The organism is Taklimakanibacter albus, assembly GCF_016595235.1.
GTDB lineage: Bacteria > Pseudomonadota > Alphaproteobacteria > Rhizobiales > Aestuariivirgaceae > Taklimakanibacter > Taklimakanibacter albus.
Genome location: NZ_JAENHL010000007.1, coordinates 227606 through 600780, shown reverse-complemented (window position 1 = coordinate 600780; position 373175 = coordinate 227606). Strand labels below are relative to the sequence as shown.

370 protein-coding genes, 1 tRNA gene and 2 pseudogenes (1 of these 373 cut by a window edge) are annotated in these 373175 nt (G+C 62.9%); 226 read left to right on the top strand and 147 right to left on the bottom strand.

Translation table 11 applies throughout. From position 1 onward, the window contains the following. Nucleotides 1-98: 98 nt before the first annotated feature. Nucleotides 99-908, bottom strand: a complete 810-nt coding sequence (locus JHL16_RS14435; protein WP_200185537.1) for an aspartyl/asparaginyl beta-hydroxylase domain-containing protein — start codon at nt 906-908, stop codon at nt 99-101. Nucleotides 909-1154: 246 nt separating this feature from the next. Between JHL16_RS14435 and JHL16_RS14430 the strand changes: the two genes are divergently transcribed. From JHL16_RS14430 to JHL16_RS14420, 3 genes are all read left to right on the top strand, one after another. Beyond that, nucleotides 1155-2273, top strand: coding sequence for a DegT/DnrJ/EryC1/StrS family aminotransferase (locus tag JHL16_RS14430; RefSeq protein ID WP_200185536.1), 1119 nt, complete (start codon nt 1155-1157; stop codon nt 2271-2273). Nucleotides 2274-2435: 162 nt separating this feature from the next. Then, on the top strand, nt 2436-3746 hold the full coding sequence (locus tag JHL16_RS14425) for a class-III pyridoxal-phosphate-dependent aminotransferase (RefSeq protein WP_200185535.1): 1311 nt from the start codon (nt 2436-2438) through the stop codon (nt 3744-3746). A gap of 3 nt (nt 3747-3749) precedes the next feature. Then, entirely contained in the window at nt 3750-4748 is a 999-nt protein-coding gene (locus JHL16_RS14420) for a phosphotransferase enzyme family protein (protein WP_200185534.1), read from the top strand. Here the strand turns inward: JHL16_RS14420 and qhpR are convergent. Further along, the gene (gene qhpR / locus JHL16_RS14415) at nt 4745-5776 is read right to left on the bottom strand and encodes an AraC-like transcriptional regulator QhpR (RefSeq protein ID WP_200185533.1); all 1032 of its coding nucleotides are present in this window, start codon (nt 5774-5776) and stop codon (nt 4745-4747) included. The two genes, JHL16_RS14420 and qhpR, sit on opposite strands and share 4 nt — an antisense overlap. A 218-nt stretch (nt 5777-5994) precedes the next feature. Between qhpR and JHL16_RS14410 the strand changes: the two genes are divergently transcribed. From JHL16_RS14410 to JHL16_RS14380, 7 genes are all read left to right on the top strand, one after another. After that, nucleotides 5995-7569 carry an aldehyde dehydrogenase family protein gene (locus JHL16_RS14410; RefSeq protein WP_200185532.1) on the top strand — a complete coding sequence of 525 codons (1575 nt, stop codon included), beginning with the start codon at nt 5995-5997 and terminating at the stop codon, nt 7567-7569. Next, nucleotides 7569-8180 (top strand): BMC domain-containing protein, encoded by a 612-nt coding sequence (locus tag JHL16_RS14405; RefSeq protein WP_200185531.1) that lies wholly within the window; start codon nt 7569-7571, stop codon nt 8178-8180. Before JHL16_RS14410 ends, JHL16_RS14405 begins: the two co-directional genes overlap by 1 nt. Then, nucleotides 8177-8650, top strand: coding sequence for a hypothetical protein (locus JHL16_RS14400; RefSeq protein WP_200185530.1), 474 nt, complete (start codon nt 8177-8179; stop codon nt 8648-8650). The genes JHL16_RS14405 and JHL16_RS14400 overlap by 4 nt, the downstream gene beginning before the upstream one ends. Further along, complete coding sequence (locus JHL16_RS14395) at nt 8647-8928, top strand: EutN/CcmL family microcompartment protein (protein WP_200185529.1); 282 nt, start codon at nt 8647-8649, stop codon at nt 8926-8928. The genes JHL16_RS14400 and JHL16_RS14395 overlap by 4 nt, the downstream gene beginning before the upstream one ends. A gap of 33 nt (nt 8929-8961) precedes the next feature. Next, on the top strand, nt 8962-9237 hold the full coding sequence (locus JHL16_RS14390) for a BMC domain-containing protein (RefSeq protein ID WP_137857231.1): 276 nt from the start codon (nt 8962-8964) through the stop codon (nt 9235-9237). 9 nt (nt 9238-9246) lie between these two features. After that, nucleotides 9247-9876 (top strand): hypothetical protein, encoded by a 630-nt coding sequence (locus JHL16_RS14385; protein ID WP_200185528.1) that lies wholly within the window; start codon nt 9247-9249, stop codon nt 9874-9876. 105 nt (nt 9877-9981) lie between these two features. Next, entirely contained in the window at nt 9982-10995 is a 1014-nt protein-coding gene (locus tag JHL16_RS14380) for a ribonuclease T2 family protein (RefSeq protein ID WP_200185527.1), read from the top strand. Between the two features lie 58 nt (nt 10996-11053). Here the strand turns inward: JHL16_RS14380 and fabG are convergent, their stop codons facing one another. The 6 genes from fabG to JHL16_RS14350 form a co-directional block, all read right to left on the bottom strand. Beyond that, nucleotides 11054-11833 (bottom strand): 3-oxoacyl-ACP reductase FabG, encoded by a 780-nt coding sequence (fabG, locus tag JHL16_RS14375; RefSeq protein WP_200185526.1) that lies wholly within the window; start codon nt 11831-11833, stop codon nt 11054-11056. A 25-nt stretch (nt 11834-11858) separates the two neighbouring features. Beyond that, the gene (locus JHL16_RS14370; RefSeq protein WP_200185525.1) at nt 11859-12650 is read right to left on the bottom strand and encodes an ABC transporter permease; all 792 of its coding nucleotides are present in this window, start codon (nt 12648-12650) and stop codon (nt 11859-11861) included. A 3-nt stretch (nt 12651-12653) separates the two neighbouring features. Beyond that, on the bottom strand, nt 12654-13520 hold the full coding sequence (locus tag JHL16_RS14365; protein ID WP_200185524.1) for an ABC transporter permease: 867 nt from the start codon (nt 13518-13520) through the stop codon (nt 12654-12656). Continuing rightward, nucleotides 13520-14587, bottom strand: coding sequence for an ABC transporter ATP-binding protein (locus JHL16_RS14360; protein ID WP_246770940.1), 1068 nt, complete (start codon nt 14585-14587; stop codon nt 13520-13522). The genes JHL16_RS14365 and JHL16_RS14360 overlap by 1 nt, the downstream gene beginning before the upstream one ends. Nucleotides 14588-14667: 80 nt before the next feature. After that, nucleotides 14668-15831, bottom strand: a complete 1164-nt coding sequence (locus JHL16_RS14355) for an ABC transporter substrate-binding protein (protein WP_200185522.1) — start codon at nt 15829-15831, stop codon at nt 14668-14670. 137 nt (nt 15832-15968) lie between these two features. Further along, nucleotides 15969-16661: a cysteine hydrolase family protein gene (locus JHL16_RS14350; RefSeq protein ID WP_200185521.1), complete on the bottom strand. Its 693-nt coding sequence runs from the start codon at nt 16659-16661 to the stop codon at nt 15969-15971. A gap of 83 nt (nt 16662-16744) precedes the next feature. On the opposite strand from JHL16_RS14350, the gene JHL16_RS14345 reads away from it, so the two are divergent. From JHL16_RS14345 to JHL16_RS14315, 7 genes are all read left to right on the top strand, one after another. After that, nucleotides 16745-17419 (top strand): beta/alpha barrel domain-containing protein, encoded by a 675-nt coding sequence (locus JHL16_RS14345; protein ID WP_200185520.1) that lies wholly within the window; start codon nt 16745-16747, stop codon nt 17417-17419. Nucleotide 17420: 1 nt separating this feature from the next. Further along, the gene (locus JHL16_RS14340; RefSeq protein ID WP_210346022.1) at nt 17421-18719 is read left to right on the top strand and encodes an iron-containing alcohol dehydrogenase; all 1299 of its coding nucleotides are present in this window, start codon (nt 17421-17423) and stop codon (nt 18717-18719) included. Continuing rightward, a complete protein-coding gene (locus tag JHL16_RS14335) occupies nt 18716-19525 on the top strand; it encodes an HAD-IIB family hydrolase (RefSeq protein ID WP_420884539.1) in 810 nt (269 codons plus the stop codon). The genes JHL16_RS14340 and JHL16_RS14335 overlap by 4 nt, the downstream gene beginning before the upstream one ends. Then, entirely contained in the window at nt 19518-20312 is a 795-nt protein-coding gene (locus JHL16_RS14330; RefSeq protein WP_200185518.1) for a DeoR/GlpR family DNA-binding transcription regulator, read from the top strand. The genes JHL16_RS14335 and JHL16_RS14330 overlap by 8 nt, the downstream gene beginning before the upstream one ends. Then, nucleotides 20309-21751: a xylulokinase gene (locus JHL16_RS14325; protein ID WP_200185517.1), complete on the top strand. Its 1443-nt coding sequence runs from the start codon at nt 20309-20311 to the stop codon at nt 21749-21751. Before JHL16_RS14330 ends, JHL16_RS14325 begins: the two co-directional genes overlap by 4 nt. Continuing rightward, entirely contained in the window at nt 21733-22785 is a 1053-nt protein-coding gene (locus tag JHL16_RS14320; protein WP_348647259.1) for an AbrB family transcriptional regulator, read from the top strand. Before JHL16_RS14325 ends, JHL16_RS14320 begins: the two co-directional genes overlap by 19 nt. Nucleotides 22786-22875: 90 nt before the next feature. Then, nucleotides 22876-23589 (top strand): hypothetical protein, encoded by a 714-nt coding sequence (locus tag JHL16_RS14315; protein ID WP_200185515.1) that lies wholly within the window; start codon nt 22876-22878, stop codon nt 23587-23589. On the opposite strand, the gene JHL16_RS14310 is transcribed toward JHL16_RS14315, so the two are convergent. Next, nucleotides 23583-24071 (bottom strand): YbaK/EbsC family protein, encoded by a 489-nt coding sequence (locus tag JHL16_RS14310; protein WP_200185514.1) that lies wholly within the window; start codon nt 24069-24071, stop codon nt 23583-23585. The genes JHL16_RS14315 and JHL16_RS14310 overlap by 7 nt on opposite strands. Before the next feature lie 102 nt (nt 24072-24173). Between JHL16_RS14310 and JHL16_RS14305 the strand changes: the two genes are divergently transcribed. The 5 genes from JHL16_RS14305 to spt all read left to right on the top strand — a co-directional run bounded on the left by JHL16_RS14305 (nt 24174) and on the right by spt (nt 29144). Then, on the top strand, nt 24174-24728 hold the full coding sequence (locus JHL16_RS14305) for a hypothetical protein (RefSeq protein ID WP_200185513.1): 555 nt from the start codon (nt 24174-24176) through the stop codon (nt 24726-24728). 189 nt (nt 24729-24917) lie between these two features. After that, nucleotides 24918-26702: a fatty acyl-AMP ligase gene (locus tag JHL16_RS14300; RefSeq protein ID WP_200185512.1), complete on the top strand. Its 1785-nt coding sequence runs from the start codon at nt 24918-24920 to the stop codon at nt 26700-26702. A gap of 21 nt (nt 26703-26723) precedes the next feature. Beyond that, the gene (locus JHL16_RS14295; protein WP_200185511.1) at nt 26724-27698 is read left to right on the top strand and encodes an NAD-dependent epimerase/dehydratase family protein; all 975 of its coding nucleotides are present in this window, start codon (nt 26724-26726) and stop codon (nt 27696-27698) included. Continuing rightward, nucleotides 27695-27937: an acyl carrier protein gene (locus JHL16_RS14290; protein ID WP_200185510.1), complete on the top strand. Its 243-nt coding sequence runs from the start codon at nt 27695-27697 to the stop codon at nt 27935-27937. Before JHL16_RS14295 ends, JHL16_RS14290 begins: the two co-directional genes overlap by 4 nt. Nucleotides 27938-27941: 4 nt before the next feature. Then, entirely contained in the window at nt 27942-29144 is a 1203-nt protein-coding gene (spt, locus tag JHL16_RS14285; protein ID WP_200185509.1) for a serine palmitoyltransferase, read from the top strand. Here the strand turns inward: spt and JHL16_RS14280 are convergent. The 8 genes from JHL16_RS14280 to JHL16_RS14245 all read right to left on the bottom strand — a co-directional run bounded on the left by JHL16_RS14280 (nt 29137) and on the right by JHL16_RS14245 (nt 37977). Next, nucleotides 29137-31116: a putative bifunctional diguanylate cyclase/phosphodiesterase gene (locus JHL16_RS14280; protein WP_200185508.1), complete on the bottom strand. Its 1980-nt coding sequence runs from the start codon at nt 31114-31116 to the stop codon at nt 29137-29139. The two genes, spt and JHL16_RS14280, sit on opposite strands and share 8 nt — an antisense overlap. A 133-nt stretch (nt 31117-31249) precedes the next feature. Continuing rightward, complete coding sequence (locus tag JHL16_RS14275) at nt 31250-32131, bottom strand: hypothetical protein (RefSeq protein ID WP_200185507.1); 882 nt, start codon at nt 32129-32131, stop codon at nt 31250-31252. Beyond that, the gene (locus JHL16_RS14270; RefSeq protein WP_200185506.1) at nt 32128-33081 is read right to left on the bottom strand and encodes a diacylglycerol kinase family protein; all 954 of its coding nucleotides are present in this window, start codon (nt 33079-33081) and stop codon (nt 32128-32130) included. The genes JHL16_RS14275 and JHL16_RS14270 overlap by 4 nt, the downstream gene beginning before the upstream one ends. Then, nucleotides 33081-34259, bottom strand: coding sequence for a CDP-alcohol phosphatidyltransferase family protein (locus tag JHL16_RS14265; RefSeq protein WP_200185505.1), 1179 nt, complete (start codon nt 34257-34259; stop codon nt 33081-33083). The genes JHL16_RS14270 and JHL16_RS14265 overlap by 1 nt, the downstream gene beginning before the upstream one ends. A gap of 17 nt (nt 34260-34276) precedes the next feature. Further along, on the bottom strand, nt 34277-35353 hold the full coding sequence (locus JHL16_RS14260; protein WP_200185504.1) for an LptF/LptG family permease: 1077 nt from the start codon (nt 35351-35353) through the stop codon (nt 34277-34279). Next, nucleotides 35350-36570 (bottom strand): LptF/LptG family permease, encoded by a 1221-nt coding sequence (locus tag JHL16_RS14255; protein ID WP_200185503.1) that lies wholly within the window; start codon nt 36568-36570, stop codon nt 35350-35352. The genes JHL16_RS14260 and JHL16_RS14255 overlap by 4 nt, the downstream gene beginning before the upstream one ends. Before the next feature lie 6 nt (nt 36571-36576). Then, nucleotides 36577-37014, bottom strand: coding sequence for an HIT family protein (locus JHL16_RS14250; protein WP_200185502.1), 438 nt, complete (start codon nt 37012-37014; stop codon nt 36577-36579). A gap of 48 nt (nt 37015-37062) precedes the next feature. Further along, the gene (locus JHL16_RS14245; RefSeq protein WP_200185501.1) at nt 37063-37977 is read right to left on the bottom strand and encodes a metallophosphoesterase family protein; all 915 of its coding nucleotides are present in this window, start codon (nt 37975-37977) and stop codon (nt 37063-37065) included. 154 nt (nt 37978-38131) lie between these two features. On the opposite strand from JHL16_RS14245, the gene JHL16_RS14240 reads away from it, so the two are divergent. Then, nucleotides 38132-38860: a sugar phosphate nucleotidyltransferase gene (locus JHL16_RS14240; protein ID WP_200185500.1), complete on the top strand. Its 729-nt coding sequence runs from the start codon at nt 38132-38134 to the stop codon at nt 38858-38860. Here JHL16_RS14240 and JHL16_RS14235 read toward each other — a convergent pair. The 3 genes from JHL16_RS14235 to JHL16_RS14225 are packed head-to-tail and all read right to left on the bottom strand — an operon-like array spanning nt 38849 to nt 42494. Continuing rightward, a complete protein-coding gene (locus tag JHL16_RS14235; protein ID WP_200185499.1) occupies nt 38849-39640 on the bottom strand; it encodes an NTP transferase domain-containing protein in 792 nt (263 codons plus the stop codon). The genes JHL16_RS14240 and JHL16_RS14235 overlap by 12 nt on opposite strands. Next, entirely contained in the window at nt 39637-40773 is a 1137-nt protein-coding gene (locus JHL16_RS14230; protein ID WP_200185498.1) for a dATP pyrophosphohydrolase, read from the bottom strand. The genes JHL16_RS14235 and JHL16_RS14230 overlap by 4 nt, the downstream gene beginning before the upstream one ends. Continuing rightward, on the bottom strand, nt 40770-42494 hold the full coding sequence (locus tag JHL16_RS14225) for an ABC transporter ATP-binding protein (protein ID WP_200185497.1): 1725 nt from the start codon (nt 42492-42494) through the stop codon (nt 40770-40772). Before JHL16_RS14225 ends, JHL16_RS14230 begins: the two co-directional genes overlap by 4 nt. 48 nt (nt 42495-42542) lie before the next feature. Between JHL16_RS14225 and JHL16_RS14220 the strand changes: the two genes are divergently transcribed. Both JHL16_RS14220 and JHL16_RS14215 read left to right on the top strand, forming a co-directional pair. Further along, nucleotides 42543-42998, top strand: a complete 456-nt coding sequence (locus JHL16_RS14220) for an NUDIX domain-containing protein (protein ID WP_200185496.1) — start codon at nt 42543-42545, stop codon at nt 42996-42998. Between the two features lie 192 nt (nt 42999-43190). Next, a complete protein-coding gene (locus JHL16_RS14215) occupies nt 43191-43775 on the top strand; it encodes a GNAT family N-acetyltransferase (RefSeq protein WP_200185495.1) in 585 nt (194 codons plus the stop codon). Here JHL16_RS14215 and JHL16_RS14210 read toward each other — a convergent pair. Genes JHL16_RS14210 through JHL16_RS14195 form a run of 4 tightly spaced genes read right to left on the bottom strand, consistent with a single transcriptional unit; the run spans nt 43707 to nt 50484 of the window. Beyond that, nucleotides 43707-45770 (bottom strand): hypothetical protein, encoded by a 2064-nt coding sequence (locus JHL16_RS14210; protein WP_200185494.1) that lies wholly within the window; start codon nt 45768-45770, stop codon nt 43707-43709. The two genes, JHL16_RS14215 and JHL16_RS14210, sit on opposite strands and share 69 nt — an antisense overlap. 1 nt (nt 45771) lies before the next feature. After that, nucleotides 45772-48576, bottom strand: a complete 2805-nt coding sequence (locus tag JHL16_RS14205; RefSeq protein ID WP_200185493.1) for a DUF4159 domain-containing protein — start codon at nt 48574-48576, stop codon at nt 45772-45774. Then, on the bottom strand, nt 48576-49478 hold the full coding sequence (locus JHL16_RS14200) for a DUF58 domain-containing protein (RefSeq protein WP_200185492.1): 903 nt from the start codon (nt 49476-49478) through the stop codon (nt 48576-48578). Before JHL16_RS14200 ends, JHL16_RS14205 begins: the two co-directional genes overlap by 1 nt. Nucleotides 49479-49485: 7 nt before the next feature. Continuing rightward, nucleotides 49486-50484 (bottom strand): AAA family ATPase, encoded by a 999-nt coding sequence (locus JHL16_RS14195; protein WP_200185491.1) that lies wholly within the window; start codon nt 50482-50484, stop codon nt 49486-49488. A gap of 102 nt (nt 50485-50586) precedes the next feature. Here JHL16_RS14195 and JHL16_RS14190 point away from each other — a divergent pair, with 102 nt between their 5' ends. The 10 genes from JHL16_RS14190 (at nt 50587) to JHL16_RS14145 (ending at nt 60029) form a co-directional block, all read left to right on the top strand. Further along, a complete protein-coding gene (locus JHL16_RS14190) occupies nt 50587-51177 on the top strand; it encodes a DUF1285 domain-containing protein (protein ID WP_200185490.1) in 591 nt (196 codons plus the stop codon). Beyond that, entirely contained in the window at nt 51177-51809 is a 633-nt protein-coding gene (locus JHL16_RS14185) for a CoA pyrophosphatase (RefSeq protein WP_200185489.1), read from the top strand. Before JHL16_RS14190 ends, JHL16_RS14185 begins: the two co-directional genes overlap by 1 nt. Beyond that, nucleotides 51806-53026, top strand: a complete 1221-nt coding sequence (locus tag JHL16_RS14180) for a CCA tRNA nucleotidyltransferase (RefSeq protein ID WP_200185488.1) — start codon at nt 51806-51808, stop codon at nt 53024-53026. The genes JHL16_RS14185 and JHL16_RS14180 overlap by 4 nt, the downstream gene beginning before the upstream one ends. A 48-nt stretch (nt 53027-53074) precedes the next feature. Then, a complete protein-coding gene (locus tag JHL16_RS14175) occupies nt 53075-53437 on the top strand; it encodes a cupin domain-containing protein (RefSeq protein ID WP_200185487.1) in 363 nt (120 codons plus the stop codon). Nucleotides 53438-53594: 157 nt separating this feature from the next. Beyond that, a complete protein-coding gene (locus tag JHL16_RS14170) occupies nt 53595-55277 on the top strand; it encodes a hypothetical protein (protein WP_200185486.1) in 1683 nt (560 codons plus the stop codon). Between the two features lie 25 nt (nt 55278-55302). After that, on the top strand, nt 55303-57453 hold the full coding sequence (locus JHL16_RS14165; RefSeq protein ID WP_200185485.1) for an AAA family ATPase: 2151 nt from the start codon (nt 55303-55305) through the stop codon (nt 57451-57453). Continuing rightward, the gene (locus JHL16_RS14160) at nt 57450-58181 is read left to right on the top strand and encodes a hypothetical protein (protein WP_200185484.1); all 732 of its coding nucleotides are present in this window, start codon (nt 57450-57452) and stop codon (nt 58179-58181) included. The genes JHL16_RS14165 and JHL16_RS14160 overlap by 4 nt, the downstream gene beginning before the upstream one ends. 16 nt (nt 58182-58197) lie before the next feature. Further along, on the top strand, nt 58198-58968 hold the full coding sequence (locus JHL16_RS14155; protein WP_200185483.1) for an SDR family oxidoreductase: 771 nt from the start codon (nt 58198-58200) through the stop codon (nt 58966-58968). A gap of 3 nt (nt 58969-58971) precedes the next feature. Then, entirely contained in the window at nt 58972-59376 is a 405-nt protein-coding gene (gene folB / locus JHL16_RS14150) for a dihydroneopterin aldolase (RefSeq protein WP_137857276.1), read from the top strand. Nucleotides 59377-59387: 11 nt separating this feature from the next. Further along, the gene (locus JHL16_RS14145; RefSeq protein WP_200185482.1) at nt 59388-60029 is read left to right on the top strand and encodes a glutathione S-transferase family protein; all 642 of its coding nucleotides are present in this window, start codon (nt 59388-59390) and stop codon (nt 60027-60029) included. Here JHL16_RS14145 and JHL16_RS14140 read toward each other — a convergent pair whose 3' ends face one another. Both JHL16_RS14140 and JHL16_RS14135 read right to left on the bottom strand, forming a co-directional pair. After that, on the bottom strand, nt 60030-60770 hold the full coding sequence (locus tag JHL16_RS14140) for a sugar isomerase domain-containing protein (protein ID WP_200185481.1): 741 nt from the start codon (nt 60768-60770) through the stop codon (nt 60030-60032). A 4-nt stretch (nt 60771-60774) separates the two neighbouring features. Beyond that, a complete protein-coding gene (locus JHL16_RS14135) occupies nt 60775-61479 on the bottom strand; it encodes a GntR family transcriptional regulator (protein ID WP_200185480.1) in 705 nt (234 codons plus the stop codon). Between the two features lie 292 nt (nt 61480-61771). Here JHL16_RS14135 and JHL16_RS14130 point away from each other — a divergent pair, with 292 nt between their 5' ends. The 6 genes from JHL16_RS14130 (at nt 61772) to JHL16_RS14105 (ending at nt 67859) form a co-directional block, all read left to right on the top strand. Beyond that, nucleotides 61772-63067, top strand: coding sequence for an ABC transporter substrate-binding protein (locus JHL16_RS14130; protein WP_200185479.1), 1296 nt, complete (start codon nt 61772-61774; stop codon nt 63065-63067). Between the two features lie 74 nt (nt 63068-63141). Beyond that, on the top strand, nt 63142-63993 hold the full coding sequence (locus JHL16_RS14125; protein WP_200185478.1) for a carbohydrate ABC transporter permease: 852 nt from the start codon (nt 63142-63144) through the stop codon (nt 63991-63993). Next, complete coding sequence (locus tag JHL16_RS14120; RefSeq protein ID WP_200185477.1) at nt 63977-64819, top strand: carbohydrate ABC transporter permease; 843 nt, start codon at nt 63977-63979, stop codon at nt 64817-64819. The genes JHL16_RS14125 and JHL16_RS14120 overlap by 17 nt, the downstream gene beginning before the upstream one ends. Before the next feature lie 11 nt (nt 64820-64830). Further along, nucleotides 64831-66174, top strand: a complete 1344-nt coding sequence (locus JHL16_RS14115; protein ID WP_200185476.1) for a beta-N-acetylglucosaminidase domain-containing protein — start codon at nt 64831-64833, stop codon at nt 66172-66174. Further along, on the top strand, nt 66164-66808 hold the full coding sequence (locus tag JHL16_RS14110) for a GNAT family N-acetyltransferase (protein ID WP_200185475.1): 645 nt from the start codon (nt 66164-66166) through the stop codon (nt 66806-66808). The genes JHL16_RS14115 and JHL16_RS14110 overlap by 11 nt, the downstream gene beginning before the upstream one ends. Further along, a complete protein-coding gene (locus JHL16_RS14105) occupies nt 66795-67859 on the top strand; it encodes an ABC transporter ATP-binding protein (RefSeq protein ID WP_200185474.1) in 1065 nt (354 codons plus the stop codon). The genes JHL16_RS14110 and JHL16_RS14105 overlap by 14 nt, the downstream gene beginning before the upstream one ends. Before the next feature lie 48 nt (nt 67860-67907). Here JHL16_RS14105 and JHL16_RS14100 read toward each other — a convergent pair whose 3' ends face one another. Further along, nucleotides 67908-68375 carry a DUF2214 domain-containing protein gene (locus JHL16_RS14100; RefSeq protein WP_200185473.1) on the bottom strand — a complete coding sequence of 156 codons (468 nt, stop codon included), beginning with the start codon at nt 68373-68375 and terminating at the stop codon, nt 67908-67910. A 6-nt stretch (nt 68376-68381) separates the two neighbouring features. Then, complete coding sequence (locus JHL16_RS14095; protein ID WP_200185472.1) at nt 68382-68732, bottom strand: DUF6152 family protein; 351 nt, start codon at nt 68730-68732, stop codon at nt 68382-68384. A gap of 126 nt (nt 68733-68858) precedes the next feature. On the opposite strand from JHL16_RS14095, the gene JHL16_RS14090 reads away from it, so the two are divergent. The 6 genes from JHL16_RS14090 to moaD all read left to right on the top strand — a co-directional run bounded on the left by JHL16_RS14090 (nt 68859) and on the right by moaD (nt 73052). After that, complete coding sequence (locus tag JHL16_RS14090) at nt 68859-69173, top strand: ArsR/SmtB family transcription factor (RefSeq protein WP_200185471.1); 315 nt, start codon at nt 68859-68861, stop codon at nt 69171-69173. Then, the gene (locus JHL16_RS14085; protein WP_200185470.1) at nt 69170-69529 is read left to right on the top strand and encodes an SRPBCC family protein; all 360 of its coding nucleotides are present in this window, start codon (nt 69170-69172) and stop codon (nt 69527-69529) included. Before JHL16_RS14090 ends, JHL16_RS14085 begins: the two co-directional genes overlap by 4 nt. Continuing rightward, entirely contained in the window at nt 69526-70128 is a 603-nt protein-coding gene (locus tag JHL16_RS14080; RefSeq protein ID WP_200185469.1) for an ATP-dependent Clp protease proteolytic subunit, read from the top strand. The genes JHL16_RS14085 and JHL16_RS14080 overlap by 4 nt, the downstream gene beginning before the upstream one ends. A gap of 142 nt (nt 70129-70270) precedes the next feature. After that, nucleotides 70271-72196 (top strand): excinuclease ABC subunit UvrC, encoded by a 1926-nt coding sequence (uvrC, locus tag JHL16_RS14075; protein ID WP_200185468.1) that lies wholly within the window; start codon nt 70271-70273, stop codon nt 72194-72196. Continuing rightward, the gene (pgsA, locus tag JHL16_RS14070; protein WP_200185467.1) at nt 72193-72801 is read left to right on the top strand and encodes a CDP-diacylglycerol--glycerol-3-phosphate 3-phosphatidyltransferase; all 609 of its coding nucleotides are present in this window, start codon (nt 72193-72195) and stop codon (nt 72799-72801) included. The genes uvrC and pgsA overlap by 4 nt, the downstream gene beginning before the upstream one ends. Next, entirely contained in the window at nt 72798-73052 is a 255-nt protein-coding gene (gene moaD / locus JHL16_RS14065; protein WP_200185466.1) for a molybdopterin converting factor subunit 1, read from the top strand. Before pgsA ends, moaD begins: the two co-directional genes overlap by 4 nt. 118 nt (nt 73053-73170) lie before the next feature. Here moaD and JHL16_RS14060 read toward each other — a convergent pair whose 3' ends face one another. Further along, nucleotides 73171-74058: a branched-chain amino acid aminotransferase gene (locus tag JHL16_RS14060; protein WP_200185465.1), complete on the bottom strand. Its 888-nt coding sequence runs from the start codon at nt 74056-74058 to the stop codon at nt 73171-73173. Nucleotides 74059-74216: 158 nt separating this feature from the next. On the opposite strand from JHL16_RS14060, the gene JHL16_RS14055 reads away from it, so the two are divergent. Genes JHL16_RS14055 through JHL16_RS14045 form a run of 3 tightly spaced genes read left to right on the top strand, consistent with a single transcriptional unit; the run spans nt 74217 to nt 76792 of the window. Continuing rightward, the gene (locus tag JHL16_RS14055; RefSeq protein WP_200185464.1) at nt 74217-74723 is read left to right on the top strand and encodes a MarR family winged helix-turn-helix transcriptional regulator; all 507 of its coding nucleotides are present in this window, start codon (nt 74217-74219) and stop codon (nt 74721-74723) included. After that, a complete protein-coding gene (locus JHL16_RS14050) occupies nt 74720-75403 on the top strand; it encodes a response regulator (RefSeq protein WP_246770939.1) in 684 nt (227 codons plus the stop codon). The genes JHL16_RS14055 and JHL16_RS14050 overlap by 4 nt, the downstream gene beginning before the upstream one ends. Nucleotides 75404-75415: 12 nt before the next feature. Then, the gene (locus JHL16_RS14045) at nt 75416-76792 is read left to right on the top strand and encodes an ATP-binding protein (protein ID WP_200185462.1); all 1377 of its coding nucleotides are present in this window, start codon (nt 75416-75418) and stop codon (nt 76790-76792) included. A 55-nt stretch (nt 76793-76847) separates the two neighbouring features. Here JHL16_RS14045 and JHL16_RS14040 read toward each other — a convergent pair whose 3' ends face one another. The 12 genes from JHL16_RS14040 to lgt all read right to left on the bottom strand — a co-directional run bounded on the left by JHL16_RS14040 (nt 76848) and on the right by lgt (nt 87458). Next, nucleotides 76848-77339: a MaoC family dehydratase gene (locus JHL16_RS14040; protein ID WP_200185461.1), complete on the bottom strand. Its 492-nt coding sequence runs from the start codon at nt 77337-77339 to the stop codon at nt 76848-76850. After that, complete coding sequence (locus tag JHL16_RS14035) at nt 77336-77788, bottom strand: MaoC family dehydratase (RefSeq protein ID WP_137857300.1); 453 nt, start codon at nt 77786-77788, stop codon at nt 77336-77338. The genes JHL16_RS14040 and JHL16_RS14035 overlap by 4 nt, the downstream gene beginning before the upstream one ends. A gap of 10 nt (nt 77789-77798) precedes the next feature. Continuing rightward, complete coding sequence (ychF, locus tag JHL16_RS14030; RefSeq protein WP_200185460.1) at nt 77799-78896, bottom strand: redox-regulated ATPase YchF; 1098 nt, start codon at nt 78894-78896, stop codon at nt 77799-77801. Continuing rightward, complete coding sequence (pth, locus tag JHL16_RS14025) at nt 78896-79504, bottom strand: aminoacyl-tRNA hydrolase (RefSeq protein WP_200185459.1); 609 nt, start codon at nt 79502-79504, stop codon at nt 78896-78898. The genes ychF and pth overlap by 1 nt, the downstream gene beginning before the upstream one ends. Nucleotides 79505-79552: 48 nt before the next feature. Continuing rightward, a complete protein-coding gene (locus JHL16_RS14020) occupies nt 79553-80308 on the bottom strand; it encodes a 50S ribosomal protein L25/general stress protein Ctc (protein ID WP_200185458.1) in 756 nt (251 codons plus the stop codon). A 125-nt stretch (nt 80309-80433) separates the two neighbouring features. Continuing rightward, nucleotides 80434-81411, bottom strand: coding sequence for a threonine ammonia-lyase (locus tag JHL16_RS14015; RefSeq protein WP_200185457.1), 978 nt, complete (start codon nt 81409-81411; stop codon nt 80434-80436). 5 nt (nt 81412-81416) lie between these two features. Further along, a complete protein-coding gene (locus JHL16_RS14010; RefSeq protein ID WP_200185456.1) occupies nt 81417-82349 on the bottom strand; it encodes a ribose-phosphate pyrophosphokinase in 933 nt (310 codons plus the stop codon). A gap of 144 nt (nt 82350-82493) precedes the next feature. Further along, on the bottom strand, nt 82494-83663 hold the full coding sequence (locus JHL16_RS14005) for a hypothetical protein (RefSeq protein ID WP_200185455.1): 1170 nt from the start codon (nt 83661-83663) through the stop codon (nt 82494-82496). 4 nt (nt 83664-83667) lie between these two features. Continuing rightward, nucleotides 83668-84819 carry a M24 family metallopeptidase gene (locus JHL16_RS14000; protein ID WP_200185454.1) on the bottom strand — a complete coding sequence of 384 codons (1152 nt, stop codon included), beginning with the start codon at nt 84817-84819 and terminating at the stop codon, nt 83668-83670. A 4-nt stretch (nt 84820-84823) separates the two neighbouring features. Further along, the gene (gene pgeF / locus JHL16_RS13995; RefSeq protein WP_200185453.1) at nt 84824-85594 is read right to left on the bottom strand and encodes a peptidoglycan editing factor PgeF; all 771 of its coding nucleotides are present in this window, start codon (nt 85592-85594) and stop codon (nt 84824-84826) included. Continuing rightward, on the bottom strand, nt 85591-86658 hold the full coding sequence (locus JHL16_RS13990; protein ID WP_246770938.1) for a class I SAM-dependent methyltransferase: 1068 nt from the start codon (nt 86656-86658) through the stop codon (nt 85591-85593). Before JHL16_RS13990 ends, pgeF begins: the two co-directional genes overlap by 4 nt. Beyond that, a complete protein-coding gene (lgt, locus tag JHL16_RS13985) occupies nt 86655-87458 on the bottom strand; it encodes a prolipoprotein diacylglyceryl transferase (protein ID WP_200185452.1) in 804 nt (267 codons plus the stop codon). Before lgt ends, JHL16_RS13990 begins: the two co-directional genes overlap by 4 nt. Nucleotides 87459-87554: 96 nt before the next feature. Between lgt and JHL16_RS13980 the strand changes: the two genes are divergently transcribed. From JHL16_RS13980 to JHL16_RS13960, 5 genes are all read left to right on the top strand, one after another. After that, nucleotides 87555-87863 carry an accessory factor UbiK family protein gene (locus JHL16_RS13980; RefSeq protein ID WP_200185451.1) on the top strand — a complete coding sequence of 103 codons (309 nt, stop codon included), beginning with the start codon at nt 87555-87557 and terminating at the stop codon, nt 87861-87863. Between the two features lie 131 nt (nt 87864-87994). Continuing rightward, nucleotides 87995-88495 (top strand): type III secretion system chaperone family protein, encoded by a 501-nt coding sequence (locus JHL16_RS13975; protein ID WP_137738641.1) that lies wholly within the window; start codon nt 87995-87997, stop codon nt 88493-88495. Continuing rightward, nucleotides 88492-89313, top strand: a complete 822-nt coding sequence (gene proC, locus JHL16_RS13970) for a pyrroline-5-carboxylate reductase (protein ID WP_200185450.1) — start codon at nt 88492-88494, stop codon at nt 89311-89313. Before JHL16_RS13975 ends, proC begins: the two co-directional genes overlap by 4 nt. Further along, a complete protein-coding gene (locus JHL16_RS13965; protein WP_200185449.1) occupies nt 89276-90001 on the top strand; it encodes a TetR/AcrR family transcriptional regulator in 726 nt (241 codons plus the stop codon). Before proC ends, JHL16_RS13965 begins: the two co-directional genes overlap by 38 nt. After that, the gene (locus tag JHL16_RS13960; protein ID WP_200185448.1) at nt 89985-90344 is read left to right on the top strand and encodes a tRNA-binding protein; all 360 of its coding nucleotides are present in this window, start codon (nt 89985-89987) and stop codon (nt 90342-90344) included. The genes JHL16_RS13965 and JHL16_RS13960 overlap by 17 nt, the downstream gene beginning before the upstream one ends. Nucleotides 90345-90466: 122 nt before the next feature. On the opposite strand, the gene JHL16_RS13955 is transcribed toward JHL16_RS13960, so the two are convergent. Continuing rightward, nucleotides 90467-91462 (bottom strand): aldo/keto reductase, encoded by a 996-nt coding sequence (locus JHL16_RS13955; protein ID WP_200185447.1) that lies wholly within the window; start codon nt 91460-91462, stop codon nt 90467-90469. Nucleotides 91463-91471: 9 nt separating this feature from the next. After that, the gene (locus tag JHL16_RS13950; protein WP_200185446.1) at nt 91472-92179 is read right to left on the bottom strand and encodes a DUF1194 domain-containing protein; all 708 of its coding nucleotides are present in this window, start codon (nt 92177-92179) and stop codon (nt 91472-91474) included. A 132-nt stretch (nt 92180-92311) separates the two neighbouring features. On the opposite strand from JHL16_RS13950, the gene JHL16_RS13945 reads away from it, so the two are divergent. Next, on the top strand, nt 92312-94741 hold the full coding sequence (locus JHL16_RS13945; RefSeq protein WP_200185445.1) for a GcvT family protein: 2430 nt from the start codon (nt 92312-92314) through the stop codon (nt 94739-94741). 2 nt (nt 94742-94743) lie between these two features. Here the strand turns inward: JHL16_RS13945 and JHL16_RS13940 are convergent, their stop codons facing one another. From JHL16_RS13940 to JHL16_RS13930, 3 genes are all read right to left on the bottom strand, one after another. Continuing rightward, nucleotides 94744-95952, bottom strand: a complete 1209-nt coding sequence (locus JHL16_RS13940; RefSeq protein WP_200185444.1) for a multidrug effflux MFS transporter — start codon at nt 95950-95952, stop codon at nt 94744-94746. Nucleotides 95953-95960: 8 nt separating this feature from the next. Further along, complete coding sequence (locus tag JHL16_RS13935) at nt 95961-97181, bottom strand: multidrug effflux MFS transporter (protein WP_200185443.1); 1221 nt, start codon at nt 97179-97181, stop codon at nt 95961-95963. Nucleotides 97182-97262: 81 nt separating this feature from the next. Continuing rightward, on the bottom strand, nt 97263-98060 hold the full coding sequence (locus JHL16_RS13930) for a M55 family metallopeptidase (RefSeq protein WP_200185442.1): 798 nt from the start codon (nt 98058-98060) through the stop codon (nt 97263-97265). A gap of 31 nt (nt 98061-98091) precedes the next feature. Here JHL16_RS13930 and JHL16_RS13925 point away from each other — a divergent pair, with 31 nt between their 5' ends. Together JHL16_RS13925 and JHL16_RS13920 are read left to right on the top strand one after the other, a co-directional pair. Next, nucleotides 98092-99309, top strand: coding sequence for a cytochrome P450 (locus tag JHL16_RS13925; RefSeq protein WP_200185441.1), 1218 nt, complete (start codon nt 98092-98094; stop codon nt 99307-99309). Between the two features lie 114 nt (nt 99310-99423). Further along, nucleotides 99424-100980, top strand: coding sequence for a trimethylamine methyltransferase family protein (locus tag JHL16_RS13920; protein ID WP_200185440.1), 1557 nt, complete (start codon nt 99424-99426; stop codon nt 100978-100980). A 15-nt stretch (nt 100981-100995) separates the two neighbouring features. On the opposite strand, the gene JHL16_RS13915 is transcribed toward JHL16_RS13920, so the two are convergent. The 5 genes from JHL16_RS13915 to JHL16_RS13895 form a co-directional block, all read right to left on the bottom strand. Continuing rightward, the gene (locus JHL16_RS13915) at nt 100996-102966 is read right to left on the bottom strand and encodes a hypothetical protein (RefSeq protein WP_200185439.1); all 1971 of its coding nucleotides are present in this window, start codon (nt 102964-102966) and stop codon (nt 100996-100998) included. An 87-nt stretch (nt 102967-103053) separates the two neighbouring features. Further along, nucleotides 103054-104022 carry a DMT family transporter gene (locus tag JHL16_RS13910; RefSeq protein WP_200185438.1) on the bottom strand — a complete coding sequence of 323 codons (969 nt, stop codon included), beginning with the start codon at nt 104020-104022 and terminating at the stop codon, nt 103054-103056. A 218-nt stretch (nt 104023-104240) separates the two neighbouring features. Continuing rightward, nucleotides 104241-104786: an adenine phosphoribosyltransferase gene (locus tag JHL16_RS13905; protein WP_200185437.1), complete on the bottom strand. Its 546-nt coding sequence runs from the start codon at nt 104784-104786 to the stop codon at nt 104241-104243. 33 nt (nt 104787-104819) lie between these two features. Further along, nucleotides 104820-105692 carry an oxygen-dependent coproporphyrinogen oxidase gene (gene hemF / locus JHL16_RS13900; protein WP_200185436.1) on the bottom strand — a complete coding sequence of 291 codons (873 nt, stop codon included), beginning with the start codon at nt 105690-105692 and terminating at the stop codon, nt 104820-104822. A 69-nt stretch (nt 105693-105761) separates the two neighbouring features. Next, nucleotides 105762-106214 carry a tRNA (cytidine(34)-2'-O)-methyltransferase gene (locus JHL16_RS13895; protein WP_200185435.1) on the bottom strand — a complete coding sequence of 151 codons (453 nt, stop codon included), beginning with the start codon at nt 106212-106214 and terminating at the stop codon, nt 105762-105764. 164 nt (nt 106215-106378) lie between these two features. On the opposite strand from JHL16_RS13895, the gene petA reads away from it, so the two are divergent. The 8 genes from petA to JHL16_RS13855 all read left to right on the top strand — a co-directional run bounded on the left by petA (nt 106379) and on the right by JHL16_RS13855 (nt 115634). Beyond that, nucleotides 106379-106939 carry a ubiquinol-cytochrome c reductase iron-sulfur subunit gene (gene petA / locus JHL16_RS13890; protein ID WP_200185434.1) on the top strand — a complete coding sequence of 187 codons (561 nt, stop codon included), beginning with the start codon at nt 106379-106381 and terminating at the stop codon, nt 106937-106939. A 13-nt stretch (nt 106940-106952) separates the two neighbouring features. Continuing rightward, nucleotides 106953-108215: a cytochrome b gene (locus tag JHL16_RS13885; protein WP_200185433.1), complete on the top strand. Its 1263-nt coding sequence runs from the start codon at nt 106953-106955 to the stop codon at nt 108213-108215. Between the two features lie 14 nt (nt 108216-108229). Continuing rightward, nucleotides 108230-109048: a cytochrome c1 gene (locus tag JHL16_RS13880; protein ID WP_200185432.1), complete on the top strand. Its 819-nt coding sequence runs from the start codon at nt 108230-108232 to the stop codon at nt 109046-109048. Between the two features lie 141 nt (nt 109049-109189). Continuing rightward, complete coding sequence (locus JHL16_RS13875) at nt 109190-109654, top strand: MarR family winged helix-turn-helix transcriptional regulator (RefSeq protein WP_200185431.1); 465 nt, start codon at nt 109190-109192, stop codon at nt 109652-109654. 4 nt (nt 109655-109658) lie between these two features. Next, nucleotides 109659-110810, top strand: coding sequence for an efflux RND transporter periplasmic adaptor subunit (locus JHL16_RS13870; protein WP_200185430.1), 1152 nt, complete (start codon nt 109659-109661; stop codon nt 110808-110810). A gap of 2 nt (nt 110811-110812) precedes the next feature. After that, nucleotides 110813-113911 (top strand): efflux RND transporter permease subunit, encoded by a 3099-nt coding sequence (locus tag JHL16_RS13865; protein ID WP_200185429.1) that lies wholly within the window; start codon nt 110813-110815, stop codon nt 113909-113911. 66 nt (nt 113912-113977) lie between these two features. Then, on the top strand, nt 113978-114856 hold the full coding sequence (locus JHL16_RS13860; RefSeq protein ID WP_200185428.1) for an S-methyl-5'-thioadenosine phosphorylase: 879 nt from the start codon (nt 113978-113980) through the stop codon (nt 114854-114856). Nucleotides 114857-114959: 103 nt separating this feature from the next. After that, the gene (locus tag JHL16_RS13855) at nt 114960-115634 is read left to right on the top strand and encodes a L,D-transpeptidase (RefSeq protein WP_246770937.1); all 675 of its coding nucleotides are present in this window, start codon (nt 114960-114962) and stop codon (nt 115632-115634) included. A gap of 58 nt (nt 115635-115692) precedes the next feature. On the opposite strand, the gene JHL16_RS13850 is transcribed toward JHL16_RS13855, so the two are convergent. Then, nucleotides 115693-116352 (bottom strand): DUF922 domain-containing protein, encoded by a 660-nt coding sequence (locus JHL16_RS13850; RefSeq protein WP_200185427.1) that lies wholly within the window; start codon nt 116350-116352, stop codon nt 115693-115695. A 314-nt stretch (nt 116353-116666) separates the two neighbouring features. On the opposite strand from JHL16_RS13850, the gene JHL16_RS13845 reads away from it, so the two are divergent. The 6 genes from JHL16_RS13845 (at nt 116667) to JHL16_RS13820 (ending at nt 121085) form a co-directional block, all read left to right on the top strand. After that, entirely contained in the window at nt 116667-116879 is a 213-nt protein-coding gene (locus JHL16_RS13845) for a cold-shock protein (RefSeq protein ID WP_200185426.1), read from the top strand. 269 nt (nt 116880-117148) lie between these two features. Then, nucleotides 117149-117892, top strand: coding sequence for a ribonuclease T2 family protein (locus JHL16_RS13840; RefSeq protein ID WP_200185425.1), 744 nt, complete (start codon nt 117149-117151; stop codon nt 117890-117892). Next, nucleotides 117889-118614: a type 1 glutamine amidotransferase gene (locus JHL16_RS13835; RefSeq protein ID WP_200185424.1), complete on the top strand. Its 726-nt coding sequence runs from the start codon at nt 117889-117891 to the stop codon at nt 118612-118614. Before JHL16_RS13840 ends, JHL16_RS13835 begins: the two co-directional genes overlap by 4 nt. Before the next feature lie 213 nt (nt 118615-118827). Then, nucleotides 118828-119718 carry a beta-keto acid cleavage family enzyme gene (locus JHL16_RS13830; RefSeq protein WP_200185423.1) on the top strand — a complete coding sequence of 297 codons (891 nt, stop codon included), beginning with the start codon at nt 118828-118830 and terminating at the stop codon, nt 119716-119718. Between the two features lie 2 nt (nt 119719-119720). Then, nucleotides 119721-120311 carry a gamma carbonic anhydrase family protein gene (locus tag JHL16_RS13825; protein ID WP_200185422.1) on the top strand — a complete coding sequence of 197 codons (591 nt, stop codon included), beginning with the start codon at nt 119721-119723 and terminating at the stop codon, nt 120309-120311. Between the two features lie 3 nt (nt 120312-120314). Then, entirely contained in the window at nt 120315-121085 is a 771-nt protein-coding gene (locus tag JHL16_RS13820) for an SDR family oxidoreductase (RefSeq protein WP_200185421.1), read from the top strand. A 9-nt stretch (nt 121086-121094) separates the two neighbouring features. Here the strand turns inward: JHL16_RS13820 and JHL16_RS13815 are convergent, their stop codons facing one another. Continuing rightward, nucleotides 121095-121835 carry an FCD domain-containing protein gene (locus JHL16_RS13815; protein ID WP_200185420.1) on the bottom strand — a complete coding sequence of 247 codons (741 nt, stop codon included), beginning with the start codon at nt 121833-121835 and terminating at the stop codon, nt 121095-121097. Between the two features lie 186 nt (nt 121836-122021). Between JHL16_RS13815 and JHL16_RS13810 the strand changes: the two genes are divergently transcribed. The 7 genes from JHL16_RS13810 to JHL16_RS13780 are packed head-to-tail and all read left to right on the top strand — an operon-like array spanning nt 122022 to nt 130449. Next, entirely contained in the window at nt 122022-124097 is a 2076-nt protein-coding gene (locus JHL16_RS13810; RefSeq protein ID WP_200185419.1) for a hydantoinase/oxoprolinase family protein, read from the top strand. Further along, nucleotides 124094-125869 (top strand): hydantoinase B/oxoprolinase family protein, encoded by a 1776-nt coding sequence (locus tag JHL16_RS13805; protein WP_348647211.1) that lies wholly within the window; start codon nt 124094-124096, stop codon nt 125867-125869. Before JHL16_RS13810 ends, JHL16_RS13805 begins: the two co-directional genes overlap by 4 nt. A 38-nt stretch (nt 125870-125907) precedes the next feature. Continuing rightward, on the top strand, nt 125908-127089 hold the full coding sequence (locus tag JHL16_RS13800) for an ABC transporter substrate-binding protein (protein WP_200185418.1): 1182 nt from the start codon (nt 125908-125910) through the stop codon (nt 127087-127089). An 18-nt stretch (nt 127090-127107) separates the two neighbouring features. Next, the gene (locus JHL16_RS13795; protein ID WP_200185417.1) at nt 127108-127839 is read left to right on the top strand and encodes an ABC transporter ATP-binding protein; all 732 of its coding nucleotides are present in this window, start codon (nt 127108-127110) and stop codon (nt 127837-127839) included. Further along, nucleotides 127836-128567: an ATP-binding cassette domain-containing protein gene (locus tag JHL16_RS13790; RefSeq protein WP_200185416.1), complete on the top strand. Its 732-nt coding sequence runs from the start codon at nt 127836-127838 to the stop codon at nt 128565-128567. The genes JHL16_RS13795 and JHL16_RS13790 overlap by 4 nt, the downstream gene beginning before the upstream one ends. Continuing rightward, nucleotides 128564-129448 carry a branched-chain amino acid ABC transporter permease gene (locus tag JHL16_RS13785; RefSeq protein ID WP_200185415.1) on the top strand — a complete coding sequence of 295 codons (885 nt, stop codon included), beginning with the start codon at nt 128564-128566 and terminating at the stop codon, nt 129446-129448. The genes JHL16_RS13790 and JHL16_RS13785 overlap by 4 nt, the downstream gene beginning before the upstream one ends. Further along, a complete protein-coding gene (locus JHL16_RS13780; protein ID WP_200185414.1) occupies nt 129445-130449 on the top strand; it encodes a branched-chain amino acid ABC transporter permease in 1005 nt (334 codons plus the stop codon). Before JHL16_RS13785 ends, JHL16_RS13780 begins: the two co-directional genes overlap by 4 nt. On the opposite strand, the gene JHL16_RS13775 is transcribed toward JHL16_RS13780, so the two are convergent. Then, complete coding sequence (locus JHL16_RS13775; protein WP_200185413.1) at nt 130446-131606, bottom strand: MFS transporter; 1161 nt, start codon at nt 131604-131606, stop codon at nt 130446-130448. The genes JHL16_RS13780 and JHL16_RS13775 overlap by 4 nt on opposite strands. Further along, a complete protein-coding gene (locus JHL16_RS13770; protein ID WP_200185412.1) occupies nt 131599-132768 on the bottom strand; it encodes an MFS transporter in 1170 nt (389 codons plus the stop codon). Before JHL16_RS13770 ends, JHL16_RS13775 begins: the two co-directional genes overlap by 8 nt. 117 nt (nt 132769-132885) lie before the next feature. Between JHL16_RS13770 and JHL16_RS13765 the strand changes: the two genes are divergently transcribed. Further along, complete coding sequence (locus tag JHL16_RS13765; protein WP_200185411.1) at nt 132886-133530, top strand: MBL fold metallo-hydrolase; 645 nt, start codon at nt 132886-132888, stop codon at nt 133528-133530. 13 nt (nt 133531-133543) lie between these two features. On the opposite strand, the gene JHL16_RS13760 is transcribed toward JHL16_RS13765, so the two are convergent. The 3 genes from JHL16_RS13760 to JHL16_RS13750 all read right to left on the bottom strand — a co-directional run bounded on the left by JHL16_RS13760 (nt 133544) and on the right by JHL16_RS13750 (nt 135551). Further along, nucleotides 133544-134185, bottom strand: coding sequence for a L,D-transpeptidase (locus tag JHL16_RS13760; RefSeq protein WP_200185410.1), 642 nt, complete (start codon nt 134183-134185; stop codon nt 133544-133546). 124 nt (nt 134186-134309) lie between these two features. Beyond that, nucleotides 134310-134726: a DUF995 domain-containing protein gene (locus JHL16_RS13755; RefSeq protein WP_200185409.1), complete on the bottom strand. Its 417-nt coding sequence runs from the start codon at nt 134724-134726 to the stop codon at nt 134310-134312. A gap of 114 nt (nt 134727-134840) precedes the next feature. Beyond that, nucleotides 134841-135551: an HAD family hydrolase gene (locus JHL16_RS13750; RefSeq protein ID WP_200185408.1), complete on the bottom strand. Its 711-nt coding sequence runs from the start codon at nt 135549-135551 to the stop codon at nt 134841-134843. A 130-nt stretch (nt 135552-135681) separates the two neighbouring features. On the opposite strand from JHL16_RS13750, the gene JHL16_RS13745 reads away from it, so the two are divergent. Genes JHL16_RS13745 through JHL16_RS13730 form a run of 4 tightly spaced genes read left to right on the top strand, consistent with a single transcriptional unit; the run spans nt 135682 to nt 137871 of the window. After that, nucleotides 135682-136161: a hypothetical protein gene (locus JHL16_RS13745; RefSeq protein WP_200185407.1), complete on the top strand. Its 480-nt coding sequence runs from the start codon at nt 135682-135684 to the stop codon at nt 136159-136161. A gap of 17 nt (nt 136162-136178) precedes the next feature. Then, nucleotides 136179-136667, top strand: a complete 489-nt coding sequence (locus tag JHL16_RS13740; protein WP_200185406.1) for a hypothetical protein — start codon at nt 136179-136181, stop codon at nt 136665-136667. Between the two features lie 8 nt (nt 136668-136675). Then, nucleotides 136676-137152, top strand: coding sequence for a hypothetical protein (locus JHL16_RS13735; RefSeq protein ID WP_200185405.1), 477 nt, complete (start codon nt 136676-136678; stop codon nt 137150-137152). Between the two features lie 50 nt (nt 137153-137202). Further along, nucleotides 137203-137871: a hypothetical protein gene (locus tag JHL16_RS13730; RefSeq protein ID WP_200185404.1), complete on the top strand. Its 669-nt coding sequence runs from the start codon at nt 137203-137205 to the stop codon at nt 137869-137871. A 7-nt stretch (nt 137872-137878) separates the two neighbouring features. Here JHL16_RS13730 and uvrB read toward each other — a convergent pair whose 3' ends face one another. Further along, nucleotides 137879-140248, bottom strand: a complete 2370-nt coding sequence (gene uvrB / locus JHL16_RS13725) for an excinuclease ABC subunit UvrB (RefSeq protein WP_281436014.1) — start codon at nt 140246-140248, stop codon at nt 137879-137881. A 149-nt stretch (nt 140249-140397) separates the two neighbouring features. On the opposite strand from uvrB, the gene JHL16_RS13720 reads away from it, so the two are divergent. The 4 genes from JHL16_RS13720 to JHL16_RS13705 are packed head-to-tail and all read left to right on the top strand — an operon-like array spanning nt 140398 to nt 142662. Continuing rightward, complete coding sequence (locus tag JHL16_RS13720) at nt 140398-140814, top strand: hypothetical protein (protein ID WP_137857358.1); 417 nt, start codon at nt 140398-140400, stop codon at nt 140812-140814. Continuing rightward, nucleotides 140798-141910, top strand: a complete 1113-nt coding sequence (locus JHL16_RS13715) for a hypothetical protein (protein ID WP_200185403.1) — start codon at nt 140798-140800, stop codon at nt 141908-141910. The genes JHL16_RS13720 and JHL16_RS13715 overlap by 17 nt, the downstream gene beginning before the upstream one ends. Beyond that, a complete protein-coding gene (locus tag JHL16_RS13710) occupies nt 141894-142205 on the top strand; it encodes a hypothetical protein (protein ID WP_200185402.1) in 312 nt (103 codons plus the stop codon). Before JHL16_RS13715 ends, JHL16_RS13710 begins: the two co-directional genes overlap by 17 nt. A gap of 37 nt (nt 142206-142242) precedes the next feature. Next, nucleotides 142243-142662, top strand: coding sequence for a hypothetical protein (locus JHL16_RS13705; protein WP_200185401.1), 420 nt, complete (start codon nt 142243-142245; stop codon nt 142660-142662). Here the strand turns inward: JHL16_RS13705 and JHL16_RS13700 are convergent. Next, a complete protein-coding gene (locus tag JHL16_RS13700) occupies nt 142656-144233 on the bottom strand; it encodes an FAD-binding oxidoreductase (protein ID WP_200185400.1) in 1578 nt (525 codons plus the stop codon). The genes JHL16_RS13705 and JHL16_RS13700 overlap by 7 nt on opposite strands. A gap of 67 nt (nt 144234-144300) precedes the next feature. Here JHL16_RS13700 and JHL16_RS13695 point away from each other — a divergent pair, with 67 nt between their 5' ends. Further along, on the top strand, nt 144301-145170 hold the full coding sequence (locus JHL16_RS13695; RefSeq protein ID WP_200185399.1) for a 23S rRNA (adenine(2030)-N(6))-methyltransferase RlmJ: 870 nt from the start codon (nt 144301-144303) through the stop codon (nt 145168-145170). A 3-nt stretch (nt 145171-145173) separates the two neighbouring features. On the opposite strand, the gene JHL16_RS13690 is transcribed toward JHL16_RS13695, so the two are convergent. Then, nucleotides 145174-145536, bottom strand: a complete 363-nt coding sequence (locus JHL16_RS13690; RefSeq protein ID WP_200185398.1) for a hypothetical protein — start codon at nt 145534-145536, stop codon at nt 145174-145176. A gap of 35 nt (nt 145537-145571) precedes the next feature. Continuing rightward, nucleotides 145572-146768 carry a multidrug effflux MFS transporter gene (locus tag JHL16_RS13685; RefSeq protein ID WP_200185397.1) on the bottom strand — a complete coding sequence of 399 codons (1197 nt, stop codon included), beginning with the start codon at nt 146766-146768 and terminating at the stop codon, nt 145572-145574. Nucleotides 146769-146915: 147 nt separating this feature from the next. Between JHL16_RS13685 and JHL16_RS13680 the strand changes: the two genes are divergently transcribed. Continuing rightward, on the top strand, nt 146916-147908 hold the full coding sequence (locus JHL16_RS13680; RefSeq protein WP_200185396.1) for a hypothetical protein: 993 nt from the start codon (nt 146916-146918) through the stop codon (nt 147906-147908). On the opposite strand, the gene choX is transcribed toward JHL16_RS13680, so the two are convergent. Beyond that, entirely contained in the window at nt 147909-148847 is a 939-nt protein-coding gene (choX, locus tag JHL16_RS13675; RefSeq protein WP_200185395.1) for a choline ABC transporter substrate-binding protein, read from the bottom strand. Between the two features lie 110 nt (nt 148848-148957). Here choX and betI point away from each other — a divergent pair, with 110 nt between their 5' ends. Next, nucleotides 148958-149602 (top strand): transcriptional regulator BetI, encoded by a 645-nt coding sequence (betI, locus tag JHL16_RS13670; protein ID WP_200185394.1) that lies wholly within the window; start codon nt 148958-148960, stop codon nt 149600-149602. Nucleotides 149603-149614: 12 nt separating this feature from the next. On the opposite strand, the gene JHL16_RS13665 is transcribed toward betI, so the two are convergent. Together JHL16_RS13665 and JHL16_RS13660 are read right to left on the bottom strand one after the other, a co-directional pair. After that, nucleotides 149615-149821 (bottom strand): hypothetical protein, encoded by a 207-nt coding sequence (locus JHL16_RS13665; protein ID WP_200185393.1) that lies wholly within the window; start codon nt 149819-149821, stop codon nt 149615-149617. 393 nt (nt 149822-150214) lie between these two features. Beyond that, entirely contained in the window at nt 150215-150742 is a 528-nt protein-coding gene (locus JHL16_RS13660; RefSeq protein WP_200185392.1) for a tetratricopeptide repeat protein, read from the bottom strand. A gap of 180 nt (nt 150743-150922) precedes the next feature. Here JHL16_RS13660 and JHL16_RS13655 point away from each other — a divergent pair, with 180 nt between their 5' ends. Beyond that, entirely contained in the window at nt 150923-151324 is a 402-nt protein-coding gene (locus JHL16_RS13655) for a hypothetical protein (protein WP_200185391.1), read from the top strand. Between the two features lie 53 nt (nt 151325-151377). On the opposite strand, the gene JHL16_RS13650 is transcribed toward JHL16_RS13655, so the two are convergent. Both JHL16_RS13650 and JHL16_RS13645 read right to left on the bottom strand, forming a co-directional pair. Further along, the gene (locus JHL16_RS13650; RefSeq protein WP_200185390.1) at nt 151378-151653 is read right to left on the bottom strand and encodes a hypothetical protein; all 276 of its coding nucleotides are present in this window, start codon (nt 151651-151653) and stop codon (nt 151378-151380) included. Nucleotides 151654-151760: 107 nt separating this feature from the next. Continuing rightward, entirely contained in the window at nt 151761-152936 is a 1176-nt protein-coding gene (locus JHL16_RS13645; RefSeq protein ID WP_200185389.1) for an FAD-dependent monooxygenase, read from the bottom strand. Nucleotides 152937-153021: 85 nt separating this feature from the next. Between JHL16_RS13645 and JHL16_RS13640 the strand changes: the two genes are divergently transcribed. From JHL16_RS13640 to JHL16_RS13630, 3 genes are all read left to right on the top strand, one after another. Next, nucleotides 153022-153528 carry an OsmC family protein gene (locus tag JHL16_RS13640; protein WP_200185388.1) on the top strand — a complete coding sequence of 169 codons (507 nt, stop codon included), beginning with the start codon at nt 153022-153024 and terminating at the stop codon, nt 153526-153528. Nucleotides 153529-153732: 204 nt separating this feature from the next. After that, on the top strand, nt 153733-154935 hold the full coding sequence (locus JHL16_RS13635; RefSeq protein ID WP_200185387.1) for a pyridoxal phosphate-dependent aminotransferase: 1203 nt from the start codon (nt 153733-153735) through the stop codon (nt 154933-154935). 5 nt (nt 154936-154940) lie between these two features. Then, a complete protein-coding gene (locus JHL16_RS13630; RefSeq protein WP_210346020.1) occupies nt 154941-155438 on the top strand; it encodes a DUF1993 domain-containing protein in 498 nt (165 codons plus the stop codon). Nucleotides 155439-155454: 16 nt separating this feature from the next. On the opposite strand, the gene JHL16_RS13625 is transcribed toward JHL16_RS13630, so the two are convergent. Next, entirely contained in the window at nt 155455-156336 is an 882-nt protein-coding gene (locus tag JHL16_RS13625; protein ID WP_348647210.1) for a helix-turn-helix transcriptional regulator, read from the bottom strand. Between the two features lie 115 nt (nt 156337-156451). Between JHL16_RS13625 and JHL16_RS13620 the strand changes: the two genes are divergently transcribed. Genes JHL16_RS13620 through JHL16_RS13610 form a run of 3 tightly spaced genes read left to right on the top strand, consistent with a single transcriptional unit; the run spans nt 156452 to nt 157828 of the window. Beyond that, on the top strand, nt 156452-156835 hold the full coding sequence (locus tag JHL16_RS13620; RefSeq protein WP_200185385.1) for a VOC family protein: 384 nt from the start codon (nt 156452-156454) through the stop codon (nt 156833-156835). A 4-nt stretch (nt 156836-156839) separates the two neighbouring features. Beyond that, complete coding sequence (locus tag JHL16_RS13615) at nt 156840-157313, top strand: nuclear transport factor 2 family protein (protein ID WP_200185384.1); 474 nt, start codon at nt 156840-156842, stop codon at nt 157311-157313. Between the two features lie 11 nt (nt 157314-157324). Further along, nucleotides 157325-157828: a GNAT family N-acetyltransferase gene (locus JHL16_RS13610; protein ID WP_200185383.1), complete on the top strand. Its 504-nt coding sequence runs from the start codon at nt 157325-157327 to the stop codon at nt 157826-157828. Here JHL16_RS13610 and JHL16_RS13605 read toward each other — a convergent pair. From JHL16_RS13605 to JHL16_RS13595, 3 genes are read right to left on the bottom strand one after another with little or no spacing between them, the layout of a single operon-like run. Continuing rightward, the gene (locus tag JHL16_RS13605) at nt 157804-159312 is read right to left on the bottom strand and encodes a tripartite tricarboxylate transporter permease (protein WP_200185382.1); all 1509 of its coding nucleotides are present in this window, start codon (nt 159310-159312) and stop codon (nt 157804-157806) included. The genes JHL16_RS13610 and JHL16_RS13605 overlap by 25 nt on opposite strands. A gap of 2 nt (nt 159313-159314) precedes the next feature. Beyond that, on the bottom strand, nt 159315-159797 hold the full coding sequence (locus JHL16_RS13600) for a tripartite tricarboxylate transporter TctB family protein (RefSeq protein ID WP_200185381.1): 483 nt from the start codon (nt 159795-159797) through the stop codon (nt 159315-159317). An 8-nt stretch (nt 159798-159805) separates the two neighbouring features. Continuing rightward, on the bottom strand, nt 159806-160783 hold the full coding sequence (locus JHL16_RS13595; RefSeq protein WP_200185380.1) for a tripartite tricarboxylate transporter substrate binding protein: 978 nt from the start codon (nt 160781-160783) through the stop codon (nt 159806-159808). A 292-nt stretch (nt 160784-161075) separates the two neighbouring features. On the opposite strand from JHL16_RS13595, the gene JHL16_RS13590 reads away from it, so the two are divergent. From JHL16_RS13590 to JHL16_RS13570, 5 genes are all read left to right on the top strand, one after another. Further along, entirely contained in the window at nt 161076-161753 is a 678-nt protein-coding gene (locus tag JHL16_RS13590; protein WP_200185379.1) for a response regulator transcription factor, read from the top strand. Continuing rightward, a complete protein-coding gene (locus JHL16_RS13585) occupies nt 161740-163113 on the top strand; it encodes a sensor histidine kinase (protein ID WP_200185378.1) in 1374 nt (457 codons plus the stop codon). The genes JHL16_RS13590 and JHL16_RS13585 overlap by 14 nt, the downstream gene beginning before the upstream one ends. Continuing rightward, nucleotides 163110-164186, top strand: coding sequence for an ABC transporter substrate-binding protein (locus JHL16_RS13580; RefSeq protein ID WP_200185377.1), 1077 nt, complete (start codon nt 163110-163112; stop codon nt 164184-164186). The genes JHL16_RS13585 and JHL16_RS13580 overlap by 4 nt, the downstream gene beginning before the upstream one ends. A 105-nt stretch (nt 164187-164291) precedes the next feature. Next, a complete protein-coding gene (locus JHL16_RS13575) occupies nt 164292-165683 on the top strand; it encodes an NfeD family protein (protein ID WP_200185376.1) in 1392 nt (463 codons plus the stop codon). Next, nucleotides 165680-166444 (top strand): slipin family protein, encoded by a 765-nt coding sequence (locus JHL16_RS13570; protein WP_200185375.1) that lies wholly within the window; start codon nt 165680-165682, stop codon nt 166442-166444. The genes JHL16_RS13575 and JHL16_RS13570 overlap by 4 nt, the downstream gene beginning before the upstream one ends. 7 nt (nt 166445-166451) lie before the next feature. On the opposite strand, the gene JHL16_RS13565 is transcribed toward JHL16_RS13570, so the two are convergent. Next, nucleotides 166452-167135: a TerC family protein gene (locus JHL16_RS13565; RefSeq protein WP_200185374.1), complete on the bottom strand. Its 684-nt coding sequence runs from the start codon at nt 167133-167135 to the stop codon at nt 166452-166454. A gap of 39 nt (nt 167136-167174) precedes the next feature. Beyond that, the gene (locus tag JHL16_RS13560) at nt 167175-168779 is read right to left on the bottom strand and encodes a phytoene desaturase family protein (protein ID WP_200185373.1); all 1605 of its coding nucleotides are present in this window, start codon (nt 168777-168779) and stop codon (nt 167175-167177) included. A 122-nt stretch (nt 168780-168901) separates the two neighbouring features. Between JHL16_RS13560 and JHL16_RS13555 the strand changes: the two genes are divergently transcribed. The 5 genes from JHL16_RS13555 to JHL16_RS13535 all read left to right on the top strand — a co-directional run bounded on the left by JHL16_RS13555 (nt 168902) and on the right by JHL16_RS13535 (nt 174886). Next, entirely contained in the window at nt 168902-169378 is a 477-nt protein-coding gene (locus JHL16_RS13555) for a DUF992 domain-containing protein (RefSeq protein ID WP_137857388.1), read from the top strand. A 206-nt stretch (nt 169379-169584) separates the two neighbouring features. Continuing rightward, entirely contained in the window at nt 169585-170412 is an 828-nt protein-coding gene (locus JHL16_RS13550; RefSeq protein ID WP_200185372.1) for a hypothetical protein, read from the top strand. Between the two features lie 168 nt (nt 170413-170580). Beyond that, on the top strand, nt 170581-171384 hold the full coding sequence (locus tag JHL16_RS13545; protein ID WP_200185371.1) for a hypothetical protein: 804 nt from the start codon (nt 170581-170583) through the stop codon (nt 171382-171384). A gap of 107 nt (nt 171385-171491) precedes the next feature. Beyond that, a complete protein-coding gene (locus tag JHL16_RS13540) occupies nt 171492-172682 on the top strand; it encodes a glycosyltransferase (protein ID WP_200185370.1) in 1191 nt (396 codons plus the stop codon). 137 nt (nt 172683-172819) lie between these two features. Next, nucleotides 172820-174886 carry an elongation factor G gene (locus tag JHL16_RS13535; protein WP_200185369.1) on the top strand — a complete coding sequence of 689 codons (2067 nt, stop codon included), beginning with the start codon at nt 172820-172822 and terminating at the stop codon, nt 174884-174886. 61 nt (nt 174887-174947) lie between these two features. Here the strand turns inward: JHL16_RS13535 and JHL16_RS13530 are convergent, their stop codons facing one another. Beyond that, entirely contained in the window at nt 174948-175922 is a 975-nt protein-coding gene (locus JHL16_RS13530; protein WP_200185368.1) for a magnesium transporter, read from the bottom strand. Between the two features lie 387 nt (nt 175923-176309). Here JHL16_RS13530 and JHL16_RS13525 point away from each other — a divergent pair, with 387 nt between their 5' ends. Beyond that, nucleotides 176310-177083: a FecR family protein gene (locus JHL16_RS13525; protein ID WP_200185367.1), complete on the top strand. Its 774-nt coding sequence runs from the start codon at nt 176310-176312 to the stop codon at nt 177081-177083. A 79-nt stretch (nt 177084-177162) separates the two neighbouring features. Beyond that, on the top strand, nt 177163-179346 hold the full coding sequence (locus JHL16_RS13520) for a CHASE2 domain-containing protein (RefSeq protein ID WP_200185366.1): 2184 nt from the start codon (nt 177163-177165) through the stop codon (nt 179344-179346). 120 nt (nt 179347-179466) lie between these two features. On the opposite strand, the gene JHL16_RS13515 is transcribed toward JHL16_RS13520, so the two are convergent. Further along, the gene (locus JHL16_RS13515; protein ID WP_200185365.1) at nt 179467-179727 is read right to left on the bottom strand and encodes a hypothetical protein; all 261 of its coding nucleotides are present in this window, start codon (nt 179725-179727) and stop codon (nt 179467-179469) included. A 312-nt stretch (nt 179728-180039) separates the two neighbouring features. Here JHL16_RS13515 and msrP point away from each other — a divergent pair, with 312 nt between their 5' ends. The 4 genes from msrP to JHL16_RS13495 all read left to right on the top strand — a co-directional run bounded on the left by msrP (nt 180040) and on the right by JHL16_RS13495 (nt 183380). Further along, on the top strand, nt 180040-181002 hold the full coding sequence (gene msrP / locus JHL16_RS13510; RefSeq protein ID WP_200185364.1) for a protein-methionine-sulfoxide reductase catalytic subunit MsrP: 963 nt from the start codon (nt 180040-180042) through the stop codon (nt 181000-181002). Nucleotides 181003-181457: 455 nt separating this feature from the next. Beyond that, nucleotides 181458-182057 carry a LysE family translocator gene (locus tag JHL16_RS13505; protein ID WP_200185363.1) on the top strand — a complete coding sequence of 200 codons (600 nt, stop codon included), beginning with the start codon at nt 181458-181460 and terminating at the stop codon, nt 182055-182057. Then, entirely contained in the window at nt 182054-183046 is a 993-nt protein-coding gene (locus tag JHL16_RS13500; protein ID WP_200185362.1) for a barstar family protein, read from the top strand. The genes JHL16_RS13505 and JHL16_RS13500 overlap by 4 nt, the downstream gene beginning before the upstream one ends. A 1-nt stretch (nt 183047) precedes the next feature. Then, nucleotides 183048-183380, top strand: coding sequence for a hypothetical protein (locus JHL16_RS13495; RefSeq protein WP_200185361.1), 333 nt, complete (start codon nt 183048-183050; stop codon nt 183378-183380). Between the two features lie 48 nt (nt 183381-183428). Here the strand turns inward: JHL16_RS13495 and JHL16_RS13490 are convergent, their stop codons facing one another. The 4 genes from JHL16_RS13490 to trxB are packed head-to-tail and all read right to left on the bottom strand — an operon-like array spanning nt 183429 to nt 186919. Beyond that, complete coding sequence (locus JHL16_RS13490; RefSeq protein WP_200185360.1) at nt 183429-184001, bottom strand: hypothetical protein; 573 nt, start codon at nt 183999-184001, stop codon at nt 183429-183431. A gap of 37 nt (nt 184002-184038) precedes the next feature. Then, on the bottom strand, nt 184039-185001 hold the full coding sequence (locus JHL16_RS13485) for a small ribosomal subunit Rsm22 family protein (RefSeq protein ID WP_200185359.1): 963 nt from the start codon (nt 184999-185001) through the stop codon (nt 184039-184041). 7 nt (nt 185002-185008) lie between these two features. Beyond that, on the bottom strand, nt 185009-185896 hold the full coding sequence (locus JHL16_RS13480; protein ID WP_246770936.1) for a LysR family transcriptional regulator: 888 nt from the start codon (nt 185894-185896) through the stop codon (nt 185009-185011). 60 nt (nt 185897-185956) lie between these two features. Further along, nucleotides 185957-186919 carry a thioredoxin-disulfide reductase gene (gene trxB / locus JHL16_RS13475; RefSeq protein ID WP_200185357.1) on the bottom strand — a complete coding sequence of 321 codons (963 nt, stop codon included), beginning with the start codon at nt 186917-186919 and terminating at the stop codon, nt 185957-185959. Nucleotides 186920-187220: 301 nt separating this feature from the next. On the opposite strand from trxB, the gene JHL16_RS13470 reads away from it, so the two are divergent. Genes JHL16_RS13470 through JHL16_RS13460 form a run of 3 tightly spaced genes read left to right on the top strand, consistent with a single transcriptional unit; the run spans nt 187221 to nt 189371 of the window. Then, nucleotides 187221-187694, top strand: coding sequence for an Lrp/AsnC family transcriptional regulator (locus JHL16_RS13470; RefSeq protein ID WP_200185356.1), 474 nt, complete (start codon nt 187221-187223; stop codon nt 187692-187694). After that, nucleotides 187691-188899 carry a benzoate/H(+) symporter BenE family transporter gene (locus JHL16_RS13465; protein ID WP_200185355.1) on the top strand — a complete coding sequence of 403 codons (1209 nt, stop codon included), beginning with the start codon at nt 187691-187693 and terminating at the stop codon, nt 188897-188899. The genes JHL16_RS13470 and JHL16_RS13465 overlap by 4 nt, the downstream gene beginning before the upstream one ends. Beyond that, nucleotides 188892-189371, top strand: a complete 480-nt coding sequence (locus JHL16_RS13460) for a glutathione peroxidase (RefSeq protein WP_200185354.1) — start codon at nt 188892-188894, stop codon at nt 189369-189371. Before JHL16_RS13465 ends, JHL16_RS13460 begins: the two co-directional genes overlap by 8 nt. Nucleotides 189372-189762: 391 nt before the next feature. Here the strand turns inward: JHL16_RS13460 and JHL16_RS13455 are convergent. Continuing rightward, nucleotides 189763-190689, bottom strand: a pseudogene (locus tag JHL16_RS13455) (acyl-CoA desaturase); the annotation flags it as partial. A gap of 90 nt (nt 190690-190779) precedes the next feature. Between JHL16_RS13455 and JHL16_RS13450 the strand changes: the two are divergent. The 3 genes from JHL16_RS13450 to JHL16_RS13440 all read left to right on the top strand — a co-directional run bounded on the left by JHL16_RS13450 (nt 190780) and on the right by JHL16_RS13440 (nt 193335). After that, a complete protein-coding gene (locus JHL16_RS13450; RefSeq protein ID WP_200185353.1) occupies nt 190780-191136 on the top strand; it encodes a metalloregulator ArsR/SmtB family transcription factor in 357 nt (118 codons plus the stop codon). Between the two features lie 51 nt (nt 191137-191187). Next, nucleotides 191188-191970, top strand: a complete 783-nt coding sequence (locus JHL16_RS13445) for a class I SAM-dependent methyltransferase (protein WP_200185352.1) — start codon at nt 191188-191190, stop codon at nt 191968-191970. A 213-nt stretch (nt 191971-192183) separates the two neighbouring features. Beyond that, nucleotides 192184-193335 carry a phenylacetate--CoA ligase family protein gene (locus JHL16_RS13440; protein ID WP_200185351.1) on the top strand — a complete coding sequence of 384 codons (1152 nt, stop codon included), beginning with the start codon at nt 192184-192186 and terminating at the stop codon, nt 193333-193335. A 3-nt stretch (nt 193336-193338) separates the two neighbouring features. Here the strand turns inward: JHL16_RS13440 and JHL16_RS13435 are convergent, their stop codons facing one another. The 4 genes from JHL16_RS13435 to greA all read right to left on the bottom strand — a co-directional run bounded on the left by JHL16_RS13435 (nt 193339) and on the right by greA (nt 196180). Next, nucleotides 193339-194034: a Crp/Fnr family transcriptional regulator gene (locus tag JHL16_RS13435; protein WP_200185350.1), complete on the bottom strand. Its 696-nt coding sequence runs from the start codon at nt 194032-194034 to the stop codon at nt 193339-193341. Between the two features lie 256 nt (nt 194035-194290). Continuing rightward, nucleotides 194291-194617, bottom strand: coding sequence for a DOPA 4,5-dioxygenase family protein (locus JHL16_RS13430; protein ID WP_200185349.1), 327 nt, complete (start codon nt 194615-194617; stop codon nt 194291-194293). An 8-nt stretch (nt 194618-194625) separates the two neighbouring features. After that, entirely contained in the window at nt 194626-195453 is an 828-nt protein-coding gene (locus tag JHL16_RS13425) for a HEAT repeat domain-containing protein (protein ID WP_200185348.1), read from the bottom strand. Nucleotides 195454-195703: 250 nt separating this feature from the next. After that, nucleotides 195704-196180 carry a transcription elongation factor GreA gene (gene greA, locus JHL16_RS13420; protein WP_137857415.1) on the bottom strand — a complete coding sequence of 159 codons (477 nt, stop codon included), beginning with the start codon at nt 196178-196180 and terminating at the stop codon, nt 195704-195706. Nucleotides 196181-196626: 446 nt separating this feature from the next. Here greA and olsE point away from each other — a divergent pair, with 446 nt between their 5' ends. Next, the gene (olsE, locus tag JHL16_RS13415) at nt 196627-197562 is read left to right on the top strand and encodes an ornithine lipid hydroxylase OlsE (RefSeq protein ID WP_200187131.1); all 936 of its coding nucleotides are present in this window, start codon (nt 196627-196629) and stop codon (nt 197560-197562) included. Nucleotides 197563-197604: 42 nt separating this feature from the next. On the opposite strand, the gene carB is transcribed toward olsE, so the two are convergent. The 3 genes from carB to JHL16_RS13400 all read right to left on the bottom strand — a co-directional run bounded on the left by carB (nt 197605) and on the right by JHL16_RS13400 (nt 202045). Then, on the bottom strand, nt 197605-200988 hold the full coding sequence (gene carB / locus JHL16_RS13410) for a carbamoyl-phosphate synthase large subunit (RefSeq protein WP_200185347.1): 3384 nt from the start codon (nt 200986-200988) through the stop codon (nt 197605-197607). An 84-nt stretch (nt 200989-201072) separates the two neighbouring features. Continuing rightward, nucleotides 201073-201666: a hypothetical protein gene (locus JHL16_RS13405; protein WP_200185346.1), complete on the bottom strand. Its 594-nt coding sequence runs from the start codon at nt 201664-201666 to the stop codon at nt 201073-201075. 52 nt (nt 201667-201718) lie between these two features. Then, nucleotides 201719-202045 (bottom strand): hypothetical protein, encoded by a 327-nt coding sequence (locus JHL16_RS13400; protein ID WP_200185345.1) that lies wholly within the window; start codon nt 202043-202045, stop codon nt 201719-201721. A 114-nt stretch (nt 202046-202159) separates the two neighbouring features. Between JHL16_RS13400 and JHL16_RS13395 the strand changes: the two genes are divergently transcribed. Further along, nucleotides 202160-202783 carry a L,D-transpeptidase gene (locus JHL16_RS13395; RefSeq protein WP_420884538.1) on the top strand — a complete coding sequence of 208 codons (624 nt, stop codon included), beginning with the start codon at nt 202160-202162 and terminating at the stop codon, nt 202781-202783. A 3-nt stretch (nt 202784-202786) separates the two neighbouring features. Here the strand turns inward: JHL16_RS13395 and JHL16_RS13390 are convergent, their stop codons facing one another. Next, nucleotides 202787-204232: an aminotransferase-like domain-containing protein gene (locus JHL16_RS13390; protein ID WP_200185343.1), complete on the bottom strand. Its 1446-nt coding sequence runs from the start codon at nt 204230-204232 to the stop codon at nt 202787-202789. Nucleotides 204233-204320: 88 nt separating this feature from the next. On the opposite strand from JHL16_RS13390, the gene JHL16_RS13385 reads away from it, so the two are divergent. After that, nucleotides 204321-205181: a DMT family transporter gene (locus tag JHL16_RS13385; protein ID WP_200185342.1), complete on the top strand. Its 861-nt coding sequence runs from the start codon at nt 204321-204323 to the stop codon at nt 205179-205181. A gap of 131 nt (nt 205182-205312) precedes the next feature. Here the strand turns inward: JHL16_RS13385 and JHL16_RS13380 are convergent, their stop codons facing one another. Both JHL16_RS13380 and JHL16_RS13375 read right to left on the bottom strand, forming a co-directional pair. Continuing rightward, nucleotides 205313-205510: a hypothetical protein gene (locus JHL16_RS13380; protein WP_200185341.1), complete on the bottom strand. Its 198-nt coding sequence runs from the start codon at nt 205508-205510 to the stop codon at nt 205313-205315. Between the two features lie 118 nt (nt 205511-205628). Further along, nucleotides 205629-207167, bottom strand: a complete 1539-nt coding sequence (locus tag JHL16_RS13375) for an FAD-binding oxidoreductase (protein ID WP_200185340.1) — start codon at nt 207165-207167, stop codon at nt 205629-205631. A gap of 128 nt (nt 207168-207295) precedes the next feature. Between JHL16_RS13375 and JHL16_RS13370 the strand changes: the two genes are divergently transcribed. The 12 genes from JHL16_RS13370 to JHL16_RS13315 all read left to right on the top strand — a co-directional run bounded on the left by JHL16_RS13370 (nt 207296) and on the right by JHL16_RS13315 (nt 218369). Then, nucleotides 207296-208237: a helix-turn-helix domain-containing protein gene (locus JHL16_RS13370; protein ID WP_200185339.1), complete on the top strand. Its 942-nt coding sequence runs from the start codon at nt 207296-207298 to the stop codon at nt 208235-208237. 118 nt (nt 208238-208355) lie between these two features. After that, nucleotides 208356-209555 (top strand): LLM class flavin-dependent oxidoreductase, encoded by a 1200-nt coding sequence (locus JHL16_RS13365; protein ID WP_200185338.1) that lies wholly within the window; start codon nt 208356-208358, stop codon nt 209553-209555. Between the two features lie 8 nt (nt 209556-209563). Continuing rightward, nucleotides 209564-210310, top strand: a complete 747-nt coding sequence (locus JHL16_RS13360; protein WP_200185337.1) for an IclR family transcriptional regulator — start codon at nt 209564-209566, stop codon at nt 210308-210310. An 88-nt stretch (nt 210311-210398) separates the two neighbouring features. Beyond that, a complete protein-coding gene (locus JHL16_RS13355) occupies nt 210399-210899 on the top strand; it encodes a flavin reductase family protein (protein ID WP_200185336.1) in 501 nt (166 codons plus the stop codon). A gap of 71 nt (nt 210900-210970) precedes the next feature. Then, on the top strand, nt 210971-212296 hold the full coding sequence (gene glcF, locus JHL16_RS13350) for a glycolate oxidase subunit GlcF (RefSeq protein WP_200185335.1): 1326 nt from the start codon (nt 210971-210973) through the stop codon (nt 212294-212296). A gap of 373 nt (nt 212297-212669) precedes the next feature. Next, the gene (locus JHL16_RS13345; protein ID WP_200185334.1) at nt 212670-213260 is read left to right on the top strand and encodes a sigma-70 family RNA polymerase sigma factor; all 591 of its coding nucleotides are present in this window, start codon (nt 212670-212672) and stop codon (nt 213258-213260) included. Further along, nucleotides 213247-213951, top strand: coding sequence for an anti-sigma factor (locus JHL16_RS13340; RefSeq protein ID WP_200185333.1), 705 nt, complete (start codon nt 213247-213249; stop codon nt 213949-213951). The genes JHL16_RS13345 and JHL16_RS13340 overlap by 14 nt, the downstream gene beginning before the upstream one ends. A gap of 69 nt (nt 213952-214020) precedes the next feature. Then, the gene (locus JHL16_RS13335; RefSeq protein ID WP_200185332.1) at nt 214021-215427 is read left to right on the top strand and encodes an amidase; all 1407 of its coding nucleotides are present in this window, start codon (nt 214021-214023) and stop codon (nt 215425-215427) included. A gap of 2 nt (nt 215428-215429) precedes the next feature. After that, nucleotides 215430-215831 carry a hypothetical protein gene (locus tag JHL16_RS13330; RefSeq protein ID WP_200185331.1) on the top strand — a complete coding sequence of 134 codons (402 nt, stop codon included), beginning with the start codon at nt 215430-215432 and terminating at the stop codon, nt 215829-215831. Between the two features lie 82 nt (nt 215832-215913). Continuing rightward, nucleotides 215914-217278 (top strand): PepSY-associated TM helix domain-containing protein, encoded by a 1365-nt coding sequence (locus JHL16_RS13325; protein WP_200185330.1) that lies wholly within the window; start codon nt 215914-215916, stop codon nt 217276-217278. Between the two features lie 12 nt (nt 217279-217290). Then, complete coding sequence (locus JHL16_RS13320; protein WP_200185329.1) at nt 217291-217773, top strand: copper chaperone PCu(A)C; 483 nt, start codon at nt 217291-217293, stop codon at nt 217771-217773. Nucleotides 217774-217775: 2 nt separating this feature from the next. Further along, nucleotides 217776-218369 carry an SCO family protein gene (locus JHL16_RS13315; protein ID WP_200185328.1) on the top strand — a complete coding sequence of 198 codons (594 nt, stop codon included), beginning with the start codon at nt 217776-217778 and terminating at the stop codon, nt 218367-218369. Here JHL16_RS13315 and JHL16_RS13310 read toward each other — a convergent pair whose 3' ends face one another. Further along, entirely contained in the window at nt 218370-219365 is a 996-nt protein-coding gene (locus JHL16_RS13310) for a CorA family divalent cation transporter (RefSeq protein WP_200185327.1), read from the bottom strand. A 308-nt stretch (nt 219366-219673) separates the two neighbouring features. On the opposite strand from JHL16_RS13310, the gene JHL16_RS13305 reads away from it, so the two are divergent. Together JHL16_RS13305 and JHL16_RS13300 are read left to right on the top strand one after the other, a co-directional pair. Continuing rightward, the gene (locus JHL16_RS13305) at nt 219674-220060 is read left to right on the top strand and encodes a cupin domain-containing protein (protein ID WP_200185326.1); all 387 of its coding nucleotides are present in this window, start codon (nt 219674-219676) and stop codon (nt 220058-220060) included. Nucleotides 220061-220122: 62 nt separating this feature from the next. Next, complete coding sequence (locus JHL16_RS13300; protein WP_200185325.1) at nt 220123-220701, top strand: TetR/AcrR family transcriptional regulator; 579 nt, start codon at nt 220123-220125, stop codon at nt 220699-220701. A gap of 3 nt (nt 220702-220704) precedes the next feature. On the opposite strand, the gene JHL16_RS13295 is transcribed toward JHL16_RS13300, so the two are convergent. Together JHL16_RS13295 and carA are read right to left on the bottom strand one after the other, a co-directional pair. Beyond that, on the bottom strand, nt 220705-221511 hold the full coding sequence (locus tag JHL16_RS13295) for a ribonuclease E inhibitor RraB (RefSeq protein ID WP_200185324.1): 807 nt from the start codon (nt 221509-221511) through the stop codon (nt 220705-220707). A 1-nt stretch (nt 221512) separates the two neighbouring features. Further along, a complete protein-coding gene (carA, locus tag JHL16_RS13290) occupies nt 221513-222748 on the bottom strand; it encodes a glutamine-hydrolyzing carbamoyl-phosphate synthase small subunit (RefSeq protein WP_200185323.1) in 1236 nt (411 codons plus the stop codon). A gap of 113 nt (nt 222749-222861) precedes the next feature. Between carA and JHL16_RS13285 the strand changes: the two genes are divergently transcribed. Continuing rightward, nucleotides 222862-223323: a GatB/YqeY domain-containing protein gene (locus JHL16_RS13285; RefSeq protein ID WP_200185322.1), complete on the top strand. Its 462-nt coding sequence runs from the start codon at nt 222862-222864 to the stop codon at nt 223321-223323. Between the two features lie 202 nt (nt 223324-223525). Beyond that, a complete protein-coding gene (locus JHL16_RS13280) occupies nt 223526-224362 on the top strand; it encodes a prephenate dehydrogenase/arogenate dehydrogenase family protein (RefSeq protein ID WP_200185321.1) in 837 nt (278 codons plus the stop codon). Here JHL16_RS13280 and JHL16_RS13275 read toward each other — a convergent pair. The 8 genes from JHL16_RS13275 to JHL16_RS13240 form a co-directional block, all read right to left on the bottom strand. After that, complete coding sequence (locus tag JHL16_RS13275) at nt 224308-225222, bottom strand: PfkB family carbohydrate kinase (protein ID WP_200185320.1); 915 nt, start codon at nt 225220-225222, stop codon at nt 224308-224310. The genes JHL16_RS13280 and JHL16_RS13275 overlap by 55 nt on opposite strands. A gap of 189 nt (nt 225223-225411) precedes the next feature. Beyond that, a complete protein-coding gene (locus tag JHL16_RS13270; RefSeq protein WP_200185319.1) occupies nt 225412-225918 on the bottom strand; it encodes an SIS domain-containing protein in 507 nt (168 codons plus the stop codon). Then, entirely contained in the window at nt 225903-226562 is a 660-nt protein-coding gene (locus JHL16_RS13265) for an orotidine 5'-phosphate decarboxylase / HUMPS family protein (RefSeq protein ID WP_137857446.1), read from the bottom strand. The genes JHL16_RS13270 and JHL16_RS13265 overlap by 16 nt, the downstream gene beginning before the upstream one ends. Before the next feature lie 121 nt (nt 226563-226683). Next, the gene (locus JHL16_RS13260; protein WP_200185318.1) at nt 226684-227922 is read right to left on the bottom strand and encodes an RNA polymerase sigma factor; all 1239 of its coding nucleotides are present in this window, start codon (nt 227920-227922) and stop codon (nt 226684-226686) included. Then, the gene (locus tag JHL16_RS13255) at nt 227919-228266 is read right to left on the bottom strand and encodes a YciI family protein (protein ID WP_200185317.1); all 348 of its coding nucleotides are present in this window, start codon (nt 228264-228266) and stop codon (nt 227919-227921) included. The genes JHL16_RS13260 and JHL16_RS13255 overlap by 4 nt, the downstream gene beginning before the upstream one ends. A 123-nt stretch (nt 228267-228389) precedes the next feature. Continuing rightward, on the bottom strand, nt 228390-228809 hold the full coding sequence (locus JHL16_RS13250; RefSeq protein WP_200185316.1) for an organic hydroperoxide resistance protein: 420 nt from the start codon (nt 228807-228809) through the stop codon (nt 228390-228392). Between the two features lie 34 nt (nt 228810-228843). Beyond that, the gene (locus JHL16_RS13245) at nt 228844-229740 is read right to left on the bottom strand and encodes a DMT family transporter (protein ID WP_200185315.1); all 897 of its coding nucleotides are present in this window, start codon (nt 229738-229740) and stop codon (nt 228844-228846) included. Beyond that, complete coding sequence (locus JHL16_RS13240; RefSeq protein WP_200185314.1) at nt 229737-230429, bottom strand: class I SAM-dependent methyltransferase; 693 nt, start codon at nt 230427-230429, stop codon at nt 229737-229739. Before JHL16_RS13240 ends, JHL16_RS13245 begins: the two co-directional genes overlap by 4 nt. 357 nt (nt 230430-230786) lie before the next feature. Between JHL16_RS13240 and JHL16_RS13235 the strand changes: the two genes are divergently transcribed. The 5 genes from JHL16_RS13235 to JHL16_RS13215 all read left to right on the top strand — a co-directional run bounded on the left by JHL16_RS13235 (nt 230787) and on the right by JHL16_RS13215 (nt 236672). Then, on the top strand, nt 230787-231380 hold the full coding sequence (locus JHL16_RS13235) for a DUF4126 domain-containing protein (protein WP_200185313.1): 594 nt from the start codon (nt 230787-230789) through the stop codon (nt 231378-231380). 103 nt (nt 231381-231483) lie between these two features. Then, entirely contained in the window at nt 231484-233448 is a 1965-nt protein-coding gene (gene dnaG / locus JHL16_RS13230; RefSeq protein ID WP_200185312.1) for a DNA primase, read from the top strand. A gap of 164 nt (nt 233449-233612) precedes the next feature. Then, nucleotides 233613-235667 carry an RNA polymerase sigma factor RpoD gene (gene rpoD, locus JHL16_RS13225; protein ID WP_200187130.1) on the top strand — a complete coding sequence of 685 codons (2055 nt, stop codon included), beginning with the start codon at nt 233613-233615 and terminating at the stop codon, nt 235665-235667. Between the two features lie 124 nt (nt 235668-235791). After that, on the top strand, nt 235792-236250 hold the full coding sequence (locus tag JHL16_RS13220; protein WP_200185311.1) for a hypothetical protein: 459 nt from the start codon (nt 235792-235794) through the stop codon (nt 236248-236250). A gap of 152 nt (nt 236251-236402) precedes the next feature. Then, on the top strand, nt 236403-236672 hold the full coding sequence (locus tag JHL16_RS13215; RefSeq protein WP_200185310.1) for an MbtH family protein: 270 nt from the start codon (nt 236403-236405) through the stop codon (nt 236670-236672). 26 nt (nt 236673-236698) lie between these two features. Here the strand turns inward: JHL16_RS13215 and JHL16_RS13210 are convergent, their stop codons facing one another. Further along, nucleotides 236699-236953: a hypothetical protein gene (locus JHL16_RS13210; protein WP_200185309.1), complete on the bottom strand. Its 255-nt coding sequence runs from the start codon at nt 236951-236953 to the stop codon at nt 236699-236701. A 1043-nt stretch (nt 236954-237996) separates the two neighbouring features. Here JHL16_RS13210 and JHL16_RS13205 point away from each other — a divergent pair. The 4 genes from JHL16_RS13205 to JHL16_RS13190 all read left to right on the top strand — a co-directional run bounded on the left by JHL16_RS13205 (nt 237997) and on the right by JHL16_RS13190 (nt 240266). Then, nucleotides 237997-238392 (top strand): hypothetical protein, encoded by a 396-nt coding sequence (locus JHL16_RS13205; RefSeq protein ID WP_200185308.1) that lies wholly within the window; start codon nt 237997-237999, stop codon nt 238390-238392. A gap of 35 nt (nt 238393-238427) precedes the next feature. Then, nucleotides 238428-238985: a hypothetical protein gene (locus tag JHL16_RS13200; RefSeq protein WP_200185307.1), complete on the top strand. Its 558-nt coding sequence runs from the start codon at nt 238428-238430 to the stop codon at nt 238983-238985. A gap of 83 nt (nt 238986-239068) precedes the next feature. Continuing rightward, on the top strand, nt 239069-239551 hold the full coding sequence (locus JHL16_RS13195) for a hypothetical protein (RefSeq protein ID WP_200185306.1): 483 nt from the start codon (nt 239069-239071) through the stop codon (nt 239549-239551). Next, nucleotides 239541-240266: a hypothetical protein gene (locus JHL16_RS13190; protein ID WP_200185305.1), complete on the top strand. Its 726-nt coding sequence runs from the start codon at nt 239541-239543 to the stop codon at nt 240264-240266. The genes JHL16_RS13195 and JHL16_RS13190 overlap by 11 nt, the downstream gene beginning before the upstream one ends. Before the next feature lie 23 nt (nt 240267-240289). Here the strand turns inward: JHL16_RS13190 and JHL16_RS13185 are convergent, their stop codons facing one another. Beyond that, nucleotides 240290-241123 carry a hypothetical protein gene (locus tag JHL16_RS13185; RefSeq protein WP_200185304.1) on the bottom strand — a complete coding sequence of 278 codons (834 nt, stop codon included), beginning with the start codon at nt 241121-241123 and terminating at the stop codon, nt 240290-240292. 138 nt (nt 241124-241261) lie between these two features. Between JHL16_RS13185 and JHL16_RS13180 the strand changes: the two genes are divergently transcribed. Beyond that, entirely contained in the window at nt 241262-241555 is a 294-nt protein-coding gene (locus JHL16_RS13180) for an HlyU family transcriptional regulator (RefSeq protein WP_200185303.1), read from the top strand. Between the two features lie 51 nt (nt 241556-241606). Continuing rightward, nucleotides 241607-241795 (top strand): hypothetical protein, encoded by a 189-nt coding sequence (locus JHL16_RS13175; RefSeq protein WP_200185302.1) that lies wholly within the window; start codon nt 241607-241609, stop codon nt 241793-241795. Between the two features lie 83 nt (nt 241796-241878). Here the strand turns inward: JHL16_RS13175 and JHL16_RS13170 are convergent, their stop codons facing one another. Continuing rightward, nucleotides 241879-242340: a baeRF12 domain-containing protein gene (locus tag JHL16_RS13170; protein ID WP_200185301.1), complete on the bottom strand. Its 462-nt coding sequence runs from the start codon at nt 242338-242340 to the stop codon at nt 241879-241881. Between the two features lie 61 nt (nt 242341-242401). Between JHL16_RS13170 and JHL16_RS13165 the strand changes: the two genes are divergently transcribed. Beyond that, on the top strand, nt 242402-242821 hold the full coding sequence (locus JHL16_RS13165; RefSeq protein WP_200185300.1) for a secondary thiamine-phosphate synthase enzyme YjbQ: 420 nt from the start codon (nt 242402-242404) through the stop codon (nt 242819-242821). A 54-nt stretch (nt 242822-242875) separates the two neighbouring features. Here JHL16_RS13165 and JHL16_RS13160 read toward each other — a convergent pair whose 3' ends face one another. Then, the gene (locus tag JHL16_RS13160; RefSeq protein ID WP_200185299.1) at nt 242876-243523 is read right to left on the bottom strand and encodes an FMN-dependent NADH-azoreductase; all 648 of its coding nucleotides are present in this window, start codon (nt 243521-243523) and stop codon (nt 242876-242878) included. A 111-nt stretch (nt 243524-243634) separates the two neighbouring features. Between JHL16_RS13160 and JHL16_RS13155 the strand changes: the two genes are divergently transcribed. Genes JHL16_RS13155 through JHL16_RS13130 form a run of 6 tightly spaced genes read left to right on the top strand, consistent with a single transcriptional unit; the run spans nt 243635 to nt 248446 of the window. Continuing rightward, on the top strand, nt 243635-244588 hold the full coding sequence (locus JHL16_RS13155; protein ID WP_200185298.1) for a LysR family transcriptional regulator: 954 nt from the start codon (nt 243635-243637) through the stop codon (nt 244586-244588). Nucleotides 244589-244617: 29 nt separating this feature from the next. After that, nucleotides 244618-244971 (top strand): GFA family protein, encoded by a 354-nt coding sequence (locus JHL16_RS13150; RefSeq protein ID WP_200185297.1) that lies wholly within the window; start codon nt 244618-244620, stop codon nt 244969-244971. A gap of 8 nt (nt 244972-244979) precedes the next feature. Beyond that, nucleotides 244980-245495, top strand: a complete 516-nt coding sequence (locus tag JHL16_RS13145) for a GNAT family N-acetyltransferase (protein ID WP_200185296.1) — start codon at nt 244980-244982, stop codon at nt 245493-245495. Between the two features lie 53 nt (nt 245496-245548). After that, a complete protein-coding gene (locus JHL16_RS13140; RefSeq protein WP_200185295.1) occupies nt 245549-247495 on the top strand; it encodes an oxidoreductase in 1947 nt (648 codons plus the stop codon). Then, the gene (locus JHL16_RS13135) at nt 247492-247869 is read left to right on the top strand and encodes a VOC family protein (RefSeq protein ID WP_200185294.1); all 378 of its coding nucleotides are present in this window, start codon (nt 247492-247494) and stop codon (nt 247867-247869) included. Before JHL16_RS13140 ends, JHL16_RS13135 begins: the two co-directional genes overlap by 4 nt. A 1-nt stretch (nt 247870) precedes the next feature. Beyond that, nucleotides 247871-248446: a histidine phosphatase family protein gene (locus JHL16_RS13130; protein ID WP_200185293.1), complete on the top strand. Its 576-nt coding sequence runs from the start codon at nt 247871-247873 to the stop codon at nt 248444-248446. Here the strand turns inward: JHL16_RS13130 and JHL16_RS13125 are convergent. From JHL16_RS13125 to JHL16_RS13070, 12 genes are all read right to left on the bottom strand, one after another. Beyond that, nucleotides 248443-248871: a VOC family protein gene (locus tag JHL16_RS13125; protein ID WP_348647207.1), complete on the bottom strand. Its 429-nt coding sequence runs from the start codon at nt 248869-248871 to the stop codon at nt 248443-248445. The two genes, JHL16_RS13130 and JHL16_RS13125, sit on opposite strands and share 4 nt — an antisense overlap. Nucleotides 248872-248898: 27 nt before the next feature. Continuing rightward, complete coding sequence (locus tag JHL16_RS13120; RefSeq protein ID WP_200185292.1) at nt 248899-249954, bottom strand: LacI family DNA-binding transcriptional regulator; 1056 nt, start codon at nt 249952-249954, stop codon at nt 248899-248901. A gap of 16 nt (nt 249955-249970) precedes the next feature. Continuing rightward, a complete protein-coding gene (locus tag JHL16_RS13115) occupies nt 249971-251044 on the bottom strand; it encodes a C45 family autoproteolytic acyltransferase/hydrolase (protein WP_200185291.1) in 1074 nt (357 codons plus the stop codon). Further along, nucleotides 251041-252096 (bottom strand): P1 family peptidase, encoded by a 1056-nt coding sequence (locus tag JHL16_RS13110; RefSeq protein ID WP_200185290.1) that lies wholly within the window; start codon nt 252094-252096, stop codon nt 251041-251043. Before JHL16_RS13110 ends, JHL16_RS13115 begins: the two co-directional genes overlap by 4 nt. Beyond that, entirely contained in the window at nt 252093-253115 is a 1023-nt protein-coding gene (locus JHL16_RS13105; protein WP_200185289.1) for a P1 family peptidase, read from the bottom strand. Before JHL16_RS13105 ends, JHL16_RS13110 begins: the two co-directional genes overlap by 4 nt. Beyond that, nucleotides 253112-253867: an ABC transporter ATP-binding protein gene (locus JHL16_RS13100; RefSeq protein ID WP_200185288.1), complete on the bottom strand. Its 756-nt coding sequence runs from the start codon at nt 253865-253867 to the stop codon at nt 253112-253114. The genes JHL16_RS13105 and JHL16_RS13100 overlap by 4 nt, the downstream gene beginning before the upstream one ends. Further along, nucleotides 253864-254730 (bottom strand): ABC transporter ATP-binding protein, encoded by an 867-nt coding sequence (locus JHL16_RS13095; RefSeq protein ID WP_200185287.1) that lies wholly within the window; start codon nt 254728-254730, stop codon nt 253864-253866. The genes JHL16_RS13100 and JHL16_RS13095 overlap by 4 nt, the downstream gene beginning before the upstream one ends. Next, complete coding sequence (locus JHL16_RS13090; protein WP_200185286.1) at nt 254727-255608, bottom strand: ABC transporter permease; 882 nt, start codon at nt 255606-255608, stop codon at nt 254727-254729. Before JHL16_RS13090 ends, JHL16_RS13095 begins: the two co-directional genes overlap by 4 nt. Beyond that, the gene (locus tag JHL16_RS13085) at nt 255605-256576 is read right to left on the bottom strand and encodes an ABC transporter permease (RefSeq protein WP_200185285.1); all 972 of its coding nucleotides are present in this window, start codon (nt 256574-256576) and stop codon (nt 255605-255607) included. Before JHL16_RS13085 ends, JHL16_RS13090 begins: the two co-directional genes overlap by 4 nt. A gap of 2 nt (nt 256577-256578) precedes the next feature. Continuing rightward, nucleotides 256579-258072 (bottom strand): ABC transporter substrate-binding protein, encoded by a 1494-nt coding sequence (locus JHL16_RS13080; protein ID WP_246771024.1) that lies wholly within the window; start codon nt 258070-258072, stop codon nt 256579-256581. 305 nt (nt 258073-258377) lie between these two features. Next, nucleotides 258378-259925: an ABC transporter substrate-binding protein gene (locus tag JHL16_RS13075; RefSeq protein WP_200185283.1), complete on the bottom strand. Its 1548-nt coding sequence runs from the start codon at nt 259923-259925 to the stop codon at nt 258378-258380. Between the two features lie 35 nt (nt 259926-259960). After that, nucleotides 259961-260854: a dimethylarginine dimethylaminohydrolase family protein gene (locus JHL16_RS13070; protein WP_200185282.1), complete on the bottom strand. Its 894-nt coding sequence runs from the start codon at nt 260852-260854 to the stop codon at nt 259961-259963. A 116-nt stretch (nt 260855-260970) separates the two neighbouring features. On the opposite strand from JHL16_RS13070, the gene JHL16_RS13065 reads away from it, so the two are divergent. Beyond that, nucleotides 260971-261924, top strand: coding sequence for a LysR substrate-binding domain-containing protein (locus JHL16_RS13065; RefSeq protein ID WP_200185281.1), 954 nt, complete (start codon nt 260971-260973; stop codon nt 261922-261924). Here the strand turns inward: JHL16_RS13065 and murA are convergent. Next, nucleotides 261864-263147 (bottom strand): UDP-N-acetylglucosamine 1-carboxyvinyltransferase, encoded by a 1284-nt coding sequence (murA, locus tag JHL16_RS13060; RefSeq protein ID WP_200185280.1) that lies wholly within the window; start codon nt 263145-263147, stop codon nt 261864-261866. The genes JHL16_RS13065 and murA overlap by 61 nt on opposite strands. Nucleotides 263148-263219: 72 nt before the next feature. After that, a complete protein-coding gene (locus tag JHL16_RS13055) occupies nt 263220-264095 on the bottom strand; it encodes a helix-turn-helix domain-containing protein (RefSeq protein ID WP_200185279.1) in 876 nt (291 codons plus the stop codon). 60 nt (nt 264096-264155) lie between these two features. On the opposite strand from JHL16_RS13055, the gene JHL16_RS13050 reads away from it, so the two are divergent. Beyond that, nucleotides 264156-264572 (top strand): hypothetical protein, encoded by a 417-nt coding sequence (locus tag JHL16_RS13050; protein ID WP_200185278.1) that lies wholly within the window; start codon nt 264156-264158, stop codon nt 264570-264572. On the opposite strand, the gene JHL16_RS13045 is transcribed toward JHL16_RS13050, so the two are convergent. Continuing rightward, nucleotides 264562-265473, bottom strand: coding sequence for a DMT family transporter (locus JHL16_RS13045; protein ID WP_420884537.1), 912 nt, complete (start codon nt 265471-265473; stop codon nt 264562-264564). The genes JHL16_RS13050 and JHL16_RS13045 overlap by 11 nt on opposite strands. A 134-nt stretch (nt 265474-265607) precedes the next feature. Here JHL16_RS13045 and JHL16_RS13040 point away from each other — a divergent pair, with 134 nt between their 5' ends. After that, on the top strand, nt 265608-266303 hold the full coding sequence (locus tag JHL16_RS13040; RefSeq protein WP_200185276.1) for an ArsR/SmtB family transcription factor: 696 nt from the start codon (nt 265608-265610) through the stop codon (nt 266301-266303). Nucleotides 266304-266307: 4 nt separating this feature from the next. Here JHL16_RS13040 and JHL16_RS13035 read toward each other — a convergent pair whose 3' ends face one another. Continuing rightward, a complete protein-coding gene (locus tag JHL16_RS13035) occupies nt 266308-266502 on the bottom strand; it encodes a YjiS-like domain-containing protein (RefSeq protein WP_200185275.1) in 195 nt (64 codons plus the stop codon). A gap of 170 nt (nt 266503-266672) precedes the next feature. Between JHL16_RS13035 and JHL16_RS13030 the strand changes: the two genes are divergently transcribed. The 7 genes from JHL16_RS13030 to JHL16_RS13000 all read left to right on the top strand — a co-directional run bounded on the left by JHL16_RS13030 (nt 266673) and on the right by JHL16_RS13000 (nt 273736). Beyond that, a complete protein-coding gene (locus JHL16_RS13030) occupies nt 266673-268310 on the top strand; it encodes a tetratricopeptide repeat protein (protein WP_200185274.1) in 1638 nt (545 codons plus the stop codon). Nucleotides 268311-268374: 64 nt separating this feature from the next. Next, the gene (locus JHL16_RS13025) at nt 268375-268788 is read left to right on the top strand and encodes a ketosteroid isomerase-related protein (RefSeq protein ID WP_200185273.1); all 414 of its coding nucleotides are present in this window, start codon (nt 268375-268377) and stop codon (nt 268786-268788) included. 225 nt (nt 268789-269013) lie between these two features. Further along, nucleotides 269014-270954 carry a PhoX family protein gene (locus JHL16_RS13020; RefSeq protein ID WP_200185272.1) on the top strand — a complete coding sequence of 647 codons (1941 nt, stop codon included), beginning with the start codon at nt 269014-269016 and terminating at the stop codon, nt 270952-270954. Between the two features lie 301 nt (nt 270955-271255). After that, nucleotides 271256-271822 carry a GNAT family N-acetyltransferase gene (locus JHL16_RS13015; RefSeq protein WP_246770933.1) on the top strand — a complete coding sequence of 189 codons (567 nt, stop codon included), beginning with the start codon at nt 271256-271258 and terminating at the stop codon, nt 271820-271822. Continuing rightward, the gene (locus JHL16_RS13010) at nt 271819-272745 is read left to right on the top strand and encodes a carbon-nitrogen hydrolase family protein (protein WP_200185270.1); all 927 of its coding nucleotides are present in this window, start codon (nt 271819-271821) and stop codon (nt 272743-272745) included. Before JHL16_RS13015 ends, JHL16_RS13010 begins: the two co-directional genes overlap by 4 nt. Beyond that, a complete protein-coding gene (locus tag JHL16_RS13005; RefSeq protein ID WP_200185269.1) occupies nt 272742-273374 on the top strand; it encodes a carbonic anhydrase in 633 nt (210 codons plus the stop codon). Before JHL16_RS13010 ends, JHL16_RS13005 begins: the two co-directional genes overlap by 4 nt. Before the next feature lie 8 nt (nt 273375-273382). Continuing rightward, entirely contained in the window at nt 273383-273736 is a 354-nt protein-coding gene (locus JHL16_RS13000) for an antibiotic biosynthesis monooxygenase family protein (protein ID WP_200185268.1), read from the top strand. A gap of 68 nt (nt 273737-273804) precedes the next feature. On the opposite strand, the gene JHL16_RS12995 is transcribed toward JHL16_RS13000, so the two are convergent. The 5 genes from JHL16_RS12995 to JHL16_RS12975 all read right to left on the bottom strand — a co-directional run bounded on the left by JHL16_RS12995 (nt 273805) and on the right by JHL16_RS12975 (nt 280443). Next, the gene (locus JHL16_RS12995; RefSeq protein WP_200185267.1) at nt 273805-275118 is read right to left on the bottom strand and encodes an HlyD family type I secretion periplasmic adaptor subunit; all 1314 of its coding nucleotides are present in this window, start codon (nt 275116-275118) and stop codon (nt 273805-273807) included. Continuing rightward, a complete protein-coding gene (locus JHL16_RS12990; RefSeq protein ID WP_200185266.1) occupies nt 275115-276836 on the bottom strand; it encodes a type I secretion system permease/ATPase in 1722 nt (573 codons plus the stop codon). Before JHL16_RS12990 ends, JHL16_RS12995 begins: the two co-directional genes overlap by 4 nt. 131 nt (nt 276837-276967) lie before the next feature. Continuing rightward, nucleotides 276968-277189 (bottom strand): hypothetical protein, encoded by a 222-nt coding sequence (locus tag JHL16_RS12985; protein ID WP_200185265.1) that lies wholly within the window; start codon nt 277187-277189, stop codon nt 276968-276970. Between the two features lie 21 nt (nt 277190-277210). Beyond that, nucleotides 277211-279301 (bottom strand): M10 family metallopeptidase, encoded by a 2091-nt coding sequence (locus tag JHL16_RS35235; protein WP_200185264.1) that lies wholly within the window; start codon nt 279299-279301, stop codon nt 277211-277213. Nucleotides 279302-279477: 176 nt separating this feature from the next. Continuing rightward, the gene (locus JHL16_RS12975) at nt 279478-280443 is read right to left on the bottom strand and encodes a hypothetical protein (RefSeq protein ID WP_200185263.1); all 966 of its coding nucleotides are present in this window, start codon (nt 280441-280443) and stop codon (nt 279478-279480) included. Nucleotides 280444-280785: 342 nt separating this feature from the next. On the opposite strand from JHL16_RS12975, the gene JHL16_RS12970 reads away from it, so the two are divergent. After that, nucleotides 280786-282108 (top strand): purine-cytosine permease family protein, encoded by a 1323-nt coding sequence (locus JHL16_RS12970; protein ID WP_200185262.1) that lies wholly within the window; start codon nt 280786-280788, stop codon nt 282106-282108. 75 nt (nt 282109-282183) lie between these two features. Continuing rightward, entirely contained in the window at nt 282184-283209 is a 1026-nt protein-coding gene (locus JHL16_RS12965) for an alpha/beta fold hydrolase (RefSeq protein WP_200185261.1), read from the top strand. Nucleotides 283210-283227: 18 nt separating this feature from the next. Here JHL16_RS12965 and JHL16_RS12960 read toward each other — a convergent pair whose 3' ends face one another. The 6 genes from JHL16_RS12960 to JHL16_RS12940 form a co-directional block, all read right to left on the bottom strand. Further along, the gene (locus tag JHL16_RS12960) at nt 283228-283521 is read right to left on the bottom strand and encodes a hypothetical protein (protein ID WP_200185260.1); all 294 of its coding nucleotides are present in this window, start codon (nt 283519-283521) and stop codon (nt 283228-283230) included. Between the two features lie 79 nt (nt 283522-283600). Then, a complete protein-coding gene (locus JHL16_RS12955; protein WP_200185259.1) occupies nt 283601-284323 on the bottom strand; it encodes an SIMPL domain-containing protein in 723 nt (240 codons plus the stop codon). A 77-nt stretch (nt 284324-284400) separates the two neighbouring features. Continuing rightward, a complete protein-coding gene (ligD, locus tag JHL16_RS34965) occupies nt 284401-285306 on the bottom strand; it encodes a non-homologous end-joining DNA ligase (protein WP_246770932.1) in 906 nt (301 codons plus the stop codon). Further along, complete coding sequence (ligD, locus tag JHL16_RS34960) at nt 285303-286862, bottom strand: non-homologous end-joining DNA ligase (protein ID WP_246770931.1); 1560 nt, start codon at nt 286860-286862, stop codon at nt 285303-285305. The genes ligD (JHL16_RS34965) and ligD (JHL16_RS34960) overlap by 4 nt, the downstream gene beginning before the upstream one ends. 2 nt (nt 286863-286864) lie before the next feature. Beyond that, on the bottom strand, nt 286865-287701 hold the full coding sequence (gene ku, locus JHL16_RS12945) for a non-homologous end joining protein Ku (RefSeq protein ID WP_200185258.1): 837 nt from the start codon (nt 287699-287701) through the stop codon (nt 286865-286867). Nucleotides 287702-287739: 38 nt separating this feature from the next. Then, nucleotides 287740-289218, bottom strand: a complete 1479-nt coding sequence (locus JHL16_RS12940; RefSeq protein WP_200185257.1) for an AMP nucleosidase — start codon at nt 289216-289218, stop codon at nt 287740-287742. Between the two features lie 636 nt (nt 289219-289854). On the opposite strand from JHL16_RS12940, the gene JHL16_RS12935 reads away from it, so the two are divergent. The 22 genes from JHL16_RS12935 to JHL16_RS12830 all read left to right on the top strand — a co-directional run bounded on the left by JHL16_RS12935 (nt 289855) and on the right by JHL16_RS12830 (nt 319576). After that, a complete protein-coding gene (locus JHL16_RS12935; protein ID WP_200185256.1) occupies nt 289855-292164 on the top strand; it encodes an Orn/Lys/Arg family decarboxylase in 2310 nt (769 codons plus the stop codon). Nucleotides 292165-292511: 347 nt separating this feature from the next. Continuing rightward, nucleotides 292512-293822, top strand: coding sequence for a M20 family metallopeptidase (locus JHL16_RS12930; RefSeq protein WP_200185255.1), 1311 nt, complete (start codon nt 292512-292514; stop codon nt 293820-293822). Nucleotides 293823-293851: 29 nt separating this feature from the next. Further along, nucleotides 293852-295084 (top strand): ABC transporter substrate-binding protein, encoded by a 1233-nt coding sequence (locus JHL16_RS12925; protein WP_200185254.1) that lies wholly within the window; start codon nt 293852-293854, stop codon nt 295082-295084. A gap of 4 nt (nt 295085-295088) precedes the next feature. Further along, nucleotides 295089-295823, top strand: coding sequence for an ATP-binding cassette domain-containing protein (locus JHL16_RS12920; protein WP_200185253.1), 735 nt, complete (start codon nt 295089-295091; stop codon nt 295821-295823). After that, a complete protein-coding gene (locus JHL16_RS12915; protein WP_200185252.1) occupies nt 295820-296545 on the top strand; it encodes an ABC transporter ATP-binding protein in 726 nt (241 codons plus the stop codon). The genes JHL16_RS12920 and JHL16_RS12915 overlap by 4 nt, the downstream gene beginning before the upstream one ends. After that, on the top strand, nt 296542-297405 hold the full coding sequence (locus JHL16_RS12910; RefSeq protein WP_200185251.1) for a branched-chain amino acid ABC transporter permease: 864 nt from the start codon (nt 296542-296544) through the stop codon (nt 297403-297405). Before JHL16_RS12915 ends, JHL16_RS12910 begins: the two co-directional genes overlap by 4 nt. After that, nucleotides 297405-298364, top strand: coding sequence for a branched-chain amino acid ABC transporter permease (locus JHL16_RS12905; RefSeq protein WP_200185250.1), 960 nt, complete (start codon nt 297405-297407; stop codon nt 298362-298364). The genes JHL16_RS12910 and JHL16_RS12905 overlap by 1 nt, the downstream gene beginning before the upstream one ends. A 171-nt stretch (nt 298365-298535) precedes the next feature. Further along, the gene (locus JHL16_RS12900) at nt 298536-299630 is read left to right on the top strand and encodes a helix-turn-helix transcriptional regulator (RefSeq protein ID WP_200185249.1); all 1095 of its coding nucleotides are present in this window, start codon (nt 298536-298538) and stop codon (nt 299628-299630) included. 77 nt (nt 299631-299707) lie between these two features. Next, entirely contained in the window at nt 299708-300523 is an 816-nt protein-coding gene (locus JHL16_RS12895; RefSeq protein WP_200185248.1) for an IclR family transcriptional regulator, read from the top strand. Nucleotides 300524-300920: 397 nt separating this feature from the next. Further along, on the top strand, nt 300921-302693 hold the full coding sequence (locus JHL16_RS12890; protein WP_246770929.1) for a thiamine pyrophosphate-binding protein: 1773 nt from the start codon (nt 300921-300923) through the stop codon (nt 302691-302693). A 15-nt stretch (nt 302694-302708) separates the two neighbouring features. Next, nucleotides 302709-304139, top strand: coding sequence for an aldehyde dehydrogenase family protein (locus JHL16_RS12885; RefSeq protein ID WP_200185246.1), 1431 nt, complete (start codon nt 302709-302711; stop codon nt 304137-304139). A 38-nt stretch (nt 304140-304177) separates the two neighbouring features. Beyond that, on the top strand, nt 304178-305356 hold the full coding sequence (locus tag JHL16_RS12880; protein ID WP_200185245.1) for a M24 family metallopeptidase: 1179 nt from the start codon (nt 304178-304180) through the stop codon (nt 305354-305356). A gap of 25 nt (nt 305357-305381) precedes the next feature. After that, nucleotides 305382-306314 carry an aminotransferase class IV gene (locus tag JHL16_RS12875; RefSeq protein ID WP_200185244.1) on the top strand — a complete coding sequence of 311 codons (933 nt, stop codon included), beginning with the start codon at nt 305382-305384 and terminating at the stop codon, nt 306312-306314. A gap of 38 nt (nt 306315-306352) precedes the next feature. Beyond that, complete coding sequence (locus JHL16_RS12870) at nt 306353-307174, top strand: sugar phosphate isomerase/epimerase family protein (protein ID WP_200185243.1); 822 nt, start codon at nt 306353-306355, stop codon at nt 307172-307174. Between the two features lie 3 nt (nt 307175-307177). Then, nucleotides 307178-308119: an ABC transporter permease gene (locus JHL16_RS12865; RefSeq protein ID WP_200185242.1), complete on the top strand. Its 942-nt coding sequence runs from the start codon at nt 307178-307180 to the stop codon at nt 308117-308119. After that, nucleotides 308116-308910, top strand: coding sequence for an ABC transporter permease (locus tag JHL16_RS12860; RefSeq protein WP_200185241.1), 795 nt, complete (start codon nt 308116-308118; stop codon nt 308908-308910). The genes JHL16_RS12865 and JHL16_RS12860 overlap by 4 nt, the downstream gene beginning before the upstream one ends. A 10-nt stretch (nt 308911-308920) precedes the next feature. Next, nucleotides 308921-310024: an ABC transporter ATP-binding protein gene (locus JHL16_RS12855; protein WP_200185240.1), complete on the top strand. Its 1104-nt coding sequence runs from the start codon at nt 308921-308923 to the stop codon at nt 310022-310024. 80 nt (nt 310025-310104) lie between these two features. Further along, a complete protein-coding gene (locus JHL16_RS12850) occupies nt 310105-311232 on the top strand; it encodes an ABC transporter substrate-binding protein (protein WP_200185239.1) in 1128 nt (375 codons plus the stop codon). 58 nt (nt 311233-311290) lie between these two features. Beyond that, complete coding sequence (locus JHL16_RS12845) at nt 311291-312979, top strand: choline dehydrogenase (RefSeq protein ID WP_200185238.1); 1689 nt, start codon at nt 311291-311293, stop codon at nt 312977-312979. 64 nt (nt 312980-313043) lie between these two features. Beyond that, nucleotides 313044-318500 carry a putative Ig domain-containing protein gene (locus JHL16_RS12840; RefSeq protein ID WP_200185237.1) on the top strand — a complete coding sequence of 1819 codons (5457 nt, stop codon included), beginning with the start codon at nt 313044-313046 and terminating at the stop codon, nt 318498-318500. Nucleotides 318501-318550: 50 nt separating this feature from the next. Beyond that, a tRNA-Ile gene (locus JHL16_RS12835) sits at nt 318551-318626 on the top strand. Nucleotides 318627-318664: 38 nt separating this feature from the next. After that, nucleotides 318665-319576: an acetamidase/formamidase family protein gene (locus tag JHL16_RS12830; protein WP_200185236.1), complete on the top strand. Its 912-nt coding sequence runs from the start codon at nt 318665-318667 to the stop codon at nt 319574-319576. Between the two features lie 13 nt (nt 319577-319589). Here JHL16_RS12830 and JHL16_RS12825 read toward each other — a convergent pair whose 3' ends face one another. Next, entirely contained in the window at nt 319590-320108 is a 519-nt protein-coding gene (locus tag JHL16_RS12825; protein WP_200185235.1) for a tetratricopeptide repeat protein, read from the bottom strand. Nucleotides 320109-320310: 202 nt separating this feature from the next. After that, nucleotides 320311-320781, bottom strand: coding sequence for a MarR family winged helix-turn-helix transcriptional regulator (locus JHL16_RS12820; RefSeq protein WP_200185234.1), 471 nt, complete (start codon nt 320779-320781; stop codon nt 320311-320313). Between the two features lie 96 nt (nt 320782-320877). Here JHL16_RS12820 and JHL16_RS12815 point away from each other — a divergent pair, with 96 nt between their 5' ends. Then, nucleotides 320878-321246: an antibiotic biosynthesis monooxygenase family protein gene (locus JHL16_RS12815; RefSeq protein ID WP_200185233.1), complete on the top strand. Its 369-nt coding sequence runs from the start codon at nt 320878-320880 to the stop codon at nt 321244-321246. Nucleotides 321247-321375: 129 nt separating this feature from the next. Next, nucleotides 321376-321696, top strand: coding sequence for a hypothetical protein (locus JHL16_RS12810; protein ID WP_200185232.1), 321 nt, complete (start codon nt 321376-321378; stop codon nt 321694-321696). A 126-nt stretch (nt 321697-321822) separates the two neighbouring features. On the opposite strand, the gene JHL16_RS12805 is transcribed toward JHL16_RS12810, so the two are convergent. After that, nucleotides 321823-321972: a hypothetical protein gene (locus JHL16_RS12805; protein WP_200185231.1), complete on the bottom strand. Its 150-nt coding sequence runs from the start codon at nt 321970-321972 to the stop codon at nt 321823-321825. A 247-nt stretch (nt 321973-322219) separates the two neighbouring features. Here JHL16_RS12805 and JHL16_RS12800 point away from each other — a divergent pair, with 247 nt between their 5' ends. Then, a complete protein-coding gene (locus JHL16_RS12800) occupies nt 322220-322678 on the top strand; it encodes a CBS domain-containing protein (protein WP_200185230.1) in 459 nt (152 codons plus the stop codon). 132 nt (nt 322679-322810) lie between these two features. Here JHL16_RS12800 and JHL16_RS12795 read toward each other — a convergent pair whose 3' ends face one another. Further along, nucleotides 322811-323194 carry a VOC family protein gene (locus JHL16_RS12795; RefSeq protein WP_210346018.1) on the bottom strand — a complete coding sequence of 128 codons (384 nt, stop codon included), beginning with the start codon at nt 323192-323194 and terminating at the stop codon, nt 322811-322813. 139 nt (nt 323195-323333) lie between these two features. Here JHL16_RS12795 and JHL16_RS12790 point away from each other — a divergent pair, with 139 nt between their 5' ends. The 10 genes from JHL16_RS12790 to ggt all read left to right on the top strand — a co-directional run bounded on the left by JHL16_RS12790 (nt 323334) and on the right by ggt (nt 335874). Beyond that, nucleotides 323334-324632, top strand: a complete 1299-nt coding sequence (locus JHL16_RS12790; RefSeq protein ID WP_200185229.1) for an adenylate/guanylate cyclase domain-containing protein — start codon at nt 323334-323336, stop codon at nt 324630-324632. A gap of 128 nt (nt 324633-324760) precedes the next feature. Beyond that, nucleotides 324761-325933, top strand: a complete 1173-nt coding sequence (gene dgoD / locus JHL16_RS12785; protein ID WP_200185228.1) for a galactonate dehydratase — start codon at nt 324761-324763, stop codon at nt 325931-325933. A gap of 2 nt (nt 325934-325935) precedes the next feature. Next, on the top strand, nt 325936-326724 hold the full coding sequence (locus JHL16_RS12780) for a FadR/GntR family transcriptional regulator (protein WP_200185227.1): 789 nt from the start codon (nt 325936-325938) through the stop codon (nt 326722-326724). Between the two features lie 3 nt (nt 326725-326727). Then, nucleotides 326728-327669: an ABC transporter permease gene (locus JHL16_RS12775; RefSeq protein ID WP_200185226.1), complete on the top strand. Its 942-nt coding sequence runs from the start codon at nt 326728-326730 to the stop codon at nt 327667-327669. 41 nt (nt 327670-327710) lie between these two features. Next, nucleotides 327711-328790: an ABC transporter substrate-binding protein gene (locus JHL16_RS12770; protein ID WP_200185225.1), complete on the top strand. Its 1080-nt coding sequence runs from the start codon at nt 327711-327713 to the stop codon at nt 328788-328790. Nucleotides 328791-328866: 76 nt separating this feature from the next. Next, nucleotides 328867-331359 carry an ATP-binding cassette domain-containing protein gene (locus tag JHL16_RS12765; protein WP_200185224.1) on the top strand — a complete coding sequence of 831 codons (2493 nt, stop codon included), beginning with the start codon at nt 328867-328869 and terminating at the stop codon, nt 331357-331359. An 18-nt stretch (nt 331360-331377) separates the two neighbouring features. Then, nucleotides 331378-332247: an SMP-30/gluconolactonase/LRE family protein gene (locus JHL16_RS12760; RefSeq protein ID WP_200185223.1), complete on the top strand. Its 870-nt coding sequence runs from the start codon at nt 331378-331380 to the stop codon at nt 332245-332247. A 44-nt stretch (nt 332248-332291) separates the two neighbouring features. Then, entirely contained in the window at nt 332292-333314 is a 1023-nt protein-coding gene (locus JHL16_RS12755; protein ID WP_200185222.1) for an NAD(P)-dependent oxidoreductase, read from the top strand. A gap of 11 nt (nt 333315-333325) precedes the next feature. Beyond that, nucleotides 333326-334078, top strand: coding sequence for an HpcH/HpaI aldolase family protein (locus JHL16_RS12750; protein WP_200185221.1), 753 nt, complete (start codon nt 333326-333328; stop codon nt 334076-334078). Between the two features lie 62 nt (nt 334079-334140). Further along, a complete protein-coding gene (gene ggt, locus JHL16_RS12745) occupies nt 334141-335874 on the top strand; it encodes a gamma-glutamyltransferase (RefSeq protein ID WP_200185220.1) in 1734 nt (577 codons plus the stop codon). Here the strand turns inward: ggt and JHL16_RS12740 are convergent. Beyond that, entirely contained in the window at nt 335871-336839 is a 969-nt protein-coding gene (locus JHL16_RS12740) for a M28 family peptidase (protein ID WP_200185219.1), read from the bottom strand. The two genes, ggt and JHL16_RS12740, sit on opposite strands and share 4 nt — an antisense overlap. A 214-nt stretch (nt 336840-337053) precedes the next feature. Between JHL16_RS12740 and JHL16_RS12735 the strand changes: the two genes are divergently transcribed. After that, nucleotides 337054-338316 (top strand): ankyrin repeat domain-containing protein, encoded by a 1263-nt coding sequence (locus JHL16_RS12735; protein ID WP_200185218.1) that lies wholly within the window; start codon nt 337054-337056, stop codon nt 338314-338316. Here the strand turns inward: JHL16_RS12735 and JHL16_RS12730 are convergent. Then, complete coding sequence (locus tag JHL16_RS12730; RefSeq protein WP_200185217.1) at nt 338313-338972, bottom strand: GntR family transcriptional regulator; 660 nt, start codon at nt 338970-338972, stop codon at nt 338313-338315. The genes JHL16_RS12735 and JHL16_RS12730 overlap by 4 nt on opposite strands. A gap of 76 nt (nt 338973-339048) precedes the next feature. Here JHL16_RS12730 and JHL16_RS12725 point away from each other — a divergent pair, with 76 nt between their 5' ends. From JHL16_RS12725 to JHL16_RS12680, 10 genes are read left to right on the top strand one after another with little or no spacing between them, the layout of a single operon-like run. Then, nucleotides 339049-339828, top strand: coding sequence for an SDR family NAD(P)-dependent oxidoreductase (locus tag JHL16_RS12725; protein WP_200185216.1), 780 nt, complete (start codon nt 339049-339051; stop codon nt 339826-339828). Between the two features lie 10 nt (nt 339829-339838). Continuing rightward, entirely contained in the window at nt 339839-340966 is a 1128-nt protein-coding gene (locus JHL16_RS12720; RefSeq protein ID WP_200185215.1) for a zinc-binding dehydrogenase, read from the top strand. 25 nt (nt 340967-340991) lie between these two features. After that, the gene (locus JHL16_RS12715; protein ID WP_200185214.1) at nt 340992-342035 is read left to right on the top strand and encodes an ABC transporter substrate-binding protein; all 1044 of its coding nucleotides are present in this window, start codon (nt 340992-340994) and stop codon (nt 342033-342035) included. Between the two features lie 37 nt (nt 342036-342072). Further along, entirely contained in the window at nt 342073-343293 is a 1221-nt protein-coding gene (locus tag JHL16_RS12710) for a mandelate racemase/muconate lactonizing enzyme family protein (protein WP_200185213.1), read from the top strand. 11 nt (nt 343294-343304) lie between these two features. Continuing rightward, on the top strand, nt 343305-344354 hold the full coding sequence (locus JHL16_RS12705; protein ID WP_200185212.1) for an ABC transporter ATP-binding protein: 1050 nt from the start codon (nt 343305-343307) through the stop codon (nt 344352-344354). Between the two features lie 8 nt (nt 344355-344362). Further along, nucleotides 344363-345196: an ABC transporter permease gene (locus tag JHL16_RS12700; RefSeq protein ID WP_200185211.1), complete on the top strand. Its 834-nt coding sequence runs from the start codon at nt 344363-344365 to the stop codon at nt 345194-345196. 5 nt (nt 345197-345201) lie between these two features. Continuing rightward, nucleotides 345202-346005, top strand: a complete 804-nt coding sequence (locus tag JHL16_RS12695) for an ABC transporter permease (protein ID WP_200185210.1) — start codon at nt 345202-345204, stop codon at nt 346003-346005. A 3-nt stretch (nt 346006-346008) separates the two neighbouring features. Beyond that, the gene (locus JHL16_RS12690; protein ID WP_200185209.1) at nt 346009-346797 is read left to right on the top strand and encodes an SDR family NAD(P)-dependent oxidoreductase; all 789 of its coding nucleotides are present in this window, start codon (nt 346009-346011) and stop codon (nt 346795-346797) included. A gap of 20 nt (nt 346798-346817) precedes the next feature. Next, nucleotides 346818-347597, top strand: coding sequence for an SDR family oxidoreductase (locus tag JHL16_RS12685; RefSeq protein WP_200185208.1), 780 nt, complete (start codon nt 346818-346820; stop codon nt 347595-347597). Between the two features lie 10 nt (nt 347598-347607). Beyond that, on the top strand, nt 347608-348441 hold the full coding sequence (locus JHL16_RS12680; RefSeq protein WP_200185207.1) for an SDR family NAD(P)-dependent oxidoreductase: 834 nt from the start codon (nt 347608-347610) through the stop codon (nt 348439-348441). A 176-nt stretch (nt 348442-348617) separates the two neighbouring features. On the opposite strand, the gene JHL16_RS12675 is transcribed toward JHL16_RS12680, so the two are convergent. The 4 genes from JHL16_RS12675 to JHL16_RS12660 are packed head-to-tail and all read right to left on the bottom strand — an operon-like array spanning nt 348618 to nt 352572. Continuing rightward, nucleotides 348618-349709, bottom strand: coding sequence for an ABC transporter ATP-binding protein (locus JHL16_RS12675; protein ID WP_200185206.1), 1092 nt, complete (start codon nt 349707-349709; stop codon nt 348618-348620). Then, complete coding sequence (locus JHL16_RS12670; RefSeq protein WP_200185205.1) at nt 349709-350512, bottom strand: ABC transporter permease; 804 nt, start codon at nt 350510-350512, stop codon at nt 349709-349711. The genes JHL16_RS12675 and JHL16_RS12670 overlap by 1 nt, the downstream gene beginning before the upstream one ends. Nucleotides 350513-350516: 4 nt before the next feature. Continuing rightward, nucleotides 350517-351434, bottom strand: a complete 918-nt coding sequence (locus JHL16_RS12665; RefSeq protein WP_200185204.1) for an ABC transporter permease — start codon at nt 351432-351434, stop codon at nt 350517-350519. Nucleotides 351435-351450: 16 nt separating this feature from the next. Further along, entirely contained in the window at nt 351451-352572 is a 1122-nt protein-coding gene (locus JHL16_RS12660) for an ABC transporter substrate-binding protein (RefSeq protein ID WP_200185203.1), read from the bottom strand. A gap of 209 nt (nt 352573-352781) precedes the next feature. Between JHL16_RS12660 and JHL16_RS12655 the strand changes: the two are divergent. Next, a pseudogene (locus JHL16_RS12655) lies at nt 352782-353378 on the top strand (dimethylsulfonioproprionate lyase family protein); the annotation flags it as partial. A gap of 253 nt (nt 353379-353631) precedes the next feature. Here the strand turns inward: JHL16_RS12655 and JHL16_RS12650 are convergent. Continuing rightward, nucleotides 353632-353925, bottom strand: a complete 294-nt coding sequence (locus tag JHL16_RS12650; protein WP_200185201.1) for a hypothetical protein — start codon at nt 353923-353925, stop codon at nt 353632-353634. A gap of 197 nt (nt 353926-354122) precedes the next feature. Between JHL16_RS12650 and JHL16_RS12645 the strand changes: the two genes are divergently transcribed. From JHL16_RS12645 to JHL16_RS12620, 6 genes are all read left to right on the top strand, one after another. Further along, the gene (locus JHL16_RS12645) at nt 354123-354884 is read left to right on the top strand and encodes an SDR family NAD(P)-dependent oxidoreductase (protein ID WP_200185200.1); all 762 of its coding nucleotides are present in this window, start codon (nt 354123-354125) and stop codon (nt 354882-354884) included. A gap of 290 nt (nt 354885-355174) precedes the next feature. Next, on the top strand, nt 355175-355297 hold the full coding sequence (gene kdpF, locus JHL16_RS12640; RefSeq protein WP_200185199.1) for a K(+)-transporting ATPase subunit F: 123 nt from the start codon (nt 355175-355177) through the stop codon (nt 355295-355297). A 20-nt stretch (nt 355298-355317) separates the two neighbouring features. Further along, entirely contained in the window at nt 355318-357006 is a 1689-nt protein-coding gene (gene kdpA / locus JHL16_RS12635) for a potassium-transporting ATPase subunit KdpA (RefSeq protein WP_200185198.1), read from the top strand. Between the two features lie 15 nt (nt 357007-357021). Beyond that, a complete protein-coding gene (gene kdpB / locus JHL16_RS12630; RefSeq protein WP_200185197.1) occupies nt 357022-359076 on the top strand; it encodes a potassium-transporting ATPase subunit KdpB in 2055 nt (684 codons plus the stop codon). 10 nt (nt 359077-359086) lie between these two features. Then, nucleotides 359087-359656, top strand: a complete 570-nt coding sequence (gene kdpC, locus JHL16_RS12625; RefSeq protein WP_200185196.1) for a potassium-transporting ATPase subunit KdpC — start codon at nt 359087-359089, stop codon at nt 359654-359656. A gap of 15 nt (nt 359657-359671) precedes the next feature. Further along, nucleotides 359672-362335: a sensor histidine kinase gene (locus tag JHL16_RS12620; protein WP_200185195.1), complete on the top strand. Its 2664-nt coding sequence runs from the start codon at nt 359672-359674 to the stop codon at nt 362333-362335. A 3-nt stretch (nt 362336-362338) separates the two neighbouring features. Here the strand turns inward: JHL16_RS12620 and JHL16_RS12615 are convergent, their stop codons facing one another. The 4 genes from JHL16_RS12615 to JHL16_RS12600 all read right to left on the bottom strand — a co-directional run bounded on the left by JHL16_RS12615 (nt 362339) and on the right by JHL16_RS12600 (nt 367633). Continuing rightward, nucleotides 362339-364882, bottom strand: coding sequence for a TonB-dependent receptor (locus tag JHL16_RS12615; RefSeq protein WP_200185194.1), 2544 nt, complete (start codon nt 364880-364882; stop codon nt 362339-362341). A 122-nt stretch (nt 364883-365004) separates the two neighbouring features. Continuing rightward, nucleotides 365005-365937 (bottom strand): FecR family protein, encoded by a 933-nt coding sequence (locus tag JHL16_RS12610; RefSeq protein WP_200185193.1) that lies wholly within the window; start codon nt 365935-365937, stop codon nt 365005-365007. Nucleotides 365938-366039: 102 nt separating this feature from the next. Continuing rightward, a complete protein-coding gene (locus JHL16_RS12605) occupies nt 366040-366603 on the bottom strand; it encodes an RNA polymerase sigma factor (protein ID WP_246770928.1) in 564 nt (187 codons plus the stop codon). 130 nt (nt 366604-366733) lie between these two features. Next, on the bottom strand, nt 366734-367633 hold the full coding sequence (locus JHL16_RS12600) for a LysR family transcriptional regulator (RefSeq protein WP_200185192.1): 900 nt from the start codon (nt 367631-367633) through the stop codon (nt 366734-366736). A gap of 113 nt (nt 367634-367746) precedes the next feature. On the opposite strand from JHL16_RS12600, the gene JHL16_RS12595 reads away from it, so the two are divergent. From JHL16_RS12595 to JHL16_RS12580, 4 genes are all read left to right on the top strand, one after another. After that, entirely contained in the window at nt 367747-368520 is a 774-nt protein-coding gene (locus JHL16_RS12595; protein WP_200185191.1) for an SDR family oxidoreductase, read from the top strand. A 63-nt stretch (nt 368521-368583) separates the two neighbouring features. Further along, nucleotides 368584-370842: a mechanosensitive ion channel family protein gene (locus tag JHL16_RS12590; protein ID WP_200185190.1), complete on the top strand. Its 2259-nt coding sequence runs from the start codon at nt 368584-368586 to the stop codon at nt 370840-370842. A 128-nt stretch (nt 370843-370970) separates the two neighbouring features. Beyond that, nucleotides 370971-372011, top strand: coding sequence for an amino acid ABC transporter substrate-binding protein (locus JHL16_RS12585; RefSeq protein ID WP_200185189.1), 1041 nt, complete (start codon nt 370971-370973; stop codon nt 372009-372011). Nucleotides 372012-372026: 15 nt separating this feature from the next. Continuing rightward, nucleotides 372027-373175, top strand: the 5' portion of a protein-coding gene (locus tag JHL16_RS12580) for an amino acid ABC transporter permease (protein ID WP_200185188.1). 30 nt of this gene lie beyond the right edge of the window; the window shows 1149 of its 1179 coding nt (coding positions 1-1149); the start codon lies at nt 372027-372029; its stop codon lies off the right edge, out of view.

Genomic DNA, 373175 nt, shown 5'->3' with positions numbered 1-373175 from the left:
CCGGCGAAAGCCGGGATCCACTGAATAAACAAAACGCGGGCATTACTGCCCGCGCTTCAAGAATTTAGTGGGCCCCGGCTTTCGCCGGGATGACGTCTTTAGTCGTGATCCGACATCTTCTCCAGATTCTGGTCGGCGCGGCGGGTGGCGGCCTCGAAACGCTCTTCCATCGTCTGCATGTTCTTCTTCGGCTCCTGATAATAGGCCGTGAGCTTGAGCAGTTTGACGAAGGTCTTGTTGAGGGTGCGGCCCCAGAATTTCATCGGGCGGTCGAAGTCGAACAGCAGGATGACGCGTTCATCTTCCGTGTCGTTCCACACTTCATGCTCATAGGTGTCGTCGAACACGAAGATCTCACCCGGGCGCCAGACCTGGATCTTCTCACCGACCCGGATGCGGCACTTCTCGGCATCCTTCGGAATGATGAGGCCCAGATGCGAGCGCAGGATGCCTTTGGTGACGCCGCGATGCGCCGGGATGTGATAGCCCGGCCCCAGGATCGAGAACCAGGCGGTCTGCAGATTGGGAATGCTCTCCAGCGTCTTCGTGGTGAGCGGCGCCTGCTTGCAGTTCTTCTCGAGCTTGTCGCCGAATCCAAAGAGAATGAAGGTGCGCCAGTTGTTGCCTTTGGCGATGCGCATCTGGTCGGGCGACACGTCCTGGAACAGCGGCACCGCCTCGCGGTGCTTGAGGATCTCGACGACCTCGGCGCGAATGCCTTCCCAATTGTCCACGAAGGGCTTGAGGAAGGGGAAGTCCTTGTTGTCATGAATGGGCATGTCGCCCACCAGGGACTGGCGCCCGAGGAAGTCGGCAAGGCTGCGGATCAGGTTTTTGCCGAACCGCTTGACCCTCTTGCGGCGTCCCTTCTTGAGCTTATCGCCGAGCGACATCTCGGTATTGGCCATCACAATCCTCTTAAACCAATGGAGGTAACCTTACGGATACCCTCCCTATAACATTCCACCCGGATTTTCACCTTATCTTGTGTAACGGATGTTGGCTCGGGCTGGCTTCGTGCTGGCTCTGGCGCTATGGGATGTCCGTTGACGAAGGTATTTAGGCAAATGTGGGTCAGAACGCAACTCAAGATCGGATGGCTGGATCTCTTCGCTGGAGCTTGGAATTGTTTTAAATCCAATGATCGCGAGGCCTTGCGGCGATCGGTCGAGAGCTTCTTCTCCGATACGGACGATACGATCGCCACCTATTCGGTGCGCTCCGGTTTCGACCTCCTGATCCAGGCGCTCGACCTCAAGCCTGGCGATGAAGTCATCTTCTCGGCCCTCAATGTCCGCGGCATGGTGAGGGTGGTGCGTGATGCCGGCCTGGTGCCGGTTCCCGTTGATCTCGACATGGGGTCGATGGGCCCCAATCTTGAACGGCTCGAAAAGGTCATCACGCCGCGCTCGCGGGTTTTCGTTGCGGCACATCTCTTCGGCGCGCGACTCGATCTCGACCCGCTGTTCGACCTCGTCCGTTCCAAGGGCATCGTCGCGGTCGAGGATTGCGCCCAGGCCTTTAATGGCAGGGCGTATCCCGGAAGCTCCAAGGCCGATCTGAGTCTCTTCTCCTTCGGCCCGATCAAGACCTCGACGGCGTTGGGTGGCGCGCTCATCCGGGTGCGCGACGACAAGCTGCGCGGCCGCATGCGGGCCATTCAGGCCAATTATCCGGTGCAGCCCGACAAGAAGCATCTGAAGCGCATCTTCCAGTTCATGGGACTTAAGCTGGTCACCTCCCGGCCGGTGCTGGGCGCCATCTACAAATATTACCATTCGCGTGGCCAGGACTATGAGGACTCGCTCGCCGACAAGGTGCGCGACGTGGCGCCGCTCAAGACCGCCAAGAATCTCCGCTTCCAGCCGTCGACCGCCATGCTGGCGCTGCTCAGCCGGAGGCTCGATGAGTTCGATATCCAGGACATCCGTGTGCGGACCACCAAGGGCGAGAAGCTGCGCGACCTGATCGGCGGCTCGGTCGCCATGCCGGCGCAGGCCAACGCCCATCATGATTACTGGGTGTTTCCGCTGCTCGTGGACGAGCCGCGCAAATTCATCGACGGGCTCCGCGCCGAGGGCTTCGATGCCGCCGATCTGCCGCGCTCTCAGCATATCGCGGCACCCAAGGACCGGCCCGAGCTCGAGCCCCAGACGGCGGCGACCGTGATGCGCGATCTGGTGGTCATTCCCTGCTACGACACCATGCCGGACGCGGAACTCGTGCGCCAGGCCGAGGTCATCAAGCGGCTGGCGGCAAAGCCGGCGGCCTGAGAACAGGCTGAATCAAATCAATAATTTAGTGGGATTTGCGTAGATTTCGCATCAACTTTGCGATCGCTGGAGCCTGTCAAATCCCGGGCGTCTTCTGTCAAGCCGCTTCCCGCGCCTGGGCCTAAGGTCGGATCAGTCAGAATCCCTTTGGAGCCCCGCTCGATGAGCAAGGAAAAAGACGACTTCATCGCCCGGTCGAAGCAGTTCTGGAATCCGGGCAAGACCTCGGATTGGCAGCGCATGGGTGTCGATCTCGTCATCGACCGGCGCGAGGCCTATTACCTCTGGGATGTCGACGGGCGCCGGCTGATCGACGTCCATCTCAATGGCGGCACCTATTCGCTCGGCCACCGCAACCCCGAAGTGGTCGAGGCGGTGCGCGAGGGCATGGCCTATTTCGACATCGGCAATCACCATTTCCCCTCGATCATGCGTACCCATGTGGCCGAGATGCTGGAGCGGCTGACGCCTCCGGGTCTCAAGCGCACCATCTTTGCTTCAGGCGGCGCCGAGGCGATCGACATCGCGCTCAAGAGTGCGCGCAACGCCACCAAACGCCGCAAGATCATCTGCATCGAGCGCTGCTATCACGGCCATACCGGCCTCGCAGTGCAGGTCGGCGACGACCGCTTCTCCAAGCTCTTCCTGTCCGAGGCGTCGAACGAGAATGTGGTCAAGGTACCGTTCAACGATCTCGAGCGCATGCTGGAAGCCATCGCGGTCGGCGATGCGGCCTGCGTGATCATGGAGACGATTCCGGCGACTTATGGCTTCCCGATGCCGAAGCCCGGCTATCTCAAGGCCATCAAAGCGGCCTGCGAGAAGGTCGGCACGCTTTATATCGCGGATGAAGTGCAGACCGGCCTGATGCGCACCGGCGAGATGTGGGGCATCGAAACCTACGGGGTCAATCCGGACATCCTGGTCACCGGCAAGGGATTGTCGGGCGGCATATATCCGATCGCCGCGGTGGTGGTGAGCGAGAAGGCCGGCCAGTGGCTGAGCGAGGACGGCTTCGGCCATATGTCGAGCTTCGGCGGCGCCGAGCTCGGCTGTCTCGCCGCGGCGAAAGTCCTGGAGATCTGCTCGCGCCCCGAGACGCGCTCGCAGGTCCATTACATCTCGGCCTATCTCGCCAACGGCCTGCGTCAGGTGCAGGCGAACTATCCCGATTTCTTCACCGGCATCCGCCAGCGCGGCGTCGTCATGGGGCTCGAATTCAACCATGACCAGGGTGCCGTCTATGTGATGAAGCATCTCTACCAGAACGGAGTCTGGGCGATCTTCTCGACCCTCGACAAACGCGTGCTGCAGTTCAAGCCGGGCCTGCTGATCGACCGCGAAATGTGCGACGAGATCCTGACCCGCCTCGACACGTCGGTGGCCCTGGCGCAGGCCGAGCTTTTCGGCGGGCGGGCCCGCAGCTATATGACGAGCTCCAAGCCCTCTTATTCGCGGCAGTCGGCGGCTTAGTTCATGTCAGCATCGGATACGCTTACCCATCAGCAGAAGCTCGACCAGCTGCAGCGTGTCGCCGATGCGGCGCTCAAGACCTATGACCTGCCGGCGGGCGCCAAAGCGACGATGATCAACCTGTCGGAGAACGCGACCTATCGCGTCGATGGCGGGGGCGGGAAATGGGCGCTGCGCGTCCATCGCGAAGGCTATCATTCGAAGACCGCCATCGGCTCCGAACTTGCCTGGCTGCAGGCGCTGCGCCATGACGGCGCCGTCACCACGCCGGTGCCGGTCAAGGGCAAGAACGGCGAGATCATTCAGACCCTCTCGCTGCCGGGGCTGGCCCAACGCCACGCGGTGCTGTTCGACTGGGAGGCGGGGGCCGAGCCCTCGGAAGCCGAGCTGCTTGGTCCCTTCGAGGTACTGGGCGCGGCGACGGCGCGTATGCACCAGCATGCCCGGCAATGGCGCCGGCCGCAGAATTTCGAACGCATGACCTGGGATTTCGACGGCGCCTTCGGGAAGGTGCAGCATTGGGGCTCCTGGCGCGACGGCATGGGGCTAGATGCGGAAAAGACGAAGCTCTTCCAGCGCACGGTCGATCTCATGGAAAAACGGCTCGCGGCTTTCGGCAAGGGCCCGGAGCGTTACGGCCTCATCCATTGCGACATGCGGCTCGCCAATCTGCTGATCGATGGCGAGGAGACGAAAGTCATCGATTTCGACGATTGCGGCTTCAGCTGGTATCTCTATGACGGCGCCACCGCGCTGTCCTTCATCGAGCATCGGCCCGACGTGCCGGAGCTTATCGCGGCCTGGGTCAAAGGCTATCGCAGCGTGCTGCCGCTGTCGGCCGAGGACGAGCAGGAGATCCCGACCTTCGTGATGTATCGCAGGCTCTTGCTCGTCGCCTGGATTGGCTCGCATGCCGAGACCGACCTCGCAAAATCGATGGGCGTTCCCTATACGCGGGATACGGTCGCGCTCTGCGAGGATTATCTGCGGCGATACAGCTAGGCGGTCTGCTGCGCCCGGTAGGATCTGGGCGAGGCGCCGGTCCAGCGATGGAAGGCGCGCGAAAAGGCCGACAATTCCGAATAGCCGAGCAGGAAAGCGATCTCCGAGAAGGGGAGCTCGCGCTGGCGCACATAAACGAGCGCCAGATCGCGGCGGGTTTCCTCGACCAGGTCCTTGTAATTGAGATTGTCGCGGGCGAGCTCGCGCTGGATGGCGGCGGGTGAGGCCTTGATCGCCTCCGCCACGCTTTCGAGCGCCGGATAACCTTCGGCAAGGCGGGCGCGCACGGCCGAGCGGATCTGGTCCTTCAAGGTCTGGCGCGGCACCGGCTTGGTGCCGACGCTCATCAGGCACATGCGGGTGATCGACAGCAGCTTCAGATCGGGCGCCGGCATGGGGCGCTGGAACAGCTCGCGCCGGAAGACGAGGGCATTGGTCGATTGCGAGAAATACACGGGCGCGTTGAAGGCGCTTTCATGCTCGCGCCAGGCTTCTGGCTTGGGATGCTCGAAATGGACTTCTTCCGGAGCCCAACTCGCGCCCAGACATTCGCGGATGATGTTGAGGAACATGCCGAGGGAGAGCTCGGCGTCCTGGCGGCGCGCCAGAATGTCGGGCATGCGAATCTGATATTCGAGGCGGGCGAGGCCGTTGCCGGCATCGGCGATCGCCATATGTGTCGATTGCTGGTGCAGCCCGAACAGGCCGACGAAATTCTCGAGGGCGGCGCCGAGGGTGGGCGAGGAGACGGCGGTATAACCGATGAGGCCGAGGTCGCGCGGCTTGAAGCCGTTGCCGAACCACAGGCCGAAATTGGGATTGCCGGTATTGCGGGCGGCTTCCTCGAAGAGCGAGCAGAAAGCCGACAGCTCGAGGCTCAAAGTGGGCTGGCCGACACAGGCGGGGTCGATGCCGGCCTCACCGCAGACCCGGTCGATATCACCGCCCCAGCGGGCGACATGGTCGGCGATGCCGGTGGCGGCGGAGGCGAGGATTCCCGGATTGGCGCTGTCTTCCCTTGGTGGCATGACGAGCCCCTTGTTTTCTTGGGCGGCAGCGTGGCACGGAAAGGCTGCCGAAGCAACTTCACAGGCACTCGACTCTTAAAAATAGGGACATGATAAAGTGGATAACAGGGATTTTCGGCTGCATTCATCTTGTCCCTGAATTTAATGACGACAACTGATGTCAAGCTCGCCTTGTTTGGTGTCAAGCCGGGTTCGCGGCGATGCCCTAATTTGGCGTCATGGCCATTCATCCCCTTCTCGAAGATAGAGGCTTCACCAGCTTTCACGCCAAGCAGATGGTCGAGAAAGCCCGCTGGGCGGCGGAAGCCTTCTCGGGCCTCGACCGGACCGAAGTGCTGCGGATCGCCAAGGCGGTCGCCGAGGCGGGTTATGCCCAGGCCCAGCGCTATGCCCAATGGGCGGTGGAAGAGACGGGCTTCGGTGTCGTCGAGCACAAGCTGATCAAGAACCAGGCCTGCTCGCGCGGCCTCTATGAGCTCTACAAGGACCAGGACTTCACCGGCATCAAGCTCGATGGCGAGCGCAAGATCCTGGAGATCCCCCGGCCGGCGGGCGTTGTTTTTGCGCTCACCCCTTCGACCAATCCGGTCGCCACCGTCTTCTACAAGATCATGCTGTGTCTCCTGACACGCAACGCCATCATCATCTCGCCGCATCCGATGGCCAAGGCCTGCTGCGCCGATGCCGCGAAGCTTCTCGCCAAGGCAGCGGAAGATGCGGGCGCCCCTGACGGCGTCATCCAGGTCATCGAGGAGCCGTCGCTGCCGATCGTCGAGACGGTGATGAAGTCGGACCGTATCGATGTGATTCTCGCCACCGGCGGCTCGCCGGTGGTGCGCGCCGCTTACAGCTCGGGCAATCCGGCGATCGGGGTGGGGCCCGGCAACGTGCCGTCATATGTCGATGAGACGGCCGACGTGCCGGCGGCCGCGAAGGCGATCGCCGACTCGAAGTCCTTCGACAATGGCATTCTCTGCACAAACGAAAGCGCCATCATCGCGCATGGCGCCATCATCGATACGCTCGCGCAGGAGCTCAAGCGCAATGGCTGCCATATCTGCAGCGAGGAAGAACGTGACCGGCTCGAGCAGACCTTGTTCCCGAATGGCAAATTCGACATCTCGCTGATCGGCAAGGCGGCCGAGCTCATCGCGCAGAAGGCCGGCTTCCGGGTGCCGCCGCGCACCAAGGTGCTGGTGGCGCCGCTCGCCCGTATCGGCGACGACTATCCGCTGTCACGCGAGAAGCTCTGTCCGGTGATCGGCCTCTATGTGGCGGCGACGCGTGATGCGGCGATGATCGCCTGCCGCGCCATGACGCGGCGCTCGGGCGGCGGCCATTCCGCCTCCATCCATGCGCGCGATCCGCAGATCATCCTGCGTTACGGCGAAGTGATGAATGTGCTGCGCATCAGCGTGAATGTCGGCAACAGCCTCGGCGCCTCGGGCTTCGAGACGCATCTGGCGCCGACCATGACCATCGGCACCGGCTATTTCGGCAGGAGCTCGGTGGGCGAAAATGTCGAGCCCCGGCACCTGGTGCAGTGGGTGAAGATGGCCTGGAACAAGGATGACCGTATTCAGATGCCGTCCTTCTCCACCGCGGACCGGGTCGAGAAGCCCAAGATCGGCGCGCCGCCACGCGGTGAGATCGACTACGATTTCGGTAATCATCCGGACGGCACGGTGAGCGCACCGGCACCCGCAGGGCAGACGACGACCCAGGATGCCGATATCAGGGCGGAGATCCGCCGCATCATCCTCGAGGAATTGAAGGAGCTGACGGCGCGCTGATGGCCAAGCTTCGTTCCTATATCTTCATCGATCAGCTGCAGCCCGGCACCATGTGCTATCTCGGTACTTTCTGCCGGGGCTTCCTGCCACGCGCCAATATGGCGGCGATCGTCATCGAAGTGGCGCCCGGCCTCGATATCGAGCCATTGACCGACATCGCGGTGAAGACCGTCGACGTGAAGCCCGGCATATTGGTGGTCGAGCGGCAGTTCGGCTATCTCGAATTCCATTCGCATTCGACGGCCGCGGTGCGCGCGGCGGGCGACGCCATCCTGGCCGAGCTCGGCGCGAGCGAGAAGGATGCTCTCAAGCCCGAGATCCTCGCCTCCAAGATCGTCAAACGCGTCGACAATTATCACGCGCTGCTGATCAACCGTAACAAGTCGGGCTCGATGATCCTGCCGAGCGAATCGCTGTTCGTGCTCGAAATGCAGCCGGCCGCCTACGCCATCCTCGCCGCCAATGAGGCGGAGAAGGCGGCCAATGTCAAAGTGGTCGACTATCGGATGATGGGCGCCACGGGCCGCGTCTATCTCTCGGGCGAAGAAAGCAACATCCGGGCCGCCGCCCACGCGGCCGAGCAGGCCCTCGAAATGAGGAAGGCGGCATGAGCGGCATTTCCTCGAACGAGATCCGGCAATTGGTACGCGATGCCTTGCGCGAATTGCTGCCGGCCGTCAAAACGAAGCCTGCGACCGGGAGCACCCTTCTCAGCCGTCTGCGTGCCGCCCTCGGTGAGCCCAAGCCCGCGCCAGTCGATGTCAGGATCGACGGCGCTGGCGACCTCAACGCCTTCGCGCGCGATCTCCTGCAGGCGCAAGAGGACGTCAAGGTCGGCATACTTTCAGGAAAGATTCAGTTCAGTCTGGCGGCGCGCAATGGTGTCACAGCCAGCGCCGCGGCCCCGGCCGCGACGCGCAGCCCGCATCAGATTTCCAAGGGCGTGGTGACCGAGGTCATGGTCACCGAGATCGGCAAATCACATGACCGTCTTATTGTCGGCAAAGGCGTCGTGGTGACGCCGCTGGCGCGCGATCGTGCGCGCGAGGTCAAGCTTGAAATCGTGAGGGAACGCTCATGAAGACAGGGATAGTCGTCGGAAAAGTTTGGGCCACCAAGCGGCTCGATCAATTACCGGGTGGCGCGTTGCTCGAGATCGCCATCGAAGAGGAAGACGAAATGGATGAGCGCATGGTGGCGTTCGATCCGTTGGGCGCCGGCATCGGCGAAAGGGTGCTGATCACTCAAGGGTCGGTCGCCAAGGCGTGGTTCAAGGACGGCAACAATGTCGTCGATGCGCTGGTGATCGGCATTCTCGACGAGCAGGCGGCGCCGGCCAAGTCCGGCAAGAAGAGTTGATTGGATTAGTCAGGTTGCGAAAAGGAGGACATCATGTCTAACGCAATTGGTTTTGTCGAAACGCGCGGCTTCGTGGCGGCTTTCGCCGCGGGCGACGCGATGGTGAAGGCGGCGAATGTGACGATCATCGGCCGTGAGCAGGTCGGCGCCGGTTTGGTGTCGGTCGTGGTGCAGGGGGATGTCGGCGCCGTCAAGGCGGCGACGGAAGCCGGCGCCGAGGCCGCGCGCAATGTCGGCGAAGTGGTGTCGGTGCATGTCATTCCGCGTCCGCATCCGGATGTGCTCAAGCATTTCGGCACCGCGAAGTAACGGCCTGCCGTGGCCGAACTCCGCGTCTATCTGAAGCTCGAATCCTTGAGGCGGCAGTTCGCCGCCTATATGGGCTCGCCGACCCGCGCGCGGGGCTATGTGCCGCTGGAAGGCATGCATTCGCTGATCATCGAGATCGCACCGGCGCTCGCCATCCATCATGTGAGCGATATCGCGCTGAAAACCGTGCCCGAGGTCGAGCCCGGCATTCTCTATACCGAGCGGCAGTTCGGCATTCTCGAGCTGCATTCCTTTGATATGGAGCATGTCGACCGGGCGGGGGCGGCGGTGCTGAAAGCGATTGGCCAGAAGGCTGAAGACCAGCTCAAGCCGCAGCTTCTCTTCGCCGAGATCGTGCCTGAGGTGACGGATAGCCATGCCGTCATCCTCAACCGCAACCGCGAAGCGTCGATGATCCTGCCGGGCGAATCACTCCTTCTCGTCGAGATGATGCCGGCGCTGTTCGCGGCTTACGCGGCGAACGAGGCGGAGAGGATCGCGCCCGGCGCCACGCTGGTCGACTGCCAGATGATCGGCGCCTCGGGGCGTCTGTTCATGTCGGGTGACAAGCTTGAGCTCGAAAAAGCGCGGGATCACATCGTCAAGATGCTGAAGGGCATGAGCGGGCGGAAGTCTTGACGCCGCCTGCCCGGGTTGACGCCTTGTAATCCGCCGACCATAGGAAGCGGCCGCCGAATTGTGCTATCAAGCTCCCGTCTTCATTCGCGAGGAGTTTGTTGGCAGATGCGGCTGGTTTCCTTCTCTAAAATTTTCGGTGTTCTCGCTGTGGCGCTAGGGCTCGCGGCGCCCTTTGCGGCTGCGGAAGTGCCGCTCGACGGCTCGTTCGTCGCCGGGCAGAATTGCAGCGCTTTCCAGTCGATCAAGAAGCAGTCCAATCCGGTGCCGCTCAACGCCGGGACGTCCTATCAGATCGTCGCGGGCAACAAGGAGCCGGCCAGTCATTTCCTGATCCTGGTGCCGGGCGCTTCGCCGGAACGGCGCTGGGCGCCGGTCGATTGCGGCACCCGCAGCGGCGGCGCGCCGATGGGCGAAGGGAACACTTCCGCGCAGAAGCCCGGCAAACAGGCGCCATCCGGCGGGCAGCCGACGCAGAATGTTCTGGCGGTCAGCTGGCAGCCCGCCTTCTGCGAGACGAAGCCCGACAAAGTCGAATGCCGGACGCAAACGGTGGACCGGTTCGATGCCAGCAATTTCACGCTGCACGGCCTGTGGCCGCAGCCGCGGCGGATGGCCTATTGCAATGTCGGCAAGAGCGATATCGGCAATGACAAGGATGGCCGCTGGGATCAACTGCCGGAAATCTCGCTCGAGCCGCCGACGCGTGCCGAGCTCGACAAGGTGATGCCGGGTACGCAGTCGCAGCTCGAACGGCATGAATGGACCAAACACGGCACCTGCTATTCACAGACGCCGGAAGAGTACTTCGGCGAGGCGCTCGCTTTGATGCGGGCGCTCAACGGGTCCGCCGTGCGCGAGCTGTTCGCCAGCCGCGTCGGCCAGCAATTGACCTTCGATGAGATCCGCAAGGCCTTCGACCAGAGTTTTGGTGAGGGCGCGGGCCTCAGGGTGCGCATGCAATGCGCGCGCAACAACGGCAAGCTGATCATCTCCGAGCTCACCATCGGCCTCAGCGGTGACATCACACCCGAAACGTCGCTCGCAAATCTCATGGCCGCCGCGACACCGACCAAGACCGAATGTCCGGGCGGCCTCGTCGATGCGGTGGGGCAGCAATAGCTCAACAAAAATGGCCGCCTCGCAGGAGGCGGCCATGGTGGGGTGAGTATTCTGTCCGTCAGGCCTGGTTGATGGCCTCGATCGATTCGGGGATGATCTGGCCGCCATCGACGATGATCGTCTGGCCGGTCACATAGGCCGCTTCCTTGGTGGCGAAATAAAGCGCCGCATAGCCGATATCCTCGACCCGGCCGAGCCGCTTCAGCGGGATCGAGGCGGCCATGGTATTTTCGTAATCGGGGCCGAGATCGGCGAGGCCTTCAGTGGCGATATTACCCGGCAGCACGGCATTCACGGTGATGCCGAATTTGGCGAGCTCCATGCAGGCGGTGCGCATGAAGCCGAGCTGGCCGGCTTTGGTGGCGCCGTAATGCGTCCAGCCGGGAAAGCCGGTCACCGGACCGGTGATGGAAGAGGTGATGATGATGCGGCCCTGGCCGCTCTTCTTGAGCGCCGGCAGGCAGGCTTTCACCGACAGGAATGTGCCTTTCAGATTGGTGTCGACGGTGATGTCCCAGGTCTCGTCCGTCATCTCCTCGATCTTCACTTGCGGGAAGATGCCGGCATTGGCGCAGAGAATGTCGAGACCGCCATGCGTCTTGACCGCGAAGTCGGCGGCCGCCTGCATGCTCTTGTAATCGGTGACATCGGCGGCGAAGGCGGCAACGGTGCCGCCTGCCTTGCTGAGCTCCGCGGCGGCTTCCTTGGCCACGTTCTCATGGCGGGCGGTGATCAGCACCTTGCAGCCGGCCTCGGCGAAGACGCGTGCAATGCCCTTGCCGATGCCCTTGCTGCCGCCGGTGACCAGGACGGATTTGTTTTTCAGCGATGAAAACATGGAAACATTCCCTCTCTCGTTATTTTCATGATTGCGCGCGCCGGCGCAGCGTGACGAGCCAGTAGCCGCCGAGCAGCAGCAAGGCCGCGCCGAAGGTCGAGACCGTGCCGAGCACCGGCACGCCCGGCGTGTAGCCCGCCACCATTTTGGCATAGAGATATTTGGGGATGGTCGCGTCGGCGCCGGTGGTGAACAGCGACAGAGGGAAATTGCCCCAGGACAGAAGGAAGGCGAAGAAGGCCCCCGACACGATACCCGGCAAGAGGACGGGCAGGGTCACTTCGCGGAAGACCTGCCAGCGCGAGGCGCCGAGATCGAAGGCCGCCTCTTCGAGCGCAGGATCGAAACTATAGACCTGGATGGAGATGACGAGCGTCACCACCGGGATGATCCAGACGAGATGGGCGAAGATGGCGGTCATCCACGAGGTCTGAATACCGATGGCGTTGAACCACAGGAGGAGCGCCAGACCCAGCACCGATTGTGGGAAGAAGATCGGCAGCAGCACGATCTTCTGGAAGACGGTGCGGCCCTTCCAATTGTAGCGGGCGAAAGCGAGCGCGCCGAAGAACGCGATGACGACGGCGACGACCATGACGCAGAAGGCGATGGTGATCGAATTGGCGAAAAGCTGGCGGATCTCGAGCGACTCGAAAGTCTTGCGCCACCAGTCGAGACCCCATTTCTGAATGGGGAACAGGAAGTAGCGGCTCGCCGTCAGGGAGGCGAGAAGGATGCACAGAGCCGGCAGATAGAGGAAGACGAGGACGGCGAGCGTCCAGGCCCAGATCAGCGCGCGGCGGCCACGATCAGTCATGGCTCACCTCTTTCCCAAGATGGCGTCGAGATCGAAGCGTTTGAGCACCAGCATCACCAGCGTGCCGACGACGATCATCAGGAGCACGGCGAGCGCGGCGCCCAAGGGCCAGTTCTGTGCATAGGTGAAGGCGATCTCGATGTCGTGGGTAATCGGGATGATGGTCTGGCCGCCCAATACCTTCGCCTCGGCAATGGCGCCGACGGCGAGCACGAAAGTCAGGAGCAGGCCGATCATGATGCCGGGCATGGAGAGCGGCAGCTCGACCTCGCGGAAGACCTGCCAGCGCGAAGCGCCGAGATCGCGTGCGGCTTCGCGCGTTTCGTTCGGCACCATGGAGACGCCGAGCGTCATCGGGAACAGCATGAAGGGCAGATAGACATAAACCATGCCGAGCAGCACCACGCCGGGCGTAAACAGAATGCTCTCCGGCTCGATGCCGAACCAGGATTTGAGCGTGCCGAGCAGCACACCATTCTTGATGAGGAACAGGATCCAGCCATAGAGGCGGACATTCTCAGAGACGAAAAGCGGAATGGTGAAGAGCAGCGTCAGGATCGGCGACCAGCGGCCAAAGAGCCGCGCCATGCCATAGGCGATCGGATAGCAGATGAGCGCCAGCAGGGCGACAGTCAGGGCGGCGAACAGCATCGACCAGCCGAAGGAGATGTAGCTGTTGCTGGCGAATATATCGGCATAGTTGTCGAGCGTCGGCGCGCGGGTGAGGCCGAAGGAGCGCGGCGGCATGAAGCTGTAGGCGATCACCGTGAGGAGGGGGGCGGCAAAGCCGATGATCATGAAAAGCATCAGCGGCAAGGCGTTGCGGGCCCCCTGCGACAGCCCTTTGCCGGTTTCGTGAGGCGCCGCCATCAGCCGGTCACCAGAATGGAATCTTTCGCATCCCAGCCGATGAGGACCGTCTGGTCACGGCGGAGCGTAGAGGAATGCTGGCGCAGTTTCTCGACGATGAAGACATTCTCGCCGACGCGCACCTGATACTGGATGCGCGAGCCCAGCGCATATTCATTGTAGAGCTTGCCCTCGAGAACGTTCTCGGCCTCTTTCGCCTCGGTGACGAAGCGGACGAATTCCGGCCGGATGACGAGGTGGCCTTTGCTGAAGGCTTGCGGAATCGTGGCAACGGTGAAGGTCTTGTCGAACGTGTCGGCGGTGATGGTCCGGCTGCCATTCATGCTGACCGGAATGACATTCACATCCCCCATGAATTCCGAGACGAACTTGTCCTTGGGCGACGAATAGATTTCATTCGGCGTGCCGACCTGGACCAGGTTGCCGGCGCGCATGACGCCGATACGGTCCGACATCACCATCGCCTCCTCGAGCGAATGGGTGATGTAGACGAAGGTCTTGCCGGTCTCGCGGTGGATGTCCTTGAGTTCTTTTTCCAGCGTCTTGCGCAATTTGTAGTCGATAGCCGAGAGCGGTTCGTCGAAGAACAGGATCTTGGGGTCGAAGGCGAGGGCGCGGGCCAAGGCCACGCGCTGGCGCTCGCCGCCCGAGCAGCGCAGCACCGACTTGCCGTAATAATTCGGCGGCAGGCGCAACTGATCGAGCAGGGCCAAGGCGCGGACTTTACGCTGGGCCGGGTCAATGCCTTTGATCTTGAGTGGAAACTCGATGTTCTCGCCGACAGTGCGGTGAGGGAAGAGAGCGAGCGACTGGAACACCATGCAGGTCGGCCGCTTATTGGCCGGCAGGTCATTGATACGCGTGCCGCTCAGGATGATGTCGCCGCTCGAAGCCTGCTCCATGCCGGCAAGCATGCGGATGAGGGTCGTCTTGCCCGAGCCCGACGGGCCAACAATGGTGAAGAATTCGCCCTCGGCAATGTCGAGATCAATGCCGTCCACGGCGTTGAACGTGCCGAAGGACTTGGTGAGGGACTTGAGCTGCAGAATGGGCGGGCGCTTTGACATGCAATCCTTGGGAACTTTAAGCAGATTTGGCCCCTCCGGCATTGAGCGGGAGGGGCCTTATTGGTGCGTGACGGCCCGGATTACCCGGCCGACGCTTCCTTCTTCGCTGCCGTCATGATGTCGAGCAGCTTGTCATAGTCGGGAACAATGTCGTACTCGACCGAGCGCGCCACTTCCTCTTCGAGCGAATCCCACTGGATGGCGTCGAGCTCTTCCTTGGTGAAGAGATCGAAACATTCCTTGTTGCCCATCTGGGCGACGGGATTGAAGGTGCCTTCGGCGAAAGCAACGGTGTGAGCGACCTTCGGGTCCTGCACATATTTCAGGAACTCGGTGGCGAGCGGCGACAATTCCGGATTGTTCACCGGCGAGGTGATTTCGATCCAGACGATGCCGCCCTTGCCGCCTTCCATCGGGCCCGAATTGGGCGTGATGCCGCGGATATTGGCGGCGCCGTCGGCGCGCGCCGGCGAGGCTGAATAGGTGCCGCCGGTCAGATGGAAGTCGATCTCGCCCGACACCAGCGACTGGTTCATCGTGGCGATGTCGCCGACCACCTTGGCGCCCTTGAAAACGCGCTTCGCCGTCTCGGTGAATTTGGCGACCTCGTCGTCATTATGCACCTTGAAGGGATCGAAGCCGGCGATGCAGCAGATGTTGAAGACGTTCCAGTCGTCCGATTCGAGGACGCCATACTTTTTGTCATTGGCCGGGTCGTTCCACAGATTCCAGCCTTGATCCTCGGCGGTCTTGCGGCTGACCTTGTCGGTGTTGACGACGAAGCAATAGGGTCCGAAGCGCTGCGCCATGCCGATGAGCTGCTCGCCCTTCTCGTCCATCGCCCATTTATAGGGGGCCTTGAAGGCCGGCATCATCTTGTCGAAATAGGGTTCGAAGGTGGCGCGATCGAGCGGCTTGATCAGGCCCTCGGGCGCCATGATCTTGCGGGCCCAGGGATTGTTGACGTTGATGAGGTCCCAGATCTTCGTTTCACCGGCGCGCAGCCGGTTGACCATGGTCGGATCGTTGGTGAGAGACTCCGCCTTGACGGTGGCGCCCTTATCCTGGCGGAAAGGGTCGAGCACCTGGGCCGAGTTGTAACCTTCCCAGCACAGGATGTTCAGCTCTTTCTCGCGGGCGGCATGTGCCGGGGTGGTGGTGAATTTTGCGCCGGCTGCCACGGCCGCCGCAAAAGCGGTCGAGCGTTGCATGAAATTCCGGCGAGACAGGGGTGTTTTCAGCATGCGACTTCCTCCATTGTTCTGTTACCCATCACTTGGCGTGGGCTTGGTTCTGGCGTTTCCCATCTGACAGCCTAGGGCAGGTCCCTGGCAATCGCTTGACTTTCGAGCGTCCCGATTTGACACCCTCCTTTCTGGTTTCAGAGCCGCATCATCGCAATGAGCTCCGCGCTCGACATGACGTGACAGTAGATCATGTTGATGATCTCGAGCTCCTTGCGGTGGAGCTCGTCCGAACCGGCCGCGCAGCAATCCTCCACGACCACCACATTGTAGCTTTCATCGGCCAGGCTGCGCACCGTCGAAGACACGCATTGGTCGGTAAAAATTCCGGCACAGACGACGTTCTTGATCCCCAGATTATGGAGGATCAGCCGGAGATTGGTGCCGGTCAGCGCGGAGTCGGTCGTCTTGGTGACGACGATCTCGTCACCCGCTGGTGCCAATTCAGGGACAAGTTGGGAGGGGGCTTCGTCCTTCGGCAAGAGCAGGTTGTTCCAGCCCGGCATCTTCTGGCTGAGCGAGCGGTCGCGGCCATCCTTGGTGTGGCAGGCGATGCGGGCGAAGAGGCACTCTATGCCATGCCGGCGGAAGCGCGCCAGGAGGTCGGCGGTGCGCGGAATGACCGTGTCCCGCATCCGGCTGTGGAAAGGCGTCCAGGCGTCGTAGCGGCGCTGCTCGTCGGGCGTCAGCGTGGCGCGGTCAGGACGCGCCAGATACGTATTCTGAACGTCGATGACGAGGAGGGCGGTCTCCTTCCAACCGAGATCGAGGTCCGCCGGTTCGGGCGCACCTTCGTAATAGATCGATCGGAAGGAATTTTTCCAACTCATCGCCATCTCGTTTGGAAATAGCTTGCGCCATCCATGTCAGCTATGCAACATAATTGTTGTGGGTACAACATAAGAGTGGCGACATGGACTTCATTTTCATGCTGACGCATCACGACAAGACGGTCCAGAACTGTCTTGACGTTTACGACTCTCTCTCCGGCATCGGCCTGAAACATGTGGGCTTCAAGGATGTCGGCGTCGACAAGGCCACTCTCAAGGAGCTGACACGACGCATCAAGGCAGATGGCTGCATCGCCTATGTCGAGGTCGTCAGCCAGACGCCGGAGACTATCCGCCAGTCGATCACCGCTTCCGCCGAACTCGGTGTCGATCGCGTGCTCGGCGGTCAGGACATCAAGCTCGCCATGGATACCTTCAAAGGCGGCGGGCCTTCCTATTATCCGTTCCCCGGCAAACCGATCGGCCATCCGACCAAGCTCGGCGGCACGGCGGTGGATGTCGAAGCGGATTGCCGCAGAGCCGTCACCTCGGGCTGCCCGGGCGTCGACCTCCTGGCCTATCGCGCCACCGAGGCCGATCCGCTCGATCTCATCCGCGCGGCGCGGCGTGGTGTCGGCGACAATGGCTATCTGATCGTCGCCGGCAGCATCGACTCGCCGGCGCGCATCAAAGCGGTTGCGTCGGCGGGTGCCGATGCCTTCACCATCGGCTCGGCGGTTTTCGAAGAGGCCTTCGCGCAAGGCGTCAAGGGTGTGCGTGATCAATGCAAGGCGGTATTGCGCGCGACCGGTACATGACATGGAAACCTTGAGACAGCTGCTGACGGGCACTTATCGAGATCCCGATACAGGCGAGCTCCTCCATGTGCCGATGAAGGCGCTGGTGATCGAGCCGACGCTCGCCGGGCGCGAGGCGGAACTCGTCAAGGCGCTCGATCTGCCGAAGCCTTTCGCGATCCTTTCCGATGACGATACACATGCCGCGTTGGCGCATCGGGTCGAGCCGGCGCTCGCCTCGCTGGGTGAGATCATACCGATCAGGCTCGGCAAGCGGCCGCATCCCGATGACGAGACGGCCGCGCGCGTGATGCGTGCCGGCGAGCGGGCCGGATCCTATATCGCCGTCGGTTCGGGCAGCATCTGCGATCTGGCCAAATATTCAGCCGCCAAGCAAGGCAAACGCTGCGCCGTCTTCGGCACCGCGCCCTCGATGAACGGCTATACGTCCGTCAATGCCGCCATCACCGTGCATGGGCACAAGAAGTCCCTGGCGGCGATCTCGCCCGACGGCGTCTTCATCGATCTCGACGTGCTGGCCAAGGCGCCGAAACGCCTGATCCAGGCGGGTTTCGGCGATGCGATCTGCCGGTCGACGGCGCAGGTCGACTGGCTCCTGTCGAGCCGTCTCTTCGGCCAGACCTATCGCAAAGCCCCGTTCGCGTTCATCGCTGATCTCGAAAACCAGCTCGTCGCCGATCCGGGTGCTCTGCTGAGGGGCGATCGTGCGGCTCTGAGCTGCCTGATCCGGATCCTGCTGCTCTCGGGCTTCGGCATGACGATCTGCGGCGGTTCTTATCCGGCGAGCCAGGGCGAGCATCTGATCAGCCATCATGTCGAGATGATGCCGCCTGAAGGCTGGGAGCCGGCGCTGCATGGCGAGCAGATCGCTGTCACGACGGTGGTGATGGCCAAGCTGCAGGACCAGCTTCTGGCGCGCGATACACCACCGCTTCTCGAACCCAGCAAGCTCAGCATCGGCGCGCTCAAATCGCATTTCGGCGATGAGGTGGGCGCCGCCTGCTGGCAGGACATCCAGCCCAAGCTCACCGACGCACCGAGGGCGGCGCGGCTCAATGAAAGACTGCAGGCGATCTGGCCAGTCCTCAAATCAGAGATCGAGCTGGTGCGCCGGTCCTCCGGCGCCATCGACAAGGCGCTGGCGCAGGTCGAGGCACCGCGGCGTTATCCGGCAATCGGTCTGTCGCGGTCGTTCTTCAAGAATGCGATCCTGCATGCGCGGGAAATCCGGAATCGCTATACCTTCCTCGACCTCGCGGCCGATTCAGGCCTCCTGGAACCGGAAAGGCTGATCGATTGACGACCTTGCTACCACTCGCTTCCTGTCCGCCGAGCGAGCTTCGGGCGGTGAAGGCGATCCTCACCGATATCGACGATACGCTGACGCTCCATGGCCGCCTGCCGGCGATCGCCTATCGGGCACTCGAGGACCTGCGCCGCACAGGGCTGGTTGTGATTCCGATCACCGGCCGGCCGGCGGGATGGTGCGATCACATTGCGCGCATGTGGCCGGTCGACGGCATCGTCGGCGAGAACGGCGCCTTCTACTTCCGGTATGATGACAAGTCCCGCAAGATGCAGCGTGTCTATGGCCAGCCGGCCGAAGAGCGGCTTGCGAACAGCGCCAGGCTCGAAAAGCTCGGCGCGCGCATCCTCACCGAATTCCCGGGTACCGCCATCGCCTCCGATCAGGCCTATCGCGAGATCGATATCGCCATCGACTTCTGTGAGGATGTGCCGGCGCTGCCGTTGGCAACGGCCGAGCGCATCAGGCAGGCCTTCGAGGCCGAGGGTGCCGTGGCCAAGGTGAGCTCCATCCATGTCAATGCCTGGTTCGGCCATCACGACAAGCTGACCATGACCCGGCGCATGCTCAAGGAGTGTTTCGGGATCGATACAGAGCGCGAGAAGCAGCATATTGTCTATGCCGGCGACTCCCCCAATGATGCGCCGATGTTCGCCTTCTTTCCGAACTCGGTCGGCGTCGCCAATGTGATGCCTTACAAGGAGATCATGGCGCATCTGCCGCGTTATGTGACCAAGGCCGAAGGTGGGGAGGGGTTCGCCGAACTCGCCAGGGCTCTGTTGGAGGCCCGCCATGGATAAATTGTCCAAGCGCGAGAGACAGGATCGCATCGTCACCCGTCTCAACACCACGGTGGCGGTGCGCATTTCCGATCTCGCCGAGGAATTCGACGTCACCACCGAGACGATCCGGCGCGATCTCGACGCGCTCGCCGAGCGCGGCCTGCTGGCGCGCACCTATGGCGGTGCGGCGATGCGAGCGCTCTCCGACGAGCCCGGAATCGCGGCACGCGCCCAGACCTATGTCGCCGAGCGCGAGCGCATCGCCCAGACCGCGGCGCGGCTGGTGAAATCCGGCGATGTTCTCATCATCGATGCCGGCTCGACGACGTCGCATCTGGCCAAGGTGCTGGCGCAGCTTCCGATCGAGTTCCGCGCGATCACCAATTCGATCGGCGTGGCGCGGCTCCTGGGCCAATCAGACACGGCTTCCGTGCTGCTCTGCCCCGGGGATCTGCGCCTCACGGAAGAAGGGGTGTTCGGTCCCGAGACGCTCGATTTCCTCGACCGCTATCATGCCAATCTCGCTTTCATCGGCGCCGGCGGCTTCACGGTGAACGAGATCAGCGACGCCGATGCGGCGGGTGCGGCGGTCAAGCGCAAGATCATCGCGCGTTCGGAACGCGTCTATCTGCTCGCCGACCAGACCAAGGCCGGCATCACTCAATTCGCGACGATCTGCGCCTTGGGCGCCATAGACGGGCTCATCACCGATGCGAGGCCCGACGAGGCTATGGTCCGGGCGCTCGGCGAGGCACAGGTCGAGCTCAGTGTCGCAGAGCAAGGGAAGACCGGCATCGCCGCATGATCGTCGGCATCGACATCGGCACCCAAAGTCTCAAGGCGGTGATCCTCGCCCCCGAGATGAAGATCATCGGCGAACACGCCATTCCTTACAGCCCGAATTTCCCGCACCCCGGATGGGCAGAGCAGGATCCATCTCTGTGGGAAGCGGCATTGGGGCAGGCCATTCAGGGCGCCCTCGCCAAGGCCGGGCGCAAATCGGATGAGGTTAAAGCGCTGGGTTTCGGCGGCCAACTTGATGGCTGCGTCGCCGTCGATCGAGGCGGAAAGCCGCTGCATCCCTGTCTGATCTGGATGGACCGGCGTGCCGAGATCGACGGCGTCGATGCCGATACGGTTCACGCACGCTGCGGCGTGGTGCTCGACGCGACCCATCTCGCTGCCAAGATCAGATGGCTCAAGCGGCATGTGCCGGCTGTGTCCGCGGCGGTGAAGTTCCATGTGCCGGTGTCCTATCTGGTGTCGCGGGTGACCGGCGCCCATGCGATCGATCACGCCACCGCCTCGACCAGCATGGTCTATGGGCTCGAGGCGCGTGCCTATGACGAGACGTTGCTCGCGGCTTTCGGAATCGGTGCTGAAGAGCTGCCGGAGGTCATGGATATGGCCGACAAGGCCGGGGAACTGTCGGCGGAAGGCGCCCGGCTGACCGGTCTGCCGACCGGCATTCCAGTCGCGGTCGGTACCGGCGACGATTTCTCCTCATCTCTGGGGGCGGGACTCACCGTCCCCGGGCGTTTCATCAATGTGCTCGGAACCGCCGAGGTGACGGGTGCGCTGCACGGGGCGCCGGTCGTCGATCCGGGCCGGCTCGTCGAGACGCATGCTTTTCATGGCGGGCACTATTTCATCGAGAATCCGGGCTGGCTGTCGGGCGGCGCGCTCGTCTGGTTCCGCGACACGTTCCGGCTCGCGAGTTTCGACGAGCTGACCGGGCTCGCCGGACAGGTCGAGCCGGGGGCCGAAGGGGTGACCTTCATCCCGGCTCTGTCCGGCGCCATGGCGCCCGAATGGATCGCCTCGGCGCGCGGCGCCTTTTATGGCCTGACGCCCGCGCATGGAGCGCCACATCTGGCGCGCGCCCTGCTCGAAGGGCTCGCTTTCGCCATGCGGGACGTGTTCGAGCGCACACAGAAGCTGGGCCTTGCGGCCGATGCCTTGCGGATCGTCGGCGGGGGAGCGCGCAGCGCCTTGTGGAAGCAGATCCGCGCCGATCTCATCGGCCTGCCGGCCGAAACGCCGCTCCATACCGATACGTCAGCTATCGGCGCCGCCGTTCTCGCCGGCAAGGCGGCCGGCCTCATTGCGGATATCGGCGGGACGATTGCCGAGCTCAATCCCGTCGCGGATGTGACTTTGCCGCTTGTTCGGCACAAGCAAGCCTATGACAATGCGTATCGGCGCTATCGCCAGCTCTTTGAGTCATTGAGGCCTTTGTTCTGATCCGCATTCTTTTCACGCTTGCTTTGGGTGCTCTCGGCGGCGCCATCTTCGCCTATCTGCATCTGCCGGCGCCTTGGCTCGCCGGCAGCATGATCGTGGCGATCATCGCCGTATTGTCCGGGATAAAGCTCTCGGTGCCGCCCTATCTGCGCATTCTCGCCTTCATCATTCTGGGCGTACAGATCGGCAGCAGCGTCACGCCGGAGACGCTCGCAACGGCGGGCCGCTGGCCGCTGAGCCTGGCGATATTGCTGCTGACGGTCTTCGTGGTGACGGCCGCCTGCTATTGGTTCTACCGGCGGGTGCGCGGCTGGCCGATGGCCGATGCGCTGTTTTCGAGCCTGCCCGGCGCGCTCGCCATGGTCGTCGCCATGGCGGACGAGGCGAAAGCCGATATGCGGCGGGTGATCATCGCCCAGAGCATCCGACTGTTCTTCCTCGTCGCGGCCCTGCCGATCGTCATCACCAATCTGTCGCACGCGGCGGTGCCCCCGACGGCAGTGGTGCCGACAGTGTGGTGGGAGATCGTGCTGGTCTTCCTGGCGAGCGCCGCGGCAGCGCTGCTCCTCAACCATCTGAAGGTTCCGGCCGGGCTGTTCATCGGCGCGATCGTCGTCAGCGCCGGATTCTTCCTGGGCGGTATCGCCCATGGTGCCCTGCCGGCGCCGGCACTGATCCTCGCCAATGTGACGCTCGGTACTCTGCTCGCCAGCCGGTTCCAGGATTTCAGCCCCGGAGAATTGCTCTATGGCCTGGCGGATGGAATGGCGGGCTTCGCCATTGCGCTGGCGATCTCGATCCTGGGCGCCATCCTGGCGAGTCTCGTCGCGCATCAGCCCGTCGCCTTGACGCTGCTCGCCTTCTCGCCGGGCGGGCTCGATGCGATGACCGTCATCGCGCTCGCGCTCAATCTCGATCCGGCCTATGTCGGTGCCCATCAATTGGCGCGCTATTTCGCCATGAGCCTCACCGTTCCGACGCTCGCCGCCTATCTGTTGCGCCGCCGGCTGCCACCGCCATCCTCCGACGAATAGGAATTCCGGCGAATCGGCCGGCACGCTAAAAGGCCACCGTTCCGCCGCATTGGAATGGTGCAAGGCGGCGCATATTGTTGGAGTTGAAGGATGTCGATGCGGCCGATGCGCGAAATTATGGTCCAGCTCCTGGCGACCGTCATGATCCCGCTCACCGTGGCGGGAACCGGCCTCTATTACACGCGCTGGCAGCAGAATCTGAGCGATCTCAAGACCATGATCGATCTGGTCAGCGACGAGAACTCCGAGAAGCGCAAGTTCGGCATCGCCATGCTCGAATATCTCCTGAAGAACGACAAGGTGCCGGTGGAGTTCGTGGCGGCGCAGCTCGATTACGCCAACTCATCGTCCGACAAGCAGATGCTTCCTCTGATGGAGGCGGCGCTGATGAAGGCGTCGGACGAAAATGCCGCCGTCGCCGAGACCTTCCGCAAGGCGCTCGAACGCCTGCCGAGCCGGCTCTTCGTCCACGCCATGACCGATCAGCAGCGCGCCTGCATCGCCACGATGCTCCTGTCGCTGAAGGATGCCGACCGTACGCAGATCTCCGTGCCGCTGATCGCGCAAGTCAATTGGGACGGCAAGCAGCATGAATTGCGGGTGCTGAAGGACAGCGACATGGAGCGCGGCCAGGCCATCGCCAACATGTTCGGCGCGCTCGGCCTCGAGCTCAAGGTGATCAATCTCACCACCATCTGGGAAGGCGCCAAGAAGGTCCGGCCCAATACCTTCGAATTGTGGTTCGGCGATGCGCCGCTACCCACTGTCTGCGGCGGCTCGGCGCAGCCGGTCAAGTCTCAGTAGACCACCAGGGACGCGGCGCCCGTCTTGGCCTGCAGGTCGTGCGGGGAGAGCCGCATGACGCAATGTGGGGTGCCGGCGGCGGCCCACACGCTGTCATAGGCCAGGAGATCGGCATCCATGAAGGTCTTGAGCGGGGTGTCGTGGCCGAAAGGCGGGATGCCGCCAATGGCGTAGCCGGTGGTGCCACGGACATAGCTGGCGTCCGGGCGTGCCAGGCTTTCGCCGATCACATTTGCCGCCTTCTTCTCGTTAACCCGATTCTTGCCAGAAACCAGCAGCAGATAGGGCGTGCCCGACTGGGCGCCTCGGAAAACGAGCGACTTGACGATCTGGGCAACCTCGCAGCCGCAGGCGGCAGCGGCTTCCTCGGCGGTTCGGGTGCTGTCCGCCATGGTGACGATGTGAGGGGATAGGCCAAGGCGCTTCGCCGCATCGGCGACGCGCTGGGCGCTGGAAGGCAGTGGATTGTCCATTTCGGTCATGGCTTTGCTGGTGCGGGAGTTGCAAGATATGGAAATAGCTGAAGAAACGAGTCTTTTGCGACCTATTTTGGCACAGACGGTTCATAATTCGGGAGCATTCTAGTGGTTTCCCCTCTGTCGACAAGATTACCGGGAGATCAGAGCCTGGGCGGCGCGCTGCGCCAGGCCCGCCTGGCGGAGGCTGCCCATTTCGATGCGGTGCTGGACATCAGAGACGCCCAGACGCTGCGCCTGCAAGTCCTGAAAGACGATCTGGCCCCGGTCGTGGCCAGCAATAGCGCGGCCACATCCTTCATCGACCTGGCGCTCGTGCCGGGTGACCCGCCGCGCCTGTGGGTCGATCTCATCACGTCCGTGGTCATGGCGCCCGATCCGCGCAGCTACCGGCTCGTCCAGGACAGTCCGGCCGGGCGCCAGACGCTGCTCGAGACGACTAACCGCGATGAGATGATCGAGCGCATCACCCAGCATATCGCCCACCGCCTGATCGCGCGGGAGCGTGAGATCACGGCTGTCTCTGCCCCTTCGGCAGGTCTTAAGCCGGCGATCATCGGGCATTCGACCACCGCCTTGATCCTGGCCTGGCTGTCCGGTTTTTCCATCGGGGCCCTGGCGCTTTTCATTGCCGGAATATTAATTTCCCGGCTCACCGGATAGCGTCGTTAATAATCTGAAATACCTTTTGATTTTAAGCTTTCCCGTCCCGCTGTTAGCTAAGAGCAGGGGATTTCAGCGAGTCCTGTCGGTTTCAGGACGCTGTCGGGAAATAGGTAGTAAGGTCAAGAGGTTAAGTTGCACGGCACGGCTATCAAAGCGGGATTGAGGCAGAGCGCGAGCGAGTTCGCGTTGAGCCCCACGTCCCATCATAACCCGGTGCTGGCGAAAGTGCTTGGTGGTTTTGCCACGCTGACCGCGGGTCTCGACTATGCCGCGCGCGGTGTGACGGGCTTCAATTTCTACTCGTCGCGCGGCCAGCTCGAGCATGTGCTGCCCTATCGCGAATTGCGGCTGAAGGCGCTGGCCACGGCGCGCAAGCTTCTCTCGACCGGTCTCAAGCGCGGCGAACGTGTCGCCGTCGTCGCCGAGACGAGCCCCGATTTCATGGCAGTGTTCTTCGGCTGCCAATATGCCGGCCTGGTGCCGTGCCCGATGCCTTATTCGATGTATATCGGCGGCAAGAACGCCTATGTCTCGCGCATCGCCGGCATGCTGAAGACAGCGCGCGCCAGCGCGGTCATCCTGCCGAACGATCTCATCTCCCATATCACCGAAGCAGCGCGGCTCGCCGACACGGCGATCGTCAAGACCTTCGAAGAACTGGCGGCGATGCCGGAGAGCATCGAGAAGCTGAAGCCCTTCGACGTCGACGATGTCGCCTATATCCAATATTCCTCGGGCTCGACCTCGAGCCCCAAGGGCGTGCTCATCACCCAGAAGGCGATCGTCGCCAACACGCGCGGCATCCTGCGCGACGGCCTCAAGATCACCAATGAGGATCGCGCCTTCTCCTGGCTGCCGCTCTATCACGACATGGGCCTCGTCGGCTTCTGCCTGTCGCCGATGATGGGGCAGGTGACTGTCGACTATCTCTCGACGACGTCCTTCGCCCGCCGTCCGGCCCTGTGGCTCAAGCTGATGTCGGAGAACCGCAGCACCATCGCCTATTCGCCGTCCTTCGGCTTCGACCTCGCGGCGCGCCGGATCAATGGCGAAGCGGTGACACTGGATCTGACGTCCTGGCGCGTCGCCGGCATCGGCGGTGACATGGTGCGCGCCGACATCCTGAATGATTTCGCCGAGAAACTCTCGGTCGCGGGCTTCGACGCCAAGGCCTTCACGCCGAGCTACGGCATGGCCGAGTCGACACTCGCCATCACCTTTGCCGATCTCAGCAAGCCGGTGAAGATCGATACCGTCGATCGCCTTCATTACAAGCTGGCGCAACGTGCGGTTCCGGCGAGCGAGCAGCTCAAGCAGAGCCCCGAGCGGGTGCGCAGCTTCGTCGTGTGCGGCAAGCCGATCACCGGCCATGAAGTCATCATCCGTGACGATAGAGGGGCGGATCTCGGCGAGCGTGAAATCGGCCGTATCCTGTTCAAGGGCCCGAGCCTGATGGACGGCTATTTCGAGAATGCCGAAGCCACCCAGGCGATCATGACCGCCGATGGCTATATGGATACCGGCGACATGGGCTACTGGCTCGACGGCGAGATCGTCATCACCGGCCGCGCCAAGGACCTGATCCTTCATAACGGCCGCAATATCTGGCCGCAGGACATCGAATGGGCGGCCGAGCAGATCGAGCCGCTGCGCAATGGCGATGCCGCGGCCTTCGCGGTCGAAGGCGAGGATGGCGAGGACGATGTCGTCGTGCTCGTGCATTGCCGTATCGCCGATGCGGCGGAGATGGAAAATTTGCGCCGCAAGGTCGCCGCCGTCGTCCATCAGACCGCCGGCGTCGAATGCGCCGTGATCCTCGTCGCGCCGAAGAGCCTGCCCTTCACCTCTTCGGGCAAGCTTTCCCGCGCCGGCGCCAAGGATGGGTATCTCACCGGCGACATCGCCGAGATTTCGCCGTTGGCGCGCCTGCCGCGTTCCCTGGATGAAACGCGGCTCGCGGCCGCGCAATAAACCACGATTGGCTTAGGGCCGATGCAAGGGCCGATAGCACTCACCGGAAGCACCGGTTTCGTCGGTCGTCATCTCGTCAAGATGCTGGAGGACGCCGGATATTCTCTGCGGCTCCTCGTGCGCAAGGGCCCGCGCGACTGCGGGTTCGGCACGGCTGAAACGATCATCGGCGGGCTCGATGACGAAGCTGCGCTCCGGCGCCTGGTCGCCGGCGCCCAGGCCGTCATCCATCTGGCTGGGGCGATCGCCGCGCCCGACCGCGCCACCTTCTTTGCCGTCAATGCACAAGGCACGGAGCGGCTGGCGCAGGCGGCGCTCGCTGCGGGCGTCGAACGCTTCATCCATGTATCGAGCCTCGCCGCGCGCGAGCCGCAGCTCTCCGACTATGCGGCGAGCAAACGCCAGGCCGAGGATACGCTGCTGGCGCTTCCGCCGCAGGGCCTGCTCATCGTCAGGCCGCCGGTCGTCTATGGTCCGGGGGATCGCGCTACCTTGCCCTTGCTCGGACAGCTCACCCGGCGTTTCGCGGTCATACCGGCCGCGGCACAGGCGCGCTTCTCGCTTCTCTATGCCGAAGATCTGGCGAAATTCCTGATGGCGCGGCTCGACGACCGGACGACGGGTCTGCGCGAGATCGACGACGGGAAGGCCAATGGTTACGGCTGGTCCGATCTGACGAAGAGCGCGGCCGAAGCGGAAGGACGGGAGCCACGCCTGGTCTTCCTGCCGCGGTGGCTGCTCCAGGGCCTGTCCTGGCCAGTGTCGCTGCTGGGCGCCGGATTGAAATTGCGCGTGCCGCTGACGCCCGGGAAGGTGCGCGAGCTCTATCATCGCGACTGGGTCGCCCATGGCGATGCGGGTCTCGCCGGGGCCGTGTCGTTTGACGAGGGCTTCCGCCTTACGATCGCCTGGTATCGCGAACAAGGGTGGTTGCCGGTCAAGACCGGGGCCGATAGAAGGCGGGCGCCGAAGTCTTATGGAGAGAGCATGAAATGAACCAGGACATATTCGCGACCCTGTGTCAGCTGCTTGAACCGTTCAATACGGCCAAGATCGCCCTTAAGCCCGAAACAGATATCTCTGCCGATCTCAATATCGATTCCGTGTCGGTGATGGACTTCGTCATGGAAGTAGAAGACCATTTCGACATCGAAATCCCGCTCAATGTCCTCTCCGAAACCCGCTCGCTCGCCGATCTCGTGAAGGTCGTCGAAGGCCGTCTGGCAAAGGTGTGATCCCATGACTGATCTCTTCGACAAGCACCGCGGCATAGCCGAGCGTCATGAGCGCATGATGTCGCTCGGCGTCAATGCGGTCAGCCTCACCAATGACCGGATCCTGTCGCCGACCCGCGCCATCATCAACGGCCGCGAGACCGTGCTGGCCGGCACCAACAATTATATGGGCATCACCTTCGAGCCCGACTGCATCGCTGCCGGACAGGAGGCGCTCGGCCTCTACGGCACCGGCACGACGGGCTCGCGCATCGCCAACGGCTCCTATGCCCTGCATCGCGATCTCGAGAAGGAACTGGCGGGCTTTCTCAACCGCACGCACTGCATCATGTTCACCACCGGCTACCAGGCCAATCTCGGCATGCTGGCGGGGCTCGCGGGGCCTAAGGACACGATCTATCTCGACGCCGACTCGCATTCCTCGATCTATGACGGCTGCACCTTGTCGGGCGCCAAGCTGGTGCGCTTCCGCCACAATGACGCGAGCGACCTCGACAAGCGCCTGGCGCGCTCGGAAGACGGGGGCGGCCGGCTGGTGGTCCTCGAAGGCATCTATTCGATGCTGGGCGACCGTGCTCCGCTCGCCGATTTCGTCGAGGTCAAGAAGAAACACGGCTTCCAGCTGCTCGTCGACGAAGCGCATTCCTTCGGCGTGCTGGGTCCGAACGGCCGGGGCCTCGCCGACGAGGCGGGCCTCGAGGACGATGTCGATTTCGTCGTCGGCACCTTCTCGAAGAGCATCGGCGCGATCGGCGGCTTCGGCGCCGGTAACCATCCGCTGTTCAACATGCTGCGCTATACCTCGCGCCCCTATATGTTCACCGCCTCACCGTCACCCGCGACGGTGGCGACGTCGCTGGCGGCGATCCGCAAGCTCAAGGCAGAGCCCGAGCGGCGCGAACGCCTGGCGGTCAATTCGGCCCGCCTGTTCAACGGCTTCAAGGCGCTGGGCCTGGCGCTCGGCTGCGACAGCGTGAGCCCCATCGTGGCGGTGAACTGCCCCGACGAGGTTTCGACCATCGCCATGTGGAATGCGCTTCTCAATGCCGGCGTCTATGTGAACATCGCCCTGCCGCCCGGCACGCCCGGCAAGCAATGCCTGCTGCGCTGCTCGGTGTCGGCGGCGCATACATTCGAGGACATCGACCGGATCATCGCGTTGTTCGGCGAGGTCGTCGCGCAGGGCCACTACAAAAAGGCTAGCTGACCTCGCGCATGCGCGGCGAGGGGCGGGCGGCGGCAGCGTCCCATTTCTCGATCAGCGTCAGGCAGGCGAGCTGGTTTACCGGCCGGCTGTAGAGAAAGCCCTGGCCGTAGATGCAGCCGAGTTGCTGCAGCTCGATCGCCTGCGCCTTGAGCTCGATGCCTTCCGCCGTCGTCGCGACACCAAGGCTCCGGGCGAGGCTGAGCATGGAGCGCACGATCTTGGCGTTCTGCTGGGGATCGGCCGAAGGGCGAATGAAGGATTTGTCGATCTTGATCTTGTTGATCAGGAGCTCGGAGAGATGCTGCAGGCTCGAATAGCCGGTGCCGAAATCATCGAGCGCGATGGAGATGCCGAGCAGTTTGAGATCGACCAGCGGCTGGCGCACCGACTCGAAGTTGGCGGCGAGGGCGCTTTCGGTAATCTCGATCTCCAATCTTTGCGGCGTGATGCCGGCATCCTTGACGATGTCGCGGATGCGCACCGAAATATTCGGGTTGACGAGCTGCATGGGAGAAAGATTGACCGACACCGAAAGCTGCGGGGGCCACAGGCGCGCACTGGCGCAGGCCTGCCGCAGGATGGAGATAAACAGGTCGTCGATGAGACCCGCCTCCTCGGCGACCGAGATGAAGGAGTCGGGACTGATCAGCCCGTCATCGGGATGCTCCCAGCGGGCGAGAGCCTCGAAGCCGACGAGACGTCCGGTGGCGAGCTCCACGACCGGCTGGAAATACGGCACGATGAGGCCGCGCTCGATCGCCGCCGGCAGTTCGGTTTCGATGCGGGCGCGCAGCCTGATGCGATCGTCCATCGAGGCATTGTAGTAGACGGTGGCCTCGGATTGCTCGCCGCGCGCATGCTGAAGTGCGATGTCGGCCTTGCGATAGAGCGATTGCGGATCGGTCGCGTCCTGGGGCGCCTTGGCGACACCAAGGCGGGCATTGAGGGATATGGTGCCGGACGCCGCAGCAATCGGCTTTTTCAGCAGCTTGATCAGCCGGTCGCATTGCGCCTCGAGATCCTGCTCGTCGGCGAATTCGGTGAGGATCACGAACTCGTCGCCGCCGACGCGGAAAGTGTTGGTCAAATCGCTCTGATTGGACTGGAGGCGCTTGGCCAAGGCGACGAGGATCGTATCGCCGGCGACGTGGCCATAGAGACTGTTGACCTTCTTGAAGCCGACCATGTCCAGCGAGATCAACGCAAGCTTCTTGCCCCCGGTGGAAACGGTATGGAGCTTCTCGCCGAGAACGCCGCTCAGCGCGCGCCGGTTGGCGAGACCGGTCAGTTCGTCATGCATGGCGAGGAAGCGGATATTGTCCTCAGCTTCGGCGAAGACGTCCTCCGAGCGGCGGAGATTGCGGTAGAGAGCCCACCACAGGATTCCCAAGCCGATCAGCACGAGGCAGAATTTCGACAGCTGCGAGAATTTTGAGACCGACGCGAAATCAGTGCGCAGCTGCTGACGGGTGGCCTCGACGAGGCGGCCGGTTTCGCTGGTCAGCCGCGCCTTCTCCATCGCATAAGTGCGCGAATCGAGGATCGCCTCGGCCTCGGCCTTCTGCCCTTTCTGGACAAGGCTCAGTGCCTGGCGCTCCATATTGGTGGTCGCTTCGTTGGAAATCTTGCCATAGGTGGTGAAACGCTTCGCGGCCTCGGCGGGGGCCATCGCGATCCCATCGGCAATCGAGCGATCGAGCAGCGGGACGGCATTTTCGTAGCGGATGATCCACCGCCAATCGCCGCTGGATACGGCCATATGGGCGAACATGGAGAGGCGCTCGTCGAACAGCGCGATCTGATTGGCAACGAGACTCGCCCGTTGCAGCCGGGCGTCGATCTGGCGCGCCCAGTTTTCGAATATCGAGCGCTCGATCATTCCAGCGACAGCCAGCAGGAACGCGCCGAACAGCGCGATCATGACACTGCGATGTGCGACCGAGATCGCCCGCTTGACGATCGAGTGTTTCATCTTCCGCCGGACTGTGAATCCCGAGGATTTACTTAGACCGAAACGCCGTAAGGAGAGACTAACACAGTTTATCTGATATTTGTTTGGTAAATATGGTGTTAATCGAGCGGCTCTACTGCAATGCGATATGGTTTCACTTGACGGCGCCGCGCCATAAAAGCCTGGGCAGCAGCATGAAGCCGGCAAGCACTGGATGCCGGCGCTGCCAGGGTGAAAGCTCGATCTTGTTGCCGCTGTGCCGCTCGATTTTCCAGGCCGCATAGGAAGCGCCGCCTTCAAAGGTGAAGGCCGCCTTCACAAGTCTCGCGACCGACAGGGCCTTGCCCTGCCAGCGCCGCAGCCGCCAGGACACAGGCGGCACCGAAGGCTCTCCGATCAGCATGGCCGCCTTTTCGTAGAAGGCGGCATTCGCGGCAACGAGCTCGCCGGCGCGGCTGCCAGATTCGGGGCGCAGCTCGGTCCGATAGGTTTCCTCGAAACCGCGGCGCCAGGTATCGGCCGCGGCGCTCCCTTGTGGTGCAGAGGCGAGCGCGGCGCGATACATGGTGATGACGGCCTGGCTCACCGCCGCGACGACACGTGCGCGACTTTCGTCGTTCGACACATAGGCGAGGGCGGCGGGCTGCGCGAAACGCGCCCAGAAATAAGGGTTCTTCGTGTCAGTGCGCATGTGCCGGGCAAACAGCGGCAAGGTCGTGGCGGCGTATTTGCACCTCAAGGTGCGGCCATCATGAACCGTCTCGGCATAATAGACATTGGGCGGCACCAGACGAGCGCCGATGCGGCTCACCGGATTGGCGCTCACATCCGCATCGCTTGCGAAGAGAACATAGAGATCGATCAGCGATTCATCGGTGCCGACGCCGCGCAGGCAGGATCCATAAGCGAGAATGGCGGCGGCTGTCTTATGCCGGCTCAACACATGATCGGCCATCGCCCGGACATCGGCGGAGAGCGGACGATCGAGTGTCGTGGCGACCAGGGCTGCGAGTTCTGCGGGCGGCCTGTCCATCATCCGCAAATATACGCGAATTCGGGACCGGTTTCGACCCGCAGCGGTCCGTCGGCCGGCGTTTCGAAGAACTCGCCGTCGATGACGAAAGGCGTGCTGGTCGCGATCTCGAAGACGCGGCCGGAGACGCTGCGCGCCCCTTGCGGTACGCGGCGGCCCTCGCCGCCATACATCAAGGGCAGCAGCCAGCGTGTGATGCTGGGGACCGGATAGGGAAATGTCGAAACGCGGATCGGGCCGTTCTTGCCGCCCCAGAAGGGTTTGGTGCCGAGAATGAGCTTGTCGAGCGTGGTGGCGAGAAGCATCAGATGCTCACCGTCGACGACCGCCGCGCGATCCTGCATGAGCTTGATCGGATAGGGGCGGTCGATCCTCTGCGTATCGTGAGGATTGGCGCGGGTGAACAGCGCCTTGGCGACGGCGCTGGCAAGCGTCGCGAAAGTGGCGAATTCGCCCTTCAAGCCGGTGCCGTGGACGACGTCCTGACAGAAGACAGTTGCCTGCCAGACGGCGCCGGTGCCGAGAAACATGCCGTGACGGACGCGGCCGTCACGGGGATTGGCGACACGCAGGGTCGGACGCGTGACCATCACCCGCGGCTGCCGGTTGGCGATGAAATCAGCCTGAACCTTCACGTCGCGGTTGCGGAAACCGAGATCGGCGGCGGTCATGTTCGTCGTGCCGTGCGGCAGAAGCGAAAGACGCGGAAGGAATTTCGGCGCATAACGCTCGGCGATCTCGGTCTGGATCGCCTGGACAGTGCCGTCGCCCGAGCTGATGAACAGATCGGTCACGCCGGCCTCGGCCATTTCCGCGATGAACGGGTTGAGCTGGGAAAAATTCGCCAGCACCCGGACGATGATCTGGGGATGCTCCTTGAGGAGGGCGGCCAGTTCGAGGCCTTTGCCGCTCGCCTTGCCGGATAGCGGATTGACGATGAGACCGCGCGTCATCAGCCCTTCGCCATCCAGGATTCAAGGGGGCCGGCGCGTTTCGCGGCGAGGCCCTGGGCGAGTTGCAGGCCGTGCAACACGAGACAGATGACCGTCCACCAGGCCACCGCGATGAGGCCCCAGTCGGGCCGGCCCATCAAGGTGAAGGCCGTCAGGATCACGAGATTCGGGTTGCGGCGTGCGGTGATCTGGCGAAACACCGTGTCGATCTTGCGCCAGATGTGGATTTCGAGGCCCAGCCACTTGATGGAGATACCCTCCATGATCCGTTGCAGCACATAACCGCCGAGGATCGCCGCGATGACGGTCCAGAAGGTCGTGTCATCGAGTGGATGGCCGGCATAAGCGAGACCCATGCCCCAGGCGACATACCAGAAGGGTGGATGGATGAGGTCGAGACCATGGTCGAACACGTCGCCCCATTTGCTGGAGGTCAGCGTGGTGCGCGCGAGCTTGCCGTCGACGGTATCGAGGAATGTCATGAGCCAGGCCGCTGCAAGGCCCATGCCATACTGGCCCTGCATGAACAGCCAGAAGGCGAGGAAGACCATGACCGCGCCGACGCAAGTAACCATGTTCGGCGTGACGCCGCGCGGCGCCAGCCAACGGGTCACCGCGAAAGCGGGGCGCGGCCAAAGATGCTTGGTCACCAGGTCGGTGGCACCCTTGTACGTGCCCATGAACATCCGCCACTCGACATCCGGGCGGTTGTCGGCGGTCACGCGGAAAGCATAAGGCGTCTCGCGCTTGCGCAACGCCTTCCAGAACTTGGCATCGAGCTGGTCGGGGGTACGCGACAGGAGCCCGAGATCGGACGAAGGCTCGATGCCCTCGAGCAATATCTCGGCAATGGCGCCGGCATGCTGGCCCGGCGCTTGTACGGCGAGCGGCGCGCTGCCACGACCGGTGGTGCCGATGATCAGCACATTGGACCGGGTGGCCAGGATGGGAATCAAGGGCTGATCGAGGACCGCGTCGGCCGTCACGAAGATCACCGGCCCATTGTACCGGGAGGCCTGCTCGAAGGAGACCTCCGTCGTCACGCCCTCGCGGGCGAACTGGCGGCGCAGGCGCTCCACCGGCGTCAGCGACCACAAGTGGATATCGCTCGAGCCGACGAAGCAAAACGCCGGCTTCGACGTCGATTGCGTTCCCTGCCCGGCCGGAGCGGCGTTCATTGTCGCGTTTTCCAGGCTCATAGGCGTTCGGTGCGGAAGGTGATGAAACCGGCGATCGCGGCGAGGCCCAGGACCGGAGCCCAGGCGGCGAACCATGGCGTCACGAAGCCAAGCTCGCCCATGGTGAGCGCGATGCCGTCGGCGATGAAGAACACGAAGCCGAGACCGATCCCGACCGCGAACATGATGCCGATGCCGCCGCCGCGGCGGAAACGCGCCGCCAGCGGAATACACAGCGCCACCATGGCGAAAGCGGTGACGAAGATCGCCAGTCTTTTGTGCCACCAGGTCTGATAGACCCAGGTCGGCCGGATGCCGAAGCCCGAATTTTCGACGAAATAGCTCAGATCGCTCATGCTCATCTCTTCGGGGTCGCCCGAGCGTGCGCCGGCAGCGGCGGGCCGGAAGGATCCCGAATAAATCATCTGATCGAGCCGATTGGGCGGGAGGTTCTCGCGATAGTAAACGAGCACGTTGGAGAGGTGCCAGCGATCCTGACTGAGCACCGCGCTTTTCGCCATGATCTGCTCACGCAACAGACCGGCTTCGTCGCGCCGGAAGATGATGACGTCCTCGAGTTCCGTCGCCTGGGCATTGGCGCTGCCGGCCCGCAGGATGTCGCGTCCGGCCCGCATCCAGATCGGGTCCTTCTCGCCGCCGACCTTCAGCTTCTTCTCGTCGTAGTCGCCGATGCCCCATTCGCGCAGCGTGGGCGCTGTGCGCGGCACGGCCTGATCATTGAGGAGAAAATGCAGCCCGCCGGCCAGAATGGCGAAAGGCATGAGCATCATCATGACACGGAAGGGCGATACGCCGGACGACCAGATCGCCGGCAGCTCGTTGCGGTAGCTCAGTTCGATCAGGACGAGCAGCAGGGCAATCAGCACGCTGATCGGCAGGAAGGTCGAGAGCGTGCCGGGAGCCCGCATCATCACATAGGTGAAGACGGCGTCGAGACCGCCATCGCCGATCGCCAATATCTCCTTGGAATAGGCAACGATGTCGAGCGTGATGACGAAGATCGAAATGCCGAGGAGAATGAAGATGAAGCGTATGAGGACCATACGCGTGAGCATCCAGCCGATGATCTTCATGCCGCTTCTCCGCGCCGGAAGCGAGCCGTTATTCTGCTGAAGAACCGTCTCATCGCGGTCGCGAAGCGATCGATGACGCGGTCGAGGTGGTCCGGCTGCAAGGTGAAACTCGCAGACCAGAAGCGCCAGGCGGCAAAGGCGGTGACCGACAGGAATGGCAGCCACATGGTGAGCCAGGGCGAGGTGCCGTTCGAGCGTGTTGCGATGGCGCCTTGCTCGATGACCTCGTGGAGGGCCACCAGAAGGATGAGCGCCACGCCGAACCGGTAGGTCCGCTGGTTGCGGCGCCGGCTCAAAGCGAATGGCACGGCGAGGAATGGCAGCATCGGCATGGTGAGCATCGCGATGATGCGCTTGTGCAGCTCGGCGCGCATCTGATCAGGCTTGGCTCCCGCCGGCGGATTGTCCTGCAGCGTGATGAGCTCGGGAAGCGTGAGTTCGCGTTCGTCATTGCCGCGCGGCCTGAAGGTCTTGTCGGCCACCTGGCCGAGCGGCGTGTCGGCTTCCTCGAAATTGCTGACCGTCGAACTGGGTGGCGTCTGGTCCGGCGCGAGGCTCGGCATGCGGTCGATCTGCAGGCGATGGCCGTTCTGCAGGCGCAACACCGGCAGGCGCGTATCGGTGTTTTCGATGAGGCGTCCGTTCGAGGCGGTCACCGTCTCGATGCCGCCATTGCCGCGATTGTCGAAGAGAAAGATGCGCTCGAATGAGCCGGCGGAGCGATTGAGCTTATCGAGGATGAAGGTGCGGGTGCCCGCCTGCATGAAGATGCCTTCCTCGGCGAGATAGAAGACGTCGACATTCTTCACGTCGAAAACGACGGCGCGATAGGCGTAACGGGTATGCGGCTGGAGCCAGCCGACGATCAATACGGAAAGGGCGGCCAGGATGAGCGACAGGATGGCCACCGGCTGGGCGATGCGGTGAAGCCCGATGCCGGAAGCGAGGAAGGCGTCGATCTCGCTGTCGCGCGACATCTTGTTGAAACTGAAGAGAAGACCGAGGAACAAGGCGGCCGGCAAGGCCACGCCGAGATAATGCGGCACCAGATAGGCCAGCATCTCGAACACGACGCCGATCGAATTCTTCTTGCCGAGCGTGGTGTCGAGAAGGCGTACCATGCGTTCGGCCAAGAGCACGAGCAGGCCGATGACCACCGAGGTGATCAGCGGCTTGGCGAGCTGGCGCAGGACATAGCGGTCTACGATACGGAACACGGCGGGTCAGTCTTTCGGCCAGTCTCGGCGAATGGTGTCGCGCAGGCGAGCATGCGTCTCGGCCGGCAAGGTAAGGGCGCCCGCCAGATTGGGCTGGCCGGGCCAGCCGGTATCGGGAAACTCCACATCCTCGAAGCGCTGCGCCGCGGCGTAGCGGGGGATGACGTGGAAATGCACGTGCGGGTCGACCATCATGAGCATCAGGTAGTTGATCTTATCATAGGCACGGAAGTTCCTGAGGCCGGTTTCGAGACAATGGGTTACGTGAGCCAATTCCGCAAAAGCCTGGGGCGGAATTTGGGAGAAGGCGGACCACTCTCCCTTGGCTCCCAGGATCAGCGATCCCAGGGTCACCTGCGCCGGTCGCAGCAGAACAGTCCAGTGCTTGTAGTCCGCGATCAGGGTGGCGGGAAGGCCAAATTTGACGAGCGTCGCATTCGACATAACTTGTAACATGCCCTAACGTAAGAGTATGAGAGAATTCTTACCCTTTTACAGGGTAAAACTGCTGTGGGCTACAAAGGCGCCGGTCTGACCGTCCCACCCGCGGATGGTGACACTGGCCGACCAGGCCCCGTCCACGCGGCGGATCTTATAGAGATACCAGGCGGCCGCGTCATAGGTGCCGTGGCCCGGCGAGGTGGCCGACGGTGCTCCCATGATATGGGCGGCGCCGAAGCGGGTTGGGAGCACGGTCCGGCCATGGCGATGGTTATGGCCGTAAAGGACCAGATCGGCCCCCTGTTCCTCGAGGATCTGCTTCAGCTGCTGATCGTCGTCGAGCGCCCGGCGCCTCGGCGTGAGGCCCGGGAGGGGCGGATGATGGATCAGGACCACCCGGTAGAAACCGCGCTGGCGCAGGTCCTGGAGGATAGGGCCGAGCTGCTTGAGCTGGTCGGCTCCCAGGCGTCCGCCGGCCCGAAACAGCGATTGCGGGACGGCGCTGGACAGGCCGATCAAGGCGATGTTCCGGCGTTGCCGGACAAAGGGAAAAACCTCTTCCGCCCCGGGGGCGGCGCGCGGGCCGGGCAGCTTGATGTCGCCCGTCATATAAGCGCCCCAGAGGCCGGCACCTTCCGTCCAGGGGAAGGGGCGATAGGCATCGTGATTGCCGGGCACCAGGGTGATCCAGTCGGGCGCCCCGAAGCTCTTCAACCACTGGGCGGCGGCCACGAATTCCTGCTTGAGCGCGATGTTGATCAGATCGCCCGTCAAGGCGACATGATCGGGCGCATGCGCCTTGATATCGGCGATCATGGCGCTGGCGATGGCCGGATCATGCAGGAAACGGCGCCGGCGGTGCCAACTGATCTTGCCCAAGGTCCGCTTGCCGATGTAGTCGCGCCAGGATTCCGCCTTGGGGAGCGGCCCGATATGGACGTCAGACAAATGGGCAAGCGTAAACATGGAGGCTGGACAGTTTCGTTGACTTCCGTCGAATCGGGTGCGATTGAGGTTCGCCGTTCATAGAGCCTTTCCGGTTCCGGTCGAATCATTTTGCTTTGAACCGGGCCCGAAAACGGGAGTCTCTAAGCGGGAGTGAGCAGCGAGTTCAAGCATCGTGAAAGTCATCATTCTTGGCGCCGGGCAGGGCAAGCGTCTCCTGCCGCTGACCGCCGAAGTCCCTAAGGCACTTCTGGATATCGGCGGGCGCTCGCTCATCGGTCGGCAGATCGATGCCTTCGCCGCCTGCGGGGTCACCGAATTCGCCGTGGTCACCGGCTATGCCGCGTCGCGCATGGAAGAAGCGCTGGCCCGTATCGCGCATGAGAAACGGATCAAGATCAAGACCATCTTCAATCCGTTCTTCAGCGTCGCCGACAATCTGGCGAGCTGCTGGATGGCGCGCCATGAGATGAAAGGCGAGTTCATCCAGGTCAATGGCGACAATCTGTTCAAGACGGATCTGGTCAAGGTTCTCCTGGCGGCGCCGGAAGCGCCGGTGACGGTCGCGATCAACCATAAGCCGGCCTATGACGCCGACGACATGAAGGTCATGATGGACGGAGAAAGACTGACCGAGATCGGTAAAACCTTGCCGGCCGAGACGGTCAATGCCGAAGCCATCGGCTTTTACTTGTTCCGCGGCGACGGCGGTAAAGCCTATGTCGAGACGCTCGACCGCGCCATGCGTGACCCGTCCGGCCTCAAGCAGTGGTTCCCGGCGGCGGTCGGCATGCTGGCCAAGCGTATTCCGGTCAAGACCGTGGCGCTCGACGGCGTGCAATGGTGCGAAGTGGATTTCCCGGTCGATCTGCAGCAGGCGCGCCAGCTCGTCTCAAGCTGGTAGTCGCTGTCTTTCCGCAAGAATTTTTTCGGCGAGTTCCTTGTCTGCCGGCTTGTCGACATCGACGGCGGCCTCGGCGAAAGGCATCAGCACCGGTCTTGCAACAAGACCCAGGCGCCGCGACGCCACGGCGAAAGCGCTGTCGAGGGTCAGCATGCCCGTCGCGAAACGCAGAAGCGCCACCGGTCCGAAGGCGCCGACCAGACGCCAGGGCTTCTTCCGGATCTTTTCGAGATCGTGCCAGAAGGCGAGAGCCGCGAAAGCGCGCTCGGAGGTGAGGGCGAAGAGATTGCATCCGGAAACGCGGTCGCGGCCGAATTTGAGAAAGGTCCGTTTCGCTTCCGGAAAACGCGCGAGGATCGTCTCGGCGCTGGCGAGCCCGGCCGAGAGATCGGCATCGTAACCCGCCGCTTCGGTGAAGAAGTAGTCGAGCATCTGGGCGGTCAGAAGCGGATGGTCGCCCGTGGTGATGAGCCAGGGAAATTGCGGATTGCCGCGGACCGCCGCAAGCGCCGAGTGCGCCGCGCTCTCCTGCGGCGGCAGGAAATTCACCTGGTCGGCCAGCGGGCCCAGCGCCTGCTCGAGCAATTGCCGCGTTTCGATGACGACATGAATGGTTCCGACCATCGGATGCGCCTGGAGCGTGCGCACCACGCGGGACAGCATGTTCTCGCCGCCGACCTCGACAAGGCATTTATGCGTGACCCGATAGGCTTTGGCCATCGGATCATCGGGGCCACGGCCCGCGGCAAGCACGAGGACATTCCAGGCCGTGCCCGTCACGTCAGGCTCTTCTCATAAATGCGGTAGGTCTTGTAGGGCGTGCCGCCGAGCGCCTCGATGATGCGGCGCATCGGCCTGTTGTCCTCCAAAATCCAGGAGAGCTCACCGCGCTTCGTGCCACGACCGGTATGATAAGTCCTGATGGTGTCGATGACCGCGCCGGCCAGCGCCGAGCCGATCATCGTGTTGTGGTACCGGCGGCGCACGCCCATCAGCGGCATGCGTACGGAACGGGGTGGTTTCATCAGGAGCCGCCAGACGAGCTTGGCCCAGCCGAGCGGCAGCAGTTTGCCGTCCAGATCTCTGATCCAATCGTTCAGATTGGGAAGCGTGATGGCCATCGCGGCCGGCGTGCCCTTGTAGCTCGCGATCGAGATGTAGTTCTCACCGACCAGCATCTTCAAATTCTTGCCAAGTGCGGTGATCTCCTCATGGGTCATCGGCACGAAGCCCCAATTTTCCGACCAGGCGTCGTTGAAAATGTCGATGATGATGGCGAGATCGCGATCCAGATGCTTTTTGCTGAGTGGCCTTATCGTGAGATCACCCGATGCCTTGACCTTGTCCACCATGGCCTGCATGGCGCGGGGCAGGGGTATCAATCCTTCATAATCGTAAGCGAGAACATCCTTGATCTTGGCGTAGCCATTCGCCTCCAGGTGACGCGCATAATAGGGCAAAGCGTGCCCCATCATCATGTTGGGGGGCGTATCGAAGCCCGAGATCAGGAGGCCCATTTCGTCGTTGATGGAGAAGTTGAAGGGGCCGTGCGTCGCCTGCAAGCCGCGCTTGCGGAGCCAGTCTTCGGCGGCGCCCAAAAGCGCTGTGAAGACGCGAGCATCGTCGAACGCGTCGATAAAGCCGAATTGGCCACGACCGTCGTGATGGTGCTCGAGGCGCAGGCGGTCATGCTGGGCGGAGATCCGGCCGACCGGCCGGTCGCCATCATAAGCGACGAAAAGCTGGACGTCGGCATGCTGGAAATAGGGATTCTTCTTGGGATCGAGATGCTCGCGGCGCTCGAGATCGAGAGGAGCTACCCAATTGGGATCATCGGCGAAGACAAGGCGAGGGACGCGGAGAAAAGCCGTCTTGTCCGCCGCTGTCAGGACTTCGGTGACCCTCAGGCTCATGCGGTCGGGACCTTTGCTTTGCGGGGAAGATGGGCCTTGGTGACGGATCCCTTTTCCACCTTGTAGAGATGAGTGGCGACTTCGGTCCAGGCCGGACGATGGGTGATGGCGACCGTCGTGTATTGACCGCGCAAGGCCGCGATATTCTCGCAAATGGATTGCTCGGTATCGGGATCGAGGGCGCTCGTCACCTCGTCGAGGATGAGGAGCTTGGGCTTGGTCACCAGTGCCCGCGCCAGCGCGATGCGCTGACGCTGGCCGCCCGACAGTTTCGCGCCCATGGAGCCGACTTCAGTGTCGAGCCCGCGTGGCATTTCCAGGATGAAATCGCTCGCGCCGGCCTGATCGAGCGCCAGCTTGATGGCGTCATCGCTGATTTCCGTGTCGCCGAGGGTGAGATTGTCGCGAATGGTCGTGTGCAGCAGGCTGAGCTCCTGCGGCACATAGCCGATCGAACGCCGCCATTGCTTGATGTCGATGTCGGCCAGCGAAACGCCGTCCAGCGTGATCTTGCCGGAATCCGGCATGTGCAAACCGATGAGCAGATCGATCAGCGTGGTTTTGCCGGCGCCCGAGCCGCCTTGCAGCACGGTGATCGAGCCGACTTTGATCGAGAGATTGGCGTTCCTGACCACTGGTGTCTCTTCATGAGCGAAAGTGACGTCCTCGAACCGGCATTCTTTGGTCAATGTGGGGGGCAGCGTTCCGGTGTGGGTCTCGCGCGCCGCCACCGCGCTGGCGATGAGCTCCTCGGTGCGTATATAGGCGCTTTCGTTTTCCGCCGCCTGCTGCAGGAACTTCTGCAGCCGGTTGATGATCGAGAGCACCTGGAAGAAGACGATGCCCAGGACCACGAGCTCGGCCAGCGACACCTTGGCGATGGTCACGGCGAGATACACGCCGACGCCGAGCGCGATGATGATGAGCAATTCGCTGCCCTGGGCCAGACCCTGGCGCGCCACTTCGCGGGTGGCGAGCGCCTTGCGCAGGCGCTTGAGGATGCCGGTCATCTGGGCGACCAGCTTGTCATAGCGGTTCATCGTTTTCAGCGGCTTGATGTTGTTGATCAAGTCGGTGATGAATTTGGTGAGATCGGAGGTGCGGTCGGCACGCTTGTAGCCGGCGCGCTTGGCGACATCGACCAGCCAGTTGAGTGCGGCGGCGATGACCACGCCGACGCCGATGCCGAGGAGCGCCAGCCGCCAGTCGACCAGGAAAGCGACGAGGCCGTAGACGATACCCTGGATGGAGTAGGCGACGACCTGTGCGGCGACGAAATAGGCGGCGGCGGCGAAGGCCGCGTCACCGCTGATCGTATTGGCGACGCGTCCGGCATGGAGTTGCGTGTAGTAGCTCCAGCGCGCATTGAACAAAGCCGAGATCAGCTGGCGGCGGAGCGTGGTGGACACATGCGCGATGGCGATGCCGGCATAGGACAGGGCGACGAAGGAGAGCAGCGTCTTCAATGCAAAAAAGACCACGACGACGATGACCAGATTGGGCAAAGTCGGCGCGATGCCGAATTTCGACATGAAATCATGGATAAGGACAACCGCCGGCGAGCCGGCTGAATTGGTGCCCTCGCTGGCGATAGCCTGGATCGTCGGCAACAGGGCGGACAGGCTGATCACTTCGGCAAAGCCAGCGAGCAGCAGACAGAACAACACGGCCCAGGGCCTGGTGCCCTCGGCGGTAAAAAAGATGCGGAATACCTGTTTCATTATGCGGTTGGCTTTACTGTGATTGCCCGCCCGACTCAAGGACAGCCCATGCTCAGCCGAATCCTTATCCGTGTCTTGCAGCCCTGGTTCAGGCTCCGTAGGGGCATGACGCTAGGGGTACGCATCGTCGTCCTCGACGATGCCAATCGTGTCTTCCTGGTGCGGCACGGTTATGCGCCGGGCTGGCTCCTGCCCGGCGGCGGCGTCGAGCGCGGCCAAACGTTCTATGACGCGGTCGAGCGCGAGCTTGCCGAGGAGGGTGGGATCGTGCCCGACGAGAGGCCGGTGCTGCATGGGCTTTTCTCCAATGAGGCGAAGTTTCGCGGCGACCATGTCGCCTGCTTCGTCCTGCGCAAATTCACCCGCAAGGACTGGACGCCGACTTTGGAGATCAGGGAAGCCGGCTTCTTCCCGGTAGCGGATTTGCCCGAGGGCACGACCGGCGGCACCCGCCGGCGCATCGCCGAGGTTCTGGAGGGGCGGACGCCGCTGGCCAACTGGTAGGGGGCGGCGCCGAGTTATCTGTTTACGGCAAGCCAGCCCTGTGTTATGGGCGCGGCCATGAAGCGGATGCTGCATATCCTCGGCCATTTGCGACGACGAGACCGATCGGCGCCTCAGCGCGTTTGAATCGCTCCAGCCGGCGGTACTTCCGTTTGCTGGGGCCTCTACAGTCTCAGACCTTCGGAAATCATCATGTCCACCATCACCGTCGAAGCGGCGCTCGCCGCCGATCATGCCGCCACCGAAAACCTCCTCGACCTGACTTTCGGCCTGAGCCGCTGGGCCAAGACCTCCTATCGGCTGCGCGAGGGTAATGTCGCCGTGGCCGGCCTTTCGCTGGTGACCCGCGATGCGGGCTTCGGGCTTACCGGTGCGATCAGCTTCTGGCCGCTCAAGATCGGCCAGGCGGGCACCGATGCCCTGCTGCTCGGTCCGCTCGCCGTCCATCCCGAGCGGCAGAATATCGGCATCGGGCGCGCTTTGATGAAGGCCGGCCTCGACAAGGCCAAAGCGCTCGGCCACCGGCTGGTGATCCTGGTCGGCGATGAGCCTTATTATGCACGGGTCGGCTTCAAGCGCGTGCCTGACGATCAGCTCGAAATGCCCGGTCCCGTCGATTCGGACCGGCTTCTTTATCTCGAGCTCGTAGAGGGAGCGCTCGCCGAAGCGCATGGCCTCGTCCTGCCGCCGTTTCGCTTCGCGGAACTGTCAGCGTCCTTCGCGATACCACATGGCGGCAAAGGCCATCAGCAGCAGGCCCAGGCTGCCCAGGGTTGAGAAGAGCGGAAGCTCATGCACGGCGCGCACGCGATGCGCGTCGTTGGCCTTGAAAGCGAGCCAGCCCGAGCCCGCCATCTGGCGGCCGGCATCGGCTTTGACGAGGCGCGGCAGGCCCGAATAGTCCTCGAGCCAATAGAGGCCGCCACCGGTGGCACGGGCGACGGGAGCGAGCTTCTCCTCGGTGGCGATGGGATCGGCCGTCTCCTTGGGATCGGCGCTGCCGATCGCCACGGCGGCGGTGAGCTTGCCGTCGGCCAGACGATGGATACCGGGCTCGGTCACCGCCAGATCGGCGCGCCAGACGCCCGGCGTCACCTGCTTGAGCTCGACCTGCTTGGTGGCGCCTGAGGGCAGGGTCACCGTCACCGGGGCGGTCGTATCGGCCATGGTGCGGCGCTCGATCACGATATTGTCGTTGTCCTGCTTGCCGCTCAGATATTCCTCTTCGAGATCGGGCTCCTTCATCAGCCAGTGGGCGAGACGGCGCAGCAACTCGGTCTGCGGACCGCCGCCTTCATAGCCACGCGCCCATAGCCAGCCGTGATCGGAAAGCAACAGCGCGAGACGGCCTTGCTCCTCGCGCGACAGGACGAGAAGCGGCTTGCTGTCGAGGCCCGACATGACGACTTCGCCCGACTGCGCCTCGGCATCCACCAGCCTGAACCAGCGGCCCCAATTGGGCGTCGCACCTTGTGCGCCGGGAAGATCGCGCGTGACCGGATGGCGCTGACCGCGGTCGGTGACCCGCGGCTTGAACCCGCCTTGCAAAACCTGGCCTGACGGCACGACCTGCAGCACCGCATTCAATGGTGTGTTGTAGAGGCCGTCTTCGGCGGCGAAATCAGGGCCGGCGGCAATGAGCACGGCGCCGCCGCGCTTCACATAGTCCGCGATATTGGCGAGATACATCATCGGCAGGATGCCGCGCCGCTGATAGCGGTCGAAGATGATGAGATCGAATTCGTCGAGCTTCTCCACGAACAATTCGCGGGTAGGGAAGGCGATCAGCGACAATTCCTTGATCGGCGTGCCGTCCTGCTTCTCAGGCGGCCGCAGGATGGTGAAATGGACGAGATCGACGGATGCGTCCGCCTTCAGGAGGTTGCGCCAGGTGCGCTCGCCCGGATGCGGCTCGCCCGACACCAGGAGCACGCGCAGGCGATCGCGAATTCCTTCGATGATCGAGATCGCGCGGTTGTTCTGCTCGGTGAGCTCGCCCGGCAAGGCATCGGCGATGATCTCGGTGATGTTCTGACCGCCATGATCGACGAGAACCGGGAGCGAGACGCTCTGGCCGGGCTCGACCTCGATCGTGTGTTCCTCGCCATTATTGGTGCGGATGGTGACGCCGATCGGTCCCGGTGTCGCGCCCTTCTGCTCGACGCGGAAACGGATCGTCTGTTCCTTGCCGACGATGCCGAAGCGCGGCGACTGCTCGATGACGATGCGCCGGTCGATCTCCTTGCGGCTGCCGGTGATGAGGCCGTGGACCGGTGCGTTGAGTCCGAGCTTGCCCGGCTCTCCTGGGACGTCATGAACTTCACCGTCGGTGATGAAGACGGCGCCGGCGAAACGCTCGGGCGGCACTTCCGACAAGGCTTCGTTCAGGGCCGCGAACAGGCGTGTGCCGTCATTCTCCGCGGAGGAGTTCGAGGTTACGGTGACGACGCGCAGTTCGGTGTTGCCGAGGCGTGCCACCGCCTGTTTGAGATCGGCCAAAGCGCGCTCGGTGCGGGCGGTGCGGTCGCCGAAGCTCTGGCTGCGGCTCTGGTCGACGACGGCGATGGCGATGTCGGAAAGATTTTCGCGGTCTTCATTGCGCAGGCTCGGATTGACGAGAGCGGCGATGAGGAGCGTCAGCGCCACGGCGCGTAGTAACCAGCCGCGCCCGCGGGTGAAGGCTGAGATGGCGATGAAGACGAGCCCGGCAGCCGCCAATGCGGCGAGAAGCGGCCAGGGTAGCAGCGGCGCTATGGTGAAATCCCAGCCCATTCTACTGCCCCAATCTTTCGAGCAAAGCAGGGATGTGGACCTGATCCGCCTTGTAATTGCCGGTCAGCGCATACATCACGATGTTGACGCCGGTGCGGTAGGCGAGTTCGCGCTGGCGCTCGCCGCCGGGCACGGTCGCATAAAGCGGCTGGCCGCGACTGTCCTGCGCCCAGGCGGCGGCGTAGTCATTGGCGCCGATGATGATCGAGGTCACGCCGTCGGCATTGCCGGTATTCGCAGCCCCCCCTTCGCCGGTCTCGACCCAGAGCTGACCGCGCTCATAGCGGCCGGGGAAAGACTGCAGCAGGTAAAAGGCCTTGGTGAGGACGTGATCGGGCGGCACCGGTTCGATCGGCGGGATGTCGAGCTTCTCGACGACGCGGCGCAGTGCCAGTGTGGCGCCCGAAACGTCGCCCGACAGTGAGCCGAGATCGGTGCCGTCCTCGCGCGTGTCGAAGAAGATCGTGCCGCCATTCTTGATATAGGTGTTGAGCTTGGCAAGCGCTGCCGGCGAAGGCGCCTGGGCATCGGGCAGAATGGGCCAATAGAGCAGCGGGAAGAATACGATCTCGTCGCGGTCGAGATTGATGGCGACGGGCTCGCCGGGCTCGACCGAGGTGCGCTCGACCAGGACATTGCCGAGGCCGGCGAGGCCCTGCCGGCTGATCTCATCGACCTGGGCGTCGCCCGTCTCGACATAAGCGAGCTTGGTCTGGAGCGTGCTGTCGAGCGCGAACTGGTCGGCGGCGGTGTCCTGCGCATGCAGGGCACCTGGCTGCAGCAGAGGAAGCGCCAGAAAGCCCAGGGCAACCATCGCAGCGGTGCCGGCGCGCCGGGCTCTCAGCCGCTGCAAGCTGCCGCCCAGCCACAATGCGGCGACGCAATCGAGCAGGAAGAGAAGGGCGGCCAAGCCGAAGAGATAGGGGGCGAGCGGAATCGCCGGCGCGCGTTCCAGTCCGCGCAGACTTGCGCCGGCCGGCAGGGCCGGCATGGGGGCGAGGTCTGCCTCGCTGATGGTGAGGTTGATGGCGCGTTCGAGGCTGCCGCGATTGTAGAAACCCGCCGGATGCCTCGGTGAAGGCCTGGCGGCGTCGATATCGGCGGCGGCGATCGGTTCGGCATCGGGTGAGGGATCGGCGAAATCGCCCGTGCCGGTCAGCACGCGGCGCGGCGTGAAAGCGGCCTGGCTGGCCGCTTCGCCGGAAGCCGTGCCGGCGCCGCTGCCGGCGCCAGGAGCGAGATCGAGGATGCGCCGCAACATTTCCACGAACATGCCAGACAAAGGAAGATTCGACCAATCAGCGTTGGCAGTGACATGAAACAGCACGATCATGCCTTTTCCGCGGCGCTCGGCGGTGACGAGCGGGGTGCCGTCGGCGAGGCTGGCCCAGACCTTGGGCGTCAGATCGGCGGCGGGCTCCGCCAGGACCTGGCGGTTGACGACCACGGAACTGTCGAGAGCGAGGCCCGAAAAGGGGCTGGTTTCGGCGAAGGGCTGCAGCACCTGCGGCGTCTCCCAGGAGAGAGCCGAGCCCAGAGCGCGGCCGCCTTCGCGCAAGGTGACCGGAATGAGCGAATCCTGAGCGGTGGCCATGCGCGGGCCGGCAAACCGCAAAAGAAGACCACCACGCTCGATCCAGCCGGAAATCTGGTCCTGCTCTTCTTGCGGCAGCACGCCGATATCGGCGAGCGCCAAAACCGAAAGCCCGGCGTCGAGCTGGTTCTTCAGGTCGTTCGCTTCCTTGGGCTCGAAGATCTCGGTGTAAGGCTCGAGCGCACGCGATACATAATAAAGCGGTGAAAGCAGGGGCTGGGCCGACTCGAATGAGCTGCCGGCCATGAGGGCGACCGTCTTGCGGCGCCAACGGTCGTCGAGAAGGTAGACGGCGCCGGCGCTGCGTTCATCCGCGAGCTCGATACGCTCGACCTCGTTGCGCAATTCGAGTGGTAGCTCGATGAAACCTTCGGCGCGCGGGGCGCCTTGGCCGAAGGTCAGCGTCGTCTCGGCGAGGTTGCGGCCATTGCCGGCCAGCGCCTTGGCGACGACCTTGTCCTGCGGTGCCGTGGGCGCGCGCAACGCCGTCACTTTCAGGCGACCGCTTTCGATATCGGGGGTGGCGAGAGCGAGCGGCAGGCCCGTTGCGGGGGCAGCGATCACATCGAGCGTGGCGCTTCCGCCACCGAGGCCGAGCAATCCTTGCGCGAACTCCCGCGCCGTGCGGTGGTCGAGACCATCCGACAGCCAGACGATGCTGAGGCCGGACGTGTCACGATAGGCCTGCCGCAGACGCTCGAGCAGCGCCAAACGGTCGGGTTGCAAGGCCCTGGGGGTGAGCGCGGAGATCCGGCTCATGGCCTCGCGCGCCGCTTGCGGCTGGAGATCGAAAGGACGTCCCACCGGCGTGGTGCCGGCAACCGCCACGGGCACGCCCGCTTGCTCGGCGGACGCGGCGACATCCTGCAGGACGGCAAGACGCGCATCCCAGTCCTTTGCCGCCGCCCAGCTGTCATCGACGACGATCAGCACCGGATTGCCGGCAAATCGTGCGGCGTCAGTAGGCGACAGCAAGGGATGCGCCACGGCGAGAATCAGCAGAGCCGCCAGAGCGAGGCGCAACAGCAGCAGCCACCAGGGCGTCTTGTCCGGCTGTTCCTCGCGCGGGATAAGATCGAGCAGCAGGCGCAGCGGCGGAAAGCGCACATGTTGGGGCCGGGGCGGTGTAAAACGCAAAAGCCACCAGATGACCGGAAGTGCCGCGAGGCCGGCCAGCGCCCAGGGGGTGAGGAAAGTGAGACCCTGCAGCATCAGAAGGTCCTCGCGCCATTGGCGCGGCTCTTCTCGCCGCCGATCAGCCCGTGCAGGGCATGGAGAATCTTGAGCGGCGCTTCGTCGGTGCGATGCACCGCGAAGCTCCAGCCGATACGCCGCGCGATGTCGCGCACCTGCGCGCGCTGCTCCTGGAATTTAGCCTGATAGGCCTCGCGCAGGCTTTCGGTCTTGCCGGCGACATACTGAAGCGGCCCCGCCATTTCCTCGAATTGCACGCGGCCCGAATAGGGCAGCGTCTCTTCCGCCGGATCGGACACCTGCACGACATGGCCCGCCACACCGTGTGCTGCGATCGAACTCAGCGAGCGGGCGATTTCCTGCGGGCGCTCGAGAAAGTCGCCGAACATCAGCACGGTGGAGAATTTCGGCAGCTTCACCGAATGCGGCAAGGTCTGCGAGGAGGGCTGCGCGATCAGCATCTGCGCCAGACGGAGCAAAGCGGGACGCGAATGGGCGGGAAGCATATCGGCGCCGAGGAGCGAGACGCGCTCATTGGCGCGCACCGCAAGGCTCGCAATGGCAAGGGCGAGAAGCTTGGCGCGATCCACCTTGGTCACGTTGGCGAGATGCGATTGGAAATTCATGGTGAGCGAGGGCGATACCCACAGCCATAATGTATTGGCGGCTTCCCATTCGTTCTCGCGGATGAAGACGCGGTCGGAGCGCGCCGAGCGGTGCCAGTCGATCTGCTGCACCGTGTCGCCGAAGGAATAGGGGCGGTATTGCCAGAAGGTCTCGCCAGGCCCTGAGCGCTTGCGGCCATGCACGCCGATGATCACGGTCGCGGCGATGCGTTGCGCCTCGACGAGAAGCGCCGGCAGCGCGCCGGACAGGTTTTCGGCGCGGTCATTGAGGGCGAGGGCTGCCCGGTCCTGCATTCTGGGATCAGCTCAGCCGTGTCTTCAGGCGGGCGATCACGCTGTCGATCGTCTCGCCGTCGGCGCGTGCCGTGAAAGTGAGCGCCATGCGGTGGCGGAAGACCGGACCGACAAGAGCGAGCACATCGTCGATGGAGGGCGACAGCCGGCCGCCGAGCAAGGCGCGCGCACGGGCGCCCAGCATCAAGGCCTGGCTGGCGCGCGGCGACGGGCCCCAGCCGATGGTCTTGTTGACGAATTCATCGGCGTCGGGTCCAGGGCGGGCGGCGCGCACGATCGACAGGATGGCGTCGGCGACCTGCTCACCGACCGGCATCAGGCGGACGAGATGCTGGATCTTCATCAACTCGCCGGAGGTCAGCACGGTCTGAGCTTCGTCCTCTTCGGTGCCGGTGGTGGCGAAAAGCATGCGCCGCTCGGCATCGAGCGCCGGATAGGGCACGTCGATCTCGACCAGGAAGCGGTCGAGTTGGGCTTCCGGCAAGGGATAAGTGCCTTCCTGCTCGATCGGGTTCTGGGTGGCGAGCACGTGGAAGGGGCGTGGCAGGTCATGGCGCACACCGGCAATGGTAATGTGATGCTCCTGCATCGCCTGCAGCAGGGCCGACTGGGTGCGCGGGCTGGCGCGGTTGATTTCGTCGGCCATCAGAAGCTGGCAGAAGACCGGCCCGGGCACGAAACGGAACTGGCGGCGCCCATGTTCGCTCTCATCGAGCACTTCCGAGCCCAGTATGTCGGCAGGCATCAAGTCGGGGGTGAACTGGATGCGTTTCTCCTCGAGGCCCAGCACGCGGCCGAGGGTGGTCGCGAGCTTGGTCTTGGCGAGGCCCGGCGCGCCGACCAGCAGACCATGGCCGCCGGCCAGGATGGCGGTGAGCGACAGGTCGATGACCTCGGACTGGCCGAAGATCACCTTGCCGATGGCTTCACGCACCTTCTCCAGGCGGCCGGCCATCTGGTCGAGTTCGGAAACAATATGCTTTTCAGCTTCATTGATGCTTGCCATGGGGCTCACTATAGTTTGGGCATGGTCGGTTGCGAAACCAAATCTGGTGCGCCAAATGCCGAATCCGTTAATGAAATCCTTGTGAACAAGCATGGCCTTATCATGACCAAGCCGGAGCGCGACGCGGGCAACCCCCTGGCCGGCCTGAAAGAGGCCGAGCGCGCCTCGGGCAAGAAGGGGATGCCGCCGGTCCATTTGTGGAACCCGCCCTTTTGCGGCGATATCGACATGCGTATCGCGCAGGACGGCCTGTGGTACTATTTGAACTCGCCGATCGGCCGCAAACCCTTGATGAAGCTCTTTGCTTCGGTGTTGAGGCATGACGAGGACGGGAAGTATTATCTCGTCACGCCGGTCGAAAAATGCGGCATCCGGGTCGATGACGCCCCCTTTGTCGCCATCAGGATGAGCGTCGAGGGCAAGGGGCGCGATCAGTCGATCACCTTCGAGACCAATACCGACGACATTGTCACAATTGACGCTACGCATCCGATGCGCGTGGCGGTCGAGGCGGGGACCGAAGGTCTCAAGCCCTATGTGCTGGTGCGGGGAAGGCTCGAGGCGCTGGTTTCGCGGGCGCTGTTTTATGACCTGGTGGCGCTCGGCACGGTCGAGGGCGACTGGTTCGGCGTGTGGTCGGCCGGCCGCTTCTGGCCGATGCAGCGCGCCGCTGAAATCGGTGCAGTCGCCTGATGGATGATTTCAGGTTCGACGAGGCGGAAGTCCGCGCACGCGCCGCGACGCGGCTTCTGAAAGACGCGCCTGAGGCCGTGGCGCGCAGCGACGATGATCTCAATCCCGATCTCAAGGCCATCGATCCGCTGAAGGCCCGGCGCGCCGCCGCGGTGCTGGTGCCGATCGTGCTGCATGAGCCGGAGCTCACCGTGCTCCTCACCCAGCGCACCGATCATCTGGCGAGCCATGCCGGCCAGGTCGCTTTTCCGGGCGGCAAGATCGAGCCACGCGAGGATGCGCTCGCCGCCGCCTTGCGCGAAACGCGCGAGGAAACAGGACTCGATCAGAGCTATATCGAGCCGATCGGCTTTCTCGACGCCTATCTGACCCGCACCTCCTTCCATGTGGTGCCGGTGGTGGCGCTGGTCAAACCGGGTTTCGTGCTGGCACCGCATGAGGGCGAAGTCGCCGCCGTCTTCGAGGTGCCGCTCAGATTTCTCATGAGCCAGGAAAACCATGCGCGGCACAGCCGCGAATGGTTGGGCAAGCAGAGATATTTTTATGCCATGCCCTATGGTGAAAGGTATATCTGGGGGGCCACCGCCGGCATGATCATGAATCTCTACGACCGTCTCTATCGCGCGCCATGACGACGACATTGCCTTCCCTCAGCTCCGAGCCCTGGCTCAAGGATGCGGCCTTGCGCCGGGTTTTCGACGCCCTCGCGGCGGCGGGCGGCGAGGCGCGTGTCGCCGGCGGCGCGGTGCGCAATACGCTGCTCGGCGAGCCGATCAACGACATCGACATCGCGACGACGCTGACGCCCGAGCGCATCATCGCGGCCGGCGAGAAAGCCCGTCTCGGTGTGCATCCGACCGGCATCGCCCATGGCACGATTACGCTGGTCACCGGCGGTAAACCCTTCGAGGTGACGACCTTGCGTGTCGATGTCGAAACCTATGGTCGCAAGGCACGTGTCGCCTTCACCGACGATTGGGAAGCGGATGCGCGCCGGCGCGATTTCACCATGAACGCGCTCTATTGTTCAGGAGATGGGAAAATATATGACCCTACAAAGGGTTATCCGGATATTTTAAGAAAAAGAGTCAGGTTCGTCGGCGAGCCCGCGGCGCGCATCAAGGAGGACTATCTGCGCATCCTGCGCTTCTTCCGATTCCATGCGCGATATGGTGCCGGCGCGCCCGATCCCAAGGGGCTTGCCGCCTGCATCAGATACAAGGGCAAGCTTAAGGAACTCTCAAGCGAGCGCGTTCGCCAGGAACTGTTCAAGCTGCTCGAAGCGAAGCGGGCGAGCGAGACAATCAAGCTGATGGCCGCCCGCAATGTGCTGAAGATGCTGTTCACGCCTCTCGCGGAGCTGAGCGCTTTTGTCCGCATGGCGAAGATCGATGCCGTGCAAGGCCTCGCTCCCGACGCGCTCTTGCGGCTCATCCTCATCGCCAAGTCGCCGTTCGCCTTGCGCGAGCATTTGCGCCTCACCAATGCGGAAATGAAACGCCTCGAAGCGATCGCGAGCCATACTTCACCGCATCCGTCGTTGCGCGACAAGGAACGCCGCGCGGTGCTCTATCGGCTTGGCCCGGCGACCTGGCGCGATCAGGTCCGGCTCGCTTGGGCACAATCGGAGACCCGGGTCGACCGCACGGCTTGGAGAGCGCTTCTCGATTTCGCCGATCAATGGATCATTCCGCGCTTTCCGCTCTCCGGACAGGATCTCCTGGCGCATGGCTTCAAGCCAGGACCGGATCTCGGCCGCGAATTGGAGCGACTCGAAGACTGGTGGATCGCGTCGGACTTTACCGAAAACAAAGAGACCCTCCTGCACAAGCTGGAGGCCAGAGGCTGACAGCGGCACCCATCCGTTTCAAATCAAGCCAGACAAGAGGAGATCACAATGGCTGACATCATCGTCATGAAAACCACGGGCGCAAAAGCGCCAAAGGTCGAGAAGGGGCAGGGCAGTGGACCGACGCTCCTCAAGGGACCGTACAAGACCAAGACCTGGAACCACTATAAGGGCGAGAAGGGCCGGCTATATTCGGGCATCTGGGAATCGACGCCGGGCAAGGTGAAGGTGGCTTATAACGAATGGGAGTTCTGCCACTTCATCGAAGGCAAGGCCATCCTGACCAACGACAAGGGCAAGAAGTGGACGCTGAAGGCCGGCGATGGCTTCATCATTCCGCCGGGCTTCAAGGGAACTTGGGAAACGGTCGAGAAGGTGCGCAAGCACTATGTGATTCTGACGCCGAAATAAGGCAGTGTCGGATCGCGATTAAACGTTAGTATGTGTGATGCAACGCCGGTCCCTACAAGGGCCGGTGTTGCACAAATTTCTGTGTGCGCAGTGCTGGACGGCATGAGGCTTCCCCCCTATATGTGCCCCTGCGACATTCTGTCAGGAGGGACACCAGATGGCCGACGCCGCCAAGCCGAAACTTCAGCAGAAGCCCGACGTCTCCGATATCCTGACCACAGCGGTGCGGGCACGCGAGAACGTAAGCAAGGCCGCCAAGACCGAGGTCAGCGCCGATCCGCGCTTCGCCAATATCTCGGCCAACAGCTTTTTCAAGGTGATGTTCGCCGAGAACACCAAGCCTGAGGCCAAGCGCGAGGAAGTCGCCAAGCTCCTCACCTTCGAGGGCACGAAGGAACAGAATCGCGAACGCATCAAGGAGTTCGAGCTGTTCAAGGAATATCTCCAGAGCCAGCGCGAAGAGATGGCGCAGGAGATCATCCGGCTTACCGATACGGGCACGTTCTCCGAGCTGAAGCAGGTCTATGACGACCTCAACACTTCGCTGATCCAGTTCGACGAGCGGATGCAGCCGCTGACCGACATCATCGATGCGGTCTATACTTTGCGCACGAACGGCCTGACGCTCGACGCCTTCCAGGAGATCCTGCGCGACAGAAAGCGCGAGGAGGAGCTTCTGCGTATCAAAGATGCCAAGCAGCAGGAGTTCAAGCAGCTCAAATCCTCGGTCGAGGATATCCATTCCGACATCGCGGCGCTGGGCGAGAATCGCAGTTTCTTCGGCCTTGGCGGCGTCAAGGAAGAGGCCCGTATCGCGATCGCGCGCAAGAATGAAGAGCTGAAATGGGTCGTCGACTCGCTGGACAAGCTGTCGGACGAGCTTCATCAGCTCGACCAGCAGACCCCGACGGAGAGCGAGCTCGGCGAATATGTCGAGCAGAAGAAGAAACTGCGCGAGCTCCTCGACATCAGCGCCGACGATCACAAGCAGCGCCAGAAGGACCTGGTCGACGCGGCGGTGAATTTCGTGAACACGGCCAAGACCCGCGTCGGCTCGGTGCGCGGGCATCTCAACAAAATGAACGACCAGGTCGAGAATCTGTTCGACGCCAACAATATGATGGGCACGGTCTATGCCATCATGAACGAAGGCATCAAGGAAGCGGCTGACGCCAATCTGAAAACCCGTGAGGCGCTGCAGCCGCCGGCACCGGGCAGCGAAGACATGATCGCGCAAATGGCGCGCGAGCAGAAGAAGATGGCGGTCGAGCAGCATATCACCATGCTCGATGCCTCCGCCGCCGACACGATGGCGACCTATGCCGACCTGACGTCGGGGGCCATTCGTATCAAGACGATGAAGGATGCCGTCGATCAGCAGGCGATCAAAGCGCGCGCCATGCACAGCCAGGGTATCTCAGGTGTCGCCGATCGTTTGAGCGTCGTGCTCCAGGCGGTTTCCTCGGCGGCTCTGGGCGAGGCCTCGGCCATGGCCAAGGATACGCTGCAGCAGATGGCGGAGAACACCAACAAGGTGGCGCAGAAGGAGAGCATCCGCATCGCCATGGGCATCGAGGAGCAGAACACCGACCTCGCCAAGGCGATCGACGATCTCGGCGCCTATGGCGAGGTGGTACGCGCCGCCACCAATATCACGCGCGAAGGCCTCACCGACATGCGCGCCAAGCTCGATGAGCTCAAGAAGCTCGCCGAGGACGTGCAGGGCGATGTGCATGATGCGATCGGCGTCCACGCCGATGTCGCACGTCCGCAAGAGAGGGTGGCGGAGCCGGAGGCGACCGGCGCCACGCCATCGCCGTTCAAGCTGGGCCAGCACTAGAGGTTCGTAGGAGCAGGGAATGGTGATGAGTTTTCTCACCCGCGGGGAAGACTATCTGGCCAAGGCGCCGAGATTCCGCCTGGTCGGGCGCGACAGCGAACTCAAGAAGCTGTCGTCGATCCTGGTCCGCAACATGGCGAATTCCGTGCTGCTGGTGGGGCCGGGCGGCGTCGGCTGCACGGCCTTGTGCATGGGGCTGCAGGCCAGCAAGCATGATCCGGATGCGCCTTTCGACATCGTCAACAAGCGTTTCTTCTGGCTCGACACCGACGCCCTGTTCTCTTCAGGCGATCCCGTCGTCATCCGTGATTCCTTCCAGCGGATCATGGCCACGCTCGATCGCACGCCCGACTCGGTGCTGATCATCGAAGATACGCGCGACTTTATCGAGGCGGCGCGCAATATCGGCACACTGCATTTCATCAATGCGCTCTGCCTCGCCATCAAGTCGAAGCGGACGCAAGTCATCCTCGAAGCGCGCGATGAGGATCTCGACATCATCCTGAAGAGCCATTCGGACCTCAGGGAGCTGTTCACTCTCGTCGATCTGGCGGAACCCGAAGGCGACGCCCTGTTCCAGATCGTCTCGGAACGGGCCGGCCATCTGAACGAATTCCACCGCATCCGCATCGCCGAAAACGCGACCCGCACCGCGATCGAACTCACCTCCAAATACCGCTCGCGCGACGCCGGCATGAGCCGGGCGCAGCCCGAACGCAGCGTTTCGCTGATCGACCGGGCGCTCGCCACCTACAGGCTCGGCGCCCATCGCAAGGCCCCTGGGCTCGCCGAGGCGGAAGCGGCGAGGAAATCGGCCAAGGACCAGCAGCAGGTCGTCGCGGCGGAAGCCGCCATGGCGCAGTCCTTGGCGCGCTGGACCGAGAGCCAGGAGAAGATCAAATCGCTCTACAAGCGCCAGCGTGACGGCGAGATCGCCGTGCTCGAGCTCGAGGAAGAGCTCGACAAGCAGGTGGCGACGGAAGCCGAGGCGCGGAAATCTCCCGACAATCAGGTCAGCGAGATTACCGGACGCATCGCCAAATTTGCGCGTCTCGCCACCGGCGCCGGGATCGAATCCGACGAGGTCAGGGACCTGCGCGGCCGCATCGAGAAATTCCAGGGTGAGATCGCGACGAACCGCACGGCCTTCGACGCCCTCACCAAGGAGCTCAACGATCATCTCGAGCTCACGCGCGAGATCGTGCTGCGCGAGTTCAGCCAGATCTCCGGCATCTCGGTGAGCAAGCTCAACGAGGACGAGCGGGAGAAGCTGCGCAATCTCGAGACCGAACTCAAGAACCGTATCTTCGGCCAGGACCATGTCGTGCGCATGCTGTCCAATGCCGTCAAGACCGCCCGGGTGGGCCGGCGCAACCAGGACAAGCCGCAGGCCTCCTTCATGTTCTTAGGTCCCTCGGGCGTCGGCAAGACCGAGATCGCCAAGGCGCTGGCGGCGAGCCTGCTCGATGACGAGAAGGCGCTCACCCGCTTCGACATGTCGGAATATATGGAGAAACACGCGGTTTCGCGGCTCATCGGCGCGCCGCCCGGCTATGAAGGCTTCGAGGCCGGCGGCATCCTGACCAATGCCATGCGCAAGAACCCACTGCGCATCCTGCTCTTCGATGAAATCGAGAAGGCGCATCCCGACGTCTTCAACGTCTTCCTGCAGATCCTGTCGGACGGCCGGCTCACCGACAATGTCGGGCGCACCGTCTCCTTCTCCGACGCGATCATCGTCATGACGACGAATATCGGCCAGCCGCATTTCCTCAATCCGAAGCTCACCGTCGAGGAGGCCAATGCCGAAGCGATCCGCGAGATCGAGAAGACCTACCGCTCGGAGTTCCTCAACCGCTTCGCCGGCCGGCAGAACATCATCTGCTTCAACAAGCTCGACCTGCCGTCGATCGAGAAGATCGTGCGCCGCGAATTCGACAGCATCGACCGCACCTATACCCAGGAGGGCATCAAGGTCACGGTGCCGGAGGCCGATCTCAAGGCCTTCTGCAAGGATCACTATGATCCGGCGATCGGCGCCCGCGGCCTGCCGGGCTTCATCCAGGCGAATATCGAGCCGATCATCGTCAATATGATCCTGGAGAGCGACAAACGCGGCAAGCTCGATCTCGCCTATAATCCGAAGCGCCAGGCTTTCGAGATCAAAGAGACATGAGCACGCTGCGCGACGAGGTCGAGGCGCTGAAAAAGAAGGTCGAAGGGCGGGCCGAGGAACGGGACAAGGTTAATTCGCGCTCGTGGACGGGACGGACCCAATATAATCTGACGGCGCTGCACAAGTTCCTGTTCCAGTTCGTCCTGGCGCTGTCGTGGATCTACACGCATATCCTGCGGCCGGTGGCGCGTGTCCTGTTCAAGCCCATCACCTGGCTCTGGCATCTCTATCGGCTGCTCTGGGACAAGGCCGTCTATTACGAAGACAAATACCAGGAGCGGCAATTCTCCAAGACGCGCGCCGGCATTTTCCTCGCCGTGTCGGCGGGTTTCGCCTGGTACCTGTTCATTCCGCTGATCGTCTTTCTCTTTCATGCCGTTCTCTATCTCACCACCGTGAAGCATGATGAGGTGGTCTATCTGACCAACTCGCAGGAAATCCTGCCGCACGAGAACGAGCATTCGGTGCAAGGCTGCCACGCGTTGCCGTGCACCGACCAGAACAGCATCTACTTCCGCATCCGCGCCAGCAATTTCAACGAAGCCTGGTCGATCCTGAGCGGCCGTGGCCTGTTCTTTCCGGACTATGTCGCGGCCTCGGTGCCGGTGGCGGTCAGCCGCTGCAAGATCACCTCCTATGGCCTGCGCGTCAAATTCCTTATGCGCGGCTTTGACATCTATCCCGATCTGCTCCAGACAGAGTGCTCTCCGCTCCTCGAGCAGCCTTGAAGGTTTCTGAATTCGAATGACTGTACGACGCGACAGCGGCGCCGTCCTGATCACTGGCGCGGCGCGCCGGATCGGGCGATGTATCGCCCTCGACCTCGCGCGCGACGGCTGGGCCGTTGCCATCCATTGCAACACCTCATTACATGATGCCGGGACGCTCAAATCCGAAATCGAAGCGGCGGGTGGGAGCGCGGTGATCGTCCAGGGAAACCTCGCCGAAGCGCAAGTACCGGAACGGCTGGTGGCCGAAGCCGTCGCGGCTTTGGGGCCGCTGACCTGCCTCGTCAACAATGCGTCGCGCTTCGAGCCCGATGAGGCGGGTTCGGTGACGCTCGACAGCTGGGCTGCCCATCTCGACACCAATCTCAGGGCGCCGGTCTTCCTGTCGCAGCATTTCGCGGCGCAACTGCCGGCCGATAGCTCGGGCAATATCATCAACATCATCGACCAGCGGGTGTGGAAGCTGACGCCGAAATTCTTCTCCTATACGGCGAGCAAGTCGGCGCTGTGGACGGTGACGCGGACGCTGGCGCAAGCGCTCGCCCCGCGCATCAGGGTCAATGCCATCGGGCCGGGGCCGGCGCTGCCCAATGTGCGGATGGATGAAGAGGATTTCGCGCGGCAGATGCGGCTGACGCTTCTGAAGCGTGGCACGTCGCCGGAGGAAATCTCCTCTGCGGTAAAATACATACTATCGGCCCCGGCAATGACCGGGCAAATGATCGTTCTCGATGGCGGCCAGCATCTCCTGTGGCAGACCCGCGATGTCACCGAAGTGAAAGAATAGGCGATGAGCAACGAAGTCAAGATCACCCACCACGTGGCGAGCGGCCATGCGCGTCTGCGTCATGTCTTCGTCAAGGACCTGAAAGTGAACGCGCTTCTCGGCATCTATCCCGAGGAGAAGACCACTCCGCAGATGATCGTCGTCAATATCGACCTTTCGGTGAAGGAGGGCGATGATCCCTTGAGCGACGACATCAAGAATGTCGTGAGCTACGAGATCGTGGTGCGCAAGGTCGAGGAGATCGTGTCGGCAGGCCATGTCGGCCTCGCCGAAACCCTGGCCGAGCTCATCGCCGCCGCCTGTCTGCGTGATAAACGCGTGATGGCGGCCAGAGTACGCATCGAGAAGCCGGACGTCATTCCCAATGCGCGCAGCGTCGGCGTTGAAATCGAAAGGTTGCGCGACTAACCTCGGTATCGATGTCGCTGGATCTCCATTATATTGACGGTTCGCCCTTCGCCCGGATCGTGCGCATCCTGGCGCGCGAGCATGGGGTCGTGATGCGGGAGATCGAGCTGGCCGAATTCCCACCTTCGGACAGTTTCCTCGACATCAATCCGCTCGGCCAAGTACCGGTCATGATGGCCGATGGCGTCGCGCATTTTCCGACCAGGATCGCCATCGACGCTCTCCTGGCGCGCGTGAACGGTCCAGCCCAGGGCGTCGCGGCCACAATAGCCCGCCCCGATCATCGGACCGAGGATGAGCAGGATCTGGCCGTCATTCTTGCCATGGGCGATGCGCTCGCCGCCCATCACTATGCGAAATGGGCGGGAATCGGACCAGTGGATCGCAACCGGCTCGGCTTCGATCCGGCGGAGCGCAATATGGTGCGGGCCCTTCGAACACTCGACTGGCTGGAGAGGCGCATGCGGAACGGTGCCTTCCAGTCCGGCCATGTGAGCGTTCAAGACATCGCTCTCGCGGCCTTCATCCTGTGGTCGGAATCGCGTGGCCGGATTGCTTGGCGCGGGCGGGCGCAAATGGAGCGTCTTGTCGGTGCACTCGAGGGACGCGCCAGCTTCGCGGCGACAGCGCCGCGGCCGCATCAACTCAAGTGATCAGAGGCCGCGGATGCGCGGGCGCCAGCGGGCGATGATGTCGCTCATCTCCTTGGCTTCGCCGGCGGAATTGGCGCTGCGATAGACATCGACCGGAATACCGCGCCGGCTCAAGGTCGCGACCGCCTCGGCCATGAGCGCATTGACGATGAAGGCGCCGGAAATGGTCGATGTCGAGCCCATGCGTTTGTCGGAATCGGGGATAGCGAGGCAGGCATCGCCGTAAGGGGCTTGATTGTCGATGACGAGATCGGCGACGTCGGCGAGCATCTTGCCGCTCTGATGGCGCGACGTGACGCGCGACGCATGATCGGTGGAGGTGATGGCGATCACCTTGGCGCCTCTGTCGCGGGCGAACAAGGCGGCCTCGATCGGAAAGGCGTTGCGTCCTGAATTGGAGGCGACGAAGAGCACATCCTTGGGGCCGATCGGATAGTCCTCCAGCACGATCTCGGCGTAGCCTTCGAGACGCTCGAGGACGGTGGAGCGCTGGGCGCCCTGATGCAGCATGAGGGCGGGATCAAGAATCGCCTGCACCGCCGCCGCGCCGCCGGCCCGGTAGAAGACTTCCTCGGCGATCATGTGGGAGTGGCCGCTGCCGGTGACATAGACGAGGCCGCCTTGCGCCAGCGCGTCGGCGATCCAGTCCTGCGCCGTCGCCAGAACATTGCGCTGCGTGGCCACCAGTCTCTTCAATATCCCGGTGATGTTGTCGCAATATTCATCGATCAGCGTCGTCATCAACTCATCCTGTTATTTCAGCGATATATTCATAGCGGTCGCCGCGGTACCAGCTCATGGCGTCTTCGAGGGCATTGCCCTGCACGCCATAGCCGATGCGGTGAATGGCGAGCACGGCCGCGCCCGGCTTCACACCCAGATAGCGGGCGATGTCGGCCGGTGCTTCGGCCGCCTTGAGGCTCTGCAGAATGCGGCGCGGCCGGCCGCCTTGGGCGTCCATGCGGGCGTAAAGGGAGCCGGTGCCGTCGAAATCGGCTCCCACGGCCTGGACCGGGAAGATGGAGCGGTCATAACCCATCACCTCGTCGTCGGCCTGGCGCAGACGGCTGAGCATCATGACTTCAGTGCCGAGCGGCAGCCCGGTGCGGAAGGAGATCTCCGGCGGCACCGGCATGACCTTGCATTCGACAATATGCGAGGAGGGCTTGAGGCCGCGGCTCAGCATGTCGTCGGTGAAGCCGGTAAGCCGGGTGATCGGTTTCTGGATGCGCTGGGCGATGAAGGTGCCGGCGCCGGCCCGGGTGGCCACGTAGCCGTCCTTGGCAAGCTGTTCGAGGCTCTGGCGCAAAGTCGAGCGTGAGACGCCAAGGCCTGCGGCGAAGTCGCGCTCGGCCGGCAATGGCTGGCCCGGTCCCAAAGTACGGTCGTCGATCGCCGAGGCCATTGCCATCACCAGACGGATTCCCAAAGGGCCCGTCAATCGATCCATGCGGCGGCGGATTTCCTGCGTTTCAGTCATGAGTTCCAAGGCTGAGATTCGGGCGGCACCTTATTCTGGTCTGCAGACTCTGGCAACACTGGTATGATTTTGGATCGCATTCCGGTATGCAAGGCTCAATTCATGAAAATGACCTAGTGTAAGTATCATATGTTATTGAAATCAACATTTTAAGTCCAGAAAAAATTCTCGCAGAATATATTTTGTAACACGGTTATGGGCCACTGGACGATCATCCAACATTCCGATACCATGCCAAAAACATACCAATATGGAGGATGTGATGCTGCCCAGGACACCCGCTTTGACGCGCCGGGCCTTTTCTCTTCTGGCTTTGGGCGCGGCGGCCTGGGGAAGCGCATCCCTGCCGGCTCTGGCTGCTCCCGCGGAAGTGCGCATCACTCATTCCATGACGGGCGGCGCCCAGAAAGAGGCCTTCGATGCCATCGTCGCCGCTTTCGAAGCCGCTCATCCCGACATCAAGATCAAACAGATCGTCTATGATGACGACCTCTATTCCGATACCGGCCTCATCACGCAGCTGAAAAGCTCTTCGCCGCCCGAGATTTATTTCCAATGGGCGGGTGCTCCCACCCAGCGCGATGCGCGCGAGGGCTTCGCCATGGATCTCTCGGAGGCGCTTGGTGCGGAAGGCTGGAAGGACAGCTTCATCGCGCCGGCCTTCTCGCAACAGATGGGCGTGCTCAATGACGGCAAGCCATATCTCGTGCCCATCACGCTCGATGTGACCAATGTCATCTGGTACAACAAGCAGATCTTCAAGGAAGCGGGGATCGCGCCGCCCGCCAATTGGGCCGAGCTCATCGATCTCACCAAGAAGCTCGCCGGCAAGGGCGAGACGCCCTTCGTCATCGGCAACCAGGAACTCTGGCCGCTCGGCAATTGGGCCTCGCATATCGCCTCGCGTGTCGTGCCGCCCGCCGATTATGAAGCGGCCTTCCGGCTCGAAAAGCCCTTCAATACGCCGGACTTCGAAAAGGCGCTGAACCTCGTCGACGAGATCCGCCAGGCCGGTGGTTTCAACAAGGACATTGCCGGCCTCGGCGCCGACCCGGCGATGAGCACCTTCTTCCAGGGCGCCGCCGCCATGCATCCGATCGGCTCCTGGCTCGTCTCCTCGGCGACCGAGCTCGCCGAGAAGGATTTCGACTATGACGAATTCAACACGCCGCTCATCGACCCGGCGCATCCGCTGAAAGACAGCGTCATCGGCACGCTCACCGGTTTCGCGGTGAGCCCGAAGAGCCAGAATCCGCAACAGGCGATCACCTTCCTGCGCTTCTTCACCTCGCCTGAAAACCAGGTCAAATGGGCCGAAGCCGGCAGCTTCAGCCCGGTCAAGGGCGCGATGGAGAAGGCCAAGCTCGATCCCAAGACCAAGGCGATGGCCGATCTCCTCAACAGCGCCGGTTCGCTGGTGCCGCCGCCCGACACGACCTATCCGGTCGAAGTGGCGGAAGCCTATTACCAGGCCGCCGCCTATGTGGCGGGCGGCGAGAAATCGCCCAAGGACGCGCTTGTCTGGCTCGACGACCGCGTCAAGACCATGCGCAAGTGACAATGACGGGCGGCGCCGTAAAAATTTCGAGTTCTACAGGTGCGACAGGAGCGATAAGGGCCGGTGCGACGGGGTTGATCTTCGTCGCGCCGGCGCTTGTCCTTTATGCCGCCTTCGTGCTCTGGCCGCTCGCTTCCTCCGTCTATTATTCGATGACCGACTGGGATGGCATCTCCCAGGCGCGCTGGATCGGCTTCGCCAATTTCGAGCGCGCTTTCGCCGACAAGATCCATCTCGCGTCCTATCTGCATGTGACGCTCTACATTCTGGGCACGCTGGTGTTCGAGGTGAGCTTCGGCCTCTTCATGGCGGTGCTGCTCAACAGCGACCGGCCCGGCTTCGCGCTGCTCCGGGCGCTGTTCTTCTCACCCGTGGTGCTGTCGATGTCGGCGGCGGGCGTGCTGTGGACCTTCGTCTTCGATTATCGTACCGGCATCATCAACGCGTCGTTGAAAGCCATTGGCCTGACCGACTGGGCGCAGCCCTGGCTGTCGCAGCCCACGACCGCGCTCCTCTGCGTCATGCTGGTGTCGGGGTGGAAATTCGCCGGGCTCTATATGATCCTGTTCTTCGCCGCCTTGCGCCGCATTCCCCGCCATCTCTATGAGGCGGCCAGGCTCGAAGGGGCGGGCCCCGTCTGGAGCTTCTGCAACATCACGCTGCCGCTGCTCAAGCAGAATATCCTGGTGGCCGTGCTGCTTGCCGTCACCGGCGGTTTTGCCGGCTTCGACCTGTTTTTCACCATGACCAACGGCCAGCCCTATAATTCGACCGAGGTGCCGGCGACCTGGATCATGAAGCAGGCCTTCGACAACGATCAGCTCGGCTACGGCATCGCGCTCACCGTGATCCTCACCGGCGTCGTCTGCCTCATCTCTCTTATTTATCTGCGTTATGCCGAGCGAAGCCATGTCGTCGAATACTGACGCGAGGCCCAGAACCCCCGGTGAATGGCTGCAATTCGGAGCCGGCAGCGTCATCGTCACGGTCATGTGCTTCCCGGCGATCTGGATGGTCTATTCCGCCTTCAAGTCGAACCGCGAGATCTTCCGCTCGCCCTTCGGCCTGCCGGCGGAATGGCGTTTCGAGAATTTCACCAAGGCCTGGATCGAAGGCGGCCTCGGCGCGCTGTTCCTCAACACCATCATCGTCACCGGGCTCGGCGTGGCGATGTCGGTCTTTTTCGCCAGCATGGCGGCCTATGCCTTCACCCGGCTCGACTTTCCGGGGCGCCGGGCCCTGGCGCGCCTGTTCCTTGTCGGGCTTCTGCTGCCGCCGCCCGCCGTCGCCATCGCACTCTTCACGCAATTGAGCGCGCTCGGTCTCATCAACACTTTGTGGGCGCTTATCCTGACCAACGGTGCCTGGACGATCGCGCTCACCACCTATCTGCTCGGCGGCTATTTCCGTTCGCTCAAGCGTGAGATGGAGGAGGCCGCATTGCTCGAGGGGGCGAACCGCTTCCAGATCTTCTGGCATGTGGTGATGCCTCTGGTGAAACCGGCGATGATCACCGTCGCCATCCTCAATGCCATCAATATCTGGAACGAGCTTCTGTTCGCGCTGCTCTTCATCAGCGACGACGCCAAACGTACGCTGCCGGCCGGCATCGTGCGCTTCTCGGGGTATCACAGCACCGATTACAGCCTCATCTTCGCGGCGCTGACCATCACCACCATACCGATCATGATCTTCTATTTCATCTGTCAGCGCCATGTCATGCGCGGCCTCACCGCCGCGGTCGCCGAATAGCGGGAGTGCGAATGTTCTACAGCGGAGTCATCGAAGGTTTCTACGGCAGACCGTGGTCGGCGGCGCAGCGCATCGAGATGCTGGACTGGATCAAGGCGGCGGATATGAAGCTCTTCGCCTATGCTCCAAAGGACGACATCAAGATCAGGGCGCGTTGGCGTGAGCTCTATGATTGCTGGGAAAGCCGCAGCATCGCCAATCTGGCCAAGGAAGCAAAATCGAAAAACGTCATGCTGATGGGCGCCATCTCGCCCTGTCTCGATATCCGTCATTGCGACCCGGGCGAAGTCACCACACTGAAACGCAAGCTGCAGCAGCTCGACGATCTCGGCATGCGGTCCTTCGCCTTGCTCTTCGACGATGTGCCGAGCGTTCTCGGGCCCGAGGATCGCAAGATTTTCGCCACTTTCGCGGAAGCGCAGGCGCATGTGGTCAACGAGGTTCAGGGCTTCGTGAAGGAGCTGGGTTCCGACCGCCGGCTGTTCTTCTGCCCGACCGAGTATTGCGGACGCATGGCCGGAGGCGATGTCAAGACGTCAGCCTATCTGGCGGAGATCGGCGAAAAATTGGTACCGGACATCGAGATATTCTGGACAGGGCCTGAGATCGTCTCCGAGGAGATCTCCGCGCAGTCGCTGCGCGATCTCGCCCGGGTGATCCGGCGCAAGCCGGTGATCTGGGAGAATTTCCACGCCAACGATTATGACATCCGGCGCGTCTATGCTGGGCCCTTGGGCGGGCGCAAGACCGATATCGTGCCGGAGATCGCGGGCTTCATCACCAATCCCAATAACGAGTTCGAGGCCAATTTTTCCGCGGTTCACACGCTCGGACGGTTCCTGGCCGATCCAGGTTATGAGGAGGGGCAAGCCCTCAACGCCTCTTGCCGCGACTGGCGGCAGCGCTTCGTCTATGCTTCAAGCAATCGGCAGCTCGAGCTCGAGCAGGTGGAACTATTGGCGGATCTCCTTTACCAGCCTTTCCGTCTCGGACCGCAATCAGCGGCAGTCGTCGCCGAGACGCGACGGCTCCTGGCCGAACCCAAGGCGGCCGGGCAAGCCGGAGGTATCGAGCGCATCCGGCATTTCCTCAAGCGTGTCTCGAAACTCTTTGACGACCTCACCGAGATCAGCAATCGTGATCTCTTCTACACATTCCAGCCCTATCTTTGGGAGTGCCGCGAGGAGCTCCTGACCACCATTCACTATCTCGACTGGCTGGCGACCGGACCTCAGCCCGGCGCCCGCTTCCCGCATCAGGACCATTTGCCCAATACCTATCGGCAGGGTTTCGCCGTGGCGCTCCAGCATCTTTTCCCGCGCGATGAGAGAGGACATTACAGCCATGCCCCTTGACTCCTATCTTCTGCGTCATGCCACGCCTGAGGATCTGCCAGCGCTTTACCGGGTCTGTCTGAAGACCGGGGATTCCGGCCAGGATGCGAGCGCCATCCAGGACGATCCCGATCTCCTGGGCGAATTTTATGTCGGGCCTTATGTGATGCTCGAGCCGGAACTCGCTTATGCGCTCGACAGCTCGGAAGGACCTATCGGTTATCTCTTGGGCGTCCTGGATACGGCGAAATTCAATGGCCGGCTCGAGCGCGACTGGCTGCCGCGCCTGAAGAAGACCCATCATGACCCGGTCGGCGACCCCGCCGGATGGCACGGAAGCGACTGGGTGCGCCATGCGGTTCATCATCCCTTTCTCAGGATTCCCGCCGCTCTCGGACCCTATCCCTCGCACGCCCATATCGATCTTCTGAGCGAAGCGCGCGGGCAGGGTGTCGGGCGGCATCTGATGCAGACGATGATGGAGCGGCTGACCGAGCTTGGCTCGCCCGGTCTTCATCTGCAGGTGAGTCCCAAGAACAAGGGCGCGCAGGATTTCTATCGGGGCCTCGGCTTCGACGTGCTTTCCTCGCCGGACCTGCCGGACGACACGCTGTTCATGGCGCGGCGCCTCGGGGAGCCTGATGGCGAAGATTGAATTCGACCGGGTCTACAAGAACTATGGTGACACTCCGGTTCTTCATGACGTAACGCTCAGCATCGAGAGTGGCGAGCTTTGTGTCTTCGTTGGCCCCTCAGGCTGCGGCAAGTCCACGCTTCTGCGCATGGTTGCGGGGCTCGAAATCGTATCGGGAGGTGAGATCCGGCTCGCCGGGCGCCGGGCCAATGAGCTGCCGCCGCCTGAACGTAATGTCGCGATGGTGTTCCAGACCTATGCGCTGTTCCCGCATATGACGGTCGCCCAGAATATGGGCTTCGGCCTCAAGATCCGCGGGGTGCCGGCGGCGGCGCGGAGCGCCAAGATCACCGACGTGGCAAAGACCCTGCAGCTCGACGGTCTGCTCGACCGCCGGCCAGCACAGCTGTCGGGCGGCCAGCGCCAGCGCGTCGCCATCGGGCGCGCGATGCTACGCGATCCGGACGTCTATATGTTCGACGAGCCGCTTTCCAATCTCGACGCGGCCCTGCGCATCCAGACGCGGCTCGAGATCGCCCGGCTGCATCAGGTGACGGGGCGCAGCATGGTCTATGTCACCCACGACCAGATCGAGGCCATGACGCTCGCCGACCGCATCATCGTGCTCAATCGCGGCCGGGTCGAACAAGTCGGCTCGCCGATGGAGCTCTATGACCACCCGGCGAATATATTCGTCGCCGGCTTCATCGGGTCACCGAAGATCAATCTGCTCGAGGCGGCGGTGTCGGAGCAGGGGCTCGCCATCGGCCAGGTGCATCTCGCAGTGGCCGGGGTCGGCGCGCGTCCGGGCGACAAGGTCACTCTCGGAATCCGGCCCGAGCATCTCGCCATCGCGCGGAGTGAAAGCGAAGCGACCTTCGTTTCGGAAGTCGCGCTGGTCGAAAGGCTGGGCGGTGAGACGCTGGTCTATGCGCAGTCGCCGGTGGGCGGCGATCTCCTCATCCTCAAGATTCAGGGCAAGACCAGTCTCAAGCCCGGAGAACGGATTCCGGTCGTGATCGAGCCCGATCATCTGCATTTCTTCGATTCTGCCGGAGCGCGGCTTTCCTGAGTCGCTTCAACTGCTTAGCGGCGCAAGCTCAGAAATAGATTCAAATTCTCAGACATAGGCGATCGAGCGGCCGGCGATGACGGCCAGGATCCAGATGCCGGCGGAAAAGGCGGCATGAAAGCGGGCATTGGCGGGGATCGCCGGCGTGAGAACCGCTCTTCGTCTGGCCCAATGATAGAAGGCGAGATTGGCGAAACCCGCTGTGATGAAAGCCATCTTGGCGAGGAAGATCGGGTTGCGCCCGAAGGCCGTCGCTTCGGCGCTGAACATGACCGGCCCGGTGACCAGGAGCAGGACGAGGCCAGTCGCCGCGACGCCGAGGGCCACGGGCGAGATCGTGGCCGCGAGGTCGAAGCGGTTGCGCAGCAGCAGGATGTCGAAAACCAGGATCGCGCCCACCAGCAAGCTGGCGCCGACCACGTGGCAGAGATTGGCGAGCGGATAGAGCCAGACCGATCCCCGCGCGGCAAAACCGAGGCTCGAGAATTCAAGGCCCTGGAGGAAACTCTCCCACATTTGCGGTCAGCGCATCTCAAAGACCTTGCCGCCGACGGTGATGCGCTCTGCCCGCATCTCATGCTCGCGCCTGGTCGAGGGATAACCTTCGGCGGTGATGACCGTGCCGGCCTTCAGCATCTCCTCGCTCAGGCCACGGTTCTGCATGCGTGAGATCGGCGCCAAGGTGATCTCCCAGGTCGCGTCCTGGTATTTGAGCATCACATGGGCATGCGGGTTCTGCCAGGCGATCATTTCGACCGGCGCTTCGATGGTGAACTTCTTGGCCGAGTCGTAGCTGCCCCAACCATGATGTGCCGAGGCGGCGGCGGTGGCGCCGATCAGGAAGACGAGGGAGGTGACCAGTTTTGCGCGCATATGCTCCTCCTAGGGCCGTCACGCCAAGCTTAAGGGGTGAAGTCTCAGGAACAATGCCGAAGGCTCCGGCTCCCGCGATTGTGATGAGGCTTGCCTTTTGCATAAGTGTGTACTTATATGTTGAGCATGATCGAATCTGAGGTCTTCCGCGCTCTGGCGGATCCGACACGGCGCGCCGTCCTTGAAAGGGTGGCGGCGCGGGAAATGAGTGTCGGGGAGCTCAAGAGCCATTTCGCGGTGTCGCAGCCCGCCATCTCGCAGCACCTGGCGGCGCTCAAAGGGGCGGGGCTCGTAGCCGAGCGCCGAGAAGGCCGCTTCGCCTATTACCGCGCCGATCCCAAGGGCATCGCGCCGCTACTGAGCTGGGTCAAGCGTTACCGGGCCTTCTGGCCCGAGCGGATCGAGAAACTGAAAGATGTCCTCAAGGGAATGGATCCATGACCAGCCAAACCAAGTCGGATGATGTGATCGTCAGCGAATATGATCTCGAAGAAAGGCCCCAGAAAGTATGGCGGGCGCTGACCGAGCCGGATCTCGTTGCCCAGTGGCTGGTGCCCGATGACGTCGATTGCCGCGTCCTGGAGGCCGAGCCCGAGCGGTTCTTGCGCTGTTCCTGGAGGAGCCGGGACGATGAACGCGACGGCTTCGGCCAGGGCCTCGACACCGTCGTCACTTTCGAGCTTTCGCCGACCGACGCGGGCGGCACGCACTTGCGCATCGTCCATGCGGGCTTTGCGACCGTCGCCCTCCAGGCCGCCAATGACAACGGCGCCATGCTGATGATGAGGGCGGCATGAGCAACTTCGTCCCCGTCGTCGTCGAGCAGTCGAGCCGTGGCGAGCGCTCGTTCGACATCTTCTCCAGGCTGCTGCGTGAACGCATCATCTTCCTCAACGGCCAGATCGACGACAACATGTCGGCGATCATCTGCGCGCAATTGCTGTTCCTCGAAGCCGAGGCGCCGGGCAAGGAAATCGCCATGTATATCAATTCGCCGGGTGGCGTGGTGACGAGCGGTTTCGCGATCTATGACACGATGCAATATATCAAATGCCCGGTCTCCACGGTGTGCATGGGCTTCGCCGCCTCGATGGCGTCGTTCCTGCTGATGGCGGGCGCGCCGGGCAAGCGCATCTCGCTGCCCAATGCCCGCATCCTGCTGCACCAGCCCTCAGGCGGCTTCCAGGGCCAAGCCTCGGACATCGAGCGCCACGCCGAGGACATCGTCAAGATGAAGAAGCGGATGATCGGCCTCTATGCCAAGCACTGTAAACGCAGCCTGGAGGAGGTCGAGCGTACCCTCGACCGCGATTTCTTCCTGACGGCCGAGGAGGCGAAGAACTGGGGCCTTGTCGACCATGTCTATGAGGTGAGGGTCGGCCAAGCCGCCGCCTGACGCTGCGTCGTCATCTCTGTTTGCGCGTGATCGGACGGAAAACCGGCATCCACTTTTCCTGATCACGCGCTCCGTCCTGCCATTTCCCGGCAGGCCATCGTGCTATTTGCGAAAACCTCGCAGAATCACGATATTGGGGCCCATGGACGAACCGGAAGACATTATTGCGGAAGAAGGTGAGGAGGGCGTCAAAGAGGGCCCCGGCCCGCATGTGATCCGCGCCCATCTGAAGACGTTGCCCAACCGGCCCGGCGTCTACCGGATGTTCGACGTCAAGGGTGACGTCCTCTATGTCGGCAAGGCGCGCAGCCTGAAGAACCGCGTTTCGAACTATGTCCGGCTTGGCGGGCATAGCAACCGCATCGCGGCGATGATCTCGCTGACCGCGACGATGGAATTCGTAACGACGGAGACCGAAGCGGAAGCGCTGCTCCTTGAAGCCAATCTGATCAAGAAGCTCAGGCCGCGCTTCAATGTCTCGCTGCGCGACGACAAGTCCTTTCCCTATATCCTCATCCGCAAGGATCACGAGGTCGCCCAGATCGTCAAACACCGCGGCGCCCGCTCGCATAAAGGCAATTATTTCGGCCCCTTCGCCTCGGCGGGGGCGGTCAACCGCACCATCAATGCCCTGCAGAAGGCCTTTCTTCTGCGCTCCTGCACCGACAGCGTCTATGAGAACCGCACGCGGCCCTGCCTTCTCTATCAGATCAAGCGATGCTCGGCGCCGTGCACAGGCGTGATCGAGCCTGGCCCCTATAATGAGCTGGTCAAGGAAGCGGAAGCCTTTCTCAACGGCAAGAGCAAGACGGTGAAAGCCGAGCTCGCCAAGCTGATGGAAGAGGCCTCCGAGCGGCTCGATTTCGAAAGCGCGGCGCGTTATCGCGATCGCATCCAGGCGATGAGCTTCGTCACCTCCGAGCAGGGCATCAACCCGCAAGGGGTGGAGGAGGCCGATGTCTTCGGTCTCGCGCAGGAAGGCGGGCAGACCTGCATCCAGGTGTTCTTCTTCCGCGCCGGCCAGAACTGGGGCAACCGGCCGTATTTCCCGCGCGCCGACAAGTCGCTGCCGGTGGCCGAGGTGCTGGGCTCGTTCCTGGCGCAGTTCTATGACGACAAGCCCATTCCACCCTTGATCCTGCTGTCGCACGAGATCGAGGAGACGGCGCTTCTCGAAGAGGCGCTCGCCACCCATGCCGGGCGCAAGGTCGAGATCGCGGTGCCGCAGCGGGGCGAGAAGCGGGCGCTGGTCGAGCACGCCGTCACCAATGCGCGTGAGGCCATGGGCCGCAAGCTTGCCGAGTCCTCCTCGCAAGCGAAGCTCCTCGCCGGGGTGGCGCGTGTTTTTGGCCTCGCCGAGCCGCCGCGGCGCATCGAGGTCTATGACAACTCCCATATCCAGGGCGCGCAAGCGGTGGGCGGCATGATCGTGGCCGGCGCCGAAGGCTTCCTCAAATCGCAATACCGCAAGTTCAATATCCGGGCCGAGGACCTTACCCCCGGAGACGATTTCGGCATGATGCGCGAGGTGCTGACGCGGCGCTTCTCGCGGCTCCTCAAGGAACATGGTGAACGCGAGCCCGCCAGTGAGGCCGGCCCGGACCAGCCGCAGGCCTGGCCGGATCTGGTGCTCATTGACGGCGGGCAGGGCCAGCTTAGCGCGGCGCGCACCGTGCTGGCCGATCTCGGCATTGCCGATCTCTGCATCGCCGGCGTCGCCAAAGGACCCGACCGTGATGCCGGCCGGGAGCACTTCTATGTGCCGGACAAGCCGTCCTTCATGATCGAGGCGCGCGATCCGGTTCTTTACTATATTCAGCGGCTCCGGGACGAGGCGCACCGCTTCGCCATCGGCAGCCACCGGGCCAAGCGCGCCAAGGCGATCTCGCTCAACCCGCTCGACGAGATCGCCGGCATTGGCCCGACTCGCAAAAAAGCCTTATTACAGGCATTTGGATCGGCCAAAGCGGTGGCGCGGGCCAGCCTTGCCGATTTGGCAAAGGTTGAAGGGGTGAATTACGCTCTGGCCCAGGCTATCTATGACCACTTCCACGAGGGCGCTTCATGAGCGACGCGGTGACCAAATTGGCCCAGAAAGAAAGCCAGCGCCATGCGCTGAGCCTGCCCAATTTGCTCACCTATGGCCGGCTCATCGCCGTGCCGGTGGTCGCGGGCCTCGTCCTTTGGGGCGGCGATGCGGCGCGCTGGACGGCGCTCGCTCTCTTCATCGCCGCCGCCATTACGGATTTCTTCGATGGATATCTGGCGAGGCGTTGGGGCCAGCAATCGGCGCTTGGGCGCATGCTCGACCCGATCGCCGACAAGGTGCTGGTGGCGGTGGTGCTCCTGGTGCTCACCACCGACCGGACCATCGATGACGCCCATATCTGGGCCGCCATCATCATCCTCACCCGCGAGGTGCTGGTGTCGGGCCTGCGTGAATTCCTGGCCGAGCTGCGCGTCTCCGTGCCGGTCACCAAGGTTGCCAAATGGAAGACCACGGTGCAATTGATCTCCATCGGCTTCCTCATCGCCGGGCCTGCCGGTGACAAGATCGTGCCTTATGTCAGCGAGTTCGGCCTGTTCTGCCTGTGGATCGCCGCGGCGCTCACCCTCTATACAGGCTACGACTACTTCCGCGCCGGCATCGGCCATGTGATGGACGACAAGTGACAAAACTCCTCTATTTCGCTCGCATGCGTCAGATCATCGGCAAGGGGGAAGAGGAGATCGCTCTCCCGGCCGAAATCACGACCGTCAGCATGCTGATCGATTTTTTGAAAGGCCGCGACGAGGCCTATGCCTCGGCTTTCGCCGACCCGCGCATCATCCGCGCCGCCATCGACCAGGCGCATGCGCCCCTCGACGCACCGATCACGGGCGCCCGCGAGATCGCCTTCTTCCCACCGGTGACCGGAGGATAGGCCTCGCGATCCTCGTATCGAAGCGGTCAGTCGCTACCACCAAGGCATGGCGGGTTTTGCGAAAACAAAAAGCGCGCGGAAGGTGCTTCCGCGCGAATTCGTTACTTGATGAAAACCCTCAGGCCGCCTTCTTCTTCGGCTGCACTTCGTTGAGATAGTCGACGCGCAGCGTCCGGGTCAGGTCGCCGACGCTGAACTTGTAGGGGCCGATCTCGCCGACCGGGGTCACTTCGGCGGCGGTGCCGACGATGAAACACTGCTCGAAGCCCGCAAGCTCCTCCGGCATGATGGCGCGCTCGATCACCTTGAGCTGACGCTTCTGAGCGAGGCCGATGACGGTGCGCCGCGTGATGCCATCGAGGAAGCAGTCCGGCGTCGGCGTGTGGATCTCACCATTCTTCACGAAGAAGATATTGGCGCCGGTGCATTCGGCGACCTGGCCACGCCAGTCGAGCATCATCGCATCGGCATAACCTTTGCGCTCGGCCTTATGCTTGGAGATGGTGCAGATCATATAGAGGCCGACGGCCTTGGCCTTGGACGGCGCGGTCATCGGGTCGGGACGGCGGAATTCCGCGATGTCGAGACGGATGCCCTTTTCGAGCTGCGTCGGATCGAAATAGGACGGCCACTGCCAGATGGCGATGGCGACATTGATCTTGGTGTTCTGGGCGGCGACGCCCATCATTTCCGAGCCGCGCCAGACGATGGGGCGGACATAGGCGTCGGCGAAGCCTTGACGCTTCAGCGTCTCGCGGCAGGCGGCGTCGATCTCGGCGACGGTGAAGGGGATCTTCATGTCGAGCATCTCGGCGGAGTCGAAGAGGCGCTGCGTATGCTCGGTGAGCTTGAAAATCTCGCCGCCATAAGCGCGCTCGCCCTCGAAGACGCCGCTGCCATAATGCAGGCCATGGGTGAGTACATGGACCTTGGCGTCCTTCCACGGCACGAATTCGCCATTCATCCAGATGACGCCTTCACGCTGGTCAAAAGGAACGATCGACATGGCAGCTACTCCCATCTATCCGGCTGCTCGGCATTTTTGCACGCAGCCTCGGTTCGGCCTATATGTCATCACGGCTGTCCGAATATTCGGCCCTGATGACGCAACAAGGTTTCTTGCGATTGTGATGTCTTGTAACAAACTTCGGAAAATACGTCAATATGGCTGACATAATTTCTGAGCACGATGTGGGCGACGAGGAAATCGTCAGCCTGATCGAGCTCCTGTTCTTTGCCTATCGCGATTTCACCAGCGATCCCGATGCGATACTGGAGGAATGGGGATTCGGGCGGGCGCATCATCGCGTCGTGCATTTTGTCGGCCGCAACCCTGGCATGACGGTGGCGCAGCTCTTGGGCATCCTGGGCATCACCAAGCAGAGCCTCGGCCGGGTGCTGCGCGATCTCATCGAGAAGGATCTCGTCTTTCAGCGGCCGGGCGACACCGACCGGCGGCAGCGGCTTCTGTTCCTCACCCAGGAAGGTGAGGCCTTGCGCCTCAAGCTGATGGCGCCGCAGGCCGAGCGGATCATCCGCGCGCTCAGCGAGGCGGGGGAAGAAGCCGAACCCAATTATCGCAAGGTGCTCTATCACCTGATCAACCCTGAGAACCGCCGCTCGGTGAGCGAATGGCTCACCAGCCGCACGACACAGGCCAAGCCGGAATGAGTGAGGAGAAGCCGCATATCCTGGTGATCGACGACGATCGCCGTATCCGCGAGCTGCTGCAGTCCTATCTGGCGGAGAATGGCTTTCGCGTCAGCGTGGCGCCGACGGCGGCGGTGGCGCGCGAGAAGATGCGCGGCCTTGCATTCGACCTTCTCATCCTCGATGTGATGATGCCGGGCGAAAGCGGCACAGCGCTGGCGCAATCGTTGCGCGGCGCCAAGGAGCGCATTCCAATCCTCATGCTTTCGGCGCTGTCCGAGATCGAGGATCGCATCAATGGCCTGATGGCGGGCAGCGACGATTACCTGCCGAAGCCGTTCGAGCCGCGCGAGCTCTTGCTCAGGGTGCAGAATCTGCTGCGCCGTTCCGCGCCGCCGTCCGACCAGCGGGTCGATGTCCGCTTCGGCGCCTGCCAATTCAACCTGACGCGCGGCGAGCTCCGGCGCAATGGTGAACTCGTCAAGCTCACGACGCGTGAGCGTGAATTGCTGCGGCTGTTCGTGCAGAATGCCGGTCAGCCGATCACCCGCGGGGATCTCTCGCCCGATGGGGCGGAGGACAATGCACGCACCGTCGATGTCCAGATCAACCGCCTGCGCCAGAAGATCGAGGAAGATCCGTCCAATCCAGTTTATCTGCAAACCGTGCGCGGGGCGGGCTATACTCTGCATATCGATTAGCAGGATAAATGCATGAGTGCCGTCACCGAGACCGACCCCAAGATCGAGCGACCGACGCTCTACTGGCGTTTCAACCGGTTTCTCGAGCGCTATCTTCCGGCCGGGCTCTATCAGCGCTCGCTCATCATCGTCGTGGCGCCGATCGTCCTCTTGCAGAGCATCATGGTGGGTATCATCCTCGACCGCCATTGGGACAATGTGACGAGGGTGCTCGCCCGTTCACTGGCGCGCGATATCTCGCTGGTCATCGAGCTCTATGGCAAGACGGAGAAAACGCCCGCGGCGGTCGCCGGCTTCACCGAGATGGTGAACAAGCGCCTGCGCCTGAGGCTCGAGATCGAGAACAACGCATCACTGCCGCCACCGAAGCCGGCGCCCTGGCTGTCGATCGTCGACACGCGCCTCAGCCGCTATCTCGATCATGAGGGCCTGCCGGCCTGGATCGACAGCACCAGCTATCCGGGCTACGTCGAAATCCGCGTCGAGCCCGAGAAGGGAACCGTCTTCCGGTTCCTGCCCAATGACGAGCGGGCCTTCGCGGCCAACACCAACTCACTGCTGATGTGGATGCTGGTGTCCTCGCTCGTCCTGCTCGCCATCGCCATCGTCTTCATGCGCAAGCAGATCAAGCCCATCCTCGAGCTCGCCCATGCGGCGCGGAGCTTCGGCCTCGGCCACGATGTCAGCCATTTCGTGCCGCGCGGCGCCACTGAAGTGCGTCAGGCGGCGCAAGCCTTCCTCAATATGAAGGATCGTATCGAGCGCCATGTCGAGCAGCGCACGGCGATGCTGGCGGGGGTGAGCCACGATCTGCGCACCATCCTGACGCGCTTCAAGCTCGAGCTCGCCTTTCTCGGCGACGATGCCAAGGTGAAGGCGCTCAAGGGCGATGTCGAGGAAATGCAGACGATGCTCGAAGCCTATATGAACTTCGCCCGCGGCGCCGGCGGCGAGAAGGCCGAGCCCAGCGATATTGCGCAGATGGTCGCCGGCGCTGTGAAAAGCGGCGCCCGGCCGCATTCGCAGGTGAAGGTCGACGTGTCGCCCGATCTCGTCGCCAAGGTCAAGCCCAATGCGTTTCGCCGCCTTGTGCTCAACCTGATCGCCAATGCGGCGCGCTTCGGCCAGGAGATTGCCGTCAAGGCCAGGGTGAAGGGCAGCCGGCTCTACATCACCGTCGATGACAACGGGCCAGGCATCCCGGCCAATATGCGCGAGGACGTGTTCCGGCCGTTCTTCCGGCTCGATGAGGCGCGCAATCAGGACGAGCCGGGAACCGGCCTCGGTCTCTCGATCGCCCGCGACATCGCCCGCTCGCATGGTGGCGACATCACGCTCGAAGACAGTCCGCTCGGAGGCCTTAGAGCTGTCGTGAAGATCCCAGTGTGATCAGCGCATCGGCCCGAGAAGTGTGTGCGGTTCTCGGATTAGCCGATGCGCAAAATCAAAGAGATAGAGCGCTCTTGCGCTGGACCATCACCTTGCCGTCGAAAGCGAAAACCAGCTCGCCATTCTGGTTGAAGCCTTCGCTGTGTTTGGTGGCGAGGCCCCAGCGCGGCCGCGACGCCATCTCACGCTTGGCGGTGATCTCCATCCAATAGGTGACCGTGTCGCCCGGATAGACCGGCTTGATCCATTTGAGGTTGGTGACGCCGGGCGAGGGGCCGTGCTCGGGCAGCACGTCGCCCTGGGCGATCCGCGCTTTGCGGGCGGTATCGTCGGCCTCGACATAGCAGCGCATCCAGCCGGAGGCGGTGTGCCAGCCGGACGCGGCCAGACGGCCGAAATGACTCTCCGCGGCCGCGTCGTCGTCGATGTGAAAGACCTGCGGATCATAGGCGCGGGCGAAGCGTAAGACCGCCTCGCGGGTAAAATGATAGGAGCCGAGACGCCATTTCTGGCCGATCTCCGATTCTTCGTAATAAAGCCCCATCATGGCGCGCGCACCTTGATCAGATTGACGCCGGTCATGTCGACCTTCGCCTCGCCTTGCGTTGAAAGCGCTTCCCAGCGCATGGTGACGAGCCCCATTTCCGGACGGCTCTTGGACTGGCGCTTGGCCAGCACGGTCATCCGTCCGCGCAAGGTCTCGCCCGCATAAACGGGCTTTAGCCATTTGATCTCGTCGAGACCGGGCGAACCCATGCCGGCGGTGCGGGCGAGATACCCGTCGACCATCATGCGCATGAGCATGCCGCAGCTGTGCCAGCCTGAGGCCGAAAGCCCTCCGAGGACGGAGGATTTGGCCCGCTCCTCGTCGAGATGGAAGAATTGCGGGTCGAATTCACGGGCGAAGGATTTGACCTCGTCGGCCTTCACATCATAGGTGCCGAGATCCCAACTCTCTCCGACGGTGAAGTCCTCAAAGTGGAGAAGATCGGACATTGCTTCCGCCTCAGTTCGCGAAGCGGAAATGCAGAACGTCGCCGTCCTGCACGATATATTCCTTGCCCTCGAGACGGAGCTTGCCGGCATCACGGGCGCCGGCCTCGCCATTGAGGCCGACATAATCGTCATAGGCGATGGTTTCCGAGCGGATGAAACCCTTCTCGAAGTCGGTGTGAATGACGCCGGCGGCCTGCGGCGCGCGGGTGCCCTTGGTGATGGTCCAGGCGCGCGCCTCCTTGGGGCCGACGGTGAAATAGGTCACGAGATGGAGAAGCTCATAGCCGGCGCGGATCACGCGGTTGAGGCCGGGCTCGGCGAGGCCGATCGTGTCGAGATAGTCCTTCTGCTCGGCCAGAGGCAGAACCGCGATCTCGCTTTCGATCTTGGCCGACACGACGACGGCTTCGGCGCCTTCCTCCTTGGCGCGTATCATGACTTTGGCCGAAAAATCATTGCCCTTGTCGGCGGAAGCCTCTTCGACATTGCAGACATAGAGCACCGGCTTCGAGCTCAGGAGGCCCAGCATCTGGAAAGTCTTTTCTTCCTCGGGCTTGCGCTCGACGAGGCGGGCGGGCTTGCCTTCCTGCAGCAGCACGAGGGCGCGCTTGACGAGGTCGTATTGTTCCTTGGCTTCCTTGTCGGCGCCGCGTAGCTTCTTCTCGAGATTGACGGCGCGTTTCTCGAGGCTGTCGAGATCGGCCAGCATCAGTTCGGTCTCGATCGTCTCGATGTCCCGGATCGGATCGACGCCGCCTTCGACATGGGTGACGTCGCCATCCTCGAAGCAGCGCACCACATGGGCGATGGCATCGACCTCGCGGATATTGGCGAGGAACTGATTGCCGAGCCCTTCACCCTTGGAAGCGCCGCGCACCAGGCCGGCGATGTCGACGAAGGTCAGCCGCGTCGGAATGATCTGACCGCTCTTGGCGATTGCCGCCAGACGATCGAGGCGCGGATCGGGGACGCCGACATCACCGACATTGGGCTCGATGGTGCAGAAGGGATAATTCGCCGCCTGCGCCGCCGCCGTCTGGGTGAGGGCATTGAACAAGGTCGACTTGCCGACATTCGGCAGACCGACAATGCCGCATTTGAAACCCATTATTCCGTCTCCTTCTTGCCCGGCTTCGGTTTCTCCGGCTCGGGCGTGAGTGCCAGATGCACCCTGTTCTGAAAAGTCGCAAAATCACGCTTGGCGAGCAGGTCGGCATTGTCGGCAAGCGTGTCGATCAAGGGATCGAGCCACTGCTTGTCGGCCTTGCTGAAATCGCCCAGCACATGAACATGCGCCATGCCTTTGACGTCGAGCTTGCCGACGCCCAAACGCACGCGGTGATAGTCATTGCCGATATGCGCGTCTATCGAGCGGATGCCGTTATTGCCGGCGCTGCCGCCACCCGTCTTCACCCGGACCTTGGCGGGAGGCAGGTCGATCTCGTCATGCAAGACCACGACATCGGCGGGTACCAGATTGTAAAAGCGCATCGCCTCGCCGACGGCGCGGCCAGATTCATTCATGTAAGTGAGAGGCTTGAGGGCAAGGATGCGTTCACCGGCGAGCGTGCCTTCGGCGGTTTCGCCCTGGAAGCGCTTGCGCCATGGGCCGAAACCATGGCGGCGGACTATCGAGTCCACCGCCATGAAACCTATGTTGTGCCGGTTGCCGGCATATTTCGACCCGGGATTGCCGAGGCCCACGAGAAGAAGCATCGCGCCCTCCTGAAACTCCCCGCGACGTTCGACGCGGGGAGAGAAGGGTTACTTCTTCTTGTCGCCGGCCTTGGCGGCCGGAGCGGCTGCCGCGGCCTTGCCGGCCGGAGCGGCGCCAGCCTTGGCGTCCTTGCCAGCGGCGGGAGCGGCACCCGGAGCGGCGGGAGGCGCCTTCTGGGCGGTCGCCGGAACTTCCGCGGCCGGTGCTTCGGCAGCGGCGGCTTCCTCTTCCTTGAGGCCGGCCGGAGCGGCGATCGTCGCGATCGTGAAGTCACGCTCGCGGATGGCCGGAGTCACGTTCTCGGGCAGCTTCACCGCCGAGATGTGGATCGACTGGCCGATCTCGAGACCGGTGAGGTCGATCAGGATCTCGTCCGGAATGAAGTCGGCCGGGCAGTAGAGATCGATCTCGTGGCGGACGATGTTCAGCACGCCGCCCTTCTTGATGCCGGGCGAGTCGAGGTGGTTCTTGAAGTGAACCGGGATTTCGACATGGATGCGGGCGCCCTTGCCGAGACGCAGGAAGTCCACATGGCTGATGAAATCGCGCACCGGCTCGAACTGGATGTCGCGCGGAATGGCGCGCACCACGGTTCCATCGACTTCGAGGTCGACGAGGGTCGACATGAAGCGGCCGGTATTCACATGAGGCTGGAGCTCGTTATAGGCGAAGGAGATATTCTGGGGCTCCTTCTTGTCGCCATAAACGACGCCGGGGACACGACCTTCGCGGCGCACTGCTCGGGCGGCCCCCTTGCCGGCCCCGCCACGCGCCGTGGCCTGAAGCTTAATGATCTTGGACATTCTACTCTCCGATTGGATATGGATTGCGCGAACCTTCCTCCAGGGGTGACCGGCGTCCGCGCGCGGGCGGATATACAGACTTACCCCGCAGGACGCAACCCAGGGCGCTAATGGGATTAGTATCCTTAATCGCGACTGGCGACGGCCAGCCGATAGGCCCGGTCCGGATCGACATTGCCGCCGCTGCCGATGGCGACTAAGGGCGCCTTGCCGCCCGTCGGCTCGTCAAATGTCAGGGCGGCTGCCAGCGCAACCGCGCCCGCCGGCTCAAGCCAGAGGCGGCCATGGGCCAAGGCGAGGCGCATGGCTTCGGCGATCTGGGCTTCATTGACGCTTACGACAGAGTCGACATGGCGCTGGATCAGCGGAAAGGTAAGGTCGCCCACCATCTGGACCTTGATGGCGTCGGCACTGCTGGCGCTGGGGCCGGGGAGGGCGATCCGCCGGCCCGCTGCAAAGGATTGCTGTGCGTCATTTTCGAGCTCCGGCTCGACGCCGATGACGCGGATTCCGGGTTTGAGCTGCTTCAGGGCCGCGGCGACACCGGAAATCAGCCCGCCGCCGCCAATCGGGACGAAAACCGCCGCCATGTTGGCAAGCTGCTGGATCAATTCGACGGCGATCGTGCCCTGGCCGGTGATCACTTGCGCATCGTCATAAGGCGGCACAAGCCTGAGCCCTCGTTCCTGCGCGATCTGCTCGGCGAGCGCGCGCCGCGCCGCCGAAGTGGGCTCCGCCATCACGATCTCGGCGCCGAAGCCGCGCGTCGCGGCGATCTTGGGTTCGGGCGCATCGGGCGACATGACGATCACCGCCCGGGTGCCGAAGCGGCGCGCCGCCATGGCGACGGCCTGGGCGTGATTGCCGGTCGAATAGGCGATGACGCCAAGCCGCCGCTCATCTTCCGAAAGCGCGCCCAGCACGTGGAGCGCACCGCGGATCTTGAACGACCCGGTCGGCTGCAGCGCTTCCGCCTTGACGAGGATTGAGTGACCGGAGATCGACGACACGCGGTCGAGCTCGATCACGGGCGAGGGACGCAGATGCTGGCCGAGAAGCTGATGCGCGCGCAGGAAATCCGCGGCGGCGATATCGATGGTCATCGTGCTCAGTCGAAGAGGCTCGACACCGACTCTTCACGCGAGGTGCGCCCGATCGCCTCGCCGATCAACGGCGCGATCGAGATGACGCGGATATTGCGGGCGACCTTCACGGCCTCGGTCGGCTGGATCGAATCGGTGATGACCAGCGATTTGAGCTTGGACGAGGTGACGCGCGCAACGGCACCGCCCGACAGGACGCCATGGGTGATGTAGGCGGCGACATCTTTCGCACCCTGCGCCAAAAGCGCATCGGCGGCGTTGCACAACGTGCCACCCGAATCGACGATGTCGTCGATCAGAATGCAGGAATGGCCTTTGACGTCGCCGATGATGTTCATGACCTCGGATTCACCCGGACGGTCGCGGCGTTTGTCGACGATGGCGAGCGGCGTGCCGATCCGCTTGGCGAGTGCGCGGGCGCGCACCACGCCGCCGACGTCGGGCGATACCACCACCGTGTTGCGCAGGTCGTAGTGATCCTTGATGTCGCGCACCAGAACCGGGCCGGCGAAAAGATTATCGGTCGGGATGTCGAAGAAGCCCTGGATCTGGCCGGCATGGAGATCAAGGGTCAGGACGCGGTCGGCGCCGGCATGGGTGATGAGATTGGCGACGAGTTTGGCCGAGATCGGCGTGCGCGGGCTGGATTTCCGATCCTGGCGGGCATAGCCGAAATAGGGGATCACGGCCGTGATGCGGTGCGCGGAAGAACGGCGCAGCGCATCGATGATGATGAGCAGCTCCATCAGATGGTCGTTGGCCGGGAAGGATGTCGACTGGACGACGAACACATCCTGGCCGCGCACATTCTCCTGGATCTCGACGAAGATCTCCATGTCGGCGAAACGCTTCACCACCGCCTTCGCCTGCGGCAGATTGAGGTAAGAGGAAATGGCTTCGGCGAGCGGCCGATTGCTGTTTCCGCTGATGATCTTCATGAAGGGCCGGCCCTCGTTGGCGGGAAGTGCTGTGCGGGCTCTATATCAACAGGGCGGCGCTCGCGCAAAGGGCCGCGCGTGTATTTTCCTTAACAGTCCACAGGAGCCTAGAAGGGCTTGAAATCCCGCATGATTCCCGCCCGGTCAGCGGTATTTGGTCACCAGGTCGGAGATTCCGCGTGCCGCCGCCTGGGCGGCAAAAAGGGCATTGTTGCCAAAGCCCGCCTCGAGAGAACCCGACGGAACGTTATTCGCCTGCCTTATGGTGCCCAGCGTCTTACCGTCATGCGTCTTGACCTCCCAGGCCAGCGCCACTTTCTGGTTCGGCCCCTCCGTCGGGCCGAGCTCGACATTGCCGGCAATGGTCAGGGCGTCGTCGCGCGGCTTGGACAACACCGGCCAGCCGGCATCCTGCAAGGTCTGGCGCATGGCCGCAGTCAGATCGGAATTGCCGCTGCCGGGGGCTCCCTTGACGGGAATGACGGCGACGGCGGTGATCTCTTTACGGGTCGTAACATCGGTCTTGATCGGCTTCGCCGAGGCGGCCACCACCTGATCCTCCGTCGGCTCAGCCTCCTGGGTCTCGGCCAAGGCCAATTCCTTTTCGGACAAAGGCGGGGGGGCCGCACCGTCGGGAGCGGGTACCGGCGTCGCCTCGGCCACCGCGACTGGGGGCTGGGGCGGCGGCTGCATCGGCCCGTTGAGGGTCTCGTAGTCAATGTCCTTGTCGGCATCCGGGCCGGCTCGGGCATAGGTCTCGAGCGGTGGCGGCAGGCCGCCCACTTCGGTCGCATAGCCGAGCTGCGACAGGCGGCTCGACAGGCTTTCCGCCGTATAGGCGGCGACGCGCTGAAGCACGGCCGGGGTAACCTGCGCCCAGGGATCACCACCCGGCAGGCCCGGGGCCACTTCCTCGGCTGAAATCGTGTGCAGGACGACGCCATTGGGGTCGGTCAGAGTCCAATTGTAACCGAGCCGTACCGCCGCCGTGTCCGGGATGATGTGGAAATTGCCCCTGAGCGATAAGGTGCTGGCATCGAGGCGGCCATCGATTATGGCCATGTCGCGCTTGCCGGCCGAAATGGCGAGCGCGTCCTTCAATTGCGGCAACTTCGTCGCGGGGAGGCCGGTAACCTCGACCAGCGCGATCGGTGGAACGGTTTTGCCGCTCGGGCCTGGCGTACCTCCCGATTTTGCGAAAGGCTGCGAGCCGCCGCCGCCACAGCCGGCCAGGGCCACGAGGCAGAACGCCAGCAGCGCCCAGAAAAACCCCTGTCGCCAGGGGCGCAAGCTTATGGTGCGATCATCGCCCATGGGATCAGCGCAGGATCATCCCCAATGGATATTTGGACAAGGGCTCAAGCCTAGCATGCCCGATGATATAAGTCCTGCCCAGGCTAAAAGCATGGCCGCTGTCGCTGTCCATCAGAATCATGTGCAAAAAGAAGACCTGGTTGGGCGCGAGCTTCGTCTGATTGCCGGTGAAGAACATCGGATAATCCATCCAGCTCGGGGTGAATTTGGCGCCCAGAGCATAGCCGCAGGCATTGTAGCGGTGCGCCTTCATGCCGTGCTCGTCCATCACCCGTGCATGTGCGTCGAAGACATCGCCGGCTTCATTGCCGGGGCGCAGCGCCTTCTCGCAAGCGGCGAGCGCCGCGCGGCATGCCTCGTCCATCTTCTCATGCGTCTTGCTCGGCTTGCCGATGATGACGGTGCGCATCAGGGCCGCGTGATAATGTCGGTAGACACCGGCGAATTCGAGGGTGAGCTGATCGCGCTTCGCCAATTTGCGGCGGCCGGCTTTGTAGCGGCTGAGCAACGCGTCATGGCCTGATCCGATGATGAATTCATTAGCGGGATAATCGCCACCGCCGGCGAAGACCGCCGCCTGCTGGGCGGCGAGAATGCGGCCTTCATCCGCACCGGCACGCGTCTCCGCGACGCCGGCCTCGAGCGCCAGATCACCAAGCTTGCCGGCCTTGCGCACATAGCGCAGCTCGGCTTCCGATTTCACCAGGCGGATGCGGTCGACGAGATTGGTCGCTTCGGTAAGCGTGCAGAAACCTTTGAGCGCCGCTTCGACGGCCTTGCCATTGAAATGCGTGAGGCCATAGGAATTGGTCTCGATGCCGAGCCGCTTGCCCTTGGCGCCGAGGCTCTTGAGCATGTCGCGCAACTGCGCCGCCGGCCTGGCGCCGGCCTGGTCCGTCCAGATGCGGATGTCTTCGATGATCGAGGTGTGCTGCGCCTGACGCAAATCAGGGGTACGGGTGAGCAGCGCCAGTTTTCCATCCGCGCCGAGATAAAGACATTGGAAGAAGCAGAAGCCGAATGTGTCGTAGCCGGTGAGATAATACATGCTCTCCTGCTGGAACATCAGCAGGCCGTCGAGGCCTTCGGCCTCCAGCGCACGCCGCGCCTTGGCGATACGCGCCTTGTATTCTTTCTTCTCGAAATGAAGAGCCATGTTGCTATTCCGCGTTGAGCACGATGGCCGAAATCTGCCGGCCGTAATCCTTTTCACGGCGATGCGTGGCGCGCCGGAAGCTGTAGAAGCGATTCTCGTCTGAATAGGTGCAGAGGTTGAGATTGACGACCTTGCCGACACCTGAGCCCGTCATGCGGCGGGCGAGATAGCCCGGCAGGTCGAACATATGATGGCGCGCCTGCTTCGAGGGAATGAAGAAATCCGCGTTGCCCGTGTCCTGGGCGAGGAACGGGGCCGGAAATTCCGGGCCGACTTCGTAAGCCGGTTGCGAAATCGTCGGACCGATGACCGCATTGATGCGCTCGCGCCTGGCGCCGAGCTTCTCCATTGCGGCGACAGTGGCGTCGCTCACGCCGGCAAGCGCGCCCTTCCAGCCGGCATGGGCGGCGCCGATGACGCCGGCCTCCATGTCGGCGAAGAGGAGAGGAGCGCAATCGGCGGTGAGCACCGCGATGGCGAGGCCAGGCTTTGCCGTGACGATGGCATCGCCTTTGGGTGGGGCGAGCGGATCCCAGGTCGTATCGGCAACGATCACATCGGGACTGTGCCATTGCCATACGGTGAGGAGGTGGCTGCCGGGAACGCCGAGCGCCTCACCGGCGGTGGCTCGGTTCTTCGCGACCGTCGGCTTGTCGTCGCCCGAGCCGAAACCGCAGTTCAGCGAGGCGAAGAGGCCGTCCGAATGGCCGCCCTCGCGGGTGAAGAAACCGTGGCGCAGTGCTGTAGATGATTTGAGGTCGGAAGCTTCGATCATGGCGATCCAAAGGGATAAGGCGTGGGGAGCCCGGGCGAAGTGGCCGCCAAGACCTTGAACAAGTTACCCATTTGATTCTCCCCGGCAAGCCGTTCGACGGCGCGTCCGATAACGTTGCGTTCTGGGAGCTTGGCCTTCTGGGTGAGCAGGGCGGCGCGCGCTTCCAGCCCCATGCTCAGCAGGAACTGCCGCTGGGTGATGGGGCCATGGGGCAGGGCGCCGCCTTGCCTGAGGGCATTCCCCAGGCTTTCGAAGTCGACATGGGAAGTCAGATCCGCCTCACCCGGGCGGTCGAGAATGCTGCAGAATTTGTGACGGCGGACCGCTTGCAGCGTGTCGCCGAGAGCGGAGGCGGCATGGCCATAATCGATGACGAGGGCGACTCCCGGGCTAGCAGCGAGGCGGCTGCCCAGCTCGCGTGCGATGTCGTCGCGCAAAGGAGCGGATTCCAGAATGTCGCCGTCGGTGCCAGGAGGCCGATCGAGATGCTGCGCCGAAAGGCCGATCACCAGCCGATCATCGGCGCCGAGGCCGATGCGGCGCTCCATCCATTGGCCATTGCGGGATTCGAACTGGCGGATGGGGAGCGCGTCGAAGAACTCATTGGCAATAACGATCGAAGGCCCGTCAGGGAGAGTAGCGAGGCTGTCATGCCAAGTGATGGTCTGTCCGAGCCTTGCGGCCTGCAGCTTGCGCAAGGCCGGGCTGGTTTCGACGAGATGGATGCGGACACCGTCGCGGAAACCGGGCATCACGCGGCTGGCGCGCAGCATGTCGCTCATCAGTGTGCCGCGGCCAGGACCAAGTTCGATCAGATGGAACTCGTCCGGCGCGCCCAGAGCCTGGAACGCCGCCGCACACCAGATGCCGATGAGCTCGCCGAAAATCTGTGAGATCTCGGGCGCGGTGATGAAGTCGCCCTCAGGTCCGAAGGGATCGCGCGACATGTAATAGCCGTGAACCGGATGACCGAGGCAGAGCGCCATATAGCGATCAAGCGGTATTGGTCCGTCCTCGCGGATCATCGCGACGATGATCTGTTCGAGCGGCGTCGGCTTCATCATGTGCGGCGCGAGCGCATCAGCAGCCAGATGCCGATGGCGACCAGCGGCAGCGACAGGATCATGCCCATGGTAATGAAACCGAAGAAATAGCCGAGCTGCGCGTCGGGCTCACGGAAGAACTCCACGATGATGCGCGACAGGCCGTAGCCAAGCGCGAAGAGGCCGGAGGCGCGGCCGGGATGGCTAAGGGCCTGGAATCGATGCGTGGCGATACGGATGATGACGAACAGCACGAGGCCCTCGAGGAGGCCCTCGTAAAGCTGGCTCGGATGGCGTGGGATCTGCTGCGGGTCGTTGGGGAAGATCATCGCCCAGGGCACATCGCCCGCCCGGCCATAAAGCTCGCCATTGATGAAATTGGCGAGGCGGCCGAGGCCCAGGCCGACGGGCGTCGCGGCGGCGCCGAGATCGAGCAGGCGGTCGAGCGTCATGCCATGCCGTCTGCCATAGACAAGCAACGCCACGACGACACCGAGGAAGCCGCCATGGAAGGACATGCCGCCTTCCCACATGCGGAAGATGTCGAGCGGATTGGCGAGAAAATGGAGCGGATTATAGAACAGCACATAGCCCAGCCGCCCACCCAGGATGACGCCGAGGGCGATCCAGATGAAGAGGTCATCGACCTGCGCCGGCGTAGCGGTCGGCTTGCGGTCGCCCCACAGAGACGGGGTCGCGACCAGGCGCTTGGCGTACCAGATGGCGAAGAGGAGGCCGGCAATATAGGCCAGCGCGTACCAGCGCACCGCAAAGGGGCCAATGGAGAAGGCGATAGGGTCGATATTGGGGAATTCGATCATGGCGGGGCAAACTGGGCGCACGGCCCTGATTGGTCAAGGCACCCTTGAATTGCGGCCCGCTCACACTTAATTGAAAGGGCAATAGGAGCGTGCCCCATGACCACGACATCGTCCCGGTTTTTTGATGAACTCGCCAAGCTTGCGACCAATGCGGCCGGCGCCGCACAAGGCGTCAGGCGCGAGATCGACACGCTGGTGAAGGCGCAGGTCGAACGCGTGCTCAATGACGTCGGCGTCGTGAAGCGCGAGGATTTCGAGGTCGTGCGCGAGATGGCGCAGAAGGCACGCGAGGAGAATGACCGCCTGCATGAGCGCATCGCGGTGCTCGAAGCCCGGCTCGGCATTGTCCCGCCGGCGGCCCCCACGAGCGAAAAGCCCGGCGAAGGCCCGGCCGCGACTCACTAAATAGCCCGCCTGTCTGTAAAATCCGCTGTGGAGGAATCACCTCCATGGTTAATGCTGTCTTGATGCGACTCAAAGGCTTGGGCACGGTCTCCCCGGGATTGACGAATTGATTCGTCACTGGGAACAATTGAATGGCGAGCCTGCAATCGCTCTTGAGAGAAACGTCCAACCCGCTCGATCGCGTCGAGCATATAGCGCATGGCCATGAATGGTTCATCGACCGCTCGGCGGAAGACGAAGTGAATATGATCGTCGCCGCCACCTGGGGCGACATGAGCATTTCGATCCATTGGCGCGAGGATTTCGAGAGCCTCCACATCGCCTGCAGCTACGACTTCAAAGTGCCGCCGGCGCGGCGCGAGGAAATCGGCCGGCTGCTCAACCTGGTCAATGAGCAGCTCTATTTCGGACATTTCGACATCTGGCGCCAGGACGGTACGGTGCTGTTGCGCAACAGCCTCATGCTGGCGGGCGGCGCACGCGTCACCGACGCCCAGTGCGAGGCGCTGATCCGTGTCTCGATCGAGACCTGCGAGCGCTATTTCCCCTCACTGCAGTTCGTCGTCTGGGCCGGCAAGAGCGCCGAGGAGGCGCTGGAGTCGAGTCTGCTCGATACAATGGGTGAGGCATGAGCATTTCCCTTTCCGGTACCCTGGTGCTGGTCGGCTGCGGCAAGATGGGCGGCGCCATGCTGGAAGGCTGGCTCAAGAGCGGCGTCAGGCCCGAGCAGGTGGTGGCGCTCGACCCTTCGCCGCCCCCCGAAATCCTGGCGCTCCTGCAGCAGCATCATATCCGGCACAACCCTGCCGTCGCGACCATCAAGGACGCCGAAGTCGTGCTCGTCGCGGTCAAGCCGCAAGTGATGGAAGACGTGCTGCCGGGCGTCGCTTCCCTCAAGACTTCGCGGCCCCTGGTCGTCTCGGTGGCGGCCGGCAAGACGATCGCCTCTTTTGCGCGGCATTTCGGCGCGGATGCGGCAATCATCCGCACCATTCCCAACACCCCGGCGGCGGTCGGACGCGGCATCACCGCCATGGCGGCCAATGCCCATGTCTCCGCAGCCCAGATCGAACTTGCCCGAAATCTGCTTTCGGCGATCGGCGAGGTGGTGACGGTCGAGGACGAGTCCCTCATCGATGCGGTGACGGCGGTCTCGGGCTCGGGTCCCGCTTATGTCTTCTATCTTACCGAGTGCCTGGCCAAAGCCGGTGTCGCCATGGGGCTGCCCGTGGACATCGCCATGCAGCTGGCGCGGGCCACGGTGGCGGGCTCGGGCGAACTCATGCGAGTGAGCGGGCTTCCGGCCGAGACATTGCGGCAGAATGTGACCTCTCCCAAGGGCACCACCTATGCCGCGCTGCAAGTGCTGATGGCGGAGGACGGGCTCGCGCCGCTGATGGAGAAGGCGATCGATGCGGCAACCCGCCGCTCGCGCGAATTGGCAAGCTGACGGCGGCCTCGGCCTCAGCTACACTCTCCATATGAGCACCGAGACGCGCGATCTCATCGTCGATGCCGCCTTTCGCCTCGCGGCGGACAAGCCCTGGCCGGAGATAACGCTGGCCGCCATCGCCGAGAATGCCGGGATCAGCCTCGCCGATCTCGCCCGGCAGGTGTCGGGCAAGCCCGACATATTGGACGCCTTTGCGCGCCGAATGGACAGCGAGCTGCTCGCCTCGCTCACGGGTGATCCGGTCGAGGGCGATGCGCATGACCGCTTGTTCGACATCATGCTGCGCCGCTTCGAATTGCTGGCGCCCTATAAGCCAGCGATCGCCAATATCGCAAAGGCGCCGGCCGACGGCCCGGTGGAGTGGCTGTCGCTGCTCGCGTCTTCACTCGTCACGCAGGGCTGGATGCTGGCGGCGGCCGATATCAGGCTCACGGGCTTCAGGGGCGATGCGGCGCGGCTGGGCCTCGCCAAGATCGCCGCCGATACGATGCTGGTCTGGCTCAAGGACGACGATACCGGCCTTGCGCGAACCATGGCGGCGCTCGACCGCAAATTGCGGGACGGCGAGGCGGTGATGAAACGGCTTGAAACACCGATCGCGCTGTGCTCTGGCTTTGCCCGCGTCTTCCGCAGCTTCAGGGAAGAGCGGACAACCAAGACACAGGCCCATGACACAGCCGACTGACAAATCAGCGCCGATCACCTTCGACGATTTCCTCAAAGTCGATATCAGAGCCGGAACGATCATCGAGGCGGAGCCTTATCCGGAAGCGCGCAAACCCGCCTTCAAGCTCAAGATCGATTTCGGTCCCGAGATCGGTGTCAAGAAATCCTCGGCCCAGATCACCAAGCATTACAAGCTTGAGGAGCTGGTCGGCCGGCAAGTGGCGGCGGTCGTCAATTTCCCGCCGCGCCAGATCGGCAAGTTCATGTCGGAAGTGCTGACGCTCGGCTTTCCCGATGATGACGGTGAAGTCGTGCTCGCGGCGATCGAGCGCAAAGTGCCGAATGGCGGCAGGCTCTACTGAGCTTCGGATTCGCATAAAATTCCTTGCAGTTTTGCGCGCGATATCAGCGCGCGCTTCTACCAGGCCGAGGTCGATGCCGGGGTGAAGAACCCCGACCTCTCGCTGCAGGAATAGGCTCGCGCCTATACGTTGACCATTTTCAAGCCTTCGTCGGTGTAGCGCTTGCCGGCGATGGAGTCCTTCGGCACGGCGGCAGCGATGGCGGCAAGGTCCTGCGCTGTCAGCACGACATCCACCGCGCCGGCATTGTCCTCGAGATGGTTGATCTTGCGAGCACCCGGGATCGGCACGATGAAATCGCCTTGATGCAGCACCCAGGCGAGCACAAGCTGCGCCGGCGTGATCTTCTTCTGGCGGGCGATGCCTTCAAGGGTTTCGACGAAAGTCATGTTGGTCTTGATGTTTTCCGCCTGGAAGCGTGGCTGGGTGCGGCGCCAGTCATTGCCGGCCAGGCTTTCGGCCGAGCGGATGGCACCGGCGAGGAAGCCGCGGCCCAACGGGCTATAGGGCACGAAGCCGATGCCGAGCTCGCGGCAGGTGGGCAATACCTCGGCTTCCGGATCACGGGTCCAGAGCGAATACTCACTCTGCACGGCAGCGATCGGATGCACCTTGTGGGCCCGGCGGATCGTCGCGGCACTCGCCTCCGAGAGGCCGATCGCCTTGACCTTGCCCTGGCGCACCAGATCAGCCATCGCACCCACCGTGTCCTCGATCGGCACCTTGGGGTCGACGCGGTGCTGGTAGAAGAGGTCGATATGGTCGATGCCAAGCCGCTCGAGCGAGGCATCGGCCACTTCCTTCACATGTTCGGGCCGGCTGTCGACGCCGTTGATTGGCGAGGTTCCGGGTGTCGCCGTGCCGAAGGTGAAGCCGAATTTCGTGGCGATCACGACCTTGTCGCGCACATTCTTCAGGGCCTTGCCAACGAGTATCTCGTTCTCGAAGGGGCCGTAGACCTCCGCGGTATCGAAGAAGGTGACGCCGAGATCGACGGCGCGCCGCAGGGTCTCGATCGACTTCGCCTCTTCCTGCCCGCCATAGGCGTAGCTCATGCCCATGCAGCCGAGGCCAATGGCGGAGACGGTGAGCTCGCTGCCGAGCTTGCGATGTTTCATGGTCTTCTCCTATCTGGAACGGAAAGCGAGGCGCGGACGATACTCGATCTCGCGCAAGAGTTTGAGGCGCATCGCCTCGGCGAAATCTTCGTAATCCTTGGCTGTCATCACGAAGCTGTCGGGGCCGGCCTGGACGTTGCGGCGATAATAGTCGGCGAGATCGCTCACCTCATTCTGGATGGCGAGCCCGTTGATGACGATGCCGCGGCTCAGCGCCATGGCGCGAGCCTGTCCGACCAGGACGGTGAATTCGCGCGCCACCGACTCGCGGCCGTCGCCCGATACGTCGACGACGGCACGTGCCGCTTCGACGTCATTGCCGTCGATTGCCCGCAAAGCAGCGGCAATGCCTTCACCGATCGCCGTCGACCCGCTTTGCCGGCGCGGAAAGGTCGCGACCGTTGCGGCAAAGTGTTCGGCCTCCGCATCGGACGTAATGACGAACCAGCCGGTCATGTCCTTGGGGATCTGCGGCTCGGCCCAGACAAGCAGATTAACGGCGATGCTTTTCGTTGGCCCGGAGCGGATCGCCCGCCGGACTGTGGCGTCGCGGAAGCCTTGCGCGATGCCTTCGAGCTGCAACGTGTATTCACGATCATCGACGCTGCCCGAGGCATCGACTGCGAGAACGAGCTCGAGGTCGACAGTCTTGGCCGATACCGTGCCCGTGACGGGCTGGCTCATGGCGAGCAGGAGGAAGGCCAGCAGATGACGCATGGTGCATACTATCCTACAGGCTCGAGAGGGGGTTGAGAACTTCTCACCGGCGAATGGCAGGCGCGCCGTTGCGACAAGGCAGGCCATTGGCTAGAAAGCTTGAGCCACATCCCTTCCTTTCAAGGAATTCCCATGCGCAGTCAGGCTCGTGTTGTCGTCATCGGCGGCGGTGTCGTCGGGGCGTCGGTGCTCTACCATCTCACCAAACGCGGCTGGAAGGACGTCGTGCTCATCGAACGCGATGAGCTGACCTCGGGTTCGACCTGGCATGCGGCCGGCGGATTCCACACCCTCAATGGCGATCCCAATGTCGCAAAGCTGCAGGAATATACGATCAATCTCTATAAGGAGATCGAGCAGATCTCGGGCCAGGCGACCGGCATCCACCTGACCGGCGGCGTCATGCTGGTGTCCAACCACGACCGTTGGGACTGGCTGAAGATGGCGCATGCGCGCAATCGCTATCTGGGCGTGCCGACCGAGCTCATTCCGGTCAAGGAAGCAAAGAAATACTGGCCGCTGCTCGATGAGAAGCAGTTCATCGGCGCCATGTTCCATCCGCTCGAAGGCCATCTCGATCCCTCCGGCACGACACATGCCTACGCCAAGGCGGCGCGTATGCAGGGCGCCGAAGTCATCCGCAAGAACAGGGTCACCGACACCGTGCAGCGCCCGGACGGGACCTGGGATGTAGTGACCGAAGGCGGCACGATCCATGCCGAGCATGTGGTCAATGCCGGTGGCCTGTGGGCGCGCGAGGTCGGTCGCTTCGTCGGCCTCGAACTGCCGATCCTCGCCATGGCGCATCAATATCTCATCACCGAGGAGATCCCGGAGGTCGTCGCCTTCAACAAGGAGACTGGCCACGAGATGCTCCACTGCATCGATTTCGACGGCGAGCTCTATATGCGCCAGGAGCGTACCGGCGCCCTGGTCGGCACGTACGAGCCCAATGGCCGGCCATGGTCGCCGAAGGTGGCGCCGTGGGATTTTTCGACCGAGCTGCTGCCGCCCGATCTCGAGCATATCTCCGACAATCTCGAACGCGCCTTCCAGCATCATCCGGCCCTCGCCAAGGCCGGCATCAAGAATGTCATCCACGGCCCCTTCACCTTTGCGCCCGACGGCAATCCGCTGGTCGGGCCAATCCGGGGCCTGCACAACTATTGGGTGGCCTGCGGTGTGATGGCGGGTTTCAGCCAGGGCGGCGGCGTCGGCCTCGCTTTGTCGAACTGGATCGTCGATGGCGATCCGGGCTTCGACATCTGGGCGATGGACGTGGCGCGTTACGGCTCCTGGGCCAACATGTCCTACACCTCGAAAAAGGTGATCGAGAATTACGGACGCCGTTTCCGCATCACCTTCCCGAATGAAGAATTGCCGGCGGCGCGCCCGCTGCGCACCAGCCCGCTCTATGAGCGGTTCAAGGCGATGGGCGCTTTCTTCGGCGTCGGCTATGGTCTCGAACAGGCGTTGTGGTTCGCGCCCAAGGGCAAGAAGCCCACGGAGAAGATCACCTTCCGCCGCTCCAACGCGTTTCCGATCGTCGGCGATGAATGCCGCGCGGTGCGTGAGCGGGTCGGTGTGATCGAGATCACCGGCTATGCCAAATATGAGATCACCGGGCAGGGGGCTGAAACCTGGCTGTCGCATCTCCTGGCCAATCGCATCCCGGCCAAAGGCCATCTGGCGCTGACGCCGATGCTCAACGAGGCCGGCAAGCTGATCGGCGACTTCACCGTCGCTAAGGCGGATGACGAGCGTTTCTACATCTTCGGTTCGGGTCCGGCGGAGAACTATCATATGCGCTGGTTCGAGGGGCATTTGCCGAAGGACGGCAGCGTCGCGGTGCGCCCCTTGACCGTCGAGCTTGCGGGGTTGTCAATCGCAGGGCCGCGTGCCCGCGATCTCCTCGCCAAACTCACCGACGCCGATGTCTCCAACGAAGCCTTTCCCTTCATGGACTTCCGCGAGATGGATCTCGGTATCGTGCCGGCCAAGGTGGGACGCGTCTCGTTCACCGGCGATCTCGGTTACGAAATCTGGGTACGCTCGGACTATCTCTTGGCCGCGCATGACATGATCGTCGAAGCGGGCCGCGAGCTGGGCCTCGCTCATTTCGGCGGCCGGGCTCTGATGTCGCTCAGGCTCGAGAAGTCCTGGGGCACCTGGGCGCGTGAATATCGCCCGATCTACGGGCCGCTCGAAGCCGGCCTCGGCCGCTTCGTCTCCTTCAAGAAGAACGACTTCATCGGCCGCGACGGCGCGCTCAAGGAGAAGGAGACGGGCGGCAAGCTCAGGCTTCTCACCTTCACCGTCGAGACCAAGGATGTCGATGTCATCGGCGACGAGCCGGTCTGGCACAGAGGCAAGGTGATCGGCTGGATCACGTCCGGCGGCTATGCCCATTATGCCGGTAAGTCGGTGGCACTCGGCTATGTGCCGAAGGAGATTGCTCACGAAGACGAAGGCTTCGAGATCGAGATCATCGGCAAGCGCTACAAGGCGAGGCCGCAGCGCGAGCCGCTCTTCGATCCCAAAGGCGAACGGATGCGGGGCTGACGTCAGACCGGCCGGCGGTCGCGCTCCGCCCATTCGACGGCGAGCCAGGCGGCGACACCGAGACCAGCGAAGCCGGCGACGAGCGGGATGACCGTGCCGTCATAGAGCCGGCCGATCGGACTGCCGGTCGCGACGGCGATGAGATTCGATACCGACCCGATGACCGCGGCGGCGACGCCGGCGATGTGTCCCATCGGCTCCATGGCGAGCGCGCTGTAATTGCTGAATTGCAGGCCGTTGCAGAAGAACAGAACGGTCATATAAGCCATAAAGGCCCAGAAGGGCGGGTGCCCGTCGAGCAGAAGGGCGAAGGGCAGGAAGGCGAGCGACGACAGGCAGGAGGTGCGCAGGGCCCATTTCGACAGGTTGCGCATGCCGAAGCGCATCACCAGGCGGGCATTGGCGAAGGAGGCGACACCGATGCCGGCGGCGAGAAGGCCGAAATAGACGCCGAACAACTGACCGGTGCCATATTGCTCCTGGAAAATCTGCTGCGAGGTGCCGAGATAGGAAATGACGGCGCCGAAGATGAAGCCGGTGGCCAGCGTGTAGCCGAGTGTGCGGCGATGCGAGAGCGCTTCCCAGGCGGAGCGCAGGATGCGGCCGATCGACAAGGGGACCCGCTCGGTCTTCGCCAGTGTCTCGGGCTGGCGGGTGGCGAGCCAGAGGAAATCGAGCATTCCGACGATCGCCAGCGCCAGGAAGATCATGCGCCAGTCGGCGACGAGGAGAATGAGCTGGCCGATCGATGGCGCCAGGACCGGCACCAGGATCAGCACCGTCATGACGAAGGACATGATGCGCGCCATGGAGCGGCCGACAAAGAGATCACGCACCATCGCCATGCCGACAATGCGGGGGCCCGCGGCGCCGAAGCCCTGCAGGACGCGGCCGAGCAGCATCAAGGTGAAATCGGTGGTGAAGGCGCAGATAAGCCCGCCGGCGATGAAGCAGCCGATGCCGGCATACATTGCGGGCTTGCGTCCGGTGCTGTCGGAGATCGGGCCGTAGATGAACTGCCCGACGGTGAGGCCTCCGAAGAAGGCGGTGAGCACCAACTGACGGTCATTGGGATCGGCGGCGCCGAGCTCATGGGCGATGTCGCCGAGCGCCGGCAGCATGCCGTCGATCGACATGGCGATCAAAGAGAAGGTGAGCGCCATCAGCGTGATGAATTCCACGCTCGAGCGGGCTGAGGCCGGTTGCGTCATGGGGGCATTCAGCTCGGCGTGATCACGCGCTTGGACCGGCCGCGCTCGGCCCATTCGGTAACGAGGAAAGCCGCGATCTCCATGGCGGTGAAGCCGGCGACCAGCGGGATCACGGTGCCGTCATAGAGCCTCCCGATCAATGTGCCGGCGACAACGGCGATGAGGCTCGATCCGGCGCCGATGACAGCGGCGGCGACGCCGGCGATGTGGCCCATCGGTTCCATGGCAAGCGCGTTGTAGTTGCCGAAAAGGAGCCCGTTGCAGAAGAACAGGACGACCATGAAGACGAGGAAGAACCACAGCGGCGGGTGGCCGCCGAGCAGGAAGGCGATCACCAGGAAGCCGAGCGACCACAGGCAGGCGGCGCGCAGCGCCAGCTTCGACAGCGTCCGCATGCCGAAACGGGTGACCAACGTCGCATTGGTGATGGACGCGCAGCCGATGCCGGCGGCGAGCACGCCGAAATAGACGGCGAAGAGCTTGCCGGCGGCATACTGGTCCTGGAAGATCTGCTGCGACATGCCGAGATAGGAGATGAAGGCGCCGAAGATGAAGCCGGTGGCGATCGTGTAGCCGAGCGTGATGCGGTTGCCGAGCGCCTCCCTGGCCGAGCGCAAGATATGCCCGAGCGACAGCGGCGCGCGCGCCGTCGGCTCGAGCGTTTCGGCGCGGCGCATGGCGAGCCAGAAGAAATTGATGGCGCCGACGAGCACGAGACCGAAGAAGATGCCGCGCCAGTCGGCGACGAGCAGGATGAGCTGGCCGATAGAAGGTGCCAGGATCGGCACCATGATGAAGACCGCCATCACGAAGGACATCACCTGCGCCATGGCGCGGCCGGCATAGAGATCGCGCACCATGGCGGTGCCGACGATGCGGGGGCCCGCGGCGCCGAAACCCTGCAGCACGCGGCCCATGATCATCACGCTGAAGTCGGTGGTGAGGGCGCAGATGAGCCCGCCCACAATGAAGCAGCCGAAGCCCGCATACATTGCAGGCTTGCGGCCGGTGCTGTCGGAAATCGGGCCATAGATGAACTGGCCCAGTGTCAGCCCGGCGAAAAAGGCAGTGAGCACGAATTGCCGGTCATTCGGATTGCCGGCGCCAAGATCGCGCGCGATGTCGCCGAGCGCCGGCAGCATCGAGTCGATCGACATCGCGATCAGCGAGAAAGTGAGCGCCATGAGCGCGATGAATTCGGCGCCGGCGCGGCTGGGACTGGTGGTCATGGAGGGCTTTCGAGGATGGGGCGGACAATAACCGCGATCCGCCCCCCTGTCACCCTTGCTATCTATGCAGCAGGCGCATCCTCATGTGACGAAATTCAACATCCGCAAGACGTCGAAATAGTCCTTGGTGGCGAAACGGATGGTGCGGTCGCCGCTGTGGCTGGCGCCCGGGTACCACTGCATCCGGTAGGCTAAGACCGGGTTGGCATAGGTGACTTCGAGCACGAAATCCTCCGGCAGCGGAATAAGGGCGTCGGCAAGCCTGCCCTTGAGGGCCGTTTCGGCCCCGGCGCGGATGGCGGCGATGGCGGCCTTAGGCGTCAGGCTGATGGTCGACTGGCCGACGCCACGCTTGACGGCGCAGCGGCCGATCGCGGCATTGGTCGATTTGACCTCCGCCATCAGGCCTTCATCGCCGGTGACGAAGACGGTCGGCACCCCGAGCAGGCTGCCGGCCAGAGCATGAATGTAGAATTCCGATGCCGTTCGGCCATTGAGACGGATCAAATGCGGTTTGAGCGAGAGCGTGTGGGCGAGCGCGTTGGCTTCCGAGCCTGCCGCCGCGTGATAGCCCACCATCATCACCGCAGCGAAGCTCTTGTCGAGCTCCTGCACCATACAGAGCGGGTGGCCGGCCCAGGAGCGGATCAGCCGGATAGTGCCGGGCAGCATTGAGGTGATGAGATTGCGGCCTGAATCATGAGCGTCCTTGACCCAGATCTCCGTGGCGCCGGCGGCCTCGGCGCCCTCGATGGCGGCCACCGCCTCGCGCGTCATCTGCTCGCGGAATTCGGCGTAATCGGCATGGTTCTTCTGGGCCTCATCCCAATGGGTGATGCCGGCCACGCCTTCGATATCGACACTGATATAGACTTTCATGATATGCCTTCGAGGCTCCCTGCAACGTAGAATGGACTTGATGAAAATCGACACGACGAGCCGAAGCCTGAGCCTCGATCCGCGCGATCGCGCGTTCTTCTGCAATCCCTATCCCATTTACCGCCAATTGCGCGAGAGCGTTCCGGTCTTCAAATGGGAGGAGTACGGCTATTGGTGCTTTTCGCGCCATGAGGACGTGTCGGCGTTGCTGCGCGACCGGCGCTTCGGCCGGCAGATCCTGCATGTGATGACGCGGGACGAGCTGGGCTGGTCCGAAATACCGGAACGGCTCAAGCCGTTCTATGATGTCGAGCAGCATTCGCTGCTCGAGACCGAGCCGCCGGTCCACACCAGGCTGCGCGGCCTCGTCAACCGGGCTTTCCTGTCGCGCACGGTGGAACGGCTTAAACCCCGCATCGCGCAACTCACCCATGAGTTGATCGACGGCTTCGCGGAAACGCGCGAGGTCGAGCTGCTCGAGGCTTTCGCGACCCCGATCCCGATCACCATCATAGCCGAGCTGCTCGGCGTGCCGGTGGAGGAGGGGCCGCGGCTCCTCTCCTGGTCGCATGACATGGTGGCGATGTATCAGGCGCGCCGCGATGCGGAGGTCGAGCGCAAGGCGGTGGAAGCGACGCTCGCCTTCAGCAGCTTCATGCGCCGCCATGTGCAGGCGCGGCGGTTGTCGCCCGGCGACGATCTCCTGTCCCAGCTCATCGCCGCCGAGGCGGAAGGCAAGTCGCTCAGCGAGGACGAGCTCATCACCACCGCCATCCTGCTCCTCAATGCCGGGCACGAGGCGAGCGTCCATGCCATCGGCAATGGGGTAAAGGCGCTGATCGAGGAAGGGCAGGCGCGGTCAGGCCTTGGCGAGGGGCATGTCGAGGAGCTTCTGCGCTTCGACGCGCCGCTCCATCTTTTCACCCGCTATGCATTGGAGGATGTCGAGTTCAACGGCCTCAAGCTGAAGAAAGGCGAGACGGTTGGTCTCCTGCTCGGCGCCGCCAATCGCGACCCGGCCCGCTTCCCCGAGCCCGACCGGTTCGATCCCGCCCGGACCCCCAACCCGCATGTGAGCTTCGGCGCCGGCATTCATTTCTGTGTCGGGGCGCCTCTGGCCCGGCTTGAGCTCAACGTGGCGTTGCCGATCCTGTTCGAGCGCCTGCCAGGGCTGAAACTGGCCCGGCCGCCAAGCCACCGGGATGCCTATCATTTCCACGGATTGGAACGGCTCGACCTCGTCTGGTGAGTGCAGTTGACCGGGGAGGTCGTTTCCGCGCCATGCCAGGACGGAAATACGCCGTCCTGTGGACCCTGTTGAGCGTATCACCCGGAGAGGTGAGATGATTTCAACGGTGTGACGATGTCCGAAGCCCAGACCCTTCCCTCAACCGGTGGCCGCCGGGCCCGTGGTGGTGCGGAGGCGCGCCGCGCCGCGCGCGGTTCCGGCATGGCCAAGCAGCAGGGTTTCATCCGCCGCAACGTGCCGCTCTACGAACCCTTCACCACCGACCAGCTCGAGCTCATCGAGGCCAATGCCGAAACCGTCCTCCAGGAGATCGGCATCGATTTCCGCGACGATGCCGAGGCGCTGTCGATGTGGAAGGCAGCCGGCGCCGATGTGAAGGGCGACCGGGTCCGCTTCCCCAAGGGGCTGGTGCGCGCGCTCCTCAAGACGGCGCCGCGCGAGTTCGTGCAATATGCGCGCAATCCGGAGCGTTCGGTCACGGTCGGCGGCAACAGCACCATCTTCGCGCCGGTCTATGGCCCACCCTTCATCCGCAATCTCGACGAGGGCCGCCGCTACGCCACGATCGAGGATTTCCGCAATTTCGTGAAGCTCGCCTATATGGCGCCGTCGCTCCATCATTCGGGCGGCACGGTGTGCGAGCCGGTCGACATCCCGGTGGCCAAGCGCCATCTCGACATGGTCTACAGCCATATCCGCTATTCCGACAAACCCTTCATGGGCTCGGTGACGGCGCCCGAGCGGGCGGAGGATTCCGTCACCATGGCCAAGATGGTGTTCGGTGACGAGTTCGTCGATCAGAACTGCGTGATGATCAATCTCATCAACGCCAATTCGCCGCTCGTCTTCGACGGCACGATGGTGGGGGCGCTCAAGGTCTATGCCCGCGCCAACCAGGCGACGGTGGTGTCGCCCTTCATCCTGTCGGGCGCCATGTCGGCGGTTACCGTCGTCGGCACGCTGACGCAGATCCTGGCCGAGGCCTCGGTCGGCATGGCCTTCGCGCAGCTCTGCCGCCCCGGCGCACCGGTGGTGTTCGGCACTTTCGCCAGCTCGATCTCGATGCAGTCGGGGGCGCCCACTTTCGGCACGCCGGAACCGGCGCATGTGCTGTTCGGCGCAGCCCAGCTCGCCAGGCGCCTCGGCGTTCCGTTCCGCTCGGGCGGCAGCCTGTGCGCCTCGAAAGTCACCGACGCGCAAGCCGCGCATGAGACGGCCAACACGCTGTGGCCGGCCTTGCTCGGCGGCGTCAATTTCATGCTGCATGCGGCGGGCTGGCTCGAAGGCGGCCTCGTCAGCTCCTATGAGAAGTTCATCATCGACGCCGACCAGCTCACCATGTTCCAGCGCTTCTCGGAAGGCGTCGACTTCTCGGAGAACGGGCAGGGGCTCTCGGCCATCCGCGAAGTCGGCCCGGGCTCGCATTTCCTCGGCTGCGCTCATACCCAGGCCAATTTCGAAACCGCCTTCTGGCGCTCGACCATCGCCGACAACAACTCCTTCGAGCAGTGGCGCGACGATGGCGGCAAGGACGCCACTCAGCGCGCCAACGAAACCTGGAAGCGGATGCTGCGCGAATATGAGGCGCCGGCTCTCGATCCGGCGCTCGACGAAGCGCTTCAGGCCTTCATGGCGAAGCGCAAGGAAGGCCTGCCAGACAGCGTGGCATGAGGCTTTGCCCAGACTTCATCTTGGGCCGCCATAGCGACGAATCTTCGGATCGTGTTTGAGTTGCATGATCGTCCGGACAAGGTCTCTGAAATTCTCCTTTTGTCGGGATGGCACATGCCCATTTCTTCGGGACAGTGCATTTGTGATGCTCGCCAGACCTCTGTTGGACTCCTTCTTGTCATGATCTCCGCGATGACTCACCGGTGACGTCTGCCGCGAAGGTACCGCACTGGCATCGTCGCTGCCTGCCATAGCTCCGATTGCCGCAGCGGTTGCGGTTCCTACCCCCGCCGGCACTCCAATCGGAAGGCCGTTAAACTGGAGGACTCTTTTAAAGAACGGATGGCTATTCAACTCCCGCATCGCGGCAGCCGCTTTGGGGGCCATCCGCTTCATTGTGTCAGGTCCCGTTGAGTATATGCGAAATGCTTCCGCAGCTCGTTCGCGCGGTGGCGTGAGGCCTCCATATCCGCGATTTTCTGGCAATAGGTAGGGCGGTCCGATTATCCCCGTCGAATGAGCACTATAGAGAGGGATGAGCTCATCATCGATTCCCTTCAACGAAAGTTGCCCAGCGATCAAGTCGAGGCCGTGTCCCAGCTCGTGCCCTATTGTGACAAACTCCTGGTCAGCTGGAAGCCCATCCCACACGGCAATCTCCGCGAGGCGGTCATCCTTGGGATCTTTGCTAATGTGGCCAATCGTTCTTGGTTGGAAGTAGCCTCTGGGCATGGACACCAGTTTAAGGCCCAAATCGTTCTTTATGATGCTGAGCATTTCACTCAATGTGAGCGCGCGATCGGCTTTGCCCAGTTCATTTCGTCCTGCAACGAACCTCGCTGTTAGAGGCCTCCTTTCAATGTCGAACAGAATTCTTCCCTGAGCGTCTGTCGGCGGATCTTCCGGATAGTCGAGGCGAAATGGCCGGCGGCGTCCTGTTGTCATTGGCGGATATTGTGCAATCCAGGGAGAGGACCGCTGCTTCCAGTGACGAGGCAGTGTGAATTCGATTTCTGCCTGCTTCACTGGTGGCGGGAAAGGGAGAAAAGTGGGCTTGAACGAGTCACTGCGCTTTGATTCCAGCACATCGCGGCTAACCGGCCGAATGATATGCGGCGTCGGCACCACCAAGTTGGTATCCGGCAGGATGATATCTGGCTTGGGCACTACCAAGCCGGTGTCCGGACGAGTGATTGCTGCGGTAGCTAGATCACTTCGTTGAGGGGTGGCTGTTTGCGGGAGATGACCTTGTTGAAGCTGGCTGTCAGATATGGGCTTTTCAGGTGAAATTTGGAGCGCGCGCTTGTCGGGGCCGGCAGCGGTGGCATGGCCCATGTTGTTCTCGGGTACGATCGACCCTAATTCACTGGTCGCAAGGCGCTCTGCATTGAGGGCCGTGCCAGGTGTCTTAACGAGATTTGCCTTCGAGCCGACCGCAAGTCCCCCGCGGACCAAGCCAGCGGCGCCAGTAGCGATGCCCACTATATCCAGAGCGCTGCCCACGGGGTCGGTAATCATCGTGTTCCTGATGTTTCGCCATGTACCATAGCGATCATAGAGTGCCTCCCCCACCGCACCCGAAACCTGGCGTTGTCGTTCCCTTGTTTCCCGACTGCGTGGTGAAACATAAGTATCCATGAAGTTTGTAAATTCTTCCGGGACAATCCGGTCAACGCCGCCTTGTGCGGCATCGACGAGGGTCTCGGCCGTTCGCTGCGGATGGGTAATCATGTCCCAAAGTCCGGTGGCTGCATTGACGGCCGACGGTCTAATATTCTGTGGTACATCAGACCACGAAGGTTCTGGCTTGGGCTCATCGTTGGGCACGGGGGGCTGGTCGAAGTTCGTCGGGCGCGTGCCAGTAATAGCCTCGAACGCTATCCGGTCGCCAATTTGCCGTATAGTGGCTTCCTGATCCTCGTGCGGCAGATTGAAAAAATCGTCGCTGACCTGGACTCTTCTGCCTTTAACGATGATTGTCGGCATTGCAGGATACTCCATCCGTCATTTTTGCTGCACAAGCGCTATGTTTCTTGTGTGCAAAAAGTCAAAGGAGATTTGCCGCGGTTGGCCTCAGCTCTCCGGCGGAGCTTTCGCCGCCCTTGCATCCGACCAGGCATAGAAGCCGACGCCCAGAATGATGAGCGCGGTGCCGATGGCGTCGGTGAAGGTGAATTCCTCGCCGAGGAAGATCACCGCCAGGAAGATGGTGATGAGCGGCGAGATGGTCGAGATCATCGAGGTCGCCTGGGGCGAGGTGCGTCCGAGCCCGGCATTGATGAGGAAGGAAGGCAGCACCGTCGCGAAGAAAGCGCAGCCGGCGACGAGGCCGAGATAGTGCCAGGACACGCTGGGGCCGGTGCCATGCGAGACCAGCAGATAATGGATCACGCAGGCGATCGAGGCGGCCGACATGGCGATGGCGGTGAAGAGCGTGCTGCCCATCGCGGTGATCAGGTTCTTGGCGAGAAGCTGATAGAGCGCGAAGGTCAAAGCGGCGCCGAGCACCAGCACGGTGCCGATGAGGGTCGTCCAGCCATCGGCGGAGAGGCCACGCGAGAAGATCACCGCGAGACCCGAATAGGTGATGGCGGCGCCGATCAGGCCGTTCATGGTGATGCGGCCTTTGAAGAACAGCCAGCCCAGGAACATCACGAAGACCGGATAGGTGAACAGCACCAGCCGCTCGAGCTGGGCAGTGATGTAGATGAGACCGGCGAAATCGAGATAGGCGGCGACGTAGTAGCCGATGAAGCCGTTGAGCGCGGCCAGCGCCACGAAGCGCGGGCTCGGATAAGGCCGGCCGGCGCGCCGATGCAGATAGAGCGCGTAGAGGCCGATGGCGAGAAAGAAGGGCAGCGACATCACCATGCGCAAAGCGAGCATCATGGCGGCGTCGGCACGCTCCAGATAAGCGAGCTTGATGAAGATGGCCTTGGAGGAGAAGAGCGCCGCTCCCAATGCCGCAAAGACATAGCCGAGCCACGGTACGGAGGCGGCGGGCGCCGTCGGGGCGCTGTCGGTCGTGGTCTCGCTGCTCATTTTTTCCGCTTACACGGAAAAGCCGGTTCGGGCTTCGGACGGATCGGCATGTCAGCCGCGCCATTCCTGCAGGTCTTTGCCGGAAATCCGCTGCAGATCCGCTGTTCTTTTGCAGCGGATTTACAGCGGATCAGCAGGGATTTGCAGGGAATTTCCGCGGGCCCCTCATAGCAGGGGAAATCCTGTGCCAGTCTTGTGCCACTGACACGACCAAGGACTCAATGGCCTTCGAAGGACACGAGCGTATGGATCTTGACGCCCTTGTCGCGCAACAGCTTGCTGCCGCCGATGTCGGGGAGGTCGATCACGAAGGCGGCGGCCACGACTTCACCGCCCGATTTGCGGATCAGGTCGATGGCGGCATTGGCGGTGCCGCCGGTGGCGATCAGATCGTCGATGAGCAGGATGCGGTCGCCGGCACTGATCGCATCGGCATGGATCTCGATCGTGTCGACGCCGTATTCGAGCGCATATTCCTGGCCGATCACCCTATAGGGCAGCTTGCCTTTCTTGCGGATGGGCACGAAGCCGCGGCCCAGCACATGGGCGACAGCCCCGCCTAAGATGAAGCCGCGCGCTTCGATGCCGGCCACATAGTCGATGCCGCCCTTGAGGAACGGCCAGGCGAGCTCATCCACCGCCGCACGGAAGGCGTGCAAATTGGCGAGGAGCGTGGTGATGTCGCGGAAAAGGATACCCTTCTTGGGGTAATCCGGAATGGTCCGGATATACCGCTTAATGTCGAAGCCGTGCCGCAGATCCATCAATCTCTCCTTGCGAAGTCCAACCCCGCGATATTAAGGCCACTTCACTTCCGGGGGTAGCGAGGAGAGTATAGACTCCACATTGCCGCCGGTCTTGAGGCCGAAGATCGTGCCGCGGTCATACAGCAGGTTGAATTCGACATAACGTCCGCGGCGGATGAGCTGCTCCTCGCGCTCAGCGGCGGTCCAGCTCTCCTTCATATTGGCGCGCACGATCGGCGGATAGGCGTCGCGGAAGGCGCGGCCGACTTCCCGCACGAAGGCGAAGTCGGCGTCCCAGTCGCCCGAGTCGACATAGTCGAAGAAGATGCCGCCGATACCGCGCGCCTCGCCGCGATGCGGCAGGAAGAAATAGTCATCGCACCATTTCTTGAACTTCGCATAGTCGGCGATGGGATGGGCCTCGCATGCTGCTTTCATTGCGGCGTGGAAGGCGACGCTGTCGCGATGTTCCTGGGTGCGCCGGACGTCCAGGACCGGGGTCAGGTCGGCGCCGCCGCCGAACCAGGATTTCGACGTCACCACGAAACGGGTGTTCATGTGCACCGCGGGCACATGGGGATTGCGCGGATGGACGATGAGCGAGATGCCTGAGGCCCAGAAGCGCGGATCGTCCTCGGCCCCGGGGATCTGCTTGCGGAATTCGGGCGAGAATTCGCCATGCACGGTCGAACAATGGACGCCCGCCTTCTCGAACAGGCGCCCATGGATCATCGACATGACGCCGCCGCCACCCTCGACGCCGGCATGGTCCTTGCGGCTCCACGCCTTGCGGGCGAAGCGGCCGGGCGGCTCGGCGCCGCCCAATTCGTCCTCCAGCCTCTCGAATTCGGCGCAGATCTGGTCGCGCAAGGTCTCGAACCAGGCGCGTGCTTTGGCTTGTTTTTGTTCCAATGTCTTGGTCATGGCCGGACTCTGGCGAAACTTGCTGGGCAAGACAAAGCGGCGGGGCGTCACGCTCCCGGGCATGTGGCCTTAAGGAAAGCCGCCCGTCTGGCGCAGGGCCTCGCCGGTGATCATGGCGCAGGCCAGCGCCACATTGAGCGAGCGCAAACCGGGACGCATGGGAATCAGGAGCCGGGCGTCGGCCGCGTCGTGGACTTCCGCCGGAACGCCCGAGCTTTCCCGGCCCATCACCAGGATGTCGCCCTTGTGGAAGCTGAAATCGGTATAGGGGACAGCCGCCTTGGTCGAGGCGAGAATCAGCCTGTGGCCCCGGGTGGCCTCCCGGAAGGCGGTCCAGGACGGGTCGCGGACGACCAGGGCATGATCCAGATAATCCATGCCGGCGCGTTTCAGGGAAGAATCGGACCAGGTGAAGCCGGCCGGCTCGATGATCCTCACCCGTAAGCCAAAGCAGGCCGCCATGCGCATGACGGTTGCCGCATTGGGTGGGATGTCGGGCTGGTAGAGGGCGATTTCGATCATGGATTTCAGCTTCTTAGTTCCGGGCAGGGAGGCGCGCAAAGTATCGTCTCACTGCGACACTTGATGGCTAGACATTCCGGAAACCCGATGCCAAAAACACACCAATTCGTGTGCCGGCCGGTTTCGCGGGCCTTCCGGTATGCCTTTTGCGAGAGGAAACTCAAGTGTCCACAGCCGAACATGCCGATCCGAACCGGCGCGACTTTCTCTATATAGCCACCGGTGCGGCCGGTGCGGTGGGCGCGGCCCTGGTGGCCTGGCCGTTCATCGACCAGATGAATCCTGACGCGTCGGTGCGCGCTATGGCCTCGATCGAGCTCGATATCGCGCCGATCGCCGAAGGCCAGAGCATCACCATCAAGTGGCGCGGCAACCCGGTTTTCGTGCGGCATCGCACCCAGAAGGAGATCGACGAGGCCAAGGCGGTGCCGGTCACCGACCTCCCCGATCCCGTTGCCCGCAACGCCAATGTGAAAGAGGGCGATCCCGCCACCGACGTCAACCGCGTGGTCGATGGCAAGGAGAAGCTGCTGGTGATGATGGGTGTGTGCACCCATCTCGGCTGCGTGCCGCTCGGCCAGCAAGGTGATTACGGCGGGTGGTTCTGCCCCTGCCACGGCTCGCATTACGACACGGCCGGACGCATCCGCAAAGGCCCGGCGCCGCAGAATCTGCCGGTGCCGATCTATGCATATATCTCCGATACCAAGATCCGTATCGGCTAACAGAGGGCACGCGATGGGCGGACATTCGACTTACCAACCCAAGAGCGCCGCGGAGAAATGGCTCCATGAGCGCCTGCCGATCGTCGAGCTGGTCAAGAGCTCGGCTCTCGATTTCCCGACACCTAAGAACCTGAACTACTGGTGGACTTTCGGCGGCATCCTCGCCGTCATGCTGGTGGTGCAGATCATCACCGGCATCGTGCTGGTGATGCATTACACGCCGCATGTCGACTTGGCCTTCAACTCCGTCGAGCACATCATGCGCGACGTGAACTATGGCTGGCTCATCCGCTACATGCACGCCAACGGCGCGTCGATGTTCTTCATCGCCGTCTATATCCACATCTTCCGCGGCATGTATTACGGCTCCTACAAGGCGCCGCGCGAGGTGCTGTGGATCATCGGCGTCCTCATCTATCTCGTGATGATGGCCACCGCCTTCATGGGCTACGTGCTTCCCTGGGGCCAGATGAGCTTCTGGGGCGCCAAGGTCATCACCAACCTGTTCTCGGCCATTCCGTTCTTCGGCGAGCCGATCACCACCTGGCTGTGGGGTGGCTATGCGGTCGACAATCCGACGCTCAACCGCTTCTTCTCGCTGCACTATCTGTTGCCCTTCGTGCTCGCCGGCCTGGTCGGCCTGCATATCTGGGCGCTGCATGTGCCGGGTAACAACAACCCGACCGGCGTCAGCGTGAAGTCGGGGCAGGACACGGTGCCCTTCCATCCGTACTATACGATGAAGGATTCGTTCGCGATCGTCGTGTTCCTCATCCTCTTCGGCTTGTTCCTGTTCTTCGCACCGAACTATCTCGGCCACGCGATCAACTACGAGCCGGCCAATCCGCTGTCGACACCGGCGCATATCGTGCCCGAATGGTATTACCTGCCGTTCTACGCGATCCTGCGCGCCATCCCCGACAAGCTCGGCGGTGTCGTCGCGATGTTCGGCTCGATCGCCATCCTCTTCGTGCTGCCTTGGCTCGACACGTCGAAGGTGCGCTCAGGCAACTACCGGCCGCTGTTCAAGGGCTTCTTCTGGATCTTCGTCGCGGTCTGCATCGGCCTCGGCTATCTGGGCTCGAAGCCGCCTGAGGGCTGGTATGTCACCTTCTCGCGTCTCCTGACCTTCTACTACTTCGCCCACTTCCTGGTGATCCTGCCGCTGCTCGGCCTCCTCGAGACGCCGAAGCCGCTGCCGTCGTCAATCTCAGACGACGTGCTCGCCAAGAAGAAACCCGCCTTGCCGCAAGGCCAGGCCGTGCCCGCCGAGTGATTGGAGAAAGACACATGAAACTCTTCAAGACACTCGTCGCGGCCTCTCTCGTCCTTCTCGCCGTCCCGGCTTTCGCCGCGGAGGGCCAGAAGGAAGCGAAGGACATTTCCTATTCCTTCGAGGGGCCGTTCGGCACATTCGACCGGGGCGAGCTGCAGCGCGGCTACAAGGTCTACAAGGAAGTCTGCTCGGCCTGCCACTCGATGCGGCTGGTCTCCTTCCGCAACCTCTCGCAGCCGGGTGGCCCCAGCTTCTCCGACGAGCAGGTCAAGGCGCTGGCCGCGACCTTCACGGTCAAGGATGGACCGGGCGAGGACGGCGAGATGTTCGACCGGCCGGGCGTCCCGTCCGACCGCTTCCCATCGCCCTTCGCCAATGAGCAGGCGGCGCGCAACGCCAATGGCGGGGCCCTGCCTCCCGACCTCTCGCTCATCACCAAGGCGAGGGCCGGCTGGTACGGCACGTTCAACCAGCTCATCAACGGCGTCGGCGGACCGCAATATGTCTATTCGGTGCTGACCGGCTATGAGCAGCCGCCGGCCGAAGCCGCCAAGGATGCGCCCGAGGGCAAGCACTACAATCCGTATTTTGCCAGCGGCCACTGGATCACCATGGCGCAGCCGCTTGTCGACGGCCAGGTGACCTTCGATGATGGTGCGCCGAACACGGTCGATGCCATGGCGCGCGACGTCTCGGCCTTCCTGGCCTGGGCCGCCGAGCCCAAGATGGAGGAGCGCAAGTCCTTGGGCTTCGCCACCCTCATCTATCTCGCGATCTTCGCCGTGCTGCTCTATTTCGTGAAGCAGCGCGTCTGGGCCAAGGTCGAGCATTAAGTCTAACTGAACACTGAAGTTTAGGGGCCGGGAGATTTCCCGGCCCTTTATCTTTGGCGCGGCAACATTGCCAAGGTTTAAGCAAATCGCCCTTGCATCGCCCAGATCGTAAGCCACCTCATAGACAGGAGGCTTAAGGCCATGGACCGCAAGCGTTCGTTCCGCCGTGAATTCCTGAGCACCTTGATCGAGACGTCCCGGCATCTGCGCCATTTCGTCGATCAGCGGGCCCAAGCCATGGGCCTCACGGGCGCGCAATTGCGTGTTCTCGCCAGGCTCAGCCGGCGGGAGGGCGCCACCCAGGCCGAATTGGCGGCCGACATGGAAGTGCGGCCCATTTCGCTGTCCAGCCTCATCGACAAGCTGACCCGCCAGGGACTGGTCGAGCGGCGCGGCGATGCCCGCGACCGCCGTATCAACCGCATTCACCTGACCGCCGCCGGGCGGGCCCTGGCGCTCAAGATCGACGGCTTCCGCGAGGCAATTGCCGGTGAGGTGCTGGCCAAGGTGGATGATGCTACGCTGAGGCAGGCCCATGATGTCCTCGGCCTGCTCAGGCAGCGTTTGAGGGTGCCGCAAGACAGCGGCAAGGAAGCCGCGGAATAAGGCCATGAGACGCATTCTCCTGTTGCTGAGCTTCCTCGCCGCGATCGGCGCCGGCTGGGCCGGCTATTGGTATCTGGGCGGCTTTGCCGAGCGGGTGGCCGATGCGCAGACCACCCCCGCGCACCGGGCAGAAGCGGCAATCCCGGTCGTGCTCGCCGAAGCCAAGCGCATGACCTTGCCGATCAGCTTCGCCACCATAGGCACGGTCCAGCCCATCGCCTCGATCGCCGTCACGTCGCAAGTTTCCGGCATCGTCTCCAAGGTCGCCGTGGCGGATGGCGCCGATGTGAAGGAAGGCGACCTTCTGATCGAGATCGATGCCAGGCTGATCGATACAGAGATCGAGGAGGCGCAGGCGACGCTGGCCAAGGACCAGGCCAATATCGACAAGGCCGAGCGCGACCTGGCGCGGATCGACAAGCTGCTCGCCGGCAAGTTCGAAACGCAGGAAAACGCCGCCGACGCGCAGACCGCACTCGACCTCGCCAAGGCGACCCTGCAGTCCGATCAGGCGGCGCTCCACAATCTTCAGGTGCAGCGCGAATACTACTCGATCCACGCGCCGGTCAGCGGGCGCATCGGCACCGTTCCGGTCAAACCCGGCTCCACCATCATTTCGGGCCAGCAGGCAAGCCCGATCGTGACCATCAACATGTTCGATCCGATCTATGTCGCGGTGGGCATTCCCCAGAAGCTGGTCGCCGATCTCGCCGAGGACAAAGCGCAAGGAGTAGCCAAGATCAGCCTCACGGTGCCGGGGCGGGGCGAAACGCGTGAAGGCGCCGTGACGGCGATCGACAACGCGGCCAACGCCGCGACCGGACTCGTCACCGCCTATGCCACCATCGCCAATGCGCCGGCGCTTCTGTGGCCGGGCGAGATCGTCAATGTCGAGGTGATCTTCCGCGATGAGCCGGACCAGCTCACCGTGCCTGATGAAGCGGTGCGGACGAACCAGCAAGGATCCTATGTCTATGCGGTCGACGCCCAGCAGCGCGCCCATATGAAGCCGGTGACGGTGGCGCGCAATGTGCGCGGCATGACGGTCATCGCGAGCGGCCTGAAGGAAGGCGAGCAGGTGGTAACCGACGGGCAGCTTCTGCTGTCGGACGGCGTCCAGGTTTCGGTCAAGCAGGCGATGGGGACGGGAGGCTGATCATGCGGCTCTCCGAGCTCTGCATCAGACGGCCGGTGATGACGGTGCTGCTCATGCTGTCGCTCGTCGTGCTTGGTATCGCGGGCTTCCGTCAGCTGCCGGTGGCCGCGCTGCCACGCATCGACTTCCCGACCATCCAGGTCAGCGCCTCACTGCCGGGCGCCAGCCCTGAATCGATGGCGTCCTCGGTCGCGGAGCCCCTGGAACAGCAATTCTCGACGATTCCCGGCGTCACCTCGATGACGTCGACCTCGATGCAGGGCTCGACCACCATCGTGCTGCAGTTCGATCTCAACCGGAATATCGATGGGGCCTCCCTCGATGTGCAGTCGGCGCTCAGCATCGCCGAACGGCGGCTGCCGCCGCAGATGACGACGCCGCCCAGCTTCAGGAAGGTCAACCCGGCCGACCAGCCGGTGCTGCTGCTGGCGCTCGCCTCGAGCACGATGCCGCTCACCGATGTCGATGAATATGCCGAAGATGTGCTGGTGCCGCAGCTTTCGCAGATCCTCGGCGTGGCGCAGGTTTCGGTCTTCGGCCAGCAGAAGCGGGCCGTCAGGATCGAGGCCGATCCGCGGCTCGCGGCAAGCCGCGATCTCAGCATGGCGGATATCGCCTCGGCCGTTGCCGCCGCCGACTCCTATGTTCCGGTCGGCGGCCTCTCGGGCCAGAACCGCAACCTCACCATCAACGCGCCTTCGCAGCTCATCAAGGCGTCGGACTATCAGCCCCTGGTGGTCGCGTGGCGGGACGGCAAACCGGTGCGGCTCGGCGATGTCGCGGTGGTGCGCGACGGCGCCCAGAACGAGCAGACGGCGAGCTGGTACAACGACCAGCGGGCGGTCGTGCTCGCGATCTTCCGCCAGCCCGACGCCAATACGATCGACGTGGTCGACCAGGTGAAGGCGCATCTCGCCTCCTATCGCAGCCAGATGCCGGCCGCGATCAAGCTCGACGTCACCAATGACCGGTCGATCTCGATCCGCAATGCGGTGTCCGACGTCGAATTCACCCTGATGCTGGCGGCGGCGCTGGTGATCCTGGTGATCTTCGCCTTTCTCAAATCGGTGCGCGCCACGCTGATCCCGGTCCTGGCACTGCCGGTGTCGCTGATCGCCTCCTGCGCGGTAATGGCGGTGCTCGGCTTCTCGATCGACAACATGTCGCTGCTCGCCATCACGCTCTCGACCGGCTTCGTGGTCGATGACGCCATCGTGATGCTGGAGAATATCGTGCGCCATATCGAGGCGGGCCAGAAGCCTTTCGCCGCCGCGCTCGAAGGCGCCGGTGAGATCGGCTTCACAATCCTGTCGATGACCGTGTCGCTGGTGGCGGTGTTCATCCCCGTCCTGTTCATGGGCGGCGTGGTCGGGCGCCTGTTCAACGAATTCGCAGTGACCATATCGGTGGCGATCCTGGTGTCGGGTTTCGTGTCCCTGACACTCACGCCGATGCTCTGTGCCAGGCTTCTCAAGGCCGAGGAGGAGGGCAAACGCAAGAGCCTGGTGGCGATCGTCTCCGACACGGTGTTCGGATGGATGGAGCGGTTTTATCGCGGCACGCTCGATATCGCTTTGCGTTTCCAAGGTGTGATGCTGCTCGTCACCCTGGCGACGCTCGGCCTCTCGGTCTGGCTCTATATCGTGATGCCCAAGGGCTTCTTTCCGACCGAGGATACCGGCTATCTGAATGCGACGATCCAAGCCTTGCCCGATATCGGCTTCGAGGCGCTCGCCGCGAAGACCCAGCAGGTGAGCGCCATCGTGCGCCAGGACAAGGCGGTCGCCTATGTGCTTTCGACGACGGGCGGGGGCGGCAATGGCGCGAACACGGCGCGCCTCTTCATCGCGCTCAAGCCCCAGGATCAGCGCGATGCGGCGCAGGACGTGGCTCGCCGGCTCAGGCGTGAAACGGCGGTCGTTCCCGGCATCGACGCCTATTATCAGGCGGTGCAGAATATCCAGATTGGCGGACGGTCGGCCAAGGCCGATATCCAATACACATTGCAGAGCGCCGATCTCAACACATTGATCGCGCAGGTGCCGGGGCTCGTCGAGCGCCTGAAGAAGCGCCCCGAACTGCGCGACGTGACGACCGATCTCGAACTCAGCAACCCCGAGCTCATCGTCGATATCGACCGCGACCGCGCCGCGGCGCTCGGCGTGAATGTCGATGACATCCGCTCGACGCTCTACAATTCCTTCGGCGTGGCGCAGGTGGCCACGCTCTATATGCCCTCCAACGACTATCCGGTGATCCTCGAAGTGGCACCGGAGCTGCAGAACGATCCCAACGTGCTGTCGCTGATCTCGGTGAAGTCGGCGAACGGCACCGCCATTCCCCTCGACCAGGTGACGGTGACCCGGCGGGAGGCCGGACCTTTGTCGATCAATCACCAAGCCCAGCAGCCGGCGGTCACGATCTCCTTCAATCTGGCGCCCAATGTGTCGCTCGGCGCCGCCGTCGAAGCGGTGGACCAGGAGACCGCGGCGGCGCATCTGCCGAGCTCGGTCTCGGCCAATTTCGCCGGTACGGCGCAGGTCTTCGTCGACGGGCTGGCGGGGCAGGGCTTCCTGCTGCTGATCGCGGCTCTGGTGATCTACATCATCCTCGGCATTCTCTATGAGAGCTATATCCATCCGCTCACCATTTTGTCCGGACTGCCGTCCGCCGGCATCGGCGCCCTGGTGGCGCTGTGGCTCGCCGGCATGGATCTGTCGGTGATCGCCGTCATCGGCATCGTGATGCTGATCGGCATCGTCAAGAAGAACGGCATCATGATGATCGATTTTGCGCTGAAGCGGCAGCAGGCGGGCGCGCCCGCCTATGAAGCGATCCGCGAGGCCTGTCTCCGGCGTTTCCGGCCGATCATGATGACTACCTTCGCCGCCATCCTCGGCGCGCTGCCGATCGCGCTCGGCTTCGGCGCCGGTTCGGAGCTGCGCCGGCCGCTCGGTGTCGCGATCGCCGGCGGTCTCGTCCTGTCGCAATTGCTGACCCTCTACATCACACCCGTGGTGTTTCTGGCGCTCGAAAGGCTCAAGACCAGACTGTGGCGGGGTGGACAGCCGACGGCGTCATCCGCCCAGCCGGCGGAGTGAGGATAACTTGCCTGGTCCCGCAGCGGTCTGCTAGTGCCCCATGGCAGTGGTGAAGAGGGGACTTTCATGGCCAAATCGGTGCTGGGCATTATCGGCGGATCGGGTGTTTACGATATCGAGATGGACAATGCCCGCTGGGAAACGATCGCTTCGCCCTGGGGCGAACCCTCCGATCAGGTCCGGCGCGGCGAGATCGGCGGCCTGCCGGTCGTCTTCCTGCCACGGCATGGCCGCGGTCACCGCTTCTCGCCGACCACCATCAACTATCGCGCCAATATCGACATATTGAAGCGGACAGGGGTCACCGATGTGGTGTCGCTGTCGGCCTGCGGGTCGTTCCGCGAGGAGTTCGAACCGGGGCGGTTCGTGCTGATCGACCAGTTCATCGACCGCACCTTTGCGCGCGAGAAAAGTTTCTTCGGCACCGGCTGCGTGGCGCATGTGTCGCTCGCCTACCCGATCTCGCCGACCTTGCAGGATCTGGCTGAGGCGGCGCTCAAGGTGGAGGACATTCCCTATGCGCGCGGCGGCACGTACTTGGTGATGGAGGGGCCGCAATTCTCGACGCTGGCGGAATCGCATCTCTACCGGTCCTGGGGCTGCAGCGTCATCGGCATGACCAACATGCCCGAGGCCAAGCTCGCGCGCGAGGCGGAGCTCAGTTATTGCACGGTGGCGATGGTGACGGATTACGATTCATGGCACCCGCATCATGGCGAGGTCGACATCACGTCGATCATCAAGGTGCTGAAGGGCAATAGTGAGAATGCCCGCAAATTCGTGACGCGGCTGGCGCGCGATTTCCCGCGCGAGCATCCGCGCTGCCGGGTGGGTTCCGACACGGCGCTCGACTTCGCCATCATGACGCAGCCGGATCAGCGCGATCCGGCCTTGCTCAAGAAGCTCGATGCGGTGGCCGGACGCGTGCTGAACCGGCCCCAATAAAGCCATCGGACAGCCCAACTCAGGGTGATTTGCCGGCTTAAGTGAACTTCCGGGACGCCCGCGCGTTAACGGCGCGATAGGAATCGCGGACGGAGGGTCAATTTTGGTCCAGCAACTTACACGACGTTCATTTCTCGGCAGCGTCACGCTTGCCGGAGCCGGTCTGGTGATCGGTGCCCGCACCGGCTTGGCGCAGGAGACGATGGACACCACAGACGGGACGGTCGATCCGTTCCCCATCCCACAAGTCGATCTGCGCAAGATCCCGGAACAGTTCCGCCGGCAGACGGTTGAGTATCTCGGGCATGAGTGGCCGGGAACCATCGTCGTCGACACGAAGACGAAGCATCTGTTCAAGATCCTGCTTGGCCAGCAGGCGATCCGCTATGGCGTCGGTGTCGGGCGTGATGGTTTCTCATGGTCGGGTGAGGCCGAGGTCGGCGCCAAGCAGATGTGGCCAAAATGGAACCCGCCGGCCGAGATGGTGGCGCGCGATCCCAATGCGGCGAAATGGGCGAATGGGCAGCCGGGCGGTCCCGACAATCCGCTGGGCGCGCGGGCGCTCTATCTCTACCAGAGCGGCAAGGACACGCTGTTCCGCATCCACGGCACCAATGCGCCGAAATCGATCGGCAAGGCGATGTCGTCGGGCTGCATCCGCATGCTGAACCAGGATGTGGTCGAGCTCTATCGCATGACGCCGATCGGCACACGCGTCACCGTGCTTCCTTCCGATCCGCAGCAGATGTTCGAGGAAGACGAAGTCGCGGCGCAATAATCGCCGCAGCGTTCTCAGAAATTCAAACGCCAGTTCTTGGGACTGGCGTTTTTGATTCTCAGTTGAAGAGCGCCGCCGACTTCTTGCGCTTCTTGGCGGCGAGCTTGACGGTCTTGATCGGCTTGTAGATCGGCGCCAGCACCATTTTCACGAAGGGATGCTTGGAGAGCTTCTTCTGCTCCGCCGCGTCGAAGGCGGCATGCTTGCGGTTGCAGGCATTCTGCACCTGGTCGCGAATGGCCTGCGCCTTTCTGTCGACCTCGTCGCAGGTGCGGCCGCGCAACGCGCGCACCCGGGTCTCGATCTCATTGGCGCAACCCATCCATATGGTGCGATGGGTTTCCTCGTGCTTGCGCAGGAAGTTCGAGAATTGCTGCCAGCGATCACGGGCACTGGACGAGAGCCCGGCCTCGTCGGTGAGCTTCGGCAGTCGAATGGTGAAGTCGATGCGATACTGATAATCGACGATGCGGCAGCTCTTCGTCAGCTCGAGCTTGCCGCGCTGCGATGATTCGGCCGACGTCGCCGCATAGGCCTTCTCGCCTTTGACATGCGGGCCGCGCTTGAGCATCGATACATAGACGCCCGCGGCGGTGTCGCCTGAAACCTTGTAGTATACGTATTTCGTGGTGAAGGCCGGCGCCGCTTCGGCCGCATTCATACCCAGCCCCGACAGCAAAATCGCCGCCCCGATTGCCATCCCCTTGGTTGCCCGCATCGATGCCTCGCGAAGTTGAGACGGAAAGTTAGGGCAGGGCCGCGGGTCCGGCAAGGTCTAAGACGAAGGTTTGGTTGCCGCCATTTGAGCCTTGCCGAGAAACCGGCGTTGCGTCATATTCCCGCGCCGGACTGCAGAAACGCACGTCCGGTCGGGCAAAGCATTCGAACCCGGTGAAGACTGAACTCGGCGCATGGGGCATGCGTCAGCTACCGCCTTTCCCGCTGTTTTGACGAGCTGTGCCTTTCCTGTAAGCGGAAGTCCACATTTCGCAGGCAGGCAGTTGAGGAAACGGGACAAGGAGCAATCCCCGCATGCGCCAGAATGGCACTATAAAATTTTTCAATCAGGCCAAGGGTTATGGATTCGTGTCGCCGGAAGGTGGTGGCAAGGACGTGTTCGTGCATGTCACCGCCGTCCAGCGCTCCGGCATTCCGGAGCTGAACGAAGGTATGAAAATCAGCTTCGAGGTCCAGCCGGACAAGCGCGGCCGCGGCCCCCAGGCGGTCGAGCTGCAGCTGCTCTGACGGTTACCGGCCCCTCGGACCCGCCCGGCCCGGGGGGCAAACAAGCGATTTCCGCGCCAGCCGAGACTGTGCTAATGTCGATCCCATGGGGTAGGTCGCGCTTATCTCTTGATGGTCGTCCTGGCGCTCGCCGGGATGACGGGCATGGCCGGGCAGGCACTAGCGCATAGCTGTACTTGCCGTGCCAATGGGGAGGTTTTTGCGCTGGGACAGATGGTCTGCATCCGGGGTAAGCTCTCGCAATGCCAGATGAACCAGAATGTGCCGACATGGCAGACAATCGCCGACACATGCCCAGAAGCCCAATACTCACCCCGACCCGCCGTCCTCGCCGCCATCTCGCGGCCGCTGTCCTGGCCGGCCTCCTCGCTCTCGCCAGTTTCGCGTTAACGCAAACCGCACAGGCGCGCGGCCCCGTTCCAGGGCAATTCGACTATTACGCGCTGACGCTGTCCTGGTCGCCGACCTATTGCGCCTCCGAGGCGGGGCGGGACGATCGCCAGCAATGCGGCTTCGGCCGCCCCTATGCCTTTGTCGTACATGGGCTGTGGCCGCAATATGAACAGGGCTGGCCGCAGGATTGCGTGTTGCGCGAGAAATGGGTGCCGGACGATATTATCGAGGCGATGCTCGACATCATGCCGTCGAAGCGGCTCATCATTCATGAATGGAAGAAACATGGCGCTTGCTCGGGCTTGCGGATGCGCGCCTATTTCGAGCTGACGCGCAACCTGTTCGGCAAGATCCGTATTCCGGCGCGCTATCTGAGGCCGCAGGAGGCCGTCGTCACCACGCCGGCTCAGCTCATCAGCGATTTCGTCAAGACCAACCGCGACCTCACCAGCGACATGCTGTCCATCCAGTGCGGCAATTCGCGAGGCGCGGCACGGCTCTCCGAATTGCGCATATGTTTCGACAAGGACGGCAGGCTACAATCCTGCGGTGTGAATGAAAGACGGCAATGCCGGGCGGAGAAGCTGGTGCTGCCGCCGGTACGCGGGGGTAATCGATGAAGAAGGCGCTGATCTTCCAGCATATGAATCATGACACGCCGGGGCGTTTCCTCGACTATTTCGTCGAAGACGGCATCACGCCGCATGCGGTCAGATTGTGGGAGGGCCAGGCGATCCCGTCTCTCGAAGGCTACGACCTGATGTTCGTGCTGGGCGGCGCCATGGATGTCTGGGAGACCGAGGAGAATCCCTGGCTCACGGGCGAAAAGCAGGCGATCCGCGAATGGGTGGCGGACCGCGGCAAACCCTATATCGGCCTGTGCCTCGGCCATCAGCTGCTGGCGAATGCACTGGGCGGCGAAGTGGCCCTGGCGCAAGAGGGCGAAGTCGGCGTGCATGAGGTCAAGGTCAATGGCGCGGCCGAGGGTCATCCGCTGTTCGCCGGGCTCTCAGGCAGCCACAAGGTGATGCAGTGGCATCATGCCGAAGTGAAGGTGCCGCCCAAGGAGGCGACGGTGCTCGCCTCGTCGCCGCGTGCCAAGGTGCAGGCAATCGCCATCGACAATCACGCGATCGGCATGCAGTTCCATGCCGAGTTCTCGCCGCAGTCGGTGGCGAGCTGGGAGTCCTTGCCGAATTATGTCGGCGCCCTCGAGCGCGAGCTGGGGCCGGGCGCCTATGGCAAGGTGACGGCGGAAGCCTATCCGCTGATGCCGCAGATGGGCGCCATGACGCGGCGCATCTACGACAATTTCAAGCGCGCTTCGGGGCTCGTGCGCTGAACCGAGGGCGTCGCGCCCGCATTATCTCGAAAGTCCTGATTTAGAGGCCGGCTCCGATCTCATCGGAGTTTCCGGCCTCTTTGCTTTCTTGGCGTCGGCACGATCTATCGGCCGCGGTTTTTTTTATTATGTGATCACAGATTGACAGACGCTCTTGCGGTGTGCATTTTATCTGCGATCACATAATAATTCAGACCCGGAAGATTGCGACAAATGACCCGTAAAGTAGTCCTCACCTGCGCCGTCGTCGGCGAAACCAACTTCAACCGCGCTCATCCGAATTTTCCCATCACGCCAAAGCAGATCGCCGATTCTGCACGCGAGGCCGAAGAGGCCGGGGCGTCAGCAGTTCACCTCCATGTCCGCAATCCGGTCACCGGCGAGGGCAGCAGCGACCCCGATCTCTTCCTCGAAATGGCGACGCTGGTGCGCGACAACGGCGTCAAGGCGGTGATGAATGTCACCTGCGGCGGCGGTGGCCTGTTCTTTCCCGACCCAGAGGATGAGGGCCGTGCCGGTCCGGGATCGGAGATCGCCTCGGCCGAGGCGCGCGTGCGCCACATCGAAATGATTCTGCCGGAAATGTGCTCGCTCGACGTCTGCACGCAGAACCAGACGGACGGCGAGGTCGAGTATGTCTATCTGAACACCCAGGCGACATTGCGCAAGATGGCGCGGCGCTTCCAGGAGCTCGGCGTCAAGCCCGAGATCGAGGTCTTCGCGCCGGGGGACATTCTGCTGGCCAATCGCATGCTTGCCGACGGCCTATTCGATCTGCCGCCGATGTATCAGATCGTCATGGGGACCAATTGGGGCCTGCCGGCCACGCCTGAGACGATGATCTACATGCGCAACCTTCTGCCCGCAGGAGCCAACTGGGCCGCTTTCGGTATTGCCCGGATGCAGATGCCGATGGTGGCCCAGTCGGTACTTCTCGGCGGTAATGTGCGCGTCGGGCTTGAGGACAATCTCTATCTCAAGCGCGGTGTCTTCGCGACCAACGGGCAACTGGTTGCGCGGGCGCGGACGATTATCGAGAGCCTCGGCTTCGAGGTGGCGACACCCGATGAGGCGCGCGAGATACTGGGTCTGAGAAAGCGCTAGACATGCAAAGCGCGCGCGAGGACGAGCCGCTCTCCGCGGCAGCCTATCTCTATGGCGAAGCTGCTCCGGTGATCTCGGCCACGGCCTTTCTGGCCCCGACCGCCGTGATCATCGGTGATGTCGAGATCGGCGAAGGTGCGAGTATATGGTTCGGCGCAGTTTTGCGCGGCGATATCTGCCCGATCAGGATCGGAAGTGGGACGAATATCCAGGATGGCGTCATCATCCATGGCGATGAGGGTGGCCTCGTCAGCATCGCCGATGACGTCACCATCGGCCATGGCGCGATCGTGCATGGCTGCGCCATCGGGGCAAACGCCCTCATCGGCATGGGCGCGATCGTGCTCGATAACGCCACCATTGGCGTGGGAGCGCTGATCGGAGCCGGCGCCGTTGTCGCGCCCGGCACGCAAGTGGATCCGCAAAGCCTGTGGCTCGGTTGTCCGGCGCGAAAGGTCCGCGAACTTTCATCGGCCGCGGCTGCGGAGCTGCGGGCGGGCGCACAGCACTACCGCAACCAGGCGCAACGCTACCGGTCCGGCCATTTTCGCCGTGCGGCGCCAACCTATCATTCAGCTATCAAGGAGAAATGACATATGAATCTGCGGGGGCTTCGCGTTCTCATTACCGGCGCCGCGGGCGGTGCCGGCGCATCCATCGCGACCTGTTTCGCCAGGGCCGGCGCCTATGTCCATATCGCCGATATCGATGCGCGCGCCGTCAAGGCGCTGGCGGCAGGCCCGGAGAAGATCTCCGCCAGCGTCTGCGACTGTGGCCGCGCCGATGCTGTCGACCAGCTTTTCGAAGAGGCCTCGGCGGCGCTGGGTGGACTCGATGTCCTCATCAACAATGTCGGAATCGCTGGACCCGCGGCGGCGGCCGAGGACGTGGCGCCGGAGGAATGGGACCGCACGATCGCCGTCAATCTGTCGGGCTTCTTCTATTGCGTCCGCAAGGCCATCCCGCTGCTGAAGCAGGCCGGAGGAGGGACCATTCTCAACGTATCCTCGACAAGTGCCCGCACCGGGCTGCCGCACCGGCTGCCCTATGCGGTCTCGAAAGTCGGCGTCCTCGGCCTGACGGAAACCCTGGCGCGTGAGCTCGGTCCGTTCAATATCCGTGTGAACACCATTCTCCCCGGATGGATCAACAATGCCCGCGCCAACTCCATTCTCGAGCGCAAGGCCAAGGAACTCGGAGTCGAGCCGAAGGTGCTGATGGCGGAGGAGCTGCAATTCATCTCCATGCGCACGCAGATAGAGCCGGAGGAGATCGCGGAGGTGATGATGTTCCTGTGCTCGTCAGGCGGACGCCACGTGTCGGGTCAGCATATCGGCGTGTGCGGCAACGCCGAATATGAAAGGTAAGAATGGCGGTCAAGTATCGCGCAGGAACGGCAATATCTCGCGATAGGCGGCTGTAAGGTCGTTGTGCAATGCCGCCTCCGCCGCATCGGGGTCGTTATGGGCGAGCGCATCGAGCATCTGATCGTGAAATATCGTGGTGCTGATGTCGCTGTCGGCTGGCCAGTCGCGCTGCAAGGTGGGACCGATGCGAAGCCACAAGGTTTCGATCATCTGGGTGAGGATAGGCGATCCTGAAAGCGTGTAGACCTCGAAGTGGAAACGAAAATTCACCTGCAAGGTATCGACGGTGGAAATCTTATCTCTGCTCAGCTCGGTGCGGTATTGGTCGTTGATGCGGCGAAGGCTGTCCAGATCCCTCTCGCGCGCCTTGAGCGCCGCGCAGCGAATGGCGTGGCCTTCGAGCTTGAGGCGGATATCGGTGATTTGAGCGAAGTCGGACTTGTCGGGCGCGTAGACGAAGAAGGCGCTCTTGCTCCGGCTCACCAGCGCGCCATCCGCTTCAAGTCGCTTGAGCGCTTCGCGGACCGGCGTAAGGCTTACACCCATCGCCTCGGAAAGCGAGCGCAAGGTCAGTCCGGCGTTCGGCAGGACGCCGCCGCTCATCAGTGAATAACGCAACGCCTCATAGACCTGGCGCTCGGCAGATATGCCTTCGAGCGGTGTAATCCGCGGCAAATCCGGTGCGCTGGCCTTGGGGCGCCCGGCTCCGGGCCGGCGCTTGCGCACGGCCTTGCCGCTCTTCCGTTTCACAGTTTTCTTTGCCTGCCTTGTCATCGTCCATCGACATTACGGGATTCGGTGCGGAGTTCAATAATCGTGTGATCACAGAACAAAAGCCCGTCGCGCGAGTTGACAGTCGTTTCTTAATATGAGATCACAGAATAAGAAACAGCGGAATGACAGTCAGCCGCTGACCAGTGAGCAGAGAGGACGTGTATGCAGTTCGCCATTGATACAGGCGGCACCTTTACCGATCTCGTCGTCAAGGATGCGTCCGGATTTTGTCGGATGTTCAAGTCCTCGACGACGCCGGCCGATCCGATCTCCGGCGTGCTCAATGTTCTAGAAGTCGCCGCCGCCGAATATGGAATGACCCGTGCGGCCTTTCTTTCCGAAGGCAGGCTTCTTGTCCACGGAACGACACATGCGCTCAACGCCATCGTCACAGGCCGGACGGCGAAGACCGCTTTCATTGCGACCAAAGGCCATGGCGACATGCTCGTTCTACGCGAGGGCGGGCGTACGGATCCTTTCAATTTCGATCACCCCAATCCAGAACCCTATATTCCCCGAGCCTTGACCTTCGAGGTCACCGAACGGACGCTGCCGGATGGGTCGGTGATGCTTCCGCTCGATGAAGAAGAGATCGCGAGCATCGCCGTCACGCTGAAGCGGCAACGCGTCGAAGCCGTCGCCGTCTGTCTGTTGTGGTCGATTGTCAATCCGTATCATGAACAACGCATCGGGACGCTTCTCGGCACACATCTTCCGGGTATTCCTGTCACGCTCTCTCATGAGCTCAACCCGATCATCCGGGAATTCCGCCGCGCCTCGTCGGCCGCCATCGACGCGTCGCTCAAGCCGATGATGGGCATCTACATGTCCAATCTCGAGGCGCGCCTCAGGGAAGCGGGATTTCCGGGACGCGTTCTGGTGATCACGTCGCAAGGCGGTGTTATCGATGCCAAGGATGCCGCGACGGCGCCGATCCATATCGTGAATTCCGGGCCTTCCATGGCGCCGATGGCAGGACGTCACTTCGCAGCCATCGATGAAGGATCGACGACGGCGATCGTCGCCGATACCGGCGGCACCACCTATGATGTCAGCCTGGTGCGCAAAGGACATGTCCCCATCATCCGGGAGACATGGATCGGCGCGCCGCATCGCGGCACCATGATCGGATTCCCCTGGGTCGATGTGAAGAGCGTAGGTGCCGGTGGCGGCTCGATCGCCTGGGTCGATTCAGGCGGACTCCTGCATGTGGGGCCGCAAAGCGCCGGCTCGGTTCCAGGGCCCGTCGCCTATGGAAAGGGCGGCGTCGAACCCACCGTCACCGATGCTTCGCTGGTTCTCGGTCACCTCGATGGCGACTCGTTTCTCGGTGGAGCAATGAAGCTCGACAGGAAGCTGGCCGAAGCAGCGATCCGGAAAAGAGTGGCGGAACCGCTTGGCATTTCAGTTGAGGCCGCTGCCGACGCCATACTCGCGGTCGTGACCGAAAACATGGTGCAGGCCATCAATACGATCACGGTCAATCAGGGAATCGATCCCAAAGATGCCATCCTCATCGGCGGCGGTGGCGGTGCCGGCTTGAATTCGGTGCGGATCGCCAAGCGGCTTGGGTGCCGGACTCTGTTGATCCCCGCCGTGGGGGCCGCACTTTCGGCGGCTGGGGCCATGATGTCGGGCCTCAAGGCGCATTATCAAGCAGCTGCCTTCGCCGCGACGGATCGCTTCGACTTTGATCGCATTTCGGATGTGCTCAGCGGATTGGCCGAGCGTTGCCAGGCCTTCGCCGCCGCGTCCGGTGCGGGCGCCGAAAGTGTGGAGATCAGCTACACGGCCGATGCCCGCTATTCGACCCAGGTCTGGGAGATAGAGGTCCCGCTGCGGTCCGGGAAAATTCTGACACCTACCGATCTTGGCGCGTTCATCGACGACTTCCACAAGACACATCAGGAACTCTTCAATTTCTCCGATCCGTCGTCTCCCATCGAGATCGTCGGCTGGCGGGCGCAGGTGCATTGCCGGTTCAAGGATACGGGCGGCATAGATTTGGCCCGTACCGACGAGGAAGAGGTTGGCTCCTCGACCCGGCGCAGCTTCTTCGCGCAGAAGGGCTGGTGCGACGTGCCTGTCCACAATTTCGAGGCGCTGGCCGTCAATGAATTCGTTACCGGGCCGCTGATCGTCGAAAGCCCCTTCACGACTGTCGTCGTCGAGCCCGGTGTGGCGGCTGCCCGGCGACCGTCCGGCAGTCTTTCCATAAATATGGGGGCCACACAGTGACCCAGCAGATTGACAAAGAAGCCAGATTGGACGGCGTGCAGCTCGCCATCCTTGCCCATCGCCTCGAAGGCGTTACGCGCAAGATGGCGAATACGCTGCTCAGAACCGCACGATCCGGTGTCATCAATATCGCCCGCGACTTCTCCTGCTGCATCGTTACCGCCGGCGCCGAGCTCCTCGTCGCCAATGAAGGCCTGCCGATCCATGTGCTCGCCGGGCCCGACATCATGGCGCGGGCGATGAAAGAGCATAGTCCGGTGCTCAAACGCGGCGATGCCTTTCTCAACAACTCACCCTATCACGGGTGCAGCCATGCCGCCGATCATACGCTTCTGGTGCCCGTCATGGACCATGAGGGTACCCATCGCTTCACCGTACTGGCGAAGGCCCATCAGGCCGATATCGGCAATTCGATCGCGACCACATATCACGGCGCCGCCAGGGATGTTTACGAGGAAGGCGCACTGATCTTCCCATCCGTGAAAGTGCAGGAGAATTACGAAACGGATCAGGACTTCGTCCGCATGTGCCGGATGCGGATCAGAGTGCCCGATCAATGGTGGGGAGATTTCCTGGCCATGGTGGCGTCGGCGCGCATCGGCGAGAGAGAGATCATGGTGCTGGCGGAAGAAGTCGGTTGGGATACGCTGGAGAACTTCAGCGCCACCTGGCTCGACTATTCGGAGAAGCGCATGGTGGAAGCCGTCACCGCGATGCCGGGTGGCCGGATGACCCGGACCAGCACCCATGATCGCTTTCCGGGCGCGCCGGAGGAGGGTATCCCGGTCACCGTCGATGTTTCCCTCAATCCAAGGGAAGCGCGCATCGCCGTCGATCTCACCCGCAATCCGGACTGCCTGCCCTGCGGCCTCAATCTATCGGAAGCCTGCGCGCGTACCGCCGCCATGGTCGGCATATTCAATTCCATCGATCACCGGGTTCCCAAGAATGCCGGATCCTGCCGGCGCATTGATGTCAAACTGCGCGAGAATTGCGTGGTCGGCATTCCTCGGCATCCCACATCCACTTCCGTCGCGACCACAAATGTCGCCGACCGGGTTGCCAATGCCGTCCAGGCCGCGATCGCGGAGATCGCCAATGGGGCAGGCATGGCCGAATGTGGCGCCGTCATCGCGCCGGCGGGTGGGGTCATTTCCGGCGTGGATCCGGCCGGGAAGGAATTCGTCAATCACATCTTTCTCGGTGAGACCGGTGGTGCCGCGGCACCGCGCTCCGATGCCTGGCTGGTCATCGGGCATGTCGGTGGTGCCGGCATGTGCAATCTGGACAGCGTCGAGCTCGATGAAATGCGCCAACCCTTGCGCGTCTTCTCACGCAAGCTCGTGCCCGACACGGAAGGGGCGGGCCGGTTTCGCGGCGCGCCGTCCATGTCGGTCGAATTCGGGCCGGTCGGATGTGACATGCAGGTCGCCTATGTGAGCGACGGCACCGTCAATGCGGCGCGCGGCGTGCGCGGCGGTGGCGCCGGCGGTAAGGCGGACCAGTTCCGCGTCAGGCGTGACGGCACGCTGCAGCGCCTCGATGCCTGCGCCCAAGTCACCATTCATGAGGGTGAGAGACTGCTGTCGATCTCCTGCGGTGGCGGCGGCTATGGCAATCCGGCGGAACGCGAGGCGGAGACGGTCGCGCGCGATGTCGCCGAAAAGTGGATATCGGCACAAAGGGCGCGCGACGTCTATCGCGTGGCTGTCAGTGAGGACGGCTCGCTCGATCGCAATGAAACCGTGAGGCTTCGTCACGCCGAGCGGTAGACAGGCAGTAATCAAGAAAACAAACGAGGGAACGACAGATGAAGAAAATCTATGCGATCAAGGCAGCCATGCTGGCATTGCTGCTCGGCGGCGGCTATGCACTGGCGGACGAGGATGTGAAGGTTGGATTTGCTCTGGCGCTTTCAGGCTTCATTGCGCCCTATGACGATGGCCCTTATAAAGCCGCGCAGCTTGCGATCGACGACATCAATACGAAGGGCGGCCTGCTCGGCAAGAAGCTGATCGCGGTGGCCTCCGATACGAAATCGGACGTCGATGTCGGTGCCATTGCCGCCACCGATGTCATCGGCAAAGGCGCCCGGGTGATCATGGTCACCTGTGATTTCGATTTCGGCGCGCCGGCGGCAATCGTCGCGCAAAGCCAGAATGTCTTTGCCTTCTCCTCCTGCGCGGCGGATCCGAAGTTCGGCGTTCAGGGCATTGGCCCGAATGCTTACACCTTGGCCACGGCCACCCTCACTCAGGGTTCGATATTGGCAGAGTTCGCGTACAAGCAGGCCAATCTCAAGACAGCCTATCTGCTGACGGATACGAGCGGCGAATATATGAAGTCGCTATGCGCGTCTTTCGAGCGCCGCTTCATCGAGCTCGCCGGCGAGGCCGGCATTGTGGGCAAGGACAATTTCCACGGCTTGAACGATACCTCCATTGCCGGCCAGATCAGCCGGTTGAAGGCCAGTCCCAAGCAGCCGGAAGCGGTGATGTTCTGTGGCGCCGGCAGTGCCGGTGCGTCCTTCATTCGCCAGATCCGTGCAACTGGCATCGATCTGCCCTTGCTGGCGGGTGAATCGATGGACGGCGCCTATTGGCTGGGTGCGGTCCCTGATCTGAGCAATTTCTACGTTCTTGCCTATGGCTCGGCGTTCGGTAACGACCCGGATGCCAAGATCAACGATTTCACCACCAGGTTCACGGCCAAATTCGGCGAGCAGCCGGCGACGTCGCATGCGCTGACCGGATACTCCGTCATCGAGGCCTGGGCGCTTGCGGTGGAGCGGGCCGGCACTTTCGACACGGATGCGGTGCGCGCCGAACTCGACAAGCTCAAGGACGAGCCGTTCCTTGCCGGGAAAACAAGCTTCACGCCGGAAGCCCACATAAATCTCGACCGGCCGATGCTCGTCTTCAATATCGTGAATGGCAAGCATGAGCCGATCGGGCGCTTCTCGAGCGAAGTGATCCCCGAGCTCAAATTCTGATCCGCGCCGGGAAGCAGGATGATGGATGCGGTTCGGTTGACCGCGCGTGATGTCGGTGTCAGTTTCGGGGGACTCGTAGCGCTCGCTGGAATTGACCTCGATGTCGGCGCCGGTGAGATCGTCGGGTTGATCGGGTCCAATGGGGCCGGCAAGAGCACGATGGTCAATGTACTCTCCGGCTTTCAAAAGCCGTCTCGGGGCACTGTCTTCCTCGGCGACGTATCGCTTGCTGGGATGCCTCCCCATCGCATTTCGCGTGCCGGCATCGTTCGGACCTTCCAATCAGTGCGACTTTTCCGGGATCTGACGGTGGCCGAGAATGTTGCGGCAGCGGTCGCCGTGCTGGGCAAGGGCGCTCCGGATGTAACGGAGCTGCTCGCCCTCATGGGGATCTCCGACCTGAAGGAGAAACCGGCTGGATCGCTATCCTACGCACATCAGCGACGGCTGGCGATCGCCCGGGCACTCGGCCTGCGGCCGCGTTTTCTGCTGCTCGATGAGCCGGCGGCCGGCATGACCCCGGGCGAAGTCGAGGAGCTGGACCGCACGCTCGTGGCCTTACGCGATCAGACGGGACTGGGGCTGCTGCTGGTAGAACATAATATGACGCTGGTCATGTCGGTCTGCGAGAGACTCGTCGTCATGGATGGTGGCCGGGTCATCGCGCGGGGAACGCCAGACTTGATAGGTCAGGATCCTCTGGTGCGTCAGGCCTATCTCGGCCCTGGAAGAGAGAGGGCGCGCCCGTGACCCTGCTGGCCATCGAGAATATCACGGTGAAATACGGCCCGATACCGGCGATCCGCGACGTCTCGCTGCGGATCGGGGAGGGCGAGACCCTGGCGGTGGTCGGCGCCAACGGCGCCGGAAAGTCGACCCTGACGCTCGCGATCACCGGCATCGTCAGGCCAGCCTCTGGGCGGATCGAATTCTCCGGGCGCTCGCTGCTGGGGCTTGGCCCGGAGGCGACGGCGCGCCTCGGCGTGGCGCTGGTTCCCGAGGGGCGCCATATCTTTGAGGGCCTTACCGTTGACGAGAATCTGCTGCTCGGCACGACCGTTCTCGCTGATCGAAGCTCCGCCCGACATGCCATGGCACAGAGTTATGAGATGTTTCCCATTCTGCATGAGCGGCGCAACGGGATGGCGACCCGGCTTTCGGGCGGCGAGCAGCAGCAACTGGCTATTGCGCGCGCGCTGCTGTCGAAGCCCCGCCTGCTGATCCTGGACGAGCCGTCGCTCGGGCTGTCTCCTGTGATGGTCGACAAGATCTATGCGATCCTCTCCGAGTTGAAGAGCCTGGGCACCACCTTGCTGCTGATCGAGCAGAATCCAGCCCGTATCGATGAGGTTGCCGACCGCGTGATCGTGCTGAGCAGCGGGGCTGTCCAGGCATCAGGGCTTGCCGCTGAGATTCTGGCCGATGAGCAGCTGCATGCCTCCTATCTTGGCGGTGTCGCGCTCGGAGCACGTCAATGATCTACGTCATCCAGACCCTGGTCGATGCGGTGAGCGTGGGAGCGGTCTATGCGCTCTCGGCTTTGGGTATCGGCCTGCTCTTCGGTGTCATGCGGCTGGTCAATTTCGCACAAGGAGAGTTCGTGACCATCGGCATCTACACATTGATGCTCACCGTCGGCCTGTGGTTTCCGCTCGCCGCGATCCTGACGGTTCTCGTCGTCGTACTGCTGGCACTCCTTGCCGACCGCCTCGCCTTCAAACCGGTGCGCGACGCCGATCCGGCGACGATGCTGATCACCAGCTTTGCGCTCAGCTATCTCCTGCAGAATGTGCTGGTTCTCATCTTCGGGGCGCGTCCCATAGGGTTCAACATCATCCCGGAGCTCGGCTTGCCGGTCATGATCGGGGAGATCCGCATTCCACGCCTGAATATCCTGACGATCTGCGTCGCCGTCGGCCTGCTGACCGGTATCGCGCTCTTCCTGCGGCGCACACGCATCGGGATCGAGATGCGGGCAGCCGCGGTCGATTTCAGGATGGCGCGGCTTCTGGGAATCAAGGGCGATCGCGTGATCGCCGTTGCCTTCGCCTTGACCGGCGTGCTGTCGGCGGTCGTTGCCGTTCTCTTCGCGGCACAGACCGGCACCGCGGCGCCGACCTATGGGCTGCAGCTTGCTTTGGTAGGGTTCGTCGCGACGGTCATCGGTGGAATGGGGAGTCTCGTCGGCGCGGTATTCGGCGGGATGATCGTCGGCGTGGTGACGGTGTGTCTGCAGGCACTGCTGCCGCCCGAATTGCGGGTTTTTCGTGAGGCTTTCGTCTATGCCGTGGTCATCGCGATCCTGGTGTTGCGGCCGGATGGGCTCTTTCAAGGCGTTGGCTCGAGGGAGCGCGTATGATGACGCGGCGCTGGTCGACATTCATTTTGCTGTCTCTGGTGATCCTCGCCGTCGCCGGTATCGGCTGGGCCGGATCGGATATTTTCCAACGCTTCGTCATCGACATGCTGGTGAAGCTGGTCGTGGTGCTGGGCCTTGCGGTCTTCGTCGGAAATTCCGGGGTGTTCTCCTTCGGGCATGCGAGCTTTGCGGCGCTCGGCGCCTATAGCGCCGCCTGGTTCACCTTGCCGGTCGCCGCCAAGAAAATCTTTCTTCCGCAACTTCCGGCCTTCGCGCTGTCGACGCAAGTGGGTCTGCCGACGGGCGCCGCCATCGGCGTAGCCTTCGCCTCGCTTGTGGGGCTGCTCATCGGGGTAATCATCGTCCAGCTGTCGGGGCTCGGCGCCAGCATCGCAACCGTCGCCTGGCTCGCCATCGTGACAACGGTCCTCGCCAATACCGACGCCTATACACGAGGCACGAGCTCGCTGGTGGGCCTGCCGCTCGCAACCGGCATCGGTGCGGCTCTGATCTCGGCGCTTCTGGCGCTGTTCGTCGCCTTCCTATTCAAGACGTCACGTTACGGCCTGATGTTGCAAGCTTCGCGCGAGGACGAGGTGGCGGCCAAGGCCACCGGCATCTCGGTTCGCGCCGTGCGCCTGTGGGCCTTTGTTCTGTCCGCCGCGCTGGTCGCGCTGGGTGGCATATTGCAAGGGCATTTCCGCGGCGTATTGACGGTCAGCCAGTTCTATTTCGAGTTTACCTATCTGACGCTCGCGATGCTCGTCATTGGCGGAATCAGAAGTCTTTCCGGCGCGGTCATCGGCACATTCCTGGTGGCGGGCTGTGCCGAGATGCTGCGGATCGTTTCAGGCGGCTTCGAATTCGCCGGCCTGATGGTGCCGGCGCTGCCGGGATTGCGGGAAATCGGCCTTGCTTTGATGATGCTGATCGTGCTCTTGGCGCGGCCGCGCGGCATCATGGGCAGCCGCGAATTCACTTGGTCCGTGAAAACGGGTTAAGCACGCCTTGCGGCGCGGCCCGCGCTCGCCGTGCGGGCGGCGATGGCGACAACGAAGGCGGCAAAGACCATCGCCGTCGCGTAGGGCAGGCCGTCGGGACCGAACCGGTCCATGGCCCAGCCGCCGATGAGGGCGCCGACCAGGGCGCCCGCACCCCACGTGGTGGAGAAGGCGGCCGTGCCGGCGACAAGCTCGTTGCCGGAGAAACGTTCGCCGAGCTCGGCCAGCGCCATGGTGTAGATGCCGGCCGAGGTGGCACCGGTCACGACCAGCACGGGCCAGAGCAACCAGGTGCCGAAGGCGGACGGGATGAGGGCACTGCCGATGACGGTCGTGAAGGCGCAGACCACCATCATGCCGCGCTTGCTCCAGTGATCGGCAATCCAGCCGATGGGGAATTGCAGCCCGGCATTGCCGACGATGAAAGCGGTCAGCATCAGCGCCGCGGTTTCCTGATCGAAACCTTTCTTGACCCCGTAGACGGGCATCAGTCCCAGATAGGCGGCGTCGATGACAGCAAACAGGGTCACGGCGCTGATCAGGATGGGCGCCAGACGCGCGAAGCCCAGGATGGAAAGCTGGCGCTCCCCGGTCTCGGGCATAAAGGTGCCGGTCGGACGGTAGTAGAACATCGGTATCGTGCTGGCGGCCAGGAAGCCAGCGCCGATGAAGAAGGGCAATATGGTTTCGATGCCGGTGAAGCTGATCAGTGCCGAGCCGAGGCCAAAGCTGACGGACAGGATGCTGGCATAAAGCGCCATGATGCGCGAGCGCGCCGGTCCGAAGGCCGCCTCGACCACCCAGGCCTCACTTACCGTGAACAGCGCCCCGACAGCGAGGCCGTGGAGGAAGCGGAGCACGAACCACGCCCAATATATCGGCGTGAAGGGATAGGCCACGATTATCGTGGCAGTCAGGAAGGCGGCGATGATCGCCACCGGCCGGGTGCCGAGGCGACTGGTCAAATGCGGTACGAGGAATCCCGAGACCAGGATGCCCAGGGGCTGCATCGCCGTGTTGAGGCCGATCACGTGCGGCGGCACGCCGTGCTTCTCCATGACCAGAGAGAGCAGGGGAAATATGAGCCCGAGCGCGAAGCCGAAGACGGTGACGGCCGAGATGGCGGCGAAGAGATTGATCCAGCGCTGTCTATCCATGCGCGACTCCCTGCACCATCCGGCCGCGCGAGAGGCCGAGACCGATCAGCAGGATAACGTAGATGGCCGTGACGGTGATCGGAATGGCGATGATGCCGAAGGCGTCGGTCGCAGCCCCAGCGATCGGCGGGCCCAATATGCCGCCGACCCCCCACATGGCGGCAAAAGCGGCGCTGCCGGCGATGAGATCGGGGCCCTTGAAATTATCGCCGAGGATGGTGAGGGCGATGGTGTAGATCGCATAGGCGGTGGTGCCGAGGACCAGCATCACCGGCCAGATCAGCCAGGACTGGATCGTCCATATCATCGATAGCGCCAGCACCGCGGTGATGATGGCCGAAAGCACGATCACGCCGAGCCTGGACCATTTGTCGGCAAGCAGGCCGATCGGCAGTTGCAATAATGCATTGCCGATGATCGAGACGCCGAGGATGGTGGTCACCTGCTCGACGGGAAGCCCGGAGCGCAGCCCGAAGATCGGGAAGAAGGACAAGATGACCGCGTCGAAGAAGGTGAGCGTGCCGACGGCGAACAGCAGCAGCGGCGCTCGGCCCACGAAGGCCCAGAAGCCGCCGCCTTCCTCATGGCGGAAGGAATCCTCGGAGATACGCAGAAAAGTCAACGGAATGGCGCTCATGCCGACGCACAGAATGCCGATCAGCCAGGGCGCCCAGCCGTCGATGCCGGTGAACGGGATGATCAGCGGGCCGATCGAAAAACTTATGGCGAGCACGCTCGTATAGAGGCCCATGGTGCGGCCGCGGTTGCTCTGCTCGGCGCCGCTCATGATCCACGCCTCGCTCACCGTGAACAAGGTACCGGCGGCCATGCCGAAGACGAAGCGGATGGCGAACCACGCCCATACGCTGGGGAACAGCTTGAAGGCGGCGAGCGTCGCCATGGTGACGAGAATGGCGATGTAAACGACGCGCTTGGATCCGAAGCGCGAGACGATGCGCGGCAGGAACGGGCCGCCGATCATGATGCCGAGCGGCGACATGGCGGCGTTGAGCCCCATGATCCAGGCCGGAACATGGCCCTTCTCCATCAGCAGCGGCAGCATCTGCAAGGTGAGGCCCATGGCGATGTCACAGGAAGCGACGGTCGCGATGGCGGCGACAATCGTCCGGTAGCGCTGTGCGAATGGCAAAGGCGCCGACATTGCTGGTCCTCGGAAGGAATGGTTGCTTGATTGATCCTCTAGCGGTTCCGCTCAACGGTCCGCAAGTGCAGCCCTGTGTCTTGCGCATGACGCTGCGCGCCGCTATGCACTGGGGCCATGACACGTCCGAAAATCATGATCATTCCGGTCACGCCGTTCCAGCAGAATTGCTCGCTCGTCTGGAACGAGGATACGCGCATCGGCGCCGTCGTCGATCCCGGCGGCGATGTCGATGTGATCCGCAAAGCCATCGACCAGGCGCAGGTCACGGTGGAGAAGATTCTGCTGACCCATGGACATATCGATCATGCCGGCGGCGGCGCCGAACTGCGTGACCAACTCAAGGTCGCGATCGAAGGACCGCACGAGAAGGATGCGTTTCTGCTCAAGGACCTGCCGAAGTCAGGGGCTCAGTACGGTTATCAAGCCCGCGCGTTCACGCCCGACCGCTGGCTCAAGGAAGGCGACAAGGTCACGGTCGGCACTCTGGAATTCGATATTCTCGAATGTCCGGGGCACACACCGGGCTCGGTGGTGCTGTTCAACAACGCGCATCGCTTCTGCTTCATGGGCGATGTGCTGTTCCAGGGCTCGGTAGGGCGCACCGATTTTCCCTATGGCGATCACGAGGCGCTGATCACCGCGATCCGCGACAAGCTGCTGCCGCTCGGCGACGATGTGGCGTTCCTGCCCGGCCATGGCCCGGCCAGCACGATCGGCGAGGAACGGCGCGGCAATCCGTTCCTTACCGGCGTGAGCTGACACCGATCGTTGATCAGATGCCCTGCGCCAGGACCACGACGCGGGAGCCGATCGGAGCGCGCCTATAGAGCTCGATCACGTCCTCATTGATCATGCGGATGCAGCCGGACGACAAGGCCTTGCCGATGGTCTGCGGCGCGTTGGTGCCGTGCAGGCGGTAGAGCGTGTCGCGGCCGTTCTGGAAGAGATAGAGGGCGCGGGCACCCAGCGGATTTTCGGGGCCGCCGGGCATGCCGTCCTTCCATTTCGCCGCGTTGGGATCGCGCTCGACCATTTCGGGCGGCGGCGTCCACCGCGGCCACATGACCTTGCGCTCCACATCGGCGAGACCGGCCCAGCGGAAACCCTCGCGGCCGACGCCGACACCGAAGCGAATGGCTTCGCGCCCGTCCAGGATGAGATAGAGGTGGCGCTCGGCGGTATTGACGATGATGGTGCCCGGCCAGTGGCGGCCTTCATACGGCACGATCTGGCGACGGAACTTCTTCGGGATCTTGCTCATGTCGGTCGGCGGGAAGGTGATCAGATCATTGTAATCCTTGCCGGGCCGGAACTGCTCCAGCTGCTGCTGGGCGCCCGCCGCCGTCGCCGCAAGGCCGGCAAAGGCCGCACTTCCCGCCGCCAGGAAGCGCCGTCTATTGATACTGCTCGTCATTAGGCCTCCTCTATAAAGCGTCGCCGCTTCAGGCTGCCTCAACCCGAAGTGACAGGCGCGATCGACATGCTGAATTTAGCTTGGGGCGACGTGTTGCCGAAACGCACTTTTGCGTGTCAGGATCTCAAATGCCGACAAGGCGGATCTTGCCGACATGATAGGCGTCACCGGTGCTCTTGAACTGATTGCATTCGGTCGGCTGGCCGCCAATGCTCTGGCACAACTCGCCCTGTGTCGCCGACCAGGTGCCGCGGCCTTCGCCCTTGACGTCGTCCTGGTAGGTCAGCGAGCCATCGGCATTATATGTGATGAAGCCGCTCGCATCGGGGCGGGTATATTGCCAGCTCTTGCCGATCAGGGTGGAGCGGATCTCTTCGGCGGAGAGGAGGCGGATCGGTTCGGCCTGGGCAGCCGGCGCTGACGAGGTCGGCGTCTGGCCGCCATTGAGGATCTTGATGGCGCTCTTGTCCGGGGACGAGGCGCAGCCCGCCAGAATCAGCATGGCCGCCATGGCCAAGCCCCATCTCGAATAATCGGTCATTCCCACAATCCTTAACCCCTGCGCCGGGCGCCATGTGTCACGTTTGAGCCCGGAGGGCAAGATTGACCAAGAGTGACGTCCGGATAGGGCGAAAACAGGGCAAGGGGGCCTAATTCAGCCGGCCTTGCGCACCACCTCCAGTAGTTCGCCCAGATGCTCGATATGACGGTAGCGCTGGTGCCCGCTCGGGGCCTCGTCCTGTTCCAGCGCCCAGGTCAGGCTGTGCGGCACATAGACGCCCCAGCTGCCGGCCTTGATGGCCGGGACAATGTCGGATTTCAGCGAATTGCCGACCATCATGGCCCGTTCCGGACCGTCGCCATGGCGGGTGAATAACCGCTCATAGGTGGCCGCCGATTTATCGCTGACGATCTCGACCGCGCTGAAAAAGTCGCCGAGGCCGGACTGGGCGAGCTTGCGCTCCTGGTCAAACAGGTCGCCCTTGGTGATGAGGACGAGGCGATAGTCGCCGCTCAACTGCTCGAGGGCGGCGCGGGCATGCGGCAAAGGCTCGATCGGGTGGCTGAGCAGATCGCGCCCGGCATCGACGATCTGGTGGATGACGGTGGCGGGGACGCGGCCCTCGGTCACCTCGATGGCGGTCTCGATCATCGACAAGGTGAACCCCTTGATGCCGAAGCCATAGGCCTTGAGATTACGCCGCTCGGCCTCGAGAAGCCGGTTGGACAGGGCCTCGGCCTCGGCATAATCGGCGAGCAGGCCGGCGAAGCGCTTCTCGGTCATCCGGTAATACTGCTCGTTCTGCCACAGCGTGTCGTCGGCGTCGAAGCCGATGGTCGAAAGCCCGGCCGGTGGGGAGGACATCTCAAACCCGTTCAGGTGTTGCGAAGTCGCGGAGCATAGGCCCTGGAGGCGAGCCGGTTCAACCCCGACACATCTTGCCTGCCCAACGAAATAATGGTTTATGAAAAAAGATTAATGTTTGGGGGCGGCAGTGACGAAACGGCTGATTCTACTTGTTTGCGCGATACTACTGGCGGGCTGTGCCGCCAAGCTGGTGCCGGATGACTATGCCGGGCCGACAGCGGTGGTCAGGGACAGCAACGCCAATTATGTCAGCGGAGGGTTCTTCAAGTCCGACCGCGCCGAAATCTATTCGATGACGGCCGTGGACGGGAAGGGTATCCCGAACGCCTTCAGCTCCACTTCATCGGCCAGTGAGGGCCTTGGGATGGGCATGCGGCTCAAGAACGAAGAGCGGCGCGTCATGATCAAGCCGATGAAGGTCAAGCTGTTCGCGCTGATCTATTATCCGGCGCCGATCAGCACCTTGTTCAACAAGACCTATGCGACCGAAAAGACGGTGAATTTCCATCCTGTCGCCGGTCAAAAATATGTCGTGCGCGGCAAGCTGGGCGACTCCGGCTCGGATGTCTGGATCGAGACGGCGGGCGGCAAGAGAGTAACGCAGTAGGCTCGCGCGAGAATCACATGAGACGCCGCGCCTTACTCGTTTGCCTGGTGCTGCTCGCGGGCTGCACCACCAAAACCCTGCCCGACGGATTTTCCGGACCGACGGCGTCCGTCAGGGACAGCTATGGCAATTTCGTGAAGGGCGGCTTCTTCAGGCACGAAAAGGTCGATCTCTTCATCATGCGGGAGATGGACGGGAAATACATCGATAATGCGATGCTGGCGACCTATCGGGCGAGCTTCAAATCGAGCTTGGGGTTTGCACTCAAGCCGCAAGCGCATGAGCGGCGCATTCCCGTCAGGCCAATGACCATCACACTGGCGGTGGTCACTCAATATGCGGCGGGCGGTCAATATGGCGGCAGCCGCGAGCCCGAAACCCTGACCACGCGAAAGATCAAGTTCAACCCGGTGGCGGGTGAAAAATATGTCGTCAAGGGACGGACGGAAGGCGGCGTCGCTTCCGTCTGGCTCGAAACAGCCGGCGGCAAGATCGTCGGGGAGTAACTCGAGGGATGACCATGAAACGTCGTGTGTTCCTTCTGGGCGCTTTCTCGCTTGCGGGCTGTGCAAGTCAAAAGCTGCTGCCGGATGACTATTCCGGCGCGACCGCCCTGATCAAGGACAGCTATATTCGGCGAAAACAGAAGTCCTGGCTCGGCGGTGAATATAACGGGATCGAGATTTTTGCGGTGGCGCAGGTTGATGGCAAGTACCTGACCAATGCGTCACATATGACCGAGGGAGGTTATTCCACACCGGTCACGACCAAGGGTTTTGAAAGGCGCGTGCCAACCAAGCCGATCAAGGTCCTGCTCGAAAGATACTATGTGATCCGCAGAGAAGCGGAGATGCCGTCGGACTTGGGCAACAAGACCGTCACCTTCACGCCTGTCGCCGGCGAAACCTATGTCGTTCGCGGCGAGTCGGTTGGATCGAACTACAATTTCAATCTGTGGATCGAAACTGAAGGTGGCAAGAGAGTCACCTGATCGTCGCCCACGCAGTGAAGTAAGGAACCGTACTTGGCTGGGAAAGGGGCATGAAAAAACTTCTCGTCGCCCTTATGATGGCGCTTGGTTTCGCCCGAAGCGTGGAGGCTGAGCCTGTCACGCAGATGATGGATCCCAACGACATTCTCTTTTCGATTCCGACGATTGCGAAAGATCTGCCACTGCTGGATCCGCTCGGCGAGCCGCCGGCCACCGACGCGTGTGTGCTTCACGAGGACGATTGGGCGCAAGCTGAATTTCTGCCCAAGGCGATGGTGCCCGAAATCCGGCGCATGTTGAGCGAACTCAAGGCGTTCGACGCGCAGAACCGCGACGGTCCCGGCTGGCGGAACATGTATGTACGTGAGTTCAACCGCGCCCCGCTGATAATCGGCAAGACCGCGCTCGAGCATCTTCAATCCATTCTTGGGACACGCGCCGGCTCGGCTCCTCTTCTGACTAGCGTTGCAGGCGTCGGGAGGGTTCGCGGCGGCTTCACCATTGCAATCGGACGCAATGTGCATCTTTATGGTTATGCAGAAGAGGGCGGCATCCCGGTCATTGCCGCCAGCCTGGGTTCGAATCCCGACCATCAAGCGCTCACGGATGTGTTCGCCAAACTCAATGCGAGCGACGGTCTTGTCCTCGTCGACTGGCGCCAGCAAATGCTGCTTGTCTCGGTGGCTGACGACGGCAGGATCGGAATCTGGCGGCCCTAGGCGCAGTCTACCGCCCGCTCTTCCTGAACGTCCTTGTGCCCGGCCGGCCGCCCTTGGAGGCCGCGCGGCGCGCCGGCTTGGGGGAGGGCCAGGACGCTGTTGCCGGCTGGAGGGTGGACTTGCCGCGGCGCGGCTCGTCCATCGGATCGCGCGCCAGGGGATCGTCCATGACGGCCAGCTCGACATCACGCAGCCGCTTGACCTCGTCGCGCAAACGCGCCGCTTCCTCGAATTCGAGATTTGCGGCGGCCTCGCGCATGCGCTTCTCCATGTCGGAGATGACACGCTCGAGATTGTGGCCAACAAGCGGGGCGCCGTCCTCGGCAAGCCCTGAATCCACGGTGACGTGGTCCTGCTCATAGACCGACGACATGATATCGGCGATGTTCTTCTTGATGCTCGCCGGCGTGATGCCGTTTTCCAGATTATAGGCCTCCTGCTTCTCGCGCCGGCGGCTGGTCTCGGCCATGGCGCGCTCCATCGAGCCCGTCACACGGTCGGCATAGAGGACCACCTTGCCATCGACATTGCGGGCGGCGCGGCCGATGGTCTGGATGAGCGAGGTTTCGGAACGCAGGAAGCCTTCCTTGTCGGCATCGAGAATGGCGACGAGGGCGCATTCGGGAATATCGAGGCCTTCGCGCAGCAGGTTGATGCCGATCAGCACATCGAAGACGCCAAGCCGCAGATCGCGGATGATCTCGATGCGCTCCAGCGTGTCGATGTCGGAATGCATGTAGCGCACGCGAATGCCTTGTTCATGCATGTATTCGGTGAGATCCTCGGCCATGCGCTTGGTGAGCACGGTGACGAGGGCGCGATAGCCCTTTTTCGCCACGTCGCGGCATTCGGCGATGAGGTCGTCGACCTGGTTCTTCACCGGTCGGATCTCGACCGGGGGATCGATGAGGCCGGTCGGGCGAATGACCTGCTCGGTGAAGACGCCGCCGGTCCGGTTCATCTCCCAGGAGCCGGGCGTCGCCGACACATAGACCGATTGCGGTCGCATCGCGTCCCATTCCTCGAAGCGCAGAGGCCGGTTGTCGATACAGGAGGGCAGACGGAAGCCGAATTCGGCGAGCGTCGCCTTGCGGTTATAGTCGCCGCGGAACATGCCGCCCAATTGCGGGACGGTCACGTGGCTTTCATCGACGAAGACCAGTGCATTGTCGGGCAGATATTCGAACAGAGTCGGCGGCGGCTCGCCCGGCTTGCGGCCGGTGAGATAACGCGAATAATTCTCGATGCCGGCACAGGAGCCGGTCGCCATCATCATTTCGAGATCGAACAGCACACGCTGCTCGAGGCGCTGGGCCTCGAGCAAGCGGCCCGCCGCGTTGAATTCCTCGAGCCTGATCTTGAGATCGGTCTTGATGCGCGACGCGGCCTGCTCGAGCGTCGGCTTCGGCGTCACATAGTGCGAATTGGCGTAGAGCTTGATCTGCTCGAGCTCGGCCGTCTTGTGGCCGGTCAACGGATCGAATTCGGAGATGGCCTCGACCTCGTCGCCGAACAGCGAAACGCGCCAGGCGCGGTCCTCGAAGTGTGAGGGAAAGATCTCGACCGTGTCGCCGCGCACGCGGAAGGTGCCGCGCACAAAATTGCCGTCATTGCGCTTGTAATGGAGGGCCACGAGATCGGCGAGAAGCTGGCGCTGGGCGATGCGCTCGTTCTTCTTCACCGTGAAGGTCATGGCGGAATAGGTTTCGACGTCGCCGATACCGTAGATGCAGGATACCGAGGCGACCACGATGACGTCATCACGCTCGAGAAGAGAACGCGTCGCCGAATGGCGCATGCGGTCGATCTGCTCGTTGATCGAGGATTCCTTCTCGATATAGGTGTCGGTGCGCGCCACATAGGCTTCCGGCTGGTAGTAGTCGTAATAGGAGACGAAATATTCGACCGCGTTGTCCGGGAAGAAGCTCTTGAACTCGCCATAGAGCTGCGCCGCGAGCGTCTTGTTGGGGGCGAGGACCAGGGCCGGACGCTGGGTCTGCTCGATGACCTTGGCCACGGTGAACGTCTTGCCCGAGCCGGTGACGCCGAGGAGAACCTGGTCGCGGTCGGCGCCCTGGACGCCGGCGACGAGCTCGCTGATGGCCTGGGGCTGGTCGCCCCGGGGCTCGAAATCAGAAACGATCCTGAGCGGCGTGCCGCCTTCGGATTTGTCGGGGCGCGGCGGGCGATAGGGGGTGAAGACCTCGTTGGGCACGAAATCCGGGCGCAGCGCCTCGAGCCCGGCCCGGGGACCCGACATGTCGGCGCGCGGATCCGGCCGCTGGCGCAACGCCTCGGCGGTCGGTATTTCGGGGAAGCCTTCCAGCGGCTTCTGCGGCGCTTCGGAGAAGCCGCCTTCCTGTCGTGAATGTCCCATGATGGGGGTAATATAGGATGGCCGGGGCCAAGCCGGAAGGGTGGGCTGTGGCGATTGCTGACAGCATTATGGCAGCAGCGGGTTGTCCTCGGGACAAGCTGTCGCCGACGGGCTAAGCTGCGGCCGATTCGGGAAAGGGGGCTCCGGCCATGTCACTGATCCGCAAGCTCGGTTTTGCCTATTTCGCGCTGTTCGTGATCGTGGCGGCGATGAGTTATGTACCGCAATTCAAGGATGCCAACGGCATGATGTTCGGGCTGTTCAAGCTCGACCTCTATGACGATGCGCTGCATCTCTTCTCGGGCCTGTGGGCCGGCATCGCCGCTTTGATCTCGACCCGGGCGACCGTCAACTACTTCAAGCTGTTTGGCACCCTCTATTTCCTCGACGGCGTGCTGGGGCTCTTCACCGGCAGCGGCTATCTCGATTTCGGCATCTTCATCAATGGTATGCTTGATCTCGATCTGATGACGCGCATCATGGCCAATCTGCCGCATCTGGCGATTGGCGGTTTCGCCGCCTATGCGGGTTTTGTATTGTCGAAACGTCATGGCGAAACTGCGTAAGACCAAACGGATACTTCTGGCGCTGGCGATTCTCCTGGCGGCGCCGGTCGTCTATATCGGCGTCGGCTGTCAGGGGACGTCCGACGGCGGCAGCAATGTGACGATGCCGGTCATCGAACCCGAGACGCGTGCCAAGCTCGACGACCTGGTGGGCTACCGCTTTCCCGAGGAAAAGTCCTACCTGACCTTCCCGGAATGGTACATCGTCTACACGTCGCAGGATTTCGCCGATTACATCGAGAAATACTATCCGAGCGGCTTCAGCTATTTCCGCTCGGCGGCCGAGTTCTGGACCAGCTATTGCGCCGTCAACCGGCTGGTCGCGCCGCGCTACGACTTCAATGCCGGCACGCATCTGATGATCTATGTGATCGGCATCAGTCACACGGTCGAATATGTCGTCAAGGGCATCTATGAGAATACGATCGGGAGGTTGAGCGAGCTCTTCGCGCCGATACCGCCCACTGCCGAAGACATGTTCGCGCGCAAATACGCCTATGATTACGGCCAGTGGCTCAATACCGTGCCCTGGTATGATTTTGCCTTTGCCGAACGCTTGTCGGAGCTCTGGAACAATGTACCGTTCGCGGGGCCAGGCCCGGTGCGCAAGGCCGAGCGGCGTTTTGCGATCTCGGCCGAGCTCGGCGTCAAGACCGGCTATGGCTGGCTGATCCGCGGCGGCACCGAGACGGTCTATGCGCCCGCCCAGCTCGAAATCTATGCTCTGATGCGGGGCGTGCCGGTCGACACCGCGCCGATCGACCGGCGCATCACGCTCGTCGAGTCGTTCCGCGACGGGAGCCAGCTCGTCAAGCTGCCGCGCTACCAGCCCTTCACCGAGATCGTGCAGAAGCTCGGCGCCACCAATGCCAGCTTCCTGGAGATTGGCGGCAACAGCAACATCCTGATCTCGCTGACCGTGCCCGAGGATTGGGCGCCGCCCGAGGACATGCCGCCCGTCTTGTTCGAGACGCAAAATCTCGCAGGAGCAGGAGGTAAACGTGTCGGTCTCTCGGTGCCGGTGGCGCTGCTGCTCGATGTCGTGCGCAAGCTCGGCCCGAGCGGAGCGCAGCTCGAGCATGTCTATGATTATTGACCGGCTCTTGCGTTTCGCCGCCGGCGCAGTGATCGTGCTCGCGGCCTGGACGGCGATCCTGGCCGGACTTGCCTTTGCCATGCCGCCCGGCACGCCGCTCGCGGTCTTCGCTCCCGGCCATGCGCTCGAAACGGTGGCGCAGGCGCATGGCTCCTTCGAGGCATTCGGCCAGAGCATCGCGGTGACGCGGTCGCCGGAAGCGGGCTTCGCCGGTCGGCTCTATGGCGCCGGGGCGCTGCTCGTGATCGATGCCCGAATTGTGATGTCGTGCCGCGAATTGTTCGCGAAGACTTGATTCTCCCTTCCACGGGCGGGCTCTTAAACTCGCCGCCATGTTGTTTCAAAATCGTGTCTGGCGCGTTCTTCTGGTGACGGCGATCTTCGTCGTCGTCGGCCCTCCGGTCGGCGGCGTCGTCTCCTGGATGAGCATGGGCGCTGCCTTCTCCTTGCGGTCGCCTGTGCCGTTCGTCACCGGATCCTATGGCGAGGGCATGATCCTGGCGCTGAGCAGCGGATTGATCGTCGCCTTTGCCGGCCTCTGGCTCGCATTGCGGTCATGGCCGGTGCCTATCGTCGCGGCGCTGGTGAGCAACGCGCTGTTTTTCGTCCTCACGGCGGATATGGATCTGTCGCGAGCCGATTATGTGAGCGCGTTGTACAATATGGGGCGGGTGTTCCTGCCGCCCTCGATCGTGGCGGCGCTCGTCTGCTGGTTCATGGCGCGGCCCTTGCTGCGCGCGGAAGGTCAATAACCGGGAAACTCCGCCGCATAGGCCTCATAGAAACCGTTACTGAACAGCTGCCGTGGGTCAAAACGTTTCTTGGCGGCGAAGAAGTCACTGATCATCGGATAAGCGCGCTTCAGCTGCATCGCGTCGTAATGGCGCTGATAGGGCAGGAAGAAACGGCCGCCCGACAGATGCGCCAGGTCGACCAGATCGCGGGTCAGGCCACGCATCTTCTCGATACCGGCCTCGTCCACCGTCTGGTTGACATAGAGCACGACCGAGAATGCCTCTTCCGGCGCGTAGTTGAGAGCGATCTCCTCTTTGTGCACGACGCGCACCGAGGCGTTGAGAAGCAAGGTGCCGTTCTTCTGCATGAGGGCGCGCATCCGGTCGATGAAAGAGAGGAGATTGGTCCGGGGCACGAAATATTCGTGCAGAATGTCGGTCTCATAGTTCAGGTTGTTGAAGAGATAGGGCACCGAGTCATGCATCGGCTCGTTGCGCGACACGAGGCAGGCCTCGCCGGTCCGGCCGGCGATCTCGCTCACCGTGCAGGATTCGAATTTATGCTCGAGCTCCTTCTCCGCATACCACTTGGCTTCGGCAAAAAGGCTGCCCTGCTTCGACAGGTTGAAGACGAGGCGGCGCAGCCCGGCGGAGCTCACATCCGCCAGCGGTGGCAGCTTCACGTCCGGCAGGTCCTGGCGGTGATAAGTATAAAGGAGCATTTCGCGCAGGAAGCTTCCCGGCGCCGTCGAGAGATGGCCGTAGAACAGACCGATGTCCGGTTCGGCGGCGATCTCCTCGGCGAAGATCTTGGGGAAATCGGCGATGTCGATCAGCCGCCGGCGCGATTCATAGACGACATTGTCGGCGATCTCGATCTCGGCCTCGAGAATGACGCCGAACAGGCCGTAGCCGCCGACGATATGGCGATAGAGATCGGAGTTCTCGCTGCGGCTGACGGTGACGATCGAGCCATCGGCCAGCATGATACGCAAACGGCGCAACGTGCGCTCGACGGCGCCGACCTGATGGTCCATGCCGTGGGCGTTGACGGAGATCGAGCCGCCGACCGTGAAGACATCCGAGGATTGCATCGCCTTCACGGCGAAGCGCGGATGGAGGATGTTCTGGATATCGTGCCAGCGCGCGCCGCTCTGCACCGTCATGGTGCGCGCTTCCGCGTTGACGGTCACGGCGTTGAAGCCGGTCATGTCGAGGACGACGCCGTCGCGCGCGAAAGCATGCCCGCCCATCGAATGAAGCGCTCCCGCCATCGAGACCTTCAAGCCCTGGTCGCGGGCATAGGCCAAGGCATCGGCGATGTCCTTTTCAGTTTTTACCGCCACGACACCCTTGACCGGGGTGCGCGAAAGACAGCTCACATCGTTGACGGTGCCGGCGCGCTGCGACCAGGGCAGGCTCGTCGCCTCCGGCGGCATGGTCAGGGCATTGTCCGGGACGAGGGGGCCGCAGTCCTTGGGAGCTAACGGAGCGGAGGCCAGCCCATAGGCTTCGTTGCCGATCCAGGCGGCGGCCGCCGCGAGACCTGCCGCGCCGATGGCCTTTCGGCGCGTGAACCACTTCGTCATGAATCACCTTGTGATTGTTGGCCCGGAAGCTAGCTTATTTGCACCGGCCCGCCTAGAAGACGCATCTATGAACTACCGCCACGTCTATCATGCCGGCAATCATGCCGATGTCCTCAAGCACATCGTGATGCTGCGGGCCTTTTTGCATCTTCAGAAAAAGGACAAGCCGTTTCTGTTTCTCGACGCGCATGCCGGCACCGGCCTCTATGCGTTGTGGGGCGATGAGGCGCTGAAGACGCTCGAGTGGCAGGATGGGGTGGGGCGGTTCTATGACCCTTCCGGCAAGGCCGTGCCCTTGGCAGCCGAAGCCGAGGCCTTGATCGCGCCATGGCGCCACGTGATCGCATCGGTCAATGCGACGGGGCAGCCGCTCTCCCATTATCCGGGATCGCCGGGCTTCGCGCTCGATGTCTTGCGTCAGAACGATCGTGTCATCCTCAATGAGCTGCATCCGGATGATCACGGGAAGCTCGCGGAGTTCGCCCAGCGTGACAGGCGGGTGGTGCTCGTCGAAGGGGACGCCGCGATCGCGGTCAAGGCGCATCTGCCGCCGCCCGAGCGGCGTGGCTTCATCCTGATCGATCCGTCCTATGAGCGCGAGGACGAAGCGCGCCGCGCCGTGCAGATGCTGCGCGATGGCTATCGCCGCTTTGCAACGGGCGCTTTCGCCTTGTGGTATCCGGTGACCGGTGACGGCTTGTCCGAAGTGATCGCCAAGGAGGCGCAGGCGCTCGCCATCCCGAAGACGCTGAAGATCGAGCTTCTGGTGCGCAAGGCCGTGCCCGAGGGTGGGCTCGCCGGCTCTGGCCTCATTCTCATCAATCCGCCCTGGCCCTTGGCGGATGAGCTTGCGGCTATCGGGCCCGCTCTGTGCGAACGCCTCAGGCAAAGCGACGGCGCTGCCTGGTCGCTCGATTGGCTTGGTGCCGAGATCTAGAAGCTATTGTCCGCCAGGGGGCTGTTGCTGCCCGGTGTCCCGCTCGAAAGTCCCGTCATGCAGCCACCGCAGAGCCTGAAACTGCGCCCGCATCTCCTGATATGTCTTGTAGACGATGTTATGGGGACCCATGGTGCTGGCATCGGCGGGGGGCGTCGTGGCCCAGTAGGTTATCATTGTCGCCGTGGAGCTGCTCGCTACCAGCATGATCAGCCCGAGCAGCGCCTTGGGTGACCGGCCACCGGAGACACCCGTCACGGTTGCGGCGATGCCGGCAAGAAATATACCGGCGATCGCGGCGATCACCAGGAACGGGATGGCCATGATGATGATGTACAGCGTATAGGCGACCAGCACCTCGATCATGGCGCGATCATAGCAGGTTCGCCTTAAGGAATCAGCTAGCGCCGCGCTTTCGCCAGCATGGCGAGATGCGCCAGCGCGCTGAGCCCTGCGCAGATGGCCAACACCCAATAGCCGATCATGAAATGGTGATCCTGCGCCGATCCAACACCTTGCGAGATCACGGCGCTCACCCCCATTTGCAGGAAGCCGAGAAGGCCGGCGGCGGTGCCGAAGAGCCGCGGATCGATGCTGATGGCGCGAACGGTGCCATTGGGGATGGTGAGGCCATTGCCAAGGGCGCAGAGCAGCATCGGCAGGAAGATCGCAGCTGGAGTCAGGAAGCCCATCAGAGCCAGGACCAGGCACAGCGTGGCTCCGGCAAAGGTCAGGCTGTTGCCGATCAGCACCATCTGATCGTTGCCGATGCGTTCGGAATAGCGCCCCGAGCAATAGTTGCCGATCATGTAGCCGACCGAGACCGGGATGAACCACAAAGCATATTCCATGGCCGAGCGGCCCATGATGTTGACGGTGAGAAACGGCGCGAAAGCGAGGAAGGTAAAGAACACGGCGCTGGCGAAAGCGAGCGACGTGGCATAGCCGCGGAATTGGCCTGACGCGAAGATCCTTCCGTAATGTGCACTTTGCCACAGACGGCCGTCGGTGCGGCGATTGATATTCGTCTCATGCAAGGTGAACCAGGCGACGGCGAGAGTCAGTGCGCCGATGAGGGCCAGAAGCACAAAGCTCGAGCGGAAGCCCCACAGCTGATCGAGATAACCACCGATCGCCGGCGCGATCATCGGCGCCAGCACCCAGGCCATGGTGATGTAGCCGAGCACGCTCGCGGCCTTTTCGCCCTGATAGAGATCGCGCACGATGGCGCGCGACAGGACGATGCCGGAAGCGCCGCCCAGCGCCTGCACCAGGCGTGCGGCGATCAGCGTCTCGATCGTCGTGGCGAGCGCCGAAGCGATGCTGGCGATGACGAACAAGGCAAGCCCCGCGAGCAGAAGCGGGCGCCGGCCATAGCGGTCCGACAGCGGACCGTAGAAGAGCTGGCAGACGGCAAGACCAATCAGATACAGCGTAAGCGTCAGCTGTACCGTGCCGTAGGGGACGCCGAAAGTCGCCTGCAGACCCGGCATCGAAGGCATGAAGATATTGAGCGCCAAGGGTCCGATGGCGCTGACCGTGACCAGAATCAAAAAAGGCGGGCGGCGCGCGGCCGATGACGCGAGGCGATCTGACATGGGACCTTTCGGGGAATGGAGTTTCCCTTATAGGCGTAGCAGCGGCTTATCCCAATAGCCTTGGGGCTGATGGGACATGAGGCAGTTGCATAGCGTGGCTTGACAGAGGGCGCGTGGCGCGAGGATCGGAAGAAGAGGGGGTAAGCCTTGAGCACACAGCACGCCCGTGCCTTGCGGCCGCGCACGCTTTTACCCGGAGACGGGGCGGCCTGCGCGCGCCTGATGCGCAAAGTCACGCAGCTTGATGAGCGGCTCGACAGGTCACTCGCCCAGGTCATCGACGATCTGCTCGATGAAGAGCGGCTTATCGGTGGTCTCATCGAAGATCATGATGTTACGGGAGAAAGTGCCGTCGTTGCGGCGACGCTGTCGGCGTTCGTAGCGTCGGAATTCCAGCGGACTTATCTCGCCAAGCCCTGGCCGTGCCTCACCAACTGGCTGCTCAGGCGCTGTCTTGACGGCGGCAGCGACGTGTTTCTCGACCGCGCGCAGCAGGCTCAGGGCAATCTCAGCCGCGGTCTCGATCTGGTGATGCTCGACTACATCCAGACGCCGATGGACTTCACCTCGCCCGAAGGCCGCCGCATCATGACGGTGTTCTTCCCGTTCTATCTGTCGATTCATCGCGGCTACAATCTCAATTCGATGATCGTCGAAGCGGGCGCGATGTATGAGCAGATGGCGCTCAGCGCCGGCTTCCGGCTCTATCGCGAGCTCGATCTCGACGCCGAGCCGCCGTCGGAGCCCATACCTCACGGCGCCTCGTCGAAGCGGGCGGTGTATTATTTCCAGCGCGAGATGGCCGCCGACACGCCGCCCTCGACGCCGGTCTCGGCCGTCTTCACTTATCTTGAGCCGCGCTTCCGGTTCACCGCCGGCGAGCAACGCATGCTGTTGCGCGCCATCGACGGCCTCACCGACGAGGAGATCGCCGGCACGCTCGCGGTTTCACGCGACGCGGTCAAGCAGACCTGGCGCTCGATCTACGACCATGTCATCCAGGTGATGCCCGATCTCGTCGATCGCGGTCAGGCCGCGGGTGGCGAAGGCGCGCGCGGACAGGAGAAACGCCGGCGCATCGTCGCCTATGTGCGCGACAATGCGCAGGAGCTCAGGCCGCATTATCTCCGGCGCGGCTGATCATTTCGCGAGCGCCGCCTCGACAAGAGGCAAAGCCTGGTTCTTGCCGTCGAAGGATGTGACGCCCTCCAGCCACTTTTTCACCTTCTCCGGATGCTTCTGCATCATGAGGCGCGCCGCCTCGTCGGCCGATTTGCCCTGAGTCATGACGAGGTCCATGCCGGCATTCTCGTAGTCGATGTCAAAGACGACGTTGGCGAGAAGCTTGGCGGCGTTGGGACAGTCGTCGGAATAGCCGCGCCGGACGATGGTGCGCACCGTGGCGCCGCCGAAATTCGGTCCGAATTCGACATCGCCGCCGGCCAGATAGGTCATCTGATATTTGAGATTCATCGGATGCGGCTGCCAGCCGAGGAAAACGACCCATTCGGTCTTCGGAATGCTGCGTTCGACCTGCGCCAGCATGCCGGCTTCACTTGATTCGACGATATCCCAGTCCTTGAGCCCGTGCCGTCCGGCCGCGACCATATCGAGCAGCGGCTGGTTGCTGCCGGGCTCGATGGCGTAGATCTTGGTGCCGAATTTGTCGGCATGGGCGGCGAGATCGGCGAAGGACTTCACGCCGGCGTCGGCCACGTAATTGGGAACCGCCAATGTGTATTTGGCGCCTTCGAGATTGGTGACGAGGGGGATGACCGAGCCCTCGTCGTAATAGGCTTTGAACTGCTCGTCCTGGATCGGGCGCCAGTTGCCGAGAAACACATCGAGGTCGCCGCCTTTCAGCATCTCATAGGTCACATTCAGGCCGAGGAGATTCTGTTCGGGCTGGTAGCCCAGCGCATCGAACAGGGTGGCGATGGTGGCGTTGGTGAGCGCGATGTCGGTCCAGCCGAGATCGGAAATGCGGACCTTCTGGCAGGTTTCTTTGTCGGCGGCGAAAGCGCTTCCGGCAAGACCCAGGCCGGCGGCGAAAACAAACGTGGCGATCGGCTTTTTCATTTCAGCTCCCTTTGGTTCTTGTCGTTTGCCGAGAGCCTATGAGGGTTGTATTCTTTGTCAATTCAAAAAATTGGTAGAGCGTACAATTTTTTGGTAGAGCACACAGAATTATGGGAACAGTCGGCAAGACCAAGATCCGCATCAAGGATGTCCGGCGCATCGAGCTGATCGAGGCGGCCTACCGGGTTTTTCTGGCCGATGGACTGAACGGGCTGACGACCACGCGCATCTGCCGGGAGGCCGGCATGTCACAAGGCATCCTGACCTATTATTTCAAGAACAAGGACGAGGTGCTTTTCCAGATGGTCCGGCACAGCAACCGGCTGCTGGTGGAGGACATCATCGCCCGCCTGCGCCGGGCGCGGACGGGCTGGGAGCGCCTTCAGGCCGTCATCGAAGGCAATTTTCCGGAACGCCATTACGATGCCAACACGGCCAAGGCCTGGGTGTCCTTCTTCGCTGCCGCCGCCTCGAACGGCCGCTATGCCATGCTGCAGCAGTTCTTCTATCGCCGGCTCCGATCGAATCTGGCCTCGGCGCTCGCCGGCAATCTGGCGCCCGGCGAACTCGATCATTTCGCCCGCGGCTTCGCGGCGATGATCGATGGGCTTTGGCTGAGGCGCGGCTGCACCGGAGACCTGACGGCGGCCGAGGCCGTCCGCCTCGTGACCGGCTATTCGGAGCGCGCTTTGGGGCCTGAAATCGTAGCGCGGCTGCGGCGGACAGAAGGCCCCTCAGCCCGGGCGTCGGACTGAGGGCAAGCGTTATCAGGTGCTGTCCTCGCCGGCAGCGAACAGCCTTTCGGCCAGCCTGCCGAGCGCGATGGCCAGAACGAGGACGAAGGCCATGAAGACCGCAAGCGTCACGAAGCCCGTGGCCCTATAGGCCGATGCCGCCAGATACGCGCCGGGCCCGATCAGCACGGCGGCGATGATGGCGATGGAAAAGAACGCGAGTTCCGTGAGAGAGGGCATTTGGAACTCGCGTCTCGCCCCCACGACTCCGAGGAGCATGAGGGCAAGGAGAAAAGCGAGGCTGCTGGAAGGCAGGCTGACGATCGTTGTCACAATGGCGGCAAGGCCCAGTGCCGGCAGAAATTGGGCGCGACGCAGACTGAGGCGAAGCGGACGAAAAGGCATAGATTACCCCCCGGGGCGCCATGAACGGGCATGACATTTCGCCGGGCTGCGGCGAATTTCATCAGCCTATTCAAGCGATTAGAATCTCTCGCCCTCTGACGACCGGTCAGTCAGACTGATGCGATTGGCAGAGGCTCACAATCCCCATTTTGGGGAGGACAACATTGTTCTGGAAAGTGCAAAAAGTGGAGCGCCCGATCTCCGCGAACGGGCGCTCTCCGCGACAGCTCAGTTCAGGCCGCTTTCGATATGTTCGGCGAGCTCTTGATATTCCTCGCAGGTCGTGCCGCAGCGATGGGCGATCTCAGTCAGCTGCGACTTGGCGAGATCGATGCGGCCGGCGGCGACATAACCCTCACCCAGATATTCGCGCGCCAGCACGAAGTTGGGATCGATCTCGATGGCCTTGTGGTAGTAGCCGAAGGCCTCATCGAGGCGGCCCGACTTGCGGTGGCTGTAGCCGATATAATTCAGCACGCGCGGATCATTCTGATTGCGCACGGCGGCGAGAACGGTCAGTGCCCAATCATATTCGCCGGCCTGTGCCAGCGCGCGGCCCTGCTGATAAAGATCTTCGTCGGGCAAGACGCCGGAAGTGGCTTTCACGCATTTGCCTTTTTTCACCACTTCGCCCTTCTTGCATTTCTTAGGCGTGGTGGTGCCGCTGTCGCCATCACCCATCGCATAAACGGGAGCGAAAGAGGCGACGCCAAAAGCGAGGGCCGCGACCGTGGCCAAAGCGAGATGAATCTTCATAATCTGTCCTCCAGGGAGCGAATACGAGCTTATTACGTCCCGAGGCTCATTTCCATTCCTTCTCACCGCCTGTTCTGGCGGTGAACCTTCGATGAACCCGCCATTCAGGCGGGGCTCACGGCCATTCTGCCATCCTCCCGCCATCGATCGGACATGATCGCAACCTGTTGGAGGTCAATTATGACGAAGTTCTCACTGCACAAAGTCTCGCTGGCCGCCTTCGGCGGCGTGGCCGCGCTGATGGTAACCCTTTCTGTGGCGGTTCCGGCAGATGCCGCCACCGGCCGCTCCAAATTCCGGGCGAGCCCGGAAGAGCTGCGCCGCCATTGCTGGCGCATCGACGAGACGTTCTGGAAGAGCAAACGCCGCTATGGCTGCGGTGACGTGATCGGCTGCTCCGAAGGCAATTGCCGCCAACTGGTGAAAACACCTCCCCCGCCGCAATATGACCCGCCCACCGCCTTTCTGAAGCGCCATCCCGGCAAGAATGGCGACGGTTCAGGGGGGAATGGCGGCCGCAATGGTGGTGGCGGCGGAGAAGGCGGCGGCGGAAACAGCAGCTCTGCCGGTGGGCCGAATTAACCCGTCGCGCGGATCGGCAAGGTTGGCGAGCCTCCCATGTGGGGGCTCGCCTTTCATTTTGTTGAGCTGCTCTGGTGCTCGAACAGCTTGGCGGCGAAGACAGCCAGGAAGACCAGGCTCACGATCACGACCAGCAGCGTATCGCTCGTCGGCGCCAGGGTGACGAGGTTCTTCGCCTCGGCGGTGAGGAAGCTCGCTTGCGAGGGAAGTGCGCTCACGATCATCAGCGTGAGGATTGCGGCGATGAGGCCGAGGGCGAAAAGGCCCATGACGAGATGGGTGCGCGCCGCGAAATCGCGATAGCGTTCCATGATCTGTCTTACCCGCATGCTTGTCATCCGTTGTCGTCACTCTTCGATGCTGCTCATATGGGTGAGCTTTGTGCACCCTTCGGGCCGGACCTGTGGCGAAACGATGATCTTCCGTTAACGGAGGATTAAATGGCCGACGGATCGAAGTCGTAGATCCAGGAGAGGCGGGAGAGAAAAACCTCGGGCTTGGTGCTGCGCAACACGACGTTGCGGGCCAGGCGCATCGGCCCGCGGGCGTGATAAATGGAACTGAGCCGCCGCGATTCTGCGACGATGCGCTGGGTGCGCGGCAAACGCAGCGCCTGATAGGCGCGCAATGCACCGGCGATGGTGTCGCTCGTCTGGATATTGCGGGCGAGAACCACCGCGTCCTCGAGCGCCATGGCCGCCCCTTGCGCCAGATAGGGCAGGGAGGCGTGCGCGGCATCGCCGATGAGGGCGATGCGGCCCTTTGTCCATGTCCGGGCGGTGGTGCGGCTGGCGGCCGCCCATTTCTGCCAGGCAGCGGGCAAGGCCAGAACCCGGTGAAGCTCCGGATGGGCGTCCGGAAAGAGGGCTGGAAGCTCGTCAGCCGCGGCCGGCGCCGACCATCCATCGCCCGGCCAGTCTCCACCCAAAGTGGCAGCCACCACATTGAGCGCTTTTCCGCCTTGCACCGGATAATGAACCACGTGGCCGCCACGGCAGAGCCAGAGCGTCACATTGGCGAGTGGGTCAGCGAGCGTCACGTCAATCGGGGCCAGCGCCCGAAACAGAGTCTCGGCGTGGCGCACCGGCGGGCCGTCGGCGAGAAGCGCAGCCCGGATCGCCGAGCGGATCCCGTCGGCGCCGAGCAGAGCCTCGCCCGTGAGCGCGGTTCCATCCGTCTCGACCTCGACATGCTCGCCCCGGTCGGCAAAGCCCTTCACCGGCGCGGCGGTCATCAGCGTTATGCCCGGTTGGGCTTGGGCGGCATCGACCAGGCCGGCGAGGAGGTCGGCGCGGTGAATAACCCGGTAGGGAGCTCCGAAGCGCCGCTCGAACGAGGCGCCCAGTGGAACATGCTGCAGGATGCGGCCGCTATGGCCGTCACGGATGGTGATACCGGGCGGGGCGAAGCTTGCCGGCGCCACCCTTTCCCACGCCCCCAGATAGTCGAGCGCTCTCACCGCGTTGGGACCGATCTGCAGGCCGGCGCCGACCGTCTCGAAGGCCCGTGCCTGCTCAAGCACGCGGGCCTCGCGGCCGATACGGGCGAGGCCCAGCGCGCCAGCCAGTCCGGCGATGCCGCCGCCGGCGATGAGGACGGGAAGAAGGGGCATTTCAATTACATATCGCTGATCCGCCCTGCCAATCCAACGCAGATCTCCTAATATGGAGGAGACAAGATCACGCAGGATGACCCCAATGGACGCGACAGAACTCAAATCCCTTCAGGCTCCCCTCAAGGAGCTGTATCGCCAGGACGGCAAGTCGGCCCTTATCACTCTCAAGGCGGAGGGACGTATCGGCGAAGGCGTGACCTGCTCGGTCGAGACCGCCCGCGCCATGGTCGAGGCCGGGCTCCATCCGGCCACCGGCGGCTCGGGTATCCATGCCTGCTCGGGCGATATGCTGCTCCAGGCTCTGGTCGCCTGTGCCGGGGTCACCCTCAATGCGGTGGCGACGGCGCTGGGGCTCGATATCGACGAGGCCAGTGTGCGGGCGGAGGGCGATCTGGATTTCCGGGGGACGCTGGGCGTCGCCAAGGAGGTACCGGTCGGCTTCCGCGACATCCGCCTCGTCTTCGACATCAAGGGCAAACTGACGGACGAGCAGAAGGCCAGCCTGATCAAGCTCACCGAACGTTATTGCGTCGTCTATCAGACCCTGCGCAGCCCGCCGCCAGTAGCCGTGGACGCCCGCTGGAGCTGACCCGCCAAGATCACGATCAATTCAGGTCCTATGACCTGAATTGATCGTGATCGGAATCTTAAGCTTGGCGCGTGATCGGACGGAAAACCGGTATCCACTTTTCCTGATCACGCGCTACCGGAATGTCGCCATGACAATGGGGCCCTTGCGGTCGGGCGGTGGCGGCGCTACCAGATGCCCGCGCCAAAATCAGGGATCATTGGAATGGGCTTTATCTCAGACTCGCTGAACCGCATCCAGCCTTCGGCCACCATCGCCATCTCGAACAAGGCGATGGCGCTCAAAGCCGAGGGGCGCGACATCATCGGCCTGTCGGCCGGCGAGCCCGATTTCGACACGCCCGAGAATATCAAGGAAGCGGCGATCTCGGCGATCCGCAAGGGCTATACCAAATACACCAATGTCGACGGCATCCCCGAGCTCAAGAAGGCCATCGTCGCCAAGTACAAGCGCGAGAACAACCTCGACTACAAAGTCTCCCAGGTCTCCGTCGGCACCGGCGGAAAGCAGATTCTTTTCAACGCCTTGCTGGCGACGGTGAATCCGGGAGATGAAGTCATCATCCCGGCCCCCTATTGGGTGAGCTATCCCGACATCGTCATGCTGGCGGGCGGCAAGCCGGTCTTCGTCGAGACGACCATCGAGCATGGCTTCAAGCTCCAGGCCGAGCAGCTCGAGCGCGCCATCACGCCGAAGACGAAATGGTTCATCTTCAACTCGCCGTCCAATCCGAGCGGGGCCGCCTATTCGCGTGAAGAGCTGAAGAAGGTCACCGACGTCCTGATGAAGCATCCGCATGTCTGGGTCCTGACCGACGACATGTATGAGCACCTCGTCTATGACGACTTCGTCTTCGCCACACCGGCCGAGGTCGAGCCCGGCCTCTATGAGCGCACCTTGACCATGAATGGTGTGTCCAAGGCCTATTGCATGACCGGCTGGCGCATCGGCTATGGCGCCGGACCCGAAGTCCTCATCAAGGCGATGTCGAAGCTCCAGTCGCAGTCGACCTCCAACCCGTCCTCGATCGCACAATGGGCGGCGGTCGAGGCGCTCAATGGGCCGCAGGCCTTCATCCCGGCCAACAACAAAGTGTTCAAGGAGCGCCGCGACCTCGTGGTGTCGATGCTCAACCAGGCCAAGGGCCTGTCGTGCCCGACGCCGGAAGGCGCTTTCTATGTTTATCCCTCCTGCAAGGGCGCCATCGGCAGAACGGCGCCGTCGGGCAATGTCATCAAGAATGACGAGGACTTCGTCACCGAGCTCCTGGCCGCGGAAGGGGTCGCCGCTGTCCATGGCGCGGCCTTCGGCACCTCGCCCTTCTTCCGCATTTCCTATGCGACGGCGACCGATGTGCTCGAAGACGCCTGCCGGCGTGTCCAGAGATTCTGCGGCAATCTGAGGTAAGTATCATGATGTATGACGCGTCGGTCCCGGTTTTCGTGCATTTCCTCAATGGCATTGCAGCCCTCTTGCGCAAGACCGAGGCGCATGTGCAGGCCAAAAAGCTCGATCCGAATGCCTTCCTGACGGCAAGGCTGTTCCCGGACATGTTCACCTTCACCAAGCAGGTTCAGCTCGCCTGCGACTTCGCCAAGGGGACGAGCGCCCGCCTCGCCGGCGTCACCAATCCCAGCCATTCTGATGAAGAGAAGTCCTTCGACGAGCTGCATGAGCGGATTCGCAAGACCGTCGAGTTCCTGCGCGGCCTGAACAAGGACCAGTTCGCCGATGCCGCCGATCGCCAGATCACCTTCAAGGCCGGCGGCAAGGAGCAGACACTCAAGGGCGCCGACTATCTCTCGCAGGTCGGCCTGCCGAACTTCTACTTCCATGTGACGACGGCCTATGGGCTCTTACGCCACAATGGACTCGAGATCGGCAAAGCGGATTTCATCGCCCGCTTCTGACGCCTGATTTCCCGAGTCAGTTGAATCGCTTGGATTGAAGTCTTGAACCGCCGTGTGAAGACAGGCCGGACGACGCTACCGATTTGCGGAAGGCCTGCGGGCTCATGCCGGTCACGGTGCGGAAGCGTGCATTGAAAGTCGAGAGATCGCCAAAACCAGACGCGAAGGCGATGGCCGCAATCTCGGCCGGGGTCGTCGCCAGCGCGACCGCGGCGCGGCGCATCCGAATATTGAGCAGAAGCTGATAGGGCGTGATGCCGAGTGCCTGCCGGAAGGTGCGCAGGAAGTGATATCTGCTCATGCAGGCCAGGCCGGCGAGATCGCTCAGGCCGAGCGGCTGGTCGGCGTGATCTTCGATGTAACGCACGACATCGCTCACCCGGCGCCGATCACGCGCCGGCAAATTGCCCATGGCGCGAGAACCGTCGGAAAGGACCGCGAGCACAGCTTCGGCAAATCCGATGGCGAGCTCCTCCAGATAGATCGGATCCGCGGCCAATGCCCCGGCCTCGACCATCACAAGGGGCCCCGCCAGTTGCCGCAGCGCCGGCAGCATGTTCGTGGCGAAGCGAAAGCGGGGTGAACCGGCCGCGGCTGTCGCGATTTCCTCGAAGAACGGGCGAGAGAAATGAAAGGACAGGCAGCGATCGCCGGTGCCGTGATCATGTCCGCATTCGAAGCAGGTTCCGGCATTGCCGAGAAGCAGGGCCCCTGGATACATCAGCGACCGGCCGGTTTCACCGCGATAGAAGAACGACCCATGCAGCACGGCGGCGATGGTCACATCACGGTGCTGCTCCTCGAAGGTGCGATCTTGCGGCCCCTGCGCACAGACGACGTCGCTGACGCGCCAGCCATCACCTTTGGCCAGCAGGCGCGCCGGCGGCGGGCCGCTCACATGCTGATCCAGGGGAGTTGAGGTCATGCCCGCGAAGATAGCAATTTTCCCCAAGCACGCCAAATGCGGCAACGGCTAGATGCCCGGCCGACATCCCTAATGGAGGACTGGACCGATGTTCGATCATGTTTCAATTGGCGTCCGCGACACAGCAGCGGCAAAGCGCTTCTATGATGCGGCTTTGACGCCGCTCGGCTATGCCTGCCTCAGCGACAGTCCAGGCTCGCTCGGCTACGGGAAGGGCAGCGTCGCGCTGTGGATCAGCGCCACCGAACGCCCGGTCACCGCCGATGAAAAATCGGGCCTGCATTTCTGCTTTGCCGCGCCGAGCCGTGAAAGCGTCCGGGCGTTCCATGAAGCGGCGCTGTCCCAGGGCGGGCGTGATAATGGCGGACCTGGCCTGCGCGCCGATTATGGCCCGGATTACTATGCTGCCTTCGTGGTCGACCCCGACGGCTACCGCCTCGAGGCCTATTGCGGCGCGCCGGCAAAGAGCTGAACCCATGGACAAGAGCGAGGCCACGCGGCAGCTCCGGGCCTTGAACGCCCGGTTCATCCATAATTTCGTGACCAACGATGTCCCTTCGCATGATGCGATCACGCATGCGGACTTCACCTATGTGTCGAGCGAAGGCGTCCGGCGGGGCAGGAACGAGTATCTCAGGCGCTGGGCGACCGGGTTCGATCCCGATGTCATCATCTACTGGGACTATCGCGACGAGCATATTGGCGTGTTCGGCAATATCGGTCTTGTCTGGTCGGTCAACAAACATGTGATCGTCGAGGCGGGCAAAGAAGTCATCGGCATGACCGGCTACACCGACACCTATCTCCTCGAAGACGGCGCCTGGAAATGCATCCAGGCGCAATTGGTGCCGATGGCGCCCGACAATTATCCGTCGGACGCAACGATCGTCAGGAGATACATCCGAGGGGTGAAATACGAGTCAATTGAATCACTTAATCTGGTGCCTTAAACAGATGGGTGATGACGCATGTCGTGCTCGAAAAACCTGAGCAGCGCGCCCAGGTGCTGGCGCTCAACCGGCTTGCCTTCGACGGTGAGGAGGAGGCGCGCATCATCGAAGCGCTCACGCGTGACGATCTGGTCGTGCTGTCACTGGTGGTGACCGAGGGCGAGAAGGTCACCGGCCACATCCTGTTCAGCCGGCTCGAGGTCGAGGTGGATGGCCGTCCGGTCAAAGCGGTGGCCCTGGCTCCTATGGCCGTATTGCCGGATCACCAGAACAAAGGCATTGGCTCGACACTGATCCGGCGTGGGCTCGATCTTGTGACGGCACGTGGCTTCGAAGCTGTGCTGGTGGTGGGACATACGGCGTTCTATCCGCGCTTCGGCTTTTCGGCCGAAGCGGTACGGCATATCGCTTGCCCCTTCCAAGGGCATGAGGCCTTCATGGGACTCGAGCTCAAGCCGGACACGCTCGCCGGCGAGAGCGGTGCGTGCCGTTACCCCGCCGCCTTTACGCTCTGAAGTTTCGCCGCCCGCCAGCGGTAGAAGAGCGGTCCGACAAAAACCAGGGCGGCAATGATCAGCAGCGCCAGCGACAGCGGATGGGTGAAGAAAACCGAGGCGTCACCCTGGCTAATGGTCAGCGCGCGCCTGAATTGCGCCTCGGCGAGCCGGCCCAGAATGAGGCCAATGATGCAGGGCGCCACCGGGAAATCATAGCGCCGCATCAGGAAGCCGAGGATACCGACGAGGAAGAGCAGCACCAGGTCGAAGGTCGAATTGTTGAGGCTGTAGACGCCCAGCGTCGAGAACAGCAGGATGCCGCCATAGAGCAAAGGCTGGGGAATGGAGAGGAGGCGCACCCACAGGCCGGCAAGCGGCAGGTTGAGGATGAGCAGCATCACATTGCCGATATAGAGACTGGCGATCAGGCCCCAGACCAGCGTCGAGGAGGACGAGAAGAGGAGAGGGCCCGGCTTCAAATTATACTGCTCGAAAGCGGCGAGCAGGATGGCGGCCGTCGCCGAGGTCGGCAGGCCAAGAGTGAGGAGCGGCACCAGCACGCCCGCCACCGCCGCGTTGTTGGCGGCTTCCGGTCCGGCCACGCCTTCGATGGCGCCCTTGCCGAATTCCTCCGGCTTCTTGGACATGCGCTTCTCGAGGAAATAGGACAGGAAGGTCGGGATCTCGGTGCCGCCCGCCGGCAGGGCGCCGAAGGGGAAGCCGAGTGCCGTGCCGCGCAGCCACGGCTTCCAGGAGCGGCGCCATTCGTCGGCGGTCATGAAGATCGATCCGCGGATCGGCACGATCTCGCCGGCGCGCATATCGGGCCGCGAGGCCATGTAGAGCGCCTCGCCCACGGCGAAAAGGCCGACCGCCACGACCACAATGTCGATACCGCGCAGCAGGCTTAGAATGTCGAAGGTCAAGCGCGGCTGGCCGGTGAGCACGTCGGTGCCGACAAGGCCGATGGCGAGGCCGAGCAGCAGGCTGGTGAGGCCGCGGGGGAGCGACGAGCCCAGCAGGGCCGACACTGTGGTGAAGGCGAGGACCATCAGGGCGAAATACTCCGCCGGTCCGAACAGCAGCGCGAGCTTGACGAAGAGCGGCGCCAGAAAGGTGATGGCAATGGTGCCGAGCGTGCCGGCGACGAAGGAACCGATCGCGGCGGTGGCGAGTGCCGCCGCGCCGCGACCGTTCTTCGCCATCACATTGCCCTCGACCGCGGTGATGATGGAGCCGGATTCACCCGGCGTGTTGAGCAGAATGGAGGTCGTCGAGCTGCCATACATGGCGCCGTAATAGAGGCCGGCGAACATGATGAAGGCGCCGGTCGGGTCGAGCTTGGCGGTGATCGGCAGAAGCAGCGCGATGGTGAGCGCCGGACCGATGCCCGGCAGGATGCCGATGGCAGTGCCGAGCGTCGTGCCGAGCAGGCACCACATGAGGTTCATCGGCGTGAGCGCCGTGGCGAAACCTTGCAAAAGCGAAGCAAGAACATCCATGGCTACAAAAGTCCCGCGAGAATGCCGGCCGGCAATTGCAAGCCCAGGCCGTGGGTGAAGCCGATATAACTCGCCACCACCAGGGTGATGGCGACAATGCCGTCGCGCAGAAAGCTGCGGCTGCCAAAGGCGAACGCGACGCACATGAAGAGGAAGACGCCGGCAATGACGAAGCCGAGGGGCTTCAGGATATTGAGATGGATGAGGAGGCCGGCGCCGATGATGAGCAAAGCGCGCCAGTCGGTGGCGAAGCCTTCGGCGACGATCTCGCGCCGGGCGGCGGGCGCCCAGGAATTCCAGGCGAAATAGGCGCCGACGACAGCAAGGCCCACGGCGATGAAGTAAGGGAAAACCTGCGGGCCGACCCTGGCATAGGTCGGCGGTATCTGCATCTGGGAGGCGTCATAGAAGATGATGCCGCCCAGCAGAAGGAGGCCGAGGCCGATCGCGAGACCGGCCGCGGATTTTGGTGTGTCGGGTTTCATCGCCGGTCCTACTGGACGAGGCCGATGCCCTTCAGGATCTCCGTGACGCGGACATTCTCCGCGGCCACCAGCTTGGTGAAATCGTCGCCCGGCAGATAGAGATCGGTCCAGTTCTTGGCCGCCAGAACCTTCTTCCAGCTGTCGCTCTTGACTGCCGCATCGACGGTGGCGAGGAGAGCCTGCTTCTGCTCGTCAGTGAGGCCCGGGGGCGCCACGATGGCGCGCCAGTTGGCGAGCTCGACATCGACGCCCTGTTCCTTCAGCGTCGGAATATCAATGCCGGCAACGCGTTCAGGTGCGGAAATGCCCAGCGCCCGCAATTCACCCGACTTGATCTGGCCTTCCCATTCGCTATAGCCGGAGATGCCGGCCACGACATGGCCGCCCATCACCGCCGCCAGAGCTTCGCCGCCACCCGAGAAGGGGACATAATTGAGCTTCGAGACATCGGCGCCCGATGCCTTGGCGACGAGACCTGCGAGGATATGGTCGGTGCCGCCGGCCGAGCCGCCGCCCCAGGCAACCGCGCCCGGATCGGCCTTGAGCTTGGCGACGAGATCGGCCAGCGTCTTGAGCTCGGAAGAGCCCGGAACGACGATGACCTCATATTCGCCGGTGAGGCGGGCGATCGGCGTGGTGTTTTCCAGCGTCACGGCCGACTTGTTGGTGAGGATGGCGCCGACCATCACGAGGCCGTTGACCATCAGGACATTGTCCTTGCCCTGTTCCTGGCCGGCGAGCTGGGCCAGACCCACGGTGCCACCGGCACCCGGCACGTTTTCGACGGTGACGGCCTTGACGGCGCCGCCCGACTGGACGGCTTCCTGCATGGCGCGCGCCGTCTGGTCCCAGCCGCCGCCGGGCGCTGCCGGGGCGATGATACGCAGCTCGTCGAGTGCCAAAGCGGGCGTGGATGCGAGGTTGAGCGAAAGTCCGCCGGCGAGCAAAAGGGCTACAGCACTGGCGATAAGGGTTCTACGATTCATCGGGTTCCTCCACTTGTATCGATGTCGATCCTTGGCCATCTGTTGTGGCCTAGCGGAAGCGCGTTTAAGCTCAAATCCTGTCATGAAGCTGTCATTGCCACAAGCGCCTTTGCGCTCACTCTCCCCTAGTGTGCTGAACGCGAAGTTCCTGATATCAGGCGGCTCGCACCGACAGGAACTTCGCGTTCAAAAGCACACTAGAATCATTAGCTTTCTAGTGTCCTTCCGAATCCGAAGTTCGCTCGGAAAGCGCTGCGAGATGGGGCGACCTTCGGATTCGGGACACTAGCCGATGCGCATCCTGATCGTCGAGGACACGCCCGATGTCGGTGAAGCCATCGTCGCCTGGCTGTCGCGGGTCGGTTATGCGGTCGACTGGCAGATGACGGGGGAGGGCGCGCGGGACGCGCTCAACGTCCAGACCTACGACCTTATCATCCTCGATGTCATGCTGCCCGATATCGACGGATTCACTCTTCTGGGCGAGATCCGGGCCCGCAAGATCGATACCGCGGTGCTGGTGCTCACCGCCCGCTCGCAGGTCGATGACCGGGTCGGCGCGCTCGATCTCGGCGCCGACGACTACCTGGTGAAGCCTTTCGACTTCCGCGAGCTCGAAGCGCGCGCTCGCGCCCTGGCGCGCCGCCGTCACGGCGCGACGGTGAGCCGGCTTCAGGTGGGCGATGTGGTTCTCGATCAGGCGGCTCGCCTGGTGACGGTGGCCGGCGAGCGGGTCGATCTCACCCGCCGCGAGGTGGCGCTGCTCGAGGTGCTGATGGCGCGGCCGCAGCGGGTGTTCAGCAAGGCGGATCTCCTCAACCAGATCTTCGGTTTCGGCGAGGATGCCGGCGAAAATGCCATCGAGCTCTATGTCGCCAGGCTCCGGCGCAAGCTCGGCGCCGCCGGCATGGAGATCAAGACGGTGCGCGGTGTTGGCTATCAGGCGGGACCGGCCGATGAAAAAAAGTAGATCGTCGCTGTTCTGGCGCCTGACGGGGCTGATCTCGGCGGTGCTGCTCGTAGGCGCCGCGGTGCTCGCCATCGCCGCCTCCAACTATGCCCGCACCGCCGCCGACGACGCCTATGATCGGGTGCTGCTCGGTGCCGCCCGCCAGATCAGCGAGACGCTCTCGGCCGAGAACGGCGTCGTCGAGGCGGGCGTCCCGGTGTCGGCTCTCGAAGCCTTGTCCGCCTCGCGCACCGCGCGCGTCTATTATCGCATCGCAATGCCGGCGAAGACCGAAGTCACCGGCTACCAGGATCTGCCCCTGCCGGCGGGTGCCGAAGCCGGCGGCGCCGGGCCCTTCGTGAGCAACACCGATTTCAAGGGGCATCCGATCCGCATCGCCGCGGTCGGGCGCTATTTCGCCGAAGCCAATGGCTGGGTGATGACGATGGTCGGCCAGACTCTCGAAGCGCGCGACGCATTGGCCCGCGATCTCACCCTCAAGGCCATGGTGCTGGTCGGCCTGATGAGCCTCATCGCGCTCACCGGCATGATCATCGCCATCCGGCTGGCGTTGCGGCCGCTCACCGATATCGAGACGGCGCTGCTCAAGCGTCCGCCCAATGTGCTGACCCCGCTCGATGTCGAGGCGCCGGCCGAAGTCGCCACCCTCATCGCGGCCATCAACAATTTCATGGAACGCCTCTCCGGACGGCTCGCGGCGATGCAGCGCTTCATCGCCGATTCGGCGCATCAGATCCGCACGCCACTGACCGCGCTCGTCGGCCAGGTGGAGCTCCTTTCAGCGGAGACGAATGCGGCTAAGCGCCAGCATCACGTCGAGCGCGTCAGGACGCGCACGGCGGAGCTGGCGCGTCTCACCAATCAATTGCTGAGCGATGCGATGATCAGCCATCGCGCCGAAACCATGGGCCAATCGGAAGTCGATGTGGCGATGCTGGCGCACGAGGCGCTGGCCGCCGCCGTGCCGGTGTCGCTCGATCGCGACATCACTGTGTCCTTCGACGCGCCGTCGGACCCGGTGATTATACATGGCGATGCGGTGAGCCTGCGCGAGGCCTTCAAGAATGTCATCGAGAATGCCATTCAGCATGGTGCGCGCTCGCTGCTCAGACTCACCGTGCGCCGGGCGCCACATGGCGTCGAGGTTGAGATCGCCGATGACGGGCCGGGCATTCCACAAGAACTTTGGCCGCAAGCGACGGAACGCTTCTTCCGTGGCCGCTCCGGCGGTACCGGATCCGGGCTCGGCCTCGCCATTGCGCGCGAAGTCGCGGTTCATCATGGCGGCGAACTCGGCTTCAAATCGGAGGAGGGCATCTTCTCGGTGCTGTTCACGTTCAACGGGGGGGAGCCATCATGATTGCGATTGCCCGGCGCTTCGCCTGTCTGGCCTTCTCGCTCGTGGCGATGGCGAGCGCGGCCTTCGCCCAGGAGAATTTCCATTTCCCGGCGGTGGGCAAAGAGACCGCAGTGCTCACCATCCGCGCCGTTGCCGATATCAGCGCCATCGAGCCGATGATCCGCGATTTCCAGGAGACGGAGCCCGGCATCACGGTCGATTTCACCGATTATCTGACCAACGACCTCTATGACCTCCTCTCGGCCCAATGCGCAAAGGGCGAGACCATGGCCGACATCGTCATCTCGTCCTCGGTCGATCATATCGCCAAGCTCGCCAATGACGGCTGCGCCCAGACCTATGCCTCGCCCAACACCAGCCGCATCCCCGATTGGGCCAAATGGCGCGACGAGGTCTTCGGCTTCACTTTCGAGCCGGCGGTGATCGTTTACAACCGCAATCTCGTGCCGGCGGCGGATGTCCCACGGACGCATCACGATCTGGCCGAGCTGATGCGCAGCAAGCCCCAGCTCTATGATGGCAAGATCGGCACTTACGACATCGAGAAATCCGGCATCGGTTATCTCTTCGCCTTCTTCGACACGCAGCAATCGAACATCTTCGGCCGTCTCCTCGAGAGCCTGGGACGGTCGCGGGCGACGTTGCGCTGCTGCACCGGCGAATTGCTGGCGCGCATCGAGGCGGGCGAGCTGCTGATCGGCTACAATCTGATCGGGTCCTATGCCTATGGCCGCTACAAGGCGGGCGCGCCGATCGGCATCGTCATGCCGCGCGACTATACGCTGGTGCTCAGCCGCACCGCGATGATCCCGGCAAAAGCCGGGCGCAGCGATCTCGGCGAGAAATTCCTCGACTATCTTCTGTCGAGCCGCGGCCAGGCGGTGGCGGTCGAGAAATCCTTCTTCTTCTCCTTCGACCGTCCGGTGCCGGAGGGTGTCGATGCGGTCGATCCGGGTTCGGGATCGGGCGTGTACCGGCCGATCGTGATCGGGCCGGCCTTGCTCGCCACCCTCGACCAGCAGAACCGGCGGCGCTTCCTGTCCGAATGGAAGGCCTCGATGGCGCGGGATTAAGGTCGCGCGCCCGCCTGGAATTACGATCCCACAGACGCCATATTGTAGGAATGGGTTCGAGACCGCGGCCGGGCGACAGGTGCCTGACCGGGAAAGGCTCCAGGCATGAGACTGGTGCGTATGGTTCTCTGTGCGGCCGCGCTGCTAGCCGTGGCGTTTGCTTTGCCCATCCAAGGCCGGGGTGAGACAGGCGAGGGATCGCGGATTGCCCTCATGATCGAGATCGACGGCGCCATCGGTCCGGCCACGGCCCGGCAGATCAAGGACGGCCTGGCAAGCGCGCATGAACGAAACGCCGAAGTCGTCATCCTGCGCCTCAACACACCGGGCGGGCTCGTCACCAGCATGCGTGAGATCATCGCCGACATATTGGCCTCATCGGTGCCGGTGGTCGGCTATGTGGCGCCGTCCGGAAGCCATGCGGCGAGCGCCGGCACCTATATTCTCTATGCGACACATGTAGCCGCCATGGCGCCCGGCACCAATATCGGCGCGGCGACACCGGTCGAGATCGGAACGCCCTTTCCAAGCCTGCCGGGTGGTGACGAGCCGAAGACCGATGAGAAGCCCGGCGCCGCGCCGGCGCAGGACACACTGGCAATCAAGGCGACCAACGATGCCGTAGCGCTCATTCGCAGCCTCGCCGAACTGCGCGGGCGCAATGCCGAATGGGGCGAAAAGGCAGTGCGGGAGGCGGCCAGCCTGTCGGCGCAGGCAGCCCTCGATCAGCACGTCATCGACCTCATGGCAAACGACACCGCCGCGCTCCTGCAGGCGATCGATGGGCGGAAGATCGCGACAACGGCCGGACCGCGCAGTCTTGCGACGCAAGGATTGAAGGTCGAGACGATCGAGCCCGGCTGGCTGATCCGGCTCCTGGCGGTGATCACCGATCCCAATGTTGCCGTGCTCCTCATGCTCTTTGGTGTCTATGGTCTGGTCTTCGAATTCATGAGTCCCGGCGCGGTGGCGCCCGGGGTGATCGGCGCCATATGCCTGGTGTTAGGCCTCTATGCGCTCAATCTGCTGCCTATCGATTATACCGGCCTCGCTTTGATGCTTCTCGGCCTCACCTTCCTCGTCGTGGAGGCCGTCTATCCGACGGTCGTGCTGGGCGCCGGCGGGCTGGCCGCCTTCCTTCTCGGCGCCGCCATGCTGTTCAGGGTTCAGTCGCCCGGTTATCGGCTGTCCTGGACGCTCATCGCTGTTGTGGCGATGCTGATCGCCGCACTGCTGCTGCTCTCCGGCCGTTTTCTCTGGCGAACACGGAACAACGTTCCGCGGATCGGGCGCCAGGCCATGCGCGGCCTGCCGGTCGAGATCCTGGACTGGTCGGAAGGCTCGGGCCATGTCCTTGCCGAGGGTGAGCGCTGGAACGCGCGCAGCAATGACACCTTCACCGCCGGCGAGCCGGCCGAGATCGTGGATATCGAGGGCCTCATTCTCACTTTACGGCGCAGAACCAAGACCGGTTCAGGCTCAGGAGAACCACCATGATGATCGACTATGCCATCTATCTGATACTTGCCGTCTTCGTGATCCTCTTCCTCAGCTCGGCCATCCGTATCCTGCGGGAATATCAGCGTGGCGTCGTCTTCACGCTCGGCCGCTTCACCGGCGTCAAGGGACCCGGCCTCATCATCCTCATTCCCTATGTGCAGCAGATGGTGCGCGTGGACCTGCGCGTCGTGGTGCAGGCCATCCCGCCGCAGGATGTGATCTCGCGCGACAATGTCTCGGTCAAGGTGAATGCCGTTCTCTATTTCCGCATCGTCGATGCCGAGCGCGCGATCATCAGGGTCGAGGACTTCATGGCGGCGACCAGTCAGCTGGCCCAGACCACCTTGCGCTCGGTGCTCGGCAAGCACGAGCTCGACGAGATGCTGGCGGAGCGCGACCGGCTCAACAGCGACATCCAGGAGATCCTCGACCAGCAGACCGATGCCTGGGGCATCAAGGTGACCAATGTCGAGATCAAGGACATCGATCTCAATGAGAACATGGTCCGCGCCATCGCCAAGCAAGCCGAGGCCGAGCGGCTGCGCCGGGCCAAGGTGATCAATGCGGAAGGCGAACAGCAGGCGGCGGAGAAGCTGGTGGAAGCCGGCCGGATGCTTTCCGCCGAGCCGCAGGCGATGCAATTGCGCTATTTCGCGGCGCTCCATGACATAGCAGGCGAGCGGACCTCGACCGTGGTCTTCCCGCTACCGGTGGATCTGCTGGCGCATTTGCAGGGCCAGCCCGGCGCCGACAAGTGATTGTGATCTACGCCTCGGCGGCGCGCGAGCGTGTCTTGAGCCAATAGCCGATCGCGACGACGAGAGCGGCGCCGATGGCGGCGGCGATATAGACGCCGGTCGAATGCGGCTCGATACCGAGGCGCGTCCCGACGACGGGGTCGGTGGCGATCATCTCGCCGGCGATCCAGCCGAGCAGCGCCGCGCCGGCCCAGACGATGATCGGGAATTTCTCGATCATCTTCATGATGAGCTGCGAGCCCACCATGATGAGCGGGATCGACAGCGCCAGGCCGAAACCGAACAGCCATGGATCGCCCTTGGACACGGCGGCGATGGCGACGACATTGTCGAGACTCATCACCGCATCGGCGATGGCGATGGTCCACACCGCCTTATAGAGCTTGTCGGAGGCGGCGATGTTCTTCTCTTCGGCTTCCTCGCCCTTGGCGAGCTTGACCGCGATCCATACCAGGAGCAGGCCGCCGACCACTTTGAGGAAGGGGACGAGGAGCAACTCGGAGATGATCAGCGCGAAGATGATGCGCAAAAGGATCGCGACGCCGGCGCCCAGGATGATGCCCCATTTGCGCAAATGCGGCGGCAAGGAGCGGCAGGCAAGGGCGATGACGACGGCATTGTCGCCGGACAGGAGGAGGTCGATCCAGATGATCTGAAGGATGGCGACCGAACTGGCGAGAACGTAATCCATGAAAGCCGATATGAGGGAGTTTTAGGCCGCTGCCAAGAGCTAAGCGTATTTTATCCGGAAATCCTTGAGCACGGCCCGGGCCGAATTGTGCCCGGGCGCACCGGTGACCCCGCCGCCCGGATGGGTTCCGGAACCGCACATATAGAGGCCTTTAACGGGCCCCCGGTAATCGGCATGGCCCAGCATGGGCCTGGCCGAGAAGAGTTGATCCAGCGACAAGGCGCCGTGGAAGATGTCGCCGCCAATGAGGCCGAAGGTGCGCTCGAGGTCGAGCGGCGAATTGATCTGCCGGCCGACGACGCTCTTGGCAAAGCCCGGCGCATAGTCGTCGACGGTCTTGATCATCAGATCGGCCACCTCCTCGCGGTGGTCATCCCACGAGGCGCCGTCGGGAAGCTCGGGCGCCACATGCTGGCAGAACAGGCTCGCGACATGGGCGCCCTTCGGGGCGAGCGAGGGATCGAGCGTCGAGGGGATCAGCACCTCGACGATCGGCTTGCGGCTCCAGCCATATTCGCGGGCGTCGTGATAGGCACGGTCCATGTAGGTGAGGGTCGGAGCGATGATGATGCCGGAGGTATGATGATCGCCAATGTCACGACCGGGCAGGCAGGTGAAGGAGGGCAGCTCGGACAGCGCGACATTCATGCGGAAGGTGCCGGACCCGCATTTCCAGCGCTTGATGCGATGAAGGAACTCCACCGGCAGCGCGCCTTCGGGGATGAGGCGGCCGAACAGAAGCTTGGGATTGAGATTGGAGACGACCGCCCTGGCCTTGAGACTGCGGCCGTCGGCGAGGACGATACCTTTGGCGCGGCCCTTGTCGATGATGACCTCGGTCACGGCGGCGTCGGTTTCGATCTCGACGCCCTTGTCGCGGCAGGCCTTGGCCATGGCCTGGGTGATGGCGCCCATGCCGCCCAGCGCGTGGCCCCAAACGCCCTTCTTGCCGTTCACCTCGCCGAAGCAATGATGCAGCTGCACATAGGCGGTGCCGGGCGTCTTCGGGCTGGCGAAAGCGCCGACGATCGAATCGAAGCCGAACACGGCCTTCACGACATCGGATTCGAACCAGCCGTCGAGGAAATCCGCCGCCGACTGGGTGAAGAGATCGAAGAGCAGGCGTTTGCGCTGAAGCGAAAGCGAACCCAGCCGGCGCGCCAGGGCGCCCGCCTTGACGAGCTCCGGCAAGCTCGTCAGCAGTCCGCCTTCGATCAGATTGGGCGGCGGCTTGAGAACGAGGTCGCGCAGCACATCGGCGATGGCGTCGATCTCGTCGGAGTATTTCGGATAGGCGGCGGCATCCTTGGCGGAGAATTTGGCGATACCGGCTTCGGTCCGGCCGGGGCCCGTCAGCAAATAGCGGCCGTCAGGCTGTGGCAGGAAATTCGAGGCGCGGCGCTCGACGACCGTCAATCCGTGTGCTGACAAATTCATGTCGGCGATGACCTTGGGATTGAGCAGGCTCACCGTATAGGCGGCGACGGAGTTGCGGAAGCCGGGGTGGAATTCTTCCGTCACGGCGGCGCCGCCGACCACGCTACGTCTTTCCACGACCTTGACTTTCAACCCGGCAGAAGCGAGGTAGAAGGCGCAAACCAAGCCGTTATGACCGGCGCCGACAATAAGGATATCCGTCGTCATTCAATGCATCTCCCGTAACATGCTTTTGACTCGCGCTTTCCCACCGCGTCAATGCCGGGTCGCATTAGAGACACAATCAGCGCTAGGATTCGGCTGGACTACAAAACAAAAGGAAAACAGGAATGCGTAAACTCGCTTTGGCCGCGGCTGCCGTTGCAGCACTCGGCCTCTCCGCTCCGGCGGCAGATGCGAAAACAGGGGTGAAGATAGGCGTGCTGACCTGCTCGATCGAGGGCGGGGTGGGCTTGATTCTGGTTTCATCGAAGAAAATCAACTGCGTCTACCAGCCGTCGGGCGGTGGCCGGGTGGAGCGTTATGAAGGGCGTATCCGCAAGCTCGGCGTCGATATCGGGGTGACGAATCAGACGATCCTGGCCTGGGCGGTCTTCGCGCCGGGCAAGACCAAGCGGGGCGCGCTCGAGGGCACCTATCTCGGGGCGACGGCCGAAGCCACCGTGGTGGCCGGGCTCGGCGCGAATGTCCTGATCGGCGGGTTCAAGAAAACCATTTCCCTGCAACCGCTTAGCATTCAAGTCCAGACCGGGCTCAATGTCGCGGCCGGTGTCGCCGGGCTTTATCTGGATTTCGTCCGGCGCTGATGCGCCACCAGAAACGGCAAATCATCGGACTATTGTATTTGGCGCGCGATCGGAGAGACCGCGCGCTATTCTCTTTCCTAACGGAAACTGTTGCCTCGATGTCACGGCGCGCAAGTTTGTACGCGTCGTCGGCATTTTCATTTGTCGCTATCCCGCCGGGAGAATAGGTTTCAGCTACGGGGCGGCTGTCTGGACGAGGCGGGAGGATGACCCGAAGGACAGCCTGGCTGAAGGGAGCGCTACTCACCGGTTTTTTGGTGATGACAGCGTTTGGTGGCGCGGCCGTCGCCGCCGATGCCGTGGAGCCCGGCTGCGTGCCCGCCGTTTCGGCGGTCAATGGCAAGGTCGAGGGGGCCGGCGGCTATGCCGACAGTGAGAATGAAAAGGGCGATCTCGCCTGGGAGGCCGGCGGCTCACTGAGCCTTCCCTTGGGCTGCCTGCTCGGCTTTCAGGCCGATATCGGCGCCAGCAACAAGCTCGACGATACGCAATATGGCGCTATCGGGCATTTGTTCATTCGCGACCCGCAAACCTATCTGTTCGGCGTGACCGGCGGCGGCGTCGATGGCGATGACACCAAGCTCTACGCCGTGGGGCCTGAAGCCGAAGTCTATCTCGGCAATCTGACGCTCGAAGCCTGGGGCGGCTATCTCAACATCGATCAGGATGACGGCGGCGGAAAGGATTCGGGCTTCATCATCGGCGATGTGGCCTATTATCCGACTGATGATCTCAGGCTGTCGGTCGGCGGCAAGCTCGTCGATGACCAGCAAGGACTGCGCGCCGGCTTCGAATATCAGATCGGCGGCATGCCGATGTCGGTCTACAGCAAGGCGGATTACGGCGACGACGACTTCTTCTCCATCCTCGGCGGCTTGCGCTTCTATTTCGGCGGTGAGGACAAGAGCCTGATCCGCCGCCACCGCGAGGACGATCCGCGCAACCGCACTTTCGATCTCATCACGCAAGGCGAGCGTGACCGCAATCGCGGAAACGGCCAGCCGGCTGGTGGCGGTACCGCGCCCCCGCCGTGATCCGGCGAGGGCAAAAATTACCTAGTGAAACTGTTGCCAAGTAGTTGCAGTCGTTCATGAAAATGACGGCTGCCTGGCCTTTTCATTTGTGTGCCGCCGACGGCCCGGATAGATCAGCCGCGGGCGGACAGAACGACTCAAAGTCCCCAAGAAAATCGAGGTACAAAAGTGATTACGAAGAAAGCCTGGCTGACGGGCGTTGCATTCACCGGCGTGGTCGCCGTCGCCACTCTTGGCGGAGCTGCGTTCGCCGCGGATGTCACGGCGCCCAGCTGCGCCGTTTCGGCGCTCAACGGCAAGATCGAGGCCGGCGGCGGCTTTGCCGATGCCAAGGACGTGAACGGCGATTTCGCCTGGGAGGCCGGTGCGTCGCTTGCCTTCCCGCTTGGCTGCATGTTCGGTTTCCAGGCTGATTTCGGCGTGTCCGATCGCTTCGACGACACGCAGTTCGGCGGCGTCGGCCATTTGTTCGCGCGCGATCCGGAGAACTATCTCATCGGCATCGCCGGCGGCGTTGTCGATGGTGATGATGCGACTCTCTACGCCATCGGTCCGGAAGCCGAGCTCTATTTCGGCAATTTCTCGCTCGAAGCCTGGGGTGGTTATGTCAACATCGATGCGAATGACGGCGAAGGCGACGACTCCGGCTTCATCATCGCCGACATGGCCTATTATGTGACGGATGACTTCCGGGTTTCGCTCGGCGGCAAGATCGTCGACGATTACGAGGGGCTGCGCGCCGGCTTCGAATATCAGTTCGGCGGCATGCCGATGTCGCTCTATAGCAATGTCGAATATGGCGATGACGACCAGTTGACGGTTCTCGGTGGCCTGAAGTTCTACTTCGGCGGCGAAGACAAGAGCCTGATCCGCCGTCACCGCGAGGACGATCCGCGTAACCGCACGTTCGATCTGTTCATCAAGGGCAAGGACCACGACAAGGGCGGTGTCGTGGAGCTCCCGCCGACTTGATTGAGCAGTCATAGTTAGTGAAGAGCCGCGGGTACCCCGCGGCTCTTTGCTTTTGTCGTACCGACTGCTGTACCCTCAACCAGGTTGGCACGGTCTTGAGGGAGCATATGCGGCGCGCCGGGCATGTTTTGCTGTGTTGGGAGTTCGGTGCCGGCAACGGTCACGCGCGCCGGCTCCAATTGATCGGCAAACGGCTCGAGGCTTTGGGCTTCACGACGGCCTATGGCCTGCGGCGCCCGGAGGTCGGGGCCGCCATCGGCATCGCCGAGGAGACGATCAGGCCGGCGCCGAACTGGCCATTGCGCCCCACTGCCGCCAATCCCGCCCAACATATGACCAATGCCACCTATGGCGACTATCTGGCCCAGATGATGCTCAGGCCTCATGACGATCTCGATGAGCGCCTGCGTCTATGGCATGAGCTCATTGAAGCGGAGCGGCCGGACATCATCCTTGCCGATTATGCGCCGAGTGTCTCGCTTCTTTCATATGGACGCATTCCGGTCGCGGCGATCGGCGATGGCTACACTTTGCCGCCGGCCGACCTTTCCGTCTTTCCTCGTCTGCTCGAGAACGTGCCCCTGGAATACGAGGAAGGCGATGTGGTGCGGCGGATCAATCGCGCAGTGAGACATTACAATCCCTTGCCGATCGCACATTATCCGGAGATCAACCGGGCCGACCAGCATCATCTCCTCACACTGCCCTGCCTCGATCCTTATCGCGAGCATCGTCATGGCGGATGGCTCGGCACGGTGGACAGGGCGGTGATCGCCCCGCAGAAGGAAACGCCCAGACAATTCTTCTCCTATTTCCAGGAGAACCGGCAAACCGATGCGCGACTCATCGACGGGCTCATCCAGTCGGGGGTGGCGGGCAAGGCGATCTTTCTGCTGCCGTTGCGGCGGACCGCGAAGCGGCTCGCGGCGGCGGGCATCGCGGCTCCCGATGGTCTTGCCGATCTCGCCGTAGAGCTCACCCGCTGCGGCGTGCTGGTGCATCAGGGGACCGTCGGCATGGCGATGGCCGGCATCGCCGCCGGACTGCCGCAAGTCATGTTGCGATCCGATCTTGAAAAGACGCTCAATGCACAGGCCATCGTCGCGCGTGGCGCCGGCATCACTCTCGGCTGGAGCACTTTCGCGGCGGAAGATCTCGCCGCGGCAATCCGGCAAGCGGTCGATGATCCCGTCATGCAGGCGGCGGCGCGCGATCTCGCGCGTGCGAACGAACGCTATCTGAAGCTCGATGCCGTGAGTGAAATCGCCAATGCCTGCGCGACGTTAATCGGAGGGTAGGCGCGGGCTTGCGATTTGCCTCTTGTCATCATCGCAAAACGGCGCAAGCATAGAGGCCGAGGATCCGCCCCGACGGGGTTTCCTCGCAAGACGGGCGGTCCCGGACGGCATTGGCGCAGTCAAAGGGAGGTCCCGGAATGAGCAGCACGAATGGCAGAGAACGTCAGGGTCCGCGGTGTATCGCACTCGTCGGGCCCTATCTAAGCGGCAAGACCACACTTCTCGAAGCCATCCTGTTTCGCCTCGGCGCCGTGCCGCGCCAGGGCAAGGTCTCGGACAAAACCAGTATCGGTGACGCGGCGCCGGAAGCGCGCGCGCATGGCATGAGCGTCGAGCTCAACGCCGCCAGCGCCTCCTTCATGGGCGAGAGCTTCACCTTCATCGATTGCCCCGGCTCGATCGAGTTCGGTCAGGAGGCGCGTGCCGCGCTTACCGGCTGCGATGCCGCCGTCGTCGTCTGCGAGCCCGACGACAAGAAGGTGCCGGCCCTGCAATTGATCCTCAAGCAGCTCGATGATCTCAACATTCCCCGTTTCATCTTCATCAACAAGATCGACCGCACCGAGAGCCGGCTGCGCGATGTCCTCACCTATCTGCAGCCCGCCAGCAGCACGCCGCTGTTGCTGCGCCAGATTCCGATATGGAAAGACGAGATCGTGCGCGGCTTCGTCGATCTCGCTCTCGAGCGCGCCTTCATCTACCGCGAAAATTCGCCGAGCGAAGTCGTCGAGATGCCCTCCGATATCCTCGACCGGGAAAAGGAAGCCCGCTTCGCGATGCTGGAAAAGCTCGCCGATTACGATGACGAGCTGATGGAGCAGCTGCTCTCCGATATCGAACCGCCGCGCGATCGTGTGTTCAACGATCTCACGCGTGAACTGGCGGAGGGGCTGATCACGCCGGTGCTGTTCGGCTCGGCCGAGAACGGCAATGGCATCCTGCGCCTCATGAAGGCGCTGCGCCATGAGGCGCCGGGCGTCGCTGAGACCTCGAAACGGCTGGGCCTCGGCGCGGTCAATGGCAATGGTGGGGCGGCGCTGCAGATTCTCAAGACCTTCCATACCGCGCATGGCGGCAAGCTGTCGCTCTCGCGCGTGCTGTCGGGCGCGATCGCCGACAGCGCCACGGTCTATGGCGGCAAGGGCCAGGATGCGCGCGTCGCCGGACTTTTCACGCTGATGGGATCGACGCCGCAGAAGATCGCCAAGGCGGAAGCGGGCGATACGGTGGCGCTCGGCAAGCTCGACAATATGGCGACCGGCGAGACCATCTCGACGGTGAAGGGGACGGTGAAGCAACTGATGAAGCTCGACGTGGCGCCGGGCGTCTACGGGCTCGCCATCTCGGTCGCCGACCGCAAGGACGAGGTGAAGCTCACCAGCGCCATCGCCAAGCTCATCGAGGAGGATCCCTCGCTGTCGCTGGAGCAGAACCAGAGCACACATGAAATGGTGTTGTGGGGGCAGGGCGAGATGCATCTGCGCGTGGCGCTGGAGAAGCTGCAGGGCAAGTTCGGCGTCCAGGCCAATGCGCGGCCGCGGCGCATCGATTATCGCGAGACGATCCGTAAGTCGGTGCAGATTCGCGGCCGGCACAAGAAGCAGTCGGGCGGGCATGGCCAGTTTGGCGACATCGTCGTCGAGATCAAACCGCTGGCGCGCGGCTCGGGCTTCGCCTTCACCGACACGATCAGCGGCGGCGTGGTGCCGAAACAATATATACCGGCGGTCGAAACCGGCATCCGCGACTGGATGGGGCAAGGACCGCTCGGCTTCCCGGTGGTGGATTTCACCGTCAACCTGTCCGACGGCTCCTACCATGATGTCGATTCCTCGGAAATGGCGTTCAAGACGGCCGCCCGCATCGCGATGAGCGACGGCATGCCGCAATGCTCGCCGGTGCTGCTCGAGCCGGTCGTCGCGGTGGAGATTCACGTGCCGAGCGAGGCGACGTCACGCGTCAACCAGATCGTTTCCGGCCATCGCGGCCAGCTTCTGGGCTTCGACGGGCGCGAGGGCTGGTCCGGGTGGGACACCGTGAAGGCGCATATGCCGGAAAGCGAGATGGGCTCGCTCATCATCGAGCTCAGATCGGCGACCGCTGGTGTCGGCACTTTCGTGTTCAAACACGACCATATGTCGGAACTGACGGGACGCCAGGCCGATCAGGTCGTGACCAACCGGAAAGCGACGCTCGCGGCGTAGGGCAAATCCCGCCAAAGTTGAAGACTTTGGCGATAAGGATTTGCCGAGGACAACGCGGCGGTCAGGTCAGATAGGCGATCAGCATCGAGGCCAGCATCAGCATGGAGCCCATGCTGACGATGTCGGTGACCGTGGTCAGAATGATGCTCGAGGCGGTGGCGGGATCGGCGCCCAGCTTCTTGAGCACGATCGGCACCGAGGCGCCGGACAGTCCGCTGACCAGGACCGACAGGATGGTGGCGACGAAGACGATCAGTGCGAGATAGGCCGGGCCTTTGTCGCCCTGCATGATCGCGACGATGTAAATCACGGCGGCGACGGCTATGCCGGTGACGACGCCGTGCAGGATGCCGAGGCGGATCTCCTTCCACAGGGCGACCGAGTAGAAATCGGTGCTCCCGGTACGTTCCAGTGTCCGCAAGGTGATGGCAAGCGCCTGGGCGCCGGTATTGCCCGACTGGCCGGCGAGAACGGGCAAAAAGGCGGCGAGCAGCACGACCCGGTCGATCGTGTCCTGATAATTGCCGACCACGAGGCCCGCGGCGAAGGCGGTGATGAGATTGATCATCAGCCAGGGCAGGCGTGATTTGACTGACGCCACGAAGGGCGTCGCAACGGTCTCGCCTTCGTCGACACCGACCATTCGGCCGGGCGTCGCGGTGAGGCGTGCTTCTTCGATTTCATGCAGCTTTGACGCGCGCACCACGCCGCGCAACTTTCCGTTGCGGGCGCAGACCGGATATTCCGGGATTTCCATGCCCTTGATGCGTTTCAAGGCGTCATGCACGTCGACGCCCTGCTGGAGCGACACGACTTTGGTCATCATGACATCGGCGATCTTGGCCTTTTCGTCGGCCAGGATCAGGTCGCGCATGACGCAGAGCCCCATAAGCCGGCCTTTCTTGTCGACGACCATGGGATAGGTAAAAAGCCGGTTGCGCGGTGTGGCGCGGATGGCGGCGATCGCCTGCTCGACGGTATTGTCGGGCGCCAGCTTCAGAACCGGCTCCTGCATGATGTCTTGAATGGTCGTCATACCGAGGCACCCCATAGAGCCCTTCCCGCTTTGATCGCATCGCTTTGATTCGATCAAAAAGGGAAACGGGGCTCGAATACACTTGATCTGGAGCGCTTCCTTATCGCCAAAGTCGAGCAACTTTGGCGGGAAGCGCTCTAGTTCCGCTTACCCACCCGGATCAGCCGGAGCCCACCCTTCGTCCGAATCTTATGGCCGGTCGCTGGGTTTTGCCACACTGGCGCATCGAAGTGCTCGCGTGGCAAGCGGGACGGAGGCTTGTCAACTAAAAGTTTTGACAGATATTTCAATGCCATGGCGTAAATAAGTAGGAAGACATATTGCGGTTTACGCTCCGATAGAGCAAAATGAAAGTCTGAGGGCGCATCTTATCTAAGGATTCGAATTATGGCGTATGTTGCGCGCCTTGCCGGCGCAGGCGTGATCTGCCTCTATGCCCTCACCACTCCCATGCAGGCCGCCACCCCGATCGGCAAGGTATTTGCCAAATCGGGCTCACCAAGTGCCGCCGGGCCGGGAGGCAAGCGAACGCTTGTCGAGGGAAGCCCTATCTATGAAGACGATCAGGTCCAGACGGGCAACGGCAATGTTCAGATCATCTTCGTCGATGACACGAAACTTGTGGTCGGGCCGAACTCCAACCTCGTCATCGACCGCTTCCTCATGCGGGGCGGCAACAAGGCAAGAAAATTCTCCGTCAATGCATTGCGCGGCACTTTTCGCTTCATCAGCGGGCATAGTGCCAAGAATGCCTATGACATCAAGACCGCCAACGCCACGATCGGCATCCGCGGCACGGCCTTCGATTTCTCCTCCGGTCGTGCGACGCTGGTCGCCGTTCACGTGGGGCAGGTCAGGCTGTGCGCCTACGGCAATTGCGAAACGGTCGATGACCGTTGCGGCGTCGGTCGTGCCCAGAATGGCGATATCGACGAGCTCGGCGGCAAGGCGAAAGGCAGGGCCATCAAAAGTCTGCCCTATATCGTCAACCAGGGCCCCCTGGCGCGTCCGTTCCGGGTCAATACTTCATCCTGCCGATCGGTCGCGACCTTGTTCCAGAACTTCTTCGGCGGCGGCTCACAGGGCGGCACGGGTGGTCAAGAAGGCGGCCCGAGGTCCAATAATAGCAGCCCGCCCGACACTGGCGGGTATGGCGGCTGACCTTCCAGACAGAAGGCCGCGCGGACCGGACGTGAAAAACGATCCGCGCGGGCTCACCAACCAAAGCAGAGAAAGCTGAATGACGGGAGCCGGCACGCGCAAGACATGGGCGGGTGTCGCGACCGGCTTCGCCGTTCTCCTCGGCCTCTTGCTGCTGCGCGGCTATGATCCGCCGCTTCTGCAATATCTGCGTAATGCCGGCTTCGACCAGTTGCAGAGAATCTGGCCGCGCGACCAGCCCGATCTACCGGTGCGCATCGTCGATATCGACGAGCGCTCGCTCGCCGAGCTCGGCCAATGGCCGTGGTCACGCAAGGTGCTCGCCCGCCTGGTCGATGAGCTCAATACGCTCGGCGCCGCGGTCGTCGCCTTCGACATCATATTTCCCGAACCCGACCGCCTGTCGCCGAGCCGCATTGCCGGCGATCCCGATCTTCTGGCCGGCCTGAGCGCCGAAGCGCGGCAGGAAATCGGCAAGTCTTTTCCCGACAATGACGACATATTCGCACAAGCTCTGCAGGGCCGGCCGATCGTGCTCGCCTTCTCCAACGCGCCGGGTAATGCGCGCAAGACGCCGCCGCGGGCGGCGGGCTTCGCCCAGACCGGACTCGATGCGAGCAAAGCGCCGCCCTCCATCCAGAGCGTCGCCGCCAATATCGAAAAGCTCGAAGCGGCGGCGGCCGGCTTCGGCGGGATCAACCTCGATCTGGCGCGTGAGCAGGGCGTGGCACGGCAGACACCGATGCTGTGGACGGATGGAACCGGCTTCTATCCGAGCTTGGCGCTCGAAGCCTTGCGCGTGGCGCAAGGTGCCTCGACGATCGTCGTCAATGCCTCCGATTCGACCGAAAACGCCATCGACAGCATTCGCGTCGGTGATTTCGAGATCCCGGTGGCGGAGGACGCACTCTTCGCGGTGCGTTACCGGCACGATTCTCCCGCCACCTATGTGTCGGCGGCCCGCATCATCTCGGGCACCGAGCGCGAGGCGCTGGCGCCGCTCATCAATGGCAATATCGTCTTTGTCGGCACCTCGGCAGCGGGCCTCCTCGATGTGCGCATGTCGGCGCTCGGCGAAACGGTGCCCGGCGTGCTCGTTCATGCCCAGGTGGTCGAGCAGATCCTGAGCAATGATTTCCTCAGCCGGCCGCAATGGGCGGCGGGCGCGGAATTCCTCGCGGTGGCCGTGCTCGGACTGGCACTGATCACCATCATCATGTTCTCGACGCCGATGAACGGTGCGCTGGCGGGCATCGCGGCGATCGGCCTGATGGCGGCGGGCTCGGCCTATGCCTTCCGGTCGCTCGGCATCCTGGTCGATGCGACCTTCCCGGTCCTCGCAATCATTCTCGCCTTTCTTGCGACGCTCGCTTTTCGCCTCCTGGTCACCGACAGCGACCGGCGCATGCTCAGGAATGCCTTCGGTCACTTCGTCTCGCCCGACGTTCTCGCCGAGATCGAGCGCAATGCCGGCGAGCTCAAGCTCGGCGGTGAGGTGCGGGAAATCTCGGTGCTGTTCGTCGACATCCGCAAATCCACGACACTCAGCGAGAAGCTGCCGCCCGACGCGCTGGTGTCGCTCATCAACACGCTGCTCGACCGTTGGAGCGCCTCGATCATCGCGCAGAGCGGGACGATCGACAAATTCATCGGCGATGCGATCATGGCCTTCTGGAATGCGCCTCTCTCGAAGCCGGACCACCAGTATCACGCCGCGCGGGCGGCGCTCGGTATCCGCAAGGCGACGGCTGAGGTCAATGCTGACTCGGAAGTCAGCCGGATTCTCAAGGAGCGCGGGCAATGGCCGTTGCAATGTGGCGTCGGCATGAGCTCGGGGCCGGCCTGCGTCGGCAATATGGGATCGGAAACGCGTTTCGACTATTCAGCCGTCGGAGAAACCGTGAATATCGCGGCGCGCACTGAAACGGCGAGCAAGCGGGCGGATTTCGACATCGTCATCGCCGGCGCGCTCGATCCTGCGACCAAGCGGCTGGCCATCCTGCCCGCCGGGCATGTCGCGATGGCCGGCCTTTCCAATCAGATGCCCATATGGGCGGTGGTGGGCGATGAAGCGATGGAGCAATCAACCGCCTTCGCCGAACTGAGCGCGGCGCACGCTGTCTTGCTCGATGATCTCGCCTTTAAGCGACAAGATCGGCTTTTCGACATGGTCGAAAAATGCACCGCGCTCGCTCGTGAAATCGAGCCGCGGCTCGTCGGATTTTACACCGCCATTCCCAACCGTCAGACTGACTTCGGGTGATAGCTGGCTGATGATTCAGCGAAAGAAATTATCGATTACGCCCGATTGGAATTGACGACTTCCCATAGTTCAATTAACAGCGATGGAATTGTGTAAACGGGAGAGGGGGCTGTCCCGATGTCAGATGCTGATGTCATTTCTATCAACTGTCCACATTGTGGAACGACCGCGGTCAAAACATTCCCATGGGCGATGACGCACTTCACCACCAGGTGCACGAGCTGTCGCAAGGCCTATCTTATCGATCGCGCTTATCTTTTGCGAAATCTGCAACGGCTTGATGCCGCTGTGAATCCGGGTCAGCCCGGCGCGCGCGACTAACAATCTGACGGATTTGCTCTGTGCGATCCTCATGATCGCACTGTGTTTCTTCAGAAACATTCTGATACAAATAGCCTGACATATAAGTCAGGTGACGGGTGTGATCGTTTTGCAGGGGTGTCGGGTGATCGGTTTTCAATCGTCGATTGTCGGCCCCTGCTGATTCGTCCGATAGCTGAGCAGTCCTCGCGCGGCCTGTAACTTTGTGTCCCTCGGCGCCGTATAGGGGAAGGGCCCGCCACCCGGCGGGCGCGCTTCCTCGCGGGAGCGTGAGTTGTCCCGGCCGTGGCCAAAGCCTAGAGTATCAGGTCTCGGCTGCCGGGCTCTGTGCCGTTCCCGCGATCCGGAAGGCAATGGCTTGAGGACACGCAAATGCTGATCAAACGCAAATCCGGCTGGGAACTCCCGGAACATCTGGTTACGCCTGAACGGCTGTTCCTGAACCGGCGGGCGCTCTTAGCCGGGCTTGCCGGCGCTGCTTTGGCCGGTTTCGCCGATCCGTCCAGGGCGGAGAGCGATCCTTCCCAGGGCCTCTATCCGGCCGCGCCGAATCCCACCTACCGGGATGCCGGGCGCGCCATCACCGATGAGAAATACAATACAAACTACAATAATTTCTATGAATTCGGCACATCCAAGGGGATCGCGGCGGAAGCCGAGAAGCTGCGCATCCGCCCGTGGGAGATCGCCATCGATGGCGAGGTCGACAAGCCCATCACGATCGGCATCGACGATCTCCTGAAGAAGGTCACGCTCGAGGAGCGCATCTATCGCCATCGCTGCGTCGAGGCATGGTCAATGGTGGTGCCGTGGACCGGCTTCCCGATGCGCAAGCTCGTCGAAATCGCGAAGCCCAAGGCGGACGCGAAATATGTGCGCTTCGAGACCTTCAACGACCCCGAAATGGCGTCCGGCCAGCAGCCGGGCCTCTTCGGCAGCATGCCCTGGCCCTATGTCGAAGGGCTCACCATGGCCGAGGCGATGAATGACCTGACTTTCATGGTCACCGGGGCCTATGGCAAGCCGGTGGCCAAGTCGATGGGCGCGCCGATCCGCATCCATATGCCCTGGAAATACGGATTCAAATCGATCAAGTCGATCATCAAAGTCAGCTTCGTGAAGGAACGGCCCGTCGGCATGTGGGAGCAGCTGCAGGCGTCTGAATATGGCTTCTGGGCCAATGTGAATCCGGAAGTGCCGCATCCGCGCTGGAGCCAGGCCTCCGAACAGGTGCTCGGAACCGGCGAGCGTATCCCCACCCAGCTGTTCAACGGTTATGGTGACTATGTCGCCGCGCTTTATGCGGGGCTCGAGAACGAGAAGCTCTATATGTGAGAGACCTCAGTTGCGGTGAATCTTCCGTCGCAACTTCCCGCTGTGTCGCTCCAGCAACAAAAGAAAAGGCCGGACAAAATCTGTCCGGCCAAGGATATGGGCTTGTCCCGGTGAAGGGACGTCTCCGGTCCGGGTGAGGGTGGTCCGGAAACATCAGCGGAGCGATACAAGGGGAGGGAGTAACTTCCGCTGCTCGTGCATTCCCAATGAATGCGACCATGTGAAGATGCGTCATTTGCTTATGTCAGACAAGCTGACACATCTCATGGGTGGCATGCTCGACTCGCATGGCATTGATTTATAAGGACTTTGGACGAGTATCCAACCAAACTCGGTAAGCTGATGGATTCCAATGAGTTGGGGTATCGAAACGGGCCGGAATCTGTTGTGCAGTGCAAAATCTGCCTCCCTTTAGCCGGCTCGACAGAGCCGAAAAAGAGGATCAGAAGTAGGTCATGGGATTTGACCTATTTTGGGCACTGTTGATCTTCACCGTCGTGATGTCCGTCACGCCGGGCCCCAACACCATGATGCTGCTCGCGTCGGGCGTGAATTTCGGTTTTCGCGCAACCGTGCCGCATATGACCGGCATCACGCTGGGATTCGGCGCCATGACGGCGGTCGTCGGCCTCGGGTTGGGCGAGCTCTTCAAGCTCTACCCCATGATCTATTCGGTGCTCGGCATTGCCGGCGCCGTCTACATGCTGTTCCTGGCCTGGAAGATCGCGACCGCGACAGCGGTGGGCGAGAGTCGGTCCGCGGGCCGGCCGATGACCTTTCTTCAGGCGGCCGCCTTCCAATGGGTCAATCCCAAAGCCTGGGTGATGGTCATCACCGCCTTCACCGCCTATTCCATACCCGACGCTCATCTCGCCTCGGTCGTGCTTCTGACCGTCACCTTCATGGCGATCGGCGTACCGGCCTGCGTGGTCTGGATCCTGTTCGGCACCGGGCTCAGACGCTGGCTTGAGAATCCAAAGCGCCTGCGGGTCTTCAACATCACCATGGCGGTTCTGCTGGTGCTGTCGCTCGTTCCCGCTTTCTGGCACGGATGAGCGTCTTCCTGTTCACGGACAACCCCGCGACCCTCGCCGGCAAGAATACGCTGTGCCTGCACGTGCCGCCGGCGCTCGCCGACAAGCGGGCGGTGCTCCTCTGGTATGCTGAGGCACTGTGCTTCCCGTCCTACTTCGGGGAGAACTGGGACGCGTTCAGCGAGTGCGTCCGGGATCTCGCCTGGCTCGCGCCCTCGAACATCGTCATCGCCCATGGCGATCTGCCAATGGCGGGGCATCCGTCCGATCAGGATATCTATCTGGATGTTCTGGCGGATGCCGTTCTCGATTGGAAAGGGGATGCCGCGCGGAATTTCAAAGTCACCTTTCCAACCAAGGTGATGCGCGCCTTGGACAACCGAATGATCATCGTGGGCCGACACATGTCGACGCGCGACCTCATTGTGCGGAGCTTTCCCGACGGCGTCCCTGACGAAGACTATCCGGCACTCATCTGGGTGCTCGATGATGCCCAGATGTCGCAGCGCTCGATTGCGACGGCGTTGGCCGCAAGCGGCGTCAATGACGACACTGCCGCTTTGAATGATATTCTCGGCGTCCTTGCCGACCGGGAAGCTTACGAGGCGGCCGGCCGTGCGATCATCGAGAAGATGAAGCCATATGGATATGACGAATGGCTCGTGGAAGGCGACACGCCGCTGTCGCAAGTCCATCTCATACGGGCGTTGAAACAGATGCACACACTCTTGCGTGACGGGGGCGAGAAGCGCGGAGCGCAGCTCATCGCAAGAATTCTCAAGCTCCACCATGGGTCGGACGAGTTCTGGAGTGCCGTCACCAGCCTTGAACTCTGGGGAGGAGCCGGATCGCTTTTCGATCAGGCATTTGTGAAAAATTCTGAAGATTCCTTGAGATTGCAGTTCAACCGGGTGCTCCTCGAGCTGGGTGGCCTAATTGAAAGGGAAGGACGTTCGACCCATTTTGTCCGATCCGCGAAAATGGTGCTTCGCCAATGGGTGGCGAAATAGCGTGAGGCCGCGTTATATCATTGCGCTTTCGGCGCTCTGCCTCGCGGCTGTCGGTGTGGCGACCTTTGGAGACATCGGCGGTGCCGATTGTGGTGTGGATGTCTTCGACACGCGCACGTCACCCGATGGGCGATACAAAGCGGTCAGCTTCGGCGTTGACTGCGGTGCGACCACCGGCTTCAACACGCAGTTGAGCATATTGCCGGCGACGGCTGCATTCGACCGAGACGCCTATCCGCCCCAACTGATCCTAGATGGCAAATGGACGCTCGCAATATTGTGGAAGGACGACGCCGGTCTAGTGGTGACGATCCCGAAGACGGTGCGGATCTAAAAGCAGGAGGAGCGTGCCGGAGAGGTCTTCATCAGCTACGAGTGAGGGCTAGTAGATTGGCTGCAGATCCTCACCGCTCTTTCTCATGAGGAGTAATGCCCAGCCATTGATCTCACCTCCGCCCCGGCGGTCGACGATGTGATATTTGCCATCCTTGACGGCTTCAACGATCCACTGGGCGCCGTCAGTTTCGCCAAGGCCACTTTCGTTGGTCGGAAGATCCCAGAATTTGGTCCGCTCCAGTGTCTCGATGAGAATCTCGGTTTCCTTCTTGTCGATCTGTGTCGTCTTGTTGATCACGATCTTGCCGGGTGCATAACCGCCATGCCCGTCCGCTTTCTTGGTGGTGAGCTCGGAAGTGCCGTCGGGTCTGACCGTCACGCGAAAAACGAAGGGAGCGTGAAAGGTTCGCAACCATAGCATCCGATAGGTTTCAGTCTTGTGGTCGCCGAGCCAGAGCGACGGTTCGCCCAGCGCGGCCAAGTGCTTAGAGTACCATCCGATACGGAAATCGTCGAGCTGTTGACTGCTGTCCAAGGGACGAACTGCGAAATAGCGCTCCTTGGCGTCGGCAGTGTTCGCGGTAAGCAACGCCAATGTCAGCACGGCTACGAAGCGCATGATGAGTCTCCCCGAATATTTCCCGGGCAACAGTTTTCTATAGAAATTCGCCCCAATCGCGGCGCCGCGCTGTCTTGAATAAGGCGCCGTCACGTTTGCTCACCGTGCGCTCCTGCAACGAGCCATCGGCCGTGCAGAGCTTGAGATCTATCCGGCCCTTGCTCGCCCGGGGTGGGGCAAGGATACGCGCCTCGGCGGGAAGACCGGCTTTGCGAGAGGCGGCGAGATAGATGAATTTCTCGTCCTCCCAGGGCACGTCCGCCTGCTTCGCCAGACGGTGCAGGCGCGAGCGCGCCACGCGCCTGGAGAAGTGGCACCAGTCCGGGCTTTTGATCGGGCAGGGGGAGCGGTGCGGGCAGGGGGCGAGGATATGGGCGTCCAGCGCGATCAGCCGTTCACGTGCCGCGAGGATGCGTTCCCAGCCCTTCGGCGTGCCGGGTTCGACCAGGAGCAGGACATCGCCGGTCAGCGCCCAGAGTTGGCCGACCAGACGGTCCCGTGCTTCGGGGGCGAGTTCGCTCAGCACATAAGCGAGCGAAACGAGATCGGGCCGATTGACTCCTGTGACGCCTTTGGTGACGTCGCCGGACTGCCAGTCTATCGCGGCCACCGGGCTCGCCTCGGCCAGCGTCTCGCCGCATTTGCGGATCGCCCCTGATGCCTCGACGAGACGCGCGGTCTTGAGGCCAGGCCAGCAGTTGGAGGCGGCCCAGAGCACCGTGCCGGGACCGGCGCCGACATCGAGCAGGCTCTCTGGCGTGAAATCCGGATGGCGTTCGGCGAGCTCCGTCATCGCGGCGCGGATGGCGGCATAGGTGGCGGGCAAGCGCGTGGCGAGATAGGCCTTGGCGCTGAGATCATCCGCGAGATGCAGCCGGCCGTCGCGCGTCTCGCCGCGATAGCGCTCCGACAGGCTTGCGGCGGCCCTCGTCAGATCGGCGATCGCCACACCCTCGAGCGCTTGGTCGACGGCCTGGCGCAGGAGGAGGGGAAGCTCCATGCGAAAGCTAGAAGCTCCACTCCTTCGCCTTCGAGACGAGGAAGTCGCGGAAGACGGTAACGCGTTTCGAGTCCTTCAATTCTTCCGGATAGACGAAATAGGTGTCGAATTGCGGCGTCTCGACCGGCAGATTGACCTGCACCAGGCTCGAATTGTTGCCGACGATATAGTCGGCAAGCGACGCGATGCCGACGCCCGCCTCGACCACGCGCCTCAGGCCGTAGGCGTTATTCACGCGCAGGAATGGCCGCCGGATGTCGCCATCGGCGCGGCCCGCGGTTTCGAGCCAATTGATCGAGGTCAGATAGGTCGGCGCCTGGCCGAAGGTGACGATGCGGTGATTGTCGAGATCCTCGACCGATTTCGGCATGCCGAATTTCTTGACGTATTCGGGTGCGGCATAAATGTGATGATGCACCGTGAAGAGCTTGCGCTGGATGAGGTCCGGCTGCACCGGCCGGCGTAGCCTTATCGCCACGTCGGCCTCGCGCATGGCGAGATCGAGTTCGCGGTCGTCCAGCATCAAAGTGACCTGGATCTGCGGATAGAGATCGGTGAATTCGGTCAGATGCGGGGTCAGCCACACCGAGCCCAGCCCCACCGTGGTGGTGATGCGCAATTCGCCGGTCGGTTTGTCCTTCGAATCCATCAGGCGCGTCTGGGCCGCGGCAAGCTTGGCAAAGACGTCATGGGCGGTGCGGTACAGCACCTCCCCTTGCTCGGTGAGGATGAGGCCCCGGGCATGGCGGTGGAACAGCGCCACATTCAGGTCCTGCTCCAGCGAGCTGATCTGCCGGCTGACGGCGGATTGCGACAGCCCGAGATCGTGGCCGGCATGCGTGAAGGAGCCGGCTTCCGCGACCGCGTGAAATATTCTGAGCTTATCCCAATCCATGGCCATATTTTCTTCATTACCGCAGCGCGGATGCGCGCGGTGTGATTGCTGTGTGTATCGTTACTCGGCCGCCTCGCGCAGATGTTCCTGGGCAGCGAGCCAGCGCTCCACCTCGAGGGCGGCCATGCAACCCATGCCGGCCGCCGTCACCGCCTGGCGGTACACATCGTCGGTCACGTCGCCCGCCGCATAGACGCCCGGAATGGACGTCGCGGTGGAGCGGCCTTCGGTCACGATGTAGCCGCCGGCATTGAGCGGCAGCTGGCCGACGAAGAGCTCGGTGGAGGGCTTGTGACCGATGGCGATGAAGACACCGTCGGCGGGAAGCTTCTGCACAGCGCCCGTCTTCACGTTCCTGACCTTGGCGGCGGTGACGCCCTTCGGCTCGTCGGCGCCTTCGACTTCTTCCAGGACAGAATCCCAGATCACCTTGATCTTCGGATGAGCGAAGAGGCGGTTCTGCAGGATCTTCTCGGCGCGGAAATGGTCGCGGCGATGGACGATCGTGACCTCGCTGGCGAAATTGGTGAGGAAGAGGGCCTCTTCGACCGCCGTATTGCCGCCGCCGATCACCACCACTTTGCGGTCGCGGTAGAAAAAGCCGTCGCAGGTGGCACAGGCCGAGACGCCGAAGCCCTGGAAGCGCTGCTCGGAGGGCAGGCCCAGCCAGCGCGCCTGGGCGCCGGTCGAGATGATCAGGGCATCACAGGTATAGACCTGGCCCGAATCACCCTTGAGCCAGAACGGGCGCTGATTGAGCCTCACCTCGACGATGTGGTCGGAGATGATCTCGGTGCCGACATGGCGGGCCTGGGCCTCCATCTGCTGCATCAGCCAGGGGCCCTGGATGACATCGGCGAACCCCGGATAGTTCTCGACATCCGTGGTGATGGTCATCTGGCCGCCCGGCTGGATCCCCTGGATCATCAGCGGTTTCAGCATGGCGCGCGCCGCGTAGATCGCGGCCGTATATCCAGCGGGCCCTGACCCAAGGATCAGGACACGGGCATGACGGTCAGTCATGGCTTGCTCCTCTTCTGGGGTGCTTCCTTGCGAGAATCGGACAGGTGGGAGGCGCCCTAGTGGTATGACGTTACAACATAGCTTATTTGGGGGCTTTCTCAACCCTTTGACTATGAGTTGTGCATAGCTGGCCGCTTCTGCAATGCCCCTACGCAATGGCTGGCGAGCGGAAATAGCAGAACCGGACCAAGCGGATAATTGACCCTTCGGCTAGGAAATCGGTCATATTTATCCCCAGGCCGCGCAAGATCCTCCTGAGCCGATTGTGGTCTATTGAAATTTTATTGCTATAGTCCGCTCCATGACGGTCACGGGGCAACTTGACGCCATCGACTGGAGGATACTCAAGACCCTCCAGGACAATGGGCGCATCACCAATGTCGAACTGGCTGAAAAGGTGGGGCTGTCGCCGCCGCCCTGCCTGCGCCGCGTCCGGGCGCTGGAGGAGGCGGGGTATATTGCCGGCTACCGCGCCATGCTCAATGCCGAGAAGCTCGGCTTCGAGATCATGGTCTTCGCCATGGTCGGGCTGAAGAGCCAGGCCGAAACCGAGCTGTCGAGTTTCATCGAACGGGTGAAAGCCTGGCCCCTGGTCCGCGAATGTTATGCGGTCTCGGGCGAGGCCGATTTCATGCTGAAATGCGTGGGCGCCAATCTCCATGCCATGCAGGATTTCATCATCAAGGACCTCACGGCGGCCGCGAATGTCGACAGCGTGAAGACGACGCTCATCCTCAGGCGCGAGAAATACGAGCCCGGAATCCCGATCCCATGAGCAATGCTTCGGAAGCGATCGACGGCGTGTCGGTCAAAGGCTGGTTCAGCCTGACATCATCGGCCCTCACCGCGGTGGTGGTGGGCTTCGCTTCGACCATCCTGCTCATCATGGAAGCCGCCGACGCCGCCGGCGCCAATGATGCGGAGAAGGCTTCTTTCGCGGCGGCGCTGTGCTTCGGCATGGCGGTCACCTCGGTCATTCTGGGCTGGCGCTATAGAATGCCGATCATCACCGCCTGGTCCACGCCGGGCGCGGCTCTCATCGCGACCAGCGCCGGCGCCGGCCTCGATTATCCGAGCGCCATCGGCGCCTTCATCGCCGCGGGCGTGCTCATGTGCGTCACGGCTCTGTTCAAGCCGGTGGCGCGTCTCATCGAAAAAATCCCGGCTTCCATCGCCGCCGCCATGCTGGCAGGCGTCCTCTTGCGCTACACGATGGGTGTGCCGGGGGCCGCGATCGAACTGCCCTATCTGGTGATGCCGCTGATCGTCGTCTTTTTCGTCTTGCGCGTCTGGCTGCCGCTTTTCGCCGTGCCGGTGGTTGTGGTGCTGGGTGTCGTGCTGGCGACATTCACCGGCGCGTTCGGTGCGGGGTGCTGCACCTTGAGCATGACGCAGCCGGTCTGGACCACGCCCAGCTTCAACTGGCCGGTGATCGTGGGCCTCGGCCTGCCGCTCTATCTCGTCACCATGGCCTCGCAGAATCTTCCCGGCTTCGCCGTCCTGAAGGCGTCCGGCTATCAGCCGCCGGTCACCGGCTCGCTATGGGTGACGGGCCTCGGCTCGATCGTCTTCGCGCCCTTCGGCTCGCATCAGCTCAATCTCGCGGCAATCACCGCCTCGATCGTGACCGGATCGGAATCACATCCCGATCCGGCCAAACGCTGGCTCGTCGTCTGGCCTTATGCCGTCTTCTATATCCTGATCGGTCTGGCCGCGGCGAGCTTCGTCGCCATCTTGGGAAGCCTGCCCAAGCCGCTCATCGTTGCGATCGCCGGATTGGCGCTTTTTGCACCGCTGCTCGGTAGCACGACCGCGATGTTCAGGGAGAAGAACGAAATCGAGGCGGCGCTCGCCACCTTCCTCGTTTCGGCGTCGGGCATCACGATCTATGGCGTCGGCGCGCCCTTCTGGGGCCTCGTCGTCGGCCTCGTCATATATGGCGCGCGCTATTATCAATCGATGAGGAAGCCCCATGGCTAATGCTCATGATTTCGCCTTCACCCGTCTGACCGGCGAAGACCTGCCGCTCAAGGATTTCGCCGGCAAGGCGATCCTCGTCGTCAATACGGCGTCGGAATGCGGATACACGCCGCAATATGACGAGCTCGAGGCGCTCTGGCAGGCGAACAAGGACAAAGGCCTCGTGGTGCTGGGTGTGCCCTGCAACCAGTTCGGTGGGCAGGAGCCAGGCTCGGAGGCCGAGATCGGCGCCTTCTGCCGGAAGAATTACGGCGTCACCTTTCCGATGACGGCGAAGAACGATGTGAAAGGCAAGACAGCGCATCCCTTTTACAAATGGGCCGCCGGTGAGGCGGGACTCCTCGGCAAGCCCAAATGGAACTTTCACAAATTCCTGATCGGCCGCGACGGCGCTTTCGTCGACTGGTTCTCGAGCCAGACCAAGCCGACGGGACCGAAGATCAAGAAGGCGCTGGAGAAGGTCCTCATCTGAGCCCTGTCCGGCGCGCCGCGCAGAAGCTGTGGGTACATGGCTTCAGCCAAGCTCCGAAGCCGACGGCGCCTGTCGCGCCCGCGCCTGCGATGAGCGCGATGAACATGCCGAAATCATTGCCGAGCAGAAGCCACCAGGGCGTCGCAGCAAGCCCGGCACCCCACAATGCGAAGCTCCATAAGGGCGAGTGAACAACCGGCCCCCATAGTTTTGTGATGAGGAAGAAGGCGGGTGCCACCAGGAAGAGATGTTGCATGCTGGCGACGACGAAAACACCGGGCACCATGCTCAGGGCAGAAATATCGTTCAGGCCAATGACCAGGCCGGCGCAGAGTATCACCGTCGACACCGCAATCGAAATCATGCCTGCCGTCTGACCTCGACCAATCATCGGCGCAGTTGTGTCGCCGTTTGCTTCCGACGCCAGCCGCCGCAGACCGTCACGCGGCACAAGATCCTGCGGCTGCTTGACGTCCTGCGCCAGACCGAGTGCTTTCAGGATGCTGATCAGCCACCAGCCGGGATCGGTCTGGCCGTGCTCGACGCCGAGCTTGGCGGAGCCCGGAAAGGCATGATGATTACCGTGCCAGCATTCGCCGAAGGTGACGAGGCCGACATATTTGATGTTGTAGCCCTGGACGGCCACGTCATCGACGGTCCAGCCCTGATGGCCACGGCGATGGGCGAAGTGGCCGATGAGCCAATGGCCGGTGAGCGACACGCTGACCCTGAGTGCCACGCCCCAGACGAGCCAGGGCAGGCCGCCGATTGCGAAGAACAGGACCGCCCAGGGAAGCTGCTGCAGCATCCAGCTGCGCTCGAGGAAACGATAGAAGGGGTCGTTAAGGGTTTCCGGCTCGATCGCGAAATGCGGCGGATGGTCGAGCTTCACCGCGCAATGCATCTGCCACCAGGCATCGACGAAGAACGAGCGGCGATGGGCGTAGAGATCGTGGCAGTGGCGCTGGCGCTGCGCCCAGTCGCGGATATCGTGCGCGGCGATCATGCCGAAGGGGCCGGCCATGCCGACGAGGGTGCCCAGATAGACGAGCAGGCGCTCAAGCCATAGGGGAGCGATGAAGCTGCGATGAATGAGCAGGCGGTGCATGCCGACCGAATGTCCGGCGCATAACGTAACTGCGCTGGTGACGAGGAAGAGCAGGAAGGCATCCCAGGTGAAGGTGAGGGGCGCCAGGACCAGTGCGGTGAGGGTGAGGGCGCCCGTCCACAATGATTTGCCGGGAACCCATACGACCCTGCCGCTCGACGCCTCGCTGTCGAGACCCGAAATCATGCGGGCGGTTGAAATGCAAGACATCGCCGTCGCCTCCTTGATAAGTAATTTGGTAATTCGTTTATGAGCTAAATACTGAAATACAGACTTGAAGGTAATTAGGCAATAGACTAAATGATGACTCGGTTAATCGCGCGGGCGAAATGGAGCGTTATGGATATTCAACGTGTGTTCGAAGCCCTGTCCTCGGTGACGAGGCGGAAAATCCTGGCCTATCTCTCCGAGACGGATCTGACCGCCGGTGAGATCGCCCAGCGCTTCGACATTTCGAAGCCGTCGGTCTCGCAGCATCTTTCCGTTCTGGAATCAGCGGGCCTCGTCGCCAGCGAGAAACGTGGCCAGTTCGTGCATTACCGTCTGGTGCGCGACAATCTCCTCAACACGCTCAACGGCTATGTCCAGGAAGTCTGCCCGGTGAGCCGGCCGCTCAAGAAGGAGAGCGAGAAGCTGGCGAAAAGCCGGCGCAGCTGAGCAGGGAGTCTCTTCTTTTCGAGCCTGCGCGCTTGCTGTAAGGGCTGGGGGATGACGCACTGGCAGAAATATCATGCGACCTGGGGCAAGCTCGAAGCGCCCTTGCGGCCCAACGCCGACATCATCGCCAAGGTCAAGGAGCTCGCCGGTCCTGTTTCGGGGCCGGTGCTGCTGCTCGGGGTGACACCGGAACTGGCGCTCGCCTTCGATCATGTCGTCGCCGTCGACAAGAACAAGGCCATGGTCGACAATGTCTGGCCGGGTGATACGAAAGACCGTCGAGCCATACATGCCGACTGGCTGGATATCACCGAGCCGCGCGGCTTCTACGCTGCCGCGATCGGTGATGGGAGCCCGAACGCGCTGACCTCCTTGCGGGAAATGCGATTGCTTTTCGAACGCGTCGTCGACCTTCTCGCGCCGGGCGGCCGCTTCGCGTGCCGGCTCTATGAACGGCCGGCTACGCCCTTCACCAAGGATCATCTGCTCGATCTGGCGGGCGCTCCGGCAAAGCTCAACTTCCATGCCTTCAAATGGAAGCTGGCGATGCATCTGGCCGATCAGGTTGGTGCATCGATACCTGTCGTGTTGATCCGCGAGCGCTTCAACGAATATTTCCCCAATCGCGACAAATTCGCCCGCGATACTGGCTGGCCGCGCGAGCTCGTCGACATGATCGACGTCTATCGAGGCTCACCGGCGGTCTATGTCTTTCCGAACCGCGAGGAAGTGCGGACTGTCCTGCCTAAGGGCATCGCCGATGTTCGCTTCGAGTCCTCCGGGCGCTATGATCTCGCCGAATGCTGTCCTATGCTGGCCTTCAGCAAGAACTAGGGGCCTGCGCAGCTGAAGACCGTTCCGCAAAAATCGGATGTCGACGGACAGCTCTGGCCGCCGCTACTGGTAGAGGAGCATGCCGTCCTGACGGCGCTGCTCGTCCAGCTCGAGGCGGCGCAGTGGCTCGATCCCGCGGCGCTGGCGGAGGGGCAGACGCGGCAGCTCAATGCGGTCTGCGAGCATCATAAGAAATACACGCCGACCTTTGGCGTGCGGCTCAAGGCTTCGGGTCTTGCCTATCTCAACAGCCTGGATCGCCTGCGCCAGCTGCAGCCGCTGTCGCGGCGCGAGGCACAGTCGCTGGGCGAGAGTTTCTTCGCGAAGGAGGTTCCGCCCCGCCATCTGCCGCTCGGCAACGCCAAGACCTCGGGGTCGACCGGCGAGCCGGTCAGTGTGCGCAAGACCGCGGTCGGTCGGCTGTTCTGGTCGGCCTACACGATCCGCGATCACCTGTGGCACGGTCGGCAGTTCAGCCTCCGCATGAGCTCGATCCGCGCCAATATCAGCAAATATGTTGAGGCTAAGGACTGGGGCGCGCCGGCACGCAATCTGTACAGGACAGGCGAGGCGCAAGGCATTCCGATCACGACGGATATCCGCGAGCAATTGCGGCAGTTGCGGCGCTTCGGGCCTGAGCTCCTCATCGTCTATCCCAACAATCTTGCTGCTTTTGCAGCCATCTGGGAGGCCGAGGGATTCGATCTCGGAGCTCTCAGGCATATCAAGACCATCGGCGAGACCGTGCATGATGAGTTGCGCGACCGGGTGAAGGCGGTCACCGGGCTTGCGATCGAGGACAATTACTCCTCACAGGAAGCCGGCACGATTGCCATCCAATGTCCGGCAAGCGGGCTCTATCATGTGATGTCCGAGGCGCTCATCGTCGAGGTGGTCGATGCGAAAGGCGAGCTCTGCCGGGAAGGCGAGACCGGCCGTGTGCTCGTCAGCGATCTGACCAATCTGGCGACACCGCTCATCCGCTACGACATCGGAGATTATGCGGAGGTCGGACCGGCTTGTCCCTGCGGCCGCGGCCTGCCGACCTTGCGGCGCATCTGGGGCCGCGAGCGCAATCTGGTGCGGCTGCCCAATGGCTCACGTAACTGGCCGCTGGTCGGTTTCCACGCTTTCGATACGGTGGCGCCAGTGCGGCAATATCAGCTGATCCAGACGGCGCTCGATCAGATCACCCTCAAAGTGGTGACGGATGCGGCGATCAGCGCGGAGCAGGAAGCGGGGCTGATCAGGATCGTCCAGAAGGCGCTCAACCATCCGTTCAGAATCACGGTCGAACAGCACCGCCACCGGCTGCCTGTCGGCGCCAATGGCAAGTTCGAGGAGTTCGTCTGCAAGATCGAGTGATATTCAGGCGCCGAGCTCGGTCGCTTCCTGCTCGAGCCGCGCGCGGTCGAGGATGCGCACCCCGCCGCGATGCAGGCCTACGATGTTCTGGCGCTTCCAGTCCTGCAATTGCCGATTGACCGCCTCGCGGCTGGCATTGATCAGGCTCGCCAGCTGCTCCTGGGAGGAGGGGACATCGTCGCCGAAATCCTCTGACAATGTCAGCAGGCGATGGGCGAGGGCGGCGGCGAGAGGCAGTAGCGCGGTCTCGCCGATCCGGCCCTTGATGTCGCGCAGCTTGCCGCACAGATAGCCGATGACATGCACCGCGACTTCCGGATGGGCGTGGACGAAGGACAGGAAGGCGGTGCGCGGCAGGCGGAATATCTCGCATGGTTCGAGCGCCGTCGCGGTCGCCATGCGCGGACCACCATCGAGAAAACCGACAAGGCCGAAGGTGCCTTGCGGGCCGAACAAATTGAGCGTCATTTCGCGACCGTCCGGGCCTGAGATCGCGGTGCGCACGCGGCCGCTCTTGATGCCATAGAGCGCATCGCCCGCTTCACCCATATGGAAGATGATATTGCCCTTGGTGAAACGCTGCATGCGGCACAGGCCGGCAAGCGATTGCCGGTGCGGGTCGGAAAGCTCCGAAAAGGGTTCGGTGCGCGCGATGATGGCGACGACGGGATCACTTTTGAGCATGGTCTCGGCGCTCATATGGTCTTTTCCCTGCGGTTGGTCTGTGCGGTGGATCACAGTCCGGACGTTGGATTTGCGGCATGATTAGCACATATCGAGCGAGGCTGACGATATGGCCAAATCCTTCAATACGACGTCACGGCGGGTGGGAAAAGCTGAAGAGGCCGGGCTGCTGACCGTGCTCAGGCGATTGTTCCGGCGCCCCCATGCGAGCGGCGTCTCGCATCTGAGCGACCGCATGCTGCGCGATATCGGACTCGGCGACGGGGGGCGTTCAGAGTATCGAAAGATCAAGCGTCTCCGACGGCCCTAGCCAGATCACATGGTCGGTATGGTCCTTGATCTCGTCGCCCGACAGCGCATGGGCGAAGATGGTGAAGCCGCCGCGATGGGCGACCAGCCACTGGATCACGTCCGAGAAGTTTTCCGGCGTCACGGTGAGCTGGCAGGAGCCGCGCGGATGTGGTCCGACCGCCTGGTCATGGAGCCGGCCCATGGCGACACCGAACCGATCGCGCACGGTTTCGCACAGACGCTGCGCCTCGGCCCGCTGCGGAGCGTCGTAATAGACATGGGCGTGGTAGCCGGTGATGGATGTCATGATCTCTCCTAGCCAAGCCATTGGAGCGTGTCGTCGGTCCTATACAGCACGGAGCCGAACCGTCCGAAAAGCCCTATCGTGCCATCCGGTGCCGCGACGATCTCATAAGGGGTGCCCGGCAGACGCCACAGGCGCCGGGCCGACCACCGCCCATCATCCGATCTCAAGACCTTCCAGATATCTCCGCGATTCAGGCCGCCATGATCCAGACCGGTCACCGCGAATATCCGGCTGCCGCGCCACACGATGGCGAGGACATTTTCGTCGATGACGGTCTGAGTCGTTTTCTCGTCAATGAAACCAAGCTCGCCGCCCCATTCGCCATGATCCGTACCGATGAGCTTGCCGCCCTGGATATCAAGAACGAGAGGCGCCCGCCGCGCTCCCTTGAGGCTCGGATAGTCGCGCTGGACTGGACATCTGAATGACTCGGTCGAGCAGTAATCAAGCGGCGCCCAGATTGAGGTTGTCAGAGCGACTTTAGGCAGGTGACGGTCGACGGTCAGCTTGTGGGCCACTTCACGGATGGCCGGCAGCCAATAGGTACTGGCGATATCCTTGAGCATCGCGTCGGCTTGCGGCGCGTTGAGCTCCTTGAGCGCGACCATGGCCTCGAAGGTCAAGCACCAATCATGAGGAGAGAGGGCGGCGGCGAGCTGCGGGATGGCCTTGGCATAGTGGTTCAGCCGCAAGGTCCGGGCCGCCTCGGCGCGCAGATCCCAATCGTCCCCATTGAGTTTCTCAAGGACAAAGGTGACGTCCTTCTGATCTTGAAAACCAAGTTCCGCGAGCTGCCGCAGGCGCGTGAAATTGCGCGAAGACTCCGGCTGCTGCATGCATTCGAACCGGACCTCGCCGGTTCTGAGGTCGGTGCGCCGCTTTCCTGCCCAGCAATTAGGATCGTCCTGCGCCAGAGCGCAATCGCTGGCGACGGAGAGTGCGAATAGGCCGAGCCAAATGAGGGCACAGTTGCGCATTTATAGTTTCCCCAGCGCTACGCGGAGAGGATGCGCCGGGCATTGCGCAAAAATCAAGGCCGGGCACGGGCCCGGCCTTGGAATTCTCGCTCGGCTGCGGCAGGTGCCGTCAGTTGTACCTGACCTTCAGGATCTCGTAGCTCTTGCCGCCGCCCGGGGTGGCGACTTCCACTGAATCACCTTTGCGCTTGCCGATGATGGCGCGCGCGATGGGCGAGCTCACCGAGATCAGGCCCTTCTTCACGTCGGCCTCGAATTCGCCGACGATCTGATAGGCGGCTTCGTCCTCGGTATCCTCATCGACGAGGGTGACCTTGGCGCCGAATTTCACGGTGTCGCCCGACAGTTTCGAGATGTCGATCACCTCGGCGCGGCTGATCTTGTCCTCGAGCTCGGCGACGCGGGCTTCGGTCCAGCCCTGTTGTTCCTTGGCGGCATGATATTCCGCATTCTCGGACAGATCGCCATGCGAACGCGCCTCCTCGATCGCGCGGATAATACGCGGGCGCTCCACCGATTTCAGGTGCTTGATCTCGTCCATCATGGCGGCGTGCCCCGCCTCAGTCATTGGAATCTTATCAATCATGTCGCAAATCCGTCAGTTCAACTCTTTCCGTCGGGGCGGTCGGCCCGCGCCGGGTAAAATGCAAGTTCCCGGTGAACGGCCCTTGCGGTCCGTCACCGGGAACAGCCCACAAAGATGGCTTAAGGCGGCGAGGAATTCAAGAGTCCCGTTAAGCCGTTCTTCAGCTTGGCAAATTTCAATCCGGGCGGAGGGAGCCGGAAGTCCGATTTGGGCAGTTTGGGGCCTTTCATGCGGGGGCTTGGTCCTCACAGGCATGTGATCTCACTTTCCTTAGGGGACAGTTTGCCAAATCAGGGGGAAATCGGGCAAGCCGAGCCCTGTCGGCTGCGGCATCAAGAAGGGAACGGACGCCGCGCCATCTTGTGGTAATTTTTGCCTACTAGGTCCTGCATTCCTTATGGAGCAGGTTTGCAGGAGAGAAGATGTATCGCTTTGAGATCAGCCGCATGACAAAGGCCTATGTGCTCCTGTCCTACGTCTTGTGGCCGGCCCTTTTTGGTTGTGGACTGCTCGGTGCCTATTGCGCCTTCGCAAGCGATCATCCGCTTCTCTGGTTCAACGTCGTCTATCTGAGCATCGCCGCCGGGATCGCACTGTTCGAATATCTCATGCCTTATGAGCGCGACTGGCTGGCACCCGATGGTGAGATCGTCAACGACATCGCCCACACGCTTCTCACCAAGGGTGCGGTGCAGGTCGCGGCGGCGGCAGGTGCCACCTTTCCGATTCTCGTCGCCATGGTCGCCCAGCCCCATGTCGGAAACGACGATGGGCTGTGGCCCACCAACTGGCCCTTGCTGCTGCAAGTGGCGTTGGCGCTCGTCATCGCCGAGCTCGGCCTCTATGCCGCGCATCGCTATGCCCATGAGCGCCTGATCCTCTGGCGCTTCCATGCGCTCCATCACAGCGTCGAGCGCCTGCGCGTGTTCAATACCGGGCGCTTCCACGTGGTGGACTCGATCGTGAAGGCGGCACTCAGCCAGATTCCGCTCTATCTGCTGGGCGCGCCCTTGCCGGTTTTCCTGTGGGTCGGCGCGGTGACGGCCTTCATCGGCCTCCTGACCCATTGCAATATCGAAATGCGCACCGGCTTTCTCGACTGGATTTTCAGCACGCCCAGGCTGCATCGCTGGCATCATTCGCGTGATGCCACGGTCGGCAACACCAATTATTGCGAGAATGTCGTGCTGTGGGACCAGCTGCTCGGCACCTATCACAACCCGCCCTATCCGTCCTCGACCGATATCGGCATCAAGGGCGAGATCGCCAAGAGCTTCTGGACGCAATTGACGCAGCCCTTCACCAAAGAGGGCCTCAGGCAGATCCTCGGGCGGCATAAAAAGAACAACGCGCCCGTGGTTCGCGAGCGCGTCGACATTTAGATATTGCCTCCTCCGCATGGCAGGGCCATGCGGAGGAGAATGTCAGTGATAATCCTGCAGCGGCCGCACATCGAGCGTTCCGGCCTTCTGTGCGGCGATCGCCTTGGTGACCGCCAGGATGCCGGGCAGTGTGGTGTAGTAGGGGACCTTCTGCAGCAGCGCCGTCTGGCGGATCGGCTTTGAATCCGACTCGGAAGCTTTCGATTCCGTCGTGTTCAGCACGAGCTGGATCTCGCCGTTCTTCAAAGCGTCGACGACATTGGGCCGGCCCTCCAGCACCTTGTTGACCTTGGCGCAATCGAGCCCCTTGGCCTCGAGGAAGCGCTGGGTGCCGCCGGTGGCGCAGATGCGGAAGCCCAGATCGAGCAGCTTCTTCACCGCCGGCAGGATGCGCTGTTTGTCGGCGTCCTTCACCGAGATGAAGACCGTACCGGCGAGCGGCACACGCATGCCGGCCCCCAGCTGGCTCTTGGCGAAGGCCATGTCATAGGTCTTGTCGAGCCCCATGACCTCGCCGGTCGAGCGCATTTCGGGACCGAGCAGGATGTCGACGCCGGGGAAGCGGTTGAACGGGAAGACCGCTTCCTTGACCGCGACATGGTGCAACTTCTTGGGCTTGAGTTTGAAGCTCGCCAGTGTCTCGCCCGCCATCACCCGCGCGGCGATCTTGGCGACCGGCTCGCCGATCACTTTGGCGACGAAGGGCACGGTGCGGGAGGCGCGCGGATTGACCTCGAGAATGTAGACCTCATCGTCCTTGACGGCGAACTGCACATTCATGAGGCCGACCACCTTGAGAGCAAGCGCCAGCTGGCGGGCCTGTTTCTCGATTTCGGCGATGATCGAGGCTTTCAGCGAATGGGGCGGCAGCACACAGGCGCTGTCGCCAGAGTGGATGCCGGCCTCTTCGATATGCTCCATCACGCCGGCGACGAACACGTCCTTGCCATCGGAGATGGCATCGACATCGACCTCGATGGCATTGGAGAGATAGGAGTCGATCAGCACCGGGCTGTCGCCCGAGACGACCACCGCCTCGGTGATGTAGCGGGCAAGCTGCGCCTCGTCGCGCACGATCTCCATGGCACGACCGCCCAGCACGTAAGACGGGCGGATGACGACTGGGAAGCCGATCGACTTGGCGATCTTGCGCGCTTCTGCGCCTGAGCGGGCAATGCCGTTCTTGGGCTGGCGCAGTTTGAGCTTCTTCAGAAGCTTGGCGAAGCGGTCGCGGTCCTCGGCAAGATCGATCGCATCGGGCGTCGTGCCGAGGATCGGCACGCCGGCGCTTTCGAGCGCATGGGCGAGGTTGAGCGGCGTCTGGCCGCCGAACTGGACGATGACGCCCTTGAGCGTGCCGTTCGTCTGCTCGGCCCAGATGATCTCCAGCACGTCCTCGGCGGTGAGCGGCTCGAAATAGAGCCGGTCGGAGGTATCGTAGTCGGTCGAGACCGTTTCCGGGTTGCAGTTGACCATGATCGATTCGAAGCCCGCGTCATGCAGCGCGAAGCAGGCATGGCAGCAGCAATAGTCGAATTCGATGCCCTGGCCGATGCGGTTGGGACCGCCGCCCAGGATGATGATCTTCTGCTTATCGGACGGGCGCGCCTCGTTGCCGTCATCGCCGGCAAGGCCCGTCTCGTAAGTCGAATACATGTAGGCGGTGGGCGAGGCGAATTCGGCCGCGCAGGTGTCGATGCGCTTGAACACCGGCTTGACGCCGAGCTTGCGGCGATGGGCGCGCACCTTGTCTTCGCTGCCGCGGATCAGCTCGGCGAGGCGGCGGTCGGAGAAGCCCATGGCCTTGAGTCGGCGCAGATTGACGGCGTCCTTCGGCAGACCACGTTCGCGGATCGCCGCTTCCATCTTCACGATGCCGTCGATCTCGCGGATGAACCACGGATCATATTTGCTGGCGGCATGAATCTGCTCGACGGTCGCGCCGAGGCGAAGCGCCTGCGCCACTTTGAGGAGGCGGTCGGGGCGCGGGGCGGCGAGAGCGGCGCGGATGGCGTTCCTGTCGTCGTCTTCGCCGAGGCCGTCGATCTTCACCTCGTTGAGACCAGTGAGACCCGTCTCCAATCCACGCAAGGCCTTCTGCAGCGATTCCTGGAAGGTGCGGCCGATGGCCATGACCTCGCCCACCGATTTCATGGCGGTGGTGAGGGTGGGCTCGGCGCCGGGGAATTTCTCGAAGGCGAAACGCGGGATCTTCGTCACCACATAGTCGATGGTAGGCTCGAAGGAAGCGGGCGTGGCACCACCGGTGATGTCGTTGGCGAGTTCGTCCAGCGTATAGCCGACCGCGAGGCGGGCCGCGACCTTGGCGATCGGGAAGCCGGTCGCCTTGGAGGCAAGGGCGGAGGAGCGCGACACGCGCGGATTCATCTCGATGACGACGAGGCGGCCATTGTCCGGATTGACGGCGAACTGCACGTTGGAGCCGCCGGTCTCGACGCCGATCTCACGCAGCACCGCCAGCGAGGCGTTGCGCATGATCTGATATTCCTTGTCGGTCAAGGTCAGCGCCGGCGCGACGGTGATCGAATCACCGGTATGGACGCCCATCGGGTCGATATTCTCGATCGAGCAGATGATGATGCAGTTGTCGTCGCGGTCGCGCACGACCTCCATTTCGTATTCTTTCCAGCCGAGCACCGATTCCTCGATGAGCACCTCGGCGGTGGGCGAGGCGTCGAGGCCGCTTTCGACGATGTCGAAAAATTCCTCGCGGTTATAGGCGATGCCGCCGCCAGTGCCGCCCAGCGTGAAGGAGGGGCGGATGATGCAGGGCAGGCCGATCTCGAGCATGGCCTCGAAGGCCTCGACAAGGGCGCGGTTGCGGTAGCGCTTGAGGCGCTCGGGCTCGGTCGCCGCCCAGTCGCGCTCATAGGCCTCGACGTCGCCGCCCTGGGTCTTCAGGAACTCGGTCTCGGCGGCGAATTGCTCGCGGTCGGCCTCTTTCAGGGCCGAGGCATTGGCCAGCATGGATTTGGGGGTCTCGAGGCCGATCTTCTTCATCGCCTCGCGGAACTGCTCGCGGTCCTCGGCCTTGTCGATGACATCGGCCTTGGCGCCGATCATCTCGACGCCGAATTTATCCAAGACCCCCATACGGTTGAGGGAAAGCGCGGTATTGAGCGCGGTCTGGCCGCCCATGGTGGGGAGAACCGCGTCCGGGCGCTCCTTCTCGATGATGCGGGCGACGACCTCGGGCGTGATCGGCTCGATATAGGTGGCGTCCGCCAGATCCGGGTCGGTCATGATGGTCGCCGGATTGGAGTTGACCAGGATGACTCGATAGCCCTCGGCCTTCAGCGCCTTGCAGGCCTGGGTGCCGGAATAATCGAATTCGCAGGCCTGGCCGATGATGATCGGTCCCGCCCCGATGATGAGGATGGATTTGATGTCTGTGCGTTTTGGCATTGCGAGGGGGTTCCCTACACGGGGAATCTCCAGATGCCAAGCGGATTCCCTAGGGGCGACGGAATGGTGGAAAACTGGGCAAAATCAGTAGTGTTTCGAAGAGATGAAGCACATGGGCGGCCCGCCTTCACGCTTGTTTGCTCTGATGAGAAGCAAGGCATCGCTGAAGGCGGATATGTAGATAGTGGTCGTGGACTCAAGCTCGCCGTCGGGTCCGGCCGAGAAGGCTGTTCCGTTCCATGTCAGTTTTTGCCTGGAATTCTTGCGGAGCCCGTCCCGGTAATCCTTGTTCTCCTCCGTGGCCCGGCTGACGAAAGCGATTGTCATTTCCTCCGCCGTGAGCCGTTCGACAAAAATCGCAAAAGCCGGAGGCTCGGTTATCGCCGGCCAGATCCAAACCCCTTTATATTTCCTGATGTAGCCAGGCAGTCTGCCCACGGTCTCCGTTTTTGTGATGAGGCCAGGCGGAGCAATCGTGTCTTCCAGTTTGAAGGGGGCCAGCTCACTTATAGATCGCGAGCTTACTTCTGCCGGCTCCGCCGAGGGGAAGCGACTAAAGCACCATTTAAGGGCTTCGTCTTCGTTCACATGTGATCGAGACTCCGAGTTATCGTCTTCCGCCCGTGCCGGCACTAGCATCAGAAAGGTAAAGATTGAAATCAAGACGATGTTGCGCATTCGCCACCACAAGATTGATGGCGCTCAGTCTTCCTGCGCGATCAGGGCGGGATTACGGCGTGGCGCGGTTGGACTCGTCAGGCGTCGAGGCGACGGCCTGCTCGCGGGTGATGCATTTGATCTGGCGGAAGACCTGCGACTTGTCGGCGGTGCGCAGCCGCTCGAAGACGAGCGCCTCGGCAAAGCCGTTGTCGCGGCACCAGGCATCGGCACTGGGCTTGCCGCAGCTCGCCCGATCCGACATGCAGAGCGCAACCGGCTTGCCGTAGACCTGCGGGTTGAAATAGGTCCGCGCGGCATTCTCGGCCTGGGCCGGAATCGCGGACAAGCAGGCGAAGCTCAAGACGGTGGCGATCAGGACGGGGCGAGGGCTCAACATGGCGGTACTCCAGCGTGACGAATATGCCACAACGGCCGAAAATCCACCCTGAATGGGCCGTTCATCTGCCGTTCATCTCAAAGACGGTCTTGACGCCCCCAGTCCGTCGCGGCGATGAATTGGCCAGGCATGGTTACTGGGGGCAGCAGGATGCTGAAATCATTGAAGGTTGCGGGTATGGCGGCGATCGCCGGGCTGGCTCTGGCCATTCCTTCCGCAAAGGCAGAGCGCAATCAGGACGCGAATTCCGGCGTGAAGACGAATTTCACCGTCGGCGCCTGGTCTTACAAGACCAATCCCAAATACAAGCGCAAGGAAGTCGACTATGCCTCGGCCGAGAAGCCGGGCACGATCGTCATCGAGACGCGCAAGCGCTATCTCTATCTGGTGCTCGATAACGGCAAGGCGCTGCGCTACGGCATCGGCGTCGGGCGCTCAGGCTTCACCTGGAAGGGAGCTGAGAAGATCAGCCGCAAGGCGGAGTGGCCGGATTGGCGCCCGCCGGCGGAGATGCGCGAGCGCCAGCCGGACCTGCCGGAATTCATGGAAGGCGGCCCCAATAATCCGCTGGGTGCCCGGGCGCTCTATCTCGGCGCCACCGAATACCGCATCCATGGCACGGCGCAGCCTTGGACCATCGGCCAGGCCGTCTCGTCAGGCTGCATTCGTCTCACCAATGAGGATGTGACGGATCTCTATGGCCGGGCCAGGGTCGGCGCCAAAGTCATCGTGAACTGACATCTATTTGGCGCGGGATTCTCGCGAAAAACCGGCTTCCACTTTTTCGCATCCCGCGCTCGCCGCCATCGCCTTTTCGAGCACCGCATAGAGCCTGGCATTGCGCGACTGCGCCACGTTGAAGCGCATGTAGCTTGCCGCACGTTGCGAGACGCTGAAGACGTTGCCGGGGGCGAGGACGACATTCTCCGTCAAAGCGTGGCGGGCGACATCGGCCGAATCCAGTCCGTCCGGAAGCTTGCACCACAGGAACATGCCGCCCTTGGGCTCGCACCAGGGGGTGAGGCCCAGCGCCTTGAGCCGGGCCTGGGTCTCGCCCATGGCCTGCGCCAGCCGGCGATGCAGGCTGTCGAGATGCTTGCGGTAGAAGCCGTCGCTGAGCACGCCATAGACGAACTCGGCCGAGAGGGGCGCGCTGCCGAAGGAGGTCGCGAGCTTGAGGTCGATGAGCCGGTCGATCCAGTCGGCGCGCGCGGCGATAAAGCCGCAGCGCAATGCAGCCGACAAGGTCTTGGAGAAGCTGCCGATATGGACGACGCGCTCCAGCCCGTCGAAGGCGGCGAGGCGTGGCGCCGGCTCGACCTCGAGGTCGGCGAATATGCTGTCCTCGATGATGGTGAGGCCATGCGCCTCGGCGAGCTTGAGGAGGCGATGGGCGGTGGTGGATGAGAGCGAGGCACCGGTCGGATTGTGCAGGGCCGAATTGGTGATGTAGAGGCGCGGCCGCTCGGCGGCGAGGATATTGGCGAAGGCATCGAGATCGGGGCCGGCCGGCGTATAGGCGACGCCGACGACGCGGGCGCGATGGGCGCGCAGCATCGCCAGGAAGTTGAAGTAGCAGGGATCATCGACCAGCACCGTATCGCCCGGCTCGAGCAGCAGGCGGCACAGGAGATCGATGGCCTGGGTCCCCGAATCGGCGAGCAGGATCTGGTCGGGGCCGGCCTCGATGCCTTGATCGGCGAGCCGGCGCGACAGCAATTGCCGCAACGGGGCGAGGCCGTGCGGGCGGTCGTAATCGGTGAGATAAAGCGCGTGCTCGCGCCGGCTCAGCGTGCGCAAGGTACGGCGCAGCGCTTCGTCCGGCATCCAAGAGGTAGGCAGCCAGCCGCAGCCGGGTTTCATCATCCTGTCGCCCGCTTCGAGCGATTGACGCGAGACCCAGAGCGGATCGATGGCGCGGTCGAGGCTGGGGCCGATCTCGGTCAGAGCAAGCGGCGGCATAGGCCCCGACACGTAAAAGCCCGAGCCCCGGCGCGAGCCGATGGTGCCGTCGGCCACCAGGCGGTCATAGGCCTCGACCACTGTCGATTTGGAGACGCCCTGGCTATCGGCGAAGGCGCGGATCGAGGGCAGCCGTGCGCCCGGCGTCAGGAGGCGGCGGGCGATGCGGTCGCGAATGGCGGCGATGACCTGGTCTACCCTTGTAACCGGGACGCCATGATCCATCTGTATTGCTCCTGTCACCAGTACAGTTTGGCCTTATTGTACTTGTCTGTCCCTGGAGTTTCCAGGGGGCATCGGCCACAGAAGCGGCATGGACAGAACCGCAATCGGCTGGATCAACGGATTTTTGGGCGTCGTCATCTTCAGCGGATCGCTGCCGGCGACACGCCTCGCCGTGCATGATTTCGACCCGCTTTTCCTCACCATGGCGCGCGCCACCATCGCCGCGATCCTGGCGGGGCTGATGCTCATGCTGTTTCGCCAGCGGTGGCCGGAGAAGAGCGACATCGTTCCCCTGATCGTCACCGCCTTCGGCGTCGTCATCGGCTTTCCGCTGCTGACCGCGCTGGCGCTCCAGCATGTCACCGCCGCCCATTCGATCGTCTTCGTCGGCCTCCTGCCGCTCGCCACCGCGATCTTCGCGGTGCTCAGGGGCGGCGAGCGGCCGAAGCCGGCCTTCTGGCTGTTTTCGATTCTCGGCAGCGCCCTGGTGGTGGGATTCGCGCTGGCGCAAGGCATCACCGCGGCGCCCCTGGGCGACGCCCTGATGCTCGGGGCGATCATCGTCTGCGGGCTGGGTTATGCCGAGGGCGCCAAGCTGTCGCGCCGGCTCGGCGGCTGGCAGGTCATCTCCTGGGCGCTCGTCATCTCATTGCCGGTGATGGCCGTCCTCCTCGTCGCCTTCTGGCCACAGAGCTGGAACGGCATAGGTGCGCCGGCCTGGGCCGGGCTCGCTTATGTGTCGGTGTTCAGCATGCTGGTCGGCTTCATCTTCTGGTATCGCGGCCTGGCGCTGGGCGGTATCGCCGCGGTCGGCCAGCTGCAATTGCTGCAGCCCTTCTTCGGGCTCGCCATCGCGGCGCTCTTGCTCGGCGAATATGTGAGCCCGGCGATGATCGCCGTCACCCTCGGTATCGTGGCCTGTGTGGCGGGCGCCAAGCGTTTCGCGTGATGCGGAATTAAGAACCGGAGGGCGACAGGTCGCGGTTTCGAGAGGGGCGTGAGTGCCGCTCCGCCGCCCTCCGGCCGACCCTGGCCTTGGCAGGCCAGGGAATAAAACTCATCAGGTGATACGTTGAAAGGTCAGACGCCGACGCAGCCGTCGAGCGAGCAGGGTTCAATCTTCATCTGGCTCTTGACCGGCCAGGGCTGGTTCTTGGTCAGCGTCGTGACATTGCTGTCGGCGGTGATCTTGGCGCGCAGATAGGCCCGGTTGTCACTGGTCAGCGCCCCGGCATTGAGCAGCAGGGCGGCAAGAAGTGTGGTGGCAAGGATACGCATCGGATAGGCCCTCTCGAAACGCACTTTCAGCGTTGCAAGGACAATGCCATGGGCTGCCGGAACCCTCCCTGAATGGGCCGTTCATCTGGCGTTAATCTGGCTAAGCTCTTGTTCTCAATTAAGAATGACCGTGAATCCCATAGCGGCCGGGGGCCAGGATGCCGTTCGGATCGAGGGCATTCTTGATCCCAGCACAGGCGTCCCGGAACGGGGCTATGGCCTGGGCCATATGGAACTCGTGAAAATCGACCGGGGCGCGGCCGACATAGACGCCGCGGCGGGCCACTTCCTCGGCCATCTTGCGGTAACAGGCCTCGGCCCTCCGGCGCTCATCCTCATCCTCGCGATTGAAGCCCAGAACATGCAGCCCGCGGGCAAAACGGGCCGAGCAGACATTCATCACCGTGTAATCGAGCCCGTGCTCCTCATAGATGCCGCGGCAGAGCTGCTGGAACTCGTTGGCGACCTTGCCGATCATCGGGGTGCCGGGCAGGAACCAGCTGTTGCCGCCGCCCGGCCGCCATTTGAGCAATCCCAGCTCGCCGTGACCGGGCACACCGGAAAAGGCGTTGATGGCGATGGCGAGCGGCGCGATGGCTTGCGCCTCTTCATGTGGAATGTAGCGCGCTCTGCCGGACTGGCCGAAATGGGCGCGCACCCGCTCGATCATCGGGTCCATCGCGGCAGGGCTCGGCCCATAAAACGCGCCGGAGACATTCCAGGCGCCGAGGCCGTGCTTCGCACGCAGGGCGCGCCGGCCTTCTGCCGAGATGGAACGTTTGCCGCCGCTCGCACGATATTCCGGACTCTCGCCCTCGGTGCCGCACAGATAGAGGTCGTTGGCCACGCGGAAGAGGGTCGGCACGAAATTCGACAGCTTCAACGGCCGGCACAGATCGACGATCTCAGCGAGGTCGTCGTCGTCATCATAGGCGAAATGAAATGACCGGATGGCGGGCGGACGCGGCAGCAGCCAGATGCCCATGCGAGTGACGATGCCGTAATTCGACTGAGTGAACAGGCCGTCGAGAATGGGGCCGAAGGAATATTTCGACGTATGCCAGTTGGAGACATCGGGGCTGTCGAGCGCGCCGTCGCCGGTACGCAGGATCTCGCCGTTGGCCAGCACCACTTCCATGCCGCAGGAGAAACCAAAATGATCGAAATAGGGGCCGTAGCCGGCACCCTTGTCGAGCGCATTGCCGAGCATGCCGCCTTGCGGCGGGCCTGAAGTGACATCGAGCATGAGCTTGTTGCCGCGCCGCACCAGCTCGTCATACATCGCCTGATAGGTGACGCCGGGCTCCACCACCGCATAGGCCAAGGTCTCGTTGATCTCGAGAATGCGGTTCATGCGGCGGCCGAGATCGACCACCACCTGGCCCGGTGCGCTGGCCGAGCGGCTGCCGAGCCCGATATTGTTGCCGGTGCTTACCGGATAGAGCGGCACCCTATGCTCATTGGCGAGGCGGACGATCGCCTGAACCTGCGCCGTCGAGTCCGGATAGATCACGGCCGCCGGCCGGACATCGCCGCCCGGCAAGGTATTCTCGCCATATCGCCGCAGCGTCTCTTCGCTGTGATTGACGCCGTCCTCACCGAGGAGGGACCGGGCGGCGGCGAGAAACGCGTTGAGGTCGGAAGTGCGGGCATCCATCGGCGCCTCCTGTTTTGGCGGGAAGCCTGAGGTCTAGATGATCGCCTTTCCGCCGTCTTATCCGGCAGCGCAGGGCGAGTTGTCTCGACGCGCAGATGGAGTAAGTTATCGGTAGCCCGAGGTTTCAGATGACCCCAACCGTTTGGTCGACTGGTGATGCGGAAGCCCGCTTGCGCTTTTCCTATTGGCGCGACGCGGTCTGCCAGGCGATCCTGCATGTCGATGCCGAACGGCTGGGATCGGAAAGCTTCGAGGCGCGCATTTCCGGCTTTGCCAGCGGACCCACGAAAGTGGCCCGCTTCACGTCCAGGCCACATCGCATCCTGCGCCATCGCAACCATGTCCTGCGCTCGGGTGAGGAGGGTTATCTGGTGAGCTGGCAGGAGGAGGGGCAAAGCCATATCGCCCAGGGCGATGCGTCGCTTCTCCTCGATGCCGGTGAGATCGCCATCGTCGATGTGGAGAAATCCTTCTCTGTCGACTTCCCGACACCGGTACGGCGCACGCTGGCGCTCGTCCCGCGCCGAAGGCTCGAGGAGAAAGCCCCGTGGATCAGGCGCTCGCCACCGATAAAGGTGAGCGGTGACGGTGTCTATGCGGAGCTGGCGCGCGCGCATCTCACACAACTCTGCGCCGACCCGGCGCTCGGCGCGGATGCCGCCGATCTCCTGGTCGAGAATGTCTGCAATCTCCTGGCGCTCGCCAGCGCGCCCTCATCCTTCGAACGCCAGACCTGCGAGCTGCCGACCGACACGCTGCTCGCCTTTCTCAAGAAAAATCTGCATCGGCCGGATCTCTCGCCGCCTTATGTCGCAGGGCAATTGCGCATTTCGGTGCGCACGCTGCATCTGCGTTTCCAGCGCATGGGAACCACCTTCGGCGCGTGGATGCTGGCCGAGCGGCTGGAAGCCTGCCGGCGCACGCTCGCCAATGTGCGGTTCGATCAGCAGAGTATCACCGAGATCGCCTTCGATTGGGGTTTTCGCGAAATCTCCCATTTCAGCAAGGTGTTCAAGGCGAGATACGGCGTGACGCCGCGCGATTTCCGCGCCGCATCGCGGAAACCTTAAATTCCGCCTCTCTTGCGCCAGGCGCAACTTCGCCAATTGACGTTCCGGCCACTTCGGAAGCAACTCGGACGCGCATCTAAACGCGATCTTTGAGAGAGGGCTCGCTTTGAAATTCGGGATGTTTTACCCCGTCGCCGTTGCATCGGAGACGGAGCTCGGTACTGGCCTGTGGGGATTGGACCGGGATCGTTACGCCAATACCATCGAGGACCTGCGCGAGCAGGCGATCTGCGCCGATGAAACCGGCTGGACCTCGATGATGTTCGCCGAGCATCATTTCGAGATCGAGGGCTATCACGTCACGCCCAATCCGTTGATGCTCAACATCTATCTCGCCCAGCACACCAAGCGGCTCAGGCAAGGCCAGATGGGCCTGGTGCTGCCTAACTGGAATCCGCTTCGGCTCGCGGAAGATATCGCGATGGCCGATCACCTGACCGGCGGGCGTCTCGATATCGGCTTGAGCCGCGGCTACCAGCCGCGCTCGGTCGGCGTCATGGGCCAGCATTACCGCGCCAATGCCGCCGGCACCGGCAAGGCCGAGACGGAGGCGACCAACCGGCGCATCGTCGAGGAGTGGTTCGAGGTGATGCGCCGCTCCTGGACCGAGGATCTGTGGGATTTCGAAGGCGAGTTCATCTCAGTGCCGCCGCGCGGCCTCGAATGGAAGCACCCGATCTCGGCCAGGCTCAATGCCGGCGTCGCGGACGGAGCGCTCAAGCAGGTGGCGACCGTGCCCAAGCCCCGGCAGAGTCCGCATCCGCCGCTCTTCACCACGCTGACGCAGAGTCCCGAAACGCTCAACTGGTCGGCACGGATCGGCAGTTCGGTGGTCACGCTGGCGGCCAATCTCGATATCGTGCGCTGGGTGTTCCAGGCCTATATGGATGAAGCCGCGAAGCACGGGCGAACTCTGCGCTTCGGCGAATATTCGACCGGCGGCGGCGTCGCTCTGTGCCGCAATCTCGCGGTCGGGCGCACGCATGAGGAGGCGATGGAGACGGCGCGCCAGGGTGCGGCCTTCTGGACCCATTGGCTGGGTGAGTTCGGCTTCTTCGAGGCGCTGCGCATGAAGGGCCAGGAAGGTCCGGTTCCCAAAACTTTCGAGCAGATGATTGCGAGCGGCTTCCAGATCGTCGGCACGCCCGACACGGTCGGCGAGGAAATTCAGCGATTGAAGGACGAGCTCAATGTCGAATATATGATCTTCGTCATGTATGGCGGGATCACGGAACAGAAACGCATGCTCGAGTCCATCCGGCTTTTCGGCGAGCAGGTCATTCCCAAATTTCCGGACGCCGTCGCCGGAAAAGGATAGGGGCCACCATGGCGGGCGCGGGTGAAATCCGCTCGGTCGCTCGGGCCCTCGATCTCCTCGAGATGATGCAGCGCAAGGCGCCGGGCGGAATCCGCGCCAATGAGGCGGCCGAGCAGCTCGGTGTCGATCCGGCGACCGTCTCGCGCCTTCTGGCGACGCTCATCGCGCACGGCTATGCGAGCCGCCTGCCCAATCGCCACTATGCGCTCGGCACGCGTTCGCTTCGCCTTGCCTCCGTGTGGGTCGACCATCTGCTCCAGGTGGCGGCCCCGCCGATGGCGCGCGTCGCCGACAGTTGCGGCGAGACGGTGTATCTCATCCAGCTCGTGGGGTCGGAGGCGGTCACGTTGGCGAGGCTCGCCAGCAACCGGCGGGCGGTGATCGATATCGAAGTCGGCCCGAGCTATCCGCTCTGGGCCTCGGCGGCAGGCCGGGCGCTTCTCAGCAGTGTCGCCAAGGTGCAGCGGCCCGCGCTCCTGCCCAAGGAGCCTTATCCTGCCTTCACGGCACGGACCAAGACGCGCTGGAACGATCTCGCCGGCGCGCTGCAGGACGCCCAGCAGGACGGCATCCATGTCGAGGATGGCGAGCTCGATCCGCATCTCTCCTGCTTCGCCACGCCCTTGCTGCATCAGCAGCGCGAGGAGAAGCTGGCGATCGCCGTCAGCTTCGATATCCACCGCTCGGAGCGCGAGCGTAATATGATCCGCCAGGCGCTGCGGCGCGAATGGCGTGATCTCGCCAATCAGATCTGAAATATTGCCGCTGACTTGCGCCAGGCGCATCGGCGGAATTGACGGAAGCGCCCGATCGGCGGAGCATTCCACCGTCATGGAGAGGGCCATGGGTGCGCTGAGCTCACATACCGAGGAACAGTTCCGCGCCGCGATGCGGACCTTTACGGGAACCGTGTCGGTGATCACGACCTGCACCGCGGACGGTGAATGGCGCGGCATGGCGGCGACCGCCGTGACCTCCGTGTCGCTGGCGCCGCCGACCTGCCTCATCTGCGTCAATCGCGAGACGACGCTGCATCCGGCGCTGGTCGCTTCCGGGCGCTTCTGCATCAATGTCATGCATCGCGACCATCATGAGTTGATCGCGAGCTTCGCCAATTCGCAACTGCGCGGCAGCCGCTTCCAGCTCGGGCAATGGCGGCGTGACGGTGCGGGTATTCCGTTCCTCGAGGACGCGCAGTCCAATATCTTCTGCGAGATCTCCGACAGGTTTCCGGTCGGGACCCATGACGTCATCCTGGGCCGCGTCGGCGACGTGAAGGTGAGAGCCGATCATGATCCGTTGCTCTATGGCGGCGGCAGTTACTACCGCCAAGCCAAAGATTGATTGCAGGGATGGACAAATCGCCCTGCGCTTACAGGCAGGAATGAACAGATGGCCTCGCCTAGACTACAGGGATGAAGACAGCCTTCAGCGAAGAGCAATTGCGCGACCCGGAGATCGCAGAGGCCAACGGGATCCTCGAGACCTGCGTGCATTACGGCTTCTGCACCAATGCCTGCCCGACCTATGTGCTGACGCGCGACGAGAACGAATCGCCGCGCGGCCGTATCGATCTCATACGCGCCATGCTCGAAAAAGGCGGGGCGCCCGATGCCAAGACGGTCCGGCATATCGACAGCTGTCTCTCCTGCCTCTCCTGCATGACGACCTGCGCGGTGAAGGTGGATTACGCGCATCTGGTCGATCGGGCGCGGGCGCATATCGAGCGCCATCATCATCGGTCTTTGAGCGATCGCCTGATGCGCGCCGCCCTCGCCAAAACCCTGACGCGGCCGCGGCTCTTCCAAGCGATGCTGCGCCTGGCGCGCCTGGCAAGGCCCTTAGCGCCATTACTGCCTGTGCGCCTCAAACCGTTTTTCGCCCGGATTCCAGGGCAGCTTCACGCCAATGTCCTTGCGGTGACTGTCCATCCAGCCCAGGGCGTGCGGCGCAAACGTGTCGCCCTTCTCGCCGGATGCGCGCAGCAGGCGCTCAACGGCAATATCAACGCGGCGACCATCCGGCTCCTGCAGCGGCAGGGCTGCGACGTCGTCATCGCGGCTGGCGCCGGATGCTGCGGTTCGCTGCCTCTGCATATGGGCCGCGAAGATGAGGCGAAGGTTTTTGCGCGCGCCAATATCCTGGCCTGGGCGCGGGAAAAGGAAACACACGGCCTCGATGCGATCATCGTCAATGCCTCGGGCTGCGGCACGACGGTCAAGGATTATGGCCATCTCTTCGCGCATGACGCGGAGATGCTTAGGTCCGCCGCGGAGATCGCAGGCCTAGCCAAGGACATCAGTGAAGTGCTGAGCGATGTCGGCGGCAAGATGCCAGCCTATCGCGTGGCCTATCACGATCCGTGCTCGATGCAGCATGGCCAGAAGGTGACACGCGAGCCGCGCGCGCTGTTGCGTCAGGCCGGATTCGACGTGCTCGATATCCCCGAGAAACATTTCTGCTGCGGCTCGGCCGGCACCTACAATCTTCTGCAACCCGCCATGGCGAACGAGCTCGGCGCGCGGAAAGCGAAAAATATCCACAGCACCGATCCCGACATCATCGCCACCGGCAATATCGGCTGCATGATTCAGCTTGCCGGTCATTCACCATTGCCGGTGCTGCACACGGTCGAGCTGCTCGATTGGGCGAGCGGTGGACCGATGCCGCCGGCGCTCGCCGCGGTCACGCTACGCGCGCCTCAGAAAAAAGTTGCGCCGGATACGGGCGGCATCTGGTAGCGGCGAAAAGAAAAGGGCCCCGGTTAAGGGGCCCTAGTTGAGCGGCTCTCGAGGGGATCAGGGGGGGACAGTGAGCCGCTGGGGAGGAAGGTTCCGGAAAGCAGAAACACGATCTGCGAGAGGGGCGGGTGTTAGACCGGGCGACCGCCTTCCGGAATTCGTGAATTCAGTGGTTCGGCGCGGGGGCCTCGTGATCTGGTGAGATGGTCATCTCTCGCTCGCTTTCGTCATCTCGTCTGCGTTGTTGGAGAGGACATTAGGCGACGGCCGAGTAATCGACCCTGAACACGGCGTTCATCTGGCGTTTAGGTTTCCCGGCCGCAGCGTCAGCCTTGCCTGCACCCAAAAAAGGGTCTGGCCCGTAATGGACTTCATGACTATCGTACTCACCTTCATGCCTTTTGCCGTGGGGATCATGGATAACGATCTGAGGCAATTGCTGGCGCAGGTGGCGCGAGGCGACCGGACCGCCTTCGCGAAGCTCTATGATGTTGTTTCCGGACGACTTTTCGGCATTATTGGCCGCATCCTGCCGCGCGCCGAGCTGGCCGAGGACGCGCTCCAGGAAACCTTCATGCGCATCTGGCAGCGGGCCTCCTCCTATGACGAAACGATCGCCAGCCCGATGGCGTGGATGGCGACCATCGCCCGAAATCAGGCGATCGACCTCAAGCGCCGCTCGGCGGAACGGCTCGCCGCATTGGCGAGCGAGCTCGACGAAACGCTTGCCGACGAATCACCCGATCCCGAATCGCTTGCCGGACAGGCGGGCGACCTGCGCCGCCTCGGCGAATGCATGCAGGGCCTGCCGAATGAGCGCCAGCAGCTGGTGCTGCTCGCCTACCGGCAAGGTTTTACCCGCGAGGAGCTGGCCGAACGTTTCAAGCGGCCGGTCACCACCATCAAGACTTTGCTGAGGCGCAGCCTGATTGCGCTCAAGGAGTGTCTCGATGGCGCTCGATGAAACCTTAGAAGCCCTGGCCGGTGAATATGTGCTGGGCACGCTCGCGCCGGATGAGCGTCTCGAAGCGCAGACCCTCGTGGCGCAGAACACTGAATTCGCCGCCGCGGTCGACCAATGGACACGTCGCCTGACGCCTTTGCTGCTCGCCGCCCGCAGCGTCGAGCCGTCGGCCGAACTGCGGGCCCGTGTCCTCGCCGGCATCGACAAGCTCGCCGGCGCCGGCGGCAACACCGTGGTCGATCTCAAGAAGCGCCTCGGCTTCTGGCGTGGCGCAGCGCTCGCGGCCACGGCGGTCGCCGCAGCATTGGCGCTCTTCATCATCTTCAAGCCGGCGCCGGCGCCGGGACCCGGCAATTACGTGGCGGTATTGCAGCCGGAAGGGCCGGGGCCCGCCTTCGTCGCCTCGATCGACCTCAAGGACGGCACCATCAGCGTCAAGCGGCTGGGCTCGCAAGCCGAAGCCGGCAAGACCTATGAATTGTGGGCGGTCGGCGGCGGACGCGCCAATCCGCAATCGCTCGGCGTCATCGATGCGAGCCTGCGCATCCCGGCAAGCCAGCTCGGCAAGGTCGATCCCGCGACCCTTGGCGAAACGGTCTTCGCCATCAGCCTCGAGCCGCAGGGCGGATCGCCGACCGGCGCTCCGACCGGACCCGTCCTCTATACCGGCAAGCTCGTCGCGACCGAATAAGCTGCGGCCAGATAGCGCGGCCAAGTTCCCGCGCAACCTGGTCTAAGCTCCGGCCGAAACGGAGGGGCCATGACAGATGATCTCAACTGGCTGAGCGCGACGAAGCTCGTCAAAGCCTACAAGAAGAAAAAGCTTTCACCCGTCGATATGACGCGAGCCTGCCTGGCCCAGATTGCCCGGCATGACAAGAAGATCAATGCGATGTGCCTGGTCGACGAGAAGGCGGCCCTCAAGCAGGCGCAAGCGAGCGAGAAGCGCTGGCACAAGGGCGAGCCTCTCGGCGCCGTCGACGGCGTGCCGACGCTGGTCAAGGATCTCATCCTGGTCAAAGGCTGGCCGACCTTGCGCGGCTCGAAAACCGTCGACCGCAATCAGGCCTGGGATCATGATGGTCCATCGGTGGCGCGGCTGCGCGAAGAGGGTGCGGTGCTGCTCGGCCTCACCACGACACCGGAATTCGGCTGGAAGGGTGTCACGGATTCACCCCTCACCGGCATCACGCGCAATCCTTGGGATACGACCAAGACGCCGGGCGGCTCATCGGGCGGCTCGTCCGCCGCGGTCGCCGCGGGTTATGCGCCCTTGGCGCTCGGCACCGATGGCGGCGGCTCGATCCGCATCCCGGCCGGCTTCTCCGGCATCTTCGGCCACAAGCCATCCTTCGGGCGCGTGCCGGCCTGGCCGCTGTCGCCCTTCGGCACGGTGGCGCATACCGGACCGATGACGCGCCGTGTCGCCGATGCGGCCTTGATGATGAATGTGATCGCCAAGCCCGATCTGCGCGACTGGCATTCGCTGCCTTATGACGGACGCGACTACGGCAAGGGTCTCGACAAAGGCGTCAAGGGTCTGCGCATCGCCTTCAGCCCGGCGCTCGGCCATGCCGATGTCGATCCGGAAGTCGCGGAAGCGGTGCAGAAGGCGGTCAATATCCTGCGCGCGCAGGGTGCCAAGATCGACATTGTCGATCCGGGCTTCCCCGATCCGGGACCGATTTTCCGCGTGCTCTGGTGGTCGGGCGCGCGTGCGCTGCTCGGCCGTCTTCCGGCGGCCAAAAAGAAGCTCCTCGATCCGGGCCTGGCGGATGTGGTGAAGCAGTCACTTGAGATGACGCCTGAAGACTACTTCGACGCAGTGAAAGCACGTGGCGCGCTCGGCACGCAGATGCGCCAGTTCATGGAGAAATACGACCTCCTGGTGACGCCTACCTTGCCGATTCCGGCCTTCGACGCGGGCAAGCTGTCGCCCGTCGATGACGGCACCGGCAAATGGGTGAACTGGACACCGTTCAGCTATCCCTTCAATCTGACGCAACAGCCGGCGGCGAGTGTGCCCTGCGGCTTCACCAAAGCCGGCCTGCCGATCGGGCTTCACATCATCGGCCGGATGTTCGATGATGCAGGCGTGCTCCGGGCCGCCGAGGCCTATGAGGATGCCAGCGACTGGCATAAGCGGCGTCCGACGCTCGAAGGATAAAGATGCAGAGACGGAGTTTCACCAGCGCATTGCGGCGGGGAAGGGCCTCCTGGTCCGTCCTCACCCTCTATGCGCTGCTGATTCCGATTCTTCTGGGACTTCTGCCCAAACCTGATGCGACCGCCGAATTCCTGCTGCTGCGCGATCTCGCGAATGCCGAGGTCTGCTCGATGTCGGGCGCCCCTCAGGTGCCCGGCCAGCCGGTGCAGCATCAGCCCGATTGTATTCTCTGCGCGACGGCGTGCCCTTTAAGCGGCTCGGTCGCGGCAGCCAGTGCCGCGCCTGACGTCGAATTTCCACTGCCACGCCAGAACGTCCTGGCGCTCGCATCGCCCAAGGTCTTTGCCCTTTCGACCTTCGGCCTGTTCTCCTCGGACATCCAGTCACGCGGCCCTCCGGCCTGAAGCGGAAACCTTTTTCATCCGTAGTGATCAAATGACAGCGCGCTGATTACGCGCGGTTGCCTATGTCTCATGGAGACGTCTCATGTCCGTTGCCGAATTGTCGCGGGATACCGCGGCGCCGTCGACCTATGCGCTCTACCGCGCCGTATGGCGATGGCACTTCTATGCGGGACTTCTCGTCCTGCCCTTCCTCATTTCACTCGCCGTCACCGGCAGCCTTTATCTGTTTAAAGACGAGATCAACGCGCTCGTTTACGCAAAAGAGCTCACCGTAACGCCGAGCGATGCGCCGTATCTGTCACCAACCGAGATCGTGAAGCGGGCGCAGATCGTGGTGCCCGGAACGGCGTTCCGTTATGCGCCGCCTGAAGCGGCCGACCGCAGCGCCGAGGTCGGCATAGCAAGCGAGAGCGAAGGCCGGCTCTCGGTGTTCGTCAATCCGCAGACCGGCCAGGTGCTGGGCCGCTTCGCCGATTCAGGCTCGTCGCGCACGCCTCTGATGCAGTTCGTCAAGAAGATCCACAGTCTCGAATGGTTCGGTTGGCTGCCCAACCGCATCATCGAGATCGTCGCCGGCTGGACACTCGTTCTCGTCATCACGGGATTCTATCTGTGGTGGCCGCGCGGCCAGACGGGTGGCGTCATGAGCATCCGCCAGAAGCCGCGCCAGCGCATCTTCTGGCGTGACCTGCATGCCGTCACCGGTGCGGTGGCGGGCGCGCTCATCTTCTTCCTCGCCATCACCGGGCTGCCGTGGTCGGGCTTCTGGGGCGCCAAGCTCAACAGCTTCGCGGACCAATATGGCCTCGGCTATCCGACGCAATTTTTCAGCGAAGTACCGAAGTCGGACGCGCATTCGGCCCATATGGGCCATGCGATGACGCAGACCTCGTGGTCGCTCGAAAATGCCCCGATGCCGCAAAGCAGCGCCGGCATGGGCGAGCCGATCGGCCTCGACAAAGCGGTTTCGATCTTCGATCGCCTCGGCATCAGCAAGGGTTATGTCATCGACCTGCCGCAGGATGGCGAAGGCGTTTATTCGGCCTCGGTCTTTCCTGACCAGGTCGCCAATGAGCGCGTCATCCATCTCGACCAATATTCGGGCAAACCGCTCTTCGACGGCGGCTTCAGCGAGCTCGGCCCGATCGGCAAGGCGGTCGAGTTCGGCGTCAGCGTGCATCAGGGCCAGGAATTCGGGCTCATCAATCAGCTCGTGATGCTCGTGGCCTGTCTCGCCATCATCGCCATGGCGGCATCCGCGCTTGTGATGTGGTGGAAGAGGCGGCCGGAAGGATCGCTCGGCGCACCGCGTTATCCGCAGGATCTGCGCATACCGCGCACCATCCTCGTCATCGCCTGCGCCGTCGGCATCGTCTTTCCATTGGTCGGCCTGACGCTGCTCCTGGCGCTCGCCGCCGACTTCCTCGCTCCCAAGCTTTTCGCCTGAAGGATACCCTCCATGAAATTTGTCAGAGAAATCATCGTCGCCGTCGCGCTCACCGTCGCGGCCTTCACCAGCTCCGTCGCGCATGCACACGACTACAAAGTGGGGAGCCTCGTCATCAATCACCCTTGGACACCTGAGCCGCCAATGGGCGCCAAGGTGGCGGCAGGCTTCCTCAAGATCACCAATGAAGGATCGGCGGACGACCGTCTCGTTTCGGTCACGACCGAGATCGCCGGCAATGCCCAGGTCCACGGCATGAAAGTCGAGAACGGCGTCATGTCGATGTTCGAGATCGCAGGCGGTCTCGTCATCCCGGCAGGGCAAACGGTCGAGCTCAAGTCGAAGTCGAACCATGTGATGTTCATGGATCTGAAGCAGCGGCCGACCAAGGATACGCGCTTCAAGGCGACGCTCACTTTCGAAAAGGCCGGCCCCGTCGCGGTCGAGTTCAAGGTCGAGCCGATGGGCGCCGGCCATGAACATGAGGGGATGTGAGCATGCTGAGAGTTTTGCGCATTCTCCTCTGGGCCCTGGTGGTGACGGGCCTTGCCGGTGTCGGAACCTATTTCTATCTCGGTCAGCAGAAGGGCGCTGTGCAGCCTTTGGTGACGATCGGTGGGCCGTTCAAGCTCGCCGCCACGACGGGCGAGACGATCGACAGCACGGGCTTGAAAGGCGAGCCATTCGCGGTGTTCTTCGGCTTCACCCATTGTCCGGAAGTGTGTCCGACGACGCTTTATGAAATGTCGAGCACGCTCGGTAAGCTCGGCGACGAGGCGAAGAATTTGAGAGTCTATTTCGTCACCGTCGATCCCGAGCGCGACACGCTCGATTTCATGAAGAGCTATCTGACGAGCTTCGATCCGCGCATCATCGGCCTGAGGCCCAGCGCCGATGAGCTGGCGCAGATCGCCAAGGCCTATCGCGTCTTCTATGAGCGGGTGCCGACGAGCGACGGCGGCTATACGATGAACCACACGGCGCTCGTCTATCTCATGGATCGCGAAGGCCGTTTCTTCGGCACGCTCGATTACGAGGAGAAGCCCGAGATGCGGCTCACCAAGCTGAAGCGCCTGCTGAAGGAAGGGTGATCAACTTCTATCCAGGTAGCGCAGAAACAGCCAGGTGCCGGCGGACGAGATGAGGGCGGCGGCGGTCGCGAACCAGAAGCCGCCATGCACGCCGGACCACGGGATGCCTTCGAGATTCATCCCGAACAGGCCGCCGACCAAGGTCGGCGGCAGGAACAGAGCGGTGAGAACCGAGAGCCGGTAAAGCTGCCGGTTGGTTTCGGCGGCGAGCTTGGCGTCGATCTCGTCATGAAAGAGGCGGGCGCGCTGCTCGATCTGCTCGAATTCCTGATCGAGATGGGCATGCAGCTCGAGAAGATCCGAGAGATCGGCGGGAAAACGCGGCGCTGAGCGTTGGGCGTCGGAGAGGACGCGGCGCAAGGCGCGCTGCTGGCGATGCAGCATGGCGGCCTCGCGGCGCACGATCACGGCGCGCCGGCGCTCGTCACTGACGCGTTCCTCGAGCACGCGGTCCTCGATCAACTCGATCTCGGTGGCGAGGTCCTGCAGAACGCTTTCGATGCCTTGCGCATAATGCGAAAAGAAGGCGAGCAGCAATTGCGCCGGCGTTTCGAGGGCGCGGCCGGCATCGAGCTGGCGGCGGATGAGTTCGGCCGAGCGGATCGGCTTGGCGCGCAACGTGACGAGCACATTCTCGCTGAGGAGGAAATGAAGACGGCAGGTCTCATGCGTCTCGCCCTCGAAGTCGCGGCGGAGATCGGCGACGCTGCCGGCGGCATCGGCGGCGAAACATTCGATGAGCTGGTAGGTGGGGATGTGCTCGATGAAGTCGATGGCGAGGGTCGAGAAGCGGCCCGAGCGGGCGAGCCAGCGACCGCAGCGCCGGTCGATGAAATTGAGATGCAGCCAGAGCCATTCACCCTCCGGGCTCGAAAGCTCGGGATCGATGTCGGCCTCGGTGAGCTTGCGTGCCGTTCCGTCAGCGGCGAAGCGATAGGCGCAGACGAATCCCGGCACATCGGCGGGTGAAACGAGGGGCTGAGGATTGTCCGGCATCCCTCCTGAAGCACATGGGCCTGTGACAGTCATGTGACGGGCGGGTGGGAGACACAGCTGATCCGCTGATAATCCGCTGCAGATCTACAGCGGAATCAACAGCGGATTATCAGCGGATCAGCAGGGATCTGCAGGGAATTTCGGGGTTCTCGAAATAACAGCGGATCGGGGAATGGCACATCTTCGACCTCCAGGTCCGAGCAAAGCCCGCCTCAGCCCATGACTTCAAGAGGGTTGACTGTAAGGCAAAAAAGGAGTTTTCTAAGAATAGACCGGTCTGTCTAGTCATTCGTCTCAGGGAGTTGGATATGCACATAGCCAAGGATCGGATTGATGTGAGGATGGATATTCCGGGTGCGGTCATCCGCCAGCATTTGGATTTCGGCGATGCCAGCGGCTACGGAAAGCTCAGCGGCGAGTTCTTCAGCCTTGCCGCCGGCGTCGACACGACCCCGCTTTTCCAGGGGCTCGAAGGCAATCAATGCCAATGTCCGCATTGGGGCTTCGTGCTCAGCGGCCAGCTCACCACCACCGACGGCGAGGGCAGGCGCGAGACGATCAAAGCTCATGACCTGTTCTACTGGCCGCCCGGCCATAATGTGAAGGTCGATGCCGATGCGGAGATCGTGATGTTCAGCCCGCAGCATGAGCACAGCCATGTCATCGATCATATGATTGACAAGCTGAAGGCCTGACCGCTCTTCTGGTTGCCGCCCGGTGACGGAGTCGGGCGGCAACCCTTGCCGGCGAAGTGAAAATGCATTCGACCAAACAACGCCTGATCCAGGCCGGGCTCCAGATGCTCCTGGAGCAGGGCTATAATGACCTGGGCATCCAGGAGATTCTCGCGGCCACCGGCACGCCGAAGGGGTCCTTCTATCATCACTTCAAGGACAAGGAGGATTTCGCCCTCGAAGTGGTCGCGGCCTATATGGAGCAGGTTCATGCCGGGCTCGATGCCTGCCTCACGGATCAGACGCGACCGCCCTTGCAAAGGGTGCGGCGCTTCTTCGAGCTCACCATGCAGGCCTATGAGAAGGAAGGTTATCTCGGCTGCCTGATCGGCGGGCTCGGCCAGGAATTGTCGGGCATCAGCGACACCTTCCGGCGCAAGATCGAGGAATGCCTGTCAGCGATTTCCCGGCGCATGGCGGCATGCCTCGAGGAAGCGCGCCAGCGTGGCGAGATTGCCGGCGACTGCGACGTCAAGCAGATGGCCGATCTGCTCGTCGACTGCTGGGAGGGGGCCGCACTGCGCAGCCGCTTGCGGCGCAATCCGGCGCCCTTGGGCACGATGCTCGATTTCTATCTGCGCTCGGTGGCGGCGCGGCCGTGATATTCACTTGCGGGGCATGACTGGGGCACCCCAGCCGTCATATTCGCAGCCGAACTCCGCGCAGAGGCTCATGAGGAGGCGCGTGTCGTTCTGGATGGCGTCGATGTCGATGGGCGAGACGCGAAAGAACAGAATGGCGTCAGACCGCCGGTCAGGTTCGATCGCGAAGCCCAGTTTTCGCAAGCGCGCCTCTATCGCGTCGTGATTGTTCGTACCGTAGATGAAATGATCGATCTTGCGCGCAATGGAGTGGTCGTCACCATTCTGAGCCAATGAGTAGACGACGTCATGGTCGCGCGCCAGATGCCCCTCGAGCGGAGTAGGATGCAGCGCGGTGATTTCCGCCAGCGGGACGGGATGCAAGTCGATGGAGATTGTCCGGACCGCGCGGATCAGGGCGTGCGCTTTCACGCCCACGCCCTCCTGTGCGCAGTACCAGACGGAGCGCATATTCTGGCCAGTCCGCCTGGCAACAATCTCGCCCGCACCGTTACTCAATATGCCAGCGAGCTCGTCTTCGACAGCATAATAGAGTTGTTGGGTCTCCGCATTCGGCATGCCCCGCTCGGCGCGCTGATCCGGTGCAAAGTGATAGCGCAGCTCATGACAAGCAGCGTGCTGAGGCGTGCGGCGGCTAGAAGATATCGCCTGATTGACAGCAATCACGAAGCCCGATGGCTCGGCTTCGCGGTGGAAAATGATCCAGTCGTCATCGGACATTGCGGCGGCCGTGTTCCCAATTGGAAACACGGCCAGCATAACAAAGGCCATACAGATACGAAAAACCCTTCCTGCTGGAAGGATCCGCATGTCAGCCTTTCGCCTTGTCCATCTGCTCGACGAAGCGCTTGAACAGATAGTGGCTGTCCTGGGGGCCGGGTGAAGCTTCCGGGTGATATTGCACCGAGAAGACCGGCTTGCCTTCGATGGCGATGCCGCAGTTCGAGCCGTCGAAGAGCGAGACATGCGTCTCGACCACGCCCTGGGGCAGGGTCTCGCGGTCGACCGTGAAGCCGTGATTCATCGAGGTGATCTCGACCTTGCCGGTGGTGAAGTCCTTCACCGGGTGATTGGCGCCGTGATGGCCCTGATGCATCTTGCGGGTCTTGGCGCCGAGCGCCAGCGCCAGCATCTGATGGCCGAGGCAGATGCCGAAGACCGGCTTGCCGGAGGAGACGAGCTTCTTGATCTCCGGCACCGCATATTCACCGGTCGCTTCCGGATCGCCAGGACCGTTCGACAGGAAGATACCGTCGGGATTCATCGCCAGGATGTCGTCGGCCTGGGCGGTGGCCGGAACGACAGTCACCTCGCAGCCGGCGGCGGTGAGGCAGCGCAGGATGTTGCGCTTGAGGCCGTAATCGACGGCGACGACCTTGTGGGTGGCGCCATTGCCAGGCTGATAGCCGGTCTTCCAGTCCCAGGTCGTCTCGTCCCAGTCCATGCGCTGGGTCAGCGATACGTCCTTGGCGAGATCCATGCCGACGAGACCCGGCCATTGCGCGGCCATGGCTTTCAGCTTCTTGAGATCGAACTTGCCCTTGGCGTTGTGGGCGATGACGCCATTGGGCATGCCCTTTTCGCGGATCAGATTGGTGAGGGCGCGGGTGTCGATGCCGGAGAGGCCGGCAATGCCGCGGGCCTTCAACCACTGGCTGAAATGGCGGTGGCTGCGGTAGTTGGCGGGATCGGTGACGGCGGCCTTGACGACGCAGCCGCGGACGCCCGAGGTGGCGGCGAGATTGGTGGTCTCGATGTCGTCCTCATTGGTGCCGACATTGCCGATATGGGGGAAGGTGAAGGTGACGATCTGGCCGGCATAAGAAGGGTCGGTGAGAACCTCCTGATAGCCGGTCATGGCGGTGTTGAAGCAGACCTCGCCCACCGCCTCGCCCTCGGCGCCGAAACCTTGGCCCTCGATGACGGTGCCGTCGGCCAGAACCAGGAGCCCGGTAATGCGCGGCGTCTCCCAGTCGGAAAAGGACGGGCGCGCAGGTTTTTTCGCCGCCCTCGGTTTCGCCGACCGGGCAGGGGCTTGCTTGGCCATGGACTCACATCTCCTGAATTTGCGTTCTCTTATGGGCAGGGCCCGGGGCCGTCAAGGTTGCGCTCAAGCCGCTCCCGGCGTATCTCAACCCCTTTACGGCTAAGGATATTCCCATGGGCCTGCGCGAACAGATCAATGACAGCCTCAAAGCGGCGATGAAATCGGGCGATAAAAGGCGGGTTTCGACGCTCCGCCTGATCAATTCCGCCATCAAGGACCGCGATATCCTGAACCGCACGGCCGGGCCTGACGCGGGCGTCAATGATCCGCAGATCGTCGAGGTCATGGCCAAGATGGTGAAAACGCGCCAGGAGAGCCTGGAAATCTACGAGAAGGCCGGGCGCGACGAGCTCGCCACCCAGGAGCGCGAGGAGATCGCGATCATCCAGGGCTATATGCCGAAGCAGCTGTCCGACGACGAAGTGAAGGCGGCGATCGCCCAGGTCATCAAGGACACCGGCGCCAGCTCGATCAAGGACATGGGCAAGGTGATGGGCGCCCTCAAGGCGCAGTATTCGGGCCAGATCGATTTCGGCAAGGCCGGCGGCGTGATCAAGGGGTTGTTGGGCAGCTGAGCCCGCGCGTTGAACCTCATTGACAACGAAGGCACCGTTGGCTATCCGCACGTCATGATCAAGACCCTCGTCATCACCGGAATGTATTACGCGCCGCTTCAATAGCGGCGGGGTGCTTTGTCGTCCTTCAACCGCTGCTTGGCCAGCGGTTGTGATCCTCCAGACAGCTCTGGCTCGGCAGCCTGCCAGCGGAGTTTTCTGAATGCCTGCCCCTCAAGATATTCCCCATCGGCCTCATCGCCGCTTGTCGCTTGGCCTCATCGGCTTCGGCGCTTTTGGACGTCTGGCCGCCTACCATCTTTCGCCTCACTTCGATCTCCGTGCTTTCGATCCAGCCTTCGCCGGGAGCGCGGGACTAGCCGAGACGGCCGGATGCGAGGTCGTGGTGATCGCCGTTCCCGTTGCGCGTATGGCGGACACGCTCAAGGCCATCGCCTCGCATGTCAGGCCTGGCGCGCTGGTTCTCGATGTCGGATCGGTGAAGGTCGAACCGGCGCGGCTCATGCGGGAGCTGCTTCCGCCCCATGTCGATATCGTCGCGACGCATCCGCTGTTCGGACCGCAAAGCGCGCGTGACGGCGTGCGCGGCCTCAAGATCGCGCTTTGCCCGGTAAGGGGGAGGCGTCACCGGCTCGTGGCTGCCTTCCTGCGGATCGCGCTCGGACTCGAAGTGATCACTACGACGCCTGATGCGCATGATCGGGACGCCGCGCTTTCGCAAGGGTTGACCCACCTGATCGCCAAGGTGCTCGTCAGAATGGAGCCGCTGCCGGATCTGATCACGACACGCAGCTTCGATCTGATTTGCGAGGCTGTGGAGATGGTGCGTCACGACCCGCCGCAAGTTTTCGACGCGATCGAGCGCCTGAATCCATATGCCCTGGAGGTGCGCCGCCGCTTCTTCGACCTTGCCTCGGCTCTCGATGCCGAGCTGCATCAGCCGCCCGTCGACCTACGCCATCCGCCTTTGGCGAGGAAGAGCGATCACCCTCGCGCTTTGAGCGGCGTTTCGGGAAACATCAGCCCGCCGCCGGCATGAGCGCAGGTCGCAGCGGCGACCTGCATCGCTTCGGTGAGGCATTGGCGCCAGGTTTCGGCATTGCCCGGCAAACCCTGGCGCAGGATGAAAGCGATCACCGTGGCGAGCGTCGCATCGCCGGCGCCCATCGTGTCAACGATCGGTTTCGTTTGCGCGGCGATCGGGACCGAAACCGAGAGACCGGATCGGGTGCGGAGGCTCGCGCCTTCACCGCCATGTGTGAGCAGCAAAGTTTCGACGCCGAGGCCGAAGAGGCGGTCGATCGCGGCGTTGCGGTCACCGCCATAGAACAAGGCCGCATCCTCATCACCGAGCTTCACGAGCACGGCCTTCGCCATCGCGCGCTGGGCGCCGGCGCGATAGGCGGCCATGTCGTGAATGAGGCGGGGGCGCGGATTGGGGTCGACGACGGTGAGGCCCTTTGCGCGGGAGAATGCTGCGATCAGATCATCGGTCTGGCGCGCATCGTCGAAAGGGAAGGAATTGACGGCGACCGACGCAGCGTTTTCAACCGCGTTCATCACCTCTTCGGTGAAGGCGATGCGGCGGCGATACATCTCCGGCGTGAACTCATAAGTCGGCTCGCCATTGCGCCGGCGCGAGAAGGCGACGCCGGTGAAATCGACATTGGGCGCATTGAAGATGGCGACACCTTCCTGGCGCAGATAGCGCTCGAGCAGGAAACCATAGCGGTCGAGTCCGAAACGCGTCACGAGGCCTGAGGCGAGGCCGAGGCGCGCGAGGCCCACGGCGAGATTGAGCGCGGCGCCGCCGGGCAGATCATCGACATGGCCGGGCGCCAGCTCGACCGCGTCGATGATGCCGTCACCGATGCTGATTGTCGCTGGTCTATCCGTCATTTCCCTTCTCCCGCGCTAAGCGTGGGAGAAGGTGGCCGATAGGCCGGATGAGGGCTCTTTCGGAAGGCAGGCAGAGCTTTCGAACGTTGTTGCGTCGGAGACAAAGAGCCCTCACCCGCCCTTCGGGCACCCTCTCCCATTGCTGCGCAACTGGCGAGGGGGAAAATGGGCGAGTGAATTGTCATTGTCTTACTGCAAATTGGTATGACGATGCTGCATGATCTTGTGCGCGTCGGGCAGATCGCGGGCGAGGGCGAGAATGACGCTGTCGAGCAGAAGGAGGCAGGATTGCTCGAAGAGGCTGCCGCCGAACTGCTCGGTCGTCGCGACCGGCACCGGCAGCACGATATCGGCGAGGCCGGCAAGTGTGGCTTTGGGCTTGTGGGTCAGCGTCACGACCTTGGCGCCCTCCTGACTGGCGATGCGGGCGAAGCCGACGCTGACCGGGGTTTCGCCGGAGCCCGAGATGACGAGCAGCGCATCACCGGTGCGGATCGACGGCGCCGAGACTTCGCCGACGAAATGCACAGTGCGACCAATATGCATGAAGCGCATCGCCGCCATCTGGGCGACGAGGCCGGAGCGACCCTGGCCGGAAAAGAACCAGCGCTGCTTCGGATCAGCGAAAGCACTAACGACCTTGGCGAAGGCTTCGGCGTCGAGGCGGGAGAATAGCTCCGCTATTTCCTGTCCCACGGCCAGCCACGGCCGGGTTCGGGCAGTCTGTCGCGGATCCATTGTGATACCTCTTTCGGATTAGCGGCCTCGGTGATGGCGCTGCCGACGACGACGATCTCAGGGCCGACAGCGATCACCTGGTCGAGCGTCTTCGGCCCGATGCCGCCGGCGAGCGAAACGCGGAAACCCTTGGCGTGCATCTGCCGCACCGCATCGATATGCGATGTCGATGTATTGCCGGCGAGGCGCGCATCGGTGGGGGAATGGACGGCGACATAGCCGAAGCTCTCCGGGAAGGTCGCGTTCGCGGGGAGAAGCTCGGCCTTGCCGGATTCGGTGATGGTGTCGACGATGATGGTGGCGCCGAAATGTTTGGCGCGTTTGCCGAGCGTCTCATGGGTGGCGCTGGAGGCGCAGGACAGCACCGTCATGAAGGCAGCCCCGGCGCCGAAGACCATGTCGGCTTCGAGCTGTCCCGCATCGACGGTCTTGGTGTCGGCAAGCACCATCACATCCGGGCACAATTCGCGCGCGGTGGTGATGGCGGAGACGCCGAAACGTTTCAGGAGCGGCGTGCCGATCTCGACGATATCGGCATAGGGCTTGACCAAAGAGAGGAGGGCCAGGTGTTCAGGCTTGTCGAAAGCAATCTGCAGAAGCACGTGTTTCCCCAGCCTGTTTATTTCGTTTCACTCAAAACCCTCAAGCGGCAAGACCTCTGTACCTGAATCATGCTTCGAGGCTCGCTTCGCTCGCACCTCAGCATGAGGGGGAAGATCGTGGTTAGCTTAAAGCGCGCCGGCGCCTTTCTTCAAGGAAATTTCGGACCGCGGGGTCCGATTCCAGTCCGATAGCGCGCAGATAGGCGTCATTGGCGGCCGCCTTGTCGGAGAGACGCGCCTTAAGCTCGGCGCGCGCTGCCCAATAAGGCTGATAGTCGGCGAGGCGTTTGTCCTCGGCGATGGCGTCGAGCGCGGCCAGGCCTGCGGGCGCGCCGCGCAGCTCGGCGATGACGACGGCGCGATTGAGCGCCACCACCGGCGAGTGGGTCAGATCAAAGAGCCGGTCATAGAGCCGCTCGAGCGCCGTCCAATCGGCGCGGCCGGTACGCCGGCGGATCGCATGCGCCGACTGGATCGCGGCTTCGAGCTGATAGCGCCCGATACAATAATGACGGCTCGCTTCGCGCAGGAGACCGTCGGCTTCCTCGATCAAGGGCGCCTGCCAGCGGGCTGGATCCTGTTCCATCAAAGGCACGAAGTGGCCGGCTTCGTCGCGGCGCGCGAGGCGGCGCGCATCGAGATGGAGCAGCAGTGCGAGCAGACCCAGCGCTTCGGGCTCCTTCGGTAACAGCTCGACGATGAGACGCGCCAGCCAGATCGCTTCATCGGCGAGGCCTTTGCGCTGGACGTCGACGCCCAGGGGATCGGCCCAGCCGGCACTGAAGGCGGCATAGACAGCAGCGAGCACCGCGTCGAGGCGTTCCGGCAACTCATCGCGATCAGGGATACGGAACGGAATGCCGGCGTCCTTGATCTTGGCCTTGGCGCGCACCAGGCGCTGGCTCATGGTGGTGGGCGACACGAGAAAGGCCTGGGCGATGGTTGCCGCGTCGAAGCCCAACACAGTCTGCAGGATGAGCGGCGCCCGCATCCGCACATCGATGGCGGGATGGGCGCAAGCGAACATCAGGCTCAGGCGTTCATCGGGTATGTCGCGCGGCTTGTCGTCCAATTCCTCGGCGAGCAGGAGCAGATGATCCCTGCCGCGCTCGGCGGTGAGGACGCGGCGATTGTGATCGACGAGCTGGCGCCTGGCGACGGTCAGAAGCCAGGCCTCCGGACTTTCCGGAACGCCGCTTTTCGGCCAGCGGTTCAGCGCTTCGAGAAAGGCTTGCGCAAGGGCATCCTCGGCTTTCGCGACATCACGCGTGCGGGCGGAGAGATAGGCGACCAGCTTGCCGTAGCTCGCCCGGGCGACATGCGCGACAGCGGCGGGCGGCAGGCTGGCCGGTTCCATCATGCGGGCTTCGGCATCATCCAGAGCGGGCGGACCTCGACACTGCCCTGTGTGGCGCCGGGACAGCGCGCCGCCCATTGCAGGGCTGAATCGAGATCGGGCACATCGATGATGAAGAAGCCGCCCAACTGCTCCTTGGAGTCGGCATAAGGACCGTCGAGCACCGTCGTCTCGCCATTCACCTGGCGCACCGTCGAGGCGGTCTCGACCGGTTGCAGGCGATCGCCGCCAGCCAGCACGCCGGCGCCGATCAATGCCTGGGTATAGGCGATATAGGGGGCGGACATGTCATTGTCCGTCCGCGTGAAGCGGCTTTCGTCACGATAGAGCAAGAGCATGTATTTCATGGTTCATCTCCCGGCGATCCTGATTGATCGCTGAACCATAGTCGTTTGAACTGGGGCGTGATCGACAAAGGCCCGAAAAAATTTAACCCCTCTCTCCCGGCGAGAGAGAGGGGATTATGTGAATCACACGATGGTGGTCGTGACCTGGACATTGCCCTTGGTGGCGTGGCTGTAGGGGCACACGACATGGGCTTTCTTGACGAGGTCTTCGGCCTTGGCCTTGTCGACGCCCGGCAGGCTCACTTCGAGCGCCACCACGAGGCCGAAGCCCTGCTTGTCGTCGCGTTCGCCGATGCCGACATTGGCGAAGACTTTCGCATCGTCGGTGATCTTCACCTTCTCCTTGCCGGCGACAAATTTGAGCGCGCCCAGATAGCAGGCGGAATAACCGACCGAAAAAAGCTGCTCGGGGTTGGTGCCGGTGCCGGAGCCGCCCATTTCCTTAGGCAGCGTCAGCTTGACGTCGATCTTGCCGTCATCGGTGCGGCCTTGTCCGTCGCGACCACCGGTTGCGCTGCCATGTGCGGTGTAAAGTGCTTTCATCACAAGTCTCCTTCGATATTGGGGGGCGACTATCTCATGCCGTCCGCCGGCTCGCAATCGCCACGCCGAGTGCGGCGATGCCCATGCCGATCCAGGCGATGACCGGCATCGCTTCGCCGAGGATCGGCCACGCCATCAAGGTCGCGACCGGCGGCACGAGATAGAAGAGCGACGAGACGCGCGAAACCTCGCCGGCGCGGATCATGGCGAGCAGCAAGGTCATCGAGATCACCGAATTGCCGATCACCAGATAGGCAAGAGCGGCCATGAATTCGGGCGACGACCAGTCGACGTTCAGCGTCTCGGTGGCGAGCGCCAAAGGCAAGGTGCTGGCGAGGCCCGCCGTATATTGCACCATGTTCGAGACGATCGGATGATGACTCATGCCGAAGCGTTTTTCCCATAATGTGCCGCCGGTGATGCCGAGAAGCGCGCCGATCGAGCACAGAATGCCGAAGATGCTCTCCGATTTGACGGCCGACTGTCCGAGGATGACGGTAGCGGCGCCGGCAAGACCCAGAACGAGGCCCAGCCAGCGCAAGGCGCTGACACGCTCGCGTGCGAAATAGGGCGCCACCAGTCCGACCAGGATCGGCTGCAGGCAAACGATGATGGCGACGGTGCCGGCGGAGGCTCCGGCATTGAAGGCGAGATAGCAGAGGCCGAAATAAATGCCCTGGATGAGGAAGCCGACGAAAGCGATATGGAACCATTGCGCAGGTTTCGTCGGCCAGGCGGGGCGCATCGCGATGGCGAAAGGCGCCAGGATGATGAGCACCACGGCGTAACGCAGAGCGAGGAAGGTCAGAGGCTCGGCATGCCTGATGCCGAGCTTGGCGATGCTGTAGCCGCCCGACCACAAAACGAGAAAGATGGCGGGTGCCAGCAACAGCCAGAGCGGACGGCCCGGCGCCGGCGATGTGTCATTCATGCGGAGCGCACCGCGATGTAGTCGGCATAGACGCCGTTGGAATATTCCGCCGAGACGAGCTCGAAGCCGGCCTGCTTGATGAGGCCTTCCATGATCCAGCCATAGGTCGAGTGCTCATCGCGGATGTGGCAGGCGACGGTGGCGCGGTCATAGCCGGTATTGGCGATCATCCAGTCGATCCAGCCTTCCGCGGTGCTGGGTAATTCGGCCGACGTACAGGAGAAGACGACGTCGCGGATGAAGAGCTTGCCACCGGGCTTCAAGGCTCGAGCGAGGCGGTCGAGGGCGACGCCTTTCCATTGGTCGGGCAAATGGTGCAGCGCGAATTTGGTGGTGATCAGATCGAGGCCGGCAGCGGGAAGATCAAGCGAGAGAAAACCCGCATGCTGGGTCGTGACATTGGCCAAGCCCTTGGCCGCGGCCCGGCGGCGCGTGGCGGCGAGCATGGGAAGCGACACATCCACGGCATGGACCTCACGGCACAAGGCAGCGGCGGTGCAGGCGAGAAGGCCGGTGCCGCAGCCGATATCGGCCATGATGTCGGAAGTGCCGAGGCCGAGCTTCTTCAGAAACGTCAGGTCCTCGCCGCTATCCGCCTGGCGCTCGTCATAGGTCGCGACCTCGGCCGCATCGGCGAAATCGGTGCCGACCTGCTTCAGATCATCGTAATACCAATCGGGTCTTTGCATGCGCCATGGTCGCAGAGGCGGGTGCCGCGAGCCAGAGCAGGCAGCGGGCGGATAGCATGCGCCCGCCGCATGGGTCGTGCGAAATAGCGTCGTTGGGATTACGCATCTTCTCCTTCCCCCTTGCGGGGAAGGTGGCTCCCACGGCCTTGGGCCGTGGGAGTCGGATGGGGGGCGGGTGCTCTGGAAATTACGAATAGAAAAAATCTGCACCACCACCCGACCCCCACCCCCGCCCTTCAGGCGTACCCTCCCTGCAAGGGGGAGGGAAAGAAGTCGCGTGATGAGCGCGCTGGACGGGCGACACATGCATTCACCCCCGAGACTCACTATATTGTCGGAGGTTGAGGAGTGATGGCCATGGCACCTTTCGATTTTGCGGTATCGATCGCGCTCGGCATCGGGCTTGCCTCGGCGGTGGGCTTCCGGGTGTTCCTGCCGCTGCTCATCACCAGCGTTGCCGCCTATGGCGGCTATATTCCCGTGAGCGACGGCTTTGCCTGGCTCGCGAGCCCCGCCGCGGTGATCATGCTGGGTGTCGCGGCGCTGGCCGAGATCCTCGCCTTCTATATTCCGGGCGTCGACAATCTGCTCGACACGATCGCCACGCCCGCGGCGCTGGTCGCCGGTACGCTCGTCTCGGCCGCGGTGATGGCCGATCTGCCTCCGTTGGTGAAATGGACGGCCGCCATCATTGCGGGCGGTGGCGCCGCCGGCATCACACAGGGCATCACCACGCTGGTCCGGGCCAATTCCACCGCCTTCACCGGTGGCCTCGGCAATCCGGTGGTGGCGACGGGTGAGCTGGGGGCGGCGACGCTTGTGTCGCTGCTGGCGCTCGCCGTGCCCTTCGTGGCGCTCGGTGTCGTCATCCTGTTCTGCTTCTATGCGGTGCGAACGATCCGCAAGTTCCTGCGGCGTCAGCCCAAGCCTGAAACCCAGGGAACCGGATAATCCGGACGGCTTTCTCCTTTTGTTCGCCGCTATTCTGTTGAAAGACTGTGCATGGCCGATTTGGCCTTAGGCTTGATCCCCGCTTTTGTGGTCTTGGTAGCTCATGAGATTTCCTCCCACCTTTCTTGACGAGATCCGGGGCCGCGTATCGGCGTCCACGGTGGTGGGCCGGCATGTGCAATGGGACCGGCGGAAGTCCAATCCAGGACGCGGCGATTTCTGGGGCTGCTGCCCGTTCCATAATGAAAAGACGGCGTCCTTCCATGTCGAGGACCGCAAGGGCCGTTATCACTGTTTCGGCTGCAAGGCGTCCGGCGACATTTTCACGTTCCTCGTCGAGAAAGAGGGGGTGAGCTTTCCGGAAGCGGTCGAAAGGCTCGCCCAGGAAGCCGGCCTGCCGATGCCCAATGTGTCGGAAGAGGACGTCCAGCGCGAGAAGCTCCGGACCACGCTTTATGACGTAATGGAGCTGGCGGCCAAGTTCTTCGAGGAGACGCTGCATTCGGCCAAGGGCGCCAAGGCCCGCGGCTATCTGGCCGACCGCGGCCTGAGCGGGGCCATCCAGCAGGAGTTCCGGCTGGGCTATGGGCCCGACGACCGTTCGGCGCTCCGCAGCCATCTGGCGGACAAGGGCGTCACCGTCGAGCAGATGGCGGAAGCGGGGCTCGTCGTCACCGGCGACGACATTCCCGTCGCCTATGACCGGTTCCGCGACCGGGTGATGTTCCCGATCCGCGATCCGAGGGGACGGGTGATCGCCTTTGGCGGCCGCGCTCTGTCCAAGGATGCGCTCGCCAAATATTTGAACTCTCCCGAGACGACGCTCTTCCACAAAGGCTTCGTCCTCTACAATCTCGACAAAGCGCGCGGGCTTGCGCACCAAGCCGGCGAGATCGTGGCGGTCGAGGGCTATATGGACGTGATCGCGCTGCATCGCGCCGGCATCGGCCATGCGGTGGCGCCGCTCGGCACCGCGCTCACCACCGACCAGCTGGCGCTGCTGTGGCGGATCGCGCCGTCGCCGACGCTGTGTTTCGACGGCGATGCGGCGGGGCTCAAGGCCGCCTACCGGGCGCTCGATCTGGCGCTGCCGCTGCTCAAGCCCGGCCATTCGCTCAAATTCGCCCTGCTGCCGGAAGGCCAGGACCCGGACGACCTGCTCAAGAATGAGGGCGCCGAGGCGGTGAAAACCGTGATCGCGGACGCCCGGCCGCTCGCCGATGTCCTGTGGGCGCGCGAGGCTGAGCAGGCCCGCATCGACACGCCGGACGGGCGTGCCTCGTTCGAGGTCAGGCTGTCGGGCCTGGTGCGCGAGATCGGCGATGAGACGGTGCGCAAATATTATGGCGAGGATATCAAGGCGCGGCTCGCCCGCCATCTCGCCCCGCAAGGGGGCCCCTCGCTCCGGGGCTTCGGGCGGGGGCGCAGCAAATATGTGACGGCAAAACCCCTCATCCAGGCGCGGCGCGGCCCCCGAGCCCGGCCGCTGCCGCATGATTTCGCCTCGCCCGCCAGCGCCGGCCTCAAAGCGAGCCCCTTGGCCCAGAAGAGCGGCGGCCAGCATGAGCAGGAGCGCCGGGAGAAGCTTTTACTCCTAGCAATTATCAATCATCCGGAACTTTTGCATGATTTTCTGGATGATTATGCCGCAGCGGAATTCATTTCACACGAGCTTGACTCGCTGAAGCGGCAAATCATAGATATGGCCGCCCTGGCAGAAGGTCTTGACGGATCGTCTCTCAGGGGCCACCTGAACGATAAAGGTCTTGGGCCGGTCGTGGCCCGCCTTGAAAGCCAGGCGGTACGTCTGAACGAATGGTTCCTGAACCCCGGTGCTGCGTCTGCGGACGCCCGGACAGCGCTTCGTCAGATGTTCGCCCTGCACAGGAAAAGTGTAACTCTGGATCGGGAGCTCAAGGCTGCCGAGGTGCAATTCGCCGCCGATCCGACGGAGGATAAGCTCGTCGCGCTCAATCAGATCCGCGAAGAGCTGGCATCCCACGCCGGAACGGAAGCCCATATTGAAGGGTTTGGCGAGGCCTCGGGGCGCGGCTCCAACGCGGTTTAGGGCAAAGTGTGAACATGGATTGGCGCGTAATGGGCGGAACCGGTATCCACCCGAAGCGCGTGAGGTAAGGTTAGGAACGGGTTAACGGGCCGGCGGCTACAACCGCACACGGCCCCCGAATCAGTTGAGACGAGAAGGATAGGCGACGCATGGCCCGAGCCCAGATGCGCGAACCGCAGAGCGAAGAGAACGAAGCCCAACCCGCAGCCGAAGAGCAGGAAGCCCAGGAGACCCCGGGCGAGGGTCAGGATTCCCCCGTTCTTGATCTGACCGACGCGGCCGTCAAGCGCATGATCAGGGCCGCCAAGCAGCGCGGCTATGTGACGCTCGACGAGCTCAACTCCGTCCTCCCCTCGGAAGAGACGAGCCCGGAGCAGATCGAAGACATCATGTCGATGCTCAACGAGATGGGCATCAATGTCGTCGAGAGCGAGGAAGAGGGCAACGACACCGCCAAGACGGCCAAGGACGAAGAGGCCGAGCCCTCCGAGAACCTGCCGATCAAGGTCGAATCCGAAAAGGCGCCGGCCGACCGCACCGACGACCCCGTCCGCATGTATCTGCGTGAAATGGGCCAGGTGGAGCTCCTCTCGCGCGAGGGCGAAATCGCCATCGCCAAACGCATCGAGGCCGGCCGCGAGGCGATGATCCAGGGCCTGTGCGAAAGCCCGCTGACCTTCCAGGCGATCATCATCTGGCGTGACGAGCTCAACGAAGGCAAGATCCTGCTTCGCGACATCATCGATCTCGAAGCGACCTATGCCGGTCCGGACGCCAAGAACAAGCAGCCGGTGATGTCGGACGAGAAGCTCGCGGAGCCCAAGAAGCCCGAGCCGATCAAGAAGCCGGAGCCGCGCCGCGCCATGCGCCGCGACGACGAATATGGCGACGTGCTGTCGCCTGAGGATTTCGACAAGCCGCAGGTCGAGGAAGACGACGAGGAGGGCGATGATGATCCGGGCGTTTCACTCTCGGCGATGGAAGCCGAGCTGAAGCCCCAGGTTCTCGAAACCTTCGACCGCATCGCCAAGACCTACAAGTCGCTGCGCAAGCTGCAAGACCAGGAAGTGGGCGACAAGACCGCTCTCTCGCCGTCGCAGGAGCGCCGCTACAAGAAGCTGCGCGACGAAATCATCGTCGATGTGAAGTCGCTGTCGCTGAACAATGCGCGCATCGAGGCCCTCGTCGACCAGCTCTACGACATCAACAAGCGCCTCAACGCGCTTGAAGGCCGCCTGATGCGCCTCGCCGAGACCTATAAGGTGCCGCGCGATGTGTTCCTGAAAGAGTATCAGGGCGAAGAGCTCAATCCGGAATGGCTGCGCCGCGTCGGAAGGCTCGCCAAGTTCGGCTGGAAGAAATTCGCCAATGACGAGAAGGAATCGATCCGCGTCATCCGCGAGGAGATCCACGAGCTCGCCACCGCCACCGGCCTGCAGATCCCGGAATTCCGCCGCATCGTCGCCATGGTGCAGAAGGGCGAGCGCGAAGCCCGCATCGCCAAGAAGGAGATGGTCGAGGCCAACCTGCGTCTCGTCATCTCGATCGCCAAGAAATACACCAATCGCGGCCTGCAGTTCCTCGATCTCATCCAGGAAGGCAATATCGGCCTGATGAAGGCGGTCGATAAGTTCGAATATCGCCGCGGCTACAAGTTCTCGACCTACGCCACCTGGTGGATCCGGCAGGCGATCACCCGCTCGATCGCCGACCAGGCGCGCACCATCCGTATCCCGGTGCATATGATCGAGACGATCAACAAGATCGTGCGCACCTCGCGCCAGATGATGCACGAGATCGGCCGCGAGCCGACGCCGGAAGAATTGGCCGAGAAGCTCTCGATGCCGCTCGAGAAGGTGCGCAAGGTGATGAAAATCGCCAAGGAGCCGATCTCGCTCGAAACGCCGGTGGGCGACGAGGAAGACTCGCATCTCGGCGACTTCATCGAGGACAAGAACGCCATCCTGCCGATCGATGCGGCGATCCAGGCGAATTTGCGCGAGACGACGACCCGCGTGCTGGCGTCACTGACGCCGCGCGAGGAGCGCGTGCTGCGCATGCGCTTCGGCATCGGCATGAACACCGATCACACGCTGGAAGAAGTCGGCCAGCAGTTCTCGGTGACGCGCGAACGCATCCGCCAGATCGAAGCCAAGGCGTTGCGCAAGCTCAAACATCCGAGCCGCAGCCGGAAGCTTCGGAGCTTCCTCGACAACTGATCACCAAAAGGCCGGCGAAAGCCGGCCTTTTTTGTTGGGGGCAACGATTTACTCCGTCAAGGACGATACGGTCGCCGAAATCGAGGGGCTTCCCAGGATTACGCCGGGAGCTCCAGATCCACTGATGCTCGCTGACGAGCGCAAGGTGGTGTTGTCCTACTACGTCGAGGACCCGACCGAAGCCGAACTGGCAAAGGCCTATAACCATTCCGACAGGATAGGCGGTCTTGATGTCTATGCAATTTTCCGCTTCCGTGGCGTGCATTCGCATATGTTCGGCTATCCCAATGAGGAGGCCGATCACGGCCATCCTCTGGCATCCCGTGGCTTTCGTTCATTCGGAATCTACGAGGTAGGCAAATCCAGTTGGATCGCGCGAATGGAGTGCATGAACAGCGTGCATCCCGCGCATACAAAGGAGATGTTCGATAACTTGCGCCATTTGATCTTCGGATTTCATGACTCGACATTCGAGATTTTGACACGAGAGTTCGATCTTGAACTGATGAGTGATGATTGGAATCGCATGAAGATATTTCCACGGATGCGAGAATTGTTGAGGCCGCGGAACGACGAAATCTGACAACTATTGGCTCTGGGAGAGTGTGGCTGTTCCTCCTTCGGTATATCGATGAAAGTCGCGCGATAGCGGGAGATGTCGACCACCGATGACCAGGACCGGCTTCCTGGACAACTGAACTTCATCGGAGCAAAAAGAATGCGAAAGAGCAGTCCATGACCAATCCCTTCGACGATGAGAGTGGAACGTTTCTCGTCCTGCCGAACGAGGAGGAGCAGTACTCGCTCTGGCCGTCTCATATCGACGTGCCCGCCGGGTGGCGGGTCGTTCACCCCGCGGATGGTCGCCGGGCATGCCTCGACTTCATCGAGAGCAACTGGACTGACATGCGCCCGAACAGCTTGCGCCTCGCCATGGAGAAGGCGGAGGCCACGGCGTCCGGCCAGCCGACCGACAAGATCAACCCCTCGGGTGAGGACAAGTAGTCCGGACTACTGGACGCGCCGTTGCTTCACTCCCCCTCCGGCATCTCGATGAAGGTCGCGTGATAGCGGGCGCTGTCGACGGCCGATGACCAGGCGCCGGTGAAGAGGACGATCAGCAGTACAGGTTTGTCGCCCTTGGCATCGGGTGGTGCGATGATGTCGCTGATCCACAATCCGGCCGGGCAATCATCCTTGGCGATCGCCCATTGATAGATGTGTTCGTTAAGCGCCACCGTCTTCGTTTCGGGAAAGGTGCGCTCGGCCGTGATGGTGAAGGTCACCGGAATATCGCGAGTGGGTGACTTAGCATTTTATGCATTTTTCACGCGCTAAAAGTCGGCCAGCCCGCCTCATTGGCAAGCGAACGCTGATCGTAGCAAAGCTCCAGAGTTTTTTGGCAAATTACCTCATGTTCACTGGTCCAGCTAGGGATTGGGCGGGGCGAGGTGCAGCTATCGCGATTAGCTGTTGCCATTACTGCATTTGGCATGCCCACCCGGGAGGTTCAGTTCTCCGCACGAGGAATTGTATTACTGTAACTTAGCATCTTCTTTTTGGCTGATTCTTGCGGCACAGAAATTAGAATTCATACTCCATCTCACATTATTAGTAGGCGCTGTCTCTATAATATGTTGTTTTTATGAGATTAATTTTTACTCAAACGGATTCTGCGTTTGCGTGGGCTAGATAAGTAGCTTTTCTTGCGTGCCCAGAGTGCGATTCGCCGCGTGGCCGCGCTCCACGGGAGTTATATTTTCTCAACGACGGTAGCGATGAAATTCTATGGCAGTTAGTGAACGGCGACATCGTCATAGACCAATGCGGGCAAACTGCGTGGTTCCTAATTCCGCCTTCGGCTCTAAAATTTTCTTATAAAATCAATATATTATGAGTTCAGCCCTCTTGGCCGGGCGCTTGGCGTCTTCTCTTGGGTCATCCACATCTGCGCTTGGCGTGCCCATCCGGGAGGTTCAGTTCTCCGCATGGCGTCCTGATTCGACCTAAATTAGCATCAACTAAACGCTCGCCAAGAGGGTCAAAAAAATTATCAAACATCGAAAAACGTACAGATTATCTGTAAAAATCATTTTTTCCTTTTCTAAAACAATGACATACTGGATGTATGATAATGATAGCTTTTATATAGCGTGGATAAACAATGTGTACCAAGAAATCTGGCAAGAGAGCGGCGATATTTCGTGCAATATCCAATATTCTTGCATATATTGTCGAATATTCCCTTGCGTAGCTGGCTGCATCTTATTATATGATTATCAAAATTAGTGAACGTGTGGTGTATCTATTTGTCAGTATGGAGTTTGAAATGATTGATGATCTGGCGGAAAGGCTGAGAAAGCTCGAGGAGCGAATCGAAAGACTCGAGCGGATTCTAGGAGGCGATGATGTGGAAACTCCACGAGCCAGAAAGCTGTCGGCCAAGGAGTTTTTGCTGACAAAGAATCCTAAGTCTGAAGTGCAAAAAGTGGTCGCGCTAGCATTTTTCCTTGAGCATCAGGAAGGGGTGGACGTGTTTAACGTCTCTGATCTGGAAGCTGCATTTCGCTCGGCTCGAGAGAGGCTTCCTAAGAATTTGAACGATGCCGTTAACAAGAATGTAGCGCGCGGATTCCTGATGGAGGCGTCGAGCAAGAAAGATGCAAAGAAGGCTTGGCAGCTCACGTCGACTGGTGAGCGCTTTGTGATGGAAGGAATGGTCTAGATCGGACGTTCCGATCCAAATATGGAGAGAAGAAAATGGCAAATGGTGTGCCGGTTGAAGCAATGACTAGGATCGTTGAGGTTTTGGAGCCGCTTTCCTCGGAAGATCGCTTGCGAGCTATACGCGCGGCTATGGTGTTGTTGGGCGAAACACAGCAGCTAGAGGTCGCGCCGGCTGTGGATTCCGACAATCAAGGTGCAAGCGCTACCAACCTGCCGTCTCGCACTCAGATGTGGATGAGGCAAAACGATGTCTTGCCGGAGGAACTGCAACAAGTGTTTCATCTGACCGCGGACGGCTTTGAGATGATAGCGCCTCGTTTGCCAGGAAAAAACCGCAAGGAGCAGACGCTTAGTGCCTACATTCTCACGGGATTGGGACAGTTCCTTGCAACAGGGGCTCCCTCATTTGAAGATCAACTTGCTAGAAAGCTGTGCGAGGTTTCTGGTTGCTACGACAACACAAATCATGCGACCTATCTGAAGAACAAGGGAAACGAGTTTACAGGCGCAAAAGATAAGGGCTGGACGTTAACCGCGCCTGGCCTAACTAGGGCAGCGCGCATGATCAAGGAACTCGCAAAAAGCCCATAGTGGCTCCTCTGTATCATTTCGAGAGTTGCGCTCGTTACATGTGCGGTTTGAAAAATTAATCCTTCTATGGCGACGGAGCAAGCATGGACGTTCGTTTTGGTCTGAAGATTGGGCACATTGAGATGGAATTTGAGGGGGCGAAGGATGTCTTTGAAGCCAAGATTGAACCCATTGTAAGAGAACTCGTTGAGTTTGGAATGGTCAATCTCAGTGTCGAGTTTCCTGGGAATCAGCTTGACGTTAATGGGGACAAACCAAAGACGCCTGCCCAGGCCATGACGGTTAAGTCTGTGGCAGCAAAACTTGGTGTCAAAGATGGCAGCTCGCTAGTCTCTGCCAGCGTAGCTTCTCTCGTTGTGCTGAGGATGAAGCAGACTGTGACGCGGCAAGAAATTCATGACGAAATGAAACAGGCCATTGGGTACTACAAGACTACTTATGGCAGCAACCTTAGTAGCTATCTTGACACTTTGGTGAAGCAGGAAGTCTTAATAGAAGTCTCAAAAGACGTGTACGCGATGAAGGAATCTGAGCGGCAGGTTATGGAGCAGAAACTTGCTGGCTGATGGCGATCTTAAGCGCTGGCTCCATCGGGAGTTGCCGCAGACGGACAAGTTACTTTTGATTTTGGCGGTGATCGATTCCGCCTGTCAGATCAACGATATGCGAAAGCGTGCATTTGAAGCCGGCTTCGCTCTACCAAAACACTGGAACCCATCGAAAACATTGGGGCGTGCGAAAGGCTTGGCAATACGCACTCCCAAAGGATGGGAGATTACAGACGCAGGCAAAGAACACCTAAGAAACCTTGGGGTGTCGTCACTGAGTGTTGCTGCGGTTCATGTGGCGGTTAATTTGAGATCGCATCTTTCAAAAATCAAAAATCCTAATACCCGAGCTTTTGTTGAAGAGGCAATTAAGTGTTACGAGTTGGAGCTGCATCGTTCAGCAATCGTGATGTCTTGGATCGCTGCTGTTGACATTCTGTATAACACCGTCTTGGCCAAGTTTGCCCCTGCCTTCAACAAGGAGGCAAGACGAGTTGATGCAAGATGGAAAGACGCCATGTCAATTGATGATTTTGGGAGGATGAAAGAGGCCGATTTTCTGGATAGATTGGCCGCAATCTCCGCAATCGGAAAGAATGTAAAGGCGGAGTTGAAGAACTGCTTGGATCGGAGAAATGGTTGCGGTCATCCGAATTCACTGAAAATCGGACCTAATACGGTAGCTCATCATCTGGAAATCTTAATACTGAATGTCTTTGAGCCTTTTCAGTAGAAGAGGAGCTCTTGTCATCCGATTCACTCCCCTTCCGGCATCTCGATGAAGGTCGCGTGATAGCGGGCGCTGTCGACGGCCGATGACCAGGCGCCGGTGAAGAAGACGATCAGCAGTACAGGTTTGTCGCCCTTGGCATCGGGTGGCGCGATGATGTCGCTGATCCACAATCCGGCCGGGCAATCATCCTTGGCGATCGCCCATTGATAGATGTGTTCCTTGGCTGCCACCGTCTTCGTTTCGGGAAAGGTGCGCTCGGCGGTGATGATGAAGGTCACCGGAATATCGCGCGGCTCAGGCGCCGCGTTCACACAATCAGGAAGCGGGTCGGTGGTTTTGGCGCTGATCGAATAGACGAATTGCTGGTCCGGAATGGCGCTCGGAATGGTCGGCCAGACGACGAACTTCAAGGGTGCGTCCTTGCCGTCGACGGGCGAGCGTTGCGTCATCGGCACGCCGGCAAGTCGGCGGCCTTGTGTCCCGATCTCGAGCGCCGAAAGCTTCGCCGCTGCCTCCTCACGCACCACCTTCCGGAGCTTGCCGAGCTCGGGCGCGCCTTCTTCCGTCCGTAAGGATTCAATGTCGATATCGGGCTTGTTGGTGTTGTCGGGCAGATCGGCGATGAAGCCGAAGGGGAAGCCCTCCACGGTCTTGTTGGTCTCGCGGTCGATGACGAAAATCGCGGCGTCGAGCGCGTCGCTCGCAATGTCATAGCCATATTGCTCATAGGCAAAGTAGCGGCCGTCGGGCGAGAAGCCGAGGATTTCGATGTCGGGTGCGTCCGACTGCTCGCGCGCGGCGAGCGGCGTGGCCGACAGGAAGAGGGCACAGAAAAAAGCGAGCAACACGTGGCGCATCAGAGACTCCGAGCAAGGGCAGGCGAGACTAGCGCGGCTTCCGGGAATGGGATAGGTCCGTTCCATGCCCTGCGCCAAGCCTATTGCGGGCAAAGCGGCAAGGGTTCAGTCTATCGGAAACAATTACGCAGGTCTGACATGTCCTTTCTAAAATCCCTGTTTGGTCTTGGCGGCGATAAAGCGGCGGGCGATGGGCCGGTGGCCGCGGCCAAGGAAACCGAGCATAAGGGCTTCATCATCCGCGCCACGCCTTACAAGGAAGGCGGCCAGTTCCAGACCGCCGGCACGATCTCCAAGGAAGTCGATGGGCAGATGAAGGAATACAAATTCGTGCGTGCCGACCGCTTCTCGACGCTCGAAGAGGCGGCCGACCTGTCGCTGTCGAAGGGTCGCCAGATCGTCGACGAGCAGGGCGAGCGGATGTTCAAATAGGCCCGCGCCCGCCTGTTCCCCAAAACGTGACCAGATCGTGAGGAGGCTTCCATGACCGCTCGGAAATATGCACGACTGGCCGGCGTCATCTTCGCCATCATCGCCATTCTGCAATTGCTCCGCGCTTTGACCGGCTTCGAGATATCGGTGGATGGCGAGGCCATGCCGATGTGGCCGAGCTGGATCGCCGCGGTGGTGGCGGGGTTTCTGGCCTATCTCGGACTGACCGCAGGGGATTGAAGTAAGAGCCCTCACCCGGCCTTCGGCCACCCTCTCCCATTGCTGCGCAACGGGAGAGGGGGAATGCTAGCAAGGGCAGTCGCTCACGCCGCTTCGAGGGCCTGGCTCAAGGCGTCGCCGAGCTTGCCTACCTCCATGCCGGTGAAGTTTTTTGCGACTTCGGCGGCGACCACCTTGCGCAGCTCATCGCTCATCGCCTTGCGAAGCGTGCCCAAAGAAGTGGGCGCTGCCGCAACGATCAAGGTCGAGAATTTTCCCTCGCGCAAATCTTCCGCCAGGCCGTCGGCGACTTCCTTCATCAGGCGGTCTTCGGCCTGCTGATGCAGGTCGGTCGGCTCGATCGAGGAGCGGCCGGGTCCGATGCCCGAATGGGTGCGGCCCGGCTTGTCGGTGCCGAGATCGCGTGTCGGCGGCACATTCTGGTCGTGCTTGCGCAGCACTGTCAGCCTGGGTTGCAAGGTCGTTCCGTCATTGCGCAAAATCAACGCGCGCCCGCCATCGGTGGCGACGATCCAATCCTTGTATTTCAGACGGTCAACGGCCATTCAGTTCTCCTTTGCTTCATCCACCTGATGTAAACTCAGCGCAGCAGCAATGGTTTCCCAGATGCGTCAGCTCCAGAACGAATTGGCGATCTCTACCCGAGGTCAGGGTTTTACCGAGATCACCGGCGAAGCGCGCCGCTTCGTCGAGGCGAGCGGCATGGAGACCGGCCAGCTCACGCTCTTCGTGCAGCATACATCAGCCTCGCTGCTGATCCAGGAAAATGCCGATCCCGATGTGCGGCGCGATCTGAACGAGTTCTTCCGTCGGCTGGTGCCGGAAGGGGCGAGCTGGATGGTCCATCGCAGCGAAGGACCCGACGACATGCCAGCCCATATCAGGACCGCGCTGACACAAGTGTCGCTGACGATTCCGATCGCGCGCGGTGAGCTGATGCTCGGGACATGGCAGGGCATCTATCTGTTCGAGCACCGCGATGCGCCGCATCGACGCCGGGTATTGCTGCATCTGATCGGAGAATAGAGAAAGCCGCTCCGGCAGTTGCCGGAACGGCTCGCGGTGGTTGCTCCCGGAAAATCAGGCGGCGACGGCGGTGGCGAGATGGGGACTTCTCACCGCCGAGACCAGTGAAGTGACCCGGGCCGTCGCCTTCTTCAACGCGCTGTCAGTGGCCTCCGGGCCCATGCCTACACCTTCCACGCGGATGATCTCGACATCGGTCAGGCCGATGAAAGCGAGCGCGGTGCGCAGATAGGGGATGGCATGATCCATGCCCGCCGCCGGACCGTCCGAATAGACGCCGCCCGAAGCCAGCACGATATAGACCTTCTTGCCGGTGAGATGGCCCTTGGGACCATCCTTGTCGTAGGAGAAGGTACGGCCGGCGCGGGCGACATGGTCGATCCAGGATTTCAGCGTCGAGGAGATGCCGAAATTGATGAAGCCGGTGGCGAGAATGATGGTGTCGGCGGCGAAGAGCTCATCGACCGCGGTGTCGGAGGCGCTCACCAGCTCGGCCTGGCGGGCGTTGCGCTTGTCGGCCGGCGTATAGATGCCGGCGGCATAGTCCGAATCGATATGGGGCAGCGGGTTGGCGGCGAGGTCGCGCACCACCAGCGAGGCCGACGGATCGGCGTCCTGCAGTTTGTGGGCGAGATCGGTGGCGATGCGGGTCGAATGCGAGGCGCTGCCACGGGGGCTCGAGGTGACGAGGAGGATGGACATGGGTTTGGGCTTTCGCGTTGAAGAGGTTGAACTGACGCGATGAATATGTGCCTGGCCATCCATCTATAAAACTGGCATAATTTATATGTAATCCATCTGGTATTTAGATATATGCAGCCCAATCCAACCCTGGACCAGCTTCAGATCCTGCTCGCGGTGGCGGAAACCGGGAGCTTTTCGGGGGCCGGACGGAAGCTCAACCGGGCCCAGTCGGTCATCAGCTATGGCATCGCCAATCTCGAGGCGCAGCTCGGGGTAAAACTCTTCGAGCGCGAGGGCACGCGCGAGCCGCAACTCACCGAGATGGGCAAGGCGGTCCTTGAGGACGCCCGCCGGATGACCGGTGTGCTGCAGCATCTGCGCGCCCGCGTCGAAGGGCATCATCAGGGCCTCGAAGCCGAAGTTGCGATCGCCATCGACCCGGTGCTGCCGGCGCCGGTATTCATCCGTACACTGAAGGACTTCGCGGTGCGGTTTCCGACCGTGGACTTGCGTCTCACCATCGGATCTCTCGGTTCGATCGTCGATCAGGTGATGAAAGGGGAGGCGGATATCGGGGTGGGCGGCGTTCCGGGCGAGGCGGATGTGCGGTTGATCGAAATCGGGCTCGTCACCATGGTGCCGGTGGCGGCGCCGCAGCACCCGCTGGCGCGGCTCACAGGGCCGGTGACGCTCGAGCAGTTGCGCGAGCATACGCAGCTCGTCGTCACCGATCCGTCGCAGCGCACGCGCGGTCGGGACTTCAGCGTCTTCGCCTTCCGCACCTGGCGGCTCAGCGACATGCATACGAAACATCTGATGATCCGCGCCGGTCTCGGCTGGGGCGGCCTGCCGGGCTGGATCATCGCCGAGGACCTGAAAAAAGGCCTGCTGGTCGAGCTCGATCTCGAACCTTTCGGACAGGTGCAGGGGCCGTTCTACGCCATGCATCGCACCGACCGGCAGCCGGGGCCGGCGGCGTCCTGGCTGATCGAGACCTTCAAGAGCCAGCTCGGCTGCTTCAACGAGGCGGTACCCGGCGGCATCCTGCCGGACGGCCTTGATGATGTGGGCATGCGCGGGTAGATGAAAAGGTCAAAGAGAGGGAGAAAGCCATGCATTATAGCGGCGGATGTCATTGCGGGCGCATCGCCTATGAATTCGACAGCGAGGCCCCGGTCGGCGAGGTGATCGACTGCAACTGCTCGCTCTGCTCCAAGCGCGGGCATCTTCTCGCTTTCGTACCGCGCGACAAGTTCACCTTGAAGACGTCCGAGAAGGATCTCGCCACCTACACCTTCAACACGCACCGCATCCGCCATCATTTCTGCCCGACCTGCGGTGTAGGTCCCTACGGCGAAGCAAAGGCGCCCAATGGCGTGGCCATGGCGGCGATCAATATGCGCTGCGTCGACGGCTTCGCGCCCGATCAGGTTGCGATCAAGAAATTCGACGGGCGCAGCAGATAGGTCAAGCCATGGAAGTTCCGGTCCTGGAGACGCCGCGGCTCCGGCTGCGGGCGCATGAAGTCGCCGATTTTCCCGACGTCATGGCGATGTGGTCGCTGGATGCGGTCACTCATTATATCGGCGGCAAGCCGATGCGGCCCGATGAATGCTGGACGCGCATCCTGCGTTATCGCGGCCTGTGGCCGCTGGTGGGCTTCGGCTATTGGGCGGTCGAGGAGAAGGCGTCGGGGCGTTTCGTCGGCGATGTCGGCTTCGGCGATTTCCACCGCATGATCGAGCCGCCGATCCGCGGCTTTCCCGAAGCCGGCTGGGTGCTGGGACCGGACTTCCACGGTAAGGGTTATGCATCGGAAGCGGTGGCGGCGGCGCTCCACTGGCTCGACCAGGCCGGTAAAGGCCGCAGCGTCTGCATCATCGATCCCGCCAACAGACCATCACTCAGGATCGCCGAAAAGAGCGGGTTCCGCGAATATCAGCGCACGATCTTCATGGGCGACGAGGTCATCCTGCTCGAGCGAGCATAGACGGTTGGTCGCAGGCTCTTCCGTATGAGTGGGGTTCTGCGTTAGCCTTGGCCATGTCCAGGCTCTTCCCGCATCTCTTCACCCCCTTCCAGGTCAAAAAAACCGAGTTCCGCAACCGGATCTTCTCGACCGGTCACGATACTTATCTGCCGGAGAACTACCTGCCGTCGGAGGCGCTCACCGCCTATCACCTGGCACGCGCCCGGGGCGGAGCCGGGCTCATCGTGGTGCAGGTCGTGGGGGTGCATGAAACGGCGCGCTACACCGATGATCTGCTGATGGGCACCGAGGACAGCTGCATCGGGCCCTTCGCCAAGATGATCGATGCCATCCACAAGGAAGGCACCAAGGTCTTTGTCCAGCTGTTCCATCCGGGACGCGAATTGCTGGGCCGGCCGGAAGGCGTGGCGCAGGCCGCCTTCGCGCCGTCCTTCTCGCCGTCCGAGCGTTTCCGTACTGCGCCCCGGCCAATGTCGCTCGCCCTCGTCGAGGAAATCATCGAAGGTTACGGCCAGGTGGCGCGGCGCATGGCGGAAGCGGGCGCCGATGGCGTCGAGATCGTCGGCAGCCATGGCTATCTGCCGGCGCAGTTTCTCAATCCACGCGTCAACCGGCGCGAGGACCGTTTCGGCGGTTCCCTCGAAAATCGCATCCGGTTCGTGAAAGAAGCGGCGCAGCGCGCCCGCGCGCTGGTGCATGACGACTTCATCATCGGCATGCGGCTGTCGGGCGAGGAGCTCGATGTCGACGGACTGCAGGAGGACGAGACGCTCGCCGCCTGCCGGCTGCTGAAGGACGATCTCGATTATTTCAACGTCATCGCCGGCACGTCGGCCTCACAAGGTGGGGCCATTCACATCGTGCCGCCGATGCTGATCGAGAATGCCTATGTGGCGCCCTATGCGCGCAAGCTCAAGCAGGCGATCGGCAAGCCGGTCTTCGTGGCGGGCCGCATCAACCAGCCGCATGAGGCGGAAAAGGTGATCGCCGAAGGGGCCGCCGATATGTGCGGCATGACGCGGGCGATGATCTGCGATCCGGGCATGGCCAACAAGGCCAAGGCCGGCGCCACCGACGATATCCGCGCCTGCATCGCCTGCAACCAGGCCTGCATCGGGCATTTCCAGCTGGGGCTGTCGATCTCCTGCATCCAGCATCCGGAGACCGGGCGTGAGCTTGCCTATGGCGCAAAACCCAAGACGGGGCAGCGCAAACGTGTGATGGTGGTGGGCGGCGGACCCGGCGGCTTGAAGGCGGCGGCGGTGGCGGCGGAGCGCGGCCATGAGGTGACGCTTTATGAAAAAGAGACGCAGCTCGGCGGCCAGGCACGTTTCGCCCAGCTTCTGCCGGCGCGCGCCGAATTCGGCGGCATTATCACCAATCTCACCCGCGAGGCGGAGCTTGCCGGCGCGCGCATCGTCAAAGGCAAGGCGGTGACGCCGGACTTTCTCAAGAGCGAAGCGCCCGATGCGGTGGTGCTCGCGTCGGGTTCGGTGCTGCAGCGGCCGCCGGCCGAGATCGGCGAGGATGCCCATGTCCTGCATGCGGTGGAGGTGCTGAAGGGCGCCAAAACCGGCGCCCGCGTCGTCATCTATGACTGGCTCGCCGACTGGATCGGCCTCGGCATCGCCGAGAAGCTCGCCGGTGAAGGCGTCGATGTGCGCCTCGCCGTCAACGGGCTCAGTGCCGGCATGGCGATCCAGAACTACACGCGTGACGCGCATCTGGCGCGGCTGCATCGGGCCGGCGTGAAGATCCTGCCGATGATGCGGCTCTACGGCGCCGATGCGACGACCGCCTATTTCGTCCATACGACGGCGCAGGAGCCGGTGGTGCTGGAAGATGTCGACACGATCGTGCTCGCCTGTCCGAACGCGCCGGAAGATACGCTTACCGAAGCGGCGCAAAGCTTCGAGCATTATCTGGTGGGCGACTGTCTGTCGGCGCGCACCGCCGAGGAAGCGGTCTATGAAGGCTTGAAAGCGGGGATGGCAATTTGAACCTCAATCAGATCAGCGTACCGGCCAGAGACATCAAGGCATCGATCGCCTTTTATCGGAGACTCGGCCTGACGCTGATCGTCGAGACGCAGATCTATGCGCGTTTCGAATTGCCGGATGGCGAGGCGACGATGTCGCTGCACAAAACCGATGCCGCATTGGGCGAGGAGGGCATCTATGTCTATTTCGAATGCGCCGATCTCGATGCGCGTGTGAAGGCGCTGCAAACCGAGGGCATCGTGTTCGAGAACGAGCCTGAGGACCAGCGCTGGCTGTGGCGCGAAGCCTGGCTCAAGGATCCCGCCGGCAACTGGCTGTGTTTGTATCTGGCTGGCGAGAACAGGAAGAACCCGCCGTGGCGGATCACAGAGTAGAATGGCCAGCGCTTTTCCCGAAATCATCCTGGTGCGGCATGGCGAGACGGAATGGAGCGCCAGCGGAAAACATACCGGGCGTAGCGACATTCCGCTGACGGCCAAAGGCGAGGAGGCCGCACGCCGGCTGGGCGACAGGCTGCGCGACAAGAGCTTCACGGCCGTCTGGTCGAGCCCGTCGCTGCGGGCGCGCCGCACGGCCGAGCTGGCGGGCTTCATTGCCGAGGTGAAGCCCGATCTCGCCGAATGGGATTATGGCGCCTATGAAGGGCTGAAGACGAAGGAGATCCTGCTCGAACGGCCCGGCTGGAGCTTGTTCCGCGATGGTTGTCCGAAGGGCGAGAGTGTCGCCGATGCGGGCGCCCGTGCCGACCGGGTTGTGGCGGCTTTGCGCGTGGCGGGCGGCAATGTGCTGGTATTTTCGTCGGCGCATTTCCTGCGCACGCTCACCGCCCGCTGGCTCGGCCTTGCTCCCGCGGACGGCGCGTTGTTCGTGCTCGACACCGCAAGCGTGTCGGTTCTGGGCTACGAGCACGACATGAGCGAGCCGATGTTGCGCCGCTGGAACCAGACTTAAGCGCGCGGCGCGTAGGTGCCGAAGCACCAGATGTGGCCTTCCGGATCCTTGCAGATGAAATCGCGGCTGCCATAGGGTTGGTCGGCGAGGCCCATGACGATCTCGGCGCCGGCCGCTTTGGCGGTGGCGTGGACGGCGTCGGCATCCGGCACAGCGATATAGATGGCCTGGCTGTTGGCGCCGAGCTCGCTCGGCGGGCGCACCAACTTGCCCAGCACGCCATCGTCGCGCTGGCTCGACATCATGAGGATCGAGGAACCGAAAGCCATCTCGGCATGCACGATCTTGCCGTCATCGCCCGTATAGACGACGTGTTTCTTGAAGCCGAAAGCACGTTCGAGCCAGTCGAGCATTTTGGGCGCGTCGCGATAGCAACAGACCCCGGCATAGACGATCGGCGTGTCGGTGGTGGGCATCTTGTCCATGATCAATCTCCTCTTGGTGTGAGACGATCATGAACCTCGTTTGCGGCCCGGTCTTGAAGAAATGTGACCTGCATTCCCGGCCGTCGAGGCACGATAATAGATCTCAAGCGGCAATTCGAGCTCCACGCCGGGTTCGGCGCGGCCCTGCAGCAGGTCGAACAGCAGGCGGGCGCAGAGCTGGCCACCTTCGCCACCTTGTGTGTTGATCGCGGTGATCGGGGGCTGGGCGGCGAGCGTGGCGCTGCTGTCGACGCCCGAGGCGATGAGCATCCGGCTGCCGATGCGCACGCCGTCCGAGGCGAGCGCCTGCGCCACCGCGGCGGCGACGCCGTCGCCCGCGCCGATGAAGGCATCGATCTCGGGGGCGTCCGTCACCATCGCGCGGGCGATTTCCTGCAGGCGCGGCGGCGGCGCCGCGAAGGGGGCGAGCGCCTGATGCGGCGCGACATCCGCCGCGCGGCACCAGTCGGCATAGGCCTGCTGGACGGCGAAGGACCATTCGGAATGGGTGGTCGAGGCGATGAGCGCCGGATGACGGGCGCCGCGCTCGGCGAGATGCTCGAGCAGCAGCGTGAAATAATGCGCGTGGTTCGACCACACGACGCCGGTCGTCTGGCGGGGGCCCAGCAGCCTTTCGGAGGAGACGATCGGCAGGCCGGTATCGAGCAGCCTCTGGATCATGGGATCCTCGGCCACGGGGTCGATGAGGACGATGCCATCGACATGCGGCGCATAGCCGTGTTTCGCATGGCCCGACGCGACGATCAGGGTGACGTCGTAGTCGAAGGCCGCCGCCTCGTTCACGACGCCATAGATGAAGGACATATAATGTTCGGTATGGGCGAGCACCTGCGGGATATAGAGGCCGATGGCGCCGGTCGTCGCGGTACGCAGCGAGCGCGCCGAGCGGTTGATCGAGAAGCCGAGGCGCGCCGCGGCGGCCACTACCGCCTCACGCGTTGCCGGCGATACCCGCCCATGCCCGCGCAGCGCATCGGATGCCGTCGTCTTCGCGACGCCGGCCGCCTGCGCCACATCGATGATGGTGACCGCGCCCGCGGGCGGGGCCGGCTTCCGGGTCATTCCGTTTGTTCCTCCTTCAGAACACCTGCCAGGATTCGCGCCTCACCGTACAGGGGCCGCCTTCGTGAAATTCGAGCCGCGACCGTTCGAGATCGAGCGCGATCGTGATCAGCGACTGCCAGCGATTCTCGAAGGAGAGTGCGGGGTCGGGATGGCAGCAGATCGGCGCACCATCGGCCTGATGCACGAGAAGGCCCGCCACCCGATCCACCGGATCGATGGCGGCCAGCAGCGCGCGCCGGGCCTGGAGATGCTCGAGCCTGGGAAAGGTGCTCGACTCCGTGGGCGAAAGCTCGCCCGCCGCCAGCCGCCGGTCGAGGAAGTGGTTGGTGTGAAGCAGAAAGCCGTCTTCCGGCGCCTGGAGCGTCGCATGGCCGCCGGAGCTCAATTCCACCTGGGCGGCATCCGCCTTGCCGTCGGCATAGGAGACGATGGTGAGGACGGTCGAGGCGGAGACGTCCGCCGATTGCGCGATCGCCACGGCCTCGGCGAGAGTGCTCGCGCCGTCGAGAACCGCGCGGGCCACGGCATGGACGGGGACACCGATCCCCTCACCGTCGCTGGCATGATTGAGAATGTTGAAATGCACCCCGATGCCGGCGTCGTTGAGCCCGATCTTGCCGAGGATGCCGAACTCGGTGAAGTAGCGCACCGTCCGGCCATCACGTGTCGGATAGCGCACCACCAGCGTGTTCTCGTTCGAGACATCATGCCAGTCCCAGGTCTGGATGGTGCGGGGAGGGCCGTCCTCGGGAAGGATCACCGAGGTCGAGCATTCGCCTTCGCCGATCGCCTTGACGGTCGCGAGGATTTCGGTGCGGGCATTCAGCATGCCGATCTGCCAGAGCGGGATGCCGGCGCCCTTGGCAGATCCATGCAGCTCGGCGCCGAGATCGGGCGCCCAGCGATCGATATGGGCGAGTGCCGTTTCACCGAGTGCCGGCAAGCCGGCTTCGTCGACGCGGACGGCGCGGAACAGCTCCCGATATCCTTCGATATTCGCGATGATCTCACCGGCGAAAGCGTGTCCGATGGCCTCGCCCCGGCGGAACGGGTCCAGCTCATCCGTCTCGTAACGATGGACCGTCATCGGGCGCTCGCCAAGACGGCGTCCCAGGCAAGCTCCGAGGCGACCGATGCGAGCGCGATGGAGTTGATCGCATGCTCGCCGAGACGTGTGCTGCCCGCCGGCGGCAGCTCGACCTCGTCGGTCGTCAAGGCGAACAACGTGTCGCCGTCATGGTTGGTGTGGAAGGGTTGGATCGCCCGATGCATGGAGGAATGCACCTGGCGGCCGAACAGCCGCAGCTCCTTGTCGTCGAGGCGCACATTGGTCACCACCGCGGTGACCGTCGTGTTGCCGGCGGCGGTGGTCGGCGTCGTTCCTTCGCGCAGCGCACGCTCATAGTCGACGACCGGCAGGCGGCGCTCGCCTGTCGCGCGGTCGTAATTGCCGCGCAGCACGGTGCCGTCGCGGCCGACGACGACGCCGACAGGATTGACGATGGTGACGATGAGGATGCGGATAGGACCGAGCTTGGCGAAAGCGGCGCCTTGGCCCGTAAATTCGCAGCGCGCCAAGTCGATCTTGCCGGCTGAGGCGCTGATGCCGGCGCCGACACGGCCGACAGGAATCCAGTCGCTGCGCGCCGCCCGGTAGGCCGCCCGGCCGAGCGCCGCGTCAGGCACGATGCCGGTGTCGCGGGCGGCGAGGTCATAGATCACCGCGCCCGATGTCGAGCGCAGGTCCTGCCAGCTCACGCGGTTGCCTTGCTGCGCCAGCATCTCCTCGCTGACGCCGGTCGCGGCCGCGAGGCCATAGGACGATCCGCCGGCAAAGCAGATGGCGTGGTTGAGATCCTCATAGCGGCCGATGATGCCGATGGCGCCGCCGCGGGCATCGACGGCGGTGCGGGCGCCGGCGGGGATGGAGATCACCGTGGCGCCGGTCGGTCCTTCGACATATTCGGCGGTGCCGACGGCAATGCCGGGGAAGTCGAAGGCCACTTTGCTCCGGCCTTCGCCATGCGTCGGCACGAGATCCACATCCCGGTTGCCGGGGCGCTTCTCCCAGAAGGGCGGCGGTGTCAGACGATGGGGCAGGCTGTCGTCGTAAAGCGGCATGGTCGATCCCTTGTTCATCTCGCGGCCCTCAGCACCGCATCCCAGGCGAGCTCGGAGGCGAAGCTGCCGAGCGCGATGGAGTTCATCAGGCCATTGTCGCGATCGGGCGGCGGTGCGAGCTCGACCTCATCGGTCGTCAGCGCGAACAAGGTGTCGCCGTCGAGCGCCGTGTGGAACGGCTGGATGGCGCGGTTCATCGAGGAATGCACCTGGCGTCCGAAATGGATGAGCTCCTTGTCGGCGAGACGCACATTGGTCACGACGGCGGTGACGGTCGTGTTGCCGCGCGCCGCCCGCGCCGGCTGCGATTGCTCCAGCATCTCCAGGCAGTCGTTCGCCAATGGGCGCCGCCGGCCGCTGACGGCATCATAATTGCCGCGGACCACCGAGCCGTCGCGATCGACGATGACACCGACCGGATTGACCACCGTGACCACCAGCACGCGTGCCTCACCCGCTTTACCGAAAGCGGCGCCCTGGCCGGTGAATTCGGTCCGGGCATGGTCGATCTTGCCGGCGCTGGCGCTCGCCCCGGCGCCGACGCGACCGACCGGGACAGAACCATGGGCGGCGGCGCGTATCGCCGCTTGGCCCAGCGCCGCATCCGGGACAATCGCATTGTCGCGTGCCGAGAAGTCGTAGATCACCGCGGTCGAGACGAGCTTGAGATCATCGACCGAGCCGCGATTGCCGTGCTGCGCATGCAGCTCGTGGGCGACGCCGGCGCCGGCGGAGAGGCCATAGACCGATCCGCCGGTCAGGCAGATGGCATGGGCGAAATATTCGAAGCCGTTGCTCATGCCGATGGCACCGCCGCGGGCATCGATGGCAAGCCGGGCGCCGGCCGGGATGTGGATGACGGTCGCGCCTGTCGGGCCTTCGGCATAGTCGGCGACCCCGACCGCGATGCCGGGAAAGTCGTATGCGACAAGATCCTTATGGCCGCCGGTGCGCGGAACGGGTTTTATCTCGTTATTGCCGCGGCGTTCGCCCCAGCTGGGGACGCCGCAGAGACGATGGTCGCTGTTGGTGGTCACAATGCCTCCAGAAGTTGACGGGAATATTCATGTTGCGGCCGCGCATAGAAGCGCGATGTCTCCGCCAGCTCGACGATCTGGCCCCTGCGCATGACGGCGATGCGGTGCGCGATGTAGCGGACCGCCGCGAGATCATGCGAGATGAACAGCGCGGCGAAGCCGTGCTCGACCTGCAGATCGGTGATGAGATTGAGGATCTGCGCCTGGACGGAGACATCGAGGGCGCTGACGGCCTCGTCGAAGACGAGGAAGCGCGGTTTGGTGATCAGGGCCCTGGCGATGGTGACGCGCTGGCGCTGGCCACCGGAGAGCTCATGCGGGAAACGCTGCGCGAGAGCGCGGTCGAGCCGGACCTTGTCGAGCATCGCTTCAACCGCCGCCTGATGGCTCGCCAGGGATGAGCGGTCGAGTGCCGCGAGCGGCTCGGCGATCGACAGCCCGACCCTGAGCCTGGGATTGAGCGACCAGAGCGGATTCTGCGGCACGGCCTGGAGAAGTCCGATCCGGTCTTTGCGATCGCCGAAAGGCTTGCCGAGAAAGCGCACATGGCCCGATGTCGGGCTGCGCAGACCAAGCGCGACGCTGGCGGTCGTGCTTTTGCCTGAGCCGGATTCGCCGACCAGTCCCAAGGTTTCACCGGCATGCACCGCGAATGTCACATTACGCATCGCGGCGATGACCGAATGATGAGGGCCCCAGCCGCTGGTGAAGGCGGTGGTAACGTCGTCGAGCGCCAGAACCGGCTCGTTCATCTCCCGCCTCCCACGGCCAATTTGGCGGAGGGCATTTCGGTGCCTGATGCGGCGGGATCGAAGGGCCTTGTGCCGATACGCTGACCGGGCTCCGCCCGGGCCGGGTCCGATGCCGCCAGCGCGATCGTGTAGGGATGCGTCGGATGGCGCAGAACCTGCGCGGCCGGGCCATCCTCCATCACCTTGCCGCCATACATGACGACGACCCGCTCACACCAGCGGCTGACCGAGCGCAGATCGTGGCTGAGCCAGAGCACGGTCGCGCCGGCTTTGGCGGCGAGGTTGAAGATCAGCTTCGTCACTTCGGTGCGGACATGGCTGTCGAGGGAGGCGGTCGGCTCATCGGCCACCAGCAGACGTGGCGTTCGCGCCATGGCCATGGCGATCATGACGCGCTGCGCCATGCCGCCCGAGATCTCATGCGGAAACAGGCGCAGCACGCGGTCGGGCTCGCTGATCTGGACGCTGTCGAGATGGTGCCGAAGGCTGGCGGTGTCGCTGGGCAGGCCGTGCAGGACGAGCTCGAGCTGGCGGCCGATCCGCATGGTCGGATCGAGGGCGGCGACCGGATCCTGCGGGATGTAGCCGAGGCATTCACGGCGCAGCGCGCGCAGGCGCTGATCATCGAGCGCCAGCACATCCTGTCCGTCGATGCGAAGCTGTCCGCCGGTCACCCTCGCGCTGCGCGGCAAGAGGCGTCCGGCGAGAAGACCGAGAGTCGTCTTACCGGATCCCGATTCACCGACGAGACCGACGGTCTCCCCCGCATCGACGCGCAGAGTTGCGCCATCGAGCGCCAGGACGCGGGCGCCGTTGCCCGGATATTCGATGGTCACATTCTCGATGTCGATGATCGGGCTCATGTCAGCGACCTCGCTTCGCGCGGGTCGAAGCGATCGCGCAGGCTGTCGCCGATGAGGTTGATGGCGAGGATCGCGATCACCAGGATGGCGCCGGGCGCCAGGATCAGCCATGGCGCCTTCACCATGTAGACCGCGCCTTCCTGCACCAGGAGCCCGAGAGAGGCGTGGGGCACCTGGACGCCATAGCCGAGGAAGGACAGCCCGCCTTCGACGAGGATCGCGACGGAGAGCGCATAAGTCCCCTGGATCGCGATCGTCCCCGCCACATTCGGCAGGATGTGTCGGATCATGAGCGTGCGGGTGCCGACACCGCTGATGATGGCCGAGGTGATGAACTCGCGCTGCGCCACCTGGCGGGCGGCTTGGCCGACCATGCGGGTCATCAGCGGCACGGTGACGAGAACGATGCTGGCGAGTGCGGCGATGGAGCCGGGACCGACGACGGCGGCGACCAGGATGGCGAGCACGATGGCCGGGAAGGCGCAGAGGATGTCGCCGATCCGCATGATCGTTCCGCCGATCCGGCCGCCGTAATAGCCGGCCATGATTCCGCTGATCGTCGCGATGAGCGCCGCCAGCACGACGGCGGCCGCCGAGAGGAGGAGAGTGGTGGTGACGCCGGCGAGAAGCCGCGGCAGCACCGACCGCCCGAGATTGTCGGTGCCGACCGGAAAGGCCAGCGAGGGCGGCTGCAGGCGCCGGCCGACGATGTCGGTCGGACTGCCGCCGAGCCCGAACCAGCTGCCGAGAAGGGCTGCGATGATAAGGGCGGCGAGGACGTATATCGCGGCTCTGGTGAAGCCGTCGAAGGAGGCGACATAGGCCCAGGCCCGCGCCACGGGGCCGCGCCGTCGCGCCATGGGGGTGAGGGCCGTCATGCCCCAGGCCCCGCTTTGGTGACGGCAACCCGGGGATCGATGATGCCGGTGAGGATATCGACGAGAAGGCTCATCAGAACGAAGATGGCGGTCGTCAGAAGCACGACGGCCTGGATGACCGGGTAGTCGCGCCGCCCGAGTGCCAGCACGAGATAGGAGCCGAGGCCGGGAACGTTGAAGACCCGTTCGACGATGATGGCGCCGCCGAGGAGATAGGCCATGATGATCGCGGTGAGAGTGAGGACCGGAATGAGCGCGTTGCGCAGCACATGATGCCGGATGATGAAGCCCGGCGTTTCGCCGCGCGCGATGGCGGCCGCGATATGGGGTTCGACCAGGACGTCGATCACGGCATTGCGGGTCGCCCGCGCGGTGGCGGCGATGCAGGGGATCGCCATCACCAGCGCGGGCAGGAGCAACGAGACGATGCCGGCGCCGAAATCCTCCGCCGGCGACACGAAGGTCCCGACGGTGAGGCCGAAATCGAAGTGGGAAAACAGGAACACCACGACCGAGCCGACGACGAATTCCGGCAGGCTGATGCCGATTGTGCTGACGATGCGGGTCGCGGCACTGCGTCGCCCATCGGCAACATGGCAGCCGGCATAGACGCCGAGCGGCACGCCGATGGCGATGGTGAGCACCATGCCCATCGCGGCGAGAAGGGCAGTGATCGGAAGACGCGAGGCGATTTCCTCCCGGACCGGACGCTGGCTTGCCAGAGACAGGCCGAAATCACCCTCGAGCGCGTTGCGCAGCCAGAGGACATATTGCTCGGGCAGGCTGCGGTCGAAGCCGAAGCTTTCGCGCAGCTCGACCCGCGCCTCCTCACTGGACAGCGGCCCGAGCACGGTGTTGGCATAGTCTCCGGGGAGGCTCCGTCCCGCCGCGAAGATGAGGAGGGAGGCGCCCAGGAGGACGATGACCGCGCTGAAAAGGCGTCCCGGAAGCCAGCGCAGGATGCGCATCGTTATTTCGTTCCCGTCAGCCGGAAATCGGTGATGTAGCGCAACAGATTGCCGTAGCCTTCATTCGTGTTGATGGTCGGACTTACCTTGTCGGTACGATAGGCGATGACGCCCGGGCGGGTCATCAGCGGAATCTGCTCGGCCCCCTTGTCGACCGCGGCGCAGAGCTCCGTCAGCACCTGATCGCGCGATGCTCCTTGCGGCTCCTGGCTGGCCTTGACGACCAGCGCATTGAGCTCGGGCGATCCGGTCATGTAGCGGGCGGTGAAGGTGGCCTGCTCGGTGTTCCACCAGCGCGAGACCATGGCGGCATCGCCATATCCGGCATACCAGCTGATGCCGATATCGGCCGTTGCGGGCTGGTCCGAGCCGTAGAATTCAGCGACATAGGCCGGATCGTCGACGACCTTGATCTCGATCGTGATGCCGAAACGCTGCAGCTGCTGCTGGATGATCTGCGCGATCTGCGCCGGCGCGCTTTCCTCGTTCCAGGTCGTCAGGCTGAGCTTGATGTTCGTCGCCCCGGCATCGGCAAGGAGCTTGCTGATCTCTGCATCGCTCAGCGTCGCCGAGGGCAGCTTGGCGGGATCGCAGGCGCCCGGCAAGGTGACCGGCGTCACACCCGTCGTGAGGCCCAATCCGGCGAGCGCCAGATCGGAGAGCTGGGCCCGGTCGATCGCGGCGTTGACGGCAAGCCGCACGCGCTCGTCGTGCAAGGGCGAGGTCGGGTTCTTCGAGTTGAGGATCAGATAGTAGAAATCGGTATTCTGCTGCTTGACGACGCGCGCCTGGGGCGAGCCGGCGAGAAGATCCAGCGCGTCGGCGTTGTTGAAGAAGGCGTAGTGCGCGCTGCCGTCGCGGATCGCCGCCAAGCGGTTGGCTTCATCGGCCACGATCTCGATGTCGATGGTGTCGACGCCGATCTTCGCCGCGTCGGGATGATGCGGATTCTTGGTGAAGGTCCAGGATTCGTCCTGGACATGGGCTGTCGCGACATAGGGTCCGGTGCCCACCATTTGTTTGCTGAGATCGATGGTGCCGGCGCGCGCTTCCTTCACCGGCAGGATGGCCGCCGGCGTATTGGCGAGCGCGCCGAGGAGGGCGGTGTAGGGGGCGCTAAGACGGATCGTCACCTGATGCGGACCGGTGATGTCGACCGAGGCGATCGGGCCGAGCTGCAGCGCCCAGGAGGATTTGCTTTCCTGGAGCATCTCGATGCTGCCTTTGACGTCTTCCGCGGTCATCGGCCGGCCATTGGAGAAGACCGCATCCTCGCGAAGGTCGAACACATATTCGGTCGGGCTGACGATCTTCCAGGACTTGGCGAGGCCGGGGACGAAGCCGAATTTCTCGTCGACCTTCACCAGCGTTTCATAGGACAGGCCCATGAGCGTCCATGACCGCGCCGTCGTGGCGACGCGCGGATCGAGGCCCGCGGCGGCGACGGTATCGTAATCAAGATAGACACGCAGCGTGCCGCCGGCCGGCAGGTTCATGTCCGCCACGGCCTGAAAGCCCGGGGCCGCCTCTTCCGCGGCCGCGCGGGGGATAGTCGCGGGAACGATATTGGATAGCAGGAAAGCTAGGACAACAGCTCCGGCGGTGGGCAGCTGAATTCGCATGCTGGCGTCTCCCTATTGGCTCGTCGCATTGGCTGCGCTCGTTTTGCCGGATCGTTCCGGCAACTAGGGAAAGCTAACCGCCTTGCCGGCCGTCGTCAAGCATCTCGACGCATGACGACGGCAAGGATCGTGAGGGGACGCGGAAGATCAGCGCGTGCCGATGGCGAAAGAAGACTTGGTTAGGCGAACCACCAGCGGTCGGCGGCGCGGCCACCATCCATGTTGAGATTGCCGGCAACCGTGCCGGTGGCGATCTTGTCGGAGGTGGCATCGATCACCGCCGGGAAGAGCGGGACGATGGTCGAACCTTCCTCGTTGAGGATGCGTTGCATCTCGCCATAGATCGCCTTGCGCTTGGCCTCGTCGAGCTCGGCACGGCCCTGCTTCATCAGCTCGTCGAAACGGGCATTGGACCAGAAGCTTTCATTCCACGGCGCCTTGGTGCCATAGGCCAGCGAGAAGATGCCGTCGGGCGTCGGCCTGGCGCCAAAGTAGCTCGCGCAGAAAGGCTTCTTCTGCCAGACATTCGACCAATAGCTGTCGGCCGGCTCCTGCACGGTTTCGATGTCGATGCCGGCCTTGGCGGCGCTTTCGCGATAGAGGGACGCTGTGTCGGAACCGATATCGAGGATGACGTTGGAGGCGCTGAGCTGGACAGTGAGCTTGTCGAGCCCGGCCTTCTTCAGGTGGAAGCGTGTCTTGTCGGGATCATAGGCGCGCTGCGGCAGGTCGGCGGCGTAATAGGGGCTCGAGGGCGGGATCGGATGGTCATTGCCGACGACGCCATTGCCGCGCAGCAGCTTGTCGACGAGCTCCTGGCGGTCGAGCGCAAATTTGAGGGCGAGGCGCACGTCGTTATTGTCGAAGGGCGCCACGGTGGCATGCATCGGCAAGGTCATATGGGCGCCGCTCTGCACCTTGATGACCTTGACGGCGGGATTGCGTTCGATGAGGCTCAGCGTCTTGAGATCGACGAACATCACCGCATCGAGATCGCCGGTCGAAAGCGCATTCATGCGCGCGGTGCTGTCGGAAATCGCCAGGCATTCGACCTCGTCGAAATTGCCATGGCCTTCCTTCCAATAATTGGCGAAGCGGGTGCCGGTGCAGCGCACACCCGGATCGAAGGTCTTCATGACATAAGGGCCGGTGCCGATGCCGTCATTGAAGTTGGTCGTGCCGGCAGGGAGGATCTGGGCGTGGTAATCGGCGAGCGCGAAGGGGAAGTCGGCATTCGGCTCCTTCAGCGTGATGATGAGCGTGTCCTTGCCGTCCGCCTTCATGTCGGCGATGCCGTCGAGCGTCGGCTTGATCGAGGATTTGGAGTCAGGCCGCGTATGAAGGCCGAGCGAGAAGATGATGTCCTCTGGGCTTAGCGTCTTGCCATTGTGGAATTCGACACCCTTGCGCAGTTTGAATATCCATTTGCGCGCCTGATCGGTGCCTTCGTAGCTTTCAGCGAGCTCAGGCCTGAGCTTGAGATCGGGGCCAAGCTCGACCAGATTGCTGCGGCTCTGCCAGCTCATCATGCCAGGTGCGATATCGGCGAAGGTCGAGGGATCGAAGGCATCGGAGATCGAGGCCCCGACAATGGCATATCTGAATTTGCCGCCCTTGCGTGGCGCCTGGGCGCGGGCCGGCGTGATGCCGCCCATCAGGCCCGCCGCGGCAAAGGCCGACATGCCGGCCAGAATCTGGCGGCGGTTCGTCATGATAGTTTTCGTCATTCCATCCTCCCCAGTTATATTTGATTATTGCAGGTTCAGTCGGGATTGCGGCGCAGCTCATGACAAGAGCAATGCACGCCGCCACCGCCCAATGCGAACATCTCATAATCGACGGCGGTGACCTCGAAGCCGGCCTCCTTCAGCTGGCGGTTCACATTCACATTGTGGCTCATCGACAGGACACGCTTCTTGCCGAGGCTCACGACATTGCCGCCGAGCTTCACGCAATCGGCATAAGCGACCTTGATGACCTCGATGCCGTGCTTCTTCTTGATGTAGTCGAGGCCGTAGGGCGGCAGCGCATCCTCGCAGACAAGCGCTACGCCCTTCTCCAACATCACCACCACCGCATCCATATGCACGAATTGCGGCGGGATCGGCACGATCTGAACTTCCCAGGATTTCTCGCGCAGCCAGCCTGCGACCTGATCGGCGCCTTCCTTGGTCGAGCGGTCGCCCGACCAGCCGAGCAGCGCCACGCCGGGCTTCAGGATGACGAAGTCGCCGCCTTCGAAATGGCCGGCGGTCACCCATTTCCAGATCGGGATGCCGGCCTTGCGGTAGAATTCGGAAGCGACCGCATAATCGCGCCGGCGCGGCGGCGTCTGGATCGACGTGATGACCGCGCCCCAGGGCGTCATGAAGCTCGAATCGCGGGTGAAGACGCTGGAGGGCAGGCCTTCATCGGCCTCGGCGAAATGGCAGCGCACGCCCGCCTTCTCATAGGCATCGACCATCAGGCGATGCTGGTGCATGGCCTTCTGCTGATCGAAGCGATGGCCCATCTGCTCCTGATTGGCGAAGGTGACAGCCGAAATCGAATTGAGCGGCACCCAGCGAAAATGATCGGGCTTGCCGAGGAGCACATCGGTCAACTCGCCGGTCTGCGCCGACACACCCCAGGCCACGGCGCCATTCGCACCACTCATCTCGCGTCCTCCAATTTTTTATCCGTTGACGGAGCTATCGTCTCACCCGGGTGCCGCATTGCAAAACGAGAAAACTTCTGCACTAATGTGAGTTTAGTTCACAGTGAGCCCAGCCCATGCCGCCCTCGATCTCGCGCAACCGCCTGCCGCTCAATGCGCTGCGCGCCTTCGAGGCGGCGGCGCGCCACCGCAATCTGGTGCGCGCCGCGGAGGAGCTGGCGGTGACCCATGGTGCCGTCTCGCATCAGATCCGGGCCCTGGAGGAGCAGCTCGGAAGCCCGCTCTTCGACCGCAGTCAGCGGCCAATGGGCCTGACACCGGCGGGCGCGCAGCTCCTGGCGGCGGTGCACGACTCCTTCGAGCGCCTGACGCGCGCGGCGAGCGCCATCAAAAGCGGCGAGATCGAAGGCGAGATCACGCTTTCCTGTGTGCCGGGGCTCGCCGCCAACTGGCTGGTGCCGCGGCTCGGTGAGTTTCTCTCACTTCATTCCAATGTCGCCGTGCATGTGCTGACGGAATATTGGCGCCATCCCAAGATCGCGGACCGCGCCGATCTGGCGATCGCCTATGGCAGCGCCGAACATCCGGGCAAACGCGTGGTGCGCCTCGGCCATGCCGAGTTCTTCCCGGTCTGCAGCCCGGCGCTGAAGCGGCGCAAGCCGGGGCTCAAGAAGCCTCACGATCTCCTCGGCCACACGCTGCTGCATGAATATACGGACGAAGCCTGGTCGCGCTGGTTTGCCGCGGCGGGGCTCTCGGCGACGGGGTCGGTGCGCGGCGTCTATTTCGACAGCGCGCATCTCTCCCTCGAAGCGGCGCGCACCGGCTATGGCGTGGCGATGGGCGATCTGGCGACGGTGCGCGATGATCTCGCCAGCCGGCGTCTCGTCAGGCCGTTCCGCCTCTCGGTGCCGGCGGCCTATCCCTATTATCTGATCGCGCCCCCCGAGACCGAGCAGGCGCCGGCGGCGCGCGCCCTCGAAGAGTGGCTGATTGCCGAGTTCGTGGCTCAATCCGCCCGTTCAATCCTGGCGCCCAAAGCGCGCAAGCGTTCGTCGAGCCTCTCATAGCCGCGGTCGATCTGCTCGACATTCTGGATCTCGCTCTGGCCCTCGGCGCAGAGTGCCGCGATGACCAGCGCCATGCCGGCACGGATGTCGGGGCTCGACAGGCGCTGGGCGAAAAGCGGCGAGCGGCCGACGACGACGGCACGGTGCGGATCGCACAGGATGATGCGGGCGCCCATGGAGATCAGCTTGTCGACCCAGAACAGGCGGCTCTCGAACATCTTTTCATGGATGAGGATGGTGCCGGCAGCCTGGGTGGCGACGACCAGTGCGATCGAGACGAGATCGGCCGGGAAGGCCGGCCAGGGGCCGTCATCGATCTTGGTCAGAGCGCCATGCATGTCCTCGCGGATCTCGAGCTTCGGGTGGCGCGGCAGATAGATGTCCTCGCCGCGCACTTCCCATTCGATGCCGAGCCGGCCATAGGCGATGGCCGTCATGCGGTGCTCGCGCGGGCGGCAGTTGCGGATCAGGAGATCGCCGCCGGTCGCGGCGGCAAGGCCGATGAAGCTGCCGACTTCCAGATAATCCGGTCCGATCTCGTGCGTCGCCCCATGGAGCGACGTGACGCCCTCGATGGTCAGCACATTGGAGCCGACGCCGTCGATGCGCGCTCCCATGGCGATGAGCAACTGGCACAGATCCTGGATATGCGGCTCGCTCGCTGCATTGTGGATATGGGTCGTGCCAGGGGTGAGCACCGCCGCCATGACGATGTTCTCGGTCGCCATCACGCTCATCTCGACCAGGAAGATGTCGGCGGGCTTGAGGCCCTTGGGCGCGGTCAGGCAATAGCTGTCGGAGGTGATGTCGACCTCGACCCCCATTTCCTGGAAGGCGAGAATATGCGCATCGAGCGGGCGCCGGCCGATGCGGTCGCCACCGGGACGCGGCAAGGTCGCGCTGCCGGTGCGGGCGAGAAGGGGGCCGGCGAGAAGGAAGGAGGCGCGGATCGCTTGCGACAGCGCGCGGTCGGGCGCCGAATGGCGCAGCGTCGCCGCCCGGAAGGTGGCCCGGTTGTTGGTGATCGGGCTGACGGTGGCACCCATCTCCTGCAACAGATTGGCCATCACGCGCACATCGGCGATGTCGGGAAGGCGGGTCAAGGTGACCGCCTCGTCGGTGAGAAGGGTGGCGGCGATGATGGGCAGCGCGGCATTCTTGCTGCCCTTGGGCTCGATCGCGCCTGAGATCGGGTGGCGCCCCTCGATCAGGAAACGGGTCACGGCGGCTCCTTGTTGAACAAACGGAATCGAATCAAGAGATTCGGGCGGGATAGGGAGTGTTTAGAGCCTATTTTACTGCTCAAGAATACCGGTCTCGACACGGTCGCGGCGCAGCAGTTCCTGGGGCGTCATGCCCGACAATTCCTTGAATTCACGGGCAAGATGGGCCTGGTCGGCATAACCCGCCTCGTAAGCCAGATCGGCCCAGCCGAGGCGCGGCACGTGATGGGCGAGATTGCGCGCATGCTCGAAGCGCAGGATTCGCGCCATCGTCTTCGGCGTTGCACCGATCTCGGCGCGGAAGAGCTTGGCGAGATGACGGCGGCTGACGCCGGTGGTCTCGGCCAGGGCCGTGATCGAGGCGGCACCGTGGCTCGCCGACAGCGCCTGCCAGACTTCGCGCACATTGGCATTGGGCTCGCGCGCCGCCAGAATGCGCTTGCCGAGAAAGTCATCGAGCAACGCGAAGCGCTCAGGCCAGTCCGGCGCATCATGCAGCTCGGCGACGAAGAGCCGGCCTTGCGCGCCCAATATGTCGTCGAGCGACACGGTGCGGCTTTCGAGCTCCGATTGCGCCAGGCGGAAGAAGCGCCAGGCGCCGAGCGGGGTGAAATTCACCTGCAGGCAGAAGGCGGCACCCTTCGAGCCGACGATCACCGGCCGTGTATAGACGCCGGCGGTGAAGCTCGTCTGGGTGTCGGGGCTCTGCGGGTCGTCGCGGAAATGGAAGGCCGGGCCGAAATTGATGATCAGCGGCACGAAACTGCAGGGGAGCTCGCGCCGCCAGATTTCCGCCCCCTGCGTCTCGCGGTAACCCGAATAGTCGATGACATGGGATTTCAGAGCCGCATGGGGCGCGCAGCGCAACATCTCCCATTGCCCGGCCTCGCCCTCATAAGCGAGGCGGCGGATGACGCGGTCTTCCGGTGCGGCCAAAGTGCGTGACATCGCGTTAATGTGCCACGCCCCGAGATTGACGTCACCACCTGTCCATGCCACCAGATAGGGGTGGATCAGCTCTATCATTTCGAGCCCAAAGCCCATCCGCTCGCCTCGCGGCGCGTCTTCTTTCGGCGTCAGGCGCGCAATGTCCTGTGGAGCTTCGGGCTCATCGTCGTCTGGCTCGTTCTCGGCATGGCCGGCTATATGGGCTTCGAAGCCATGAGCACCGTCGATGCCTTCGTGAATGCAGCGATGATCCTGTCCGGCATGGGGCCGATCGGCACGCTCGCCACCACCAGCGGCAAGATCTTCGCCGGGCTCTATGCGATCTTCTCCGGCATCTTCGTGTTCGGCATAGCAGGTCTCGCTTTGTTGCCGGTCTTCCACCGCATGCTGCACCGGTTCCACCTGCAGCAGGAAGCCGAGGCGAACCGGCCGAAGCCCGCCCCGGCAAAACCCAACCCTCCGAAGCTCAAGAAGTAACGGCGGTCGCGTTGCGTTTGCGCGGCGGGATGGTCATGGCGGCGACTCCCGCCACCACGCAGACGAGGCCGATCCACGCGGTATCGGTGAGGCGCTCACTCAAGAAAAGCGCGCCGATGGCAACGCCGATCGGGACGCGCAGATAGGCCTGTGCGGTCGTACCGACCGAGCCCAGAGTGTTCACCAGGCGGAAGAAGATGCAGAAGGCGAGGGCGGTCGAGAAGACGGCGAGGCCGAGCAGGGCCAGGAGCGAGCTCGTCGACGGCGACAGCGTCCAGGGCTGATCGATGACGAGACTCAACGGAATGAGCATGACGGCGCCGCAGAGCATCGACCCCGCGGCCGGCATCATCGGATCGAGATCCTTGAAGTTGCGCCCGAAGATGGCGGCGCCGGCATAACTCACCGTGGCAATCAGCATGGCGAGCTGGGCCAGGAGCTCGCGGCCAACGCCATTCAGGGCCTCGACACCGATGATCAGGCAGATGCCGATCATGCCGGCAAGCACGCCGAAGAATTTGCGCAAGCTCGACGGCTCGTGCCGGGTGAGGACGAGGGTGAGCAGGAAGGTGAAGATCGGCGTCGTGGAATTGAGGATGGCGGCGAGGCCGGCATCGATGGTGAGCTCGGCCCAGGCGATGAGGGTGAAGGGCATCACGCTGTTGAGCGCTGCCTGGATGGCGAAACGTTTCCAGGTCGTGCGGTCGTGTGGCAGGCGCAAGCCGCGCATCCGCAGCACGGTGAGCAGGATGAAAGCGGCGATTAATGTGCGCGCGGCGATGAATGTGACCGGCGGGATGGTGGCGACGCCGAGCTTGATGAAGGTGTAGGAGGCGCCCCAGAGCGTGGCGAGCAGCGCCAGCAGCAGGAGTTCGAAGGTGAGCGAGCGGGGAGCGGTCATGGCGATCATCCTAATCTCGTGTGATGGCCGCGATCTGTGTCACGGATCACGCAGGACGTCGCCCGCGAACACTTCGGCCGCGGCCGAAGCATTCGCGGCTGACCGGGGAGAAGCCGAGGCGTATAGTCGGCGCCATGACCAATATCGTTTCCGGCAACAGCCTCGCCGAAGTGGCCGCCCTCATCGGCGATCCGGCGCGGGCCAATATCCTGCAGGCGCTTGCCGACGGGCGGGCGCTGACGGCGGGTGAGCTCGCCTGGCATGCGGGGGTGAGCGCCCAGACGACCAGCGGGCACCTGGCCAAGCTCACCGAGGCCGGTTTCATCGCGCTCGCGAAGCAGGGCCGGCATCATTATTTCCGCCTCGCTTCGCCCGAGATCGCGACCGCGATGGAGGCCCTGATGATCGTCGCCGCTAATGGCCCCCGGCGCTACCGCCCGACCGGCCCCAAGGATCAGGCCATGCGAACGGCGCGCACCTGCTACGACCATCTGGCCGGCTGGCTCGCCGTCACGCTCGCCGACCGGCTGAGCGCCCGGCAGTTCATCGTCCTGTCCGACGGGGCCGCCGCCGTCACCGAGGAGGGCCACCGCTTCTTCCGCGATTTCGGCCTCGAACTGGATGAGCCCAAAAATACCCGGCCGCTCTGCCGCACCTGCCTCGACTGGAGCGAAAGGCGCTCGCATCTGGCCGGCCAGCTCGGCGCCGGATTGTGCCAGCGCTGTCTCGATCTCGGCTGGATCAAACGCGGCCGCGACAGCCGCGCCGTCACTTTCACACCGTTGGGCATCGAAGGCTTCCGCGACACCTTCGGCATCACACTGCCGTAACGGCTCAATAGCGATTGCCCGGGATGACAGGGGATGATGGCCTCTCGATTTCGTCGCGGCTGAGGCCGATATCGCGCAGGAGATAGTCCTCGAGGCCGGCGAGATGACGCGCGTCCCGCCGCGCCCGGTGGCGTCGGGCCAGAAATCTTAATATTCGTGAAGAGAGTGATTCCTGCAGGATCAAGGTGAGGTCTTTCATGGCTGGTCTCCGTTCTGACTGTGAAAACAGGGTAGCGATGACGACCGGCGCATGCTTGAACACCACTGGGAGATTTCATGAGGGTTTCCTGAATTCGAGCGCAGGATGCCGGGATATCCCTGTTAGCTTTTGATTTTGCAGCGGTTTCCTGAGGGGACGAGGACAGATCAGTGATCTACCGGTTTGGCGATTGGGAACTCGACACCGACCGATATGAGCTGCGCGGCGCCGATGGCGCGAAGCCGGTCGAGCCCCAGGTCTTCGACCTCCTGCGCTATCTGGTCGAGAACCGCGACCGGACCGTCACCAAGGACGAGATCCACAAGACGATCTGGAAGGAGCGCATCGTGTCGGAATCCGCCCTCAGCAGCCGGATCAAGGCGGCGCGGCAGGCGGTCAACGACACCGGCGATGATCAGAAGATCATCCGGACCATCCATGGCCGCGGCTTCCGCTTCGTGGCGGAGGTGGAGGCTTCAGAGGGCAGCCGCGAGGTGGTCAACAGCCCCGCCGCTGCGACGGGAGCGTCCATCGCCATCCTGCCTTTCGTCAATATGAGCGGCGATCCCGAGCAGGAGTATTTCAGCGACGGCATCAGCGAGGATCTGATCACCGATCTTGCCAAGATTTCCGGGCTGTTCGTGCCGGCGCGCAATTCGACCTTCGCCTACAAGGGGGCGGCCGTGAATGCGCAGCGCCTGTGCCAGGAGCTCGGCGTGCGCTACGTGCTCGAGGGCAGCGTCCGCAAGGCCGGCAAGCGGGTGCGGATCGGCGCCCAGCTGATCGACGGCGAGACCGGCGGGCATCTGTGGGCGGAGCGTTATGATCGCGATCTCGTCGACGTCTTTCTCGTGCAGGACGACATCACGCGCCGGATCGTCGAGTCGCTCCGCATCAGGCTGCTGCCCAAGGAAAGCGAGGCCATCGCGAAAGTGCCGACGAGCAATGTCGAGGCCTATGAGCACTATTTGAGAGGGCGGCAGTTCTTCCATCGGCAAACGAAGAGCAGCCTCGAGATCGCCAAGCGCATATTCCGGCGGGCGACCGAGCTCGATCCCAATTATGCGCGCGCCTTTGCCGGGCTCGCCGATTGCGAGTCGGAGCTTTATATGTCGAGCGCGTCGGACGCCACGCCGGAGACGATCCTCGCGGCGAGCACACGGGCGCTGGAGCTCGACCCCGATCTCGCCGAGGCCCACGCCGCGCGCGGCCTGGCGCTTTTGACTCTCGACCGCCATGACGAGGCCGAAACAGAGTTCCGCCGCGCCATGGCGGTCGATCCCAATCTGTTCGAGGCGCTCAAATACTGCGCCCGCACGTGCCAGGCGACTGGACAATATGTCGAGGCGGCAGCGTATTTCGAGCGGGCCTATGCGGTTCGGCCCGACGACTTCCGGTGCCTCATCCTCCTGGCCCAGGCCTATAAGGATATGGGGCGTCACGCCGAGGCGGAGACGGCCTTGCGCCGCGGCCTGGAAAAGATCGAGCGCGAGCTCGAGCGACATCCGGAGCACGGCAATGCCGCCGCCCTCGGCGCCACCGCGCTCGCCAGGCTCGGCGAGACCGGGCGTGCCCGCGACTGGGCGTCCCTGGCGCTTCTGCTGGAGCCCGACGATGTCCTCACTTTGTACAATGCCGCCTGTGCCTATGCCCTCAGTGGTGACGCAGAGACCGCCATTGGCCTGCTGGAGCGCTCGACGCCTCTCATTCGTGGCCGGTTGCGTGTCAGGGCCCGGCATGACAGCGATCTCGTTTCACTGCGCACCCATCCGCGGTTCGAGGCGCTCCTGCGCAGCATCGATCGCTGAACGGTCGTTGCTCCAGCCGCAGGCTCGGGCTAAACGGGCGCGTTATCCAATCAGGAGTGCCATCGTGACCGCCGCCCAGACCCGCAAGCTCGTTCAGACCTATTATGCCGCCTTCAACAAGCAGGATGTCGACGGCATGCTGTCCTGCCTCGCCACCAGCTTCGTCCATGAGGTGAGCCAGGGCGAGCGCCGCAAGGGCAAGCCGCTGTTCAAGGAATTCCTCACCCATATGAACAAGAGCTACAAGGAGACGCTGTCCAACATCGTGGTGATGACCGACACGACGGGCGCGCATGCCGCGGCCGAATTCGATCTCAAGGGCAAATATCTCGCGACCGATCCGGGCCTGCCGAAGGCGAAGGGGCAGACCTACAAATTGCGCGTCGGCGCCTTCTTCGAGATCAAGAATGGCAAGATCACGCGCGTCTCTACCCACTACAATCTGAAGGACTGGACAAAGCAGGTTCTCGGCAAGTGAGTCTAGAGCGCCGGGCGTTCCGTTGGAATCGCCGCGGCGCTCTATCTCTTTGTTTTTGCGCATCGGCTTACCCGAAAACCGCACGCACCTTTCGGGCCGACGCTCTAAGATCTTGATTCAAGGGACAGACCTAAGTCCTTGAAATAGAGTCGGAACCGTCATTCAGCGTTCATCTTCGCGCCTGAGTTTGCGAACCCCCAAGGTAAGCAAACCCAGGAGGCGCAGATGACCCGCCACGACCCCGACAGCATCCGTTCCAAATCATCATCCCCCAATTTCCGCAGCGTGCTGACCGAGCGCCTGTCGCGCCGCGACATGCTGCGCGGCGGGGCGGCCATCGCCGCCGCCTCGGCCATCGCCCCGGGCTTCACCGGCTCGATCTTCGGCGGCGAGGCGATCGCCGGCGGCACCCAGTCGTCGCTCACCTTCACCGAGCTTAAGCGCGTCTATGACCAGACGCATCACGTGGCGCCGGGCTACACGGCCGAGGTGCTGCTGCGCTGGGGCGACAAGCTCACCGCGGATGCGACCGATTTCGAGCCGACCCAGCAGTCGGGCAATACGCAGGCACGTCAGTTCGGCTACAACAACGACTTCGTCGGCTATCTGCCGATGCCCTTCGGCTCAGCATCCTCAGAGCGCGGGCTGCTCTGCGTCAATCACGAATATCCCAACCCGCATATCATGGTGCCGGGTTTCATCGCCAAGGACGACGAGACGCTCGGCAAGACGATGACGGCCGAACTGGTCGAGATCTGCAAATCGGCGATGGGCCACAGCGTCGCCGAGATCGAGAAGAAGGACGGCAAGTGGTCGCTCGTCGCCAATTCACCCCTCAACCGGCGCATCACGGTGGAGACCGAGATGGCGATTGCCGGTCCGGCAGCGGGCCACGCCCAGCTCAAGACGGCGGCCGATCCCTCCGGCACCAAGGTCAAGGGCACGATGGCCAATTGCGGCGGCGGCTATACGCCCTGGGGCACGATCCTGACCTGCGAGGAATTCGCTTATGAGTTTTTCGGCGGCGACGCGGCCAAGACGCCCAACCAGGAGCTCATGGAACGTATCGGCTATGAGCCCGCCGATTATTACGGCTTCGCCCGTTTCGACGACCGCTTCAATGTCGAAAAGGAGCCCAATGAGGTGAACCGCTTCCAGTGGGTGGTCGAGATCGACCCCTATGAGGCGGACTCGACGCCGGTGAAGCGCACCGCGCTCGGCCGCATGGGCCATGAGGGCGCCACGGTCGTCGTCAACAAGGATGGCCGCGTCGCCGTCTATATGGGTGATGACGATCATCAGGAATATCTCTACCGCTTCGTCTCGGCCAAGCCCTTCAATGCCAATGATCGCAAGGCCAATATCGGCATTCTCGATGAAGGCGAGCTGTCGGTCGCGAAATTCGAGGCCGACGGCACGCTCAACTGGCTGCCGCTCGTCCATGGCAAGGGCCCGCTCACGGCTGAGAACGGCTTCGCCGACCAGGGCGAGGTGCTGATCAAGACGCAGCTCGCCGCCGACAAGCTCGGCGCCACCGGCATGGACCGGCCGGAGGATTTCGAGACCAATCCGGTGTCGGGCCGCGTCTATGCGGTGCTGACCAAGTCGGCCAAGCGCAAGCCGGAAAAGGTCGACGCCGCCAATCCGCGGCCCGAAAACAAATGGGGCCATATCATCGAGATGATCCCGCCGGGCGAGGGCAAGGATGCCGACCATACGGCGGCCCAGTACAAGTGGGACATTCTCATTCTGTGCGGTGATCCCTCGAAGCCCGAGACCGGCGCCAAATTCCATCCCGAGACGACCGCCGACGGCTTCTTCATGACGCCCGACAACATCGCCTTCGATCCCAAGGGCCGCATGTTCGTGGCGACCGACGGCATGAACGACTTCGATCTCGCCGACGGCATCTTTGCCGTCGATACGGACGGTCCGGCGCGAGCATTGCCCAAGGCGCTGTTCTGCTGCCCGACCGATGCGGAAGCGACGGGCCCGGCCTTTACGCCCGACGGCACCACGATGTTCGTGTCGGTGCAGCATCCGGCCGAAGGATCGGAGACGATCGAGAAGCTCACTACGCGTTGGCCCGACTTCAACGACAAGATGCCGCCGCGGCCGTCGGTCGTGGCGATCACGCGCGAGGGCGGCGGGTCGATCGGCGGTTGAGGATCTGATTCAAGCGACCCACCCAAGTCGTTGAAATCAGATTCGAAACGGATTGTGTGGAAACTGACATCAGCCTGTCGTGAAGAGCGGCGATGATGATCAGGACTTCAAGAGAGCCCTCGTTTCGCGGCAGGTTTGCGTAACGCTTGCGGAATGAGGGGCAGGACACGGGGAGCGCCGGAGACGGCGCTCCCATTCGTTTGGCGAAACGGTGCCATGTGGGAACCTGCCGCGAAACTTGCGGGCCCCGACCTTTTGCTTTAGCTCCGCCCTCACCATGGGCGGGATCACCACCGAAATATTGACGGGCGACAGACTCACGGTCGGCCTTGACGCTGTGGCAGGTCTGCGGATCGAGGTTTTCCGCTCCTATCCCTATCTCTACGAAGGCTCGCTCGATTATGAGCGGCGCTATCTGACCAAGCTGGCGCAAGCGCCGGGCGCGGTCATCGTGGTGGCGCGGGAGGGGGACAAGATCATCGGCGCCTCGACCGGCCTGCCGCTCATCGCCGAGCATGACGAGTTCAAGGCCCCCTTCGCGGCCCAGGGCTTCGATATCGCGACCATCTTCTACTGCGCCGAATCCGTGCTCTCGGCCAGCTATCGCGGCCGGGGCCTGGGGCACGCCTTCTTCGATGCAAGGGAGGCGCAGGCACGCCAGCTCGGGCTCACCCGTTCGACCTTTTGCGCTGTCGTCCGGGCCGAGGACGACCCACGCAGGCCCCCGGATTACCGTCCGCTCGATGCCTTCTGGACAAAAAGACAATACCGGCCTGTAAGGGGACTGGTTACGACCTATCACTGGACCGAGATCGGCAATATGGCCGAGACCGAGCAGACCCTGCAATTCTGGATGAGGGATCTATGAGCCGAAGCCTGACGATCGCCGCCGCGCAATATCCGCTCGACGCGCTTGGCAGTTTCGCCGACTACGAGGCGAAGCTCGAGCGTTGGGTCGCGGAGGCCGCGGGGCAGGGCGCCGAGCTTCTGGTGTTTCCGGAATATGCCTCGATGGAGCTGGTGTCGCTCGACGGGCCGGAGGCCGGCCATGATCTGCAGCGTTCGATCGATGCGGTGTCGAAGCGTCTGCCGGAAGCCGACCGCGTGCATGATAGACTGGCCCGCCGGTTCGGCGTGGCGATCGTCGCGGCGAGCGCGCCGGAGCGCCAGGCTGATGGTGAAACCCTCAATGTGGCGCGGTTCTTCGGACCGTCCGGCCGGGTGGGCCGCTATGCCAAGCTGATGATGACGCCCTGGGAGCGCGATCCGTGGAAGATCGCGGCCGGGCGTGAGCTCACCGTCTTCGATATCGGCCCGGCGCGGGTCGGTCTGGTGATCTGCTACGATATCGAGTTTCCGCTGCTGTCGCGGGCGCTCGCCGAAGCCGGCGCCGATGTGATCCTGGCGCCCTCCAATACCGAGAGTGAGCACGGCTATTGGCGGGTGCGCACCGGCGCCATGGCGCGGGCGCTCGAGAACCAGGTCTATACGGTGCATGCGCCGACGGTGGGGCCGGCGCCCTTCTGCACCGCGGTCGAGAATAATTGCGGCGCGGCCGGTATCTTCGCGCCGTCCGATGAGGGGTTTCCGCCGGGCGGCGTCATCGCGCTGGGTGAGCTCAACAAGCCGCAATGGGTGACCGCCAAGGTCGATCTCGATCTTCTCAAACGGGTGCGCGAGACGGGCGGCGTCCAGACCTACCGGCATTGGGGCGAACAGCCGGGGGCAGGCAGCCTGCCGCGTGCAAAACTCGTCGATCTTTCAGTCCATAAAGCGGAGGCGGCGGAATGAGCATCAACTTCCCGCAACGGTTACTCGACGGCTATGCGAGCTTCCGCGCCGGGCGCTACGCCTCGGAGGCGGAGCGTTACCGGAAGCTCGGCGAGGGCCAGCAGAAACCGACGGTCATGATGATCGCCTGCTGCGATTCCCGCGCCGCGCCCGAGACGATCTTCGATGCCGGGCCCGGCGAAATCTTCGTCGTGCGCAATGTGGCCAATCTGGTGCCGCCCTATGCGCCGGACGGACGTCATCATTCGACCAGCGCGGCGCTCGAATTCGCCGTGCTGCAATTGGGCGTCAAGCACATCGTCATCATGGGCCATGGCCGCTGCGGCGGCATCAGGGCGATCACCGAGCCGGGCGATCCGCTGAGCACCGGCGACTTCATCGGCAAATGGCTCGCCGGCGTGCGCGATGTCGCGGCGATCGTCGATGACGAGAAACTCAGCCTGGCGCAAAGGCTGACGCTGGTCGAGCAAGCCTCCGTCGAGCATTCGCTCGCCAACCTGCGCACTTTTCCGTGGGTGCGCGTGCGCGAATCCAAAGGTGACCTCACGCTTAACGGCGCCTGGTTCGACATCTCGCTTGGCGAGCTCAATGTCTATGACGAAGAGTCGCGCCGCTGGGCAGTGGTGTGAGTTCTTCCATGATCCTCGAACATGCGTTGCTGCAGGTGAAGCCAGGACTCGAAGGTGAGTTCGAGCAGGCGATGCGGGACGCGCTGCCGCTGATCCGGGCGACACCCGGCTTCATCCGGATCGCGGTCAAGCCCTGCATCGAGACCCGAGGCAAATATCTGCTGCTGGTCGAGTGGGAAACGCTCGAAGCCCATACACAAGGCTTCCGCGGCTCGGATCGTTATCTCGAATGGAAGCGGCGGCTGCATCATTTCTACGAGCCGTTTCCGCTGGTCGAGCATTATGGCGAGGCGATCGCTAGAGCCCTTCCCGTTCCGATCGAATCGTTCCGATTCGATCGGAACGGGAAAAAGGGCTCGTAAACATGTGATCTGGAGCGCTTCCTTATCGCCAAAGTCGAGCAACTTTGGCGGGAAGCGCTCTGGATGACCTATTCCTGGCGGAAGGCCCGCAGGAGCTGATCCGACAGCGGCTTCAGCAAATAAGAGGCGACGGTCCGCTCTTCGGTCGCGATGAAGGTCTCCACCGGCATGCCGGGCAGGAGCTTGACCATGCCCAACCTGCGGAGCTGATCGGCTGAGATGTCGATGCGCGCCGTGTAATAGCTGATGCCCGTCCGCGCGTCTTCCGACACGTCGGCCGAAACCCGCACCAGCCGGCCATCGATCTCAGGCGTCGTCTGCTGATTGAAGTTCGAGAAGCGCAAGGCAACCTTCTGTCCGATCTGGATCCGGTCGACTTCTCTGGGGGCAATTCTGGCGTCCACCGCCAATGCCGTGGCAGAGGGAACGATCAGCAGCAGCGGCTCGGCCGCCTGCACGACGCCGCCAACCGTGTGCACGGCGAGCTCATGGACAATGCCGGATTGCGGCGCGCGGATCTCGAGCCGGTCGAGCTGGTCGCGGGCGGCGGTCTTGCGTTCCTGAAGCTCGGCGAGCCTGGTCCTGAGCTCGGCGAGCTGCGCCCCCACTTCGGCGCGCAGCTTCTGGTCGATCTGGATGATCTCCAGCTCCATCTCGGCGATCTTGCCTCTCGCTTCAGCGGTGCCGGCGACGAGCTGGGCGCGTTCGCCTTCGAGGCGCGCCGCGGTGCGTTGGATGTCGGTCAGACGCGATAGCGTCATCAGGCCCTTCTGGTAGAGCTGCTGCGTGCCGGCCAGCTCCTTGGCGATCAGGGACAGTTCCTGCTCCTTGGCGGCGGCTTGCGCGGTAAGGCCTTCCACTTCCTTGCCGAGCTGGGCGATCCGCTCACGCAAGAGCCGCTTCTGACCCGTACGCTCGGCCTTGCGCAAGTCGAACAGCTTCCGCTCGCCGGCGAGGATCTTCGCCAGTCCCGGCTCCTGAGCGCGCTCCGTGAGCTCCGCCGGGAAGGCGAATTCGTCATCCCCTTCGCTCTCCGCTTCGAGGCGCGCCTTTCGGGTCGCCAGCTCATCGATGCCGCCCAATATGATGTCGAGGCTGGCGCGCGCCTGGGTGCCGTCGAGCGCGATCAGAAGGTCGCCCGCCGTGACCGTGTCGCCTTCCTTTACCAGCAGCTCCTTTACGACGCCGCCGGTCGGATGCTGCACTTTCTTGACGTTGTTCTCGACGACGAGAGTACCCGGCGCGATGACGGCTCCGGCCAGTTTGCTCACCATCGCCCAGCTGCCCATTCCGCCCAACAGAAGGGCTACGACCGCCAGGCCAAGCGTAATGTGCCGGCGTATCGAGGGATCGCCTTCAGGGCGCTGAACAGGCGACGTCAAGTTCTGCCTCCCGCAATGGCAATCGGCGCCGGCCGGCGGGCCTGCTGCAGCACATCGGCCTTGGGTCCGAAGGCCTGAACGCGGCCTTCGGCCAGCACCAGCAGCTTGTCGACCGCCGCGAGGACGTTAGGGCGATGCGCGATGACGATGACGATGCCTGAACGCGCCCGGATGTCCATGATAGCGCGCGTGAGGGCCTCTTCTCCGTCGGAGTCGAGATTTGAATTCGGCTCGTCGAGCACGACAAGAAAGGGGTTGCGATACAAAGCGCGGGCCAGTCCCAGCCGCTGCCGCTGCCCGGCGGACAGGAGAAAGCCGCCCTCGCCGATACGCGTCTGATAGCCGGCGGCAAATCCCAGTATCATCTCGTGCACACCGGCAGCCTTTGCCGCCGCGATGATGTCCTCGGCGGATGCGTCGGGCGCGAAGCGCGAGATATTCTCCGCCATGGTGCCGTCGAAGAGCTGGGCTTCCTGTGGCAGATAACCGATATTGTCGCCGAGTGTCTGCGACGGCCAGAGTTTCAGAGCGGCGCTGTCGAGGCAGATCTTGCCGTTCGCCAAGGGCCAGATGCCGACAAGCGCGCGCGCGAGCGAGGACTTGCCCGACGCGCTGGGACCGATGATGCCGAGCGCCGTGCCCGCCGAAAGTGTGAAGCTCGCATCGTTGATCACACGATGGGCCGCTCCGGGCGGGGAAATGCTCGCATTCTCGACGGAGAGATGGGACTTCGGCCAGGGCAGGGAAAGCTGCAAGGCGTGTGTCGGCGTGTCGGCGAGCGCCAGATCGAGCCGCCGCGCGCCCTGCCGCGCGGCCTGGAAACCACGCCAGTTCGCGATCGCAAGCTCGACGGGCGCCAGAGCCCGGGCGCTGAGGATCGAGCCCGCGATGATGATGCCCGCGGTCGCCTGTCCATAGATGACGAGATAGGCGCCGACGGCGAGCACGGCCGACTGCAGCAGCATGCGCAGCGCCTTCGACAGTGCGCCAAAACCTCCGCTGATGTCGTGCGTTTGTTCCTGGGCCTTGAGGAAGCGGAGATTCAACGCCTCCCATCTTGCCAGGAGCTGCTGTTTCATCGCCATCGCCGCGACGGCTTCGGCGTTCTGCTTGCAGGCTTGCGTCCAGGCGTCCCGCCCGGTGGCGGAAAGCGTGGCCTCAGCCGCCGGTTTGCGCGTCAATATTTCGGTGACGAGCGTCAAGGTGAGCAGAATGAGCGCGCCGATGCTGACGGTGACGCCGATCCAGAAATGCAGGGCAAAACAGAAGACCAGATAGGCCGGTATCCAGGGAAGATCGAAGAGGGACAATAATCCGCCGCCGGAGATGAAGGAGCGGATCTGGTCGAGATCGCGGGGCGACAGCCGCCGGTCGCCGCTATGCCCTGAGGCCAGGGGAAGATGCAGGACGGCATCAAACAGACGGGGGCTGAGCGACCGGGTGAAGGAATTGCCGACGCGGACGAGGATCCGCGACCGGATGACGTCCAAGAGCGCCTGTGCGCCGAAAAGCGCGGAGGCAAGAATGGCGAGCGCCACCAGGGTCGGCACGCTGCCGCTCGGCAGGACGCGGTCATAGACCTCGAGCATGAACAGCGCGCCCGTCAGCATGAGAATGTTGATGATGCCGCTGAAGATGGCGAGCCACAGAAATGTGCTCTTGAAGCGCGAAAAGGCCTGGCGCAACTCGGAGGCGGGAGGGGCCATCAGCTTGAGCATGGGGGTCTCGACTTGTCGCCGTCGGGAGTCGATTAATTGCGATCAGCCGGCGATCATAGGGCGCAACGCTGCACGATCGGTTAATGGCGCCGTTCTATTTCTTCATGTCGCCCAAAATATACAGCCATCGATCAGGACGGGCCGGGAAGCGGCGCAGAGTGGGTGGCGGGCGCCTGGGGGACCGGGCGAAATTCGAGCGGCGGCGCCGTCCAGTCGAAGGGCGCCTTGGGCAGCTCGGGGACGCAGACGGTGGTCAGCGCCTGCCCGTCGGCATTGCGGATCTCGAAAACGATGCCGGGCCGTTCCAGGCTTGCGCATTCCACCCAGCGATCTATGGGAATCCAGTCATACATGTGCGTCGGCCGCTCGTTTCATCAGGTGAAGAGGAAACCCTTGTCCCAAGTGCCCGACCAGCCATGGGAGGCGAGCCAGCCCATGGGCTGGTCATCATAAGAGGGCAGCGGCAGGAGATCCAAATGGGGCTCGGCTGCCTTGTTCGTGGCAACGGTATTCGCCGCGGTCGGAGACAGCAGGCTGTCGTTGAACTGCATGAGCTCGATGCCGACCAGCGTATCTTTCCCATCGGGGGAGCCCGCGCGGAGATCGGTCACCGTCCACGAGCCGTTGCTGTTCTTGACCCAGCTATAGTCGGCCGCCTTGCCCGTGAACACGACCGTGTCCGTGCCGCTGCCGCCGTCGAGATAGTCGGCGCCCGCACCGCCGATCAGCGTGTCATTGCCGCCAGACCCATAAAGCTTGTCGGCGCCGGCGCCGCCCGTCAGAACATTGGCCGAGCCATTTCCGGTGAGGGTGTCGGCAAAATCGCTGCCGGTCAGGTTCTCGATGCCGGCAAAGACGTCTTGATAGGCATCGCCCCGGTTGGCCGAGCTGGAGCTCAGATTGGCGATCACGGCGGCGGTGGCATTGGCGTAGCTGGCCGTATCGATGCCCGCGCCGCCATCCAGCCTGTCGCCGCCCGTACCGCCGATCAGGAGATCATTGCCGTCGCCGCCGTAAAGCTTGTCATTGCCGGTGCCGCCATCGAGCGTGTCCGCTCCGGCATAACCATAGAGCGTGTCGGCGCCCGCGAGGCCGGAGATGGTGTCATTCAAGGCGGCGCCCTGGAGCGTGTTGTTGGCCGAGGTGCCGGTGAGAGTCAGCCCGACCGGAGAGGGGTCGACCGGCGGTGTCGGTGGTGTCGACGTGGTCGTCAATATGTCCGCCAGCGTGTATTGCTTGTCGCTGAACTGGAACTGCTCGATATTGCGGAGAATGTCCGTTCCGTCGGGAGAGCCGCTGCGCAAGTCCGCGATACTGAATGAGCCGTCGCTCAGCTGGGTCACCTGATATTGCGAACGCAGCCCGCTGAAGACGGCGGTATCGGTGCCATCGCCACCCAGCAGCGTGTCATTGCCGGCATCGCCGGTGAGCCGGTCATTGCCAGCGCCGCCATCGAGGACGTTGTTCGCGACATTGCCGATGAGGATGTCGCTCGCCGAGCCGCCGATGGCGTTTTCGATCAGCGAACGCAGGTCGCCATTATAGAGGAGGCTGTTGGCGACATTGCCCGCGGCGACCTTCGATCCGTCGTAATGGAGAAGCGCCAGCTGCGCCGCCGCGGCCGTCGACCACTGTCCCGGCCGCAGGTCGACGGTGACGTTCGTCGCGTAGTTCGAGAAATCATAAGTATCGGTTCCGCCACCGTCCCAGACGGTGAGGAATATCTTGTTGACGGCGGGCGTGCCCTGGCCGGCTCCGTTGACGAACATCTCGCCGGTCGTCGTGCTCCAGGTATAGGTCGTGTTGCCGCTGTTGGTGGTGAAATTGGCGCCATACATCTTCTGCAGCGCGGCGATGTCGTACATCATCAGCGACTGCGGATAGTTGCCATAGGGATTCGTATAGCCGCCGCTCGTCGACTGGCCGGTATAGGAGCGATAGCTCATGATCGAATATTCGAGCGAGTCCCGGTCGAGCGGCATCGCGCCAAACGCGCCTGACGTCTCGTGGGGATGCTTCAATCCCAGGCCATGACCCAGTTCGTGAATGAACGAGGCATAGGCATAAGTGCCGATGACCGGATTGTCGTAATAGTTCTTCGAATTGTTGAACCAGGCATCGCCGCCCTCGGCCATGGTGGTGGGAAAGTAGGCCCAGGCCGTGCCCGGCTTGTCCGACTCCGCCAGCCTGAAATCGGCATGCTGAGTGGAGGTCTCGGTGATCTCCTGGAAAGTGATGTTGGCGACGGCGGAATAGTCGGCGAGTATCGCGCGGACCGCCGCCATCTGCACGGGGTTCAGCGCCTCGAAATTGGAGAGCGGCTCACCGGAACCATAACCGGAGCCATAGAAGGACGCGCTCGATGGGAAGCTGTAGGTGAAACTGTTTACCACCCATTTGGTCCCGGACAGTACACCGTCGACATAGGCATTGCCGGTCGAGGTAATCGTGCTCGTGGCAGGCATCCGCTACATTCTCCCTCGGGCGAAGCGGGGGCCGTCAGCTGGCCGCAAATATCACTTCGCTGATGGGATGCTTATCCGGACCCGCTATCGCTTGCCTTAAAGTAAAATCTAAAATTGTAAAAAGAGTCCGAAAGCAGCGCATCAGGGTAAACGGGACTAGTCGCCTGACGGCGACATCAGCGTGCGCCCTCGTCGGCCATGACGGGATCGCGCGCGCCTTCCGGCCAGAGCAGGTCCTCGGCCGGAAAAGATCTGGCGAGAAGGCGGCGGGCCGTGAAGCCCGCCTCGCGGTCGAGCGCATTGATGATGGCGAGGCGGAAGCCGCCGGGCGGAGCGGCATGATCTTCCGCAGGCTTCGTCTCATGGAAAGTGATCTGCACGCTCGACACGCCGGGAAGGCCACGCACCGCCTTGACGGCCTCGGGCGCCGGATGACGATAGCGCCGGCCATGACGGCCGAACAGCACCACGGAATAACCGTCGCGCCGTTCACCTTCGTCCGGGAAATGCCAGCGCTTCTCGGCATAGAGCCGGACCAGCGCCTCGACCCAGCCTTTGCCATAGAGATCGGGCCATTGATCGGCGAAGCGCAGATGCGCGTCGATGATGCGGCCGCCGATCGTCTCGACATTGAGCATGCCGGTATAGAGAGCGAGATGCTCGCCCGCCCACTTGCGGATATAGGCCTCGAGCTCGGGCCGCGTCGCGGCATGAACGGTCCAATAGTTGAACATGCCCTGCGCCAAGGGCGTGCCGGTCGTGTGGCGCAGCCAGCGGATCTCGCCTTTCACGATGGCGCAATCGGTCGATACATGCTCGCCGGTCAGAAGCGCTGTCCAGAAATGGCCGGGCGTGTAGCCGTCTTCATATTCCGCAAGCGTATGGAAGGGGCCACTCGCGACGCCCATGCCTTTCATATTGACGATGGGTTTGGAGAAGACCGGAAAGCGCTTCGGCGTGACGCCATGCGGACCGCAATCGAGGCCCTGGCTCTCGGCCACGCGCAATTTGTCATAGATCCAATTCTCGTGCGGATTCCACGCCCAGGCGTCGCAATCCTCGGTCGGGATCAGCACGTCGGCCGGGCAGGGGACTTTCTCGAAATACTGCAGTCGCCAGGGGTCTGCTTCACAGACGGGCATCGAAGGGCTCTGCGCTTGGTTGCTGGATGAGGGAAGACCTAACCCAGTCTGCTGTCAATATCAGTCAGCAGCATGTTGACGGTATTACCGCGTCGGGGAAAGCAACGCGGCCTATGCAACGCCGAGCGGATGCACGGAATTGATATGGACAAACACCGGCCATCGGTTATAGTTCCCGTCATTCCATATCGGCAATACTGCCGACAAATCACGGCTTGAAAGCCCCCATCAGCAGATCCAACGGATCTCGGTGGGGGCTTTTTGTTTTCGCATGTGGGCTCTCGTCTTCATGCGCGTGGCTGCTTCGTGCCTGACCAGAAAAACAAACTCGAGGGAATGCTCATGTCGGACAATCAGGAAAGCTATCGGACCGCCTCGCTCACCCAGCTCGAAGCCGAGGCCGATCATATATTGGGGGAGGAATACGAACACTCGCCCGTGCCGGCGCAAGCGCGGCGAAGCCTGTTCTCGGTCACCATGGTGTGGATCGGCTTCCCGATGATCATCACCGGGGCGATGACCGGATCGATCCTGGTGCTCGGCATGGGGTTCGCCGACGCGCTCAAGGCCATGATCATCGGAAACCTGATCATGTTCTGCTATGTCGGGCTTCTGGGCCTGCTCGGCACCCAGAAGGGCATGAACTTCGCCTTGCTCGCCAGCATCGTCTTCGGGCGCAAGGGCTACATGCTGGCCTCGGGGCTTCTGTCGACGCTGCTGCTCGGCTGGTATGCGGTGCAGACCGGCATCACCGGCGCGCTGATCAGCTCGACCTATGATCTGAACTATGTGGCGATGACCGTCATCGCCGGGCTCCTTTATGTCGGCATCACCTTTGTCGGCGTGCGCGGGCTGCACTGGATCGGCGTCGTCTCGGTGCCGCTCTTCGTCATTCTCGGACTGTGGGTGGCGGCGGATGCCGCCAGCACCACGAGCTGGAGCGCCATCATGGCGTATCCGGGCAACAATGGCGTCGCGACGATGTCGATGGGCGTCGGCCTGACCGTCGTCCTCGCTCTCTTCATCGACGCCGGCACGGTGACGGCCGACTTCAACCGCTGGGCGGCGGACCGCAAGAGCTCGCTGATCTCGACTTTCAGCGCCTTTCCCTTCGCCAATCTGGTCGCCATGCTGGTCGGCGGCGTGATGACGGCGGCGCTCGCCGTGCCGAACGCCAATCCCTTCGGCGTCGACAACATGTTCGGCTATATGAACGGCAAGCAGATGGCATGGCTGAGCCTGCTCGCCTTCATCTTCCTCTACTGCAATCTGGGCTCGGTCTGTGCCCACTGCCTCTATAATGCGGCAACCGGCTGGTCGCGCATTCTCGGCAGCAATATGCGCCTGATGGCGATCGTCCTCGGCGCCATCGGCATCCTGGTGGCGGCCGGCAATATCTGGGCCTTCTTCATCGAATGGCTGTCGCTGCTCGGCATCCTGGTGCCGCCGATCGGCGCCATCATCCTCATCGACCAGTATGTGACGCGCAAGAACTCGGTCACGACGGTCGACTGGCGGGCGCCGGCCTTCATCGCCTGGGCCGCCGGATCGGCGGTGGCGCTGCTGGTGGAGTTCAAGGCACCGCACTGGTCGACGGCGATCTCGGCCTTCGTCGTCGCGGCGATCGCCTATTTCATCCTGTCGAAGGTGATGCGCGAAGCCTGAGACGTCCGGCAATTCAGCAAGACAAAGGGAGGCCGGGCAAACGGCCTCCCTGATCCATCAGGGAGAGAAGAACTCATGCCTAACGATTATGCGATCTATGACGCGGGCACGGTCGTCCTGCAATCGGGCGCGGCGCTGCGAGACTGCAAGCTCGCTTATAAGACCTTCGGCAAGCTCAATGCGAAGAAGGACAATGTGGTCGTCTATCCGACCTGGTATTCGGGCCAGCATTACGACAATGAGTGGCTCGTCGGCGCCGGTATGGCGCTCGACCCCGACAAATATTTCATCATCATCCCGAACATGCTGGGCAACGGCCTCTCATCCTCGCCGAGCAACATGCCGGAGCCCTATAATGCGTCACGCTTCCCGCAGGTGACGCCCTACGACAATGTCCGGCTGCAGCATCGGCTGGTGCATGACGAGCTCGGCATCGAGCGCGTCAAGCTCGTCATCGGCTGGTCGATGGGTGCGCTGCAGACCTTCCATTGGGGCTGCCTTTATCCCGAGATGGTCGAGCGCATCCTGCCGTTCTGCGGCTCGGCCAAATGCTCGCGGCATAATTTCGTCTTCCTCGAAGGTGTGAAAGCGGCGCTGACGGCGGACGCCGCCTGGAACAATGGCTGGTACAAGGAGAAGCCGGCCCGCGGCCTCCGGGCGATGGCGCGTGTCTATGCCGGCTGGGGTTTTTCGCAGACATTCTATCGCGAGGAACTCGACCTCAAGGTGCTGGGCTTTTCCTCGCTCGAGGATTTCCTGGTCGCTTTCTGGGAAGGCTTTTTCCTGCCCAAGGACGCCAACAACCTGCTCACCATGCTGTGGACCTGGCAGAATGGCGATATCAGCCGGAACGAGGTCTTCAAGGGCGATTTCCACAAGGCGCTGGGGGCCATCAAGGCGCTGGCCTATGTGATGCCCGGCCAGACCGATCTCTATTTTCCGCCGGAGGACAGCGCCATCGAGGTCAAGCATATGCCACGCGCAAAGCTGATCCCAATGCCGTCGATCTGGGGGCATTTCGCCGGCGGACCCGGCACCAATCCGGAAGATGTCAAATTCCTCGACCGGCATGTCCAAGCACTTCTGGACACGCCGGTGTAAGGGCATCGGGTCTGATGCTCAGTCCCAGGTCATGAAGGAGCGGCCGTATTTTCCGCAGATCGGCGGGGTGCGGCCATAGATCTGGTAATAGGCCAGGCAGTCGTCGGTCCAGCCGGCATTGGGCTCGCCCGGCCGGGGCGCGCGGAAGTTTTTCTTCACGCGCGGCTCGGCGGTCTTCTTTTTCTGGACGGGCTTTTTCTTCTTCTTGACGGTCTGGTTGGTGGCGGCCTGAGCGGTGTCAGAGAAGACCGGAAGTGCGGCGGGCATGAAAGCCGCCAGCATCGCGCAGACGATCAGATGACGGAAAGCCATGATCCAATCTCCTAATAGAGCGCGCCGGCCTTGTGAGGCCGGCACGCCAGATGAGAGTCAAATCAACGGCTTATGACCGTTACTTGATCTCCCAGGTGATGTTCACATCGGCGGCAACGACCTGCTCGCCCTCGGCGATCGGAACATTGCCGGCCGAATCCTGGCGCACCGCCTTGCCGTAGAATACGGGCTGCGGCGGCTGGAAGTTGCCTTCGCTCACCGACATGACCTGGCCGACGGTCAGGCCCATGGTCGCGGCATAAAGCTTGGCCTTGCGCTCCGCATCGGCGACAGCGAGCTTGCGGGCTTCATCCCTGAGCTTCTCGTCATCGGCAATGGCGAAGCCGACGCCGTTGATCTGGTTCGAGCCTTCGCTCACCATCGTGTCGAGCACCGCGCCCAGGCTGTCGAGCTTGCGCACCGACACCGAGACCATGTTGGAGACATCATAGCCTACTACGACCGGCGGCTTCTGATTATTCTGGTCATATTGATAACGCGGATTGACTGAGAAATTCGAGGTCTGGATGTCCTTGCCCTCGATGCCGGCGCCCTGGAGTGCCGCGAAGATCTTCTGCATCGCCTTGGTGTTCTCGGTCAGCGCCTCGCGCGCGGTGGCGGCCTGCGACATGACGCCGACATTGACGATTGCCATATCGGGCTTGGACCTCACCTCGCCGTGGCCGTTGAGGGAAATGACGCGCGGCATGGTCTTGGACTCCTGAGCTAGGGAAGGGGTGGCGAGAGCGGCGGCGGCTGCGATTCCGGTGAGACCCAGTGCAGCGAGCGAGCGACGATCCATGGACGAAAAAACTCCTGGTGGAAACAGGTTCATCACATGGGGAGCGATTGCGGCAGTGCTGTGGCGGTAAAAAAATGTTACGCGGCAGCGACAGCCTTGATCGTCGCCTTGCCGATAAACTGGCCGTGATCGTAGCCTTGCCAAGGATCGGACTTTAACCTTTTCAACCGTTTGGCCATGGAAACAGTGTCGAAGGCATTTGCACCGTCCAGACGGGCAAGCTCTTTCCAGCTGACAGGGGCGGCGACCGGTGCGCCCGTGCGGGCGCGGGGCGAATAAGGGGCGACCGCCGTGGCGCCGCGCTCATTGCGCAGCCAGTCGATGAAGATGCGATTCTTGCGCTTGGCCTTGCTGGCGGTGGCGAGGAAGCGATCGGGCTCACGCGCGGCAAAGCCCTGCGCGATGGCTTGCGCGAAGGTCTTGACCTCGTCCCAGCTGTTACGTCCCGAAAGCGGGGCGATGACATGGATGCCCTTGCCGCCGGTCAGCATGGCGAAGCTGTCGAGATCGGCGGCGGCGAGGACGTCATGCAGATCGCCGGCCGCGGTCCTGACCTCGGCGAAAGGAACGCTTTCATCCGGATCGAGATCGAAGACGAGACGGTCGGGATGTTCGAGATCGTCCTTGGGCGCGCCCCAGAGATGAAGCTCCAGCGCGCCGATCTGCGCCGCGCCGACGAGGCCGGCGATGTCGTCAATATAGAGATAGTCGGCCTTGCCGCCGTCCTTCTCGCGGATGCTGACGGTCTTGAATCCCTTGGGCATGCGGGCGCTCAGATGTTTCTGATAGAAGCATTTGTCGCCGATGCCGTCCGGGCAGCGCACCAGGCTCAATGGATGGTTCGCGGCATGGCGCAGGAAAGGCTCGGCAATGGCGGCCAGGTATTCGGCGAGCTGGCGCTTGGTGAGCCCGACTTCGGGATAAAGCACCTTATCGGGATGGGTGAGGGTGACTCCCGCCACGACGGCGTTCTGTTCGGTCATGACTTTATCTCCGCTCTGTCCGCTCCGGTCACATCGCGCGCCCGCTTGTCGGCGCGCAGGCCCAGAAAGACGGGATGGCGCAGAATGCCATCGCGGGTTCTCTCGGTGAAGGCGATCTCGGCGACGAGGTCGGGCTTCACCCAGCGGGCACGGCCGCGAATGGCGCGCGGGACATCGAGGAAAGGCGATTTCTCCGTCGCGCGCGCTTTGAGCTTGGCGCCGAGCGACCGCAGGATCGCCTCGTCATAACCGGTGCCGACGCGGCCCCGATAAATGAGGCGGCCACCCTTGTCATATTCGCCCACGAGCAGCGAGGCGAAGCTGCGGCCCTTCTTGTCGGAGGGACGAAAGCCGCCAATGACGAATTCCGAGCGGCCGAGGCATTTGCTCTTGATCCAGCTCAGCGCGCGACGCGACACGTAAGGGCTCGTCTTGTCCTTGGAGACCAGACCTTCGACACCCAGGCGGCAGGCCTCGCGCAGAACCTTGTCGCTGTCGCCGGTGATGTGATCGCCGTAGGAGAGCGGCGCCGCCATCCTGCCGAAAAGAGACTTCAGCCGCTTCTTGCGCTCGCTCAAGGGCAACCGGCGCAGATCCTCGCCATCGAGGATCAAAAGGTCGAAGACGATGTAGCGCAAGGCTGCATCATCGCCCTCCGACAGAGCCTGCTGGAGCGCCGAAAAGCTGGTGCGGCCTGTTGCGCCGAAGACGACCACTTCGCCGTCGATCAGGGCCTGCGCTTTCAGCTTGCGCAAAGCCTTGGCGATGGAAGTGAATTTTCGGGTCCAGTCCTGGCCGCTGCGGGTGTAGAGGCGAATCTCGTCGCCGGCGACCGCCGCGATGATGCGATAGCCGTCATATTTGATTTCATGAATCCATTGCTTGCCCTCGGGCGGCTGCTCTTTCAGGTAAGCGAGCTGTGGCGCGATGAAGGGAGGAAGGGATGCGTCCCGCCGGTTACCGGTCTTGCGTTTCGCCTTGCCGGCGATACCGGCCATGCTGCGTTTCGTCCTGACGCTGGTCTGCCAGGCCTCGATGGGATCGAGCTTCGCATCCGCCTCGTCATCGCGCTGCTTGATCAGCAGCCAGTTCTCGCGCTTGCTGCCGTTGCGGTCCTTGCGCATGCGCACCAAGGCGAAGCCGCCTTTGAGCCGCTGGCCATGCAGAGTGAAGCTGAGCTTGCCTTTGCGCAGGCCCTCATGCGGATCACCTTCCGGCTCCCAGGTGCCTTCATCCCACAACATCACGGTGCCGCCGCCATATTGGCCCTCGGGGATGGTGCCTTCGAAGCCGCCATAATCGAGCGGGTGATCCTCGACCCGCACGGCCAGACGCTTTTCTTCCGGATCGAGGCTTGGGCCCTTGGTGACCGCCCAGCTCTTCAGCACCCCGTCGAGCTCGAGGCGGAAGTCGAAATGCAGGCGGGTGGCGTCGTGCTTCTGGATGACGAAGGAATATCCCTGGCGGCGGCCGACGCGGCCACGCGGCTCGGAGGTCGCCTTGAAATCGCGCTTGCGGTGATAGATACGGAGCGTGTCGGCCTGGGCGGTGGGCATGGCTAGCGGCGCGCCTTCTTCCTGGGCGCCGGTTTGCGTGGCTTGGGTGCCGCGGCGCTCTTGCCGCCGATGCTCTTTTTTAACGCGTCCATCAGGTCGATGACATTGTCGCCCTTGGGCCGCGGCGTTTCATCTTCCTCCACATCGGTGACCTTGCCGCGCTTGCGTTTCTCGGCGACGAGCGCCTTGAGGGCATCGCCATAGTGGTCCTTGAAGGCGGCGGGCTTGAAGGGGCCGGATTTGCGCTCGATCAGCTCGGTCGCCAGCTCGATCATGTCCTTGGCCGGGCGTTTTGCCGGCACATGCGAGAAGGCCTTGTCGGATTTTTTCAGTTCATCGGCGTAGCGCAGGGTCTCAAGCAGCAGTCCGTCGCCGCAGGGCCGCACCGCCACGAGGTTTTCCTTGCCGCGCATGACCATCTGGCCGATGCCGGCTTTCTTCGCGGCTTTCAGCGCCTCGCGGATGACGACGTAACCCTCGGCCGAGACGTCGTCGGCCGGGGTCAGATAATAGGGGCGTTCGAAATAGCGCGGATCGATGTCGCAATAATCGACGAATTGCGAAAGCTCGATGCTGTGCTTGGTGGCGAGCTTGATCTTGTCGAGCTCTTCCGGCGTCAGGATGACATGCTTGCCGGAGCCGAGCTCGAAGCCCTTGACGATGTTCTCGTCGGCGACCTTGCCCTTGCCGGGCACGATCTTTTCATAACGGATACGCTTGCCGGATTTCTTGTCGAGCTGATGCAGGCTCGGCCGCGCCGAAGCCTCCGTCGCCGCGTGCAATTCCACGGCGATGGTGACGAGGGAAAGCCGCAAATGTCCCTTCCATTGAGCGCGCATGTAAGGAAACGGCGGCGAGGGCGGTTGGTTCCCGACGGTTATCTGAAAGGCGGCTCGTCGAAGCTCCGGAGCTTGCGCGAATGGAGCTGCTTCAGCTCGCTGCGCAGGAGGTCGATGGCGGCGAGGCCGATCATCATGTGCTCGCCGACGGCGCGGTCGTAGAAGGCGTTGGCCGCGCCGGGCAGTTTGATCTCGCCATGCAGCGGCTTGTCGGAGACGCAGAGCAGGGTGCCATAGGGCACGCGCAGGCGATAGCCTTGCGCGGCGATGGTGCCCGATTCCATGTCGACGGCGATGGCGCGCGACAGGTTGATGCGGCGGCGTTCCTGCGACCAGCGCAGCTCCCAGTTGCGGTCGTCATTGGTGACGACGGTGCCGGTGCGCAGCCGCGCTTTGAGCTGCTCGCCGCGCTCGCCGGTCACCTTGGCGGCGGCTTCCTGCAGCGCCACCTGCACCTCGGCCAGCGCCGGGATGGGAATATCGGGCGGCACGGCGCCGTCGAGGATGCGGTCCTGGCGGAAATAAGCATGCGCCAGCACATAGTCGCCGATGCGCTGCGACTGGCGCAGGCCGCCGCAATGGCCGATCATCAGCCAGCAATGCGGGCGCAATACCGCCAGATGGTCGGTGATGTTCTTGGCGTTGGAGGAGCCGACGCCGATATTGACGAGGGTGACGCCGCCCTGGCCGTCGCGGCGCAGGAGATGGTAGCCCGGCATCTGGAAACGATGCCACGGCGAGGAGGTGATGGCGGTGTCGCAATCCTCGACCGCCAGACCGTCGCGCCCGATCATGATGCCGCCGGGCAGGACGAGCGCGTCATAGGGGCCGTTGGCGCGTATCTGCTCGATGCCCCAGGTGACGAACTGGTCGACATAGCGGTGATAGTTGGTGAGCAGGATCCAGGGCTGCACATGGCGCCAGTTGGTGCCGGTATAGTGAACGATGCGCTTCAGCGAATAGTCGGTGCGGGTGGCGTCGAACAATGCGAGCGGCATCGGCTCGCCTTTGGGCGGCGTCCACAAGCCGTCGGCGATCTCGTCGCCGATGGCGGACAGCGCCGGGGCCGGGAAGTGGCGCGCCAGCTCGGCGGCCGAGACATTGTCGCGGCCGAGCTCGTCGCCCTGATCGAGCACGTAAGGGTAGGGAATGTCCTGGTTGCCGCGGCCGACCGAGATGGTGGTCGGATAGTCGGCGACGAGAAGGCGCAACTGCTCGACGAGATAGTCCCGGAAGGCGCGCGGCTGGGTGATGGTCGTTGCATAGATGCCGGGGCTCTCGAATTTGGCATAAGCGCGTGCCAGCGAGGGCTGGGCCTGGCCCGAGCCATAGACAAGGCGCAGTTCGGGATAGCGGAAGCGGGCGCGTTCCTTGGAGGAGGGCGGAATGCTCTGGGTGAAGAACCGGTCGAGCGCCTGGCGCAGGGAATCCACCGCATCCTCATGCAGCGCGATCAGGCGCTCCACGGCGGTTTCGGGCGTCAAGGTCTCGGTGTCGGGGCGGTCCGGGCGGTTCATAAGCACTCCTTTGCGGAGGTGCTATAGCACGGGTTCGGGGGCTGCCACAGGCTGGGGGCTGACCCTTACAATAAAGAATGGCATTCGGTAGTCTGCCTTAAGGAAACGTTTCGGAGATTTCGTCATGAGGCTGATTTAGGGGCGCGCCGTGGACTGGTATCTGCACAAGCAGGCAATCGGACGGCTTGGACCGCTTCTTATGGTGGCCTCACTCTTCTGGCTTTCTCGCAGCTTATTTCTATTTCGATCCGCTGGCTGCGCTCGGCATCACACGGGCGTCGAAGGCTTCATGGGGCGCGCTTCCAAATGCAGCCCTTCTCAGGGCGGCCGTGACCACCAGCATCTCGTCGAGTGGCCCAGCTCTAGGGATGTATTTTGTACTCTATTGGCGGGCGCGCCGGGGCGAACGTATTGCACCCGCGCCCTGGCCAATGTACCTGCTCACGGTTGGGGGAATAATCGCGGGCGCTTCCGTCTATGTGTTCTTGAGGTACTTGCCGTCAGCCTAGGGAAGGCGCGCCATTTGACGGCCGCAAGAGACTCACCATAGCGTCAGCCAACCTTCATCATCCTCTTGTTTATTCTGGTAGAAGTGATGGGGCGGACCGCAGCCCGGCAAAAGCTTGAGGTAAAACCATGCTCGAACGAACGATCAAGCTCCAGAAGCTCGAGGTCCTCATCATCGATGAGGAACTGGCGGTGCCGAAAAGCGTCGGCGGGCGGGCCGTGCGCGCGCTGGCGGACGAGCTCACCTCGCGCGATATCGAGGTCGTCGAGGCGGCGAGCTATCATGACGGCCGCTCGGTGTTCCTCTCGGATGCTTCGATCGATGCGATCCTGATCGACTGGACGACACGCGAGGGCAAGGACAAGAAGAGCCGCGCCGAGGCCTTGGACCTGCTCCGAACCATCCGCAGCCGCAACGCCACCGTGCCGATCATGCTGATGGCCGACCAGGCGGCCCGGGACGACCTGACGGTCGAGGTGATGCAGCTCACCGATGAATATGTGTGGCTCCATGCCGACACCATTCCCTTCATCGCCAGCCGCGTGATGGCGGCGATCCAACGCTATCAGCGCAATATCCTGCCGCCCTTCAACCGGGCGCTTCTCAGCTACATGAATCTTGCCGAATATTCCTGGGCGGCCCCCGGCCACCAGGGCGGCGTCGCCTTCACCAAGACACCGGCGGGGCGCATCTTCTTCGACTTCTTTGGCGAGAATCTGTTCCGCGCCGATACCGGTATCGAGCGCGGCGGGCTCGGCTCGCTGCTCGAGCATTCAGGGCCGATCGGCGAGGCGGAAGCCTATGCGGCGCGCGTCTTCGGCGCACATCGCAGCTATTCCGGCCTCACCGGCACGTCCGGCGCCAACCGCACCATTTTCGCCGCCGCGGTCGGTGACGGCCAGTTCGCGCTGTGCGACCGCAATTGCCACAAGTCGATCGAGCAGGGGCTGATCCTGTCGGGCGGCATCCCGGCCTTCCTGGTGCCGACCCGCAACCGCTATGGCATCATCGGCCCGATCCTGCCGGAGGAATTCGAGCCCAAGGCCATCCGCGCCAAGCTCGCCGCGCATCCGTTGCGGTCGCATGCGGTGAAGCCCGATCCCGTCTATGCGGTCGTCACCAATTCCACCTATGACGGGCTGTGCTACGATTCCGCCCATGTCGAGGCGCTGCTCGGCAAGACCGTCGACCGCATTCATCTCGACGAAGCCTGGTTCGGCTATGCCCGCTTCAACCCGATTTATGAAAACCGCTTCGCCATGCGCGGCGATCCCAAGGCGCACAAAGAGAGTGATCCGACGGTCTTTTCGACGCAGTCGACGCATAAGCTGCTCGCGGCGCTGTCGCAGTCGTCCTACATCCACATCCGCGACGGGCGCAATCCGATCGAGCACAGCCGCTTCAATGTAAGCTACATGGCGCAGACGACGACCTCGCCGCTTTATGCGCTCATCGCCTCCAACGAGATCGGCGCCTCGATGATGGACGGTCCGAGCGGCAAGGCGCTCACCGATGAGGTGATCGAGGAGGCCGTCAGCTTCCGCCAGACCCTGGCGCGCGCGCATCGCGAATTCGCCCGCAAGAAGGACTGGTTCTTCTGGCCGTGGAACGCGCCCAAGGTGAAGGACCCGAAGACGGGCAAGAACGTCACCTTCGCCGATGCCGACCTGCAGCAGCTCATCACCGATCCCGAATGCTGGGTGCTCCATCCGGGCGAGAAATGGCACGGTTTCGACGGTCTTCCGGACGGCTGGTGCATGCTCGACCCGATCAAGGTCGGCATTGTCTGTCCGGGCATGGGCGATGACGGCGAGATGCAGGCGAGCGGCATACCGGCGCCGGTGCTGTCGGCCTATCTCCATCATTTCGGCAACATCCCGTCCCGCACCACCGATCACATGGTGCTTTGCCTGTTCTCGATCGGCATCACCAAGGGCAAATGGGGCACGCTGATGAGCGTGCTGCTCGACTTCAAGGATGATTACGACGCCAACCGTCCGCTGGTCGAATGCCTGCCGGACCTCGTCGCGGAAGCGCCGCGCGTCTATGGCGGGATGGGCCTCAGGGATCTCGCCGACAAGATGTTCCGGCATATGAAGGAAAGCCGCGCGGGCCAGCTGCAGGCGCAGGCCTTCTGCGTGCTGCCCGAGCCGCAGATGCTGCCGCGCCGCGCCAATGGCATGCTGATGGCGGGGGAGGCGGAATTGCTGCCCGTCGAGGAGCTTGCCAACCGCGTCGCCGGCGTCGGCATCATTCCCTATCCGCCGGGCATTCCGATCGTCCTGCCGGGCGAGAATTTCGGACCGGCCGACGGGCCGTGGCTCTCTTATATCCGCGCGCTGGAGGACTGGGGCCAGACCTTCCCGGGCTTCGAGAAGGAAGTGGAAGGCACGGTCGTCGTCGACGGCGCCTATCAGGCCTGGGCCATCAAGGAATAAGAGCCGCGACGGTCGGGTTGTTGTGATATTAACACAAGCCCCTCTGATCTGACTTGCCGCAACTCATAGAGGCGCCGTGTTCGAATTCCGGAGCGCAAGGGCTTTGATCCATTTTTGAACTATTTGATCCATTTTTTATCTTGATAACATGAAATGAAATATGTATTTGCTTTTGCTGTCGGCCGGCGGGAGGCGGGTACAGGAGCGGAGGTGATGCCTTGTCCCTTGATTCTGAATTTTTTTCTTCAGTTTATGAAATCTGATTGACAATGATATTTTTTCTACATCACTATCCCCTGGTCAGGGAGCAGCGCGGCCAAGGCTGCGGCAATTAGAAGAGGGGTGCCATGAGCGATGCCATCACTGCGGTCTGGGCCGCGATCGACGCCGATCCGAATTATGTGGTCGAGCTTACGTCCGAACTGGTGCGCATCCCCTCGGTCAATCCGAAATTCGAGCAGACGGCCGGCCTCAATGAAGAGGCGGCGGTCCAGGGCGTCATCGACAAACGCCTGAAGGCGGAAGGCTTTGCGACCGAGCAGTGGGACGTGTTTCCCGGCCGGCCCAATCTGGTCGCCAACTGGGACGGCAGCGAAGACAAGAGCTTCATCCTGTGCGGCCATATCGACGTCGTGCCGACCGGCGATGGCGCCGGCTGGGCGCGCAAACCCTTCAGCGGCGAGATCGCCGATGGCCGCGTCTGGGGCCGGGGCGCCGTCGATATGAAAGGCGGGGTCGCCGCCTGCATGGCCGCGGCGCATGCCATCCGCAAAGCCGGCATCAAGCTCGACGGGCGCCTGTCGATCCATACCGTGGTCGATGAAGAGGCCGGCGGCTTCGGCGCCATGGATGCGGTGAAGCGCGGCAAGCTCGCCAAGCGGGCGCTGATCGCCGAGCCGACCTGGGGCAATGTCGTGCCCGCGGAAGGCGGCCTGACCTGGGTCCGGGTCACGATCTTCGGCAAGGCGGCGCATGCCGGCTGGCGCTTCAACTCGATCTTTCCGCAGCCGCATGTGGCGGGCCGCCTCGAGCCCGGCGTCAATGCCATCGAGCTCGCCAACCGGTTTCTCAGCGCGCTGCGCGACTTCGAAATGTCACGCTGCCGCAACACCTGGCATCCCTTGGTGCCGGCCGGCCTCGCCACCATCAATCCGGGTGTCATCCGCGGCGGCGCCGGTCTCGGGCCCGACGGCAATCCGCTGATCATGAGCAATGCGGCGATCATTCCGGACGTGGTGACCATCGATCTCGACTACAAGTTCCTGCCCAACGAGAAATTCGAGGACGTCAAAGCCGAGTTCGAGAGCTTCGTCCATCATTTCGCCGCCGCCGATGCGTGGATGCGCGACAATCCGCCGAAGATCCTGTGGGATCTCTTCGATCTCAACTTCCCGCCGCTGAACACGCCGGTCGACCATCCGCTGGTGAAGTCGGTCGTCGCCCATGCGACGTCCGTGCAGGCCAAGGCGCCCGAGGTGAAGGGCTTCGAGGCGGTGACGGATGCCGCCCATTATGCCGGCGCCGGCGTGGTGCCGGTGATCTACGGGCCGTCGGGCGACGGTTTCCACGGCAAGAACGAATGCGTCGACATACCGAGCCTCATCGAGACGACCAAGGTGATCGCCGCCACCGTGATCGATAATTGCGGCACACGCTGACAACACACAAACATACAGGGAGAAACAACATGTCTGCCAGGAAGGGCCTATTGGGCGCGGTCAGCGCTCTCGTCCTCGGGGTAATGGTTCAGTCGGCGCTCGCCGATGTCGTCAAGATCGGCGTGCTGGCGCCGGTCACCGGCAAGCAGGCCGCCGACGGCGAGGATATGGTGCGCGGCGCCAAGCTCGCGGTCGAAGACCTCAACAAGGCCGGCGGCGTCAATGGCGACACGTTCGAGGTCGTGGTCGGCGATATCGGCGACGCCAGCGCCGATGCGGTGGCCACCGCCGCCGAGCGCCTGCTCGGCGACAAGGCGGTAGGCGCCATCGTGACCGGTTATGCCTCGACCACCAATTTCGAGATCGAAATGATGGCCGAGCAGGAAATGGTCTATCTGATCGCCGGCAATTCGGCGCAGACCGCCGGGATCATTTCGCCCAATCCTGAGAATTTCGGCACCGTGTGGTCGCTGACGCCGTCCTATGATGGCTACAATACCGAGATCGTGCCGGCCATCGACAAGCTCGTCGCCGACGGCCAGCTCAAGCTGCCGAACAAGAAGGTGGCGATGATCGCCTCCGACAATCCCTATTCGAAGGGCATCGCCGAGGGCATGACCAAGGCCTTCGAAGCGGCCGGCTGGCAGATCACCCAGAACGATCTCCTGCCGTTCGGCGAGATCAATGACTGGCGCGCCTTCCTGGCCAAGGTCCATCAGGATCCGCCGGCGCTCCTCATCAACACCGATTACGTGTCGGCCAATGCCGCGACCTTCATGACCCAGTTCATGGAGAACCCGACCAACAGCCTGGTGTTCATCCAATACGCGCCCTCGGTGCCGGAGTTTCTGACGCTGACCAAGGAGAAGTCATCGGGCGTCGTCTATAATCTTCTGGGCGGCGTGCTGCCGCGCGAGGCGAGCCCCCGCGCCGATGAGCTGCTCAAGAAATATGAAGCGGCCTATGGCAATGAGCCGGGCAGCTACGGGATCATGCTCTATGAAGAGGTGATGATCTATGCCGATGCGCTGAAGACCGTCGGTGATCCCGCGAAGCGCGCCGAGATCGGCGCCGCCATCGGCAAGACCGACAAGGTGACGGCGGTGGGCCGCGTGATGTTCGACCCCAAGACGCATCTGAGCGTCCAGGACAATGATCACGTGCCAATCCAGTTCTACCAGATCCTCGACGGCAAGCGGATCATGTTCTACCCGCCGCAATACAAGACTGGCGACTTCAAGCAGCCCTCCTGGATGAAGTGAACAGGTGAGCGAGCCCATACTCAAGACATCGCGGGTCTCGAAGTCCTTCGGCGGACTGAAAGCGATCCGCGATGTCTCCTTCGAAGTAGCGCCTGGCGAGATCTTCGGCATTGCCGGACCCAACGGGTCCGGTAAGAGCACGCTGTTCAACATCATCACCGGCATTCCCTTCGGGCCGAATGCCGGCGAGGTGTGGTTCAAGGGCAAGCGCATCGACGGCCAGCCGGCCTTCAAAATCGCCCGCATGGGGCTCAGCCGGACCTTCCAGAAGGATGCCGAATTCCCCGATCTCAGCGCCCGGGAGACGCTCGCGGTCAGCGCCGTCTTCTGCGGCGGCCTCGACCGGCGGCAAGCCGCGGAGCGCAGCGAGGAGGCCTTCGCACTGGTCGCCTTCGCTCCCCACCGGCGCGACATGGCGTCGGCGGGATTGTCGGTCTTCGAGAAGAAACAGCTGATGATCGCCTCGGCGCTGGTATCGAAGCCCGACATCCTGATGCTCGACGAGCCGGCCTCGGGGCTCACCAAGCCCGAGATCCAGGCGCTCGACACGCTTCTGCGCAACGTCAACGCCGCCGGCGTGACGATTCTTCTCATCGAACATGTGCTGACCTTGCTGATGTCGGTTTCGCAGCGGCTTCTCATCCTCAATCAAGGGCAGCAGCTGGCGGAAGGCGAGCCGCGCGCGGTGATGCGCCAACCCGACGTCATCGAAGCCTATCTCGGGAAACGCACGCAATGACCGCGCTTTTGAGCGTTGAGGGGATCAGCGCCGGCTATGGCGCCATCACCGTCCTGCGCGATCTCACCCTCCATGTCGGGCGCAACGAGTCGATCGGCCTGTTCGGGCCGAACGGACATGGCAAGACGACTTTGCTGCGGACCATATCGGGACTCTTGCGCGCGAGCGCGGGGCGCATCCATTTTGACGGCGCCGATATCAGCCGGCAACGTCCGGCGACGATCGTCAATGCCGGCCTCGTACATTCGCCGCAGGCCAATACGATGTTCGGCGACATGGCGATCGCCGAGACGCTCGAGCTTGCCGCCTTCGCGCCACGCGCCCGCGCAGGGGCTAAGCAGCGCATGGAGCAGGTTCTGACGCTGTTTCCGCGGCTCGCAGAGCGGCGCAAGCAGCTGGCGCGGACCTTGTCGGGTGGTGAACGGCAGATGCTGTCGATCGGTTGCGCGCTGATGTGCGATCCGCGCCTCCTGATGCTCGACGAGCCGACGCTCGGCCTGTCGCCGCGGCTCAAGGAAGAGCTGGCGGAAGCGGTCGGCGCCATTGCACGCAGCGGCGTGCCGCTCATCGTGGTCGAGCAGGATGTCGAATTCCTGCTGGCGCTGACCCAGCGCCTCTACATGATCGAACATGGCGCGGTGTCGCGCGAGATCGACCGCAATGACGGCTTGGACCATGGGCAAGTGATGCAGCTCTATTTCGGCCAAGGAGGCGAGGCATGAACTCGATCGTCGCAACCCTCGTCTCCGGTATCCTGCTCGGATCGCTCTATGCCCTGATGGCGAGTGGCCTCAGCGTGGTGTGGACGACGCTCGGGGTATTCAATTTCGCCCATGGCGCCTTGATGATGATCGGCGCCTATGCCGCCTGGACGGTGAGCGAGGGCATGGGGCTCGGGCTGCTGCCGGGCATCCTGGCCGGCGTTGCCACGGCTGCCTTGTGCGGCATCGTCATCGAATACCTGCTGATCCGGCCGTTCTACGGCACGCGGCACATGCTGCTCGTCACCGTGATGACGACGCTCGCCGCCCTGATCATCCTGGAAAAGGGCGCCCAGCTGATCTGGGGCGCCAAGCTCAAGCAGCTGCCGCGCCTCGTCACCGGCGATGTGTCGATCTTCGGCGCCACAATCTCCTGGCATGAGGCGATCATCATCCTGCTGGCGCCGATCGTGCTTCTGCTGCTGTGGCGCTTCACGGCGATGACCAATCGCGGGCGGTCGTTGCGCGCCGTCGGCCAGAACCAGGATGCGGCGGCGCTGATCGGCATCGATGTGCCCTATGCTTTCGCCATCGCCTTCGGCCTCGCGGCGGCGCTCGCCGGCCTCACCGGCGCGCTTCTCGGATCGATCCGCTTCATCACGCCGGTGATGGGATCGGAGCCTTTGGTGAAAGCGATGATCGTGGTGATCTTCGGCGGGCTCGGCAGTCTCGGCGCCACCGCCGGTGCGGCCTATGTCATCGGGCTCCTCGAAGCCTTTCTTATCCTGTGGATCGGGCTCTATTGGACGCCCTTCGCGCTGTTCCTCCTGATGATCGCGGTCCTCATCTTCCGGCCCAACGGCCTGTTCGGGAGGGCGTGATGACGTCTTCGCTGCGCCGCTTCGCACCTCTCCTTGCGCTCGCTTTGCTGCTTGTCGTGCCGTTCCTGGCGACCGACAGCTATACGCGCCATCTGTTCATCATCGCCTTCATCTACGCCATCGTCGCCGCCAACTGGAATTTGAGCCTCGGCTATTGCGGCGTGTTCAATTTCGGGCATCTCACCTTCTTCGGCGTCGGCGTCTATACGGCGGCGATCGCCGCCAAGACCTTCGGCATCACGCCCTGGCTCGCCATTCCGCTCGGCGGCATCACCGCGGCAGGGGCGGCGTTTCTCATCGCGGCACCGGTGGCCCGGCTCAAAGGCATCTATGTGGTGCTCGTCACCTTCGCCGTCAGCCAGCTCGCCATGCAGCTGGTGCTCAGCCAGTCGCAGATCACCGGCGGCGGCGAGGGCATGGTGCGCATTCCGTTTTTGCAGCTCGGCGACTACAGCTTCATCCGCGATTTCAAGTTCGGCTATTATTATGTCGCGCTGGGGCTTCTGGTGCTGTCGACGCTGTTCCTGCGTTTCGTGGTGCAGTCGCCTTTCGGCAAGGCGCTGCTGGCGGTGCGCGACGCGCAGGATTATTCGACCGCGCGCGGCATCTCGGTGTCGCGCCAGCGCATCCTCGTTCTGGTGCTGAGCGCCATCTTCACCGGCATCGCCGGCGGGTTCTACGCCATCTATCTGCGCGTCGCCTCGCCCGAGGTCTTCGGCTTCGGCACGATGTCGCTGGTCCTGTCGATGGTGCTGCTCGGCGGCGTCGGCACGCTTTATGGCCCGATCGCCGCGGCACTGGCGCTGACCTTCCTGACCGAGGCGCTGGCCGGCATCCAGGGCTTCGAGGAAGCCCGTTTCATCGTCGTCGCCGTCGTCATGGTGCTCATCCTGCGCCTCGCGCCGGGCGGCCTGGTGAGCCTGCTCGACCGGTTGCGCCCGTCGCGTCCGGCTTCCTGAACCGGCTTTGACTTTCCCGCCGTTCTAGCGCGCATCCCGGCGAAGTGGAATCACTTCGCCGAAGAGGATTCGCGCGAGATCTATATCTTGGGGCAAATCCTTATCGCCAAAGTCTTCAACTTTGGCGGGATTTGCCCTAGTGTTGGACCTGTAACAGTTCCGGGACGAGCGATGATACGATCTGACGGCGGATCGGCGCATGAGGACTTGGTGGACGGCATCTATGAAGCCGCCGTGCTGCCGGAGTTCTGGCCGCAAGTACTGCGCGGCTTCGCGGAGGTGGCGGAGTGCCGTGCCGCGGCGCTGGTCGCCACGCGGGCAGGGAGCTTCAAATGGATCGGCTGCTCGCCGCTCGCCGAGGAACTTGCGCGCCAGCATTACAGCTTCCCGGGCGGGGCGGATCGCTCGCGACGTCTTATGGCGATGAACCGGGCCGGGTTCGTCGGCGACCACGAGGTTTATACGGAAACCGAGATGCTTACCGAGCCGCTTTATGCGGAGTATCTGATCCCGACCGGCTTCGGGCGCGGCATCGCCACCGCGATCAATGTGCCGACCGGCGACACGATCATTCTGAGCGCCGAAGGCGATTACCGGCTCGGGCCGTTCACACCGGCGATCTTTCAGAGCCTCGACGGTCTCAGGCCGCATCTCGCTCGCTCGGCGCTGGTGGCGGCACGGCTTGCCTTCGAGCGGGCACGCACCGCAGTCGAGACCCTGTCGGGCCTGGGCCTCGCAGCCTGCGCGGTCAGCCGGGCGGGCACTGTGGTGGTCGCGAATACCGAGTTTGAAGCGGCCAAGGCCCTGTGGACGACACGCGGCCGTAACCGCATCGCGCTCACCGACCGGCGCGCTGACGAGATGCTCGGCGAAGCGCTCGGCCTGATCGCGACGGGGCTGGGGGTGCGGTCGCTGCCGCTTGTGCCGGAGGAAGATGCGCCGCCGGCGGTGCTGCATGTGGTGCCGATCCGGCGCGCCGCGCATGATCTTTTCGGGCAGGCGGCGGCCATCCTGGTCCTCACCACGGCTTCGACGGTGCCGACCGAGGCGACGCCGCTGCTCCAGGCGCTGTTCGATCTGTCACCGGTGGAAGCGGTGGTGGCGGCGCGGGTCGCGGCTGGGCAGACAGCTGAGCAAATCGCCCGCGCCGACGGCAAAAGCGTCGAAACCGTGCGCAACCAGCTGAAGAGCGTACTCGGCAAGACCGGCTGCCGGCGGCAAGTCGACCTTGCGCGGCTCCTGGCGCAGCTCGCCCCGGCGCGGTGAGGCACTTGTGAATTGGCCCGTGGGGGGCTAAGTCAGTCTTACGATATTGTGAGAAGCCTTTTTGTAGGATTTCCGAGATGGATGACATGAAGGGCCCGGCCGACAGCGCCGACAAAGCGCAGGTCCGCACCGTGCAGTCGATCGAGCGCGGCTTCGCCATCATCGACCTGATCGCGCGCGCCGACCACGCCTTGACCCTGGCCGAGATCAGCAAGGCGATCGGGCTCCATACCAGCACCACCTTCCATCTCCTGCGCACGCTCTGCGTCATCGGGCCGGTGAAGCAGGATGCCGACAAGAAATACCGCATCGGGCCTTATATCTATGGCCTCGCGGCGAGCGCGGCGACGGAGGCCAATCTGGTCGCCGACGCCATGCCGCATCTCGAATGGCTCGCCAATGAAACAGGCGAGACGACCCATATCGCGGTGATGGCCAACGACATGGCGGTCATCCTGGCGCGCCATGAAGGCAAGGCCACGGTCAGGCTGTCGGAACGCGTCGGCGCGCAGCGGCCGGCCTATTGCACGGCGATCGGCAAGACGCTGCTGGCCCAGCTTTCCGACAAGGATATCGAGGCCTATCTGGCACGCAACAAGCTCACATCCGTCACCGACAGCACGATTACCAGCCCGGAGCGGCTCCTTGCCGATCTGAAGGAAGCGCGCCGGGTCGGCGCCGCCTATGATGACCGCGAATTCAACGGCGAGCTCAGATGCATCGCCGCACCGGTGCGCAATTACTCCGGCAAGGTCATCGCGGCGCTCGGCCTTTCGGGACCGCTGTGGCGCGTGAGCCTGCAGCAATTGCCCGAGCTCACGCAAAAGGTGATCGTAGCCGCCAACCGGCTGTCGGCGGAGCTGGGCTTCTCGGAAGGCAAGGCCAAGGCCTGAGTCTCACAGCGGGTTCGGATTTATCTCTGTTTTTACGCTCCACCTCGTGGGCAAGCTGCAGGATTCACACATCCTTCTCCTTCCCCCGCTTTGCGTGGGAAGGAGGAGATGTGCGAATGAATTGGGAGAGCCTCATAGGCGGGAGGGCTCTTCCGATCGCGCGGAAAGGTTGAGAAGAGCACCCTGATCCTGCCGCCAAGCATTCGACACTTCCAGATCCCAATCCCGGCGTTTCGCGTCGATCCTCCCGCAAGGGGGTGAGGGTAAACGCGTCATCCACAGTATTTCTACATTGTCGGTTGACATCCGATATTGTGAGATATACGAACCAGACCCAGAGAGGCCGCACCAGACGGTCCGGCCAGGTCGATAATTTCCGAGGGAGCCGATGGGAAAGATGAAGGGCGCTGAAATCATTGCCGAATTTCTCGCCAAGGAAGAGGTGCCCTATATTTTTGGCATCTGCGGGCATGGCAATGTCGGCATCCTCGACACGCTTTACGACTATCAGGATAAGATCAAGCTGATCTCGCCACGCCATGAGCAGGTGGCCGGCCATATGGCGGATGCCTATTTCCGCGTGGCGCACAAACCGGTGGCGACGCTCACCTCCTGCGGGCCGGGCTCGGCCAATATCGTCATGGCGACCGCCTGCGCCCAGGCCGATTCCTCGGCCTTTCTCGCCATCACCGCCAATGTGCCGACCTCGCAATTCAATCGCGGGCCGTTCCAGGAATCCTATCAGCATTTCCAGGGCGACTTTCCCTCGGTGATGCGGCCTTATGTGAAACGCTCTTTCCAGCCGTCGCGGCCGGAGATGCTGCCGCTCGCTTTGCGCCAGAGCATGAATCTCATGGTGTCGGGACGCCCGGGCCCGGTGCATCTCGATGTGCCCTATGACGTCTTCCAGGAAGAGGCCGACGTGACGGTGACGCGGTCCGACGCCAAGGGCACGACGATCCGCTCCGGCGTGGCGCGCGAGACCATCGCCGAGATCGCCGATCTCGTCGCCCGCGCCGAACGTCCGGTGCTATTCGTCGGCCATGGCGTGACCTTGTCGGAAGCCTCCGCCGACCTGACCCAGCTCGTCGAACGTTTCGCCATTCCGGTGATCAGCTCACCCAATGGCATGGGCACGCTCGACATGTATCATCCGCTGTCCTTGGGCTTCATCGGCCGCAATGGCGCATATCCGGCGAACCAGGCGGGCCGCCATGCCGATCTCGTCATCGCGGTCGGCGCGCGTTTCGACGATCGCTCATCCTCGACCTGGATCCAGGGCTATTCGTGGAATTTCCCGGCGACCAAGCTCGTCCATATCGACATCGATCCGGCCGAGATCGGCCGCAATTATCCGGTCACCATCGGTGCCACCGCCGATGCGCGCACTTTCCTGCGCCAGCTGGTGGAAGAGCTTGCCGGCCGCGGCGCTTTCGACGCCAACAGCCGTTTCGCGCAATGGCGCAAGGCGATCGCCGGCTGGCAGCGCGAATGGCAGGACTTCCTCAAACCCGATGAGACAGAGAGCACATCTCCGGTCAGGCCGGAGACGATCGTCGCCGATCTGCAGCGCATCCTGCCGGCCGACACGATCCTGAGCCTCGATTCAGGCCAGCATCACAACTGGTTCATGCAGTTCTGGAAAGCGCGGCATCCGCAAGCCATGCTCAATTCCTGGGGCTTCTCGGCGATGGGCTTCGGGGTATGCGGGGTGCTCGGCGCGGCGCTCGCCGCCCCCGGCCGGCCGCATGTGGCGGTGGTCGGCGATGGCGGCTTCACCATGGCGCCGCATGTGCTGTGCACGGCGGTCGAATACGACATCCCGGCGATCTGGATCGTGTGGAACAATTTCGCCTGGGGCGCCATCCGCGACCTGCAGCATGGGCTGTTCGACGGGCGCGAGATCGGCACCGCCTTCCATCACGGCTCCAACAAGGACGCCTATAATCCGGACTTCGCCGCGATGGCGCGCTCCTGCGGCGTCGAGGGCCTGACGGTCAAACATGAGGACGAGCTTGGCAGCGCCGTTCAGCATGCGCTCCGCCTCGGCAAGCCCTGCCTGATCGACGTGCATGTGCGCTCCGACATCAAGCCGCCGAGCACCGGCACCTGGCAGTTGCCACCGCTTCAGCATCGCGAGCCGGTCTTCGGCAGCCGCGTCCTGTTCTGATCCCGAGAGGCTCCGATGACGAAAGACCACAAAGACGCGCCGATGCTGATCGCCGGCGCCTGGCGCAGCTCCAAGAACCAACATCCGATCGTCGATCCCTATCGCGGCGACACGGTGGGCGCCTCGGCACAGGCGACCCTGAGCGATCTCGAAGACGCCATTGCCGCGGCGCGCAAAGGAGCGGACGCCATGGCGGCGATGCCCGGCCATGAGCGCCAGAACCGCCTGCAAAAGGTGGCGGGGCGGCTTGCCGCCGAGAAGTCGGAGATCGCCAAGCTGCTCAGCCGTGAGAGCGGCAAGGCCGTGCGCGATTCGCAAGGTGAGATCGACCGGGCCGTCGACACGTTCTCGCTGTCGGCGGGGGAAGCGATCCGCATCGAGGGCCGCCATGTGCCGCTCGACGGGTCGGCCATGGGGGCGGGGCGCTATGCCTTTCTCCTGCGCTTTCCGGTCGGCGTCGTGGCGGCGATCACGCCCTTCAATGCGCCGGTCAATCTCACCGCGCATAAAGTCGCGCCGGCGCTCGCCGCCGGCAATGCGATCGTGCTGAAGCCACCGCCGCAGACGCCGCTCGCCATCCAGCGGATGATCGAGATCGTCCAGGAAGTGGGCTTTCCAGAGGGCGCGCTCAATGTGGTGCATGGCGGCGCCGAGATCGGCAAGGCGCTGGTTGCCCATCCGGGCGTCGACTTCATTACCTTCACCGGCTCGACCCAGGCGGGCACGGCGATCAAGGCCGGCAGCGGCTTGAAGCGCGTGGCGCTGGAGCTCGGCGGCAATGGCGTGACCATCGTCCATTCCGATGCCGATATCACCGCGGCGGCGACCGCCTGCGCGCGCAATTCGATGCGCCTTGCCGGGCAGAGCTGCATCTCGGTGCAGACGGTGCTGGTCGAGCGTTCGCGTTTCGACGCCTTCGTGGCCATCCTGCTCGACAAGGTGAAGGAGCTAAAGCTCGGCGATCCGCTCGATCCGGCGACCGATGTCGGCACGCTGATCGATGAGGCGGCGGCGAAGCGGGTCGAAAGCTGGGTCGATGATGCGCGGAAAAATGGCGCGAAGGTCCTGACCGGTGGTGTCCGCCACGGCGCCGCCCATGAGCCTACCGTTCTCGTCGACGTCAAGCCGCAGATGGAGGTGGTGTGCAACGAGGTCTTCGGTCCGGTCGTCAGCATCCTTCCTTATGATGATTTGAGCGAGGTCGTCGACTTCACCAATCGAAGCCGTTTCGGGCTGCAATGCGGTATCTTCACCGCCTCGAATCAAACGACCTTCGATCTCGTGCGCAAGCTCAAGACCGGTGGCATCATCGTCAACGGGACATCGACCTGGAGGACCGATCAATTGGCCTATGGCGGCGTCAGGGATAGCGGCATGGGGCGCGAGGGGCCGCGTTATGCGATCGAGGATATGACCGATCAGCGTCTCGTCGTCTTCAATCTTTGAGGCATGCCGGGCAGAAGAAAATGGATGGAGGAACACCAATGACAAGCGCCCGAAAGCGCCCCGCGGCATTCACCCGGCCGGAATTCGAAGCGCGCATGGAGCGCGCCCGCGCGCTGATGACGGAAGCCAAGCTCGACGCGCTGCTGATCACGTCGGAGTTCAATTTCAATTACCTGACCGGGCTCGTCACCCCCTTCTGGCTGAGCCTGACGCGGCCGTGGTTCTTCATTCTGCCGCGGGTGGGTGACCCGGTCGCCATCGTTTCCGAGCATGGCGCGGTGGTCATGCGCGCCACCTCGGCGATTGACCGGATCGAGACCTGGCCGTCGCCGCAGCCCGGCGATGAAGGCGTGTCGCTGGTGAGCTCCACTCTCGCCAACGTGAAACGTGAATTCGGCTGGATCGGCGCCGAGCTCGGGCCGGAATGCCGGCTGGGCGTGCCCTTCAACGATTTCCTCGCCATCCGCGACCGTATCCAGCCTTTGACCTTCGTCGATTGCAGCAAGCTCATGGCGCGGCTGCGCAGCGTGAAATCACCGGGCGAGGTGGCCCGCATCAAGCTTGCCGGCGACATCGTCTGCGACAGCCTCGATGTGCTGCCGAGCCTTTATGAGCCGGGCGACAGCGAGCGCAGCATCGCCCGCAAGCTCAGCCTGCATCTGATGCAGAATGGCGCCGATGCGGTGCCCTATCTGATCTCGACCTCCGGCCCCGGCGGCTATACCTCGACCATCCTGCCCTCGACCGACCGGCCGATGCGGAAGGGCGATGTGCTGCTGCTGCATGTCTGCGGCCAGATCGACGGCTATTTCACCGATGTGCCGCGCATTTTCGGCATCGGCGAGCCCGACAAGGCGACGAAACATGCTTACGACCTCGTCTGGCGTTCGACCGAGGCCGGGCTCCAGGCGATGAAGCCCGGCGTGCGCACCCGCGATGTCTGGCACGCGCAGTATAAGGTGCTGTCGGGCGAGGGGCCGGCGGCACGCGGCGAGCGCATGGGCCATGGCATCGGTTTCCAGATCACCGAGGCGCCCTCGATCACGCGCAATGACGATACCGAGCTCACACCGGGCCTCGTGGTTTCGGTCGAGCCCAATCTCACTTATGGCAATGGCTGCGACATCACCATCGAGGAGATCCTGGTGATGACGGAGACCGGCAAGGAAGCACTGAACCGCCGCACGCCGCGCGAGATCACCGTGATCGGGGCTTGAACGGCAAGGAACCAGGGAGGAAACAATGACGATCATCGAGAAAATCGAAAAAGACACCAGGCCCGTCGAGGACATTCCGGGCGTCGCCTTCTTCAACGGCAAGTTCGTGCCGGTGAGCGAGGCGACGGTTTCGGTCTTCGATTTCGGCTTCACCCGCTCGGACGTCACCTATGACGTCGCGCATGTGTGGCAGGGCAGCTTCTTCCGCCTGGAGGCGCATCTCGACCGCTTCTTCGCTTCGATGGACGCCCTGCGTTACAAGATCCCCTATAGCCGCGATGAAGTCCGCACGATCCTGATGGAATGCGTCAAGCGCAGCGGCTATCGCGATGCCTATGTGGCGATGATCTGCACGCGCGGGCGCCCGCCGGTCGGTAGCCGCGACATGCGGCTGTGCCAGAACCGCTTCATCGCCTATTCCATTCCCTTCGTTTGGCTCGCTTCGCCGGAAAAGCGCGAGAAGGGGCTGCATGTCATCATCGGCTCCACCTTCCGCATCCCACCCGGCTCGGTCGATCCGAAAGTGAAGAACTTCCACCATCTCGATTCGGTGCGCAGCATCTGGGAAGCCTATGACAAGGGCGTCGATTCGGTGTTCCTGCTCGATTATGACGGCAATGTCACCGAAGGGCCGGGCTTCAATGTGTTTGCCGTCATCGGCAACAAGGTGGTGACACCCGATGCCGGGGTGCTCGAAGGCGTGACACGGCGCACCGTGCTCGAGCTCGCCAGGGAGCAGGGATTTGTGGCGGAGGAGCGCAAGCTCAGCGCCGAGGAATTGCGCGGGGCGGACGAGGTATTCATCACCTCGACCGGCGGCGGCGTGATGCCGGTGACGCGTCTCGATGGGCGCATCTACGGCAATGACCGGCCGGGCGCCGTGACGTCGCGCCTGCGCGACGGCTATTGGGCGCGCCACGGCCAAGGCCCGGATGCGACGCCGGTCGAGTACAACTGAGCGGACATAACTGAGCGGGCAAGCCGGTGGAGCAGGCCATGGCAGTCGAGGCATCGCCTTTCGGCGTGAACACCTATTCCTACATGTATGCCATGAGCGCCGTCGATTGCCTTCGGCATCTCATGAAGGAGGGCTATCGCAGCTTCGAGCTGATGATGTTTCCGGGCCATCTTTGGCCATCGGAACTGTCAAAGCCTGAGCGCCTGGCGCTGCGCCGCCTCGTCGATGCCGAAGAGATCACCATCAGCGGGCTCAACCAGCCCAATATGGATCTCAATCTCACCGGGGCGACGCCGGAGATGCGTGCCTATACGCTGGCGCTCATGCGCGGCGGGCTCGAGCTCGCTGCCGATCTGGGCGCTCCGGCGTTGATCATCGGGCCGGGCAAGCCCAATGGGCTCCTATCGCTGCCGCGCGAGACGACGCTCAGCTGGTTCCATGACGGGCTCGCGACGTTGAATGCCGTCGGCAAGCGGCTCGGCGTGCAGCTCCTGGTCGAGAACATGCCGATGTCGATCCTGCCGCGCGCCGCCAATCTGATGACGGCGCTCGCGGAGCATGGCGATGACGGGATCGGTATCGCTTATGACATCGCCAATGCCGCCTTCCTGCAGGAGGATTTGGCCGAGAGCCTGGAGCTCCTGAAGCCGAGGCTCAAAGCGGTGCATCTCTCCGATACACGCGCTGATGTGCCGGAGCACCGTGCCTTCGACACGCCGCACGGCATCGTGCCGCTCGAAACGCTGGCGCGGAGCATTACGGATCTCGATCTCGGGTCGGTCCTCGTCTTCGAGATCATCTCGACCAACCCCGACGCCGATCTCAAGCAGAGCGCCGCCGCGCTCACGCGTCGGCTCTGAGCGATGGGCGCGCCCGGCACATCACCTTTGGGGCCCGAGAGCCTGCGCGGCTATCTTTTGCTGGCGCCGGCGCTGGTGGTGGCCTTCGCCATGCTGGTGGTGCCGCTCCTGGCGCTGATCGTGCTGAGCTTCTGGAGCCAGGATTATTTCACCCTGGTCAAGGAATTCACCTTCAAGAATTACGCGGCGATCTTCGCGCTTGCCGACAAGCCGATCGATTTCCTGGCCAATCCCTTCGGCATCTTCGAGAAGCCGATCTATCTGACGCTCTTGTGGCGCTCGATCAAGATGTCGCTCGTAGCGACCCTCATCGTCGTGCTGCTCGCTTATCCCATGGCCTATTTCCTGGTCTTCCGGGTCAAGCGCCACAAGCTCGTCTGGCTGATCCTGATCACGGTGCCGTTCTGGACCAGCTATCTGCTGCGCGTCTTCGCCTGGAAGGTGATCTTAGGGTTCAATGGCGTGATCAATTCCGGGCTGATCTCCCTCGGCCTGATCGACAAGCCGCTCGAATTCCTGCTCTATAATCCGATCGCGGTGACGGGCACGCTCGCCCATAGCTGGGCCGCCTTCGCGATCTTACCGATCTATGTCTCGCTCGAGAAGATCGACCGGTCGCTGCTCGAGGCGGCAACGGATCTCGGCGACGGGCGGTTGAGGCGTTTCCTGCGCGTGACCTTGCCGTTGTCGATGCCGGGGGTGATCGCGGCCACTTTGCTCGTCTTCATCCCGACGGTCGGCGATTACATCACGCCGACGCTGGTCGGCGGCACCGAAGGCGTGATGATCGGCAACATCATCCAGTCGCTTTTCGGCAAGGCCAATAATGCGCCGCTCGGCGCCGCGGTGTCGATCATCGCCATGCTGGCGATCACATTGCTCGTCTGCCTCTTCCTTAAGCTCGTCGGCCCCGGCCGGTCCTCGGCCAAGGGAGCGCGCGCATGAGCCGGCTGTTCCGCTTCGACGCGCTTTTCCTCTATGCGGTGCTCTACCTGCTGTTCCTCTATGCGCCGGTACTGCTGCTGCCTTTGTTCTCCTTCAATGACAGCATCTATATCGCCTTCCCTTTGAAGGGCTTCACCTTCGAATGGTACCGCCAGATGGCGGAGAACGGGCCGCTGATCCAGGCGCTGCAGAACAGCCTCAAGCTCGCGGTCACGGTGTCGATCATCTGCACGGCGCTGGGCCTTCTCGCCGCTAAGGGGCTGACGCGTCCATATCTACCCGGCAAAAGGCTCATCACCGGGTTGCTGCTGCTGCCGCTGGTCGTGCCGGTCCTCATTCTGGGCATCGGGCTTCTCGTCATCGCGCGGCAGATCTTCGAGATCCCGCTGTCGCTCTTCACCGTCGGCGCCGGCCATGTGCTGCTCTGCCTGCCTTTCGCTACTTTGGTGCTGACTTCGCGGCTCGAGGGTTTCGACCGCAGCCTCGAGGAGGCGTCCCTCGATCTCGGCGAAAGCGCCTGGCGTACCTTCTGGCGGGTCACCGTGCCCTTGGCGTTGCCCGGCATCGTGGCGAGCCTGCTTCTCTGCTTCACCATATCCTTTGATGAATTCGTGCTCGCCTTCTTCCTCGCCGGCAATGAGGCGACGCTGCCGATGTTCATCTTCAGCCAGCTGCGCTTTCCGAACAAGCTGCCGGGCGTGCTGGCGCTGGGCAGCCTGATCCTGCTGTTTTCCTTCGTCGCGGTCGCTCTCTCCGAATGGCTGAGGCGGCAGGACGTTCAGGCCAAATGAGGCGCGATCCATGACCGCATCCGAAACCTATATTTCCATCCGCGGCGTCGGCAAATCCTTCGGCGCCTTCCAGGCGGTCGACGACGTCTCCTTCGACATCGGGCGCGGCGAGTTCTTCTCGCTCCTCGGCCCCTCGGGCTGTGGCAAGACGACCTTGCTGCGCATGCTGGCGGGCTTCGAGCAACCGAGCCGCGGCGAGATCCTCATCGACGGCCAGCCGATGTCGAACGTGGCGCCGAACCGGCGCCCGACCAATATGGTGTTCCAGAATTATGCGATCTTCCCGCATCTCGATGTGCGCGCCAATATCGGTTACGGCCTGGCGCGCCTGCGGCTGCCGAAGAGTGAGCTCAATGCGATCGTCGATCAGGCGCTCGAGACGATCAAATTGCCGGGTTATGGATCGCGCCGGCCGGACCAGCTGTCGGGCGGCCAGCGCCAGCGCGTCGCTCTGGCGCGGGCACTCGTCTGCAAGCCGAAGGTACTGCTGCTCGATGAGCCGCTCGGCGCGCTCGACAAGAAACTGCGCGAGGAGATGCAGCTCGAATTGCGCCAGATCCAGCGCCAGGTCGGCATCACTTTCGTCTTCGTGACGCATGACCAGGAAGAAGCGCTCACCATGTCTGACCGTATCGCCATCATGGCGAAGGGCAAGGTGCTGCAGATCGATACGGCGACACGCATCTATGAGACGCCCAATTGCCGGACCGTGGCGGAGTTCATCGGCACGATGAATTTCTTCGACGGCGTCGTGAAAGCGGTGCGCGGCAACGAGATCGAGATCGATGGAGGTCCGCTCGGCACATTGCTGTCAGGCGTGAGCGAGCATCGCCCGGTGACAGGAGAGCGGGTTTCGTTGGCGGTCAGGCCGGAGAAGCTGCGGCTCCTTAAGAGCGCCCCCGCGCCCGGGCCCAACATGATCGCCGGCCGGATGGGACCTGAAGCCTATCTCGGCGACCGCAGCCATTATTACGTCGAGGCGGCGGGCCATCCCCGGCGCATCGCGGTCGCCACCCAGAAGCTCACCCGCAGCGTCGAGTCGTGTGTCGATGAAGGGCAGGGCGTCTGGCTCAATTGGACGCCGGAGGCCTGCGTTCTCCTGCCGGTAAGTTGATATTGCTATAATAGCGGTTGACATCCGATAATAGCAAATATACCAGATTGTCAGGGAAACGACCCAGAAAGAGGGCAGAAATGACCAGGAAAATCGAACTCTCCGAATTCAAGGACGGGCTTACCAAAAAGGCTTTCACCCGGCGCGACATCCACAAGGCGTTGATGGCGGTGGGCGTCGGTGTGCTGACGCTGCCTTATATTCGTCCCGCCGCGGCGGCGCCGTCGATCTCGATCGCCACCTGGGAGGCCTATTCGTCGCCCGATCTGCATAAGAAATTCACGGAAACCTATGGCGGCTCGCCGGCGGTCCAGCTGTTCGCGGACAATGAGGAAGCGCTGCAGCGCATGCGCGCCGGTGCACTTCCGACGCTGGCGCAGCCGGGCAGCGCCGTCCTCAAGCGCTTCCATGATGCCGGACTGCTCGCGCCCATTGATGTCTCAAAACTTCCGAATTACGCGGATGTCTTCCCACAGTTGAAAACGCTCAGGGGCATGAAGGTCGGTGAGGACGTGGTGGCGGTGCCGGCGGCCTGGGGCAACAGCTCGGTGATCTATCGCCGCGATCTGGCGCCCGAATATGTCGAGAACCAGAGCTGGAACATCCTGTGGGATCCCAAATATAGCGGCCGTCTGGCCCAGCGCGATGGCATGGATTCGGTGACCGTGGTGGCCGCCCTCGTGCTCGGTATCGCCGATCCCTACAATATGTCGGATGACGATCTGGCCAAGATCCGCGCCAAGCTGGTCGAGCAGCGGCCGTTGCTGCGCTTCTACTGGACCAACGAAACCGATATGCAACAGGCCATGGCGTCGGGCGAGATCGTCGCCGCCTATGGCTGGAACAGCTCCTATTCGACGCTCAAGAGCCAAGGCGTCGATGTCGGCTATATGACGCCGAAAGAGGGGCGGCTCAGCTGGGTCGACGTCACGGTGCGCGTCAAGGGCGGGCCGGGCTCGGAGGAGGAGGCGCTCGCCTATATCGACGCCTTCATCTCGGCCGAAAGCGGCAAGGTCCTGATCGACAAATTCGGCTATGGCTCGCCCAATGCGAAAGCCTATGCGATCACCGATACCAGCCGGCTCGAGGAGCTCGGCATCGATAATCCCGACAAGGTGCTGCAGGGCGGGCGCTTCTATGAGGAGTTCGCGCCCGAGGTCAACGCCAAGGTCAATGCCATGTTCGAGGAAGTGAAGGCGGGGATTTGATCCGATACCCTCTCCCCCGTTGGGGGTGAGGGTATGTTTTTGTTGAGGAACATCTTCTGTGACGAGCCCGGCGGAATTCGACTACATCATCGTGGGTGGGGGCTCGGCGGGGGCAATCGTCGCCAATCGCCTGTCGGCCGATCCGAAGCTGAGGGTGCTGCTGCTCGAAGCGGGGCCGGCCGACCGCGACAGCGACTGGACGGTCAGGATGCCTGCCGCGATGGGCATCAATTTCGAGCGCGCCAAATACAATTACCTCTATAATTCCGAGCCCGAGCCCTATCTTAACGGCCGGCAGGTGTTTCATCCGCGCGGCAAGATCCTGGGCGGTTCGTCCTCGATCAACGGCATGTGTTATACGCGCGGCAATCCCAATGACTATGAGCGCTGGGTGAGCGAAGGGGCGGCGGGCTGGTCCTATGCGGACGTGCTGCCCTATTTCAAAAGGCTCGAGAGTTTCGAGGGCGGCGATGATCTCTATCGCGGCCGTTCCGGTCCCGTGAAGGTGCGCAATGGGCCGTTGAGCTTCTCGTCCTACAACACGTTTCTGGCGGCGGGCGAGCAGGCAGGCTATCCGCGGACGGCCGACATCAACGGTCCTCAGCAGGAGGGCTTCGGCCTCTTTGACCGCAATACCGACGATGGGATCAGGGCGAGCACGTCCTGGGCCTATCTGCGTCCGGTGCGCGGCCGCAAGAATCTCAGCATCATCACCGAAGCGACCGCTGACAAGGTGCTGGTGGAAGAGGGGCGCGCCCGCGGTGTCGCCTATATCCAGAGGGGGCTTCGCAAGGAGGCGCGCGCCCGGCGCGAGGTCATCCTGTCGGCCGGCGCCTTCAACAGCCCGCAGATCCTGCTGCGCTCCGGCATCGGTCCGGGCGAGGCCCTGCGCAAGGCCGGCATCGCGCTCGTGCATGAGCTGCCGGGTGTCGGGCGCAATCTGCAGGATCATCTCGAATTCTATCTGTGCTGGACCTGTCCGCCGGCGGCGTCGCTCAATCCGCGGCTCACCAAGCTCAGCAAGGCGTTGATCGGCCTGCGCTGGATGCTGACGCGCAAGGGCCTGGGCGAATCCAATCATGACGAGGCTGTGGCCTTCGTCCGCAGCGAGGCCGCGCTCGGCTATCCCGATACCGAGATGCAATTCATGCCGTTCCAGACGGCGACCGGCTATGTGCCGCAGCCGTCTCCCGCGGGTTTCTCCATCGCCATCTGCCACCAGCGGCCGAAGAGCCGGGGGCAGGTCGAAATCCCCTCGGCGGACCCGTTGGCGGCGCCCCACATCACCTTCAACTATCTCTCGACCGAGTTCGACCGGCAGAAGGCGATCACCTGTGTCAGAATTGCGCGCAACATTGTTGCGCAAAGGGCCTTTGATGGGGTGCGGGGGGAAGAGCTCAGGCCCGGTCCCGATACGACCTCGGATGAGGCCGTGCTGGAATTCTGTCGCAATACTGGCACCAGCGGCTTCCATCCGTCCGGTACTTGCCGCATGGGACCCAAGGAAAATGCGCAATCGGTGGTTGATTCCGATGGTCGGCTGCAGGGGGTCGAGGGGCTGCGTGTCATCGATGCCTCGGTTTTTCCGAGTGTCACCACCGGCAATACCAATGTGCCGGTGATGATGGTGGCGGAAAAGCTCGCCGACGCGATCCTGGGCCGCAAGCTCGATCCCCTCAAGGCGCCTTTTGCCGGCCGGCTCGGCAATGTTCAGTTGAGTGTTGCGAAGGCGCAACCCGCCGTCTGATTTTGTTGCGGACTCACGTTAAGTAAGTCACTATACTGACTTACACGGTGAGAGGGACGGGCAGATGGGGATACCGCAACGAGCGGCGGCGCGTGGCTATGCGAGGCGTCGGCTGACAGCGATCCGGCTTCTCCTTTCGGCGCTTCTCGGCATTTCCGCATTGATCGTACCGCGCGAAGCACAGGCGCAGGCCACCTGCAGCATCGATTTCAGCGTTCCCTATAATTCTGCGGCGTATAATCATGTGATGAGCATGACGGAGAACTTCGACGAGTTCTCAGCTTGCGATACGAACTATATATTGCATCCCGGTTCGCCGAGTTCAGGTTTTTCGCCCTATACCCAGAGGGGAACGACGCAGGGAGGCGGCTCGTATGTGACGGCGGTCAACACCGCGGATGACACGCTCACCTATACACCGGCAGCAAATTTCTCCGGCACCGACACCTTCACAGTATGGTTCTGCAACGACAATATCGGCTGCAATGTCGCCAATAACCGTCTGGCCACGGTCACAGTGACGGTTGGTCCTCCGACACTGTCGATGACGCCGGCCGCTGGCGCGCTTGCGGGAGGGACTGTCGCCACGGCCTATCCGGCCGTCACACTCACCGCGTCCGGCAGCGCTTCGCCTTATGCCTTCACCGTTTCCTCGGGCACCTTGCCGCCGGGCCTGTCGCTGGGCACGGTCACCTCGCCCACCGGCACGTCGAGCACCGCCCAGCTGTCGGGCACGCCGACCATGGCGGGCACCTATAACTTCACCATCGAAGCAGCCGACAGCTCGACCGGCACGACACCGCCCGACGGCAAGCTCCGTATCTCACGCGCCTATTCGATCACAATCGCTCCCCAGCAACCGGTCGCCAATCCGGTGGCGGCGACGGTTGGTTATGGCAGTACGAATAATCCGATCACGCTCAACATCACCGTGGGGACGCCGCAGACTGTCGCGGTTGGCACACAGGCGACCCATGGCACGGCGACCGCCGTCGGCACCACGATCACCTATACGCCTCATGCGGGATATGGCGGCCCCGACAGCTTCACCTATACGGCGACCAATAGCGCCGGCACCTCGGCGCCCGCCACGGTGACCATCACAGTCAGCCCGCCGACCATCACGGTCAATCCGTCGACCTTGCCCAATCCGGTGACAGGCATTCCCTACAGCCGGACAGTGACGGCGAGCGGCGGCACCGGCCCCTATACCTATAGTGTCCCGCCTGGTGATTTGCCGGCCGGCCTCTCGATCGATCCGAGCAGTGGGGTGATCTCCGGCACACCGACCGGCGCGGGAGCGTCCAGTTTCACGGTGACGGCTCAGGATTCGAGCACCGGCGACGGTCCCTATACCGGCGACCGTACTTATTCGGTCACCACCGTGGCGCCCAATCCGCCGATCGCTGGCGCGGTCAGCGCGACGGTGGCGTACAACAGCACCAGCAATCCGATCACGCTCAGCATCACCGGGGGCACGCCCGCCAGCGTTGCGGTTGCAACGCAAGCGAGCCACGGCACCGCCACCGCCTCCGGCACATCGATCACTTATACGCCGACCAGCGGTTATTTCGGCCCCGACAGCTTCACCTATACCGCCACCAATGCGGACGGCACCTCGGCGCCGGCCACGGTGACGGTCACCGTCAACCCGCCGCCGCCTGTGGCCAATGCAGTTACCGCGCCCGCCGTGGCCTTCAACAGCTCCAATAATCCGATCACCCTCAGCATCACTGGTGGTGTTCCCACCAGCGTTGCCGTTGGAACGCAGGCCAGCAACGGCACCGCCACCGCCAGCGGCACATCGATCACCTACACGCCGACGGCCGGCTATTTCGGGCCGGACAGCTTCACCTACACGGCGACCAATGCCGGTGGCACCTCGGCGCCGGCGACGGTCTCGATCACCGTCAATCCGGCGGCGCCGATCGCCAACGATGTCAGCGCCACGGTGGCGGCGAACAGCGCCAACAATGCGATCACGCTCAACATCACCGGGGGAGCGCCGGCCAGTGTCGCGGCCGGGACAGCGGCGCATGGGACGGCAACGGCGGTCGGGACGTCGATCACCTATACGCCGACGGCCGGCTATTCCGGCGCGGACAGCTTTACCTATACCGCGACCAATGTAACCGGCACCTCGACGCCAGCCACGGTGTCGATCACCGTGACGCCGCCGACGCTCACTCTGTCGGCGATCGCCACGACCGGCGAGGCGGCGACTACACCATATTCATCGACCATCATCGCTTCACTCGGCACCGCGCCTTATGAATTCGAGCTTATCAGCGGGAATCTGCCGGATGGGCTCGATCTCGATCCGGACACCGGTGCGATAACCGGCACACCGGCCGCGGTCGGTCCGTTCAGCTTCATCATCACCGCCACCGACGTCTATGGCGCGACCGGGGCTCAGGCCTATCTGATCACCATCGGCGCACCGACGGTGGCGATCACCTCGCCCGCGGCAGGCGCGCTGCCGGCGGCGACGACCGGCACTGCCTACAGCGAGAGCTTCACCGCGAGCGGTGGCACCGGCACGCATAGTTTCGTGGTCCTCGCCGGCCTGCCGCCTGGACTGTCGCTTTCGCCGGGCGGTGTGCTGTCCGGCACCCCAAACGAGGCGGGCACCTACAGTTTCCTGGTCACGCCGAGCGATGGAACCGCGCCCGGCATGGGCGGCCCCTTTACCGGCGCTTCCGTGGCTTACACACTGACCGTCATTGATCCGGTCGTTGCGATCAGCGCGCCGGCGGCGGGCGCGCTGCCGGCGGCGGCGACGGGCTCCGCTTACAGCCAGAGCTTCACCGCGAGCGGGGGCAATGGCTCTCATACATTCGCTTTTGTGCCGGGCTCATCGGCGCCTCCCGGCATGACGCTCTCGGCCGCCGGCGTCCTGTCCGGCACGCCCAATGCGGCGGGGAGCTACAGCTTCGACATCATCGCCACGGACGGCACGCCCGTCGGCGACGGCGGTCCGTTCGCCAGCGTCGCGGTGACCTACACGCTCGAAGTCACCGATCCCACCGTCGCCATCAATTCACCGGCGGCGGGCGCGCTGCCGGCGGCGACGACCGGCACCGCCTATAGCCAGAGCTTCGGCGCGACGGGCGGCAATGGCTCTCATACATTCGCCATTGCCTCGGGCTCATCAGCGCCGCCCGGCATGACGCTCTCGGTCGCCGGCGTCCTGTCCGGCACGCCCAATGCCGCCGGTAACTACAGCTTCGACATCATCGCCTCGGACAGCACGCCCGCCGGCGATGGCGGTCCGTTCGCCAGCACCGCTGTCACCTACACGCTCGAAGTGACCAACCCCACCATCGTGATCACGGGTCCGGCAGCGGGTGCACTTCCCGCAGCGGCGACGACAGGCGTCGCCTATAGCCAGAGTTTCACCGCCAGCGGCGGCAATGGCGCGCATGTCTTCGCCTTCGCCGCCGGCTCATCCGCACCTCCCGGCATGACGCTCTCGACCGCCGGCGTCCTGTCCGGCACGCCCAATGCCGCCGGTAACTACAGTTTCGACATCATCGTCTCCGACAGCACACCCGCCATCGACGGCGGTCCCTTCGAAAGCGCTGCCGTGTCCTATTCGCTCGCCGTCACCGATCCGACGGTGACCGTGACCGGTCCGACACCGGGCAGCGCGCTCAATGCTTATTCCAGCGCCGCCTTCAGCCAGACCTTCACCGCGACGGGCGGGCAGACCCCGCATAAGTTCACGCTGACCGGCACTTTGCCCACGGGCCTGAGCTTCAGCGAAGACGGTGTCCTGTCCGGCACTGTCACCCAGACCGGTGCATTCAGTTTCACGGTCAGGGCGACGGACGCCACGCCGGTCGGCGATGGCGGTCCGTTCTCCAGCAGCGCTGAGAGCTACACGCTGACGGCCCATGACGACACGCCGCCGGTCTTCGACACATTCCCGGACGATATCACCGTCGAGGTCGACCCGCCTTTGACGGGCAAGATGGTGACCTGGAGCGGGCCGACCGCGACCGACAATATCCCAGGCGTCACCATCACCCAGACCTCCGGATTAGCCAGCGGCGCAACCTTCCCGCTGGGACCGACGGTGAACACCTATGTCGCGCGCGATGTCGCCGGCAATGAGACGACCGACAGTTTCACCGTCACGGTGGTGCAGCGCGCGCAGGGCCGCGTGACGATGGTCATCAACACGACGGTCGACGGCACCTTCAACTTCTCCTCACCCGAGACGCCGCTCAATTTCTCGGTCAGCACCACATCGGGCAGCGGCTCATCGGGCGCCATCGGCGTCAATCCCGGCACCTTCCCGATTTCCTTCAGCGTGCCGCAGAGTTTCGACGTGGCCGAGGCGACCTGCAGCGACGGGGTGAGCACAATCGATCCCAAGACGCGCAGCGGCAGCATCACCGTCGTGTCGGGCGTCCAGGTCACCTGCACGCTGTCGGCCTCCGATATCAGCAAGACGACCGGGCTCATCGGCCAGCTTCTGGAAGCACGCTCGCAGCTGATCCTCACCAACGGGCCGGAGTCCACCCGCCGCATCGAACGGCTGACCGGCAATTATTCGGGGCAGGGTGGCGTGTCGGGCTTCGGCATGAGCTTCGGCGGCGACATGCTGCCTTTCGGCCTGCGCTTCACCGAGCGCGATGCCACTTTCAGCTACAGCCTGCGCCGCGCCATGGCGAAGGACGACCGGAGTGAAGATGAGCAGGGGCTTCGTTTCGACGGACTCTATGCCGACCGCAACAACGACGCGCCGCTCAATCCCTTCGATATCTGGGTCGAAGGCAAGTTCGCCCGCTTCAATGCGGAAGGCGGTGACGGCAATTTCGCCATCCTGCATGCCGGCGCCGATTATCTGGTGACGCCGGGCCTGCTCCTGGGGCTCGGTGGCCAGCTCGACTGGACCGACCTGGAGGGCGAGGACGATGCCGAGATGGACGGTTTCGGCTATATGATCGGGCCTTATCTGACGGCGCGCCTGTCGGAGAACTTCTTCTTCGACGCCCGCGCCGCCTGGGGGCAGTCCTATAACACCGTGTCGCCCTTCGGCACCTATGACGACGAGGTCGATGCGACGCGCTGGCTGATCTCGGGCGCGCTCATCGGACGTTTCGATTTCGACCGGCTCACGATCCAGCCCAAGGCCGAGGTCGCTTATTTCGAGGAGAAGAGCGAGGAGTACGAGGACAGCCTCGGCTTCGACATCCCCTCCGTCAAGACGTCGACCGGCACCTTCACCTTCGGTCCGCGCGTGAGCACCCAGATGGAGCTCAATGACTTCACCAGGCTCGAGCCTTTCGTCACGCTGGAAGGCATCTGGACCTTCGCCCAGGAGAACACCGCGACCACCGTAGCGGAAAGCCCGGGCCTCGAGGACAAGGGCCTGCGCGGGCGGGGTGAACTCGGCTTCACGCTGTTCGGCGGAGGCTCATCGTCACTCTCGGCCTCCGGCTTCTATGACGGGCTCGGCAGTGCTGATTTCGAAGCCTGGGGTGGTGAAATCCAGCTCAAGCAGGAGTTCTGAAGTCAGGCTGGAATTAGGAAACGAATTGCTGTAGCCATGCGCGCCGGGTGGGGCCTGTAGCTCAATGGTTAGAGCTGACGGCTCATAACCGTCTGGTTGGGGGTTCGAGTCCCTCCGGGCCCACCAACATGTCTTTCTGTGAAACTCGGGCTGCGCCTCAAATCATGAAAACACATCGTTTTACTGCCACCCAGTGGCACAATGTGCTGGGCACCTTGCCGGCGGCCCTTACGGTCGCCTCAGGTGATATTGTGATCACCGAAACGATCGATGCGCATGGCTTCGACAAGGACGGCGTGCAGCGCGCGCCCGAACCCAATCCGATGAACGGCCCGATCTTCGTCACCGGCGCTGAGCCCGGTGATGCATTGAAGATCGAGATTTTGCGCATGACGCCGATCCGGGCGACCGGGTGGACGCGCGCGGCGCTCGCCGGCAATGTCGTCGATCCGGAATTTGTTCGTGGCCTGCCGCCGCGGGACAAGGCGAATTGGCGGATCGACAGGCAGGGGCTGACCGCCACGCTCGAGCCCGCCGTGCCGGGGCTCGAAGATTTCGTCCTGCCGCTCGAACCGATGATCGGCTGCTTCGGCGTGGCGCCGGCCGGCGGCCAGGCCTTTTCCACCGCGACCAGCGCGGAGAATGGCGGCAATATGGACTATCGGGGCTTCGGTCCCGGCGCCACCGTGTGGTTTCCGGTCGCCGTACCGGGCGCTCTCTTCTTCGTCGGCGACTGCCATGCGACGCAAGGCGATGGCGAAATCGTCGGCACGGGCATCGAGACCTGCTTCGAGGTCGAGATACGTCTCACGGTCGAGAAAGGCCGTTCGCTCGTGTGGCCGCGCGGCGAGAGCGCCGACGACATCTATTCGATCGGCAATGCACGGCCGCTCGACCAGGCGCTGCAGCACGCGACGACCGACATGTTCAACTGGCTGACCAGCGACTACGGTCTGTCCCCCAAGGCCGCGAGCCACCTGATGGGCCAGGTCGTGCGCTATGATGTGGGCAATGTCTATGATCCGGCCTACACTATGGTCTGCCGCATCGCGAAGAAATGGCTGCCGAAGCGGTGAAGCTCGACGGGCACTAGGTGGGATCGAGCCCCTTACGAGATATATTTGAGGCCAATTGCCTTCTCGAAAGCAAATGCCCGTCGATCCAAATCGCTCCTTTTTCATCACTCTTGTCGAGAGCAGCCTTTGCCTGTCTGAAACGCCTTAGTTTCCAAGCTGCATAGGCTTTATGAAAGTAAGCCGATGAGGTGAAGGACTGAAAGGGAAATTTTTTATCAACCTCAATGAGTTGATCGGCAGTCGCAATCGCCTGCTCATGATCGCCCTGGTTGATCAATGTCAGGAGTAAATCGTAAAATTCTCCACGATGAAGGTCGTTTGCATCAACTATGGACTGTTGCGCCTCCACACTTTCGGAATCCCGCCCTTCGCAACCCAGGATATACGGAATCAACAAGGAGATGCGGACGTGTTCATCCTCATCTCTGGCTTTGTCAATTTTGGCCCGACATAAAGCGATCGCGTCTCTGAATTTGGATTGTTCGCACAATTCAAAGACCTTCGATCTGAGCGCTCTATAGGTGGCCGTCATGTTCCCCTGAAATAGTTCGGAAAAAAGAGATTTCTCGGTCTTTTGCCTGGGTGTTATCAAAATCTGTCAGGTTCTTCGTTGTTGTTCAAGACGAACTTCTCATCGGCAGGCAAGCTACAGCGCGGAAGCATTGGCAATTCATCCGTCAATCTGTTGTGTTTTATAAGAAACACTCTCCGAGCTTGGCCGCCCAGTGTGGGCGTCATGCGGCGCCCTCATCGCCGGTTTCTAGATTCCGGTACAGCGCCAGCAAAACACGATGTGTTGTCGCGAGATCTGCGACCGGAATCCCTTGCGCGAGCTTGTTGATCCAGGGGGCCTGGAGGCGCATGGCGGACTCGAAGGCCTGCTTGCCTTTGTCGGTCAGCACGACGAGTTGCGCCCGCCGGTGATGCGGGTTGGTCTCGAAGGCGACGAGGCCCTCCTTTTCCAGATCATTGACGATCCGCTGTACATTCTGGCGGTTGGCGCCTGTGTCGCGCGCCAGCCAGGCGACCGGTTGCGGCCGCTCGGCCGCGATGATGGTGCCGAGAACCTGCCAGCGGGCGCTGGTGAGGCCGAGGCCGGACACGAGCCTGTCGCCGCCGGTCAGGATCCCGTTGTTCAGCCGGAACAAGTCGAGGATGAGATCGCTCAGCGCCGTGCCGGCCGGCGTCCGCTTGGTTTCGCGCATTTGTCACCATGTATTTTAATTGACATCATAATGTCAATATGATTGTGTCTATTGTGCTGTATTGACATCATGATACCAAATAAGAAGGAGTTTGCCATGCCGCAATTGCGCCCACTCGACCCCGCTTTTCCGATCGACCGCCAGATCGGCCTCGACGCCGCCCCGGTCGTGCTCGTCAATATCATGACTCTCGACAAGGCCGACGAGGAGACCTTTCTCAAAGCCTGGCAGAACGATGCCGCCTTCATGAAGCGGCAGCCGGGCTTCATCTCGACCCAGCTTCATCGCGCGGTCGGCGACAGCCCGACCTATCTGAACGAGGCGGTGTGGGAGTCGATCGCCGATTTCCGCGCGGCTTTCACCCATCCGGAATTCCGGGCGCATATTTCGGCCCATCCGGCTTCCGCTGTCGCGTCGCCGCATCTGTTCCAGAAGGTCGCGGTGCCGGGCATCTGCGTCGCGTGAGCATGCGTCCACAGATTACATTTTCGTAGCCGAAGGCGGCGAGGGAACTCGCTGCCCGCTCGCGCGTCATCGGATCGACTCGTGTGCATGGAACCGCCTTCATCGCCTGAGGGGCCGAAGGAGGACGACATGGCCGACATCCATCCCAACATGGAAGGCGCCGGCGCGCCGATCCACGACTGGACCGAGCATCTGGCCCTGGACAAGAAGCAGACCTATGACTTCTTCATCAGCCTGCTGCGCGCCGCGCTGCTGCTGATCGCGTTCGCCCTGACGGGGCTGGTGTCCTTCGCCTTCGGGCATATCATGCCGGTGGGCCTGGGCTTTTTCGTCATCGCGGTGGGCGCGCTCGCCGTCATCATCGACATGGCCCGGCACTCGCATTTCGGCCTGGCGCTTTCTGTGTTGGCATTATCCGCCCTGGTCATCGCCGTCAGTGCGACGCATTAGATCACGATGAGTTTGGGTTGAATCAACCCAAACTCAGAAACGTGATCGATTCCCATATGTTAGCGCGGGATTCTCGCGAAAAACCGGCATCCACTTTTTCGCATCCCGCGCTAACAGCGCAGGGCTTCACACCCGCATCGGCTGATTCTTGCGCCGGTCGGGCGGCTCGATTTCAGGGCTGGCGGGCGGCTTTCCCGGTTCCGGCGGGATCGGATCCGGCTTGGGCGCCGGCGGTTCCGGCTGATCGGGCGTTTCAGGGGTGGGGATTGTAGCCATGGAACTTCAACCCGACGGCGGAATGAAAGTTCCGAGGTGCAATTTTCTTGGAACCATATGGCGCCCACCGCGTAGACCCTGTGTCCTGTGACTTCTGGTTTTCGCCACTTTCGATCAGGACAGGGCCGGTCCGAGCTGCCTCGCGCAACCGGACCGGCTTCTCATTCATCGATGGAAGGGAACAGCCATCCGGCGAGTTGAAGGGAGGGCGCCCTGCCGCGTCATTGCGGAAAGCGAGGAGATAACCATGAAGATCAGGGAATGCATGAGCACTGATGTCCGGATCGCGCGGCCGGACGACACGTTGGAAACCGTCGCCTTGGCAATGGCCGAGATCGACGCCGGCGTCATGCCGGTGAGCGAGGACGATCGGCTCGTGGGCATGATCACCGATCGCGACATCGCGGTTCGGGGCGTGGCGCATGGGCTTGGACCGGAGGACCTCGTCGGTGATGTCATGAGCACCGAAGTTATGTATTGCTTCGAGGACGAGGCGGTCGAACAGGTGCTCAATAATATGGGAGACATCCAGATTCGGCGCCTGCCAGTGCTCAATCGCGACAAACGGCTGGTCGGTATCGTGTCGCTGGGTGATCTCGCCAAGACCGATGTCCGAGCGAAGACCGGGACCACGCTGGGCGACATTTCACGCAAGGGCGGTCTCCATTCGCAGACGACCGACGGTATCGGTCTGGCGCTGGACTGAGCAATGACTGTCCCCGCATCGCGGTCGGAACCTTCGCCGTCGTCATCGATCTTGCGCGGCGGGCGAGCTTTCGCTTCTCGCTCAGCCTGCTCGCCGCGGCAATGCTGGTGACGGCGGCGAATGTCGCGTGACTCAAGTTTGCCTGATATGGCAGACGGCTTCGATCCGCTGACCGTCGGGGTCCTTGAGGAAGGCGGCGAAATAGTCCTCGGCATATTCATCACGGATGGCGGGCGCGCCGTCGTCTGATCCGCCGGCGTCGATGCCCCGGCGATAGAACTCCTCCACGGTGTCCCGTGAAGCGGCCTTGAAGGCAATGTGGACTTTCGGATCCGGGCACCAGCCTTCACCACCCTGATGAATGCTGAAATCATCCTCGCCGTCTCGTCCGTAGGCGGCGTAGTCGGCACCTTCATAGAGGCAAGTGATGCCCAAAGGCGCCAAGGCCGCGTCATAAAAACGCCTGGCCGCCTCGATATTGCGGACCCCGATAGAGAGGTGATCGAAAATCGGCATGTTTCACAATTCCCTGAATGAACCGGCCACGCCAATAGAAGCGATTCAGCCTGAAACAGGTTCCTTGGCGAAGGGGAGGGTATGAGTGCTATGATCAAGGCCCCATCCCGGTAACCCGCGCGTCCATCACTTTCCTCACATGCCGAAATCCCCGCAAAGCGCCCCAGACGCCCTGCTGCGCGAGGCCGATGTCGCGGCCGAGAAGTTCGTGGCCGTGGCGCGCATGCTGGTCGCCGTGGCGCTGCTCATCGCCGTCGAATTCGCCTTCTCGCGCGGCCCCATGGTCGATGTCGGTGTCGTCGAGGCGCGCACGGGCGCCCGCATCGTCATCGGTATCTTGTTTCTCACGGGCGCGCTGGCTTATGCGCTCCTCCGCTTCGGCTTTTGGTCACGCTGGATCGCTTATGTCACGGTGACCATCGACATATTGGTCATCGGCCTGTCGCTGACCGGAGACCTTCTCGAGGCGCAATTGCCCGGCCGTTTCGCCGCCGCTCTCCCGACCGCGGTGGCGGCACTGCTGGTGCTCGCGGTCGGCTCTCTGCGCCTGAGACCCGCCGTCCAGATCTACAGCCTCGTGCTCATGCTGGCGCTCCTCACCGTGGCGCTCAATATCGATCATCTGACCGACGCGACCGAAACGGATTCGGTCGGCGTCGCGGTCTATCAATTCTTCGGGCCGACCGCCAATACCGCCCGTCTGGCGATGTTCATCCTCTGCGGCCTGGTGCTCATCGCCGCCGCCTGGCGCGGTCAATATCTCCTGCGCCACGGCGTCGAGGAGTCGATGCGGCGGACCAACCTGGTGCGTTATCTGCCGACCGAGCTGGCGCCCATGCTGGCTTCCGGCAATGTGAACGAGCTCCGCTCCGGCCGGCGCGCCCGCGTTGCGCTGCTGTTCATCGACATCCGCAATTCGGTGGCGATGGAAGAAGCGCTCGATCCGGCGCTGCTCGCGCAAGTGGTGAGCGCTTTTCGCAGCCGCGTGCGCCTGGCGGCCGAGCGGCATGGCGGCATCGTCGACAAATTCGTCGGCGACGGCGCCTTCCTCGTCTTCGGCATTCCGGATCCGCGCGACGATGACGCCAGACGCGCCATCGCCTGCGCCAAGGCCATTCTGGCGGATCTCGCCGAATGGAACAGAGCCCGGCTGAAAGCGGGTGACGATGAGATCGCGGTCGGCATCGGCGTGCATGAAGGCGAGGCCTTCATCGGCGCGGTCGGCGACGACACGCGGCTCGAATTCACCGTGCTCGGCGACACGGTCAATGTCGCCAACCGCCTGGAGCAGGCGACCAAGCAGCATGAGGTGGCGTTCATCGCCTCGGCCGAGACGCTCGGCAAAGCGGGCGAGGACCTTGCGCTATGGCGCGATCTCGGTGCCGCCGAGCTACGCGGCAGGCCGGAGCCGCTGCATATATTCGGCTTTCCGCGCTGAGGCGCGGTTCCGGCAGTTTCCAGAAAAGATTGGTTTTTGGGCGGCGCGCGCTTAGAGCGCCGTTGACAATTTCATTATCATATGATTTCTTAAATAAAAAATACTATTATTTAGGGAGGACGCGATCCGTGAAGATCGCCGCCATCGAGGCCCGGATCGTCAATGCCGACATGCGCAACTGGGTATTCGTCAAAGTGGTGACGGATCAGCCCGGGCTGTTCGGCTGGGGTGAGGCGACGCTCGAATGGAAGACGCAGGCCGTCGTCGGTGCGATCAACGATCTGGCGCCGCTGCTCATCGGCCGCGATCCGCGCGACATCGAGCAGGCGGTCAGGGTGATGAAGAAGCACTCCTTCTGGCGGCTCGGCGTCATCGGCATGAGTGCCGTGTCCGGCATCGAGATCGCGCTGTGGGACATTCTCGGCAAATCCCTCAACGTACCGGTCTGGCGCCTGCTCGGCGGCAAGGTCAGGGACAAAGTGCGTGTCTATACGCATCTGGGCCTCGGCGACATGAAGGCCGTCTATGAAACGCTCGACGAGGACCCGCTGGTCGAGCGCGCGCTGGAGGTCGTCGCCAAAGGCTATCGCGCGCTGAAGGCGGTGTTCATTCCCTATACGCATTATCACGCGCCCTTGCCCGATGTGGCGAAGGTCAGCCGGCTGATGGAGGCGCTACGCGGCGCCGTCGGCCCCGATATCGAGATCATGGTCGACTTCCATGGCCGGCCCGCCGGCGCCAGTGCGGCGCTGGCTTATATCGATGCGCTGGCGCCGTTCCGGCCGATGTTCGTCGAAGAGCCGCTGCCACCCGGCGAGACGGGCGCCCTGCGTGAGCTCGCCGCCAAGACGAAGGTCCCACTTGCCACCGGTGAAAGGCTCATCGACCGGGCGGAATTCCATGACGTCCTCGCGGCGTCGGCAATCAGCATTCTGCAGCCCGACATCTGCCATTGCGGCGGCTTGAGCGAGGCGAAGAAGATCGCGGCGATGGCGGAAGCCGTGTCGGTTGGCGTGGCGCCGCACAATCCCTTAGGCCCAATTGCCGGCGCGGCGGCGCTGCATTTCGCGGTCTCGACGCCCAATCACGTCATCCAGGAAGAGATGGTGGGCGCGGTGCCCTGGTATTTCGATGTGGTGCAGGGGCCGATCGAAATGAAGGACGGCTTCTGGCGCGTGCCCGAGGCGCCGGGGCTCGGCATCACCGTCGATGAGACCGAATGCGCGCGCCACCCTTATGCGCCCGAAATTCTGCATACGCTGAACGCCGTGCTCGATGACGGCACGATCGTGGACTGGTGATCATGGCCGTTGCGAAGAAAGCAATCCCGCTCAAGCGGACCAAGCCGATCGGCGGCAAGATGCTCGAAGCGGTCGTCTCGGCGCTCGGGGCCGACATATTGGGCGGACGTTTCATTCCGGGCGAGGTGCTGCCGCGCGAGGACGTGCTGATGGGCAGTCTCGGTGTCAGCCGCACGACCTTGCGCGAGGCGATCAAGGTTCTGTGCGCCAAAGGTCTGCTCGAGACGCGCCAGCGCATCGGCGTCAGGGTCAAGCCGCGGCACGACTGGAACCTGCTCGACCCGGCGGTTCTGAGCTGGCATCCCGATATCAGCAAGGAGCATGACCTGATCGCCGGGCTGCTGGAAGTGCGCCGTATCATCGAGCCGGCGGCAGCCGAGCTCGCGGCACAGCGCGCGACCGCGGCGGATCTCGCCCGTATCGAAGAAGCCTTCCACCGCATGGAGACGGCAAGTCCGAACGATCTCCAGGCCGAGACCGAAGCGGATCTCGCCTTCCACAGCGGCATCATCGCGGCGAGCGGCAATGTGGTGCTGCAGCGGATCGGTAGCACCATCGAAGCGGCACTCGGCGCGGCATTGCTCATCACCAACACGGTCACCGACGCGCCGGACGAGGCCCTCGCCGCGCATCGCCACATCATGGAACGCATCCGTTTCCGCGACGCCGCCGGCGCGCGCGCCGGCATGCATCAGATGCTCGACATCGCGGCGCGGGACCTGACCCATGCCGATGACTATGTGCCGAAGGCCACGGCGCGGACAAAGCGCAAGCCGGACGACAAGAGGTAGGTCATGGCGCAGCTCCTTGCCCGCATCTCGCCGATCTGGTTCGCCGTCATTCTCTTCTATGTGCTGGCCGGCATCGTATCACCGGCGATGCTCAGCACCGGCCAGGCCCTCAATGTGCTGCAGGTGGCGGCCCTTCTCGGCCTCGTCGCCACCGGGCAGGTGATCGCCCTCCTGGTCGGCGGCATCGATCTGTCGGTCGGCGGCGTCGTCACGCTCACCAATATCGTCGCCACCAGCATCATGCTGGGGCAGGATTCATCCATCCCGCTGGCGATCGCCGTCTGCCTTCTGCTCGGCATCCTGGTCGGTGCGCTCAACGGCTTCATGGTGGCGGTGCTCAAAGTGGCGCCGCTGATCACCACGCTCGCCATGAACTCCATCCTGTTCGGCGCGGCGCTGGTCTATACCGGCGGTGCCACACGCGGCACGGCGGCGCCCGCCTTCAAGATCATCGGGCAGGGCGCTGTGCTGGGCATTCCGCTCAGCGCCGTCGCCTGGCTCGCCGTGGCGATCGCGGTCGCGGTCATCCTTCGGCGCACGATCTTCGGGCGCTGGATCTATGCGGTCGGCGCCAATAGCGAAGCCGCCGCCTTGATGGGCGTGCCGGTCAAACGCACGCTGATCGGCGCCTATGTCATGTGCTCGGTCATGGCCGTCCTCGGCGGACTTCTCATCACATCCTATATCGGCAATCCGAGCCTCGGCATCGGCGAGCAATTCCTGCTCAACTCCGTCGCCGCGGTCGTGGTCGGCGGCGCCGCCCTGACGGGCGGCGTCGGCAGCGCCGTCGCCACCATCGGCGGCGCCTTGTTCATGACCGTTCTCGTCAGCTTCACCAACATCGCGCGGGTATCGACCGGCACGCAATACATCGTGCAGGGCGCGCTCATCATTCTCAGCGTGATGGTCTACCGGGCGCTCGCGGAGAAGCGCCGGATCACTTGAGTGCCTGACTACATAAACGTCAAAATGGGAGGTAACAGCATATGAATATGAAGCAACTGAACCGGCGACAGGCTCTCCTCATGGGAGGCGCCGCGCTGGCCGGCGGCCTCGGCGCGTTGCCGGCTTTCGCCGATGTGGCGTCCGAAGCCACGATCGAGGCGTCGAGCGAGATCGCCAAGGGCGTGGCCAAAAAGAAGCCGTTCCGCATTGGCTTCTCCAACGGTTTCTCCGGCAATTCCTGGCGGACCGAGTCGCTCGCCTCGATGCGCAAGGAAGCCGAGAAGCTGAAGGACGTGGTGGGCGAGCTCATCATCGTCGACGGTCAGGGCGACATCGCCAAGCAGGTCAACGACATCGAGGATCTGATCGTGCAGAATGTCGATGCGATCATGTGCATCCCCAATTCCGGCACCGCGGTGGCGCCGGTGCTGCGCAAGGCGACGCGCGCCGGCATCCTCACCATGCCGTTCAACCTGCCGGTCGAAGGCGGCAACTATTCCGCCTATGTCGGTGTCGATCCGGTGAGCAAGGGCAAGCTCATCAGCGAGTTCTTCAACACCGAGCTCAAAGGCAAAGGCAAGATCGTGGCGCTGGGCGGGCTGCCCGGCAATTCCTACACGGCCGCGATCTGGGAGGCGACGCAGAAGGGGCTGAGCAAGGATATCGAGATCCTCGCCTTCAAGGATGCCAATTGGGAAGAGGACCGCGCCAAGATCGTCATGGCCGACCTCATCGCGGCGCATCCTGAGATCGACGGCGTGTGGTGCGATGGCGGCCAGGTGGCGACCGGCGCGATGAAGGCGCTGCTCGCGGCGAACCGGCCCTTGGTGCCGGTCACCGGTGATGACTATAACGGCATTCTGAAGCTCTATGACGCCGAGAAGGCCAAGCATCCGAGCTTCAAGATCCTGATGGTGTCGGAGCCGACCTGGCAGAGCGTCGTGGCGCTGCGCGAGACGGTCAAGCTCGTCTCGGGACAGGACGTCCCGAAATATCAGCTGATCGGGGCGCGCACCATCACCGGCGACAATTATGAGAAGTTCATCAAGCGCGATCTGCCGGACGGCGTCTGCGTCGACACCGATCTCAGCGACGAAGAGCTGAAGAAGATCTTCAGCTGATCATAACATCGATCGTCAAGCGCACCCCGCCCATTCCAGGCGGGGTGCCGGACTTCCCATGCCCAAGGCAGAAGACATGTCAGCAGACGAGCTCGCCCTTCATAAGATCGAGAAGAGCTTCGGCGGCGTAAAGGCGCTGAAGGGCGTCTCCTTCTTCTGTCGCAAGGGAGAAGTGCATTGCCTTCTCGGCGAAAACGGCGCCGGCAAGTCGACGCTGATGCGCATCCTCGCCGGTGTGATGCGGCCCGATGCCGGGCGCATTACCATCGGCGGCCGGGAGGTGGAGCTGACGTCGCCCCGCGCCGCGCAGGACCTCGGCATCGCCATGGTCTATCAGGACACGCGGCTCGTCCCCGATCTCGATGTCGCGCAGAATGTCTGGCTCGGCCATGAGCCCGGCGGCGTGCTGGTCGACCGGAATCAGATGGAGCGCGCAACACAGGAAATCCTGACGCGACTCGATGCGGTCATTCCCCTGGCGCGCAAGGTGAGCGACCTCAGCGTGGCGGAACGGCAGATCGTCGAGATCGCCCGTGCCCTGACCCGCGACCCGTCGATCCTGATTCTCGACGAGCCGACCTCGGCGCTCGACATGGCGGAGATCGACCGGTTGTTCGCCATCGTCCGCGGTCTGAAGGACCAAGGCAAGACGATCATTTTCATCTCGCACCGGCTGCCGGAGATCTTCGCGATCGCCGACCGGATCACCGTGCTGAAGGACGGCGAGGCCGTCGGCACGGTCGAGCGCAGCCAGACGGACGCCGCGCAACTGGTCCGCATGATGGTCGGGCGCGAGATGACCGTCGCCTATCCGCCGCGCGCGGCGAAGACGGGGCCGGTGCGGCTCGAGGCACGCCAGCTCACGAGTCCCGGCCGGTTTCACGAAGCGAGCTTCACCCTTTCGGCGGGCGAGATCGTCGGCTTCGGCGGCATCCAGGGCAACGGCCAGGCCGATATCGTGCGCGCCATTTTCGGTCTTTCACCGCTCAGCGGCGAGTTGCGCCTCGACGGCGAGAAAGTGGAGCTCACGTCACCGCGCGAGGCCATCGCCAAGGGCGTCGTCTATATTCCCGGTGATCGCCATCGCGAGGGGCTGTTCATGCCCCATTCGATCCGCGAGAATCTCTCGCTGCCGCATCTGAAGTCGCTGGTCACCGCCGGCTTCATCTCTGCTTCCAAGGAGAACCGGCTCGCCCGTGATGCGATCGCGCGTTATGCTGTCAAGACGCCGTCGGCCGAGGCAGGCGTCGCCACGCTGTCGGGCGGCAATCAGCAGAAGGTCGTGCTCGGGCGATGGACCGCGGGCACGCCGCGTGTCTATATTTTCGAAGATCCGACGCGTGGCGTCGACGTCGCGACCAAGCTCGATATCTACCGCCAGATCCGGGGCCTCGCGGAGGAGGGTGCCGCCGTCATCCTCGTCGCCTCCGATCTCATGGAGCTGATCGGGCTCAGCGATCGCATCCTCATTTTCTCGCAAGGACGGATCGTCGACGAAGTAGCGGGAGCGGAAGCAACCGAGGAGCGGATCGTCGGCAGCGCCACGGGAGCCGCCCATGTCGGCGGCGTTCTGACATCCCATGGTGCCGGCGTCGCACGCGCCTCGACAGCCTCGCGACCGGAACGTCCGCTGTTCGACCGCTATGCCAGCAGCTTCGCCCTCGCTTTGCTGACCGTGCTTCTCGCGGTGGTGACGGCTTTCGTCTCGCCTTATTTCCTAACCAGCGCCAATGCGGTCAATCTGGCCAACCAGATCACACCTTTGGCGCTCGTGGCGCTCGGCCAGCTTGCGGTCATCCTGCTGGGCGGCATCGATCTTTCGGTCGGGCCGTTGATCAGCCTCATCACGGCGGTCGTCTCCTTCGTGGCGATCCAGGACAGCGGATTGGCGGTGGCCGAGGCCATCGCGCTCAGCCTGATGGCCGGCCTCGCCGTCGGATTGTTCAATGCCATCTTGATCCTGTGGCTGCGCATTCCCGATCTCATCGCCACGCTGGCGAGCTATTCGATCGTCTTCGGCCTGGCACTCACCTTGCGGCCGAGCCCGGGCGGCATGGTGAGCGACAGCTATCTCGACTTCTTCGAGGCGCATCTGGGACCGGTGCCGGTGGCGGCCCTGCTTGTCCTGGTGCTGGCGATCATCTTCGAGATTCTGCTGCTGCGCGGCCGGCTCGGGCAGAGGCTTTATGGTACCGGCTCGAGCCCGGAAGCGGCGCGGGTCGCGGGGCTGGCGACGGGACTCATCCGGCTCGGCGCCTATTCGTTCTGCGCGGTGATGAGCGCGCTGGCCGGGCTTCTGATCGCGGCGCGTATCGGCAGCGGTGACCCGCAAGCGGGCATGGCGTTCACGCTGACCTCGATCACCGCGGTGGTGGTGGGCGGCGCCAGCGTGTTCGGCGGCCGCGGCACGGCGGTCGGCACCTTGCTTGGCGCCATCGTCGTCGGCCTCATGCAGAACGCGCTCAATCTCATGCAGGTGACCGCCTATTACCAATATATCTGGGCCGGCGCTCTCACGCTTATCGCCGTGGCGAGCCACGCGCTGCAGCGATCACCCCATAAGAAATAGACCCGGAGGAGGAAGCATATGAGCACGCTGCGTTGCGTCGTCGACGCCAAGAACAAGCTGGGCGAGGTTCCGGTATGGGATGTGGCCGAGCAGGCGCTTTATTGGGTCGATATCGAGAACAACCTGCTGCAGCGCCTCGACCAGGCGGGCAAGGTCACGCGCTGGACGATGCCGGAGCGTATCTGCTCCTTCGCTTTGCGCGAACAGGGCGGCCTCGTGGTGGCGCTCGCCTCGACACTGGCCTTCTTCGATCCCGAGACCGGCCATATCGAGCGCCTGCCGCCGCCCGATCACGACATGAAACGCAACCGCCTCAATGACGGCAAATGCGACCGGCGCGGGCGCTTCTGGGTCGGCTCGATGGACGACCAGCTGCGCGAGCGGACCGGCGGCCTGTTCCGGCTCGATCCCGACGGCTCGCTGCATCAGATGGAAGAGGGCATCGGCATTTCCAACAGCCTGGCCTGGAGCCCGGACGACAAGATCTTCTATTTCGCCGATACGATGCAGCGGAAGATCTTTGCTTATGATTTCGACATCGAGACGGGGAATATCAGCAACCGCCGCGTCTTCACCGACATGGCGGATCAGCCCGGCAATCCCGACGGCTCGACCATCGATGTCGAGGGGTATTTGTGGAATGCGCAATGGGACGGCTGGCGGCTGGTGCGCTATGCGCCGGATGGCAGTGTCGAGCGCATCATCGAGACGCCCATCGAGAAGCCGGCGAGCTGCATTTTCGGCGGACCGGATCTGCGCACGCTCTATGTCACTTCCGCCATCTGGGACCTGACGCCGGAGCGCCTCAAGGCGCAGCCTCTGGCGGGCGCTCTCTTCGCCGTCGAGGTCGATGTGCCGGGCCTGCCGGAGCCCCGCTACGCCGGCTGATATCTCACAATCCAATCCGCTTCATTCCAGTCAAGGAGTCACGCATGACCTTCCGTGTGGCGCTCAGCGCCGATTTCCGCAAAAGCGATGGGTCACCGGCCTATCCGATGTTCGACCTCGCGCCCTTGATGACGGAAGGGATCGAGATGTTCTACGCCGCGCCGCGCAACGGCGTCATGCAGGCCGAGGACATGGAAGAGGCCGACGCCCTCATTCTGCTGGCGCCGAAGTTCAACCAGGAGAGCATTCCGGCGAGCGGCCGCCTCAAGATCGTGGCGCGGTTCGGCGTCGGCTATGACACGGTCGATGTCGAGGCCTGCACACGCGCCGGCATCGCGGTGACGATCGCACCCGATGGCGTCAGGCGGCCGGTGGCGGTTTCCGTCATCACTTTCATGCTGGCGCTCGCCGGGCAGCTCAAGATCAAGGACAATCTGACCCGCATGGGCGTCGAGGGCTGGGACCTGCGCAGCAACCATATGGGGGTCGGCCTTACCGGGCGCACGCTCGGCCAGCTCGGCATCGGCAATATCGGCGCCGAAGTGCTGCGGCTCGCCGGCCCGTTCGGCATGCGCTTCCTCGCCCATGATCCCTTCGTCGATCCGGCGTTGGCGCGCGAACTCGGCGTCGAGCTGGTCGACATAGAGACGCTGTTCAAGCAATCCGATTTCCTGTCGGTCAGCGTGCCGCTCAGCGAAAAGACGAAGGGTATGGTCAATGCCCGGCTCCTGGCGCTGATGAAGCCGACCGCCTTCCTGATCAACACGGCGCGCGGACCGATCGTCGACCAGAAGGCGCTTTATGATGTACTGAAGGCGAAGAAGATCGCCGGCGCGGGGCTCGATGTCTTCGAGGTCGAGCCGGCGCCCATAGAGGAGCCCATCCTGCATCTCGACAATGTCATCGTCACCCCGCATTCGATCTGCTTCACCGATGAGTGTTTCACCGGGCTGGGCGATGCCTGTGTGCGCAATGCGCTCGCCGTGAACCAGCGCCGTCTGCCGAATGCGATCATCAACCGGCAAGTGACCGACCATCCGGTCTGGCGCAAGCTCGTAGCGGCGTGAGGGAGATGGTCATGAACAATCCCTTGAAGCGGCGCTTCGCGCAGAAGCAGAAGGCGACCTTGAGCTGGCTTCTCATTCCATCGGCCTTTACCGCCGAGAGCATGGCGCAGACCGGTTTCGACGGTCTCATCGTCGATATGCAACATGGCGTGCAGGATTATCAGTCGATGGTCGCCTGCTTCCAGGCGCTGCATGCGCATCCGGTCGCCCGCCTGGCACGGGTGCCGGCCAATGAGGCCGGCATCATCGGCAAGACGCTCGATGCCGGCGCCCATGGCATCATCTGCCCGATGATCGGCAGCGAGGCGGAGGCCGAGGCGCTGGTCAGGGCCGCGAAATATCCGCCGCGTGGCACGCGCAGCAACGGTCCGGTCAGGGCCGGCCTCTATACTTATGGGCCATCCTCCTATCAGGCGACGGCCAATGACGAGACGCTGGTGATCGCCATGATCGAAACCAAGCAAGGCGTCGACAATATCGACGACATCCTGGCCGTGCCCGGCATCGATTCGATCTATGTCGGACCGACCGATCTCGGCTTCTCGATGGGCTTGCCCCCCATTCTCGATCGCGAGGAGCCGGAAATCCTCGCGATCTATGCGCATCTCCTCAAGCGAAGTGCTGCCGCCGGAGTCGTCGCCGGCATCCATGTGGCCACACCGGCCTATGCGCGCCGCATGCTCGACATGGGCTTCCTGTGGACGTCGATCGGCGCCGATGTCGCTTACATGACGGCGGCGGCGAAGGTCGCGGCAGCTTGCTGACATCGCCAAGCTTTCCGCTATGATGGCCGCCGGACGGCAGGCTTGATTGAGGGAGAGCGATCATGTTGGAGATGCGCCGCGCGGCGACAGCTGTCGTCCTGTCCGTATTCTTTGTCGGGGAAGCCTTTGCCGCCTCGCCGGCGCCGGTCAAGGCCGAGAACGGCATGGTGGTGACGGCGCAGCATCTCGCCTCCAGGATCGGCGTCGACGTGATGAAGCAGGGCGGCAATGCCGTCGATGCGGCGGTCGCGGTCGGTTATGCGCTGGCGGTGGCCTATCCCTCAGCCGGCAATATCGGCGGCGGCGGCTTCATGACCATCCGCTTCAAGGACGGATCCTCGACCTTCCTCGATTTCCGCGAAAGGGCGCCGCTCGCCGCGACCAAGACCATGTATCTCGACAAGGACGGCAAGCCGGTCGAAGGCCTGAGCCTCGACGGTTATCTCGCCGTCGGCGTGCCGGGATCGGTGGCAGGCTTCGAGATGGCGCGCGAGAAATACGGCAGCAAAACGCGCGCCGAGCTGATGGCGCCGGCGGTTAAGCTCGCCAGGGAAGGTTTCGTCCTCAATCAGGGCGATGCCGATATGCTGGCCCGCAACGCCAAGCGGCTGGCCAAGGACAAGGCTGCGGCGCAGATTTTCCTCAAGGCCGATGGCAAGCCTTATGCGATGGGCGAGACGCTGGTGCAGGCCGATCTCGGTGCGGCATTGGCGAGCATCTCCGAGAAGGGGGCGGACGCCTTCTACAAGGGCGACATCGCCGACAAGATCGTCAAAGCGAGCTCAGAGCAGGGCGGCATCCTCGCAAAAGCCGACTTCGAGCTTTATTCGGTGCGCGAGCTGGCGCCCGTCACCTGCTCCTATCGCGGCTATGACATCGTCTCCTCGCCCCCGCCGAGCTCGGGCGGCCTCATCATCTGCGAGATCCTCAATGTGCTGGAGGGCTACCCGATCTCCTATCTGGGCTTCGGGTCGGCCGAGACGGTGCATCTGATGGTGGAAGCGATGCGGTTTGCTTATGTCGACCGCAACTCGGCGCTGGGCGATCCGGCCTTCGTGGAAAATCCGGTGGCGAAGCTGACCGACAAGGCCTACGCGGCCGAGATCCGCAGCAAGATCGACAAATACCACGCCGGCGTCTCCAAGGACCTGATGCCCAAGGGCTTCGGCGAGAGCACCGAGACGACGCATTATTCGATCGTCGACAAGGACGGCAATGCCGTTGCCGTCACCTATACGCTCAACGGCAACTTCGGGGCGGGCGTGGTGGCGCCGGGCACCGGCATCCTGCTCAACAACGAGATGGATGATTTCACCCAGAAGCCCGGCGTGCCCAATCTCTACGGGCTGGTGCAGGGCGAGGCCAATGCCGTCGCGCCCAAGAAGACGCCGCTCTCCTCGATGAGCCCGACCATCGTCTCCAAGGACGGGAAGGTGTTCATGGTGATCGGCAGCCCGGGTGGGTCACGCATCATCACCATCACGCTCGAGGCCATCATCAATGTCATCGATCACGGCATGAATATACGAGAAGCGATCGACGCGCCGCGTGTCCATCATCAGTGGCTGCCCGACACGGTCTATATCGAAGCGAATGGGCTGTCGCCCGACACCCAGAAGATTCTCGCGGGCATGGGCTACAAGCTCGACATGGCGGGGCCTGGCAAAACCTGGGGCCAGGCGGCCGGCATTCTCGTAGGCGGCGCAAGCCTCAGCGAAATCGAGAAAGGCGGCGGCGCGCGTCTCAACGGCGCCATCGACAGCCGGGCGCAAGCGGGCGAGGCGGTGGGCTATTAACGGGCTGAGTGGACTTGCACGACGGCGAAGACGCCTTCGACGACCTTGGCCATCCGCGTATAGTCGAGCCTGTCATAGGTGTCTTCGGCCGCATGATAGTAGGGATTGCGGTAGAAGGCGGTGTCGGTGGTCATCAGCGCCGGGTAACCTTCGGCCCAATAATTGAGATGGTCGGAGAAGTCGACGCCGGGGATCACCGCGAGACTGTTCATGGAGTGGACCGGAAGATCGCCGGCGCTCCGCATCGCGGCCTTCACTTCACGTGTTTCGGACCAATCGCCGAAGCGGCCGATGATGGCGATAAAATCGCCCTTGTCGGGATAGAGGAGAGTCATACCGGGCACAGGATAGGTCTGGCTGTCCGGCGCGTCGCTGAACCAGCCGACCATTTCGAGCGCCAGCATCAGCGAGACCTCGCGGCCGCCGGCCCGCAGTGATTCCGCATGATGGGCGCTGCCCATGGACGGGTATCGGAAATGCGGCGGCTCTTCGTTCGTATAGGCCACGAGCTCGATCGGCCGTTGCGGCGGATGACGGCCGAGAAGGCCCGCCAGTTCGATGAGTCCGGCAACGCCGCTGGCATTGTCATCGGCGCCGGGTGTCGTCTCAAAGGAATCATAATGCGCGCCGATGACGAGGAGCGGGCCTTCCGCCGGTCCGAAACGGGCGATCACATTGCGGTATTTCTCACCGCGGTCCGTGAACCATTGGTCGGCGACGACGGCGCCCGTTGCGGTGAACTCGGTGTGGATGTAGCTGGCCGCCGCCTCGAGATTGGTCAGTTCCTCGACGCTGCGCGGATGCAAGGTCTCGCTCAGCATGCGCACATGCGCCTTCAGGCGTTCGGGCGACACTGCCGGTACTGCGATCACCTTCGTCTGCCGGAACAGTGGCTGGACGGTCAAGCCGATCAGCACAAGCAGTAGGGCTGCGACCGTGAGGGCAAGCTTGAGAAAGAGGCGCATAGGCGTTGTGATTTTGAGACCCGACTTTGGCGCGGAGACATTTCGGGTGGAAGTTGACTTTACTGTGGCGGAGTCCATATGATCGCCGCAACGGTCGAGCAGGCGACCGACGGTCCGCGTAAAGGGTTGAACCCGCCTCCACGCATGATGTGATTCACATCTTCTTTCCGGCCCGTGAGCCGCGGACACCGGGCGCCTCGAAAGAAGGTGTTCTATGACTAAAGCACTCCCCGAACGTCCCGATCTGGCGTGGCTGAAGAAAGCCGCCAAGGAACATCTGGCTGAATTGCGGGTGAAGGATCCCGAAACCAAGCTGCATCAAGCCCAGCTCGCCATCGCGCGCGACTATGGCTTTGCGAGCTGGCGGGCACTCAAGGCGCATGTCGATGTCGAAAGCGCCGACGGCCAGATCATCGCCGCCGTGACGACCGGCAATGCGGTCGAGCTCAAGCGCCTGCTTGCCGACTATCCGGCCAAGATCACGCTCACCGGTGGCCAGTGGCGGATGCCGCTCCTGCATCTCGCGGCGCAAAGCGGGCATCTCGATTGCGTCAACCTGCTGCTCGACCTCGGCTGCGACGTCAATGAGCGCGACAAGTTCGACCGCGCCTGTCCACTCCATTGGGCGGCGGCCGAGGGCCACCTCGCTGTCGTGAAGCGTCTCGTCGCGGTCGGCGGTGATGTCGAGGGGGCCGGGGATGATCACGAGATGAGTGTGATCGGCTGGGCCACCTGCTTCCAGCATATCCAGAGCGAGGTCGCGGACTATCTGCTGGCCAAGGGGGCCGCGCCGACGATCTTCTCAGCCGTCGCCCTCAACCGCGCCGATCCGGTGCGCAAGCTCGTCAAGGCCGATCCTCACCTGCTGAGCCGGCAGATGAGCCGCTTCGAGCATCGCCGCATGCCGCTTCATTTCGCGGTGCTGAAGGAGCGGCCGGACATGGTGGCGCTGCTGCTCGAGCTTGGCGCCGATCCGGGCGCCAAGGACGATCGCGGCAACACGCCCCTCAACTATGTGTCGCCAAAAATGGACAGCAGGATCGCCAAGGCGCTCGTCGCGGCGGGTGCGAGCCCCGCCGAGCAAAGCGACAACCGGTTCGAATCCGCCGTTCCGATCCTCAATGTGAAGGATGTGACGGCTTCCATCGCCTATTATGTGGAGAAGCTCGGCTTTTACAAGGAATGGGATTGGGGCTCGCCGCCCAGTTTCGGCTGCGTCTTCCGTGACTCGATCCGGATTTTCCTGTGCCACGATGCGCAGGGTGCGCGCGGCATGTGGATCTCGATCTTCATCCGGGATGTCGATGCGCTTTATGAGGATTACAAGAAGAGCGGTGCGATCATCCGCCAGGCGCCGGCCAATTTTCCGTGGGGCCTGCGCGAAATGAATGTCGAGGATATCGACGGGCATCGCCTCAGGATCGGCAGCGAGGCGACGGGGCCCGCGGATGGGACGGCGCTGAATGAGGGGGCTTAAGTCCGCCGTCTGATGCGCAGGATATGGGCTTCGATCTCCGACTGAAGGCTGGCGACGTCGCCGGCGACGAGGAGATCGCGCAGGCGGCGGTGCTGTTCGCCCAGCGCCGCCGCGTCCTCAGGCTTGCGCTTCTCCAGCCCGAAGGTGATGAAGACATGGCGGGCGAGCGACTCCCACAGCTTGCCGATGATTTCATTGCCGCTGACCCGGCAGATCTCGCGGTGGAAATCGAGATCGGCCTTGCTGATGGTGATCCAGTCGAGCTGGGCGGCAGCACTTTCCATGCGCGTGATGAGGTGATCGAGGCCTGAGGCGAACGCCGGGTTGGCCTTGTAACGGGGCGCGGCCGCGGTCACGGCGATGCGCTCGAGCGCGATGCGTGCCTCGACGATATGGCCGGTACGTTCCTCGCCGAAGAGAGTGATGCGGCTGCCCTTATGGGGAATGGATTCGACGATGCCTTGCGCCTCGAGGATCTTCAGCGCCTCGCGCAAGGGTACGCGGCTCATGGCGAGTTGCTGCGCGAGCTCCTTTTCGAAGAGCCGCGCGCCGGGCTTGAGCGCGCCCGAATAGATCCCGGTCACGATGACGTCGGCGGCCTGCTCGGCGAGGCTCTGTCGGGCAGGTGCGGGTGAGGATCGCGTATCGGCAGCCAAGGAAGCCCTTGCCTATTCATGCTATTTGTATACAATTAGCACATTAGCATAATAAAATACCAGGGAAATACAGGAAATGTCTGGGATTTTGGTGGGCCGGCGGGCCTATGTGACCGGCGGATCGAGCGGCATCGGGGCGTCCGTGGTGGAAGCCCTGGCCGGCGCCGGCGCCCATGTGGCGATCGGTGCGTCGCGGCATGGAACGCAGGCGCGTGCCATGGCGGTGCGGCTGTCGTCGCCGGAACGGCAAGTGAGTGTGGTCGAAGCCGATCTTCTCGACCGCACGGCACTCGACCGGGCGGCAAGAGAAGTGCTTGCCACGCTCGGCGGCCTCGACATCTTCGTGCATTGCGCGGGCATCGATGTGAGCCGCACCGCCCCCACCCATGAAACCGACGATGACACCTGGGACCGGATGATCGGTCTGCATCTCAATGCCGCCTTCCATCTTTCGAAGCGCCTGCTGCCGGCGCTGGTCAAAGGCACGAAGCCTTCGGTGACTTTCGTCGGATCGGTGGCGGGGCTCGTCGCCTGGGAAGGCGATGTCGCCTACAATGTCGCCAAAGCGGGTCTCCATCATCTCGCCCGCTGCATCGCCGCCGATTATGCCAAGCAGGGACTGCGCGCCAATGCAGTGGCGCCGGGCGTCATTGATACGCCGCTGACGCGCGGTTATGCCTCGGGCATGGAAGGCGGCGAGGCGGCCGGCATGAAGGTGCTGGCCGGGCTGCATCCGATCGGGCGTTACGCGACGCCGGCGGAGGTGGCGAGCGCCGTCCTGTTCCTGGCTTCCGATCAGGCAAGCTTCATCACCGGCACGGTGTTGCCGGTCGATGGCGGCCTGGTCATGGTGTGAGGAGGGCGCCATGGCTCAGCTCGACATGCTTGCCGCCGTCTGCGATGCGCCGGGCGAAGGCGATGTGCTTTCGCTCCGCCAGGTGAAGATCGATGATCCGCATGCGATGGAAGTGCGGGTGAAGATCGAGACCACCGGCATCTGCCGGAGCGATATCCATTATCTGCGCGGTGTGTGGGCACATCCGAAGCCGGTGATCCTGGGACACGAGGCCTGCGGCATCATCGAGTCCGTCGGTCCCGGTGTATCAAAGTCGCGCATCGGTGAGAAAGTGGTGCTCACCTTCACGCCGTCCTGCGGCCAGTGCCGCTTCTGCGTCGCCGGCCGCATGGTGCTGTGCGAGGAAGTGGCGCGCGCCGCGGCGCTTGGCACGATGTGGGACAATACAACGCGCTTCTTCGAGCGCGACGGCAAGCCCATCCATCATCTGAGCCTCGTCTCGTCCTTCTGCGAATATACGATCGTGCCGCATAATGGCGCGATCCGTGTCGAGCCTGAAACCTCGTCCGAAGAGGCCTGCCTTCTGGGCTGCGGCGCGATGGCGGGCATTGGTGCGGCGATCAACACGGCGCGGCTCCGGCCCGGCGACAGCGTCGCCGTGTTCGGCTGCGGCGGCGTTGGCCTCAGCGTCGTCCAGGGCGCCAAGCTCTGCAATGCCTTCCCCATCGTCGCCGTCGATGTCAGGCCCGAGAAGAAAGTGGAGGCGCTGCATTTCGGCGCGACGCATTTCGTCGATGCATCGGAAGGCGATCCGGTGGCGCAGGTGCGCGCCATCACCGGCGACGGCGCCGATTTCACTTTCGAGGCGACCGGCATCACCGAGCAGGCCGAGCTTTGCTATCGGGCCACAAGACGGGCCGGCACCACGGTGCTGATCGGACAGCCGACCGAAAATGCGCTGGCGGGCTTTCCACCTTACTGGATTGCGCAGGACGAGAACCGCGTCATCGGCTCGAGCTATGGCTCGACCCGGCCGATGATCGACTTTCCCAAGGCGCTGCGTTTCGTCAAGCATGGACTGCTCGATCTCAAATCGCTCGTCAGCGAGGTCTGGAGCTTCGAGCGCATCAACGAAGCCATCGCTCTGGTCGAAACGGGGCGCGTCAACCGCGTCGTCCTGCGCTTCGACGGATTTTGACGCATAACATAAAAGGAGGAACAGCATGATCTTGACCACTGTCGACCGCCGGCGCTTCCTCACGGGATCGCTCGCCACCGCCGCCGCCACCCTGGCGGCTCCCGCCGTGCTTCGCGCCCAGGACCGCACATTGCGGATCCTGACCTGGGAAGGTTATGCCGAGCCCGAATGGCTCGACAAGTTCAAGTCGGACACGGGCGCCACAGTAAATGTCGTCTATGCCGGCTCGGCTGATGAGATGTTCGCCAAGATGCAGGGCTCGCAAGGCGCCGACTTCGATCTCGTCTCCTTCGACACCTCGCTTTTCCCGCGTTATGTCGATGCCAAATTGCTGCAGCCCATCGACCCGGCCAAGCTGCCCAATCTGAAGAATCTGGCACCCGAATTCGCCACCGTGAAAGCGGTAATGCAGGGCGAGGAGCGCTATGGCCTGCCCTTTGCCTGGGGCTCGCTGCCGCTCGTTTATGACACCGACGCATTCCCGACGCCGCCCGAGAGTTGGGAAGTCATGTGGGACGAGAAATACGCCCAGCAGATGTTGTGGCAGGACGACGCCAACAACTCGATCACGCTCGGCGCGCTGATCGTCGGCGCCGCCAATCCCTATAAGCTCACCGATGACGACTTCGCCAAGGTGAAGGAGAAGCTGACGGGTCAGAAGAAGTTCCTGCTCAGCTATTATGCCGGCTTCGACGACGGGGTGAATCTCTTCGCCCAGAACGGCATCAAGCTCATGTATTCGATGGGTGAGCCGCAAGTGCCGGCGCTGGTGAAGAAGGGCGTCAAGGCGGCGCTGACCATCCCCAAGGAGAAGGCGGTCGGCTGGCTCGATTGCTGGGAATTGTCGGCCGGCGCGAAGGACAAGGAGCTGGCGCTCGCCTGGATGAATGCCTGTCTCGACGGCGCGGTCGGCAAGGCGCTCACCGAGAAGCACAATTACGGCAATACGACCAATGTCGATGTGAACAAGGCCGCCGGCCTCACTTACGGCGACAAGCTTTCCTGGCTCGAAACCGCCGAGAATTACGAGAAGCGGGTGGCGCTCTGGAATGAGATAAAGGCCGGGTAGACCGGCCTCCCTTTTTACCACGCATGATGGAGTTACCATGACGCTGATGACGGTCTCGCCGCAGCTCACGACCACACCGCCGCGCCTCAAGATCACCGACATAGAATGCCATGTGCTGCTGGCGCCCGATTATGATGTGAGCTTCACCTCATCGGCGCAGGACAGTCTCGTCGTCGTCATCCATACCGACGGCGGCGTGAGCGGCGTGGGGGAATGCGACGCCAATCCGTGGATGGCGAAAGCCTGCATCGAGGCGCCGGGCACCCATACGATGGGCCTCTCCATCAAGGAGATGCTCATCGGCGCCGATCCCTTTGACATCGGCGAGCTGTGGCGCAAGGCCTATATCGGCACGGCGATGAACGGGCGGCGCGGCATGGTCATCCACGCGCTGAGCGCCGTCGAGATGGCGCTGTGGGATCTGTGCGGCAAGGCGGTGGATGAGCCGGTCCATGCACTTCTCGGCGGTGCGACAAGGAAGACGATCACGCCCTATGCCTCATTGCAGCCGGCCGGCCGGCGCTTCGAGGAGTATCGCGACGCCTTGTGTGAATCCGCCTTGCGCGCCAAGAAGCTCGGCTTCAGGGCGATGAAGACCGAGATCACCATGAACGGCCCCTATGCCCATGGCGGCATGCGGGAAAGCTACGACCGCCACACGGAGGTGCTGGCCGCTGTACGCAAGACGATCGGCTATGACGTCACCTTGATGGTCGATGTGCAGTATCTATGGGAAGATGCCGACACCTGTTATTCGGTCGTTAAGGACTGGGGTGAGTTCAAACCCTATTTCCTCGAGACGCCGCTGTGGTCCGACAATGTCAAGGAGATGGCGAAACTGGCCGAGAAGGCGCCGATGCCTTTGGCATTTGGTGAGTGGCTCGCGACGCGCTTCGAATTCGAGGAACTTCTGGATATCGGCAAAGTGCAGGTGGCGCAGCCCGATGTCGGCCGCGTCGGCGGCATCGGCGAGGCGAAGATCGTCTGCGACATGGCGAAAGTACGCGGGCGCACCATCGTGCCGCATTGCTGGAAGACCGGCATATCGATCTCCGCCACGGCGCATCTGGCCTTCGTCACCGATCATTGCGCCTTCATCGAATATCTGCCGCCGCAGCTCTGCCATGAGCGGCTGCGCCGCGAGCTGGCGCAGGAAGAGCTGGTGCTGGCACCGGACGGCACCATCGCGCTGCCGACGAAACCCGGCCTCGGCGTCGAGGTCGATTGGGACGTGGTGAAGCGCTATACTGTCGCCTGAACGGGGGACCGATGGGGCTCGAACTCAGAGACGTCACGAAACGTTACGGGCCGGTCGAGGTTCTGCATCCTCTGTCGCTCGGGGTGGCGAATGGCGAGTTCCTGACGCTGCTCGGGCCCTCGGGCTCCGGCAAGACCACGGTGCTCCGACTGATGGGCGGCTTCACCGAGGCGTCGGGCGGGCAGATCCTGTTCGAGGGGCAGGACATCACCAGGCTCGCCGCCAACCGCCGGCCTTTCAACACGGTTTTCCAGGACTACGCGCTCTTCCCGCATATGACGGTGCTGGAGAATGCCGGTTATGGGCCGCTGGTCCAGCGCCGCAACGGGCCCAAGACAGCGAAACTCATCGACGATACGCTCGATATCGTCGGATTGTCGTCGCTGCGCGATCGCTATCCGGCGCAATTGTCGGGCGGCCAGAAGCAGCGTGTCGCCTTGGCGCGCGCCATCGTCTGCGAGCCCAAGGTGATCCTGCTCGACGAGCCGCTGGCGGCACTCGACGCCACCCTGCGCCGGCAGATGCAACTGTTCCTCAAGCAGATCCAGCGCCGCATCGAGACGACCTTCGTCTTCGTCACCCATGATCAGGACGAGGCGATCACCATGTCGGACCGCATCGTGGTGATGAGCCAGGGCCGCATCGAGCAGGTCGGCTCGCCCAAGGATATCTATTTCAAGCCACGCACGCGTTTCGTGGCGGGCTTCTTCGGCGACAATAATCTGATCCCCGGAGTCCTGGCAGGGCCGGGCAAGCTGCAGACGACGGCCGGCGAGCTTCTCTGCGCCGATACGTCCGAGGTCCGGACGGGGCAGGACGTGCTGCTCTGCATAAGGCCGGAATCGCTGAAGCTCGGGCAGGGACCGGTGACGATCCGGGCGGAGGTGGAAGAAGCCATATTCGGCGGCGCGATGACGAAGCTCATCCTGCATGCCGCGGCCGACCGCTCGGTGAAGCTCGATCTCAGGCTCGCCGGCGGGCAGCGCGCCGAAGCGCCCATTCCGGGTGACCTGGTGAGCCTCACCTATGATCCGGCCGATGCGGTCGTGGTGAGCCGATGATGACGGAGATGCGAAGACGTTGGCTCATCTTTCTCGGCATCGCCGTCGTGCCGGCGCTCCTGATCGTGGCGCCGATCGCGAGCTTTCTCCTCCTGTCGCTGTTCCGGGCCGAGAAAAATGTGATCATCCGCGAGATCACCTTCGGCAATTACAGCAGCTTCTTCGGCAACTGGACCTATTTCGGCACCTTCCTCGGCACTGTGCTGCTCTGTCTCGAAGTCATGGGCGTCGCAGTGCTCATCGGCTATCCGGTCGCCTGGTTCATCTGGCAACAGAAGGGATCGCGCCGTTACCTGCTTCTGCTGCTGGCGGTGATGCCGCTGTTCATGAGTTACATCGTCAAGCTTTATACGCTTCGCTCGATGCTGGGCTTGAACGGACTCGTCAACCAAGCGCTGCTGGGCCTCGGCATCCTCGAAAAGCCGAGCCAGGCCTTCCTGTTCAATCAGCGTGCGGTACTCATCACCATGGTGGTGATCTATCTGCCTTTCGTCGTCCTGCCGATCTTCCTGGCGCTGGAGCGCATCCCGCGCTCGCTGCTGCAGGCGTCGCTCGATCTCGGCGCCGGCAGCTGGGACACATTCCGCCGCATCGTTCTGCCGCTATCCTTGCCGGGCACCATCGCCGGCGCGCTCTTCGCCTTCGTCCTGGCGCTCGGCGATTTCGTGACGCCGCAAATGGTGGGCGGCACCACCGGCTTCACCATCGGGCGGGTCATCTATTCGCAATTCGGGCTTGCTTACAACTGGCCATTCGGCGCGGCCATGGCGACGATCCTGTTCATTACCGCACTCATCGGCATTCTTCTCGCCGGCTATTCGATCAGCCGGCAGCGGGTGTGACGGCGATGCGGTCAGCGGGCGACAGATTGCCTCTATGGATCGCCGGCCTGGTGACCGGCCTGGTTTTCATCCTTCTCTATTTGCCCGTGTTCATCAGCCTGCTGTTCTCGATCGTCGAGATCCGTCAGGGCAAGATCCTGTGGGAGACGCTGAGCTTCAGGCATTATGTGACGCTGTGGTCCAATCCAAGCGTGATGGGCGCCTTCTCCAATACCGCGATCGTCGCCCTGATATCGGTCGCCGTGGCGACTGTGCTGGCGCTGGTGCTGGCGCTTTATACCGAATGGGAAGGCGCCATCGGCCGGCGCATGCTGGAACTCGTCATCTATCTGCCGTTCCTGCTGCCGCCGATCGTGACGGGGCTCGCGCTTCTCGTCGCCTCGGCCGAGCTCGGCCTCAATCGCGGGCTTGCCACCATCGTGCTCGGCCATGCGGTATTCGTGCTGGCCGTCGCCTATCGCCTGGTGCTGACAAGGCTCCAGGCGCTGCCGCATTCGCTCATCGAGGCGTCCTTCGATCTGGGCGCCGGGCGCTTCCAGACCTTGCGTTATGTGCTGCTGCCGCATCTCGCTTCGGCGGTGATGACCGGCGCGGTTCTGGCCTTGACGCTGTCCTTCGATGAAACGCTGATCAGCACTTTCGTGGCGGGCGATCAGATGACCTTGCCACTCAGGCTCTGGGCGATGATGCGGGTGGGCTTCAGCCCTGAAATCAATGCGCTGGTGACTTTGGTTTTGCTGGTCTCCATCATTCTCGCCATAATCGTGGCCTGGCGCATGAAGCCCAGGGGACAGGTGGAAGAGGGGTAGGAAATGGACAGAGGCCGGAGGCTCGAGGATCGTGTGGCGGTGGTGACGGGCGGGGCGCAAGGCATCGGCCTCGGCATCGGCACGCGTCTTGCCGAGGAAGGCGCCATCGTCATCCTGGCCGATATCGCTTTCGACAAGGCGAAGGCGTCTGCCGCGAAACTGGTGGAACAGGGGCATCGGGTCGGCGCCGCCAGGCTCGATATCGCCGATGCGGCCTCCGTCGCCGCCTTGGCGCATCAGGTGGACGAAGCGCATGGGCGCTGCGAAATCCTGGTCAACAATGCGGCCATCGGGGCCGACACCCAGATCGAGACGATGAAATTCGAGGACTATCAGCGGGTGATCGCCATCAACCAGGATGGCGCGGTGCGCATGGCGATGGCTTTCGTGCCGCTCATCAAGAAGGCAGGCGAGGGCCGGCGCATTCTCAATATCGCCTCGATCCTCGGCCTGCGCGGCTGGCCCAACCAGATCGCCTATGCCACAGCCAAGGGCGGCATCGTCAATTTCACCCGGGCGCTCGCCTGCGATCTGGCGCCCCACAATATCATGGTGAATGCCATCGCGCCGGGCTTCGTCGACACGCCGATGTCGATCCGCCCCGACGGGTCACATGAATATGATGCCGACTGGTTCCGTGACATCTATGTAAAACATGGGCGGATTCCGATGCGCCGTTACGGCAAGCCGGCCGATATGGCAGGACCCGCTTTCTTCCTCTGCTCGGATGACGCACAATATGTGACGGGTCAGATCCTGAGCGTCGATGGCGGCGCTTCGGCGACCTTCTAAACCATCGACGGAGAAGCAACGTGGATTTGGATATTGCCGGACGCAATGCGGTCGTGTGCGCCTCGAGCCGGGGGCTTGGCAAGGCCTGCGCCGTCGAGCTCGCCAAAGCGGGCTGCACGGTGGTGATCAATGGTCGCGACAAGACGGCGCTCGAGGAAACCGCCCGGGAGATTGCCGGCGAGACGGGCGCCACCGTGATACCGGTCGTCGCCGATGTGGCGACAGCCGACGGCCAAAGCCGGATTCTGGCCGAGGTGCCCTATGTCGACATATTGGTGAACAATAATGGCGGTCCACCCTACCGCGATTTCCGCCAGGTCGACCGCGAGGCGCAACTCCAAGGCCTCGTTAACAACATGGTGAGCCCGATCGAGCTCGTTCAGGCGGTGATCGACGGCATGGTGGCGCGCCGTTTCGGGCGCATCGTCAATATCACCTCGGGTTCGGTGAAGATGCCGCTGGCGGGGCTCGACCTGTCGAGCGGGGCGCGGCTCGGCCTCACCGGCTTCCTCGCCGGCGTGGCGCGCTCGGTGGCGCATGCCAATGTCACCATCAATTTCCTGCTGCCGGGCTCCTTCGAGACACGCCGTCTGACCGACGGGCTCAACATGGCCGCCTTGAAGCAAGGTGTCGGCGTCGATGCGTTGCGTGCCGAGGAAGAGAAGGCCATTCCGGCGAAACGCTTCGGCAGCCCGGAAGAATTCGGCAAGGCCTGCGCCTTTTTGTGCTCGGCCCATGCCGGCTACATTACGGGCCAGAATCTGCTGATCGATGGCGGCGCCTATCCGGGCGTGCTGTGAGGAGGACGGGATGAGTATCGCAGCCCTGAAGCCCGGCAATGTCGCGGTCATCACCGGTGGCGCGTCGGGGATCGGCCTCGCCGCGGCGCGGAAGTTTCTGGCGCTTGGCCTGAAGGTCTGCATCGTCGACCGGGATGCCGAGCGGCTGATGCAGGCGGCGAGCGATCTCGGTGACGTCCAGGACTGTCTGATCGCGCCTTGCGATGTCGGCATTCCTGAGGAATTGCGGAATGTCGAGCAGACGGTGCGCGAGCATTTCGGCCGGATCGATGTGGTGATGAACAATGCCGGCATTCAGCCGGGCAGCCAGATCTTCGGCGCGTGGGAGAATTGGGACCAGGTCCTGACCGTCAATCTCCTAGGTGTCATTCACGGCACGCAGATCTTCGCGCCCAATATGCTGGCGCAAGGCACGCCGGGCCTCATCATCAACACCGGCTCGAAACAGGGCATTACGACGCCGCCGGGTGATCCCGCCTATAATGTCGCGAAAGCCGGCGTAAAGGTCTTCACCGAGGCGCTGCAGCATGAATTGCGGTCGCGGAAGGATTGCCAGGTGACGGCGCATCTCCTCATTCCGGGCTTCGTCTTCACCGGCCTCACCGCCAAGGGGCGGGCGGACAAGCCGGAAGGCGCCTGGACGCCCGAGCAGACGGTGGATTTCATGATCGAACGGCTGGGGCAGGGCGACTTCTACATCCTCTGTCCCGACAATGAGGTGGCGCGCGGCCTCGATGAGAAGCGGATCGCGTGGGCGGCGCAGGACATCATCGAGAACCGGCCGCCGCTGTCGCGCTGGCATCCCGATTACGGCGAGCGCTTCGCGACTTTTGTGAGGAGTTAGTGCATCATGAGTTTTCCCGACTCATCACCCTCACCCTGAGGTGCCCGCCGAAGGCGGGCCTCGAAGGGTCTGCTTCACCATCGTCGCTCTATCCTGATGGATGCTTCGAGGCTCGCTGTGCTCGCACCTCAGCATGAGGGGTGTTGGGAAGTGAGCGTTCCAATTCTTATCGCGTCTTAGCTGGTCAGAAGCCGGCCGAGCTGGGGCGGCCAGGTCACCCACACGTCGCTGTCGGTCGATATCGGCGATTCAGCGCCTGAGATCTGCCGCGAAATGGCGAGAGGTTTCGCCATTCCGTCGATTTGCGTCAGAAACTGGCGACGGTCACCCAGATAGGTCTGAGCGATGACCCGGCCTTTGACGGCATTGAGACCCGGGGCTGGTTTGTCGGCGGAGAGCGCCAGCTTCTCGGGCCGTATCGCGAGATGGACCGCGTTGCCGGCACCGATAGGCGCCACATGCGGCACGGTGAACGTGCCGGCGGCCGTAGCGATCGTGACGTTGCCTTGCGCGACGGCGGCGACCTTGCCTTCGAACAGATTCATGTTGCCGATGAACTCGGCCACTTCGCGGCAATTCGGATTTTCATAGAGATCATCGGAGCGGGCGATCTGCAGCACCTTGCCCGACGACATGACGGCAATACGGTCCGACAGAGTCAAAGCCTCTTCCTGGTCATGCGTCACGAAGACAAAGGTGATGCCGACATTGCGCTGCAATTGGCGCAGCTCCAGCTGCATCTCCTCGCGCAGCTTCTTGTCGAGCGCCCCGAGTGGTTCGTCGAGGAGCAGCACTTTCGGCCGGCAGACGAGCGCGCGGGCCAGCGCCACGCGCTGGCGCTGGCCGCCGGACAGCTGATGCGCGCCGCGTTTGCCATAGCCCGAAAGCTTCACGAGATCGAGCGCCGCGACGACCCTGGACCGCGTCTCGTCCTTGCCGAGCTTGCGGTTCCTGAGGCCGTAACCGACATTCTCCTCGACATTCAGATGCGGGAAAATGGCGTAGCTCTGGAACACCATGTTGGTCGGGCGTTTATTGGCTGGCACGCCCGCCATCGGCTGGCTGTCGATGAGGATTTCACCGCGGCTCGGCTGCTCGAAACCCGCCAGCATACGCAGCAGCGTGGTCTTGCCGCAGCCCGACGGGCCCAGGAGAGAGAAGAATTCACCCCGTATGATGCCGAAGGAGACGCCATCGACGGCTGCCACCGGGCCGAAGAGCTTGCTGACATCCCTGATCTCGATCACCGCATCGGTGTGTTCGGCCATCAGACCTCTCCCGGAGAGTTGGATTGCACGCCGCGCCGGCGTAGGATCTCGGCGAGGATGACGATGAGCGTAGAGAACATCAGGATGGTGGTGCCGAGCGCCAGCATGCCCGGCAATTTATTGGGGAAGCGCAACTGGCCGAACAGATAGACCGGCAAGGTCGTCTCGGTGCCCGACAGGAAGAAGGCGAGCACGAATTCGTCGAAGGAGGTGACGAAGCAGAGCAGCAGGCTCGACACGATGCCCGACATGGCGAGCGGCAAGGTCACCCGCAGGAAGGTCATCCAGGCGCCTTCGCCGAGATCGCGCGAGGCCTCCTCGAGACTCTTGTCGAAACCTTCGAGCCTGGACATCAGCACCGTCATGGCGAAGGGGATCGAAATGAAGACATGGCTCGCGCCGATGGTCCACAAAGTGAGCTCGAGGTCGAGGAACCGCAGGATGATGATGAGCAGCGCCACGCCGAAAATGATCGACGGTACGACGAGGGGAGCCGACATGGCGGTCATGATGAGGCCTGAGCCGCGCAGCTTGTAACGGGTGAGCGCGATGGCGGCCGGCACGCTGACGGCGGTGGCGATGATCGACGAGGCGCTGGCAACGATCAGGCTGTTGCGCAAAGCCTTGAGCAGTCCGGTGTTGTTCGCCATCTCCGCATAATGCCGAAGCGTGAAACCCTTGAGCGGGAAGGTGGCGAAGATGCTGTCATTGACGGAGAAGAGCGGCGCCAGGAGGATCGGGCCATAAAGGAACAGCATGAAGAGGACGGCGTAGATGTAGAAGGGGCGCGACGACGATCTCATGCGGTCACCGGGCCCTGGATCGCAAGCGGCGGAAGCCGATGAGCCAGAGGAACAAGGTCACGATCGCAGCGATCGTCACCATCATGGTGATGGATACCGCGGCCCCCAAGGGCGCGTTGTTCTGCTTGAGGAACAATTCCTGAATGAGATTGCCGATCATGGTGCCGCTGGGGCCGCCGACAAGGGTCGGCGTCACATAATCGCCGACCGTCGGGATGAAGACGAGGAGGGCGGCGCCGATGGTGCCGGGCGCCGAAAGCGGCAGCGTGACCTGCAGGAAACGCCGGAGCCGGCTGTCGCCGAGATCGGTGGCGGCCTCCAGATAGGAGCGGTCGATCTTGTCGAGCGAGACAAAGATCGGAAGGACGGCGAAGGCAACCCAGGCATGGATGAGGGTGATCATCACCGCGAGCGGATTATAGAGAAGGAAGGACAAGGGTTCGGTGAGGATGCCCAGGGATTTCAGCCCCGAATTGATGGCGCCGTTGAAGCCGAGCATGATCTTCCAGGCAAAGACGCGCAGGAGATAACTCGTCCAGAAGGGAATGGTCAGGAGGACGAGCCACAGGGCCTTCTGACCACGGACATGGAAGGCCAGGAAATAGGCCATGGGATAGGCCAAGGCGATGACGGCAAGGGTGATCGCCAGTGACATGGCGAGCGACTTGATCAGCAGGATCGCCGGCACCGGATAGGTGAGCGGGAAGGGGATGCCCATCCAGTAAGTGGGCTCGGACGACGGCTCGACGAGGGCGAAATAATTGGCGAGGGTGAAGCTGCGGTCGAGCTCGAAGCCCTGCTGGGTCCAGAAGCTCAAGGCCACCATGGCGAGGAGCGGCGTCACCATCATGACCGCCATGATGATGATCGCCGGTGAAAGCAGGCCGTAGCCTGCGAGCCAGTCGGGCCGCCGCTGGATCATGGGGCGAATGCCCCGCTTACTGCTTGAGAGCTTTCAAATCGCCCCAGGCCTTGTTCCACTCGGTCTGGACCGCGTCGCTGACCTGGATCAGAAGCGTGCCCTGCTTCATATGCTCGGCCGGATCGGTGATGCCCATATCGGTGATGGCTTGCTTGTCGGAAATTTCGAAGGACTTCATATTGGCATGGCCGTAGCCCGAGCCTTCGATCAGCTGCTTGCCGGTGTCGGGCGAGAGCCAGGCATCGATGAAGTCATAGGCAAGAGCCGGGTCGGCCTTGCCGGTATTGAGCATGGTCAGGCCGCAGAACCAGGTGAAATAGCCTTCCTTCGGCTTGGCATAGGCGACCGGTATGTTTTCGCGTTTCAGATTGCGATAGACGTCGTTCCAGGCATAGGCGGCGACGACTTCGCCCGAGGCCAAGGCCTGCTGCAGTTCGGACGGATCGTTCCACAGGAAGCGGGAGTTCTTCACGACTTTGGTGCCCCACTCCTTGGCCGCCGCGGCGAGTTTCTCGCCGGTGGCGACAGCGGCCGTCTCATATTTCTCGCCGCCGACCATCATGCCGATCGTGATGGCGATCTCATTGTCGAGCATGCACACCTTGCCGGCATATTTGTCATCATAGAAGATGCTCCAGCTCTCGTTCTTGGCGTATTCCGGATCGACGAGGTCGGTGCGGTAGGCGATGCTCGAATTGCCCCAGTCGGCCGGCGCCATGACGACCTTGCCGTCCATGACGACGCCGCTTGCCATCTGCAAAGCGGGAAAGACATCCTTCCAGTTCGACAGCTTCGTGGTGTCGATCTCGGCTGCAACCTTGGCGTTGACGAAGCGGTTCACCGAATAATTGCAGGGATGCATGACATCGGCCTTGAAGCCGGCGAGGACCTTGGCGAGCGCGTCCTCCTCGCCCGAGAAGATCGAGAAGTTCGGCGCGCCGCCGTGTTTGGCCGTGTAGCTCTTGAAATAATCGGGCGAGTCGTAGCCGGCCCATTCGAGGCAGGTCAGCACTTCGGCGGCCTGCGGCAGCCGGGGCAGGACGAGGAGCCCGACGCCGAAAGCGCCCGCCTGGCGCAGCATGGTGCGCCGGTCGATCCGGCCCGAAGCCATTCTGTCGATGAATTTGATGCGCTGCATGATGTTTCCTTCTCCCTGTTGTTGCCATCCGGGTCGTTAGGCGCCCGGTGTCTTGTCGCTTTTGCGGTATACTAATTACACATAATGAGCCGGCACGAATGCCGAAAATTCATATGGACTGTTCCTTCCGGTCATGACCCCCGTTGGTCGGAACGGCTTGACAAGGTTCGTCCGATGCTTCCTGCTGATCGTTCGCAATGGGGGACATGATGGAAAAACGGCCGCCGATCCTGCAGGATTTTCTCGATCAGCTCTACGATGCGCTGCAGAGCAGTCCGGGACTTCCGGAGGCTGGCCGCTGCATTGACAGGGTCTTCACGGCGCTCGTCGACTATCGGGGGCCTGGGCAAAACACGCCGGGGCGCCTGCCGGCTTGCGCCCATCTGGCCCCGGCGCTCGACAATGCACGACTTTCGCATAGAGCGTTGGCGGACAGCTTCGCCGCTTTGGAGCCCCATCTCACCTGGACGAAACGGGCGCAGTCCCATCCGACCGCCAGTGCAAATTTCGTGGACGGGCATGCCAATGCGCTGATCGTCGGCCCCGGCGCGTATGAAGGGCGGGATGATGTCTGGGTGGGGGTGAGCCTGCTCGCGCCACATGTGCGTTATCCCGATCACAACCATGGCCCGGAAGAAACCTATCTCGCTCTCTCGGAGGGCAAGTTCCAGCATGGCGAGGAGGACTGGTACGCGCCGGGCATCGGCGGCAAGTTCTACAACACGCCCAATATCCGTCACGCGATGGCGTCGGGCGACAAGCCGTTCTTCGCCATCTGGTGTTTGCCGGTGGGCGAAAGACCACCCGTCACGCTACCGAAATTCAAGCAATTCGATAATGTGAGGTACCGCGGACCGACGTGGCTTAGTTACGACCTGCGAGCAGGAGATGGTGGCGCTATCCTGGAAGTGTACGGAGACGGCTACTACGAAGTGCAGTTCGATTACCCCGGTGGGCTGACGAACAAGACCGTGGACGCATTCCCGGAAGAGCAATTGGAGAAATTGAGCGGGTAGCTTCGGCCAATTTTCGGAGCGCAATTTTTTGCAGGAATACCGACTACTTGCAGAAGGCGACGATGTTTCTATCGATGGGGACAAGATAGAGGGATTGTGCCTTTACGGTCAGAAGCTCGATCGGGGCGGCGTCCGTCGAGGTGTTCCGGCAATTCGAGACGAGCACGGCTTTTTCGATGATCGCGGCAATCTCCTGGCGCTGCTGAATCCTGCCGTCATTGACGCCGGCTGCATGAAACACCGCGCGCGCTTGCATATAGACGATCACCGGCATGGCGATCGCGATCGCGATCAGCAGAAAGATGCAGGCCAGCGCGTTGCGCGACCATTTATGCATGCCGAGGCCTCCTTTGGTGAAAAGGTAGCAACACGCAACTGGAGATCGCCCCGGATTTCCAACTATTCTCCATCACCCTGCGTAATGCAATCGGGTTAAATCGGCTTGTTCATTTCATCGTCTTGGCAGAGGCTGAAAGGGCACGTTACACTCCGGTAATCGAGTGGAAAAAAGCAACGTCGGGAGGAGTACGGAACATGGACCTCGGGTTGAAAGGCTTGAATGCTCTGGTGACGGGCGGGACCAAGGGCATCGGGCGGCGCGCCGCCGATATCTTCGCAGGCGAGGGGGCCAATGTCGCGATCTGCGCGCGCAACAAGGGCGAAGTGGATGAAGCGGTCATCGCGCTGGGCAAGACCGGGGTGAAGAGCTTCGGCCAGGCGGTCGATGTCGGCGACAAGGCGCAGCTCGAAGGCTGGATCGGAGCCAGCGCCAGGGCGCTGGGCGGTATCGACATACTGGTCGCCAATGTCTCAGCACTCGCCGTCGATCAGAGCGAGGAGGCCTGGCAGAAGCAGTTCCAGGTCGACATGCTGCATACGGTGCGCGCCGTCAATGCGGCGCTGCCTCATCTCGAGAAATCCAAGGCGCCGGCGGTCGTCATCGTCTCGTCGGTGTCGGGCCGCGAGGTCGATTTCACCGGTCCCGCTTATGGCGCCTTCAAGGCAGCGCTCATCCATTATGCTCAGCGCATGGCCTTCGAGCTCGCGCCCAAGATGATCCGGGTCAATGCCGTCTCACCCGGCAACACCTATTTTGCCGGCGGGGTGTGGGAGCATATCGAGAAGAACATCCCGGATCTCTTCGAGAAGGCCCTGGCGCTCAACCCGACCGGGCGCATGGCGACACCAGAAGAGATCGGCCGCGGCATCGTCTTCCTGGCGAGCCCGGCTTCGAGCTTCACCACCGGCACCAATCTGGTGATCGACGGCGCGCTGACGCGGGGTGTGCAGTTCTGAAGCAGATTCCCTCACCCTGAGGCGCCGGGCATAGCCCGGCCTCGAAGGGTTGTCTCAGCAGGCTCGCTTTGTCCTGATGGATGCTTCGAGGGCCGCTACGCGGCCACCTCAGCATGAGGATTACACCTAATGCGTAGCCCGATTTTATGGAAAACTTATGCGGCAGCCCCGGTTCCCGCATTGAAACTTGATGCCTAAAGCGCGACCTCCTGGCCCGGAACAGGAGGCAATTATGCTGGATATCGTTTATTTGGGCCTGGGCGCGGCCATCTTCGCCCTGATGGCGGCTTATGTCCGCCTGTGCGACCGGATCTAGAGGGCCAACCATGTCGGAAGCCTTCATCGGATTGCTCGTCGCGGCAGGCCTCGTCGCCTATCTCGTCTACGCTCTCGTCCATCCCGAAAAATTCTAAGATCAATATCAGGTGATGCCATGACCCTTGCAGGCTGGCTGCAAATCATTCTCGTTTTCGCGATCGTCATCGCCGCGGCCTGGCCGCTCGGCCTCTATATGGCCAGGCTCTTCGGCCGGCCTGAGCTGCTGCCTGCCGAAGGCGGCCTCTATCGCCTCGCCGGCATCGATCCCCAGCGCGAGCAGAGCTGGATGTCTTACGCGCTGGCGATGCTGCTCTTCAACTTCATCGGATTCGTCGTGCTCTATCTCCTGCAGCGCCTGCAGTTCTATCTGCCGCTCGACCCGCAGGGCTTTTCCGGCACCAGCGAACATCTCGCCTTCAACACCGCCTGGAGCTTCGTCGCCAACACCAATTGGCAATCCTATGGTGGCGAGACGACGATGAGCCATTTCACCCAGATGGCCGGCCTCACCGTACAGAACTTCCTCTCGGCGGCCACCGGCATTGCGCTCGCTGTCGCGGTCACACGCGCCTTCGCACGCACCGAAGCGAAGACGATCGGCAATTTCTGGGTCGATATGACCCGCGCCACGCTTTATGTGCTGCTGCCGCTGGCCGTGATCGTCGCTCTGGGCTTCATGGTCCTTGGCGTGCCGCAGACGCTGCAGGGCTCGGTCGAGGCGACGACTCTCGAAGGGGCTAAGCAGGTCATCGCGCTCGGCCCGGTGGCGAGCCAGGAAGCCATCAAACAGCTCGGCACCAATGGCGGCGGCTTCTTCAACGCCAATTCCGCGCATCCCTTCGAAGGCCCCAATGAATGGGCCAATTATCTCTCGATCTTCGCCATGCTGGTCGTCTCGGCCGCCATGCCGGTCATGTTCGGCCGCATGGTGGGCGACATGCGCCAGGGCAGGGCGCTGCTCATCGTCATGATGGTGATGCTCATCGCCGGCGTCGCCGCCATCTATTGGTCGGAGGCGAGCGGCAATCCGCTGTTGAGCCAGCTCGGCATCGACAGCCCCGCCAACTACGAAGGCAAGGAAGTGCGCTTCGGCCTCGCCATGTCGGCGCTCTTCGCCGCCGTCACGACCGGGCTTTCCTGCGGCGCCGTCAACGCCATGCATGCTTCGCTCACCCCGCTCGGCGGCTTGGTGCCAATGTTCCTGATGCAGCTCGGCGAGATCCTGCCCGGCGGCGTCGGCTCCGGCCTCTATGGCATGATCGTGATGGCGCTGCTCAGCGTGTTCATCGCCGGCCTCATGGTGGGCCGCACGCCGGACTATCTCGGCAAGAAGATCGAGGCCAAGGAAATGAAGCTGGCGGTGCTCGCCATCCTCGTTCTGCCTATGGTCATCCTCGGCTTCACCGCCATCTCGGCGATGCTGCCGATGGCGCAGGCGAGCCTCGCCAATAGCGGCCCGCACGGCCTGTCGGAGATCCTCTATGCGTACTCCTCGGCCGCCGGCAATAATGGCTCGGCTTTCGCCGGCCTCAACGCCAACACGCCGTGGTTCAACACCACGCTCGGCATCGCCATGGCTATGGGCCGCTTCGCCTATGTCATCCCGGTGATGGCGATCGCGGGTTCGCTCGCGGCCAAGAAGCGCATCCCGCAGACGCAGGGCAGCTTCCCCACCCATGGGCCGCTGTTCATCGGGCTGCTGATCGGCGTGATCATCATCCTCGGCGGCCTGCAATATTTCCCGGCTCTCGCTCTGGGCCCGATCGTCGAGCATTTCGCCATGCTCGCCGGCCAGAGCTTCTAATTGGAGTGACGTCATATGTCGACCAAACATGCCAATCCCTCGCTGTTCGACAGCAAGATCACGCTCGAGGCGGCGAAGCAGGCTTTCGTCAAATTCTCGCCCCGGCTGCTCGCCCGCAATCCGGTGATCTTCGTCACCGCCGTCGTCTCCCTCCTGGTGACGGCGATGTGGCTGCGCGATCTCCTTGTCGCCAACGGCACCGCCTCCTTCTCAGGCCAGATCGCCGCCTGGCTGTGGTTCACCGTGCTGTTCGCCAATTTCGCCGAAGCGGTGGCGGAAGGCCGCGGCAAGGCGCAGGCCGATGCGTTGCGGCGTACCCGCACCGACACGGTCGCGCGCCGGCTGCTGCAGCCCGATGAGCGCAACGATCTGTTCGAGGAGGTCTCGGCGCTCGATCTCAAGGAAGGCGACATCGTGATGGTGTCGGCGGGCGAGATCATTCCGGCCGACGGCGAGATCGTCGAAGGCATCGCGTCCGTCAATGAATCGGCGATCACCGGTGAATCGGCACCCGTCATCCGTGAATCGGGTGGCGACCGCTCGGCGGTGACCGGCGGCACCACGGTTTTGTCCGACTGGATCAAGGTCAAGGTGACGGCCGCCCCTGGCCACAGCTTCCTCGATCGGATGATCGCGCTGGTCGAAGGCGCCGAACGCCAGAAGACACCCAACGAGCTGGCGCTTTCCATCCTGCTCGCCGGCATGACGCTGATCTTTTTGTTCGTCGTCGTGTCCTTGTGGGGCATCGCAGGCTATTCGGCGACCGTCTTGTCGATCACCGTGCTGGCTGCGCTCCTCGTCACCCTTATCCCGACCACGATCGGCGGATTGCTCTCGGCCATCGGCATCGCCGGCATGGATCGCCTGATCCGCTTCAATGTCATCGCCACGTCGGGCCGCGCCGTCGAGGCGGCAGGCGATGTCGACACGCTGCTCCTCGACAAGACCGGCACGATCACCTTCGGCAACCGCTTGGCGACGGCGTTCATTCCGGTGCCCGGCATTTCCGAGCAGGCGCTCGCCGAAACGGCGCTGCTCGCCTCGCTTGCGGATGAGACGCCGGAAGGCCGCTCGATCCTGGCGCTCGCCAAAGGCAATCATCATGTCGCCGAGCCCGATCTCAAGGGCAAGACAGCGAAGCCAGTTGTGTTTTCGGCCCTGACACGGCTGTCGGGAGTCGATCTCGGCGACCGTGTCATCCGCAAGGGTGCCGTCGATGCGATCCTCAAGCATGTCAATGTCGCACCGAACATGGCGCCGGCAGCCTTCCGCGACGCGGTGGACCGTATTTCACGCACCGGCGGCACGCCGCTGGCGGTGGCCGAAAACGGCAAGCTCCTCGGCGTCATCCAGCTCAAGGACGTGGTCAAGTCCGATATCAAGGAGCGCTTCAATGCGCTGCGCCATATGGGCATCAAGACCGTGATGGTGACCGGCGACAATCCGGTGACCGCCGCGGCGATCGCGTCGGAAGCGGGCGTCGATGATTTCATCGCCGAGGCGACGCCCGAGGACAAGCTCGCTTATATCCGCGCCGAGCAGGCCAAGGGCCGGCTCATCGCGATGTGCGGCGACGGCACCAATGACGCACCGGCGCTCGCCCAGGCCGATGTCGGCGTCGCCATGCAGTCGGGCACGCAAGCGGCGCGCGAGGCCGGCAACATGGTCGATCTCGACTCCAATCCCACCAAACTCATCGAGATCGTGGAGATCGGCAAGCAGTTGCTGATGACCCGGGGCTCGCTCACCACCTTCTCCATCGCCAATGACGTGGCGAAATATTTCGCCATCATACCAGCATTATTCGTCGCGACCTATCCGCAACTGGGCGCTCTCAACATCATGGCACTGTCGTCGCCGCAGAGTGCCATATTGTCGGCGGTCATCTTCAACGCGTTGGTCATCATCGCGCTGATCCCGCTGGCGCTCAAAGGCATCGCCTATCGCGCCGTGGGGGCCAGCGAGCTCCTGCGCCGCAATCTGCTGATCTACGGTCTCGGTGGTCTCGTGGTGCCCTTCATCGGCATCAAGGCCATCGACATCATCGTTTCGGCGCTCAATCTCGCCTAAGGAGGTATCCATGTTCTCACAATTGCGCCCGGCGCTGTTTCTCTTCGCCATCCTGATGCTGGTAACCGGCATCGCCTATCCCTTGCTGATGACTGGCGTAGCTCAGGCCGTGTTTCCGGCCCAGGCCAATGGCAGCCTGATCGTCGCCAACGGCCAGGTGCGGGGCTCCGGGCTGATCGGGCAGGCCTTCACCAACAACCGTTATTTCTGGCCGCGAATTTCGGCGGCGGGGGCGGGCTATGATGCCGGCGCCTCATCCGGCGCCAATCTCGGCCCGACTTCGAAGAAGCTGCTCGACCGGGTCGCCGCCGACGCCGAGCGCATCAAAGCTGCGGATGGTGTCACCAGCCTGCCGCCCGATGCCGCCACGGCTTCGGCGAGCGGGCTCGATCCCGATATTTCGCCGGCTTATGCGCTGCAGCAGGTGGGCCGGGTGGCGAAGGCCCGCAATCTCGCGGAGGATAGGGTGAAAGCGCTCGTCGAGACGCATATTAACCGGCCGGATCTGGGGATTTTCGGCGAACCGCGCGTCAATGTGCTATCCCTCAATATGGCTCTTGACGCGCTCAGTCCCGGATAGAACATAAAGAGGCGCATGGCACAAAGCCCCGACCTTCGTCCGTCACCGGACGCCCTTTTGAAGCTTGCCGAGCGCGAAGCGCGCGGCAAGCTCAAAGTGTTTCTGGGGGCATCTCCCGGGGTGGGGAAGACCTTTGCCATGCTGTCGGGCGCCAAGCGCCTCAAGGCGGAAGGGCGCGACGTGATGGTGGGGCTCGTCGAGACGCATGGGCGCAGCGACACCGCGGCCCTGCTCGAAGGCCTCGAAGTCCTACCGCGCCGACCGGTCGCCTATAAGAACCGGACCTTGATGGAGTTCGATGTCGACGCGGCGCTGGCGCGCCGGCCCGACCTCATCATCGTCGACGAGCTCGCCCATACCAATGCGCCCGACAGCCGGCACCCCAAACGTTTCCAGGATGTCGAGGAGCTTCTCGACGCCGGCATCGATGTGTGGACGGCGCTCAATATCCAGCATGTCGAAAGCCTGTCGGACGTCGTGGCCGGCATCACCGGCATCGCGGTACGCGAAGTGGTGCCCGACACGGTCCTCGAGAGGGCGGATGACGTCGTGGTGGTCGACATCACACCGGACGAACTCATCGAGCGGCTGAGGGACGGCAAGGTCTATTTGCCAGACAATGCCAGACGCGCCGCCGATAATTTCTTCAAGCCGGGTAATCTCACCGCACTGCGTGAGCTGGCGCTCAGGCGCACCGCCGACCGTGTCGACGACGAAATGGTCGATTACCTGCGCCAGAACGCAATCGAGGGGCCGTGGCCGACGGCGGAGCGGATCCTCGTCTGTGTCGGGCCCGATGCGCATTCGCAGGCCGTGGTGCGCGCGGCCGGGCGTCTCGCCCATGGGCTCAATGCCGGCTGGGTGGCGGCGCATCTCGATCCGATCGGGCGCGATGCGGGCGATCCGAATGCGATGAAGCGGGTGGACGAGGCGCTGAAGCTCGCTGCGCGGCTCGGCGCCGACGTGTCACGGCTCTCGGCGCGGGACCTGCCGACCGAGGTGCTGCGTTATGCCCGGCGCGAGAACATCACCCAGATCGTGCTCGGCCGCTCGCGCGCCTCATGGTTCAAGCGGCTGATCGGCCGCTCGCTCTCCGACGAAATCACGCGGCAGGCAGAAGGCCTCGCCATCCATGTCGTGACGCCGGTCACGGACAAGGCGCCGGTCTTCCGCTGGCCGCGTCCGTTGATCAAGGCCAGCGCCTATATCGCTGCCTTCGTCGCGGTGGCGATCGCGACGGGCCTGAGCTTCTTTGCCCTCAACTGGCTGCCGCCGCCGGCGCTGTCGATGTTCTTCCTCGCCGCGGTACTGCTCTGCGCCAACCGCTTCGGCACCGGCAGCGCCATCGTCGCGGCAATATTGTCCTTCTTCGCCTACAATTTCTTCTTTATCGCGCCGATCCACACGCTGACCATCGCCAGCCCGCATGAGCTCCTGGCGCTCACCGTCTTCCTGCTCGTCGCGGTTATCACCGGCAGCCTGTCGGGACGGGTGCGTGAGCAGTCGGATGCCGCCGGCCGGCGCATTTTCCAGACCCAGATGCTGTTCGACTTCTCGCGCAAGCTTTCAGGCACGGCGACGATCGATGACGTGCTGTGGGCGGTCGCCTCGCAGACGGCATCGGCGATCAAAGGCGAGACCATCGTGCTCCTGGCGGAAAATGGCGAGCTGCAGATCAAGGCGGCGTTCCCGCCCGAGGACAGCGTGGGCGCGAGCGAATGGATCGCGGCGCGCTGGGCGCTCAACCATCGCGAGGCGGCGGGCCTCGGAACGACGACCTTGCCCAATGCCCATTTCATTTTCAGGCCGCTTACGACGCCGCGCGGCGTCGTCGGCGTAATCGGCTTGAGACCCGGCGCCGCCGGCCTTTCGGCCGAGGACGAACGTGTGGTCGAGGCGCTGATCGACCAGACCACGGTGGCGATCGAACGCACCTTGCTCGCCGGAGACGCGGCCAAGGCTGAAGCGATGGCCGAAAGCGAGCGCCTGCGCTCGGCGCTGCTCTCGTCGATCTCGCATGACCTGCGCACACCGCTCGCCACGATCCTGGGCTCGGTGACGAGCCTCCGGAGCCTCGGCGGCCAGATGCCGAAGGAGAGCCAGACCGAGCTGCTCTCGGCGATCGAGGAGGAGACGCGGCGGCTGTCGCAATTCGTCACCAACCTGCTCGATATGACCAGGCTCGAAGCGCCCAATCTCGAGCTCAAGCGCGACTGGGTCGATCTCGCCGATATCATCCGGGCGGCGGTGGCGCGCGGCCAGATGGCGTGGCCTGACCGGCGGGTCGATCTCACCATCGCAGCGGGACTGCCGCTCATCCATGGCGACAGCGGGCTCCTCGAGCAGGTGGTGTTCAATCTCCTCGATAATGCGCATAAATATTCTCCGCCCGATGCTTCGACGCAAGTGGGCGTGGTGGAGCGTAACCGTGAGATCATTGTCGAGGTGAGTGATGAGGGCGAGGGCATTCCACCCGAGGATCTCGAGCGGGTATTCGACAAGTTCTACCGCGTCAAACATGGTGATGGGCGCAGCGCCGGTGTCGGCCTCGGCCTCGCCATCTGCCGCGGCATCGTAATGGCGCTGGGCGGCAGCATCACGGCGGCCAGTCCCATCGCCCATGGCCGCGGCACGCGGATCACGATCAGGATTCCCGTGCCGGCGGCGAAGGCGGAGTGAGAATCAGAACGTCGCGGTCAGGCCCATGCGCAGGGTGCGGCCGGGCGAGGGGACGAGGCCCGTCGACAAGGGATCGAGGTAATATTCATCGCCCACATTCTCGAGACTGAAGTCGACCGTGAAGGTCTCGTCGATTTTATAGTTGCCGAAGAGATCAAAGACCGTTTTGGCGTCGTAATAGACGGGAGAGTTGACGGCGCCGGGGACGACCTTGTAGCCGCCGTAACGCCGGCCGAAGAAATAAGCGCGGCCGCCGAAGGTCAGGGCTTCCTCGAAGAGACGGACACCCGCGGTGACGGTGCCTGAATATTTCGGCGGGATGGCCATCAGGCCATAGTCGGTGCCGGCGACGCTGAAGTCGCAGCGCGGCCGGTTGGGCTGGGCCTCATTGCAGTAGCTGACATGATCGTATTTGGTGAAGGTGCTTTCGAGGAAGGCGTAACCCGCGTCATAGGCAGCGGAGAATTCGTAACCACGGAACTCCGCCTTGTCGATGTTGTCCCAGCTGTAGAGACCATCCGATAGGCGGCGCATGCGGATGATGTAGTCGTCATAGGTGTTGTCGAAGCGCACGGCCTTGAAGCGGAACTTGTCGCCTGCGAAGAAGACGTCGTTGCGCAGGATATTGAGGCCGAATTCGTAGTTGCGTGACAGTTCAGGATCGAGGTCGGGATTGGGCACGAGATATTCCGTCTGGCGCGAAGCCGCCTCGCGCAGGCTCGGCGGACGCCAGCCTTCGAGATAGGTGCCGAAGAGCTGAATGCCCTCGAAAGGCTCCACCGTGACGCTCGCCGACGGATTGACACGGCTGCCGTTCTTCTCCGGCGCGTCGGCCAGGTCGCCTTTGCCCTTTGTTTCGTAATAGTCGTAGCGCAGGCTGCCCGCCAAAGTGAGCCAGTCGGTGATGTCGAGCTTCGACTGATTGAAGGCGCTCGCCAACAGACGATCGCCGCTCGGATTGACGCCGAACAAGCCGACGGTAACCGGACTCTCTTCGCGCGCCTGCTCGAGAACGAATTCCGTGCCGTTATTCATGCTCAGCAGGCCGAGCGGTGTATCGAAGCTCGACAGATTGGCGGCGTCGCCGCCATAGTTGCTTGCACTCGCGCTGTTGGCGCCGGCGCTATAGGCCTTGATCACGCCGCTCGAGCTTTCGACATCGCTGAACCACAGATTGGCGCTGAGCGCGATGTAGCGATTATTCTCGGGCTTGTAGTCGTAAGTGGTCTTGACCGTATGGGTCGTGGTTTCACTCAGCTCATACTGTGTGACGGGAATGAAGAACGAGCTTTGCGCAAAGAGCAGTAAGGTCTCGTCGAACTCGCCATATTCATTGTGGTAGAAGGTGTAGCCGAGGCCCAGCGAGTGGCCGTCACCCCATTTGTATTTGCCTTTGGCGAGGAACGAGGTGATATCCTGCGAGGTGTTGAACACTTCGTCGCCGGGGCCGATCGGCGAGATCTTCTTCTCGGTGGGCGCGACCCAGGGATTGCGGTTGTCGAGGAAGGTGGATTTGCCCTTGGAGCCGGCGAAATAGTTGCCGGATTTGCGGCGCGAGAAGCCGGCCACCAGCTCATAGTCGTCCTTGACCGTGGCGATGACGGCATTGCCCATCCAGGCCTCGCCATTGAAGAACTCCGAACCGTCATTGCGGATGTCGGTGGACTCGGCATTGTTCGGGCCGATCGTGTTGTTGCCGATGGCCGTCTTGATGCGCGCCGTATAGTCCTGGCCTTCGCGCACGATGTCGCCGGCCTCGAGAAGCCGCATATTGACGACGCCGCCCATGGCGCCGACACCGCCCGTGCCGCCGAAGGGGCCCTTGGAGATGTCGATGCCGCCGATGAAATCGGGATCGACATAGACCTCGTTGCGGCTGCCGCGATAGCCGCGATAGGAATTGTTGGTCTGGCGCGTGCCGTCGACCATCACATTGACGCGGTTCTGGCCCTGAAGGCCACGGATATTCACGTCCATCGAGGCGCCGACGCGATTGCCGGAGGGCATGACACCCGGCGCCGTCTTCAGCATGTCGCCGACGGATGTGGGCGGCGTGCGCTGGATGTCGTCGCCGGAAATGTAGTTGGAGGAGCCGGGTGTCTCGTAGGGCGCATCCGAAGCCTTGGCTTTGCCGTCCTTGGCGATGACCACGATCGGATCGAGGACACCGGACGGGTCGTCCGGCACCTTGGCGGCGAAGGTCTCAGGCACGATCAGGGCGGCGCTGCGCGGACCTGTCATGCGGATCTCGATGCCGGTTCCCGCCAGCATCACCCGCAGAGCTTCTTCCGGCGACATGGTGCCGGAGATCGCTTGCGTTTTTGTCGTCCTGAGCGATGCCGTGGCGTAGCCCACCTGCCAGCCCGTCTTGTGCGCGAAGTTCTCAAGCGCGGCTGCGAGAGGTTGTGCCGGAATGGCGAAGCGGACAGGCGTGTTCTTCGCCGCCGCCAGCGCCAGTGTGGAAAAGCTGAGCAGCGCCGAGCTCAACAAGAGCAAATGCACATGCCGCTTGAAACGAAAAACCCCGGTCTTCGACCGCCCCGCCATGACTACCCTCATTTTCTTGCAGATCCTCATGACCCAAGCCTTGCGGCCGTGGCGGGATATGCTCTCAGTCCACAAGGACTTGACGCGCCAGCGGGGAGGGCGTCACAAAATTCCTGAGTGTTTCAGTAGAGAATAATCAGACCACCGGGCAGGCGCGTTTCACTGGCGCCGACCGCCGCCGCAACCGTCAGGATGGCGGTTGCCGGATCGTCGATGCGGTAGCTGCCGCTGACATTGAGAGTCTCGAGGCGCCGGCTGGCGATGAGCACAGTACCGTCATAATAGCGGTCGAGCTCGCCCAGCGCCCTGGCGAAGGATTCCTCCTGGAAGACGATGCGGCCCTCGCGCCAGGCCAGAGCGGATTGCGGGTCGAAAGCGCCGGGCTTGGAGATCGATGCCGCATCGGCGGCGACGGCCTGGCCGGGTTCCAATGCGACTTCGTCCATTGGCGCCGTGAGGCGGCTTACCGCGACGCGGCCGCGCTCGAGCAGGATGACATCTTCATTGTCCTCGCTGCGCACGGCGAAGGCGGTGCCTTTGACAGTCGTTTCGCTGAATTGCGCGGTGACCGCGAATGGATGGGCGGGATCGGGACGCACATCGAAGAAGGCTTCACCGGCCAGCAATCTTACATGACGCTTGCCGTCGGCGAAATCGAGCGCCACGGCGGAGGCCGTATTTAGAAGCATCTCGGATCCGTCCGGCAAGGTGACGATCTTCTGCTTACCGGCCTGCGTCAGGTGATCGGCCTGCCAACGCAGCAGGAGAGCCGGATACTGAACATATCCAAGCACCAGAATGAAAACAGCGGCGATCGAAGCGGCATGTTTCATCCAGCCTTGTCCGGCGCGCGGCGGCCTCGTTGCGGCAAGACGGGCCGCATCGCGCCGGCTCGCTTCCCGCAAGGCCGGCATGGCCATCAGCCCTTCGATCCGCTCGAAAGCTTCGCCATGACGCGGGTCGATGGCGAGCCAGCCCTTGAAAACATCCGCGGTCCTGCCGTCGTCCGGCATTTCCTGGAGACGGATGAACCAGTCCATCGCCTCTTCGGTCATTCGATCGGCCGTTTTTCTCTGTCGCACGGAGGGCTTCGCTTTACCTTTGGGGGAGCTCATTAGTTTAGACGTTCGAGGTCCGGTCGCTTCACAATCAAATATTCAGCCACGATCGAGCCGCGCCAAAACGTCGGCGCAATGCCCCATCACCAGCTTCACGTCGTTGTAGACCGTGTTGCGCGACACACCGAGATGCTTGGCAATTTTGGCGTAGGGCCAGCCCGATACCTGTGACAGCGCCCAGGCGCGCCGCGCCCGGTCTGGAAGAGACTGGAGCGCTTCCTCGAACAAGCGCAGGCGCTCCCGCTCGATGAGCGTCGTCTCGATGCTGGGCGTGTCGGCCGGGACTTCGAGAACCTGTCCGTCGGCAACGTGGCTCGTTTCATATCGGTCACGGGTCTTCAGCCTGCGCATGTGATCGAGTGCCAGATTGCGTACGGTGCGATGCAGGAAGGCTTCGACATGCTCGATCGTTGCCCTCTCACTGGCCTTGAGCGCGCGGATATAGGTCTCTTGCGCCAGATCCTCGGCGATCTGGCGGTCGCGCACGATGCGCAAGGCCGACAGCCACAGGGTCCGCCGATGCCGCAGAAAAATGCGATTGAGGTGGGCAAGCCGATCGCCCGCCTCTGATGCCATCATCTGCGGCGACGTGAATGACGTCATTGCTGGCAAGGTTGGAAAAGAGGCGACCCGTCAGGGTTTCCCGAAACGAGTGGGGGCTACCTGCCGGCCTCCATAGAGGAAGTGAAAAAGCGGCGCAACGTCAATGATCTAGAGCGATTCTAAGCTTGATCTAGAAGAGCCTGCTCATCAACAACGCGGTGACCCAGTCGAGAAATACCTGCAGACGGCGCGAAGCGTGCTGGCGATGCGGATAGAGAAGGGCGATCGGCATGGGTGCTGCGCGCAGATCGCTCATCACCTCGACGAGGTCACCTGCTTCGATATGCTCGCGCACATCATAGGCCGGGATCTGGATGAGCCCCAGGCCGGCGAGGCAGCAGGCGATATAGGCTTCAGCATTGTTGACGGTGACGCGTGAGCGAAGTTTCAGCGAATGGATCTTGCCGGCCTCTGCATATTCCCACTCCTCGGTGCGCCCGGAGGCCGGTGAGGCATAGTTGACGGCGACATGCCCGGCGAGATCTGTGACGACATGGGGTGTGCCGTGGCGCTCGAGATAGGAGGGGCTCGCGCAATTGAGGAGAACCAGATCGCCGATGCGGCGCGAGACCAGTGTAGAATCGGCGAGCGGGCCGACGCGGATCACGCAGTCGATGCCTTCCTGCACCAGATCGACGGTCCGGTCGGTGACGCCCATGTCGATCTCGATATCGGGAAATGCCGCAAAGAAGTCGGGCAAAGCCGGGGCGATGATGAGCCGGCCCAAACGGCCCGGCACATTGATCCTGAGCTTGCCGCCGGGCTTGGCGGTCGACTGGCGAAACAGCGTCTCGGTCTCTTCATAATCGGCGAGGAGACGCAGCGCGCGTTCATAAAAAGCGCTGCCATCCTCGGTCAACGAAACCTGCCTCGTGGTGCGCTGCAGAAGCCTGGCGCCGACACGCTGCTCGAGATCCTGCAACGCCATCGACACGGTCGAGCGTGGCATGTGCAGAAGATCGGCGGTCCTGGTGAAGCTCTGACTCTCGGCCAGGCGGATGAAAATCTTGAGCTCGTCGATACGGTCCATTGTTCGTGATTTCTGACAGGTAATGTCAAAATGTGATTGTTTATCCAGTTTTGTAGCCGAATTAAACAGGCAGGGAAAGGCGGGCGCAGTGCCGTGCCGAGCAGGAGGGCCTCATGGCGGATCACAAGATCAAGGGTAAGACCGTTCTCATCGCGGGCGGCGCCAAGAATCTGGGCGGATTGATCGCGCGCGACCTGGCCGGGCAGGGCGCCCGGGCAGTAGCCATTCATTATAACAGCGCCGCGACCGGGGCGGCGGCGAAGGAGACGGTGGCGGCGGTCAAAGCGCTGGGCGCCGACGCCGTCGCCTTCCAGGCCGATCTCAAGACGGCGGCCGCGGTCGAGAAGCTTTTCGCCGACGCCAAAGCGAAGCTCGGTCAGATCGATATCGCCATCAACACCACCGGCAAGGTGCTGAAGAAGCCGATCACCGAGATCAGCGAGGCGGAATTCGACGACATGTTCGCCATCAATTCCAAGACCGCCTTCTTCTTCATCAAGGAGGCGGGCAAACAGCTGAGCGATAATGGCAAGCTCGTCACTTTGGTCACGTCGCTGCTCGGCGCCTTCACGCCCTTCTATGCGGCCTATGCCGGCGGCAAGGCGCCGATCGAGCATTTCACCCGCGCGGCGTCGAAGGAATTCGGAGCGCGCGGCATCTCGGTGACGGCGGTGGGCCCAGGGCCGATGGACACACCGTTCTTCTATCCGGCGGAAGGGGCGGATGCGGTCGCCTACCACAAATCGGCCGCTTCGCTCTCGCCCTTCAGCAAGACCGGCCTGACCGATATCGAGGATATCGTGCCTTTGATCCGTTTCCTGGTCAGCGACGGCTGGTGGATCACCGGCCAGACCATCCTCGCCAATGGCGGCTACACGACGAAATAGGCTACTCCACCCGCAGGCCAGGTGTACGATGCCGGAGAATCGTCAGGGACGACAGGCGGGACTATGAACGGCAGAGTATCTTCCTCCATCTTGCGGCTTTGTCTGATCCTGCTGTGCTGGGTTCCACTCGGCACGGCAGGGCAGGCGCAGACCGCCGATCCCGGAATCACAGTCATCCTGCCCTCCGGCCAGGATGTGGCGCAGGTCGAGGCCCTGGTCAAAAGTCTCCAAGGCATCAACCGGCCCATCACCATCCGGGTGGAGAGCGGAACTGCGGCCGCACCGATGCCGGCCAAGGGGGAAAGCAGCAGTGCCGCGGCGCCAGCAGCGGTGCCCGAGGAGTCGCCTATGGCCGCGACGCGGGAGGGCGTCTCCGCCTGGCTGACGGCGCTCGGCAACAGATTCAGCGATGGGCTCGACCGGGGCTTCGACGGTATCGGCGAGCTCGGCGCGATTACGGATAAGCTCGCCGCCGCCTGGGCCGCGAATGCGAACAATATCTCTCTCCTGGTCCTGCTGCTCATCCTCGCTGTCGTGATGGCCGCTGCTTATTTCGTGCCGCTGCGCTGGGGGCAAAGGCTGGTGAAGCCGCCGGCCGCGGCCGAGCCCGATCTCGTCGGCAATTTTCTGTGGCGCGCGAAGATCCTGCTGGTCGACATCGTGGCGCTTGCCGCCATGGTGTTCGCCGGCTTCCTTGTCGTGAAGTTCCTGCTGCCGCATCCGGACCTGGCCCGCGCGCTGGCGCGCAGCGTCATCCGTTTTGCCTTGATCGTCGGGCTCTATTATGCGGCGGGCCGCTTCCTGCTCGGGCCCGACAAGGCCGGCGCGCCCTTGCTGCCGGTGCTCAAGCCGCAATGGCACTTACGCAATATCCTCATCTATGCCTTCTGTGTCGCGCTCATCATCGAAACGATCAATCTCCTCGATCATGTCGATGCCGACCGGACTCCCGCCGTCGGGTGGCTGCTCGTCATCACCACGCTCACTGCCGCTTTCGCTTTGTGGTGGGTGTGGAACGCCCGGCGCGACGTGGCCCAGGCGATAAAACGCGCCAATCCGGAAGGCTGGGGACGGCGCCTCGTGGCGGCCGTTTTTCCCGGCATGAACATCCTGGGCGTCGTCCTGGTGTGGTGCACGGCGCGCATGTCGGCCGCGGCCACCGAACGGGGCGACTGGTCGACGGCGGCGAGCGTATTGCTGCTGCTCATCGCCGTGGTGCCCATACTGGGCTTCGGCATTCCGGCCCTTCTCGATGCGGTCATGGTGCGCCATCTCGACGACCAGCCGGTGACGCCGTTACGTGCCGGGACACGCGCTGTCGTGCGCGTTCTCGCCAGCGCCGGGACGTGGATCGGCGTGTTCTATGCGATCATCTATATCTGGAGCGTCTATGTGACCGATATCGAGCCGCAGACGGCGCTCACGCGCATGCGGGTCCTGGCGCAAGCCGGTCTCGCTTTCCTGGTCGGCTGCGCCATCTGGGTGTTCTTCAAATCCTATTTCGACTCTTATGCGCCGAAGCCCGCCGGCGTCGGGCACATCGCCGGCGGCGATGAGGATGTGGGCAACACCGCGCAAGGCCGTCTCGCCACCGTTCTGCCGCTCATCCGCGACATCGTGCTGGGCGGCATCATCGCGCTGACCGCACTCGTCATCCTCTCGGCGATCGGTGTCGATATAGGGCCGTTGCTGGCCGGCTTCGGCGTGCTGGGCCTCGCCGTCTCCTTCGGCTCGCAGACCCTGATCAAGGACATCGTGTCAGGTGTCTTCTTCATGACGGACGACGCCTTCCGGGTCGGTGAATATATCGAGACCGGCAAGCAGAAGGGCACGGTCGAGAAGATCCATCTGCGTTCGGTACGGCTGCGCCATCAGAACGGGCAGATCCACACCATTCCCTTCGGCCAGCTCGATGCCATCACCAATTACAGCCGCGACTGGGCGACGGTGAAGTTCGAGATCCGGCTCGACCGCGACGCCGATATCGAACTGGCGCGCAAGACGATCAAGAAGGTGGGCCTGGCGATGCAGCAGGATCCCGAGCTCGGGCCGGATCTCATCGCGCCGCTCAAGATGCAGGGCATCCAGGACATCACCGATTCCGCCGTGGTGGTGCGCCTGAAGTTCACGTCGAAGCCGAAGAATCCGAGCCTCCTGCAGCGCGATGCGCTGAAGCGCGTCTATCGCGCTCTGCAGGAGGCCGGTGTGTCGCTCGCCTCCAATGCCGTGACGGTGCGTTCACCGACACATTCCGCCATGGCGGGGGCGGCGGCGAGCGCCAGCATAGCGCAGACGGCGATCGATCCACGCACGGCGGAATAGCTCACGTTAGAAATTCTCAGCCGGGGCCGCCAAAAACCTCAATGGCCCCTGAGGCATGTCTCCGATACGCATGTTTCCAACAGTCCGGTCATGATCCGGACGCGGATGATGCGAAAGGAAAATGGGACATGTCGAACTTTCTGCCGAAACTCAAACGCGCCGCGGGGCTGGCGGCACTTGTGCTGGGCGCGAGCCTCGTACTGCAGCACTCCGCTTTCGCCGGTGAGACGCTCGAGAAGATCAAGGCGCGCGGCACCATCAAGGTCGGTGTCGGGACGTCACCCGGTTTCTTCTCGCCCGATAGCAATGGCAAATGGCAGGGCTTCTTCGTCGATTTCGGCCGGGCGCTGGCGGTGACCGTCTTCAACGATCCGGAGAAAGTGGAATTCACTTCGTCCTCGCCGCAGCAGCGTCTGCCGGCGCTGCAAGCGGGCGAGTTCGACATTCTTCTCTCAGGTGTCACGCAGACCATCACCCGCAGCTTCAAGCTCGGTTTCCATTTCGGTCCGGTGGTTTTCTATGACGGGCAGGGGCTGCTCGTGAATAAATCGCTCGGCGTAACCAAGGGCACCGATCTCGACGGGGCCACGATCGGGGTGCAGAGCGGCACGACGGGCGAGCTCAACATCGCCGATTTTTTCCGCAAGAGCGGCAAGAGCTTCAAGCCGGTGGTCATCGAAGACACCAAGGAATTCATCGCCGCCCTTGAAAGCGGGCGTGTCGATGCCTTGACGCAGGATGCTTCCGATCTCGCAATCAAGCGCACCCAGCTGTCGAAGCCTGACGAGTATGTGCTGCTGCCCGAGCGGCTCTCCAAGGAACCGCTGGCGCCCGCCATCCGCGGCGGTGACGATGAGTGGCTCGAGATCGTCAACTGGACCGTCTATGCGACGATCCAGGCCGAGGAGCTCGGCATCACCAAAGACAATATCGACAGCTTCCTGACGAGCGAGGATCCGGCGATCAAGCGCTTCCTGGGCACCGATCCCTCGCTCGGCGAAGCGATCGGTCTCGATCCGAAATTCGCCTATAACATCGTGAAGGCGGTCGGCAATTACGGCGAGATCTTCGAGCGCAATATCGGCAAGGGGACGCCGGTCGGTTTCGAGCGCGGCTATAATCAACCCTGGACGCAAGGCGGCCTTCTCTATTCGCCGCCGTTCCGCTGACGGGACCAGCACTCCATGTCCGCGCAAGGAAGACCGGGCGGCATTCCGCCCGGTCTCAATCGCTTTCAGTCGTGGCTCGGCAAGCGACCCTTGCTTCAGCTCGGCGTGCTGGCAGGGCTGATCGCCGGTGCTCTCTTTCTCGGCCATAATCTGATCACCAATATGGACCGGGTGGGGATCACCCCCGGTTTCAGCTTTCTCTGGCGCCCGGCCAATTTCGAAATCGGCGAGACGCTGATCGCCTATTCGGCCCAGAGCAGCTTCGGCCGCGCCATTCTCGCCGGCGCGCTCAATACCGCGCTGGTCTCGATCACCGGCTGCATTCTCGCCACCCTGATCGGCGTCGCGCTCGGCCTCGCGCGTATTTCCGCCAATCCGGTCGTCGCCGGCATGGCGAGGATCTATGTGGAAACGATCCGCAATACGCCCTTGCTGCTGCAGCTGTTCTTCTGGAGCGCGACAGTTCAGACCTTTCCGCCGATCCGCCGAGCCTTCGAACCTCTGCCCGGCCTGCTGTTCAGCAATCGCGGCCTATTCCTGCCGTCGCTAGGATTCAGTGCCGGTTCGTGGACGATTGCGACCGCCGCGGTTACAGCCATTCTGCTCGCCGCGTGGGTCTTCCTGCGGGTGAGCATGAAGGATCGGCCAAGGCAACGGCGCCGTACCGGCTTTCTATTGCTGCTTGCGGCAGGCGCCGGCCTGGCTGTCGTGGCCGCGCTGGGCGGGTTCTCCGTCGGCTGGCCGCAGCACAAAGGCTTCAATGTGACGGGCGGGCTTGCGGCCACGCCGGAATTCGCGGCACTCCTGTTCGGCCTTGCCGTCAATTCTTCCGCCGGCATTGCCGAGATCGTGCGCAGCGGCATCGAAGCGGTGCCGAAGGGGCAAATCGAAGCGGCGCGCTCTCTAGGCCTCAGGCAGGGGCAGATCATGCGACTGGTGATCCTTCCGCAAGCGCTCAGGATCATGATTCCGCTCTTCACCTCGAGCTATCTGAGCCTCACCAAGAATTCGAGTCTCGCCGTCGCCATCGGCTATCCGGATCTGGTGAGCATCGTCAACACGACGGCGAACCAGACGGGCCAGGCGCTGGAAGCAATCATGATCATGATCGGGATCTATCTGACGATCAATCTCACGGTCTCGCTGGTGATGAACCGCGCTCAC

Coding starts and splice junctions, on each gene's coding strand:
- qhpR (WP_200185533.1), bottom strand. CDS start 5,776: ATGCCACCAAGGGAAGACAGCGCCAATCCGGGAATCCTCGCCTCCGCC.
- JHL16_RS13220 (WP_200185311.1), top strand. CDS start 235,792: ATGCTCGCTGACGAGCGCAAGGTGGTGTTGTCCTACTACGTCGAGGAC.
- JHL16_RS13735 (WP_200185405.1), top strand. CDS start 136,676: ATGACCATGAAACGTCGTGTGTTCCTTCTGGGCGCTTTCTCGCTTGCG.
- JHL16_RS13375 (WP_200185340.1), bottom strand. CDS start 207,167: ATGGATGCCCGCACTTCCGACCTCAACGCGTTTCTCGCCGCCGCCCGG.
- JHL16_RS13185 (WP_200185304.1), bottom strand. CDS start 241,123: ATGCGCCACGTGTTGCTCGCTTTTTTCTGTGCCCTCTTCCTGTCGGCC.
- JHL16_RS13895 (WP_200185435.1), bottom strand. CDS start 106,214: ATGATCGAAATCGCCCTCTACCAGCCCGACATCCCACCCAATGCGGCA.
- JHL16_RS13905 (WP_200185437.1), bottom strand. CDS start 104,786: ATGGATCTGCGGCACGGCTTCGACATTAAGCGGTATATCCGGACCATT.
- JHL16_RS13705 (WP_200185401.1), top strand. CDS start 142,243: ATGTTGTTTCAAAATCGTGTCTGGCGCGTTCTTCTGGTGACGGCGATC.
- JHL16_RS13340 (WP_200185333.1), top strand. CDS start 213,247: ATGGCGCTCGATGAAACCTTAGAAGCCCTGGCCGGTGAATATGTGCTG.
- JHL16_RS13830 (WP_200185423.1), top strand. CDS start 118,828: ATGACCCGTAAAGTAGTCCTCACCTGCGCCGTCGTCGGCGAAACCAAC.
- JHL16_RS12670 (WP_200185205.1), bottom strand. CDS start 350,512: ATGAGATCGTCGTCGCGCCCCTTCTACATCTACGCCGTCCTCTTCATG.
- JHL16_RS12665 (WP_200185204.1), bottom strand. CDS start 351,434: ATGATCCAGCGGCGGCCCGACTGGCTCGCAGGCTACGGCCTGCTTTCA.
- JHL16_RS13240 (WP_200185314.1), bottom strand. CDS start 230,429: ATGCAAAGACCCGATTGGTATTACGATGATCTGAAGCAGGTCGGCACC.
- JHL16_RS14270 (WP_200185506.1), bottom strand. CDS start 33,081: ATGACGCGCGGTCTCATCGTCAATCCGCTATCCGGCAAGGCGAGCGGC.
- JHL16_RS14350 (WP_200185521.1), bottom strand. CDS start 16,661: ATGAGTTGGAAAAATTCCTTCCGATCGATCTATTACGAAGGTGCGCCC.
- JHL16_RS13380 (WP_200185341.1), bottom strand. CDS start 205,510: ATGCGTATCCTTGCCACCACACTTCTTGCCGCCCTGCTGCTCAATGCC.
- carA (WP_200185323.1), bottom strand. CDS start 222,748: ATGGCCAAGCAAGCCCCTGCCCGGTCGGCGAAACCGAGGGCGGCGAAA.
- JHL16_RS12915 (WP_200185252.1), top strand. CDS start 295,820: ATGACCGCGCTTTTGAGCGTTGAGGGGATCAGCGCCGGCTATGGCGCC.
- JHL16_RS13300 (WP_200185325.1), top strand. CDS start 220,123: ATGCATTCGACCAAACAACGCCTGATCCAGGCCGGGCTCCAGATGCTC.
- JHL16_RS13045 (WP_420884537.1), bottom strand. CDS start 265,473: ATGACCGCTCCCCGCTCGCTCACCTTCGAACTCCTGCTGCTGGCGCTG.
- JHL16_RS12760 (WP_200185223.1), top strand. CDS start 331,378: ATGAGCACGCTGCGTTGCGTCGTCGACGCCAAGAACAAGCTGGGCGAG.
- JHL16_RS14420 (WP_200185534.1), top strand. CDS start 3,750: ATGTCAGCATCGGATACGCTTACCCATCAGCAGAAGCTCGACCAGCTG.
- JHL16_RS13285 (WP_200185322.1), top strand. CDS start 222,862: ATGGGCCTGCGCGAACAGATCAATGACAGCCTCAAAGCGGCGATGAAA.
- JHL16_RS12860 (WP_200185241.1), top strand. CDS start 308,116: ATGAGCCGGCTGTTCCGCTTCGACGCGCTTTTCCTCTATGCGGTGCTC.
- JHL16_RS13165 (WP_200185300.1), top strand. CDS start 242,402: ATGCGTCAGCTCCAGAACGAATTGGCGATCTCTACCCGAGGTCAGGGT.
- JHL16_RS13730 (WP_200185404.1), top strand. CDS start 137,203: ATGAAAAAACTTCTCGTCGCCCTTATGATGGCGCTTGGTTTCGCCCGA.
- JHL16_RS14060 (WP_200185465.1), bottom strand. CDS start 74,058: ATGTCGATCGTTCCTTTTGACCAGCGTGAAGGCGTCATCTGGATGAAT.
- JHL16_RS12935 (WP_200185256.1), top strand. CDS start 289,855: ATGCTCGAACGAACGATCAAGCTCCAGAAGCTCGAGGTCCTCATCATC.
- JHL16_RS13405 (WP_200185346.1), bottom strand. CDS start 201,666: ATGCGCAACATCGTCTTGATTTCAATCTTTACCTTTCTGATGCTAGTG.
- JHL16_RS14000 (WP_200185454.1), bottom strand. CDS start 84,819: ATGGCTCTTCATTTCGAGAAGAAAGAATACAAGGCGCGTATCGCCAAG.
- JHL16_RS13720 (WP_137857358.1), top strand. CDS start 140,398: ATGTCACTGATCCGCAAGCTCGGTTTTGCCTATTTCGCGCTGTTCGTG.
- ku (WP_200185258.1), bottom strand. CDS start 287,701: ATGCGCGCTCAATGGAAGGGACATTTGCGGCTTTCCCTCGTCACCATC.
- rpoD (WP_200187130.1), top strand. CDS start 233,613: ATGCGCGAACCGCAGAGCGAAGAGAACGAAGCCCAACCCGCAGCCGAA.
- JHL16_RS13125 (WP_348647207.1), bottom strand. CDS start 248,871: ATGGACAAGATGCCCACCACCGACACGCCGATCGTCTATGCCGGGGTC.
- JHL16_RS13915 (WP_200185439.1), bottom strand. CDS start 102,966: ATGCCGACAATCATCGTTAAAGGCAGAAGAGTCCAGGTCAGCGACGAT.
- JHL16_RS12780 (WP_200185227.1), top strand. CDS start 325,936: ATGGCCGTTGCGAAGAAAGCAATCCCGCTCAAGCGGACCAAGCCGATC.
- JHL16_RS14435 (WP_200185537.1), bottom strand. CDS start 908: ATGGCCAATACCGAGATGTCGCTCGGCGATAAGCTCAAGAAGGGACGC.
- JHL16_RS14185 (WP_200185489.1), top strand. CDS start 51,177: ATGGATGATTTCAGGTTCGACGAGGCGGAAGTCCGCGCACGCGCCGCG.
- JHL16_RS13360 (WP_200185337.1), top strand. CDS start 209,564: ATGGCGGGCGCGGGTGAAATCCGCTCGGTCGCTCGGGCCCTCGATCTC.
- JHL16_RS14120 (WP_200185477.1), top strand. CDS start 63,977: ATGTCGTCGAATACTGACGCGAGGCCCAGAACCCCCGGTGAATGGCTG.
- JHL16_RS12680 (WP_200185207.1), top strand. CDS start 347,608: ATGAGTATCGCAGCCCTGAAGCCCGGCAATGTCGCGGTCATCACCGGT.
- msrP (WP_200185364.1), top strand. CDS start 180,040: ATGCTGATCAAACGCAAATCCGGCTGGGAACTCCCGGAACATCTGGTT.
- JHL16_RS13310 (WP_200185327.1), bottom strand. CDS start 219,365: ATGCCGGACAATCCTCAGCCCCTCGTTTCACCCGCCGATGTGCCGGGA.
- JHL16_RS13515 (WP_200185365.1), bottom strand. CDS start 179,727: ATGTTTCTGAAGAAACACAGTGCGATCATGAGGATCGCACAGAGCAAA.
- JHL16_RS12765 (WP_200185224.1), top strand. CDS start 328,867: ATGTCAGCAGACGAGCTCGCCCTTCATAAGATCGAGAAGAGCTTCGGC.
- JHL16_RS14395 (WP_200185529.1), top strand. CDS start 8,647: ATGAAGACAGGGATAGTCGTCGGAAAAGTTTGGGCCACCAAGCGGCTC.
- JHL16_RS13160 (WP_200185299.1), bottom strand. CDS start 243,523: ATGTCCATCCTCCTCGTCACCTCGAGCCCCCGTGGCAGCGCCTCGCAT.
- JHL16_RS12875 (WP_200185244.1), top strand. CDS start 305,382: ATGACGATCATCGAGAAAATCGAAAAAGACACCAGGCCCGTCGAGGAC.
- JHL16_RS12710 (WP_200185213.1), top strand. CDS start 342,073: ATGACGCTGATGACGGTCTCGCCGCAGCTCACGACCACACCGCCGCGC.
- JHL16_RS14210 (WP_200185494.1), bottom strand. CDS start 45,770: ATGGGCTGGGATTTCACCATAGCGCCGCTGCTACCCTGGCCGCTTCTC.
- spt (WP_200185509.1), top strand. CDS start 27,942: ATGACTGATCTCTTCGACAAGCACCGCGGCATAGCCGAGCGTCATGAG.
- JHL16_RS13820 (WP_200185421.1), top strand. CDS start 120,315: ATGAATCTGCGGGGGCTTCGCGTTCTCATTACCGGCGCCGCGGGCGGT.
- betI (WP_200185394.1), top strand. CDS start 148,958: ATGGGAACAGTCGGCAAGACCAAGATCCGCATCAAGGATGTCCGGCGC.
- hemF (WP_200185436.1), bottom strand. CDS start 105,692: ATGACCAAGACATTGGAACAAAAACAAGCCAAAGCACGCGCCTGGTTC.
- JHL16_RS13685 (WP_200185397.1), bottom strand. CDS start 146,768: ATGTCAGATCGCCTCGCGTCATCGGCCGCGCGCCGCCCGCCTTTTTTG.
- olsE (WP_200187131.1), top strand. CDS start 196,627: ATGACAAAGGCCTATGTGCTCCTGTCCTACGTCTTGTGGCCGGCCCTT.
- JHL16_RS12910 (WP_200185251.1), top strand. CDS start 296,542: ATGAACTCGATCGTCGCAACCCTCGTCTCCGGTATCCTGCTCGGATCG.
- JHL16_RS13275 (WP_200185320.1), bottom strand. CDS start 225,222: ATGACGGATAGACCAGCGACAATCAGCATCGGTGACGGCATCATCGAC.
- JHL16_RS12715 (WP_200185214.1), top strand. CDS start 340,992: ATGATCTTGACCACTGTCGACCGCCGGCGCTTCCTCACGGGATCGCTC.
- JHL16_RS14250 (WP_200185502.1), bottom strand. CDS start 37,014: ATGTCGAATGCGACGCTCGTCAAATTTGGCCTTCCCGCCACCCTGATC.
- JHL16_RS13635 (WP_200185387.1), top strand. CDS start 153,733: ATGGGCTTTATCTCAGACTCGCTGAACCGCATCCAGCCTTCGGCCACC.
- JHL16_RS13865 (WP_200185429.1), top strand. CDS start 110,813: ATGCGGCTCTCCGAGCTCTGCATCAGACGGCCGGTGATGACGGTGCTG.
- JHL16_RS13550 (WP_200185372.1), top strand. CDS start 169,585: ATGACCCGAAGGACAGCCTGGCTGAAGGGAGCGCTACTCACCGGTTTT.
- JHL16_RS13095 (WP_200185287.1), bottom strand. CDS start 254,730: ATGAGCCCGATCATCGACATCGAGAATGTGACCATCGAATATCCGGGC.
- JHL16_RS12870 (WP_200185243.1), top strand. CDS start 306,353: ATGGCAGTCGAGGCATCGCCTTTCGGCGTGAACACCTATTCCTACATG.
- JHL16_RS12740 (WP_200185219.1), bottom strand. CDS start 336,839: ATGCGCCTCTTTCTCAAGCTTGCCCTCACGGTCGCAGCCCTACTGCTT.
- JHL16_RS13880 (WP_200185432.1), top strand. CDS start 108,230: ATGAAACTCTTCAAGACACTCGTCGCGGCCTCTCTCGTCCTTCTCGCC.
- JHL16_RS14295 (WP_200185511.1), top strand. CDS start 26,724: ATGCAAGGGCCGATAGCACTCACCGGAAGCACCGGTTTCGTCGGTCGT.
- JHL16_RS13395 (WP_420884538.1), top strand. CDS start 202,160: ATGAATTGGCCAGGCATGGTTACTGGGGGCAGCAGGATGCTGAAATCA.
- JHL16_RS13365 (WP_200185338.1), top strand. CDS start 208,356: ATGTTTTACCCCGTCGCCGTTGCATCGGAGACGGAGCTCGGTACTGGC.
- JHL16_RS14020 (WP_200185458.1), bottom strand. CDS start 80,308: ATGTCCAAGATCATTAAGCTTCAGGCCACGGCGCGTGGCGGGGCCGGC.
- JHL16_RS12990 (WP_200185266.1), bottom strand. CDS start 276,836: ATGCTCAAGCTGATGGCCCCTCCCGCCTCCGAGTTGCGCCAGGCCTTT.
- JHL16_RS13960 (WP_200185448.1), top strand. CDS start 89,985: ATGACACAGCCGACTGACAAATCAGCGCCGATCACCTTCGACGATTTC.
- JHL16_RS13555 (WP_137857388.1), top strand. CDS start 168,902: ATGCGTAAACTCGCTTTGGCCGCGGCTGCCGTTGCAGCACTCGGCCTC.
- JHL16_RS13580 (WP_200185377.1), top strand. CDS start 163,110: ATGATTGCGATTGCCCGGCGCTTCGCCTGTCTGGCCTTCTCGCTCGTG.
- JHL16_RS13785 (WP_200185415.1), top strand. CDS start 128,564: ATGATCTACGTCATCCAGACCCTGGTCGATGCGGTGAGCGTGGGAGCG.
- JHL16_RS12805 (WP_200185231.1), bottom strand. CDS start 321,972: ATGGCTACAATCCCCACCCCTGAAACGCCCGATCAGCCGGAACCGCCG.
- JHL16_RS13075 (WP_200185283.1), bottom strand. CDS start 259,925: ATGACGAAAACTATCATGACGAACCGCCGCCAGATTCTGGCCGGCATG.
- JHL16_RS13570 (WP_200185375.1), top strand. CDS start 165,680: ATGATGATCGACTATGCCATCTATCTGATACTTGCCGTCTTCGTGATC.
- JHL16_RS14340 (WP_210346022.1), top strand. CDS start 17,421: ATGGAAACCTTGAGACAGCTGCTGACGGGCACTTATCGAGATCCCGAT.
- JHL16_RS14345 (WP_200185520.1), top strand. CDS start 16,745: ATGGACTTCATTTTCATGCTGACGCATCACGACAAGACGGTCCAGAAC.
- JHL16_RS13575 (WP_200185376.1), top strand. CDS start 164,292: ATGAGACTGGTGCGTATGGTTCTCTGTGCGGCCGCGCTGCTAGCCGTG.
- JHL16_RS13490 (WP_200185360.1), bottom strand. CDS start 184,001: ATGCGCTTCGTAGCCGTGCTGACATTGGCGTTGCTTACCGCGAACACT.
- JHL16_RS13955 (WP_200185447.1), bottom strand. CDS start 91,462: ATGAAACATCGCAAGCTCGGCAGCGAGCTCACCGTCTCCGCCATTGGC.
- pgeF (WP_200185453.1), bottom strand. CDS start 85,594: ATGATCGAAGCTTCCGACCTCAAATCATCTACAGCACTGCGCCACGGT.
- JHL16_RS13810 (WP_200185419.1), top strand. CDS start 122,022: ATGCAGTTCGCCATTGATACAGGCGGCACCTTTACCGATCTCGTCGTC.
- JHL16_RS13690 (WP_200185398.1), bottom strand. CDS start 145,536: ATGATCGAGGTGCTGGTCGCCTATACGCTGTACATCATCATCATGGCC.
- JHL16_RS14410 (WP_200185532.1), top strand. CDS start 5,995: ATGGCCATTCATCCCCTTCTCGAAGATAGAGGCTTCACCAGCTTTCAC.
- JHL16_RS13715 (WP_200185403.1), top strand. CDS start 140,798: ATGGCGAAACTGCGTAAGACCAAACGGATACTTCTGGCGCTGGCGATT.
- JHL16_RS12735 (WP_200185218.1), top strand. CDS start 337,054: ATGACTAAAGCACTCCCCGAACGTCCCGATCTGGCGTGGCTGAAGAAA.
- JHL16_RS14145 (WP_200185482.1), top strand. CDS start 59,388: ATGTCGCTGGATCTCCATTATATTGACGGTTCGCCCTTCGCCCGGATC.
- JHL16_RS13140 (WP_200185295.1), top strand. CDS start 245,549: ATGTCCAGGCTCTTCCCGCATCTCTTCACCCCCTTCCAGGTCAAAAAA.
- JHL16_RS13590 (WP_200185379.1), top strand. CDS start 161,076: ATGCGCATCCTGATCGTCGAGGACACGCCCGATGTCGGTGAAGCCATC.
- JHL16_RS12725 (WP_200185216.1), top strand. CDS start 339,049: ATGTCTGGGATTTTGGTGGGCCGGCGGGCCTATGTGACCGGCGGATCG.
- JHL16_RS13435 (WP_200185350.1), bottom strand. CDS start 194,034: ATGAGCGCCGAGACCATGCTCAAAAGTGATCCCGTCGTCGCCATCATC.
- JHL16_RS13130 (WP_200185293.1), top strand. CDS start 247,871: ATGGCCAGCGCTTTTCCCGAAATCATCCTGGTGCGGCATGGCGAGACG.
- JHL16_RS13930 (WP_200185442.1), bottom strand. CDS start 98,060: ATGAAAGTCTATATCAGTGTCGATATCGAAGGCGTGGCCGGCATCACC.
- JHL16_RS13825 (WP_200185422.1), top strand. CDS start 119,721: ATGCAAAGCGCGCGCGAGGACGAGCCGCTCTCCGCGGCAGCCTATCTC.
- JHL16_RS12610 (WP_200185193.1), bottom strand. CDS start 365,937: ATGACCGAAGAGGCGATGGACTGGTTCATCCGTCTCCAGGAAATGCCG.
- pgsA (WP_200185467.1), top strand. CDS start 72,193: ATGAGCGACGCGGTGACCAAATTGGCCCAGAAAGAAAGCCAGCGCCAT.
- JHL16_RS13255 (WP_200185317.1), bottom strand. CDS start 228,266: ATGAAATACATGCTCTTGCTCTATCGTGACGAAAGCCGCTTCACGCGG.
- JHL16_RS13750 (WP_200185408.1), bottom strand. CDS start 135,551: ATGTCCTCCCCACCGGCCGGGCTTTCGACCATCGGCTTCGACGCCGAC.
- JHL16_RS13630 (WP_210346020.1), top strand. CDS start 154,941: ATGATGTATGACGCGTCGGTCCCGGTTTTCGTGCATTTCCTCAATGGC.
- JHL16_RS13035 (WP_200185275.1), bottom strand. CDS start 266,502: ATGAAAGACCTCACCTTGATCCTGCAGGAATCACTCTCTTCACGAATA.
- JHL16_RS13600 (WP_200185381.1), bottom strand. CDS start 159,797: ATGAAACCCGACACACCAAAATCCGCGGCCGGTCTCGCGATCGGCCTC.
- JHL16_RS13740 (WP_200185406.1), top strand. CDS start 136,179: ATGAGACGCCGCGCCTTACTCGTTTGCCTGGTGCTGCTCGCGGGCTGC.
- JHL16_RS13610 (WP_200185383.1), top strand. CDS start 157,325: ATGACGCATGTCGTGCTCGAAAAACCTGAGCAGCGCGCCCAGGTGCTG.
- ychF (WP_200185460.1), bottom strand. CDS start 78,896: ATGGGTTTCAAATGCGGCATTGTCGGTCTGCCGAATGTCGGCAAGTCG.
- JHL16_RS14035 (WP_137857300.1), bottom strand. CDS start 77,788: ATGTCCGATCTTCTCCACTTTGAGGACTTCACCGTCGGAGAGAGTTGG.
- JHL16_RS13615 (WP_200185384.1), top strand. CDS start 156,840: ATGGACAAGAGCGAGGCCACGCGGCAGCTCCGGGCCTTGAACGCCCGG.
- JHL16_RS13850 (WP_200185427.1), bottom strand. CDS start 116,352: ATGCGGGCAACCAAGGGGATGGCAATCGGGGCGGCGATTTTGCTGTCG.
- JHL16_RS13910 (WP_200185438.1), bottom strand. CDS start 104,022: ATGAGCAGCGAGACCACGACCGACAGCGCCCCGACGGCGCCCGCCGCC.
- JHL16_RS14175 (WP_200185487.1), top strand. CDS start 53,075: ATGGCTGACATCATCGTCATGAAAACCACGGGCGCAAAAGCGCCAAAG.
- JHL16_RS13505 (WP_200185363.1), top strand. CDS start 181,458: ATGGGATTTGACCTATTTTGGGCACTGTTGATCTTCACCGTCGTGATG.
- JHL16_RS13950 (WP_200185446.1), bottom strand. CDS start 92,179: ATGCGTCATCTGCTGGCCTTCCTCCTGCTCGCCATGAGCCAGCCCGTC.
- kdpA (WP_200185198.1), top strand. CDS start 355,318: ATGACCCTTGCAGGCTGGCTGCAAATCATTCTCGTTTTCGCGATCGTC.
- JHL16_RS14390 (WP_137857231.1), top strand. CDS start 8,962: ATGTCTAACGCAATTGGTTTTGTCGAAACGCGCGGCTTCGTGGCGGCT.
- JHL16_RS12810 (WP_200185232.1), top strand. CDS start 321,376: ATGGCCGACATCCATCCCAACATGGAAGGCGCCGGCGCGCCGATCCAC.
- JHL16_RS13115 (WP_200185291.1), bottom strand. CDS start 251,044: ATGACGGTCCATCGTTACGAGACGGATGAGCTGGACCCGTTCCGCCGG.
- JHL16_RS14225 (WP_200185497.1), bottom strand. CDS start 42,494: ATGAAACAGGTATTCCGCATCTTTTTTACCGCCGAGGGCACCAGGCCC.
- dnaG (WP_200185312.1), top strand. CDS start 231,484: ATGAGATTTCCTCCCACCTTTCTTGACGAGATCCGGGGCCGCGTATCG.
- JHL16_RS12865 (WP_200185242.1), top strand. CDS start 307,178: ATGGGCGCGCCCGGCACATCACCTTTGGGGCCCGAGAGCCTGCGCGGC.
- JHL16_RS13370 (WP_200185339.1), top strand. CDS start 207,296: ATGACCCCAACCGTTTGGTCGACTGGTGATGCGGAAGCCCGCTTGCGC.
- JHL16_RS13120 (WP_200185292.1), bottom strand. CDS start 249,954: ATGACCCGGAAGCCGGCCCCGCCCGCGGGCGCGGTCACCATCATCGAT.
- JHL16_RS13795 (WP_200185417.1), top strand. CDS start 127,108: ATGATGGATGCGGTTCGGTTGACCGCGCGTGATGTCGGTGTCAGTTTC.
- JHL16_RS13640 (WP_200185388.1), top strand. CDS start 153,022: ATGGACGCGACAGAACTCAAATCCCTTCAGGCTCCCCTCAAGGAGCTG.
- JHL16_RS13870 (WP_200185430.1), top strand. CDS start 109,659: ATGAGACGCATTCTCCTGTTGCTGAGCTTCCTCGCCGCGATCGGCGCC.
- JHL16_RS12820 (WP_200185234.1), bottom strand. CDS start 320,781: ATGCGCGAAACCAAGCGGACGCCGGCCGGCACGGCGCTGAGCGATCTC.
- JHL16_RS12830 (WP_200185236.1), top strand. CDS start 318,665: ATGAAAACACATCGTTTTACTGCCACCCAGTGGCACAATGTGCTGGGC.
- JHL16_RS12615 (WP_200185194.1), bottom strand. CDS start 364,882: ATGGCGGGGCGGTCGAAGACCGGGGTTTTTCGTTTCAAGCGGCATGTG.
- JHL16_RS13175 (WP_200185302.1), top strand. CDS start 241,607: ATGACCGCTCGGAAATATGCACGACTGGCCGGCGTCATCTTCGCCATC.
- carB (WP_200185347.1), bottom strand. CDS start 200,988: ATGCCAAAACGCACAGACATCAAATCCATCCTCATCATCGGGGCGGGA.
- JHL16_RS14160 (WP_200185484.1), top strand. CDS start 57,450: ATGAGCACGCTGCGCGACGAGGTCGAGGCGCTGAAAAAGAAGGTCGAA.
- JHL16_RS14220 (WP_200185496.1), top strand. CDS start 42,543: ATGCTCAGCCGAATCCTTATCCGTGTCTTGCAGCCCTGGTTCAGGCTC.
- JHL16_RS12620 (WP_200185195.1), top strand. CDS start 359,672: ATGGCACAAAGCCCCGACCTTCGTCCGTCACCGGACGCCCTTTTGAAG.
- JHL16_RS12985 (WP_200185265.1), bottom strand. CDS start 277,189: ATGTATGACTGGATTCCCATAGATCGCTGGGTGGAATGCGCAAGCCTG.
- JHL16_RS12695 (WP_200185210.1), top strand. CDS start 345,202: ATGCGGTCAGCGGGCGACAGATTGCCTCTATGGATCGCCGGCCTGGTG.
- JHL16_RS12880 (WP_200185245.1), top strand. CDS start 304,178: ATGACAAGCGCCCGAAAGCGCCCCGCGGCATTCACCCGGCCGGAATTC.
- JHL16_RS14230 (WP_200185498.1), bottom strand. CDS start 40,773: ATGAGCCTGAGGGTCACCGAAGTCCTGACAGCGGCGGACAAGACGGCT.
- JHL16_RS13775 (WP_200185413.1), bottom strand. CDS start 131,606: ATGGATAGACAGCGCTGGATCAATCTCTTCGCCGCCATCTCGGCCGTC.
- JHL16_RS13250 (WP_200185316.1), bottom strand. CDS start 228,809: ATGAAAGCACTTTACACCGCACATGGCAGCGCAACCGGTGGTCGCGAC.
- JHL16_RS13925 (WP_200185441.1), top strand. CDS start 98,092: ATGGACTTGATGAAAATCGACACGACGAGCCGAAGCCTGAGCCTCGAT.
- JHL16_RS12795 (WP_210346018.1), bottom strand. CDS start 323,194: ATGCCGATTTTCGATCACCTCTCTATCGGGGTCCGCAATATCGAGGCG.
- JHL16_RS12770 (WP_200185225.1), top strand. CDS start 327,711: ATGAATATGAAGCAACTGAACCGGCGACAGGCTCTCCTCATGGGAGGC.
- JHL16_RS14080 (WP_200185469.1), top strand. CDS start 69,526: ATGAGCAACTTCGTCCCCGTCGTCGTCGAGCAGTCGAGCCGTGGCGAG.
- JHL16_RS13710 (WP_200185402.1), top strand. CDS start 141,894: ATGTCTATGATTATTGACCGGCTCTTGCGTTTCGCCGCCGGCGCAGTG.
- JHL16_RS12855 (WP_200185240.1), top strand. CDS start 308,921: ATGACCGCATCCGAAACCTATATTTCCATCCGCGGCGTCGGCAAATCC.
- JHL16_RS12605 (WP_246770928.1), bottom strand. CDS start 366,603: ATGACGTCATTCACGTCGCCGCAGATGATGGCATCAGAGGCGGGCGAT.
- JHL16_RS13840 (WP_200185425.1), top strand. CDS start 117,149: ATGGCAGACAATCGCCGACACATGCCCAGAAGCCCAATACTCACCCCG.
- JHL16_RS14040 (WP_200185461.1), bottom strand. CDS start 77,339: ATGATGGGGCTTTATTACGAAGAATCGGAGATCGGCCAGAAATGGCGT.
- JHL16_RS14405 (WP_200185531.1), top strand. CDS start 7,569: ATGGCCAAGCTTCGTTCCTATATCTTCATCGATCAGCTGCAGCCCGGC.
- JHL16_RS13390 (WP_200185343.1), bottom strand. CDS start 204,232: ATGGATCATGGCGTCCCGGTTACAAGGGTAGACCAGGTCATCGCCGCC.
- JHL16_RS12960 (WP_200185260.1), bottom strand. CDS start 283,521: ATGGCTTTCCGTCATCTGATCGTCTGCGCGATGCTGGCGGCTTTCATG.
- JHL16_RS14015 (WP_200185457.1), bottom strand. CDS start 81,411: ATGACCATCGATATCGCCGCCGCGGATTTCCTGCGCGCGCATCAGCTT.
- JHL16_RS14325 (WP_200185517.1), top strand. CDS start 20,309: ATGATCGTCGGCATCGACATCGGCACCCAAAGTCTCAAGGCGGTGATC.
- JHL16_RS14290 (WP_200185510.1), top strand. CDS start 27,695: ATGAACCAGGACATATTCGCGACCCTGTGTCAGCTGCTTGAACCGTTC.
- JHL16_RS13485 (WP_200185359.1), bottom strand. CDS start 185,001: ATGGAGCTTCCCCTCCTCCTGCGCCAGGCCGTCGACCAAGCGCTCGAG.
- JHL16_RS13595 (WP_200185380.1), bottom strand. CDS start 160,783: ATGAATCGTAGAACCCTTATCGCCAGTGCTGTAGCCCTTTTGCTCGCC.
- JHL16_RS14050 (WP_246770939.1), top strand. CDS start 74,720: ATGAGTGAGGAGAAGCCGCATATCCTGGTGATCGACGACGATCGCCGT.
- JHL16_RS13445 (WP_200185352.1), top strand. CDS start 191,188: ATGACGCACTGGCAGAAATATCATGCGACCTGGGGCAAGCTCGAAGCG.
- JHL16_RS13430 (WP_200185349.1), bottom strand. CDS start 194,617: ATGACATCCATCACCGGCTACCACGCCCATGTCTATTACGACGCTCCG.
- ligD (WP_246770931.1), bottom strand. CDS start 286,862: ATGCCCACCGCCCAGGCCGACACGCTCCGTATCTATCACCGCAAGCGC.
- JHL16_RS12800 (WP_200185230.1), top strand. CDS start 322,220: ATGAAGATCAGGGAATGCATGAGCACTGATGTCCGGATCGCGCGGCCG.
- JHL16_RS12650 (WP_200185201.1), bottom strand. CDS start 353,925: ATGCATAAATGGTCGCGCAACGCGCTGGCCTGCATCTTTCTGCTGATC.
- JHL16_RS13660 (WP_200185392.1), bottom strand. CDS start 150,742: ATGAAGATTCATCTCGCTTTGGCCACGGTCGCGGCCCTCGCTTTTGGC.
- JHL16_RS13180 (WP_200185303.1), top strand. CDS start 241,262: ATGTCCTTTCTAAAATCCCTGTTTGGTCTTGGCGGCGATAAAGCGGCG.
- JHL16_RS14055 (WP_200185464.1), top strand. CDS start 74,217: ATGGCTGACATAATTTCTGAGCACGATGTGGGCGACGAGGAAATCGTC.
- JHL16_RS13145 (WP_200185296.1), top strand. CDS start 244,980: ATGGAAGTTCCGGTCCTGGAGACGCCGCGGCTCCGGCTGCGGGCGCAT.
- JHL16_RS13100 (WP_200185288.1), bottom strand. CDS start 253,867: ATGAACGAGCCGGTTCTGGCGCTCGACGACGTTACCACCGCCTTCACC.
- JHL16_RS14215 (WP_200185495.1), top strand. CDS start 43,191: ATGTCCACCATCACCGTCGAAGCGGCGCTCGCCGCCGATCATGCCGCC.
- JHL16_RS13335 (WP_200185332.1), top strand. CDS start 214,021: ATGACAGATGATCTCAACTGGCTGAGCGCGACGAAGCTCGTCAAAGCC.
- JHL16_RS14365 (WP_200185524.1), bottom strand. CDS start 13,520: ATGGCGGCGCCTCACGAAACCGGCAAAGGGCTGTCGCAGGGGGCCCGC.
- trxB (WP_200185357.1), bottom strand. CDS start 186,919: ATGACTGACCGTCATGCCCGTGTCCTGATCCTTGGGTCAGGGCCCGCT.
- JHL16_RS12705 (WP_200185212.1), top strand. CDS start 343,305: ATGGGGCTCGAACTCAGAGACGTCACGAAACGTTACGGGCCGGTCGAG.
- JHL16_RS13295 (WP_200185324.1), bottom strand. CDS start 221,511: ATGCGGATCCTTCCAGCAGGAAGGGTTTTTCGTATCTGTATGGCCTTT.
- JHL16_RS13020 (WP_200185272.1), top strand. CDS start 269,014: ATGACCCGCCACGACCCCGACAGCATCCGTTCCAAATCATCATCCCCC.
- kdpB (WP_200185197.1), top strand. CDS start 357,022: ATGTCGACCAAACATGCCAATCCCTCGCTGTTCGACAGCAAGATCACG.
- JHL16_RS13315 (WP_200185328.1), top strand. CDS start 217,776: ATGCTGAGAGTTTTGCGCATTCTCCTCTGGGCCCTGGTGGTGACGGGC.
- JHL16_RS14425 (WP_200185535.1), top strand. CDS start 2,436: ATGAGCAAGGAAAAAGACGACTTCATCGCCCGGTCGAAGCAGTTCTGG.
- JHL16_RS13990 (WP_246770938.1), bottom strand. CDS start 86,658: ATGATGAAGCCGACGCCGCTCGAACAGATCATCGTCGCGATGATCCGC.
- ggt (WP_200185220.1), top strand. CDS start 334,141: ATGTTGGAGATGCGCCGCGCGGCGACAGCTGTCGTCCTGTCCGTATTC.
- JHL16_RS13540 (WP_200185370.1), top strand. CDS start 171,492: ATGCGGCGCGCCGGGCATGTTTTGCTGTGTTGGGAGTTCGGTGCCGGC.
- fabG (WP_200185526.1), bottom strand. CDS start 11,833: ATGTTTTCATCGCTGAAAAACAAATCCGTCCTGGTCACCGGCGGCAGC.
- lgt (WP_200185452.1), bottom strand. CDS start 87,458: ATGATCGAATTCCCCAATATCGACCCTATCGCCTTCTCCATTGGCCCC.
- JHL16_RS14010 (WP_200185456.1), bottom strand. CDS start 82,349: ATGAAGATCATCAGCGGAAACAGCAATCGGCCGCTCGCCGAAGCCATT.
- JHL16_RS14280 (WP_200185508.1), bottom strand. CDS start 31,116: ATGAAACACTCGATCGTCAAGCGGGCGATCTCGGTCGCACATCGCAGT.
- JHL16_RS12940 (WP_200185257.1), bottom strand. CDS start 289,218: ATGAACCGCCCGGACCGCCCCGACACCGAGACCTTGACGCCCGAAACC.
- JHL16_RS14195 (WP_200185491.1), bottom strand. CDS start 50,484: ATGGCAAGCATCAATGAAGCTGAAAAGCATATTGTTTCCGAACTCGAC.
- JHL16_RS13205 (WP_200185308.1), top strand. CDS start 237,997: ATGATTGATGATCTGGCGGAAAGGCTGAGAAAGCTCGAGGAGCGAATC.
- JHL16_RS13280 (WP_200185321.1), top strand. CDS start 223,526: ATGCCTGCCCCTCAAGATATTCCCCATCGGCCTCATCGCCGCTTGTCG.
- JHL16_RS14265 (WP_200185505.1), bottom strand. CDS start 34,259: ATGAACGCCGCTCCGGCCGGGCAGGGAACGCAATCGACGTCGAAGCCG.
- JHL16_RS13195 (WP_200185306.1), top strand. CDS start 239,069: ATGGACGTTCGTTTTGGTCTGAAGATTGGGCACATTGAGATGGAATTT.
- JHL16_RS13090 (WP_200185286.1), bottom strand. CDS start 255,608: ATGACGGCCCTCACCCCCATGGCGCGACGGCGCGGCCCCGTGGCGCGG.
- uvrC (WP_200185468.1), top strand. CDS start 70,271: ATGGACGAACCGGAAGACATTATTGCGGAAGAAGGTGAGGAGGGCGTC.
- JHL16_RS12925 (WP_200185254.1), top strand. CDS start 293,852: ATGTCTGCCAGGAAGGGCCTATTGGGCGCGGTCAGCGCTCTCGTCCTC.
- JHL16_RS14360 (WP_246770940.1), bottom strand. CDS start 14,587: ATGTCAAAGCGCCCGCCCATTCTGCAGCTCAAGTCCCTCACCAAGTCC.
- JHL16_RS13535 (WP_200185369.1), top strand. CDS start 172,820: ATGAGCAGCACGAATGGCAGAGAACGTCAGGGTCCGCGGTGTATCGCA.
- JHL16_RS12700 (WP_200185211.1), top strand. CDS start 344,363: ATGCGAAGACGTTGGCTCATCTTTCTCGGCATCGCCGTCGTGCCGGCG.
- kdpF (WP_200185199.1), top strand. CDS start 355,175: ATGTCCGCCTGTGCGACCGGATCTAGAGGGCCAACCATGTCGGAAGCC.
- ligD (WP_246770932.1), bottom strand. CDS start 285,306: ATGACCGAACAGAACGCCGTCGTGGCGGGAGTCACCCTCACCCATCCC.
- JHL16_RS13000 (WP_200185268.1), top strand. CDS start 273,383: ATGATCCTCGAACATGCGTTGCTGCAGGTGAAGCCAGGACTCGAAGGT.
- JHL16_RS12955 (WP_200185259.1), bottom strand. CDS start 284,323: ATGGATCGTCGCTCGCTCGCTGCACTGGGTCTCACCGGAATCGCAGCC.
- JHL16_RS13980 (WP_200185451.1), top strand. CDS start 87,555: ATGACCACGACATCGTCCCGGTTTTTTGATGAACTCGCCAAGCTTGCG.
- JHL16_RS13385 (WP_200185342.1), top strand. CDS start 204,321: ATGGACAGAACCGCAATCGGCTGGATCAACGGATTTTTGGGCGTCGTC.
- JHL16_RS13650 (WP_200185390.1), bottom strand. CDS start 151,653: ATGCGGGTAAGACAGATCATGGAACGCTATCGCGATTTCGCGGCGCGC.
- JHL16_RS14005 (WP_200185455.1), bottom strand. CDS start 83,663: ATGGGCGATGATCGCACCATAAGCTTGCGCCCCTGGCGACAGGGGTTT.
- JHL16_RS12645 (WP_200185200.1), top strand. CDS start 354,123: ATGGACCTCGGGTTGAAAGGCTTGAATGCTCTGGTGACGGGCGGGACC.
- uvrB (WP_281436014.1), bottom strand. CDS start 140,248: ATGGGACATTCACGACAGGAAGGCGGCTTCTCCGAAGCGCCGCAGAAG.
- JHL16_RS13760 (WP_200185410.1), bottom strand. CDS start 134,185: ATGACGAGCAGTATCAATAGACGGCGCTTCCTGGCGGCGGGAAGTGCG.
- JHL16_RS13585 (WP_200185378.1), top strand. CDS start 161,740: ATGAAAAAAAGTAGATCGTCGCTGTTCTGGCGCCTGACGGGGCTGATC.
- JHL16_RS13565 (WP_200185374.1), bottom strand. CDS start 167,135: ATGGATTACGTTCTCGCCAGTTCGGTCGCCATCCTTCAGATCATCTGG.
- JHL16_RS12885 (WP_200185246.1), top strand. CDS start 302,709: ATGACGAAAGACCACAAAGACGCGCCGATGCTGATCGCCGGCGCCTGG.
- JHL16_RS14205 (WP_200185493.1), bottom strand. CDS start 48,576: ATGCTGCAGGGTCTCACTTTCCTCACCCCCTGGGCGCTGGCCGGCCTC.
- greA (WP_137857415.1), bottom strand. CDS start 196,180: ATGATTGATAAGATTCCAATGACTGAGGCGGGGCACGCCGCCATGATG.
- JHL16_RS13645 (WP_200185389.1), bottom strand. CDS start 152,936: ATGCCCCTTCTTCCCGTCCTCATCGCCGGCGGCGGCATCGCCGGACTG.
- JHL16_RS12890 (WP_246770929.1), top strand. CDS start 300,921: ATGAAGGGCGCTGAAATCATTGCCGAATTTCTCGCCAAGGAAGAGGTG.
- JHL16_RS13010 (WP_200185270.1), top strand. CDS start 271,819: ATGAGCCGAAGCCTGACGATCGCCGCCGCGCAATATCCGCTCGACGCG.
- JHL16_RS12595 (WP_200185191.1), top strand. CDS start 367,747: ATGGCGGATCACAAGATCAAGGGTAAGACCGTTCTCATCGCGGGCGGC.
- JHL16_RS13450 (WP_200185353.1), top strand. CDS start 190,780: ATGATGACTCGGTTAATCGCGCGGGCGAAATGGAGCGTTATGGATATT.
- JHL16_RS13080 (WP_246771024.1), bottom strand. CDS start 258,072: ATGAACCTGCCGGCCGGCGGCACGCTGCGTGTCTATCTTGATTACGAT.
- JHL16_RS14140 (WP_200185481.1), bottom strand. CDS start 60,770: ATGACGACGCTGATCGATGAATATTGCGACAACATCACCGGGATATTG.
- JHL16_RS13940 (WP_200185444.1), bottom strand. CDS start 95,952: ATGACGCAACCGGCCTCAGCCCGCTCGAGCGTGGAATTCATCACGCTG.
- JHL16_RS12840 (WP_200185237.1), top strand. CDS start 313,044: ATGGGGATACCGCAACGAGCGGCGGCGCGTGGCTATGCGAGGCGTCGG.
- JHL16_RS14190 (WP_200185490.1), top strand. CDS start 50,587: ATGACCAAGCCGGAGCGCGACGCGGGCAACCCCCTGGCCGGCCTGAAA.
- glcF (WP_200185335.1), top strand. CDS start 210,971: ATGAAGACAGCCTTCAGCGAAGAGCAATTGCGCGACCCGGAGATCGCA.
- JHL16_RS13835 (WP_200185424.1), top strand. CDS start 117,889: ATGAAGAAGGCGCTGATCTTCCAGCATATGAATCATGACACGCCGGGG.
- JHL16_RS13780 (WP_200185414.1), top strand. CDS start 129,445: ATGATGACGCGGCGCTGGTCGACATTCATTTTGCTGTCTCTGGTGATC.
- JHL16_RS13605 (WP_200185382.1), bottom strand. CDS start 159,312: ATGGATGTTCTTGCTTCGCTTTTGCAAGGTTTCGCCACGGCGCTCACG.
- JHL16_RS13500 (WP_200185362.1), top strand. CDS start 182,054: ATGAGCGTCTTCCTGTTCACGGACAACCCCGCGACCCTCGCCGGCAAG.
- pth (WP_200185459.1), bottom strand. CDS start 79,504: ATGCTTCTTCTCGTGGGCCTCGGCAATCCCGGGTCGAAATATGCCGGC.
- JHL16_RS13800 (WP_200185418.1), top strand. CDS start 125,908: ATGAAGAAAATCTATGCGATCAAGGCAGCCATGCTGGCATTGCTGCTC.
- JHL16_RS13695 (WP_200185399.1), top strand. CDS start 144,301: ATGAACTACCGCCACGTCTATCATGCCGGCAATCATGCCGATGTCCTC.
- JHL16_RS14180 (WP_200185488.1), top strand. CDS start 51,806: ATGACGACGACATTGCCTTCCCTCAGCTCCGAGCCCTGGCTCAAGGAT.
- JHL16_RS13885 (WP_200185433.1), top strand. CDS start 106,953: ATGGGCGGACATTCGACTTACCAACCCAAGAGCGCCGCGGAGAAATGG.
- proC (WP_200185450.1), top strand. CDS start 88,492: ATGAGCATTTCCCTTTCCGGTACCCTGGTGCTGGTCGGCTGCGGCAAG.
- JHL16_RS13665 (WP_200185393.1), bottom strand. CDS start 149,821: ATGCCCTCTCTCACGGAACTCGCGTTCTTTTCCATCGCCATCATCGCC.
- JHL16_RS12660 (WP_200185203.1), bottom strand. CDS start 352,572: ATGCAGCGCATCAAATTCATCGACAGAATGGCTTCGGGCCGGATCGAC.
- JHL16_RS13200 (WP_200185307.1), top strand. CDS start 238,428: ATGGCAAATGGTGTGCCGGTTGAAGCAATGACTAGGATCGTTGAGGTT.
- JHL16_RS12900 (WP_200185249.1), top strand. CDS start 298,536: ATGATACGATCTGACGGCGGATCGGCGCATGAGGACTTGGTGGACGGC.
- folB (WP_137857276.1), top strand. CDS start 58,972: ATGAGCAACGAAGTCAAGATCACCCACCACGTGGCGAGCGGCCATGCG.
- JHL16_RS14115 (WP_200185476.1), top strand. CDS start 64,831: ATGTTCTACAGCGGAGTCATCGAAGGTTTCTACGGCAGACCGTGGTCG.
- JHL16_RS12790 (WP_200185229.1), top strand. CDS start 323,334: ATGCCGAAATCCCCGCAAAGCGCCCCAGACGCCCTGCTGCGCGAGGCC.
- JHL16_RS12590 (WP_200185190.1), top strand. CDS start 368,584: ATGAACGGCAGAGTATCTTCCTCCATCTTGCGGCTTTGTCTGATCCTG.
- JHL16_RS13070 (WP_200185282.1), bottom strand. CDS start 260,854: ATGAGTGGTGCGAATGGCGCCGTGGCCTGGGGTGTGTCGGCGCAGACC.
- JHL16_RS12585 (WP_200185189.1), top strand. CDS start 370,971: ATGTCGAACTTTCTGCCGAAACTCAAACGCGCCGCGGGGCTGGCGGCA.
- JHL16_RS13085 (WP_200185285.1), bottom strand. CDS start 256,576: ATGCGCATCCTGCGCTGGCTTCCGGGACGCCTTTTCAGCGCGGTCATC.
- JHL16_RS13325 (WP_200185330.1), top strand. CDS start 215,914: ATGTCCGTTGCCGAATTGTCGCGGGATACCGCGGCGCCGTCGACCTAT.
- JHL16_RS13655 (WP_200185391.1), top strand. CDS start 150,923: ATGACGAAGTTCTCACTGCACAAAGTCTCGCTGGCCGCCTTCGGCGGC.
- JHL16_RS14135 (WP_200185480.1), bottom strand. CDS start 61,479: ATGGATCGATTGACGGGCCCTTTGGGAATCCGTCTGGTGATGGCAATG.
- JHL16_RS14260 (WP_200185504.1), bottom strand. CDS start 35,353: ATGAAGATCATCGGCTGGATGCTCACGCGTATGGTCCTCATACGCTTC.
- JHL16_RS12930 (WP_200185255.1), top strand. CDS start 292,512: ATGAGCGATGCCATCACTGCGGTCTGGGCCGCGATCGACGCCGATCCG.
- JHL16_RS14245 (WP_200185501.1), bottom strand. CDS start 37,977: ATGTTTACGCTTGCCCATTTGTCTGACGTCCATATCGGGCCGCTCCCC.
- JHL16_RS13520 (WP_200185366.1), top strand. CDS start 177,163: ATGACGGGAGCCGGCACGCGCAAGACATGGGCGGGTGTCGCGACCGGC.
- JHL16_RS13460 (WP_200185354.1), top strand. CDS start 188,892: ATGGCTAATGCTCATGATTTCGCCTTCACCCGTCTGACCGGCGAAGAC.
- JHL16_RS13320 (WP_200185329.1), top strand. CDS start 217,291: ATGAAATTTGTCAGAGAAATCATCGTCGCCGTCGCGCTCACCGTCGCG.
- JHL16_RS13480 (WP_246770936.1), bottom strand. CDS start 185,896: ATGGATTGGGATAAGCTCAGAATATTTCACGCGGTCGCGGAAGCCGGC.
- JHL16_RS13935 (WP_200185443.1), bottom strand. CDS start 97,181: ATGACCACCAGTCCCAGCCGCGCCGGCGCCGAATTCATCGCGCTCATG.
- JHL16_RS13355 (WP_200185336.1), top strand. CDS start 210,399: ATGGGTGCGCTGAGCTCACATACCGAGGAACAGTTCCGCGCCGCGATG.
- JHL16_RS14100 (WP_200185473.1), bottom strand. CDS start 68,375: ATGTGGGAGAGTTTCCTCCAGGGCCTTGAATTCTCGAGCCTCGGTTTT.
- JHL16_RS13040 (WP_200185276.1), top strand. CDS start 265,608: ATGACCAATATCGTTTCCGGCAACAGCCTCGCCGAAGTGGCCGCCCTC.
- JHL16_RS13620 (WP_200185385.1), top strand. CDS start 156,452: ATGTTCGATCATGTTTCAATTGGCGTCCGCGACACAGCAGCGGCAAAG.
- JHL16_RS13530 (WP_200185368.1), bottom strand. CDS start 175,922: ATGACGACCATTCAAGACATCATGCAGGAGCCGGTTCTGAAGCTGGCG.
- JHL16_RS14170 (WP_200185486.1), top strand. CDS start 53,595: ATGGCCGACGCCGCCAAGCCGAAACTTCAGCAGAAGCCCGACGTCTCC.
- JHL16_RS12965 (WP_200185261.1), top strand. CDS start 282,184: ATGCCTAACGATTATGCGATCTATGACGCGGGCACGGTCGTCCTGCAA.
- JHL16_RS13470 (WP_200185356.1), top strand. CDS start 187,221: ATGACGGTCACGGGGCAACTTGACGCCATCGACTGGAGGATACTCAAG.
- JHL16_RS35235 (WP_200185264.1), bottom strand. CDS start 279,301: ATGCCTGCCACGAGCACGATTACCTCGACCGGCAATGCCTATGTCGAC.
- JHL16_RS13305 (WP_200185326.1), top strand. CDS start 219,674: ATGCACATAGCCAAGGATCGGATTGATGTGAGGATGGATATTCCGGGT.
- JHL16_RS14330 (WP_200185518.1), top strand. CDS start 19,518: ATGGATAAATTGTCCAAGCGCGAGAGACAGGATCGCATCGTCACCCGT.
- JHL16_RS12675 (WP_200185206.1), bottom strand. CDS start 349,709: ATGGCCGAACACACCGATGCGGTGATCGAGATCAGGGATGTCAGCAAG.
- JHL16_RS14155 (WP_200185483.1), top strand. CDS start 58,198: ATGACTGTACGACGCGACAGCGGCGCCGTCCTGATCACTGGCGCGGCG.
- JHL16_RS13425 (WP_200185348.1), bottom strand. CDS start 195,453: ATGCAGCAGCCGGAGTCTTCGCGCAATTTCACGCGCCTGCGGCAGCTC.
- JHL16_RS13065 (WP_200185281.1), top strand. CDS start 260,971: ATGCCGCCCTCGATCTCGCGCAACCGCCTGCCGCTCAATGCGCTGCGC.
- JHL16_RS13560 (WP_200185373.1), bottom strand. CDS start 168,779: ATGACGACGGATATCCTTATTGTCGGCGCCGGTCATAACGGCTTGGTT.
- JHL16_RS12775 (WP_200185226.1), top strand. CDS start 326,728: ATGGCGCAGCTCCTTGCCCGCATCTCGCCGATCTGGTTCGCCGTCATT.
- JHL16_RS12825 (WP_200185235.1), bottom strand. CDS start 320,108: ATGACGGCCACCTATAGAGCGCTCAGATCGAAGGTCTTTGAATTGTGC.
- kdpC (WP_200185196.1), top strand. CDS start 359,087: ATGTTCTCACAATTGCGCCCGGCGCTGTTTCTCTTCGCCATCCTGATG.
- JHL16_RS14095 (WP_200185472.1), bottom strand. CDS start 68,732: ATGCGCGCAAAACTGGTCACCTCCCTCGTCTTCCTGATCGGCGCCACC.
- JHL16_RS13920 (WP_200185440.1), top strand. CDS start 99,424: ATGTCCGAAGCCCAGACCCTTCCCTCAACCGGTGGCCGCCGGGCCCGT.
- JHL16_RS13700 (WP_200185400.1), bottom strand. CDS start 144,233: ATGACGAAGTGGTTCACGCGCCGAAAGGCCATCGGCGCGGCAGGTCTC.
- JHL16_RS14045 (WP_200185462.1), top strand. CDS start 75,416: ATGAGTGCCGTCACCGAGACCGACCCCAAGATCGAGCGACCGACGCTC.
- JHL16_RS13055 (WP_200185279.1), bottom strand. CDS start 264,095: ATGTCACGCACTTTGGCCGCACCGGAAGACCGCGTCATCCGCCGCCTC.
- JHL16_RS13005 (WP_200185269.1), top strand. CDS start 272,742: ATGAGCATCAACTTCCCGCAACGGTTACTCGACGGCTATGCGAGCTTC.
- JHL16_RS14130 (WP_200185479.1), top strand. CDS start 61,772: ATGCTGCCCAGGACACCCGCTTTGACGCGCCGGGCCTTTTCTCTTCTG.
- JHL16_RS13260 (WP_200185318.1), bottom strand. CDS start 227,922: ATGATGGAACCGGCCAGCCTGCCGCCCGCCGCTGTCGCGCATGTCGCC.
- JHL16_RS14090 (WP_200185471.1), top strand. CDS start 68,859: ATGATCGAATCTGAGGTCTTCCGCGCTCTGGCGGATCCGACACGGCGC.
- JHL16_RS13945 (WP_200185445.1), top strand. CDS start 92,312: ATGCGCAGTCAGGCTCGTGTTGTCGTCATCGGCGGCGGTGTCGTCGGG.
- JHL16_RS13975 (WP_137738641.1), top strand. CDS start 87,995: ATGGCGAGCCTGCAATCGCTCTTGAGAGAAACGTCCAACCCGCTCGAT.
- JHL16_RS14315 (WP_200185515.1), top strand. CDS start 22,876: ATGTCGATGCGGCCGATGCGCGAAATTATGGTCCAGCTCCTGGCGACC.
- JHL16_RS14200 (WP_200185492.1), bottom strand. CDS start 49,478: ATGCAGGACCGGGCAGCCCTCGCCCTCAATGACCGCGCCGAAAACCTG.
- JHL16_RS13330 (WP_200185331.1), top strand. CDS start 215,430: ATGCAGAGACGGAGTTTCACCAGCGCATTGCGGCGGGGAAGGGCCTCC.
- JHL16_RS14275 (WP_200185507.1), bottom strand. CDS start 32,131: ATGATGGACAGGCCGCCCGCAGAACTCGCAGCCCTGGTCGCCACGACA.
- JHL16_RS13215 (WP_200185310.1), top strand. CDS start 236,403: ATGACCAATCCCTTCGACGATGAGAGTGGAACGTTTCTCGTCCTGCCG.
- JHL16_RS12690 (WP_200185209.1), top strand. CDS start 346,009: ATGGACAGAGGCCGGAGGCTCGAGGATCGTGTGGCGGTGGTGACGGGC.
- JHL16_RS13345 (WP_200185334.1), top strand. CDS start 212,670: ATGACTATCGTACTCACCTTCATGCCTTTTGCCGTGGGGATCATGGAT.
- JHL16_RS14370 (WP_200185525.1), bottom strand. CDS start 12,650: ATGACTGATCGTGGCCGCCGCGCGCTGATCTGGGCCTGGACGCTCGCC.
- JHL16_RS14310 (WP_200185514.1), bottom strand. CDS start 24,071: ATGACCGAAATGGACAATCCACTGCCTTCCAGCGCCCAGCGCGTCGCC.
- choX (WP_200185395.1), bottom strand. CDS start 148,847: ATGAAAAAGCCGATCGCCACGTTTGTTTTCGCCGCCGGCCTGGGTCTT.
- JHL16_RS12905 (WP_200185250.1), top strand. CDS start 297,405: ATGACGTCTTCGCTGCGCCGCTTCGCACCTCTCCTTGCGCTCGCTTTG.
- JHL16_RS13170 (WP_200185301.1), bottom strand. CDS start 242,340: ATGGCCGTTGACCGTCTGAAATACAAGGATTGGATCGTCGCCACCGAT.
- JHL16_RS14165 (WP_200185485.1), top strand. CDS start 55,303: ATGAGTTTTCTCACCCGCGGGGAAGACTATCTGGCCAAGGCGCCGAGA.
- JHL16_RS13235 (WP_200185313.1), top strand. CDS start 230,787: ATGGCACCTTTCGATTTTGCGGTATCGATCGCGCTCGGCATCGGGCTT.
- JHL16_RS13755 (WP_200185409.1), bottom strand. CDS start 134,726: ATGACCGATTATTCGAGATGGGGCTTGGCCATGGCGGCCATGCTGATT.
- JHL16_RS14380 (WP_200185527.1), top strand. CDS start 9,982: ATGCGGCTGGTTTCCTTCTCTAAAATTTTCGGTGTTCTCGCTGTGGCG.
- JHL16_RS13400 (WP_200185345.1), bottom strand. CDS start 202,045: ATGTTGAGCCCTCGCCCCGTCCTGATCGCCACCGTCTTGAGCTTCGCC.
- JHL16_RS12850 (WP_200185239.1), top strand. CDS start 310,105: ATGACCAGGAAAATCGAACTCTCCGAATTCAAGGACGGGCTTACCAAA.
- JHL16_RS14400 (WP_200185530.1), top strand. CDS start 8,177: ATGAGCGGCATTTCCTCGAACGAGATCCGGCAATTGGTACGCGATGCC.
- JHL16_RS13150 (WP_200185297.1), top strand. CDS start 244,618: ATGCATTATAGCGGCGGATGTCATTGCGGGCGCATCGCCTATGAATTC.
- JHL16_RS13965 (WP_200185449.1), top strand. CDS start 89,276: ATGCGGCAACCCGCCGCTCGCGCGAATTGGCAAGCTGACGGCGGCCTC.
- JHL16_RS12970 (WP_200185262.1), top strand. CDS start 280,786: ATGTCGGACAATCAGGAAAGCTATCGGACCGCCTCGCTCACCCAGCTC.
- JHL16_RS13245 (WP_200185315.1), bottom strand. CDS start 229,740: ATGAATGACACATCGCCGGCGCCGGGCCGTCCGCTCTGGCTGTTGCTG.
- JHL16_RS13875 (WP_200185431.1), top strand. CDS start 109,190: ATGGACCGCAAGCGTTCGTTCCGCCGTGAATTCCTGAGCACCTTGATC.
- JHL16_RS13845 (WP_200185426.1), top strand. CDS start 116,667: ATGCGCCAGAATGGCACTATAAAATTTTTCAATCAGGCCAAGGGTTAT.
- JHL16_RS13765 (WP_200185411.1), top strand. CDS start 132,886: ATGACACGTCCGAAAATCATGATCATTCCGGTCACGCCGTTCCAGCAG.
- JHL16_RS12975 (WP_200185263.1), bottom strand. CDS start 280,443: ATGCCCGTCTGTGAAGCAGACCCCTGGCGACTGCAGTATTTCGAGAAA.
- JHL16_RS12750 (WP_200185221.1), top strand. CDS start 333,326: ATGAACAATCCCTTGAAGCGGCGCTTCGCGCAGAAGCAGAAGGCGACC.
- JHL16_RS12600 (WP_200185192.1), bottom strand. CDS start 367,633: ATGGACCGTATCGACGAGCTCAAGATTTTCATCCGCCTGGCCGAGAGT.
- JHL16_RS12755 (WP_200185222.1), top strand. CDS start 332,292: ATGACCTTCCGTGTGGCGCTCAGCGCCGATTTCCGCAAAAGCGATGGG.
- JHL16_RS13465 (WP_200185355.1), top strand. CDS start 187,691: ATGAGCAATGCTTCGGAAGCGATCGACGGCGTGTCGGTCAAAGGCTGG.
- JHL16_RS14355 (WP_200185522.1), bottom strand. CDS start 15,831: ATGCTGAAAACACCCCTGTCTCGCCGGAATTTCATGCAACGCTCGACC.
- JHL16_RS13770 (WP_200185412.1), bottom strand. CDS start 132,768: ATGTCGGCGCCTTTGCCATTCGCACAGCGCTACCGGACGATTGTCGCC.
- JHL16_RS12720 (WP_200185215.1), top strand. CDS start 339,839: ATGGCTCAGCTCGACATGCTTGCCGCCGTCTGCGATGCGCCGGGCGAA.
- JHL16_RS12815 (WP_200185233.1), top strand. CDS start 320,878: ATGCCGCAATTGCGCCCACTCGACCCCGCTTTTCCGATCGACCGCCAG.
- JHL16_RS13110 (WP_200185290.1), bottom strand. CDS start 252,096: ATGAACAAGGGATCGACCATGCCGCTTTACGACGACAGCCTGCCCCAT.
- JHL16_RS13860 (WP_200185428.1), top strand. CDS start 113,978: ATGGCCAAATCGGTGCTGGGCATTATCGGCGGATCGGGTGTTTACGAT.
- JHL16_RS14110 (WP_200185475.1), top strand. CDS start 66,164: ATGCCCCTTGACTCCTATCTTCTGCGTCATGCCACGCCTGAGGATCTG.
- JHL16_RS13155 (WP_200185298.1), top strand. CDS start 243,635: ATGCAGCCCAATCCAACCCTGGACCAGCTTCAGATCCTGCTCGCGGTG.
- JHL16_RS14085 (WP_200185470.1), top strand. CDS start 69,170: ATGACCAGCCAAACCAAGTCGGATGATGTGATCGTCAGCGAATATGAT.
- JHL16_RS14105 (WP_200185474.1), top strand. CDS start 66,795: ATGGCGAAGATTGAATTCGACCGGGTCTACAAGAACTATGGTGACACT.
- JHL16_RS12895 (WP_200185248.1), top strand. CDS start 299,708: ATGGATGACATGAAGGGCCCGGCCGACAGCGCCGACAAAGCGCAGGTC.
- JHL16_RS13525 (WP_200185367.1), top strand. CDS start 176,310: ATGGCGTATGTTGCGCGCCTTGCCGGCGCAGGCGTGATCTGCCTCTAT.